Annotated in this window: 273 protein-coding genes and 5 tRNA genes; 142 read left to right on the top strand and 136 right to left on the bottom strand. The window is 55.5% G+C overall.

All coding sequences use genetic code 11. From position 1 onward, the window contains the following. The first annotated feature begins 100 nt into the window (after positions 1–100). Positions 101–1,585 carry a DUF1549 and DUF1553 domain-containing protein gene (locus SV7mr_RS07585; protein ID WP_145270702.1) on the top strand — a complete coding sequence of 495 codons (1,485 nt, stop codon included), beginning with the start codon at positions 101–103 and terminating at the stop codon, positions 1,583–1,585. Between the two features lie 59 nt (positions 1,586–1,644). Here the strand turns inward: SV7mr_RS07585 and SV7mr_RS07580 are convergent, their stop codons facing one another. The 6 genes from SV7mr_RS07580 to SV7mr_RS07555 form a co-directional block, all read right to left on the bottom strand. Beyond that, positions 1,645–2,940 (bottom strand): dihydroorotase, encoded by a 1,296-nt coding sequence (locus SV7mr_RS07580; RefSeq protein WP_145270700.1) that lies wholly within the window; start codon positions 2,938–2,940, stop codon positions 1,645–1,647. Positions 2,941–3,024: 84 nt separating this feature from the next. After that, the gene (locus SV7mr_RS07575) at positions 3,025–4,005 is read right to left on the bottom strand and encodes an aspartate carbamoyltransferase catalytic subunit (protein ID WP_419188455.1); all 981 of its coding nucleotides are present in this window, start codon (positions 4,003–4,005) and stop codon (positions 3,025–3,027) included. A gap of 385 nt (positions 4,006–4,390) precedes the next feature. Continuing rightward, entirely contained in the window at positions 4,391–4,819 is a 429-nt protein-coding gene (locus SV7mr_RS07570) for a DUF423 domain-containing protein (protein ID WP_145270696.1), read from the bottom strand. A 36-nt stretch (positions 4,820–4,855) separates the two neighbouring features. Further along, positions 4,856–5,287 (bottom strand): response regulator transcription factor, encoded by a 432-nt coding sequence (locus SV7mr_RS07565; RefSeq protein WP_145270694.1) that lies wholly within the window; start codon positions 5,285–5,287, stop codon positions 4,856–4,858. Between the two features lie 23 nt (positions 5,288–5,310). Beyond that, the gene (locus SV7mr_RS07560; protein ID WP_145270692.1) at positions 5,311–6,228 is read right to left on the bottom strand and encodes an alpha/beta hydrolase; all 918 of its coding nucleotides are present in this window, start codon (positions 6,226–6,228) and stop codon (positions 5,311–5,313) included. Between the two features lie 442 nt (positions 6,229–6,670). Beyond that, the gene (locus SV7mr_RS07555) at positions 6,671–7,579 is read right to left on the bottom strand and encodes a B12-binding domain-containing protein (RefSeq protein ID WP_145270690.1); all 909 of its coding nucleotides are present in this window, start codon (positions 7,577–7,579) and stop codon (positions 6,671–6,673) included. A gap of 711 nt (positions 7,580–8,290) precedes the next feature. Between SV7mr_RS07555 and SV7mr_RS07550 the strand changes: the two genes are divergently transcribed. After that, on the top strand, positions 8,291–9,361 hold the full coding sequence (locus tag SV7mr_RS07550) for a sigma-70 family RNA polymerase sigma factor (RefSeq protein ID WP_145270688.1): 1,071 nt from the start codon (positions 8,291–8,293) through the stop codon (positions 9,359–9,361). Between the two features lie 46 nt (positions 9,362–9,407). Beyond that, entirely contained in the window at positions 9,408–9,605 is a 198-nt protein-coding gene (locus SV7mr_RS07545; RefSeq protein WP_419188227.1) for a Cys-every-fifth RiPP peptide CefA, read from the top strand. 79 nt (positions 9,606–9,684) lie between these two features. Here SV7mr_RS07545 and SV7mr_RS07540 read toward each other — a convergent pair whose 3' ends face one another. Further along, positions 9,685–10,545, bottom strand: coding sequence for an alpha/beta hydrolase (locus tag SV7mr_RS07540; protein ID WP_145270686.1), 861 nt, complete (start codon positions 10,543–10,545; stop codon positions 9,685–9,687). Between the two features lie 405 nt (positions 10,546–10,950). Here SV7mr_RS07540 and SV7mr_RS07535 point away from each other — a divergent pair, with 405 nt between their 5' ends. Continuing rightward, complete coding sequence (locus SV7mr_RS07535; RefSeq protein ID WP_419188226.1) at positions 10,951–12,342, top strand: TIGR01777 family oxidoreductase; 1,392 nt, start codon at positions 10,951–10,953, stop codon at positions 12,340–12,342. Positions 12,343–12,516: 174 nt separating this feature from the next. Here SV7mr_RS07535 and SV7mr_RS07530 read toward each other — a convergent pair whose 3' ends face one another. From SV7mr_RS07530 to SV7mr_RS07520, 3 genes are all read right to left on the bottom strand, one after another. Then, a complete protein-coding gene (locus SV7mr_RS07530; RefSeq protein WP_145270684.1) occupies positions 12,517–13,407 on the bottom strand; it encodes an Rpn family recombination-promoting nuclease/putative transposase in 891 nt (296 codons plus the stop codon). Positions 13,408–13,602: 195 nt separating this feature from the next. Beyond that, positions 13,603–14,847 (bottom strand): PQQ-binding-like beta-propeller repeat protein, encoded by a 1,245-nt coding sequence (locus SV7mr_RS07525; protein ID WP_145270682.1) that lies wholly within the window; start codon positions 14,845–14,847, stop codon positions 13,603–13,605. A 218-nt stretch (positions 14,848–15,065) separates the two neighbouring features. Beyond that, positions 15,066–15,764, bottom strand: a complete 699-nt coding sequence (locus tag SV7mr_RS07520; RefSeq protein WP_145270680.1) for a zinc metallopeptidase — start codon at positions 15,762–15,764, stop codon at positions 15,066–15,068. A 1,026-nt stretch (positions 15,765–16,790) separates the two neighbouring features. On the opposite strand from SV7mr_RS07520, the gene SV7mr_RS07515 reads away from it, so the two are divergent. Together SV7mr_RS07515 and groL are read left to right on the top strand one after the other, a co-directional pair. Next, on the top strand, positions 16,791–17,108 hold the full coding sequence (locus tag SV7mr_RS07515; RefSeq protein WP_145270678.1) for a co-chaperone GroES: 318 nt from the start codon (positions 16,791–16,793) through the stop codon (positions 17,106–17,108). A gap of 102 nt (positions 17,109–17,210) precedes the next feature. Next, positions 17,211–18,827 (top strand): chaperonin GroEL, encoded by a 1,617-nt coding sequence (gene groL / locus SV7mr_RS07510; protein ID WP_145270676.1) that lies wholly within the window; start codon positions 17,211–17,213, stop codon positions 18,825–18,827. Positions 18,828–19,048: 221 nt separating this feature from the next. Here the strand turns inward: groL and SV7mr_RS07505 are convergent, their stop codons facing one another. After that, a complete protein-coding gene (locus SV7mr_RS07505; protein WP_145270674.1) occupies positions 19,049–22,537 on the bottom strand; it encodes a WD40 repeat domain-containing serine/threonine protein kinase in 3,489 nt (1,162 codons plus the stop codon). A gap of 622 nt (positions 22,538–23,159) precedes the next feature. Here SV7mr_RS07505 and cls point away from each other — a divergent pair. Both cls and SV7mr_RS07490 read left to right on the top strand, forming a co-directional pair. Then, positions 23,160–24,632: a cardiolipin synthase gene (gene cls, locus SV7mr_RS07500; RefSeq protein ID WP_419188225.1), complete on the top strand. Its 1,473-nt coding sequence runs from the start codon at positions 23,160–23,162 to the stop codon at positions 24,630–24,632. A gap of 612 nt (positions 24,633–25,244) precedes the next feature. Further along, entirely contained in the window at positions 25,245–26,105 is an 861-nt protein-coding gene (locus tag SV7mr_RS07490) for a hypothetical protein (RefSeq protein ID WP_145270672.1), read from the top strand. A gap of 100 nt (positions 26,106–26,205) precedes the next feature. Here SV7mr_RS07490 and SV7mr_RS07485 read toward each other — a convergent pair whose 3' ends face one another. Then, a complete protein-coding gene (locus SV7mr_RS07485) occupies positions 26,206–28,599 on the bottom strand; it encodes a sulfatase-like hydrolase/transferase (RefSeq protein ID WP_419188224.1) in 2,394 nt (797 codons plus the stop codon). 159 nt (positions 28,600–28,758) lie between these two features. After that, positions 28,759–29,127 (bottom strand): Rieske (2Fe-2S) protein, encoded by a 369-nt coding sequence (locus SV7mr_RS07480; protein WP_145270668.1) that lies wholly within the window; start codon positions 29,125–29,127, stop codon positions 28,759–28,761. Between the two features lie 355 nt (positions 29,128–29,482). Here SV7mr_RS07480 and SV7mr_RS07475 point away from each other — a divergent pair, with 355 nt between their 5' ends. The 7 genes from SV7mr_RS07475 (at position 29,483) to dapA (ending at position 43,009) form a co-directional block, all read left to right on the top strand. Next, on the top strand, positions 29,483–32,302 hold the full coding sequence (locus SV7mr_RS07475; protein ID WP_473163679.1) for a M16 family metallopeptidase: 2,820 nt from the start codon (positions 29,483–29,485) through the stop codon (positions 32,300–32,302). Between the two features lie 1,084 nt (positions 32,303–33,386). After that, positions 33,387–34,220, top strand: coding sequence for a glycosyltransferase family 2 protein (locus SV7mr_RS07470; protein ID WP_145270666.1), 834 nt, complete (start codon positions 33,387–33,389; stop codon positions 34,218–34,220). Between the two features lie 279 nt (positions 34,221–34,499). Then, positions 34,500–35,795 (top strand): outer membrane protein assembly factor BamB family protein, encoded by a 1,296-nt coding sequence (locus tag SV7mr_RS07465; RefSeq protein ID WP_145270664.1) that lies wholly within the window; start codon positions 34,500–34,502, stop codon positions 35,793–35,795. A gap of 60 nt (positions 35,796–35,855) precedes the next feature. Further along, the gene (locus tag SV7mr_RS07460) at positions 35,856–38,249 is read left to right on the top strand and encodes a hypothetical protein (RefSeq protein WP_145270662.1); all 2,394 of its coding nucleotides are present in this window, start codon (positions 35,856–35,858) and stop codon (positions 38,247–38,249) included. Between the two features lie 100 nt (positions 38,250–38,349). Then, a complete protein-coding gene (locus tag SV7mr_RS07455; protein WP_145270660.1) occupies positions 38,350–39,276 on the top strand; it encodes an ABC transporter ATP-binding protein in 927 nt (308 codons plus the stop codon). After that, a complete protein-coding gene (locus SV7mr_RS07450; RefSeq protein WP_145270658.1) occupies positions 39,273–41,984 on the top strand; it encodes a hypothetical protein in 2,712 nt (903 codons plus the stop codon). The genes SV7mr_RS07455 and SV7mr_RS07450 overlap by 4 nt, the downstream gene beginning before the upstream one ends. Positions 41,985–42,106: 122 nt before the next feature. Continuing rightward, complete coding sequence (gene dapA, locus SV7mr_RS07445; RefSeq protein ID WP_145270656.1) at positions 42,107–43,009, top strand: 4-hydroxy-tetrahydrodipicolinate synthase; 903 nt, start codon at positions 42,107–42,109, stop codon at positions 43,007–43,009. A gap of 53 nt (positions 43,010–43,062) precedes the next feature. Here dapA and SV7mr_RS07440 read toward each other — a convergent pair whose 3' ends face one another. The 7 genes from SV7mr_RS07440 to SV7mr_RS07410 form a co-directional block, all read right to left on the bottom strand. Continuing rightward, positions 43,063–44,403 carry a GspE/PulE family protein gene (locus SV7mr_RS07440; RefSeq protein ID WP_145270654.1) on the bottom strand — a complete coding sequence of 447 codons (1,341 nt, stop codon included), beginning with the start codon at positions 44,401–44,403 and terminating at the stop codon, positions 43,063–43,065. A gap of 4 nt (positions 44,404–44,407) precedes the next feature. Beyond that, positions 44,408–45,499, bottom strand: coding sequence for a type II secretion system F family protein (locus SV7mr_RS07435; protein ID WP_419188223.1), 1,092 nt, complete (start codon positions 45,497–45,499; stop codon positions 44,408–44,410). Positions 45,500–45,810: 311 nt separating this feature from the next. Then, positions 45,811–47,139, bottom strand: a complete 1,329-nt coding sequence (locus tag SV7mr_RS07430; protein WP_145270650.1) for a homoserine dehydrogenase — start codon at positions 47,137–47,139, stop codon at positions 45,811–45,813. 203 nt (positions 47,140–47,342) lie between these two features. Further along, a complete protein-coding gene (locus SV7mr_RS07425) occupies positions 47,343–47,708 on the bottom strand; it encodes a PilZ domain-containing protein (RefSeq protein ID WP_145270648.1) in 366 nt (121 codons plus the stop codon). A 517-nt stretch (positions 47,709–48,225) separates the two neighbouring features. After that, on the bottom strand, positions 48,226–49,725 hold the full coding sequence (locus SV7mr_RS07420; RefSeq protein WP_145270646.1) for a glutamate synthase subunit beta: 1,500 nt from the start codon (positions 49,723–49,725) through the stop codon (positions 48,226–48,228). A 131-nt stretch (positions 49,726–49,856) separates the two neighbouring features. Further along, on the bottom strand, positions 49,857–54,434 hold the full coding sequence (gene gltB / locus SV7mr_RS07415) for a glutamate synthase large subunit (protein ID WP_419188222.1): 4,578 nt from the start codon (positions 54,432–54,434) through the stop codon (positions 49,857–49,859). A gap of 185 nt (positions 54,435–54,619) precedes the next feature. After that, positions 54,620–55,588 carry a LysR family transcriptional regulator gene (locus tag SV7mr_RS07410; protein WP_145270644.1) on the bottom strand — a complete coding sequence of 323 codons (969 nt, stop codon included), beginning with the start codon at positions 55,586–55,588 and terminating at the stop codon, positions 54,620–54,622. Positions 55,589–55,632: 44 nt separating this feature from the next. Here SV7mr_RS07410 and SV7mr_RS07405 point away from each other — a divergent pair, with 44 nt between their 5' ends. Beyond that, on the top strand, positions 55,633–58,521 hold the full coding sequence (locus SV7mr_RS07405; RefSeq protein WP_419188221.1) for a DUF1549 domain-containing protein: 2,889 nt from the start codon (positions 55,633–55,635) through the stop codon (positions 58,519–58,521). A gap of 53 nt (positions 58,522–58,574) precedes the next feature. After that, entirely contained in the window at positions 58,575–60,020 is a 1,446-nt protein-coding gene (locus SV7mr_RS07400; RefSeq protein ID WP_145270642.1) for a DUF1501 domain-containing protein, read from the top strand. Between the two features lie 109 nt (positions 60,021–60,129). Here SV7mr_RS07400 and SV7mr_RS07395 read toward each other — a convergent pair whose 3' ends face one another. From SV7mr_RS07395 to SV7mr_RS07380, 4 genes are all read right to left on the bottom strand, one after another. Then, the gene (locus tag SV7mr_RS07395) at positions 60,130–62,004 is read right to left on the bottom strand and encodes a dienelactone hydrolase family protein (RefSeq protein ID WP_145270640.1); all 1,875 of its coding nucleotides are present in this window, start codon (positions 62,002–62,004) and stop codon (positions 60,130–60,132) included. Between the two features lie 251 nt (positions 62,005–62,255). After that, the gene (locus SV7mr_RS07390; RefSeq protein WP_145270638.1) at positions 62,256–63,473 is read right to left on the bottom strand and encodes a hypothetical protein; all 1,218 of its coding nucleotides are present in this window, start codon (positions 63,471–63,473) and stop codon (positions 62,256–62,258) included. A gap of 546 nt (positions 63,474–64,019) precedes the next feature. Next, positions 64,020–64,508, bottom strand: coding sequence for a putative adhesin (locus SV7mr_RS07385; RefSeq protein ID WP_419188220.1), 489 nt, complete (start codon positions 64,506–64,508; stop codon positions 64,020–64,022). A 471-nt stretch (positions 64,509–64,979) separates the two neighbouring features. Then, positions 64,980–65,053 (bottom strand) — tRNA-Pro (locus SV7mr_RS07380). A gap of 16 nt (positions 65,054–65,069) precedes the next feature. Between SV7mr_RS07380 and SV7mr_RS07375 the strand changes: the two genes are divergently transcribed. Further along, positions 65,070–65,378, top strand: coding sequence for a hypothetical protein (locus SV7mr_RS07375; protein WP_145270626.1), 309 nt, complete (start codon positions 65,070–65,072; stop codon positions 65,376–65,378). On the opposite strand, the gene SV7mr_RS07370 is transcribed toward SV7mr_RS07375, so the two are convergent. Both SV7mr_RS07370 and SV7mr_RS25170 read right to left on the bottom strand, forming a co-directional pair. Next, a complete protein-coding gene (locus SV7mr_RS07370) occupies positions 65,375–65,845 on the bottom strand; it encodes a hypothetical protein (protein ID WP_145270624.1) in 471 nt (156 codons plus the stop codon). The genes SV7mr_RS07375 and SV7mr_RS07370 overlap by 4 nt on opposite strands. 216 nt (positions 65,846–66,061) lie before the next feature. Beyond that, positions 66,062–66,286, bottom strand: coding sequence for a hypothetical protein (locus SV7mr_RS25170; protein ID WP_419188219.1), 225 nt, complete (start codon positions 66,284–66,286; stop codon positions 66,062–66,064). Positions 66,287–66,389: 103 nt separating this feature from the next. Here SV7mr_RS25170 and SV7mr_RS07365 point away from each other — a divergent pair, with 103 nt between their 5' ends. The 3 genes from SV7mr_RS07365 (at position 66,390) to SV7mr_RS07355 (ending at position 69,458) form a co-directional block, all read left to right on the top strand. Beyond that, positions 66,390–66,965, top strand: coding sequence for a hypothetical protein (locus SV7mr_RS07365; RefSeq protein WP_145270622.1), 576 nt, complete (start codon positions 66,390–66,392; stop codon positions 66,963–66,965). Further along, the gene (locus SV7mr_RS07360; protein WP_145270620.1) at positions 66,965–68,800 is read left to right on the top strand and encodes a DEAD/DEAH box helicase; all 1,836 of its coding nucleotides are present in this window, start codon (positions 66,965–66,967) and stop codon (positions 68,798–68,800) included. The genes SV7mr_RS07365 and SV7mr_RS07360 overlap by 1 nt, the downstream gene beginning before the upstream one ends. 238 nt (positions 68,801–69,038) lie before the next feature. Then, on the top strand, positions 69,039–69,458 hold the full coding sequence (locus SV7mr_RS07355; protein ID WP_145270618.1) for a hypothetical protein: 420 nt from the start codon (positions 69,039–69,041) through the stop codon (positions 69,456–69,458). An 81-nt stretch (positions 69,459–69,539) separates the two neighbouring features. Here the strand turns inward: SV7mr_RS07355 and SV7mr_RS07350 are convergent, their stop codons facing one another. Then, on the bottom strand, positions 69,540–74,657 hold the full coding sequence (locus tag SV7mr_RS07350; protein ID WP_145270616.1) for a serine/threonine-protein kinase: 5,118 nt from the start codon (positions 74,655–74,657) through the stop codon (positions 69,540–69,542). A 318-nt stretch (positions 74,658–74,975) separates the two neighbouring features. Here SV7mr_RS07350 and SV7mr_RS07345 point away from each other — a divergent pair, with 318 nt between their 5' ends. Then, positions 74,976–75,527, top strand: a complete 552-nt coding sequence (locus SV7mr_RS07345; RefSeq protein ID WP_145270614.1) for a hypothetical protein — start codon at positions 74,976–74,978, stop codon at positions 75,525–75,527. Positions 75,528–75,552: 25 nt separating this feature from the next. On the opposite strand, the gene SV7mr_RS07340 is transcribed toward SV7mr_RS07345, so the two are convergent. After that, a complete protein-coding gene (locus tag SV7mr_RS07340; protein WP_419188218.1) occupies positions 75,553–80,784 on the bottom strand; it encodes a protein kinase domain-containing protein in 5,232 nt (1,743 codons plus the stop codon). Positions 80,785–80,904: 120 nt separating this feature from the next. Continuing rightward, positions 80,905–82,350: a sulfatase gene (locus SV7mr_RS07335; protein ID WP_145278173.1), complete on the bottom strand. Its 1,446-nt coding sequence runs from the start codon at positions 82,348–82,350 to the stop codon at positions 80,905–80,907. Between the two features lie 386 nt (positions 82,351–82,736). Here SV7mr_RS07335 and SV7mr_RS07330 point away from each other — a divergent pair, with 386 nt between their 5' ends. Then, entirely contained in the window at positions 82,737–83,222 is a 486-nt protein-coding gene (locus SV7mr_RS07330; protein WP_145270609.1) for a hypothetical protein, read from the top strand. 109 nt (positions 83,223–83,331) lie between these two features. On the opposite strand, the gene SV7mr_RS07325 is transcribed toward SV7mr_RS07330, so the two are convergent. The 7 genes from SV7mr_RS07325 to SV7mr_RS07295 all read right to left on the bottom strand — a co-directional run bounded on the left by SV7mr_RS07325 (position 83,332) and on the right by SV7mr_RS07295 (position 88,427). Then, positions 83,332–84,450 carry a serine hydrolase domain-containing protein gene (locus SV7mr_RS07325; RefSeq protein WP_145270607.1) on the bottom strand — a complete coding sequence of 373 codons (1,119 nt, stop codon included), beginning with the start codon at positions 84,448–84,450 and terminating at the stop codon, positions 83,332–83,334. A 226-nt stretch (positions 84,451–84,676) separates the two neighbouring features. Next, positions 84,677–84,758 (bottom strand) — tRNA-Leu (locus SV7mr_RS07320). 123 nt (positions 84,759–84,881) lie between these two features. Then, a complete protein-coding gene (gene rplI / locus SV7mr_RS07315; protein WP_145270605.1) occupies positions 84,882–85,415 on the bottom strand; it encodes a 50S ribosomal protein L9 in 534 nt (177 codons plus the stop codon). 317 nt (positions 85,416–85,732) lie between these two features. Further along, positions 85,733–86,251: a single-stranded DNA-binding protein gene (gene ssb, locus SV7mr_RS07310; RefSeq protein WP_145270603.1), complete on the bottom strand. Its 519-nt coding sequence runs from the start codon at positions 86,249–86,251 to the stop codon at positions 85,733–85,735. 162 nt (positions 86,252–86,413) lie between these two features. After that, positions 86,414–86,839, bottom strand: a complete 426-nt coding sequence (gene rpsF / locus SV7mr_RS07305; protein WP_145270601.1) for a 30S ribosomal protein S6 — start codon at positions 86,837–86,839, stop codon at positions 86,414–86,416. A gap of 232 nt (positions 86,840–87,071) precedes the next feature. Further along, positions 87,072–87,746: an aminoacyl-tRNA hydrolase gene (pth, locus tag SV7mr_RS07300; protein WP_145270599.1), complete on the bottom strand. Its 675-nt coding sequence runs from the start codon at positions 87,744–87,746 to the stop codon at positions 87,072–87,074. A gap of 96 nt (positions 87,747–87,842) precedes the next feature. Then, positions 87,843–88,427: a 50S ribosomal protein L25 gene (locus SV7mr_RS07295; protein ID WP_145270597.1), complete on the bottom strand. Its 585-nt coding sequence runs from the start codon at positions 88,425–88,427 to the stop codon at positions 87,843–87,845. Between the two features lie 24 nt (positions 88,428–88,451). Between SV7mr_RS07295 and SV7mr_RS07290 the strand changes: the two genes are divergently transcribed. The 4 genes from SV7mr_RS07290 to SV7mr_RS07275 all read left to right on the top strand — a co-directional run bounded on the left by SV7mr_RS07290 (position 88,452) and on the right by SV7mr_RS07275 (position 93,274). Continuing rightward, on the top strand, positions 88,452–89,687 hold the full coding sequence (locus tag SV7mr_RS07290; protein ID WP_419188217.1) for an MBL fold metallo-hydrolase: 1,236 nt from the start codon (positions 88,452–88,454) through the stop codon (positions 89,685–89,687). A gap of 208 nt (positions 89,688–89,895) precedes the next feature. Next, on the top strand, positions 89,896–90,168 hold the full coding sequence (locus tag SV7mr_RS07285) for a DUF485 domain-containing protein (RefSeq protein ID WP_145270595.1): 273 nt from the start codon (positions 89,896–89,898) through the stop codon (positions 90,166–90,168). Then, positions 90,165–92,087: a sodium/solute symporter gene (locus SV7mr_RS07280; RefSeq protein WP_145270593.1), complete on the top strand. Its 1,923-nt coding sequence runs from the start codon at positions 90,165–90,167 to the stop codon at positions 92,085–92,087. The genes SV7mr_RS07285 and SV7mr_RS07280 overlap by 4 nt, the downstream gene beginning before the upstream one ends. A 65-nt stretch (positions 92,088–92,152) precedes the next feature. Further along, complete coding sequence (locus tag SV7mr_RS07275) at positions 92,153–93,274, top strand: serine hydrolase domain-containing protein (RefSeq protein ID WP_145270591.1); 1,122 nt, start codon at positions 92,153–92,155, stop codon at positions 93,272–93,274. A gap of 58 nt (positions 93,275–93,332) precedes the next feature. Here SV7mr_RS07275 and SV7mr_RS07270 read toward each other — a convergent pair whose 3' ends face one another. Together SV7mr_RS07270 and SV7mr_RS07265 are read right to left on the bottom strand one after the other, a co-directional pair. Beyond that, positions 93,333–94,610 (bottom strand): SufS family cysteine desulfurase, encoded by a 1,278-nt coding sequence (locus tag SV7mr_RS07270; protein WP_145270589.1) that lies wholly within the window; start codon positions 94,608–94,610, stop codon positions 93,333–93,335. A gap of 9 nt (positions 94,611–94,619) precedes the next feature. Next, complete coding sequence (locus SV7mr_RS07265) at positions 94,620–95,063, bottom strand: iron-sulfur cluster assembly scaffold protein (RefSeq protein WP_145278169.1); 444 nt, start codon at positions 95,061–95,063, stop codon at positions 94,620–94,622. 493 nt (positions 95,064–95,556) lie between these two features. Here SV7mr_RS07265 and SV7mr_RS07260 point away from each other — a divergent pair, with 493 nt between their 5' ends. Further along, positions 95,557–96,741: a hypothetical protein gene (locus SV7mr_RS07260; protein WP_145270587.1), complete on the top strand. Its 1,185-nt coding sequence runs from the start codon at positions 95,557–95,559 to the stop codon at positions 96,739–96,741. 161 nt (positions 96,742–96,902) lie between these two features. On the opposite strand, the gene SV7mr_RS07255 is transcribed toward SV7mr_RS07260, so the two are convergent. The 5 genes from SV7mr_RS07255 to SV7mr_RS07235 form a co-directional block, all read right to left on the bottom strand. Next, positions 96,903–98,033: a glycosyltransferase family 2 protein gene (locus SV7mr_RS07255; protein ID WP_145270585.1), complete on the bottom strand. Its 1,131-nt coding sequence runs from the start codon at positions 98,031–98,033 to the stop codon at positions 96,903–96,905. Further along, complete coding sequence (locus SV7mr_RS07250; protein ID WP_145270583.1) at positions 98,030–98,854, bottom strand: lysophospholipid acyltransferase family protein; 825 nt, start codon at positions 98,852–98,854, stop codon at positions 98,030–98,032. Before SV7mr_RS07250 ends, SV7mr_RS07255 begins: the two co-directional genes overlap by 4 nt. Positions 98,855–98,943: 89 nt before the next feature. Further along, entirely contained in the window at positions 98,944–100,515 is a 1,572-nt protein-coding gene (locus SV7mr_RS07245) for a phytoene desaturase family protein (RefSeq protein WP_145270582.1), read from the bottom strand. A 126-nt stretch (positions 100,516–100,641) separates the two neighbouring features. Further along, positions 100,642–102,042 (bottom strand): aldehyde dehydrogenase family protein, encoded by a 1,401-nt coding sequence (locus tag SV7mr_RS07240; protein ID WP_145270579.1) that lies wholly within the window; start codon positions 102,040–102,042, stop codon positions 100,642–100,644. Positions 102,043–102,224: 182 nt separating this feature from the next. Next, positions 102,225–104,006 (bottom strand): peptidylprolyl isomerase, encoded by a 1,782-nt coding sequence (locus SV7mr_RS07235; protein WP_419188216.1) that lies wholly within the window; start codon positions 104,004–104,006, stop codon positions 102,225–102,227. 343 nt (positions 104,007–104,349) lie between these two features. Here SV7mr_RS07235 and SV7mr_RS07230 point away from each other — a divergent pair, with 343 nt between their 5' ends. Continuing rightward, positions 104,350–105,783 (top strand): sulfatase family protein, encoded by a 1,434-nt coding sequence (locus tag SV7mr_RS07230; RefSeq protein WP_145270575.1) that lies wholly within the window; start codon positions 104,350–104,352, stop codon positions 105,781–105,783. Positions 105,784–106,047: 264 nt separating this feature from the next. Continuing rightward, the gene (locus SV7mr_RS07225) at positions 106,048–108,111 is read left to right on the top strand and encodes a M13 family metallopeptidase (RefSeq protein ID WP_419188215.1); all 2,064 of its coding nucleotides are present in this window, start codon (positions 106,048–106,050) and stop codon (positions 108,109–108,111) included. Between the two features lie 195 nt (positions 108,112–108,306). Here the strand turns inward: SV7mr_RS07225 and SV7mr_RS07220 are convergent, their stop codons facing one another. Continuing rightward, complete coding sequence (locus SV7mr_RS07220) at positions 108,307–109,434, bottom strand: hypothetical protein (RefSeq protein WP_145270571.1); 1,128 nt, start codon at positions 109,432–109,434, stop codon at positions 108,307–108,309. 517 nt (positions 109,435–109,951) lie between these two features. Here SV7mr_RS07220 and SV7mr_RS07215 point away from each other — a divergent pair. Beyond that, positions 109,952–110,614: a hypothetical protein gene (locus SV7mr_RS07215; RefSeq protein ID WP_145270569.1), complete on the top strand. Its 663-nt coding sequence runs from the start codon at positions 109,952–109,954 to the stop codon at positions 110,612–110,614. Positions 110,615–110,710: 96 nt separating this feature from the next. Here the strand turns inward: SV7mr_RS07215 and SV7mr_RS07210 are convergent, their stop codons facing one another. Further along, positions 110,711–111,154, bottom strand: coding sequence for an RbsD/FucU family protein (locus SV7mr_RS07210; RefSeq protein ID WP_145270567.1), 444 nt, complete (start codon positions 111,152–111,154; stop codon positions 110,711–110,713). Between the two features lie 141 nt (positions 111,155–111,295). Here SV7mr_RS07210 and SV7mr_RS07205 point away from each other — a divergent pair, with 141 nt between their 5' ends. The 4 genes from SV7mr_RS07205 to SV7mr_RS07190 all read left to right on the top strand — a co-directional run bounded on the left by SV7mr_RS07205 (position 111,296) and on the right by SV7mr_RS07190 (position 121,349). Continuing rightward, on the top strand, positions 111,296–112,576 hold the full coding sequence (locus SV7mr_RS07205; protein ID WP_145270566.1) for a site-2 protease family protein: 1,281 nt from the start codon (positions 111,296–111,298) through the stop codon (positions 112,574–112,576). Between the two features lie 313 nt (positions 112,577–112,889). Then, positions 112,890–113,669, top strand: coding sequence for an OB-fold-containig protein (locus SV7mr_RS07200; RefSeq protein WP_145270564.1), 780 nt, complete (start codon positions 112,890–112,892; stop codon positions 113,667–113,669). 59 nt (positions 113,670–113,728) lie between these two features. Continuing rightward, positions 113,729–115,789 (top strand): flotillin family protein, encoded by a 2,061-nt coding sequence (locus tag SV7mr_RS07195; protein ID WP_145278167.1) that lies wholly within the window; start codon positions 113,729–113,731, stop codon positions 115,787–115,789. A 277-nt stretch (positions 115,790–116,066) separates the two neighbouring features. Continuing rightward, a complete protein-coding gene (locus tag SV7mr_RS07190; RefSeq protein ID WP_145270562.1) occupies positions 116,067–121,349 on the top strand; it encodes a DNA repair ATPase in 5,283 nt (1,760 codons plus the stop codon). Positions 121,350–121,420: 71 nt separating this feature from the next. Here the strand turns inward: SV7mr_RS07190 and SV7mr_RS07185 are convergent, their stop codons facing one another. The 5 genes from SV7mr_RS07185 to SV7mr_RS07165 all read right to left on the bottom strand — a co-directional run bounded on the left by SV7mr_RS07185 (position 121,421) and on the right by SV7mr_RS07165 (position 131,917). Beyond that, positions 121,421–122,197, bottom strand: coding sequence for an SDR family NAD(P)-dependent oxidoreductase (locus tag SV7mr_RS07185; RefSeq protein ID WP_145270560.1), 777 nt, complete (start codon positions 122,195–122,197; stop codon positions 121,421–121,423). 2,214 nt (positions 122,198–124,411) lie between these two features. Then, positions 124,412–125,194, bottom strand: a complete 783-nt coding sequence (locus tag SV7mr_RS07180; protein WP_145270558.1) for an FkbM family methyltransferase — start codon at positions 125,192–125,194, stop codon at positions 124,412–124,414. A gap of 423 nt (positions 125,195–125,617) precedes the next feature. After that, complete coding sequence (locus tag SV7mr_RS07175) at positions 125,618–126,016, bottom strand: (2Fe-2S) ferredoxin domain-containing protein (protein WP_145270556.1); 399 nt, start codon at positions 126,014–126,016, stop codon at positions 125,618–125,620. 112 nt (positions 126,017–126,128) lie between these two features. Then, complete coding sequence (ftsH, locus tag SV7mr_RS07170; protein ID WP_145270554.1) at positions 126,129–128,156, bottom strand: ATP-dependent zinc metalloprotease FtsH; 2,028 nt, start codon at positions 128,154–128,156, stop codon at positions 126,129–126,131. A 773-nt stretch (positions 128,157–128,929) separates the two neighbouring features. Then, on the bottom strand, positions 128,930–131,917 hold the full coding sequence (locus SV7mr_RS07165) for an ATP-dependent DNA helicase RecQ (RefSeq protein WP_419188214.1): 2,988 nt from the start codon (positions 131,915–131,917) through the stop codon (positions 128,930–128,932). A 408-nt stretch (positions 131,918–132,325) separates the two neighbouring features. On the opposite strand from SV7mr_RS07165, the gene SV7mr_RS07160 reads away from it, so the two are divergent. From SV7mr_RS07160 to SV7mr_RS07150, 3 genes are all read left to right on the top strand, one after another. Then, the gene (locus SV7mr_RS07160; protein ID WP_419188213.1) at positions 132,326–133,042 is read left to right on the top strand and encodes a hypothetical protein; all 717 of its coding nucleotides are present in this window, start codon (positions 132,326–132,328) and stop codon (positions 133,040–133,042) included. A gap of 689 nt (positions 133,043–133,731) precedes the next feature. Further along, the gene (locus tag SV7mr_RS07155; RefSeq protein WP_145270551.1) at positions 133,732–134,475 is read left to right on the top strand and encodes a hypothetical protein; all 744 of its coding nucleotides are present in this window, start codon (positions 133,732–133,734) and stop codon (positions 134,473–134,475) included. Positions 134,476–134,897: 422 nt separating this feature from the next. Then, the gene (locus SV7mr_RS07150) at positions 134,898–142,169 is read left to right on the top strand and encodes a DUF4347 domain-containing protein (RefSeq protein WP_145270549.1); all 7,272 of its coding nucleotides are present in this window, start codon (positions 134,898–134,900) and stop codon (positions 142,167–142,169) included. A gap of 8 nt (positions 142,170–142,177) precedes the next feature. Here SV7mr_RS07150 and SV7mr_RS07145 read toward each other — a convergent pair whose 3' ends face one another. Genes SV7mr_RS07145 through SV7mr_RS07135 form a run of 3 tightly spaced genes read right to left on the bottom strand, consistent with a single transcriptional unit; the run spans position 142,178 to position 145,848 of the window. Further along, a complete protein-coding gene (locus SV7mr_RS07145; RefSeq protein WP_145270547.1) occupies positions 142,178–143,605 on the bottom strand; it encodes an MBOAT family O-acyltransferase in 1,428 nt (475 codons plus the stop codon). Between the two features lie 6 nt (positions 143,606–143,611). Continuing rightward, positions 143,612–144,736: an SGNH/GDSL hydrolase family protein gene (locus SV7mr_RS07140; RefSeq protein WP_419188212.1), complete on the bottom strand. Its 1,125-nt coding sequence runs from the start codon at positions 144,734–144,736 to the stop codon at positions 143,612–143,614. Further along, a complete protein-coding gene (locus SV7mr_RS07135) occupies positions 144,736–145,848 on the bottom strand; it encodes a GTP-binding protein (RefSeq protein ID WP_419188211.1) in 1,113 nt (370 codons plus the stop codon). The genes SV7mr_RS07140 and SV7mr_RS07135 overlap by 1 nt, the downstream gene beginning before the upstream one ends. Positions 145,849–146,153: 305 nt before the next feature. Here SV7mr_RS07135 and SV7mr_RS07130 point away from each other — a divergent pair, with 305 nt between their 5' ends. The 5 genes from SV7mr_RS07130 (at position 146,154) to SV7mr_RS07110 (ending at position 153,757) form a co-directional block, all read left to right on the top strand. Continuing rightward, on the top strand, positions 146,154–147,809 hold the full coding sequence (locus SV7mr_RS07130; RefSeq protein WP_419188210.1) for an ATP-binding protein: 1,656 nt from the start codon (positions 146,154–146,156) through the stop codon (positions 147,807–147,809). 57 nt (positions 147,810–147,866) lie between these two features. Continuing rightward, the gene (locus SV7mr_RS07125) at positions 147,867–149,090 is read left to right on the top strand and encodes a two-component system sensor histidine kinase NtrB (protein WP_145270538.1); all 1,224 of its coding nucleotides are present in this window, start codon (positions 147,867–147,869) and stop codon (positions 149,088–149,090) included. 171 nt (positions 149,091–149,261) lie between these two features. Then, complete coding sequence (locus SV7mr_RS07120; protein ID WP_145270536.1) at positions 149,262–151,568, top strand: transglutaminase family protein; 2,307 nt, start codon at positions 149,262–149,264, stop codon at positions 151,566–151,568. 668 nt (positions 151,569–152,236) lie between these two features. Beyond that, entirely contained in the window at positions 152,237–153,514 is a 1,278-nt protein-coding gene (locus SV7mr_RS07115; RefSeq protein WP_145270534.1) for a hypothetical protein, read from the top strand. Between the two features lie 159 nt (positions 153,515–153,673). Next, a tRNA-Leu gene (locus SV7mr_RS07110) sits at positions 153,674–153,757 on the top strand. Positions 153,758–153,953: 196 nt separating this feature from the next. On the opposite strand, the gene SV7mr_RS07105 is transcribed toward SV7mr_RS07110, so the two are convergent. Continuing rightward, positions 153,954–154,220: a DUF2513 domain-containing protein gene (locus tag SV7mr_RS07105; RefSeq protein ID WP_145270532.1), complete on the bottom strand. Its 267-nt coding sequence runs from the start codon at positions 154,218–154,220 to the stop codon at positions 153,954–153,956. A 341-nt stretch (positions 154,221–154,561) separates the two neighbouring features. Beyond that, complete coding sequence (locus SV7mr_RS07100) at positions 154,562–155,227, bottom strand: phosphatase PAP2 family protein (RefSeq protein ID WP_419188209.1); 666 nt, start codon at positions 155,225–155,227, stop codon at positions 154,562–154,564. A 395-nt stretch (positions 155,228–155,622) separates the two neighbouring features. Here SV7mr_RS07100 and SV7mr_RS07095 point away from each other — a divergent pair, with 395 nt between their 5' ends. Beyond that, the gene (locus SV7mr_RS07095) at positions 155,623–157,506 is read left to right on the top strand and encodes an ArnT family glycosyltransferase (protein WP_145270528.1); all 1,884 of its coding nucleotides are present in this window, start codon (positions 155,623–155,625) and stop codon (positions 157,504–157,506) included. A 245-nt stretch (positions 157,507–157,751) separates the two neighbouring features. On the opposite strand, the gene SV7mr_RS07090 is transcribed toward SV7mr_RS07095, so the two are convergent. Further along, positions 157,752–157,835, bottom strand: a tRNA-Leu gene (locus SV7mr_RS07090). A gap of 259 nt (positions 157,836–158,094) precedes the next feature. Here SV7mr_RS07090 and SV7mr_RS07085 point away from each other — a divergent pair. Beyond that, positions 158,095–160,185 (top strand): esterase/lipase family protein, encoded by a 2,091-nt coding sequence (locus SV7mr_RS07085; protein ID WP_145270526.1) that lies wholly within the window; start codon positions 158,095–158,097, stop codon positions 160,183–160,185. Positions 160,186–160,240: 55 nt separating this feature from the next. On the opposite strand, the gene SV7mr_RS07080 is transcribed toward SV7mr_RS07085, so the two are convergent. Then, a complete protein-coding gene (locus tag SV7mr_RS07080; protein ID WP_145270524.1) occupies positions 160,241–160,816 on the bottom strand; it encodes a carbon storage regulator in 576 nt (191 codons plus the stop codon). 428 nt (positions 160,817–161,244) lie between these two features. Between SV7mr_RS07080 and SV7mr_RS07075 the strand changes: the two genes are divergently transcribed. Together SV7mr_RS07075 and SV7mr_RS07070 are read left to right on the top strand one after the other, a co-directional pair. Next, a complete protein-coding gene (locus SV7mr_RS07075; RefSeq protein ID WP_145270521.1) occupies positions 161,245–161,670 on the top strand; it encodes a hypothetical protein in 426 nt (141 codons plus the stop codon). 136 nt (positions 161,671–161,806) lie between these two features. Continuing rightward, entirely contained in the window at positions 161,807–162,067 is a 261-nt protein-coding gene (locus SV7mr_RS07070) for a hypothetical protein (protein WP_145270519.1), read from the top strand. A gap of 145 nt (positions 162,068–162,212) precedes the next feature. Here the strand turns inward: SV7mr_RS07070 and SV7mr_RS07065 are convergent, their stop codons facing one another. After that, positions 162,213–163,853: a PDZ domain-containing protein gene (locus tag SV7mr_RS07065; protein WP_145270517.1), complete on the bottom strand. Its 1,641-nt coding sequence runs from the start codon at positions 163,851–163,853 to the stop codon at positions 162,213–162,215. 357 nt (positions 163,854–164,210) lie between these two features. Between SV7mr_RS07065 and SV7mr_RS07060 the strand changes: the two genes are divergently transcribed. The 4 genes from SV7mr_RS07060 (at position 164,211) to SV7mr_RS07045 (ending at position 169,103) form a co-directional block, all read left to right on the top strand. Further along, a complete protein-coding gene (locus tag SV7mr_RS07060; protein WP_145270515.1) occupies positions 164,211–164,633 on the top strand; it encodes an ATP-binding protein in 423 nt (140 codons plus the stop codon). Positions 164,634–164,704: 71 nt separating this feature from the next. Continuing rightward, positions 164,705–166,144 carry a hypothetical protein gene (locus SV7mr_RS07055; RefSeq protein ID WP_145270513.1) on the top strand — a complete coding sequence of 480 codons (1,440 nt, stop codon included), beginning with the start codon at positions 164,705–164,707 and terminating at the stop codon, positions 166,142–166,144. A gap of 35 nt (positions 166,145–166,179) precedes the next feature. Continuing rightward, positions 166,180–167,304 (top strand): FliG C-terminal domain-containing protein, encoded by a 1,125-nt coding sequence (locus tag SV7mr_RS07050; RefSeq protein WP_145270511.1) that lies wholly within the window; start codon positions 166,180–166,182, stop codon positions 167,302–167,304. A 122-nt stretch (positions 167,305–167,426) separates the two neighbouring features. Beyond that, the gene (locus SV7mr_RS07045) at positions 167,427–169,103 is read left to right on the top strand and encodes a M20/M25/M40 family metallo-hydrolase (RefSeq protein ID WP_419188208.1); all 1,677 of its coding nucleotides are present in this window, start codon (positions 167,427–167,429) and stop codon (positions 169,101–169,103) included. A 93-nt stretch (positions 169,104–169,196) separates the two neighbouring features. Here SV7mr_RS07045 and SV7mr_RS07040 read toward each other — a convergent pair whose 3' ends face one another. After that, entirely contained in the window at positions 169,197–170,447 is a 1,251-nt protein-coding gene (locus SV7mr_RS07040) for a chorismate synthase (RefSeq protein ID WP_145270507.1), read from the bottom strand. Positions 170,448–170,739: 292 nt separating this feature from the next. Beyond that, positions 170,740–171,246: a ribose 5-phosphate isomerase B gene (gene rpiB, locus SV7mr_RS07035; RefSeq protein WP_145270505.1), complete on the bottom strand. Its 507-nt coding sequence runs from the start codon at positions 171,244–171,246 to the stop codon at positions 170,740–170,742. An 843-nt stretch (positions 171,247–172,089) separates the two neighbouring features. On the opposite strand from rpiB, the gene secA reads away from it, so the two are divergent. Both secA and SV7mr_RS07025 read left to right on the top strand, forming a co-directional pair. Next, positions 172,090–175,791: a preprotein translocase subunit SecA gene (gene secA / locus SV7mr_RS07030; RefSeq protein WP_145270503.1), complete on the top strand. Its 3,702-nt coding sequence runs from the start codon at positions 172,090–172,092 to the stop codon at positions 175,789–175,791. Positions 175,792–175,872: 81 nt separating this feature from the next. After that, entirely contained in the window at positions 175,873–177,240 is a 1,368-nt protein-coding gene (locus tag SV7mr_RS07025) for a 3-deoxy-D-manno-octulosonic acid transferase (RefSeq protein ID WP_419188207.1), read from the top strand. 41 nt (positions 177,241–177,281) lie between these two features. Here the strand turns inward: SV7mr_RS07025 and SV7mr_RS07020 are convergent, their stop codons facing one another. Next, positions 177,282–177,554 carry a GlsB/YeaQ/YmgE family stress response membrane protein gene (locus SV7mr_RS07020; protein ID WP_145270501.1) on the bottom strand — a complete coding sequence of 91 codons (273 nt, stop codon included), beginning with the start codon at positions 177,552–177,554 and terminating at the stop codon, positions 177,282–177,284. A 542-nt stretch (positions 177,555–178,096) separates the two neighbouring features. On the opposite strand from SV7mr_RS07020, the gene SV7mr_RS07015 reads away from it, so the two are divergent. From SV7mr_RS07015 to SV7mr_RS06970, 10 genes are all read left to right on the top strand, one after another. Continuing rightward, positions 178,097–181,444 (top strand): tetratricopeptide repeat protein, encoded by a 3,348-nt coding sequence (locus SV7mr_RS07015; protein WP_419188206.1) that lies wholly within the window; start codon positions 178,097–178,099, stop codon positions 181,442–181,444. Between the two features lie 278 nt (positions 181,445–181,722). Then, positions 181,723–182,334 (top strand): MarC family protein, encoded by a 612-nt coding sequence (locus SV7mr_RS07010; RefSeq protein WP_145270497.1) that lies wholly within the window; start codon positions 181,723–181,725, stop codon positions 182,332–182,334. A gap of 339 nt (positions 182,335–182,673) precedes the next feature. Beyond that, positions 182,674–183,825, top strand: coding sequence for a fasciclin domain-containing protein (locus SV7mr_RS07005; RefSeq protein WP_145270495.1), 1,152 nt, complete (start codon positions 182,674–182,676; stop codon positions 183,823–183,825). 234 nt (positions 183,826–184,059) lie between these two features. Continuing rightward, entirely contained in the window at positions 184,060–184,728 is a 669-nt protein-coding gene (locus SV7mr_RS07000) for an RNA polymerase sigma factor (RefSeq protein ID WP_419188205.1), read from the top strand. Further along, on the top strand, positions 184,725–185,570 hold the full coding sequence (locus tag SV7mr_RS06995) for an anti-sigma factor (RefSeq protein WP_145270493.1): 846 nt from the start codon (positions 184,725–184,727) through the stop codon (positions 185,568–185,570). The genes SV7mr_RS07000 and SV7mr_RS06995 overlap by 4 nt, the downstream gene beginning before the upstream one ends. Before the next feature lie 305 nt (positions 185,571–185,875). Further along, a complete protein-coding gene (locus tag SV7mr_RS06990; protein ID WP_473163678.1) occupies positions 185,876–186,343 on the top strand; it encodes a MarR family winged helix-turn-helix transcriptional regulator in 468 nt (155 codons plus the stop codon). 54 nt (positions 186,344–186,397) lie between these two features. Beyond that, complete coding sequence (locus tag SV7mr_RS06985; protein WP_145270491.1) at positions 186,398–187,198, top strand: pirin family protein; 801 nt, start codon at positions 186,398–186,400, stop codon at positions 187,196–187,198. A 71-nt stretch (positions 187,199–187,269) separates the two neighbouring features. Beyond that, positions 187,270–187,896, top strand: coding sequence for an FMN-dependent NADH-azoreductase (locus SV7mr_RS06980; protein ID WP_145270489.1), 627 nt, complete (start codon positions 187,270–187,272; stop codon positions 187,894–187,896). A 296-nt stretch (positions 187,897–188,192) separates the two neighbouring features. Next, complete coding sequence (locus tag SV7mr_RS06975; protein ID WP_145270487.1) at positions 188,193–188,906, top strand: YqjF family protein; 714 nt, start codon at positions 188,193–188,195, stop codon at positions 188,904–188,906. Positions 188,907–189,261: 355 nt separating this feature from the next. Then, entirely contained in the window at positions 189,262–189,633 is a 372-nt protein-coding gene (locus tag SV7mr_RS06970; protein ID WP_145270485.1) for a hypothetical protein, read from the top strand. Positions 189,634–189,728: 95 nt separating this feature from the next. Here the strand turns inward: SV7mr_RS06970 and SV7mr_RS06965 are convergent, their stop codons facing one another. After that, positions 189,729–190,475, bottom strand: coding sequence for a hypothetical protein (locus SV7mr_RS06965; RefSeq protein WP_145270483.1), 747 nt, complete (start codon positions 190,473–190,475; stop codon positions 189,729–189,731). Positions 190,476–190,840: 365 nt separating this feature from the next. Beyond that, positions 190,841–192,469, bottom strand: a complete 1,629-nt coding sequence (locus tag SV7mr_RS06960) for a sulfatase (protein ID WP_419188204.1) — start codon at positions 192,467–192,469, stop codon at positions 190,841–190,843. 296 nt (positions 192,470–192,765) lie between these two features. On the opposite strand from SV7mr_RS06960, the gene SV7mr_RS06955 reads away from it, so the two are divergent. Continuing rightward, positions 192,766–193,578, top strand: a complete 813-nt coding sequence (locus SV7mr_RS06955) for an ABC transporter ATP-binding protein (RefSeq protein ID WP_419188203.1) — start codon at positions 192,766–192,768, stop codon at positions 193,576–193,578. Between the two features lie 219 nt (positions 193,579–193,797). Here the strand turns inward: SV7mr_RS06955 and SV7mr_RS06950 are convergent, their stop codons facing one another. Further along, positions 193,798–194,484, bottom strand: a complete 687-nt coding sequence (locus SV7mr_RS06950) for a 3-keto-disaccharide hydrolase (protein ID WP_145270479.1) — start codon at positions 194,482–194,484, stop codon at positions 193,798–193,800. 357 nt (positions 194,485–194,841) lie between these two features. On the opposite strand from SV7mr_RS06950, the gene SV7mr_RS06945 reads away from it, so the two are divergent. Then, positions 194,842–195,603 (top strand): exodeoxyribonuclease III, encoded by a 762-nt coding sequence (locus SV7mr_RS06945; RefSeq protein ID WP_145270477.1) that lies wholly within the window; start codon positions 194,842–194,844, stop codon positions 195,601–195,603. Positions 195,604–195,684: 81 nt separating this feature from the next. Here the strand turns inward: SV7mr_RS06945 and SV7mr_RS06940 are convergent, their stop codons facing one another. Further along, positions 195,685–198,303, bottom strand: a complete 2,619-nt coding sequence (locus SV7mr_RS06940) for a YidC/Oxa1 family insertase periplasmic-domain containing protein (RefSeq protein WP_145270475.1) — start codon at positions 198,301–198,303, stop codon at positions 195,685–195,687. Positions 198,304–199,075: 772 nt separating this feature from the next. Further along, entirely contained in the window at positions 199,076–203,020 is a 3,945-nt protein-coding gene (locus SV7mr_RS06935; RefSeq protein ID WP_419188202.1) for a HEAT repeat domain-containing protein, read from the bottom strand. Between the two features lie 451 nt (positions 203,021–203,471). Between SV7mr_RS06935 and asnS the strand changes: the two genes are divergently transcribed. The 3 genes from asnS to SV7mr_RS06920 all read left to right on the top strand — a co-directional run bounded on the left by asnS (position 203,472) and on the right by SV7mr_RS06920 (position 208,024). Further along, positions 203,472–204,896: an asparagine--tRNA ligase gene (asnS, locus tag SV7mr_RS06930; protein WP_145270473.1), complete on the top strand. Its 1,425-nt coding sequence runs from the start codon at positions 203,472–203,474 to the stop codon at positions 204,894–204,896. 306 nt (positions 204,897–205,202) lie between these two features. After that, positions 205,203–206,882, top strand: a complete 1,680-nt coding sequence (locus SV7mr_RS06925) for a sugar phosphorylase (protein WP_419188201.1) — start codon at positions 205,203–205,205, stop codon at positions 206,880–206,882. Beyond that, entirely contained in the window at positions 206,882–208,024 is a 1,143-nt protein-coding gene (locus SV7mr_RS06920; RefSeq protein WP_145270469.1) for a glycerate kinase, read from the top strand. Before SV7mr_RS06925 ends, SV7mr_RS06920 begins: the two co-directional genes overlap by 1 nt. A gap of 32 nt (positions 208,025–208,056) precedes the next feature. Here the strand turns inward: SV7mr_RS06920 and SV7mr_RS06915 are convergent, their stop codons facing one another. The 5 genes from SV7mr_RS06915 to glgX form a co-directional block, all read right to left on the bottom strand. Continuing rightward, entirely contained in the window at positions 208,057–209,274 is a 1,218-nt protein-coding gene (locus tag SV7mr_RS06915) for a DUF1570 domain-containing protein (protein ID WP_145270467.1), read from the bottom strand. Positions 209,275–209,335: 61 nt separating this feature from the next. After that, positions 209,336–211,066 (bottom strand): ABC transporter permease family protein, encoded by a 1,731-nt coding sequence (locus SV7mr_RS06910; RefSeq protein WP_145270465.1) that lies wholly within the window; start codon positions 211,064–211,066, stop codon positions 209,336–209,338. 186 nt (positions 211,067–211,252) lie between these two features. Further along, positions 211,253–211,942: a DUF2141 domain-containing protein gene (locus SV7mr_RS06905; protein WP_145270463.1), complete on the bottom strand. Its 690-nt coding sequence runs from the start codon at positions 211,940–211,942 to the stop codon at positions 211,253–211,255. Positions 211,943–212,019: 77 nt separating this feature from the next. Next, positions 212,020–212,670, bottom strand: coding sequence for a dCTP deaminase (locus SV7mr_RS06900; RefSeq protein WP_145270461.1), 651 nt, complete (start codon positions 212,668–212,670; stop codon positions 212,020–212,022). Positions 212,671–213,035: 365 nt separating this feature from the next. After that, positions 213,036–215,129, bottom strand: a complete 2,094-nt coding sequence (gene glgX, locus SV7mr_RS06895) for a glycogen debranching protein GlgX (RefSeq protein WP_145270459.1) — start codon at positions 215,127–215,129, stop codon at positions 213,036–213,038. 110 nt (positions 215,130–215,239) lie between these two features. Between glgX and SV7mr_RS25165 the strand changes: the two genes are divergently transcribed. Both SV7mr_RS25165 and purM read left to right on the top strand, forming a co-directional pair. Continuing rightward, positions 215,240–215,395: a hypothetical protein gene (locus SV7mr_RS25165; RefSeq protein WP_419188200.1), complete on the top strand. Its 156-nt coding sequence runs from the start codon at positions 215,240–215,242 to the stop codon at positions 215,393–215,395. Between the two features lie 479 nt (positions 215,396–215,874). Beyond that, the gene (gene purM, locus SV7mr_RS06890) at positions 215,875–216,933 is read left to right on the top strand and encodes a phosphoribosylformylglycinamidine cyclo-ligase (protein WP_145270457.1); all 1,059 of its coding nucleotides are present in this window, start codon (positions 215,875–215,877) and stop codon (positions 216,931–216,933) included. A gap of 195 nt (positions 216,934–217,128) precedes the next feature. Here purM and SV7mr_RS06885 read toward each other — a convergent pair whose 3' ends face one another. Then, the gene (locus SV7mr_RS06885; protein ID WP_145270455.1) at positions 217,129–217,545 is read right to left on the bottom strand and encodes an OsmC family protein; all 417 of its coding nucleotides are present in this window, start codon (positions 217,543–217,545) and stop codon (positions 217,129–217,131) included. A 724-nt stretch (positions 217,546–218,269) separates the two neighbouring features. Here SV7mr_RS06885 and SV7mr_RS06880 point away from each other — a divergent pair. Continuing rightward, positions 218,270–218,569 carry a hypothetical protein gene (locus SV7mr_RS06880; RefSeq protein WP_145270453.1) on the top strand — a complete coding sequence of 100 codons (300 nt, stop codon included), beginning with the start codon at positions 218,270–218,272 and terminating at the stop codon, positions 218,567–218,569. A 25-nt stretch (positions 218,570–218,594) separates the two neighbouring features. On the opposite strand, the gene glmM is transcribed toward SV7mr_RS06880, so the two are convergent. Continuing rightward, on the bottom strand, positions 218,595–219,944 hold the full coding sequence (glmM, locus tag SV7mr_RS06875) for a phosphoglucosamine mutase (protein ID WP_145270451.1): 1,350 nt from the start codon (positions 219,942–219,944) through the stop codon (positions 218,595–218,597). A 285-nt stretch (positions 219,945–220,229) separates the two neighbouring features. Between glmM and SV7mr_RS06870 the strand changes: the two genes are divergently transcribed. After that, positions 220,230–222,044, top strand: a complete 1,815-nt coding sequence (locus SV7mr_RS06870; RefSeq protein WP_145270449.1) for a phospho-sugar mutase — start codon at positions 220,230–220,232, stop codon at positions 222,042–222,044. A 45-nt stretch (positions 222,045–222,089) separates the two neighbouring features. Here the strand turns inward: SV7mr_RS06870 and SV7mr_RS06865 are convergent, their stop codons facing one another. The 3 genes from SV7mr_RS06865 to SV7mr_RS06855 all read right to left on the bottom strand — a co-directional run bounded on the left by SV7mr_RS06865 (position 222,090) and on the right by SV7mr_RS06855 (position 226,734). Then, positions 222,090–223,523, bottom strand: a complete 1,434-nt coding sequence (locus SV7mr_RS06865) for an NAD-dependent malic enzyme (RefSeq protein ID WP_145278154.1) — start codon at positions 223,521–223,523, stop codon at positions 222,090–222,092. Positions 223,524–223,726: 203 nt separating this feature from the next. Further along, on the bottom strand, positions 223,727–225,034 hold the full coding sequence (locus SV7mr_RS06860; protein ID WP_145270447.1) for a beta-ketoacyl-[acyl-carrier-protein] synthase family protein: 1,308 nt from the start codon (positions 225,032–225,034) through the stop codon (positions 223,727–223,729). 332 nt (positions 225,035–225,366) lie between these two features. Next, positions 225,367–226,734 carry a hypothetical protein gene (locus SV7mr_RS06855; RefSeq protein WP_145270445.1) on the bottom strand — a complete coding sequence of 456 codons (1,368 nt, stop codon included), beginning with the start codon at positions 226,732–226,734 and terminating at the stop codon, positions 225,367–225,369. Between the two features lie 565 nt (positions 226,735–227,299). Here SV7mr_RS06855 and SV7mr_RS06850 point away from each other — a divergent pair. Next, the gene (locus tag SV7mr_RS06850; RefSeq protein ID WP_145270443.1) at positions 227,300–228,961 is read left to right on the top strand and encodes a vWA domain-containing protein; all 1,662 of its coding nucleotides are present in this window, start codon (positions 227,300–227,302) and stop codon (positions 228,959–228,961) included. A 24-nt stretch (positions 228,962–228,985) separates the two neighbouring features. Here SV7mr_RS06850 and SV7mr_RS06845 read toward each other — a convergent pair whose 3' ends face one another. Both SV7mr_RS06845 and SV7mr_RS06840 read right to left on the bottom strand, forming a co-directional pair. Continuing rightward, positions 228,986–229,888: an alpha/beta hydrolase gene (locus SV7mr_RS06845; RefSeq protein ID WP_145270441.1), complete on the bottom strand. Its 903-nt coding sequence runs from the start codon at positions 229,886–229,888 to the stop codon at positions 228,986–228,988. Positions 229,889–230,099: 211 nt separating this feature from the next. Beyond that, on the bottom strand, positions 230,100–230,669 hold the full coding sequence (locus SV7mr_RS06840; RefSeq protein WP_145270439.1) for a DJ-1/PfpI family protein: 570 nt from the start codon (positions 230,667–230,669) through the stop codon (positions 230,100–230,102). 265 nt (positions 230,670–230,934) lie between these two features. Here SV7mr_RS06840 and SV7mr_RS06835 point away from each other — a divergent pair, with 265 nt between their 5' ends. The 3 genes from SV7mr_RS06835 to SV7mr_RS06825 all read left to right on the top strand — a co-directional run bounded on the left by SV7mr_RS06835 (position 230,935) and on the right by SV7mr_RS06825 (position 233,883). Continuing rightward, positions 230,935–231,234 (top strand): hypothetical protein, encoded by a 300-nt coding sequence (locus tag SV7mr_RS06835; protein ID WP_419188199.1) that lies wholly within the window; start codon positions 230,935–230,937, stop codon positions 231,232–231,234. 443 nt (positions 231,235–231,677) lie between these two features. Next, complete coding sequence (gene glmS / locus SV7mr_RS06830; protein WP_145270437.1) at positions 231,678–233,534, top strand: glutamine--fructose-6-phosphate transaminase (isomerizing); 1,857 nt, start codon at positions 231,678–231,680, stop codon at positions 233,532–233,534. A 127-nt stretch (positions 233,535–233,661) separates the two neighbouring features. Next, positions 233,662–233,883 (top strand): hypothetical protein, encoded by a 222-nt coding sequence (locus tag SV7mr_RS06825; RefSeq protein ID WP_145270435.1) that lies wholly within the window; start codon positions 233,662–233,664, stop codon positions 233,881–233,883. Between the two features lie 477 nt (positions 233,884–234,360). Here SV7mr_RS06825 and SV7mr_RS25160 read toward each other — a convergent pair whose 3' ends face one another. Continuing rightward, the gene (locus SV7mr_RS25160; RefSeq protein WP_419188198.1) at positions 234,361–235,152 is read right to left on the bottom strand and encodes a tetratricopeptide repeat protein; all 792 of its coding nucleotides are present in this window, start codon (positions 235,150–235,152) and stop codon (positions 234,361–234,363) included. Positions 235,153–235,678: 526 nt separating this feature from the next. Then, a complete protein-coding gene (locus SV7mr_RS06815; RefSeq protein ID WP_145270433.1) occupies positions 235,679–237,070 on the bottom strand; it encodes a S41 family peptidase in 1,392 nt (463 codons plus the stop codon). Positions 237,071–237,743: 673 nt separating this feature from the next. On the opposite strand from SV7mr_RS06815, the gene SV7mr_RS06810 reads away from it, so the two are divergent. The 4 genes from SV7mr_RS06810 to pheA all read left to right on the top strand — a co-directional run bounded on the left by SV7mr_RS06810 (position 237,744) and on the right by pheA (position 244,153). After that, positions 237,744–239,285 (top strand): trypsin-like peptidase domain-containing protein, encoded by a 1,542-nt coding sequence (locus SV7mr_RS06810; RefSeq protein WP_419188197.1) that lies wholly within the window; start codon positions 237,744–237,746, stop codon positions 239,283–239,285. Positions 239,286–239,760: 475 nt separating this feature from the next. Continuing rightward, positions 239,761–241,647, top strand: a complete 1,887-nt coding sequence (locus SV7mr_RS06805) for a leucine-rich repeat domain-containing protein (protein WP_145270429.1) — start codon at positions 239,761–239,763, stop codon at positions 241,645–241,647. After that, positions 241,644–242,930 (top strand): nickel pincer cofactor-dependent isomerase, group 22, encoded by a 1,287-nt coding sequence (locus SV7mr_RS06800; RefSeq protein ID WP_145270427.1) that lies wholly within the window; start codon positions 241,644–241,646, stop codon positions 242,928–242,930. Before SV7mr_RS06805 ends, SV7mr_RS06800 begins: the two co-directional genes overlap by 4 nt. A gap of 110 nt (positions 242,931–243,040) precedes the next feature. After that, a complete protein-coding gene (gene pheA, locus SV7mr_RS06795) occupies positions 243,041–244,153 on the top strand; it encodes a prephenate dehydratase (protein WP_145270425.1) in 1,113 nt (370 codons plus the stop codon). Positions 244,154–244,259: 106 nt separating this feature from the next. Here pheA and SV7mr_RS06790 read toward each other — a convergent pair whose 3' ends face one another. The 4 genes from SV7mr_RS06790 to SV7mr_RS06775 all read right to left on the bottom strand — a co-directional run bounded on the left by SV7mr_RS06790 (position 244,260) and on the right by SV7mr_RS06775 (position 249,870). Beyond that, positions 244,260–246,719 carry a CHASE3 domain-containing protein gene (locus SV7mr_RS06790; protein ID WP_419188196.1) on the bottom strand — a complete coding sequence of 820 codons (2,460 nt, stop codon included), beginning with the start codon at positions 246,717–246,719 and terminating at the stop codon, positions 244,260–244,262. Between the two features lie 363 nt (positions 246,720–247,082). Further along, positions 247,083–248,036 (bottom strand): DUF1573 domain-containing protein, encoded by a 954-nt coding sequence (locus SV7mr_RS06785; protein WP_419188195.1) that lies wholly within the window; start codon positions 248,034–248,036, stop codon positions 247,083–247,085. A gap of 216 nt (positions 248,037–248,252) precedes the next feature. After that, positions 248,253–248,879 (bottom strand): Maf family protein, encoded by a 627-nt coding sequence (locus SV7mr_RS06780; protein WP_145278149.1) that lies wholly within the window; start codon positions 248,877–248,879, stop codon positions 248,253–248,255. 166 nt (positions 248,880–249,045) lie between these two features. Continuing rightward, entirely contained in the window at positions 249,046–249,870 is an 825-nt protein-coding gene (locus SV7mr_RS06775; protein ID WP_145270418.1) for a DUF3467 domain-containing protein, read from the bottom strand. Positions 249,871–250,273: 403 nt separating this feature from the next. Between SV7mr_RS06775 and SV7mr_RS06765 the strand changes: the two genes are divergently transcribed. Beyond that, a complete protein-coding gene (locus SV7mr_RS06765) occupies positions 250,274–250,837 on the top strand; it encodes a hypothetical protein (RefSeq protein ID WP_145270415.1) in 564 nt (187 codons plus the stop codon). Positions 250,838–250,862: 25 nt separating this feature from the next. Here the strand turns inward: SV7mr_RS06765 and SV7mr_RS06760 are convergent, their stop codons facing one another. Then, positions 250,863–252,254: a PLP-dependent aminotransferase family protein gene (locus tag SV7mr_RS06760; protein WP_145270413.1), complete on the bottom strand. Its 1,392-nt coding sequence runs from the start codon at positions 252,252–252,254 to the stop codon at positions 250,863–250,865. A 567-nt stretch (positions 252,255–252,821) separates the two neighbouring features. Between SV7mr_RS06760 and SV7mr_RS06755 the strand changes: the two genes are divergently transcribed. From SV7mr_RS06755 to SV7mr_RS06735, 5 genes are all read left to right on the top strand, one after another. After that, a complete protein-coding gene (locus SV7mr_RS06755; RefSeq protein ID WP_145270411.1) occupies positions 252,822–253,814 on the top strand; it encodes an EF-hand domain-containing protein in 993 nt (330 codons plus the stop codon). A 335-nt stretch (positions 253,815–254,149) separates the two neighbouring features. Next, positions 254,150–254,743, top strand: coding sequence for a peroxiredoxin (locus tag SV7mr_RS06750; RefSeq protein WP_145270409.1), 594 nt, complete (start codon positions 254,150–254,152; stop codon positions 254,741–254,743). Positions 254,744–254,917: 174 nt separating this feature from the next. Next, a complete protein-coding gene (locus SV7mr_RS06745) occupies positions 254,918–255,589 on the top strand; it encodes a hypothetical protein (protein ID WP_145270407.1) in 672 nt (223 codons plus the stop codon). A gap of 528 nt (positions 255,590–256,117) precedes the next feature. Continuing rightward, a complete protein-coding gene (locus tag SV7mr_RS06740) occupies positions 256,118–260,008 on the top strand; it encodes a hypothetical protein (protein ID WP_145270405.1) in 3,891 nt (1,296 codons plus the stop codon). Further along, the gene (locus SV7mr_RS06735; protein WP_145270403.1) at positions 260,005–267,825 is read left to right on the top strand and encodes a hypothetical protein; all 7,821 of its coding nucleotides are present in this window, start codon (positions 260,005–260,007) and stop codon (positions 267,823–267,825) included. The genes SV7mr_RS06740 and SV7mr_RS06735 overlap by 4 nt, the downstream gene beginning before the upstream one ends. Positions 267,826–267,854: 29 nt before the next feature. Here SV7mr_RS06735 and SV7mr_RS06730 read toward each other — a convergent pair whose 3' ends face one another. From SV7mr_RS06730 to SV7mr_RS25885, 4 genes are all read right to left on the bottom strand, one after another. Beyond that, the gene (locus SV7mr_RS06730; protein ID WP_145270401.1) at positions 267,855–268,352 is read right to left on the bottom strand and encodes a 6-pyruvoyl trahydropterin synthase family protein; all 498 of its coding nucleotides are present in this window, start codon (positions 268,350–268,352) and stop codon (positions 267,855–267,857) included. 71 nt (positions 268,353–268,423) lie between these two features. Then, on the bottom strand, positions 268,424–269,302 hold the full coding sequence (locus tag SV7mr_RS06725) for a triphosphoribosyl-dephospho-CoA synthase (RefSeq protein ID WP_145270399.1): 879 nt from the start codon (positions 269,300–269,302) through the stop codon (positions 268,424–268,426). After that, on the bottom strand, positions 269,283–270,254 hold the full coding sequence (locus SV7mr_RS06720) for an alpha/beta fold hydrolase (RefSeq protein ID WP_419188194.1): 972 nt from the start codon (positions 270,252–270,254) through the stop codon (positions 269,283–269,285). Before SV7mr_RS06720 ends, SV7mr_RS06725 begins: the two co-directional genes overlap by 20 nt. 82 nt (positions 270,255–270,336) lie before the next feature. Next, on the bottom strand, positions 270,337–270,951 hold the full coding sequence (locus tag SV7mr_RS25885) for a hypothetical protein (protein ID WP_473163677.1): 615 nt from the start codon (positions 270,949–270,951) through the stop codon (positions 270,337–270,339). A gap of 464 nt (positions 270,952–271,415) precedes the next feature. Between SV7mr_RS25885 and SV7mr_RS06705 the strand changes: the two genes are divergently transcribed. Next, positions 271,416–272,297: a penicillin-binding protein activator LpoB gene (locus tag SV7mr_RS06705; protein WP_419188192.1), complete on the top strand. Its 882-nt coding sequence runs from the start codon at positions 271,416–271,418 to the stop codon at positions 272,295–272,297. A gap of 94 nt (positions 272,298–272,391) precedes the next feature. Then, positions 272,392–273,978: a COG3014 family protein gene (locus SV7mr_RS06700; protein WP_145270395.1), complete on the top strand. Its 1,587-nt coding sequence runs from the start codon at positions 272,392–272,394 to the stop codon at positions 273,976–273,978. 103 nt (positions 273,979–274,081) lie between these two features. On the opposite strand, the gene SV7mr_RS06695 is transcribed toward SV7mr_RS06700, so the two are convergent. The 5 genes from SV7mr_RS06695 to SV7mr_RS06675 form a co-directional block, all read right to left on the bottom strand. Next, the gene (locus tag SV7mr_RS06695) at positions 274,082–274,333 is read right to left on the bottom strand and encodes a BON domain-containing protein (RefSeq protein ID WP_145270393.1); all 252 of its coding nucleotides are present in this window, start codon (positions 274,331–274,333) and stop codon (positions 274,082–274,084) included. Positions 274,334–274,742: 409 nt separating this feature from the next. Then, positions 274,743–275,321 carry a flavin reductase family protein gene (locus SV7mr_RS06690; RefSeq protein ID WP_145270391.1) on the bottom strand — a complete coding sequence of 193 codons (579 nt, stop codon included), beginning with the start codon at positions 275,319–275,321 and terminating at the stop codon, positions 274,743–274,745. Positions 275,322–275,418: 97 nt separating this feature from the next. After that, positions 275,419–276,222 carry an inositol monophosphatase family protein gene (locus SV7mr_RS06685; RefSeq protein WP_145270389.1) on the bottom strand — a complete coding sequence of 268 codons (804 nt, stop codon included), beginning with the start codon at positions 276,220–276,222 and terminating at the stop codon, positions 275,419–275,421. Next, on the bottom strand, positions 276,219–277,340 hold the full coding sequence (locus SV7mr_RS06680) for a serine/threonine-protein kinase (RefSeq protein WP_145270387.1): 1,122 nt from the start codon (positions 277,338–277,340) through the stop codon (positions 276,219–276,221). The genes SV7mr_RS06685 and SV7mr_RS06680 overlap by 4 nt, the downstream gene beginning before the upstream one ends. A 249-nt stretch (positions 277,341–277,589) precedes the next feature. Next, positions 277,590–279,008 carry a DUF6513 domain-containing protein gene (locus tag SV7mr_RS06675; protein ID WP_145270385.1) on the bottom strand — a complete coding sequence of 473 codons (1,419 nt, stop codon included), beginning with the start codon at positions 279,006–279,008 and terminating at the stop codon, positions 277,590–277,592. A gap of 647 nt (positions 279,009–279,655) precedes the next feature. Between SV7mr_RS06675 and SV7mr_RS06670 the strand changes: the two genes are divergently transcribed. Further along, positions 279,656–280,504 carry an RluA family pseudouridine synthase gene (locus tag SV7mr_RS06670; protein ID WP_145270383.1) on the top strand — a complete coding sequence of 283 codons (849 nt, stop codon included), beginning with the start codon at positions 279,656–279,658 and terminating at the stop codon, positions 280,502–280,504. Between the two features lie 234 nt (positions 280,505–280,738). Here SV7mr_RS06670 and SV7mr_RS25150 read toward each other — a convergent pair whose 3' ends face one another. Further along, on the bottom strand, positions 280,739–280,894 hold the full coding sequence (locus SV7mr_RS25150; protein ID WP_419188191.1) for a hypothetical protein: 156 nt from the start codon (positions 280,892–280,894) through the stop codon (positions 280,739–280,741). Here SV7mr_RS25150 and SV7mr_RS06665 point away from each other — a divergent pair. The 7 genes from SV7mr_RS06665 to SV7mr_RS06635 all read left to right on the top strand — a co-directional run bounded on the left by SV7mr_RS06665 (position 280,893) and on the right by SV7mr_RS06635 (position 292,574). Next, the gene (locus SV7mr_RS06665; RefSeq protein WP_145270380.1) at positions 280,893–281,675 is read left to right on the top strand and encodes a menaquinone biosynthetic enzyme MqnA/MqnD family protein; all 783 of its coding nucleotides are present in this window, start codon (positions 280,893–280,895) and stop codon (positions 281,673–281,675) included. The genes SV7mr_RS25150 and SV7mr_RS06665 overlap by 2 nt on opposite strands. Positions 281,676–281,750: 75 nt before the next feature. Beyond that, positions 281,751–282,884, top strand: coding sequence for a cyclic dehypoxanthinyl futalosine synthase (gene mqnC / locus SV7mr_RS06660; RefSeq protein WP_145270378.1), 1,134 nt, complete (start codon positions 281,751–281,753; stop codon positions 282,882–282,884). A 93-nt stretch (positions 282,885–282,977) separates the two neighbouring features. Next, positions 282,978–283,802, top strand: coding sequence for a segregation and condensation protein A (locus SV7mr_RS06655; RefSeq protein ID WP_145270376.1), 825 nt, complete (start codon positions 282,978–282,980; stop codon positions 283,800–283,802). Positions 283,803–283,921: 119 nt separating this feature from the next. Continuing rightward, complete coding sequence (locus SV7mr_RS25145; RefSeq protein WP_419188190.1) at positions 283,922–286,441, top strand: HAD family hydrolase; 2,520 nt, start codon at positions 283,922–283,924, stop codon at positions 286,439–286,441. Positions 286,442–286,536: 95 nt separating this feature from the next. Then, positions 286,537–287,802 (top strand): glycosyltransferase family 4 protein, encoded by a 1,266-nt coding sequence (locus SV7mr_RS06645; protein ID WP_145270374.1) that lies wholly within the window; start codon positions 286,537–286,539, stop codon positions 287,800–287,802. 319 nt (positions 287,803–288,121) lie between these two features. Next, complete coding sequence (locus SV7mr_RS06640) at positions 288,122–291,619, top strand: PVC-type heme-binding CxxCH protein (protein ID WP_145270373.1); 3,498 nt, start codon at positions 288,122–288,124, stop codon at positions 291,617–291,619. A 457-nt stretch (positions 291,620–292,076) separates the two neighbouring features. Beyond that, positions 292,077–292,574 carry a hypothetical protein gene (locus SV7mr_RS06635; protein ID WP_145270371.1) on the top strand — a complete coding sequence of 166 codons (498 nt, stop codon included), beginning with the start codon at positions 292,077–292,079 and terminating at the stop codon, positions 292,572–292,574. Between the two features lie 135 nt (positions 292,575–292,709). Here the strand turns inward: SV7mr_RS06635 and SV7mr_RS06630 are convergent, their stop codons facing one another. After that, positions 292,710–294,050 (bottom strand): hypothetical protein, encoded by a 1,341-nt coding sequence (locus tag SV7mr_RS06630; RefSeq protein WP_145270369.1) that lies wholly within the window; start codon positions 294,048–294,050, stop codon positions 292,710–292,712. A gap of 35 nt (positions 294,051–294,085) precedes the next feature. After that, positions 294,086–300,622, bottom strand: coding sequence for an excinuclease ABC subunit UvrA (gene uvrA, locus SV7mr_RS06625; protein WP_145270367.1), 6,537 nt, complete (start codon positions 300,620–300,622; stop codon positions 294,086–294,088). 433 nt (positions 300,623–301,055) lie between these two features. Between uvrA and SV7mr_RS06620 the strand changes: the two genes are divergently transcribed. The 7 genes from SV7mr_RS06620 to astB all read left to right on the top strand — a co-directional run bounded on the left by SV7mr_RS06620 (position 301,056) and on the right by astB (position 309,364). Next, the gene (locus SV7mr_RS06620) at positions 301,056–302,453 is read left to right on the top strand and encodes a M48 family metalloprotease (RefSeq protein WP_145270365.1); all 1,398 of its coding nucleotides are present in this window, start codon (positions 301,056–301,058) and stop codon (positions 302,451–302,453) included. Positions 302,454–302,632: 179 nt separating this feature from the next. Next, on the top strand, positions 302,633–303,073 hold the full coding sequence (locus SV7mr_RS06615) for a hypothetical protein (RefSeq protein WP_145270363.1): 441 nt from the start codon (positions 302,633–302,635) through the stop codon (positions 303,071–303,073). A 247-nt stretch (positions 303,074–303,320) separates the two neighbouring features. Next, entirely contained in the window at positions 303,321–303,995 is a 675-nt protein-coding gene (locus SV7mr_RS06610) for a phospholipase D-like domain-containing protein (RefSeq protein WP_419188189.1), read from the top strand. A 210-nt stretch (positions 303,996–304,205) separates the two neighbouring features. Continuing rightward, positions 304,206–305,432 carry a hydrolase gene (locus tag SV7mr_RS06605; protein WP_419188188.1) on the top strand — a complete coding sequence of 409 codons (1,227 nt, stop codon included), beginning with the start codon at positions 304,206–304,208 and terminating at the stop codon, positions 305,430–305,432. A 58-nt stretch (positions 305,433–305,490) separates the two neighbouring features. Next, on the top strand, positions 305,491–306,552 hold the full coding sequence (locus tag SV7mr_RS06600) for an arginine N-succinyltransferase (RefSeq protein ID WP_145270357.1): 1,062 nt from the start codon (positions 305,491–305,493) through the stop codon (positions 306,550–306,552). 14 nt (positions 306,553–306,566) lie between these two features. Continuing rightward, positions 306,567–308,039 carry a succinylglutamate-semialdehyde dehydrogenase gene (gene astD, locus SV7mr_RS06595; RefSeq protein ID WP_145270355.1) on the top strand — a complete coding sequence of 491 codons (1,473 nt, stop codon included), beginning with the start codon at positions 306,567–306,569 and terminating at the stop codon, positions 308,037–308,039. After that, positions 308,036–309,364, top strand: a complete 1,329-nt coding sequence (gene astB, locus SV7mr_RS06590) for an N-succinylarginine dihydrolase (RefSeq protein WP_145270353.1) — start codon at positions 308,036–308,038, stop codon at positions 309,362–309,364. The genes astD and astB overlap by 4 nt, the downstream gene beginning before the upstream one ends. A gap of 48 nt (positions 309,365–309,412) precedes the next feature. Here the strand turns inward: astB and SV7mr_RS06585 are convergent, their stop codons facing one another. Beyond that, a complete protein-coding gene (locus SV7mr_RS06585) occupies positions 309,413–310,105 on the bottom strand; it encodes a TylF/MycF/NovP-related O-methyltransferase (protein ID WP_419188187.1) in 693 nt (230 codons plus the stop codon). A 654-nt stretch (positions 310,106–310,759) separates the two neighbouring features. Between SV7mr_RS06585 and SV7mr_RS06580 the strand changes: the two genes are divergently transcribed. Beyond that, positions 310,760–311,407, top strand: a complete 648-nt coding sequence (locus tag SV7mr_RS06580; RefSeq protein WP_145270348.1) for a rhodanese-like domain-containing protein — start codon at positions 310,760–310,762, stop codon at positions 311,405–311,407. A gap of 240 nt (positions 311,408–311,647) precedes the next feature. On the opposite strand, the gene SV7mr_RS06575 is transcribed toward SV7mr_RS06580, so the two are convergent. The 3 genes from SV7mr_RS06575 to SV7mr_RS06565 form a co-directional block, all read right to left on the bottom strand. Then, a tRNA-Lys gene (locus SV7mr_RS06575) sits at positions 311,648–311,720 on the bottom strand. A gap of 96 nt (positions 311,721–311,816) precedes the next feature. Further along, positions 311,817–313,442, bottom strand: coding sequence for an anthranilate synthase component I family protein (locus tag SV7mr_RS06570; protein ID WP_419188186.1), 1,626 nt, complete (start codon positions 313,440–313,442; stop codon positions 311,817–311,819). A 232-nt stretch (positions 313,443–313,674) separates the two neighbouring features. Next, a complete protein-coding gene (locus SV7mr_RS06565; RefSeq protein WP_145270344.1) occupies positions 313,675–313,857 on the bottom strand; it encodes a hypothetical protein in 183 nt (60 codons plus the stop codon). A 70-nt stretch (positions 313,858–313,927) separates the two neighbouring features. Between SV7mr_RS06565 and SV7mr_RS06560 the strand changes: the two genes are divergently transcribed. Beyond that, on the top strand, positions 313,928–314,506 hold the full coding sequence (locus SV7mr_RS06560; protein ID WP_419188185.1) for a class I SAM-dependent methyltransferase: 579 nt from the start codon (positions 313,928–313,930) through the stop codon (positions 314,504–314,506). 177 nt (positions 314,507–314,683) lie between these two features. On the opposite strand, the gene tsaD is transcribed toward SV7mr_RS06560, so the two are convergent. Beyond that, the gene (gene tsaD, locus SV7mr_RS06555) at positions 314,684–315,733 is read right to left on the bottom strand and encodes a tRNA (adenosine(37)-N6)-threonylcarbamoyltransferase complex transferase subunit TsaD (RefSeq protein WP_145270342.1); all 1,050 of its coding nucleotides are present in this window, start codon (positions 315,731–315,733) and stop codon (positions 314,684–314,686) included. Between the two features lie 106 nt (positions 315,734–315,839). Here tsaD and rpsL point away from each other — a divergent pair, with 106 nt between their 5' ends. The 3 genes from rpsL (at position 315,840) to fusA (ending at position 319,016) form a co-directional block, all read left to right on the top strand. Further along, positions 315,840–316,205 carry a 30S ribosomal protein S12 gene (gene rpsL / locus SV7mr_RS06550; protein ID WP_145270339.1) on the top strand — a complete coding sequence of 122 codons (366 nt, stop codon included), beginning with the start codon at positions 315,840–315,842 and terminating at the stop codon, positions 316,203–316,205. A gap of 81 nt (positions 316,206–316,286) precedes the next feature. After that, positions 316,287–316,763, top strand: coding sequence for a 30S ribosomal protein S7 (gene rpsG, locus SV7mr_RS06545; RefSeq protein ID WP_145270337.1), 477 nt, complete (start codon positions 316,287–316,289; stop codon positions 316,761–316,763). A gap of 159 nt (positions 316,764–316,922) precedes the next feature. Continuing rightward, positions 316,923–319,016, top strand: coding sequence for an elongation factor G (gene fusA, locus SV7mr_RS06540; protein ID WP_145270335.1), 2,094 nt, complete (start codon positions 316,923–316,925; stop codon positions 319,014–319,016). Between the two features lie 4 nt (positions 319,017–319,020). Here the strand turns inward: fusA and SV7mr_RS06535 are convergent, their stop codons facing one another. Both SV7mr_RS06535 and SV7mr_RS06530 read right to left on the bottom strand, forming a co-directional pair. After that, complete coding sequence (locus SV7mr_RS06535) at positions 319,021–320,244, bottom strand: DUF6576 domain-containing protein (RefSeq protein ID WP_145270333.1); 1,224 nt, start codon at positions 320,242–320,244, stop codon at positions 319,021–319,023. Positions 320,245–320,615: 371 nt separating this feature from the next. Then, entirely contained in the window at positions 320,616–320,795 is a 180-nt protein-coding gene (locus SV7mr_RS06530; RefSeq protein WP_145270331.1) for a hypothetical protein, read from the bottom strand. A 165-nt stretch (positions 320,796–320,960) separates the two neighbouring features. Here SV7mr_RS06530 and dnaG point away from each other — a divergent pair, with 165 nt between their 5' ends. After that, positions 320,961–323,072: a DNA primase gene (gene dnaG, locus SV7mr_RS06525; RefSeq protein WP_145270329.1), complete on the top strand. Its 2,112-nt coding sequence runs from the start codon at positions 320,961–320,963 to the stop codon at positions 323,070–323,072. A gap of 322 nt (positions 323,073–323,394) precedes the next feature. Then, positions 323,395–325,080, top strand: a complete 1,686-nt coding sequence (locus SV7mr_RS06520) for a sigma-70 family RNA polymerase sigma factor (RefSeq protein WP_145270327.1) — start codon at positions 323,395–323,397, stop codon at positions 325,078–325,080. Between the two features lie 95 nt (positions 325,081–325,175). Here the strand turns inward: SV7mr_RS06520 and SV7mr_RS06515 are convergent, their stop codons facing one another. Further along, positions 325,176–325,988, bottom strand: a complete 813-nt coding sequence (locus SV7mr_RS06515) for an FHA domain-containing protein (protein WP_145270325.1) — start codon at positions 325,986–325,988, stop codon at positions 325,176–325,178. Positions 325,989–326,237: 249 nt separating this feature from the next. Then, the gene (locus tag SV7mr_RS25140; protein ID WP_419188184.1) at positions 326,238–327,206 is read right to left on the bottom strand and encodes a ThuA domain-containing protein; all 969 of its coding nucleotides are present in this window, start codon (positions 327,204–327,206) and stop codon (positions 326,238–326,240) included. A 163-nt stretch (positions 327,207–327,369) separates the two neighbouring features. On the opposite strand from SV7mr_RS25140, the gene SV7mr_RS06505 reads away from it, so the two are divergent. The 4 genes from SV7mr_RS06505 to SV7mr_RS06490 all read left to right on the top strand — a co-directional run bounded on the left by SV7mr_RS06505 (position 327,370) and on the right by SV7mr_RS06490 (position 331,372). Beyond that, positions 327,370–328,368: a class I SAM-dependent rRNA methyltransferase gene (locus tag SV7mr_RS06505; RefSeq protein ID WP_419188183.1), complete on the top strand. Its 999-nt coding sequence runs from the start codon at positions 327,370–327,372 to the stop codon at positions 328,366–328,368. A 112-nt stretch (positions 328,369–328,480) separates the two neighbouring features. Next, positions 328,481–329,332 carry an ATP-dependent sacrificial sulfur transferase LarE gene (larE, locus tag SV7mr_RS06500; RefSeq protein WP_145270322.1) on the top strand — a complete coding sequence of 284 codons (852 nt, stop codon included), beginning with the start codon at positions 328,481–328,483 and terminating at the stop codon, positions 329,330–329,332. 7 nt (positions 329,333–329,339) lie between these two features. Further along, positions 329,340–330,968, top strand: coding sequence for a protein kinase domain-containing protein (locus SV7mr_RS06495; RefSeq protein ID WP_145270320.1), 1,629 nt, complete (start codon positions 329,340–329,342; stop codon positions 330,966–330,968). Between the two features lie 173 nt (positions 330,969–331,141). After that, entirely contained in the window at positions 331,142–331,372 is a 231-nt protein-coding gene (locus SV7mr_RS06490; protein ID WP_145270318.1) for a hypothetical protein, read from the top strand. Positions 331,373–331,409: 37 nt separating this feature from the next. Here SV7mr_RS06490 and SV7mr_RS06485 read toward each other — a convergent pair whose 3' ends face one another. Beyond that, the gene (locus SV7mr_RS06485) at positions 331,410–332,339 is read right to left on the bottom strand and encodes an aldo/keto reductase (protein WP_145270316.1); all 930 of its coding nucleotides are present in this window, start codon (positions 332,337–332,339) and stop codon (positions 331,410–331,412) included. Positions 332,340–332,425: 86 nt separating this feature from the next. Further along, positions 332,426–333,769 carry an outer membrane protein assembly factor BamB family protein gene (locus SV7mr_RS06480; RefSeq protein WP_145270314.1) on the bottom strand — a complete coding sequence of 448 codons (1,344 nt, stop codon included), beginning with the start codon at positions 333,767–333,769 and terminating at the stop codon, positions 332,426–332,428. A 416-nt stretch (positions 333,770–334,185) separates the two neighbouring features. Here SV7mr_RS06480 and SV7mr_RS06475 point away from each other — a divergent pair, with 416 nt between their 5' ends. Both SV7mr_RS06475 and SV7mr_RS06470 read left to right on the top strand, forming a co-directional pair. Further along, positions 334,186–337,131: a hypothetical protein gene (locus SV7mr_RS06475; RefSeq protein WP_419188182.1), complete on the top strand. Its 2,946-nt coding sequence runs from the start codon at positions 334,186–334,188 to the stop codon at positions 337,129–337,131. Positions 337,132–337,286: 155 nt separating this feature from the next. Continuing rightward, positions 337,287–338,324, top strand: coding sequence for an aldo/keto reductase (locus SV7mr_RS06470; RefSeq protein WP_145270309.1), 1,038 nt, complete (start codon positions 337,287–337,289; stop codon positions 338,322–338,324). 57 nt (positions 338,325–338,381) lie between these two features. Here the strand turns inward: SV7mr_RS06470 and SV7mr_RS06465 are convergent, their stop codons facing one another. Next, on the bottom strand, positions 338,382–339,917 hold the full coding sequence (locus SV7mr_RS06465) for a glycerol-3-phosphate dehydrogenase/oxidase (RefSeq protein WP_145270307.1): 1,536 nt from the start codon (positions 339,915–339,917) through the stop codon (positions 338,382–338,384). Further along, positions 339,917–341,410, bottom strand: coding sequence for a glycerol kinase GlpK (gene glpK, locus SV7mr_RS06460; RefSeq protein WP_145270305.1), 1,494 nt, complete (start codon positions 341,408–341,410; stop codon positions 339,917–339,919). The genes SV7mr_RS06465 and glpK overlap by 1 nt, the downstream gene beginning before the upstream one ends. Positions 341,411–341,724: 314 nt before the next feature. Here glpK and SV7mr_RS06455 point away from each other — a divergent pair, with 314 nt between their 5' ends. Beyond that, positions 341,725–342,447: a SpoIIAA family protein gene (locus SV7mr_RS06455; protein WP_145278136.1), complete on the top strand. Its 723-nt coding sequence runs from the start codon at positions 341,725–341,727 to the stop codon at positions 342,445–342,447. Between the two features lie 124 nt (positions 342,448–342,571). On the opposite strand, the gene mnmC2 is transcribed toward SV7mr_RS06455, so the two are convergent. From mnmC2 to SV7mr_RS25135, 5 genes are all read right to left on the bottom strand, one after another. Further along, positions 342,572–343,366, bottom strand: a complete 795-nt coding sequence (mnmC2, locus tag SV7mr_RS06450) for a tRNA (5-methylaminomethyl-2-thiouridine)(34)-methyltransferase MnmC2 (protein WP_145270303.1) — start codon at positions 343,364–343,366, stop codon at positions 342,572–342,574. Positions 343,367–343,582: 216 nt separating this feature from the next. Further along, on the bottom strand, positions 343,583–343,873 hold the full coding sequence (locus SV7mr_RS06445) for a WYL domain-containing protein (protein ID WP_419188181.1): 291 nt from the start codon (positions 343,871–343,873) through the stop codon (positions 343,583–343,585). A 519-nt stretch (positions 343,874–344,392) separates the two neighbouring features. Then, positions 344,393–345,373, bottom strand: coding sequence for a sugar phosphate isomerase/epimerase family protein (locus SV7mr_RS06440; RefSeq protein ID WP_419188180.1), 981 nt, complete (start codon positions 345,371–345,373; stop codon positions 344,393–344,395). Between the two features lie 366 nt (positions 345,374–345,739). After that, entirely contained in the window at positions 345,740–346,903 is a 1,164-nt protein-coding gene (hemC, locus tag SV7mr_RS06435; protein ID WP_419188179.1) for a hydroxymethylbilane synthase, read from the bottom strand. 287 nt (positions 346,904–347,190) lie between these two features. After that, complete coding sequence (locus SV7mr_RS25135) at positions 347,191–347,370, bottom strand: hypothetical protein (protein ID WP_419188178.1); 180 nt, start codon at positions 347,368–347,370, stop codon at positions 347,191–347,193. Between SV7mr_RS25135 and SV7mr_RS06430 the strand changes: the two genes are divergently transcribed. Further along, complete coding sequence (locus SV7mr_RS06430; protein WP_145270301.1) at positions 347,359–350,088, top strand: protein kinase domain-containing protein; 2,730 nt, start codon at positions 347,359–347,361, stop codon at positions 350,086–350,088. The two genes, SV7mr_RS25135 and SV7mr_RS06430, sit on opposite strands and share 12 nt — an antisense overlap. A gap of 17 nt (positions 350,089–350,105) precedes the next feature. On the opposite strand, the gene SV7mr_RS06425 is transcribed toward SV7mr_RS06430, so the two are convergent. Both SV7mr_RS06425 and SV7mr_RS06420 read right to left on the bottom strand, forming a co-directional pair. Continuing rightward, entirely contained in the window at positions 350,106–351,131 is a 1,026-nt protein-coding gene (locus SV7mr_RS06425; RefSeq protein WP_145270299.1) for a zinc-binding alcohol dehydrogenase family protein, read from the bottom strand. Between the two features lie 2 nt (positions 351,132–351,133). Beyond that, the gene (locus tag SV7mr_RS06420) at positions 351,134–351,970 is read right to left on the bottom strand and encodes an amidohydrolase family protein (RefSeq protein ID WP_145270296.1); all 837 of its coding nucleotides are present in this window, start codon (positions 351,968–351,970) and stop codon (positions 351,134–351,136) included. 341 nt (positions 351,971–352,311) lie between these two features. Here SV7mr_RS06420 and SV7mr_RS06415 point away from each other — a divergent pair, with 341 nt between their 5' ends. Then, complete coding sequence (locus SV7mr_RS06415) at positions 352,312–352,557, top strand: hypothetical protein (protein ID WP_145270294.1); 246 nt, start codon at positions 352,312–352,314, stop codon at positions 352,555–352,557. 141 nt (positions 352,558–352,698) lie between these two features. Further along, entirely contained in the window at positions 352,699–353,607 is a 909-nt protein-coding gene (locus tag SV7mr_RS06410) for a sigma-70 family RNA polymerase sigma factor (RefSeq protein ID WP_419188177.1), read from the top strand. 109 nt (positions 353,608–353,716) lie between these two features. Here the strand turns inward: SV7mr_RS06410 and SV7mr_RS06405 are convergent, their stop codons facing one another. Further along, positions 353,717–354,913, bottom strand: a complete 1,197-nt coding sequence (locus SV7mr_RS06405) for a Gfo/Idh/MocA family protein (RefSeq protein WP_419188176.1) — start codon at positions 354,911–354,913, stop codon at positions 353,717–353,719. A 638-nt stretch (positions 354,914–355,551) separates the two neighbouring features. Here SV7mr_RS06405 and SV7mr_RS06400 point away from each other — a divergent pair. From SV7mr_RS06400 to SV7mr_RS06390, 3 genes are all read left to right on the top strand, one after another. Beyond that, positions 355,552–356,223: a hypothetical protein gene (locus SV7mr_RS06400; protein ID WP_145270290.1), complete on the top strand. Its 672-nt coding sequence runs from the start codon at positions 355,552–355,554 to the stop codon at positions 356,221–356,223. 100 nt (positions 356,224–356,323) lie between these two features. Beyond that, positions 356,324–358,306 carry an ATP-dependent helicase gene (locus SV7mr_RS06395; RefSeq protein ID WP_145278126.1) on the top strand — a complete coding sequence of 661 codons (1,983 nt, stop codon included), beginning with the start codon at positions 356,324–356,326 and terminating at the stop codon, positions 358,304–358,306. A gap of 316 nt (positions 358,307–358,622) precedes the next feature. Then, a complete protein-coding gene (locus SV7mr_RS06390) occupies positions 358,623–360,929 on the top strand; it encodes an AMP-binding protein (RefSeq protein WP_145270288.1) in 2,307 nt (768 codons plus the stop codon). Between the two features lie 104 nt (positions 360,930–361,033). On the opposite strand, the gene SV7mr_RS06385 is transcribed toward SV7mr_RS06390, so the two are convergent. The 3 genes from SV7mr_RS06385 to SV7mr_RS06375 all read right to left on the bottom strand — a co-directional run bounded on the left by SV7mr_RS06385 (position 361,034) and on the right by SV7mr_RS06375 (position 365,980). Then, complete coding sequence (locus tag SV7mr_RS06385; RefSeq protein WP_145270286.1) at positions 361,034–362,650, bottom strand: sulfatase family protein; 1,617 nt, start codon at positions 362,648–362,650, stop codon at positions 361,034–361,036. A gap of 135 nt (positions 362,651–362,785) precedes the next feature. After that, complete coding sequence (locus SV7mr_RS06380; RefSeq protein ID WP_419188175.1) at positions 362,786–364,741, bottom strand: S8 family peptidase; 1,956 nt, start codon at positions 364,739–364,741, stop codon at positions 362,786–362,788. 330 nt (positions 364,742–365,071) lie between these two features. Further along, positions 365,072–365,980: a diacylglycerol/lipid kinase family protein gene (locus tag SV7mr_RS06375; protein WP_145270284.1), complete on the bottom strand. Its 909-nt coding sequence runs from the start codon at positions 365,978–365,980 to the stop codon at positions 365,072–365,074. A 501-nt stretch (positions 365,981–366,481) separates the two neighbouring features. On the opposite strand from SV7mr_RS06375, the gene SV7mr_RS06370 reads away from it, so the two are divergent. The 8 genes from SV7mr_RS06370 to dnaK all read left to right on the top strand — a co-directional run bounded on the left by SV7mr_RS06370 (position 366,482) and on the right by dnaK (position 380,007). Continuing rightward, the gene (locus SV7mr_RS06370) at positions 366,482–367,771 is read left to right on the top strand and encodes a BamA/OMP85 family outer membrane protein (protein WP_419188174.1); all 1,290 of its coding nucleotides are present in this window, start codon (positions 366,482–366,484) and stop codon (positions 367,769–367,771) included. Positions 367,772–367,875: 104 nt separating this feature from the next. Next, on the top strand, positions 367,876–369,489 hold the full coding sequence (locus SV7mr_RS06365; RefSeq protein WP_145270279.1) for a BamA/TamA family outer membrane protein: 1,614 nt from the start codon (positions 367,876–367,878) through the stop codon (positions 369,487–369,489). Between the two features lie 11 nt (positions 369,490–369,500). Next, entirely contained in the window at positions 369,501–370,880 is a 1,380-nt protein-coding gene (locus SV7mr_RS06360; RefSeq protein ID WP_145270277.1) for a hypothetical protein, read from the top strand. A 270-nt stretch (positions 370,881–371,150) separates the two neighbouring features. Next, entirely contained in the window at positions 371,151–372,386 is a 1,236-nt protein-coding gene (locus SV7mr_RS06355) for a cofactor-independent phosphoglycerate mutase (RefSeq protein WP_145270275.1), read from the top strand. Positions 372,387–372,482: 96 nt separating this feature from the next. Next, positions 372,483–374,267, top strand: coding sequence for an aspartate kinase (locus SV7mr_RS06350; protein WP_145270273.1), 1,785 nt, complete (start codon positions 372,483–372,485; stop codon positions 374,265–374,267). Between the two features lie 214 nt (positions 374,268–374,481). Next, the gene (locus tag SV7mr_RS06345) at positions 374,482–375,792 is read left to right on the top strand and encodes a hypothetical protein (protein ID WP_145278122.1); all 1,311 of its coding nucleotides are present in this window, start codon (positions 374,482–374,484) and stop codon (positions 375,790–375,792) included. 169 nt (positions 375,793–375,961) lie between these two features. Further along, positions 375,962–377,491, top strand: a complete 1,530-nt coding sequence (locus tag SV7mr_RS06340; RefSeq protein WP_419188173.1) for a sulfatase family protein — start codon at positions 375,962–375,964, stop codon at positions 377,489–377,491. Between the two features lie 575 nt (positions 377,492–378,066). After that, positions 378,067–380,007: a molecular chaperone DnaK gene (dnaK, locus tag SV7mr_RS06335; protein ID WP_145270268.1), complete on the top strand. Its 1,941-nt coding sequence runs from the start codon at positions 378,067–378,069 to the stop codon at positions 380,005–380,007. Here the strand turns inward: dnaK and SV7mr_RS06330 are convergent. After that, entirely contained in the window at positions 379,997–380,215 is a 219-nt protein-coding gene (locus tag SV7mr_RS06330; RefSeq protein ID WP_419188172.1) for a hypothetical protein, read from the bottom strand. The genes dnaK and SV7mr_RS06330 overlap by 11 nt on opposite strands. Before the next feature lie 68 nt (positions 380,216–380,283). Between SV7mr_RS06330 and clpB the strand changes: the two genes are divergently transcribed. Then, the gene (gene clpB / locus SV7mr_RS06325; RefSeq protein WP_145270264.1) at positions 380,284–382,932 is read left to right on the top strand and encodes an ATP-dependent chaperone ClpB; all 2,649 of its coding nucleotides are present in this window, start codon (positions 380,284–380,286) and stop codon (positions 382,930–382,932) included. A 106-nt stretch (positions 382,933–383,038) separates the two neighbouring features. Here clpB and SV7mr_RS06320 read toward each other — a convergent pair whose 3' ends face one another. The 4 genes from SV7mr_RS06320 to SV7mr_RS06305 all read right to left on the bottom strand — a co-directional run bounded on the left by SV7mr_RS06320 (position 383,039) and on the right by SV7mr_RS06305 (position 387,954). Next, positions 383,039–384,295 (bottom strand): cytochrome-c peroxidase, encoded by a 1,257-nt coding sequence (locus tag SV7mr_RS06320; protein WP_145270263.1) that lies wholly within the window; start codon positions 384,293–384,295, stop codon positions 383,039–383,041. A 373-nt stretch (positions 384,296–384,668) separates the two neighbouring features. Further along, positions 384,669–385,982, bottom strand: coding sequence for an A/G-specific adenine glycosylase (gene mutY, locus SV7mr_RS06315; RefSeq protein WP_419188171.1), 1,314 nt, complete (start codon positions 385,980–385,982; stop codon positions 384,669–384,671). Between the two features lie 175 nt (positions 385,983–386,157). Continuing rightward, positions 386,158–387,312 (bottom strand): PDZ domain-containing protein, encoded by a 1,155-nt coding sequence (locus SV7mr_RS06310; RefSeq protein WP_419188170.1) that lies wholly within the window; start codon positions 387,310–387,312, stop codon positions 386,158–386,160. A 225-nt stretch (positions 387,313–387,537) separates the two neighbouring features. After that, positions 387,538–387,954, bottom strand: coding sequence for a hypothetical protein (locus SV7mr_RS06305; RefSeq protein WP_145270259.1), 417 nt, complete (start codon positions 387,952–387,954; stop codon positions 387,538–387,540). A 59-nt stretch (positions 387,955–388,013) separates the two neighbouring features. On the opposite strand from SV7mr_RS06305, the gene SV7mr_RS06300 reads away from it, so the two are divergent. The 4 genes from SV7mr_RS06300 (at position 388,014) to SV7mr_RS06285 (ending at position 392,057) form a co-directional block, all read left to right on the top strand. Continuing rightward, positions 388,014–388,352 (top strand): hypothetical protein, encoded by a 339-nt coding sequence (locus SV7mr_RS06300; protein WP_419188169.1) that lies wholly within the window; start codon positions 388,014–388,016, stop codon positions 388,350–388,352. 108 nt (positions 388,353–388,460) lie between these two features. Continuing rightward, positions 388,461–388,838, top strand: a complete 378-nt coding sequence (locus tag SV7mr_RS06295; RefSeq protein ID WP_145270255.1) for a hypothetical protein — start codon at positions 388,461–388,463, stop codon at positions 388,836–388,838. 488 nt (positions 388,839–389,326) lie between these two features. Then, entirely contained in the window at positions 389,327–390,412 is a 1,086-nt protein-coding gene (locus tag SV7mr_RS06290; protein ID WP_419188168.1) for an ImuA family protein, read from the top strand. After that, positions 390,318–392,057 (top strand): Y-family DNA polymerase, encoded by a 1,740-nt coding sequence (locus SV7mr_RS06285; protein ID WP_145270251.1) that lies wholly within the window; start codon positions 390,318–390,320, stop codon positions 392,055–392,057. The genes SV7mr_RS06290 and SV7mr_RS06285 overlap by 95 nt, the downstream gene beginning before the upstream one ends. Positions 392,058–392,144: 87 nt before the next feature. Here the strand turns inward: SV7mr_RS06285 and SV7mr_RS06280 are convergent, their stop codons facing one another. After that, complete coding sequence (locus tag SV7mr_RS06280) at positions 392,145–392,786, bottom strand: hypothetical protein (protein WP_419188167.1); 642 nt, start codon at positions 392,784–392,786, stop codon at positions 392,145–392,147. On the opposite strand from SV7mr_RS06280, the gene SV7mr_RS25130 reads away from it, so the two are divergent. Beyond that, positions 392,776–392,919, top strand: a complete 144-nt coding sequence (locus SV7mr_RS25130; RefSeq protein ID WP_419188166.1) for a hypothetical protein — start codon at positions 392,776–392,778, stop codon at positions 392,917–392,919. The two genes, SV7mr_RS06280 and SV7mr_RS25130, sit on opposite strands and share 11 nt — an antisense overlap. A 63-nt stretch (positions 392,920–392,982) precedes the next feature. Here SV7mr_RS25130 and SV7mr_RS06275 read toward each other — a convergent pair whose 3' ends face one another. The 4 genes from SV7mr_RS06275 to SV7mr_RS06260 form a co-directional block, all read right to left on the bottom strand. Beyond that, a complete protein-coding gene (locus tag SV7mr_RS06275; RefSeq protein WP_145270227.1) occupies positions 392,983–394,563 on the bottom strand; it encodes a sulfatase in 1,581 nt (526 codons plus the stop codon). An 85-nt stretch (positions 394,564–394,648) separates the two neighbouring features. Beyond that, complete coding sequence (locus SV7mr_RS06270; RefSeq protein WP_145270225.1) at positions 394,649–395,308, bottom strand: DUF8091 domain-containing protein; 660 nt, start codon at positions 395,306–395,308, stop codon at positions 394,649–394,651. 29 nt (positions 395,309–395,337) lie between these two features. Continuing rightward, a complete protein-coding gene (gene pyrE, locus SV7mr_RS06265; RefSeq protein ID WP_145270222.1) occupies positions 395,338–395,895 on the bottom strand; it encodes an orotate phosphoribosyltransferase in 558 nt (185 codons plus the stop codon). 270 nt (positions 395,896–396,165) lie between these two features. After that, positions 396,166–397,650, bottom strand: a complete 1,485-nt coding sequence (locus tag SV7mr_RS06260; RefSeq protein WP_145270219.1) for a L,D-transpeptidase family protein — start codon at positions 397,648–397,650, stop codon at positions 396,166–396,168. 439 nt (positions 397,651–398,089) lie between these two features. Here SV7mr_RS06260 and SV7mr_RS06255 point away from each other — a divergent pair, with 439 nt between their 5' ends. Beyond that, complete coding sequence (locus SV7mr_RS06255; RefSeq protein WP_145270216.1) at positions 398,090–399,175, top strand: ribonuclease H family protein; 1,086 nt, start codon at positions 398,090–398,092, stop codon at positions 399,173–399,175. A 17-nt stretch (positions 399,176–399,192) separates the two neighbouring features. On the opposite strand, the gene SV7mr_RS06250 is transcribed toward SV7mr_RS06255, so the two are convergent. Beyond that, complete coding sequence (locus tag SV7mr_RS06250; RefSeq protein WP_145270214.1) at positions 399,193–399,747, bottom strand: DUF4416 family protein; 555 nt, start codon at positions 399,745–399,747, stop codon at positions 399,193–399,195. 105 nt (positions 399,748–399,852) lie between these two features. On the opposite strand from SV7mr_RS06250, the gene SV7mr_RS06245 reads away from it, so the two are divergent. Next, positions 399,853–400,965, top strand: coding sequence for a pyridoxal phosphate-dependent aminotransferase (locus SV7mr_RS06245; protein WP_145270212.1), 1,113 nt, complete (start codon positions 399,853–399,855; stop codon positions 400,963–400,965). A gap of 35 nt (positions 400,966–401,000) precedes the next feature. On the opposite strand, the gene SV7mr_RS06240 is transcribed toward SV7mr_RS06245, so the two are convergent. Continuing rightward, a complete protein-coding gene (locus tag SV7mr_RS06240; RefSeq protein ID WP_145270210.1) occupies positions 401,001–401,531 on the bottom strand; it encodes a hypothetical protein in 531 nt (176 codons plus the stop codon). A gap of 254 nt (positions 401,532–401,785) precedes the next feature. Between SV7mr_RS06240 and SV7mr_RS06235 the strand changes: the two genes are divergently transcribed. After that, positions 401,786–402,433 carry an amino acid kinase family protein gene (locus tag SV7mr_RS06235; protein ID WP_145270208.1) on the top strand — a complete coding sequence of 216 codons (648 nt, stop codon included), beginning with the start codon at positions 401,786–401,788 and terminating at the stop codon, positions 402,431–402,433. Here SV7mr_RS06235 and SV7mr_RS06230 read toward each other — a convergent pair. The 3 genes from SV7mr_RS06230 to SV7mr_RS06220 are packed head-to-tail and all read right to left on the bottom strand — an operon-like array spanning position 402,387 to position 405,316. Then, on the bottom strand, positions 402,387–403,625 hold the full coding sequence (locus SV7mr_RS06230) for an MlaD family protein (RefSeq protein WP_419188165.1): 1,239 nt from the start codon (positions 403,623–403,625) through the stop codon (positions 402,387–402,389). The two genes, SV7mr_RS06235 and SV7mr_RS06230, sit on opposite strands and share 47 nt — an antisense overlap. Positions 403,626–403,642: 17 nt before the next feature. Continuing rightward, positions 403,643–404,506 (bottom strand): ABC transporter ATP-binding protein, encoded by an 864-nt coding sequence (locus SV7mr_RS06225; protein ID WP_145270203.1) that lies wholly within the window; start codon positions 404,504–404,506, stop codon positions 403,643–403,645. Positions 404,507–404,527: 21 nt separating this feature from the next. Then, complete coding sequence (locus SV7mr_RS06220; protein WP_419188453.1) at positions 404,528–405,316, bottom strand: MlaE family ABC transporter permease; 789 nt, start codon at positions 405,314–405,316, stop codon at positions 404,528–404,530. Between the two features lie 367 nt (positions 405,317–405,683). Here SV7mr_RS06220 and ileS point away from each other — a divergent pair, with 367 nt between their 5' ends. Next, a complete protein-coding gene (gene ileS / locus SV7mr_RS06215) occupies positions 405,684–409,187 on the top strand; it encodes an isoleucine--tRNA ligase (RefSeq protein ID WP_145270201.1) in 3,504 nt (1,167 codons plus the stop codon). Next, on the top strand, positions 409,184–409,783 hold the full coding sequence (purN, locus tag SV7mr_RS06210; protein ID WP_145270198.1) for a phosphoribosylglycinamide formyltransferase: 600 nt from the start codon (positions 409,184–409,186) through the stop codon (positions 409,781–409,783). The genes ileS and purN overlap by 4 nt, the downstream gene beginning before the upstream one ends. Positions 409,784–409,865 lie beyond the last annotated feature (82 nt).

The following is a 409,865-nucleotide window of genomic DNA, read 5'->3' as shown; positions in this document are numbered from 1 at the left end:
GCACAGATCGGTTACCCTCTCTGCACCTCCGATGGAGGCCATAGCAGTTGGCTAGACTTTCTACGTAGGACACTTTCATTCCCTATCTCAATCCGGTTTTATCCCGGCACTCCCCTCACCGCGATGCGACGACGAAGCGTTTCTACGACGCAGCACACTGGATGCCATCGGTCGCTTGCCCACCGACACCGAACGCCAGACCTACAACCAGTTTGCCCCCAATCAACGCCGCGACCTCTGGATCGATCATCTGCTGGCAAGCGAAGATTACGTTGCCTACTGGACCTACAAATGGTCGGACTTGCTGTTGATCAACGGCACTCGCCTGCGTCCCAACGCAGTGAAATCTTATTACCAATGGGTCCGATCTCGCGTTGCTGAAAATCAACCCTGGGACCAGTTCGTCAGCGAAATCCTAACCGCCACGGGCCGCAGCGATGAAAATGGTGCCACCAACTTTTATGCGCTACACCAATCCCCCGAAGACATGACCGAAAACGTCTGCCAGGCCTTCATGGGATTGTCGATCGGATGTGCCAAGTGCCACAACCATCCGCTGGAAAAATGGACCAATGACCAGTACTATGCCATGGCCAACTTGTTTGCACGCGTGCGAGCAAAAGGCTGGGGCGGCGATGGAAGAAACGGGGACGGCCTGCGAACGCTCTATGTGGCGACCAACGGCGAGCTCATCCAGCCGAACCGAGGCAAACCACAACCCCCGGCGCCCCTCGACCAGAAACCCATTGCGTTTGACGCCGATGGTGATCGCCGCCAAGTGCTGGCCGACTGGATGACCAATAAAGACAATCCATACTTCGCTCGGGCGATTGGCAATCGGATCTGGGCGAACTTCTTCGGCCAAGGCTTGGTTGAACAAGTTGATGACCTGCGACTGAGCAACCCAGCCTCCAATGAAGCCATGCTAGATGCCGTCAGCGAGCATCTGATCGAAGCAAAGTTCGACGTCAAGCAAATGATGAAGACCATCATGCAAAGCGAAACGTACCAACGCAGCAGTGTTGCCCTGGACACCAACCGGGACGAGCAAAAGTACAACAGTCGCTACTACCCCAAACGCCTGATGGCCGAAGTCTTGCTCGATTCGATCGACCAAGTCCTGGAAACCTCGACGACGTTTAACCAAGTTGCCTACCCCGGGGCGGATAAGCAGAAAACGGATTTCTACAAAAGCGGGACGCGAGCGATTGAACTCTATGACTCTGCCGTCGAATCCTATTTCCTGAAAACCTTCGGACGCAACCCGCGGGAAATCACCTGCGAATGCGAACGCAGCGACGAACCAAGTATGGTCCAGGTCCTGCATCTGTCTAACGGTGACACGCTGAATCCCAAACTCGAGGCAAAGGACAATCGCATCGACAAGGCCGTTGCCGCCAAACAAGATGACGCCATGATCATCCGAGAACTGTTCCTCGCAGCGCTGTGCCGTGAACCGACCGATAGCGAACAGCAAAACATGCTGAACGTCATCAAGGAATACGGCCCCGAGGAACGCTTGACGGCGCTACGCGATGCAGCCTGGAGCATCTTGACCAGCACCGAATTCACGTTCAATCACTGACGCATCAGTCGCGACGCATTTGCGTGAAGAAGACTACCAGCAAGGAAGCGACGTGTTGCCTAGCCTGCGGCACGATAGCGGACTTGGCCAGCAACGATGGTGGCTTTTACTTTGCCGATCAGCTCGGCGCCTTCCAGTGGTGTGCTGATACAAGTTGATCGAAACTGACTTGAATCAACTTTCCAGCCAGCATTGGGATCAACGATCACAATGTCTGCATCCTTGCCCGCCAGCAGGCTACCGGCGCGATCCAGACCAGCGATCTGAGCCGGGCGAGTTGACATGCGATCAAACAGTTCCAGCCAATCCAAGATGCCGGTGCGAACAAGTGCCGTCGCAGCGGTCGCCAGCGACGTTTCCAGCGAGGAGAGCCCGAACGGCGAACGATCTAAATCGTCCATCATCTTTTCGCGGCTACGAGGCATGTGCCCCGACTGAATCGCATCAATCGTCTTGTCTTTGATCGCGTGCCGCAGCATCTCGACATGAGCGGGACTGCGTAGCGGCGGATGGACTTTGAATCGAGATTCATAGGATGCCATCACCGAGTCATCCAGGATCAAGTTATGCGGGCAAACCGATGCCGTGACTTCGACGCCTCGACTCTTGACTCGCCGAAACATGTCAACGGCGCCCATCGTGCTGACCGGTCCAACATGCAATCGTCCCATCGTGGCTTCGGCCAAGCGAACATCCCGAGCCACGGCCAAGTCTTCTGCTTCGGTTGGCAACCCTTTCAGCCCCAGCACCAGCGCAACCTTGCCGTCGTGCATCACGCCGCCAGCAGCTAATTCGGGCACTGAAGGCCGATCGAAGACCGGTCGATCAAGCATGCGGCAATATTCCAGTGCACGCTTAAGCAGCGCGTCGCTGGGGACCGGCTTGGGCGCGTCACTGAAAACGACAGCGCCAGCTTCCGTTAGCAGCCCTAATTCGGCCATCTGTTCGCCTTTGCCACCCTTACTGAGGCAGGCGATCACATGCACCCGTGCTCCGGAGGCTTGTGCTGCTTTCTGGCGAACGTACTCAACCGCTCCATAAGAATCGATCACGGGACTGGTGTTGCTGGTCGCCAAGATCGAGGTGTACCCGCCCACCAATGCGGCTTCGGAACCGCTTGCAATGGTTTCGTCTTCTTCAGCACCCGGTTCGCGAAGCTCGACGCCCAGATCGACCAACCCCGGAGCGACCAAACACCCTGTGGCATCGACTCGCTGAACATCTGGCGGCAGATCACCATCAGCGGGATCCAAAGAAACAACCTGACCGTCAATGCACAACAGTCGCCCGGGTCGATTCAAGTTTTGACTTGGATCAACCAGCGTCCCATTTTCAATCAACAGTGCAGCAACCATGTCTTCGGCAATCGCGTGGCGAGTCTAAAAGGTAATGAAGTGTCCGGGACGTGCCTGACGCCCATGGACGCGGCGGCATCTCAGTTAGCTGTGGGAACGACCTGCGGCTCGCAAGCGATCATCGGCGGCGGACAACAAGTACAAGGCCGCCATCCGAACCGCGATCCCATTGTTGACTTGCTCCAAGATCACGCTGTGCGGTCCATCGGCGACCTCAGGGGTGATTTCAACGCCTCGATTAATGGGTCCCGGCGCCATGATCAAAATGTCTTCTTTGGCCAACTGCATGCGTTTCGCATTCATGGCATATAAGGCGGCATATTCATGCACGCTAGGAAACGGGCGAGCATTCTGGCGTTCAAATTGAATCCGCAACAAGTTCAACACGTCACAGCGTGGCAGGATCTCGTCCAAGTGGTGTGCCACTTCAAATCCGAGCTCTTTCCAGCGCTCACTGACCAACGTCGGTGGTCCGCAGATAATGACATGAGCCCCTAGTTTCTTGAGCCCCCAGACGTTGCTACGTGCTGTTCGGCTGTGAGCGATATCGCCTACCAAGGCGACCGTCAGCCCTTTGATCGATTCGCGATGCTGACGAATGGTCAACAAGTCCAGCAAGCCTTGGGTGGGATGCTCATGTGGTCCATCGCCAGCGTTCAAGACACAGCATTTCAATTCGCGTGCCAACAAATGAGGCGTCCCGGGAGTGGAATGGCGCGTCACCACCCAGTCAACTCCCATCGCTTCAATGGTCTTGGCCGTGTCGGCAAACGTCTCGCCTTTGGCGGTACTTGAGCCCGAGGCACCGAACTCGACGGTGTCAGCGCCAAGCCGTTTCGCAGCCAACGAGAAACTGTTCCGCGTCCGCGTGCTATTTTCAAAAAACAGGTTCGCGCAGGTTTTGCCCGTCAGCAGTGGGACCTTGCGACGACAACCTTCGGTCGCCTCTTTTAAGATTTGAGCCACATCCAGCAAGGTTGTGATCTCTTGGGCAGTTAGCGTTTCCAGGCCCAATAAATAGCGATGCTGCCAACTGGCCACATGCGGAGCAAGCGACGCAGTCAACTGATCAAGAGGCACTACCGGCGAAGCCTGAACTGGATTCAGCATGTTCAATCCAGCGGACGGGTTTCCCTCAGGCAGGGATTCATCTGGCGCCATCGTCCACGAAACTCCTATCGCGGCAAAATCAGAAGCAAAAGTTCTCTGCAAAGCCTAATGCATCGGCGCCGTTCTGGGTATCGGGCAGCTGTGGATTTTCAGGTCAGTCCGCAGTCGGTGGCAATGCGTTCGCGGCCGGTGGCAATCCGCGGCCACGATCGCTGTGAACGGGAAACAGGCCAAGAACAGGCGACCAACGCCCATCGAACAAGGAACCAGCGGCGTTTCAGGCCCCACCCCATCGCGGTTCAAAGCGGTGCCCCAGCCGACAACTCAATGAATGCATCCGTCACCCGGCATCCGGTGCGACAGGCAATCCCTGCTTCAAACGCCCACTAAGACTGGCAATCAAGAGCCAACTGGCGATCCAACTGAGGCCACCAAGAGGCGTCACGGCGCCCCACATGGGTGTATTGGTCAGCACCAACACATAAAGACTGCCGCTGAACAAAACGATCCCGGCGATCATTAAGCTGGACGCGGCCAGCCAACGCTTGCTGCCATCGCCGAAAGCTGCCAACGCGAACAGGCCAACAGAATGAATGAGGTGATATCGAGCCCCAACATCGAACTGACCGACTCGTTTGGCAACCAACTCGGCCTCCATCTGCTGGTCGGCCAGCAACGCCTCCAAGCCATGCGCGGCGAACGCTCCCAGCAACACCGCAAGAGCGCCTGAGACACCGGCGACAATGACCAGCCAACGCGTTGAAACCATGATCGTCACGCTCAGGGAAAAAGAACGGCCAGAAAACTAAGCGGCTTCCAAGATCGAACGCACCGCCTGAACGAGCTTGTTCATCTGAAACGGCTTGCGAATGTATTCGCACACGCCAAGCAGTTCAGCATACGCTTTGTGACGACTGCCTTCGTTACCAGTGATCATGATCACTGGCGTGGCATCTTCTGAGCGACGCAATTTTTCCAAGACAAGAAACCCACTGCGTTTGGGCATCATCATGTCCAGAATGATCAAATCAGGCGACTCTTTTTCAGCCAGGGCCAAGCCCTGATTGCCATCTCGAGCAGAGACAACTGCGAAGCCTTCACCCTTGAGCGCGTACGAGACGGATTCAACGATTTCCGCATCATCATCGATGATCAAAATCTTAGCCGTGACATCCGCGTCCTGGCCCAGTTGTGCTTGTTGTGAAGGCGAGCTGCCTGAGAGGTCTTCAATTCCCATGTCGAACCGTTGCCTGGTAAAAATTAGTTATCCGAAAAGGTTCGCTGCATTGATTTCCAGCCATCATGACTGGCATCACACCGCGTGTCAGCCGACACAATGCCTTCGCCGGCAACGACATGCCGCATGATCCACTGATTGACATCATTGAGCGCTACGGTGCTCATCTCGTCGTCATCTTGATACTGCCGAAGCTCCATCGGCAATCCTAACGACTGCACCCTCTGAACATCGGACAGAATCAACTGCTGGTCAAATCCAGCATCCAACATTGCCCGCTGCCACAAAATGGAAAAGGGTTTTCCCGGCAGCGAACCCGATTGCAGGCCACTGGCCAGCGACCAATCCATCTGGCCGCCCATCGAAATCACAGCTGCATATTTCCCAGCTTGCCGCAGAGCAATCTGCATTGCCATTGATCCCCCCGACTGATAGCCGGCCAGAACGATGCGATCTTTATGAATATTAAATTGCGACACCATCTCAGCAATCACGGCATCGACCTGCCGTGACGCGGCGGCCACCGATTCCCCGTCCGCAGACCAGGCGAACCGCTGCCCCGAATCGTCCATCAACTGCGGTGCTCTGAGTCCCACCGCTAAATGATTCCGATCACTGATATGCGGCATCACCTGGCAAACTTGGTTCTCGTTGAAACCATCGTTGTGCAACCAAACCACCAAGGGATACTGGTAGTTCTTTTCGTAATACATGGGCACGTAAACCCGCTTACATGCCGCTGGAACGCTTGGCTTCTGCTCGAAATCCGACATGTGCGATAGCGGCTTGCCCGCTCCAGCAGAGGGATAAAGTGAGTTCGTGAAAGATTCCGAACCACCTGATGCAAACGCCCCATCGGAGACGGAGTCTCCTGACATCGAGCCATCGTGTGGCATCGCATCGCTGGCATCCCAGAACATCGCTGAATCAAATCGCTTCATGGTCAACCGTGATCCGATAACTAATCGCAAACTCGTCCATCTTTCCCAAACACGATGACGCGTGATTTGGAACGGTGCCGCCAGAGACCAAAGGCCTAGCTTGCCAAACTGAACTGCTGAACAGGTTTACTGAACAACGAACACCACACACCATAAACATCACGCTTAGAAAACCTGACGCTAAAACACATCACGCTCAATCAATATGAAACGCCGCTGCTAAGTCAAAACAGAGCAGACTGATCATGCTTGTGTGCAGCAACTAAACGTATGGAGATCTAGCTGCATGTGTCAACGCTGATGACTTTAATGATATTGAACCAAGCAAAAATATTATTACAAGAAGGCTTGGCGTCGAACCACAAAACTGCGGCAATTTAAACAGGCCGCGGAAGAATTGCCGTCATGGAGCAACGGCGGCTTTGCTAGCATTCATTGCCAGCTACTTCGAATACAGCACCGAAGCCAGCTCGACCAAGTGCCGCAAGCTGTCGAGGTGTGCCGTATAACGCAGTCGCGGGCGGAGCTGCTCTGCTAATCCCCGACCACCAACGATCATCGAAACACCGGGGGTCAATGAATCCGCTAACCGGTTTTGATCACGAACCAACTGCTCTTGGTCGGACACCGCCGAAACACTTAGCCAAACAACCTTGGGCTGATAATCGACCGCAGCTTGCATTAACGATTCGAGCGGCAAATCATTTCCCAAATTGACCGCATGCCAGCCTAACTCACGAAACGCGAGCTCTACCAGCGAGGAAGGCAATTGGTACGGATCGCCCGCCGGAGCAGCACCGATCGCAATCGGTGCATCATCACCTGGGGCCCCTACTTGGCTTCTGAGACCATGGATCAAGCGCGTGCAGATCGTGCAACTACGACGTTCTTGATAAACGTCTAATTGCCCGCAATCCCAAGCATCGCCAAGTGCATGCATGGCCTCACTGATCAAGTCCTCACAAGCCTCCGCGCGAGTAAAACCTTGTGCAACCCTTTGATTCAAGATCTCAAGGCACCGCTCTTCATTACCCTCGGCTAAAGACGACCTAAATTCGGCCTGAACCGGTTCATGCCCCCGACCGGCGATCTGTACCGGCCGCGGCCCTGTCGGTGCCGACACCAATTGCAACAAGGACGAATCAAGCCCCAAAGTCTCAGGCGCAACCAACGACCGCTTGGTTTCTCGCAAGAAGTGCCGCAGGCCGTCCAGAGTGATCCTCCGATGGCCTCCAAGAGTGCGCACGGTCGGAATCATGCCACGGTCGCACCATCGCTTGACCGACGACTCACTGACCTGCAGTGATTCGGCAATCTGCTTCGGAGAGAACTGTTTTGAACTCGAACTCACAAAATCCTACCAACCGTTATCGAACCACAGCATCGACTGGTGCCTGAACTGAATAAGACATCATTCCGGAACTGTCTGCTTGCAAACACACGACACCCCTGTGGCTTAGGCCGCCGAGACGCCCCCCCCACCGACTTCTCCCAGGTCCAGAACATCCGCCCGGTCGCTGAGAAGCCCAACACCTCTGTATATCTTGCAACCTTGGCAAGCTTCTAACCCGTCACCGCATGGCGGAATCCGTCCTCAAACGAGCATTTGCCTAATACTGCGCCACAACGACCGCTTGTCGGCTAGGCGACTCAGCACACGCCCCCTGTTCCTGATTTGCAATTCTTCAACAACCTGCAGAACATCGGCCGGAAAGTCAAAGCGTGAAGGGTCGGCTGAAAACCAGCCACGCCACTGGAAAAACCATGCCCAGAGACCATTTTCCGGGCGTCAATCATGAAAAACCATTCTAGCGTGCCGATATGCACGTTTTCAAGCCCGCCTCAGAACCAAAAACGTTCACCCATTGGTAAAACATCCACCGGCCGCAAACCCCATTCGCCCCATCGAAAACTGCATAAAAACAGCCTTAAAAACTTTCTCCCAAAACAAAACCATTTTATTACATCCAATGGATGATCCGGCTCGAACAAAACATTACATTAGAAAAAGAACGTTTTGAACGTTTCTGAAAGTCACTCCGAGCCGAAACAGGTCCCCCCGATGAACGATGCCGGTCGCAATCGCCCTTCCAACTCACAAGTCTCCACCCGTGAGCGCAGCCCGGTTGTGTTGCCCCCACGCCGCCCGCGTTGGATGTCCTCTGCTGAACTGGAAGAGGCGCTTCGGTTCGCACAGAATCGCAGCAGCGTGTCAGTAGACTGTGATCGCTCAGAACTGGTCCGCCTGACGAAGCAGTTCCTGCGCCGCGAAACAGCCTTCATCTCTCACCCCGCTCACAACAATCCGTCGGCTGGTAAAGAGATCTTCAGCACGCCCTTGGATCTGCAAGGATCCGCAAAGGGCAGCAAATCGCGAGTGCCCAAGAGCGTGGCCGACATGCCCATTCACTTCGGCCGGATGTGTCAAACCACTCTGCTGACTCCCGACCAGGAGCGCATGCTGTTCCAGCGGATGAATTACCTGCTCCAGCAAGCCGAAGCGCACCGCCGACAACTCAACCCCTCGCGGCCCTCACGCGTCCGACTGGAGGTGATCGACCAGCTCATCGCAATGGCTGAGTGGCATCGCGACCGGTTGGTCGAAGCCAACCTGCGTCTGGTTTTCTCGATTGTTAAAAAATTCGTGAATCCCAACCACACGTTCGAAGAACTGCTCAGCGACGGGATTGTGGCCCTGATTCGCGCGGTCGAGAAATTTGACTTTGATCGCGGGTTCCGATTCAGCACGTATGCAACACAGGTGATTCGCCGCAACGCCTACCGAACCGTTGTCACCCAGCAACAAGAGCGACAAAAGACGATCGGTGGTTTTCAAGACATGGATCTGGATGTCACTGAAGAGACTCGCGAATCGGCGATTAGCGAAAAGCGTTGGCATGAACTGCGTAGCCGACTCAACCGCATGCTTAGCTTGCTCGACCGTCGCGAACGATTCATCATTCGCACCCGCTTTTCGCTGGGGCCACACCGCAAGGTTTACACGCTGCAATACCTCGCACAGCGACTCGGTGTCTCAAAAGAGCGTGTCCGTCAACTCGAGCGTCGTGCGATGGACAAATTGCGAACCATGGTGGACGACGCAGCACTGGGTGATCTTGATCTAGCAATCTAGCCGCGCGGTCACTTACAACAAACCGCACGGCGTCTTGCGGCCATCAGTGGATGGCCGCTTTTTTTATGCCTGCACAGCAAGCGCCTGCACAGCAAGCGCCTGCACAGCAAGCGCCTGCACAGCAAGCGCCTGCACAGCAAGCGCCTGCACAGCAAGCGCCTGCACAGCAAGCGCCTGCACAGCAAGCGCCTGCACAGCAAGCGACTGCACTGCAAGCGACAGCACTGCAAGCGACAGCACCTGAAACTGGCCGACGCAAGCTCTCCCCTTATCGCTCACCGCGACCGACGCAAATCGATGCGGCCAAGGCCCTCAGGCTGGAACTACTTGTCCAAGCCATCGAGAAAACGTGACAATGACTCGATGTACTCGTCGCGAATCCAGTCATTGTGCCCAACCGCTTCAATAGAAACAAACTCTTTGGGCTCTTCGGCTGCACGATAGAGAGCCTGGCCATGCGTTAATGGGATCACCGTATCAACCGTCCCATGACTGATCAGCAGCGGTGCCTGGACTTGCTTGAGGGCCTCGATCGAGTTGAGCCGGCTTTTAGGAACCATCCAAGCGAGCTTGGATGCATGCACCTTGGCTACATCGTGAAAGGAGGTGAATGTGCTCTGCAGAACCAACGCCTTCGGCGGCGACTCGGCAGCGAGCTGCACCGAAATCGCGCCCCCCAACGACTCCCCCATCAACACGATTTCATTGAGCGGTCGCCCGGACAATTCGGCAAGTTTCTTTCGGGCTGCCTGACCATCCTGGATCGCACCGGGAATGGTCGGTTTGCCCTCACTGCGACCATAACCTCGATAGTCATAGATCAGCACACTGACTTTGAGCCTCGTTTGCAAGATCCGCAGCCAACGGGTTCGAAACGCCACATTGCCTGCATTGCCATGCGAGAGCAAGATTGTCGCCCGCGGTTGATCGCAAGGGCAGTACCAGCCATGCAACTTTGTTCCGTCAGCAGCCTGGAAGAACACGTCTTGGAACGTGATTTGGTCGGTCTGCCAGTCACCCTCTGGGAACCTAGAAGGCACAAAGAGCAACATTTCATCAGGCGTGCGAAACTTTCGCGTCGGCATTTTTATGAACGAGCTTTGCTGGGCTGACAACGAGGCCTGCCAGCAGACAGAGCAGGCAAACCCGGCCAACAACAGGCCCCAGCTTCTGTAACGATTCATGGATGCCCCGATCAGTCATTGCGTTCAAATTCGGCAAGCAGACTCTTGCTTAACAAGACATGCTTCGCCTTGAAATTCGGCCTAGCGTGCAGCCCGGTTCTATCACTCTGAACGCTGAACAACAAGATCAGCCTGGTCCGTCCGCCCCCAAAGACACGGGATGAAATCAGCGTGATTCAATCAGTTGACTGACACTCAGCGGACTCGCCTGTCCTGTGGTTCGCGGACGAGCCCAGACGGCAATGCGACTTACCCGCCGGCCACCGACTTCACGACCACCTCCGCCGTCTTGCCAATTGAGCTATAGTCCAACATCAGGCGATCCGTCGAGCGAGCGCGACCACAGCGACTCCTACCGCTGACAGCCCGCTTGAAGTCGGGTTCTTCCACTCACCGAGAATCACAGTGAAACGATATGTCGCGGTTTCGACAATGCCCGTTCCCATCGAACAGGCCTTTGCCTATCACGATCGCCCGGGCGCCTTTGAACGCCTGATCCCACCCTGGAAGACCGTGACGGTCGAGCACAACGATCGCTCACTACAGCCAGATAGCCAAGTCACCATGCGGGTGCACATGGGCCCACTGAGACCAAAATGGGTCGCTCGCCACACGCGACTGGAACGCCCACATCACTTCCAAGACATCCAGCAATCGGGCCCATTTTCGCACTGGCAACACGACCATCGCTTCGAAGCTCGAGGCGACAAAAGCCTGCTGATCGACGACATCAGCTATCAAGCGCCACTGGGAAAACTTGGCTCCTTGCTATCCAACCGGTTGATCAACACAGAACTACAGACCACTTTCGCCTACCGCCACCGTGTCACCGCTGACGACTTGCAGCTATTGGAGCGATGGGGAACGGAGAAAAAGCTTCGCGTCGCGATCAGCGGGAGCACCGGATTGGTGGGCCGCAACCTTTGTGCGATGCTGCGACTGCTTGGGCATGAAGTGATCGCCATCAAACGCACGCCGGTCGCCGATGGCTCGACAGACGAAGTCAACCCATGGCAAAGCGAGCAGCAAGCTCAACGCCTTAACGGCATCGACGCCGTCATTCACTTAGCAGGAAAATCCATTGCAGACACGCGGTGGTCGCCAAGCGTGAAGGCGGCGATTCGAGAGAGCCGAGTTGACTTGACGAAGCAACTTGCTGACCGCTTAGCTAAACTCCAGCAACCACCATCCGCACTGCTGTGCGCTTCGGCCTCCGGCGTGTACGGGCATCATGCCGACGAAGAATTCACCGAGGACAGCGTCCCGGGAGACGACTTCTTGTCCGACGTCGCCGTTCAGTGGGAAGCCGCGTGCAGGAGCGCCGCAGAGGCCGGGATTCGAGTCGTCAACTTGCGACTGGGAATCGTGCTGGACCCACGCGGTGGTGCGCTTTCCAAAATGCGACTGCCCGCCAAACTAGCCGGCGGGGCTTTGGGGGGTGGCAAACAGTGGTGGAGCTGGATCGCATTGGACGACGTGCTGGGTGCGACCTACCACGCCATGATGAATGAAGACGTTCAAGGCCCAGTGAACCTGGTTTCACCGAATCCAATCCGCCAAAAAGATTTTGCCAATGTGCTGGGCAAGACGATAGGAATCCCAGCCCTGCTCCCCGCCCCCGCGTTCGGTCTCCGACTGGCACTTGGCGAGATGGCAGATTACCTGCTGCTTGCCAGTTGCCGCGTCCGCCCCACCGTCTTGCTGAACACGAACTATGAGTTTCGCTTTGCAGAGCTCGACCAAGCCCTAATGTATTGCCTGGGCTACAACCGGTTAAGTGCTCAGGAAACCACCTAAACACAAGCCCACCCACTATCGAGCGCATACCACCTGATCCCCAGCCTCGAAGTGGCGAATGCAAATGGGGCACAGAAAGTACGTGGCAAGTGGCTGGCCGATCAAAGGTGACGCGGTTCGCTTTGCACTTGAGAAATCATCGCCACACCGAAAGCTGATCGCTGGCACTGATCGCTAGACGTTGCGCGAGCGCATTTTCTGTTGCAGTTCCAATAGCATCGACGCGAGCGTGTCTTCACCAAACTGGGTCAACTCCGCCAGCGAGCACTCTGGAACACCAAGCAACTGTTGAAGGATTTGAATCTTACCAGCGACAAGCCCTTCCTCGCGTCCTTCCTCGCGTCCTTCTTTTCGAGCCTGCAATAACCTTGCCTGTTCGTCGCGCAGGAACTTCTGGCGGGACTCGTAGAATCTTCTGTCGTCGGGACTGCGGGATATCATGGTAAGGACCTCAGTGGCTTCACGGTACTCGGCTTCAACCAAGGATTCTGAAAGCTCATTTGCTTCCAAGTCCTCTGCGTGCTGAAGGAAGTAGAGCCAACGCTCCAGGGGAGGAAGCTCACCAATAGTATCGCTTCCGGGGGAGAACTTTGGCAACTCTAACAGATGGAATTGCAAATCATTGGTCAAGATAAGATCCAATTGATCAGATCGAAGCCGAAAACTCAGGTGATACGGATCCACTTGGGGGAACATCACGCTATCGAGCACACAGATGCTGATCGCTGGCTGCAGGTCCAAGTACGGCGAACCCGCATCGATCTGACGAACATAATTCACGCAGTTGAAATACGTTAGACGCTCTGCCAAGTCCAGTGGCCGCGTTGTCTGCATTTCGATGTTGTAATGTCGGCCACTCCGATCTCGCGCCAACACATCCAAGATGCTCAGTTTGTCTTCGCTGCGGTCTTTGTTCTGGATCGGGTTGAGAATCTCAACCCACTCGATCGGTTCACGCAACTGCAGCGTCGCATTAAGAAAGTGAATCGTGACATTGGTGTGCTTCGGGTTTCCGATCACCATCTTGAAGGCGAAGTCGACCTTCGGATCAATTCCCAGCGGCATCGAGAGACCTGTCGAAACGGAGTAACGGGTATTGGCAATGCAATTTACCAACCCCCGCAACACACTGATAGTCCCAACGCTCGTGCACGCCCAGTCCCTTTAACGCTCGCAGGGTTCCTGCGGGCGATAACCGTGCGTCACCGTTCCCCGGTCAACGCTTGCTCAGGCAGAACTGGGCAGGTGCCCAGAGACGGACTAGCGATTGATCTTGAAGACCTTCAACGCTTCCAAGTCACGGACCAACAGATAGTCATCAACGATGCCAAGGTGCGCCCAAGAGTCATTGGCAACTTTCAGTTCGTCTTTTGGCTTGCCATCGGTGGTTGCCCCATCGATCAGCATCAGGTCTCCGTCATTGGTAAGCATGAGCAGATCCTTGCCGTCGGTGATCATGCTGGCATACTTGCCAATCGGCGCGGTCGAGAAACTTGTCTCTCCAGTGGCTGCGTCCAGTGCAACCAAACGCTGGTTCTTAAGGTGAACGAAGATGCGATCACCGATGACAACGGGAGACGACATGTAACCTTGTACGTTGTGGTTCCACTTCTCAGTGACTCCCCACTCACCTTGGCTTTCCTTGATTTCAAACAACTGAGCGGCTCCACTGTGAGCGGTGTTGAAGATTCGATTGCCGATCACCGTCGGAGTCAGAATGTTCATGCCGCGGAAGGATTGGATGGGTTGCTTCCACAACTCGGCACCGGTCTCCATGTCGACACCGCAGAGTTCCAAGCGAGTTTGGACAAGCAATTGTCGCTTGCCTTGCAGTTCCGCAACCGCAGGACTGGCAAACGCTCCGGGTGAACCGCTTTTGGAGTTATCGAGTGTCTTCCAAACCACCTCACCATCTTTCAGATTCAACCGGACAGTGCAACCGCCGGTTTGCATGTAGACCGCATCACCATCGATCAATGGCGAGCACGAGCAGCCAAACATTGGCAAAGGCGTTTTCAGGGATCCGTTGGGATCAAAGACCCATTTTTCAGCTCCCGTTTTGGGGTCCAAGCAAACCACGCGGTCCCGCATACCTGCAACCACCAAGCCGTCCTTGCTTACCGCCGGTGTGGCGCGAATCCAGTCCCCGTTGCTGGCGGCGAAGAAAGGCACGGCCATCGCCCCCGGCCACTCCGCCGTCCAGGCCACCGAACCGTCTGACAGGTCAAATGCGGTCACTCGCTCGTTTTTTCGGTCCACTGTTTCGGTGGTGTAAATCATGCCATCGAACACGATCGGTCCACTGTAACTGGGGCCGAGCGGCTTTTCCCAAGCCAGTTCGACGCCGCCCTCGAGCTTGCTTGGCAGACTGCCGGATTCGACCGTGGCCGTCCGCCCTGGACCTCTCCACTGCGTCCAATCGGCAGCAGAAATAGGGACAGCCATTGCCGACAAGCACAACCCACAAACCAAGCGAACCCAAACCTGTGAAGGGATTGACATCATCAGAACCACGAAGAGAGAGAGTACAGCGGAAACGCGTGGCCTGCCCGTGCTGAGTTGCCTTGCTGATCGCTTGACAATCGCTTGACCACGCTCAAAAAAGCACACGCCATGAAAAACTGCACCACTGTAGCCAACCGTCTAGTGGCTCGCTTCGATCCCGCCGACTCGGCCTGGTTCCTTCTGACTGCGTCAGCTGTAGGTCGAATTCATTGCGGCTTCTAATTTCGGTTGTTCATCGCGCGGAAGATGAAGTAGGCAAGCGTCATCACCGCCTGCAAGGTTGCCGCGACGTAGGTTAATGCCGCCGCGTTCAAGACCTTGGCCACGTACTGCTCTTCGTTGTCACGGATCAAGCCGTATTCCACCAAATGCCGTCGAGCGCGGGCGCTGGCATCAAACTCAACCGGCAAATTGACCAACTGAAAAACGACCACGCCGGAGAACAACACGATTCCAATGATCAGGAGCAGGTTACCGATTTTGGGAACGGAAAAGCTCAGAAACAAACCGATCGAGGCCATCATCGCCCCGATGTTACTGCCGATATTTGCTGCCGGAACGGCCATGTTTCGAATGACCAAGGGGGCGTACGAGCGAGCATCCTGAAAGGCGTGCCCCGCTTCGTGACAAGCCACTCCCAGGGCAGCCATTGAGCGACCGCCGTAGACTTCCGGACTGAGTCGCAACACTTTATGACGCGGATCATAATGATCGCTCAAATGCCCCTGAACCGCCTCAATTTCCACATGGCTCAAGCCGCCAGCGTCAAGCATTCGTCGAGCACTTTCGGCACCAGTCATTCCGGCGGGGACCTGAGACATCTGCTGGAACGTTGTTTTCACGCGCCACTGTGCGAAAAAACTCAACAGCAACGGTGGCAAGATGAACAGGAAGTAGACGGGGTCTAGGTATATCATCAACTCAAATCCAATGGTTTTGCTACAAAACGCTCGCTGAGTCCAACGAACTCGGTGGCTGCTGACCGTCAGAGGCCACGCGGGTTGAATCTGCCATGAAAACCGAACCAACAACCGTACCATTCGATTCAGTCAACGAGAGAAACTCTTGGCGGCAGCCTCGCCGATCGAACCCAAGCCCGATTGAAAGACAGCCTCAGCGATCATCGCGGCTCCCAGTTCGCGGCTCCCAGTTCGGGGAGCCTCACCCGCAAGTGAAAACATGGCAGTCTAGGCACTGTTCGGACACTCCAGAGCAAACATTGGACCGAAAAGTCTTAAGCATTGCCGAATTGGCTGTGATCGCCGTTGAAGGATTGTCTTAACGATAGGTTTAAGGATAGAACAAAGGTGCCGAACGGCGGCATGGGGAGACGTTTTCGCGATTGATTGCCGGCCGGTCTGGACTTCGATTCAGCGAGTGTGCCGACAAATCGTTTCGTTTCAGCGGATTTGGCAAGAAAAATCGGTTGCTGAACCCACTCCTTGCCAACAACTGCCCGCGATCAGCCTCTAGGCCCCTTTTGTGATTGGGGAAAATCGGCAAAGATTTGGCTCGAACGGGCGACAACCGCCGTCTAGGCCGAACCGTCTGCCGGGTGAACACCACCCCGACAGAGTGGTCGCGGCTTAGCGACAGAGGTCGTGATTCGATCCAGTTCAAAGCATTCAGAGATGCTGAAACCCAGCTTTGGCAGCGGCGATTGGTTTTTCATTCGCCAAAGATGAATTCAAATGGCACGGCGTTTGCTCAATGTCAGGATCGAGTTCGCGACTGTCAGGTTGGCGTGGCTAGAGCTGCGTGATCAACGATGTGTCGCCCCAACTAAACCACTCAGAGCATTGCTGCCGCAAACGCTTTGCGATTGTCCGGCTGGCTAAATTTCGCGGTCGGGTCCATTCGCCGAGTCGAATTGGCAGCGATTGCTCTTGAACATCACCTGAAAACGATTTTCATTCCCCGCAAATTAGAAGGTATCGGCAACCATGGCGACTGCCACCAAAAAGAAGGCCAGCGTTCGTCTGCAACCCATCGGTGAACGCATTGTGGTCCAGCGACAGGAAAGCGAGTCCACCACCGCTGGAGGCATTGTTTTGCCTGATTCGGCCAAGGAAAAACCAGCACGCGGCACCGTCGTTGCCGTTGGCACCGGGAAACTGTTGGACGATGGCTCGCGTAGCGAAAGCCAACTGACAGCTGGCGACGAAGTTCTGTTCAGCAGCTACGCCGGCGAAACGGTCGAAATCGACAACGTGGAATACCTGCTGATGCGTGAAGACGACGTTCTGGCAGTTCTCGGTTAATCGAGCTGCAATGACGTTCGCTGTCCACAGGCAGCATCAACAGCGCCAGTGCATCAACTTTCAAAACAACAACCACAACTCATAACCCCGTAAATCATCTCCATGGCAAAGATCATTGCATTTGAGCAAGAAGCCCGCGAAGCGATTCGACGCGGCGTCTCAAAATTGGCTCGTGCAGTCAAAGTCACCTTGGGTCCGAAAGGCCGCAACGTGATTCTGCAGAAAAGCTTTGGCAGCCCGACCGTCACCAAAGACGGTGTCACGGTTGCGAAAGAAATCGAACTGGAAGACGTCTATGAAAACATGGGCGCTCGCATGGTTCGCGAAGTGGCTAGCCAGACCAGCGACGTTGCTGGTGACGGAACCACCACCGCAACCGTCATGGCAGAAGCCATCTTCAACGAAGGCCTCAAAGCAGTCGTTGCCGGCGTCAACCCAATTCAAATGAAGCTTGGGATCGAAGCCGCTGTCAATGACCTGACTGAAAAACTGCACTCGATGGCCACCAAGGTCAAAGACCAAAGTGCAATGGCCGACGTGGCCACCATCGCCAGCAACAACGACCGCGAGATCGGCGAACTGTTGGCTGACGCGATGAGCAAGGTGGGCAAAGACGGTGTGATCACCGTTGATGAAGGCAAAAGCCTGAACACCGAGCAAGAATGGGTCGAAGGGATGCAGTTCGATCGTGGCTACTTGTCACCTTACTTCGTCACCGACAGCACCAGCATGGAAGCCGTCCTTGAAGACGCTTACATCTTGGTCTTCGAAAAGAAAATCAGCAGCATCAAGGACATGGTCCCCATGCTGGAAAAGGTTGTTCAGCAAGGCAAGCCATTGTTGATCATCGCTGAAGACGTCGACGGTGAAGCACTGGCCACCTTGGTCATCAACCGACTGCGTGGCACCTTCAACGTTTGTGCCGTCAAAGCACCTGGCTACGGCGATCGCCGTAAAGCCATGATGGAAGACATCGCCATCCTGACCGGCGGTCAAGCTATCTTCGAAGCTTTGGGGATCAAGCTGGAAAGCGTCGACCTGCCTCAACTCGGTCGCGCCAAAAAGATCATCATCGACAAAGACAACACCACGATCATCGAAGGTGCTGGCAAGAGCAGCGACATCAAAGCTCGTATCGACCAGATTCGCCGCGAAATCGAAAACAGCACCAGCGACTACGATCGCGAAAAGCTGGAAGAACGCTTGGCCAAACTGGCTGGCGGTGTTGCCAAAGTCAACGTCGGTGCAGCAACCGAAAGCGAAATGAAAGAAAAGAAGGCTCGCGTCGAAGACGCCTTGCACGCAACGCGTGCAGCCGTCGAAGAAGGCATCCTTCCCGGTGGTGGCGTGGCTCTGCTGCGTGCCAGCGGCAATGTATCGCCTGCTGACGAACTGAGCGATGACGAGAAAATCGGTTACAACATCGTGCTTCGCGCCTGCCGTGCTCCTCTGCACATGATCAGCACCAACGCGGGTCAAGATGGTGGCATCGTCTGCGAACGCGTCTTGGCCTCCAAGGGGAACACCGGCTACAACGCGTTGACCGACACCTACGAAGACCTGGTCAAAGCCGGCGTCATCGACCCCACCAAGGTCACACGCACCGCCCTGGGCAACGCAGCCAGCGTTGCAACGCTACTGCTAACCAGCGACGCACTGATCGCTGAGAAACCCAAAGAAGGTAGCGGCGGTCACGGTGGCGACCACGACATGTATTGATCCATTCCCCGATCAATCCAATCTAACGAAGCCCGCATCGATCTCGATGCGGGCTTTTTTTGTAACGCACCGGAAATCAACGTGGCTGCTCATGGCATTCTCATCGTGCCCGATGAACGATCAAAGTCAAACGGCTCGATCAGAGCAGGACGCTGCCACCGGCACACGCCCAGCCAACGAAAAGGCACAGAAGTGAAAAGGCGCTTATGATTTCCGCAGCGCTACTCCTGCTCGGTTGATCCAGCCGCCACTGTTGATTGACCAGCCACATTCAGGCGGGTCAGTTCGCCAGCAAGCGGCCCAAAGAGGATCTCTTCCCCTTGGGGATCGACAAACAGCTTGCCGTAGGCTCGAGATGACTCCAGCACTCCGGTACTGCGTCCGGTCACCAGATCCCAAAACTGCAAGGTGTCATTGGCCAAGCACACCAGGGTTCGATCATCAGCCAGAAACTGGAGCGATCTCGGCTTGCGTGCAGGCCCATAGACTCTCGCTCCGTCGTTCACTTGCTTCTCAAAATGATCGAGTTCGACCAGCGATACACTCCCGTCCCGACGACCGATGGCGACCAGATCGCCTGCATTGGCAACGGCAACCGCGCCGCTCAACTGACTGCCCAGCACCTTGGAGTACGCGGAGATTTCAAACCGTTCTGCGTCAACCAACAGGCAATACTCGTTGGCGGCAATTAACAACCCAGACTCATTGCGTCCCGTATAGAACACCCCGAGCTTCTGACTCGGCGGCAAGACGAGACGCCGAAGTTCTTCGCCAGTCGCTGGATCAAGTTCGATCAACAGGTTCGTCAATAAGAGCTGCAAACGTTGTCCATCGGAGGAATATTGCAGTGCAAAACAATCCTCATCGACATCCCACGTGTACGTTGCCTGCACGCTTCCGTCCTGAGCAGAAAGCAACTGCAACTCACGATCTGAAACACAAGCAATCTGATTCTGGGCTGCGGAATGAACGTGTTCAACATGAACAAACCCGTCTGGAAACGCGACCGCAAAGAGCACTTTTCCGCGTTGATCAATGCAACGTAAGGTTTGATCAGCACACCACACCAGCAACTTGTTCGCTTGACTATCCACGACGCTGAAGTCAACAATCTCGGCCTCATCAAGCCGGATGCGCTGTGTCCGAGATGAGACACTCCAGATCCTAACGTCCCCTTTTTGATCAGCGGTGACAATCCGATTAGCGTCCAGGAACTTCAGGCTGCAACAGCGTGAGTTGCTAACAGCGAACACCGTCGCATCGCAAAAGTCCATCGCTGGCGCGCGGTTCATCAGTGATTTCGGTAAATCCCAAACGTAAACATCACCGCTATCTGCACCGACCGCAACTCGTTGCCCCAAAGGGGAAAACTCGACACAGCGTTTGAATCCAGACGAATGCGTCAGGAGGTTGTGCCAGTTTTCAGTTTTGGGGCAATAGATCGAAACTTGATCTTGGTCAGAGACGACCAAACGCTCCGTCTCATTACAGTAGGTCGCCAAAGAAGGGTTCGAATGGTGATACCGGCGCTCTAATTCTTCAAGAGTTTTGATGTTCAATCGCATCCAACACTGACGACGCAAGGCATCGTTGGGATCTCGGTAAACGACTCCAACTGAGGTGCCGCCATCCAACAGACCAAGAATCTCGTTCCGTGAACTACAGGGCAGGGAGGCAAGTCGTTCGCCGCTGGAACTGTAGGTTTCAACCTTGTCGTAGCGAGTCGCGACCACCAACGACTGACCATCACCGGAGAACAAAATTGACTCAACACTGGTTTCGAAGTTCTCCACGCGTTGAATGATCTGACCGGATTCATAGTTCACAATCCAGAACGCGCCACCGCCCTGATCTGAATTGGCACTCACGGCCAGCAACCGACTCGGCCCGTGCACGGCTAACCCGTCGCCCTTACCATCCGTTTGCACGACAAGCTGGCTTTGCTGGGTTTCGGGATCCCACCGCAAGACCTTGCCGTCAGCACCACTGGAGAAAATCTCACCGGTTTCTGGGACGCAGCAAACTTCAAACGCACTGCCTTTGTGCTGGTGGCACAACTGCTGTTCGGGGACCTGAGAAAGATGATCCAACAGACGCCACTCAACCCCAGTGAAAACATGCGAGGGGTTGTCGACGCCATGTCGCCGCAAGCCATTGCGAGCGCCAACTTGATCGCCATTATTGAAGTCAACGAACGCTCTGGCGATATCCGCCAGGTAGTTCTCACGCAGCCGCTCCCAGGCCTGCAGTTGGTTTTCCCGAATCTGTTGTTCTAAGATCGACTTCGTCGTGCTCATCTCCAGCAAGTTGCTCTTGTACGCCATGACGGCCATGACCAGGAGACCGACGATCAATGTCATGACCGCGAAAATAGCATTCGCCAAGGCAAAGCTTCGTCGAGGGTGCCGCGAAACCGAGGAAAAGAACTTAGTCACCGGCGTCGGAATCCGGGCCAAGGTTCGTTCGCCATCGGCAAACCGATTGAGGTCAGCAGCCATGTCAGCAGCCGATTGATAGCGTTCTGAGCGTTCGTACGCCATCGCCTTTAAAATGATCGCCTCCAAATCAGTCGGCACATCTCTGCGGTGCTTTTTAGGCCGCACCAGCTTCCCTGAACTGATCTCGACCAAGGCCCGAATCGTATCCGAACTTCGAGGCCGCGTGAGCGTCGCGCATTCGTATAAAGTCGCACCCAAGGAATAAACGTCTGTTCTTGCGTCCAAGTTGTGATCAATGCCACCGGCTTGCTCGGGACTCATGTACTGGGGCGTGCCCATGATTTGGCCCGTTCGCGTGACCACCGTTTGCGACTCCGTTGCCGACGCGAGCCCAAAGTCAGCCAGCACCCAATGTCCATCTTGATCGACCAGGATGTTGGATGACTTGACGTCTCGATGCAGCACCCCGACTTGATGTGCTTCATGCAAAGCCTCAGCAATCTCGGCAAGTCGGCGGGCCATCCTTCGGTCATCCGCGATTTCCTTGAACACAACTTCCTGCGCTGTCGGTTTATCGACATGGGCTGTTGCTTTCGATTCATCGTCCGCGTCCGCGTCAAACTCGATGCGATGCAAATCACCAGAAAGTGCTTGTTGGCGCAGGTCAATCGCATCGGCAATCGACCGCTCACTCATCAGCGGCATCACCAAATAAGCGGCCTCTTCGCTGACTCCATAATCAATCAGTTCAATGATGTTGGGATGATTCAGAGAGCGAATCACTGCCGCCTCACGGCGGAAACGCTGCATCGCGTCTGAAGAAGTCGCCGGGCCAACATTCAAAATCTTGATCGCGCAGGTCCGGCCATCCTGATCATCGATGGCGGCGTAGATTTTGGACGTCCCACCGTGGGCCAGCAGACGCTGCAGCTGGTAATGAAAGAAGGCTCGTGGGAGCAGTTCGAACTCATGCTCCAGCTCAGCCTGCCCAGTGGCCGTGTCATCCGGATGCAACACGGCTACATCCGCACTTGGCAAGGTTCCCGCTTCGCCTTGAGAGCCGCCTTGAGAGCCGCCTTGAGAGCCGCCTTGAGAGCCGCCTTGAGAGCCGCCTTGAGAGCGCGTTGCGGCGGTTTTCCTCTGGCCGGAGACCTGCGGCGAGACCATCCGCATCCCCGGATGGCTGCTCTGATCCTGATCACGTTTTCCAACAGGCTCATCTACGCTGCGGTCGCCCGTGCGACCACTGACCGGTTCTTCGTGAATACTCACTACTTTTGCTCTCCAATGTACCGCTGAGCATGTCTCATCGAACCATTCTCTCGTGTGCAAGCAAACATTAACCGGTTGCCCCTGGACCGAGTGCCGAACGATCACCGCTGGCCAGTCATGACTTCAGACAGTGCGAGCCAGCATAGTATACAGTGAGGGCTAGCTCTCGCTCGGTAACACCGACGCACCGAAATGTTTGCAAACTCTAAAATTGGTGCGCGCAAACACGCACCCTACGAATCTACGCACCCTACGAATCCAATCTCGGTGCGAGGGAAACGCAACATCGATCAGAACGCACACCTGTTCAAAGCAGTGAGGGCTAACGCTAGGATGCAAGCCCCGTAGGAGTCGGCTTAGACAAGCTGAAAAGGAGTTTGGACAAGAAGAATTGCTGGTGTGGAAAACACTCACACCATCATTCTCACTGACAATCGTACCAGTCTTCTGCCACGACTGCGGCGCACCTACACTGAGTTAACAACGGATTGGCGAGGAGATTCGCTGAATTTCATCCAGAGTGACAACCACTCCACCCGAACGTTCTGCACCTGAACTGAACTCGTCTCGAGTCATGCGCGGGGCTGGTGGCTGAACCCAAAAGAACCTTTAACAGACGCCCATGATCTCCCCTCCATTTGTCCTGGCTGATTTAAGCCTGTTCTGGCAGCTGTCTCTTGCAGCTGGGATTGCCCTCGGCATTGCGATCCAGGCCTCGTTCATCATGCGCGTGCTGCTGAAACGCAAGCTCAATCCGGTCTCGCGTTTAGCTTGGCTGGTGGTGCTATTTGCCAGCCCTGGGATTGGTGTCATTGCATACTTGTTGCTTGGCGACATCAACATTGGTGACCGCCGATTAGCACGCATTAAAAAGGTCGTTGCCGCACTGCCTGCGATGCAACAACAGCCGCTCTACACGACCGTGATCGAAGATGGTTACCAACACCTGTTTCAAATTGGCCGGGCGATCAGTGAATTCTCGCCGGTCTCGGGGAACGCCGCTCAGTTGCTGCCTGATTCAACGGCCACCATCGACGCGATGGTGATCGATATCGACCAAGCACAGGATCACGTGCATGTTGAGTTCTACATTTGGCTTGACGATGCAAGTGGCTTGCGTCTGGCTCAGGCGCTCGAACGCGCAGCCAAACGAGGCGTCCAATGTCGCGCCATGGCAGACGGACTTGGCTCGCGTTTGCTGACCCGTTCACCGATTTGGCAGTCGATGCAAGACGCGGGCGTCAAGGTTGCTGTCGCATTGCCAATCGGCAACCCCTTTCTGCAAGTCCTGTTTGGCCGCATCGACTTACGGAACCACCGTAAACTGGTGGTGATCGACGGACAGATCAGCTACTGCGGCAGTCAAAACATTGCTGACGAAGCCTTTCGAATTAAGCCCAAGTACGCTCCCTGGGTCGATGTGATGTTTCGCTTCACCGGCCCCATCACTCAACAACATCAAAACGTCTTCGTTCGGGACTGGATGTGCCAGATCGATGAAGACATTTGCGGCTACCTTAACCAGCAGGTCAAAGTCCAATCAGACGGCATGATCGCGCAGGTGATTGCCACTGGCCCCGTTGGCCGTTACTCGGCGATGCCAGAAGTCTTTGAATCCCTGTTGCACACAGCCAGAAACTCGCTGACCATCACCACTCCCTATTACGTTCCCAACGAATCCTTGCAGGCCGCCTTGTGTGCAACAGCCAATCGAGGTGTCGAGACAACGCTGATTGTTCCCGCCCGCAACGACTCGTTCTTCGTCGCCGCAGCGAGTCGAAGCTATTACCTGGAACTCTTAGAAGCGGGCGTGAATCTATTCGAATATCGCCCGGGACTCCTGCATGCCAAGACGCTCACCATGGATAGCAGAGTGAGCCTGGTCGGGTCTTCGAATCTGGATCGGCGCAGTTTCGATCTGAACTTCGAAAACAACGTTTTGCTGATCGATCGCCAACTCACCACTGCGATCGAACATCGCCAGCAAACCTATTTGAATGATTCCGATCGAGTCACCATGGAGCAAGTGCTGCGTTGGCCCATTCGAAAACGGTTAGTCAACAATCTTTTTGCAATGATGGGCCCCATTCTCTAATGCATGCGCGACAAGTGCTGGCCGCCCGCCACGGAATAACGCGACCGGAGTCCGCCGGCGTTCTCGTGACAACCAAGGTGACCATTGGGGCGATCGAGACTCTGATTCAGACGCACTGTTAAGCTGTTCCGGATGCACGGGCTAAGAAACCCTTGCGGATTTTCACAGACTACGTTGTTCAGGTAAAAATCGCTCTCTAGATTGCCGATGGACGATAGTGAGGGACTCGGCACTGTGATGCCTTGCACCTTCGATCGGGCTTCTCCGATTGACTTGCCAGACCACTCACCTATCTGGCAAGTGCGGACGATCAGCACCGATGCACATTGCCTGCTAAACACACATCATAGCCTGCTAAACACACATCACAGCCTGCTAAACACACATCACAGCCTGCTAAACACACATCACAGCCTGCTAAACACACATCACAGCCTGCTAAACACACATCACAGAACTGCGCTCTGCTAAGCGTGCAGCCCTTACCCCTATTTTGCCATCGTTTCACGGATGAACATGATGTTGGTCAACGGTTACAAACGAGCCGCGTTTCTTCTCGCTGCGTGCTGCGTTGCCTTGATGACAGGCTGCCATTCCTTTCATGGACATCGAATGGCTTCACACTCATCGCTGCCCAGTTGCGACTGCTGCGACCAAGCGGTCGGCGTCTGTGATTGCGATCAGATGCCCGTGCAGATTGATGACAGTTGCGACAGCATCTATGATGGCGGATGCGACAGTTTATTCTCCGGCAATCGCTCCCAACTGCGTCGCGGTTCGGCAATTGGTTGGTTCGATGGTTGCGCCAACATCCTTGGCTACCCGAACAAAATCGCCTTATGGGACAAGCGTGCCGACTGTCATCGGATCAGCCCTGCGACAGAACGAGAGGTGCTGCAGTATCTCCATCGCCACGGTTTGCATTCCACATTGGTTCGTAGCAATCAGTACGACCCGATTGGTGAATTCAAGCGTTTGATCCACAACAAAAAAATCTCCGCCGGATGGCGCTGCACGTTCGGCGTTTATGACTGCATTCGCTACACGGTCATTCCGGGCCGAGTGATTGGCGGAGACTGGTACAATCCGTTCACCGACTCCATTCACTTGTATTCGGATATTCCCAGCATCGCGATGGCAAAGGCAGCGTACGCCAAAGATGTTCACGGCCGAAACACACCAGGCAACTACGCGGTCACCCAAGAGTTCCCGATCATTGGTCTTACACATGAACGTCTGGCCAACCGTGAAGTGTATCGACACTATCGCAGCCAAAGAAATCATGGTGCGATCACAGAAGCAGAGCGCATTCTAGAACCTGACTTCTTTGGCTCCTTGGGTTCGCAGACGCTTGGGTTCCTGCCTGGTGGCAGCGTGTACGGACGGGCCGCAGGAGCGTTGGTGGGGCATTCGATTCGCGGCATCACCGACCCAGCAAGCTTGGCGCAAAAGTACCCGCACGCTCCCTTTTGATCGGCAGCGTCACTTTTCCGGGACAGTGCTTCCCACGCGTCACGTGAAGAGCACCATCCAGGCGCGATGAGGCCACAAAGCCGTCTCTCACGCTAGTGGGTTACTCTGCGTGCTCGATCACAAAGTCAACGAGTTTCTGACTTCGAAAGAAGCCTGGCCAAACATTATGCCCCTGGCCTTTGGGGACTTCAATTTCAATCAAGTCACCTTTACCGGCGGCCTGATAGGCTTTCAGTATTGCCTGCGAATTGGCTTCCAAGGGTACCACCTTGTCCACGTCGCCGTGAATCAGAAACACCGGAATGGACGCGTCGATGACGGGCTGGAATGTGAGCACGGGTGTGAACTGAGCCGCCTCGAAGTCCAACCCTCGATACGCCAATCCAGCCCGAGCAACACCTGGATAACTGCGGTAATCAAAGACTGGATAAATGCCTGCGATCGCTTGCACGCGTTCAGGATGATCAATCGCAAATCGGCTGATCCACAAACCACCACGACTGCGTCCCAGCAGCACGCAACGCTTGTGATAGCCTTTGTCTTGGAGGTGCTGATAGAAAGCGTCAAAGTACTTGCTGCTGTGAGGACTGCCGTAGGCCTCGCCAAGATCAATGCCTGCAACAGCAAGCCCAGCGTCAAGAAACTGCTGATGCATCCAGGATTCATGACGGTCCGGAATTCCGGGCAAGGTCGGAGCGTAGAACACCCATGGATTCCCTTGGGCGGGCTGATCGGGCTTCATCAAGAACGCCTTGCGTCCTTCAACGAAAAAGGTTTCCCCGTTGATTAGCACGGACTTTCGCTTGGTGTTGGCGGCCAACTGGGCCTCCCACATTTTGCCGCTGCGGTGCGCCGTTTGCTTGGCGCCCGATGCTTTTTCAGCAGCGTTTAGATCAGCGCTGGCCAATTCGATCATGGCGTCTGTTTCGTCCTGCCAAAGCTCTCGCAGCACCTTGAGCCGATCGAATTCGCTCAGCGCGAGGTCCCGCGTCTCGGCTCGATCCTCCGCCACGTGATACAGTTCCCAGGGCTCGTCATACGGTGCCACAGCCTTCCAGTCACCTTTTCGAATTGCCCGGTGTCCATCGTGATACCACCACAGCGTTCGATCGCTAGCGGTTGGTTCGTTCTGTTCTAAGATGCGTTTGGCGAAGCTCTGGCCGGGGGTCGGTGGAGCGTCAGGATCCGCGGTCACACCAGCCAGTTCCAGCAAAGTGACTGGCACGTCAATCACATGCTGAGGCCCAGCGAGAAGTTCGCGTCGAGCCTTGATTGACTTTGGCCAGGAAACAATCATTGGCGTCGAGATCCCGCCTTCATGCGTCCACGTTTTGTGTCGTCGAAAGGGTGAGTTACAAACGGTCGACCACCCTGGTCCCAAGCAGAGATAGCTGAACGCCGACCCCATTGGCGCTTTGGCATCATGGCCGTCTCCACGAACCATCAGCTCCGCACTGGCTCCATTATCAGAGAGAAACACAACCAGCGTGTTATCAAGCTGATCGCGTTTCTTTAACAGTTCAATGACTCGACCAATTGAACGGTCCATGCGATCGATCATCGCCGCATGGATCGCCATCTTTTCAGCTTGAAATTGCTTCTGTGTCTCAGAAAGCGCGCTCCATGGCTTGGCAAAACGCATTTCACCTGGGCCCAAAATCTGATACGCATCGGCAAAGAAGTAAGGTGCACCGAGTCCGGGTTCAACCTGCGAAAGAGCAGGGAAGTGTTGATCCTTGTTCAGCAACCCCAACTGTTTCATCTTTGCCAATCGCTGATTGCGAAGCTGATCCCACCCCTGTTGATAGACAGCTTGATAACGATCGATATCGGCCTGCAAAGCTTGCAAGGGAAAGTGCGGTGCGGTGTAAGCCAAGTACTGAAAGAAGGGCTGTTCAGCGTGTTGCTGAAAGTGGTTCTGCAGATTCTCAATGGCATCATCGGCCAGTGCGCTGGTCAAATACCAATCGTCACGAAATTCAAGTGGCCGCCCTTGCTTGCCATCCTTTCCAGGCTTGGGCTGGAAGTACCTGCCGGCTTGGACAGTCCAACTCTCGTCAAAGCCTTGCTGTTTAGGATCGCCATCGAGATGCCACTTGCCACTGTGATAGCAGCGATAACCTGCGTCCCCTAACCTCTGTGGCAACAGTTTCGCCCAAGCGGGTCGCTTGCCACGATTCCCTCCGCCGGTCGGAATGCCTGGCAAAAAATCACGCCGCACCTGCTGGGGATAATAGCCGGTTAAGAGCGAGGCTCGGGTCGGCCAGCAGCGTCCTGTGTTGTAGCATTCTGAAAAGCGCACACCGGATTCGGCCAAGGCATCCAGCGTGGGTGTCTGGATCTCGCTGCCATAGCAACCTAAGTCCGAATAGCCCAAATCGTCGGCAAGAATGAGCAGGATGTTTGGCCGCTGATCCTCTCCCTGCGAAACTGCAGAGAACGACATCATGGCAACCAAGCTGGCGAACAAGAGGGTGAACGGGGCTAATCTCATCGAAAACACTTCCCAAGGCCTCATCGCTGACGAGGCTCTCTTTCGCTGATGGCGGACAATGAGCTTGCTCTGGCAGCAAACGCGAACTGAATTCAGTGGAGCGACCGACTGGAAACGGGATCGAACCGGCGATTCGCGATCCGGAGACAAGCAACAAAACTAGACCAATTGTACTTCGATTCGATCGCCCTGTTGCCGGACGGGAAACACTCGCTGCAAAGGTTGGCGATTGATGGTCTGAATGCCCGTTTCCAACTCATATTGCCAACCGTGCCAAGGACAGGTCACGCAGGGATTGCCTCCGTCGGTCTTCCCCAACGTCCCCTGAGCGACTGGTCCACCTTGATGGGCGCACAATCCGTCCAGTGCAAACAGTTGACCGTCGCAACGAAACAAGGCAATCACTTCCCCCTTCACGACGACTTCGATCGCACCTGCCTCTGGCACCGCGTCCACCGCAGCGACATCGATCCATTGATCTGCAGTGGGATCAGGACTGGGTTCTGAATGATGGGTCGAATCGGGCATTAACCGCTCTGCCTCGTAAACAGCGAACTTGCCGTGTTGCGTCAAATAACAACACTTCGATTGCCAAACTAGTCGCTCAGCGAAATGAAGTGTAGCCCCCATGTAGGCAACTTCCTGGGGCAACCTGCAACGCGTTCGCACAGACGGCTCGCAGATGAAGGTCGAACGCCATCACTTCTGCGATTGCCCCAGGTACTGCATCATGGTCAAACCGATACAATAATCTTTGCTGTTGCCTCGCGACAGCAGAATGGAATCATCACCGGGTTTGGCGACGGGGAGCCAGGATTGTTAACCTGCCCAAGTCAAACTCCCAATCACGCTGTTTCACTGTCAATCACGCGGAGCCAACAAAGTGAATCGATGCATACGTCTCGTCGCCCTCGCTTCAATTCTGATCTTTCAAGTCTCGATATCAGGGTCCACCAGAGAAGCGCAGGGGCAAGACAATCGCCAACCACCACAAGCAACGACCAGCCAGCAACAGCAAGAAGCCGTGGCAAAACCCGGCCAGCAGGCTCCTGAGGGAATCATGAAAATCACTGAAGTCGAAGGGATCTCGGAATACGCACTGGAAAACGGCACCCGTGTGCTGCTGTTTCCCGACCCCAGCAAAGAAGTGGTCACGGTGAACATGACTGTCTTTGTTGGCTCGCGCCATGAAGGCTACGGCGAAGCCGGCATGGCACACCTGCTAGAACACATGCTGTTTAAAGGCACGCCAGAACACCCCAAGATCCCCAAAGTGCTACAAGAACGCGGGGCAACCTTTAATGGGACAACCTGGGTTGACCGAACGAACTACTACGAAACACTTCCAGCCAGTGAAGACAACCTCAAGTTCGCCCTCAATCTGGAAGCCGACCGTCTGATCAATAGCTTCATCCGTGGCGAGGACCTGGAAAGTGAAATGACGGTTGTGCGTAACGAATTTGAACGCAGCGAGAACTCGCCCTTTCGCGTGCTGATGCAGCGAATGCAATCGATTGCGTACGACTGGCACAACTACGGACAATCCACCATTGGTAACCGCAGCGACATCGAACGCGTGCCCGTTGTCAGCTTGCGTCGCTTTTACAAAAAGTACTATCGCCCCGACAACGTGATGGTGATCATCGCTGGCAAGTTCGATTCCGAAACGGCTCTTCAGCTTGTCTCCGAATCGTTTGGCAAACTGGAATCACCCGAAACGCCGATCGATCCAACGTACACCGTCGAGCCACCGAAAGACGGCGAGCGAACGGTTGCCTTACGACGCGTCGGCGATGTGCAGTACGTGGGCACGACCTATCACGTGCCAGCTGGCGGTCACCCCGAGTTTGCCGCCATCAAAGCGCTCTCTAGCATCTTGGGCAACGAGCCCAGTGGTCGCCTGTATCGTGACATGGTCTCCACCAAATTGGCCAGCAGTGTTTCATCGTTTGCGTTCGCTTACGCGGAACCGGGCAACTTGATGTGCTTTGCAGAAATCCCCAACGGAAACTCAATCGAATCCGCTCGTGCCAAACTGATCGAAGTTCAAGAGCAGTCTTTCCTGACAACGCCCGTGACCGAAGCAGAGGTCGAGCGCGCCAAGCAGAACATCCTCAAACAACGCGAGCTTCAAGCCAACAAGACGGACCAATTGGCCATCCAGCTCAGCGAATGGTCCGCTCAAGGCGACTGGCGTTTGTACTTCTTGTATCGTGACTGGGTCGAAGCATTGACCGCCGAGCAAGTCCAAGCCGTCGCCATCAAGTACCTGGTTCGCAACAACCGCACCGTTGGCCTGTTCTTGCCTGCGGACCAAGCAGAACGGGTGCAAATCCCCGAAACGCCCAACCTGCAAGCCATGCTCAAGGACTACAAGGGTCGCCAAGTCGTTCAAAGCGGCGAAGTTTTTGATCCCGATCCAATCAAGATTGAAGCGCGCACCAAACGCGGTGAACTTCCCAGTGGCCTGCGATTTGCCATGCTGCCAAAACAGTCTCGTGGACAATCGGTTTCGCTATCCATGACACTGCGGTTCGGGGATCAAAAGTCCATGATCAATCGACTCGGAGCCGTTGAACTGCTGGGGATCTTGATGGCTCGTGGCACAGAAGACAAGAGCTACGAACAACTCAAAGACGAACTGACGCGACTGCGTGCGACGATGCAGGTCTCAACGTTCCCAGGCGTGTTACAGGTTTCACTGGAAACCAAGAAAGAATATCTGGCGGAGGTGCTCGAGCTGCTGGGCGAAGTGCTGCGAACGCCAGCGTTCAAAAGCGAGGAACTGGAGATCCTGCGTGAACAGATTATCACGCAGATTCAACAGAGCACTACCGAGCCAACTGCGCTCGCCCCACGCAACGTGCGCCGCCGACTGTCACCTTATGGCTCCGATGATGTTCGTTACGTGCAAACGCTGGACGAAGAGATTGCGATGTATCGAAGCGCAACGCGAGAACAGATCGTGGCCCTGCACGACGAGCTGCTCTCTGGCCAAGTTGGCGAACTGAGCGTTGTGGGTGACTTCGATCAACAGGCCGTCATGGACGCCATCAACGCGTCCCTAGAAGGCTGGACCACTGACACGCCCTATGTGCGTATTGACCGCCCTGCCAATGGACTCGAAGCGGGAAAACTGGAATCCGTTCAGACCCCCGATAAAGAGAACGCCTTCTTTTTTGCCTCGCAAGAAATGTCGCTCTCTGATAGCAGCCCCGAGTTTGCTCCGCTTGAACTGGCGAACTTCATTCTCGGTGGCGGTGGCTTAAGCAGTCGACTTGCCAACCGAGTGCGTCAACAAGAGGGACTCTCCTACACCGTTCGCAGCTCGCTTAGCAATCGCGCCAAAGACAAACGCGTTGACTGGACCGTGTACGCAATCACCAACCCAGACAATAAAGACAAGCTGATTTCGGTGATCCAGGAAGAAATGGATAAGTTCCGAGACAAAGGCATCGAGCAGACCGAGCTTGAACAGGCTCAGTCTGCTTACCTGCAGGCAAAACGCGTCGGTCGCACCTCTGATGCAGCCTTGGCATCTGAACTGCTGCAGGGACTGTTCCTCGGCCGCACCATGAAGTTTGCAGCCGAACATGAGCAACGGATTGCTGAAACCACCGTTGATCAAGTCAATGCCGCGATCAAGAAACACTTGCACTGGAACAAGTCCGCCAAAGCAATCGCTGGTGACTTTAGCAAGTAACGACTGAGCGCCATGGAATGAACAAAGCTGCCTGCGATCCGCAGCAGCCTTGGTTTGAGAAACAAAAAAAGGCCAGCCATCTTCCATGATGGTTGGCCTTTTTGATTGCCATTGGTTTCATTGACCGATCAATCCATCGATCGAAGTCAATTCAACGCCGTTAATAATGACAATAAATGTTCGGAAGTTACGATCCGTGTGAGCAAATCGGTGGGGCTGACTTGCCGGCGATCCAAAGTTGCCGCCTTCCTCATTTGAACAGTCGTGATCCATCCCGGAGGACTGTCGGTAGGCTAGGAATCCGTCCTAACACACCTGTGTTTTGCGTTCGCTGTGTTTACGTTTGCTGTGTTTACGTTTGCTGTGTTTTGCGTTCGCTGCGTTCTGCATTCGCCATGCTTTCTGTTGAGTCGCTGCGAGTTGTTCATCTAGCGTTTGGTGGCAAAGTTTGATTGGTTCAATGGGGTTCGGGCGAATACGTCGACGAGCTGTTTTTGTGAATCGCAAGGCGATGCAAACTTTACAACACATTCAACCCAAGCAGGTCACCCAACTCTCGGGATACCTCACCCTCGTTTGCCGCCCAGCAGCAAACCAGTTTCAAAAAGTTGTGATAAGATGAACAAGTCGTCCAACAAAGCGGCGAACACGTTATCCACATCGTTGGTGAGTAAGAATTTGCCAATCATCAACCTTTGTGTCAACAACAAAGTGTGACGTTTAAGCAATGTTGGAAAAGCAGATCAGCAAACCGCTCGGTAATTTTCGTGTTAAAGCATGCGATTATTTTTTTAATGATTTTCAAAATCAGGATGCATTCATCACCACGATTTCAAGCTTACACCTCAGGCCCATCCAGCCATGTCACAACGACTGAGCCAACCATCGCCTGAAGGCGGCAACTGGCCCCCCCGCTACCTGACGCCTTCAACAGGATGCTGGCTTCTGAACGACTCTGGGGCTGCCCAGCATTTCCTAGTTACTAGACTGACCGACCGTCAAACACTCCACTGGCTGTAAGACAAAACCCGCAAGCCATCGCATCACTTCCACGCTGTGATTTTCACGACCACCGACTGTCCACATGACCTTACCTAACAAAGTCCAACAGCAACTCACCGAACAGACGGCAAACCCATGGTCGGCAGAGTTTGTTGAACGCATGGAGCGTCTTGTTGGGAAGGACGCCTGTCGACGACTGGCGATCTTTGCATTACCGGCCGACTTTGTGCTGTCGGTTGTTGTGCCTGTTTACAACGAAGCCCTGACGGTCGCATCGGTGGTGGACTTGCTGCGCGAAACAAAACTTCCAATGCAGATCATCTTGATCGACGATGGCAGCACCGATGGCACCGACGAGGCGTTAAAAACGCTGGAAGAGGCCGACGACGTCACCGTGGTCAGGCACCAGAAGAATCAAGGCAAAGGTGCCGCGATCCGCAGTGGATTCCAGCATGCAACGGGAGACATCGTCGTCATCCAGGACGCGGACCAAGAATACTCGCCGTCAGACTTTCGCTTGCTCCTGCAACCGTTGATCGCCCAGGAAGCCGACATCTGCTACGGCACACGCTATGGCCATCATGATCGCCAGCTGTCTCCTTGGTGGCACCAGATGGTCAACGGTATGATCACGATGCTGGCCAGCATTGCAATCGGCGTCCGCTTCAGTGACGTGGAAACCTGTTACAAGATGATTCCCCGGAAACATCTCGAATCCATCGCCGACGGGCTGAAGGAAAATCGCTTTGGCATCGAAATTGAGCTGACTGCCAAACTGGCTCGCAAACGGCTCCGCTTCACCGAACGCCCCATTCGCTATCAGCATCGTTGGTACGACGAGGGCAAAAAAATTGGCTGGCGTGATGGTGTCAGTGCGTTATGGTGCATCTTTAAATACGGCCTGCTTCGACGTTAGCCGTCTCTCTTGGTGTGGCATAAAAATCTGATCGAGTGCCGCACGGCCCATCCAGAAATCGACTAAACTCTGTGTTGCCGAGGCTCTGTCAATCGCCTCCGCCCCCCCGCTTCATCGATGGGTTATGATGGAGACATCGCGACGATCGGATTTCAACCAGCGAACTGCGGCAGCCAAGGCTGTTGTTTTGCCACCGTTGAATCTCTGTTCGCGGTCCCGTTGATTCGGTGATGGCTTCCCCCGATTTTGTCACGCCCTCTTGTTCCACAGACATTCAACATGCTTCGCACATTGCACGATCACGATTGTTCTTTTCGCAAGCTGGATTGGTTTGCCACCCAGTTTCGCACGGCTGGCATGCTGGTGATCCTGATGGCGACCTGCATCGTTCAAGCCAAGGCTGCTGACCAGTGGCCGGGTTTTCGCGGACTGGATCTCAACGCCACCGTGCCCGCGGCGAAGATGCCCGCTAGCCTGGACCGTGACGCCGCCAAATGGACGTACGACCTCAAACAGTACGACGTTGGCAGCATGGCCATCCAAGACGGTACGATCTACACCTTGGCCAGCGCATCAGATGGCCAGGCAGTCCGCTTGATTGCATTGGATTTGCAAACCGGAACACAAAAGTGGGAACAAACGCTTCCCCAAGCAAAGAACCACCTGCACTCTCGCAACACACCCGCATCAAGCACACCAGCAACGGACGCCGATTTCGTCTACGTGGCGCACAGTGATCGTGAACACACCTGGGTGCGTTGCTTCGATCATCAAGGCAATCTGATTTGGAAGCGAGATTTGGGACTGGCTCAAAGCCAGCATGGTTTTGGCACTTCACCAACAGTGCATGGCGACGTCGTGTTGCTGAACTTTTCACAACAAGCCGAACAACTTCGCGAAGGCAAACCGGGGACCAGTAAGTTTATCGCCCTGCAACGTTCGACCGGCAAAACGCAATGGGAAACACCTTTGGCGTCAACACGCGTCTGCTATGGACTGCCTGTAGTGCGTGACGGAGTCGTTTATGGGGCCAATACCGGCAATGGCATCTTTGCTTTGTCACTGGAAACGGGCAAGTTGCTGTGGGACCTTCCGGTCTTTTCCAAACGCTGCGTCAGCACTGCGATGATCGCCGACGACTTGGTGATGGGCACCAGCGGCAGCGGAGGTGGCGGCAACCACTTGGTCGCTGTCCGAGTTCCCAAAAACGCGAACGAGCAGCCAACGGAGGTCTATCGAATTGAACGCGGTGCACCTTACGTTCCCACCAGCATTATCCATCAAGGCCTACTGTTCATGATTGATGATCGTGGAATCGCCTCATGCTACAAAGCCAAATCAGGAGACGAGCTGTGGAAGCAACGCATCGGCGGCAGCTTCGGAGCCTCGCCGGTGCTGCTCGGCAACCAACTCTTGATGATCAACCTCAGCGGTGAAGCAACGGTTGTGGAAGCATCTGAGCAAGGCAAGGTGGACCAGAAAATTGATCTCGGTGGCCCGGTCGGTGCAACGCCGGCTTATGCAGACGGATTACTTCTGCTGCGAGTTGGATCGGAACTTCGTTGCCACCAATAATCAACTGCGTGGCGTTTCCTCGCGACCTCCAAACCGCACCTCTTTACGAGATTCCATTCCGTGCATCGTTCGGTCTTCGTTTTTCTCTCGCTGCTAAGCACGCTAATGCTTGTCGGCTGCGACGGCTGTCGCGACAGCACGACTCAGAATCCGAATTCAGACCCCCAACAGCCCAAAGAGGCGTTTAGCGTTGGGAGTTTTACGGTCTATCCAAACCCACGCAAGGGCCTGAACAACTACGCCAAACCGGGACACTGGATCACCGCGGAACAGACACTGAAGAGCAATCAGCAAGATCTGCGTGGGAACTTCTCTGGCCAAGCCAACACCATCACGACCAATTATTCGTCCCTGGCAGACGCTGGCCAAACCGACAACAAGCCCATCACCAGTGGCGCGGCGCTGTCAAGCTCGCGACCGGTGAACCTGCCCAAAGGACAAGCTCGTAAAATCGACTTTCGGTTGCTTGCTCCCAAAGGCAACAAGTCCAGTGTGCAGTCGATCACCATCGGGCGTCGATTCACTCCCAGGTCCGGCTTAACACTCGATCTGGGTGCCAAACCCTGTCGGCCCTTAGAAGCCGGAGAGTATTTCTTCGTTGTTCTGACCACGCGTCCAGAGCACTTTGCGCGGCTGCAAGTCGCTGACTGGGTCGGTACGGTTGAAAGCAACCTCGACAATCCCGTGCAGACCAGCAACTATCAATTGGCGATTCCGGACAGTGAAAACCTGATCCCGCTTCCGGAAACAATGCTCGACATGACCAGCATCGCCGTGATTCTGTGGGACGACATTCCAGAAGACAAACTCACTCCGCGACAAATGCAAGCACTCCAAGACTGGGTGCACTTTGGTGGTCGCTTGATTGTCAACGGTTCTGATGCCAGCAGTATTTTGAACAATACAACGTTTGCGGATCACCTGCCTCTGCGTTCCCCGCGAACGATTGAACTGAGCACCGATGCGGCGACGGAACTGATTGAAAACAATTCCGTTGAGTCTGACCGAACGATCACTAAACAAATCAGCCTAGTCACCGACGGGACAGCCCGCGTGGCGGTCGATGGAAACTTGAATCCAGGCGGGCAAGCCATTGCAGGCTCGTCCCAAATGCTGCTTTCCAAACCGATGGGACTCGGCCATGTCATTCAATCTCGGTTTGACCTCTGTGGCGACTGGCTGGTCGGCTGGGACTCGTTCGACAGTTTCTTTAGCAACGCGATACTGAACCGACCGGCGAGAACCTACGCTCGTATCAATCCCGACGCTGAAACACTGGACGATGCTGGCAACGAAGTTCTCAAGCTAACCTTCACGGGCACAAAACTGCGCACCGATCCAGCGGTCAATACGCGGTTTCGGATCAGTTCTCGCGATGCCTTGTTGCCAGCAAACCGACCGGCAAAACGGTTCAGCCCGTTTGACCCTTACACCGTGGTGGATCCACAAAGCGGCATCTCGGGATGGAATGCGACAAGCGACTGGATTGACTTGATGCAACGTACGATTGCCAAAGAAGCGGGGATCACGATCCCTAAGTCTGGATTCGTCATTCAATCGCTGATCATTTACTTGATCGTTTTGATCCCTGTGAACTTCCTTGTGTTTCGCCTGATGGGGAAACCGGAGTACGTTTGGTTTGCCGTTCCCGTGATCGCGATTGTTGGCGCTGCGGTTGCCGCCCGGCAGGCGCAACTGGACATTGGCTTCGCACGCAGTCACACGGAATTGGCTTTACTCGAGCTGCAACCGGGGCATCGGCGCGGTCACCTTTCACGCGTTGCCGCCGTCTACAACTCGCTTTCCAGTCGCTACCAAATTGCTTTCCCCAGCGAAGACGGCGTCGCGCTGCCATTTGACAAAACCGTTTCATCAGACATCACTTCGCAACCCAGCATACGAACGGCTTACGCCGACGGTCCAGAATTACTTGACTTCGCGGTCCCCAGTAACCGAGTTCGTTACTTACGCAGCGAAGAAATAGTTGATGTTGCCGGAACGTTGCAACTGGATGCTTCAAACACATTGACCAGTGAGATTGATCTAGAGCTTTCGGATACGTTTGTGATTCGAAAATCACAGCAGAACGACGTGATGGTCGCGAGCGTCGGCCTGCTAAAGCCCGGCGAGTCCGTGCAACTGGAATTTGAATCTCGCGACGACCTGGAAGTTTCACCAAGCCTGCCCATGCAGACCGCAAGCTTGATGGCTCAAGTGAGTTCTGCAGAAGGCATCCCGCCGGGAACCACACGACTGATTGCCCGCATCGATGGTTCCGTTGAAGGCATGACCATCAGCCCCCAAGCCAGCCAAGCACGTTCGCAAACGTTGCTCCTCGCTCATCTGGCCCATGCCCCATTGGCTGCCCCAAGCAAGGACACCAACTTGCGAACCGACTTCATTCGGGCAGTTCGCAAAGAAACAGATGACACGGAACAAGAAACGCAGAATTGAATCACGCTCTGATCCAGACCTTCACCGTCGTGTTCCTTCGCCACCATGACTGTCTGTCCCCGAATTCGCTTCGCCCTTTCACTGACACGCACGCACAACCATGATCACGCTGACCGGATTCGGAAAAGACTATGGTGATTTCACTGCGGTGAAATCGTTGGATTTGCATATTCCTGCTGGTGAAACCTTCGGCTTTATCGGCCCCAACGGAGCAGGCAAGAGCACCACGATTCGCTTTCTAGCGACCTTGCTGCGCGCCAGTCGGGGTCGTGGTGAAGTTGCCGGCTGCGATGTCATGGGCGATCCGCTGGGTGTCCGCCAAGCGGTTGGCTACATGCCAGACAACTTTGGTGTGTACGATGGGATGCGCGTTTGGGAATTCCTCGATTTCTTTGCAGTGGCCTATAAAATCGGCCGCAAGAATCGCAAGCAAATCATCGACAATGTGCTCGAACTGCTGGACCTCACGCATAAACGCGACGACTTTGTCAACGGTCTTTCACGTGGGATGAAGCAACGCCTGTGCTTGGCCAAAACCCTTGTCCATGACCCGCCCGTGTTGATCCTGGACGAACCGGCAAGCGGTCTGGATCCACGCGCTCGAGTGGAAGTCAAAGAGCTGCTCAAGGAGCTGAGAAAGATGGGCAAAACCATCCTGATCAGCAGTCACATTCTGACCGAACTGGCCGATTGCTGTACGTCCATCGGAATCGTTGAACGCGGCCAATTGCTGATGCATGGCCCCATCGATCACGTCTACCGGCAGATCCGTCGCAACCGCCATGTGGAGATTCAGTTCCTGGAGAACCAAGAAGCTGGGCTGTCAATCATTCGCAGTTCACCACAATTGCGTTCGCTGGAGGAGTTGCCAACCTGTTTCCTGGCTGAGATGGAAACAGATGACGAAGGGCTGGCGGAATTGCTTGAAACCTTGGTTCGTGAAGGTGTCAGACTGCGATCGTTTCATGATCGCGCACCGACACTCGAAGATGTCTTCATGACGGTGACAAAAGGCTTGGTGACGTGATTCGACGTGGCCTGCTGATTGGCTTGTTGTTGCTGGCAGTCCTGGCGCCAAGCTGGGCTCTGCTAACTGGAAGCCGGATCGCATTCCGCGATACAAGCCACTTTTATTTGCCGCTCTACGACTATGTTGCCCAGCGCTGCGATCAGCAGTGGTTGCCACTTTGGAATCCCTTGGATCACACCGGCATTCCACTGATCGGAGAATCGACCACAGCGGTACTGTACCCGCCTCGGTATCTGATTTACGCGCGTCCGATTGATCGATTCGCATTGTCGCCGGCCTGGGCGTTGAATCTGTACTTGTTGTTTCACCTCGTGCTGGCGGCCGGCGGTGCGGCTTGGCTCGCTCGCCGATACCGTTTCGCCAGACATGCCTGCCTCGCGGCCGGGGTGACCTACGCCCTTTCTGGGTCGGTGTATTCACTGTTATGCAATCCTGTCTTTCTAGCCGGTGCGGCCTGGTTGCCTTGGTTGCTGGCCGTGTTGCTACCTCCGGCAACCTGCCCAAACGGGACCACCAACGCGAGCGATCACTCTGGCAAGTGGTCTCACCTCAGATGGCGAATCGCATTCGGTGCAATGGTCCTGGCGATGATGGTTTTGGCCGGCGATCCACAAACCGCCTTGCATGGCATGTTGGTCATCCTGGCCATCACGTTGATTCGCACGCTACGAAGCCTCGCTGATGATCGGCATCCGACGGAGCGTTGGAAACGTTTTCAACAACGACTAACGCAGCTGACCGGCGCGCTAAGCGTGCCCGTGGCGGCGGGACTTCTAGCATTGGCATTATCCGCGGTGCAAGTTGCCGCAGCGATCGACTGGAGTCGGCAAAGCCAGCGATCAGCAGGACTGACCGCTGAAGAACGCTACGGTTTTTCGCTGGGGCCCTGGCACGCCTCGGAAATCCTGACACCTCGACCTTTCGGAGCAACGCTGGGAATCAACCGCAGCGTTTCCAAACTGATCCCCGGCGAAGATCGCATGTGGGCGCCAAGCCTTTACGCAGGCATGGCGATTGCGATGGCACTGCTGTGCCGATTACTGAAACCTCGATCCTGGTTTGTCGATCCTTGGTTTGGTCTCGCTGCGATCAGTTTGGGGTTCTGCTTGGGCAAGTTTGGGCTGATGTGGTTGATCCAGCAGATCACGGGCATGTTTGATCAGCACGACGGTGCAGTCGGCGGTCCATACTGGTTGCTTTGTCAGCTCATTCCCAGCTACGATGCTTTTCGCTATCCCACGAAATGGCTGCCGCTGTTCGCCATCGGCTCATCCCTGGTTTTGGCGAGATGGATTGATCATGCCCCCGACCACTGGGAGCGAAAAGTCACCGCGGGATTACTGGCGACATTAACGATCGGGCTGATCGCAACAGGGTTCATCGTGCCTCAGCGACTAACGCTTGCTGACCTAGCCGCCAATGAACTGTGGGGGCCGGTCGATGGAGCATTGGCCAAACGGTGCATGCTGTTTTCAGGCCTGCTATCGGTGATCTGGCTGGTGATGCTGGACCAAGCTCGGCATGGACGCTTCAAGAAACGGTTCACAGCACAAACCCCGCTTGGGATCTGCTTGTGGATTGTTGTGATTGCCGCGGATGCTGGAATCAGCGCCGCGTCCCTTTTACCGACCGTCCGCATTCAACGCGACGACCGCATTGCGGCTCAAACGGCGCCGCCTCCGATTGATGCCCACCGAGTCCTACGGACGCAGAATGGACTCTGGCCAACGGCATGGCAGGAAAGTGTCTCGCCACTGCGTGCACTTGAGGTCACCAGTAGCGAACGGATAAGCTGGTTCGGACGCTGGCACCTCGTCCATGGGACAGCCGTGCTGAACAACATGTCCAGCATTCGGCCCTTGCGCTACCATCAGTTTTGGCAAGCAACCCATGTGCGATTGCCTGAATTAGATGCGACCGAGCGACGTGAGTTCTGGCAGGCAGTGCGCCGTTGGCTGGCGATTGATGCAGTGTCGCACACCGACGGCAATCGCTATCGTGCAGCGGAGGGGTTGGCCATTGTTTCGGTTACCCGAACGATGAAGTTAGCCGACGAGTTCCAACGTCGCGGCAAAGATCACGGCTATCGAATCCACCAGCGCTGGCAGGCCCCGCTGACTGTCGAACATACGGTTCAGCTGCTGTCCTCTGGGCAAACGACGTTACCTGCCTTGGTGGCTTTTGACAGGGAACTGCCATCGGCCGATGCATTGGACTTGCAATCGACACCGAGCAGCGCGGCGCCTGATGCACGGCATCCGCGGCCTCGTTTTCAAGTGCTTAGCAGCCAGCAAGTCGCCATCGAAACGTCTCAGACGGTGGTCTTGGAACGCTGTGTGTACCAGGACGGCAACTGGCACGCCGAATTGGAGCCCCTGGCAGCGTCCAAACCGACCGGGAGCGAGGATCACGATGCAACATCCCGCGATCAGCAGAGCGAGATCCAGGTAACCAGTAGACGAGCAAGCAGTGGACAAGCCAGAAACGGGGCGGCTGCTGGCCGCAGTTTGGAAGTCGCCGTTTGCAGCCACTTAAACCAGGCCGTTCAAGTTCCGCCAGGCCGCTGGAAAGTCACGTTTCACTATCGGCCCTGGTGGCTTGGGCCGACCTTGACAGCCTCCGCTGTGGGGGGCCTGATTTGGCTGGGGCTGATTTTTTTCCCTCGCAGGGCTCGCCCTGAGAAGCCTGGTGATTGTCCTTTTTAGCGAACCTCGGTAATCTTTACTCTGTCCCTGCCTCAGCCCTGATGCAGTGCAGGGCGGTTTGGTTCCACACAGCTAAATTCGCGTCGCCCGAGTGACGTGTTTCTTCTTATCAAGGCCCTCATATGACCCAGCGTCGCGGATCTGATTTTGCCGGTTTGTCAGTCGCCATTGTCACACCATTCAAGGATGGTGAAGTTGACTATGCACGCCTGAAAGAGCAAATTGAGTTCCAAGTGGAAGCTGGAACGCGATGCATCGTTCCCGTCGGCACCACTGGTGAATCACCCACGTTGACACACGATGAACACGAACGGGTGATCAGTGAAGTCATCCAATGCGTGGCGGGTCGCGCAAAAGTGATGGCTGGCACGGGCAGCAACAGCACTGCCGAAGCACTGCGATTGACACAGCGTGCCGCCAAAGAGGGCGCCGATGCGACATTGCAAGTGGCTCCCTATTACAACAAGCCAACTCAAGAGGGATTCTTCCAGCACTTCAAGGCAGTTGCCCAAGCGGTCGATATCCCGGTCTGTGTCTACAACATTCCGGGCCGATCAGGAAAAGAGATCGAAGTCGGCACGATCCAACGACTGGCTGAACTTCCCGGCATCACCATGGTCAAAGAAGCCACTGGCAAACTGGATCAATGCAGTGCCATCGTGGGCACAACCGATCTCACCGTGCTCTCTGGGGACGACTCACTGACCCTGCCGATGATGGCTGTCGGCGCCGAAGGCGTCGTGTCAGTGGCTGGCAACCTTGTGCCCAGCGATATGATCCGATTGGTCAACGCCGCAGCCAGCGGTGACCTGGACGTCGCTCGGCAAATGCACCATCAGCTGTTCGGACTGTGCAACAACATGCTGGGCTTGGCCACCAACCCCATCCCAGTGAAAGCGGCCATGCGGATGGTCGGTCGCGACACCGGCGAACTGCGTCTGCCAATGACGCCACTGGATGCAGAGGCAGAGGCAAAACTGCAGCAAACGATCCTGGCATACGGCCTTGCCAGTGCCGCTCGGTAGCAGCCAACCGCCGAGCCAGCCAAATCAGGCTGGTTCCTGCCAATCCGTCCCCATTACATAGGGATGCTGCCTAGCACACGACGCAGTTCTGCGGGACTGGTCTTGCCCTGCCGCACAAACTCCAGAGCACGGTCCCAGAGCGAAACCATGCCATGTTCGGTGGCAATGCGATTGGTTTCTCGTGAGTCCCTGGTGTCAAGCACTGCTCGGGCCACCTCTGCATCGGCGAGAGACAGAAACTCACCGATCAGCATGCGGCCTTGATACCCCGTTTCGTTGCACGCTTGACAACCAACGGGCAAACGACACCAATCGATTGGCAGATTCAATGCATCAGCAGGATCGTGGCTTTCGCGAGCACAATCGCAAAGCTTTCGCAGCAGGCGTTGGCAACAGATCCCTTTCACCCCGCTTCGCAGCAGATAGGGCTCGATCCCCATATCCAACAAACGGCTGATCGCAACCGTCGCCGAATCAGCGTGGAAACTGGTGATCATCAACTGGCCCGTCAAGCTCGCCTGAATGGCAACTTCAGCAGTGACGGGGTCACGAATCTCACCCACCATGATGACTTCGGGATCCTGACGCAGCAGTGATTTCAGACCGGTGTGCAGATCAAATCCCACCGCGGCATTGACTTGGCTCTGAGCAACGCCACTGATGGGGACTTCGATGGGGTCCTCCAAAGACATCAAGTTGCGAGTGCCCTTCGTTTCCTGAACCAAGTGACGCATGCACGCATACAGAGTGGTCGACTTGCCGCTACCCGCTGGCCCGCAAACGAGCAACGCCCCACTGGTTTCGGCCAAGCATTGCTTGAGCGATTCGACCAATTCATCGGCATGCCCCAGAACTTCCAAATGCTTGTACTGATCGGCATGCCCAAAGAAACGCAGGACCGCGCGTTCGCCATGCAAGCAGGGAAACGTGCTGACACGCACCTCGGTGCCATGCGGTGGCTCTTCGATTCGGCCTTCTTGCGGAATGTCACTGCGATAAGTCAGCAAACCAGCGAGCACCTTCAACCGCGACACGATCGATGAACTGGCTCCGATTGGGAATTCCCCCAGTGGCTGCAGAACGCCATCGCTGCGAAACCGAATTTCCAGCCCGTCGCCGGTGGGCTGAAGGTGAATATCGCTGGTCCTTACTCGATGTGAGAACTCCAATACCTGATCGACAAACTTGACCGCATACGCATCGGTAGCGGGTTTCAAGTGACCGATGCGGCTGCGAATCAGTTCGCGCTCGGCGGTCAGGTTTAGCGTCCCCGTTTCAGAGCCCACGGGTGCGGAGTCTGCTGCTTCCGAGTCTGCAGCTTTGGGCGGCGACTCGAACGCGTCCTCTGCTGTCACTTTTTCTGCCAACGCTACTTTTTTCGATCGCTGAAACATGCTGCTACTCTCCCAAATTTCTCGACGACGCCTGGCCAAATGCGGCGGCGCCCGCGTCGCCTAGTTTGTCAATGTACATTGAAAAGACATGGAAGATGATGAAGATCAGCAACGCCACAATCGCGATCCAAATCAGCCCTGAAGCCACGTAGGTGATCACACCCATCGATGACTTGACATGGCTTTTGAGCTGCTTGAATTGCTTGTCCAGCGTTTCGGCAAGTCGCCCGGAGTCTTCACCAAGCTGAACTGCTTCAAGCGTGTCTCGCGAGAAGAGCTTGGTATTTTCTAAAACCACGTGCATGTCACGCCCCTGCAAGATGGCATTCTTGGCTGGCTCGGCACGACTGGTGTACTGAGGCGTCCCGGCACAGCGGAAGGCAAGATCGACTGCAGACCAAGCGTCGATCCCTGATTCAATGGCCAGTGCCAGCGTTTGCACAAAACGCGCCTCGGCAAAGACACGAAAGGTGCGACCAACAAACGGCAGCCGCGCCGACCAATCCACCAGAAAGCCAAACACACCGCGCTTGGCAAGGTACAGCAAACCCAGAGCCACAGCCAAGCAGACACCGACCCAGGCTGAATAGACCATCAAGCCCTTGGTACCCACCAGGCCAATCCCCAGCAAGTCTTTCTCTTCTTCACTGGCGCCGGGAACAATGACTTCTGGCAGGTAGATCATGCCAGCGACAATCAGCACGGCCAAGCCGGCCTGAATCAGCGGCCACAGGATTGAGCGCCAAAAGGTTTTGCGAAACTCCGCTTGCTGGTGATAGTATTCGCCCAAACGATCCAAGACGCGATCAAGCCGCCCGGTGCGTTCTCCAGCTTCAATGGTTTCAGCAAAGTGCGGTGGAAAGTAATTGCCGGTTGAGCGAACCGCTTCGGCAAGCGAACCACCTTGCCGCACTTGCTTGGCCACCTGCTGCATTTTTCGACCGTAAGTCGAACGCCGTCCTTCGGATTCGCGTTCAAACACTCGGTGAGGATCCAAACCAACTTCAAACGAAACGCCGACACGTTCACAAAGTGTGCCCAGTCGCTGGTTGCTAATACGCGTTGCAAACACTGCTTCCCCCAGTTTTTTATCCAACGGCCGCCATCGAAACGTTACACGGCGACTCAATGAAGTCGCTGTGGAACGGTGCGAATCATAGCGGCGGCTTCTCTGCAAGCGATGAAGAAGCCAAGAAGGAATGATGCTATTTAAGTCAAACCATTGACTCTGGGCACCAAGCAGGGGGCGAGCAATCGTTCCGGAGACCGAATGCGGGCACGCAAGCTGCGAAGCCATGAAGAAGATCAACGCCGCAGCGATAGAGGATCAACGCCGCCGAACAGGTCTGCCGCCGTGCATCAAGAGGCACAGCAGGCTGCAAACCGAGGCGATCATCCGTTAAATCCTTAGCCCTTGACTCTTAGACGAGTCACTGAGCCTTCCACAGCATCCAGGCCTTCTAGCTCTGCTGTCGCGGCGACAGCGGTGCCTTCGCTGGCTTCGTGAGTCATGATGACCAGTGGTACCAACTCACGATCTGGACGCTGAGAATTGGGATCCAATGTTGATTCGGATTCATGCTGAATCACGCTGGCAATGGAGATTGAGTTTCGCGACAGCACATTGGCGATGGCCGCCAAGGTTCCTGGGTCGTTGGCGACACTTAAACGCAAGTAAAACCGCCCACGAATATTGGCCGTATCACGCTGAATCGCGCGTGCTGGATTCTCGCTTGAGAAGTACTCCAGGGTCTGGAACGTTAACTTGGTTCGCCCGACCGCCGTGTCAATCAGATCGGCAATCACAGCTGATGCAGTCGGCATTTGACCGGCCCCCAGGCCATGATAGAACACGGGGCCAACCGCGTCACCGACGGCGCGAATCGCGTTGAAGGCATTGCGAACCTCAGCCAGCGGTGTGCCAATTTTTAACAAGGTTGGCGCGACGGAAAGCTCTAAGCCTTCCTCGCCAAGTGTCGCCACGGCCAACAACTTGATGCGATAACCCAGTTGCCGAGCGTAGCGCAAATCAACGGGATCTAAACCGTCGATGCCAACGCGTGGAATGGTGCTCCAGTCGACGGTGGCCCCAAAGGCAAGGTGCGCTAGAATCGCCAGCTTCTGAGCTGCGTCTGTGCCATCGACGTCCATGGTGGGGTCGGCTTCGGCATAGCCCAAACGCTGTGCTTCGGCGACCACTTCGGCATACTCGGTGCCGAACTCATCCATCTGGCTCACGATGAAGTTGCTGGTGCCGTTCAGGATGCCTTCCAAGGATTCCAGCTGGTTAGCGGACAGGCACTGGCTGATGTTTGCAATGATTGGAATGCCACCGGCCACGGAGGCTTCAAAGGCGATGCTGCGCCCCAGTTGTCGCGCTCGATCAAAGAGTTCCGGCCCATGTTCAGCCAGCAAGGCTTTGTTAGCCGTCACAATGTCTTTGCCCGATTCCATTAACCGCAGCATGATAGATCGTGCGGGTTCGAGGCCACCGATCAACTGTGCCACCACGGTAATCTCGGGATCGTTGATGACTTCGTCCAGCGAATCCGTCAACACGCCTTCGGGAAGATCGATGCGTTGGCGAGCCTTTTCCAGATCGCGAACCACCGCTTTGCGCAGCCACATGGTTCGCCCGGCGTGCCGTGCTGTTCGGTCGCCGCAGTCCAAAAGCAAACGGGCAACGCCAGTTCCGACAGTGCCCAGTCCAACGATCGCGATGTTTGTCTTTTCCATGCCACAAATGGTAACCACAGGCGAACACTTTAACGAGTCCACTTCCTCACCTGCGGGCGATCCAGCGGCCTAAAAGGGGAGACCGACTGAACCAACCCTCAGCCAGCGCTCTGGACGGCGATCAGACGCAACAAAATCGCCGAGGTTGGCACAACACTCGGCGCGTCAATGGCTTCAGTCCACAGGGCATTTCAGCTGGCTGATTAGCCATGCATGTTCACAAAGTGCCAGCCGGAAATCTTCCAACCGCGCCCGTAGTTGCGACACCAACGACACTCTGCCAAGAATTTTACCGGCTCAGACTTCAAGGTCTCGACCTCTAAGATCGCCATCGTGCCAGTTTCAACCGGTTCGGCCGTGATCAGACCAATGCCGCTATCGGAAACATTGCGAGAGAATCCAACAATCGACCCCTCATTGCCACGTACCAAAATGTGCACCGGTCGCACCAAGTGCTCACGGTGTGAGGATCGATTCTCAGTCCGATCGTAGAACGCATCTTCTTCCAATAAATTGCGAACGGCGATGCTGATGTCCGAGTCAGTTGCGGATCCAGAGAGATGTAACATGATGAGATTCGCTCCCGCGATGGTTTCGTGACAACGTTTGCGTTACCGCATGTCAATTCAACGCTGCCGGTGATTCGTGCTCAACCCCCTGTCTGTAGGACGGATCTGAACAACAATGTCACGGGTGTAAGTCACTTTCCCACGACCTGCCAACAGAGCACCTGTGCAGAGACACAACGCCTCACAACCTTGCTATAGAATCCCTCAAGAGGCAAACGAAATTTGCGTGGAGCGTGACAAATTCGCCTGTCCTGGAGACGGTTTGGAACAGCTAAACCAACGTCCCGTCCCAAAAATACAAATCAGCAGGTTTTGCTAGAAAACCAAAAAGAAAACTCGCCCGAAGCGAGTTCATCAGAATCAGCCGCCAGAAGGACTGGCTGGCAGCAAAGCCCCAAACGCAAGGCTGATTTCTCAACCATCCCCTGCCTGGGGAGACACTCACCGGCGTTGCCGATGGGAAGTGAAACCAGCGGGGTGCGTGCGAGCACGACACCCCATGCTCTGGCCTTGCAAACTAGACCTGCATTGAGGTGCCCATGGTCACCCCCGGCGCGGGCAAACTGCTTTCGCCTTGCAGAAAGAGATCGATGGCACGAGCAGCGCCACGGCCTTCGTTGATCGCCCACACGACCAGGCTTTGTCCGCGACGGCAATCGCCAGCGGCAAAGACTTTGTCGACATTGGTCGCAAACTTGCCATGTTCGGCTTTAAAGTTGCTGCGTGGATCGGTCTCCATGGCCAGCGACTCAGGCAGATATTGCTCTGGCCCCAAAAAGCCCATCGATAGCAAGATCAACTGAGCGTTCCAGGTTTTTTCGCTCCCTTCGACCTCGGCCATTTGCCACTTGCCGTCGCTATCCTTTTCCCACTGCACACTGACTGTTTTGATGCCAGAGAGTTTGCCATCGGCGTCGACAACAAACTCTTTGCTAAGCAGTTGGTATTCGCGAGGATCCTGACCGAACTTTGCAGACGCTTCTTCGTGCCCATAATCGACACGGAAGACACGTGGCCATTCGGGCCAAGGATTGTCATCCGTTCGCTCCTCAGGCGGCTTTGGCAACAGTTCGAAATTCACGACGCTGTGGCAACCGTGTCGCAAACTGGTTGCGATACAGTCCGTTCCAGTGTCACCACCGCCGATCACGATCACGTCTTTCCCTTCAGCGCTGATGAAGTCATCTGCGATCTGATCGCCATGCACCGATTGCTTGGTATTGGCGGTCAGGAACTCCATCGCAAAGTGAACACCCTCGGCGTCGCGGCCTGGAATCGGTAGGTCGCGTGGCTTGGTCGCACCACAGGCCAACAACAAGGCATCGTACTGATTGACCAGTTCCTTGGGATCGATGTCTTTACCGACGTTCACGCCTGTTTTAAACGTCACGCCTTCGGCAGTCAGTTTATCAACGCGTCGCTGAACCACTTCCTTGGACAGCTTCATGTTGGGAATGCCGTACTGCAACAAGCCACCAATTCGATCGGCTCGTTCGTACACCGTCACCAGGTGCCCAGCGCGGTTCAATTGATCCGCCGCAGACAATCCGGCGGGTCCACTGCCAACGATCGCGACGGTCTTGCCGGTGCGTTCCGCGGGTGGTTCTGGCTTGATCCAGCCTTCCTGCCAAGCGCGATCGACAATGGCATTCTCGATGTTCTTGATGGTCACAGGCGGGTTGGTGATGCCTAAAACACAAGAACCTTCACAGGGGGCAGGACACGTTCGCCCGGTGAACTCGGGAAAGTTGTTGGTCTTGTGCAACCGCTCGATGGCTTCTTTCCAGCGATTGTTATAGACCAAGTCATTCCACTCGGGGATCAGGTTATCGATCGGACAACCTGATGCGGATTGGCAAAACGGTACGCCACAGTCCATGCAGCGAGCGCCTTGCTCGCGCAAGTGCGGGAGCTCATGTTCCGTGTAGATTTCGTCGTAATCATTCAGACGAACCACTGGAAGACGCCAAGGTACTTTTTTGCGATCAAACTCTTTAAATCCGGTTGGCTTTCCCATTGCAAGCTCTCTTAAAACGACAAGGAGGTGTATTGATGATCGTTCCTGCCTGGCTTGGTGACGCCGCGTTGGGCGTGGGGAATCCAAGACAGGAACCTAAATGAATCGTGGTGGTTACTGCACCGACAAGATTAGCTGACGGCGACTTGCTGAGCTTTTTGCTCCATGAGCACGCGTTTGTAGTCGGTTGGCATGACCTTGACACACTGACTGAGGAACATGTCCCAGTTTGCCAACACTTCACCAGCGACTTCGCTACCGGTGTAAGACTGGAAGCGAGTGATCAAGTCTTTGACCTCGGCTTCTTCTTCGCCAGCTTCGATTTGCTCTAGCTCAACGGTTGCCAGGTTGCACTTCAGGTTGAAGTCGCCTTCGCGATCCCAAACGTAAGCGACCCCGCCAGACATGCCTGCAGCGAAGTTGCGTCCGGTTTCGCCCAGCACAACCACTCGGCCGCCGGTCATGTATTCACAGCCGTGATCGCCCACGCCTTCGACAACGGTTCTAGCACCACTGTTGCGAACACAGAACCGTTCCGCAGCGCGACCGCGGAAGAAGGCTTCACCACTGGTGGCACCGTACAAACAAACGTTTCCAATCAGGATATTGTCTTCCGAGTTGAAGCTACTGACCTTCGGCGGATAAATCACAATTCGTCCACCACTGAGACCTTTGCCAACATAGTCGTTCGCATCCCCGTCCAGCTCGATTGTGATCCCGTGAGCCAAGAACGCGCCCAAGCTCTGTCCGGCAGAACCCGTCAGTTTCAAATGGATCGTGTCATCTGGCAATCCAGCCTGACCATGAACCTTGGCGACTTCGTTACTGATGATCGTGCCAACGGTTCGGTTAATGTTGATGATCGGCGATTCAATCACGACAGGTTGTTTGGTATCGATCGCTGGCTGAGCCTGTGCGAGCAAGCTGGACAGGTCCAACGACTTTTCCAAGCCATGGTCCTGTGCTTGACTGCAGATCACACCCACTTCGGGACGCGGCTTGGCGGCGACTTTCAGAATCGCCGTCAAATCCAATCCATCTGACTTCCAGTGGCTGATCGCATCGTCGGTGTGCAAGACATCGCTACGGCCGACCATTTCTTCGATGGTACGGAAACCGAGTTCAGCCATCACGCGACGTGCTTCTTCAGCAACCATGAACAAGTAGTTGACAACATGCTCCGGTTTGCCGGTGAACTTGGCTCGCAGTTCAGGATCCTGCGTCGCGATTCCCACCGGGCATGTGTTCAAGTGACACTTCCGCATCATGATGCAGCCCATGGTGATCAGCGGCGCGGTTGAGAAACCGAATTCCTCGGCACCCAACAATGCGGCAATCACAACATCCCGGCCCGTTTTCAAGCCACCGTCGGTCTGCAGAACAACCCGGCTGCGCAAATCATTCAGCACCAAAACTTGATGCGTCTCAGCGATGCCCAATTCCCATGGCAGACCAGCGTGCTTAATGCTGGTCAGCGGCGAGGCTCCCGTTCCGCCAGTGTCGCCTGAGATCAAGATGTGATCGGCAAACGCTTTGGCAACACCACTGGCGATCACACCGACACCGACTTCGCTGACCAACTTGACGCTAATCCGTGAGGTTCGGTTGGCGTTTTTCAAGTCGTGGATCAGCTGTGCCAAATCCTCGATCGAGTAAATGTCGTGGTGTGGCGGAGGGCTGATCAAGCCAACGCCTGGCGTGCTGTAACGGATGCGGGCAATGTTTTGATCGACCTTCCGACCGGGCAACTCTCCGCCTTCACCGGGCTTAGCACCCTGAGAAACTTTAATCTGGATCTCATCGCTATTGGTCAGGTATTCGATCGTGACACCGAATCGTCCCGAAGCCACTTGTTTGATCGCCGACCGCTTCGAATCGCCGTTGTCCATCGTCTGGAATCGAGCGGGATCCTCTCCGCCTTCACCCGTGTTGCTCTTGCCGCCCAGACGGTTCATCGCGATCGCTAGAGCCTCATGAGATTCAGCACTGATGCTGCCGAAGCTCATCGCACCGGTGCAGAACCGCTTGACGATGTCCTTGGCCGATTCCACTTCGTCCAACGGGATCGAGTTGCCGGTTTCCTTGAAACCCAACAGACCGCGTAAGGTGCAACGCGACCGGTTGTCTTTGTTGATCTTGTCGGAAAACTTCCAGTACGCGTCTTCGTTGTTGTTACGAGCGGCGTTCTGAAGGTTGGAAATCGATTCGGGTGTCCAGGCATGCTTCTCACCTTCGGCACGCCAGTGGTATTCACCCAAGTTAGGCAGTGCTGGCAGCTTCTCTGTACTGCGTTCTGGATAACCCAGTTCATGACGACGCAAGGTTTCTTCAGCGAGCACGTCAAAGGAAACACCTTGAATTCGACTGGCAGTCCCGACAAAGCAGCGTTCGATGACTTCATCACGCAAGCCAAGCGCTTCAAAGATTTGAGCACCTTTGTAACTTTGCAGCGTGCTGATGCCCATCTTGGCCATCACTTTCAGCATGCCTTTGGCGACGCCCTTGCGGTACGCAGCGACGATTTTGTCATCATCAAGGCTGGGATCCATCAAGCCATCACGGCGGGCCTGCCACAGGGCTTCAAACGCCAAGTACGGGTTGATTGCGTCGGCACCATAGCCGATCAGCAAGCAGTGGTGATGCACTTCACGAGCTTCGCCCGATTCAATCACCAAGCCAATCTGCGTTCGTTTGGCCTGTCGGACCAAGTGATGGTGAACTGCACCGGTGGCCAGCAAGGCACTTACGGGCACGCGGTCCGGACCGAGATTGCGATCGGACAAGACAACCAACTGGATGCCTGCATCGGCGGCCGCTTCAGCCTCAGCAGCCACGCGATCAAGCGTCTTCTGCAAGCCCGCCTTGCCTTCGCTGCGATCGAACGTGATGTCGATCACACGACTGCTCCAGCCTTCATGATTGATGTGTGAAATGGCTGCCAGCTCTTCATTGGTCAAAATCGGATGATCAACCAACAGGCGATGGCAGTGTGCTGGCGTCGCATCAAGCAAGTTCTGCTCAGGCCCGATGTAACACTCCAGCGACATGATGACCTCTTCGCGAATCGAATCGATCGCGGGGTTGGTCACCTGTGCAAACAACTGCTTGAAGTAGTCATAAATCATCCGCGGCTTGTCACTTAAACAAGCAATCGCACTGTCGTTGCCCATCGAACCGACGGGGTCACGCAAGTCACGAACCAGCGGACGCAGCATGAAGTTCATGGTTTCGGTGGTGTAACCGAAGGCCTGCATGCGATTGAGCAGCGTTTCGCTATCGAATCCGTGTGCTTCTTTCTCGGGATGCAAATCAGTTAAACGAATGCGTTCGGTGCGAAGCCACTCGCCAAAGGGCTTGGCTTTTGCGAAGGAAGACTTGAGCTCCTCGTCGGGAATCAAGCGTCCTTCTTCGAAATCGATCAGGAACATCTTGCCTGGTTGCAGACGCCCTTTTTCTTTCACGATCGCGGGGTCAACTGGCAACACACCCACTTCGCTGGCCATGATCACGCGATCATCATGGGTCACGTAGTACCGGCTGGGACGCAGCCCGTTCCGGTCCAAGGTTGCTCCAATGTAATGGCCGTCGGTGAAGGCGATCGACGCGGGACCGTCCCAGGGTTCCATCATGCACGAGAAGTACTCGTAGAAGGCTCGCTTGTCCTCGCTCATCGTTTCGTGCTTTTGCCATGCTTCGGGAACCATCATCATGATGGCCTCTTGCAAGGTTCGGCCGTTCATTAACAAGAACTCAAGCACGTTGTCAAAGGTTCCCGAGTCACTGCAGTCGGGCTCGACCACTGGAAACAGGTTCTGCAGCTCGTCACCGAACAGCTCACTCTGAGCGTTCCCTTGCCGCGCCTTCATCCAGTTGCTGTTACCACGCAGCGTATTGATTTCGCCATTGTGGCTCATGAATCGCAAGGGCTGAGCACGGTCCCAGCTTGGGAAGGTGTTGGTGCTGAAACGACTGTGCACCATCGCCAAGTGAGTGGCAAAGTCTGGATCACGCAAGTCGGCATAGTAAGGCAACAACTGAGCCGGAGTCAGCATGCCCTTGTAAATGATGACCTTCGTGCTGAGCGAACAAATGTAGAACATCAACGCCTGCGACAGGTCTTTACTGCCACGGCACAGATGACTGGCTCGCTTGCGAATGATGTACAGTTCACGCTCGAAGGCGTCCCCGGTCAATCCCTCGGCCGCTCCAACAAACAACTGCTCAATCACCGGCTCAGCCGCTCGGGCGGTCGGCCCGACGTCGGCGAGGTCGGTTTCCTGAGGCACATCCCGCCAACCGAAACAAACCTGACCGCGTTCGCTGATCAAGCCTTCGATGGTTTCTTTGCAGAAGGCACGCTCTTTGTCGTCTTGTGGCAAAAACACCAAACCAGCCGCGTAACTGCCTTGCGCTGGCAAGTCGACGCCCAAATCAGACTTGGCTACCTTGACCAAGAAGTCGTGAGGCAGGCCACACATCATGCCGCAACCGTCTCCGGTGTTCGGCTCGCAACCGCATGCCCCTCGGTGATCCATCGCACACAGAATTTCGTCAGCGTCGATCACGTTCTGGTGACTGGGAACACCTTTGATATGGGCAATGAAGCCAACACCACAGGCATCCTTTTCATGCTGTGGATCATAAAGGCCTTGAGCCTCGGGCAAGTGCTTGAGCGAACCGTGTGTCGGTGCTTGGTTGTTCATTGTCATGGCAGTCGCAATGTCAATTCTTAGGTCTGCGTTCGCATCAGCTGCGGCCCCGTTTTCCGGTGGAGCAACCTAACGCTGGTGAAGAACGCGTGATGGGGGATTAGGAATGGAGGATGGAGGATTCGGCTGTGATTCAGGTCGTCGCTGTCTTGGAAAAAAACGCTTCAATGCGTTTGCCGGTTTGCTCAGGCAACCACCGAAGTGCCGCTGGAGGAATCCGATTCGGCAAGCGATTTGCGATGCCCGCTGCTGCGTTTTTCGCGATCCGGTTCCAACGGACGCCCAAGCAACATCGATGCAAACTCATATCCAGCTTGACTAGGGCGCTGAAGACGTCGATAAACGATGCCCAGCGGCCGAGTCATGCAAAGCTCTCGACAAGCCACCACCCGCAGCGAACCATGGGCCGTCTCGCGACGAACCGCTGCCTCGGGTAACAATCCAATTCCGTTGCTCGCCTGAATTGCACGCACCAACGAATCTGCATTGTCAAACTCATTTCGCACCAGCACCTTGACTCCCAACTCTTTTAGCCGAGCGTCAATCATTTGCCGGAGCTCTAAACTCTGGTCAAACCCAATCATCTCAATGCCGTTCATGTCTTGAAGGGTTACCTCAGACTTCGCAGCCAATCGATGCTGTGGGGCACAGACCAGTTTCAACGGCTCTTTCTGCCAAGGCACCGCGATCAACTCTTTGGTGCTCCGAGGAAAACTCACCAAGCCAAGCTCTGCTTGGCCACTGATGACGTCTTCTAAAACCGCTTCGTTTCGTCCAAAACCAATCTGCACTTCAACATCAGGAAAACGCTTCAGGAACTCCGCCTGAGCCTCTGGCATGTAACTCAGTCCGACCGAATAGATCGACGCGACATGCAGTAGCCCACTGACTCCGCTGGCAACCGCTAACACCTCGTCCTTCAGTCGACGGATTCGCACCAGCACGTCTTGCAACCCCTGGTGAAACACCTCCCCAGACGCCGTCAATGATAACGGCCGAGTGGATCGGTCAATCAACTGCACACCCAGAGAATCCTCCAGATGATGCATCGCCTGACTGACGGCGCTCTGCGAAATGCCGTGCGCATCGGCCGCCTTGGAAAAGCTGCGCCGCTGGGCGACATCACTAAAAATTTCCAAAGCACGAAGTTGCACAAGCCTCAAAGCTTTATTAGCTTTCCTAATAGTAAGGTTCCAGAATGTTTCGAACTCTTATGCGAAAACTAAACGCCGGAAAAACACTCGTCAAGGCACCCGGATGGATCGCCCCGCTAAAGCCAATCAAGGGAACCATCAGCACCGTAAAGGCCTGTTCATCTCGCTCTCCGACGCTGGCGAGGCCCCGTCTGTACCGCCAAACTGGTATGTTGGTGGTTCCCTCCTGCCCGCTGACCTACCTCTCTTCTCCAAGAATCATCATGCGAGCGTATTGGCACGCTTTGGCCCCTGCGTTGATTGGGACCCTTCTGATCAGCCCTGTCCCGGCTTCCGCTGATGTGGACTACCAGCGTGACATCAAGCCACTGTTGCATGAGAAATGCAGCGCTTGCCATGGTGCCCTTAAACAGGAAGCTGAACTTCGATTCGACGCCGCTGCATTGATTCGCGACTCCCAGGCGGTTGTCTCTGGTCAAGCTGAGAAAAGCGATCTGATCGAACGCGTCAGCAGCGCGGATCCCGACCTGCGAATGCCGCCCGAAGGTGAAGGCGAGAAGCTAACCGACGAACAAATTCAACTGCTCAAACAATGGATCAACGAAGGTCTGAGCGCGCCCGATGACGAACCCATCCCCAGTCGCCCGGAGGACCACTGGGCCTATCAACTGCCACAGTCCCCCGCCGGACTGGAGGCCTCGAGCGTCAATCCAATCGATCAGTTGATCCTTCGCACGCAACAGCAGGCGGGCGTGAAACCCCTGGGCCCCGCTTCCAAACACAACTTGGTGCGGCGACTGTACTTTGACCTGATTGGCCTGCCACCGACACCACAGCAAGTCGCGGCATTTGTCAACAATGACTCGGCTGATGCCTACCAGTCACTTGTCAACGAGTTACTCAATAGCCCACGTCATGGCGAACGCTGGGCCCGGCACTGGATGGATGTGTGGCGTTACAGCGATTGGAGCGGCTACAAGAATCAGCTCCGTGGCAGCCAACGACACATCTGGCACTGGCGCGACTGGATCATTGAATCGATCAATGAAGACAAAGCTTACAACCGCATGGTCGTGGAAATGATCGCCGGTGACGAACTGGCCCCACAGGACCCTCAAGTCCTGCGAGCAACCGGGTTCTTGGCTCGCAACTACCACAACAGCAATCGCAACATCTGGCTAGACGCGACCGTCGAACACACCAGCAAAGCCTTCTTGGCCACCACGATCAACTGCGCCCGGTGCCATGATCACAAATACGATCCGCTCACCCAGCACGAATACTATGCCATGCGGGCGATCTTTGAACCACACCATGTTCGGACGTTCCGATTGCCCGGCCAACCAAACTTAAATGCCGCAGGAATCCCACGAGTCTATGACTCCCAACCGGACGCCAAGACCTTTCTCTACATCGCTGGCAATGAAAAGCATTACGACAAAGAGTCTCCTGTTACGGCGGCACTGCCAGCAGTCTTTCAAAGCGAACTAAACTCCGTCCCGGTTTCTCTGCCAGCACAAGCCATCTTCCCTGCCTTAAAACCGTACGTGGAAGCGGAAGCGATCAAGCAAGCGCAAGACAAGCTCACCAAGCTCGAACAACAGCCACCCCAAGCGGCGAAGGACTCCCAATCCGACGAACCCTCGATCGTGGAATTGAAGCGAGAAGAGGCTCGCCAGGAGTTGCTTTCGCTGCAAGCTCGCTGGGCCGCCGACAAAGCCCTGTATGGCGACAAAGCCCTGTATGGCGTTCAACAGGCCCCGTCCACCGCCCCCAACGAACTCGCCCAATCCGCCGCCGCCGCCGAACGCCGATACCGTGTCGCCAAAGCCAAGCGAGAACTGGCTGAAAAGCAACAACAACTCGCCAGTGTGACCACGAATGACAACGAGGACGAAAAGAAACAGGAAACGGCAATCAAGAACGCCAGGAAAGCCGTCGACAATGCAGAGCAGCAGTTGACCAAGGCAACCAACGAAGCCAAGAAAACCGATGCCAAGTACTCCTCCGTTGGCAAAGCTTACCCCAAGCAGTCGACCGGTCGTCGCTTGGCGTTGGCCAACTGGATTGCTAGTGAAGAGAATCCGTTGACCGCTCGCGTTGCCGTCAACCACCTTTGGCGCTGGCACTTCGGTCAAGCTTTGGTCGAAAACACGTTCGACTTTGGACTGCGATCACCGCCGCCGCAGCAGCAGCACGTGCTGGACTTTTTGGCGACCGAACTGACCGCTCACAACTGGAGCATGAAACACGTGCACCGGCTGATCGTGACCAGTGATGCCTACCAACGCGCTTCATCGTCAGCAGAATCGGTGGCAGAATCCAATCGGCAGCTTGATCCTGAGAACAAGTTTTATTGGCGTGCCAACGTCCGGCGTTTGGAGGCGGAGGCGATTCGCGACAGCGTGCTGCACATTGCCGGCAGCCTGGACACCACCACCGGCGGCCCCGACCTGGATCACAGCCAAGGCCAAACCAAACCGCGACGCAGCCTGTACTTTCGCCACGCCTATGAAAAACAGATGACGATGCTGGTTCTCTTCGATGGCGCGGGACCGAACGAATGCTACCGGCGCAGCAACAGCATCGTGCCTCAGCAAGCCTTGTCGCTCGCCAACAGCAACCTCGCGTGGTCACAAGCTCGCAAGCTGGCTGGCCAACTGGTTCAGGACGCAAAGGATTCAGAAGCGGACGATAGCTTCATCGCACTGGCCTTCGAAACGATTCTTGGCCGGCAGGCGGCCTCCGCAGAAATCACCGCCTGCCAGGAATTCCTGAGCGACCAAACGGAACTGCTCAAGGGTTCCACCAGAACCCTTTTGGGAGGCACGGCCAAAGCCGACATCCCAGCCTCGAGCGAACCCGAACAACGAGCCAAAGAAAACTTGGTTCATGCTCTGATCAACCACAACGACTTCATCACCGTGCGTTAGCGCATGGTTGGCAAACCACCCCTGCTGCACACGACACATCAGGCAACGAAACCATGCATGCCTTCGATTCCACTCGACGATCATTCTTACGCGATCTGGGGCTTGGCTTTGGATCCATTGCTGCTGCAGGCATGCTAGAGCAAGACCAGCAAACAGCCATTGCCGCTGAGGTTGCCAAGGTTGCGCCCAAGGCAAAGAATGTGATTTGGCTGTTTATGATCGGCGGCACCAGCCATATGGAATCCTTTGATCCCAAGCCTGAACTCAATCAGCATGCGGGCAAGACAATTGACGAATCGCCCTATGCCCCGGTTCTAAAGTCGCCATTCTTGGCAAACGAACGCGTCGTTGCCTTTGACCCCAATAATGGATTCATTCGCAAAGAGATCTATCCGCTGCAAGTTGGCTTTCAGAAACACGGGCAAAGCGGATTAGAGATCAGCGATTGGTGGCCTCATGTTGCCAAGCGTGCTGACGACTTGTGCCTGATCCGATCGGTCTGGACAGAAGACAGCAACCATGGCGCCCAGCTCCAGTTTCACACGGGCCGACACCGCGTTGATGGCTTCTTTCCCACCATCGGATCCTGGGTCAATTATGGCCTCGGATCATTGAACGAAAACCTACCGAAGTTCGTCGTGATGGGAACCCCCGTGGCGGACTGCTGTGGAGGTGTCGAAGCGCATCGTGCCAACTACCTTGGTCCGCAGTACGATGGCATTCCGCTGAAGATCGATCCAGCCAATCCGCTCCCGTTTGCCAAACCTCCTAAAGAGGTGTCGCTGGAAGAACAGCGCGGCGAGTTTGACTTGTTGCGGAAACTCAACACCATCACTGCCCAACAGTACCCTGACGACCAAGCCATCCGCGCTCGCATGCGTTCTTATGAATTGGCCTTTCGAATGCAAATGGCGGTGCCAGAAATCGTTCGCTTTCAAGACGAAACGCAACAGACGCAGGAAATGTATGGGCTGAATCAAAAAGAAACCAAGACCTTTGGACAACAGATGCTGGCCGCGCGGCGGTTGGTCGAACGTGGTGTTCGTTTTGTGCAGGTCTACCATGGCAGCAACGGCGGAGCAGGGCAGTGGGATGCTCACAGCGGCCTAAAGTCCAGCCACAGTCGACTTTGCAAACAAGTTGACCAACCCATCGGCGCCCTGCTGTCTGATTTGAAACAACGCGGTCTGCTGGACGAGACCATCGTCGTCTGGGCGACCGAATTTGGCCGCACGCCAGGAGCACAAAAAGGAACCGGCCGCGATCATCATCCCTATGGCTTTTCGGTTTGGATGGCTGGCGGCGGAATCAAAGGCGGCCTGGCTCACGGGGCGACCGACGAAATCGGTTTCCATGCCGTTGAAGATCGCCACTACGTCACCGACATTCACGCCACACTGCTACATCAACTGGGCCTCAACTCCAGGGACCTGGCCATCCCCGGCCGCAAGCGACTCGAAAAAGAATTCGGTCACCCCATTGAACCCATCATCGCCTAACCCCGATCACACCACAGCAACGTAGCGTGCGTGTTACTTGGTGGTGCAAGCACGGCACCCTACTGAGCAATCGGTGGTGCAAGCACGGCACCCTACGAACGAACCCCGATCACTCCCAACGCAGCTCGTGAAAGGTGGGTGAGTCACCTTTCCACTGCCCGCCCAACAGCGTTGCGGGATCCTGAGATCCCCGCCCCGGTCGCAAGCGTTCTGCCGGACTCAATTTAAGCGTCCGCACTTCGTTCCAATGGGCCAAACGTTCACCGTCATGGTTCTTGAAATCGCTCGGCTTGAACACAAACTCCTGCTTTTCATTGCCGCCTGCAAATTTGACCACTGCGGCGTACTGGTCCATCAAGAGCACCAACTGATTTGGCTGCGGAGAAGAAGCCTCCAGCACAAGCTGAGCATCCTTTGGCGGTTGCCATCGCAAGTCACGTAACTTGTTGGTTGTTTTCGCCCAGTTTGGCTCGCGATAGGCAAACCAGTCATGTTGCCAACTCGTTTGAAAATCATCGATCAAGCTGGTAGGCATCAAAGTCACCTTGGCCTTTGCGGCAACCAAGGTTTCAGCGGGCACCCTAGTGATCAGAGACGACAGGTTGAACTGATCCGCTTCGTAGATCCCATAGTAGTATCCCGCAGCAGTGATCTTCTGCTCAAGCGGATAGCGAACATTGGCATACACCCACAGCGGTTTCTCAGTGGTCGTCAGCGGCACTTGAGCAACCCATTGGTCACCTTGTTGGGTTGCTGACGCATGATGCCAAAAACGATGCATGGTGTCGAGTCGATCCTGTGGTCCCTCATTGGCTTTGCCGTCGAACGTGTAATACACATCAACGCCCAGGACTTTGTGTCCGACATCGGGCTTGATCGTCAAACGCGGAATCGAATCCTCGGTTTCAAGCTGCAACTCGGTTTGCGGCGTCGCAGGCATCTGGAAGCGACCATACAAATACTGATCCATCCACAACTGTGTCGCGACTTCATATTCAGAGGTGTCTTGATGATTGTGGTGCGGAGAACAGGTCACACGCCACGCTTTGCTTTGCAGCTCCGCAACCGATTTTGGCAAGTCACCAATGCGTCCATGAAAGTCATTCGCCGGGCTCAGGAACATGATCGGGCACTTGATCTGTTGCAGGCTTATTCCATCGCCAAGTGTGGCACGAAAAACGGCACTTTCATTCTCGCGGTCGCTGATGCCGCCACAGGAAGGTGCCGCGGCTTTGACTCTGGGATCCACCGAGGTCAAAACAGTTAGCTTGCCACCCATTGAATGGCCGTAGACACCCAGACGATGCGGATCCACTTCAGGTTGACGCTCAAGAAAGGTCAGCGCGCGTCTGGCAGCCAACGCGCACAGGAACCAACCACTGTTGCGTGGTGACTCAATGCTGTCCAGCGTCCATTCTGCAGGCCCAGCACTTGGGAAATGATTGCGTGGGTTGCGTCCAGGAGCATGGTAGCCATCGACTGCGCCCCAGTCCGTTGTGACTCGGTAGTTGGGTGCATCGGTTTGCCCGTTCCAAAACAACTTCACTTCAGCGGGACTGACCTGATATCCCGGAGCACTGATTCGCCCAGCCCAGGCTAACGAGATCGTCGCGTACCCACGTTTGGCATTGGTCAAGCAAGCCTTGTAGTCGGCGTATTGCCCGCCGCCATGAATCTGCACCAAGCCTGGAATGGGCGTCGTCACGGCAGTTTTGGGATACCCGTAAACGGCCGCCAGCATGGCTGTTCGACCTTTGAAGACCCCGACGCGATATCGCAGCACCGTGAGCACAACATCGTCTTCTTCCCACTGATGCAAGACTTCTACTTCAAGCGGCTCTGCTTGTGGGTCAAAGCCATTCCACATCTGCTGGAAATCTTGAGGTGACTTTCCATCGGCCAGCGGAGGCAATGTCTCCACCAACTGGCCGAACGAAAACCCCACCGATAACAAACCAACAAGCAAGCTCAAACAACACCGCATCTCAATCACTCAAACAATCACAATGAAAGAACTTAGCTGGCAAAGATCACGGTCCGTGTGCCAGCACAGCCAGACAGTGTAGTCAAAGCGGGAATTCGAAAAGATCCTGCCCCCCGGTCCGGACCACCACCCCGCTGCTGACGGTCTATTGTTCCCACCTGTAAGCCGTTCCCACCTATAAAACGGGGAGCATGTTCGCTGCACAGCCCCGCGACCAAGAGAGTTCATGAGAGTCGTCGCGGGCGCGGCCACTAGATCGGCAGCGTCAATAACTGGATCTTCCAGTGCCCCTCTTGCCAGAGCATGACCGCCGAGGCTGGGTACTTGAGCAGCGGTTGCAACCGATTGAAACTTCGCGTCTTGATCCCCAATTCGTCGGCGTCAGGGCCCCGAAGTAATTGCAAATCGAATCGTACATGGGCGATTCGATTTGCAGTCGTTGATGGCAGGACTTCAACGTCACGAACCGCGGCAAAGGACCAGTTGCGAACACGCTTGGGTGGCTTGATCAACAGCGTGTCTTTGGGAAGCGTCGCTCTTGCGACTTCGTCGCTGGTCCTGACAATCATCATCTTTTCGGCCACCACACGGTTGATCGCTTCGGCGTCTTGATTGCTCAGTCCCTTGAAGAAAGTCTGCAGCACAGCGGGAATCTGCTTCTGCGGAGCCTGTGGCATGGCGGGTTTGACGCGTGCCTGTTGACTCGGTTTCGGAATGGGTACCAATTGAATGGCGTTGAACATCGAATAGCCACTCCCGTCTCGATGGCTGGTGATGCGAACGTCTTCGCCCGCTGAGACCAGGATCTCAAAGCTGACGTAATGCACACCGTCAACAAGCATGCTTGAGCGAAAGTCAGCGTCAACTGCTTTGGACGTCGACCGACGTCCATAGTTTTCCTCGCCAACCTGCATTTCAATCGAAGCATTTTGATTTGCCGCATCACCATGGGCATAGACCAAGACCCGGTAACGGCCGGGCTGTAAATCAAGGATCGAAACCTCCAGATCAACACACTGACAATTGTGGTAGATGTAACCACGGAAGATCTGATTGTCTGTCTTAACCGCCCATTCACCATCCGACTTGGAAACACGGAGCCGAGCGGAACTGCCGCTAGCATCTGCGTGGCGGAGGTAGTCAACGGCGGTGGTGCCGATGTCAACGAAGTTCCACACATCACCAGGCCGTCCGACAGCGCCGTCATACTTGCCTTGACCGGGATCATAGGCAAAGCCAATGTTCAACGAACCGGCGGGAGCCCGCGGTCGAGATTCAGTGGCGATGGATTCATTGGCAACCGACGGCGACTCTTTTTCTGGGACGGGGCCTGACAAATCGCTCGGTTCGAATTCTGCTCGCTGCAATACAGGACGCTGGACATCATCGTGATCCTCCGGCGACTGAGCCGAACGGACCTGAAAGGGACTCCACCAACAAACCGCCATCATCAACAAGCACTGAACCATAGCATTGCCCCATAAAAAGTCGCGATCAAACAGAAGCCTCGGTGTCCATGCAAACAACACAGCCTGGCATCAAGTGAACGATGTTGCAACGAATCCCTTAGGCGGGGCAGCCGAAAAAAAACTTGTCTTACATTTGCGGCATCGCTGGGGTGCCAGCTGTCACGTTGAGCGACCCCTCCTGTAACGAAACGGCAATGCACCACAGCGAACGCCGACGTCGCTGATCGAACACTTCACAGAGCAGCATCAAACGTGTGAAAAAGGGGCTCACACGAAGACAACCAAGCACTAAACCACTGAGCGCCCGAGAGGCATGGACAACCGCGTCAAGAACGGCCCCTTCCAGGTAATGGCGAAGGAATCAAAGACAGAAGCCCCAGGTTCGCAACCAAGAAGCGTCAACCTGCGGAGCGAGGAAAACACCATGGACTTCGATGAATGGTCTTTGTCTCAACCAAGCCAATGGAACGCCAACACGATGACGCTCCTTGCTTCACTTGCTCAGACCGCTGCGTTCAACCCAGCGTGTTCAACTCGGTGCACGCTTCACTTTTCCTTGGGGGGCTCGAGGGCACCAAATTTCTCTGGTGGCTTGACATCATACCAGATTCGGCAACACAGGAAGTGAATCTTATCGTACGTATGCCCTGTCGAATGCATGGCTGCCTTGAGGGTTTTCATCGTCTGAATCTTATCGCCTTTGACCGACCACCAATCCCATTTTTCCTGTCTCTTCCACGCAATAAAGATGGTAGTCGCTTCAGGAACTGTAAGTTCCCGCAGTGAGTAATTCCAAATCGCAGTTTCTGGCCCAGAGATCGATGTCGCCTTGTTTGCGTTATTGTATTCGATAATGTAATATGCCTGTTCAAAGCCGATGCTGACCGTATGGGGGGCATAGAAATAGACGGAGGAGGGCAGGCCTTCCATCCCATTTTTTGTGTAGTATCCGCCGTGCGTCAGTAACACAGCTTCACTGCCGAATTTCTGACCGTGCTTCCACACATTAAAATGCTTGACCTGCTGCATGTCCATATGGATACCCTCGGGAATAAACCTTCAATGTGATGTGCATGACTAGATTGGCAGAAAACACCAGCCTGGGTGCGAGGAAACAAAGTTTGCTCCGATGAAACACGTCCTCTGTTTGGAACCGTAGAGCAACGACGACATCAACGCAAAGTATTTGCAACCGAAAACCGTCTCGTTTGCCCCCATTGATCGCAACTCAGAAACGCTGCGGTTAAGAGTCGAAATCTTCGACAACAGAGAGGTTAGGGTGATGACATTTACGATTTGGTTGCATCGCATCGCCAATAGGGCTGATCAAGAAAGCTGCGCAAGCCAGCGATGCCTCTCGAGTCGCAAGCCACCGAACGGCCTGCTAGCAGCGGCGCAAGTCCAGCGTTTTTGTCACCACAGCTCATTCAGCTCCCAGCAACCGGAGATTGGCCAGAGCGTGATGCACAGCGCATAAAAAAACCTCGCCGAAACGAGGTCCTTGAGTCGGGGCGACACGATTCGAACGTGCGACCTTCTGGTCCCAAACCAGACGCTCTACCAGGCTGAGCTACGCCCCGAAAGGAATTGTCAGTCGTGGCGGTTGATACCTGCCCTGACGACGCCGCACAGATTACAAGAGTTTCTCTCTGGCGAAAAGGTTCACTTGCCAGAATGATGCGGCATCACGAAACTTTTTTTTGTTTCTGGCGCTCCCCAGCCCCGCCTGCGGCATTTGCTGCCGGCCAAACGAGGAAAATTCACTCGTTTGCTGGCTTTTTAGAGGAGCAGATCAACGAAAACAGATCCGCTTTTGCTCGGCTCTCAAGGCTCAAACATCCCGTGCGAGGCGTGAACCGGGCGAACCATGAACTCACCGTGCTGCCAAGCAGCTGCGATGCCTAAATATTGTCCTGTTGGACTGGCTGAGCATTGCCAAGTTGGGCGAGGACCTGCAGGACACCATTGAGATGGGCCAATCGAGGGCCAAAGCGATCGACGAATTCGTTCAACATGAATTCGCTCTCTTCAAAGCTCTCCTCACCATCAGCGATCTCCTCGGTCAAAGTGTCGAGGAACTGGGTTTGCACGCGGCTGAGTGTTTCGGCGGCTCGGCGACACGACGAAGCCAATTCTGGATTCGCGTCCTTCCATTGCTGCAACTCGTTGGCACGCTGCTCGTTGGCGGCATTTTGTTGCTGGACCAACTGTTCCAACAATTGATTTTGTTGCCGCTGCCCGGCCACCAAGTGACGCAGCAAATCAATGGTCAACTGAGCACCCGATTTGCGAGAGTCCGCTGCCGCGTCAGAGTCAGCGGAAACATCAATTCGAAACACGGGGGACAAGGGCTCTTGATCGTAAGACGACATGAACAGGAATTCCTTCAAAGGAGCATGGACCGGAGTTGCGCTAGCATTGCCTGGTGCCGCAATAGCGAGAAAAGACACCGATTCGCTTGAGCAAGACACTCCACTGAGGGAGTGAAGCCGCCAGTATAACTCGCATCTTTAGGGCGGAAGGGAATTTTATCCTTCATGGCCTAAATTTCCAGTTGGTGCGACGCCTTGCGTAACCTATCGGGAATATCACGGTGACTTCGACGTCATTCGCCCACCAAGTTTGACCAGATCACCAATCTGGAGAAGTCGCCCTCGAAGCCCTGTCAGCGTTAAAGTCGGCACGACCCGAACGCCGACACCTAGCGATGCGACAAGTGATTGAAGTTCTGCGATCGCTGTGATCCAATCAAGTTTCACAGCGCTGCGTTTCACACTCCCAGTGACCGCTTGTCGCCGCCACGTTGCTTTCATGTTTTCCTCCCAGTTTGTTCGTGTGCTTGAGTGCTGGTTCCCGCATCGATCGCCTTCACGGTGATGGATCAACCAGCTCTAGACACATGTGGTGCCGACGCGCATGCCAGAAGATTCTCCCAAAAAGAAACCCCTTGCGATTGGCTACTTTGCCGTCGTTGAAGATGATGCCACCGGTTGGACTGGTGGCATGCTTGTCCTGCAGCCCAATGGTCGCCCCATTGAATTTCAGTGCACGCTGCCAGTCCGTCCGTCTAAAGCACACCAAATCCTGTTTGGCCCCACGCTTCGTGACCATGTGATTGGTGAAGTGATCGGCAAACTGTTGGCCGCCCGCTGCCAAAGCAAAATTGGCTTGCTGTGCTGTGATGATGCCAAAGCCTTGGCGGTCGAACCTCACGTTCGCTGTCCGATCGCGTTGGCTTGCGAGCGTGAAGAAGAATCGGCACACAATTCCGAACAGCTGCAAGTGATTGGCAATGATTGCCCATCGGGAATGCAACCGGTCACGCTGGCAGGCAAGACGTTTTGGGTGCCCATGGAACAAGTGCCCAAAGTGGAATCCTTGCTGCCGCAGTTTGAGAGTCTCTCCGATCCCAGCGAACCTTTTGATCGCATTCGGCAAGCGATTAACGAGGCCCATTCTCAGCTCTCTCGTCCCAAAGCTCAGGCTGCGTGATGCGATTCCCGAAGCTTCATCGCCAGCAGCAACCGACCGCCGAAACTCAAACGCCGACTGACTCCAAAACAGGGACAGCACCGAACCGTGCGGCATCGGCTGCAACGCGCGCTGCCAGTGATCTGGTCGCAGCAGTCGACACCTCACGCAGCTGGCATGTCGACGATGTGCTGCAGGCCGAGTTGTGTGAATACGAGCTTGCCGCCTTGGAGACGATGGCGCTGCCGATTCGTCTGCCTAAAATTCAAGCCAAGTGTCGCAGCTTTGTGTTCCCTGAAGCAGCAGCCTGGACGCCGCCCGCCAATCCGAAACCCAAGGCCAACACGCCCCCCATACCGGCAGACGATCAAAAACGAGAGAAGCCCCAAAAAGGCAAGAACAAACACCATCGCATCAAGCCACCGTCGGACATCGTCAAGCTACAAGATCGGTTGTACTACATGCTGCAGCCGCCGCTGGATCTGCTGGTCGGTAGCGGGCAACTGAACTTTCCGTTTGAACCCTTCCCGTATCAGCTCGATGGCATGGCGTTTCTATTCCCGCGTTACGCAGCCATTCTCGCTGACGAAATGGGGCTTGGAAAAACCATGCAGGCCATCAGCACGATCCGCTTATTGCTTTGCAGTGGTGAAGCACGCAGTATCCTGCTGATCTGCCCCAAGCCTCTGGTGACCAACTGGTTGCGAGAGTTTAGTGTCTGGGCGCCGGAGATTCCGATTGCCGCGATCGAAGGCAACTCGGCCAAACGCAGCTTTCAGTGGCAATCGCCCAACGTTCCCGTCAAAGTGGCAAACTATGAACTGCTGATGCGTGATCAATCCACCATCGACGAACTTGGCCTGCACTTTGATCTCGTCGTGTTAGACGAAGCCCAGCGAATCAAGAACCGCAGCAGCACCACTGCGCAGACGGTCCGCAGCATCTCCAGAACTCGCAGCTGGGCATTGACTGGAACCCCCGTCGAAAACTGTCCCGACGATTTAGTGGGCGTGTTTGAATTCCTGTCACCCGGCTACCTGAAACCCGGAATGCCGGTGAATCAGATGGCGAAACAAGCCGGCGAGTTTATCTTGCGACGCACCAAGGACATGGTGCTGGACGACATGCCGCCCAAACTGTACCGAGACGCAGACCTGGATCTCACGCCGGAACAATGGAGCACTTACGAAGCGGCGGAGCAAGAAGGCGTTTTGCACCTCGAAAATCTTGAACAATCACTCACCATTCAACACGTGTTTGAACTCGTCCTGCGTCTCAAGCAGATCTGCAACTTCGATCCCGTCACGGGCGCGAGCTGCAAACTGGAGCGTCTGGTGGCGGACATTGATGAAGTCGCAGCCAGTGGCAAAAAAGCGATCGTGTTCAGTCAGTGGGTGAAGTCGCTGGACAAAATCAAAGATGCCCTACAGCCGTATGGGCCGCTGGAATACCACGGCAAGATCCCACAAAAGAAACGCAATGTGGTCATTGATCAATTCAAAAGTGATCCCAATAGCCACGTCATCTTGATGAGCTATGGCGCTGGCAGCGTTGGTCTGAACCTGCAATTCTGCGAATACGTTTTCCTCTTTGATCGCTGGTGGAATCCGGCGATCGAAGATCAGGCAATCAACCGAGCACATCGCCTGGGTGCCGCCGGCGCCGTCACCGTCACCAAGATGATGGCAGCCGGAACCATCGAACAACGCATCAATGATGTCCTGGATCAGAAACGCGAAATGTTTGACGCGTTGTTCAGCGGCCACGATGGCCCCACCAGAAATGCAGGCCTCACGCGAGAAGAAATCTTTGGCTTGTTCGATTTGCGTGCTCCCTGTGGAAAGAAAGTCGCTTGACCTCTCTCTTGTGCCAAACGACTGCACACCATCCACTGCCTCGATGCCGTGACTCATTCAGTGGATGCCGCATCAATGGCTTGACCAGAGGTGTTATTGCTGGGGTCAATCATTCTGTTAATTGATCGCGATCGTGAATTCCCATCCTCACCATCACCCGCTGGCTGCTCCGTATGGGTAACCTGTTGGCAGAACGATCATTCACATTGACGACACTGCAACCCAAACAGGGCACACCGTGGACAATTACATCTGCCACGCACAAGGATACGCCAACGACCCCAGCACCGTTCCGTTTGACATTGAATGGGACAGTGGCTGTGGTTACCCCGGCGACCAAACCGCCGCGCTCTATAACGCCTATGAAAACACGCCGGACGGCTACTCGCTTATTGGATACAGCATCGAGACATGCGATGGCGTCACCAGTGCTGCAGCAGCGACAACAGATAAACCTGAAGGGGCCCAAGCACAACCAGCCGCTGAAAATTTAAAGCCCGGCATGTGGCAACTCGTTGGTTCCAAGGGCCAGGAAAAAGCGGTTCGCACTGAATCGCGCCAAATCAACAATGCCAAAGACATGAACGGCTTTCTCAAAGACTTTTACGCTCAACGTCCGGCAATCGACAAAGTGACGGCTTCAAAACTTGCGGATTAATCACCCGTAACATCCGCCCCAGCACGTTGGCAGTTCACGGTCCCCCGGACGCGCATCGTTCGAGTGACCAATCAAGGACCGTTACTCCTGCGTCAACGTGCGTCCTTCGTTTCGAACCTGCGATCCCAAGCCAGTGGCTCGCTTTGCGACTGAGTGTTCGCCAATCAGGTACTGCTGCTTGTCTTCATCGGACAACGCAGGGACGACGATTGTCTTGGCGAATTCGAGCGGATCGATGGGCACCAGCGTAGCTGTCTTGGCTTGTGAATTTCGTCGGATAAGCCAATCCAGTTTGCCCTGGGTAAAAGGTTCTGCCTGGTGAGCACGATCGAATCGATACAGTCTGCCTTCGCCTTCGAGCCAACGTTCTCCGGTATCAATCCGCAAGACGGAATACCCCTTGGCGCCGGCAGCGATCAAAAATTGACCACTGGCATCAAACTGGACAGAGGACATTGTGCCAGCATCAAAGCCATGTTTAAAAAAGACCGTATGCCCCGCCAGTTCCTTCCCCCATAGCGTCAGACCACCACCATCTACGCTCTGTTCTAGAATCGCGATCCGCTGCCCGGTGGCATCGAACTGCGCGTCCACGATCAACTTGCCCTGATGAACGACTTTGAAACGAGGCGAGTTGTTGCCAAACGCAGTTGCAACCTCCAGGACACACACCGTCGCACGCGATTTTGTTAAGACAAGCAAGTGTTTCCCGTCAGCGGAGAACTCGGCCCACTGAACCGCCTCGGAAATGTCACTCACGTTGGCTTGATTTCCAGTCGCAAGATCGATCAATTGCCAGACACCCGCATCATCAATCGCAATTAAAGAAGAACCATCGTCACTGAGTGCGACACTGCGAACGGGAGCCTCAAACCAGCACACCTCACGAGACCGGGGTTCCTCCGCCGCTGGCGTTTGAATTTGCCAAACGGTCACGGCGCCCTCATCATCTCCGTTGGCTAGTAATGATCCATCAGGCTTCAAGGCTGCGCACCCAATGGATCGTGAATGATACCAGGCTTGCAAGAGCCGACCGGATTGACATTCCCAACGACAGATCCGTCCATCGCGTCCTGTTGTCAACACGCTGTGTGCTTCACGGTCAAAGAGCGCAGCGGTAATTTGTTGAGCATGTCCCTGACAGAGTTTCTGCGCCGACAATTCGTTTGCATCGGTCACGACGATTCCATTTGAGCTCATTGAAACCAACAAGCTCCCATCGGTAGTCGCCTTCATTTGCCCGGTCAAAATCGCGCCTGGGAAGGAACGACTCTGGTCCTGCATCAATGTTGCACGATCCCAACGTGAAATCTCAGTCGCATCAGGCTGAGTGATCCGACGACGAAGGGCTTCGGGAAGCTCAGCAAACGCTGGATCGATTTCACTTGGACAAATCGACCCCAGAAAAAACTGCTCGCCTGTGACAGAGTAACACGCAGACCGCTGCGGCTGAGACGTAATCGTCCGCACGCTGTCCGCCTGATAGTTCCATAGCAAGGCACCGTTAGTCAAACTGCCGATCAAGATTTCCGGCTCGTGCGGATGAGGGGCGACGGCAGAAACCCTGGGCACTGAACGCTGGTTAATCCGCTGCTTTGTGATGAGGTCCCAGACCTCGATCCGTCCCTCGTCACCGGACAGGCTGATGATCAATTGATCGCCTCGAGGACCAAACCACAGGCCTCGTGTTTTCTTACCAGGCTCAGCAACTTTGGTAACGAGCTCCGGTGTTCGCGCATCGATGACGCAGACTTCACCGTTATCCAATTCAACGGCAAACTGACTAAGCGCGCAGGACTGGCGAACTCTTTGCAAGCGTCCCGCGAGTCGAAGCTGTTTTGTAATGGTTGCGGTCTTCAAATCCCATAGTTGAACGCTTCCCGAGTGACACACAACCAGTAGCTGGTTCGTGTCAGCGCTGAAAACAGCCCAAACTTCACCCGTTTCTTCAACATCATAAAAACGTCGTGTATCAGATTCCGAATCCCACACCATGATGCGCTGACCATCTTTCTTTAGCGCAACCAGTTTCCCCTCTGGGCCAATTGCCAGGGCTCGATCGCGAGGACCAACCCGTGCTCGCTTGATTCTTCCGCCCGCCAAGGGAACGAGGGAAAGCTCATGATCCAGACGTTGCAGCAAATGGCTGGTATCTGGCGCCAAAACCTCTCCCGTCCATCGCTGTCGATCAGCAAGTGAATCGCCGTCAATTCGTAGTTGAAACGAATGCCCACGGTTTGAGATCAACCCCAGCTGACTGCCCTGAGACTGAGTCGAGATAAAGCTAGCTTTACTGGCTGACCGGTGCTGAAAAGCGACCTGTGACATGGCGTCATGCGTTGACCAAATGGCCACGTCCCCCTTTCCAGCGGCGGCAACAATCCAGCGTTGGTCAGGTGAGAGGACCAGGGAATGGATCACGCTATCATGCCGAAACGTTCGTTGCAAACGACGGTTTTCCAGATCCCATAGTTCCAGTTCGGTGCGATCACGAGATCCTTGCAAAACGGCAAATTCTCCGTTTGAACCAACGGTCAAATTGAGCACGCCACTGGAGACGGGCAGATTTTTTGCTTGGTCCAAAGCGCCAAGGGGTGCTAAAGCGACCGCCGTGGCGCCAGCGACGCTGAACAGGCCGTGCGCCAACAGTTCATCACCAGGGCCAATGAACTGCGCCGCACTGTATCCGGTCAATGTCCTCTTTTGCGGACCGGCTGGATCAAACAAATCCCACACACTGCCCCTACCATCTCCAGAAAAGACCAGCACATACTGCCCGTTGTCACTGATTTCGACGGCAGCCCCTCCATCGACCAGCACTTTGCCTCCCCCTACTTTGCTTTCAGAAAGCACAGCCAGTTCCTGGCCCGATTCTGCATCCCAGACACGCACTTGCCGATCACTGGAACAGGTCAGAATTCGGCGGCCATTTCCGCTGTAGCTAGCATGAATCACTGGTTGCTGATGCCCTGAGAGGGTCTGCAATTTCTGCCCATCGAAGCCATAGACGATTGCATCATTCCCCGTCGCGGGCAACACAATCTGTTCTGCTTCGGGATGAAACGCAGACGGCTTGGCAACGCGAAGCCTTGACCCTGGGAACGTGACCAGGGGTTCAAACCGACGTGCGTCCCACAATGTTGCCTGGGCAATGCTATCGGCGTCAACTTTTGTAAACAGGGGAGTCGCCAAACCGTTGACGGAGGCTGTCAATACGAAATCATCATCGGGGTTGAAGGCGGTTGATGTGATCGTGCGAGCTCCGTTCAGTTTGCCAAGCTGCTGACCGGTCGATGGATCCCAGACAATCGCTGGCTCTGGTGGTTGCTTGACATTGGCAGGCTTCATTTGAACGGCGGTCACCAACCGGTTTGCTGCATGGTTAAAACTGAGATGCCCAACCGCGGTTGAATGCGTTTTGAATCGCCGTAATTCGTGCGCCAACTCCGCGGCCTGTAACAGTGCAGAGTTTGCCTCGATACCGGGATGCAACTTTGCGGCTTCAATGGCCAACAACAGCGCGAGTTCGGGATCCTCTTGCTGCTGCAGCACCGACTGTGCCGCCACACGCATGCCGTCAGACTGCACCAACAATCGCTCAACCTTATCGCGTTGCTGAACGACAATCTGCTTTTGTTCCTTCTCCGACTCGAATGCCTTGGCAATTTCACCGTTGGCCCGAAGCAAGATTCCAACACTGACCATCGCAGCGACAAACAGCACCGCAGCGATCGCCACTATAGAAGCCACGACACCACGGTTGGCACGAGCCCAATAGCCAAGACGTTCAACCAACGATGGCGGCCGGATCGTTAGCGGCTTGCCATGCTGGAACAGTTGCAGTTCCAACGCCATGTCCTCCGCACAATGGAAACGTGCATTGGGATCCTTGGACATCGCCTTCATGATGATCGTCTCCAAGTCCTTGGGCAACTTGGGATCAATCTGGCAGATCGGCTCTGGGTATTCGAAACGGACCGCGTGCAACAAGGTTTCGATCGAATCACCTTGGACCGCGCGTCTTAGCGTCAACAGTTCATACAGCGTCACCCCTAAGGAATAGATATCCGTTCGATGATCGACAAAGACCCGCTGACTGCCCATTGCCTGCTCAGGACTCATGTAAGCATAAGTTCCCATGACACCGCCAGGCATTGAATGGGCCGTCTGGTCACCGATCTTGGCCAATCCAAAGTCCGTCAGCCAAGCATCGCCATCGCGATCCAATAAAAAATTGGCAGGCTTGATATCACGGTGAAGCAGGCCGCGCTCGTGGACGTGCTGCAACGCGCTGCAGACCTGCAACGCCATTCGGACAAAGCATTGCATGAATAGTGGGTTTGCCGTGGAGCCATTCTGAGCAATTTCCTCCAGCATGTCCTCCGACGCCAACGTTTCGGCCTTGGACCAACCGGAGGAATGCGCTGATCGTGACCGTGATCGATCGGCCAAAACTTGACGTGTGACCAGAGCCTCACTGTTTGATTCTGCCAAAGCTTCTCCGACAGCAAATCCAGCCGACGAATCCTCGGTGACCCGTCGCAGGGTTTTCACCAACTGCCTCAAGTTGGCCCCCTCGATCAACTTCATCACATAATAGTGAACCCCCGCGTGCTGGCCGAAGTGATACACGGGAACGATGTGTCGATGTTCGAGCTGCGCGACGGCTTCGACCTCGATTCGAAAGCGAGCCAGAACACGCTCGTCAGAATCGCCCACTGCGCGAATGGTTTTAATCGCAACGCGGCGTTTGCCCATGCCACGTTGCTCGGCTTCATAAACGACTCCCATTCCGCCTTCGCCAAGCTTGCGAAGCAATCGATAGTCGCCAAAGTCCATCGGCAAGCGATCCAAAACCACCGCGGTTTGCTCACCCAAACCCTCTGAATCGTCGTCCCAGCCACCAACGGTCTTGTTGACCGATGGCTGAGCCAAGGCTTCCGCAGAACAAGCGGTGTACTCAGCGATGTCCGGCTGCTCGCCCTGTTCTCTTCGCAGCCGCATCTCCAGCTCGATCAGATCATTGAGCAATAGCCTTCGCTCTGCCAGCGTCCCAGCGAAGTGCTGTTGGACAAAAAACGTTTCAATCTCAGGCTTCACCTCACTGCGAAACTGGGCTTCGAAATCAAGCAGCAACTGTCTGCGGCGATCTTCAATGTCATGGGAAAGGTGATTAGCAGCAGTCTGATCGGAATCCATAAGCGACGAGCGAAGCAAAGGCGGTTGGCTCAGAGACTTACAACAGCAAGCCTAATGAAGGACATTCTAACTACCGAACACTGCGACGCACCGAACGTTGCCATTAATCAAATGGTTTGTAAGAGACGCGAGAGGTAGCGACACCTTTTCCTTTTTTACGCGAATCGTGAAGTTACCGCAATCCGGCAGGGGGCACCGGAAACACACAACACCGGCGTCTCGACGCCAATACAATGCCTTTATCATTCACTCGACGTGCATTGTCTTGTGGGGCAAACCATCATTCCATGCACACAAACCTCTAAGGATTCACTCAACATGCAACGACGAAATTTTTTTTTGCTCTTCGGCACAGCCTGCCTTCTTTTGCTTGCAGTCGCGATGCCTTTAGAGGGCAACGAGCCGCCTGCCTCGGAACCAGACAATCAATCCGGTTGGAAGGCCGTCGGATATTTTTACAAGCATGGACAACCCGATGTGATTGCTAGATCAAACTGCCTGAAAACGGAGATGGATGCCATGACCTGCGTTTACAACTTCGATGCAGGCCCAGACTTTGCGATCTACTCGATTGACTTGATGACCTGCTTGGGCCCACGTGACGAGTGCGAAATCATCGATCCCTCATTCGCGGACCAAAAAGGACCTGCAGCGAAGAGCGGAAACAAGCCATGGGAATCCGCAAAATGGAAAATTGAGATTCTGGCAACCAAAAACAACAAACGCTTTCGCTTTACGGCCCCAGTCAGAACTCAGCGATCGTTTATGAATCTGACCGCTGAAATCAATACCGAAGTCGATCGCCGCCAAGCAAGTGGATTCACCGTCACCTCGGTCCAGGCCTATCGCCTGTTCCCCAAAGCCCAATAACCGCCTGACGAAGTCTTTCGGGTTCCTAACGGTCATCAAGATCAATCAAGAATCGCCTCTTCTCCTGATCACTGAGCTCACGGTTCTTGATCCCTAACAAATTATCCGACGGCCGCACCGGAAACCTTCGATTCAGATTCGGCTTGCAAGGGATATCAACAGACGCCAGCTTGCCCTGACCGACAAATGGCCGCAACTTGTGCCTTTGCTCCAACTCCCAATTGCACCCCAGAACCTCAAACCATTGTGTGAATTCTGGATATCTCCAAATGCTCGTCCGAGTCCCCGTGGCGATGAGCAAGAATTCACCATCGGGACAAAACTGCGCAAACTGACAGTTTTTCTGATTGCGCAACTCACTCTCCAAAACGACTTCTCCATCGGCAACGCTGTAAGTCAACACGATCCCATCATCCTCTCCCGGCGACGCAGCGATGACAATGCGATTGCCCTCGGCATTGAAATGGGCAGTGGAGACGGGAAACTCGCCATTGATTCGCTGACAGTGCCCTGACTTGACGTCAACTAAAAACACCTCATTGGCAGCTTGCTCAAGCTCGCTGTCCCAGGGAACCACCAGCATCCACTTTCCATCGGAAGAGTACTCCACCCATTCTACATGTGCAGATGGCAACTCCGGTGTTTCGATCGCACCATCGCTTACACGAACGGATCGCAAACCATGATCAGCCGACACCGCCAACAGAGTCTCACCGTGTGGATGCAAGGTGAGATGCTTGATGGTGCTATCAAACAGGGACAGCTTGCGCTGCCTTGCCTGCTGCCCGAAGCGGAGATTCAGATCCCAAAGGCAACAGGAACCGTCCTCAGCCCCGGTCGCGAGCAGGGAACTATCTGCCGATAGACTTGATGCGGAGATCGACGCGCCATGAACCAGACGAGTAACTGGAATTCCATTCTTCGCCTTCCATAGACAAATTGCCCCGTCCCTCGACACAGTGATCGAATCCTGCGAATCAGAGAGTTGAAAACACCGACTGACAAGTTTTCCGTGACCTACAGCAGCGAAGCTTTCTTCACGATCATCTGGATCCATCCACTGAACGCCGAATCGTTTGCACTGGAACAGCAATCGGCCAGATGAGTCAATGGATTTCAACGCGAGATAATTCGCATTCGGAATGTCGATGCGTTGCAACTGCTCGCGTTTCTTTCGATGCCAAAGCGTGAGTGCAGGGCTGTCAGCCACCCGAGGCTCACCTGACTGCTGACCATCAACAAGACCTTCGTCATCAAGGTCACCGCGTTGACTCCCATGTTCACGAATCAGCCAAAAACGCGTTCCACCAGGTTCGTAAGATCCGAAATCAAACCTTTGCTCGGTCACATCGAACCATTGATCTTCAAGGTACCGATAGATTTTCACCCCCGCTGCGCCAAGACCGACCAATAGCTCGGCCTCCTCTGGATGATGTGCGGCAAACTCCAGTCCAGTACAACGCTCGCCCGCCAATGCCTCTCCCGTCTCGGTCGATAGAACCTCCAACGAACGATTCGCTTCAGGATCGACCACGATTAAATGAGAACCATCGTCGCTTAAACACTCCAGGAGTTTCGATTGCAAAGGAAGCGGATCGTCCAGCAGTGGTTCAAGGGTATCCGTGCGGTAGAGCTGAAGATCGCCCAGCCTATCTTTGATGGCGACAATGTTTCCGTTTGAAGAAAAGATTGACTCGGCGACTTCATCGCCCAATTCCAGATGCGCAGCAAGCTCCCCAGTGATCGCATCCCACACCTGGAGTTCTCCAGCCGCCTCGACAAGCGTGAAAAGCCTCGCACCACTAGAACGGAATGTCATCCTGACATTTTGAGCATGATGCATCGGAATCAATACATGATCACTGGAATCCCATCGCACGAGTGTAAGCTCTTTCCCAGAGGAATGGATTGCAGCCGTTTTCCCTTCTAGATTGAGTACAACGCTCGAAGGCGGCCCCGCGAATTGAATGGTTCGTTCCAATTCAATTCCTGAATCCCGTCGACGCCATGTCCCCTTATTATCCTCGCATATTAAGGTCGCCTCTGAATTGGATCCAGCACTTGCAAATGCGTGTGCTGAAAAAAAAGTGGCTGGACTAGCTTGCTTGGGGTCAACAAGCAAGCCATCGGCCTTCTCAACAAGCATTAAGCGATGCGTCCCAGAGGGCTGCCTATCGAAAACCGTCTGACTATGCCTGGACCAATTATCTTTTCGCGTGCGGCGATGAGCCCCGTTCTGTGTCCGCCAAAGCCTGACCCTTCCATCGAGACATGCCACTGCCAAGTACTTTGAATCGGGATCAAACGCGAAAGCTCCAACCTGTTCACCGCACGAGAACATTGTGATCATTTTCCCCATACCGACATCCCAAAGCTGCACCTGCTGAAAGTCGACAATCGACTGAAAGGCAACTAATCGCCCATCCGGAGAAACGCTTTGAGCAATGGCCATTTTGGCCGGAATGCACTCAGTCTCTTGCATGCCTCTAGCATTGAAGCACTTAATCTGCTGGGCAAACTCTCCACTGACCCCCGACGCAAGGACTTTGTCACCGTGCAAGAAGAACTCCAATTTCCGCGCATCTTTCACCTTGGTTCTGGTCGGATGATCAATCGCGGCCAGGTCCCATAATGCGACATCCCCTGAGTTGACTGCACCGATTACAAGGCGTTGACCATCATGGCTCATGGTGACTGGATCAAGCGGGAGCATGGCCGGGTTTAGACCGCGCTGATCCCAACACTTCAACCGACAGATCTCAGCCTCCATTCCTCTGTCCCAGATTCTCACGACACCATCAATTGTCGCCGTGTAGAACCGCTTGCCATTGCCACAAAACCCTGCGCAAAACACAGTCTCGCCCAGTCCCATGTACGCTTGCAGCAAGTCACCAGACGTGGAAAACACACCAACTCGATGATCAGTCATTGGCAGGATAACCTCAGCCCCGTTTGGACTGAAGACGCTCGCTCGTGCAACGAGCAATCTTGAATCTTTGAACGCAACCGAGCCTCCCTTCTCCCCTAAGCGATAAAGTATTGCCTCCGACGCTGACTGCAGATTCGTCGTTTGATTATTCGGCATCCCAACGGACACTCCGGTGGCCGCTAACAATTCTCGATCACTGGGGCTAAAGCATACTGACGTTAATGTCTTGTGATGCTTGAAACGCTGCACCACTTGTTCACTTGAGACATCCCAAAGGATCGCTGCATCAATATCAGACGCGAGGCTATTGGAATGTGAATTCCCGGCAGGACGACTGCTGCTCCCGTTAGCACAGCTAATGACTTGCGTTCCCGCATGGTTGAATGTCAAAAAACCGACAGCCTGTTGTGCCGGGCTTGCTTGCCGCACACCGCGCGAGTTGGGCACTTCAAGCACCTTCAACTCATGCACCGCGTCCAAAGCTTGAATCGCCGCCCGATTGGTTTCCAAGCCGGGGTAGAAAACACAAGCAGCTTGAGCGAGGCTTAGCGCAAGATTGGGGTCATGTTGGAGTTGCTGTGAGGAAACGGTCGCAATGCGCAAACCGACTTCACGTTTGTTGGCTTGCGTCAACTCTGCGTTTGAGGCTTCCAAAAGTTCATTTGACTTGGCCAACTCAACACTCTTTTCCTGCTCTCGCCACAGTGCTTGATCGGCTTTGCCGCGTTCATTGATCGAAATCACCGCTGTGACCACCGAAGCGATGCACAAGACCAACGCAACGACACCAACGGAGATCAGATGTGAGGGATTGGCACGCATCCAGTATCCGGCGCGTTCAATCAAAGAGGGTGGGCGGATGGTCAGTGGCTTGCCAGCCAGAAAAAGCTGCAGCTCTTCTTCCATTTCCTTAGCGGACTGAAACCTCTGATTGGGATCCTTGGCCATTGCCTTGGTCACAATGGTTTCCAGATCCCTGGGCACCATTGAATCAATCTGACGAATGGCCTCCGGCTCATCAAACTGAATCGCACGCAGGATTTCTTTGATGTCACTGCCCGGAATCGCACGACGCAAGACAAGCAATTCGTAAAGCGTCAGGCCGAATGAATAGATATCCGAACGATGATCCACCATCACTCGGTTACTGCCCATCGCCTGCTCGGGACTCATGTAGGCGTACGTCCCCACCAGACCTCCTGGAATCGTATGCGCTGTCCGATCCTGCATCATTGCCAAGCCAAAATCGGTCAGCCAAGCATCACCATCGCTATCGAGCAATAGGTTGGCCGGCTTGATGTCGCGGTGAATCAGCCCTTGCTCGTGAACGTGCTGCAACGCCTGACAGATTTGAATCGCCATCCGCACAAAGTGCTTTAGAAACAGCGAATTACAGATCGTGCCCTCCTGAGCAATCTGATCAAGGACAATGTCGGACGCTAAGGTCTCGCCCTTGGACCAACCAGAGCTGGAACGTGATACAGAGCCATGCTTAGAATCCGCTCTCACTTTTGCTTTTGCTTTTGCTTTTGCCAGCTGCTCGCTGGGAACGGCACCCTGAGTTGGCTGGTGGTTGCCACCCTGGACCACTTTTGTCTCATCAGATTGTCCGACCGAGTTGACCGCATCGCGCAAGGTAAGCACCAACTGACTCAAGTTGGCTCCTTGAATCAGCTTCATCACATAATAATGAACGCCACCATATTCGCCAAACTGATAAACCGGAACAATGTGCCGGTGTTCAAGCTGAGCAACCGCCTCGACCTCCATTCGGAATCGCTTCAAAGCGCGCTCGTCAATTTCCCCGTCAGCCCGAATGGTCTTAATCGCCAATCGACGATTGCCCATTCCTTTCTGAGCAGCTTCATAGACGATCCCCATACCGCCTTCGCCGAGCTTGCGAATGAGAATGTATTCGCCGAAATCCAACGGACATCGACTTGATCGCATCGACAACTCCGGACCTTCTGCGTCCCCATTTCCGCGAGTATAATCGGCTGTGCTGGGCGCAGCTTCCTGCGTCTGACCAGCGAGTCGCTTGTCATCTCCCGGGGAATCAGGCTGCTGGCCATGCTCCGCTCGCAGCGTCTTTTCGAGCTCTATCAGACGCTGCAAGAAGTCATCACCCTGCCCAGCGTAAGCCTGGGCAAAGTCGTCAACCTTGGGCTCTTCGCCTGCCCGAAATCGAGCTTCAAACTCCCTCAGCAGCCCCTCACTGTGACGACCATCATCAGGAGAGGAAGAGGTTGCGTTCTGCTCAGAGACCATCGCGATTACATTTGCTGCACGTTCCAACTTGCCCAACACCTTCTGGCGTTGATCCGACAACGTCATTCTACCCGTTGTCGTGCGGAATTTGTCGTCACTGCAAACCGATTCCCCAGAACCTTCAGTCGTCTCTTAGAACCCGTTCCAACGCCATGGATTCCGCCCCTAGCAACCGGCGAGTCACGGCGCGTTCTCACGGGACACTTCGATGGCCGCCTGCAACTTGTCGGCCAGTGACGTGACCACGTCTGTGTAGGCAACTTCATCGGCAACATTCGTATTCTCGCCGGGATCCTGCTGGTGGTCGTACAACATATGCCCCGTCACTTGGCCATTCTTTGACCGATACTGAGTGTACCGATAGCGATCGGTGCGAATCGTATCACCGCTACCAAACCGGCTGACCGCCTGGTCTTTGACGCCCGATTGGGGATCCTTCATGATGGCCGTTAGTGAGTGACCTTGCAGATGACCAGGCAATGGCAACCCGGCCAACTCACACAGGGTGGGGTAAATGTCGATGAACTCGACCAGCGAAGAAGACGCCGTGCCAGAGGTGAATTTCATGGAGTCCGGGGCGACAAAGATCAGCGGCGAATGCAGGGACGTTTCAAAACAACTGTGCTTGCACCACAGGGTGTGTTCACCAAGGTTCCAGCCATGATCTCCCCAAAGAACAATGATCGTATTCTCCGCCAAACCAAGCTCGTCAAACGCCTCCAGGACTCGCCCCAAGTTGGCATCGGTATAGCTGGTCGCGGCGCGGTAGCCACGAATCAACTCACGTGCTTTGTCCTCCGAAAGCAGGCCAGTTCTGGGAATGTCTGAATACGCACGCAGCTCACCAGAATTGTGCACGGCGCCCGATGGAGCGTTTTTGGGTGGAAAGTAATTCCCAGGCAAACGCACATCGCTGGCTGGATACTTTTCGAAATAGCGTCCCGGAGCGACAAAGGGCAAGTGAGGCTTGGTGAAGCCAACGGCAAAGAAAAACGGCTGCTCAGGTTGCTGGGCCAATTCCCTGAGTCGCTCAATCGCTTCATTGGCAATCACACCATCGGTATAGGTTTCGTCGGGCACATCGCCACCGTCTTCCCACGAAGGACCACGTGTTCGGCCTTTCTTGTCTTTGACCTGAGCGTTCAGCGCTGCTGAGGTGACATACCGCTTGGCCGAAGGTCGACGAGGACGCTCGCTCCAGCCATCCAAACTATCCGCTGGGTGATGGAAGACCTTGCCCAGCGAAAGTGTCCGGTATCCGTTCGCTTTGAAGTGCGTGTTCAGTGTGGTCACACCAGCAGCCTCTTGATCGGCTCGCGAAGTGTAGGTAATGAAGCGATCCCTGGCGGGCCGAACCCCAGTCATCAAGGACGCCCGCGACGCACCACAGGTCGGAACCATGCAATAGGCACGATCGAAGCGAACGCCGCGCTTGGCCAATCTATCAATGTTGGGCGTCACCATTTGGTCGGCGCCAAAGCTGGTGATCTCGGGACGCAAATCATCCACCGCAATGAACAACACATTGGGGCGTGAGTTCGACGGCCGATCGGCGGAGCAGGGAAGGGCGAGCAACAGCGCAATCGCAAGGCCGCGTGCCTGCGAACAGAAAGTCAATTTGGGCATGTTCATGGCAAAATCAAAGCGAATGTTTTTCGGGAACTCAGTCCACTGTACACCAACGCCCCAAAACAAGAAGCCCACACCCCAGACGCGTTGGACGAATGCTCTACCTATCGGTTTCGGCACCAACCACCGGCCTTCTGCCGCAACAAAAACCATCACCCTGAACGCCTGGCGCTCTCACGCGCCGACGGACATCTTTCCACCGCCTAAACGATCGCTCCGCTGGCACTGGCTTCCCTGGCACTGGCTCCGCTGGCGTATGTCTCTCTGGCAATTTCTTAATCGGTACGGTTTAATAGAGCCTCGTCCATTGTGCTGCCCCCACGGCTTGTTTTCCCTGGGGCGTCGTAAACTCCCAGGTGCGTTGCAAACTCCCAGGTGCGTTGATGAATGAAACCGAGATCCAGAAAATGTGTGACAAGCTAGGCGTGCCGAATGCGCCGCTTGTTGAATCAGGAATCCGGACCACGCTAAAGTTCTTTCGTGATGTGATTTGGGAAGATCCCTTTCAGTGGTGTGACTACATTCGCGGCATTGACTTTCATAAGCCCGTCTATGTCGACCATCTTCTTGCAGGAACGCGACTGTCGCGGCATACAAGTTTATCGCCGGGGCGAGACAAGCCTTTTGTTTACTACACCAAACCTGGGACCTCACCGTTCAGGACAGGAACGAGCTTCGAAGAGTCCGAGTACGAATTATTCGAAGTACCGCAGTCCATTGGCTCGCCGATCGACGCCCTGGTGTCTTACGCCTCGGGCATCAAGTTTCACCCCGGCGATCGAGTCTCGCGTTTGGGCGGCGGCCTGCAGTACATCCTGTCCCATGAAGACTCAAAACAGCTGATCAAGCTTGAGCGGACAGCGACATAGGGTACCGTGCCAGCACGCAACGATTGCGTGGGTCGGATGCCGTGCCAGCACGGCACCATCAAACCGTAGGGTGCCGTGCTTGCCATCAGTCGCGTTGGCGGACGGTGGTCTAGTTTCGATTGGCTTGCCGATCAATCGAAATCAATTCCGCAATCATCCTGTCACAGATTAAGCGCGAATTCTTGTCCGACGAGTTGGTTGCAACCATGAACGTGCGATTCAGCTTCGGTGCTACCCAAACAACTGCGTACCACATGGTGTTGCTGCCGCTGTGCGTCTGCGTTGGCCCTTCCGCCCAGGTGCGCTGCAAAACGTTCCAGCCTCCGGCATACTGACCGCTGGGTTCGATCAACTTGTCCAGATTTTGCTGCGATAACAGACGCGACCGATTCTGAGGCAGATGCAGGGCGGTAAACTTCGCCCAATCCGCCAACGTGCAGTGAACTCGACCAGCCGGGCCAAGCGCTTCGGCGTTATCAAATTGCCGTGCCTGCCAGTCACCATTGGATCGACTGTGCCCCCAAGGCTGATCAACCTTGCCTTTCGTCCCCGGCGGACCGAAGCTGGCCGAACGCATCCCCAATGGCTTGAACAAGCGTTCATCGATCAACGATTCCCAGGTGGATCCCGTCATTCGTTCAGCCATACAGCCGGCAACCATGTAGCCGAGATTGGAATACAGGTACTTGCCAACGCTCCCGGCCGGAGGGGCTTGAAGATTGTCTTTCATGATCGCTAGGCGACGCGCTGTAATGTCCTTGTCACGATGCACCCACCAATCGCTGGCGTTGGCTGGCAGTCCTGCACGATGTGTCACCAATTGCCAGAGCGTCACATCGTGGTACTGATCATGCAGGTCGCGCTTTAGCTCCGGAAACACTTGGACCAGCCGCGTGTTCCAGCTGAGCGTTCCATCAGAAACCAATGTCGCCAACACCGCACAGGTCATCGCTTTGGTGCAAGAGCCAAGGTGAACGAGATCGCGAGCAGTGATCGGCACATCCGCCCCCTGCTTGCGAACACCCGCCGCCCCAATCGCGATGACGCCTTGAGCATCACCGATGGCAGCGATCATACCGGGGAGTTTCTCCTTCGCAACGACATCGGAAACAGCACGCTGAATGTTTTGGCTGGAGCGATTTTCGCCGGTTTGATTCGCCCACCCCACGTGAGCCAGTGTGGCAAAGCAGAACGCCAGAAAATGCCGGATCGTACGGTTCACAGTCATCAATCTCACCCTCAGTGGCGATCAGTTGATTAAGTAAAGGTATTTGCGAGTGAGAAAGGCTGCGCAAAACAAGTTCGTCAACGAGTCCATGGTATCCGATCTGACGGTGATCGTCGCAACAAACCGGCAACGCCAGAGGCGATGAGATGCACGAGTCGCTTGGCGCAAAGAAAAAGGACTCGTGGATGACCACGAGTCCTTGAGCATTCCCGGATAAACCAGGGAATAGGGCTGACAGGAGTCGAACCTGCACTTCCGAAGAAACTGGAACCTAAATCCAGCGCGTCTGCCAGTTCCGCCACAGCCCCGCTGTGTTGTCCGCGCGATTGTATCTGCGCGTTGATGGTGAGCGACTCTGCTCTTGAACAGAATCGCCCATTGACCAGAGATCAGTGACGTTCATCCAACTGATCTCGACCGTTCTGGTTTGATCAGGAAGCGGTTGCTTCTTCGCTGGCAGTCGGCACAACCCAGACTTTGAGAGCCGCGTCGACTTCACTGTGCAAGTGAATCTTGACGGTGTACAAGCCGAGTTCACGCAGAGGTCCTTCCAAACGGATTTGGTCGGTGGCCAGAGTGAAGCCAGCTTCTTTCAAAGAAGCGATGATTTCCGAAGCCCCAACGCTGCCGTACAAATGACCTTCGTCGTTGGCGTTGGCTTCGATGGTGATCGACTGCTTGCCCAGTTCGTTGGCCAGATCCTGGTAGCTCTTGAGCTTTTCCAGTTCCAAAGCACGCAACTTTTCGCGGTGCTTTTCGACCATCCGCTTGTGGTGCTCGGTAGCAATCGTGGCCATGCCTTGTGGCAACAGGTAGTTGCGTGCATAACCCGGCTTAACTTCAATGATCTCGCCCTGCTTGCCAAGGTGCTCCACATTGTGGATCAGCAGCAATTGGATTCCGCCGTTCTCTCCTTTTGGAAGGCGCTTGTAAGGGCGTTTGATGGTGCGACCGTTGCGTGGCATCTTCTTGCTCAGACAAATTTTAAGGTGTAAACAGTGCTGCTTGGCCCGCATTCCAGCCTGACTGGAACGCCGAGACAACCCGATCGCCTCACAGGTTTGGTGGCGAAAGGGGCCGTAATCGGAGTCCTCCGATGCCAGCACTGATTCTCGTAATCGTATATCGTTGTACGTTTATTCTTAACGGCAATTTTTCAGCCCGCTAAGTATCACGACAAATGGCGAACCGTCCAACCCAAATTCGCCACTTCCCGAGACTAGTTTTTTCGCGGCCTGCAAATGTTCGCAGGCCACCCAGAGCGATCCGTCCACGCGATCGGTTAGAACGGGATGTTGGAATCGCCGTAACTGCCTGATCCGCTGGGCCCTGCCTCGGGCATCCCGGCATTGGAGCGTTCTCCACCGCCGTATTGGTTGGAACCCGTGTTGTAGGACTCACCGCCACCATAGGACTCTTGAACCGCACCCGCTGCTTGTGCCGGTGAGGCTCCTGCCGAGCTACCACCGCCACCGCGAGAGCCCAGCATTTGCATTTTTTCACAGATCACGCGTAGCTTGCTGCGTTTTTGACCATCGGTCTCCCAACGGTCCAGCTTCAAGCGACCCTCGATCAAAACCGGCGAGCCTTTGCCAAGGTACTCGCTGGCGACTTCAGCATTGCGGCCCCAGAGGGTGACATCCACAAACGTGGCTTCGTCAACCCAAGCGCCTTCGCTGTTTTTTCTGCGATCGTTCACCGCGACGGTGACATCGGCAACCGGAGTTCCACTCGGGATAGCCTTCACTTCGACATCGCGGGTCAAATTCCCGACCAAAATGACTCGATTAAAACTCGCCATGGCATCAATTTACGTTTGAGAAAGGATTTTCCAAGCTGCCTTGAGCCCCAACGATTCCGATTAGGGCAACAAGGCAAACGCCCATCATACGCAAATTATCTGATCGAACCAGACACAGCAGGTCAATCCAGAGAAACCATTTTGTCCGAATTTAAATGGAGCTTATTTGTCGCCAGACTCGGCGGCTGCCTCTCCGCCACCTTCCGCAGGTGCTGCTGGGGCCTCTGCTTCGGCAGCAGCACTGCTGGTCACAGGACCACCACCACGAGCGTTTTCGAGGATCGGCTCGACCAAACGGGGGTCGATTTTCAGAGTCATCTGACGCAGAACAGGCTCGCAAAGCTGGAACGCGCGGTCCAGTTTGGGCATGTCAACGCCTTCCATCTCGAAGTAAGTCAACCAGTAGGTCCCTTTTTGGTGCCCGTCGATTGGATAAGCAAGCTTTTGCTCCATCCACAAACGGTTGACTTCAACCTTGCCACCACTCTCGGTGACGATGTCAGCGATTTGCTTGCTGACTCCGCCGGGATCGCGGGCGTAATGGTTGCTATCCAGGATGCACAGGGTTTCGTAGGTGCTTTTGGCCACGTCTTTTCTTCTTCTTAAGTGGGACGCGTCGGGCATTGAAACAGCGACGGTGCAATCGTCACGGCATCAAAGTATCGACGAGTCGGCCAGGGAAATGAAACGTTCAGCTTTCGCTGCGTGATTCGTTGTTACGTCGCCGCGGCCGCCGAAATGCAACTTCAGCAACGATGGCAACACTGCGATTTGCCCCACCGGCGAACCGTCGTCGCTGATGGCTACAAATCATTCGACCTCAACCGTCGCTTTTCGCGGCATCAGTTTTGGCCGTGTTCTCCGGATCCGCCTTTTTCGCCGACTCGCTTGATCGAATGGGCTTGCGTGGCTTTGCCGGTTTATCCTTCTTGGGTTCACCGTTGTAGCGACTCATTGTCAAGTCAACTCCATCGGTGACGAAGCTGATCGCAGCCTTGGCAGCCAACGTTGTGACTGGCTCGATCAACTCCAATTCCGGCTTGTTCCATTTACCCAAGACGTAATCAGTGACCTGCCAACCTTCGGGCGGTCGACCGATGCCGACTTTTAAGCGAGCAAACTGGTCCGAACCGAGGTGCCGAATGATGTCTTTGAGTCCGTTCTGGCCACCGGCAGTGCCGCGGGCCCGGATTCGCAGTTTACCGCTTGCGAGATTCAAGTCGTCGCAAACGATCAACACATCCGACAGTTCTAGCTTGTAAAAGTCCAGGGCTTTGCGAACGCTCTGACCACTGGCATTCATGTATGTGTGAGGACAAAGGATCGCGACCTTCTCCCCTCCGATATTGCATTCGGCAAACTCACCTTCAAAGCGAGCCCGAACAGCCGATGCCCTGGACAGCACAGCAAATTTCTCAGCCACCCAGAACCCGACGTTGTGCCTGGTCTGCTCGTACTTCTTGCCTGGATTCCCCAGCCCGACGATCAATTTCATTTTCGTCTACTCGGCGAGCGGTTCCGCATCAAAGTCGAGACACAGGCCGGTGATCGCCCAACGAAGACCATGCGGCCTCGGGCACCACCAAGCCGACTACTCGGCTGCTTCTTCTTCGCCAGCAGTCTTACCACGCATGCCTTTCGGCTTTTCAATGTGATAAACGACTGTTTCAGGCGAAGTGACCAACGAAACGTTTTCTGGCAAAACCAAGTCACCGGCGGTGCGGTTTTCGCCAGCGGCAACAGCCGTCACTTGCAGCACGATCGCTTCAGGGATTGCCACAGCAGGGCACTCCACTTCCACTTCATGACCGGACTCGATCACGATGCCACCTTGCTTCGCCCCAGCAGGTTCACCCTTGAACTGAATCGAAACCGTGACGGTCACGCGCTCATTCAAGTCAACACGCTGCAGGTCGATGTGCAGGACATCAATGCCCAACGGGTCGAATTGCAGATCGCTGACCAGAGCGGTCTCGTTCACAGCACCTTGCAGTTCAACGATTTTGCTGTGGTGACGAATGATTGAATCGACGGACTTTTGAGTCAGCGTCAAATGTTCGTTACCTTGTTTGTGCCCATAGAGCACTGCCGGAACTTGACCGGTTTTTCGGAGTCGACGAGAAGCCGAGGTACCCATGGTGCCCTCACGACGTTCGACTTGTACCACTTCCGCCATCGCGGATCACCTTGACATCATTGGATGGTTTTTGTTTGTTTTGACCGACGTGGAACCACAACATCGCTGGCTCCACAGATTCGGCACCGCCGCTACATCATCGGCGAAACGGTTAAGTATCCCGGTCAAATCATTCTCTGCAAGCCCAAACACCGCCTTGGAGCACGGTGGGGTGCGGAGTTGGCAGTGGCTCGCAGCAATTGCCCCCTGATCGCCTCAGCAGAGCCTCCACCGCGGGCCGCCGGTGAAGCCTCGACCGCAGATTCCATGTCCCAGCAGCCATGCCCCAGCAAACGGGGAGACGGCAGCCGGGCCGCGCCGACTAACGGAAACCTCCATCAGCAGCTATGCTTGGCCATCGAAAAGGCAGCGAATTGGGATCGCCTCCAGTTTGCTAGCTCTCATGATCAGGCCTCAGCCAGCAGACTGCCGTCAGCGATGACCCAAACCTCATTTGTTCCCACCACCAGCGAGCCCGGCACCGGACTTGTCACTTTCCTGGGCACCGGCACCAGCGTCGGCGTGCCGACGATCGGCTGCAATTGCTCGGTCTGCCAGGGTGGTCACCCCAAAAACCAACGCACACGCTGCGCGATCACGGTGCGATTGCCTGCGGGAACCTTGCTGATCGACACGCCGCCGGATCTGCGCACGCAATTGCTGCGTGAACGCATCGGACTGATCCACGCGGTCGTGTTTACTCACGAACATGCCGACCACATCTTTGGGCTCGACGACCTGCGTCTGTTCCCGTTTCGGCTGGAACATGCTGTTCCCTTGTTTTGCACCGAAGTGGTCGAAGAAGTGATCCGCCGCGCGTATGCCTATGCCTTTAGCGAGCGCGAAGACACCCACCCCGGCGCCACACCGAAACTGCAGTTCCAGCGAATTGATCCGCAACCCTTCGAGGTCCTGCAGACTCAGCTGACACCGATTCCGATGAAGCACGGCCCGCACTTTGAGGTGTTTGGCTTTCGCATCGGCGACTTTGCCTATTGCACCGACGGCAACGGATTCAGCGACGAATCGATCGATCGGCTGCGAGGCGTGCAAACCTTGGTGCTCGGCGCGCTGCGAGAGGAGCCGCACCCGACCCACATGAGCGTCGACCAGGCCATCGAGATCGCCCAGCAAGTCGGCGCCCCACGCACTTTGCTAACCCACACCAGCCACAAACTGGACTACGACGAGACCATGCAGCGGTTACCTGCCGGCATCGAGATGGCATTCGACGGGCAGCAAGTCGAAATCAGCTTGTAGTCACCGCTCCCACAACCCGCCAGAGCTGCCAGCAAACGACCTGCCAGGCACCCCAATTGGTCGCCAAGCGTCTGCGTCTGCGTCTGACAGACAAAGCGTCCTACATTCCGGCGGCGAATTACACTATACTCTTTCTTCCCCCGGCGCGACGCCCTTCCTTTCTGCGCGCCCGATCTTCCCCGCTCCCCGCCCGAACTAAATTCCCTCTATGTCTTCGTTGTCGAAATCAGAGCGCTACAACGCTCGTCTTGGACTTTGGCTGTTCGCAATTTACTTGGCTTTGTACTTGGGGTTCGTTTTCCTCAATGCATTTTCAGCGTCCACCATGGAACAACCCATGATCGCCGGACTGAACCTGGCAATCATCTATGGCTTTGCCTTAATCCTCGGAGCACTCGTGATGGCGCTACTGTATGGGCTGCTTTGCCGATCAGAAGCTGCGCCAGATAAAACCGATTCGCCCGAGGAGGCTGGACAGTGATTTACGACCCAGCACTCTCTGCGATCATTATCTTCTTTGCGTTTGTCGGTGGAGCACTTGGGCTGAGCTTCTTCCTGGGACGCAAAGCCAAATCCAGCGAAGGTTACTTTGCTGCCCACGGACAGATCCCTTGGTTTGTCAATGGCATCGCCTTTGCCGGCGATTATCTGTCGGCAGCGTCGTTCCTGGGCATCTGCGGGATGATTGCCTTTTACGGCTACGATGGCTTTCTGTATTCCATCGGTTTCCTGGCAGGCTGGATTGTCGCCTTGTTTGTCATCGCAGAACCAATGAAGCGACTGGGGCGATTCACGTTTGCCGATGCACTGGACGCCAAGTTTGATTCTCGCGGAATTAAAGGGGCCGCAGGTGTGAGCACGCTGATCGTCAGTGTGTTTTACTTGATCCCGCAAATGGTTGGCGCCGGTTCACTGATCAAGCCGCTGCTGGGCTTTCCGCACTGGGCGGGCGTGGTCATCGTTGGCGGAGTCGTGATCATGATTGTCGTCACCGCAGGGATGGTTTCCACGACCTGGGTCCAGTTCTTGAAAGGATCGCTGCTGGTGGTCTTTAGCACCCTCCTGGTGTTTCTGCTGCTACAGCGCGGCTTCAATGCGGAACCCGATGCCTTTGCAACCATCGGCCCACTTTCCGCCGACCAGCTGAACGAATCGACCATCGGCGATCGAGCCGTGATCCAGCCGACCAATGGCTGGCAAGAACACCAGGAATTCATCCGCCTGGAAAGAGACGATGACAAAGGCTTTGACATTTTCCATGTCCAGGAAACCGAAGACGACGATCAGTACATCTTGCGACAGGCACAAGCGGTTCGCGAGGTCGATCAAACGCTTTTGATCGACGGCTCTCCGCTGGGGACCGAACCCAATCAGAAACAACTGCAGCCCGTTGGCACGGTCAGCAAGCTCCCTGGAGACGAAACAAGCAGCGGCCCTCAAGGCCCGATCGAGTTTTTCAATACCATTCGTGACAGCGAAATTGTGCTGTGGCGCAACAAGACGGTGCTTCACGAAGATGGCACGAAGACCGCCGTGCACTACCAAAAGCTCACGCCGGGAAATGAAGTCCTGCGACCGGGTGAACACAAGAAGTTCGCCGGCATTCGTAAGCCAGAATTCTTTGGCAAGCTGAACTTCCTCTCGTTGATGCTGGCACTGTTCTGCGGCACCGCTTCGCTGCCGCATATTTTGATCCGCTACTACACGGTAAAAGACGGCGCTGCGGCTCGCAAAAGCACGATTGTCGGCATCGCCAGCATTGGCTTCTTCTATGTCTTAACGCTGTACATCGGCTTGGGTGCGATGACCAGTGGAGCCATGGACTTGACGGACACCAACATGGCCGCGCCCTTGCTGGCGCGGAGCATCAGCACCTTGCTGTTTGCGATCATCTCGGCAATTGCGTTCACAACCGTTCTGGGAACCGTCAGCGGACTGATCCTGGCCAGCAGTGGCGCGGTTGCTCACGACCTGATGGTTGGCGTGATGGGCATCAAGATGACGGAAACCCAAAAGGTTCGCGTCGCAAAGATTGCCGCCGTTGTTGTAGGCATCATTGCAATCGTGCTGGGCATTCTGTTCAAAGAACTCAACGTGGGCTACTTGGTTGGCTGGGCATTCAGCATTGCAGCGAGTGCTAACTTGCCCGCCCTGGTCATGTTGCTGTTCTGGAAAGGCACCACAAAGCAGGGCATCATTGCCAGTGTGACCGTGGGCATGCTGAGCTCGTTAGGCTGGATCCTGCTCTCCAGTGACACCTACAAAGGCGTCTATGGCTTGGACGAGTCACTCGCGCCAATGCCATTTAGCCAACCAGGGATCGTCACGATTCCACTGGCCTTTGTAACGCTGATCGTGGTTTCCTTGCTGACCAAACCGAAGCAACAGCCCAGCGAATAGCCAGCACGCGCCACAAAAGCACGCGCCAAGCAGCCTTTGCAACCACCGTTCAGGACAGCTTTGACATGACCAAAACGCTTTCGTCATTGCTCATGCTGATTCTGACTTGGACCTGCGTGGCCAATGCACAAACTGAATCCACTGATCCAGTCACTCGGTCCATCACCCGACTCGCGCAGGATGCCATCGAACGGGGCGATTGCCCCGGCGTGGTGATCCTGGCCGCGGACTCCAAGACGGTTCGGCACTGCGTTGTGCTTGGCAACCAGCAAAGCCAACCCCACGTCGTGCCCATGGGCCGGGATACCCTGTTTGACCTCGCATCGATCACTAAGCCCGTCGCCACTGCCACGGCCATCGCGCTGCTTCAACAGCAGGGCAAACTCAGCGACAGTGATCCAATCAGCAAACACCTGCCCGAGTTTACCGGCCAAGGCAAATCGCAAATCACCGTCAAGCAGTGCCTTCTGCATACCAGCGGCCTGACCCCTGACAATGAGTTAAGCGACTACAGCGACGACCAAGAGCAAAACTGGGACAATGTTTGCCGCCTTCCATTGCGATCGGCACCGGGCAGCACGTTCGCCTATTCCGATGTTGGGTTCATTGTGCTGGGAAAGCTAATTCAGCGCGTCAGTGGAATGGAACAGCAGGCCTTCGTGGCGCAGCATTTGTATCAACCGCTAAAAATGGCAGACACCCAATTCAATCCACCAGCGGAATTCAAAACAAGAATCGCTCCGACAGCGCCAGCGGGCGAAAGCTGGATCCACGGCCGAGTTCACGACCCGCGAGCGTTCCGCATGCGTGGCGTCGCTGGCCATGCCGGATTGTTTTCGACCGCAGATGACTTGGTCCTGCTGGGCCGCGAATTGATCGCCGCCAGCAAAGGGCAGGGCAAGGTGTTTGAAAAAGCAACGGTGCAGCGCATGTTCCAGCCCGTCAAACTCGATCGCGGCTCACGCAGCAGCGGCTGGGACCACTCGTCCCCTTATTCTAGCAATCGAGGAAACTCGCTCAGCGACGCCGCTGTTGGACACGGTGGCTTCACCGGAACGGTGCTGTGGATCGATCCCGAGAAAGACTTGATCTATGTTTTTCTCAGTTCGCGGATGCACCCCGACGGAAAAGGCGCCATCAATCGGCACGCCGGCAAGATTGCCACCCTGATCGGCGACAACTGGTAGTGCCAAACGGCAAGCGGGCAACTTGCTTGCCGAAGAAACTTGCTTGCCCGTCTGAACGCTACGAAGACGAACTGGATATCGATGAGCGTCTGCGGCGGCGACCTGATCGAGCAAACTTCTCGCGGGTTTGCTTGACGGCGTCGACCAATTGTTCGACTTCATCAAGCGTGTTGTAAAGATAGAAACTCGCTCGCGCTGTTGCCGTCAAACCCATGTGCTCGTGCAATGGCATGGCACAGTGATGGCCGGCCCGAACGGCGATGCCGCGCAGATTAAGCCACTGAGCAATGTCATGTGGATGCACTCCGTCGATCGTAAAACTGACGATGCCGGCTTTTTCACTTTGGCGTGGACCGAACAGATTTACACCTTCGACATCACGCAACTGTTGCTCAGCCGCGGCCGCCAAATCTCGCTCGTGCCTGGCAATTTCATTGAGCCCGGTATCTTGCAAGTACTGCAAGGCTCTGGCCAAACCAATCGCTTCGACGATCGGCGGTGTTCCAGCTTCGAATTTTTCCGGCAGCTCTGCTGATGTAAATCCATCAACGGTCACGCGGTCAATCATCGCTCCACCGCCCAAGAATGGTGGCATGGCCGCAAGCAGGGCTTCGCGGCCGTACAGGACACCGATCCCCGAAGGCCCGCAGACTTTATGTCCGCTAAAGATCACAAAGTCGGCGTCCCAATCTTGAACATCAATCGCTTGATGGGGTGCCGCCTGTGCAGCATCAACTAACACCGTGGCGCCGTTCTCCTTCGCTAGCTGCGCCCATTGCTGGACTGGAAAGACGGTGCCCAGCACGTTACTGGTTGCAGTGAAGGCAAACAACTTGGGCTGCAATCGCTGAAGCGCTTCGGCAACCGTCTCGGTATCAATGCTGTAGTCATCGTTGATCAGCAAGAATTCGACGCGACAGCCGACTCGCTCCGCAAGCTGGTGCCAGGGCACGATATTTGCGTGATGCTCACAGATCGTCAGCAGAATGGTGTCATCGGCCGTCACATGAGCATCGCCCCAGGACCTGGCCACCAAATTGATCGCCGCAGTGGTGCCTGAAGTGAAAATCACTTCGCGTTGCGAAGCAGCGTTCAAAAATTGCTGCGTCGTGACGCGAGCTGCCTCGTAGCCGGCCGTGGACTCTTCGCTTAACGTGTGAATCCCACGGTGCACATTGGCATAAAAGTTTTCGTAACAGTCCGTCATCGCATCGATGACAGACTGAGGCCGCTGAGAACTGGCGGCGTTATCGAGAAAGACTAACGGTTGATCACCCGGCAAACGACGCTTGAGGATTGGAAAGTCTTGGCGGATCGATTGAGGGTCCAAGGGCATAAATGGGGCTCAGTTTTCTTCGCTGAGACTGGGACCGCTGAAATGGGCCGCGTCGTCATCAGCTTCGTCTTCTTCCAGTGGAGAATGCAATGCAGATTGCAAGACGCGCCAGGGCAGCAAACAGCATTTCTGGCGATTGGGCGTTAACTGAGGACCGAACAATTCCAGCATCTGCTCGGCAGTGAAGTCCTTGACCTCTTCGGGCGTCTTGCCTTCCATCTCTTCCATCAGCATCGATGCGGAGGCCTGACTGATCACACAGCCATGGCCGTCAAAGAAAGCTTCTTCGACCTTCCCATCCCCAGCCAATCGCAACGAAACCTGAACCACGTCGCCGCAAAGCGGGTTCTTGCCCTCGTCGGCATGGGTCGCCGAGGCAAGTTCGCCGCGGTTGTACGGATCTTCGTAATGATCCAAAACGTGTTCTTCGTAGATGTCTTGTTCGCTAGGCATGGATGAACTGACGGAGGCCATGGCGGGTAAGAATGCAATCGAGACGAGAAAGTGGTGGAAATCGACGCTAATCATTAAACTCTACGCGCGTTGTGAAAAATCAGCAAGTCCCTTTTCCCCCGTGTTTTCCGGGTTTCCTAGCCGACCACCCCGTTGCTGATCCTAACGGAAAACTGACCGCCGCTATCGAGCGAGAAAGCGGCCTTATAGCCTGCGTTGCTGGCACGAAAACAACCGCCTTTTGAGAGCATGACCGTCGGTTGCCCCGATTCGCGGCCCGCCTGCCACTTGAGTGGGGGATGGCGGTCATTCGGATCAACGCTGTACGACGCAGGCCCGTCACGGCGCTGCGCCAAACGGGACTCTGGACTTGAACAATCAGCTGCCCGAACTACCGTCAGTGGTTCGACCGCCTACGCTCCGTCGTGCCCCACGACCAACAGCCAGCGCGAATCTGGCTTTGTCTTGCTCCCCCGTAGAACTGACCCTCGCTATGCCACGCGACTCGCACCCCCAACACGCTTCCCCACAGCTCAGCCACGCGTCCTCGGAACACAGCGACTGGCGGCCGAGCACCGACCGCCCCCTGAGCCGTCGCGTCGCGTTGGGCGCAGTGGCCGGTGGCCTGCTATCGCTATCGGGTTGCCCACTCGCGATCACACCGGTGGGGCCAGAATCTGAGCCCCCGCAACAGTCCGATCCTGAACTGACGACAGTCAAAGCCCTGGTCGATCAGGTGCTAGAAAAGGAGTACGCGACGCGCGGATTGTCGACAGCCCAGAACGGCGCCTGGCAAATCTTTCACGGCATCTTGGCCTACGGTGATCGCTTCATGGTCGACACCTCCGCAGGCACTCAGCCGGCACTGGAATACCTGCGGGCAGGTGGTTTCTGTAACGGCTTTGACCCTGTCATCGGTGACCCGCTGGAGAACACGAACGGGGACAGCACTCGTTACGGCTTGCGTGTCGACTTAGAACCAGAGACAAAGATCGGCCAGGGACACCGCGACCAATGGCTGGCAGTGATCTCACAAACGGGCTTGCCGTTAAGCACACCATGGATTGTCAACGAGTATGACTTTACGCTTGAAGACTGGATGCGTCAGGCGGAACAAGACATTCCCAGGAACCTTGAAAACGAATTTAGCTGGACCATGATTCCGTTGTCGATTTATCGACCGACAGACTATCGATGGAAAGCTCGCGACGGAAAGACATACAGTGTCGAATCGCTGCTCGATCATGAGTCCTCCGTCAGCCTGCAACAAAGCGCCTGCGGAGGTACTCACCGCTTGATCGGGATCGCCTCGACGCTGAACAAGCGTCGTGCAGAAGGGCAACCAATGACCGGTGTTTGGGAGTCGGCTCAGCGGCGTGTCGATCAGGGCGTGCAACTGGCCAAGGCCAATCAAAACCCCGATGGCTCCTACAGCTCAGCCTACATGCACCGCACGGGATGGTGTCGCGACCTGGGCGAAATGCTGGGCACAACCGGCCATGTGCTAGAGTTTTTGGCCATCGCGGCAGACGACGAAACGCTGCAATCACCCTGGGTGACGCGCGGCGTGGAACGCCTGTGCAATGTGCTGCAGGACTGCCAAGGAGTCGACATGGAGTGCGGTGTCTTGTATCACGCACTACACGGCCTAGTCGAATACCAGCGGCGGATGGCCTAGCCCTAGGTTGCCGCACTTGCACGCACCAGTGCCCCAGAAACGATGTGATTCCAAGCAATTGGTGCGTGCAAGCGCGGAACCCTACCGAAGCAATTGGTGCGTGCAAGCACCATCGCCGTCGAAAAGGCGGCTGATCGTGCCACTGGCAGTTCAACGACGCTCTAGGTGCTGCGGCCGCGCCATGTGACTTTGCGGCCCATCAACTGATTCAACAGCGCCTGCCACTGCAAGGCAACAAACATCGTGGTCGCGGGAACATGGCAAAACGCTCCGAACCAGGACTGCCGAAATTTGCCGGCAGCATAAAGACGTGGCACTTGCCCCATGATCACCGCCACCGCGGCGATCGCTAACGCCAACCACTGATGCGTTATCGCGGCAGCAATGACAACGCCAAGTGGCAACAAACTGCAGCCCAGCAACAGCACTGAAAAGACCAGGATCAATTTCGGCTGCGCGATCCCTTCGCTGGCGTTCTTCAACAGCCCGCGAGCCACTTGAGCCGCCCCTTCGTACATACGAACCTCCGCTAAGGCGGTGCCGTCAACGACATCACTCATCAGACCAGCGCTGCGATACGCCCTCGGCAACATGATGCCATCGTGACGAGAATTCCGAATGGCCTGGTGAGTGCCCGCCTGCCGATACGCTTCGGCGGTGGTCAAGAATAATTGCCCGCAGCCGGCGGCCAGACTGGGATCCGCCATCTGCCGCATTCGTTGTAACGGCAAGTAGCCCAGCAGGATGAAATGCATCATTGGGATCAGCCAATGCTCGGACCAACTGGCAGTGATTTGCCTGGGGAAAGCGCTCACCAAGCCCAGGTCATTGTCGGCCAGATAATGAGCCAATTTGGCCAAGGCATTGTTTGCCAGTCGCACATCGGCATCGATGAAGGCTAGGTGATCTTTGCTGGCGGCCTGAGCCAATTGAGAACAGGCGTATTGCTTGCCGTTCCAGCCATCCGGAAGCCCCTGTCCCTGTATCAGGTGAACCCGTTCGTCCTGCTGGCAGAAGGATTCAACGATCGCAGCAGTCTGATCTTCTGAGTTGTCATCCAAGACGATGACTTCCAAATCGATCGCTTCGCTGACCAACGCGGCTTGCAAGCAATCGGCAATCGATGCCTGTTCGTCGCGAGCCGGAATCAACAGCGAGACTCCGGGTTGATGCTGCTTGGCTTGAACATCCAACTGTTCGATCGGATCACAAAACAGAGGCATGTTCTTGACGAACATCAACAAGGGCAGGGCACAGAGCAGCAAAGCCAGACAAGCAAGCGCCAAGATCATTGAAAGTGTTCTCCGTGCTGGCCTTCGAATTGCTTGCCTGTGAGCATGGCTTTGACGCGCCGGAACGAGTCGTACACGGCTCCTCCCCCCACATCGCCCTGCAGAACAGATTGAAAGTTCGTATCACAGCGTTGAATGACCAAGGACTCCAAGTGCTGCTGCGTGCCTCGCAACGCAGTGGTCAGGTTTTGATGCCAAGTTGCCTTGTCCCAATCGGGGTGCTGTTGGCAATCAATGAACTTACCAAAAGCCGCAAAGCACATCGGTAAACGCTCATTCCAAAACGCGTATTCCATTGCCATCGGCACGACCAAGGGTGAATCATGTTTGCGACAAAGATGAGCCAGTCCCGGCATCAGTTCAGCCGTACGGTCTCGCGAATCAGCGAAACGACCTTCGGGAGTCAACCACAAGGCAGCGTTGGAACGTTCCAAAACGGCGGCGCTTCGCGACAGAAACTGAGCCGTGCCAGAGGTACTTGAAAGCTGCACGCCAAAAAAACCCAGCCGGGCAAACACACGATACTTGGCAAGCGCTTCGGCATCAATGGGCGCAAAGAAGTCGCGTTCGGGAAACAAACGCTGATTCAAAAAGTGAGCGATCAAGGGATCCCACCACGAGGGATGATTCACATAAATGATGATCGGCCGGCCAGCGGCGAGACTGACGTCAAGCGAACTGTCCTTAGCCAGAACCACACCGTGAAAATTCTTCCGCAAGAAACGTTTTAGAAACGTCTGAAAGCCGGCATAGAACCACTTCGCTGGTGGCTTTGGCTGCCAATCAGATGCTCGATTCCGTCGTTGCTCAGATGATGTCATGTTGAATCAGAGGATAGCGATCGCTTCGTTCAGTTCTGCCAAGCATCGGCGTTCATCGCAAGCAACACCGACAAGCCGCAGCTACTAAATCACTGCGACTGGAGCTTTCCAGATCGCACGTCGCTATCCAACGAATCGGCCGCGATCCAACCGCTCATCATCACCATCGGCATTCCGGGGCCAGGGTGCGCTGCCCCGCCTGCGAGATACAAACCGGAGAGATCTTTGCGACGGTTTCCGGGCTTGAAAGCTCCCAGATACTTGCCGTGACTGGCCAAGCCATAGATCGCCCCATTCAAGACTCGATAGCGTTTGTGGATGCCCTCGGGGGTCAGCGCTGATTCATAAACAATCGCGTCACGAATGCCCTTGGTCCCGGCACAGGATTCCATTTTATCCAAGATCACCTCACGGTACTTGGGAAGCATTTCCGACCAGTCGTGATCCGGACGCAGGTAAGGCGTGTGGACCAGAATGTAAAGGGCCTCGCCGCCCTCCGGTGCCACTCCCGGCTCGCTGATCGCCGGAGCACACACGTAGGCGGTCGGATCATCGGCGGGTTTGCCAAGATCATAAATGCTTCGGAACTCGGCCTCGGGATCTTTCGAAAAGACAAAGTTATGGTGCAACAGTTGCTCATAACGACGATTCAGACCCAAATACAACACAACACCGCTACACGCCGGGATGTGTTTGTTTTTCTTTTCAAAGCGCTGTGACTGCGGGGTGCCCTTGAGCAATTCGGTATAGGTTCGCACGGCGTCACAGTTACTGACCACCGCGTCACAGGGCAGAGACTCATCATCCGTTGTGATCACTCCGACGACTCGGCCGCCGCGCGTTTCAATTTGCTTGACATCGGTGCTGGTACGGATTTCGACACCCAGGTCTTGCGCCAGTTTGGCTAACGCCTCTGGGACGGCGCGCGTGCCGCCCATCGGATACCAGATCCCTTCTTCGGTTTGCATGTGCGCGATACTGCACAGCACTGCGGGCGAAGCATAAGGCGAAGAACCGACATACTGAGTGAAGTGATCCATCATCTGAGCCACACGTGCATCAGGCACATGCGAACGCACGATTGAGGCGACGCTTTTGCCCATTCGTAACGAGAGCACGTCTTTGAGCACGTTGATCGAGAACGCACCACTGACTTCCATCGTATCAGCGAGCCCACCAATTGAACGCCAGAAGAAGAAACGATCTGACACACCATGCAGGTGCTCGCTTAACCCCATGAAGTTTTCATATCCATTGGCGTTGACATCGCCGCCAGTGAATTGACGCAGGGTTTCCTTCATCTGAGGCATGTTTTCCACCAGATCAAGCACGGTGTTGTCGGCGGCGCCACCTTTGCCGTCGCTTTCGAAGAAGCAACGCCACTGGGGATCCAAACGAATCATCTCGATGTAGTCTTCGAGTTTTCGCCCCGCTTCCTCAAACACTCGCTTCAAGACGCTGGGCAGCGTTAAGATCGTCGGTCCCATGTCGAAGCGAAACCCTTCGGCTTCTTGCTGGGCAGCCTTGCCGCCCACCCATTCATTCTTATCCAGCAGTGTCACTTGATGACCGCGGGCCGCAAGCACACAGGCGCTGGACAGTCCAGCCAAACCGGCACCAACAACGATGACGTTCAAGCCATCCGAATTCGCTTTGATCATGCTTGGATCAGTTCCCTAAAGTTAATTCGACGCTCGTATTGACCAACATTGGATGATCGAAACGGTGAATTTGGCAGTGAGTTAAATGGCAGTGAGCAGCAAGCGATGCGTGTTTGGCGACCATCGTCATCGCGGCTCATCCTTGCCTCGTCCGGCCATCCGCAGAATCGCTTTGCACTTCGCAGCCAACGAGTCTGCATGCAGAAAGTGTAGCAAGCCGTGTAGTCGAGCAAGGTCGCCAGGACGTCGCGGTTGCAAATGAGGCAACAATTTTCCTTTCCGCACGCTAATGACTTTTGGCGTCGTCATCGACAATAAACCTTCCGCTCCTCGCGTCACACCAAAACCGCTGCTGCCTCGCCCACCAAAAGGCAAACGCGGATCGGCCGTCGGGGCAATCAAGTCGTTAATGACCACAGATCCGACGCTAAACTGCTCTGCGAGCCGGATTGCCTGATCACGCTGCCCGAAAAGACTGGCCGCCAAGCGATACGGGCAATCATTCACCCAGCGGACGACCTCGTCTGGTCGCTCGTAGCGAATCACCGAAATCACCGGCGCAAACAAATCGGCTTGGGCAATCGGCTGATCGGCCGTCACGCCCGCAAGCATGACGGGCGCCATCTTGCCCGTCTGCCGAAAGGCCTGCAAATCGAACCGCCCCAACACGTCTTCAGCGCCGGATGCAAAGGCTTGCTGCAACGCCTCCAGCACGCCAGCCCGAGCGGCCGGATGCACGGTGACCTCTGGCATCAATCGTAATTCGCTGGCAATCAGGTCTTGGGTCTCCTGATCATCACGGGAAAGCATCAGCCGTCGCGGACCGATGCAAGTGGCTCCGGAATTGAATTGCAGACCAAAGCGAATTGCGGCCACCAGTCGTTTTCGATCAGCTCCATCAAGCACGACCACCGCATCGCATCCACTGAGTTCCATGATGCATTGGCTCAGGCTCTCGGCGGCTGCTTGGAGCACCTTTTTGCCGGTCCCCGCAGCACCGGTCAACACAATCAGATCGGGGCCACTTGCAATCGCCTGCGTCGCAGCAGCGACACTTGAATCCAACAGTTCTAACTGATCGCTGGGCACGCCGGCATCGTAAAAGACACCGCACAGCAGCGCTGCCGACTCCTCGGTTCCCGGCGCCGGTTTGAGATGGACTTGGTTGCCTGCGACCAAGGCTTGAGCAATCTGAGCGCCGCTGAGCAACACCGGGTAGTTCCACGTCCCCAAGATCAGGACGCGTCCTAAGGCAACCCGCTGCACGTTGGAACGCAGGCCCCACAGCCAAAGAGGCCGCCCTCGCAACCCGAAACGCCGGGGCACCAGGATGCTCCGCCCCCTTTTCCGAAGAAACTGTAACCCGGCACAGAACGGAATCAGCTCCCCCGTCACGGTTTCGACCGGGTCAGTCCGCTGCTCACTGGTGCAAGCGGCAATGAAATCATCGGAACGTTGACAAACCAAACCAGCCACACGCCCGATCGTGCGGCAGCGATGCGCTAGGTCAGTCCACTGATCAGACATAAACGTTCGCTATTCTAGGAAATCTGCACCGACACGCACGGTGTGTCGACAAGCTTGCAACAAGCCTTTTCCACAGCACTCAAGACGAATCGTTTCCGCCGAGAATGCCTGTAAAAAAACGCTACACCGAAACAATTTCGATGTAGCGCATCGTAGCTTTCCGTAAATCCCCTGGCAACCGCTTAACGCGTTTGCTGGGCTGGGACGGCTTTGGCGATTTCCTTGGCGGCTGTAAAGAAGTTTTCGACCTCGGAGTTTGCTTTCAAGCGATCGAGCTCCTGAGCCATCGCAATGGCGAACTTCTTTTCGGTCAGATCGCGACGCAATTCGGGTTCCACCGCCTCGATGTCACTGACCAATGGCTTGGTATGCCCTTGGCATTTCAGCAGGATGTACTTGTCGCCGACGGCGACAATGCCGCTTAGCTCGCCGGGCTTCAACCGAAATGCCTCGCGTTCCAAGGCGGGTTGGCCGCTGTACTTGCGAATCGGTGGCACTTTACCGCTGTTGCTGGCCGAAACCGGTTCAATGCTGTATTGAGCCGCCAAACGGCCGAAGAATTCTTCCGAGGGATTGTCTCGGGCCATTTGCCAGATCTTCTGAGCGGTCCGCTGATCACTGAGCACACAGGCCAAGATTTCAACGCGTTTGCCGTAACTGCCTTCGAAGCCGCGATCCAAATCTTCTTGGGTGACGGTCACTTTGTCTTCGACCAGTTTCCGCAGCGCCACGCTGGGCCAGACTGCATCGGACAAGTAGATTTCATAAGGGGTGTCGTTTTCCTTGGTGACGTACTCAACCCAGCCTTGTAGATCCGTGCTTCCATCGGCTTTCAGAAAGCCATAGGTGGCCGCAGCGCGAGCCATTTCGGAGTTCAGGTCTTCTTGATTGATGGTCTTACTGGCAGCTCTAAGTGCATGCGAAAGCAGCTTGCGATTGATTTCGCCTTCCAGGACTTCGTCGCCATGACGCTTCACGCACTCCGCGGCAACGGTTGCCAACGTGATGGGCTGTCCATTGATGATTGCAGCGACGCCAGGATGTTGCTTGGTGAGTTCAGGATTGCCAAGCACTTTGACCAAGTTGGCCTTCCGCTGCAGTTCTTCGAACAGGTCTGAAGCGGCGACCTTTAGTTTTTTGTTGCGAATTCGATCCGTGATGGTTTCACGAATCGCGGGCATGGCTTCGCCCGGTGGTGTGTACGCTGGAATGCGTCCCACGGCTTGCAAGAAGACAAACTGATTGGCAATGGGCAGGATTTGCGAGATCTGGCCATCTTTCAGCGCGAAGGCTGCTTCTTCCAAGCGAGTGTCGCCGGTGTAGCGACGAATCGGTGGAATCAACCCCCCGACGCTGGCGCTGGCTTCGTCCACACTTGCCTGCTTCACCAGATCCTCGAAGTTGGCTGGATTCGCTTGCGCTTGCTGCAAGTACTTTTGAGCCTCTTCCTTGGTGTTGGCGACAAAGATGCGGCACTTGATTGATTCACCATACTCCGACGCCATCGCTTGGCTGAATTCTTCGGGAGTCGGCTCCACTTGATCGGCGACAAGCTTTCGCAGTGCCAACATCGGCCAAATGATTTCGCGACTGTAGCGACCTGGATCGATGTCGCGTTCGTCCTTCAGCAGCTTCAGGTAAGTCGGCACATCGAAGCCGAACTTCGTTGCCAAGCGACCGATTTCCTCGCTGACTTCCTGTTCAGAGATCCCAACGCCTTTTTCCTGACAGGCCTGCAGGATCAATTGGCGGTTGATGATCACGTTATCCAGAACACTGTGACCGTAGCGCTGCAGCGCTGCGTCCGCGAGCATTTGTCGATTGATGGGGTCAGCATTGACCACTGCAACGGTGGTATTGCCCTCGTTGCCTTGAGCGGAGGCAATGTTAGGAAGCAGAGAAAAAGCCGTACAGGCCGCCAGAAGACAAATTTTCTGCAGGCGATACCGAGTCCGGATTGCCATGACGATCACTCCTTTGAATCGTGCACACACGCGTTTTTGGGGCGTGCGAGACATGCGGGATGGGTTCAAATCAGGCCAACAACTGTGCTGGCCCAAAAGATTGAACGACAACCGTAGGAAAATTCCCGTTTCGCCTCAAGATGAATCGGTAAAGATCCGGGGCCGCCGGTGGATGCAAGGTCACTCCGCCAATCTGCCCCCCACATGGACCGCCCTCGGATATACAGAAGGCATCCTGCGGCGTATCCTACTAACAAGCCAATCAAGCGGCTAAGCGAACGCAAGCCTGCGAACATGCGACTGCCGACTCTTCACTCTCTTCCCTCTCAAGCAACTGTTTGTCGTGTCTGATTCTCGCCCCAACATCATTTTTATCATCACCGACCAGCAGCGTTTTGACACCATCGCCGCGCTGGGCTATGACTACATGGACACGCCCCATCTGGACCGATTGGTCAACGAGGGTGTGACGTTTAACCAGTGCCATGTTTCGGCGGCCTCTTGTGCTGCGGCTCGCGCCAGTTTGTTCAAAGGCTACTATCCACACACCACTGGAATCTTAAAAAATGCCGACTCTTGGCGTCGGAGCTGGATCCAGTTGCTTAACGACGCGGGCTATCACTGCACCAACATTGGCAAGATGCATAGCTGGCCGTTTCAGACAGAACTGGGCTTTCATGAACGCTTTGTCGTCGAAAACAAAGACCGTTATCTGGAAGGGCGATACTTCTTTGACGAATGGGACAAAGCGCTGCGTTACCGTGGCATGGTCAAGCAACAGCGCGAACAGTATCGCCAACTCCCTGATTACAACCAGTCATTGGGCGCCTTCGATTGGTTGCTGCCCGAGGACACGCATCCCGACATGTTTGTCGGCGACATGGCAAAATGGTGGATCAACGCGAAACCGCCGCAACACCCACTGTTCTTACAGATCGGCTTTCCGGGCCCCCACCCACCGTATGATCCCACCCCCAGTTACAGCAAACCGTATCTGGAAAAAGACTTGCCGCTGCTGCCGGTGACGCAGCAGGAATTGGCCGGATTGCCCCCCGCGTTAAAAGAGTTGCGTGATCACAATTCAAAGATCGATCATGACTCCATCATCATGCCGTTGCAACCGACGGACGAACAACGCCATCGGCAGCGAGCCTATTACTTGGCCAATGTCACGATGATCGATCAGAAGGTCGGTGACATCATGGCCGCTCTCGAAGAAAATGGTTATGCAGACAACTCGATCATCATCTTCACAAGCGACCATGGTGACTGTCTGACCGATCATGGCCAAAGCCAGAAATGGACCATGTATGAACAAATCACACGCGTGCCACTAATCGTTTGGGCTCCCAATCGCTTTGCGGGTGGACAACAGATCGATGGCTTGGTGCTGCAGATGGATCTGGGGCCGACGATTCTACAGTGGGCTGGCATCGAACCACCAAGCGACTGGGAAGCGGAGACACTGGCCCCAGCACTCACCGACCCTGACAACTTTTCGGGGCGTGACTATGTTTATTGCGAACAAGTTCAAGATGCAGTGCTCACCGATTGCAAATTCATGACCATGGTTCGCGATCAAACACATAAATTGATCCATTATCTGGACGAACCGCACGGGCAACTATTTGACTTGGTTACCGACCCCAATGAAGCAAACAATCTTTGGGATCACCCAGACGCTGACTTGCACAAGCAACGCCTGCTGGGCGAATTGCGTGAGTGGCGGATTCGTAGCGGTGTGCACACCAAGGATTGGTGTGCCGAATACCGCTAAGCGATCGCTCTGGTGGGCGGCGGCGTTGACTGCAATCATCCATCGGTCCGGAACTCGACTGTGTGAGCGGCAACGGCCTGATGCGGTGGGACGGGTGAAACCAGTGCCTCCAGCGGTGATGGGCTCTATGGAGCAATGGCGAAACCATTGATTGCCAAGCGGCGAAACCGTCAGTCATGGGCTTGCACAGCACTAGCCACCCACTTGAACTGTCGCATAAACTGGATGAGGTACGTTTCCACCATTTCGTCCAAGGAGAATCGGATGCGAAGGTTTGCTGCACGAGTGCTCACCCGTTCACTACTGACTATCGCGGCGAGCGCAACCCTCGCTTCGGCCGCGACTGCACAAGAGTCTGGCAAGGGCTCATCAGCTGGAAAGATTTCCGGCATCGACACCGCTGTGCTCAGCGACACGCTCTCTCCCGGTGACGACTTCTATCTGTATGCCAATGAGAAGTGGCTGGAAAAGACCGAGATCCCTGCAGACAAATCCAACTACGGGATTTTCACTGTCCTGGACGATCAAACGCGGAAGCAAGTCCGTGCGCTGATTGAGAGCTCTGCCGAATTGAAAGGCACTCCCGGCTCTGCGGCTCAGAAAGTCGGTGACCTCTATCGCAGCGTGCTTGACGTCTCGGCTCGAAACGCCGCTGGCATCAAACCGATTCAAGGGTTGCTGGCTGACGTTGCCGAAATCAAACGTGCCGATGAGCTTGCAGCCATCATGGGCACACTCCGCCAGGCCGGTGTTGCAGCGCCGCTGATCCCCTATGTATCGGTCGATGCCAAGAACAGTGATCAGTACACCGTCTACCTGTCACAGTCCGGTCTAACGCTGCCCGACCGCGATTATTACTTAGAAGACGAAGAGCGTTACATCGAATTACGCCAAAAGCTTGGAGAGTATGTCAAAGACATGCTGACTCTGATCGACCACGAAGATCCCGAGCGAGCAGCCAAGACGATTCTGGATTTGGAAACCAAGATCGCCAAGATCCACTGGAGCAAAACAGAGAACCGCGACCCCATCGCAACCTACAACAAACGCACACCAGCTGAAGTCGACGCCATGACGGGCTCGTTCAACTGGTACGCCTTCGCTGAAGCCGCTGACTTGATGACGCAGAAGGAACTGATTGTTCGTCAACCGACCTACGCCGAAGCGTTGGCCACGGTTTTCGCTGAAACAAGCATCCAGCAGTGGCAAGACTACCTGACGTTCCACACCTTGGACGCCTATGCCTCCGGACTGACTGAAACGCTGGAAAAGCGTCACTTTAATTTCCACGACACAGCCGTCTCAGGCGTCACCGAACAACAACCCCTGTGGAAACGTGGCGTCAACGTCACCGGCAGCGTGCTCGGTGAATTGGTCGGCCAACTTTATGTCGAAGAACACTTCAAGCCAGCCGCCAAAGAACGCATGCAGCAGTTGGTCGACAATCTTAAACTGGCCTTCAAAGCTCGAATCCAGACCTTGCCTTGGATGGGCAAAGGCACCAAAAAGCAAGCGATGGAGAAACTTTCCAAGTTCACCGCCAAGATCGGCTATCCCGACAAATGGAAAGATTACAGCAAACTAACGATCGGCAAAGGCGTTTTGGGCGATCACCTGATTGCCTCCGCAGAGTTTGAATACCAATACAACTTGGACAAACTGAACGGACCGATCGATCGCGATGAATGGCACATGACACCGCAAACGATCAATGCCTATTACAATCCCACGATGAACGAGATTGTCTTCCCAGCTGCGATTCTGCAACCTCCGTTCTTCAACATGGAAGCCGATGATGCGGTCAACTATGGAGGCATCGGTGCCGTGATCGGCCACGAGTTCAGCCATGGTTTTGATGACAAAGGCAGCAAGTACGATGGCAATGGCAATCTGCGCATGTGGTGGACTCAAGAAGATCGCGATGCCTTTGAAGAGCGTGCCGAAGGCCTTGTCGAACAATACAACGAGTACGAACCGGTCGAAGGTAATTTCGTCAACGGCAAGCTTACGCTGGGAGAAAACATCGGCGACTTGGGCGGCCTGAGCGTTGCCTACGCTGCCTATCAAATCTCGCTCGATGGCAAGCCCGCCGACGTGATCGATGGCTTGACCGGCGATCAACGCTTCTTCCTCGCTTGGTCGCAAAACTGGCGGCGCTTGTATCGGGAACAAGAACTGTTGCGCAGGCTGATTGTCGATCCACACAGCCCCAGCCAATACCGTGTCAACGGCATCGTCCGCAACATGGACGCCTGGTACAAAGCCTTTGACATCAAAGATGGCGACAAGCTGTACTTGAAAGAAGACGAGCGCGTGCGGATCTGGTAAACCAACCCGCCGCTAAATCCCACCGAAGTGCGTGCAAGCAATCAAACGCTTGCACGCACTTCGTCGTGATAGAACTTGCTTTACCAGCAACCTGTCACCGATTGGACTCGCTCGCCCGCATGGAACTGCCCTGTCATCGCTCTCGATCGGAGACCAAGGGTGCGCACAAGACTCTCCATCCCTGCCTCAGTGGATTTAGAATCGCCATCCAACGTTAGAAACAAACGCCCAGCTATAACTGCGATCAGTGCTGGAAATGTACGACGTTCCCGAACCGCTCGGCGTCAACGTGTCGCGCAGTGGGAAGGCAAAGCCGCCTGAATATTCCAGCCCGCCATCGAAGTAGGCTGCGCAACCAATCGTTAGATTCAAATAGTCAGTGTAGCCAAGGTCGCTGTTGTTCGTGGGAATGCCTTGCAATGCCCCCGCCGGACGATTGGACTGCCTGGTACTGGCCGACGTGTAATGCACTTCAAACATGGCCGCGACGTCAGCCAGCCCACTGCCATGGTTTCGTTTGCACAACCAGCAACCTAAGGCGCCATCGAGCGCCAAGTACTCTGGCTCACGCAGCAGCACATCGTTGCTGGTACCAACCACGTAGGATCGAAAGGGGCTATCGTTCAGGCGGTACGAGAGAACGCCAGAGGCGAACCAGTTCTCGCGATTGTCCCAGCGTCCTGAGATGTAGGGCGTGAAGTGCCAGACGCTGTCGTCCGAACGCACATCATCCCAAATGCGATAGTCATCTTTGGTCGGTGTTTCCACTCGCAAACCTGCACTGACCGCGGAACTCCCATTGCTAAACAACAACCCTTTGACCCCAAAACCCAAGTCACCAAACTGCGTGTCGATTTGACTGCCCAGAGAGAAATCGGCCTGGGAACTGGATTCGTAAAGAGTCGTATTGTAAAACGGCAACAACAGCTCGACGGAGACGTTGCCATCGAAGAGAGTTTTCTCAGCAAGAAAGCGGAACTCTTGAATGGCGTCCGTTCGAGTACCAGCTCCTGAACGACCCGTTGCCACGTTTTGCAATGAATTGATTTGAAAACTAAAGCGATCGGTCGGTAACACAGGATTGTTCTCGCCAGCCTTCCACGCGTGAGTCGCCATGTAGAAGATCCGCGAGCCTCGCACCAAAACCTGCGGCTGCAACAGGCCTCCGTCGCCAAGCATTAACACTTCAGGAGTCTGATCGGCGTCATCACCATGGTGGACAGCGTCAACGTCGGCGGCTTGATTCAGTGAAACCAAAAGACAGGAGACGCCAAGGAAGATCTTTCCCAGCGCGCGAGACTTGGTTTTGCAGAATGATAACATTGGTGCATCCGTGGAAGAGAGAATGTCGTTTGACAGTTGGTTCGGATCCAATCCATCGCGGGCTCAAACAGGGATTGCTGCAAACGGCCACTCTGAGGGCACTCGGACAAGCATCGAATCGGATTCTGCAAGCTAGATGAAGCCGGGGAGAACACGCTGAGATGGAAAACGTCTGATTCGACCGCTGCTCAGATCAAGCCCAGGGCGATGCAGTGCCCAGTTGTTGCCATGGATTTTCATCGGTTTTCAATGATCCCAGGCCCTGCAATCCGCGTACAACCAACCAGCGGGGCATGGCGGAACCAGCGTTAGGGTACTAAGCTAACCAAGTGGCGTTTTGTTGCCGGACTGTGATTTAGCCGTGACCGAACCTCGACTGACGGAACCGCAGGTGGTTAGCGGATTCGGCGCGAGCCGCCGGCCTGGATCCCGCTGAAAGTCATGGTAACCGTGGCGAACGCCAAAACGGCTGATAGAACAACACAACGAACCGTGGCCAACGACCGACGAGAAGACATTGATTGAACCGTTTTACCTGATTGTCGCCCTGTTCCCATTGATTGCCTACTTGATGGTTCTGGGCTTGATCCGAGTCTCGGGACGCGTGTTGATCACCAGCGGTGGTCGCGACATTGCCGCATTAGGCTTTGCGATTTCTGGCTTGATCGCTGTCGGCCCTGGCGAATTATTTTTCCCCAAGGCTGCTGCGGGAACCTTTGGCGCTTGGGTCTGGCTGGCGCTGCTGTCGTTCTACAGCCTGATTGTCTGCTTGGCGGGGTTGTTATCGCGGCCCAGAATTGTGGTCTTTGGTCGCGATCCGGCTGCCATGCTGGAACCACTCTATCAGGCGGCGTTACTAATTGATCCCCAGGCAACCTGTGATCGCAAACTGGGCCAGGTCGCTTTGCCATCAAAAAGCATCATGTTACGGCCAGCAGGCTCCACCCAGAAAGACAGCACAACGATTGAATCCTTTCGTCCCGTGTTGTCCTTCGAGTTTTGGGATGCTTTGCTGGGACACTTGCGCAACACGACCCAGCAGAGCGACGCGTCAAAGCCTCGACAAGGCTTTGGCATGCTGATCACCGCATCGGTGTTAGCCAGTTGGTGCCTTTGGACATCGTTCCAAAACCAGCAAGAAATCCTGGACCAGTTCCAACAATGGATCTGGCGACAGTGATTCGCCCATCAGATGCAAAGAGCACCGATTCCATTCGCACACCGATTCCATTCGCACACCGATTCCATTCGCACACCGATTACATTCGCACACCGATTACATTCGCACGCCGACGTGCAACAGTATGTTTGCATAGCGCTGTTGATCGGCGGTTTGAATGGTTAACACATGATCTTCGGTGCCAACAGCCTTATAAAAATCCCATTTTTCGATCGGCTCAAGCTCAAGATCAAGGCCTTCGGTCTGAATGGTTTGACGATAATCATTCCAAACCGGCGGATCACCATCCAAAGCATAAGGTCCTTCCGTTTCGGTCTTCATCGTCTGGACCGCTTCAATGGGGACCGCAGAGAGCACCGCTTCCAAGACTTGATTACAAGTAGGAATTCCCGGCATTAAGTTGAGGCTAACCAATTCTGCACGCGGCCCGCGTTTGCTGGACGCAGGGTAATTTCCATCAGCGATAAGAATCGAACTGTGGTGGCCGGCAGCGGCAAGAATTGAGCTGATCTGTGGATGAATAAGTTTATGACGTAACATCTGTTAAATACCAAAGAAACGATGGTGTTGCCTTAGCACACTGTGAACACGCAAAGCGCCATTCAGCGTCAGGCAAATCGGAAGTAGGCTTTAGTCCTGCACATCGATGCGCACCCATTTTCAAGAGGATTAAATCGTAACGTGTGGCAGAAACGACTCAGCCTGGGAACTTACTTTAACATCGGGGTCTTCGTCCACTGGTCGTTTGGGCTTTTGGTTGGCTATCTGCTAATCTTGTCCGCCCCGATGGGGATCGACCGCGTGCTCTTTAACCTCGGGCTGCTGGCGGCAGTTTATCTCTGCGTGACACTGCACGAATACGGCCACGCGCTTGCCGCGGCTCGTTATGGCATCAAGACGGTTGACATCACGCTGTATCCAATCGGTGGTGTTGCCCGACTGGAAAAGATCCCCCGCAAGCCACGCCAGGAGCTGATCATCGCCGTTGCCGGACCAGCGGTGAACGTCGTGCTGGTGTTTGCAATTTCGTTCCTGATGGGGCTCTTTGTCAAGTTGCCAATTGACCCCGAGACGGCCTGGGACCAAGCCAATGACGCGACCAGCCCCTTGATGTTGGCCCTGAATGACACCACCGCATTTGCATTCGCCTTTAACCTGCTGGCGGTGAACATGATCATGATCTTGTTCAATCTGATCCCCGCCTTTCCGATGGATGGCGGGCGAGTCTTGCGCAGCGTGCTAGCCATGAACATGGACTATCGGCGCGCCACCAACTTGGCAGCGCGAATCGGTTTCTTCCTAGCCTGCCTGCTTGGTGCGTATGCGATCACACAGGGCTTGTTTATCTTGGCAATCATCGCCGTCTTCATCGCATTCGCCGGGCAGAACGAAGCGCGGCAAGTGGGTTTCACCGATGCCATCGTTGGACTGCGAGTCAGCGATGTGATGATGCGGGAACCTCCGTCCATGCGCGAATCAACTCAGGGACATGAACTTGCCCAGCAGGTCGCTCGAATGCCACTGGCGCAGTTCCCGGTGGTCGATCACCACGAACGCGTCGTCGGCATGCTTAGCCTGGACGCCATCGCGCAAGCAATTGCCACGGCAAAAACGCTAGCGAACGCCACAAACAACAACACGGCACTCGACAACCCGTCATCACCGGCCGATCCGCAGGCACCACATTCGGGACGAACTGCCGATCAATCGACGGAGGAGCACACCCCGTTTTCGCCCACGGATCGCCCCGTAAGTCGAGTCGAAATCCCATCGGTCGGTGAGCTGGTTGACCGCAAGGCTGTGATCCTGGCCCCCGATGATTTGCTAAGCGATGTCCTGGCCGGTGCACAGGCCAAACAAGCGGTGTTTGCGGTCACCAATTACTATCGGCAATTGGTTGGGGTGATCGACATGAGTTCGTTGACGGCCCGCATCGCGATCCTGAAACAGCTTGATCCTTAGCAGCCCGCATTGCGCGCGCTCTCCATGGGGCAAGGTTCGATGGGTGCCGTGCACAAATGGTTCGACGTTGCGTTATTTCTTGGGGAAGCACGCACCCTACAGGGCCTTGCTTGGAACGTTGGTGGGTGCAAAAGGAACCAAAACGGTCAAAATCTGGGTGGTCGCGCCCCAAAAGCACTCGGAAAATGCCATAGGCTATCAAGCCGACGCAGACGACTTCGAGGCGTCTCGAATTGGGTTCCCGCAAAATCACCTCACCAGAGGCGGTTTCGTTGGAACTTCAAGATTTGGCAACCACACTGGAACGAGAACTGTGACTGAAACCCTGAACGAGTTGCTTGAGCGGATGTTTGTTGGCCCGGTGTGGCCAGCATCTCTGTTGATTAGCTTGATGGTGATTTATTCATTGATCGCCATGTTAGGGCTAGTCGACTTGGACATGAACGCACCCGACGCGGACATGTCGGTCGATGCTGATTTTGGCATGGATGCAGACCTCGCTATTGACGGCGACATGTCGCTGGACGCTGATGGATTCACACCGGACCTGGAAGCAGGAACGGTGGACATGGGCGGCCCTGACATCGACCTGGCTCAGCCTGGCACGCTGGAATTCATCTCGGGCATCATGGCTACCACGGTTCGTTGGACCAACTTTGGTCGCGTGCCGATGGTGATCTGGATGGGGATCTTCAGCTTCATGTTCTGGTTGGCCTCGTATGTGATTTGGCATGAATTTGATGCCAGTCGTTACGAAGCGACGTTGCTCCCATCGGCGCTACTATCGATTCGCAATTTTGTGATCGCCGTCGTCGCCACCAAATACCTCACATTGCCGCTGGCTGACAAATTCAATCCACCACCCAACTACGACAGTAGACGGCTGATGGGTCAAACCTGCACTATTTCATCACACCATGCTTCGTCCGCCTTCGGACAAGCTAAGTTTGCTACGGATACCGCTCCCCTACTGCTGAACATCCGCACCAACGGTCCAGAACTACTGAAAGGAACGAAAGTGCGGATTATAGACTTTGACCCATCTAATCGGATCTATACCGTCGTCGAGATTACTCCGGAGACTGAATCGTGAATCTTCTATTGGACCTATCCGCTAGTCCGTTGCTTGCGCTCGACGTGCAAGATTACGCAATGGGAGGTGGCATCATCATTGTGCTGGCTCTTGGTGCCGTGGGCATGATCAAGAAGTGCTTCATGGTTGTCGGTCCCGACAAAGCCATCGTGCGAACCGGCTATGGCAAGCTAAAGGTCGTCACTGGTGGCGGCATGATGGTTGTCCCGGTGATCCAACGGGTTGAACGCATGGACTTGTCGCTCAAGAGCTTTGAAATCTCGCGACAAGGCAGTGAAGGGTTGATTTGTCGCGACAACATTCGCGCCGACATCAAGGTTGCCTTCTTCATCCGTGTTGACAGCTCGCTCGAAGAGATGGCTGAGGTCGCGGCCTCGATCGGTGCTCGTCGCTGTTCAGAAATCGACACGCTGCGTGAACTGTTCGACGCCAAGTTCTCTGAAGCACTGAAGACCGTTGGTAAGCAATTTGACTTCGTCGAACTGTACAACGAACGCGACAAGTTTAAGGCAGAGATCCTCAAGGTTATCGGTACCGATCTAAACGGTTACAAACTAGACGATGCCGCGATCGATTATCTGGAACAAACCCCGATCGAATTGCTTTCGCCAACCAACATTTTGGACGCCGAAGGGATCAAGAAGATCACCGAATTGACCTCCCAAGAGAAGGTCAAGGAAAACCAGTTTACGCGTGACAAAGAAAAGACGCTGAAAAAGCAAGACGTCGAAGCCGAGGAAACGATCTTGGCACTGGAACGGCAACGTGTTGAAGCCGTTGAAAAGCAGCAGCGTGAAATCAGTGAAATTTCCGCTCGCGAACGTGCATCGGCCAAGAAGGTCCAGGAAGAGCAACGCCTGGAAGCGGAACGGGCTCGCATTGCCACCGACGAAGAATTGGGCGTCGCAAACGAAAATAAAGACCGCCAGATCTTGGTCGCACAGCGAAACAAAGAGAAAACCGACGCGGTGGAACTGGAACGTGTTGCCCGTGATCGTGACTTGGAAGCCACCGAGCGGATGCGTGTCGTCGGCGTCGCCGATGTCGAAAAGGAAAAGGCCATCGAAGTCGAAAAACGCAACATTCAAGAAGTGATTCGCGAGCGTGTCGCTGTCGAACGTGCGGTTGTCGAAGAGAAGGAACGCATCAAAGACACCGAAGAAATCGCGCAAGCGGATCGTTTGAAGAAAGTTCAAATCACCGCGGCTGAAATGGAAGCCGAAGAAGGCTTGATCCGTCAGACCAAGGCTGCTCAAGCCGAGAAAGAAGCGTCTGAACAACTCGCTGAAAAGGTTCGCATCGAAGCCGAGGCACAAAAGGATGCTGCGGAGAAAGAAACCGCTGCAACCAAGATGTTGGCCGAAGCAGAATCGGCCAAGGCCGCCGCTTCCGGTCTAGCCGAAGCTCGCGTCCAAGAAGCAAAAGCTGTCAGCTTGGAAAAAGAAGGCTCCGCCGAAGCAACCGTCTTGCAAGCCAAGGCTGTCGCGGAAGCCAAGGGCATTGAAGCGAAAGCCGGTGCCATTGAAAAGCAAGGTTTGGCCGAAGCCAACGTCGACTTGGAAAAGTACCGCAGCGAAGCAAAGGGAATCACCGAGAAGGCCGAAGCGATGAAAGTTCTCGACGGCGTCGGCAAAGAACACGAAGAATTCAAGCTGCAACTCAACAAAGAAAAGGACGTCGAAATTGCAGCCATCGATGCCCAACGCGGCATTGCCGAAAGCCAAGCCGGTGTGGTCAGCGAAGCACTCAAAGCTGCTCGGATCGACATCGTCGGTGGCGACGGCGAGTTCTTCGACCAGATCACCTCTGCGGTCAAGGGCGGTAAAGCCATCGACCGGTTCGTTTACAACAGCCGCGTGGCAACCGACATCAAAGACACCTTCTTTGATGGCAACTCGGAGTACTTCAGCAATTCTCTGAACGAATTGATGGGCAGCTTCAACATGGATAGCGATAGCGTGAAAGACCTTTCCATCGCGGCTCTGATTGCCAAGATGCTGGGTCTGGCCAACACCGATGACGTCCGCTCGCAGCTCTCCAGCTTGCTCAGCATGGCCTCCACCGCTGGCATCACGCAGCAGAAAGCTGGCACGCTTTTATCGCCTCCACCAAAGGCCTAAAACCGGCTAACAGGTAACGGTTCCATTCCACCGTGAATGGAACCGCCGCCCGACATTGAAAGGTCGGTCACTGGCACCGACCCTCGGGGACAGCCCATTCACAGCACTGGCTCCCCATTCACAGCACTGGCTCCCCATTCACAGCACTGGGCACTGGATCGCACGCTACCACTTGGCGAGATTCATGTGCCCAGGCGTTTGTCCGCAGGCCGTTCATCCATCAAGTTGAACCGCCGGGCAATCCACCGCACAGACATTCCCATGCCTGCCAACAACGATGACTGATTCCCAACTTGCTGCCGGCACCTACGAAGTCTTACGCAATCGATTGCGTGATGCAGCAGACGATTTGCGTCAGCGAATCGGCACCTTGAATCAATCTCGCGCCGATGTCTTCGGCAATATTGAAACCAAGCTGATCGCGACCGAGCGCGTCACCACAGAACACAACTGTATCCCGCGTGATATCGTCTCGATCGGAGATCATTTTCTTTTTGGTTACAACGTCCAGTTTGGCCTGAAAACGGAGATTGGGCTCCGCGACGTTTTCTCGGCGTATCGCTTCTCCGATAATCAGTTCCACACCGAATCGCTGGACTTAGTGGGCGACGACCGATTCCACAATGACTTCGGCGAACTGTATCGCTTTTACAAAGACACTCGGTTCCTGCGATTCTTTCGAGCGGGCCCGATGTTGCACATGGTTTTTCAAGTTGGAAAAACCGAACGCGATATCAAAACCTTCAAATGGCGGGTCTCACCAACTGCAATCGAATACCTCGACAATCGCAGTGAGCATGAAGTCAAACAACCACCGCAGCACGAATTCCGCTGGCTAAGAACCAATCGTGACCAGCATCGCTACGGTGACCACCCGCACATTTCCATCGACGACATCGTCTTTGTTGAAACCGTCGGCGGTGACTTGACGATCAAGGTCGAAAACAACACGGGTTCCGGCGAAGGCATCTATGCTGAACCGGTCGACAACCCTGATCAGAAACTTGACGATGCCGAGATCCACTACGCGATTCTTGGTAACTTGGTCCTGTTCAAGATCACGCCTTATCAAGAAACCCAAACGCGGTACTTGGTTTACAACCGCAAGATTCAGCAAGCCATTCGACTTGACGAAATCGCCGATGCCTGCGTGATGCTGCCCGGCGACCAAGGCCTGATCTTTCCCGGTGGCTACTACTTGCAGACCGGCGAATTCAAACGCTTTGACACCGGCATGAATGATATGCGCTATCAGCGCACCATCGCCGCGTCCAATGGCGAAGATTTTCTGTACGTGTTCTATTCGCAGAAGTCTGGCATCTACGTCCAACTGCGTTACAACTTGATCAATCAGACCGTTGACACGCCCTTGATCTGCCACGGGCAGACGTTTTTTGAAAAAGGCGAAATGGTCTGCTTTCGAGCTCAAGAAGATCCACAAAAGCATCATGCCGTTCAGATCTGGCAGACCCCGTTTACCGGGCCAAACTACGTTGCCGAAAATCAAACCGATTCCATGTTGTTCAAAATTGGCAACAAAGAAATCGTCCAAGGGATGGCAGAATGCAGCGAAGTCTTACAACTGATTGATAAAGACGACAGCTACGAAGGGCTGTACGTCGACCTGGGCAAGAAAACCTCCGACATCCTCGACAGCTACTTCTGGATTGAGAAAGAGGAAGCCGGCGCGCTGGCCGTTCCCGTTGCCAAGATTCGCGATGCCTCTAACGCAGCGGTCGAAGAATTTGACAAAGTCGTTCGTGTTCGGCGGGAAACAGAATCGCAAACCAAGCACGTCCAGAAAACGATTGCGGACCTGTTTAAACAAATCGAACGCAGTCGCTTCGAAAGTATCGATGACTTCGTCGACATGCTGGCGCAGTTACGTCAGCAACGCGGACACGCCTTAGGCTTGAGGGAACTGCGTTACGTTGACGAGACGCTGGCCGAGCAACTGGAAACGGAAACCGCTGAACGCAGCGAACGTCTCAGCCGCCGCTGCGTCGACTTCCTGCTCACACCAGGATCGCTAGATCCCTACATTCAACGAGTCGAAGAAGCCTCCCAACAAGTCGCAACCGTTGGCACCGCCACTGAATCCAAAACGCTTGGCGAAAAGATCGATGCCGCTGCATCTCAATTGGAAATGCTGACCGAAACCGTCAGCAACCTGCGGATCGACGACGCCACCAAACGAACGGAAATCATCGACGCCATTGGCGAAGTGTTCGCCAGCGTGAATCGCGTCCGCAGTTCACTTAAGGCGCGCACCACGGAACTGGTCGGCGCTGAGGGCAGGGCAGAGTTCGCCTCGCAATTGAAGCTCTTGGAACAAACCACCGCTGGCTACCTCGACGTCAGCGAAACTCCCGAACGCTGTGACGAATACCTGACCAAGATCATGGTCCAGCTGGAAGATCTCGAAGGTCGGTTCGCCGAGTTCGATGACTTTTTGGAGAAAATCGCCGTCCGCCGCGAAGAGGTCTATGCTGCCTTTGAATCACGCAAAGTCCAGCTGATCGAAAAACGCAACCGCCGCGCAGAGTCGCTGGCCTCGGCCGCCAGTCGCATCCTAAAAGGAATCGACAATCGCGTTCGCGCCATGGATTCAGCGGATGATATCGCCGCCTACTTCGCCGGCGACTTGATGGTCGAAAAGGTCCGTGACATCATCGACCAATTGCAAGAGATGGATGACGCCGTTCGTGTCGGAGACTTGCAAAGCCGCCTCAAAACCATTCGCGAAGACTCACTGCGACAGCTCAAGGACCGTCAAGAGCTGTACGAAGACGGCGGAGACATCATCCGTCTGGGCAAGCAACGTTTCGCTGTCAACACGCAACCCTTGGATTTAACTACCGTCTTGCGTGACGGCCAGATTTGCTTGCACTTAACGGGGACGCAGTTCTTCGAGCCCCTGGTCGATCCCGCGCTGACCGAAGCCAAGGATCTTTGGGACCAAGAACTGGTCAGCGAGAACAGTTCGCTCTATCGGGCTGAATACCTGGCCGGCGACTTGTTCCTGTCCGCTGGCAACGCTGGCACGCTTCCCAAAGCCGATCAAATTGATGCCGCTTGGGTTCAGTCGCAATGGGGCGGACGCTTCGACGAAGGCTACGCCAAAGGGGTGCACGACCACGACGCGGCAATGATCTTGAAGGCGATGGCGCAGATCGATGAAACGATGAGCCTGCTAAGCCATCCTGCGACGACGCGCGTTGCCGCCTTGCTATGGTTCAACAAAATCCTGATCCCCAAGACTCGTAAGGCGATGTCGGACTGGATCGCCGGCTTCGCAAAACTGGCCAAAGCCTATCCCAAAGCCAAACCAGCCCAGGACTTCCGCGATCGCCTGACTCGACTTGCCGCAGATGATCGCGATCAGTGGCAAACACTGTTCGATGCGTCGGTGACAGAACAGGGCATCGCCGATTACCTGTTCGAAGAACTGATCAGCTCTGGCCGCAAGACGGCGATCAGCAAACGGGCCACCGAGTTATTCCAAGACTTCCTGGATTCGGTGGCAACCAGCGATCGCCAAACCCTACTCGATGCCGCTCTAAAAACCACGTCGTCCGACATCACCAAGTCCTTTGTCTTGGCGCGCAACTGGGCGCAGGCTTATCTGGATTCACATGGCCAGCCCGATGCGATTGATCCACCCGAACTCTATTTGAATGAACTCGCCTGGATCATCCTGATCGGTGGCACGACGAACACCAAGACGATCGAATCGCAGACCGCCATTCAATTGGAAGGATTAGTGGGCAGCCATCCACGCATTGAGCAGGGCAAGATGGTGGTTCACTACCATCAACTGTCACAACGCCTCAACGAATACCGGCAAGATGTTGTGCCTCGCTTTAGAGCCTTGCATAAAACCAAGAATCACTTGGTCGATCAGTCTCGTGATGAAATGCGACTGGACGAGTTCAAGCCCCGTGTCTTGACCAGCTTTGTGCGGAACCTGTTGCTGGACGAAGTCTACCTGCCCTTAATCGGTGACAACCTTGCCAAACAAATGGGCGCCGCAGGCGAAAACAAACGCACCGACCGCATGGGTTTGCTGTTGCTGATCAGCCCACCGGGTTACGGCAAAACAACGTTGATGGAATACATCGCCAACCGACTTGGTTTGGTGTTCATGAAAATCAATGGCCCCGCGATTGGACACCAAGTCACCTCGCTCGACCCTGCCGAGGCCCCCAACGCGGCTGCCAAAGAAGAAGTCGAACGATTGAATTTGGCCTTAGAAATGGGCGATAATGTGATGCTGTATCTGGACGATATCCAGCACACGCACCCTGAGTTTTTGCAGAAGTTCATTTCGCTCTGTGACGCGACACGAAAGATCGAAGGTGTCAACAAAGGTCGCACGCGAACCTATGACCTGCGTGGCCGTCGCGTCGCTGTCGTCATGGCGGGTAACCCCTACACTGAAAGCGGCGAGCGATTTCAGATCCCCGACATGCTGTCCAACCGAGCCGACGTGTATAACCTGGGTGAAATCATCGGCGACAGCTCCGACGCCTTCGAAATGAGTTACCTGGAAAACTGCCTGACCAGCAACGTCACACTCGCGCCGCTCTCATCAGCCGCCCCTGAAGATGCTCGTGCCATCATTCGCGCTGCACAACGTGACACCATGGAAGGCATTGAGATCAAAAGCAACCTGTCGATGGACCAAGTCCGAGACATGTTTGAAGTGATGCGCAAACTGATGCAGGTCCGTGACGTGGTGCTGCGTGTCAACCGAGCCTACATTCGCAGCGCTGCCCAAGCCGACGCCTATCGGACCGAACCACCGTTTAAGCTGCAGGGTAGCTATCGGAATATGAATCGTATCGCCGAGAAGGTTGCCGGTGTGATGAATCAACAAGAGTTGCAATCACTGATCGTCAGCAGCTACGAACAGGACGCTCAAACGCTGACAACCGACAACGAAGCCAATGTGCTGAAGTTCAAAGAACTGATGGGCATCCTGACCGCCGAAGAGCAAGAACGCTGGGATAGCATCAAGTACTCCTTCGTCGAATCGACTCGCATGCAAGGCATGGACAGTGACGACCAGGCAGGTCAGCTGATGCGTCAATTGGCGTCGATGCGAGATGGCTTGGAATCCATCCGCGCCGTGATCTCCAAAGCAGTTGCCATCGGCCGAGACGCGACCGAAGAACGAATGGACCAGCGAATGGACGCCTTGCGCCATAGCCTGAGTTCATCCGCTACCGAGATTACCGACACGCTGCGTTCGACCGGTCAGCAGATCGAGCAACTGGGCAAACAACAAGCGACGCAGGAGCCCCCAGATCAACGTGTCTTTGTGCAGCACAAGGTACCGCGCGTGTTAGTCGATTTGGTCAAAGGACAATTCCACTTGATGCAGGAATGGTTGCGCCCGATTCTGGACGAATCGCTGGACACTGGAAAAGACCTCAGTCGGTTGCGTGAGCAGCTGGAGGCCTTTGAGGAGCAGTGCAAAAGCATGGAGAGTTCCCTGCTATCGGCCGCTCCCGACGGCGCCCCAGCGCCGCCACCGCCGCCAGCAACCCCGTCATGATTCCGCAAACTCCCCAGTCCCCAAACCGTGCGAACGCCAAAACGGCTGATGGGCACACACACCAACGGGGATTACAAAACAGGGCTGCCCAGGATCTGGCCCCCGTCGACGGTCAACGTGGCGCCGGTCATTAAATCCGAACCCTGAATCACCGACAGAATCGCTGCGGCCACATCGGCCGGCTGGCAAACCGCTTGCAAGGGATTGGACTGCACCACGGCCTGCTTGATCTCCGAAAAACGTTCCCCCAAACCTTGCTGCAACCATTGCCCGTCTATGAAACCAGGGGCAATCGCATTGACTCTGATTTGATCCGGTCCAAACGCCCGGGCCAATGAAAGTGTCAGATTGATCAGCGCTGCCTTGGACGCTCCATAGGGAATCGAACTGCCGGGAAAAGTGAGCCCCGCAATACTGGCTACGTTCACCACTTCGGCTGAGTCTGCTGCCTGCAACAAAGGCAAACAAGCACGGAACACTTGAAAAGGCCCCATCACGTTGACATCCATCATGCGGTGCCAATCATCGACGCAAACCGATTCGACATCGTGGTGATGAATGAACTTGGTCGTGCCGGCGTTATTGACGACGATCTCTAAATGACCAATCTGCTGCTGTGCTGTGTCGGCAATTCGGCGGCAGTCCTGATCTTGGCTGACGTCGGCTTGAACAACAAATGCCTGGACGCCCAATGCACGAGCCTGCTGCGCAGTTGCTTCTGCATCCGACTCCGAATTGCGATGCACTAAGACCAAATCACAGCCCTGGGTCGCCAATTCAATGGCCGTCGCTTGCCCCACTCCGCGACTGGCTCCGGTAACTACAGCGGCTTTTCCTTTAATTTCCATCGCTCGGAATTATCCCATGTTGTGGCAGTGAATCAATCAAGCCACATCATAGCATCACCAGCCTCTCATTCCGACAGGTCGATCGGCGGCGCTTAATCTGTTACGGGCCGAATTGCCAAAGATCAAATGTTCGCTGCTGCGCAGTCAACGAACAAGCCGTGCAAACGCGACGGCCAAGCAGCAAAATTCACTCTGCCTCACTGGCGTGCTCCCGAAGAAGGGAATCCCAATCATCCTCCGGGGAAAGCTCTCCGGTCGGTGTGCCCCAAACTGCATGTAGAACACCTACGGCGTTCGGAGGTTTGATGGTTCCAATGACTTGATGATCGCGTCTGTCTGCAATCGTAACGGAAACCAGGAATAAACCACGAAGGACGCGAAGAGCACGAAGGAGGAGGTCACAATAAACGTTGGAATTGCTCGACGAGAATCGTAGGGTGCTGTGCTTGCGCGCACCAATTTACTCCGCACAAGCGGCAATCACACCAGCGACCACCCCCATGATTGACAACAACGGGGCCACGACCGATGGGCAGAAAAATCGAGACGTTCAAACTCGATCCGGCTTGCGGCATGCCATTACCAAATCTAAAGCCCTCAAAACCAAGCCATTTCAATCCACCGGGTCAATCAAACGCACTCTCACCGCGTCAACACACTGCCAAGCCGTCAAACGCACGGCCCTTCTAGCACAGCCGCCCATTCAAAAACGCCTTGGACACCCAAGTAACACCAGGCAACCCATCAAGGCTCAAAATCCGTCTCCACATCAGAACTCGGTTGATGGCTTGTTAAGTCAAGTCCACAGCCTCGAATGCGAATGGTGGCAATTGCTGGAAATGGAGAACGCTAATCAGCACTTATCAGCACTAATCAATTAGTGGAAATGAGTGCCTATTAGTGTTCCCGATTCGAGACGTCGAACACTCCGTCTCTTGTACGACGAGCGTGAAGCATGGGGGCAGCGTGAGCCACTGATCGAAACGGGACATTCCACCGTCCCCATTGCCCAACGCTAAAAAGAGCTTCCGCAAGATTGTTGGTCACCAGCCACTCTCGGCCTTGATCACAGTTCTGGACGTCCCGGGGACGTCGGCGCCTGATCGGCTTCGCCCCTGCAAGGTCCATCAAGTCATCATCAGAGATGACCATCAAGAATTTTAACAACAGATGGGACATCCCCCAATTCATCGATGGTGTGGAAGCGTCCCCCATAGCGGGTAGCGACGAAAGGTTGCGTCACCTGGCAATTGTGGTCCAGTGAGGAATAAACCACGAAGGACACGAAGAGCACGAAGGAGGAGGACACAATCATCCTCCCTGGACTGTCCCCGAAGCGTCCATGTGCAGCACAGAACACTTGCTCTCTGGTCGGTGTGCCCCAAACCGCATGTAGAACACCTACGGCGTTCGGAGATTTGATGGTTCCAGTGACCCAAGGTGCGCTTCGCGACCTTGGGCTGTGAAAATGGAACACCTACGGCGTTCGGCAGGCCAAGCTGACGTTCCTTCGAACCACATGATCAGAGAAACACGCCCAAGTAACCTGCCAAAGCCAAGGCGGTGGCTTTCACAATCGCATCCAGAGTTCCGAACGCCGAAGGTGTTCTACCCCATAGCCCAGGGTCGCGCAGCGCACCCTAGGGACAGGCCCCATGCACACCCTCTCCGAACGCCGTAGGTGTTCTACAACGGATTCGGGAGAGCCGCTTGGAATGCACGGAACGCCAAGGCTTCTCGCCCAATCCCTTGCACTAGAAAACTGACACCAGCGCCGCTGGCAATGCAAACGCTGATAATCTGCCGGGGACAGTCCACCGAAACTTGCAATCGTCGCAAAGCCGGCAATAAACCACGAAGGACGCGAAGAGCACGAAGGAGGAGGTCACAATAAACGTTGGAATTGCTCGACGAGAATCGTAGGGTGCTGTGTTTGCACGCACCAATTTACTCCGCACAAGCGGCAATCACACCAGCGGCCACCCCCATGATTGACAACAACGGGGCCACGACCGATGGGCAGAAAAATCGAGACGTTCAAACTCGATCCGGCTAGCGGCATGCCATTACCAAATCTAAAGCCCTCAAAACCAAGCCATTTCAATCCACCGGGTCAATCAAACGCACTTTCACCACGTCGATCCAGCGGCCTCTCTCGCACAACCATCAAATGGGGCACAGCCGACGGAGCAACATTGTCGCTTGACTTGATCTTTAGTCAGTGACGACCTCGACCGGCTTGAGTCCACTGATTTGCTGCTTCCTGGATTTGGGCAAACACAGCATGTTGCGACTCAGGATGCCGCCGAACACGTTCTGCGGATTCCCAGCGAAGTTGTTGCTGCTAAACAGCAATGGCGTGTGCCAATACATGTTGTAACCCAAGGCGTCGATGAATTGCGTCAGTGCCCTGGCTTTATCCTCACGATCGTTTTCCACGTACAGCGCCGGTTGATGCTTGGCGATGGTCTGGGTTGCTCCGGCCAAAACGTCCTGCTCCATGCCTTCCACATCCACCTTGATAAAGTCACACTGAGGCAAATTCAGACGATCAATGGTCCGAACCTCGACAGACTGTCCGTTTTGAAACTCGCCGAGCGACAAGCCGCCGAAGTTATTCTGTTTGCCATAATCCAGTTGAGGTACCACGGTGAGCCCAGGGCGTTGCCCAAGGGCAGCCCACATGGCATGCACGTTGGTTAGTTGATTGAGTGCGATGTTGGCATTTAGCAACTGAAAGATGATGCGTTGCGGTTCGAACGCCAGGACCGCGCCCTGCGGGCCCACTTGCTTTCCAAACCAAACCGTGTGTGCTCCCATGTTGGCGCCGGCCTCGACAATCACGTGGCCGGGTCGAATGAACTGTGAAAACAGAGCAATCTCGCCCTCAGAGAACTCTCCGTACAGGTCCAACGATCGACCGATGTACATGTCGTGAATGTTGTACACCATGGTTCCATGGCGACATTCCTTGATACGATTGATCGTGGGAAACATGGCGCGTCGTTGAGTAGCAACAGAAGATGGGATCAGTAGGCACAACCGATCATCATAACATCCCCTTCGCAGCAGGATGACGGTGGCTCGCTGCCCAGGTCACACGAAACACGGTTCGCGTCTGGCCAGAGGCGATTAGCAAGCGTCAAGACAGAGAAACAGTTTGCGAGCCAGTTGCCCCTGTTGTTTGCCTAGCGTTTTGTCCCAGTAATGATTGCAACACCGTCGATTTGGCACCTGGACAATTCTGCCATCGCAGGGTGCATGCCTCAACCAATCACGCAGACACCCTACCGCACATTCGTTCCCGCACAGGAGAACGGTGCAACAGTGAAACAGAGGACGGGGACATGATTTCCGCAGGGTGATTTCCGCAGCGGCGACAAATCACGGACGAGGGCGTCTTCATTCGAGCGTCCGATGTTACGCGTCGATTGGCCCAGAGATTGGACCAGCGATCTGATGATCGGTGACGACGTTACCCTTGGCGATGTGTTCGTCAAAGATTCGATCGATGACGTCCGGAGTGCAGGCTCCATACCAAATATCATCGGGCAAGACGCCGACGATGGGCCCCGCTTTACAGATATCTAAGCACTGGGTTTTGATTTTGACGACCGACGGATGCCCGGTCTTTTGCCACAGCTTGCTGCGTTTTTTGAGATAGTTCCATGTCCTCGACATGCAGTCTTCGGAGCAGCACTTTTCCTTCTTGCGATCCATGCAAACCACCAAGGTATAATTCCCTTGACCGAACCCAAGCTTGTCTGCTTTGGCAGCGGCTCGTTTGAGCGACACCTCAGTAGCCCGGTTTCTACTCATGAAATCGACAACGTGTAGGGGAACGCCGGTCATCACCAGCCAAGAACTTGGGAGACGACGAGCCGGCCCAAGGGACACTTGGAACCGGCTTGAGAAAATCAGGAACGATCGATCATGAGACGCTGCTGCTTTGGTCTGCTTGATCTTCTTCCGTTGGATCAACGGCAGAGCTCTCTGGCGAAGCTTCGTCCTGTGCTGCCTTTTCCTTTTCGGCCATCAGTCTTTGGATCGAAGGGCCGATCAGGTCGCAAATCTCTTCCTCATTGAGCTCTTCCTTCTCGATCAGGCAACGGGTCAACGTTTCCAAGTCGTCCCGATACTTCGAGAGCAGATCGATGGCTTTCTTGTCGGCCTCCATGAGAATCGCCGCGACCTCGGCATCGATCAGTTCTTGGGTGTGCTCGCTGAACTGCCGCGACTGGTGCATTTCGCGTCCCAAAAACGGATCTTCTTCAGAAGTTTTGTAGCAGACCGGCCCAAGTTTGTCGCTCATGCCCCACTGCGTCACCATACGGCGGGCGATGCTGGTGGCACGTTCCAAATCATTCTCTGCGCCAACGGTGGGCTCATCGTAAATGATTTGTTCAGCAGCTCGACCACCGAGCAAGACGATCAGCTGGTGTTCCAGTTCCTTCTTACTGATGTTCAGGCGATCTTCATTGGGCACATACTGGGTGACGCCTAAGGCACGGCCACGTGGAATGATGGTGACTTTGTGCACCGTGTGCGCGCCGTCTAAGTGCCAGGCAGTCAGGGTGTGACCGGCTTCGTGATAGGCCGTTTTTTCCTTTTCGATTCCACGCAGCACCTCCTCGCGTTTGGCACCCATCAAGATTTTGTCATGAGCATTGTCAAAGTCTTCCATGCTGACTTCTTTCTTATCATGACGGGCCGCCCAGAGCGCCGCTTCATTCACCATGTTTTGGATGTCTGCACCGGTCAGACCAATGGTTCCAGCAGCCAAACGATCAAGCTTGACGTCATCCGCCAAAGGCACTTCGCGAACGTGAACCTTGAAGATCTCTTCGCGGCCTTTCAACGTTGGCCGATTGACTGTGATGTGACGGTCAAAGCGACCGGGACGCAGCAGAGCAGGGTCCAAGACATCGGGGCGGTTGGTCGCGGCGATCACAATCACCGCCTGGCTGGGCGTGAAGCCGTCCATTTCACCAAGAATTTGGTTCAAGGTCTGCTCACGTTCATCATGACCGCCACCTAATCCAGCACCACGCTGACGACCGACGGCGTCGATTTCATCAATGAAGATGATGCTGGGACTTTGCTGTTTCGCAGTTTGGAATAAATCGCGAACTCGGCTGGCCCCCACGCCAACGAACATTTGGATGAATTCACTCCCATTGACGGAGAAGAACGGCACCTCTGCTTCACCGGCAACCGCTCTGGCGAGCAGAGTTTTACCGGTCCCTGGAGAGCCATTGAGCAGCACCCCTTTGGGCACCCGTCCGCCAAGCTTGCGGAATTTCTCAGGGGTCTTTAGGAAGTCAACGATTTCCTGGAGGTCGGCCTTAACACCTTCCAATCCTGCAACGTCTTTGAATGAGACCGTTTTTTCGTGAGCTTCAAATCGCTTGGCAGGGCTCTTGCCGAACCCTGACAGGAATCCACCGCCCATGATGTCGTTTCGCGTGCGACGGATCATCAGGAAGACGAAGACCAAAATGCCGATCGGCAAACCGACAAAGATGAGCAAACTGATGATCTGCTGGGTCGTGTCGGGAGGAGTTTCCCCCCACTGCACATCGGTCTCTTCGAGCTTCTCTTGAATGCGCGTAATGTACTGATCGGACTGAACGTTGAAGTAGAAGTCCTTGTTTAGCTTGATGGCTTTTCCGTCACTGTCTTTTTGGACGGTGACGACGCCTTTCTCTAGCTTGGTGGCATCAGGTGGATCGTTGAACGTACCGGTCACGCGCTGCTGGCTGGTGTCGATGGACACACTGGCGATGTTGTTCTTGTCCAGCTGTTCGTAGAACTGGCTGGTGGTGATCTTCGATCCGGTTTCTCCTGACCTGACAAACAACAGCATCAAAACCATCATCAAGACGGCCAAGATCAAAAAGCTATTGTGTCGCCGAGGCGGGGTGTTTTTCGCGTCCGGTTCTTCGCGATTATTTTCCATAGTGAATTTCGATCGAAGGAGTCGCCTGAAAGCGGCGAAAGTTATGGGCTAAACCGCCATCCCACCATCCTGCGATCGCAATGATCGCATCCTGGCAGCTGAAGATTCGTTGTGATGATCGGTCCAGGGACCGTCCAAAGGCATTCAGTGAAGGCCCTCGCCTCCAATTTTAGCCATTTTCCGCAGGGATCAAACCGCACTGCGTGGACGTTTTCCACCGGGTTTCTTTTTTCGGGCAGAGGGCATGCGTTGCGACACGGTGCGTCTGGCATCAACAAGCAGATCTCTGGAGAATCGTAGCGGTCAGTCAAAGTCCAACTACAATCCAGTCTCCACCGTCGAAACTCTTCGTTCATCAAAAGCGTTCGAATGGTTGGCCTTGGTCAATTCCTGCCGCTAAGCGGCTCCCCGGTTCGGGTTATAACAATTCAGCGGAATACAAACCTTTGCTTCGCCACCGTCTCGCTGGGGGGCAGCATTGTGCCCGAGCATTCTCCCAAGCGCGGCGGAACACACTGAGCCACGCATTGAGCCCGAGCAAAAGTCACTTGAAGCTAGAAAAGATCACTTGGTGCCGGGTCGACCCTAGGCTTCTGCCTTTTTTTGACTGGCCTCTGGTTGACTGGCCTCTGGGTGACCTCCACTGCGAGACATCTGGGTTCTGCAAGTCAAATCAGGGCTGACATTGGCCCGATCCCATCGGGAACCATGCTCGGGGCCCCCCTCAGCAAACAACGGTGCCCTCAGCAAACAACGGTGCGGAGGTTGATGCATTAGCGTCGCCAATGCGATTGGACCTCTCGACCGGAGGCTTCCGCCGCGCGCAGATGGTCGAACACTTGTTGGACCGTCAAACGGCGCACCTGCACCACTTCCTCCAGCTGATAGCCCTCGCTGAACAACCGCCACGTCCAATAGGCTTGATCATCATCGCCGAGCTCCGAATCGGTCTCCACGGCTGCATCGGGCTGTTGTACCGCCTCAAGCACCGCTTCATCGACGGCTGCGAATGGGGTTTCAGCAGGAAGTGCCTCTGAAGTCAGTGCTTCAGCCGCAGACGGCTCGTTGGCAGACGGCTGGTCAGGTGGCGGCTGGTCAGGTGGCGGCTCGTTGGCAGGCGGCTCGTTGGCAGACGGCTGTTCAGGTGGAGGGGACGAACTGGCTGCGGCCTCGTCACCCTGTTGCTCTACCACCTTTTGAATGACTTCCAGGATGTCATAACCAAATTGCTCCAAGGTCGCCGGGCCAATGCCTTTGATCACCTCCAGCTCCGAGCTAGCTTTCGGACGCAGCTCCGCCAAGCGATCAATGGTGGCGTTGCTTAGAACGCGGAACGCAGGCAAGCCATGTGCAGCAGAGGCGCGTCTGCGCCAGCGTTTGAGTGCATCTCGAGCCTCGGTCAACAATTGCTGCTCGGGACTGATTAACGCTTCTAACGTCACGTTGACGACGCCCTTGTCTGCATCGTCGGCGTTTGGATCCGCCTGGTCCTGTTGAATTGAATCAAGCGTTGGTGAACTTTGTTCAACGGCTGGGCTGGAGGTGTCCGTGACGGTTGGCTGGACGACCTGGCGTTGCTCGGGATCGGACACGTCCTCTGCAGGGCGTTCCGCTGTGGAGACATCGCCCGATTCAATGTGAGCTGCGGCGGCGGCCAATCCGTAGGCCAGTGGGCGCGGCAGCAAAAAGCTATTGGGCAATGGGGTCTGCAGGTGCATCACTGATTTTCCCAATTCACTGATTTCTACCGTTGGGCGTCGCTGATCAACTTCTTTTTGAACGACCAAGCCATGTTCAATCATCGTCGTAAGGATCTTTGACAACTGAGACTGTTTAAGTCCGGAGAGCAGGCCATAGGTGCTGAGCCGATTCAATTTCCACTGCATGACTTTTTTATTGTTCGATCCAGACAACATTTGTGCGACCAGACTGATCCCGAAGCGACCATGCATGCGAGTGATTCCGCTCAAGATAACCCGCAGACCGCGAAAGAGATTGTCGACCTGTCGTTCGTTGAGCTCCTTTTTCCAGAGTGCTGTCCCCGTTGACGAAGCCTCTTCGGGCACACAACGATCGCAGCGTTTGCAATCTGAAGCCGCGGGATCGCCAAAGTAATCCAGGATCACTTTCTGTCTGCAACCACCGGACCTAGCGAATCCAATCACGGCATCCAGCTTGGCAAACTCAGCTGCTTTGCGGCGAGCGAGTTCTTCAAAGTCAATGTCCAATTGATGGAACTTCAGGTCTCGACGAACAACATGCACTGCTCGGCCGCGAAACGGGGGAACGTAATCGAAGCACTGCAAGCGTTTCAGTTCACGCAAGACGCGACTGAGTTGTTCGCGGCTCACCTCGGCCTTGTCCATCAACCGCTGGGGGCGAACATAGACATCATCGAAGCGGCGTTTGCCAACCAGTTCTTGAATCACGCCCAGAACGCGTCGACGTAGTTTTGAACTTTTCGGCAAAAACGACACCACGTCTGGATGTTCATGATCAATTCGCAAGATCATCTGATTACTGCTGCTGTCCAAACGTCTGAGGACGTCGGCTTTGGACAACAGAGTCTCAGCGGTCCCGATGGCTTCAGTGCTATCCGCGTCGATGGCCCGGCGCACTTGTTCCAGCGTCAGTTCAATGGGGTCTTCGGGACGTGAGAGCAAAAACTCGTAAACCTCTTTGACCACTTCCTTTGAAGGATAGCGATTCTCGATGAAGAATCCTTGGATGTAGCGATCCTGATAGGCAAAGAACATGCGGCAATCGCTATCGCCGCCATCTCGTCCCGCACGGCCAGCTTCCTGATAGTAAGCCTCCAAGGTCCCGGGCATATTGTAGTGGGCAACGTAACGGATATTGGACTTGTCGATTCCCATTCCAAACGCGTTGGTGGCCACGATCGCGTCCAAATCACCGCCCATGAACTGTTCCTGGACCTGTCGGCGGTGCTCCGAGTCCATCCCGCCGTGGTACACACCGACTTTGCGTTTGGTCAGTCCGGGCAACAGGTGTCCGATCTCTTCGCAAGCTTTTCGAGTCGCTGCGTAGATGATTCCCGCACCTTGTTGCTTGGCAATGTACCGGACCAAGGCTTCTTGCTTATCAGAGTCGGTTTTACACTGTGTGACGCCAAATCGCAGATTGGTGCGTGCAAACCCGGTCACAAATACTTTTGGATCATCAAGCTGCAACAGCTGACAAACGTCATCGCGCACCATCGGCGTGGCGGTCGCAGTCAGCGCGATGGTTTGCACCGAGGGCAGGTAGCGTTTTCGCACTTGCCCCAGACGGGCATAGTCGGGACGAAAGTCATGGCCCCATTCGCTGACGCAGTGCGCCTCATCAACAGCCAGCAACGTCACCTGCGCGCTGCCCAGGGCTTCCAGGAACCTGCCGTTTCGCAGGCGTTCAGGCGCGATGTAAACCAGCTTGTATTCGCCCGCCGCCATCGCCGCCATGACTTGCTCTTGCTGAGCCGGGGTCAGCGTCGAATTGATTAACTCCGCAGCAATCCCTTGTGCTTTCAGACCGTCAACCTGATCTTTCATCAACGCAATCAACGGGGAAACCACTAGCGTGGTCCCCGGCCTAGCCAGCGCGGGCAACTGGTAACACAAGCTTTTACCACCACCGGTTGGCATCACGCAAAGCACATCATCCCCGGCGGCAAGACGATCGATGACCTGACGTTGCCCCGGGCGAAAATCAGACAGCCCAAATTGAGGTAACAGAGATTCAGGATCAACCATCATTTCGTTCATTTAGATTCCTATTGCTGAGAAACGTCCACGGGCAGTCTGACTGATCAGCGTTAAGCGGTGACTCAAAGCGGTGACTGATCTGGTTTTAGTATACGAGGTTCTGGCAAACAGAACGAGCACCCCTGGCAACCGCCTTTGATGCGTCATCCACCAACCCCAATCTGGTGTTTCACGGGCACGTGGGGAAGAGGAAAAGCAAGCGATTTTCAGCTAAATTGAAAAACAAATTGTTTTGGCCGCCGCTGCCAAATTGACGACTCGATTTCGTTTAGAATGTCGACAGCGGGTGGAATGTTTAGTCCCAATCAGTTGTGCTGACTGCGTCTTGCTTTCACCTCCCTCCAGTCCATGCTTGCCACCTCGGCTCCAGGCACAGAAACAAGGATCCAAAAGAAGATCATGTCCTCGATGAACCTAGCCAATTGTTCTCTGCTGAACCCACTGCGTCCTTTCATGCGTCCCTTGGCGTTGGCCGCCCTGGGGATTGTCTCGACGGTCGTCGCCGTGCCCAGTGATGGCGCCGAACCAGCCGATGAATCAGCGGATCAATCCGTGGTCTTTGAAGAGAACTTCGAAAATGGCATCGAACGCTGGGAAGTGTTGGATCCGAAGACCTGGAAACTCAGTAAACGTGACGGCTCGATGACTCTCGAGATCACGGCGCGTTCCAGCGAATACAAGCCACCGCATCGCAGTCCCCTACACATTGCACTGATCAAGGACTTGACGCTGGAAAGCTTTGAAATGACCTTCAAAGTCAAAAGCACCAAGGACACGGGCAATCATCGTGACTGTTGCGTGTTCTTCAACTACAGCGACAACCAGCACTTCTACTATGCCCACCTAGGCGCTCGGCCTGACCCCAACAGCGGTCAGATCATGGTGGTCAACGAAGCTGCACGAAAGAACTTGACAGAGAACAAAAACGAAACTCCCTGGGACAGTCAGTGGCATCAAGTCAAAGTCGTTCGCGATGCAGCCAGCGGCAAAATTGAAATCTACTTTGATGACATGAGCAAGCCACACATGAGCGTCACCGACAAAACGTTCACCAAGGGACGAATCGGCATCGGATCGTTTGATGATCTGAATGCTTTTGACGAGATCGTGATCCGCAAACGGTAGGCTGCGTTTTACCTGCATCGACATCACTGACCGACCGGCCGCTCACGCAGACAGATCCTCAAACCGACACACGGTGGCGAAGGAGGCTGGTGTCTGTGTGAATCGGTCACACCTCTTCAACGCCCGCCCCCGCACGACGCCCCCGCACGTTCCAGCGCTGCATCCCTCAGCACTGCATCCCTCAGCGTTGGTCTCAACGAACGGGTGCAAGCGCGGGCGACGACCGAGAAGCCTCAGCGTGAAAGCAATCCCCTTACGATGCAAAACAAATCCAATTTGCACAAATCCAATTTGCCGACACGGCTTCCCGTCAATCCTGCGCACCGACACATTACTTCCACACATCCAGTTGCCTGGGCGATAAAGTGAATGAATAGATCGCTCGTGATTCGCCCCGTTCACATCACGTCTGCAAACCGACATGGACTGGTCAACGGACAGGATTCAGAAACATGATGGCGTCGGCTAAAAGACAACTTCCACACTGACAGAACAACCGCGGCTACAATAGAGAACGCGAGCGTTCGGTTCCCCTTTGTTTTCGGGAGACTCTGAATGGTCAAGCATTAAGCGTCCGCTTTATCGCCCCACAGGAAGACTGCAATCTTTGCATTGCACTTGAATCATGGCCACGCGTCGGGAAAGCCCGCTGCGTCCGATCAAATCAACCCATTCAGGAGTTACCGGCAATGAGCGGTTATGGCATGTTCAGCGATGACTACTACTTAAACATGAACCTGGCCACGGAGATGGATTTACCGCAGAATCGCGAATCGGTTCTGCATTACTTTGAACAGGTGCGTCGTCGCTATCCTGAACTCATGAACTTCTATGCTCGGGAAAAGTCCGAGTTTGTGCTGGAGGAAGAAAAAGAAAACGGAGCTTATCGCTGGGTCACCGTTGAGCCTCGCCGCCTGACCAGCGGTAGCGTCAATCCGGAATCGTTTGACGCTGCAGTGGAACAGCATCGCCGGGTGCTCGAACTTGTGCCCTATGAGCTGTCGATCACTCCGCTTGATTGTGAATCACTCAGCGTGATGGCGGGGTTTGATTTCAACTTCAGCGGCAATCACAACGACTTGCTGACTCAGGCGATCGGGATCGCGCCAGGGCTGGAACGCTTCACCGCGTTACCCTACGGAAAAGTGCTTTCCAATGAACCTGCGATCCAATTTGCCTTGGATGAAGAGTGCCGCACACAGTGCCGCATTAGCTTTGAATCACGCACGACTGCCTACCAGGTGCGCACCGGAGACTTCGGCGAGGAGCAATTAAGTGTCTACATGACGGTCCGCCGCTTCGACAGCTTGGGTCCCAACGAGTCCTTTGAAAAGGAGTTTGTACGTCTTTCGGGTCTCTGCCGCGACTTGATTGATGAATACCTTGTCGATGCCGTCCTGCGTCCCCTTCAGCAAGCCATCTCGTTGCACTAGAGGCAGGCATTCGCAAAGTGGCTGATTCTGCGACAGCCACCTGACAAACGTGGCGGGCGAAGCGAGTGTGCTTCGCCCAGCTGCCCTCTGGCAAGACCACCCCACGGCAGGCAGGAACAACCGTGTACCGACACGGACTCTGGCCGTCTGCTCTGCGACTGCTTTCCAAATCCCTGGCCATCAACACCACTCTGCTGATGGGGCAACGATCCGGTTGCAACGACTGTGTCAATTCTTCGAGGGACCAGTCCTTAGTAATCCGTGGCATTTCTCATGCGGAGGTATGGATTTGAGCTAATTTTCATTGCAGAGTTGTCCGGTTCCCCTCGGTCAGTTGCTGCAATCACTTGCACCACACGTCAAAAACTGACGGTGCGAGTGCCTGAAAATTAGCCCGCAGCCTGTCATCTGGGATCACCACCGTGAGCACTCACCCCAAGTCACGAGTCTTTGACTTTTATCTTCTCGAAGATCGCATCCTCCTGAGTGGTGATGGCTTGGATGGCTCGACAGATGTGGTTCCCGATCCGCATCTCAATTTGATCGCCAACCTCGAGTCTCAACTTCACGACGATCCGCTGTTCGGCCAAACCGCCCAGCAAGCGCTCGATCGCGACACGAACGTTGACCGCGACAGGCTTGACGAAGACGACTCTCAGCACCCCGTTCCCGAAGCCGACAGCAGCGATGCGTCCATCACTCGGACTGAACTGATCATTGTGGATGCGGGGGTCGATGGCTGGGAAACCCTCATCGATGGCTTGCAACTTGAAGCCGACGCTGACACGCAGTGGGTGGTTCTCCATCTGGACGGCAGCGTCGATGGCGTGCAACAGATCACTGAATTGCTGCAGCCGATGATGGATGTCGATGCGTTGCACATTTTGAGCCATGGAGATGACGGTTCGTTTCAGCTCGGCAACACCGCACTGAATCAGACCAGCATCAACGGTTACGCGGGGCAACTTGCTTCCTGGGGCGCGGCACTGTCACCTGAGGCGGACCTCCTGATCTATGGCTGCGATCTGGCCCAAAGCGACTCTGGCCGCTTCCTGCTTGATTCAATCGCGACACTTTGCGACTGCGATGTTGCAGCCAGCACTGACGTGACCGGCCATCGTGACCTGGGCGGTGACTGGGACCTGGAATACCAAGTCGGACAGATCGAAACCGACATCGCCATCTCAGCTGCTGCACAACTGTCTTGGCGCAACACACTGGCCAGCCCCGATGAGATCACTGTGACTGAAACCACTGATGGTGGAGTCACGGTCAACACCTCAGGCCCCGACACCGTTTTTGAAGCTGCCGCATCCATTCCATCCGACCTGGATCGCTTCACCTACGAACTGACTTTCTCGGGTTCTCCGACATCGGGATCCGAAACGTTCCTTTCCTACAACGTCTCGGGCGAAGACCAACTGACGTTCACCATCGATCACAGCACGAACAACCTGGTGCTAGACATTGGTGCTGGCGGCACCGTTGAATCTTCCCAGATCGATTACACCAATGCGTTGCTGGACGGGCAAGTCCACATGTTAAGCATTAACTGGGACAACACTGCGGGTGATTGGCAGATTTACATTGACGGAGCGTTGATTGATTCGGGCTCCGGCTATCAAGCTGGACAGGTCGTACAAGCGGGTGGAACGCTGGTCTTTGGTCAGGAACAAGACAGCGAGTCAGGCGGCTATCAACTCGATGAACGCTTTGTCGGCACTCTGTATGACGCTCGACTGTTCGATGACCTGCGAACGCCAACCGAAATTGCCAGCAACCAGAATGTAACGCTTGATCGGCAAACACAAGGCTTGATTGCCAACTGGCGATTCGATCAACAAACCAGCGATGGCACCATCCTGGATGCCGTTGGTGACATGCATTTGACACGATTGGATACGTCGCCACCTTTGTATCTGGATCAATCGGACCTGTCCCTGAGTGTGCAATCGCTCTCTGACGATGGCACCGTTGTTGGCCAAGTCACTGCATCGGACGCCGATCGCGAAGCACAGATCAGCGCGCTGCTTGCCGCCGATCCGGATCTGCACTATTCAGAGGAAACCGGCAAGTTCTATCAACTTGTCGACACCGCGACCGACTGGACGGACGCTCAATCCACCGCCAACTCGACCAGCCTGCAGTCCATTGCCGGAGACTTGGTTGCGGTTGAATCATCTCTTGAAAACCAAATCGTCGCCAACATCGCCTCAGCAGCCTCGGGCAACGTTTGGCTGGCTGGTACGGATGAAGCCATTGAAGGCCAGTTTCGCTGGGACTCGCAAAGTGGCGACTCGGACGTTTGGTACAGCGGCAGTTCACCGGTCAACGACGCCTACAACAACTTCGCCGCCGGCCAGCCAGACAATCTAGGCGATCAAGATTACTTGCAACTCGATGGCAGCACCGGATTGTGGCGGGACCAAGCCAACAATGACTCCGCAGCAATTCTGATTCAATGGGATGCCGATGAAGTCCTGGACCAAACGCAAGCTTTGACCTACCAGATCACGTCGCAAACGGTCACAGGCGCCTTTGCGATCGACCTAACGACAGGCACGATTGTGGTTGCCGACGGCAGCTTGCTCGACGCCAGCCTGCTTGCCACGCACGCCGTGCAAGTCGAAGCCACTGATGTCAACGGCGATACCTTTCAACGCACGTTCCAGATTCAAATCACGGACGTTAATACTGAACAAACGCTCGCTCCAACAACTGCCGTGACGGTCAACGAAGGGGCCACAACCACGATCACGACGGCGAACCTGTCCACCACCGATATCGAACAATCCGCCAGCGAAATCATTTACACGGTCACCGGCGATGTCGCTCAAGGCCAACTGTTTCTGAACGGTGCAGAAGTGAACCTCGGCGGTCGTTTCACCCAAGCCGATCTCAACGCGGGTCTCGTCAGTTACGCCAATCACGGAGAACCCGTGACCGCAGATCAATTCTCCTTTTCAGTGGACGACGGAGCGGGAACGACCACTCAAGGTTCACTGGCGATCAACGTGGTCCTGCAAGACGATCCGGTTGTGATCACCGCCACCGAATCACTCCAGTCCGTCCAAGGGAGCACCATTCAGTTTGGCCCCGCTGGCGATGGCTCGATCAGTGTGTTTGACGAAGAAGATGCAACGATCACGGTTTCGTTGAGTGCAACGGATACTGAACTGGCGATTGTCGCAACGCCCGGCGTGACGATGATTGACGCTGATGGAACCGATGGCACGCTGCAATTCAGTGGCTCCCAGGACGACATCAACGCGACCCTGGATCTGCTAACGGTGACACCTGACGTGGCGACGATCGGCACCATCGTGCTGAACATCGCAATTGATGATGGCAACACGGTCAGCAACGACACCGTGGACATGAACATGAACTCGGGTGTCTTCACCATGGTCTGGGACGGCGGCGGTGCGACCGACGATTGGTCTGACCCGTTGAACTGGGACCTCGATTTGACGCCCGACGCCAACGACACTGTGATTTTCAACACGACGAGCCTGAGCGATTCACAGGTCGATGCTGCCTTCGCTGGCAGTGTCAGTTCGGTGGTCGTGACCGCCGGTTACACGGGGCAGATCGCACAACAGGTCGACCTCAGCGTTGGTTCTGATCTGACACTCGCCAATGGCACCTGGACCACAGCCAGCAATGCCCTGGACATCGACGGGGACTTAACGGTCAATGGCGGCACCTTGAACATGACGGACTCCCAGGTCCTGGTGGGCGGCGATGTGCAATTGCTTACAAATGTTCTGGCCGACAATTCGACGCTGACGCTCGACGGCGTGGGAACGCAATCACTTGAAACCACTCAAACGCTGAATCATCTTCATTTTGATTCCGCTGGATCCATTAACGTCTTAAGCGATGTGCAACTGACCGGGGACTTGATTGCCAACGGCGGCACGCTGGACTTTGCCGGAAATGAAGTCAACTTGACCGGCACCCAAGACCGAGTCATTCAGACCGCTGGTTCAGCACTGGGGACGATCAACGTCAATACCAGCGGAACGGTAACGGTCAACGGGGACGCGTCAATTGCCGGCGATGTGGTGATTCAAGATGCCAATGCCATCAATGGCGACGCGTTGCTGATTGAAGGTGACTTAACGATCCATGATGATGCTTGGACGGCCACGTCGGACTTCACCATGGTGGGAGGAAACAATCAAACTCTGTCCGCTGCTGGCGGGAGCTCGTTGTTACCGAATCTCACGATCAACAAATCCGGTGGGACGCTGACTTGGGTCGATGACTTTTCCCTCGATGGCAATGTTTCGGTGACTGCTGGCACCATCGATGCCAGCACCATGGACTTGCGATTGTCGCCGACCTCCGGTCTCTCTATTGACGGCGACATCGGTCCCATCGCTTCACTGCGGATTGATTCGACGTTCGCCATCACGATTCAAAACACCTTGCAGGTCTTAGGGACGACGACGCTTGCGAATGTGTCCTCCCTGGCCCGAGGGACCCTGCAAGCGTTCGGTGATGTTCAGGCGATTGACACGCGTTACACTGGTTCAGCGACCTTTGAACTCGCTGGCAGCAACGATCAGTCCATCACCACCGAGGGCAGCGCCGGCTCACTTCGAAACCTAACGGTGAACAAGACCGGTGGCACTGCGATGGTGGTCGACGATCTGCGTCTAACACGAGCGTTCACCTATGTCGCGGGCGACTTTGACACGGCTTCAGCCTTGATCACCTTTGAATCAACGGGGGTGAGCATCGATAGTGGCGCACACGTCTGGGGTGATGTGGCGTTTGATATCTTTTCGGTGACCACGATCACCGGAGACATGCACGTTGATGGAGACCTCTTGCTTCAGAACGCCAGCTCATTCAATGGCGGTTCCATCTTGGTAACCGGCGATGTGCTGAGCACGGCGTTCCGATCGTCAACGGGCAACACCACCATTCAACTAATCGGTACCGGAGACCAAGTGCTTTCTGGAAACCACTTTCATAGCGGTGATGTGATCATCGACAAAATCAGTGGCCAGGTCACGATCGCAGGCGACCTAGAACTCGACGCGACAGACCAGGACTTGATTTTGGACAATGGCACGCTCGGGCTTTCCGGCCAGCAACTAACCATCACCAACGGCCTGACGCTCAATGGCGGCGTCCTGACCGGCTATGGGGCGATTGTCGGTGACTTGGCCGTCGGTGGGGCAGCGGAAGTAGCCCTGGCAATCGACAGTTTAGCCCCGGGTGGATTTGACCAGCTTCAAGTCAGCGGAAACGTCTCACTGGCAAGTGGAGCCACCCTGGCGGCTGATTTGACAGGCGTGACCACCAGCGAAGATCGCAATGGGCTGATTCAGTACGGCAGTCGCACAGGAAGTTTCACAACGTTCCGACTGGACAACGATGCCTTGGGTGTCGACGCAAACTTGCAATACGATGATCTCGCGGGTTCGTTGAATCTTAGCCTGAACGATCTCCCCAGCGGCAACATCGCCGACGTCAACGTGCTGGAGGACTCGGCGCCGTTGGTGATCGATCTTGCGGCCGTGGTCAGTGACGCGAATCATGCTGATAGCGAACTGACGTATCAAATCATTGCCAACTCCAACACGACCTTGGTCACGGCGACCAATTTGGATCAGGACGCTGATACATTAACACTGGTCTTTGCCGCCGAAGAGAACGGAACAGCGATCATCACAGTGCGTGTCACGGACCCCTTGGGGGCTTTCAGCGACATGGCGTTTACTGTCACGGTCGCTGAACAACTCGATCCACCGACACTGACAGCGGGATCAATCAATGTGGACGAAGGAGCCGAGTTCATTTTGACGGCCGCTCAACTCAGTGCCAGCGACCCGGATTCTGCCGCGGATGAACTGCGTTACAACATCACGTCCCAACCGCGGCAAGGCGTGCTGTTGGTTGACGGACTTCCAGCGACTTCGTTCACACAAGAGCAACTGGAAGCGGGCCGAGTCAGCTACCTGCACAATGACAGTGAAACAAATGGCGATCAGTTCACGGTGCAACTGAGCGATGGCGCCAACACGCTGGCTCCGGCGACCGTGAACATCAGCATCAACCCCGTCAATGACCAGACGCCGATCATCGGTTCCAACGGCGGCGACGCGACTGCATTGCTAGCGGTTTTGGAAAACACAACCCTTGTGACCACCGTCACCGCGACCGATGGCGATCTGCCTGCCCAGGCCATTCAGTACAGCATTGTCGGTGGTGCTGATCGCGACGAATTCATCATGGACTCGGGTACCGGCGAACTGTCGTTCTTCCCAGCACCTGATGCCGAAACACCGTTGGATGCCAATCGCGATGGCACCTATGAAGTGATCGTTGCGGCCAGCGATGGCACACGACAAGACACTCAAACCTTGACAGTGTCGATCATCGACCAGGATGAATTTGATGTTTCGGGGATCAGAGACATCGACGCGTCTGCAAATGTTGTGGCTGATCCCACCGTGATTGGATCGACCGTCGGCGTCACCGTCAGTGCCAGCGATGCTGACATCACCAATTCACAGATCACCTATCAGCTATTAAACAGTGACACAGTCCGTTTCACCATCGATCGCAACTCCGGCGAAGTGCGAACGGCGCAATCCTTCACTGCATCTGAGGCCGGCACGACACGCACCATTGTTGTTCGTGCAATCTCAGCAGATGGGTCGTTTGAAAACACCCGCATCAACATCAGCATTCCGGGTGCTGCGAACACTGCACCGACTGCTGTCGACGATCAGTTCAGCGGCAGAATCAATCGAGACATTGTTGTTGGCCCCGCTGAACTGACTGCAAACGATCGTGATCTGGAAAACGATCCGCTGACGGTGACCGTCATCAACACGCCAACCAACGGCACGCTGATCACGCTGATCGACGGCACGATCGTGTATCGCCCAGACCGCGGCTTTCATGGCGGCGACTCGTTCACCTATGTGGCCGATGACGGAGCGTTGCAAAGCAATCTGGCCACGGTCACGATCGACATCGCCAATCGCCGGGTCGACACTGGCAGCGCACCACCAGCACCCCCATTGGCTCCCCCCCCAGGCAATCCAGCTCCCGTCGTGCCTGGTCCACAGCCACCGATGGACGCGCCCTTTGACTTCGATTCGCCCAGCCTGGACCCTGGCGATTCCAACGCGGGCGACACCAGCCGAAACGAATCTGACAGTGATTCCAACGAATCGCTTGAGCGTCCCATGTCGCGACCAGCGTGGAGCTGGCAAGCCAACGTCAGTAGCCAAGGTTCCAGCGATGGCCCATTCAAAGCCGGTTTCGAGGTCGCCCAAGCGAACGCCTTGGAACTCGTCTTGGAAACGCTGTTGCTGAATCCAACGGAGAACATGCTGGACATTGCCGAAATCAAGAACAACCTGCATGACCTTGAGTTAACGCTCGCCAATGATCTTCGCCAAGCCATTTTGTGGGACATGTGGGACTCGAAACAGTGGAGCGCAAGCGATGACCCCGTCGCAATGGTGATTGGGACCGCAGGCCTAGCCGCTGGGTTCTTTTCTATCGGCTACGTGATGTGGGCACTTCGCGGTGGCGTGGTCGTGTCCATTCTTGCTGCGGGACTTCCTGCGTGGCGAATCATCGATCCAACCGCCGTCCTAACGGCCTATCGAGCTTCCATGGATGAAGCCGGCGAAGAGCTCTCTGATTTAGTGCGTCGCTAGACGGCAGATCAAAACTGAAAGTACACAAAAGGAGAAAAACCACGCGGTGCGTACAAGATCAAGGCACCAATCAACAGCGTGGTGGCCACTGGGCTGTACCACTGATCAATGGGTAAACGCATCGCTCGTCGCCAACGGGTCGCCCAAACAAGGTGCTCGACCACCATCAACGCCAGCACGCCAAGCACCAATGGCGGCATCCAATGAATGCCGTCGCCACCTGCGACCATTCGCAACAGCATCTGCAAGGCTTGGTCCAGGCTGGTTGCTCGAAACAGCACCCAGCCGAGCGACACCACCAGCATGGTCAGCAGCCAACCGATCACTCGCGTGAACAAGATCGCGGGAAGTGATTTTGTTTCCGATGCAGCTGCCTGCCGCTCCTGCTTCTTGCGAAACCACGCGCCAGCGCGGCCCAGGGAAAGTGCCATCCCATGCCACAGTCCCCAAAAGGCAAAGTGCCAAGCCGCTCCATGCCAAAGGCCGCCTAAGAACATCGTCAAGGTCAGATTGAACTGCGTCCGGAGCGCACCGCACCGACTGCCCCCCAAGGGAATGTACAGGTAATCACGAAGCCAGCGAGAAAGCGTCATGTGCCAGCGATGCCAAAACTGAGCCGGACTGGTTGCCAAATACGGATGTCGAAAGTTTCGCGGGAACCGATAGCCCAGCATTTTTGCCACACCGATCGCAATGTCGGTGTAGCCGGAAAAGTCATAGTAAATTTGCCCTGCATAGGCCAACGTTGCCAGCCACAAGGTGGTCGAATCATAGAGCTCGGGACCCGCGAAGACGATGTCGACAAATTCGCCAAGTCGATCGGCCAACAGAACCTTCTTGACCAAGCCGCGCAGCACACATTGGCTACCGGAGTAAAACCGTCGACCAGACCGCGTTGGCATCCGGCTAAATTGCGGCAACAATTCACTGGCCCGCACAATCGGCCCAGCAACCAACTGAGGAAAGAAGGCCACGTACAAAGCGAAGGTGACGAAGTTCCTCTCTGGCTTCAATTTGCCACGAAACACGTCCAGCGTATAGCTAAGCGTTTGGAACGTGTAAAACGAAATCCCTACCGGCAAAATAATGTTGAGCGTGCCTGTGGAAAGTCCCAACGGCCCCAACAACTCCGCAGCTGATTCCACAAAGAAGTTGCAGTATTTAAAGAATCCCAGCAGCCCCAAATTGCTGCCCAGACTAATGCCCAACCACCAACGTTTACCGGCACCCTTAGCACTGGCAATACGACGCGCCGCCACGTAATCCACGACGGTTGAAAACAGCAGCAGCCCGCAGAAACGAGCGTCCCAGTATGCATAAAAATAATAACTGGCCACCAGCAACAACGCGTGCCGCTGACGCAGACTGCGACAGGCCCAAGTCGCCGCCAAGATGACGCCCAGAAACAACAGAAATTCAAGCTGTGTAAAGATCATCGCAGATCAATCCTTTGCCTGAGTGTTCACTGCCTGGCTGAACAGCTCGGTTTCCAGTTGTTCCACGATCGCCTGGGCGATGATTTGATTGCCAAGCTGATTGTAGTGCCCCACGCCAAACTGACCGTTATCAAAGCCGCGCGGCCACGCGCCTTGCGCGACCGATTGCTGCATGAGATCACGCAGGTCAACAACCGGCCAACCGTAGCGGTCGCAGATCGCGCTAAACAGGACAAACTCGGCAGCCCAGTCATCGGCGGACTTCAGTTGTCCCTCGATGATTGCGGGGCTCTTGGGGGCGTAGACGAAACAGCACGGTTGCTTGGTGATCGTGTTCAACTCAGCCAGTTGCTTGGCCAGCCAATCAGTCCGCTCACCGAACGAGCCCTTTGAATCACCGCGGCCAGACGTCAGCAACTCGCCCCGATCAGCTGTGCTGTTCCAGCATGGCATGAATCTCAAACGGCGTCGCTGGCCAGTCAGCGGATCTTGCCAAAGGTTGCGTGCCGCTTGTAGGACGACCGCCGGCACGCGATCGAACACGCGCTCGCCCGGTCGTAACGCAAACTCAAGACGGCGTTCGACGGGCACGGTCCAGTCGGAGATTTCGGTGACCAAGAACACGTGTGCATCGACGGCGGGCGCCGTTTGGCCGGCTGCAGGATCTAAGGATTCCAAATGCCGGATTTGAAACAACCAGTCGTTGCAGTTGTCTCCACTGCTGGCAAATGGCAACGCATTGATTCGTCCCCGTGACTGACGGAGGACCTGAGGGGCGATTTTATCGCGGTCAGCGACACAAACGCCTTCCAGCTGCGAATCGCCCCACAAGATGACTTGCCGATCGGCAACCCGCGCGTCGGCTGGCTGGTTGACGTTGCCGGGCACCGGATCGATTTTGGAACGATACCGGTTCTGTCCCGGCATCCCCAAGGGCCCGATCGTCGTCGTCGCGTAACCTTCGCTTCGCCAGCGATAGTGCGTCCCCGTTTCCAACACCAGTACGCCCCGGATCGGGTCAATCTGGCGCGTCTGATAACTGCGCAAGAAGATTGGCGACGTGACGGTCAACAAGCACACGCCGACAAGGGAACCAAGGATCCAATTTCGCAGCACTCTCGGCCAGCCCATTAGGCTTGAGTCACTCGGTGTGTTGGCGTGGGGCGTCCGGGACGCAATGAACGCGCATTGATGGACTCAATCGGCCAGCCTTGATCGGCAGCGACGCCTTGCAAAGCGTTCTCACAGAACTGCTGAAGTGTTTGCGGATCGAGTGCCACCCGGGCGTTGATCACGATCTCAATCACGCCTTTGACTGCGTGCCCAGCTTCCAAACCGACTTCGACGTCACCAAAGTTATCCACCAAGTTCGCCACCGCATGAGTGCCATCGCCGGACACCGAGGCTTTGACGTGGGCGATCGCTCCAGCGGACTGCTGAACGATCTGACGACCAATGTGACGGACCAGCGCTTCGGCCACTTCATTCAAGTCGATCGGTGCCATGCTTTGCACGGAGGTTGCCAAGTTCACCCAGCCGAGCTCTGCTTCTCCATCAGCGTAGGTGTCATAATCAATGTCAAGCAAACGCTGACCAGCTGGCAGGTCCGACAGCATCATCTGCATCACTTCGTCAACCCCTTGACCACTGCGAGGGCTGACGGCGATCACGGGGACATCCGGGGCGACTTCAGACAAGCGTTGTTTGAGTTCATCAATCTGCTGCTGGTCCATGGTGTCCGCTCGACCGATCATCAAGTAATCGGCTTCTTCAAGCTGCTTGCGGAAAATGTACTCCGCCTGCGGAGAAAAACCGCTGAGTGCCGTTTGCGAGTCACCACCGGCCAAAATGCGTCGCCCATGACCGGGCTTGAGCATGACGCCAAAGGGAGCCAGCTGAAACTGCTCCCCCAATAACTGCTGCAGAGGCAAGATGATCGTGGCCACAAGATCCGTGCAACTGCCAACCGGTTCGGCCAGTAACAGATCCGGAGCCGCATCGGCACCAAGTTCTTTGGCGGCAGCCACCATCTCATCAAAGCTGCAACAGAAACAAGCCCCAGCCACTTCGCCGACAGCAAATCCCTGTGCACGCAAGTTCTGAGTGTCGACCAAATCAGCTGCCTGATCGTTGGTAATGATTCCAATGCGCTTGCCCTGAGCGACATAGCGGCTCGCCAATTCGCCAATCAAGGTTGTCTTACCGGCACCCAAAAAACCACCAATCAATGCAAATCGTGTCACACCAATCTCCACTCAGTCAGTTCAAAACGTCAGGACCGCCCCGTCTGTGCAGGGCAACATTACAGCATAACCCAAGGGCGAACCCCTGACAGCAACCGCCGGGTGAACAAGACTCGATTCAAACCAGAAAGCGGCGTTGTGAGGCGTGCGGTACCACGTTGCCAAGCATCACGCTCCCCCAACCACTCCTTGCCATCCCCCCAACGAAGTCGGGCAACCAATTCCAGCCAAGGTGACAACCTGTTAGACTAGAAGCCGAGCGAGCAAACGATTGGAGGCACCGCATCGACATGCAGCGCCAGCCATTGCGATCAGCCATTGCGATCAGCCATTGCGATCAGCCATTGCGATCATGCCATCGCGACGACACCTTGCAACGGCTTCTTCCGCGACGCTCCTTGGACGTCAACTCCCACCGACACCGCTTTATCGTGCATCAACTCTCACCCGCGATCGATCAGCATTCCCAGTCGGCAAATGGGCATCGACTTCGCATCCTTGTCATCGAGGACGATCAGGATTCGCTGGCCAACCTGCTGGACATTCTGGAAATCGATGGGCACGAAGTTCATGGTGTGGACAGTTTGCAAAAAGCTCTGGCGGTGCCAAACCCCGATGGATATGCGATCACCTTGACCGATCGCAAGCTACCCGATGGCATGGTCGAAGACTTTCTTCCGCAGCTGACCGCGCGAATGCCACAAAGCGAATTCGTTGTTTTCACAGGTTTCGGGGATGTCGACAGCACCATTGCTGCGTTCCGCGGTGGTGCCTCGGATTATGTCATTAAACCCATCATCCCCGATGACCTGCGAGGGACCGTGCGCCGGATTGCTGAGCGGCGCCAACTGCAATCCGCATTTGACAAAGAACACGCCTTCGCGGAGATGATTCTCAACACCGCCGAGGCGATTGTTTTGGTGCTCGATCCCGAGGGAACAATCCTGCAGTTCAACCCCTATTTAACTCAAACCACAGGCTGGTCAGCGGAAGAACTCAAGGGCACCAACTGGTTCCAGCAATGCATTCCGCCCGCCCAGCAAGACGTTGCGCGATCAATTTTCGCGCCAACGACGCGGCCAGCCAATGGCCCAGAAACAGTGACGGAAGTTGCCTGCAAGAATGGCGAACACATTCACGTGCGTTGGTCCAATACCGCAATCCTGGACGCGGGCTCGAAGACGCAATCCATCTTGGCCGTCGGCGTCGACATCAGCGACTTGATCGATGCCCAGCAACAGGCATTGCAAGCTCAGCGTTTGGCTGCGATCGGTCAAACCATGACGGGGCTCGCACACGAAAGTCGCAACGCGCTGCAGCGGATCATGGCGGCAACAGACATGTTGGAGCTTGAGATCGAAAAAGACTCCCACGCGATGCAAGACTTGGATGCCATTCGCCGCGCAGGCAATGATTTAACGTGCCTGCTAGATGAAGTGCGTTCGTTTGCTGCACCCATTCATTTGCAGCGTCACGACGAATCGCTCCCATCGGTTTGGCAGCGTGTCTGGACAGACCTCAAACTACAGCGAAACAACCGTGACGCAACACTGCGTGAACCGGCTGACTGCGATCAGTGCCCGAAGGTCCACATCGACGTCTTTCGCATGGAACAGGTGATTCGAAACCTGATTGAAAATGCCCTTGCCGCTTGCCCCGACCCTTTTGAATTGCAAATTCAATGGCAAGTCGAAGACGAATTTGTTGTTCTAACACTCCGTGATAACGGACCAGGCATCGGCCTGGATCATCAACACAAAATCTTTGAACCGTTCTACACCACGAAAAGCACCGGCACCGGTCTGGGGCTTGCGATCTGCCAGCGGATCATTGAAGCCCATGGCGGCACGATCCGCCAGAACTCCCCGGCCGCCGACCAACCCGCATCCGGTGCCTGCTTTGAGATCCGCCTCCCCGTGAAGGCCAACCCTCGGGCTCTTTCGGAATCCTCGGCATCGTGATCTGATCAACACGCCCCATGCGCCGTCCCCTTTAAGGACTCCTGCCCACTGCTTTTCATGCCTGATCACGACTCGAAATCACACGCCGCTTCCAGCGATCATGAATCACGGGATCGAGAATCACCCTCTGCTGACCCCAAGCCATCAGAAACGCTCGGCCCACAGCAGCACGAACTTCTCGGCGCGATCATGCAAACGGCAGTCGACGCGATCATTGTGATCAATCGCCGCGGCCAGATCTCTCATCTCAACCCTGCAACCGCAGTGATGTTTGGCTATGACAGCGAAGAGCTGATCGGGCAAAACGTCAGCCTGTTGATGGATCAACCGGATCGTGACCAACACGATGGATACCTACAACACTATCAAGACACTCGCCAGGCAAAGATCATTGGCGTGGGTCGCGAAGTCACCGGGCGCCGTCATGACGGAACTCTGTTTCCCGTCCACTTAGCAGTCAGCGAAATCAAGACCGGCAGCGAAACGTATTATGCGGGCATCGTTCGCGACATCTCGGATCTGAAACAAGCCCAGCTGGAACTGGCTGAATCGAATCGCTTGCTGGAACAGCGCGTGAGGGAACGGACCGAACAGCTCCGGCAGATCGAAGCACAGCTTGCTCGCGCTGAACGACTGGCGATGCTGGGGGAGATCTCCGGTGGCATTGCCCATGAAGTCCGCAATCCGCTCAATGCTGTGCGAACGTCAATCTATTACCTGCTGAACGCCACTCAGCCGACGGCGCAAAAACAGGCCGAGCATCTGCAACGCATCGATCGTCAAGTCACCAAGATTGACAAAGTGATTCGCACGTTGACCAGCATTGCGAAAGGGCCGCAGCCCAACTCAGCCGCCTGTGATTTGATCGAACTACTCGATGATGTGATTGATTCCATCACCGTGCCAGCATCCATCTCGCTTGAAAAGCGACTGGAGCAACCGGAGCTGATCGCGGACGTTGATGCCAATCAAATGGCCATTGTATTTCGCAACCTGCTGCAAAACGCCATCGAAGCGATGCCCGACGGAGGCCAATTGGTGATTGAAACGAGCACGCATCGCATGCGTCTGATCGACACTGGCATGGGAATCACTGCGGAGGATCTGCTCAAAATCACCGAACCCTTGTTCTCGACAAAATCCGATGGCATGGGGCTGGGGCTTTCAATCTGCATGGCACTGCTACAGAAGAATAACGTGGATGCCAACATCACCAGCGAACCTGGCCAAGGCACCTGCTTTGAATTGACCTTCCTCAATCAAGGCGACGGCGGTCGGTAAGTCCCGGCACGCTCTGATGCCATGTCCGGCCAGCCCCCAGTGCGCGCGGGCACTCGCAGTGCTGCAGAAGTCTTCCATCCGCCGTACAATCAAAGACAAGTACAATAGGGGCGACGTACCAAACGTTAGAATGCGTGCGTGTTCCAGCGATTCTCTCCAACGGCCCAATCAATGACTCAACGCCTGCCAATGCTTCGCTCGCCGCTTGCGCCCCGAACCTGGATCGTCCTCGCATTGTTTGTCGGCTGCCTGCAGGGCTCGACATGCCAAGGGCAAGAGCAAGTCAAGGATAGCTTGGCGTCAGCCGAGATCGCAAAGGACTCGACATCCACCAAGCCGCTGAACGTTGAACAGCTCGTCAGCAAGGTCTCCAAATCAGTGGTCACGATTCGAGTCACCGATCGCGACGGCGCCGAATCAGGCATCGGCACCGGATTTGTGATTGATGATTCAGGCATGATCGCAACCAACATGCATGTGATCGGTCAGGGCCGCGCTTTTACCATCACGGACTACCAAGGGAACAAACTCTCCGCGACAGCCGTTTACGCTTCCGACGTCACCGCTGACCTGGCGATCATCCAAATTGATTTCGCCGACTCTCCATTACCCGCCTTGCCGTTGGCCGATCCTGATACCGCGAAACAAGGCATGCGAGTGTTCGCCTTCGGCAATCCGTTAGGATTAGAAAAAAGCGTCGTGGATGGAATCCTTTCGGCGCGGCGAGAGATCGAAGGACAGACGCTGCTGCAGCTGGCCATGCCGATCGAACCGGGCAATAGCGGCGGCCCCTTGGTTGACAGCCTGGGCGCTGTCTTAGGCATCGTGAACATGAAGTCCTTGCTGGACAGCAATCTGGGCTTTGCCATTCCGGTGCAAAAACTGGTTGAACTAAAAAACAATCCCAACTCGATCAGCATCGATCGTTGGGTTCGCCTGGCCGAAGTTGATCTCGAAACCTGGGAACCGCTGTTTGGTGCGACCTGGCAACAGAAAGGGGGCAGGATATCGGCCAGCGGTAGCGGCAATGCCTTCGGCGGTCGCTCTCTGTTGCTCCAACGCAGCAAGCAACACGCACAACCTCTAGAGATCGCCGTCCAAGTACGATTGGACGACGAAGCGGGTGCAGCCGGGATTGTCTTTCACAGCGATGGCAACGACAAGCATTATGGCTTTTATCCCAGCGCTGGAAACCTGCGACTGTCCTGCTTTCGTGGCGCCTCGGTGTTTTCCTGGCAAGTTCTACACGACGTCCCGTCCCCGTATTATCTCCCCGGCCAGTGGAATCAGCTGAAAGTGCGACTCAAAGACGATCGCATCACCTGCTTCGTCAATGGCCATGTGGTCATTGAATCAACCGACAAGCAATTCAAAAGCGGTCGCATTGGCTTGGCCAAGTTCCGCTCAACCAAGCCCGAGTTTCGCAAATTTGAATTCGGGCCCTCGATCGCAGACCCAGAATTAAGCCAACAAGCCTCCGCAGTGCTGGACGAATTAAGCACGCCAGAGATCGCGTTTGAAAACATCGGTCAAGAACAGCTGCGACTGCTGGCAGACAGCGACACCCTTGCGGCACAGGAACTGAGCCGTCAAGCGATTCGCTTGAAAGAGCAAGCCGAACGCTTGGAACAACTTGCCCGAGATGTGCGGCGCAGCAAGACGTTGCAAAAACTTGAATCACTGCAAGACACACCGCCGTCGCAACGATTGTTGCAAGGCGCGCTGCTGATCGCCATGTTAGACCACCCCGATCTGGATCCCCAAGCCTACGTCCAGCAAATTGATCGCATGGCGGCGGAGATCAACGAATCACTTGCCAAGGACGCCAAGACAAAGACTCGCCGACAGACCTTGCACCAGTATCTGTTTGAACAAAATGGATTTCACGGCAGTCGCAGCGAATACTATCACCCGGCCAACAGCCACTTGAATCGAGTCCTGGACGACCGCGAGGGCCTGCCGATCCTGCTGTCAATCCTGTACATGGAACTTGGCAAACGCATTGGCTTGGACGTGGTCGGCATTGGCCTGCCGGGCAACTTTGTCGTCCGCGATCAAACCGACGCCAAGGCTCCTCAGTTAGTTGACCCCTTTGATCGAGGCAAAGAGCTTTCACGACGTGATGCCGCTGACATTGTGCTGCGTTTCTCGGGACGACTGATACAAGAAAGCGACTTGGAGCCACAAGACGTGACTGCCATCTTGACTCGCGTGCTAAACAACTTGGTCGGCGCTGCCGGTCGACGCAACGATGGGGAAGCGATGCTGGCCTACGCGGATGCACTGGTCGCGATCACCCCAGACGACTTTCAGCGAAGAATCCTGCGTGCACGCCTGCGCGGCATGACGGGCCGGCACCACTTGGCGATGGAAGACTTTGACTGGCTGCTAGAACAAACGCTTTCACCGCTGGAAGAGAACGATGTGCTGCAGCTCAAAGAATCCTTGCAAGCACTGATCGAACGCGCCCAGCCTTAGCCGCCCAGCCTTAGCCGCCCAGCCTTAGCCGCCCAGCCTTAGCCGCCCAGCCTTAGCCGCCCAGCCTTAGCCGCCCAGCCTTAGCCGCCAAGCCTTAGCCGCCAAGCCTTAGCCGCCAAGCCTTAGCCGCCAAGCCTTAGCCGCCAAGCCTTAGCCGCCAAGCCTTAGCCGCCAAGCCTTAGCCGCCAAGCCTTAGCCGCCAAGCAGCATCACGCCACTCAAGCGCGGCCGCTGCCCGCGCCGATCGGCAACAAGCTGTCGCGACCAACAGGACAGCGATTGTAATTTTTTCCCAGCTGCCGACACCGATGCACCGGCCGCTGCCTGATGAGACGCCGAAATCAAAAAAGATTCCCAGTCCCATGATTTTTGGCATCGGTGTCAAACCCAGCAAATGAGTCAGCGAATAGGGCAGGGCGGGTTAAGAACACCCCTTCTGAAGGCGCCCAGCAACTTTACTGGCTGCGTTCGGCATCAATCTTGCATAGACATTGTTTGGGACGCAACAAACTTGCTATGAGTTGTCAGAGAGCGTCTCGGGGAAATGAAAGCAGCTGCAACTTCAACCCCTTTTGGAGTAGAATAGGCGGTCTGCCATGCGGCGCTGTGCCAGGGAAGGTTGCAGCGGTTTTATCGGGAGCTCTTCCAAGACACTCTGCGTACAAGCTATGAAGTCCAACATCATTCGCTCCAGCCAGCTGGCTACCCTGACCGCCTTGGCTACCTTGGCAGCACTGCCCGCCGGTGCGCAATCCCCTCAGCAATTGCCCCTGGGAACTCCGGTTGGTTTGCCGGTTTATGTGCCGCTCCAAAATTCGCTTCCGGTTCGGCCTGAGGTCGCCGCTCGACTGCGGCCTGTCAACGCGGGCAACCTCTGGTCGCAAGGTTCGAACACCAACGCGCCTGCTGCCGCGCCCGCAGTCACCAAGATTTCTCGCGCCGTCTACTTGGAACCCTCAGGGGTGGCACCGGAATTGAGCGACGCTGAATCCAACCGAACCGTTCGGCCAAACACGTCACAGCAAATGAGTTTGAAGCCGCCCAGCAATCAGGCAAACATCGTGTCTGAAGGGACTGGCAATGGATTCGCTGATCATCAGAACACCGTGAAACCGGTGGTTGGTTTAAGCACGCCGTGGGCCGCGACCGATCGACAGGTGGCCCTGGTTTCGGACACACCAGTCACTTCGAACATTCCGACAGTGCAGCGTACGGTTTACTTCCAGGATCCCATCTCGGTGCCCGATCCGGGAACGTTTGCACCTGCACCGGGCTCGTTGCCATCCAATAGCAACCTGCCTGCCGCAGGCGGTTCGATGGCCTTGCCTCCGGGATTGAGTGGCGGGGCCAGTGCGCCCGCTGTTGGCTTGCCTCCGGCAGGCGGCAGTTCGATACCTGGCACCACGTTGCCACCGGCTTCGATGATCGACAACTTGCCCAGCGGAGGTGGCGCGGCCGGCAGCCTTGGCGGGGCCAGCACAACCTTGCCAGCTCCCCTGCCGTCACAGCCCCTGCCGTCACAGACATTCCCCTCACAGCCGCTGCCGTCACAGACATACCCTTCGCCGCCGACGACCGACTATTCCCAGATTGAGCAGCCCGCGATTTCGCCGCATGCCAACATGGACAACTGCCGCCTGATCACCGGCGCGACTCCACATCCGTCGACTCATACGTTTTACGGTGTGTGCCAGCCAGTGGTCCCTAGCAACTGCACCACTCCGGTTGCTCCGCCACCGCGAGGGTTCAATTCCCCCGTCCAAGTGCTGCCCCCACGCACCCCCTTGGTGACACAGCCAGGGCAAGTGCAAGCTCCCGCCCGCGCCTTGGTGTCATTCGGCCAAGAACGAAACGTGGTCCAAGTTGGCCAGGGTTTGTGGGGACAACCGGTGGCCTACGTTCCCAAGCAGGGGATTCGCAACTGGTTCCGCTACATCTTCCCCTAGCAGGGAGTTAAGCAATTCCATGCATCCCCGCTTGCAGAACGCTTTGAACTTGGCTACATTTTGGCCCTCTTGAAGCGAACCTGCCAACGGTGGGCCCGCTCCAAGGATTGGACCATTGATCCATCACAGACTTTGGTCTGTCCCATACCTGAGTAAAACGCGCGCGTGGCGGAACTGGCAGACGCGCAGGTTTCAGGTACCTGTCCTAGCAATAGGGTGGAGGTTCGAATCCTCTCGCGCGCACTTTGACGCCCGGCTGACGCAATCGTCTGCCAGGCGTTTTTTTATGCGCACACCGCCAAGCCTGGCGACGATCCAGAATGCGATGGGCGCGCCATTACGCCGGGAACCAGCAGAGACTGGAACAAAGCCCAGTGCGGCGCTTGAAAAGTGAGGGCCTTGAAAAGTGATGAACGAGGCGGCGCAGATGGTGGTGAGTTCACTGGGATGCTGCGGCGCGCTTGCGTTCCTGGGCGCGGAGGTGGTCAATGTAATCACAGCCTTTCCATGTCAACACCAGCGGACCTTTGCTTTCCAAGGTCTCCGCACCTAACTCAACAAACCCACCATCAGCCAGAAGGTACAAGTGCAGGACCACGGCATCGCGTTCATAGCCCGGAATCTGAATCGATCCCTTATAGAGACGAGCACCGTTTTCCTCAACAAAGTCCAGCAACTTGCGGACCAAAATCATGTCGCGCTTCATGGTAGACAATCCAAGAGAGATCAACCGTGGAACCAAGCCAACAGACTGCCTGTTGGTCACACCGCAATGGAACGAGATCGGTCAATCCTAACGATGCGCGTCCCAAACAACTTTCTAGCTGTGTCTGGTTCCATCGATTCAAAGCGCTCGTTCTCTGCAACGATTTAGGCTCGCCAAAGCGTCAACAGCGACAAACCCGGACGGTTAGCGGGACTGTAACAGAAACGCGCTTGCCAACGACAGGATCATGACGACTGGCTGCATGCCTGGCAATGCACGCGCGCCGTCTGAGGCCCGCTAGCATCCGGCAACGCATTCCGCTCTGGCAACGGCATCAAAGCCTAGGAAGCCTTGGCGATTTCCTGGTCAGGGACCGGTTGCTGCTGGACGGGTAACGGTGAGACTGGCACAGAAACCAATGGCTGGTCCTGTTCCACGACTGGCTCAATCCAGCCCCACTGCTGAACACGATGCAGCAAGAACGAACCAGCGACCAAACCGACCGCGGCACCAATCAACACATCACTTGGATGGTGGCTGCCGTGAACCACCCGCTGCAAACCGACCAGGACGGCCAAGGTAAAGAACCAGTTGCGAGCCTTGGGGAACAAAGCCGTCAACGCAATTGCAAAACCAAACGCCGTCGCAGTGTGAGCCGAGGGAAACGACTGCATTGTCGAAACCATCGAGTGCTCGAAATCAAACATCTGCCCAAGCGAACGAATGCCGACAAAGGAATTCCCGTTAAAGTCCACGGGCAAAGAGTGAGGCCGAACGCGGTTAATGAATAGCTTGCCAAGATTGGCAGCCAATCCAGATCCCAACGCGCAAGCCAACATCCCGTAGAAGACACACCAACGGAATTGAGTGAGCATGACCACCGTGGCAGCGATCAACGCAACACCATACCCGTGACCAAAAGGCTCGACTCGATGCAAAAAGATCTTCAGTTCGCCCGGCCAGGCCTCACGCTGAAACAACGCCGCAAACCAAGGATCAACCAGCATACAAGGAATTGCTAGCAAAACTAAAGCCGCTGCAATCCATTGCGCGGTTAATCGGCTATCTAGCCAGCGTGACCAAGACGACGGGGTCTCTTCACGCGCTCGAGAGTTCGAATCGACCGCGATGGTCGACAATGTTTCTTGCTGGGCACAAGATGGAGTGACCTGATTCATGTCTGAACGAGCCAAAGCATCAACAGAGTGGATCGGAATGGAAACCTATCTTGCCAATCGGTTGCCACAAACGTTACAAATCAACTGAATTTTAAGGATGAAGGAATCTTAGTAGTAGTCGACGCTGTTTGCTATAGCAGCCTGACCGACGCAGATGCGACAAAGACGCAATCTACACCAAACTTCCTAAACCATCGTTGCCCGACGAGCCAAACGAACCAAGCATGGATGCTAGCAAAACAATCACGCTCCTGATTCTGCTTTCTTGCAGCGTGTTCTTCTGCAACCTGGGTGCCGCCAAATTGTGGGACGAAGACGAGCCGCGCAACGCCGGCTGTGCGGCCGAAATGATGCAACGCGGTGACTGGGTCGTGCCTTACTTCAACGCTGAAGTACGAACACACAAGCCGGTGTTGTTGTACTGGTTCATGATCGCCGCCTATTCGGTCTTTGGCGTCAACGAGTTTTCAGCTCGCTTTTGGTCGGCTGCCCTGTCAGTCCTAACGGTGCTGATGACGTACTCCCTGGGACGTCGCTTATTGGGCAAGATGGCCGGGCTGATGGCAGGAATCTGCCTCAGTACGATGCTGATGTTCGTCGTGGCGTCGCGAGCGGCCACACCAGACTCGGTCTTGATCTTTTTCATCACCGCCGCATTAACACTGTATGTGTGGGGCACGCCAGCGTTCGGGCCAACCCTGAGCTATTCCCTGCGTTATCCATGGATTCGGCTGCAAGATGAACGCCAGAACGCCCAGGCCTCGGTTTCGGCAACAGGATTTCCGGCCAACAAACTGACCTTGGTGCTGATGTTCACCATGATGGGTTTTGCGTCACTCGACAAAGGGCCGATTGGTTTTTTGCTGCCCTGTGCGGTGATTGGCATGTTCTTGCTGATCTACCGCCTTCCGGCCAGCCAGGTGAATGCAGCCGCTGACGCCGCTAGTTCTGAAACCCTGCCCGCCGCCGGCCTGATCCGTCAAGCGATTGGCATCCTCAATCCATGGCACTTCATCAAGACCTGCCTGTCGATGCGACTGGGCTGGCTGATCACGGTCGTCCTAGCGGTGGCCTTGCCGTGGTACATCTGGGTCACGATTCGTTCCGACGGCGTGTGGACCCGAGGTTTCTTCCTGGAGCACAACCTCGGCCGAGCGGTGAATGAAATGGAAGGCCATGGAGGCACACCGTTTTACTATGTCATCGGTTTTTTGATGGGCACGTTTCCCTGGTCGATTTTCTTCTTGCCCATGCTGCTAGACGGCATCCGATCACTGAAAGACCCAACCGACAGCGAAGGCAGTGCCGATGCCGCTCAGCACGGCGTTCGGTTCAATGCACCGCTTTGCTTTGTCGCGTGCTGGGTCTGTGTGATTGTGGGGCTGTTTTCGCTCGCAAGTACAAAACTGCCCAGCTATATCTCGCCATGCCACCCCGCTGCAGCAATGCTGTTCGGCAACTACCTGGCTCGTTTGATGGCTGGGAAGCAGCGATCGGCAAACTGGTGGCCCTATGCTTCCTTTGCCGTGCTGTTACTGGTGGGCATTGGATTCGCAATTGGCACCGGCATCATCGCCGAACAATTCGTCGATGGCATGCAACCGCTGACCCTGATTGGCGTCGGACTTGTTGCCGGTGCACTGATTTCGGGAACACTTTGGTACCGTGGCAAAGCCGCTCACAGCGTGCTTAGTTGTGGACTGTGCGCGTTCGCCTTTAGCCTGATGCTGTTCGGCTGGGCGACGGGCCATGTCAGCCAGCAACAGCAAGCCGATCAATTGGTCATGATTCCTGGCCAACAAAGCGAGCAACCCGCGATCGCCTCGCTAGGCACCCTGCGGAGCAGCTGGGTGTTTTACGCGGGCCATCCGATTGATTTGCTGCAGAGCTCGGAAATGGAGGCCAAGTCGTTCTTGCAGTCCGCGGGGGACCGCTTCTTGCTGACCTCATCGAGCAACGCAAAACGCTACAAATTATTGGACGACGACACGATTGAAGTCGTCGATTCCGTCCCGTTTTTCTTGGAAGGCGACCAAGAGTTGCTGTTACTCAAGCGACGACAAACGAGCACCATCGTGGCCAGTCGCCCAGAAACGGACCGCCGCTAACCGCTTTGCAGCGTGTGAAAATCGGCCTAGTCAACCGGCGCGAGGCCCAGGCGGTCTGAGCGATCAGAGCCCCACACAGGGCAGCACAGCCTGTACCCGCTGCGTCTCGCGTTTCATTGCTGCGTCTCGCGCTTCATTACTGCGTCTCGCGTTTCATTGCTGGGGACGTCAGCGTCGCCTCAACACACAACTCTCGGTTGAGCGACAAGTGGGCCCAGAAGGAACGGCCCTCAAGAAAAACAGAATGCGGGCGAGAGGATTTGAACCTCCAAGGGGTTACCCCCACAACGACCTCAACGTTGCGCGTCTGCCAGTTCCGCCACGCCCGCCTGTTTTGTGAAGGGCAAAGTTTCAGCGATTGCCTGTCAATCGTCAAGCCGCCCTGAGGTCGCAATCGACCAGGACAGGAAAATTTCTTGCCCAGCAGCCAGCCCGCCCCCCTTTTTGGCCCGACATTGGCCTTCAGATCGCAGTTCGACGTTGACATGCGAGCTGGCAGATTTCTAGTTTAGCCAACCACCTTGTAAACCAGAGGTCAGTGGCGCGACCATCGCCCACCCCAGCTCACTTGCCAACATCATCGTCCTGGTGAACCTTCAATCGCCCCCATCCACACCGTCAGCCATTGGCTGGCTCCGCGCTCGCAGAGCCGCACTGGTGCTGCGCCATGGCTTCGTCATCGGCGGTGGGATGCTGGCCCGCTTGCGAAGGGGACGCGAGAAACAGCTGTCCCCCCTCGCGATCGTGGTGTGCGCGACCGTCGTGTGCTCGATCTTGCTGACCGGCTGCACTCCGGAATACATCAATCAGCGACGGATTCGTGAAAACCCGCTGACTCTGAAACTGCATTTGCTCAATCGCAAAGGCCCTTCGGTGAGCCCACGAACTTGGGGCACACTGCGACGCTATGCGTTGGTCGATGAATACGAAGATGACGCCCAGTTCTGCATCGATCAGATCAGCGATCGCATCGCCCAAAACCGTGATCCTGAACTGATCTACGCTGCGGCCGAGCTTTCCTATGTGCAAGGCCGTCGTGCTCAAGACCGAGGCAGCGTGGCGGAGGCCTTAGGGCACTACGGGACCACCGTCCTGAACAGCTACAACTATCTGCTAAACCCCGAATTTGCCGAATCACGCAACGTCTACGATCCTCAGTTTCGCTCCGCCTGCGACCTGTATAACGAAGCGCTGGAAGATGCGCTGCGTTTGCTGTGCGAAGAGCAGATGATGCGTCCCAACCAAACGTATACGATCCAAGCGGCCGATTCGGAAATCGTGATCCATACACAAATGCGTGGTGACTGGGATAACGATGAGTTCGACCACTTTGAATTTGTCAGCGACTACGAGATCCAGACGCTGCGCAGCAAACACACCACGTTTGGCTTGGGAGTGCCCATGATCGCGGTGCGAAAACCACACGCCAGCGATCCAGACTCAGCCAAGTACTACCCCAAAGAGATCAGCTGCAGTGTGACAGCAATGATTCGCTGTGACGTGCACCAAACACTCAGCGATTCCGAGACCGATCAAGAAGTCTGCGTGTTGGAGTTCTTTGATCCGCTGCAGGCCAATCAAGTCGAGCTCGCCAACCAATGGGTCCCGCTGGAAACCGACCTGACCACGCCGCTGGCATTCTTTTTGGACACCCCGATGTTTCGGGAACAGAATCGCGAAACGGTCGGCTTGATCAACCCACAGAAAACGGCCAAGCATCGCGGGCTGTATATGTTGGAACCTTATGATCCAGATCGGATTCCAGTGCTGATGGTCCACGGACTTTGGTCCAGTCCAAGAACTTGGATGGACATGTTCAATGACCTGAGAAGCTTTCCAGAGATTCGCGAGCGTTATCAGTTTTGGTTCTACCTGTATCCCTCGGGGCAACCGTTCTGGATCAGCGCCACACAAATGCGCGAAGACTTGGCCTCCGTGCGATCCCATTTTGATCCTGGACACCGCCACTCGCCAATGGACCAAATGGTCTTGGTCGGCCACAGCATGGGCGGCCTGATCAGTCGGATGCAGACGATTGAAAGCCGCGAAGACTTTTGGTCCATCGTCAGCAAAGAACCCAAGGAGAAACTGAAAGGTGATCCGGAACAACGCAATCGCTTAGTCAGCGCTTTGTTCTTCAATCCCAATCAGTCCGTCCGTCGTGTGATCACGATTGGCACGCCTCATCGCGGCAGCAAACTGGCTAACAATTTCACGCGTTGGATTGCAGGCAAAGTGATCAAGCTACCGCAACGCAATGCGCAAAACATTCAAGCGTTGGTCAAGGAAAACCCGGACCTGTTCCACAACACCGACTTGCTGACCACTGCGACAGCCATCGATTCATTGGATCCGGAATCACCCATTTTTACAGTGATGTCCGAGGCCAAGTACTCCAGGGAAGTGAAGTTTCATAACATCATTGGCATCCTCAAATCTCCTCACCTGTTCCAAAAGAAAACGGGTCGAGGTGACGGCGTGGTCGCCTATCAAAGCGCGACGATGCCCGACGCAGAAAGCGAACTGATCGTCAATGCGGAACACACCAAGATTCACATGACCGGGCAGGCGATCTACGAAACCAGACGCATCTTGCTGCAACACCTCGCGGAGATTGACGCAAATGATCGGATCGCGGCCGAACCGGAAGAACGCATTAGCTTGCAAGACCAACCCTAGACATGCGTCCCCTTTTAACGTCTCTTCTGCATGCAGCGCTGATCCGCTGCACGCTCTAAGTCGCTGAAACAAACGCGGACGGGCGGACGGCCTGGGACTCTTTCTGGCTGCGATGAACGTCGCGAACAGCGGAGACAGGCGTAGCAGACGAAGCGGCATCCGGCCCACTTCGCTGCGCAAGCACTGCCGCTGGGATCCCAGCGCTGCTCCTTCCAGTGATGGAGGCGTGGGGCACCCCCTGGGTCACTGACGTGCCCTTCACATCACTGGAAAGAGTCTCTGATTGCTGTGTTCGGCTCGCCAGCGGAGCTGCGCTGGCCGACAAAACAGGCGATGCGAAGGCACCCGATTCCCGCTCCCGCTCACGTTCACGTTTGCGGCGCTGCTCCGCCAAACTGACTTGAGGGTGAGCGAAGGGCATTTCACGCTCGCCGGGCTGCCAGGCCTCATTGACCGCCTCGGCGTGAGCGGTGTCCAACGCCTTGGCCAGCACTTCACCCCGCAAGATCTTCATCTCATCCGGAGCGTCGATGCCAATGCGAACGCGGCCTGAATCCAGACGGACCACGGTCAACGTGATCTGGTCGCCAATCTTGATGGTTTGGTCTGTTTTCCGTGAGAGAACCAACATTGCACATTCCTTTGTCGCGTGAGAGCAGAGACTGAAGTTGAGTCAGCGAAAACAAGACTGGCGGGACTGAAATGGAGCCGGCTGAGGTGCAAGATCCTTGGTCGCCAAAGCGTTTTCGTTGGCTTTGTACCATTGCACTGAGCGTGCCAAAACCTGCAGAACTGCCTGAAGAAACGTCTTAAGCCGCTGCTACAAAAGGACTTAAAGAGTTTCCAAACCGGACAGCCCCACCGCCCTCGGCCAATCTCGGGGAAAAGATTACAAGAAATTGAAAGATTGACTTCGCCGTCAGATCCATTAGACTAAGCCTTGTTGAGAATGGTTTTCATTAGCATTCGCACTCCGCAGTGCTTTGCTAGCAACCTCCCGAGGAACCGGTTGAACAACGGTTTCCCAGACGGGCCTTCATTCGCACGAGCCGATCCGCCATGATGCTTCCCCTCCAATGCCACAGTCGATGCCACAACAGTGCCACCGAGCAACCACTGACTGCTGGAACAGCGCCTGCTAGCACGGCGTCTGCCGGAGTCAAACCAGACTTCGAGGTATTGAATGTGTTCTTGGGCAGCGATGAAGATTCGCGTTTGCTCCTCGCCCGCGAGACCAACGCTGAGGGTCAATCGCAACTGGTTCTGCAACAAGAAAGTCGCTCACCACACGTTGGCTGGTTTGCTCAAAGCCGCATCACCGTCGACGACGCCCAGGCGGCTGCACTGAAGATGACGTTGACCAGCCAACTGATCGACGAAGCGGCGGCCCGGCGAAACTCGCCCGCTGAACAACAGCCGACGCAGAGCGATCAGCCATCCAACGGACCGCGAATCCTTCCCTTCCGCTCTTCACTCGCTGGCTGATTCGAAACGAAACCCACCCGTTGCAACGGCGTGATCGTCAGCACAAAAACCGGGGCTCAGAATGGATGTCGTCGCAATCTGAATCATGCGATCGAGATGGATAACGTGTCAACACACGGCCAAGTTGGAATGACTCATGGAATTGATTGCATCGTTTCAGCAGTACGAGAGCATGCGGATCTGGCCCTTTATTGCGGTGCTAATTTTCATTCTGACGGCACTGGCTGTTCCAGCGAGTTGGCTGATTAAATGGGCTTGGGCTCGCCTTTACATCGACAAACCGCATCCGAAGAATTGGGTATTGATACTGTTTTGGGCGACATATGCCGTTGTCGTTGGGGCACTGGTTGTGCTGGCAATTGCCGACGAGATGATGTCGCAAGCACCGCGTTACTGAGACCCAAAAGAAGCCCATGGGAACCAATCCGCGACGAAACCCACCCGTTGCAACAGCGTGATCGTCGCTCGATGCGCAAGGCTGGGTGAAGCATCAGCACTGAGGTTGAGCTACAGGGCACAGAAACGTCCAGCCAAGCCACTTGCTACTGCTGTTGCTGCTCTTGTTGTTGCCGCCGCGTCTCGGCCGCTTTCAGTTCGGCCTTCAAGCGTTTAATCCGTTCTGAGAGTGTCTCAGCCTTTGGCGCTGAGTTCTTTGGCTGGCTCTCGCCAGAGGTGGGATTGGTCACTGGTGGTTTCTCCAGTGGTTTTGGCTGGGGCGTTTCTGACTTGACTGGCGCCAGAGGCGATTGCGGTTTGACTGCCTTGGGTTTGACTGCCTTGGGTTTGACTGCCTTGGGTTTGCCAGCCGGTGCGGGCAGAGGAAGCTTGTCGAGCAGGTTCTTCGTCGCAGGCGGCGTGTCCTTAGTTTCCTTGGGCGCGGCGGCATCACCGCCGATCAGACGACCAAACATGGAGCCCAGGCCATTGAGCATCCCATTGTCATCCCCAGCAGGCGCCGCGCCATCCCTAGCAGGCTTCGCCGATGCGGTTTCAGACTCGGTCGGTGGATTCTTGCGCAGCTGATCGCTGGCCGTTAATGAGACCAGTCGGCCACTGCGGACGGCCTTGACCGTCAATGCACCTTCGGTGCGCGCGACCTGGGACTGGAACTGTTGCTCGCTGCGCACCAGCGCTCCGTTGACGGAAATGATTCGATCGCCGGCCTGAAACCCCATCTCTGCCCCGACACTTGGCTGGGAAACTCGATCCACAGTGACTCCACGGCGTCCAGAGACGGCAGCAATCTGCAGTCCCAGACCACCGGGTTCGACTGGCGGTTGCAAGTCACCGGCTGCGGCGGCCGTCTCCCGCTGACCAACCGATGGCCGAGGCGCTGGCAGGATCTCGCGGCTCTCGGTTTGCGGGGCTGGCAAGGCAAGGCTTGGCGGCGATTGCTGCATCTGTGATTGATTCGGCCCCGCTGAATTGTCCTGATAAGTGGGCTGATTGGGAGCCAGCAAAATCGAGGAACCCAACCCCTCCGCAGCCGCTCTGTTGGCTGCGTTCTGCTGTGCACCTGTTCCACGTGCACCTGTTCCACGTGCACCGGTCGCTGCCGGGTTCAGCGACATGCCACCAGCGTCTTGCCGTGGCGTTCCCAGCGGGGCCAACGGTTGCAGGGCAGGGCTGGGCAACGATGATCTGGCTGGCTGCGTTTGTCCCGCGTTTGGCGAGCGAGGATCACTGCTTGCCCCGCGTCCCGCTGGATCACTGGCACGCGCATCCTGAGCGGCGGAGGGAAAAAAGCCTTGCCCGAAGTTGAAGGGAATGGCAAACGGAACATCACCACGCGGCGCGGCGTCACCACGCGGCACGGCGTCGGGATGATTCGCGTTGGGATCACCGCCCTCTTGCATCCGCTGCAGCTGCTCTTCGACCAGCGGTGCAACGCGATCGCGGAGCCGACGGAATAAACGTCCTCGCGAGCGGTCTTGTGGCTCATTCTCAGCGCGGGCTTGATTCGGCCGCGGAGCGTAGCGTGGGTCTTGAGGCGCCGCAGCGGGTTGCCGTCGCGATCCATCAGGGACTTGAAAGTTGAATCCTTGTGCCAGAACGCAATGGCCTCCAAGACCAGCGATGCAAACCCAACCGGTGATCAGGAGACGCGTGATGAAGGCTTTCATGGCTGGCAAATTCGCTGCAGGCAAATTCGCTGCACGCAATTGAATGGTACTGATTTTCATGGCCTGCAATCCCAGAGCAGCTGTGACAATTCCCCATGGCCGAATACCAACACCCTAAGCGAGCGGGAGTGATCTGGCAAGTACATCCCGCCCTTGCTGGGGCAAGGGTTGCCCCAGCGGCGCGAGGTTGCTGGCCACTCTGGCGGATCGGCGCTGCACCTTTTGCTGGCCGTTCCCACCCATCGCTGCCGGGCGGGTCTCAACAACGGTTTTACCGTCGTCGATTCATCTTGCAGCGACAACCCAAAAATGGGTATGCCTGTGACTTCAAGAAATGAACTTGAGCGTTTCGAGTCATTTTTGGTTAAAAGGCGTGCATGATTTCCGTTTGCTTACTCAAAAACAGCGGAGGCCAAGATGGCCAGTGGATGGATGGACCCGGATCATTGTCACAATCTGATGGTGTTGATCGAATCAACGGTCGCTCCACTTTTGATTCAGCACCCTGCGCCCGTCTGCCTTGAGTTAGACGTGGCCAACGACGAGACCATTCCCGGAAACTCCAAGTGGGTGGCGCAGTTGGTTCGCTTGGTGTGCGAACAGTCCTTGCAAGCGATGCCTGAGGGCGGTGACATTCTGATCACCAGCTGCAGTGATGCGACTGGCTTTGAACTGGAAATCGCCGACAGCGGCACCGACAAGGAAACTCGACCCTGCGTCGTGCCTTTATCTGCCAAAGCGTTAACTGCGGAACTTCAGTGGCAAAACTGCCCACAGGGTGGAGTCGCGGTCACGATCCGCTTTCCCGGTGAAACCAAAACACAGCGAATGGCGGCTTAGGTGTGTTGGATCAGTCGGCTGAGAATTTCCCATCGAGCAAAAACACCGGAGGTGTTGACTCTGAACCCGCGATGACACGTCAATCGATCGTCGTCGTGCTGGTTGTCTTAGTCATTGGTGGCATCTACTTGATCTGGCAACAACCCGGATCGACGGCCATGGTGCCCTTGATCAACGCCGCTGCCGGTGATGACCAACCCTCTGTGGCTGAATTGGAAGCCAAACTCAAGCACGCCGGCTTGGACGACTACTTGATCGAAGACGGCAGGTTGCTGGTCCCAGAAAGCAAACGTCAGCACTACCACGACCTCTGTCACACGGAACAAGCGATCCCACAATCCAACGGTCGCAACGTTCAAGAACAGCTCGATAAGCAATCTTATTTCGAGTCTGAAAAACAAAAGCGACTGCGTTACCAAATTGCCAAAGCCAACGACTTGGGCCAAACACTAACGGCCTTCGACGATCTCGCATGGGCAACGGTCGACTACGACGAAAAAGAAGTCCGTGGATTCAACCCCACCACGATTCACTCTGCCAGCGTGGTGCTGTGTTCGAAGTCGAAAAAGCCTCTCTCCCCAGCCCGGATTCAATCCATTCGGGAAATGATCGCGGCATCCTATGCTGGCATGACAGCGGACCAAGTCACGGTGACCGATACCGGAGCACAGCAAACATACAGTGGCACCGACACACCGGAAATCCAACGTCAACGACAACGTGAATACGAACTCAAACAAGAGCTCACCGAACTGCTCAAAGGCTATCCTGAGCTGAAGATCGCCGTCACCAGCCGCTATGCCAGCCTGGCTACAGAAACCCCACCAAACGACGCCGCCGATCCAGCAACGCTCTCAACCACCGAGTCACAGCAAGTTTCCAACGACCAACCAAGCAGTTCCCGAACGCTGCAGTTCATGATTTCCGTTGGTGTGCCAGAAAGTCAGTTTCACACTCAATGGATCCGGCAGTATCAAGACCATCATCCCGGTTGTGAATTCGTGATCGCGCCGACGCCACCGCAACTGGAACAAGCCAAGCTGCAGCTGACCAACAATCTACGTGCCGCCATCACTCCGTTCCTGGCTTCCAACCTTGCCACGGCTGAGAAAGCCATTCAGGTCTGGAGCTATCCGGACAACGATGCCACGATCCGACTGAGCTATGCCAATCCCCAGACTGAAAACGCGGCGCAAAACGTCTCGCTCGCTCAATGGTGGCAAGTCCACTGGACACGGCTGAAACAAGGCCGACCGGATTCGGCGCTGATCCCTTTGGCGGCCCTGGCAATCTTGGTCGTGATCGGCATTGTCACCGTTACCAAGTTTCGCCGCTCACGCCGAACCACAGCAACCAATATCTCATCAAGCACTGATCCGGTGTCAGGCCAATCGATCATTGCACTGAATAAACAGGATCATCAACTCCGCGATGACTTGGCGGAACTTGTCGAGTCCAATCCGGAACTCGCTGCCCAGATCGTCCACAGCTGGATGAACGACGCGGCCTAAACTGAACAACGCAACCATCCCCACTGGCTCGTCCCATGGTTCAGCTCGAACGCACTGCCCATTCCACTGCCGCCATGCCAACGTCGACTCCTGCAAAACTTCGGCAGATTGCGATCCTGTTGCACTCATTGCCCTCGCGCACCCATGGCGTGCTGCTGGGACAACTCTCCAGTTCCGATCAGCAACGCGTCCAGGCCGAACTCGATCAACTCGGTGACGTGGATCCCATGGAACAGTACCGCACCATGAAGCAGATGCGCGAGCATTTGACGCGAGAAACCCAATCGATCGCCGAGGTCGAATCCGAAATTCACGACGAGATCCAGATCGGCCGAGCACGGGTCTCCAAAACGCGCAAACCAACGCTGTATCACAATCCAGACACCTCGTTTCAGACCAGCGTGGCCCCAAATAACGGGGGCCCCAATAACGCCGGCCCCAATAACGCCGGCCCAGATAACGCGGGCCCGAACGGGACTGCACCAAACAGCACGACGACAACAAACGCGATCCCGTCCGCCGCGGATGAATTGAATCGCACCCCGCCAGGCTCCGCCCCCTTTTCACGAGTGCAGCCTGACGCGGACTCCGCCCACCAAGCGGAACCCTCTCCCGTGGCGATTCACTCCATCGATGCTTATCGCCAGCCCTGTGAACTCGACAGCATGCAGGTGCTGATCGAGCAGTACCAACAAACACAAGCCGCCGGCATTTTGAACTCCAACTTTGCCAACGCAATCCATGGCGGCCCAGCGGCCGCAGCGTCAGATTCAGCATCCCAAACCGTCGCCGCAACACCACCGCTGGGTTCAACCAATCCGGCGTCAGGGGCAGCTGACAATCGTGACCAACGCGTTCCCTTGAACACTGAACAGCTGGCACAGCGCATCGACCAGTTCTTGATCAACCTTCCTCCCGAAGACCTCTGCTATGCACTGGGCATGGGCACCACCAAACAGGCGTTCTTGGTCCTGTGCGGACTGCCAAACGAAGTGGCCGAATCAACCTTGAAGCTTTTGCCACGCAAACAAGCGAAACAAGTTCGCTCTGCAATGCGAAGCATGAATCAATTGCAGATCTCAGAGATCGATCAAGCGAAACGCGCGATCGCAGAGATTGCGATTCGAATTGCAATCGGTCACAAAGCCTTGGCGGCATAGCGTTTCCCGCCTGTCAACGTGCACAAAAACGCCACCGCTTGATCGACAGCTTGGTCTTTCAATGCATGCCTTGCTGTTCGTTGGATACACAGCGACACAGCGCTCCAGACTGGAACTTCAACATGCGAACCGCCATCGCCTTCGGAGCATTCTTGTTCGCGCTGCTATTGGGGCTGCTGGCCTATCGCGGGCCTGCTCCCAAACCAGCCAGCGCCGCGATCTCAGCGACTCGCATGGCTCAGCGGCTGCAACATTTGATTGGACCAGACCTACGGACTCATTCCTCGGGAACCGCCGCCGGGAAGGCGTTTCTAGATCGATTGCAAGCGGAACTTGAGTCCTTGAATGTCCAGACTCGGCGGCTCACCTGGACCACAACAACACCCAAGACACGGACCAAGCCGCATGCTGAGTTGGCTGCCGGGGCGGAATTGACCAATTTGTTGGCCACGCTGCCCGGCCAACAACCGGACCTGGCCCCGATTCTGATTGTCACGCATCATGATTCCTGCCCCTGGGGTCCCGGTGCCGGAGATGCTGGCAGCTGCGTGGTGGCATTGGTAGAACATTGTCGGATGCTCAGTCAGCAACAAGCCAGCCACCAACGAACGGTTCATTATCTGTTCACCGACAGCGAAGAGTACGGTCTGGTTGGCGCGAAGCACTTTGCCAGGTCCAATCCCCTACCGATTGCGACGCCCGCATTTGTGCTGAACTTCGACGCGCGCGGCACCAGTGGTGGCGTGCCCATGTTCGAGATCAACCGAGTGGGGCACGAAAGCGCAAAAACCTTACTCGGTGGACTTGCCCGTCCAAAAATCACCTCCTCGCTAGCGGTAACCGTTTATCGTCAGTTGCCCAACAAGACCGATTTCACGATCTGGCGCACTGAGCTTGACCAACCCGGGTTTAACTTTGCCACCATCGGCGGCGCTCATCGCTACCACACCCCACAGGACTCCCCTGAAAACGTCAGTCGACGCACCTTGCAACACATGGGCGATCACATTACGTCGATGCATCGCAGGCTTGACCGACTGAGTGACCAACAGCTCGCAAATCTGTTTGCCAAGGACAATTCAGAAGCAATCTTCTTTGACGTCTTTGGTGCCTTTGTGGTGAACTATCCCGCGTGGTTGCAGACCAGTTTTGCCGCGGCGTCGTGCTGCATGTTGTTTGTACTGTGGTGGCTCATAGGAAATCATCGCACCGCGATGGGCTGGGCGCAGATTCAGATTCAATGCCTTTGTTTGCTGGCGGCGATTGCGATTGGCCTGGGACTGCAAGGCCTGCTGCTGGCAACAGCCTTTCGTAGCGTTCGCTACACACCCTACGACTTGCCTCTGGGACTCTTTACCATTGGCCTGGCCTTAGCAGCAGCTTGGACGGTGCGCGACTGGGGCATCCGAAAATGGAAACGACTGCCATTGTCCGAGAGCGATTTACGGACCTGGCAACAGAGAACCTGGTTGCTGGGTGCCGCGTTCGCGCTTGTCGTCGCCTGGCGACTGCCCGGCGGAGCTTACCTGCTCAGCATCCCCGTCACCGTTTTCTCGATCACCGCAACCGTCGTGACGACACGAATCGGCACAAGACCGCAGAGCAACCAGCGCAGGCAACGGGCGCTCGCGAGCCTTCCTTCGTGGACCGGTTGGTTGGCGGTCTGCGTGCTGGTCGCCCCGGTGCTGGTGCTGTTGGTGCAAGCACTCGGCCCCTGGCGATTGCCCTTGTATGCTGGCATCGCAGGCGTCTTGGCAATGATCATGCCGTACCAACCGGTGACCGCGAAAACAGCCTGATCGAGCCCCGACAAGCGGGGGACGCACCGAATCGACACGGTGACTTTGGCGTTTGCGTTTCCAGTTTGCCACTGAATGGACGCCCCACAAGTGTCAGAACAATCCTGGCAAACCTTCGTGCAGGCTTTGAGCGCGTTGGCTGAGGGCCGAGTTCATCAACTCGATCGCCACACGGCTCTCCAAGGTGACGCCAGCACGCACACCAACGCAGGGATCATGGCGACCTTTTTCCAGTTGGAAGTCGATTTCAGTCAGATCCTTGGTCACCGACTGCTGCATTGAATGAATGGTCGAGGTCGGTTTAAAGCCGACGCGGAACGTCAAGGGTTTTCCGGTGGTCATTCCGCCCAACAATCCGCCGTGCGAATTGCGAACGTAACCGGAGGATCGAATGGGGTCGTTGTTTTCGCTCCCTTGCCTGGCGATCACCTCTGTCCCCGCTCCGACCTCACAGGACTGCACCGCGTTTAGGCCTCCCAAGGCTCCCATCAATCGCAGCTTTAAACTCTGATACAACGGGTCTCCAAGTAACGCCGGCACGTTGACTGCAACGACTTGGACCGAGGCGCCCAAGGAGTCGCCAGCTTTGCGAGTTTCCTTAATCAGCTCGGCGGCTTGGTCGGCAAACTCGGCATCAACGGTTGGAATTTCGGCGGCATCCATCTCTTGCTGCAATGACTGAGCGACTTCCAGTGGCAACTGGTCGCCAGGCTGCTCATTCAATAACTGTTCAATTCGATCGGCCAACGTCAACTTGGCTTTCAGGGGACCGACTTGGTCAATCGCTGACAAGACGACGGTTTGAAAATGCTGTTGCAAAAAGATTCTGGCAACACTGCCGCCGATCACGTCACTGATTGTGGAACGATAGCTACTGCGACCGCCACCGCGAACATCGACAAAGCCGCGCGACTTGTGATGCTTGACCAAGTCAGTGTGTCCGGGACGAACCTGTCCCTTGGGTCCAGTGAACTGTGTGTAATCCCCCGACTTCTTGCTCGTCGACAGCACCATCGCCGCAATCGGCTCGCCTGTGGTGTATCCAGCGGCATAACCATCGGTCTGAAAACTGGCTCCATCGACAGTGACCGTGACGGTTGAATCATCAAACAACTGATCGGGGTCGTTCTGATAAAGCCCTGATAAGAAAACGACTTTGTCCTTTTCATTCCGCGGCGTGCCGTGCTTGTTACCGCCCGGACGCCGACGATCAAGAAAGGCTTGCACGTCTTGCCGACGGACCATTAATCCAGCGGGACAGCCCATGATGGTTGTCACGACTGCCGGACCGTGTGATTCACCCGCGCCAGCAACTGCGTAGTGCGGACCACCTAATATTTCCATTGCTATCGTCTTCGTTATTGCTGGGTGGTGTGGATGCAGGCCGGTCCTAAATCGGGTGCCAAATTTGTCGCTGCTTGATTCTTCACTGCTTGATTTTTCACTGCCAAGCTTTGCGCCAGCAATGGTTTTGCGTCGGCATTGCCGACCATGCGTTACAGACCAGGCGTTGCGTTTCAGTGAACCGCCTGCGTTTGCCAGAGCATATCGCGTCACGGTGGTTCGTCATTCGATTAGCCGATTGATTTGATGGATTCATGGGCACCAAGCAGCGGCGAAAGCAAGCGGACGGTGCCTACTTGAGGAGATCAGTCCCTTTGGCTTCAATTTCGAGCACCTTATCCAAGCGTCGCCGATGACGCTCGGCGGGAGTGTACTGGGCGGCCAGAAACGATCGGACGATTTCCATCGCCAGCTCGCTGCCAATGATCCGGCCTCCGATACAAAGCACATTCATGTCGTCGTGCTCGACGCCTTGATGCGCGGAATACGTGTCATGGCAGATCGCGGCGCGGATGCCGGGGAATTTGTTCGCTGCCACACTGACGCCCACACCACTGCCACAGACGACGATGCCTCGGTCAACTTGACCGGACAGGATTTTCTGGGCCACGGCGATGGCAAAATCGGGGTAGTCACAACTGTCCGTGCTGTTGGTCCCGCAATCGACCACCTGGCCAACGAGCTGGGCAAAACCTTCCGATGCCAACTGCTCGGCAACCAATTGCTTCAGCGGAAACCCGGCGTGATCGCCACCGATCGCGATTCGGATGGGTGCCGCAGGTGATTGAGGAACAGGCATGGCTTGAGTTGATGTGGGAAAGGAATCCGAGGGTCGAATGAACCGTCCAAAACTGGCCAGTGCATTCAGAATCCTGCAAAAGTCACGATGGAATCCACTCGCTTGGCTGCTTCGGCCCAGCGGGCGGGCCAATAGTGTAGCCACAGAGCGGCGGTTTCGTTAGCGGCAGAGCACAAGGCTTGGGCGACAGACCGACCAGACTTCAACGCCATTGCCGGTGACCATTGAGCGACTGGCGGCCGAGGGATTCAGGGCGGCCGAAACGACCGAAGTAGGGGGCTCATTGGAAGGGTTCTGTTCTAGGAACGGCACGTTCTCACGGGTCGCCGTTGACCTTGTCGGGCAAAACTCCTAACCTAAGCCCTGCAAAGCGTTTAGATTCGCCAGACTAAGTCATCTGGCCGAGAATTCCCTGACAAATGGCCTAAATGTTCGTTTTTGGCCCCAAATTGGCACATCAAGGCTGAGTTACCACTCATCTGCCAATTTGACCTTTTATCAGGTGAAGACGACGGCTCAGAGACACGACTCAGAGACACGACTCAGAGACACGACTCAGAGACACGACTCAGAGACACGACTCAGAGACACGACTCAGAGACGACGGCTCAGAGACTAAGAACACCAGCATCCTGAATTCCGAACCGGAAAACAGGACTTCTGTTGAACCGACTCGAACGTTTTGTGTGTGATGAAAATTCCTTGATCGGGTGCCATCGGAAGGCCATGCAGTGAACAATCACTGTCACGATCCGATGTCCCGACGGCGGTTCAGACGCCGACGATCAATGGTGGCATCGATTCCTCTCTCATTTACAACGATAACAACATAGCGAACAAGCGATGTCGTTTTTTGATACTTTGGCGGACGTCTCCGGAGCTTTCTTCGGAGGTTTACTTGGTCTTTTTGAACGTGGCGTGACATCGATTTTTGGCTCTGCCAATGCGCGTCAAGTGACACAACTGCATTCTCGCGCAGAAGAGGTCACGGCTCTAGAGCCCAAGTACGCTGCGATGAGCGACGACGAACTGCGTGAACAAACCAAGCTGTTCCGCAAACGTTTAGCCGACGGTGAAACGCTAGAAGACATCTTGATCGAGGCTTTCGCCGTTTGCCGTGAAGGCGGCAAGCGTTTCCTGAACATGCGTCACTACGATGTGCAGTTGATCGGTGGCATGGTGCTGCACCAGGGCAACATCGCTGAGATGGTCACCGGTGAAGGGAAAACGCTGGTCGCGACCTTGCCGGCCTACCTGAACGCACTGGAAGGCAAAGGCGTCCACGTGGTCACCGTCAATGACTACCTTGCCCGTCGTGACATGGAGTGGATGGCACCGCTGTACATGAATCTTGGCCTGACGGTGGCTGCGATTCAGTCGGGAATGCCAACGGCCGACAAGCAAGCCGCCTACCGCTGCGACATCACGTACGGAACCAATAACGAATTTGGTTTTGACTATCTGCGCGACAACATGCGTCCGGCTGCCCAGGGTGACACACGTTTCCCTGATGAAGTTCAACAATGCCAGGGCCCGCTGAACTACGCCATCATTGACGAAGTGGACAACATTCTGATCGATGAAGCTCGAACACCGTTGATCATTAGCGGCCCCAGCGACATGGACCTGGGCCGTTATGCAGAGGCTAACAAGGTAGCCCGGCAACTGAAGAAAGAAGAGCACTTCAGCGTTGACGAAAAACAACACAATGTCTCGCTGACCGATGAAGGGGTTCGTGAAGCGGAAAGGCTCGCCGGCGTGGAAAGCTTCTACACCGCGGGCAACATGGAATGGCCGCACCTGATCGACAATGCGCTGAAGGCTCATTACCTGTACAAGATCGACGTCAACTACGTCATCAAAGACGGTGGCATTGTCATTGTCGACGAATTCACCGGGCGTCTGATGGAAGGACGCCAGTGGAGTGATGGACTGCACCAAGCGGTCGAAGCCAAAGAAGGGCAAAAAATCAAACCGGAAACACAAACCTTTGCCACCGCATCGCTGCAAAACATCTTCAAGATGTACAAGAAACTGTCCGGCATGACCGGTACCGCGATGACAGAGGCGACCGAGTTCTGGAAGATCTACAAACTGGATGTGGTCGCCATCCCCACCAACAAAGAACTTGAGCGTGCCGAGCACCCAGACAAGATCTACTTGACTGAGGAACACAAATTCAATGCCTTGGCCAATGAAATCGAACGGACCATTAAATGGGACGTTGTTCGCTTGCGCAACGGCGATGAAATCTGGGGCAAGATCGAAAGCGATTCCGATCAGGGCATCACGATTCTCGCCCGTGGCGAAAAGCAATCTCAAGAAATCGCCTCCGCGTCGATTCACGCCGTTGAATACGCCGGACGCCCGGTCTTGGTCGGCACCGTCAGCATTGAAAAAAGCGAAAAGCTTAGCCGCTTGCTAGAACGCCGTGGGATCGAACACAGCGTTCTGAATGCGAAACTGCACGGCAAGGAAGCCGACATTGTCGCCCAGGCCGGCCGTAAAGGTGCTGTGACGATTGCCACCAACATGGCCGGTCGTGGTACCGACATCATCCTTGGCGGTAACCCCGAAAACAAAGCCTGGGCACAGCTGCAACATGAGTACCTGACGCGTCTGGAAGTGCCCGACGAAGTCTGGAATGACTTGGTCAAATCCATTGATGATGCCGAAGGAATGAGCATCCAAGGAAAAGAGGTTCGCGAGCTGGGCGGCCTGTACGTCATCGGCACCGAACGCCACGAATCACGTCGAATTGACTTGCAGCTTCGCGGTCGTTGCGGTCGCCAAGGTGACCCCGGATCCAGCCGATTCTTCTTGTCCATGGAAGATGACCTGATGCGGATCTTCGGTGGCGAATGGGTCAAGAACTTGATGGAACGCATCGGCATGAGCGAAGACGATCCGTTGGAATCTAAAATGATCACACGGCGGATTGCCTCGGCTCAGAAGAAGGTCGAAGAACGCAACTTCGAGATTCGTAAAAGCTTGCTCGACTATGACGAAGTCATGGACGAACAACGTAAACGCGTCTATCGCTATCGACAAAACCTGCTCGATGGTCACAGTTCCCAGTCAATGCTGCTGGACCTGATTCGATCACAGATCGAACAGACGGTCGAAGTCTTCCTGGAACCTAACTTTGGCGCCGAAAGCTTTGCCGGTTTCGCGGGCGAGCAACTGGGCTGCACCTTGGATCCAAAAGATTTCCAAAACATGGAAATCTCGATGGCGACTTCCTACTCACGGGAACAAGCCGAACGTGCTGCAGAGGTCATGGTCGACGAAGCCGTGGAGGAGAATCTTCCGGAGGACATGGAAGATGAATGGAACACTCAGGCCATGGCCAAGTGGGCCAGCAAAACCACCGGCAAGCAATACCATGCCTCGAAAATCAAGGACATGGATCGCGAAGACTTGATCAATGACTTGATCGAAGCCTGCCACAAAAACATCGCTGATGTCGACCTCAGCAAAGGCGAACCCTTCCTGGACGCTGACTATGGTCTCAAGATTCTCTGTGCCTGGATGCGAGATCGCTTTGGCATTGAAGTCACCCCGAAAGACTTCCGTGATGTCGATGATCGCCGCACGGTTGCCGAAGCCTTGATCGCGCGTGCAGAAGAAGCCTACAAAGAAAAAGAATGGGCCTACCCCGCCTTGGCCGCAATCTCTCGATTTACCGAGACTGCAAACGATCAAATCATCTTGCAGCGCGAACACCTTGTCGACTGGATCGGTCGCCGCTTCGGTGAAACGATCTCTGTCGACGAACTGCCGATGCAGCGCGACGAACTGCACACGTACCTGGCAAACTTCAGCCGCAAGCTAGATGCCCAAGTCCAAGAGACTTACCGGGAAGCAGAGCATCGCGTCGAAGACTTGTTTGGCAATCGGGATGACGACACCACAGTCAAAGTCGCCACCGCCAGCACCGAAAAACTCCAGTCGCTGATCGACTGGCTCCATGACAATCTGCAGTCAACACTGACCACCGAAGACCTCGAGCGCTTGAACCGCAAGCAACTGGCGCTGGCTGTCAGTGGAGCGGTGGACGATAAGTTCCATCCCGAAATGCGCCGGATGGAACGTCAAATCCTGCTGAACATTGTTGATGATGCGTGGAAGAACCACTTGCTGACCATGGACCACCTGCGTTCGAGTGTTGGACTGAAAGGTTACGCGCAGCTCGATCCCAAAGTGGAATACAAACGCGAAGGGATGCGACTGTTTGACAAAATGTGGGATTCGATCGCCGAACAGGTCACGGGATTGATTTTCCGCATGGAATCCTTCAACGAAGATTTCATTCGCAGCATTTGGGTAGACGCCAAAGCCACGCACGCCGTCGCACCACAGTCAGCAACGGCTACCGCCCAAGAGACTCAGACGGACCACCAACGGGCCGCTGAATCCAGCAATCAGTCCAGCCCCGACACCAAGCAAGAGCCGATTCGTAATGTCGGCAATAAGGTCGGTCGCAATGATCCATGCCCCTGTGGAAGTGGCAAGAAATATAAATCCTGTTGCATGCGAAAATAGCCTGCAAGGCGATCACTGCAAGACGCAGGCACTGCATTCGCGGCGACGCCGACAGAGCAGGGTGACGACTGGCGACGCCCGATGGCCCGCTGCCAGCCCAAACGATCCTCATCCTCATTGCTGGCGATGCTGTTTAACTTTGTCTACGCGTTGCTGTTGCTGATCGCCAGCCCGCTGGTGATTTACCGGGCTCTGCGCCACGGTCGGTACCGTCGCGGCGTCAAGCAAAAACTCTTGGGGCTCAGCAAGCAACAAGCCAACCACCTGCGTCAAAGTTCATCGCAGCGACCGCTGGTTTGGATGCATGCAGTGAGTGTAGGCGAGATCAATGTGCTGGCCGCCTTAGTGCCGCGACTCGAACAAATGCTGCCCGAGACGCTGATCGTGATCAGTACGTCGACCGACACAGGGTACGATTTGGCTTGCCAGCGTTTCGGGGCTGAGCGAGTCTTCTTTTGCCCGCTGGACTTCAGCTGGGCCGTCAAACGCACGTTCAAGAACCTCGATCCGGCCCTGTTTGTGCTCACCGAACTAGAGCTTTGGCCGAATTTGATCCGGCAATCCCGACAAGCCAAGGTTCCCTGCGTGGTCATCAATGCACGCCTGAGTGACCGCAGTTGCCAAGGGTATTGCAAAGCCAAAGCACTGCTCGGTTCAGTCTTCGGCAGTTTATCGATGGTGCTTTGCCAAGATGAAACTTCGGCAAACAACTTCCAACAATGTGGTGTGCCCACCGAAAGACTTTCCGTCACGGGCTCGCTCAAGTTTGATGGCGTCACCGGTTCCCGGGACAGCGAATCCGTTTGCAGCCGCGTGGACTGGGCTGGCAAGCAAAACGAGCACATTGCTTGGCTGGTTGGCAGCACTCAACCGGACGAAGAGGCGATGGCGTTACGCATCTACTCTGACCTCCGCAAACGCCACGCTGGGTTGCGTTTGATCCTGGTCCCCAGACACCCGGAACGCTTTGGTGCCGTCGCCAATCTGATCGAACATCAGGGGTTCGCAGTGCACCGCCGTAGCCAGCAAACGGAGATGCCGGGGGGGCAATGGTCCGGCGAGACGGTGATTTTGATTGACACCATCGGTGAGCTTTCGCATTGGTGGGGCGTGGCTGACTTAGCCACCGTCGGAGGCAGCTTTGGAGACCGTGGTGGACAAAACATGTTGGAACCGGCTAGCTATGGCTGTGCGGTCACGTTTGGTCCAGACACCCGCAATTTCAAAGACATTGCCAATCGATTGATTCACCAGCAAGCCGCAATTCGCTGCCAAGACGAAACCGAATTGCTGCAAACCATCGGCCAGTTTCTAAACGATCCGCCCATGGCTGGCGCACTGGGCAAGCGAGCCCAGCAATTCGTTCAGTCGCAGCGCGGCGCGAGCGAGGCGACCATGACGGCGCTCAGGCAACGACTGCCGGACACTTTAGAGAGCCCGACTCGGTAACGCGCCTCGGACAACTGCCGAGGCCGTTGTCCACTTGCCACTTAGCTGGCAACCCTTCCGCGTGACATTTTCATGTACACGACCAAGGTGATCACGGCGCCTAAGGTCGCACCGACCCAGCCTGAGGGATGCGCGAGCGTTGCCGCGCCTCCGCTGAATAAGGATCCTAGGAAACCGCCAACAAAGGAGCCCAAGACTCCAAGTCCGGTGGTGGCAATCAAGCCCAAAGGCTGACTACCTGGCACGAGAAACCTGGCAATCGAACCGACGATTAGCCCAAACACACACCAACTGATCATCATCCCAATCTCCATGTTCACACCTCTAAGGTTTGTGGTCCAATCAAATGACTCATTTAGATTCAGCTTACTGCATTCACGAACCAGTGCGGCAACAAGCCACCGTCATGAGGCCAATCCGCCATTCGTCACGCTGTGTAAACAAGCGACAACAACCACCATGGCCCGCAGGATTTAAGAACGGTTTTCTGCAACTCTTTTCAAACCCACCTCATAGCCGATTGCCTGAACCCCTCATCGCCCATCGCTTTGCTCCGTTTTTGGCCCGCGATTTACTCTGTTTTTGGCTCTTTGGTTGGGCGAGTTTCGACGCACCCAGCAAACGCTGCAAAAGAGTGCCAGTACCCGACCACAACGTGACCGAGTTCACGTATAGTAATGCACCCAGTGATCCAGATTCCTGATCTCTCCGCGGCCTCCTGCATCCCCTGCCAGATCATGGCCAAGTGATTCGTCGCAAACGCATGATCGCTGTGCTCCGATTCGACCACACCTGCTTCGTCTTTATACTAAACACAAACTCCGACCCATTTTCGACGTCCAGTCATCAACCAGCCTTGCAATCGCGAAACCTATCCGGCTGCTTTATCATCGGCGGCCTCACCATTGCTGGAGCGTTTGTCCTGTCCGCAGTGCTGGGCGTCCTGCTGATGCGTTTCAACGTCCAGGAGAGCGGCACAGATCGAACCGCAAGGCAGACCGAGTCCTTGCAGCAAGAGATGCTGATCGAATCCGACGGCGCTCAAACAGCGGTCAACAATAGCCAGTCCCCTACACAGCATCCGCAATACGACCAGATCGTCCATTTCGTCGATTTGGTGACTGAAGTCGCAGACGAAACAGCCAAACCTGAACTGCGAGACATCATCGACTACCAACTTTATGCGGAACAGTATTTTCTCAGGTCCAGTAAGGTACCAGACAATGCCTGGCAGCGACTGGTGGTTTCGGAGACGATCAATAACTTGATCATTGGTCCGCCACCGCCGTACGGGTATCAAATCATCAGCATCAAGGACCTTGGTGCCAATCGCTACCGAGTGTACTTGGAATGCCCTGACACCTATTCGGGAGGTGAGCCAGTGATCTGGTGGCTTGTCGACCAGGGGCAACTAAAACTCTACGATTGGTGCCAGCTCGACTTCGGCATTCGCTCCACGACCGAGAACTTTGTTCTGGTGGATGCCTCGGATGCTGAAATTGCTCGCTATAACGAATACATCGATGCGTGCCATCAGTACCTTGATTCCTACGACCTGGAACATTCGGCTGAGAAACAGCAACGATTGGTGGAACAAGCCCTCGTCAAAGCTGAAAACTATGCGGGGCCGCAGGTTCTTCACCCCAGCATCCAGCTGCTGAACGCACGACGCTGGTATCTAGCGGCCAATGACGAACGAGCGATTGCAATTGCCGATCGTATCAAAACACCGCATCTTGTCCCCGGTGCCTACCGATTGAAAGCAGACATCCATTTCGATCGAGGCGACTACGAACTCGCCGCTAAAGCCTATCAGCAATACGCCGATCTGATCGGGCCTTGGCCGCATTCACAACAACGTCTAGCAACGATCTATCGTGAGCAAGAAGACACAGACAAAGAACGAGCAGCTCTCACCAAGCTGACCCGACACCTGACCCAAGACAATCAACTGCAGGTACCTCATCTGATCCTGCTGAATGACCATGCTCAAAACAAGGCGTTATTCGCACGCATTGACCAGAGCGATCTTCGTGAGTCGATCTATTTCTACGCGATCAATCAACTAAGTGACTCCGTCTATTTTGCTGATCAGTATGCACAGCTACACCAACATTTGCTGGAGCACCTGCCTGACTCAGCGGCTGCAACACTGGCTAGCTACATCAAGGAACCCAATCTTCAAACGGCAACGGAAGCGTTTCAGTGGGTCGAAAAGCAACAGCCCGATAACGCCGAATCGCTTCGCTACGCGATCTGGATTGAACAGGACCCTGATGATTATGTTTCACTGCTGACGTCCTGCTCAAAACCACAAGAGCACTTGGAATGCTTGAGTGAAATCTATGACTACGAAGGGCTGATCAGCGACGCTGACATGATTCAGCTCTGCAAAATCATCCTGGAAGCGGATCCAAAGAATGGAGAAGCACTTAATTTATTGGGGGATGCACTCTCATACGAGGGAAAGCACAAACAGGCGGCGGAGAAACTTCAGCAAGCCAGGGACGCTCTTGATGATTCGCCCTCTAGCGCGAATCATCTCAACGAGATGATTCTCCAGTCGCTGTATCACAGCGGTGATCGGAAAGCCGCGATGGAGTCGGCGACTTCACCTGAACTGATCGTCAGTCTACTGCGCATCAAGCACGCCGAAGACGATTACGATGACTTCGAAGCTCTTATCAAGCGTCTCGAAGTCGACTCGGATGCTCGCCAAGAGTATCAAGCACTCTGGGACTTTCATCAGGGCAATTTTACTGCTGCCGCGAATTCGTTTGCAAAGCTAATCAAGCAAGCGAACAGCGATGATGAATCCCCTGGCCGCGATCATCTGTATCGCCGCCGTTTGCTTGATCTCTGTCGCAAACAGAACGACGTCGCCAAAGCCTTTCAGATCGCCCCCTCTGATGAAATGCTTTCCATGGTTGTCACGGAATTGATCGACCAGTCTGAATGGGAGCCATGCGAAAAACTGCTCAACGCAACAAGCACAACGATCAGCAAGCAGCAGCGTTTGCTCATGCGATCACAGTTGCTATGGGCCCAAGGAATGTACCAATCCCTTGTCGACTTGGCACCCGACAACGACGCGTGGGCCACTCATGAAGACGCTGGCATGGTGCTGGACCGGATCACGCGTTCCGCACTGCGTCTGAACCAACCTGACAAAGCCATGCGGTTTGCACGCTTGATTGCCGAACACCATCACTGGGACGACCTTGTGCTCTTGGTCGCGCTGCATCAAAACAATCAATCGCTCGCGTTGAAACAACTGAAATCAATGCCAGAGTGGGACCGGGACAGTGTTTATCGAGAACGGGATCTCCGTGGCCTTGCGTGGCGAGACGTGATCCCTGCTGACTCACGACCACGACGCCAGTTGTATACGGGTTACTCTGACTTCGGCGGACCGATCGTTCGCCTGCTGTTCCAAACCCAACCGAAAATCGATAGCGTCGCACTTGGTACCAAGCTTGAGAATGCACTGGGTAAACCGCTGCAAACAACACGTCTTGATTCCGCGAACCCGAATCAGCCGACCTGGGTGATGCAATCACAGGACTGGCAACTTCAGATCACTCAGGCCCCCTTTCGCATGAACGCTGACGATCTTTCAAGCGCCGACGAGCCCCTGCAAGGAATTTTGGCAAATGCCAAATCGAAGCTCACCCTTGAACTTCAGGCAATGCGACCGACAACAACACGGGCTCGCAAACAGGCCATGAGCAACGTGTTGAAAGCATTTTCCAGCGATCGCCTGCTGACAGCCGATCAATACAGTTCTTTTCTGACAGCGGCGACACTAAAGCGATATCATGAACTGCCAAGCGAGCAACAAGCCAAGACAAGCCTGTTTGCCTCCGGACCGTTTGAAGGCGTTCCGGTTGACCTGGAAATTGAAACGCCCCCGCAAGAGCAGGACGCCGATCGAGCCCTCCAGACGAAGTTCATCGCAGCCTACAAACAGCTAAACGAAGAGCCGAATTCGGCAACTCTGATTGTGCAAATCCACGTGGGGCGAGACCAAAACGAATCCATCGAAGCCCAGGTCGATGCCGTCAAACGCCGAGGCCGAGACGTTCAGTTGCAAGCAACATTGCTGAGCGATTCGGTAACCGTCCCCAGCTTGCAGCAAGGTGATCCGGTTTGGTTAACCATTCAACAGATCAAACAATTCCGACTGAGTCCCAAAGCGCGGTAGGGTGCCATTGATGTCGAGTCAAGAGACAGGCAATCCCCCTCAAGCCACATAATCCGGCGGGGAATTGCCGAGGCTTCACTCTCGCTGGCATGGGACAACCCTAAATCGAGCGAAACCAGCATCATTTCATCGAACGCAGCGGTATCCGTTAAAGGTACCCGTTGCCAGCGAAGCACCGATCACCAGCATCGTCGAGGAAGCCTGATTCCTTCCTACACATCCCGCCCCTGCGGCTGCCTGCCACCCACCGTCGCCACGGCGACATTCACGATCGTTCCATGATTGATTACGTTGCTACGTTTGTCTCCTTCTTTGCAGTCATCGATCCGATCGGGACGGTGCCGGTCTTTGTCGCCATCACGTCGAATCAAGACGAAACATCTCGAGCGCAAACCGCTCGCAAAGGCACGCTGGTCGCCGCCGGTGTCTTGCTGTTCTTTGTGATCGCTGGGCAACCGTTACTCGATGCGATGTCGATCCCACTGCCGGCATTCCAAATTGCTGGCGGGATCGTGCTGTTTCTTTTCGCACTCTCGATGATCTTTGGTGACGGCAAACCCGAAGAAGAGATTCGCTCCATCGATCAACGTGATGAAAAAGCCGTGTACCCGCTCGCGGTTCCATCGCTTGCTAGCCCAGGTGCAATGCTGACCGCAGTCTTGCTGTCAGACAACGATCACTTCACCATCATGGAACAGTGTCAAACGGCCGGGGTCATGTGTGGTGTGCTGCTACTAGCTTATGGGCTGATGCGTTTGGCAACACCGATCACTCGTTTGATTGGACACAGCGGAGCCAGCGTGGTGAGCCGAGTGATGGGGTTGCTGCTCTCTGCGGTCGCTGCGACCAACGCTTTGGAAGGATTGAAGGCCTTCGCGAATCTCGAATAGACGGCCCATCAGCTAGATCCAATTGTGAGATCGATTCATTCTGTGATCTCTTCATGCAACACCAACAGGTGATGTTAAAGCGGTCTATCGGTACGCGTGTCGGCATTGAAATGCATCGCCAAACCTCGGCATGCTGCGATTGAAAAGCTGTTCGACAGTGCTCATCTAACGCCAGCCAATGGTCCACTCACGCTTCCATTGAACACCTACAGGAGTCTAATCCAAAAATTCTTTTCACAGAAACTTGAATCCAATCCGGGAGGGGCTGCGAACTCATGTTCGACCGAGGAGGTCTCCGACCACTCATTCACCAAAAACTTTGATTCAAGGATCAACCCGATGAAATTTGTCTTCCGTTTCGCTATGGCCGCTGCACTGCTGGTCTCTTCATCCGTCGCCGTCAAAGCAGACGACATCGTCGAAACTGCAGTGGCTGCTGGCAAGTTCAAAACCCTCGCGGCTGCCCTAACGGCTGCCGATTTGATCCCCGCTTTGCAAGGCGATGGCCCGTTCACCGTCTTCGCTCCAACCGACGAAGCGTTTGCGAAGCTGCCCAAAGAGACAATCGCCGCTCTGCTGAAGGCGGAAAACAAGGACCAGCTGACCGCGATTCTGACTTTTCACGTCGTGCCGGGCAAAGTCATGGCAAAGGACGTCGTCAAAGTGTCGGGTGCGAAGTCGCTGAACGGCCAACGAATCGACGTCTCAGTCAGCGACAAGGGTGTCATGGTCGACAACGCCAAAGTCGTCGCCACCGACATCAAGTGTGACAATGGCGTGATCCACGTCATCGATTCGGTCATCCTGCCTGCAGACAAAAACTTGGCCGAGACGGCAGTGGCTGCTGGCAAGTTCGGCACTTTGGTTGCCGCTGCAAAGGCTGCCGGGCTGGTTGACGCCTTGGCTGGCGATACGGAATTGACCGTTTTTGCTCCCACCGACGAAGCATTTGCGAAGCTTCCTGAAGGGACGATCAAGTCGCTGCTGCTGCCTGAAAACAAAGCCAAACTGGCGGCGATCCTGAAGTACCACGTCGTCGCAGGACGCGTTTACTCCGAGGACGCCGTCGCTGCGAAGACAGCCAACACGCTTGAAGGTTCGCCCATCGAGATCTCCGTAAGCGACAAGGGTGCGATGATCAATCAGGCCAAACTGATCAAGACTGACATCGACGCCAGTAACGGCGTGATCCACGTCATCGACTCTGTGATTTTGCCACCAGCGAAGACCTCAAGCACCAAGCAACAGCTTCGCGATGCTGTCGCCAAAGGTGCAGAATTGTACAACAATGGTCATCACCAAGCCTGTGCCGATCTTTATCGCAACACCTTGACCAAGTTGATGAGCACGACTCCCGGTGACTCGCGGATGCGGCATCAAATGACCAGCGTTTTGAATTCTGCAGGCCGCGAGACCTGCTCCATGCAACGTGCCTGGACGCTTCGCCACGGAATCGACAAGATGTACGCTTCGCTGGAATCTGCTAACTGAGCGGTTTGATAGCTATGCGGGCCGTATTGCGGCCGGTCGCTTTGGAAAGGACGGAAACAGAAGTGCCCTGGCTGTCACCGACTGGTGGCGATCGCCAGGGCATTTTCGGTTTTCCCGCCATAGGCAGACGGCCCGACAAACCCGACGACAAGGGGCGGATCGACTGTCTTTTCATACGAGAAACTCGGATTCGCCGAAAAACAAAGCGTTTTCAAGCCAGTGGGGTTGCTCGCAATGAATACTATTGTTGAACTTGACACAACCTGTTCGGTCAACGACGGATTCGCTATGGCAACTGCAATGCCCCTGCCCACTGAAAAACAAGATTCATCAGCCACCAACGCCCCCGCGTCTATCCTGCAACGGATCGCCGAAGGAGATGCCAACGCGATCGATGAGTGCGTTGAAACCTACGGCGGACTGGTGTGGTCGCTTGCAAATCGATACTGCAACAATCCCGATGACGCCGAGGATGCAACGCAAGATATTTTCCTGGAACTCTGGCAGAAGGCCGAGCGGTATGATTCCAGTCGTGGAAGCGAATCAACCTTCATCGCCACACTGGCACGAAGAAGACTGATTGATTTCTTCCGCAGGAGATCCTCAGTCCCGGATTCCGAATCCAGTTTCGATATCCAATCGCTGGTGGGTAATTTCTCCGACAATTTATTGGAGATTCAAGAAGACGCTGCCAGGGCGATGGGATGCTTCAAGAATCTCTCTGAAAAACATCGCAGTGTGCTCGGATTTTCGATCATGGAAGGAGTGTCTCACTCGGGGATCGCGGAAAAACTCAGTTTGCCCCTGGGCACCGTCAAGTCATTTGCGAGACGCGGCCTAATGCAACTGCGGCATTGTATGAAACGAAATTCATCGCTTCCTGAAACAGGAGGTGCATCATGAGTCAAACCGATTTCGAATCTGTCGAAGAGTTGCTCGCAGGCGAGGTCCTCGGGGACCTGACCGACGACGAACGCACACAGCTCTCAAGGCTAGAACGTCAAATGCCTGTGGATGTTAACGAACGACGACGCGATCTGGAGCACGCCGCCGCGGCACTTAGCTGCGTCGCAGCAACTCCGCAAAGCAGGCTCCCCGATGAACTTGCACAAACGATCCGTCAACAAGGATACCAGTCGTTGCGGCAACCGCGATCGCAGCGCGATCAAGTGTCTTCGCAAACTTCCGCAGTGTCCGAAGGCACTGTCAGACCAGCGACTAAAGCCCCACCGAAATCGACAACGACTTCGATGCGGGAGCTGATCGCTTGGGTAGCCTGTGCGGCAGCACTGCTGGTTGCAGTTGGGCTTTACGCTTCCTCGCAACAGAAGGACGCTGGCCCGATCACGCTGACCTCCACCGAACTGTACCAGGACCTTCTTCAACGCAAGGGCGTCTCTCAAATCGATTGGTCCCCGGGCACAACACCATTCGACAACCCCGTCAGCGGCAAAGTTGTCTGGGATAACGAGAAACAACAAGGGATCATGCAATTCGTCGGCATGCCGATTAACGATCCCACCGTGGAACAGTACCAATTGTGGATCATCGACCCCGAACGCGACGAAGAGCCGATCGACGGTGGCGTGTTCGATGTGACCGCCAGCGGCGAAGTCCTGATCCCGATCGATGCCAAGCTGAAGGTTGTTAGCCCGGCCGCATTTGCGATCACGATTGAACAACCCGGCGGTGTCGTTGTCTCCACCCAGGAACGATTGCCACTGCTTGCTCCGGTCGAATCATGAGCGTCCTGAGGGCGTCGTCCACGTTCGCTGTGCTTGCGATGGACTCGGCGACTGCTCGCGACTGTTAAACGAAACCGAGGGTGGCGTGCTTGAACGCCACCCTTTTTCGTTGTCACACAGCTCCAAAACTCTTTTGCACGCTTGCTGGCAACGATCGCAGTCGCCCGGGTCAGCACCCAACAGGTGACGGGCAACTCTCTTGCCGCCCACAAATCGGCTCAAGTTTTTCAGTTGACAACCCGATACATAACATGTAAACTATCTGGCAGAATTCAGACTTCCGTTAGCCGACGAGCACGATTGCCTTGCCATCTCTGAAAAGCGAACTGAAAAAACGCGGTGATTTCGACTCAGTCGAACAGGAGACAACGCTGGCCATCCTGCGGACCAGCGACTTACTGGAGAATCGCCTCGCGCGACTGCTGCGGGAACACGGCTTAACGCCTTCGCAATACAACGTGCTGCGAATTTTGCGTGGTGAAGGCACTCCATTGCCGTGCTTGGATGTGGCCCAACGGATGATCCAGGTCGCACCCGCGATCACGCGGGTCGTCGACCAACTCTTGAAACTTGACTACATCACCAAAACTCAATCGTCGCAGGATCGCCGAGTGTACATGGTCGACATCAAGCCCAGCGGTAGGAAACTCTTGGCTAAGCTCGACAAACCGATTTTGAACCTGCACGCCAATACGATGCGGCACATCAGTCAATCCGACCAGAAAACACTGATCCGAATCTTGGAATCCATTCGCGACCGGCAGTCCGATTGATTCTTATTTACCCATTTGCTTGACATGTAAACCTTAAGAAAAAAGGAAATCACGATGAACATTTCACGACGTTCGGCACTGTCTGTGACCTCAGCGGGCTTGATTCATATTGCATCCAGTGACGGCCCCCTGGGTGCATCTGAACCGAGTCGCAGTCATCTTCTGGTGCGAGAAGCTGCTGATCGAGGTCACACCGACATCGGTTGGCTCAAAAGCTATCACTCGTTTTCGTTCGGCCGTTATTACGATCAGCAGCACATGGGATTCCGATCGTTACGAGTGATCAACGATGATCGGATCACGGCGGGGCGTGGCTTCCCCACTCATCCGCACCGCAACATGGAAATCATTTCCTATGTTCTTGAAGGCGCGTTACAGCATCAGGACAGCACTGGCAAAGGCGCGATCATCACAGCGGACGACATTCAAATGATGTCTGCCGGGACGGGGATCACTCACAGCGAGTACAACCCGTCGCCGACGGAGTCCAATCACTTCCTTCAGATCTGGATCCAACCAGCGATGAAGGGTGTTCAGCCACGCTACAGCGATAACAAAGTAACCTCTGACGAGAAGCGTGGGCAATGGAAAAAGATTGCCGGACCAGAAGGCAGCGACGCTGCGGTCGCGATTGGCCAAGATGCTTCGATCTTTGCCACCCGCCTAGACCGGAACGAATCGTTGCAATTCACGGCTGAAAAGCAACGCCATGTCTGGTTGCAAGTTGCCACTGGCCAGCTAACCGTCAATGGAACCACGCTGCATGCGGGAGACGCGGTCGCCACGAGTCGCCCCATGCAACTGGACTTGAAAGCCGAACAAGCCACCGAGGCACTTTTGTTTGACCTCGGTTAGTCCTCGCCCGATCGTGTTTACGGAACTCTTTATCAAACCATCCTGCTTACCGCCAACCTTGGGAATCATCCATGGCCAAGTTACTTTACATCGAAGCATCCCCACGCAAAGCTCGCTCAAAATCCATCACCGTTGCGAAGGAATTCCTGGCCGCCTATCAAGCGGCCCATCCGGGCGACGAGGTCGAGACGCTGGATCTATGGAACACCGAGCTCCCTGAATGCGATGGTTTTACCATTGATGCGAAGTACCAGGTCTTACATGGCCAGGACTTCACCGATCAGCAGCAGCAAGCCTGGCAAGCCGTTGTAGAGACTTGCGATCACTTTAAGTCGGCCGACAAGTATGTCTTTAGTTTGCCGATGTGGAACTTTGGAATTCCGTATCGACTGAAGCACTACATTGACGTCATTGCTCAGTCCGGCCAAACATTCTCTTTTGATCCCCAAACAGGATACAGCGGGCTGGTCACTGGGAAACCGGTGGCAGTCGTGTATGCACGCGGCGGATCCTATGGCAGCGATGAAACCAAGGGCCTGGACATGCAAAAAGGCTACATGGACTTGCTATTAGGTTTCATTGGATTCACCGACGTAAACTCGATTCTGGTTGATCCCACGTTAGCGGCTCCCGAAGATGTGGCCCAAACGGAAGCCGCAGCGATCGAGCAAGCCAAGTCAATTGCCAGCCAGTTCTAATCGGCCGATTCAATCGAGCGCTGCCAAGCGTTCACACTGAAAGCTGCAACGGGTTTCGAACAACCTGAGCGTCGCATCAGCAGTGTCCACGCCTGCCATCCCGACGCGTCTTGTCACTCGAGAGTGACAAGGCGGCAAGCGTTTTGCCGCCCCTCGCCACTCAATCAGCGAAAGCCACCTCCCTGGCCGCCAACTGGGCAACAATTCCATTCAGGCCTGGCTAAAATCATTGACAGGAGTGCGGCGTTCTCACGCATCAACAGCAGGCTTCTTGGACACGACTGACGGGGTTTCTCATGAAGTGGTTTACCAGTTCCTTTCTATCGGCACACTGGAAACATCTGGTCTTTGCCAACTACGTTGTCGCCCCCGACAAACTGTCCCCTTATGTACCCGAGGGCACTGAAATCGATCCGTCCTCTGACAATGTGTACGTCAGTTTAGTGGCCTTTCTGTTTGAAAAGACCAAAGTGATCGGCCTACCGGCGATTGGAAATCGACATTTCGAGGAAGTGAATCTGCGATTCTATGTGACTCCCAAACACGATCGTTCGATCCGGGCAGTGACGTTTATCAAGGAGATCGTTCCGAGCCGGTTGATACCGCTGGTCGCCAACAGCCTGTTCAACGAAAACTATGTGAGCATGCCAATGTCACACGACATGGACGACAATCGCATTGATTATCGCTGGGGAGACGACGATGAGTATCGGATCCAATTCACACTTGATCAGACACCATCGATCCCCGAACCAGGCTCCGTTGAGGAATTCATCACCGAGCACTACTGGGGCTACGCGATCGGCAAGCGACGAACACTTGAATACGAAGTCAAGCATCCTCAATGGCCTTGCAGCAGAGTAGAGGATTATCAAATCGACGTCGACTTTGGCAAACTTTACGGAGACGACTTTCAGTTTCTCAACCAACAAGATCCAGAGCATGTGTTTTACGCTCCCGGTTCTCATGTAACGGTATCCTTTCCCGGAACGCTGCAACGAACAAGCTGACTGAAGCGTGCGTGCTGCTGGAACGGATCGACGATTGCGATTGCTTCACGATGCGTTCCCAGAGTTTGATTGATCCGGTGTGTCGGCCCAGCGTCCAACATCACACCTAGAGGTGCCTTTTTCGCGGCCCGCCACAGGAAACGTCCCCTAGAGCGATGGCATTTGCCGCAAAACGGTTCCCCCAAGCGAACGATGTGTTTCCATACGCAATCCAACTGCGGTTCCTTCGCGCGACATCGCGTTGATAAGTGACAACATATTCACAACGGTGATTGGCCGCGACTGCGAGCTCATTTATCCAGCGGAGTCCCCACTCCCAAGTCCAGCCGGACAATCACCAGCCAAGGGAATCGCGATGAACACCGCAAGCTACACAACAGAGGCTGTTAACAAAATCTGCTCTGAGCTGCATGCCATTATGGAGAAGTACTCGGACTTGGTTTGGTATGAACGCGCCATCCGCATTCCACAAACGGCTCCCAGTGAATCCAGGCTAGCGGAAATCGAAACCAGCTACCCAGCGATTGAGTTGGAACTGATCAATGATCATGATCAATGGACCGCAGGGTTCAATTGCGGCATGCTTGCTGCCTCAAGGCACCTGCAAGACATCCTGCAGAATCATCCCTCATCCAATGCCGGCAGCGCATCAGAGGCCGGCACCGACCAAGTCTCTGACCCCGACTCTTCCGCTCCGAATGCTGGATTCCCTAACTTCGACATTTAGGATGCAACTGAGCTTTGCCACAAGGCTTTAGCCTTCATCAACCGCAGTGCTTTAGCGTTTGAGTCGCAGTGCTTTAGCGTTTGAGTCGCAGTGCTTTAATAGCCTTCATGAGCCGCGCCATGCAACTCGGCGAGCTCGGCTTCATTCAAACCGCGAATCTTTTCTGGATCGAAACCGTGGTCGCGAGTCAGGTGTGTCCAGTAGGTCATGCCGTCGACATAAGCGACTTGAATGTCGACGCGTCCCAACCACAGACGCAATTCGTCGGCATTCAAACTTCTCAGCCAGCGACTTGGTGGGCGACCGTGCCGACTGCGTCGTGTTGCACTGGGACGTCCCGCATCGCCTTGCGAAGCATCTCCCAAGGATGCAGGATCGAGATCAGTTTGTTCGCCACTGGCCTGTTGAATCACAGTACCGGGTCCACTTTCCACCCCACCTGCGACAACGATTCCACGCCCTAAGCGACGTTGATCATCGCCATTTAAGACGTAATCGGGGATCATCGCTTCATCGAGGTATCCCTCAACGCCTTGCAGCGATTCTCCGGTGGCGATCTTGATCGGCGTGGTGATGCCCGTCACAACCCAATGGCCATCAATTCGCTCCTCGCGTTCATACCAACGCCAAGTCCGATTCGACGCCAAGTGCCAGTGCACTTCCTTGGACGTGCGTTTTGCTGGAACCGATTGCGTTTGGGAATCACCCGTCGTCGTCTGCGGCATCAGGTTAGCAGCCAATTCGTCAAACGCCTGCACACCGGTGCGACGGGACAAACAGAACAAGCCAAGACCACACCAGAACGCAACGCGGCGACGAGAGAATTTTGAGCGAACAGACATTGGGCAGAGGTGATTAAGGGGCAAACAGCGAGGACTTCTCTGGCAAACGCAGTCGCGGCGCGTGCAACAAACCACCCCACGGCAGCCAGTCGTTGCCGTTGCCAGTTCCGAATCGGTGACAAGCTCTCGACAGCGGGCCAAGCGATGAGGCAGGCCATGGGGCAAGCCATGGCATCCGAGCTTGATCTATCATAATTCGCCACCAACCCGTTCGCACGGAGGATGCCCGCCAGAAACGAGAGTCTGTCGGGCAATGGCCAGGAGAGAGAACGGCACCCGCCTGAGAGAGCAGGCCGATGCTTGCTTCGCCCCTCACGCAAGGCGGCTGATCACCTCACTCGATCCGCTGAACCGGCAAGCCATCGCTAGCGCACCGAATCCTCCGGCACAATTTTCTTGTCCTGCCAGTAGAAACCATCGGCTCGCTTTTCCAAAATCCGAGCCGCACTTCCGGGAGCCAACGGCAATTCCTTTTTCGGCAAGAATGAACGTAGATGTTTGACAACGGCCTGATGCTCAGACGCAACAGCGTTGTGTTTGATCAAATTGTGATGCTCAAACGGGTCGGCTTGCGTGTCATAGAGTTCTTGCTGCCCATCGGCATAAACAATGTAGCGCCACTTGGTATCGCAAACGGAGTGATTGCCGGCATTGTGTGTGCAGATCGCAGGTCGCTCACGATGCTGTTGAACGTCCTGCAACTGTGGCACCAAGCTGATTCCCTCTTGTCCGTCCGGAATGGGAAGGCCAGTTAAATGAGAGAGCGTGACGTACAAATCCAATAGCTCGGCGGGCTGATTGCATTTGGCATCCAGTTGCGTGTTGAAGGATGTCAATCCTGGTGGCACCGAAATGATCAACGGCACGCGTGTGCCATGGCGCCAGAGGCTGTTCTTGCCCGAGATCGCCTTTTCACCCATGTGATAGCCATGGTCACCCCACAGAACAACAATCGTCGAATCACTTAAGCCCGCTTGTTCGATACCATCAAGAACGCGGCCGACTTGGCTATCGACAAAGCTGACGGAGGCCAGATAGGAACGCGTCAGATTCTTGAGCTGGTTGTTCTCCCGCAACCAGCTTGTGCGTGGCTCGGGCAAATCCCAGTGGATGTACCAAGACGAATCTGGCGTATCTTCCCGGTCCGAAGCCAGCAGTGGAGGCATCACCAGCGACTCTTCGGGATACATGTCGTACCATTTTTGCGTTACATAACAGGGCACGTGGGGCAGAAAGAATCCAGCAGCCAGGAAGAAGGGTTGATCGGAATCGCGCTGCTTGCCCAGCTGTTCCAGTTGGTCCACTGCCCAAGACGCGACCGCCCAGTCACCTTTCTCTTGATCCCGGTGTGGAAAGGTTCCCCAGTCCATCAACGGATGATTGCCTCCGGGCGTGGGTGGAATCAGTTTCTGCTTGGGCTTGGCACCAACACTTGCTGGGGGGCCCCAAACATCGGCTTCCAACTCTTTGCCTTTGCGTCGCCCATTGGCTCCATGATGAATCTTGCCACCGAGCAATGTTTTGTAACCATGTTGACCAAAGTACTGGGGCATGGTCACCAAGCCCTTTAGTTCATCCACGTTACGAATCCATGGCTGCAAGCCATAAACCCCTGTGCTGGTCGGTCGCCGCCCGGTCATCAATGACGTTCGACTAGGATTGCAGAGCGGAGCTTGACAATGTGCGTTGGTAAACGTCACACCGCGTTCGGCTAGGCGAGCCATGTGTGGCGTCTTGACTTGCGGATGGCCCTGCAGCGGTTCAATCCAATCGTTCAAGTCATCGACAGCGATCATCACAATGTTGGGCCGTGGCGTTTGCTCGCGATCACCTGATTGAGCAAATCCGGTTGCTTGAAACAAGACCACCGACAGCACTGCGATCAACCCTCTAGAAAACAGTGCACAACCATTTCGCGAACAGTCACGAGGCAAACGAGCAACAGCACAAACCTGTTTCATCACAACAGGTGTGGGGCAGGAAGAGTCTTTCATGAGGCGATCGTCAGTGGGTCAGAGACTTGAAGAGGAGGGGAGGGCACAGGGAAAAAATGCATGGTTGAAATGCAGTGGAGTTGCAAACGTGCCATCGCATCGATCACCAGCGAACGAAATGCCGCTGCAAAGAGCATGGATCACGCTGGAGAGGCAACGCAGTTTTTCCAGGTTCTATTGTACGCTGAGCGCTAGGTAAATTGCCAGTCACTGCCACAACCGGTATTCTGCAGACCGCTACGCATGGATCGGGTGATTCATGGACGCGATTCGCTCCCTCAATTCGCCTGTCGACCTTGGAAACTGCGTTATTAAAGATCAGCGGCGTCACGGTTCGTCGTGAACAAACCATCATCTTGAACGATCTGTCATTGACCGTTCCCTGTGGCAGGCATACCGCTGTGCTGGGCCCCAATGGATCAGGAAAAAGTTCACTGCTGAAACTCCTGACACGAGACTTCTACCCGTCGATCCACGCTGACGGCACGCAGGGCGACGTCCTGATTCTGGGTGAAAGCGAATGGGAAGTCCAGCAACTGCGGCGACGTATGGGAGTGGTTACACCGATCCTGGATTCGGAATTCGGTCATGGACGAACCGGTCAAATGACCGTTCGTCAAGCGATCGCAAGCGGCTTCACGGCGACACGACTGCATCGCTTTGGCCCCCAATTAAACCAACGGATGCAGGATCAGATTGACCGTGCGATCTCGCGGGTCAACATCGGTGATTATGAACACCGCAAAGTCATGACCCTGAGCACTGGTGAACGGCGACGCACGCTGATTGCACGCGCGATTGTCCACGAACCAGAGATCTTCGTTCTCGATGAACCGACCAGCGGTTTAGACATCGCCGCCAAAGCTGAATTCACCAGCATTCTCGCTGACCTCGTCGATCAGGATACCATGACCATTCTGCTGGTGACTCATCACGTGGATGAAATTCCACCGGCGATGCAGCACGTGGTGCTGCTGGACCAAGGCCGAGTCGTCTTTGACGGAGCCAAGCAAGCAGCGCTGACAAAGGAACGCATGAGCCAACTCTTCTCGACCAACGTGGCCATCAATCAACAGCCAAACGGTTGGTATCAAGCCAGCGTGCAGTGATGGTGCCCAGCCAGAATGCCCAGCCAGAGCGTCCAGCCAGAGCGTCCCAGCGTGGACTGCCATCTGAAACAGCCGATGATCCACCACGTTGTCGCGCAGCAGATCACCAAACGACATCGCCCCGTCCCGTTTTCCTGCTCAGTGACTGTCTAGAAATCACTCCTCAGGTTGACACCGAGACGAGGCTGGCAACGTCTTCGCGAAAGTGGTCAGGCAAGCTTAGATCGATTTGATTTTCAGGTTACGCCAACGCACTTCAAATGGGCCTGCTTTCTTGCCGATGCCGTGCACCTGCAACCCGAACGATCCTTTGGGATGCGTCTTGAAGATCTCTTCGTCGGTTAGATCACAGATTTGTTGACCGTTGATCCAGACCTTGATGTTCGCACCTTTGGCAACGACGCGGTATTGGTTCCATTCGTTGTTCTTGAAATAGTCGTGCTGATTGACGGCTTTGTCCTTCGACTTTGGCTCCGGAGACAACCAACCGCGACCGGTCGCTTCACCATAAATGAAGCCGGCCTGTCCAGGTCCCGCCTCGATCTCCACCTGCGGTCCGTACAAGCGGCCGCCGTGACTGTTTTTGTTTTCAACATCTTTGAGCAACGAACGAATCTGCACCCCTGAGTTCAGTCCGTTGTCGACCTTGACTTCGAATTCCAATTCAAAGTCACCGAATTGCTCTTCGGTGGTCAGGAAGGAGTTCGGGCTTCCTTCGGCTGTGGTGCCGACGATCACGCCTCCTTCTTCAATTTTGTAAGTGGCAAAGCCGCTTTTAACAGCCCAGCCATCGAGTGACTTGCCATCAAACAAGGACTTCCATGGCCCCTCGGCATGAGTCGAAACCGCCGGAACGGCGAGGAATGCAAGAAGCAAGCAAGCGGGAACAAATCGAAACAGTCGCATTGGAAAACCAACCTCGGTGTGGGAAGCAATGGATGGGGGGCAGTGATCAGCCAATCGCTGATTTGGGTCCAGCATTATAGTCTGTCAAGCTGCGGCAACCAGCACAGCAGCATCCAATGGTGACTCAGGCATCGAAATCACCTCTTTCAGTCCAAGAAGGGCCCCCATCGCTCACCCCACCACTCGACCGCCACCACCACACAGGGGATCAATGTGCCAGGGAAATGAAGCCGAGGCGAGGCAAAGAGAAGCCACGTCCGGCTCGCTGTCGATCACAGCCTCTGTCCTGTTGCAAACCGCTGGTGAAAGCTAGAATTCTGGCTCACGTTTTCAATGTTATGCAACACGACAAGATCAATGAAATTAACTTCTTGGAACGTCAACGGAATTCGGGCCGCAATGGACAAGGGGTTTCGCGACTACGTCGAAACCGAACGACCTGACGTGATTTGTCTTCAGGAAACCAAGGCCCAACCCGAGCAGGTTGATGTCAGCTGGGCAGAGGCACTCGGCTACCACCAGACCTGGAACTGCGCGGTCAAGAAGGGCTACAGCGGCACGACGATCTGGAGCCTGATCGAACCGCAAAAAACAAGCCTGGGCATTGGCATCGAAGAACATGACCAAGAGGGCCGTGTTGTCACCGCCACCTTCGATCAGTTTCACCTGGTGAATGTTTACACGCCCAATGCCCAGCGTGGCCTCGCACGGTTAGATTATCGCATGCAATGGGACGTTGACTTTCTGGACTATGTCAAAAAGCTCAAACGCCGAAAGCCAGTGATCTTTTGTGGCGACCTCAACTGCTCGCACAAGGAGATCGACTTGGCCAATCCGAAAGCCAACCGCAAGAACGCTGGATTTTCAGAGCAAGAACGGGCTGGGATGGATCAAATCGAAGCCGCCGGATTTGTCGATTCTTTCCGGCACTTCTGTGATCAGCCCGATCAGTACAGCTGGTGGACGTACCGATCCAATGCCAGGGAACGGAATATTGGCTGGCGTTTAGATTACTTTTGGGTCACCGAGCGTTTCATGCCGCAAGTCAGTTCTGCAACGATTCGCAATGACATCTATGGTTCAGATCATTGCCCGGTGGAATTGGAAATCGAAGCCTAAACCGTTTTGGCATCAGCCACGGGAACTGCGTCCCAAAAAACCGGGACCAGCAGCCTGCGGCTGATGCAACGTCGACGCGGGCTAGTTCTTTTTCTTTTGCGGTGGTCGCTTGCGTTTGCCCGGCGGCAACTTAGGAGGCTCCGGCTCCTTTTGATTGACCTTGTCGGCCAACTTCTCCGCCAGCCCTAGCAAGCCACCGGATTTCTGCTTGCTGGACTTACTGGTCGCCACCACGTCAATGACGCCATCATCATCGTCCAGATCGAAGTGCTTGCCACTTGGCAAAGTACGCTTCACGAGCAGACGCTCGCAGATGCCCCAGGTGCTACTGGCAATGAAGTAAACACACAGCCCTGCGGGAACTTTAAAGAAGAACAGGCCCATGAACAGGGTCATGAACGTCATCACCTTTTGGGTCATGGCTTGCTGTTCATCGGTGGCAGGAGGCATGAACATTTTTTGCTGCGTCAAGAACAAGGCGACAACAAACAATGGCAAGATGTTCATGTAGGGACCTAGCCAGCCGGTGCCGCGACCAGAGAACCACTCGGGCATCCAGTCGGCCCAGAAGTAGAGTTGATCGGGTGCCGCCATGTTGGAGGCCCAGCCGTTGGGATCCCACAAGGGCTTTTGCCGCAAATCGATGTCCACCGACAAGGCTCGATACAAGCCCATGAAGATTGGCAACTGCAACACCATTGGCAAACAACCGGCCAACGGGTTGAAGCCCACTTTGCGCTGCAAGGCTTGCTGGGCACGCATCCGACCTTCCATGTCGTCTTTGTACTTTTCAGCAATCTTTTTCATCTGTGGTGCCAGCTCTTGCATGCGTTGGGCATTGATGGCCGCGTTACGGCTGAGCGGGAACATCAGACTTCGGACCACAACGGTTAGCAGCACAACCCCCAGGCCATAGTTTCCTACGCCCCAGACCAAGAAATGCAACAACCAAGAGAGCGGCGTGGAAACAAAGCTAAACCAACCGTAATAGACAAAGCGGTCCATCCCGTATTGAGCGAGCTCGGTGGGTTCTTTGGGACCGACATACAAACGCAAAGATTGCTTGAAGGAATCCTCTGCCTGACCAGCGGCAGCGAGCTGAACCTCGGGACCATTGACAAAGAACGACACGTTGACGGCTCGTTCCTGGTGGCGTGGGACCTCTTCTGGATCGGCAACCAGCGTCGCGGTCGCTCGCGAGAAGGAGTCAATCAAGGTGGCATCGCCAGCGGGCAGATACGAGGCCGCAAAGTACTGTGCATCGACGGCGATGTAACTCAACTGGCGAGCTTCTTCGCTGCTGTCGCGGGCAAAGATTCCCTTTTCGGTCTTCTTGGGATCCTTGCGTCCGGCCTTCAGAAGACTCATCCCACTGATCAGCTGGTGGCCGTCATCGACAGTGTTGTAAACGATATCGCGAGCCGCAGCGCCACCCCAGTTGGGGCTGATTTTGTTGCTGTACCACCAACCTTCAGCGGTCACGCCATTGGGGCCGTCCAGTCGATAAACAACTTCTTGCGGGCTCTCTGCAAGGTTGATGACCTCGACATCCATATCAATCACGTAACTGCCAGGCGTAATGGCATAGGATCGTCGCAGCTTCAGTGGCTTGCCGACGCCCTCCATTTTGCGTGAGCCCAAAACGGTCTCAAAGATGATCTTTTGCACGCCACCATCGCCGGTTTCGACTTTGGCGTCCCAGATCAAATCCTCTGGAGCACCCAACGACTCGATGTAGCGTTCACCAACCTTGATGCGATTCCTGCCGACACTGGCCAAGGTCATCAGGCACGAGGCACGGGTCAGGTTACCCACCACTTGATCATCGCCAGCGACATCCGCCAGGCGGATCAGGTCCAACGGATGGTCCGTCAATGTGGCTTGGAAGACAAGCAACGTGCCGGCGACCTGCTGTTTCTTGGCAGCATCTGATTCGTCTTCAGTGTCAGCTTTTTCTTCCGAACTGGCTTCGTCGTCACCGCCAGCTTCTTCGTCTATGTCTTCGCCAACTTCTTCGCCAGTTTCTTCGTCTATGTCTTCGGCAGTTTCTTCTGTTTTGGTCTCAGTTGGCGCTGCGGTCGCCTGCTTGCTTGGACGCAGCACTTCGATGGCGATCTCTTGGTCTGGTTTTGTCTTGGCCAGCACGTCTGCAGCGGAGGCTTTATCCGCCACCGTGACACCGTTGATGGCGGTGATGATGTCGCCGACCAACAACCCGGTCTCACCTGATTTAGCCTTGGCCAAACTGGCCGGAGTGCCCGGGGCAACCAAGTTCACGCGGACCCCATCCATGTCCTCTGCTGAGCGCAACGCCAAGTAGCCGAGGTAACCGCTGCGGGTGTCAATCCGGCGATATTCCAGGGGGCCTGCGACATCGCCGTCTTTGCGGCGCACCAGTTCAACGCGTTCAATCGCGCCGCCTCGGTTGGTGAATGTCACCAACAGATTGTGCCCGCCAGCCTTGGGATCGAACGAACCCAGGGTGTACCAAGACTCCGGAACGTCGGTCGAGGTGACCTCGTTTTCAATGGGCGTTTGGTTTTCAGGGGCTTGCTCGCCAATGTTCGGCTGATCTACCTGAGCAGCCTTTTGCTCGTTGTTCGCGAGGTCCTCTTGAGGCACCAATTGAGAACGAAGGTACAGGTAGAAAAAGAGAAAGGCTGCAGACGCAAGCAGAAAGGTTTGGGTACGGCGATCCACGATCGTTCCGAGACGGTTGAGGGAGGAAACGAATGACTCAATTGCTGAGTTTTTGCAATCAGCAAACGAGGCAACTATTGAATGTATTTAAGGCGCAACATCATGTTGATGCGGCGGCACGGTTTCGGTGCGGCACTGATTGCGGGCATACGGTACTGGTCAATTGGTGAGCTCAACACCCCTCAATCGCCAGCATCACATGACTCGCCAACACCATCCAGCTCGCCAGCAACTGTGCTACGAAATTTGGCATTGGAATCAGCGGCGACATGCGAATTTGTCCGCCTGCCACTCAGCGACACCCACCTTCGGCGGGTCAAGCATCCATCCGCAACAGTGTTCCGGTGCAGTATTCTGATCGTGTTAGTGAATCTTGGGAAGGTGATCGAGGAACCGGAAGATCCGTTCAACGTGAATTTCTTGCCATCAGGCAAGCTGAAACTGGCGGGATTCGGTCACGATCCGGTGTGATCGTCCTAAGCTTGCGGCAAGTTGTCCGCAAAACAATTCGATGCACACTCAAAACGCCCATCGGCAACCCATCGGTGGGGAATCTTGCTTGAGAGGCACAAAAACGACAGAAGATCGGTGGCGAGCGCAAGGATCACCGATCGATCGGCCTATAACGATCAATCTGAAAACCGGAGGCTGCAAACGATCAGCCTGACCGTCAAACAGCACAGCCGGCCTAACGCTGACTGTGGGCAAGCGACAAGCAGCCGCTTAGAAAGAAGACAAGCGGCCGAGGGCCGCTTCGAGTTCCAGATGGCGTCTACGGGCGTGTCGCAACTTCGGCAGCCGGCAACACGCCAATGAAGGACATCAAGTCGCTGACATCTCGCTCATTCAACGCGTCGATCAAGCCGCTGGGCATGATGCTTCTGGTCTCTGGCAAGATCTGATCGACCTCAGCGACAGGAACCACGGTCGCATCGTTGCGTGAATCGCGAACCAGCAATGTGCCGTCGGCCTGTTCGGTGACCAGACCGATGTAAACCTTGCCATCCAAGGTGACCACCCGTTTGCTGGCGAACTGATCACTGACCACGTGATTGGGATGCAGAATCGATTCGACGATTTCGCGTTTGGTAAAGCGACTGGCAAGGCCGGTCAGATCGGGACCAATGGATTCTCCAACCGCACCCGTCCGGTGACACTGTGCACAGTTGGCGGCCAAGAACAGGCTGCGACCGCGAGTCGGATCACCCGAGCGACCTTCAGGGCTCTTGAGGTAGCTGACCAGTTGATCGAAATCCCAGGTGGATTCATCTCTCGGTGGCAAGGTGGCCGGCGGCGAATCGGGATAGATTTCCGCGTACCAGTCCTGCCAAGGCTTCATGACATCGTCTGTGGGAGCGTGTTGCTTGCCGGTCCAGTGCCGCAGCAACTTGGTAACATTGTCTGGGCGATGATCATCTTCTTGATTACGCAGGCCCAACAGAATCAAGTGACGCAGTGCCAAGGGATCATCCGTCGCGACATTGACTTTCAGCAATGCACTGACAACCTCTCGGGCCGCATCGTCATCGACCACATTGAGGCTACGGACCAAATAGTCCCAATTGTCGCCCTCGGGATTCTGTGCCAATGCAACCGAAACCCTCGACCGACGCTGTGGCTCTTCGCGCCATAGTTCTCGCAAGTATTCAGTGGACTCCGCTTGATCGGTACTGGCCAACATCGTCACGATGGCCGTCCGCAACCGACGCTGGATATCGCGTGGCTGTTTTTCGTTACGCAGACGCCGATCCAAGCGAACGAGGATCGAAGCGACTTCGCCGGAGACGGGGCGATCCAACCGGTAGATTGCCGCCAGAGCTGCGTTCTGCCAGATGTGTCCCTGTTCAATGATCGCTTGCAAGTCATCGACCGACAGCGCGGAACAGAAGTCTCGCGTCACATTGGTAATGTACATTGGTAACGCACCGGAGGTCGAGCGATTGGCTGATTTCTCGTAGAACTTCAACAATGAAAACCGCTGCTTGTCATTCCATGTGTGTGACATGGATTGCAAGCACATGGCGACCAAGATTCTGCTTTCGTAAGGTGCTTCCGATTCGAGGTACTTGATCGCACGATCGGCCACGGATTCGGATTGCATGTAAGCCGCCAAGCGGATCACTTCATGGTTAATGCGTGGTTCACCGGCGGGAAACTCTTCGGCGATCTGTTCGCCGAAGGCCGTCACATGTGTTGAATCCAGTCCACTGCGGTGCAGCGTGACCTGGCACAATCGCAACAAGTCAACAAAGTCAGCGTCACTGAGGAAGCCGGACATCAATTCGCTTGATCGTTGCAGGATCCGGACAGCTGTCTGCTCGGTTTGATCAACATCGGTCAAGGCCAACATGCCAACCAATGACTCGCGGACGTTTGTCGCTTCCAGAACGTTCTCTGCAAATTTGTCTGCTGGCATCGACGCAACCAATCGCCGACCGATGAAGGCCAAAGTGCGATCACCACCAGAGATTAGCTCGCGAACCACTTCGTATTCTTTGGGCACCACTTGTCCACGCAGCATTGCTTCGGCAGCAGCGCGTTGGACGACTGGCGAACGATCTTGTAAGAGTTCAGCCAAGCGACTGCGTCCCAGTGGGCCGGGATTTCGCCCCAACATGGATGCTGCCTTGGCACGCACCAATTCGCTCTCGGTTTCACTCAACTCCAGCAACAAGTCTTCACTCGGCACGGGGCCAAAGAGCTGCATCAGCGTCATCGCCCGCACACGATATTCAGGTGGGTTGTCGGAACTGTAAGCCACACCGGCCACCAATGGATTCCAGCGATCACCCAGATCGTTCTTGATCGAGGCGATCTTCTGGCGCGTCCAAGCAGATTCCAATTGTGGCTGTCGCACGGCTTCGGCGATCCCGGTTCCCAACTTGGTCAAGTCAGTGGGCTCTCCGTCTTTATAGACCACGCGATAAATACCACCGGTGGTCGAACGGCCACCGGTACAGAAGAACAGATTGCCTTCAGGCCCCACTTCGACATCGGTCACATTCAGCGGCTGTCCTTGCAAGAAGACTTCACTGGTTGCAGTGTAACTGGAACCGAGTGGTTTCAATCCGACGTTAATGATCCTGCCCTGACTCCAGTCAGCCAGGAACATAGTGTTCTGGTAGCGTTCGGGGAACGTGAAGTGATCGTAGCAGACACCACCGGTCGGACTGCCTCGTCCAGTGTCCATCAAGTTTGGCAAGCGATCGTAGTAATAGTGTGGCCACTTGGCCCATCCACTGCGCCAGCCAAACTCACCACCCTCGGTGACATCAAAGACAGCACTGGAGCGATACCAAGCAGTGTCGACGTCGGATTCCATATCAGAATCATGCACAAACATCGCGCCGCCGGGATGGAAAACAATGTCATATGCGTTTCGAAGTCCACCGGCGACGTGTTCAACAACGGTGCCGTCGGAATTCGTTCGAATCACGGTTCCGCCGGGCGCCAGAACATCTTTGCCATGTCCACTAGGATCTTCATAGCGAGGCAACAGGTCGCCTTCATAGGTTTGACGATACGTCTGTCCGTCACCGACCTCACCAACGGCTTTGACTTGACTTCCCACAACAACATAGATCATGCCGTCGGGGCCAAGTTTGATCCCGTGAGCGCCATACTCGCTGGTCTGGCCCGTTTTTCCGCTGTGGTCAACGAAGTTCACAATGGCTTGAATCTTTTCCAGTGATCCATTGCGATCGGCGTCTGACAGCTTGTACAACGCCAAGCCTTCTGGACCGTCAGCGGTGACAAAGACTTCACCATTGAGCGCCAAGACACCTTGGCAGTTGGTCACTTTTTCACAGTACACTCGGACCGTCTCTGGCACACCATCGTCGTTATCGTCGTAGGCCAGCAACAGCGGGCCATCTTCTTGTCCGATCAGCAAGTGACCGAACTCATTGAATGTCATGGAGATGACGGAACCGACTTTGTCATCAGAGAGAATCCGTTGAATACCGAATCCCTTCTGGATTTGGAAGCGTTCGCCCGCCGCAGCGTGAGGCTGGGGAACAGGTGTGTTTTCGGCAAAATTGCCAGCGTCACCCTGGCCGTTCGGCGGCGTCATCGTTGGTTCATTTCGCGAAGGAATCTTGCTAGGATCTTCGGGCGGCGTGGGCAAGCCAGGGCGGCTAGCGGCTTGGCCGTCGTTGAGAGCCGCAGGCGAACCGTTCTGTGGCGTGGCATTCTGGATCGGCTTGGGCGTCGCTGTGGCAACTTGCTGTGGCGTCTGCTCTTCCGGCGCGCCAAATGTGGCCGCAATGCCCCAAAGCTGGTCATCATAGACCGGAGCCTGCCAACCTTGTGTCGCAGTGGGCGATGTTTTCCAAGATGGATCGGTCCGGAAGGTGTACCACTTGCTGGATTTTTCTGGCTTAACGGCAACGCTGGCAGCTAATGCTGCCGTGTCACCGTTGCGGTTGCGGACTCGAATCGCAACCAAGTTTCGCCCCACTTGAAAATGCTTGGTGGCGTTGTACGAATCAACGGTGCGAGATTGCACCGACGAGCCAACTCGAGTGCCATTGACGAACAGTTCATACTCGTCATCCGCAGCAATCTCAATTTTGACCGTTGCGGGCACTCGCAGGTTAATGGACTTTCGGAAAAAGCACTGCTCCCCGACGGGAATGGAGTCCTCTGGCGAGGCTCCAAAGCGCCAAATCCATTGGGATTGCTCCTCGGCGCTGGCCATCGATGTGGCCACAAACATGCCAACAACAATCGCAGCACAACACAGCAAGGCCGAGCCCAGCTGGCTGTGAATAAATCGGTGGCTGCCGGCCAAACGGCCGGAACGCAGGGAAGGCACTGGAGATGGAACGCTGTCAGCACGATGTCGCTGGTGAGGCGAACCATCGGCGCATTCAGTAATCAGACCATTGAAATCAATGGCCTTCGATCCGTGACTCAAAACTTTAGGCGTAAGACAACTGCCTGCCATGGCACTATCGCAAGTTGAGGGCTGAGGGACAATATGTGTCGCAGCGTATGAAAATCACTCCTCCCGTCGCAAGACCGATTCGGGGGGAAACAAAGGCAACCCTGACGACCACTGCCTGCCGCTGAGTGATCTTGGCAACCGTTGTTGAAAGGGCGTAAACTGAGTGCTCACGCTGCCAGTCCGCATCGTGCGACATCTCCTTGCCTCTGGATCGCTCCACATGACCGCTTCCGCTGATCACCCCGCCTCAACATCCAACTGGATTTCTGTTCAACAAGCACGGCGGGCCGAAAGTGCCGGCAGTGAACACGAGATCCGCGGCTGGGTGCGAACTCGGCGTGATAGCAAAGGTGGATTCAGCTTTATCGAAGTCAATGACGGCTCCTGCATGGGCAACCTGCAAGTTGTCGCCCCTGCGGAACTGGCCAATTACAGCGATGAAGTGCAGCGTTTGACCGCTGGCTGCTGCATCGTTGTCCGCGGCCAACTGCAAGAATCACCCGCCAAAGGACAGGCCACCGAACTGCATGCCAGCGAAGTGCGTGTGCTGGGCTGGGCCGATCCAGAAACCTATCCGCTGCAAAAAAAACGCCACTCGTTTGAAAAACTCCGCGAGTGGGCTCACTTGCGCACTCGGACCAATACGCTTGGCGCCGTGATGAGAGTGCGCAACCGCATTAGCCAGTCGATTCACCAGTTTTACGATGAGAATGGCTTTTTCTACGTCAACACGCCTGTGATCACGGCCAGCGATTGTGAAGGTGCCGGCGAAATGTTTCGCGTCACCACGCTGGACTTGGAACGGCTGGCTGCTGCCGGTGGACCGGTAAATTACGACCACGACTTCTTCGACAAACCAACGTTTTTAACCGTTAGCGGACAACTGGAAGCGGAAACCTTTGCCTGCTCTCTGGGCCGCGTGTACACCTTTGGCCCAACCTTCCGCGCCGAAAACAGTAACACCAGTCGCCACCTGGCTGAATTCTGGATGGTCGAGCCCGAAGCCGCCTTCTTTGACCTAGCCGACAACATGGACTTGGCCGAACGGTTCCTCAAACGACTGTTCGCTGATTGCCTCGAACACTGCCAGGAGGACATGGAGTTCTTCGACCTGCGCATCGAAAAAGGCAAGATCGACCAAATGAAAAGCGTCATCGAAAAGCCCTTTCAACACATGTCCTACACCGAGGCCATCAAAGTCCTGGAACAGTGCGGCGAGTCATTCGATTACCCGATCAGCTGGGGCACGGACCTCCAAGCCGAACACGAACGCTATCTGACCGAAAAGCACGTGGGTGGACCGCTCATCTTGACGGACTATCCGTCAACCATCAAACCGTTCTACATGCGTTTAAGTGATGACGAAAAAACCGTTGCTGCCATGGATGTCCTGGTTCCCGGCGTCGGTGAAATCATCGGTGGCAGCCAACGCGAAGAACGCTTGGACGTGCTGCAGAAACGAATGGCCGCCCAAGACCTCAACGAAGAAGAATACTGGTGGTATCTGGACCTGCGCCGCTTTGGCACCGTCCCACATGCCGGGTTTGGATTGGGCCTGGAGAGAGCGGTGCAGTATGTCACCGGGATGACGAACATTCGCGACGTGATTCCCTTCCCACGCACCCCCGGAAACGCCGAGTTCTAATCCTGTGGATTGATGCATTGCATGGGGACTGCCGGACACCCCCAATGCTCAACACCCACTAACGAGCGTTAATGGCGGTTAATCTGCTGCCATCGCGGCGCGTGCCCACAGCTTCAAATTGCTGGATATGGTTATGAGTGTCCAGCGTCTGTGCTCCAACGCCGACGCACCGGCTCTTCTAAAGCCCCAAGCACGCAGCTCGCCCGATTTTGCATCGGCTCTGCGGCGTGCCACTCTGATCGGCGTTGGGCTGACACCTGGTTTTGACTGCGGCATCTGCCGATCCCCAACTGCATGTGGTGTCCTATGAAGCGTCTGGAAGAATTGAGCTCGTTGTATGGCGACCAAGCCGAATGGGTTGCCAACGAAGTGAATGGACTGCTGGAGCGTTATCGCAACGCGATCGCTCAGAAACACGCCTCGACGACAAAACTGACGGCCAGTGACGCCATTCTGATTACCTATGGCGATTCGATTCAGACCTCTGAATCCAACCCCCTTCAATCCCTGTCCCATTTTTGCAAATCACAGCTTGCTGATTGCATCAGTGCGATCCATTTGCTGCCATGCTTTCCCTACACATCGGACGACGGATTCAGCGTCCAGGACTACTACCAGATTGACCCGGAACTGGGCGACTGGGACGACGTGACGGCCATGTCGGGATCGTTTGACATCATGCTTGATGCGGTCGTCAATCATTGCTCGCAACACAATGCCTGGTTCAAAAGCTTCCTGGAAGGCGATCCTGAATTTGACGACTACTTCATCACCGCCGACCCCGACGTGGATTACTCTGCCGTCACCCGGCCTCGCGCCTTACCATTGCTGCACCGCTATCCGAAGCAGGGCGGTAAGGTCAGCGTCTGGACGACCTTTTCCGAAGACCAAGTCGACTTGAATTACCACAGTGCCAAAGTCTTTGTGCAGGTGCTGGATGTGCTGTTATTTTACGTCGCCCAGGGATCGCGATTCATCCGCTTAGACGCGATTGCATTCATCTGGAAAGAGCTTGGCACGACCTGCTTGCATTTGCCGCAAGCTCACTTGATCATTCAGCTTTATCGGCACTACATCGAGCAACTAGCTCCTAACATGTCAATCATTACCGAGACCAATGTGCCGCACGACGAGAACGTGTCGTATTTTGGTGACGGACACAATGAAGCTCACTTGGTTTACAACTTCACGCTGCCACCCCTGTTAATGCATTCGCTGCACGAGGAGGAAGTTGAAACGCTGACCCGTTGGGCCAACACACTGCAACTGCCTAGCGATGAAGTTTGTTTCTTTAATTTCACCGCCAGTCACGATGGTGTTGGAGTGCGACCGCTGCAGAACATTGTCAGCGATGAGAGCATCCAGCGGTTGGCAGACATCGCCCAGGCGCACGGTGGTTTTGTGTCTATGCGAGACAACGGGGACGGGACCAAGAGCCCCTATGAAATCAATTGCAACTACCTGGACTTCGCAACCGCGCCCGACGCAGAGAACAGCCTACGAGCGCAGCGATTCTTGTTGACTCAATCGGTCATGCTGGCCATGCCGGGCGTGCCGGGCATCTATTACCACTCGATCCTGGGCTCGGAAAATGATCGACAAGCAGCCCTGGATTCGGGCATTAATCGGCGCATCAACCGACAGAAGCTGACGACGTCAACGCTCGAGGCCGAACTAGCAGACGCCACCACACTGCGGCATTTGGTTTTCAGTGGCTACCGTCGATTGATGCAAGCCAGACGAAATGACGCGGCCTTTGATCCGTTTGGAACCGCGCATTATCAGCAGCAGGGCAAAGTCTTCATCATTCACCGCGTCAGTGATTCTGGCGATGTGTATGCGTTGCACAATTTTTCCAGCGACTCCAGTGAAGTCACTCAACTGCCGGCCCAACTCACCGATCAGCTCTCCGGTGAAACCGTCTCCGGTGGCTCTCTCACCCTGCAACCCATGGAATATCGCTGGCTGAAGGTGATTGCAGACTGATGAAGATTTTAATCATCCCGGACAAGTTCAAAGGCTCGCTCACCGCTGAACAGGTGATCGACGCCATCACAGCGGGCTTGAAAGACAGCTTGCCAGAGGTGCAGCCCTTTTCAATCATCGCATCCGATGGTGGCGACGGCTTTTTAAATGCGATTTGCCAAAGCAATCCGAGCGTTCAACAAGTTCACTGCGCGACAACCGATCCGCTGGGCAGGCCGATCGACGCGGTCTTCGGCTGGGACGCCGGCTCAGAATCCGCCTACATTGAAATGGCTCGGGCGTCGGGCATGGAACTTCTTCAGCCCCAAGAACGGAATCCCGAGCTGACGTCAACGCTGGGCACGGGCACGATGATCATCAATGCGATCGAGCGCGGCGCAGAGCGAATCTACGTTGGCTTGGGCGGCAGCGCGACCAATGATGGTGGCACCGGGATCGCGCAGGCCCTGGGCTATCGATTCCTTGATCACACAAACGCGACGCTTCCACCGACCGGTGGATCGCTCCGCAAGATTCATCGAATTGATCGAACCCAGCTGCACCCGAAACTTGATGCGGTTGCGTTTTGCGCCATCAATGACGTTCGCAATCCGCTGCTGGGTGCTGAAGGTGCAGCCATCATGTACTCACCGCAAAAAGGAGCGACGGCGGAACAGGTCCCACAGTTGGAACAAGGCTTGGCAAATCTTGACCGGGCAGTGAAACGCGACCTGGGAATCGATGCCGCCGAAGTTCCCGGCAGTGGAGCCGCGGGTGGAACGGGATTTGGCCTAAAGGCTTTTGCCAACGCGCAATTCATTTCCGGCACGGAGTTCGTGTTGTCGCAAAGCAAAGCACAAACACTGCTGGAGTCCGGCGAGATCGACTTCATCTGGACAGGTGAAGGAAAAATCGATGACCAAACGGGCTTCGGAAAACTGGTCTTCGGTGTTGCCGAGATCGGCAAACAATACAACGTGCCGGTGCTCGCCGTTTGTGGAAGACTGGACTTGCAACACACCCGCATCAGCGACTTGGGCTTGCAAGACGTTTTAGCGTTAAGCCAACAAGGTTACTCACTGGAACAATGCATCGATCAAGCTGGGCCACTGGTTCGCCAGTTGATCGCCCAATGGGCTGGCGATGTCAAGCAATCGCGTTAGCTGCCAGTCAGCGCCTTAGCTGCCAGTCAGCATTAACGAACTTTGTGCATGTACAGCCGGAACTCTCGATCGATTTCTAGCAATGATTTTCCCAACGCACCGGAGAACATCTTCAACCGCTGATGCGGGGTCAACTGGGTGCCAATCCTAGATTCACTGATCGAGCGGAGGTACTTGAGATACTCTTCCTTGTGAGTGCGAATCAAGAAATAGGTCAAGGCCCAGGCCTCGCCGTAGGCGTCCAAGGCAGTTTCAGCGGACATGATTCGGGTGTCGTCACCGATGAGGGATGACAGGGAATCCGAAGGACGACGAGCGGAATACTCGCGCCAGCGTTTTAGGTTCTTCTGATTGACCTCGCCAATGCCGCTCCAGCGAGACATGTTTCGCATGTCTGGCGCTTCGAAATACATCGCCAAGCCTTCACTGACCCAAGTTGGATTGTCTGCAAAGCGTCGCTGGAGACCGCTGTTGTACGCCAACTGGTGCGTCGCTTCATGAATGATCGTTGACAAGTTGCGTTCCCAATCCGGAACGTTGTAAGTCGTCATTCGATTGGTGGCCAGATTGTAATATCCGATCAAAGAATCCACCGCGTCACCTGCTTCGGCGGAACCGAACTTGACAAACTGATTCCGATCGGCGAACACCAGTGCCACCAAAGGAAACTCTGGTTCTTCAAGCGGCCAATCCTGATTGTCCCAATAGGTATAGAACGCTTTGTAGAGCTGTTCAAACAAGCGGCCAACCTGATTGATATGTTGCCGATTGCTGTTATGGATAATGATGTAATGCTTGGTACGATAAACTTGGATTCCCCGAGGGAACTCCTGAGTCATCCGTTTCACCATCTCATTGCAACTGATGGGTGTGAACGGTTTGTCGTTGGACTCGCGTTTGATGATTTGTTCGGGCTGAATGGTCCAAATCCGACCGTCATCACTTTGCAGCATCATGCTGCCGTCCTGGCCGGAAAGCAGAATTCGCCCGTTGACTGTCCGGGTCGCTTGCGGGGCCCCATTGTTCAAGTCTTTAGGGCCGGACTTAAAGGTGACAACTTCAACGGCATCAATACCAGCGGTTCCCAACGGGCCGCGACCGAGTAGGCCGGTTACCAGTGTGAACGCAAAACAGCACCAAGCCACGGTGCGACGCAAACGATTGCTGACAACGGACACCTCAGCATCCGGCCGGCAAACCGTTCTTTGGGTGGCGTCAACCACCGAGCGTTCTGATGCAACTGTTCCCATTGTTCAACCAATCTCATCGAATCGGCAAGCGATGCTCACTTGCCGCAAATCATTTCTACCGTCACGACCATCGTCCACGGACGACACGCACAACCAGTATTCCCATCATGACGATGGAACCAATATACCAGAAAGCGAGCGTCGCTTCGCCGTCCCGAACACCACTGTGCAAAAGTCCGAACAAGCGGATCCCAACGGTGGGAACACTGGGGGGAATCACAGGCTTCAGCACCGGAACATCACCGCTGGTTGCTACCGCGGTGACAAACACGGCGATCAACAGTGGCTTCGAAAGTAAGCGTAGGTCCCCCCACCAAAAACGAGCCACCCGGGACCCACCAGACCGTAATAATTCCCTAACATTGCCATCCAAACTGGCATAACCCGCTGCCAAGATCCAATACGCCAAGGGGATCCCGCGCACCGACAGCCCCAAAATGGTCGGAATCAATGTTTCTTGGTAAAGCGTTCTGAAGCCCGGGAGCGACAGATTAAACCATTGCACCACCACCATACCAACCAGTGGACCTGGGATCAAAAACAAGAGCAGGGTCAGACAGCGTATCGCCAGCTGGCACCGCGGTCGATCGGCAGTCCACGCCGCCATCAACCAAGCGATCGGAACACAAAACGCTGCGGCTGCCAAGCCAATCAACACACTCCACTGATACTCGGGCCAGTAATCGCTTAAACCACCGCGCAATCGCTGCCAACACAGGGCTGCCGACCAAGTCACTTCAACGATTGGCTGTGCGGTAGCCTGGGGCTGGAAAGAGACATTCGGCGAAAACTCGTTCGCGGCAATATTCATTTCATCACTGGCAAGGCGTTTGTCACCGTTTACCGGTGCCGCACGGACCGAGACCTCTTGACCAGCTTTGACCAGCAAACCCAAAAACGGGACCGTGAAACTGATCGACGCCATCAGCACCGCACCACACAGGACGGCCAGATGAGCGAATCTGGAAAGCGGTGCAACTGAAACCGAGTCGCCCCGATGAGCCGCGGATAACGGCGGCACAGACTGGCGATGGACTTCGTTTGCCAGGTGAGGCCTTTCAGTAGAGTGCGACCATTGCCCGACAAAGCCTTGGAGCGACGACGTCACGCGGCGGCCGCGCAGCAACATTAAACAGGCGGCCACAATCAATAACGTGACCGGCAAAACCAGCAACATCGTGATGGAGGCCAAAGAGGGCTGAGCAGCGTGCACCAAATAGAACTCATCGGCCAGTGTTCGCACGCCATATAAATCAACGACGGTCATCTCCGTCGCCGCCAGCATCGCTGAGGCCAACACCCCCAAGCACGCCCAGGGCATCGCAATGGGCAACAGTACGCGCCACCATCGCCAGAGCAAGCCGCCATCGAATGCAGCCTGCTCGGAAATCTCCTGTGGGACTCTCCTGACCCCGTAAAACGTAAGCAACGCGACAATCTGGCTGCCGAACAACCCGTGCACCCACAGGGCTGCGACCATGCCGCCGTATTGACCGCCCCAACCGCTGTAGTCACGGGCGCCGGTCTGCGTGAAGGTTGTCCAGCCGAATTTCCCGGCCGTCGCTTCCCATGCTGCGGCGTGCAGGATCAGCGGAGTGGCCAGACAAGCGATCGCCGCCAACAGACTGTAACTGAGCCCCCAACCAGCCAGGCGCTGTCCGCGGCCAACGCCGCGTTGCTGAGACAACATCCATAACATCATCGCCTGTGGCAGACCAATCGCGGCCGATAACAGCGCACACAGGAACATGAACTGCACTGTGACAAGAAACGCCGATGGCCAAATCATCATGTTCTCAACAGGGAAGGTGACGCGGCACTTAGAACATCAGCTTGGATGCTCACCTCCCGACCGCTGTGACTTGGCACGCGGCCAACGGCCCACCTGCCAGACACCGTGATCAAAAACTGGAACGGCTGAGGCAACCCTGGGTAAGAAATCGATGCGGGCCTGCTCCGATGATCGCTCAACGCGTCACTAGTGAACATGCAACTTGACAAGTTGGGAAGCCGCAGGTCGTTTCAGCATCGCCTCTGCATAGCTGCTCTCGCTGGGAGCACTGTAGACTCCGTTAGAGAAACCATAGGGCTCGGTGGGCTTGTTGAATAAAGCACGATTGAGCCGCTTGTTGCTATCCAAATCGTGATAGGCACCGATGGCGAATGTAGAGGGCAGACGACTGAGTTCCACCGCCCAGAAAACGAATCCTTCAACCGGCTGCAATGTTTTGTTCAGCAACGGGGTGGCTTCGCTACCAAACGCATCCGGTGAATCATAAATGGCCACGCGGATCGGTCCTTGGTCACTGGACTTGCTGGTACTGACCTGAATCACCATCGTACCAGGGGGCAAAACGGGGGTGCCGTCTTCATCGAACTTCATCATCGCAGGCCCCGCAGCATCGCCGTCCTGCAGCGGCTTGAAATCGGCAGGATCGCTCGGTTGATTGGGGGCGTTGATGACTGCGGACGACTGATCAGGCAGCGGCAACGCAGCCGGGGCATTGTCCTGAGTCGTCTCGGGCGGCGCGAAGGTGATTTGAACCAATCGAATCACAATGATGATCACGGCAAACAAGATCAGCAAACTCGCATGGCTCTCTTTCCAACGCTGCACCCACTTGCCTTGGGGCTCCGCATCGATGGGCGGCATCGAGGTCTCTGTCATGACAAGGGGCTCATTTCAATAGGGATCCACGAACACAAATTCGAATGGCAAATCGGCTTAACCGCCGACCGGCCCGTTCAGGTCGGCCCGTTCAGGTCGACCGATTTCGCAGCTTGATTGCTGGCAAGGTCCGAATCAATCGCCGGAAAACTTGGACGCGAGGAATCGAAGTTCAGTTCCAACTGTTCACCGCCCGCAGCGTTTCCAAATTCACGAAACATCAAACTGGCTTGGATATCGCGGCTATTTTGATACTTTCGACTGCCGGTTTCGCCACTTTGTCCCAACGCCTGGCAATAGCCAATCTGGCAGATCCGCATTCCAGAATAGATGCGAACAGGCTGCACGCAGTGCAATTCCAGCGTCCAGGTGCCACAGTATCCGTAATCGCCCATGCCTCCGCCGACTTTGACGAAAAGCCCCAACCGGCTTAGAGAACTGCGGCCCTGGATAAAGGGGATCAGATCACGCGTTTCGGTGTATTCCAAGGTACGGCCCAAGTACAGCACACCGGGCTGCAAGGTCAGCCCGTCGGGCGGGATCTCCAACCGCCGATAACGGTTTGGAATCGCAGCATCGAGAACGATCTCCTCGTAGACCAGCAACTCGTCATACAAGGACAAATTGTAGCCATTGGTTGTCAAGGATTGCTCGTCAAACGGATCCAGGACAATGGAACCGTCGGCAATCCGCGTTTGAATCTCGTCTTGGCAGAGAATCATTTTCATCCCAATCACGGAACAAACTAAGAAAAGGCCCCCAATACTGCCACCCAGCACCGCTGACCGCCCACTGAGGGTCCGGTCATTGTAGCAGACCTGCCAGACAGCGAAATCTGGGGACCGCAAGAAGAAGCCAGCAAATTCTGACCTCGAAAAGAAAGCCCGCTCGCAAAGGTGGGGAGAGCCTAACCTGATCAACGAGCAGAACTGGCAATCAACAGCATGTCGGTGAGTCGCCGCCCAGCGAGGGTAGGGCGCCGTGCTTGCTCGCACCGAATTACCGGGAATCACATCATTTCTGGGCATTGGTGCGTGCGAGCACGCACCCTACGAATGACCAACCGGCGCAAAGGGATTGGTGTTCTTGGCAGCTACTTCACGGCGACTTTTCCGCTGACATAGACCTTCATCGAATGACAAGGCATTTCGACGCTGCGATTGCTAGGTGGCATGGGACCATCGAGATCCGGGAAGATATCGTTGGGCGCATCGCCGGCGGTGTCCAAGAACAGGTTCCATTTCATTCCGCGTCCAATCGCAGGCAATTGCTGATGGCGATCTTCACCGGTGCTGTTAAACATCATCACCAGGTCACGCCCTTTGCCCGACGGATCTTCACTACGGCTCGGCGCCGCAATGTAGGCGACCATACTTAAATGGTGCTGACCCCAGTCCAGTGGATCCCCCTGATCGTTGTACCATGACATGTCACTGATCAGTCGTCCGTCAACGGGCTGGCCGGTCAGGAAGTCCAAGCGGCGAACGGAGGGTTGCTCACGACGAAACGCAATCAAGCTTTTGACGAATCGCAACAGATCCTGATTGCGTTCGACCAACCGCCAATCAAACCAGCTGATGTCATTGTCCTGACAGTAGGCGTTGTTATTGCCTTTCTGAGTGCGACGAATCTCATCGCCGCTAACCAGCATCGGGACACCCTGAGAAAGCAACAGTGTCGAAAGCATGTTGCGGATCTGGCGTGACCGAATGGTAGAGACACCTTTCTTGCGCGTCGGACCTTCCACACCATAGTTATCACTGATGTTGTGGTTGTCACCGTCACGGTTGTCTTCGCCGTTGGCTTGGTTGTGCTTTTCCTTGTAACTCACCAGGTCATTCATGGTAAAGCCATCATGACTGGTGACAAAGTTGATGCTACAAAATGGAGGACGGCCGGCGTGTTCATACAAATCACTGCTGCCGGCCAAGCGAGTCGCCAGGGCTCCCAAGGTTCCACCATCACCGCGCCAGAAACCTCGCACGTCGTCACGATAGCGACCGTTCCATTCAGCCCAGCGAGCACCGCCAAACGAGCCCACTTGATAGGCACCGGCGGCATCCCATGCTTCGGCGATGACTTTGGTATCAGCCAACATCGGGTCTTCGGCAATCAGTTCGACCATCGGTGGGTTCGGCACCAAATGACCGTTTCGGTCGCGCGACAAAATACTGGCCAAGTCAAATCGGAAGCCATCGACATGGTAGTTGTGAACCCAGTGTCGCAGACAGTGGAAAATCATCTCTCGAACAACGGGATGGTTTCCATTGATCGTGTTTCCACAACCGCTGTAATTGGTGTAGTGCTGGCCTTCGTGCAGCAGATAATAAACTTGGTTTTCAAGGCCTTTAAAGGACAGCGTTGGCCCCATTTCGTTGCCTTCACAGGTGTGATTAAACACCACGTCCAAGATCACTTCGATGCCCGCGGCATGAAGTGCTTTGACCATCTGCTTGAATTCTCTTACCTGAGCACCAGGGGTTTGGTCAAACGCATAGCCGCGGTGTGGCGAGAAGAACGCCATCGGATCGTAACCCCAGTAATTGGGATTCTTGATCGGCTTGCCATAGATGTCCAAAATGGGGAACTCATTGACCGGCATCAACTCGACAGCCGTGACACCAAGGTCCTTCAGATAAGGAATCTTCTCAATCACACCCAGGTAAGTCCCCGGGCACTTGACCTTTGCCGTTTTACTCTTGGTGAATCCACGAACGTGCATCTCGTAGATGACCGATTCACTGAGGTCGTGGCGAAGATGTCGATCGTCTTCCCAATCGAAGTCATCTTTGACGACCACACACTTCGGCGGCCGAACCACGCCATCGGTTGATTGCTGAAAGGTTCCCGCTAACGCTTGGGCGTAGGGATCAATCAACCTGGCTGAAGAATCAAAGCGTTGACCGCGAGCAGGATCCCAAGGACCACTGGCCTGGAAATGATACAGCTGGCCTGTCTTGAGCCCCGAAACACTCAGGCTCCAAACATCACCCCAGCGATCGGTATCGCGATCAAACTCGATCACCTCGGCCGGCTCCAAATCATTCACATCGTTGTACAACAACAACCGCATCGCGGTCGCTGAGCGACTGAATACAGAAAATTGGACCCCCGATTCCTGAACGATCGCACCATAAGGTGGCTGGTAGGTCAGTTGAAGGTTTCCGGTCGGTCGTCTCATAAGCATGTCGTGGGTATCTCCTGCAATCCAACGATAGGACACAATCTCCAGCCAGGATCACTCGCCACAAACGATTGCAGATGATGCAATCGCTTATCGGACAAAGTTCGCCCTCAATGAGCCTCTTGCTCACCAAAGTGGACTCAACCGGCGAGCCGAGTCAAACGCTTTGCCGCCGAGTGACTGCCGAGGTCACCGCCGACTGCATGACGTTTCTCTTTTGCGCACGCGTCGGAGATGAGGTCGCGCCAGCGACCAACCCTGGAAAGTGATCTGGAGTCTGTTGTGTTGGTACCCTACCACCTAGACACGACCGAGCGAGGAGCACCCAAAGGTGTTCGACGCATTCATCTCTATCGGACGATGCAACGTATCGGCTGGTGACGGATTGCGGATTTAACCTCTGGAACCGTTTGGTTAAACGAAAGGGATCAGCTAAAAAACTCAGCCGTTAGAGCTAAACTATTCTTAGCAGTCGTCAAAGTTTACGCTTATTTTAGGGAGTTTAGAGACAGTGAACCGCCATCGCGGCACAAGCTTCCTGGTGTCGGCCACCCCGCCACACCTTAAGCCGCTCTAATGGCGGCGATAGTCACAGACGGCTACCGAAAATCGCGAGAACCTGTCAAACTAAGTACCACGGCGCCGGTCGGTCGCTGCCCAGTTGCCTCTGGGCGTGACGGCCACGCGTTCCGCCGCGCTGCCAACCGGCTCGCCTCCCCATCCATCGCTTCACCACTGACCCAGCAACATGCCAGCTACATACAAAGACGCCGGAGTCGACTTGGACGTTTACGCCGAATCGATGCGTCGACTGCCAAAGCTCATGCACCGCACGTTTACTCCGCGAGTCATGCCCAGCGATGGTGGATTTGCCGGCCTGTTCCAACTGGATTTTGCCGGACCGCTGTTCGCGCGGAATTACAAACAGCCTGTCTTAGTCAGTGGAACCGACGGCGTTGGAACGAAACTCAAGATTGCCCAGCTGACCGGCAAACACGAAACCGTTGGAATCGACTTGGTCGCGATGTGCGTCAACGACTTGCTTTGCACCGGTGCCGAACCACTGTTCTTCCTAGATTACATCGCCATGGGCAAGGATGATCCCGCTCGACTGGAAAAAGTGGTCCAGGGCATCAGTGATGGTTGCGTTGACAGCGACATGTCGCTGCTGGGTGGCGAAACCGCCATCATGCCAGACATGTATGCGAACGACGATTACGACCTGGCGGGCTTCGCCGTCGGCGTGGTCGAGAAAAGCCGATTGATCGATGGCAAACAGATCGCTGACGGTGATGTCGTCATTGGATTGCCTTCGAGCGGACTGCACAGCAATGGCTATTCGCTGGTTCGCAAAATCATCGCGGACGCGAAACTCGACTGGGAGGATCGCCCCGATGCGCTCGGTGGCGAAACCTTGGCAGAGGCTTGCCTACGCCCAACAACGATTTATGTTTCCGCAGTCCGAAAAATCCAAACTCACTATCAGGTCAAGCAAGTCATTCACGGTTTGGCCCATATCACCGGTGGCGGACTGGAAGAAAACCTCGATCGCATCATGCCCAAACATCTCAATGCGGAAATCGATCCCACCACATGGACCGTGCCAACGATCTTTTCCATGCTGCAAGAACTGGGCAGCGTGCAAACCGCCGAGATGCGACGCGTGTTCAACATGGGCATCGGCATGACGATGGTGGTCAGCGAGTTCTACAGCAACGCGATCTGCACGCGTTTGAATGACGCCGGTATCGCCGCCAGCCCGATCGGAAAAATTGTTCCAGGTGAAGGCAAGGTCAGTTACGTTTAAGCCCAACACGGCCATCGAACCCAACCGACAACCGCAGCGACAACCCGCCGGCGCCACAGCCTCGTTTTTGCGGGATGAGCGTTTTGACGGCAATTGGTGCGTGCAAGCACGGCAACCGACGGGTTTGCCATCAGCCGTTTTGGCGTTAGCCACGGTTCCATCGGGCTTCAGAAGGAGCCACCGCGGCGGTGTGCACTACTCGTAATAGAAATTGATTGGCGCGTCGATGTCGGGATGCAAACTGGCATGCACGGGACACTTGCCAGCGGCGGTCTCTAAACGCGTTCGCATGTCAGCCTCTTCCACCGAGGCAGCGGGAATCCTGACCTGACAACGCAGCGCACCAATCCGCCGCACGGGCTTTTGGATCATTTCCTTTTCAACACTGACGGTCACCCCGTCAAGGTTTAGCTGATGACGCTCGGCCACCAAGCCCAGGATGGTCAAGATACAGGCTCCCAAACCCGTTGCGACTAAATCGGTGGGGGAGAACGACTGGCCCTGGCCACCATTATCCAGCGGCGCGTCGGTCACCAGCAGCTTGCCGCTGGGGCCGTGCGTTGCCTGACACGCCAAGGAGCCTTGGTACACCACATCAATCTGCACAGACATCGCAATCCTCTTTTATCGTTCTTCTGATTTGAGTGTCGTTTGCCGAGCAGTCGTTGCTCCGCTGCGTTCGCACCTCCGTGTGCGCTAGGGTCTTCTGGCCAGTCGTTATAAGTCAAGCGAGCGGACAAGGCCAGAGTATTGCCAGCGACGATGTCGGGCCAACTCCACAGGCTGGCTCGGCGAACCGGTTCATCACTGTTTCTTTTGATCAGCAAACGTGCTCCCCGAGGGCTAGCGATCGCTGCTGCCCCGAACAACCTGACTTGCCCGATCTCCGACCAAGCGGAAAATCTCGCTTTTTTCATTCTTGGCCAAGCGTCATGCGAAAGCACAATTCATAGTAATGAATGGCCACCCGTTTGACCGCTCAGCGCTGATGATCGTACACGCCCAGACCTAAGATCTCCGTAACCTGCCGGATTGACTTCAAGTTATGAACGCCGTCGATCCGATGGTCTGATGCGTTATGCGTGTTGTCCGTTACCGGCCCCTGACAGATTGGCCGTTTTAAGTGATCGCAAAGCTCAATCCGCAACTCAGTCACCGCCGAGTCCTGAAGGACGCAAGCGGTTGGTTCAATGGAACCGATCGATCGCCTACGGCCGAGCCATGGACTCACGGCCTGGTGCCAAAACAATTGGGCAGACCATGAACGTTCGAGCGATGCTCAGTCGCTCAAACGGAGATCGCAAACAGCGTGAGTCATCCACCTGGAGACGCTTCAATGCAACAGTCAAGTACCTCTCAGCCGGACGCGTCCTTCGCCGTCCAGGCTGACTCCCATCGGAACACGTCAGACCGAGAGAGCTCGCAAGAGACCGCAGTCATCAAACGCATCCGGTTTGCCTTTTCGACCAACCCCAAGGTCCGTGCATTCAGCGCTGGATTGCAAGTCAGTCTCGAAGGCTCGCGCATCGTGTTGCAAGGGCAAGCCCCTAGCGAAGCCGATCGCCAGTCATTGACCGCTCTGATTCGCCAAGCGGGCGTGCTGGGGCAGATTTGCAATCATGTTTTGGTTGGCTGAGCGAACCAAGCGTGAGGCCGCAGCGCTAGGCCTGTGCCAGTTGCTGTGCTTGCTGGCACAACTCCGCAGCCAATGCTTGGCTCTCGGCTTCAGCGATAAAGCGGACGATCGGCTCGGTGTTGCTGCCACGAACCAACAGCCAGCGATCCGGCCACGCCAATCGCAGCCCATCGCGGCGGTCGACTTCCGCATCGGGAAAGGCATCCTCTAAGCGGTTCAGAAGATCGGGCAGCCCATCGCTATCGAGTGTCGCCTGCTGTTTACAGATTTCTAAACGCGGCAACTCATCGGCCAACTGCGAAAGCGGTTTACCGGTTCGAACCATCAGGTCAAGCACTTGCGCCATCCCGACAAAACTATCGCGGACATAGCCCACGCGAGGATCGATCGGTCCACCATTGCCTTCGCCACCGTATGTCGCTTGAGAGGCGATCATCTGGTCGGCCACATTTGCCTCACCGACAGGACTGCGTAACGCTTTGACCCCGGCGGCGGCGGCCAGGCGTTCGCTCATGCCACTGGTCGCGCCGTTGATCACGATGGTGCCCTTGGTTTCAGGTTCTAAGAGTGCACGCTGGACGCAAAGAGCCAGGGTGTATTCTTCGCCGATGTAGCGTCCTTGCTCGTCAATCAACGCTAGGCGATCAGCATCGGGATCTTGGCAAAATCCCACCGCCGCTCCGCTGTCAATCACTTGCTGGCAAACGCCTTTCAAGTTTTCGGCGGTCGGCTCGGGAACATGATCAAACTGCCCATCGGGCGTTGCACCGAGCAGGGTGATCTGACACTTCAACGCTGATAATAGTTGTTGTCCCAACAGTGATCCGGCGCCATGATTGCTGTCGATCAGAACCGAAAACGTTGCTTTGGAAATGGCATCCACATCGACGGTTTTCAGCACGGCCTGCAAATGGCTGTGGTGCGGCTGGTCAACTTGTGTCACCTGTCCCAGTTGATCGAACCCAACCCAGGGCGCGACACCGTCTAGATACGCCTGTTTGATCTTCACGCCCGTCGCGGCATCCAAGACGCGACCATCGGGACCAAAGAGTTTGATGCCGTTGTAGGGAGGCGGATTGTGACTGGCAGAAATCTGGACGGCACCCGCCGCACCAAGTTGCTTGACCAAGACGCCCACCGTTGGAGTCGCCGCCACCTCTGTGTCCAAGCAGTCCCGTCCACAGGCGCGTAACGCCGCCGTGATACAATCCTTTAGCACCGGACCGCTGCTGCGCCCATCGCGGGCAACCACAATCGGGCCCGGCTCCAAGACCGACGCAAACGCAGCGACATAATTGCTGGCGACCTGCGGCGTCAGGCTTTGGCCAACGATCCCGCGCAAACCGCTGACACTAATGATTAACTTTGCTGACATGATTCTGATACCCACTGACAAATCTCAACCAACGCCCTCGCCCCCGGGCGCTAGCTGCTCGAAGGAAGGGCAGCGCACACCATTCGCACACAATATCTGGGAATAGTGAGGGCGTTTGGACCATTCAACCAAACTGTTGGGCATTCTGACCCATCGGTCGTTGCACGATCACTCCAAAAACTAATAGAATCCCATCCATTCCCCAGGACAAGGCCCCATCGACTGGCTCCATTGGACCGCCTGTCTTACCCTTCCAATGCCTTCGCACAATTGACTGAATTGCCGATGACACCTGCAGAAGCTACTCAAGCTGTTCGACAAGCCATCGAAGAAAAACGCCTCGTCCCTTCGGCGTTCGAAAACATTGAAGCTTGGCTGACCGAGGACCGTTATTCAGACTACCGCGACCAAGTCATCGCTCTGATTGCAGACGAACGCTGGCAAGAACTCGACGACGCGTTTTGGACCATCATCCCGTTTGGCACCGGCGGTCGTCGCGGTCAGATGTATCCGGTCGGATCCAACATGATCAATGACCGCACCATTGGCGAAAGCGCCCAAGGCTTGGCGGACTATGTCATTGAATACAACCAGGGCAAAGAATCGTTGTCCTGTGCGATCGCCTATGACACGCGACACCGCTCCAGGCACTTTGCCGAACTCTGTGCCGGCATCATGGCAGCAGCCGGAATTAAAGTCTACTTTCTAGATGATTACCGCGCCACACCACAGCTGTCATTCGCGGTTCGACACAAGGGCTGTGACTGTGGCATCATGGTCACCGCCAGCCACAACCCACCTAGTGATAACGCGGTGAAGGTGTACTGGTCCAGCGGAGCACAGGTGTTGCCGCCGCACGACAAGAACATCATCGATCGCGTGATGAATTGTCAGCAGATTCGCTCGATGCCCTTTGCAGAAGCCCAAGAGAAAGGCCTGGTCGAATTCATCACCGCAGAAATTGACGAAGCCTTCTTGGCTGCCGCCGGACCACAAGGCTTTGCCGGACCGAAGGACGTCAAGGTCCTGTACACACCACTGCATGGTGTGGGTGCCGAAGCCGTGATGCCGATGCTGAAACAAGATGGCTTCAACGACGTGAAGGTCTATGGTCCGCACGAAGAAAAAAGTGGCGACTTCCCCAATGTTCCCGGACATGTTTCCAATCCGGAGAACAAGCACATCTTTAAACAACCGATCAGCGAAGCACAGGCACAGGGCTACGACTTGATCCTGGCCACCGACCCAGATTGTGACCGCCTGGGTGTTGCTGCACCGGTGACTGCGGACACCAGTGGCCCCTGGACCACATTCACCGGCAATCAGATCGCAGCCTTGCTGACAGACTATGTGTTACGCAAACGAGCCGAAGCCGGCACGCTAAGCCCCGAGCACTACGTCATCAAAACACTGGTGACCACGAATTTAGTTCGCAGCATCAGCGAAGAGCATTCAGTCCGCTGTGTTGGCGACTTGCTGGTTGGATTCAAATTCATCGCCAAGGCGATGGACGCAAATGGCCCGGACCTGTTCGTCTTTGGCTGCGAAGAATCCCACGGCTACCTGGTTGGCCAGTATTGCCGCGACAAAGACGGAGCCGTCGCTTGCATGCTGCTGACCGAATTGGCCGCCGAACTGAAATCGAAGGGCGTCTCACTCGCCCAGCACCTTGAAAGCCTTTATCACAAACATGGCTATCACAAAGAGCACTTGCTTAACCTGTTCATGAAAGGCAGCGAAGGCATGGCCGCGATGACTCGACTGATGTCCGCCTTCCGCGAGTCGCCACCCTCGGAATTGGCCGGACTGAAGGTCGCTCAAGTACGTGATTACTTGAACAACGTCAGCACGGACACCGCCAGTGGACAGACGTCGCCGCTGGCCGGCCCAACAGGCAATCTGATCATTCTGGACTTGGCCGAAACGGGGAATTACGTCGCCGTGCGTCCCAGCGGCACCGAGCCGAAGATCAAGCTGTACATGTTCACCAAGCTCGATCAAGCCGCCTCGCAAGACCTGGACCAAGCCGAGCAAGTCCTGTCAGCAAGACTTGAAGGCCTGGAATCCGATATGGAAGCCTTCGCCGCTGCAAATCAGTAAGCCGCAAACCAGGAAGCTGTTCAAGCAATGCAGGCCGCCCCAGTGTCAAACCACTTGATACTGGGTGGTTGATTTTTTGCGAGCCACGCCGGTTTCGATCGCCGTCTGCGCGACGGCTCTGGCGACTTCCGGTGCCACACGGCGGTCGAACACACTGGGCACCACGTAATCATCGGTCAAATTCTCCGGCTCAATCACACTGGCGATCGCATCGGCTGCGGCCAGTTTCATGGCGCCATTGATTTCGCGAGCTCGCACGTCTAACACGCCGCGAAACAGACCGGGGAAACACAACACGTTGTTGATCTGATTGGGATAATCACTTCGTCCTGTCCCAATAATTCGCACATGAGGTGCGGCAATCGCGGGATTGATTTCCGGATTGGGATTGGCCAGTGCGAATACAATCGGATCCGCTGCCATGCTGGCAACGTCTTCGGCTTTCAGGACGTCAGCGGCACTGACACCGATAAAGACGTCTTTATCTTGAATCACCTGGGAGAGCTCACCAGCCTCGTTGCCTTGATTGGTGTTCGCAACGATCCACTGCTTGGCTGGTTCGCCACTCAGATCGGTGCAGTGGTGGCCCAAGGCTCCATCGCGATCGCAGACAACGATCTTCTTCGCACCAGCATCTAACAGCAGGCGCGTGATGGCCGTGCCAGCGGCACCGGGGCCATTGATCAAGATTTTGACGTCCTCGATGGATTTTTTCACGCAGTGCAAGGCATTCTTCAGCGCCGCCAACACCACGATCGCCGTCCCATGTTGATCATCATGGAAGACAGGAATCTCCAGTTCTTGCTCCAAACGTTCTTCGATTTCAATGCAGCGCGGTGCTGAGATGTCTTCCAAATTGATGCCACCAAAGGTGGGTGCAATTCGCTTGACGGTCTGAATGATCTCTTCGGTGTCCTGTGTCGCCAGAACGATCGGAAACGCATCCACGCCGGCAAATTCCTTGAACAACATTGCCTTGCCCTCCATCACGGGCATGGCTGCCTCGGGGCCAATGTTTCCCAGTCCCAAGACGGCACTGCCGTCACTAACGACGGCCACCATGTTTTTACGAATCGTCAGCGCGAACGAGGAGTCGGGGTCTTGATGAATGGACTGACACACGCGAGCGACCCCGGGCGTGTAAGCCATTGACAAGTCATCGCGCGTCTTCAATGGGGTTTTCGAATTGACTTCGATTTTGCCGCCCAAGTGCATCAGAAAGACGCGGTCGGAGACATGCATGATCGTGATGCCGTCGATCTTGGCGATCTCCGTCACGATCTGCTGGCCGTGGTCGACGGTCGAGCAATTGACGGTGATGTCTCGTGTGATCTGCCCTTCGGTCACTCCGACAATGTCGACCGCACCGATGAACCCGTGGGCCGATCCGATCGCAGTGGTGATTTTCCCCAACAACCCAGGGCTGTCGTGATAGCGCAAACGCACAGTGATGGCGTACGACGGGCTTTGCTGATGCATGACGATGTTTCCCAGGAACATGAATTCATGACGCAGGGAAACCATGGCCGATTCCAATGGCCAACAACACTCGCTCCCCACGCCGGCGAAGTAACTTGCCTGCTAAAGGACTGTAGCGTTCTTTCCAGAAGCCCGAAAGATAGGTCACAGGAATTCGCCTGCTAACCGTCCCGGCATTTGCTACGGCAACCAGACTTGGGGAACTAGACGCGGCGAATCCGTACGGCTGTCGCTTGACCCTGCGGCGTGATGTTCAGGTTAATGAACTGATCCCCGGCATCTTGCTGAGCGTTGATCACTGCATTGATCGGACAATCTGCCGCAGGTGCGTCAAGATTTCGAATTGGGAACAGTTTGCCACCGAGAGCTTTCAAACTGGCAATGGTCTCAACCATCCCCGCACCTCCACCCAAGTTCCCCAGGTGCCCCTTGGCGGTTGTGACCGGTGGCTGCATCGAGGGTTCGCCAAAGACTTCTGCAATGGCGGCCGCTTCCTGAGCATCCGAGCGAACCGTGCCCAGGCCATGTGCATGAATGTGCCCAATTTTCGCGGGGTCCTCGCTGCCCAAGGCACCGCGCAAGACGTTTTCGAAAGCGATTTTCAGATTCTGGTCCCCGGCGTTGGGGCCGACGGCACTGCTGGCATAACCCATCACTTCGCCTAACACCGTGGCACCGCGTTGCTGAGCATGTTCCAAGGATTCAAAGATCATCGCGCCGGCCCCTTCGCCAAGCACGCTACCGTCACGCGTCTCATTAAAGGGACGGGACATTGTTTCTGGTTCGTCACGTTCGGCGGCCAAGCTTTCTTGCAATTGTGTATGCACCGAACGCAACAAGTGAATCCTGGAGCCGGTGGAACCGACCACCAACACATCGGCGTGCCCGCGTGAGATCGTCGAGAACGCTTCGCTCATCGCCGCCCCCGCAGATGACTCGCGGAGAGTGATGGAATTATTGGGACCGCGCAGATCATTGTAGATCGCGATATGACTGGCAGGCATGTTGGGAAGGTACTTCAACAGCCACAATGGACTGACTTCGGGTTTGCCTTCCTGACCCCACTTGGAAAAGTCAAACTGCCCCTCGTCATCAAGGCACTTTGCGATGCCAGCGATAAACTCCTGAGGCAGCGACATGATGTAATCGCAACCGTAGACCACACCGGTTCGAAGCGGATCACGGTTTTCTTCGGTCAGTCCAGAGTCATTCAGGGCAAGCTGGGCCGCCGCAACGCCCATCTCGATCTCTCGACACATGACTTTGCTGCCCTTCTTGATCGCCCGCTTAAGCTGCTTGTCCAGCGGGCCATAGTCGGCAATGTCGCCGCTGAATTGCCAGGCTTCAGCACCATGATTGACCGACAGTGCGTCGTGCGGCACGCGGCTGAGCGGTTTGATACCACTTTGGCCCTCGTGAAGCGCCGCGATCAACTGGTCAGGATCGTTGCCCAACGGAGTGACCACACCAATGCCAGTGATGACGACGCGACGATTCTGGGAAGATTGCATGTGTCTCTAATCTTTATGATTCGCAACTGAAGCTCTGACCCGACAATGTTCCTGACCGGGGGCAGAACCCAAAGTGAAGGAGCAGCCACATTCTAAACACGAGCTCAGATTTGACCGAGGGGGCCAGCGGTTTTCTACCGCGATCCCTCGTTTTTTCTGCGGTGAAGGGCGGAAAAGCATCGTGCCGGTGTGGTGCGACACCAACACGGCTGCCCAGATGCGACACCGCCAGTCATGCCTGCAGTCGAAACCAGCGATCCAGCCGGCCTGTCGCTCTGCCCTCGTCATCCACTTGCATGCTTCTTCACCTGCATGCTCGGCATGCAACTGGCCTAGAACCGTCCACGTGTGTCCAAGTTAGGGCTGGTCGAAATCAACGGAGCGACGGGAGCCGAACCGATGTTCTGTGCCGCCCGGCCGCCGTAACTGATAAACATCAGCGCGTCGGCGCGACCAGCGGTTGTTCCGGTCAGCGAATTCAAGTTCAAGAACGGCAGTGGATTGCCCACTCGCTCGGGACTGGCGATCACGCCACAGGACAACAGCAACACCATGTCCGATGGCCAGCGGAACCGTTCATGCAAGCGCCAGCTGACCACTTGCGGGACATCAATCCGCGTGCGATAGGCTTGCCCGTTGGGCAGCGGTAACTGCAAGTCCACCGGAACCAGTTTGTCGACCTGATCGATTTCGGCCTTGATCACGCAGTCAATCTCTCGTTTGTCGACGCTCAAAAGGGGACTGATGGCCAGTTGATAGCCTTCTTGAATCTCGCCGGTCTCCGGTTCATAAGGCGGCCAACCGGTCGGCGCTTTGCGGATATTGCGAACATAATTGCGTCCGCGTGTACTGGCCAATTTTTGCGTCTGCCCATTGTGTGTCACCAAATCCATCGCTTGAATCTGCCGCGTGTCGCTGCGCTGACGCAATTGGCTCATGACCAATGCGGCATTCTCTTTGCTCAACAACCAAGCTTGAACGCCAGGGCTGTCCACGTTGACATGCTGCATCAACATGTGGGACTGACTGCGCCAACTGGGGCTGCCCACGGTCATCACGCGCAAGTGCATGACCTGAGGATCTTTTTCCCCGGCAACAAAACGATCCACCATGTTGGCAATCACTTCGTGCATTTCCTGTGTGTGATACACCGTCAGTCGATCGCGATCCGCATTCAAGATCCCTAGCGGTGAAGAAAACCAAACATCCGTCCCCGTTTCACGCAGCACCCAATCCACAATGGCTTGCTGAGGCTGATCGTGCTGAGTCAAGTAACCGGTGTAAGGACGCAAATCGTAGGTTCGCCATTGCTGGCCGGCGGTGGAGGGAAGCTGGTTGGATGATGACATCCCGGCAGAACCTGCAGGATTTCTTCCACGCAACTGATCCGTCGCCATGCCTCCCGTTGGCAGTGCCGCCGTTCCAGCGGTGGTCACCACAGGTGCGGGCATTCCAGCAGCACTTGGCACAGACGCTGGACCAGGATTTGCCGAGGCCATCCCAGGTGGCAAACCCACCGCAGGCGATGGCAACGAAACCGCCGCCGGTGGAGGACTGGCAACAGCACCACCACTGGGTAGGGATCCGACGCCGGGCAGAGCCACCTGTGCTTGCACGCTGCCTGACAGCGCGAGGTTGATCAACAGCACCAAGCCGACGATGCCACCGACAAACCTTTTTTGACTCAATAAGTTCCGCATTTCATTCCATCCGTAGATCATTCGCCCGAACCGCTCAATTCTGTCAGACCGACCCGTTCAGTCAAAACAACATCGCTGCGGGTCCTCCCATCTGAAGCGACGCCGCTCCCCGAAAAACCTTCCACAGCTGCTGCACTGGCAACAGTTGCCGCCGAAATTCCACAGCGATCATCAATCCCATTGATGACCGCTCCGGTCCCACGGCGAACCATTGAAGGTTGGCTATAACCGGACTTCCCCGTGCGTAGCAAGGCGAACTTGACCTACGCCGACTGAAAGCGGTCGGCTTGAACACTGAATCTGATGACCGCTCGCTTACAAACGCCGGCTGAGCCCGTTCACAACAGCGAAAAGCAACGGTTTAGGGCGACAAATACGCCACAGTCAAAAAGAGCTAGATAACACCCCACGACCTCAACATTGGGTTGTTAGAATGCCCCCATCGCCGGGACGACCACTTGGGTGGTCTACTCAACTTTGCTTTTCAACTTGATTTCACGCCCTTGCCGGCGCGTCGGTTTTTGACCGATCCCTGTTCCTTTTCAGTGGGTGGAATGATCAGGCAATGAAAACTCAATCATCAGCCAAGCAAACAAAGCAGCCGTTCTCCGGTAGTGACACAAAGGGCTTACAGCCTGGCCCTGTTGCTCATCAGATCGAATCCAGCGAGCAGAGCCCTGCTGAGCTCAGTCATGCTGAGCAGGCCCCTGCTGAGCTCAGTCACGCTGAGCAACTTCGCCGATTGCAGCTGGAATTACAGGTGGTTCGCCGGCAAGCAGACGCCGCCCGTTTGGACGCTCAAGCCGCCGCCCTGGAGCTGACGATCTGCAAACTCACCAACAGCCATTCTGTGGGGCCGCTTCCCAAACCAGCCAGCGACGCGGAAGTGAAGCAACTGATTGATGACTTGCCAGCGGAGCGACAAATCGAGCTGCAGGCACTGCTCAGCTCCAGCATCTCGGGGACCGACACGCCCGTTCGACGCCTGGACGACACCGCGGAGCAGGTTCCACCGAAGACCAAACCAGCAGGTGATCGACCTGGCAAGACGCGCAAGTCGAAACGCGATGGACGCCGTCAAACCAGTCAACAACAGAAACCCAAACAGACCGTCCAGGCGGCTGAATCCCGACGACCACCGGCTGATTGGAGCTCGCTATCCCAGCGCAAGCCAAGCAACGTCCAGCGCAAGCCAAGCAACGTCCAGCGCAAGCCAAGCAACGGCAAAGTCCCCAGCCAAACGCAGCCTTTGTCACGCCCCGCCGCCAACGATCACCAGCAGATCCAGGAGCTTTCGCAACAGCAATCGGTCACGAAAAAACGACGTCGTCCGGCGGTTTGGATCGCCAGCGGGATCTTGCACGCGCTGATGCTGTTCTCGCTGGCCGGTTGGACACTCGGCACTCGCGATGCCAGGGATCAGGTGAGCATCCAGGCATCGGTCAGCGATGCCGATTCATTCAGCGTTGACTTGATGGAAACCCCAGCGGCAAGCGAAGCGGTGCCCGAAGAAACCACGCCCAGCGAAGCCGAAGTGGAGATTGACTTTGGGCTGCCTGCTGCGGCGATTCCGCCGGTCGTCGGCATGCCAACGATCGAGATCTCCCAGCCAGCACTCAATCCAGCGCTGCCGACGGCGACTTCGCAAACGTTGACCACATTGGCCGACGCCCCCCAAGCGATCACTGCGAACACCGAATTCTGCGGCATTGAAGGCGGCGGAAACAACTTTGTTTATCTGGTAGACAGTAGCAGCAGCATGGGAGCCGCTTTTGAATCAGCGCGCCGGGAACTGACGCAAGCGATCAACGCGCTGTCTGCTGAACAACGTTTCTATGTGATTTTCTTTGATACGGAATCGGACTATCTCAGCCTTCGCGGAGACCATCGCGAGGACTTTGCGGTGACCGCAAGCGAAGCGAATAAGCAAGCCTTTGCCAATTGGGCTGGCAAGATTCAGATGGATCGCGGCAAAGCGCCTTACGAGGCCTTGGAGTACGCGATCGACTTGCAACCCGATGTGATCTTCCTGCTCTCTGACGGCGAATTTCCTCAGCGGATTGAAGAGCACCTTCGCGAGCTCAATCACTCCGAAAACCTCTTTGGTCAGTCCAGTCACTCCAGCATCATTCACACCATTGGCTATCACAGCCGTGAGGGCGAAGCACGGATGCGCAGCATCGCCCAGCAAAACGGCGGTCAGTATCGCTACGTGCCCAAACCCTGAAGCGATTCGACATCAGCGCCCCTGCTAGGGACGTTCGATCCAAGGATTCTCTTGTTCGCTCACGGGAACCTGAGTCTTGGCGAATTCGATCACAGCACGAATGGCACTCTGCGATTGATTCATCAACGCGGGTCCACCGCCGCCACCGCTGACGGCCACCACTTGCAACGAGTCTTCTCGTTTGAAGCGTCGCTTGATCGCTTCCATTCGACTTGCAATGCGTTCAGCGTCCCCGGCGTCAGGCGATTCCTTGGCATAGGTGATCAGCATTGGCAACATCGCAACACGTGGATCGTTCAAGCCGGTGTCGATGGTCACGCCTTTGAGAATACGCTTTGGCGCGACCATGATCAGCCCCTTGACGTCTTGTCCCTGTTTACGAGACCCGACGCTTGGGAAACTCCAATCGACCTTGGTCCAGTTTGCGCTGAGGACCGCACCATCGCCGATGCTAAGTAAGATCAGAGCATTGAGGTTCAATTCACCGGCGTTATTTTTTTCTTTCAGGAACCGTTTCGCAGACTCCATGTCGGCCCGCATGATGGCATCCACGTCACGCCGATTCATGGTTTTGAGTTTGAAGGTTTCCTCTTTGCCACGCGCGTTGATGAATTTGTTGGATCGCCCATGCCCGCGATAGTCCATTGCCAGCACAGCACAGCCGGCCTGTTGCAGCGCTCGGCACAGCTTTGGATAGGGCGACATCTGACCTTCCCACTCATGGATCAACAGCACAGGCACCGCTTCTTTGCCACGGTTGGACTTCAGATAAACGGCGGTCAAATCCAGGTTATCCTTCGTGTGCAATGTCACGGGAACCGGATCTTCTAGTTTCTGGTCTTTCTTGACTTGCGCCTCGGCAGGGGAGGGAACCGTGGCCGTCAAAACCAAAGCGATGGTCAGGACATGAAAAAAGGATCGATACATCGAGACGTCTCCGTGATGGCCAGAGGCAACGCAGCTGGCTTTAAATCGCTGAACAATAAGGTCAGATCCGGTGAGGGCAGATCCGGTAAGGGCTGGGGAACACTTTATTTTAGTCGCTGAATCACTGCGGCACCGCGTTCAGTCAGGTCGAACGCGGCAAGACAACGAAAATACTTACCGGGGCTAACGGTTTCGAGTGCAAGTGTTGCCCCTAGGCGAGCAAGTCCAAGAATTGGCGCATCCAAGCCGGGTGAGCTGGCCACGCCGGTGCGGTGACCAAATGCCCGCAGGTGTGCGCCGAATCCATCGTCGCTGCCGGTTCGACATACGAACCGCCGGACGCGGTGACCTCGTACTGGACTGCAGGATAGCAACTACATTGCTGGCCTTCCAAGACGCCTGCGGCGGCAAGAATCTGAGGTCCGTGACAGATCGCAGCGATCGGCTTTTTGGCATCATCAAAGTGTCGCACGATTTCCAACACGCGTGCATTCAAACGCAGGTACTCTGGAGCTCGACCGCCCGGGATCACCAGAGCGTCATAGGTGCTGGGATCAACCTGATCGAAGTCAGTGTTGATTGCAAAGCGATGTCCGGGTTTTTCGCTATACGTCTGATCACCCTCGAAATCATGAATCGCGGTGGCGACCGTTGAGCCAGCGGCCTTGCCAGGACAGACAGTCTCCACACGATGCCCCATGGTCTGCAAGATCTGAAAGGGCACCATCGCCTCGTAGTCTTCCACGAAATCTCCGACGATCATCAAGATGTTTTTGCTCATTCCAGGGCCTCATTGGTTTCACGGCTCGTAAAGACGGTCATCCGCTACCGTCACTGCGTCAGCAAGCGCAAAACATTAATTGCTGGCCGGGACGCTTCTCCCTCACCTTTTTGCAACTAAAATTGGCTACGATCCGACTCCTTCATTATCCGAACCTACACTTTTTCATCAAGCAACCGCTAGTAGACAGGTGGACAAAAAAGAGGGATCACCCCGCCTCAATCAGCGGCCCATCGTTCGACATCAGTCTGTGGAGTTTACAACCATGCCGAAACGCCTTCTTATCACCTGTTTTTCATTGGCTTGCCTCGTGTCTTGCCTGGATGCCTCGGTTGCTACGGCACAGCAACCGAACTGGGTTCCCAATGTGATCGCGACCGGCGAGTTGCGAGCCAAAATCGAACAGACTCCAATTCCAGAGCGTCCCGGCCGGCCGCTGCATATCTATGGCAACACCGTCCGCATGATGCAAAAGAACGAACCCGGCAGTCGATCCCGACCACTGCGGCAGATCTTTTTTGGAACCCCGGAAGTGCGCAACATGGTCCGGTACTACCGTAACTAGAACGCCAATTCCCTTGCCCCACCCACTCTGATCGCGCGTGCCACGCCACCTACTGGCGGTCTAAGCACGCCCATTTCACCGTTGTGACAATCAGCGTTCAGCGGCGGCAAATTCATGTAGCTCTGTTTCGGTGGATCGGATAGCGTGTCACCGGAGCGTCTGTGCCGCCGACCACCGGTTGCCAACTTGGCGACGACCAAGAGGCTTTGCCAGCTTGACCGTTAGCCAACTTCCCCCGGCGCCAGTCGCCGTGAAAGCCATACGGGTCGCCGTGAAAGCCTCACGGGGGGCACCACGCCGGTTCCTGTGTCCGGTGTTCTCTCGTAACGGGTCAGCGGTTCTCTCGCGCCAACGTGCTGAAACTTGCCGGTAATCTATCCTTAATTAAACTTCTGTGGACTCATTTTCACTCACTGTCTTTCCAAGATTTGGGGCTAACCAATATGTGTGGCATTGTTGCCTACGTCGGCAATCGCATGGCGGGCGATTTTTTGCTTAACGGACTTCGCCGACTTGAGTACCGTGGCTATGACAGCGCTGGGATTGCGATTCATGGCCCTGGTGACGTGCACGTGACGCGGTCGGTCGGACGCATTCAAGCTCTGGTCGAACAACTCGGCAGCAACCCCACCGACGGTTCTGTCGGCATTGGGCACACTCGCTGGGCCACTCACGGCCCAGCCACCGAGGAAAATGCCCACCCCCATCTCGGCGGCGATGGCGAAGTGATCTTGGTTCACAACGGCGTGATCGAGAACTTCCAAACGCTCAAGAGCGACCTGATCAAAAGGGGCTATTCGTTTCGCTCGGCAACCGATAGCGAAGTCATCGCCCACCTGATCGCCGAAGGCCTCAAGGTCGCCTCGGCAACGACGGCTGATGCACAAGAACGTTGCATCCAAGCGACACGATGGGCTCTGGCCCAGTTAAGAGGCACCTACGGTCTGGCAATCACGTTTCGCGATCACCCCAACTTTCTGCTAGCCACTCGGTTCGGCAGCCCGCTTGTGATTGGCGTGGGGCAGAACGAGTACTTCGTTGCCAGCGACGCCTCGCCACTGGCCGGTTGCACCGACCAGATTGTTTACATGGCTGACCATCAACTGGCGGTTCTAACACCGGACGACTTTTCTGTCTCGCATCGCGATCAAGGACAGGTCAACGTCCAGGTCCAACTACTGGAAACCGCTACCGAGGACGTTAGCCTGCAAGGCTATCAGCATTACATGCTGAAAGAAATTTTCGAACAGCCCGAATCACTGCGCAATGCCATGCGTGGCCGATTTGATGACGAGAACGCGACCTCTGTCTTCGGCGGGCTAAACCTGACCCCGCAACAAATGCGTGGCGTCAGACGGATCATCCTGACCGGTTGCGGGACCAGCTGGCACTCGGCATTGGTTGGCGAATACCTGATCGAACAGTACGCTCGACTGCCCGTTTCGGTGGAATACGCCAGTGAGCTGCGCTATCGCAATCCGCCGATCGAAAACGACACTCTGGTCTTTGGTCTGACACAAAGCGGCGAGACCGCCGACACCTTGGCCGCGCTGCTAGAAACCAAGCGCAAAGGCCATCGCACGCTGGCGATTTGCAACGTGATCGGCAGCTCGATCGCTCAGGCCGCTGACGGGGGGATCTACCTGCACGCCGGTCCTGAAATCGGTGTCGCAAGCACGAAAGCGTACACCTCACAGTGCTGCGTCCTGGCGATGCTTGCCTTGCACCTTGGTCGGCTGCACAACCTGAGCTTTGAAGCCGGTCAACAGTTGATCAGTGCTCTTAAGCAGGCACCCGGCGCCGTTCAAGAAGCGCTGCACTGCAACGAACAAGTTCGTCAAGTAGCTGCCAAATACAAAGACGCCAGCAATATCCTGTATCTGGGCCGGCAACTGAACTTCCCAACCGCGCTGGAAGGTGCGCTGAAGTTAAAAGAAATCAGCTACATCCATGCCGAAGGCTATCCAGCCGCAGAAATGAAGCACGGCCCCATTGCGTTGGTCGATGCTCAAACCCCCAGTGTGTTCATTGTCCCCCAAGGCTCGACCTACGAAAAGGTCATCGCCAACATGGAAGAAGTCAAAGCACGCGGCGGTCCGATCATTGCCGTGGCCAGCAAGGACGATCCTCATGTCGAAGCAATTGCCGACGATGTGATTCACCTGCCCGATGTGGATCCTCTGATTCAGCCGATGGTGAACGTGATTCCATTGCAACTGTTCTCCTATCACATCGCACTGATGCGTGGCTGCGATGTGGATAAGCCACGCAACTTGGCCAAAAGCGTGACCGTCGAGTAAGCGCGTCTTGCCTCGCTCGTCTCACGACCACGCGTCTCTGTGCGATTGCCTCACTATCACGGCATGCAACGACACCCCAGGCCATCCGCCGCCACCACTCACCCTCAATCGTCAAACAAAACACGTCATGAAAAGCAAAAGCCTCTCATTCAATTGTCGCAAAGCACTGATGAACAACATTGGTGAATCTGCCGGGACCGAGATCGCCAACTTAATCGCCGAGATGGCCGCTGAGATCGAAGAACTGCGACGGACGAAAGTATCGGTGACACCGATTGTGCCACCTGAACAGGAATCGCGTACAAGCCAAACGGCAAGCAATCAAACCGAGAGCCGTTCGCTGTCTTGATTCGCTCAGCGAGAGGGCATGACCTGCACAGATTTTTAGCAGCTGCATGCTCAAGCAGCGGTTTTTCGTGCGGCGAAAAAGCCATGCCAAAGTTCCTCAAACACTTATGGCGAACGAAACCACATTAAAGTGGGCTGTAACCAAGAGATCTGACCACTGAAGAGATTCATCTGAAATGGCCCTGGTTTTCATGAGGGTTTGGCACGGTCCGTGCATTCTGTGTCCGGCAGGGAGGAAGCAGGGATGCCACAACTTTCCAAGGAAGGAAACGCTTGCAAAGTAACGGGGAATTACGTTGCAAGCTTCACGACGGCATCGTGTTTCGATGCTTGACTGCAGTGGCTCATTGAGTTGGGTGATCTGGTTCCGGTGCTAGATCACCCGACTCAGCCATTGTCGATGTGGAATCATTAAAAAAAGCGGCTGATCAGGTGACCAGCCGCTTTTTTTATTTGTCTGTTGGTTGATTCAATCGAATCAGTTGCCGAAGGGATCGGATCCGCCAAAGGGATCAGCTCCGCCGCCACCAGCTGGCGCGAAGGGGTCAGCAGGAGCAGCGCCGCCACCGGTTCCACCAAAAGGATCTGCAGGAGCAGGTGAAGCACCGCCAGCTCCACCGAAGGGATCGCCGCCCGCAGCAGCAGGAGCAGCACCGCCAGCGGCGGGAGCACTTCGCTCGTTGGCGAAGGGATCTTGCTTGGCACCGGCCATCGCATCAATGGACTCTACCTTGGCTTGTCCAGCACCTGAACCCAATGCACCGCCGGCTGCAAAAGGATCCTTGGCCGCGGGGCCGGGAGCGATGGGACGATATTCAGTGACCGGCACGCTGCGAACACCAAGTTCCGCCAAGCGTTGGTCGCTTCGTTTGAGTTGATTGGTCAACACTTTCATGCGAGCGTCTTTGCGAATGCCTTCCAAGACCAAGCGGGGTTCGCCTTGGAAACGGGCCAGCGAACGACCGATGTAGACTGCGTCACCGTATAGGGCTTCGATCTCCGATCCCTTGGTCCAGTCTTCTTTGGCGGCTTCTTCGTTCCCTTGTTGCCAAAGGACGATCCCGCGAAAGTAAAAGCTGCGTGGATCGCGCGAACCACCATCGATGGCGGCATTCAAGTGTTTGTTAGCGACATCAAGTTGGCCGCCGTAATAGGCATGCACACCACGACCAAACTCTTCGGCCAGTACCGCGAGGTCCGAGCCGCGACACGGCGAGCCCATCGAAGTGACTGCCAAAAGCAATCCCGCACATAGTGAAAGTCGAGTCATCGAATCCAAATCCTTATTGATTGATCGTGACAACCTCAACCGACTTTCGAAGATGAAATCGTGCCGAAAGAGCACTCGGTGAGTTGTCGTCCCTGTGCACAGCTTCCCCCGCACACAAGAATTGAAACAGAAAGATGAGTTGATCGCCGACGGGAAATCCGTTCAGCCAGTTCCAAAAAGCCTAGCTTAAAGAATACTTGTCTTTGTGGCCCGCGGCAAACAGTTTTCGGCCACGAAAGGGCTTTTCAGCACGCTAGAGCATACTTGCAACGGCATCAAACAAGTGATAGTCGTCACGACCGTTAAAGCTTATTTCACCAATTCTTCTTCAAGCCACCCCGCTCACCCCCCGCCAGCGGTTCAAAAACAGCTTCCTTACCGCGCCTCCCCGGCGACCAACGATGGGGCAAGGCGACGCCACGACGATGCCTCCGCAGTCCACGCCGACCGAGGCACTGATTTCGTCGCTGAAGCCGCAACGCCGGGCCGGATGTTCGGAACATTCCGCAACAACCGGCCAACGTCTCTATAAACCCAGCATCTCGATCACTGCGGCACGAAGATGGGGATCGTAATCCAGCTCGGGTGCTTTCTTGGAATCGCTCAGCTTGCGCAGATCTGGCTCGGCAACCTGCTGGTCGGACTCCTCTGCAGTGTCTTCAGCGTTTGACGGCGAGCTGCCATCGGACGGAGCGTCCTGATTAGGCGGATCACTTTCCTGCAGCATGGTGGTCAAGAAGGGAAACGAGGCGTCGCGCCAGCGAGTGCCCAAGATGATGATCTCTTCGTCCGTCAATGGGATCTCAAACCCTTCGCTGGGAGTCACGCCCCAGATGTCGTCATCCTTGAACTCCTTTTCTCGGTGGATGTTGACTCCGCTGGGGCGAAAGTATCTAGCGATGGTCAACCGCAATGCGCTGCGTCCGTATTCCAGGGGTATGACTTGCTGAACGGTGCCTTTGCCGAAACTGCGCGAGCCAACGATCAAAGCCCGTTGGTGATCCTGTAAACAGGCGGCGACAATCTCACTGGCACTGGCCGAGTTTTGGTTGATCAGAATCGCCATGGGCAAGTCCGCCGGAACTTCCGTGCCGGGGGTTGCTCGGACCATCTCATCAACGTTTCCGCTGCGGTCACGCGTGGAAACGATATCCCCCTTTTCAAGAAACATGTCGCAAATGACGCAGGCCGAATCCAGCAAGCCACCACCGTTGTCACGCAGATCCAGGACCAAGCCTTCGCAGGATGAATCAAGCTGTTGAAAGATGGTTTGCAGTTCGCTGACGGTTTTCTCGCCGAACTTTTTCACTCGCACATAGGCGATCTCTGGATGTGATTGCAGACGGAACACCCAATGGTTCTGTTCGTCACGATAGTCTCCGACGACGGATTCCATCGCGATTCGGGCACGTTGGACTTGAACCTCTTTTTCGTCGTCCCCTCGGCGCACCACCACCTCGACGGTCGATCCTGCCTCGCCGCGGAGCTTTTCGCTCACTTCGTCCAAGTTGCTGGCGGAAACATCTGACTGATCGACGGCAATGATGAAGTCATTGGGCATCAGGCCGGCTTGCAGGGCAGGGGAGCCAACGAGTGGTGTGACGACGCGGACCGGTTGGTTTTCTTCGGGCTGATCAACCAAGATGCCAATGCCAGCGAATTCCTGCTTCATATCGTCTTGAAGGTCTTGGTACTTATCGACCGTTAAGTACTCGCTGAACGGATCCAATCCGCTGACCACGCCAACCATGGCAGCGTCAAGCAACTCTTTTTCATTGACTTCCCGGTAATAGTCTCGATTGATCAGGTCGATCGCCTGGCCAACCACACTGGCTGATTTGACGGTCCGAAAGGCCTGATGACAAAACAAGCTGACCACTATCGCAATCAGAACGACGTAAGCATTGCGGGTGGGCATAAACAAAGTTTCCCGAAAACAATGAGGGGCAAAACACCGACAGCAAACACGTTCAGCCAGACGAGACACAACGAACTGGCAAAATGAGCGTTCACATTATTGTACGGCATAGAAAGCTTGATTGGCGACAGGGCGCTGCAGGCTTGGAAATAGAGCGCTGCAGGCTTGGCAACCGCGAGCCCGCCGATTTGTCGCCGGGCCGACTGCTGACGCGATGGACTTCGCCACCGACGGCTTGCGGCCAGGAATGCCGGTCTTGAATCAAGCGGCCAGGCTGCGCCAAGCGCATCGATCGGGCTTTGGGCCCCATCAGCAAGAGATTCGGCGACCATTTTTTTTGATTCGGTGTGTTTCTTGCCCGCGAGCGATCGGTCCCAGCACTGACCTGGCAGGCAAGAGAATCGCTACGAAGTTGAAGATTTGATGGATTTTTTGTCAACCTCGAGCCTGTCAACGTGCTTCAGAACGCTCCATGAAGCGTGGAAGGCGTGAGCGAGAGCGTTCGATTGTTAAGACTGGTAAACCTTGCGGCATCGATTAGCCGCAATCAAGGGATCGTACCGGTTGTTCCGATTCACTTTCTCGTGCCAGAGACTTCGGCGCACTCATCTGCTTTCTTCCGCAGACACAGATGAAATTTGCAACCAGCTTTGCTTATTAGGTACGGGGACACATGCGACGACAGACCCTTTTTCCCCCTGCCATTGGTCTCCCCTTTCGCGCCGTTGGCGGCACTGTGAAGGACTTCATGACTGGCTCAGGCTTTCGGTCCCTATCGCGACGCAATCGGCCGCACCGGCCCTTGCTCAGGCTATCCCTATTGTCGCTGCTGGCACTGACACTGCCCGCGATCAACGGTGTGGCTCAAGAAACCGTCAACGTCACGGCGACCGACGTCAGTCAGAGTCAGGGCCTCACTCCAGACCAGCGGTCTCGTGAGACCCCGATCGTGCTCGCGGTCCGTCGGGCGACGCCTTCGGTAGTGAACTTGCATGGCCAGAAAACCGTCCGCGCCTCGGCAACCGGAATGGTTGGCGGAGCCCAGGGTGGTTTCCGTCAAGTCAACGGCATGGGCACCGGGGTCATCATTGATCCCCGAGGCTACATCATCACCAACTATCACGTGGTCGAAGATGTAGACGACATCCGTGTCACGCTGCATGATGGCACGGTGACCAGCGCCAAACTGATCGCCTCACGCCCACGCAATGATCTCGCGCTTGTGAAGATCAACATCAATCAAAAGCTAGCCGTTGCCCCCCGAGGCACCAGCAGTGACTTGATGGCCGGCGAGACCGTCATTGCGATCGGGAATGCGTATGGATACGTGCACACCTGTACAACGGGCGTCATCAGTGCACTGCATCGTGACATCCCGGTCAACGAAACACAAGACTATCGCGACCTGATTCAAATCAGCGCTGGCATCAACCCTGGCAACAGCGGTGGCCCCTTGCTGAACATCAATGGTGACATGATTGGCATCAATGTCGCCGTTCGAGTCGGGGCTCAGCAGATTGCGTTTGCGATTCCCATTGATCAAGTGATTGACATCGTTACATCGATGATCGATCAATACAACGAGAATCGCATTGCCACAGGAATGCGAATCGATGGCGGACCACGCGACGGCGATGGAGCAACCATCACACATGTCGCCGCTAGCAGCCCAGCCGCTACGCAAGGTCTGAAACCCGGCGACCGCGTTGTCCGCATCGATTCGATCCCTGTCGATGATCCGTTAGACGCTGGATTGGCTCTGCTGGAAGTTCGCAGTGGTGCTCAGGTCAACGTGCAAGTCCAGCGAAACCAGCAACGGCTGACAGTCGCCTTGCGTCCCAAAACCTCCACCGGCAGCAGCCTCACTCATCCGGCCCATGATGCCGCTTGGTCGATCGTTGGGATTCGCGCCAAACCGGTCAGCCCCTCGATCATGCAACGCATGAACCAACGCATGGGCACGCCGTATCCTGGCGGACTGTACATCACCTCCGTTCGGCAAGGTTCAGTTGCGGCCCAAGAAGGCCTGCGAAATGGCGACATCCTGCTGGGGATCTACGGCTGGCAAACGACCAGCTTAGAAGACCTGCTCGGCATCCTTGATCACCCCGATATTCGCAAAGGCCCCAAAGCGCGGTTCTATATCGTGCGACGAGAACAAACTCTTTACGGGGACTTCAAACTGGCCGCACGCCCTGGCAGCCGAGTCCACTAGAGCTGAAGCGGTGACGTGATCGCAACTTTCCAGAGGGTGCACCGAATCGAACCTGCCACTCTCGCCCCGAACAGGCAACGCCCCTACCGCGCAACGAAGCACTCCTTATCGGCATTCACGCTCGTCCCGGAGCAAGCTCGAATCTGTCTCGCATTGATTCGAGCTTGCTGACCCAGCCGGGACGAGCGGCCGATTGAGCTGTCTCGATCGCCGCGGCCACTCTGGCGCGGCAACGCCGCAACTCTGGTGCCGCGACTCGGGTGCTGGGACTCTCGATTGGAGCGGTCCGCTGAAACCCAGCCAGCCAGCCAGCCAGCCAGTCAGCCAGTGCGGATGACCGTTCACCTTGGTCGCGCGGAAACCGCAACCGCCCTTGGGGCCCTCATCCAGGACGGTCAGCGCGGCGATCGTTTCCAGCTACAATGCAGTGTTGAGCAAACTTAGACCTCCATGCACTCGTTGGCTTTCCCCCCTCATGCCTGCTCTGATGATGCCTTGCCGGAACCTGTCTACAGCCAATTCGCCCGCAGCCAATTCGCCCGCGCACGCTCGCGCCAGACGGAACGCCGATGGCGACACAGGACAGGGTTCTCCGCGCCGCCTGCATGCTGCACGGTGGGTGACAGGGTTGCTGTTGGCGGTGCTCTGGAGTGCTTGCCTGACGGGGTGGACTGCGGTGCATGCTGCCGACCGCAGTGTCGTTGGCAGTCTCCCTGCGGTGACTGCCGCCGCCATGCCACAGGCGAACGAAGCGGATGCAGTGTGGCTCAGCGCGATTGGCAACACCGCTCGGCGGACCACTGAGGCACCTGCTGGCCAACAGCTTGTGCCTTGGGACGTTCCCGGCTGGCAAGGCTATCTCGATGCATTCAAGGAACTGCAGCGTGACCCACAGAACCGGGCACTGCGAATGTACTTCGGGCTGCCACTTAGCGGCCGAGACAATGTCATCGTCAAGTTCTCTGGTGGCCGCAGCGCCCCGCGCTGGCTAGGCTGGCGTAACGGCTCGTACACGCAAGCTGAAACAGCGCACTTCAAGATTTACTCACACGCCGACGCTGCGACCACTCGCAAAGTTGCCGCTGACCTGGAACGCACGTACTGGATTTGGACTCAAGTGTTCTTCCCGCTCTGGGAAGGACGCCAGCAGGTCTCGGTGCATTTCAAAGACGTTAACCCTGCCGACTTCGCATCCGGTGACGGCATGAAAGTCTCCGAGCACTTGGCAGCGCGTCGCGCCCGGGTCTCCTCGCGAACCAAACTGCGTGTCGTACTGCTTCAAGACGCGGCGGACTATGTCAAGACATTGGGTGATTCGATTCCGGGCATCGAGCGATCAACGGGCTTCTACAGCGACCAAAACCGCACCTCGTTTTTCTATCCCACTGAAACCATCGACGGACAAGCCACTCGACGGCATGAATTGGTGCATCAGCTCTTTCGTGAAGCAACCCGCAGCGAGCTGACCATCGATTCGCCTGGGCAATCCAGCGACTTTTGGATCATTGAAGGGATCGCCGGTTGGTTCGAATCCTTGCACATCGACTCTGGGGTCGCCACCATCGGTGGCTGGGACAGCCCCAGACTGCAATTCGCCAGGCATCGCATCTTTGGTCGACAGCAAATCGTGCCGCTTTCAGAACTGCGTCCGGACAACATGCAACGGGCGCAACAGCGAGGTGATTTGGCAGCGTTCTATGCCTACGCCATTGCCTACACTCACTTGATGATGGACGGACACTCGGTTACAGATCGACGGTGGATTTATCAACTGCTTGCCAAGCAATACAAGATCCAGACCGATCTGCCAGCGACGCCAGAGCCCACCATGGTCGAGCAACGCTTGGTTCAGTTTTTGCGGATTGATGATCAACGGGTCACCGCCAATCCGATCACCAGACCTTGGTTGAACTTATGCTTCAACGGCACCCAGGTCACGTCAACGGGCTTGGCGACCATTGATCCATCCAACCAAGCCCGCTGGCTGGATCTAACGGGAACCGGAGCGAGTAACGCGGACCTGTTTCGCTTGGCTCCGCAACCGACTTCTGTCGGCCAGCTCTCTTTGGAACGAACCACCGTCGACGATCAAGCGGCGCCATGGTTTGCCAAGGCCAAGAACCTGACGGAGTTGGACATTAGCAACACTCGCTGCGGTGACAAAACGGTGTCAACCCTGGCCGGGATGCAGGCACTGCGGACACTGTGGCTGACGGGATCGGCAATCACTGATCGTTCGCTTTCGGTCATCAACCGATTGCCCGCCATCGAATCCATTGACCTGCAACGCACTGAGGTTTCACCGCGAGGCCTGCAATCGCTGAAAGCCGCGCACCCGAACTGGAAGATCAATCCCTTATGAGCCTGCCTCGCTTTCAGTCCGTTCAACAACAATTCGCTCGCCGCCGCATCGACAATCTTCAGCAAACTCTGGCGGAACAACTGCAACACCATCCGGCCATCGATGCCGTCACAGCTGGCGACCAAGTCGGCATCGCAGTGGGCAGTCGCGGCATCGATCGCATTGACCAATGTGTGTCCGCCATCGTCAAGACGATCATCGCCCAAGGCGGCGAGCCCTTCGTGGTGCCCGCGATGGGCAGCCATGGAGGAGCCACTGCGGAGGGTCAAATCGATGTGCTCAAATCACTTGGCGTGAGCGAACAAAGCGTTGGCTGCCCGATTCGATCCTCGATGGAAACCGTGCATTTAGGCGACGGCCCGCATGGACTGTCCCTGTATTTTGACAAACACGCCGCGGCGGCCGATCAGCTGATTCTGATCAACCGTGTCAAACCACACACGCGTCTGACAGGAGCTGTCCAAAGTGGTTTGTGCAAAATGTTGATGATCGGTTTGGGCAAACATCGCGGTGCCATTGCCTTTCACCCGACCTTTGCTTCCTTCGATTATCAGTTGGAAAAGATCACTCCCCAGTTGATTCCCAACATTTTGTCTCAGACTCCCGTCACACTTGGAATCGCGCTGGTCGAAGACGCCTTTGATCAAGTCGGTCACATCGAATTGATCGAGCCGCAGGATTGGCTCCAACGCGAGCCCCAGCTGTTACAGCAAGCGATGGACTGGATGCCCCGACTACCGTTTCCAGAACTGGACTTGCTGATCGTGGATCAGATCGGCAAAGAGATCAGCGGGACGGGGATGGACACCAATGTGATTGGTCGCAAGTGGCACGACAAAATGGCTGGCCCTGATGAACAACCACGCATCCATGAGATCTATGTCCGCAGTTTGACATCAAAAACAGCTGGCAATGCGTCGGGAATCGGGATCGCCGAATACACGCATCGCTGGGTTGCCGAGGCCTATGACTTACAAAAAACGCGTGTCAACTGCATTACCGCTGGCCACGCCACCGCCGCCGCCATGCCCGTCTGGTTCGACAACGATCGTGACGTCTTCCAAGCCGTTATGCAGCAAAGTGGCAAGCCTGCCGAACAGCTCAAATGGGCTCGAATCAAAGACACACTGCATTTGGACCAATTTTCCTGTAGTGAGGCGTGTTTGATTGCCCCACGCGAACCCGCCGATCCCAGCGCTCTCTCAGAACAAGTCACCGCAACATTCCAGGCCCTCGATGAACCCCGTGAGCTAACCTTTGACGACCAAGGCAATTTAAATTAATGGACTTGATCCCAATCTGAGCTTGCCGAGACGCGAGCTCGGTCGAAGAATAGCGGCTCCAACGTGCTGCCCAGCCACGGACCGCCCAACCACGGACTCCCCAACAGATCATGTCGGAAAACACGCGCACCGATTCTGAATCCTCCTCACCGTCGTCTCCGGATGCAACTCCAACGCTGGATCAGTTAGGAGCGATCGACGGGCAATTGGCTGACCTGATCAAACAACGTGAGCAGATCGTCAGCCAACTGGCCGCTGCAGATCAGCTGCCAACTGCCATGCAAGAGAAGGCGGCACTGGGCTTGGTGTTGAACCAAACCTCGGGCGAACCAACACCGCCCGCCCAGGCCTGCAATGACTCACTGTGGCAGACGCTCCTGCACATCGCCAGTCATTGCCGAGATCAGATCAACGACACCTCGGTGAGTTTCCTGGGCCCGAAGTACAGCTACAGCCACCTGGCCGCAGTCAAGTTCTTTGGCGAAGCGGCTCCACTGGCTCCCGTCACCAGCATCGCAGCGGTCTTCGATGCCGTGCATCGCGGCGACGCCAAGTACGGCCTTGTCCCGATTGAAAACAGCACCGATGGTCGAATCGTTGACACGTTGGGGATGTTTGTTCGCCGGCACATGCAAATCTGTGGCGAAGTCCTGCTACCGATCCACCACAATTTGCTCGCTAGCGGCACACGAGATCAGATCACAGAGATTCACAGCAAGCCGCAAGCGTTATCACAGTGCCGCCAGTGGCTAGCAGCCAACTTTCCCGCTGCAAAATTGATCGAAGTCGGCAGCACCACCGCAGCCGCAGAATCTGCTGCTCAAGATCCCAGCATCGCAGCGGTGGCCAGTTTACCCGCTGGCCGAGCTTATGGCTTGCAAGCGATCAACCAGAACATCGAAGACAATCGCGACAACGTCACGCGGTTTGCCGTGCTAGGACGCGAGCAACCACAGCCCACGGGCACCGACAAAACCTCGCTCCTCTTGCAAGTCGCTCACCGGCCGGGTGCGTTGGCCGACGTGATGAAGATCTTCCAACAGGCTGAACTCAATCTGACCTGGATCGAATCATTCCCAATGCCGGGTTCAAGAAACGAGTATCTCTTCTTTGTTGAATTCAGCGGGCATCGAGACCAGCCGTCAGTGCAAACAGCGGTCGCACAGCTGGGCACGATCACTCATCGACTGGAGATCCTAGGCTCTTATCCCGTGGCAAGCTAATCGCCGTGGTAAGCACTGCGAATCACCGGGACAACAACCGCCGCCAACTCTCTGGTCAGCGATGCGTCCGAACGCCCCCTGACCACGGCAATCGGATCAGGAACCGTTAAATCGCCAGCGCTGCGTCGCTGTCTTGGTCGGATTCCTGTCCGGCGGCTTTGGCAGCCTGCACAGCACGACTTGTCTGGCCTACTAGGCAGAGCAACTCGCCGGCCAATTGATCGATGTCCGCAGCGGTTCGCAGCGTTTCACTGGAATCGGTGTCGGTTGCTTTGGCTCGATCGGCAACCAAGCCGATTCCATTGACGATCTCGCCACTGCCATGAACAAATCCATCGATCGCGCGAGTGATTTCACTGGTCATCGCTGACTGTTCTTGGACAGCCGATGCAATGGAGCTTTGGCGTTCGTTGATTTCGCCAATCACATTCGAAACTCGGTTGATCGCCGCGACAGCTTCGGAAGTTCCTGCTTGAATCGCCTCAATGGACACGACAATATGTTTGGTCGCTTTGCTAGTTTCAAAAGCCAATTCCTTGACTTCGTTGGCGACAACAGCAAAGCCTTTGCCTGCTTCGCCGGCACGAGCGGCTTCAATGGTCGCATTGAGTGCCAACAAGTTTGTCTGTTCAGCGATGGAGTGGATGCTCTTGATTAGCTCGCCGATCTGATTGGCGTTGCCGTTGAGCTCATTGATCACCGTACCGCTTTGTTTTGCAGCCAGAACCGCGTTGCCAGCGATTTCCACCGCTGTCGTCGTGTTGGTCGAGATCTCGCGAATACTGAGATCCAGCTGTTCCACCGCAGACCCCAACGCGGAAGCATTTTCAGACAATTCATTAGAAGTCAGGCCCACCATCCGTGCTTGTTCGGCAGTCTCTGATGCAGACGAACTCAGTCGCAGACCGAGTTTCTGTAAACGTTCGTTGGACATGCGTTTAAGATTCAGTGCCGAGTGACGCAGCGGCGAAGTGATACTGCGGCGCATGGCGGTCGAAGCGATACAGGAAAGCAGGATGATCAGCATCGTTCCACCGACGATCATGTACCAAGCGGCGTTTGCGCCTCGAAAAGCCTTTTGCTTGCGTTTCGCCATCAGCTCGCGTTCACGACCGGCAAAGGTCTCGATCTGGTCACGAAACGTGTCAAAGTACATCTTGCCCTTGGCCTGTGCAACCAAGTCGGCCATATCGTCCATCGTCTGAGAATCACCGATCTTTCGACGAAGGTCGATCATCGGCTCAGTGACATTCTGAATCCACTGCTCGATGGTTCCTGTAAGCGCTTTCACTTGAGCGACCTGCTGCGGATTGTCTTTGACGGTTTGTTGCAGTTGATTGCTTTGCTTTGCGAAGGCGGCTTGACCCGCTTGGTAGGGTTCCAGAAACGTCTCTTTACCGGCCAGCAGATAACCTCGCATGCCGGTCTCCATGTCGACCGCAGACGCCAACAACTGACTGGCTTCACCGATCACACGATAGGTCTGCTGAACCCCCAAATCAGAATCGCTCATCAAGTCCACACACCGTCCAATTTGGGCTGTCGCTTGACGGCTTTCTTGCTGTCGTTTGGAGAGCCGATTTGACTCGCGCTGAATCAATGTTGCGATCTGTTGTCGGCAGGTTTGCAGGTAGCCGCTCTCCGAATCAGGCTGCGTTTCAAAGCTCAATTTACTGCGTGGACCTGCGGCCCGTACCGACGCAATGGCTGGATCGGCTACCTTCGCTTGCCACTGCCGAACGTTCTCGGTCATCTCATCGAGCAAACGGACTTGCTGCGGATGATCAGCCAGCGTCTTTTTTAACGTCTGTGCCTTTTCGTAAAACGCACGAGCTCCTTTGCGATAGGGTGCAAGAGCGTTGCTTTGTCCGGTTAGCAAAAAGCCCCGCATGCCAAGCTGCATGTCGACTGCAGACGCAAGGATCTCCTGGGCATCAACGATCACCGTGTAGCTCTGTGACACCCAGGCATTCGCCCGATCGATGGTCTTCAAGGATTCAATCGCAGTCTGACGCGCTTCCTGAGAAGCCACTTTCCGTTGCTCTAGTCGTCGCCGTTCCTGGTCGCTGAAGACGAAAACTTGATCGCGAAAACGATCGAAATAGTCTTTGCCGCGAGCTTGTGCAACCAATCTTGCCAAGTCATTCATGGTCTGCCCATGACCAATGGACTGGCGCAGTTCGATGGCGGGTTTGGAAACCAACGTTTGCCAGTGCTGAATCGTCTGGTCGATTTCACCGAGCAATTCAACTTGCGGCGGATTATCGCTAACAGTCTGTTTGAGTGCCGCAACCCGCTGTGTAAATTCATCCGCTCCATGGTGATACGGATCCAAAAACTCCTCTTTGCCAGCCAGCAAATAGCCTCGCATTCCAGCTTCCATGTCGACTGCAGAAGACTCAATGTTTTCGGCTTCGGCAATCACTTCATGTGTATGCTCCACCCAAGCATTGGCATCGATCATGTCGTCCACCGCACGAATGCAGACAAAGGCGACGGCAATCGACACAACGGTCAAAGCGATCGGGATGAATCTTCCCAAACCAATCTTCTTCAAGAACTGCATGTTTCGTCTCTTAAGGCAACCCAAAACCAACCCTCTGAGGAGCAGACACCCGATCGCTGGCATGATCACTGGTATCTTTTCCTGGCGTGATCTCACACAGGCTCCCGTCAATGGATAGCTTTCTCATCAAGCCGCGCCATGGAGTTCCGCAGGTACCTGAAACACAATTTCACAATTGAGGGCAAAATCGCTGGTTTCGGGACACAGGGAAGCCTGACCGTTTGCCCATCAAGTCATGTGAACGGACGGATGAACGTTGACAGACAGAACAAGCCGCCTGGCCCAAAGCGAGATCTGCAAAGAGAGTGGGTTTTGCAAAGAGAGCAGCGCAGCGGCCTGAGACTTGGCCGCCGCAATGGCTTGCTATTGGACCACAGCGGTGACGATGCATTTGGCGGACTTGCCACCTTCCAGATTGGTGACGATGCGAACTTCTTGTCCGATCCAATCCTCGGCTTCCCCCGCGTTGAATTTCACTTTCACGAAGTGCAGTTTTTTTTCGCCTTCGGGATATTTGAATTCAAATCGTTCGTCACTGCAGAGGATTTCAGAAATCGCGAACGGCATGTCCGCTCGGACAACCAATCGCTTCTCGACCGTGTCGCCGGGCTTGGCGGTTCCAAAACCCAGTGCCGCCGGTGAAACACTGACTGCCGGTCGTACCCGACCGCGAATCATCAGATCCGTTGTGGGATAATTTGGATCGTTACTCACGAGCGTCAAGACGTGCCGCATATCGCCCTCTGGCATCGATGGCTTGATCGTAACCGTCATGGGGATCTGAACTCGTCCGACCGTTCGAACCGGCTTGCCTAGCTGGACTTGCAAGTGATCACAGTGGCTGCGGACATCGGTGATGTTCCAATTCAAACGCCCATTGTACGTCACTGTCACATTTTCCTTGGCCGATTCGCCGGCGGCGATTTCGCCAACGTTCACCTCGGCCGGATCAAACATCACATCGGTACGAATGAAGCCTTTGACTTTCAAGCGAACTTCGGCGTAATACGGCTTGTCGAAGACCACGGTGATCGTGGCTTCTTTGTGCCCAACAAACGAAGTGGTGTTGAATTTGGCGACAATCGCCGCGGTCTCATGTGTCTTCAGCGTGTCCTTGGTGACCGACGGTATCGTGCAACCACAACTTGATCGCACCGACGCGACATGCACGTCCTCTTCATAGAGGTTCTTGAAATCAAAGTGATATTCACACTTTGCTCCCACCCCGACGGCGTTGAAATCGTGATCCTGGCCGGAAAACATTTCCCCAGCCCAATTTTTGGCAGAGGCAGACTGCGCCGAAGAAGTGTGCACCATGAGCACACCTGCCAAACAAATGGCCAAGCAAGCTTGGAGCGTTCGCAAAGACGCCAACCGAAAACCGGCTTGCGTGTGTTGAACAACGCGATCAATGGGCTGAGAACAACGCCTATTAGCTGGGTAAAGCGAATCGATCATGAGTTCGACCGTTGAGGGACCAATGAACGGGGAGTGACGAAAGACCGAACAACCCATTCTGCCGACTTGAGCAGTCTACAGATTGATCTTTTCGGCAGATTCTTCAAAACTTTCCAGCAATTCTTTTAATCTCTCCATTGGCAAGCCGACAACATTGCTTTCGCTGCCGCCATTGACGATGCGAATCCAATCATTGCCATCTTGGTATCCGAATGCCCCGGCTTTCCCTTCCCAGAGCATGGTTTCAAGATAGTCCGAAATGACCTGATCACTGATCGGCTCCATTTCCAGTTCGGTCTGCACCACCTCGACCAGACAGCGGTGATCGACCGTGGACCAAAGGCAGACGCCGGTGAACACCGAATGTCGTTTGCCACTTAAGGTCCGGAGCATCTCGGCGGCATGCTGTTCGTTTGAGGGTTTTCCCAGAATCTGGCCGTTGACTGAGGCGACCGTATCGGCGGCCAAAATCATCTTGCCTGCGTGCTTCCTGGCGACGTCTTCGGCCTTTCGAAAAGCGTACCTAGCCACAAGCTCGGGAGCCGTTTCTCGGCTGCAGACCCCGCATTCAGCTGAATCGCTAGCAGGATCAATGGAGAATTGATAACCGGCCGCCGACAGCAGTTGTGAGCGGCGTGGTGAACCACTAGCCAGCACCAATGGCAAGCCGAAAGGGATCTCCGCGTTTGGTAAGTTGCCCATCAATGGCAAGTCATCCGAAATCGCCATCGCTTTTCCTCGTTGTCGAATCGTCTGTGATGAGTCACGGGTTGAGTTTGCAAAGAGACAACCATGGACAGCGTCCAGCTTTGTCACTGACTAAACGGTTGTCACTGCCTAAACAGTTGGTCCTGCTAGCGATCGAATGCTAGGGCGTGTGATCCGGTGGCAAGTCAGATGCCTCACCATTTGTCCCTTTGCCAGGCGAGTCACCATCATTGTCATGATTGTCGTTTTGATTCCCTGGTGTCTCGGCGGGGGGATCGTTCACCGCATTGGGCCCTTGGGCGCCTCCGGCCACTGGCCCAGCAGGAAGGCCACCAGTGGGCAGGTTTCCCGGTGGCAGTTGGCCGGGCGCTTGCTGTCCGGGCGCTTGCTGGCCGCGGCGTTGGTCGAGTTGTTTCACCGCGCCCTGGAGCGAATCAAGCAAACGCGGCACCTGTCCGGCAGCCAAGAAGACTCGAGCACTGACGGCGGACTGCGGAAAAAAGCTGGTCAGGAAATCCAATCCAAATTCTGTCGCTCCATGACCAATCATGACGCCGTTTGCATACGTGCCGCTCAACACCTCATCAGGCATCTTCAAGTCGTCATAGATTTCCTGAGGCGTTGGCCGACGAGCGTCGGGGTTGGGCGGTTGCTGAGCCGGTTGCACAGGATCACCAAACCGATTGCGATAGAGATTTAAGTTCGTTTGCAACGCCTCAATCATTTGCGGCATCACATTGAACGGCACCACCACTCGGCAGGCAACCTTTTGCGGTCTGCCGATCGTCTGCAAAAAGTCAATGATGAACTCCGTTGGCCCCGTCATCACGATCGCGCCAGTGCTAAAGTTTCCTGAAGAAACATGATCTGGCACTCGGGCACGCAGGGGAGGGCTCTGTGGCTGCGCCCCTTCGGGAAGTCCAGAAGGCTCAGAACCCGATCCGCCGGGAGGATCAGAAGGTGGAAGAAAATCGTCAGCAGACATCGTGCCATTCGCCAAAGTTAATCGCTATTGAAGAACCAATCCATCGCATGGACCCGCATAGTCTAGCGACCCTGGGATGGGATCGTAACCCAAACGGTCTTCCCGACCGAGAGGCCGCCAATCAGGGCCCAGTTCAAATTCAGGGCCCAGTTCAAATTCAGGGCCCAGTTCAAATCCAGGGCCCAGTTCAAATCCAGGGCCCAGTTCAAATCCAGGGCCCAGTTCAACACCGTGGCATCGTCCTGCCTGGCAAACACCGTCAACCTGACATCCCAATCACTTCGCCGCGCCGCCACAGCCAACGAATCGAGCCTATGATCAGACCAGCCTCTTGGGCGACCTTGATTCGGGTACAATTCGATCTCGGCAGCGCAACCCTTCCTTTCACCCACTGGAACGACCCATGATCAATCCCGCGCAAAACCCGTACACGTCGAGTCTCCCGACCGATCCGTCTGGCAGTCCATTGAATCGGGGTGAAATTGATCAGCTGATTCGCGTCAACCAAATCATTACCTTTGCCTTGGCAAACGGCATCGTGGTCATCACCGCCGTGATGGGCTACCTGTCCTGGAGCAACAACGAGGGAGCGTTCAAGTTTTCCCTTTCCAGTGAAGACATGCTGTTTCCTCTGATTGGTTTTGTGATGGTCGCAGCGACCCTTCCCGTCGGCTTCATTGTCAAACGGGTGATCTTTCAGCAGGCAAAAGAACAAGCCGCTCGGCTGCAAGACGCTTCGTCCACCACAGGCGAAGAGGAGTTAGTGGTCAACAACGAAGTCATGGGCAGAATCGCCACCGGCACGATCATTAGCCAAGCGGCAGCCGAAGGCGGCGCGGTGGCCAATGCGATCTTGATGATGTTGGGCGACAACTTCATCCACTTGATCCCGATCGCCATTGCGTTGCTGGCCGTGATCATCCAAGTGCCAACGTACCATCGAGTCTGCAGTTGGCTTCGCCAGTAAACGGTATGCAGGCCCCGGGACGTGCTTACTGGCTTTCCAACAAACCGGCCACGAGCCGATCATCGCTGGCGGCAATCCAGCGCAAGTCCACAACCAGCTGTTGATCATCGACCGAGACTGCAACTGCTGGCGTGCTGCGCAGCAACCCGTCTGCCCAAGCCTGTGCGGTTCCTTTGGCCGGCCGCAACCGTAACTGGCGTGAAGGAAACTGCCAGCATCCCCGCGCGCTCAGCCGAGCAGCCTGATCAGTGATCTGGCAAGACTCAATGCCGGGGTCGGCCGTCAAGCGAATGGCCAGTCGCTCAGCGCGGCTCCGCAAGTTCTGGACATCCGTCATGGCAAGTACAGTCCAAAGATGGTCTTCTTCAGCAGCCACTGCAGCGAGCACCATCGACGCAATGGCATCGCTGGCTTGCATCGCTGACCAGCAAGGGGTTTGCTGTAGCTGCTCAACCAAACGAGTTTTGCCGACCAGCACGCCACACGCTGGCATGCCAGCGACGACCGTTCCCGCCAACACAACCAGGTCAAAGCCCGCGTCGATCAAATTTGCAACACAGGGAATCTGATTGGCAACCGCAGGAGCATCTGTGGGCAAAGCCCTGACCGTTCCGATGGGACAGATCGCCACTTTTATGAGGTTTTCACCGGCCAACTGATCCAGCATCGACGCCGTCAGCGCTGCACTGCCATCGTCAACGAACGCAACAAGCTGATTGGCTTGAACGGTTAACTCCGCCACGTTAAACGCATCGGCACCGCCGCAGCATGTGACTTGGCATCCAAGAAACGATTCTGGCAACGCCGGCCCTGAAACGGAGTCATCGGTGCCATGGCTTTCAGTGGGCAAGTGGATCGCATGATGACGGTGCATCACGATCCCAGCGGAGGCTAAAGGAGACAGCGCGGCCAAGGCAGCGGGCAAGGAAGCCGCCACCGCAACCGAGTGCTGATTGATGCCAAGTTCCTGCTTCAGGTGCCCATCAATTTGTCGACGCAGATCGGTTAACAAACCATCGCCTTGCAACACCGCATCACCGATCTGCAGCACTTGATCCGCAATCGGCACGCCGCACCCTTGATCAGACAACAGCACGCCAGTGGCGTTGACCATCCGCTGCGCAAACACGGGTCCGTCACCCGTGAATAAGCCTTCGCCCCAGGCGAACTGCGACAGCCAAGCTTTGGCGCTGGAAGCGTTGACCGCCTCTTGAGTGAGATTGACGGCGCCCTGAGCAATCGGGGACGCAGCCTTCACAATGCTATCGATGCCGCGTGAAGCACTTTCTGGCAACTCACGCAACAGCTCGGTCGCCTGGTCGGTCACCTTCTTGATCGTTTCCGGATCACTGGCTTTTTGAGCAACATCTTTGACGCCTTGTCGGATTGCCCGAACGGCCCAGGGAGGAAAACGCATAGGTTGCTGGTACGTGCTAGAGGAAGGAATGCTGAGACAACAGGTTAGTTCGCCCACAAAGACAAGTCTGCCAAAACAAGGACTCGCTGACCAGTACCGTCGTCAAAAAGCCCGCCGCCCAAAACCAGTGTCGGCTGCCCGGCGAGGCGGAAACCTCACAACGCCGCCATGCTCGGTCACCCCGACAAGACGCCATGGCATGTGCCAAACGCCAAACGCGAGCGTCATGCACAAAGGTCAAGCACAAACGGGGAAGCCGGGGCGTCTCGCTGGAGTTTTGTCACTCCGATGAGCAGGATTTTGCGGAAGTTATTTATTTCAATTCCACACGAAACTTGGCCATCCACACCGTGTTGAATCATTAGTCACCGCTAATCAAACAAACGCAGTGATCGCACGCCCTGCGAGATCAACCGACCGTTATTTGGAAGATCTCGACTGCGTTTGCGTGACATCGTCAGCTCGAAACCGCTCTTTGAGAGAGGCAATTCCGCCACTCAAACAGGCAACGGACACGACTCCCTTTTCTCCATCAAACGTGCATCCAAACCAGTGGAACTAGAAACCATGAAACGATCTTTCCAAAAACCGGCCAAGCTGCTTCTGTGTGCTGTCACCGCAGCAGCCATGATCCATGGGCCCAATGCGACGGCCACCGCTGACGATGGCGACGGCAAACCGGCGGGCGAATCTCGCGACCGCGTGGACCAGCGGCGTGGGCCCGGTGGACCTGGTGGGCCTCGACCTGATGGTGATCGCCCGGGCTTCCGCGGCGGTCCACGCGATGGCAATGGACCGGGTGGTCCCGGTGGACCAGGTGGCTCTCGAGGACCTGGTGGTCCCGGTGGACCTCGCGGTTTCGGTGGTCCTGGTGGCCCCGGTGGTCCTGGTGGCGACTTCCTGTCGCGACTCCCCATCATCGCCGCACTGGACACCAACAAAGATGGACGTCTCTCGCGTGACGAAATCAGCAACGCCCCGGCAGCCTTGAAGAAGCTGGACAAGAACGGCGACGGCGTGATCGATCAAATGGAAATGCGGCCCCAAATGGGCCAAATGCGTGGACCAGGCGGGGATCGCGGCTTGGGTGGTAACCGCCCCCCGGCTGGCCCTCCACGCGGTGACCGTCCTGATGGACCACGCGGCGATGGACCTCCACGCGGTGACCGTCCCGATGGGCCTCGCGGCGATGGGCCTCCACGCGGTGACCGTCCTGATGGGCCTCGCGGCGATGGACCTCCACGCGGTGCAGGCGACCGGCCTCAAGGACAGCGTGGCGGACCAGAAGCGATGATGCAGCGGATGAAAGACGCCGACAAGAATGGCGACGGCTTCCTGACCGCCGATGAATTGCAGGGCCGCGGCCAACGCATGCTGCAAGTTGGAGACTCCAATGGTGACGGCAAACTAAGCCAAGAAGAAATTCGCACCATGATGCAGCGTTTCATGCAAAACAACGGCCAGCGTCCTGGTGCTGGTCGAGGTGGACGTCCCGGTGCAGGGCAGGATGGCGCGGCCCCTGGTGGCGAGCGTCCACGCCGACCACCTGCACAAAAGTAAGCCCGGCTTCTCTTTCGACAACCGAGCCGATTTCAGTCACCACTGCCCGCCAGCTTCTTTGAAACTGGCGGGCAGTTGTCGTTTTGGGCTCAGGAATTTGCTTACCACCGCTTGCCGGAATCGCCGCTCTGCCCAATAGTGTTGTCTCACGCCGCCTGGCGTGGCACGATCTTCACTGTCGCTCGCATCGCTAATTCGATTTAGGCGGTCAAATTGCAGACTTTGAACCAACGTGCCACCCGCCGAGGCCACCGTGGCCGCAGCCATCAGGTACTGGCAACGGCGTGAGTGTTTGTTTGTTTCAAATTCCTTTCCAGCAAGACCCGGCTGATAACATGAGCGTTCTGGTAACACAGCAAGCCCCCGAATTCAAAGCACAAGCCGTGATGCCCGATGGGCAGTTCAAAGAAGTTTCTCTAAGCGACTATCGCGGCAAGTACGTCGTCCTGTTCTTCTACCCGCTGGACTTCACCTTTGTCTGCCCCACTGAAATCATTGCCTTCAGCGATCGTGAAGGCGACTTCGCAGCCGAAGACGTGCAGATCCTGGGTGTCTCCATCGACAGTCACTTCTCGCACTTGGCCTGGACCAACAGTGCCCGCGACGAAGGCGGCATCGGCAAAATCAGCTACCCCTTGGTCGCTGACTTGAACAAGCAAATCGCGCGTGACTACGACGTCTTGCTTGAAGGTGGTGTGGCGATGCGTGGCTTGTTCCTGATCGACAAAGACGGCATTGTTCGCCATCAAGTCGTCAATGACCTGCCATTGGGCCGAAGCGTTGACGAAGCCCTGCGGATGGTCAAAGCATTGAAGTTCTTTGAAGCCAACGGCGAAGTCTGCCCCGCGAACTGGCAGGAAGGTGCTCGCACCATCAAGCCAACGGTCGACGACAGCAAAGAGTTCTTTAACGCCGAATACTCCGGCTAAGCGATCTCGACGGAAACCGCACTCGCGTCGCCCTCCGGCGGCGCCGTGCTGGTGCCCATGGCTTGAGACCATCATTGCCTCAAGCCCACCATCCATGGACCTCAGCGCTGGGCGCGACGGGTCATCCCAACCATCCATGACGCACCTGTTCCCTCTTTAGATAACCAATTCACGATGTGGCTGATCGCTCCGAACCGACTTGGCTTTGCCGCTTGGCTTCAAGAAAATCAAGTCTGGAAATTTGAAGTGATCGCCAGCGAATCGGGACAGGTTCGCGGCGTCAACATGCACCATCTGGATGACGTCACCCTGCTGACATCATCTGACGATTCTGATCTGCCACCCTTGAAGGAACAGTATGTTCGTGGCAACCAACTGCATTGGTCGTTCCCGCAAAGCGGCGACGCTCAGCCCTTCGGTTTTCGGTTAGTCATTGAACCGGTCTCTCCGTCGGCCAGCAGCGATCACCTGACGTTCCAGTGGCAAGTCAGTGTTGAAACCACGCGACTGGATTCGCACCCGACCTTGGACCTCGTCTTTCCGGGCAACTCAGCCAGCAACCTGACCAAGCACTCCGAGCCACAAGGTGCGATCTTTCAGTTTGATCAGGCAAACGGTCAAACCGCTGCCCTGTTAAGTCCACAGGACGCACCGTTTACCGCCCAGATTGAACCGGCGGCTTCCGAGTCGTCGTTGCGGCTGCGATTGTTTGGTGAATTTCTTGAGAAAGGCGTGATCCGACGCGCGCGTCCGTGGATCAGCCATCGCGCTGCGGCCAGCTCCGACGCGATTGACGCCCACAAATTGCTGCACGCATTGGCGGCCAGCCCGCTGCCCCTGGACTGAAACTCGGGCACCTCTCCTTTCGACGGAATCACAACCGCTGATTTGAGTGCGGAACGTTGGACGCCTGGAATGGTTAAAGTGTCACACGGCCTCGCTCCAGCTTTGCCGAGCTCACGCTTAGAAGCATTGCGGGCAAACCAAGTGTCTGTGCGATGCGTCTTCATTCACTGAATTGGGCCCATTGATCAGAGCTTTCCAAGACAATGCCATCCTGGGTGGCCATTTGTCCAGAAACGACAATCACAGGGAACATACCGGTTATAACGAGACTGCCGGAACCGGTGGATGCTACGTTTGGGCTTACCACCATTGGGGAGACCAGCAGAAAACGGGTCGCCCAGACGACGCATCCGTTCCAGTCCGTTAGTGTTTGCGTAAACTAGATAAACGGAGGAGAACCCTCACGCTTTTCACCCGGTCTAAAACGAGAGTCTTTCGCAGCCAGAATTTGCGTTTTCAAACGGCAAATTCGGGCAGGCGACATCCGCTGCAGACCATGACCTCCAGACGCCTTATCACATCTCTTCGATGACCTCGTCCGTCAACGCCGACATCGCATCAACACACAGCGGCCGAGAAACTCTCTCGCGTCGTGTTTGGCGATGCGCTTTGCAGCACCGATGGTTTCTGCTCGATAGTGCTTTGATGGCGTTGCCAGCCGCACTGTTACTCGTTGCGTTGCTTGTCAATAGCGGGCAGGTCTGCCAAGCGCAACCGCCGAACAACTATCCGCCAGAGGAATTGGTTCGCCCGGCAAAGGAAAGCGGCACCGGACAGCTGCCGATCCGCGGCATCATGTTCTTGGACGCTTCTGGCAATCCAGTTTATTGGCCAGACATGACCTACGAGCGCATTCTAGAGCTCGAAGCCGGCCCGCAGAACCAAACGCGAAACTACATCATCGACAGCGTGCTGATTGACGGAAAAGTCGCTGGCGAAAGCGCGTTGCTGGATGTTCGGATCAAGGTCCGCATCAACGCCACGGGAACGGAATCCATTGAAGTCCCACTGGGGCTGCAAAACTTCCACCGCACCACCGAGCCAACCTTTGCTGGCGACAACAAGCAGGCCAACCGGCTTGCCGTTGCGATTGCCAGCGAAGCGGGGCCGCACACCTTAGTGGCCTCTGTCCCGAAAGATTCAGTGATCGAGCTGCGGATGAAGATGTCCGCTCGTGTGGACCGCACGGCCGGATCAGCCTTGGAGTTCCAGCTGCCCGCGGCTCCCGCAGTGGTCAACGTCCAGACAGAGACCCCTGATGCGATTGGAAAAATCATCGATCGCGACGCGGAGGTGATTCAAAGCAGTCAAGGAAACAAGGGCAACGTCAAGTTCCGTGTCGAGAGCAATGGCGGCCGGTTTACGCTGCAATGGAGTCCTCCTCAAACCGAGCAAACCGTTTCACTGCTTGAATCGGACACCACCGTCTCAGTGCGTTGGAATTCACCCCAGGACCCGATCATCGAAACGGTGCGGATGACGGTCCGTGACTCGAATTCGCCCATCAAAGCGATTGACCTCCAATTGCCCGCCGGTGGCAAGTTGTTAGAACGCCCCAAGCTGCTTCCCAACAGTTCCGCTGCCGCCGACGCCACTGGCACGCCTCTGGAATCAGCCGCCGCTGGCCCCAATCAACCGGAACTGCTTCGGGTCACGATTCCCACAGCGCAACAAAGCCAATTGTTGACAGTGGAATTTCGCTTGGAACTGCCAAGCAATCCCGCATCAACGGGTACACCGCATGAGCTGGCCGCTCCGGTGATCCCCAACGCACTGCGCAATCAAGGCACCCTCGAAATTGAAACCAGCAGCGACTATCGACTGCGCTGGCAGCAGAGCGTGTACGTCAAGAACGTCGCCGTCGCTCGCAGCGATGAAGCCACCGATGTGCGACGCTATGCGTTTGAATATGTTCGCGGGGCTTTTCGATTACCGATCTGGCTAGACGCCACTCGACGTGAATTCCGTGTGACCAGTCACTGCGACGTTGACATGCGTGACACCTATGCCGAACTGACCATGCAGATCTTGTCGACGGGCAATAGCAACTCCGGCCAGTTGATCAGCGTTGACCTTGCCGACTGGCAGCTGCCGAAAATTGAAAACGGTCGCACCGGGGCTCCTGTTTCATGGTACGAATCCGACGGTTTGTTGCACATTGACTTGCCCTACAACGGCATGGAAGAATCATCACCGGTGACGATTCGCACACGGCGCACCTCAGGCGATTCGGCAGAGGCCCCGTCCACCGTCACGCAGCCCGAAACACTGGACGCGCAATTGATTCGGATGACCCTGCCGCGTGTGGTCAATCCAGGTGAGGTGCAAACGCCGATCACACTGCAAGAGAGCACGGCCCGTATCACCAGCCTCGGTCGCCGCGCCTTGGTGGTCGATTTAGAACAATCAAAGAATCTTGAACGCGTCTCATCGACTCAAACGGACAACGACACCTCCAAACGCTTCACGGTCGTTCCACCCGAAGCTGCCGCGACAGTGGTTGGACAGATGGTGCCTCAGCCACCGCGATTGATTCTCAGTGGTGACGCTAGTGTGCAGCTGTTGCCTGGACAAGCCGATGCGTTGACTCTGGAGAGCATTGTCCAGTGGAATCTGATCAGTAAAACAGATCTGGAAGGCCGACTGCGAATAGCGGTCGCAGCCGACCAAGCGATGATCGATGCCTACCAAGCTGGCACCGTTGATCAGTTGCTTCAAGAGCGCCGCTGGCAGGTGAGTCTCGATAATGCGCCCGCACCGATTCGCTTCATGGGCTTGACCAAGCAGACTTCGGCAACAGAAACACCCGCCCTGTCACCAAATCAAACCGCCGCACCTCCACTGCCGATCAATCCGGTCGAATCCCCGCCTGATGCGTCCGCAGATGAATCCACTGGTTCGGCGAACAAGCCCAACGATCAGGCCGCCAGTGCCCCAGCGAACGACACCACCGACCGAGACACCGACTTACCGAAACCGGCAAATGGCGGACCGGACGGAGCAGAGGACGGCCCTGATTCGGCAACCGGTGGACCTGATTCGTCGAGTGCCCCACAGCGACCAGGCCAAGGCGATTCGGTTGACGACGATGCGAACCAAGTCAGCAACGGCACCGATTCCTCCAAGACCACCGCACAGCCAATTGCCAATCCACGTCCCGCACAAGTCGGCGACTGGGTGATCTTGGAAATCATTTCGGACACGCTATCGACTCAGGCCGCCGACATCCGATTTCGGTTTCTGACGCCCGTCGATGCCGCCAGCAATTCAACCACGCTGACCACCTCGATTGCACTTCCATTTCCGACCGTCCAAGACGTGACGCTCGAAGGTGACATGAAGATCCAATTGCGTGGAAGCCAACAGTATGAAATTCGCGGCAACTTCGATTCGCTGAACAATGAAATTCAACTTGAAACACTGCCTCAACAACCGGTGGTGCTGCAGTTGCTGCCGAAAGCATCCAGCAGTAACGAGTTACGGATTGGCAAAACACTGATCCGAACAGCAATCAACGAAGTGGCCCAGCACGATCAAATCATCGCTCAGCTTTCCGGAAGCGGTGAACTTCGAATTGAGCTACGCGATTCAGACGGCACCAAGACGGACGTGCTGATCAACGGCCAGACCGTCCCGACGCAGATCTCCGGCGACGAACTTGTGGTCAACATTCCTGCTGGCCAGGAAAACCAAATCGTTGACATTCGCACCTGGTCCAGTCGCCCGCAGCAAACGCTGTGGGATCCGATTCGCCCACTGGCGTTTCTGGGACATGGTCAAGAAGAAAAATACTGGCAGGTCAGCGTGCCACAGAACCAGCATCTGATTCATGCAGCCGCTTCATCGGAACGAATGATGACGTGGGCGTTTGATCGCTATCACATGGCTCGGCGTCCGCTGATCTCTGAAAGCATGTTGGCCAGCCAAATCATTAGCAGCGCCGGCGCGGTTCCCGAACTGACCGAAATGCCCAAGGGCAATCGCTATTTGTTTGCTGCGATCGACGATCGTCCCATGCAGATGCGAACCGCATCACGCACACTGGTCTGGCTGGTCGTGGCCAGCCTGATCCTATTCGCCACATCGATCCTGACTTACTTTCCTGCCACACGCAATCCACTGGCGTTGATTTTAACGCTGGTGATGCTAGGTGGCATCATCGTCGCGGCGCCCGATGCCGGCGTGATGGCCTCGCAGGTTGCTCTGTTAAGCATCCTGGTCGCAGTCATCATGCTGGCGATTCGCCACCTGACCAACCCGCGTGCCTCGCGAGTGCTGATCAGCACGATTGATGACCGCAAAGAGGGCTCGTCACTGCATGCTCGCAAACTCGATTTGCGTTCGGCCAGCAGCGTGGCGATCACGCACAGTGTCGGAGTCGACGACATTGCCTCCGCACAAAGCGAGGCCACGCCATGACCGTCGCCATCGGTCAGACCTCGCATCCATTGGCGGCAACCCAACCTCGCGCGAACGGGGTCGGAGCCAAAATTCGGCTCGCACTGCTGCTTGGCCTGGCCATCCTCATCAACGTCGCCTGCCTGCCCAGCGCCGCCCATCTCTCCAGTGCCGCCGGTCAGGAACCAGCCAGTCCATCGCCCGCTGTTCCACCTGAAGCGCCGGCCGCTGGGACTCAACCTGCCGCTGTTCCACCCGATGAACAAAGCAAGGACAACGACAGCCAACCCAAACCAAGCTCCGGCGACCGGGGCAGCGATGATCCGAATCAGGATGCTGACAGCAACGACTCTGACAGCCAGCCACCAGCCGCCCAGCCTGCAGCTGCCCAGCCCCCAGCCGCCCAACCTGCAGCGCCAACCGATTCGTTGCCCTTGCCGACGCACACCGCTGATGGACGACCTTTTCGAGCCATCGCGTTCTACTGGTCGCAAATCGTTGAAATCGTCCCCGACGGCTTTGTCCCAGTTTCTCTGCAGCAATTGCGAGAGGCCATTGAGCGTCCCAATCCAACGATTGCGACCCTGCAACAGGCTCGTGTTGTTGACGCATTCTTTGACATTCACCTGAACGAACGACTGGCGACAAGCCAGCAGAGCGAACTGGTCATTGAACATCTTAACGGGCGTCCCTTACGACTGGACCTTGGGCCAACCAACCTTGCTCTCAGTCCCGCCGATGAACTAGAGGGTGTGGAACCGAGACCGGGCTTACCTGGCAACACTGCCCTGAATAACACCGACCTGAGCAACAACCCCCTAAGTGTCCCAGGGCTGGGTTCCAGCAGCCCCCCAGCCACCACAGCCAGTGGATCGACCAAGTTGCGCATCCTTTCGAACCAAGCGGGACACTTGATCGCAGCGATCGATCCGGTCCGATCGGCAGCCCCTGGCGTTCGTTCCGGTGAAACATCCCAGGGACCACCAGCCACATCAAGCGCCGGCTCGACAACGAACAACAGCCTCCAACCACCAAGCACCGACTGGTCGCGATCGACAATCGGCTTCGCCTGGTCACGACGCACCAATCAATTGGGCAAGCGTTCACTGGTAAAGCTACAACTGCCTCGTTCCTCACGCTCGCAGCTCGTCCTTTCGGCGCCCAGCCATTTGCAACTGCGTTCTCGACAAGGAACCTTGACGGAACTCGATCGTCCCCCGGAGCGAGCCAATTGGCGCTCGCGTCCTGATGGCGTGATCTGGTATCAGATGGAAGTGGGCGGTTTAAGCGAGGTTGAGCTTGAAGCGACGGTGCAAACCGCCCGAACATCCTCGCCGGTGATGATGATTCGCCGACAATCTCGCCAGTACGATGTCGATCTTGCCAGCATCACATGGAAGCATCAATTGACCGTCGACCTGTCAGCCGACGTCGATCGTTTGCAGTTTCGCGTGCCTGACGAAACAGTGACAGGCATTCGAATCAATTCGATCCTGTATCCCTTCGAGATCGTTCGCGATGATCCGCAGCAACCGCGACTGGAGATCATGCTGCCGGAAGCACTGCGAAAGAGCGCTGACCAACAGACGCCCAACCCCAATCAACTGCTGCGTTTAACAGTCGAAGGTGTCAGTCGTTGGGATCTGCGGAATCAGCTTTGCCAGTTACCCTCAGTCACGCCGATCGGTAACAGGGTCTACTGGAGTGAACCTGATTCGCTGGCGACCGTGACCGTTTCAGCGCCACTCCAGATCATTCAGTGGACGCTGCCAAAGCATTGGAAAACGTTGGAATCCAAAACAACCACCGCGGGTGATCAATATCTGACCGCGCGCGGCCCAGCCAGTGGTCCCGCCGTGGAACCGACAACCGGCGATGTGCACGCTTGGTCTAGCCTGTCGTTGGCCTCTCAAGTTGATCGCGTGATCGACCATGCCTGTACCCACTTGCGTTATCAACAGCCGACCGCGAACGAACTGCGTTCAGAAACTCAGATTCGCTATCGAATTGTGTCTCGCTACCAACCGCCGATTCGTGTCGCGCTCAACCCGGCTTGGACCATCGATTCGCTGAGAATCTCTGAGTCGGGTCGTCAGATCCCTGTAGCTCCTGGTAACGAAGGCGTCACCATTTGGCCGACCTCCCAGGAGGCTTCCAGTGAAACGCTGACCTTGGAATTCAATGGTCGCCAGAATCTGACACGCAATCCCGAACAGTTGTTGCCCAACCAGTCCTGGGTGGCTCGACCGCAGGAGCCATCACAGCACTGTTTTGTTGCCTATGAACCACCGGCAAGACGTCGCTGGAACGCAGAAACGGTGATGTTGGCCAATCGAGTTGACGCGGCACAGCTCCCTAAAGGCTGCCTGGACTTCTTGCAACCGAGCGATGAAACGTTGATTGTCAGGGCTCCCCGCGCCGTCTTGCAACGCGTGCGACTGGCTCCGGTAAGCGTTTCGCTGGCGGTCAATTTGCAGCATCGCATTGAAGGCGCACGAGAGCCTCTTTGGGCCGATGATCAGCCCCAGCCAACACTGATTGAAACGATCGTGGTGCGAGCTGACACCTCGGGTCCCATCAATCAGCTGGAGGTCTTAACGGGCAAAACACGGTCCTCAGCCTATGCTTGGTCGCTGCGCCGGAGAGACCAGTCGGCCATCGTTAGTTTGCCTGAATCACAGATCATCCGCCGTCAGATCGATCACGAATCTTCGGAAACGATCAACTTAGACGATCGAGACCTGGATGACTTTGAACTCGTAGGCCGGCGAGCGATCCGAGCGTCTGAACAGATCTCGGTCTCGCTTCCAAGTGTGCTGGGAGCCACCTCTCAGACCGGCCAGTCCTTCATCGCGTCACCCTGGTTTGTGTCCTCCAGCTCGGTCCAGGTTCAAAAAGTCCCGCATGGTCGTTCCGCCAACGACTTGGCCAGGACGGAGAACGAAAAACGTGCCGAGGAATCTGGAACCGACAAAGCACTGGCTGATGAAACCGAAGCCAGCCAACCACCGTCCGGCGAGGATTCAAACGGAACACTGCGTCCCCGTTTCGTGCAACATTTGCAATACAACCCGCAACTGCGTTCGGAGATCGAACTCACCTACCAACGGTTCTCCACTGACCAGTGCGTCGTCTGGAAACAAAACTTAGATATCTTTGCCAGCAATCGTGGCGACGATGAATTCCTCTACTTTGCCGAAGCCTCGTCACAAGCGAATTACGACATCCGTTTTGACACGGATCTGGAACTCATCTCCGCGCAAGTCAACGGCCAAACGGTGTTGCCGCTGGAGAGTCGAGCGGGGTTCGTGCGACTGGAACGTCAGAACCAGACCGACACCATTGTGTTGCGTCTGCGTCGTGAGAAAGAAGCTCATCGATGGCTCTACTGGGCTGGGACACCACAGATCTCGCTAACTGGCAAACTTGTCTCCCAGCGGACGGTCTTTCATGACACTCCAAGCTGTGTCAGCTTGTACCAGGTTTACCCGCCACGGACGGATGCGGACACAGCAACAACGGTGCATGCCGACTCTGGCAACGAGACGTCCGCGCTGGCCAATGGATACGTTTTGTTGATGTCGCGTGACATGGCGATTGGCCTGGCTTGGCTCGGGGCCGGACTGGTCTTTGCATTCGCTTGGGCAATGGCTCGTTGGATGCCGTTGGGTTTCCCGATCTGCTTGCTATGGTTGGTCGCCCTGTGCATTGCCGCGACGCTTTGGTGGGACAGGTCTCAGGAAATCATCGGCCTGCTGGCGATCCCGGTTGCCTGCGGTGCCTTGGTCCAAACCATCGGTGGCAAGAACCAGACTTCCCGCAAACTGCCACAACGATCATCGATCTCGACGCCGACGCAGCCTTCATCCAATCCAGCCAATTCTGCCAACAATGGTTCGGCATCACAGCGGCTGACCAACCAGGGCCCCGCAGCGCTGATGCTGTTGATCAGTTGTCTGCTGATGCCGTCCGGTTCGTTGTCAGCCCAGGAGACGCTGCCAGCGGGAGATCGCAACGGCAGCCCCACCGCGCCACGAGCTGGCGAACAGACCTCACCCGAAAAGCCAGCCGGTGGCCAAGCCAATCGTCGACTGCCAGTGCAAGTCTTGGTTCCGCTGGACAAACAGGCGCAAATCGTAAGCGATAAGGTTTACCTTTCACGGGCAGATCGTGACGAGATCCTGGACCTGAATCGCGACCAAGAACCAGCCTCTGTCAGTTTCCAGAATGCTCAGTATCGTGTTGTGCTGGAAGCTCGCGATTCTGATGCACCGTTTGCCGTCACGGCCCCTGACCAAACAACTGAGCCACTTTTGAACTGCCTGATTGAAGCGACTTATGATCTCGAGCTTTCGCATCGTTCGTCTCAATTGAAGTTACCGGTCGCTGCTGAAAACTTGCGTCGGATCGAAGTCCTGGGCGAAGCTGAACCACAGACGGCTCGATACACCGTCGATGGGCCGCAGCAAGTGACAGCGCTTGTCCCGATCTCCTCTGTGCGATCATTGCAACGACGTCTGCGATTGACCTTTGCTGGCAACACTCAGCAATCGGTGCTTGCTGGGCCCGTTCCAGTCGCCGCCCCGGCCACCGATGAGGCCGCTCAGGCAACCATGTCGCCCAATGAATCCGCCCAGCCAACGTTGGCCGCTCGTCTTGTCCAGATTCAACAACCGATCCCTGTGGTTCATTCGGCCGAGGTTCAAATCGAAGTCCCCAGCGGGATTCAGATCCGTTCGATTGACACCGCCATGGGACGAACACTGCTGCGTCCCGATTTGGGACGCTACCAAGCCGAGCTGGGACCGACCGACCAACTGACGATCACCTGCCAGAACGTTGGCGATCAGCGTTCGACAGTGTTTGTGGCGACGCAGCGAAATTATCGAGTGGTTTGCGGCGCGACTTGGACGACCATTGAATGTGAACTCCGGCTCGACCCTGCGATGAAGATTGGCGACTCGATGGAGCTGATCGTTCTGGGCAAACTCCCTCAGAACATGACCGAAGCCAGCTGGCAAGTCACACCCCTCCGATCGCCTGCCGTCTCCACACCGGAAACCGCGTCCCAAGCGGATTCAAACAGCGGCGGTCCACAGGCAGCGTCAACCCCGACCGACGGCGCCGACACGGAAAACAATGTTCAGGAAAACGGTGATCGTGAAAGCGGTGAGCTGCCGGATCTTGGTGGCATCCTGAAGATCACAAAAGCTTCCAAAGGCAACCCACCGCTGCGATTGATGTGGCAGACCAAGTCGATCTTGAACGCCAACGAATCTGTTTCCGATCCCGCCACCACTTCGATTCCCGAAGTCTTCGTGCCCTCGGCGGCCGACGCGGGACCCACGTACTTTGCGATTGAACATGCCGAGGATCTCAAGATCACCGAACTGATTTCCGACTGGGAACCGGCCACCATGAATGAGTTCCTGTCTCGTTGGCAGGGCTATGCCGGGCGTCCACAGCGGATCATTGCAACCAGCGAGGCTTTTCCGTCCTTGCTGCTCTGGGATTCAACTTCGACAGCGGGTGAAATGGAGCTCCGTCACCAAACGTTTGTCGACCAGTCACTGATTCACTACCAAGTCGGTGGTGAGTTAACCGACCCATCCACCGGCCAGCGTCCGGTGATTTTGAAAGTCCCGCGTGGCTATGAATTAGAACGCTGTGTGATCAACGAAACAGAGCTCGATGCAACGGAATTCGCCTCCAACCGTTCCCAAGCGGGCAAGCCGTATTGGCTGCTCAATCTTGGCGACCGCAGAATCAATGGGCAACTGGATTTTGAACTTCGCTTCGTCCGCGGCTTACCGATCAAAGCCAAGTTTGACCTTCCCCGGGTCTCACTGGACGCCAGTGATTCACGGTCTCAACAGGTCTCGCTGCGCGAGTCCTATCGGGTCACGCGTGGACAATTTGTCTCACTGAAATGGCCTGCGAAGTTCAAGATTTCGACCGATCCAGAGAACGGCGACTGGCACCTCCCGGCTCAACAGCAGAGGGAACTCATGACAGGAAAAGTGCCAGCAGCTCAAATCGATCGTCTGCCCGCGCAATCGCCAGCGATCGTCTTGCAACGCCAAACACAGAACCAATCCTTTAGCACACGCCAGCTGGCACTGATGCAGTATTCGGGAAGTCGCTGGTCGTGCCGAACAGAAATTCTGTATTCGCCGCAACGTGTCCCCAGCTACATTGATCTGAAGCTTCCCACCCGCTGGGCGACCGACCTACAAGTGGAAGGCAGTTCAAACTGGACCAGCAAACGCACACCGGACGATGCGTTCACCATTGTGCGAGTCGCGACAACGACTCCGACCGACAAAGCTGCTGCCGGCAAATCCGTTTCCAGTCTGGTGATCACCGGTTTCTTGGACAACCGCGATGTCAGTCGAGTCAGCGTGCCTGCGGTGGACATCCTTGGACAGGGTCAGCGTGTTCTGTTTGCCGCCGTTCCGAAACAATTGGTCACACAGTCTGTTCTGTGGGTTCCGGAAAATGCGGCCTCGCTGGCGGCGAATCAAGTGGCCAGAACGGGCTTCAAGCAACTGCAACCAGAGGCTCTGGAGCAGTTCGAATACTACACGGTGCGCGACGCCAGCAGCAATTGGTCAATCAAGTTGTCGCCACTGGACAACAAAGACCAACAAGCCACCGTCATCGCCTGTGACGCCAGAGTGATGCTTGGCGAACACGACGCAGTGGTGTACCAACGATTTGACCTTGTCCCCGAAAACTTCAAACAGATCCAACTCTCCCTGCCCGGTGACGCTGCATTGATCGGCGTTTGGGTTGCGGGCCGCCCCGTGGCGATCGATCCCGCCAGCGAAGGGGAACTGTTAAACATTCCCTTGACCTTCAGTCGATTGCCGCAGGCAGTCGAAACAGTTCTCCGCGTCCCCGTTTCAGAACAGAGCACCGCAGACTACTTGGCCCGATTGCCACAACCCCAAGCAGGGCCCACTTGGGTGGCGTACTTCCAAAATCGCCACCCCGGACAAACCCAATCCCTGCTGCCCATTCGCGAATCCGATCGAATCGCGTTCTCCAGTGCGGAGCTGCAACATTTACAGCATGAAATGGCGTTGGAGTTGGCTTCCAGCGCAGTGACCGCGATTGATCGCTCGCGTGACCTGTTAGCGGAGCGCAGCGATGAAGAGGTCCGCGCCTGGTTACTGCCGTGGCTGGGGCGTTACCAAGAGGCCGCTCGACTTGATCGGCACCAATTAAACACTGCCACCTCAATGGCCGAAGCATCATCAAGCGAGACGGCAACCGATCCATCGACTCAACCCGGCGCGGCCACCGAGCCGGAGGCGTCAACCGCAGAGACCGTCACTGCTCCAGCGGAGACCGATGCCTCCGCTTGGGCGGAACTCGATCGCAAACTGCTGTCTATGACCGGGCGATTCGTTCCAGCATCGACCAGACTCCCGATACCGTTGCTGACGGCAAGGCAACTGATCCAGGGCCAACTGGTGGGCGTCGTTCGGCTAGAACACCCCAGCGACGTCGACCGCATTGCCGCTTTGCCGTTGGCAAATCAGCAACTCCAAGGCTTGTTAAACCACGCCATCACCATGATCACCGTTGTATTGGGTGTGATTCTGATCTGGCCCTTCCGCGGTCGCTGGAAGTCCATTCTGTATCACCCTTCGTTTTGGTTAGCCGTGCTGGGGCTGGCTTCGCTGGTGGTCATCCCGGCCCCGATTGGTTTTGTACTCGTGCTGGTTGCCACGACGGTTCCCTGGCTACAACGCAGTGTTTCCGTCACGGGGCCGCGTTCAAAAACCTCGCGCATCATCGCGGCGTCAAACAGCAGTCCTGGCAAACGATAAGTTTCGTCCCGGCCTCGACCATGTCACGATCAGTCGTTCCATGGAATCCGGCAGATTCCCCACTGACCGTTGTTTTCATCGACGGCAATCTCCAACCAGCTCAAAGCATCACCGAACTGCTTGCGAGTTTTATCGCGAACTCGCTCAGCGATGACTTTGGCGATCTCCTCGGCCGTCGTGTTGACCACCGGCAGGATCACACAGTCTTCATTGGGAAACACCCAGCGACGATCTTCAAAGCGTGCCGTGGTTTCCTTGTCATCGCTGGTGACGTGAATCGCAGCATGCTTTTCCGGCAGCAACACATGATGATCCAAGGCAAGCGTTTGCTCCAGAACAGCATCCCGCAATGCAATGAAGTCGACGACATAGCGGTTTTCATCCAGCGGTCCAGACACAATGGCCCGCACACCATAGTTATGCCCATGCAAGCGTTCACAAATATTGCCAGCAAAGGTAATGAAGTGTGCCGCACTGAACACAAACTGCTCTTTCGTGACTTCGACGCGAAACTGACTTTCTGTCATCAATACGTTCCTGTAAATGGATGGGGCGGCCCGATCTTGGCACGACACCGAACAACTGGCTGCTAACGTTTTCACGCACTGGAATCAGCCACCGACTGACGTAACAAAACGTACAGTGACGCCGCTAGAAAGTCAGCGGTCGTCCCCGGGTTGATTGCCTTGCCGGTGCCGGCACCTGTTCTTAAGTAACGATCAAACTGGAATCGTTGCTCTAAATCAAAGGGATCGAACTGAGCTCGTTGCTGGACCTCTGTCGCCAACGCGATTCCATACTTTCGCTGGACCAAGGAATCAGGTCGTTGCGCCAACAAACGCAACTGGGCCACAACGATTCCTTCCAGCACATCGTTGGCTTGTTTTATGGCATCATCCAAGACGGGCAAGACGTTTGCGAAAAAGTCGACAAATCCTTGGCTGTAATTCAGCGCAATGCGATCGCGATCGGCAGCCAAACCCATGGCATGAACCAAGTCAGTCGGCGGCGCGTCATTGACATCCATTTCGTCGACTTGGCCCATACCGCCAGGCTGTGCGGCGCTGATGGCTGCATAAAGATTTGCCGCATCATCGGCATTCAGCTGGCTCAAGCAATCTGCGGTCGCCTGTTGCCATGCGGCGGCGTCATGCGTTTTCAAACGGCACTCGGCCTGGTGCAACGGTCCAATCAATAACAAGATGCCAAGATTAACATTGGTTTGGCATTGCTGCATCACAGCCTGCATGGACTGCAAGACCAGACGACTAAAGGGCAGGGCAGTCGCAGATCCAAACTGGGCCGCCGTGACTTCTGCGGCCTGAACAAAGTCTGCAAAACTTAAGTCCGGCTGATTGTTTCCTGGCCAGACATTCCCGGGCTTGGGTGCCGTCGCTTCTAGAACGCAGGCCCAGCGAACCGCGTCGGCCGAGGTTGGACAAACGAATCGCAGGGAATCAAGTGGAGATCGCGTCATAGCGATTTAGAAATTGGTCGATTGCAGAAAAGGTTTCCTGGGGAGCGTCTTCGATCACATAATGACCGGCGTCAGCAATCTCAACCGACGTTGCCTGAGGCCAAACCGATTCGAAGCGTCTCAAGCACTCCGGCCGAAAACACCAGTCCTTCATTCCCCAGACAAGCAGCGAAGGCAGCTCAGCGAGACTCGGCAGCGCGGCCTCTAATGATTCCAAGGTTTGATACGTTAGATGTTTGGGCTGTAAAGGAATATCACGCACGAAGGCATCAATCGCCACGCGGTTGGCCCAACTGTCATAAGGCTTCAACAGCTGTGCGGCGACCTCGGGATCCATTTTGCGTCTGCTCATCGCCATGGTGATGGCACAGCGTGCGAACAGATTCCATCCACGCACTCCCAGCGATCCCAGAACTGGGATTCGGCAGGCGGCAATCCGAGTCGGCATGTAGGGAGGTGGAAATGCCGCCGTGTTCAGTAACATGATGCCAGCAAACCGCTCGCGCAAGGCAACCACTGTCCCCAATCCGATCGCTCCGCCCCAATCATGCGCCAACAAGACCACGCGTTTGAGATCCAAGGCCTCAACCAACTTGATCAAGTTCTGCTGGTGCTGAGCCAACGTGTAAGCATAGTCTTGCTGGGAAGGTTTTTCGCTTTCACCGCAGCCCACATTGTCGACCGCAATCACTCGATGCCGATCAGCAAAGTGCTGAAACACCCCGCGATAGTAATAGCTCCAAGTCGGGTTGCCATGAACACAGAGAATCGTCACCGAGTCATCTTGGTGCGCCGACTGTGGATCAGGCTCACTGACCAATGAATCACGGTATGCCAGCTTCGTTGGCTGGCCTGAGGCAGAGCCGCCGACCGACATCCACTGCGTGGGAATCGAAAAGCCAGCGTCGACGTGAGCGAATTTGGCTGGGGAGTGTTCTTCGTTCTGGGGCATCAACTTTGCCAATCACCCGATGGAAAACGTGGGTGCAATAACAGGACGACCCGCGCGGCCGTCTAAACATGCGGGACGCGACTTAGATGCTTTCAAAGTCTTCAAAATCGTCAAGCTCAACAGCATCGGGGTCGCTTTTACTCTTGCCGGTGCTCAAGCCAAACTCATCACTGATCTCGTCATCAATTTCAATCTCGTAGTCGTCGTCTAACTCTTCGTCGAAATCGTCGTCGAAATCGTCATCGAAGTCATCCTCTTCAATGTCGTCGAACTCATCGAGACTTTCGTCATCGTCCAGGCCATCGTTGAAGCCGCTGTCCTCGTCTTCTTCGAAGCCATCACCGGAATCATCCACATCCCCTTCGTCGCTCTTTTCCTCATCCGCCATGTGGGGCGTGCAGATCAGAGTTTCCGAAGCCAGAGTTTCCGAAGCCAGAGTTTCCGAAGCCAGAGTTTCCGAAGCCAGAGTTTCCGAAGCCAGAGTTTCCGAAGCCAGAGTTTCCGAAGCCAAGCTTTCCAAATGGAGCCCGCCCGAAATCAGCGGCTCTGAAGCTGGCGGAACCCACACCGTCGGCACACCACTTTGGGGCATCCAGAGGTCAGTGGCAATCACTGCCAAGGAAGCCGAAACATGGAGGTTCAAGGCAACCGGGGTAGGACAGTCAAAGGCCGCGGGGACGACTGGAGCAAAACTCATGAATCAAGCCGAATCGGGAAGGAAACAAAGACAAGGCTGCCGAAAGAAATTCTGTCTAGCGAATCGAACGCCCATTTTGATAGGTACGGGGATACCGACAAGCCACCTAACCCCCATTTTTCAGCATTGAATCGGGATCGTCGGGCAGGGTTGACACACCTGGATGAAGCCGATCTGCCAACGCCCGGTCGTCATTCCTCGGTTGCAATGCAACAGAAGTGCGAAAACCCTGCGTTTTTACGGTTAATCTCGGACACAAGCCTCAAAAGGGCAGCGCCATCACAGTGCCCACCGCCATCCCAGTTGCCTGGGCTTGGCGACAGCCTGGTAAAAACATTTTCCTCTGATTGACGTCGATTTCTGGACGATTATCCAGTTCGGGTGAACAAATTCCCGCCGAATCCGTTCTCGCTGGCGTCACTTCGCACTGCAGACGTGGACACCATCACATTCAAGGATGAATCATGAACACCACCTCCAACCCCAGAATGCGACTCGGCCAGTCCGTTAGCAAGCCTTTGCCAGCCATTCTTCCGGCTTCAACAGCTGTTGAAGTGGAATCGACGAGCAGCCGACATCATCGCCGCGATCGCCTCCGCTTGATCGCCGCATGCATGCTGCCGCTGACGATTCTGTTGACCGGTTGTGCACACCATCGCTACGGCCATATTTTGTCTGGACAAGACAAGGATCTGGTAGGAAGTCACGCTGCGGGTGCGGCGACCTGGAACACTCTGGTCGACGATTCGGTGGCCCGGCTACTTGGCAGCTGCCCCCCACCGACCAGCACAGCGGCATTCGGAACGGTTTCCCAACTGAGCGATGATCCCGCAACTGTACGTCAAGTCTCCCAGACGATCGGAGACACCACGCTTGACCCGCAGGCTCCACTAGCCAGTGGCATTTCGAACGTTTGCTTCTTGGGTGTCGAAAACGTCAGCGCCGAAGATCTGGGTGACTTCAAAGACCAGATCTTTGAACAGATTGATTCACGCATCAATCGCTCCGGCCAATACCGCGCGATCAGTCGACGCCTGGTCAGTCAAGCACTGAAAGAGACTCGCCAGCGTCCCGAAAGCCTGTTCATTCCCGCCAACCGCGACCAGTTCACAGCCGTGCTAGGGCAATATGGCTCACCGGTCGATTACCTGTTGTACGCTCGCATCACCAGTGGGACCACCGACCGCAACAAGACCACGCAGCGCGATTACTTGCTGACCTTGGAAATGGTCAACGTTCGCACCGGTGAGTACGTGAAAGAATCGGCCAAGCTTCGCAAAGGATACAACAAGAGTCGTGCTGGCAAGTGGTGGAACTGGGGCCCAATGGATCAAGCCGACGGCTGATTCCTCGTCCCCTTTTCATGCAACACGATGTCATTTCATCCATCCGCCGACGGGCAATTGCCTGGGCATTTGGATCCCATGCCCAGGCATTGACTTGAAGACCTGTCCCGCATTGCCGCTGCTGATCTGCCTGCTGATTCCACTGGTCGGTTTGACCGGTGGTTGCAGTGTGCAACGCGCCTCGATTCATCGAGCTCATCAAGCGTTCTATGACGGCGACTTTTCCCGCGCCAAATCGCACCTGCAAGCGATCGGCGATCGGTCTCGCCCAGATCGACACAGCACGGCGCTCGACCTGGCGATGGTTGAACTGACCAGTGGAAACGCGGCCGCGGCAGAGAAGCGTCTGCGCGAACTGCGAGATCACTTTGACCAACACTCCTTACCGGCTCCAATCGACAACACGCTCAGCCTGACGACCGATGACCTGGCCCGGGCTTATCGGATCAATGACTACGAGACCGTTCTGCTCCGGAGCATGCTGGCGATTTGCTCATTGGCAAATGATGGCGTCGACGCGCCCGCTTATTGCCTGCAAGCAACCCGCGCACAGGACACACTCTGGCCCGTCGATGAAGACATTCAAGCGGAAATCAATCAAGCTTCGGCCAGCATGAATCTGACCGACCAAGAAGACGTTCCTGAGAGCGGCGATTTGGTTGATGATCAGGAGCCCCGTCCTGATCAGGAACTTGCTGAACAGCAACAAGTGGAACAAGAGGCCGCTGAGCGTGCCTTGCAAGCCTGGCGTTCGGGACCCAAAGTCGCTCTACCTGCCTATCTACGTGGGACCATGCGAGAAGCCACGCACATGGATTACAGTGACGCCGCACAGGCCTTTCGTTTGGTCAACTACATCCAGCCCAGCTTCATCGCAGCAAACCATGACATCGCCCGCGCCGAACAAGGTGTCCACAGCAAACGTGGACACGGTGTTCTCTGTGTGATCGCATTGGTTGGTCCAGGACCAAGACTTGTTGAGACGCAAGCTCCGACCACGACGGCGTCTCTGCAAATCGCTTCGATGATCTTGCAGTCTAGCCAAGGTGACGTGCAAATCCCCAACCTGGCCTCGGTCCGCGTTCCAACCGTCGAGATCCCCCATAGCGACGTGATGTGCATCGGTGTCAGCGCGTTGTCGCCCGCGACGCGATCAACCTCCCCCGTCCAACTGGTCAATCACGCAAACCAAGAACAAGCCGTCACGCATCAACTCGCAACCCACGAACAGATTCTGGGCGTGACAGAAACGTTGACAGATGTCGGTGCGCTTGCCTTCGCCAAATCGGAGGCCGAAATGCCCTGGACAGTCGCGCGAGCGGTGGCGCGACGTGTGACCAAGGAAGCCGCCGTTCATACCACAACAAAGATGATGGGGCTCGACGGAACACAGGCAAACTTGGCGCATGCCATGCTGTCAACAGCCTGGTCGGCCAGTGAACGCACCGACACGCGCTGCTGGGGATTGCTGCCTCGCGAGTTTCAAGCGCTCAGATCCGAACTACCGGTCGGACAGAATGTGGTGGAACTGGCACCGGTGGATCAAGCTGGCAACGTGATTGGTGATCCCGTTCAACAGACCGTCACGATTCGTGATGGAGAAACTCAGTTCCTGATTGTCACCGCACCGCAGCAAATCCTGTCGGTCGTCAGCACGAGTGATGATCGATCCGGGCCGTAGCAACACGGATTGGCCAATTCATCCGTCCAGCGAATCAACACCTCTAAACAGGCGAGCAGCGCTGACTTGCTTTAGCGCTGACTTGCTTTAGCGCTGACTTACTTTAGCGCTGGCGTCGCGCCTTGATTCGATTCACCACGCGACTGACACCGGGAATCACTCGAGCGGTGATCCCGCACATCAAGGACTCTTCGCGACTGGCAACACGTCCACTGATCGTGACATGGCCTTCGCTCATCTGCTCGCAGACGAAGTCATCGATGTCAACAATGCGATCCAAGGAGGCCTGCACGCGATCGCACAGATCAGTTGATTGCGATTCTTCTTGCAACGTAGTGTGATTAAAGTCAGACAAAGCAAAGCTCCGTAAGTGGCTGACATGAACGCCGGGGAAGGTGGGACCTACCTGTCCCCTGATTTGACTCTTCCCCAACGGCCTCGTTTCAATGCCCCATGCCGCAGGTCGCTCGCTGGCAACGCGAAGAAGGTTTGATATCCAAACGTTCCCATCGCCTGCTGCAGACCAACACCATCAACAGACTACCTTACAACCAGAATGGGGGCGGCCTTTCTTGCCAAATTTTCGCCAAAATCCTGTTCTCAACTCGCTCTTTTTGACCTAAAGCGCGCCGGTTTACAGGCAGTGCACAGCCCCCCTGTGGGAAATTCACTGCACATTAAGCGCCCCCAACGCCGAAAACGTTCAGATGATAAACGGAGCAGCGGAGAAATCTGCCAACCGATGAAGGGGCGTGAAAAGCCGTTTACATGGAGAACGGTTCGTCAACCATGCCATATTGCTTTCGCCCAACGCGCGCGACATTCTGCATGGCGGGCTGTTGAAGACAATCATCGTCGCAGTGGAAATAGACGACGTTTCCGATCACTAGATTGGCACCACCGGGGCCTGTCCCCAACTGCACGACGCTATGCAGCGTGCACTCCATCGCCGCCTGAGCCTGGACCACGCGAGGCACATTCACTTGCACACCATCAATTGCCTCGACACCGCATTGCTCAAACTCACTGACCTCCGGTGGTTCGGGATCACCACTGCGATGCATGACTGCAGCCAGATCGGGTGAGACAACATTGACGATGAATTGGCCCGTTTGCTGAATGTTGCGCAGCGTGTCTTTGGGTTCGCCGTGGTTATTATTGGCGGGGGCAAAACAGAGGGTGGGCGGATTGGCGCCGACGCCACTGAAAAACGAAAACGGGGCAAGATTATCGATCCCGTCTTGGCTTCTGGTAGACACCCAGGCGATCGGCCGAGGCGTAATCAGCTGCACCATCCGCAAGTAAATCTCATGAACCGAAAGTTGGTTGACGTCAAATTCCATCGTTTCGAATCTGGGAGGAATGCACGGGGGCAGAGGTGAATCGGTGACAGGTCAAGTTGCAGTCATCAAAGCCGACAGTGAAGTGCGACAGTGAAGCTTAGCTGGTTTCTGCCAAACGCTGAGTCATCGCTTGATGCAGCGGGCTTGTACTGGAGACACAGAATCGAGGGATCCAATCATCGAATGCCCCTCCGTCGAAATGTGTTAGCTGCGCCCCTGCTTCGCGAGCGATCACGGTACCGGCGGCGGAATCCCAGACGCAAACGTTGGTTGCCCAGTAGGCATCCAGGCGTCCGCATGCAACGTAGCACATGTTCAGCGCGCAAGAGCCTAAACGCCGCAGCGACCGGCAGTCTTCCAGAATGCGTACAAAGCGACGGACTTCAGGTGAATCCCCTTTGACTCCAGCAGGAAAACTGCACGCGATCAGGGAATCAGAAATTTCAGCACAATCACTGGTCTTGATTGCTTGCCCGTTAAGCTGAGCGCCCTGGCCATCGATGGCAGTAAACAATTCATCATGCACGGGATCCAGGATGACTCCCAAACGCATCTTCCCGGCATGATAAAGCCCGATCGAAACGGCAAAGGATTGCAATCGATGAACGTAGTTGACGGTTCCATCCAGAGGGTCAACCACCCAGCAAGGCGGCGCATCCGGATCGCCGTCGCGGACGGCCTTGGGCGGGTCATTCTCGCCTTCCTCTTCACCGACAAAGGCATAACCATCGAAGCCATCAAGCAGGATTTTACGGATCGCTTGCTGGGACGCTAAATCCGCATCGGTCACCAGGTCCTTGGGACCTTTTTCTGACACCTTGCGGTCACTCCAGCGGCTTAACAGTTCTTCAGCACCGGCTCGGGCGGCCGTCACGGCCAATTGCAAATGTTCGTCGTTCACAGGTCTACTTCAAATCTACGCAGTTCTTCCAACCACAAGCGAATATCGTTCACATACTCGGTCGATAACTTACCGATCACCAATTGACGGTGAAACGCCGCTGCGCCGGTGTCAACATGTTCGGCGGCGTCTGCATTAGGGAATCGCAAGTTCGGATCCGGTGCAATCAAGCCTCGGATGAACTTCATCAAGAGTTCGTTACGACTGATTTCGTCGGGCAGCAGCTCGGCCAAACGATCAGGCAACTCGTACTTTGCTTGAATCAAATCAACAAGGCTCTCGGTTTCCGCAAAAATATTGCGTCCACTCATCAGTTCGATCAACACATAACCTGCACTCGCCAAGTCACTACGCGGCGTGGCGCGTTGGTTCTGCAACACCTCAGGCGCAGCGTACATTGGCGTGCACTCGCGTTCCAGGGGTGGGTTCTCAAACTCGATCGCCGATCCCATGTCGATCAGCTTACTATGCCCAGTGCGTTTGAGCATGATATTCGCTGGTTTGATATCACCGTGCACGATGCCTTCGCGGTGCAACGCTGCAAGGGCAGCCAAGACATCGCGGATGATGGCAACGGCCACACCCGCTTTAAAACGCGAAAATTCGGCGCCGCGCGTGATGATGACATCGTTGATGTAGCGGAACCGCTTGTTATCAAGGTGTCGTTGCAAGAGATTCAAGCAGCGAGGTGTGATCAGTTTGCGCAAGTCATAACCATCGACCCACTCCATCATCATGATGCGAATGCGATGTCGTTCAAAGAAGTTCTGGACGGCCAACAAGTTGTCATGCTGAATCAAGGCAACGCGAGCAGCGATTTTCCCGACACGCTTCATCGCTTCTTCGTAAGCGCGTTCGGTCGCGTAATGCTCCGGCGAAAAAATCTTCATCGCGACGGGGACGGTAAAGCCATCGGTCCCGCGAAACTCCGTCAGGTAGACTTCACCTTGCCCACCACGCCCGAGCAGTTTCAGCATGTGATGGTGGCCGGTCCATGACACTTTCTTGCTGCGAACCAGTTGATCGTACCAGCGCACTAAATCAACGCCCCCTTTCGGCCGCTGAACGCCTTCGGGGGTGAGCGTCAAATTGGGATCAAAACGAGTCGTCGATTCCATCAATGTGTACCGGCATCCCGGCCGAGAGGAGTGCTGGGGATGCCAGTTGTCACCCCCCAAAGCCACGAACAATGAACTCTCAATAAACTCTCTGCGCTGCGTTTGTCAAAACGCCATCGATTCACCGGCTAGATTGCCACTGGCCGGTGTTCTCTATCCTAACCACTGCCCCTGCTGCCGAACAGTTGGCAATCACCACAGCATGCCGCTGCGGAGCAAATCGGGGGGGGACTTTTCCATTGTGGCGGGTCACTTTGAGCGATGCCGATTGCTTCGCTTGATCCGATGCATGTCCTCGGTTTGAGTTAACAGGCCCCAATCGAGCTCGCGATCCTGGTTGTACTGTTTCCCCAAGACGAGGGCGATTTTTGCTTTGGCCAGTTCATAGCCCAAATAGAATGCGTGACCAGGATCGACATTATCGGCAATCTCTCTCTGCATCAGGTCGTCAAACAACCGAAACGGATCCTTGTCGCTGAGATGCAACTCTCGCGAAACCACATGCAAGGTCTCGTCGTGGGCAAACAACCGATAGTTATTGTCCTTGATCTCGGCCGCTAAAGCATCCAGCGCTTCGTTGGAAAAGCTGCGTACCCGACGGTCGCGCAGCATGACAAGCTGATCACTTAAGTTCTTTGGCGGCACGCCGCGACGCACCGCATGATGCACCAAACGGCGAGCAATATCGCATTCACGAACACTGCTGCGAGCCCAGTTGATCACCTGAGTGGTTAACACGCTGTCAATCTTGAGCTCCTGGCAGATGCCCATCAACAACAAATTCACACCCGCCGAGTCAACGTCTGACAGCTCGGTGACATTCCCGATCCCCATCATCATCGGCAGTTCAGGGTAGCGTGCACGGACATCCGCGTAACGCACCAAACTGCGGCTAAAACCAAAACCGATCGGTTCCAAAATGGGATCCAATCGCATCGGAACATTCTTTGCCGCCAAGGATTCAATCGTGCGATCCAAACTCTCCAAATCTTCTGGCGAATCGGGAATCACAACGACTTCCTGTCCCCAGTCTGCTGCATGCTGCCAATTGCTGCTGTTGACGCTCAAGACAAGCTGGGCACCACGCTGACACGCTTGTTCGACTTCCCAAGGATCAAAGCTATCCACAGAAACCGCGATGCCTAACTGAGTCAGTTCACTGACAAAGTCTCCGACCTGCTCGAAACGCTCGCCAGGCTGACAACCGAGGTCAATCATGTCGGCGCCGTCAGCCACCAAGCGTTTCGCAATCTGCACGATCTCCGCCAAAGGATGGCGGGGAACATGATTGATTTCAGCAATGATTTTGACGCTGTGCTGATCAAGTGCTGCGGGCTCTGTCACTGCACCAAACAACTGCACCAAGTCGCGACAATCACGCGGGCCGACAACAATGGGCAGCTGTAAGGCGTCGGCCAGCACGCCATTCAAATCCGGACAAAAGCCTGGCAACACGATATGCGTGGTCTGCTCGGGGGGCCGAATCTTGCCCGTCAACCACTTGGCCGTCATCAACGCAGCAACCGTGATGGGCATCACTTCAATGGAATACGAAAACCCATACTGGGACGCCAACGCGGACACATTTTCCTCCAGCGCATGCCGCGCTAACTTGCCCGTGATCAGGTGCAAGTGCAATGGCTTCTCGGCGTTTCGCAGATCGATCATGCCATGCATCTTAGCAAAAAGCCCCTTCAACGGCATTGCCCATCGCCGACCAAATGCAATCAGAATGGATGCGTGAAAACGCGACGCATCGGTTGGCTGGGCTCTGAAGCGAATCCCCAAAGGTACTGCACACTGACAACCATCCGCGTCCCCGTTAATTAGCCTGCAGTGACCACCCACACTGAACCGAAACGGAACACATCATTCTGATCAGCATCATTGTGATCAGCAACGTGGGGACTGCCCGACACATGCCCGTCGGGATTGCCTGATCAACATGCAACGCCAATGCACCACCTGCTCCATGCGATCAACATCACGCGCTGCCATCTAGCACGATCACTTAACTCAGGTATCGGTTGTGCATGCGCGAGAACATGTTTTTTAACGGCAAGAGACATTAGTACTATTGACTGTCTTTGAATAAGACGTACAACTGCACCAGCGAGAGATCCGTGTACGTTAGATTTTTTTGTTTTCGAACAACTTGTGTTTAACGTCGTGGCCGGGATCTCTCGTTTTTTATGCGCCGATGGTTCACCAGCCAGTGAATGGATCCAACCGATGGCCCAACTCACTGATCGGCCTGAACGTCTCACCGCGTCTATGCTTTCCAACCGCTGGCAACGAACGAGTGTTCCCCAACGATGACTTTCGATCGTCAGACCAACTCTGTCAGCGCTGCTGCCAACGAATCTGACATCACAGTGCTTTGGGAGCAGGGCGATGTGATTGCGATCAATAAACCGGCAGGCATCGCCACGCAAGCGCCACCGCAACACCCTTCGCTGGAATCCAAACTCAGGGCACAACTGGATCGACAGGATCGCTACCTGGCCTTTCCACATCGCTTGGATCGCGCGGTCAGCGGCGTGATTTTGGTCGCCCTGAGCAAGAAGAAAGCTCGCTTGTTGTCAGCGCAATTCGAGTCTCGAAAACCTCGCAAAACCTATCAAGCAGTGCTCGCTGGGACGGCGTCGTTGCCGGTGCTATCGGAGGCCGCATTCGCTGACGTGATGCAGTGCGAACCGGCCAGATCGGAAGCCAGATCGGAAGCCAACACGACCGCAACACAACAGCTGTCTCGATGGCAGGACTGGCTGCAAAAGATTCCTGAACAAGCGCGGGTTCAACGCAGCGATGCGACCGCTGAACAAGCCAAAGAAGCCATCACACTTGCGGCCGCCATCGACAGCGAACCATCACGCATCATGCTGGCAGCGTTTGACCCGCCCAGTACTGCTGTGCTGTTGCAGCCGCAAACCGGTCGTATGCATCAATTGCGCGCTCAATCTGCGTTCCGAGGCCACCCCATTGTCGGTGATACGACTTATGGTTTTCCCTACCAGCTGGATGCCAACGGCAACCCGCTTGATCCGCTAGACGCGTCCGGCCCAGAGACGGCCAAACGCATTTTGCTGCACGCATTGCAACTGGGATTCCATGACCCCAGCTCCGGTCGTTGGACGCTGGTACGTGCGCCGTGCCCCTTTTAGAAGCTCTGCATTGAAGCGATGCAAGGGACGTGCCATTGCATCGTTTTTAAGGCATTGGTGCGTGCAAGCACGGCGCCCTTCGATGCGGGGCATTGGTGACCGGAGCACCTCAAATTCGTGCTTCGTCGAAGCCCTCGCTAACACCCTCACTAGCCCAGCGGCTTCGTGAAGCCGAAAGAACTCACTGATCTGCCCCGGGGAGTGGTGCTGCTGGAGAGCGAAATCCGTTACTCTTTAGGGGCCTTTTGCGGTCACTTGGGTGTGATCCGATAGAGTCTGACGTGGGTCGGTTGATGCGGTTGCTTCGGCAGCGTCCTGAATCTTTTCCCGGCTCGCCACGACTTCCCGACTGGCAGGTTGATTCGATTCCTTTAGCTGAGACACAGCCATGACCCGAATCGGTGCGGTTTCCTACCTCAACACCAAGCCATTGATTCACCAGATGCGTGACGCTCTGGGTGATCAAGATTCGTTGTCGCTCAATTTACCCAGTCGGCTTGCCAGCCAGCTGGCTGCCGGCGATTTGGATGTAGCGCTAATCCCCTCGGTAGAGTACTTTCGTGGCCAGAAGTACAGGATTGTCTCTGACGCGGTGATTGCCTGCACTGGGCCCGTGTGGAGCGTTCGCCTGGTCAGCCGCGTGCCCATTCAAAAGATCCGCAGACTGGCACTGGACGAAGGCAGCCGCACCAGCGCAGCACTGGTACGTGTGTTGCTCTGGGAAATCTACGGGCTCAAGCCAGAAACCGTGATGCTGCCGATCGAACAGTCGCCCGATGCAGCCGACGCCGATGGCGTGCTGATCATCGGTGACCGGGCGATGCATCCCGAACACGGGGTCTATGAAGAGATCTGGGATTTAGGCCAGCGATGGAATCAGCACACCGGTTTACCGTTTGTGTTTGCGATGTGGGTCGCTTCGGAGCTTGCGGAAGTGGATCACTTGGTGCCAATTTTTGAGTCCTGCCGCGATTCAGGTCTAGCGGCGGTGGAATCGATTGCCGAAACTCATGCTGCCGCCAACGGCCTGACCAATCACGATCTGCTCCGGTACTTCACCGAAAACCTGCACTTCCGACTCGGCAGCCGCGAACGTCAAGGCCTGGAGCGATTCCGCCGCAGCTGTGACGCCTTGGGTCTCATCCCGCAACCGGCGACTGACAGAGCTTAACGAACAGCGTGACCAGCAAGGCCACACGCCGCCAACTCAATCCACTTCAAAGCAATAGCCCGAACGATTGTAGCCATGATCAAGGACATCCTGAACAAATCCATCCAAGGCGAACGCATCACCGCAGAAGAAGCCCTGCAGCTTCTGCAAAGCCGTGACTTGGCAGCCATCGGTAACGCGGCTCACAAAGTGTCGTTAGCCAAGCACCCCGAGGACTTCCGAACCTACAACATTGATCGCAACATCAACTACACCAACATCTGCACCGCAGTTTGCGATTTCTGTGCCTTCTATCGAGGCCCCAAAAGCGATGAAGGTTACGTGCTGCCGCGCGAAGAACTGTTAAAGAAAGTCGAAGAAACCGCCAACCTCGGCGGCAACCAAATTCTGCTGCAAGGCGGCCTGCATCCAAAGTACAAGCTGGAATGGTACGAAGAGATGCTGCAGGACATTAAAAACGCTTTTCCGCAAATCAACATCCACGGCTTTAGCCCTCCTGAGATTCATCACTTCACCAAGGTCAACAAGCTGCCTTTGGAGGTGGTCTTACAGCGCCTGAAAGACGCCGGCCTGGGCAGCCTGCCAGGCGGTGGTGCGGAGATCCTGGTCGACCGCGTTCGTCATGAAATCACACGCGGCAAAGTCATGACCGACGACTGGCTGAACGTGATGCGAGTCTGGCACCAACTGGGCGGCAATAGCACCGCGACCATGATGTTCGGCCATGTTGAAACCTTGGAAGAACGCATCGAGCACTTGCAGCGAGTCCGCGACCTGCAAGATGAAACCGGAGGCTTTACAGCGTTCATCTGCTGGACCTTCCAGCCTGAGAACACCGAAATGGCAGACACTCAGCCCAAGGGAGCCTTCGAGTACCTCAAGACCCAAGCCGTTTCGCGATTGTTCTTGGACAACGTGCCAAACATTCAAAGCAGCTGGGTGACGCAAGGCTTGAAAGTCGGTCAACTGGCGATGCTGTACGGCGCCAACGACATGGGCAGTTTAATGATCGAAGAAAACGTGGTCGCCGAGGCCGGCACCGTGCACTTCTTGTCGCTTGACCAGATCCGCGACGCGATCACGGAACTGGGATTCCAACCGCGACAACGAGACGTGTTTTACAACTTGGTGTCGGACGAGCTGGAACAAAAAGCAATCGCTGCGAATGGCAAGAGCGAGCCGCGTGATTTGGTCGAATTGGCCGTTTAGGGTAGAATCGTGAAAGTCGCTGGGAGCCAAACCGACCCCTGCGACAGCATCAACGGGTTTGCCACTAATCGATCCAATTGACGGTCAGCGTGAATGTCAACCGAAACGGCCTTTCGTGTCGAACTTGCCTTGTACAACGGTCCTCTGGATCTGTTGCTGTATTTGGCAAGGCGACAAGAGGTGAGTCTCGAAGAATTGGCCCTCTCCAAAATCGTCCAGCAGTACATTGATTACCTTGACCTGCTGAAGGAGTTCGATCTGGCGGACATCGGAGACTTCCTGGACCTGGCCAGCACGCTGATCGAACTGAAAAGCCAACTCGTGCTGCCCAAGGCAGAAGACGAAGAAGAGGCCGAGCAGCACGAAACCATCGACGATCCACAGTCCGAACTGGTCGAACGCCTGCTGCAATACAAAGAGATTCGCGACGCCGCAGGAATCTTGGACGAGATGGCCGAGCGCTGGCAGTCTCGCTATGAGCGGATGAGCGATGACTTGCCGCGACGTCGAATCGATCCCGGCGACCAACCGATCGCCGACTTGGAAATCTGGGACTTGGTGAGCGCCTTTGGGCGCATCATGCGCGAAGCCGCAGGGCCGCCGCGAACGGAAGTCATTTACGATGACACGCCGATCCATGTCTACATGCAAAAGATTCACTACCGCTTGGCCGACGAAGAACGCGTGGCGTTGATCGATCTACTAGACACTGGCGTTCACAAATCGGCCGTCATTGGCTGGTTTCTAGCCACCCTGGAACTCACCCGTCACCACGGAGCGGCAGTCGAAGAAGACGAAGGCGGTGACATTGTCATCGTCCGCACAGAAGATTACGGTGACAACCTGCAAGTGCAAGAAGTAGACAACTATGGCCATAACGGTAAAGTTGCCCACGGCTTGCCCAGCCAACCGCGCTAAGCTTAGGGACTAACCAGCCAATCACTCACCGGCGAAACAGCCGATGATAGACGCAGTCGCTCTCGCGTGGCAACACTCGCGCCCTGGCTGTCTGAATTTACAGTGAGACGGATATTCGCTTGAACATTATCATTTTGCATTGCCACTATCGGCGCGGTGGCGTGACTCAAGTGGTTGAAAACCACGTCGCAGCACTGACCGCAGCGCTGCCCGAGGCCAACCTTTTCCTGGTTTCTGGCCCTCGCGTCGACGGACTTTCCGATTCAACCACCTCACGTGCTCAAGTTGTCTGCATCGATGGACTCGACTACGACACACTGCACGACGACCAGACCAGCGACAACGCAAACCAGCGTGGGCATCGGCTCGCCGACCAGATCCATCACGCATTGGCTTCCCGCGATGTTGATCCGCTGGACACTGATTGCCAGACCATTCTGCACTGGCACAATCATTCGCTCGGCAAGAACGTCGCCATCCCGGTCGCCATCGATCAGCTAACCGAACGTTACCAGTATTCGCAATTACTGCAAATTCATGACTTCGCCGAAGACTTTCGACCCACCAATTTAAGCGAACTAGCAGCCGCTAGTGAAAGTGACGCAGCCGATCCGTTGGCGGCGTTCAACCGATTTTGCTACCCCAGTCGACAAGGCATTCATTACGCCACGCTGACTTCCGGCGACGCAGCCTTGTTGCAGAAACTGGGACTTCCAGAAAATCAGATCCACTGCCTGCCCAACAACGTCACCTTAGGCGATCAAGCCACTCAGTCGCGGTCAGCGGCAAAAGAAAAAGTTGGCCAAGCCATTGGCGTGTCCGGCGATTTCCAATGGTTCCTGTATCCGATCCGAGGCATTCGCCGGAAGAACTTGGGCGAGACTCTGCTGCTGTCCCAGTTATCCAGCGATCAAGCTTACTTTGCCATCACGCTGCCGCCGACAACGAAGATTGAAGCTGATTCCTACGAACGCTGGAAAGCCATCGCCAAGGTTCACGCACCACGGACGGTCTTTGATGCCGGAACGTTCCCCGCGATCTCGTTTCACGACAACATCGCGGCCTCGGATTGTATTCTTTCAACCAGCGTTGCAGAAGGCTTTGGCATGGCGTACCTGGAGCCATGGTTAGCCGACCGCGGCGTGGTGGCTCGCGATTTACCGGGAGTGACTCAAGACTTTCGCCGCAGTGGTTTGGCGTTGGATCGGTTCTATCAAAGCGTTGACATTCCGGGCTCGGGCAAATGGATCACACAATGTCAAGCGCGCACGACCGCGGCCAGACAACAAGCTTGGCGGCAGGTACCGCCCCCGATTCTACAGGGCTCCGGCTCAAGGCGTCACGGGGCGAACACAGAGGGGGCCAAGGCAGAGGGCGCCAAGGCGGCGTCAACGATTGACTTCGCGACCCTGACCACCGGCGACCAGATTGACGTGATCATGCGAATTGATCGCGATCCACTGTTCAAACGCCGCGTTCAAGATGCCAACCAGTCGCTTCTTGATTGGCTGCAACCAGATTTCGAAGCTTCTGCCTTGCGGCACAATCAGCAAATCGTTAGGCAATACTATGGACAGCAAGGTTGCAGCGATCGTCTTTTGCAAGCGTATCGTGAACTTGCTCTCTCCGCCCCCGGCAAACGGAGTCAGCGGATTGATATCAACTGGGGCGTCAGCCTGGCCAACGTGATTTCCCAACATCGAACTTACTTTCCCTGCCGCACCGAATCAACGATCGTTGACTGCGACGACGCATCAAACTGTGACATGCCCAGCACTTGGAACCGAGCCGTCATCGAGAATCGCAGCGAGCTGTTGCCGATCGAAACGGAGCAGCCAGCCAAACTCACCTCGCTGACTGACATCCGCGCGGTGATCTTTGACATCTATGGCACGTTGATCGTCAGCGGTAGCGGCGACGTTGGATCGGCGAACGAGCAGGACCGGGGACAGGCGATCTCGCAGGCGATCACGGCAACCGGAATGAGCCTTGGCACGGGCAGCATGCCCACGATCGACGCTTTGCAGCAACAGATTCGCCAAAGCAACCAGGATCGACAAAGCGATCAGGTCCCCAAACCGGAAGTCGAGATTGTTGACTGCTGGCGTCAGACGCTCGATCAATGCGGCATCACACAGTACTCTGCACGCCAAGTCAACCAGTTGGCCGCTTACTACGAATCACTAGCCAACCCGACCTGGCCCATGCCGGGAGCGGCGACACTGCTCAAGTCGCTGGGGCAAACGGGCCTCAAACTGGGCATCGTCAGCAACGCACAGGGTTTTACCCTGGACTTGATTGAAGAAATTGCTGGGGACTTTGGCTGCGATTCGGTGTTTGATCTCAACTTATGTGTCTTTTCCAACCGCTATCGACAAGCCAAGCCCGGCCCCCGTTTGTTTGACGTATTGTGTGACGAGTTAAGCCGTCAACAGATTGCGCCACACCAAGCGATTTATGTTGGCAACGACCGATTAAACGACGTTTGGGCCGCCAATCAGGCGGGCCTGCGAACAGCTTGGTTTGTCGGTGACCGCCGCAGCATGCGAGATCGGGCGGATGATGCTCGCATGCAAGGCCTACAACAAGACCTCGTGATCACTGATTTGATGCAACTGCAACAGTGCCTCAATGAATGATCCACAACCGTGAACGAGTTGCTGGCAGCGCTGCCGCCAAGTGACACCAACAGAATTACCAGACTTCCTTTCCTTAAAGCACCATTGACCCTGCCATGGGAGTTCAAATCGGATTTGTCGGCACTCGTTTTGCAGGCACGGACGGCGTGTCGCTGGAGAGCGCCAAATGGGCCCAAGTGTTGTGGGACCATCGCCATGTCAGCCATTGGTATTCCGGCCTCAGTGACCGAGACCATGACACGTCGATGGTGGTGCCACACGCTTACTTTGGCCACCCCGACATCGAATGGATCAATCGCCGAGCATTCGGGACGCGAACGCGAACCCCCGATGTGACGCGGCGGATCTATGCGCTCGCCGATTACCTGAAAGGGACCTTGTACGAGTTCACACGGCGCTACGATCTGGATTTGCTGATCGTTCAGAATGCCTTGTGCATCCCGATGAACCTGCCGCTCGGGATCGCCTTGACGCACTTCATCGCTGAAACCGGCTTTCCGACCATCGCGCATCACCATGACTTTTACTGGGAACGAGATCGCTTCAGTGTCTCCGCGGTGACAGACATGTTGTGGATGGCGTTCCCGCCCGCGTTGCCACAGATCCAAAACGTGACCATCAACTCGTTCGCCCAAGAGGATTTGGCTCACCGCCGCGGGGTTTCCAGTATCCTTGTCCCCAATGTTTTGGACTTTGAGACCGAACCACCTGAACCAGATGATTATGCACGTGGTTTTCGCAAATCAATTGGCATGGACGATGACGACATCCTGTTCCTGCAGCCCACCCGTGTCGTGCCTCGCAAAGGCATCGAGCATGCCATTGCTCTGGTTGCAGCTCTGAAGAACGACAAGTGCAAACTGGTGATCTCGCATGCCAGCGGTGACGAAGGCAACGAATACCTTGGCGCCCTGCGTGATTTAGCCGAATCCAGCGGCGTGCACTTGTTGCTCTGTGACCAGCAAGTCGGCGATAAACGCGGCGAAAATGAAGATGGCTCACGGATCTACACGCTCGCGGATGCTTATTCCCAAGCGGACTTCATCACCTATCCGAGTTTGTACGAGGGATTTGGCAACGCGCTGCTCGAAGCGTTCTACTTCCGCAAACCCGTGCTGGTCAATCGCTACTCGATCTACGTCGCGGACATCGAGCCCAAAGGGGCGAAAGTCATTACGATGCAAGGTTACTTAACCAAAGACGTCGTCTCGAAAGTCGAACGAATCATTCAAGATCACGAGTATCGCGAGGCAATGGTCGATTTCAATTACGAGATCGGCAAAGCGTTCTTCAGCTACAGCGTGCTGCGGCGCAAACTGCGTGCGCTGGTGACCAATTTCACCGGGCAAGACAATCTGTAGTCATTGCAGGGCCAGTTCCCACCGGCCGCATCAAGCGAAGCAATGTGATTGGCGGGGGGAACCGTTCCAGCCCAGCAACCGCCCCTCGGCGGCAGGGCACCCGACACCTGCCGATGGTGTGATCCACCATTCTCCAGAGAGGCTAGCCGACACAGGCTGGCAATCTTGCCCAAAGATTAGATTCTCAGCGTCCCTTGCGACCAAAATGATGTTCCTTATTGCCCCCTTCGACCTATACTAAGTCATTGTCTGAAAACCCACGCAAGCTGGGCCGGTCCACCGACTCCACTTGCCCCCCTCCTGTCAATCTTTTTGCAACATGAAAAAAACACCGCAAACTGCTCTGCACCCCTGGCTGCAGCGGCTTGTGTTCGGCGTCCTGGCCGCTGTGATGATGATTCACGGCGTCAATGCTGCGGAGCCATTTGAGTTCAAGAATAACGATGTGGTTGCCATTTTCGGCAACGGACTCGCCGACCGCATGCAACACGATCCTTGGGTCGAATCCGCACTTCAAAGCCACCTGAAAGGCAAGCATGTTAGCTTTCGCAACATGAGCTTCGCAGGCGACATGGTCAATAAACGGCCACGAAACAAAGGCTTCACCAACGACGAAGAGTACCTTCAGCACGTGGCGCCCAGCGTGGTGTTCGTGATGTACGGCTATAACGAGTCTTTTGCTGGCCCCGGCGGTGCAGAAGGCTACCAGAACGAACTGATCAAACTGGTCGAACGCTACGGCAAACTGCGCAAAGAGAAGGGCGTTGATGCTCGCTTTGTGCTGTTCAGCCCGATTGCTTATGAGTTCAACGGCGATCCGAACCTTCCCGATGGCACTCAGCTGAACGCCAACCTGGCCGCCTACACTCAAGCCACGCGGATTGCGGCGGAGAAAGTTGGCGCAACGTTCGTCGACCTCTACTCGCCGACGTTCCAATTGTTTGCGGCCAGCAAAGAGCCTCTGACTCACAACGGAATCCACCTGAACGGTGAAGGCTACAAAGGCTTGGCCGATGTGATTTCCAAAAGCTTGCTCGGCAAGCCCGCTGCGAAAGCCGGTGATTTGGGCCTGATCTACGACACCGTCGAAGCAAAGAACTGGACCTGGCACAACCGTTATCGCGCCACCGACGGCAACGATATTTGGGGTGGCCGCAGTACATTGACCTTCGTCGATGGCCAAAGCAACGCGGACGTTCTGAAACACGAACTGGTGATGCTGGACGTTATGAGTGCCAACCGCGACAAAGCGATTTGGGCAGCGGCTGAAGGCAAATCCTACAAGGTTGACAACAGCAATGTTCCTCCACCGGTGAAGGTCATCTCAAACGTTGGCGGCGGCAGCAGGAGCTCCAGTGCGGCCAAAGAAGGTAGCGTTGAATACCTGTCACCCCAAGAGAGCGCTGACAAGATCAAAGTTCCCGAAGGTTACGAGCTGAATGTCTTCGCTTCCGAAGAGACCTTCCCCGACTTGGCCAACCCAGTGCAAATGCAAGTCGACGCCAAAGGTCGCTTGTGGGTTGCCAGCTGGAATACCTATCCCAAATGGGAACCGCTCAAGGAGATGAACGACAGCTTGATGATCTTGGAAGACACCGACGGAGACGGTGTTGCCGATAAACGCAAGATCTTTGCCAATGTTCACAACCCCTTGGGATTTGAATTCTGGGGCGGTGGCGTCCTGGTCACCTCTGGCCCCGATTTGATCTTCTTGAAAGACACCGACGGGGACGATGTTGCCGATGTTCGCTTTCCCATCCTGCAAGGCTTGGGCACCAGCGACACTCACCACGCGGCCAATAACTTGGTCATGGGCCCCGACGGAGGCATCTACTGGCAAAGTGGGATCTTCCTGGTGCACAACCACGAAACACCGTGGAAGCAAAACTTGAATATCGGTTCATCGGGGATGTACCGCTTCGATCCACGAACCTTCGTGATCACACCACACGCTGGCAACTCGCCTAACCCGCACGGAACCAGCTTTGATTACTGGGGCTACTGCTACGCCAACGATGGCACCGGCGGCCGTTCGTACCAAGTGCGTCCGGAAGGCAAAGGCTTCAAGATGCACGAGTTGCTGAAGAAAGAATTCCGCCCTGTGGCGGCCAACGCCATCATGTCGTCGGAGCACTTTCCAGAAGAACTGCAACAAGACTTCCTGATCTGTAACACAATCGGTTTCTTGGGCATCAAGCAATACAAACTGGACCGTGAAGGTGACGGTGGCAAACGCAAGCTTGGCCACGTTTGGGGAACCCCCGGCGTGGAACTGCTAAACAGCGCCGACCGTAACTTCCGTCCGACTGACGCTGTGATTGGTGCCGATGGTGCTCTGTATGTTTCTGACTGGTCCAACGCGATCATCGGCCACATGCAGCACAACATTCGCGACCCCAACCGTGACCACTTGCACGGCCGCATTGTGCGTTTGACTGTCAAAGGTCGACCGTTGCAAAAGCCCGTAAAGATCGATGGTCAACCCATCGAGGCGTTGCTTGAAAACCTCAAGCACCCCATCAACGGAGTTCGACACCGTACTCGGGTTGAGCTTAGCAAACACGATTCGAAAGCCGTTGTGGCTGCCGCTCAGAAATGGGCCGCCGAATTCAACCCCGATGACGAAACCGAAGCACACCACTTGCTGGAAGCGCTCTGGGTTCATCAGCAACACAACATCAAGAACGAAGAGATGCTGAACAAGCTTCTCAATTCGAAAGTCAAGCATGCTGTGGTTGCCGCCGAAACGGTCAAGCACTTCTGGTACACCGTCGATGCGACCGGTGCCAGCGGGTTTGCTGCTCCTGCGGAAGTCGAATTCGTCAAGTACGATGCTCCCAAGCGTCTGAGTGCTGCCGACCAAAAGGTCTACGATCTCGGTGCCAAGATCTATCAGCGCGAATCACACTGTGCAACCTGTCACCTTTCTCACGGGAAAGGCAATGGCATCGTTTACCCATCACTGGTTTCCAGCCCTTGGGTCAATGGTAGCGAAGATCGTCTGATCAAAATGGCTCTGCACGGCATGTGGGGTAAGATCACCGTTCACGGTAAAACTTACGACCCGGCTCGTGGCGTTCCTCCGATGACCGCGTTCCGTAACCTGCTGACCGATGAAGAAGTCGCTGCAGTGCTGACCTTTGTTCGCAACACCTGGGGCAACAGTGGTTCAACGATCTCTCCTGAATCCGTCGCACGTGTTCGTGCGGAAACCAAGGATCGCACCACATTCTGGGTTCCAGATGATTTGCTGAAAGAGCACCCATTGGAAGCGGCATTGGTTTTGAAGGACATCGGTATCGATCCGGACAGTTTCTCGAACAAGGAACTGGAAGACAAACTGTTGTCCATCGACCCTGCTGAACTTGCCAGCGTGGCCATGAAGTCCGGTGATGCGGCTCGCGGAAAGAACCTGTTCATGAAGTCCGCTGCTGCCTGTGCTTCCTGTCACTCGCCAGCTCCCGGTGCCGTCCGTATCGGACCTGACCTGGAGAAACTCGCGACCAAGCTTAGCCCAGCCGAATTGGTTGATTCTGTCCTTCGTCCATCGAAACGGATCGACAAAGGCTTTGCTCAGATCACCGTGTTGACCATCGATGGTGAAATCATCACGGGCATGCGAGTTTCCGAGAGCGATGACGAACTGGTGCTTCGTAACTTGGCCAAGCCAGAGCCGATCAAGATCGCTCAAGATGACATCGAACATGTCAAAGAATCGCGCACTTCGCTGATGCCTGCCAACTTGGCTCGCTTGCTGAAGGATCGCCAAGAATTCAATGACTTGCTCAAGTACATCATTGAAGTTCGCACGCGATAACACGAATCGCACGATCAATTGAACCACCCGGCTTTCGAATCCGAAAGCCGGGTTTTTTAATGCGCCAGCGCCTGCCAAATTCAACTCCAGGGCCTTGAATCAGATCAAGATGGGCGGGAAGTCGCATGGCAACGCGCCCACAGGTCCACCAACAGGTAAACTGAAGCCTTCGCTTTTCGTGCCTCCACGCACCGGCCTCTACTCTGACAGGTCGCCTGCCTGTGTGGGCAGCGAACACCTTAAACGGGGACACTCCTTTAAGCCAGATCGCAGCGAAACAACGCCTGGCCTCACCCAGTTGTTGCGGGCACACGCTTTTGTATTGATGAGATCAACCGCATGCTCTGCTTTGAAATCCAATCGAATTCATCGAGCGAATTGCAACTGCCGATCCAAACCGAAACCTGCCTCGCCAACACCATGGCAGTTCACTCCGCTGATCCCAAATGATTGACTGATGATAGAGACACGCCGGAATCAATTCAGCCTAGCGGGCATGATTCTGCTGACCCTCGCCGTGGCTGTTTGGCTATGGATTTTTCGTGAGACCACGGGACGAGAACTGCTCACGTTCTCTGCGATCGCCTTCGCCGCCGGGTTGATCAGCCATGGGGTGTACACGTACTGGCTGCCCTGGCGAATCACAGGCCTGCTGTCTGTGCTGCTGCTCTACAATGGCGGCATTGTTGTGATGCAACTGATCGCATCGGGCGGAAACTTCAAGTTATCCGATAGTGGGGAGCTGATCCTGCAAATCCTGAGACAGCCCATTGAGATGGCATTCTGGGTTCGCACCATGAACGACATTCTGATGCTGACCGTGATCCTACTGGGAACCGTGCTGTTCACTCCCGCACATACGATCCGACAAGAGCTGCCTACCGCCCTGATCACGGCAATGGGCATCGGCCTTTGGTACGCCGTTGGCATCCTGATTTTGACTCACGCCGCATGAGTTCTTTGCCAGCGGCAAGCAAGTCCCATTTCTGACGTTGCCCGTCACCAGTGTCTTGGATGGAACATGCCAACTGGGGCTTCACGGCCACCCGTTGTGGAAGCGTCTATTGCAAAGCATCTGATCAGCGGCGAGCTACTCAATCGAGCATTCTGGGTCCAGCTGCGTGCCTTGATCCCGTGGGGACAGCGACAACTGACAGTGACTTAGCACAGCATATTGACCTTTTCCGTTCTTCCCGATCCAGAGCGTTGCAGGATGCGTCCCACATTCTCGGTAGCGTTTTTCAAGTTGATTGGGGTCCTGCGAAACACCTCGTGTTTTGACGCGCTGTGGATAAACATCCAACGACCGCATCTTCTTTCGCAACCTTCGATCATCGCTGCTTCCCGACCACAACACCGATTCACAGATCGCCAATCCGTTTTGATTCAGTCTGCCAGCGTCTGCTTCAGTTAGCTGATCACTTGTCAAATAGCCTGCCGGGCCGCCCAGCGTGGATGCTTGATAGGCATCGGCAAAGGCCACCGTTAAACCGGCTGCGCGCACCGCAGCATCGGGATCGATCATCCAGCGTTGCACTTGGCTGGCCCGAGGCGCTGGGAGCGACCAATCAGCGGCGGCAAAGACGGCTGGATCCCCGTCGGCTCGCAAAACGATTGCCGATCGCTGTCCAGGGCTTAAAGGCTGACCGACCACTTCGCTGGTCTGATCAAGTGCTGCCCCACAAATTAGCAACTGCTCACGAACACTACCAGACAATGAAATCCACGCTCGATGCAGGGGCAGAGCAGGGCAGTCGACCAATCCGTTGGTCTCCGATTTGGGCAGTTCCGCCGCAGGCGCAAGCTTAATCAACGCCGCCGCCACTCGATCAACGATTTGACAGACCTCTGCCCAAGCCGGCGAGTAGTCCTGTGGCCTGGTGGTACGTTTGCCATCGATTCGTCGATCGGGATCGATGTGCACACCGTCGTTAGGTTGATAATCTTGACTCAGCACATCGTCACAAATCGCTTCCCAGCGTGTCTCGGCAACGGGCTGATTCAGTCGCACATTTTCTTTGAGCATGGCCATCAGCACCGGGTCTCGATCCACGGAATGAACCTGGCCGACGTTCGTCGTGGACGCATTTCGCAGGAGAGCCAATGAATCGCCGCCAATGCCACAGCAAAGGTCCCAGACCCGTTCACAGCTCAGCAACCGAGCTTTCAAATCAGCGACTCTTGCCGGCGTCGCTTGAGCCAGTGATCGAGCCGTTGTCCACCACAGTGATTGCGGATCAGAATGCGTTGCAGAGGCCAGTTTTTGCCTGGCCCGCCATTGCAACTCTGCGGCCTCAGAAACCAAAGCTGCCAACGGGTCCCCGACACGTCCGCGCAATTGCCTGAGCGAGGGCGGATTCCCATCGAACGACTCTCGCAGCAGTGTTTCAGTTTGCTGCAAATCGGCTTGCTGTAAAGGATCAGATGACAAAGCGGATCTCAGCCTGAATTGACGAGGAGTGAAAGCTATTGCAAGGCTTCCTTGAGGGACTGTTTGAGCGCCAGCCTTCTAGCCTGTCCCAGTTTTGTAATTCCCAAGGTGACACCATCATCATGCCGATGCACCGGGATTTTGACCCGTTCGAGTTCGTCAATCAATTCGTCCGCCGGCGCATGATCAGACTTAATGTCAATCTTCACGGCATCGGCCTCGCGCGTGCGAATGGACAGCCGCACCAGTCCGTCGGAATCGACCACGTCGACGCGGTTGTAATCTGCTGATTTGATTTCACCAGCACCCACCAAGCCTTCGATTTGCTGGAACAACCGTCCTGGCAGCTCGATCGGCCACTCGGGCACCTGATCTTCAGCAAATCCCTTATTGGTCGAATGCCAGCGCAATCCCAGGGTTTTCCAGATGGCGGCAACCTCTAGCGGCACACCCGCTGGCAAGGACTGGACGTCAGCTGGCGGCGATGAATCAGGCGTCTGAACTGGCTTAGGCAGCGACTCGGGCTGGGTTTGCTTTTGCGTGGCTTTCCCAGGCTTAGTTTTTGCAGGCTTAGTTTTCGCAGGCTTAACTGGGGTGGGTTTGGCCACTTTCTTGACCGCTGGTGTGTCAGCAATGGGTGCCGCGTTTGCTTTGCTAGCCGACTTGTTTGCTTTGCGAGTCGCCGTCCCCGCTTCCCGCATGGCCTCAGCCAAGAATGGGGCCGTTGCCGATTGGGTCGAACCAACACCTTTGGCGTTCACGGTCGCGACCATCTGTTCGGGCGTTCCCTGGAAGACAATCTCCCCGCCTTGGGCGCCCGCTCCGGGGCCCATGTCGATGATCCAGTCGGCGCATTTGATGACATCCAGGTTATGCTCGATGACGACAACGGTGTTTCCCTGATCCACCAAACGCTGAATCATCATCAGCAGCTTTTCGATGTCCGAAAAATGCAATCCAGTCGTTGGCTCATCCAAGAGATACAGCGTGCTACCGTTGCTTGGACGAGCCAATTCAGCGGCCAAGCGAACGCGTTGTGCTTCCCCGCCACTGAGGGTTGGCCCGGACTGTCCCAATGTCACATAATCCAGCCCGACATCGCAAAGCGTTTTTAGAATGCGAGCGATTCCCCGTTCGGACGCGAACAGTTCCAAGGCTTCGCTGCAGGACATTTCCAGGACTTCGGCAATGTTTTTGCCGTGGTAGCGAACGCCCAGCACCGACTCATTGAAACGTTTCCCACCGCATTCTTCGCAGGGGACACTGACATCGGGTAAGAAGTGCATTTCAATGCGACGCTGCCCGCTGCCCTCACAGGATTCACAACGGCCACCGACCACGTTGGTACTAAAGTGCCGAGCGGTGCGTCGACCTTCGATGGCAGACGGCTGGGTCGCGAACAGATCACGAATGTGGTCGAAAACACCGGTATAGGTTGCCGGATTACTGTTGGGTGTGTTGCCCAAGGAGGACTGATCGACTCGAATCACTTTTCGGAAGTACTGCCAGCCATCGAAGTGCTCGAAGCGCCCGGGCTTTTTGCCCGAGTGTCGATTGTATCGCTTGAAAATCAACCCGAACAAGGTCTTGTCGATCAGCGTGCTTTTGCCGCTGCCACTGGGTCCTGTGACGACGTTCAGCACGCCCATGGGCAACAGCAAGTCGACATTCTGCAGGTTATTTTCACTGGCTTGAAACATTCGCAGAAAATCGACCATTGGCGCCCCGCCGGCTGCGTAAACGGGACGTCGTGATTTCGGCACAGCAATCTGTTTACTGCCATGAATATAGCCAGCGGTCACCGACTGTTCGATCGGCTGGAGAGGATTCTTGGCATCAATCTGTGGCTCCCCTTTGGCAACAATCATGCCACCGAATCGCCCCGATTGAGGGCCAAAATCACAGAGGTAATCACTGGATTCAATCACTTCACGATCATGTTCGACCACCAACAGCGTGTTGCCAAGATCACGCAACTGATGCAGGGCGCGAATCAAGCGGCGATTGTCACGCGGATGCAATCCGATCGTGGGTTCATCCAAGACATACAGCACCCCACAGAGCCCGCTGCCGAGCTGAGCGGCCAAACGAATCCGCTGAGCCTCGCCACCGGAGAGCGTTGCGGCACCTCGATCGAGGGTAAGGTATTCCAGCCCAACGTCATTGAGAAATCTGAGCCGTGCCTGCATCTCGCGTAACACTTCGCCAGCGATCTTTTTCTCGCGGCGATCAAGCTTCCAATCATTGACCGTTTTCAGCAAGCGTCCCAGCGGCATGTGCACCAAATCGGCAACGGTCAATTCTCGGAATCGACTCGCCGCAGCCTCGCCGCGCACGCGTGCTCCGCTACAAGAGCTGCAGGAGATTTTGTCGACGAACTCATTAAGCCGCATGCGCAGCCCAGGCGTTAAACGCGCGGCCTGTTCCAGTGCAGGGTAGAAACCTTTGAACTGAAACCGAAACAACTTTGTCGGCTGGCCTGATTCGGGATTCAAGTCCGAATCACGGACCTCGAACCAGCGATCCCCAAATCCATGAAACAGTTGTCGACGCTGTTGGACGGTCAGGTGGCTAAACGGCACCTCAATGGGAACGCCCGTCTGCCGAGCGAGGGCTCGCAACATGCCAACCGATGCCGCATGCCGAACGCTTGGCCACAGCAACGAGGCGCCGTCGATCAGCGACATCTCCGTCGAACGCATCAAGGCATCTGGATTCGTCCCAACCTGCGTCCCAGTTCCATCGCACTGCTGACACCAACCCAACTGGCTATTGAAGGAAAAGTGATGGGGAGTCAGCAAATCATACGACTCACCGCAAGTACCACAGGCCATGTGTTGACTATGACGAACCAGTTGCCATTCGGCTTCTTCGCGATCGGAATCCACGATGGCGACTTCCAGCACGCCGATGCCGACCGACAGAGCGGTCTCAACGCTGTCACTGATTCGCGAGCGTTCTTCGGCGGTCACCGTGATTCGGTCAACGACCAGCTGCACCGTTTGACGCAAACGCGGATCCAGTGCCGGTGCATTTTGCAAAACCATTGTTTCGCCATCGATGCGAACACGCTGATAACCTTGGGCAATCAGCGACTGCCAGGTTTCTTTGGATGCCTCGCCAGCGGCCACTTCCAGGGGCGCCATCAACATGGCCCGAGTGCGATCCGGCAGTGCCATCACCTTGTCAACGATCTGATCCGGTGTCTGAGTCCCAATCGGCAAGTCACAATTCGGACAGTATCGATCACCGAGCCTCGCCATCAGCAACCGCAAGTAATCGTACACCTCCGTCACCGTTCCCACGGTACTGCGAGAGGAGTGCCCCAAGTTCTTCTGTTCCAACGCCACCGCCGGAGACAACCCATCGATGCGTTCAAACTTGGGTTTCTGAACCTGTCCGACAAACTGACGTGCGTACGAGGACAACGACTCGACATAGCGACGTTGTCCCTCGGCATAGATGGTATCCATCGCCAGGGAACTCTTGCCACTGCCACTGGGACCGCAGAAGACCGTCATGGCGTCGCGAGGAATCTCTGCAGACACGGACTTGAGGTTGTGCTCTGACGCATGCTTGACCACCAAGTGCGTGCGTGACTTTTCGGGTGCGGCTTCGATCTCGGTGGCACGGGTCACCATCGCTTTGCTTTTGCGTTTGGGGCGTTTGATGCCCATTGCTTTGGCCAGCGAAAGCCCTGTGAAGCTGTCCGGATGGCGCGCAACGTCCTCCGGACGCCCTGCCACGACGACTTTCCCGCCACCCTGGCCGCCCTCGGGTCCAAGATCAATCACGTAGTCAGCCGTTTTAATGACGTCCAGATTGTGTTCGACGATCACAACGGTGTTGCCTCGGTCAGCCAGGCCGTCAATCACCTGAAGCAGCATTTCAATGTCAGCAAAATGCAACCCCGTGGTGGGCTCGTCCAACACATACAGCGTGCGACCGGTCTCGCGTTTACTTAACTCGCGCGCCAACTTGATCCGCTGGGCCTCGCCACCGGAGAGCGTCGGCGAGGGCTGACCCAGTTTGAGATACTCCAGCCCCACATCAACCAGTACTTGCAACTTGTCAGCAATCTTGGGGATATTTTTGAAAAGCTTCAGCGCCTGCGAAATGTCCATTTCCAGGACATCGGCAATGGAAGCCTCCTTAAACTTGACCGCGAGTGTTTCGCGGTTGTAACGCTTGCCAGCACAAACGGGACAGGTCACCCAGATATCTGCCAAGAAGTCCATGTCCAACTTATTGGCGCCATTGCCATCACAGGCCGAACAGCGGCCACCGGCGACGTTAAAACTGAACCGCCCGGCCGCATAACCGCGAGTTTTCGAATCGGGCAACTTAGCGTACAGATTGCGAATCTCATCAAAGACTTTGACGTAGGTCGCTGGATTGCTGCGTGGGGTTCGACCAATTGGCGATTGATCGATGGCGATGGTTTTATCAAGGTGTTCGAGGCCTGAGACCGAATCATGCTCGCCAAACTCGCATTCGGCACGATTCAGTTCGCGGCGTAAGGTCGGCTCCAAGATGCCGCTGACGAGCGAACTTTTCCCGCTGCCGGAAACACCGGTCACGCACACGATGCAGGCCAAGGGGAATGTGACATCGATATTCTTCAGATTGTGATGCCGAGCCCCATGAACGGTTAACGCATTGTCCAGATCAATCGTCCGCGGTTCTGCGGGGATCGCAATCTCGCGTTGTCCAGAGAGGAACTGCCCTGTCACGCTTTTTTTGGTACGACCTACTTCGTCGATGTCTCCGACCGCGACCACCTTACCACCACGAACGCCGGGGCCGGGGCCAAAATCCACGATGCGGTCGGCGGCACGCATGGTGTCTTCATCGTGTTCGACAACAATCAAGGTGTTACCAGCGTCGCGCAGGCGAACCAGAGTCTCAATCAAGCGATCATTATCGCGAGCATGCAAGCCAATCGACGGCTCGTCCAAGATATACAAGACGCCCACCAAGCCGCTGCCGATCTGGCCAGCCAAACGAATCCGCTGAGCTTCGCCGCCCGAGAGGGTCGGTGACGTTCGCCCCAAGGTCAGATAGTCCAATCCAACGCCCAGCAAGAACCCCAATCGAGAGCGAACTTCCTTGAGCGCTTCGGCGGCAACAATCTGCTCGACTTTGCCAAGCTTGATGGCTGAAAAGAAATCCGCCAGTTGCTCAATGGATAACTCGCAGAGTCCCGGCAGGGACATCGCCGTGTCAGCGGGAAACTGGTCGCTCGCGGTGGTCAGGGTTGCCGCCCGAGCCTGCGGATTGAGCCGCGCCCCGTTGCAATCGACACAGTCGATCGTTGACATCAGCTTTTCCAGCTGAGCCAACTGCATCTTGTTCTTACTGGTTCGGTACTTTTCGAGCAGTTCAGGAATGATGCCGTCAAAGCTGCCACTGTAGCGGCGTCGCTTGCGACCACCTCGCCAACTGGCCACAAAGGTTTCGTCTGCCCCCCATAGCCAGAGACGTTTGGCCTCCGCTGGCAACGCATCCCAGCGAGTGCCTAGCATGGTGCCGGATTCATAATCCATCCATGTCTCAACAGCCTGAGCGAATGACTTGTAGACCTGTCGGCGTTGCCGGCTAAAGTCTGTCCAGCCGCCGATCACAGCGATCGCGCCCTTGCGAACACTCAGCTTGGGCTCGCTGACCAATTTATCGGGGACAAAGGTGTACAAGTGTCCCAGTCCGTCGCAGGACGGGCACATGCCTTGTGGACTGTTGAACGAATACAATTGCGGGGAGGGCGGCAAAAAGCTTTCGCCACAAGACGAACAGGAGTACTGGGACGAATACAAATCGTCTTCCGCTGGAATCCCCACCGCCATGCTATTGGCTTGGGTCAGAGACACCATCATCGTGGATTCACCGAGCCGCAAGGCGATCTCCACCGCTTCTTGAACTCGGCCAAAATCACGATCGCTTGAGACGATCCGATCAACGACCACTTCCACGTCGTGCCGCCGCGAACGATCTAGCAGCGGAGGTTCGGCAAGCAAAATGGTTTCACCATCCACACGTGCGCGGTTGAAACCCTGCTTGCGCAGATCTTCAAACAAGTCGCGAAACTCACCTTTCTGGCCGCGGACCAAGGGAGCCAAAACCCACAGCGTTTGTTTCGCTGGGCTGGTCATCAACCGAGCGGTGATGGCATCGGCTGGCTGAGCGGTGATGGGGATCTGGCAGTGCGGACAATTATTCGTCGCCACACGAGCATACAGCACGCGCAGGAAGTCATAGATCTCCGTGATCGTGCCGACCGTGCTGCGTGGATTCTTGCTGGTCGATTTCTGCGCAATCGAAATCGAGGGGCTTAAACCACTGACCAAGTCCACGTCCGGCTTGGGCATCTGGCCCATGAATTGCCGCGCATAGTTCGATAAGGACTCGACATAGCGTCGCTGACCTTCAGCAAACAGCGTGTCAAAGGCCATCGACGACTTGCCACTGCCCGAGACGCCGGAAAAACAAATCAATTCCCCGCGAGGCAAGGTGAGATTGACGTCACAAAGATTATGCTCACGCGCACCTTTGACCCGAATTTCGCTTTGAGACATTCCGTTTGAGATCGCGTGTGGGTGGTCCGTAGTTGTTGCGCTCGACACTTTTGCCTGCGATGTGCTGAATTTCATGTGCCCCCTGGGGTGACGCCGTCATTGCACCGCCAGATTTTACCAACTGGTCGAGGGTTTGTCGGCCCGCAATCAAGATGCATTCAGCTGGGAGACAACCTTTTATGGCGTCCCAAGATTCCCCCAGCACGCCACAGCGAAGCGTCTGCAGCACTTTGGTGTCAAGCTTGACGGGCTGATTGGGCTGGCCGATTTAGCTGGCCGATTGGGCGGCATTCGGGATTCCGGCGGTCGCCAGCGGCAGCAACTGTCATTTCCGGCCCCCAGTCGGCGGGAAGCCCAGGAAATCGGAGCGTCGGCAGTTGGAGCAGGGCGTGGACAGAGTATCGTGTCCTATACGACGGACCGATGAACCACCGTGTCTGATGAACCACCGTGTCTGAGTGCCGGTATCCTGTCTTTCAGCACTGACCTCGCATCTCTCAGCACTGACCTCGCATCTCTCAGTACCGTGCAACTGTATTACTTTCTCGCCATCGTGCTCTCATTGGGCTATGGAGCCGCTCCGGCCAGCCACCAGAGCTTCAGCCACGCATTGCTGCTCAGTTGCCTGACGGTGCTGATCTGGTGGGTGATCTGTTTCCTGGCGGTGCGAATCGTAGCCGACTCGATCAACCAAGGTGAAATCTCGACAGAACTTGGCTTTGGCTGGTTCGACAAACAGTTGGTGACTTTTCGCTGGTTTTCGCTTGGATTGATTTTCTTGTGCATCGCGGGCTATGGGTTTGGACGGACGGCAATGCCATTGGCTGGATTAGACGAATCCACGCTTGCCAACGCGGTGCTGCTGATGTTGCCGATGCTGGGCATGGTTGCCGGAGTTTGGGCCAAAGATCATTGGTTCGCGGTCCGGATGGGCTATGCAAAGGCCGGCCTGCGATCGTTTTTGCATAGCATGTGGGTTTCCATGCGCAGCACGATCGGCTGGATCCTGCTGCCGATCGGATTGCTGCTGGCCTGCGTTGACTTCATTGATTTCGTGGCGGCACCTCTGGGCGTTCCGGCGTGGTTGATTTGGACCACAACGCTGGCAGCGGCCTTGTTCGGCATGCCAACGTTGATCCGACGCGTCTTTCCATTGCATCCGTTGGAGCCCCAACTGGCACGTTGGACAGGGGAGATTGTCGTCGCAGCGGGGCTGCCGAACTGCAACGTGATGCTCTGGGACACCGGGGGGCGAATCTACAATGCCATGATTGCTGGTGTCTTTGGCAAGCGGCGAATCATGATGTTAAGCGACCGCCTGGTGAACGATTTGACACGTCCCGAGTTGTCGATGGTGATCTTGCACGAAGCCGCTCATTCCCGCCGTCGCCATGTACCGCTTCGCTTGCTGGCACTGGTTCCCGCCTGGTTACTCGGCTTTGCCACACAGCAATTGATTGACGATCTCGGCGGCACCTCTGGACTGGGACTGTGGGATGAAATGCTGGGGATTTTGGTTGGAATCGTCGCAACAGTCACGATCCTGCGAATCGTCAGCTTTTACTCAGAATACGACGCCGATCGTACAGCTTGCAGAATCGCACCAAAGGTGGCCAGCCAGGTTCGACGAAATCTAGACCAGGCAACCGAGCTGGCAAGCGTTCCCGAAACCTCCGAATTGGCGGGTCGAACGCTGGCAAGTGCATTGCAGAAGGTCGCTGGTTCGGACGAGCAAACGCAGCGTTCAAGCTGGCTTCATCCAGCAATTTGCGACCGAATCACCGCGTTGACCGGAATCCCAGCGGGCTTCACAAACCCGCTCAATGGGTGAATCGGCCGGGAAGAGGCGATCACGACGATGCGCCTCGCCGCAAACGCCTCGTGGTGGCTTCAGCCAGGAAAAATCGCAATTCTTTCCCGTGGTAAACCGAAGGGATTGTACTTGTCTTGACGAATTGCCTATCGTGTAACTGACTTTGAATTTGTCCCCTTACAGATGTGAGCTTAAACATGAAAAAGATCGTTGCTTCGACCTTGGCCATCCTGCTGGTAGCAACCGCCACTGCTTGGGCGGGCGAAGTTGACTTGAAAGAAGTCAAATGCGTGATCGCTCCCAAAGCAGCCTCCGCTGATAAATCCGCCGACTACAAAGACGGCAAAGTCTACTTCTGCTGCGGCGGATGCGCTGGCAAGTTCGCCAAAGACAGCAAGCCTTTCGCGACCAAAGCAAACCACCAACTGGTTGCCACCAAACAGTACGAACAAAAAGGCTGCCCCTTCAGTGGCGGCAAAGTCAATCCGGCAACGTTGGTCAGCGTCGAAGGCACCAAAGTTGGCTTCTGCTGCAACAACTGCAAAGCCAAATTTGACGGCACCAAAGACTCCAAAGCCAAAATGGACTTGGTCTTCAGCGACAAAGCGTTTGACAAAGCGTTCAAGAAAGCCAAGTAAGCTGGCCAAGACCGATCCTCAGATCAATCGACCGCAGCTCATCCAGGGCTGCGGTTTTTTCATGCGCCCGTTTCAGGCTGCGCGAGCACTGCAAGAACGCCCTCGAAGTGCCGCTAGAAAACGCTCCCCTACATGCGGATCGAACCAACTCACGTTGCACACCCACTGCCTCTGCTGGCGGTACGATGTCGCGTTGCTATCCTTAGATCGCTCTCCTAATCAACTCCTCATTTTATTCGCCAACGCCATGTTCGAAGACGTTCTGCGCCAATCGTTTCGCGATTTCCGGCTTTCCCGCGGGGAAAAACGCGACCTCAAGTCGCTGGTCAAACGCTGTGGCCAAGACACGCATCAACTGGCGCTCGCGCGCAGCGAAGCCTTCGAGATGGCTCAAGAAGCAATCAACGAATCCAATCAGCCGGATGTGCTGCGTTGGTTGGAAGAAGTCGTCAAGGCACTCCAGGGCAGTTCGGCCAGCCAGCCTTCGGCTGGCGCTGAAGTCCATTTCAGCCCCGATGATCCATGCGCCGAACGCATCATTCGCATGTTCCAATCCACTCGACGTAACGCAGACATCGCAGTGTTCACGATTACCGACAACCGCATCAGCCGAGCGATCAGCGACGCCCATGATCGAGGCATCAAGATTCGAATCATCTCCGATAACGACAAGTCACAAGATCTGGGTTCGGATATCGAGTCATTGGCGAAGTCCGGGATCGAAGTGCGCGTCGATCAAACCGAGCATCACATGCATCACAAGTACGCCATCTTCGATCATCAACACTTGCTGACCGGAAGCTATAACTGGACACGCAGTGCCTCGCTGCACAATAGCGAGAACTTTCTCATCACCGCCGACGATTACCTGGTCGGTCAGTTTCGCAAAGCCTTTCAGCGACTCTGGAACAGCCTGGGTTAGAGTTCAGACTTTCGCAGGGTGCCGTGCTTGCACGGAAAGTTCGATAGGGTGCCGTGAACCCGCGCGGCGCGTTTGATTCCGCTGGCAAGACAACTGACTTGCAGCCCCGAGACCCCAAACGCCTCGGTGTGCTATGCTACAGTGAGATCGCGACTCCTTCAGATGACTGGCAGTGGGCGACATTCGGGACTCACTGCGGGCAAACTGACAATGGTAACGAAGTCTGAGATCATCGACATTCAGTCGCAGATGGCTGAAGACCTGGCGCCGCAGACCGATCGATTGGTTCAGCAAACCATTGACCTTTGCAACCTGAACTCAGACAGTTTCTGTCCACCGAGTCTTGAGCAAACCGCAGCTGCGGTTGATGGGCTGTTTGGTGCACATTTTGAGAGCGTCTCTCACCGTCAACTGCCGGCCACCCCCTGGCTGACGGATCTTGGCGAATTTGAATCCGTTGCACCAGCAAAGATGCTGATCTATCACACGCGGCCATCGGCACCGCTGCAATTCTTGCTGACCGGGCACTACGACACTGTGCACCGGCATGACGGGCCATTCCAAAACTGCAAGATCTCGGGTCACCAGCTGCATGGCCCTGGGACGGCCGACATGAAAGGCGGACTGGTGGTGATGTTAGAAGCCTGCAAAGCGATTAACAACAGTCCGTTAGCGGACCAGATCGGCTTCACGGTGGCGATCTCTCCGGATGAAGAGATCGGCTCACTGGCCTCCGGCCCCGTTTTAACTTCGTTGGCCAAGGACGCCCACTTTGGGCTGACTTTTGAGCCAGCATTGGCCGACGGCACACTCGCAGGAGCACGCAAAGGCAGTGGCAACTTTGCATTGATCCTCCGCGGCAAAAGCACTCACGCCGGCCGCAAATTCTTTGACGGTCGCAACGCAGTGATCGCTGCCTGTGATGCCAGCACACAACTTTCCCAACTGAGTGACGAAGCATTAGGCATCACCGTCAACGTCAGTCGAATCGCTGGCGGTAGCCCCGAAAATGTCGTCCCTGACTTGGCGGTTGTGCGTTTTAATGCGCGAGTCTTCACAACCGAACAAATGAACATCGAGCAACGATTCCAAGGGATTGCCGAGTCGGTTGCCAGCCAACATCAACTTGACGTCACGTTTCAAGGCAGTTTTAGCCGCCCGCCCAAACCGATGACTCCGGACCTGCGAGCGATGTTTGATGTGCTTTGCGAGTGTGGTCAACGTTTGGAGATTCCGATTCAGTACAACGCCACCGGCGGTTGCTGTGAGGGCAACAACCTGGCGGCGGCGGGACTGACCAACATCGATACACTGGGTGTCTGTGGGGCCAACATTCATAGCAACCAGGAATACGCCGACATCAATAGCTTCGTCCCGCGAACACAACTGACGGCATTTTTGATATCCAGCTTGCTTGCCAAGCAAACGCTGCGTTGACGATTGATACCGGACGCCGGTTTGTTCCTTCCCAGACCTTTGAACCGAGGACCGCATCATGCTGTACATTCGCCCAGTTGAACAAAAGGACCTCTCTGGGCTACTGCATTTGGCCAGCATTGCCAGCAAAGGCATCACGTCACTGACCAACGATCGAGACACGTTGCGCGGAAAGATCGAGCGTTCACAAGCGAGCTTTACGCGCGCTCACCCCGATCCCAGCGATTACTTTTTGCTGGTCATGATCGACAGCGAACACGAGCGCGTCATCGGCACTGCTGCGGCCTATGGTCATACGGGGACCGATCAAGCCTTTTATGCGTATCGCTTGATCAAACTGGCACACCATTCCCACTCGCTCAATAAACGCGTGCAGTCAGAGGTCTTGCATCTCAGCAATGACTACACGGACTGCGCCGAAGTTGGCACGCTGTTTTTGGATCCAGAGTATCGCGGCAATGGGCACTGGCTTTCGCGATCACGATACTTGTTGATTGGCCAGCATCTCGATCGCTTCGCCGATCATGTCATTGCCGAGATGCGTGGCTGGATCGACGACGAAAACTACTGTCCCTTCTGGTCAGGACTGGGCGAGCATTTTTTTGAGATGTCGTTTACCGAGGCTGACGCGTTATGCGGCCAAGGCTCCAACCAATTCATCACCGAACTGATGCCCAGGTATCCGATCTACACCTGCCTGTTACCCGAAGATGCCAGACACTTCATCGGCAAACCGCATCGCAACACCGTGCGCGCCGTTGAACTGCTTTACGAAGAAGGCTTTGAGTATGAGCAAATGGTCGACATCTTTGATGGCGGCCCTATCTTGAGAGCCAGAACCAAGGAGATCACCAGTGTTCAATCCGCCGTCCATCGTCAAACCACCAGCGATCCCATCGCCGACGGTGAAACGTCTTCATGGATCGTTTCCAATTGCTCGCTGTATTCCTTTCGTGTGATTCAGGCGAAGCTCTGCAGCAATGACACTGACGTTCAGTTGACTGCGGAACAACGGCAGATGCTGGCCATCCAACCCGGCGACTCCGTCCGGATGATCGCCAAACCCAAGCGTCATACCTCACCCACACAACTGCCCGTCGTTGGCACCGCAGGACAATAAACAAAAGGAATCTCATGAGCCTCTTGATTGACAACCGGTGGACCACAGGTGAAGCGGCACCGATGGAATCGTTTTCACCAGACGAAACACAGACCGTTTGGCAAGGACACGCAGCGTCTGAGCAGCAGGTCGACCGAGCCATCGCGTCGGCGCAAGCGGCGTTTCAGCCCTGGTCAGGGCTCGGCTTTGAAACTCGTCTGGGGATCTGCCAACAGTTTGCTGAAGTCCTGCAAGCAAACCGTGATCAACTGGCTAACACGATCCACCTGGAAACAGGCAAACCGCTGTGGGAATGCTTGACCGAAGTCACTGCAATGGTCAACAAGATCGCGATCAGTGAAACCGCCTACCAGCAGCGAACGGGCAATCAAGATGACGGCACTCGACATCTTCGACATCGTCCACATGGCGTGCTGGCGGTCTTCGGCCCTTACAATTTCCCTGGCCATTTGCCGAATGGACACATTGTTCCTGCCTTACTGGCTGGTAACACCGTCGTGCTCAAACCCAGTGAATTGACGCCGGCCACTGCTGAGGCAACGCTCAAACTCTGGTTGCAAACCGATTTACCACCCGGCGTCATCAATCTTGTGCAAGGCTCCGTTGCGGTAGGCAAACGACTGATTGAAAACCCCATTGCGGGCGTCTTGTTCACAGGCTCATCGGCGACCGGACAAACGATCCATCGCCAATTGGCCGGCCGCACGGAAGTCATCTGTGCCCTTGAGATGGGTGGGAACAATCCACTGATCTTGTCGCCCGAACATGCTCCTGATTTCGCTGCCGCCACGATCTTGCAAAGCGCCTTTCTGTCAACGGGGCAACGCTGCACCTGCGCTCGACGACTGATCATGGTCGAAAGCGAAGCCTGCGAACAAACACTGCGTGCGGTGTTGGATCTCGCCAGCAAGATCACCATCGGCCGAGTCAACATGCATCAGCCGCAACCCTTTATGGGGCCAGTGATCAATGGCAACACCGCCAAGCGACTGCTGGCCGCCCAGCACAGGCTACAAGAATTGGGAGGCCAAATCCTGGCTGAAATGAAACCGCACGAGCATGATGCTTACCTGTCCCCTGGGATCATCGACATGACTCCATGCTTGCAATCGGACGCACCACGAAACAGCACCGCCCCGGACCAAGAATGGTTTGGCCCCTTATTGCAGGTTTATCGCGTCAAGTCGGTGCAAGAAGCGATTGATCTCGCCAACCACACTCGGTATGGACTGGCAGCCGGTTTCATCGGTGACCATACAGCAGAGCAGGGGAGCTTTCTTAACCAGATCCGCGCGGGCGTCACCAGCGTCAACGCGCCCACCGCTGGAGCCTCCAGCGCAATGCCCTTTGGCGGCGTCGGCTGCAGCGGCAATCATCGCCCCAGTGCCTTTTATGCAGCTGATTACTGCGCGTGGCCGCAGGCTAGCAACATCAACGCGTTGTCCAGATCCCAGTCCGTCCCCGATTTAAACGGGATTCAACAATGACAGCGGTGCAGGAAATCAATTTTGATGGACTGATCGGTCCCACGCACCATTATGGTGGATTATCGTTTGGCAACCTGGCATCGCACCGCCATTCGAAACAGGTCTCGCATCCAAAACAAGCGGCGCTGCAAGGTCTGGAAAAGATGCGACTTCTGGTGCGTCTGGGGTACCAGCAAGGATTCTTGCCGCCTCAAGCAAGGCCTGACTTCAACTTCCTGCGAACGCTGGGCTTTAGCGGGAGCGATGACGCGGTCATCCAATCGGCGGCCAAGGACGCGCCTCACCTGCTGTCAGTAGCATACAGTGCCTCCAGCATGTGGGCTGCTAACGCGGCAACGGTCACGGTTTCTGCAGAGAGCGGCGATGGCCGGGTGCACTTTACCCCGGCGAACTTGATCGCCAACGCTCATCGGCATTTGGAAGCGAAACAAACGCAGCGATCGCTTGAGTCAATCTTCTGCAACTCGGTGCATTTCCAAGTCCATCCACCGCTGCCAGCACAAGCGAGTTTTTCTGACGAAGGGGCCGCTAACCATACTCGGTTATGTTGTCACAACGATCAACCTGGCGTCAGTCTTTTCGTGCACGGCGAAACCACTGCGGGATCACGCTTTCCCGCTCGACAAACCTTATCGGCCAGCCAAGCCATCGCGCGGCGGCACGGCGATCGTCACCCCATCATGCTCCGGCAGAATCCACGAGCGATCGATGGCGGCGCATTTCACAACGACGTCGTTGCCGTTGGCAACGGGCCCGTGTTGCTGTTTCACGAATCTGCCTATCACGCCGATGATCGCTCGGCAGCCTTTGCAACCCTCAAGCAATGGCTGCCAAACTTTCAACCCATCATGGTCAGTGAACAGCAAGTGTCATTAGAAGACGCCGTGCAATCCTATTTGTTCAACAGCCAATTATTGGCCGCGCCCAACGGCGCGATGGACCACATGTCTCTGGTCGCCCCCACAGATTGTCAGGATTCGCCAGCAGTGACGCAATTCCTAGACCAACTGACCACTGACCCGGCCAACCCGATTCAAAACGTGCACTTTGTTGATGTCAGGCAATCGATGAGTAACGGCGGCGGTCCCGCTTGCTTGCGTCTGCGCGTACCGCTGACTCCAGCAGAGCAGCAGGCGATCAATCGCAGTTTCCTACTGGATGAGACATCCATCGATGAGCTGTGCCATTGGGTCAGGCGACACTATCGCGATCAGCTGGCGATCGAAGACTTGGCTGCCCCTGGCTTGGCAGGGGAAGTTCGAGATGCATTAGAGGATCTGACGGACACCATCGGCTGCGGCCCACTTTATCCCTTCCAAACGTAACCTCAAGAAGCGGCGTGAACGATACGCTCGCAGTACGTCTTCGGAGCGTTAATCGCGAATCAAGAACGTTTGACCGGACTCCATGTACAGACTGATGCATTGGCTGCCGAGATCGGTTGCCATGAATTCATCCAAGGCCAAACGACTGCCAATGAGCATTGGCGTGTGTCCAGGGTCTTCAACAATCATCACGCCACGGTGCACCATCCGCTCGGCAATCTTAGGCAGCGCTGCAGCGACGGCTTCATAGAGATCAACATCAATGTTTGCCAAGGCGATCTGATCCACGTCATCTGGAAGCGGATCGCCGATGATGTCGCGACGCAAAACATTGGCCTTTAGGCCTTGCTCTGGTCGTTGAAATTGCTGGATGCGTTCGGCAACGACGTCGCGGCCTTCGGTTTGATGTGTTCCTTGCCACATGCAATCCGCGCTCTGCTGAGCTTCCGGATAATCGAAGCCATCGAAGACATCCAAAAAGAAACAGTTTCGTGAGAGTTGCTTTTCGGCCATGTGTCGCATCGCTACACAGGAGCTGTTGCCACGAAAACATCCGACTTCAATGTAACTGCCCGCAACCGCTGCCGTCATGTCGATGGCTTGAATCAGATTCGTGAAGTCACCAGGACCACAATCAAACTTGGCAAAGCCTTGCTGACTCTGCCGCTGCCACTCGGCTTCGAGCACGTTTCTGGCCAGAGGATTCAGATGCACATCGGTCGCCGGTGTTGCGACTTTCACGGGCAGAAACTTGCCGTGCTGCTGAACAACTGCTTTGATGTATGGAAGACGTCGACACCCACTTGATCGATGCGACTGGTGAACCGTTCCCCCACCGACGCGCTGTCGCTCGGCGAAGTGGGTTGTGCACGTCGCACCGTGCGGATTGCCCGCCGAAATCCATGCTGGATGAATGTTGAAGTCGCTGCCGTCATGCCCGCCCCTGGTTGGTGTACAAAGATCGCTTGCCGAAGTGACTGGCTTGCTTACTTGATTGCCACGACGCGTCATTTGGCCAAGACGTGTGTCCGTTGAATCCGCTCAGTCAGCACTTTCATTGTGTTCGACAAGCCCTCCAAGACTGGCTAACCGAAACACGTTCACAGGGGTCTTGGTGAGGGATCCCCCGCGGCATCACTGACACTTTTTGAACAGCCGGTCCAGTCAACCCCGGCGAATCTGAGATCGATCATGCCGCAGTCCCCTCCCGAAACCGCGTCAATGGGCACGCATTTTCAGAGAATTCTCTGATGATTGTAAAAACACTTGCAACCATCGAATCGCCCCTCAAAACGCTGTGTTGCTCGCTCGTCTTTTTCCAGACACTGAACTCTGTCATTGCCAAGCGGCATGGCAACGTGATCAAACACTCGGTCAGACAAATGAGGAAGAACGATGAAGCGGACTCACATCAACATTGGCATCGTCGCGATGGTGTTGGCAACAATTGGTTACAGCATGCTCTCGGGGGCCGACCAGCCGAGACGAACACAGCAGCCAGCAAATCCCAATGTGGATTTCCTAGGCTTTGCAAAGACAACCATGGCGTTGCATGAAACCCATGAACGACGGCGGATCAGTGAACAGGAATTCATCCACCGCGCCGCACAGAAAGGTGCTGTGGTTCTGGATGCACGAAGCGTGTCCAAGTTCAAGCTCCTGCACATCAAAGGAGCCAAGAACCTGCCGCTGCCAGACTTCACCGAACAGGATTTGCAGAAAGTCCTGCCATCCAAAGAGACGATGGTTTTGATTTACTGCAACAATAACTTCAACGACCAACCGGTCGCATTTCCCACCAAAACCGCCAAAGCTGCGCTCAACGTGCATACCTTCACGGTGCTTTGGAATTATGGCTACAAGAACATTTACGAGCTCGCACCACTTTTGGATACCAAGACGTCCAAGCTCACGTTCGAAGGCACTCAGGCCTCCACCACGAACTTGCAATCCAGCTCTGAAAAGCTCCCGCCAGCGAAGTCCCTGCCGGCCAATGTCAAACCGGCCAATGTCAAACCGGGAAAGCAGCGGACTGGAGCTTAAACTGCCCAAGCCAATGAGCCATTGAATCGGCGTCGGCCGCACGCGCCGGTCAGCTGCCAGCGACTTGAACTGCCTAGCACCGCCAAACGCGGTGACTGGGCGGTTAGCGCTTTTGCATGCAAAAAAAATCAGTGCATGCAGATACGGTGCATGCAGACAATGGGGATATAGCGAAGGGGGGGACAGCAAGTTTCCCACCCGAGATGGCGAAAACGATTCTTCGCCAGTAAGCAAAAGAAGTGCCCCCACTAGGGATCGAACCTAGGACCCACGGATTAAGAGTCCGTTGCTCTGCCAGCTGAGCTACAGGGGCGAAACACTGCAAATTGCGGTGTGAGTGTCGTCCGGGTCAGAGATTGCCCCGGCGAGCGAGTGCAAATTTTAGCCAACCCATCCGAGGCGTCAACGTCTAACGCTCGTTTACCGCTCCCAATTTCAATCCGTCCCAAATGGTCGGCGCGGGTGGCTCAACTGCGGCGGGTGGTGAATCGGTTTGCTCCGCACCGGAGGCAAAGGCATTTAGCATGCCCTGCGCTTTGATCCAGGTTTCCTGTTCTTCGGCAACAGGATCACTTTTCGCCGTAATGCCGCCACCGACAGGGATTTGCAGCATGCCTTTGGTGGCTGTCATCGTACGGATCAGAATGTTGAAGTCAGCGTTTCCGCCACAACTGAGGTACCCGATCGAACCACAGTACGCGCCGCGTGGATGCGGTTCAAGCTCCGCAATCGTGCGCATCGCTTCAATCTTCGGTGCTCCCGTCACACTGCCGCCGGGAAAGCAAGCCTGCAACAGATCCACAGCTGCCACGCCCGATTTCAATCGCCCACACACCGCAGAGACCAAGTGCTGCACACACTGGTACTTCTCCACTTGGCACAACTGTGTGACTTCAACACTCTCGTCCTCGCACACTCGCGAGAGATCATTTCGCATCAAGTCAACGATCATGATGTTTTCCGCGCGATCCTTGACGCTTGAAAGCAACTCGGACGCGAGCTCTTGATCGGTTAACGCGTTCCCTGTTCGTGCCACCGTGCCTTTGATTGGCCGAGTTTCCACGGTGCCTCCGCGCAGCTGCAAAAAACCTTCGGGAGACGAACTGAGCACTTGATAGTGCTCACCATCATAAAAGGCCGCAAACGGAGCGGGATTGGACTGACGCAGTGCCAGATAAATCTCTTGAGCGTCAGCAGGCATCGGCAACGTCAAACGCTGGGCGAGATTCACTTGAAACGAATCCCCTGCACAGATCCTGCGCACGACTTCCCTGACCGCATCACGAAACCCTGGTCCGGTGAAATTACTGACCGGCGCTGCTGGTTGGTCACGATCCCCCGGTAACACGGCCGGCGTTCTCTGGCCAGCCACAAAGGCACTCAGTCGCTGATAAGACTGAACACGATGCAAGACCGCATCGGCTCGCTGCCGAGCACGTTCCAATCGCAACGCCCCATCTCCGTCCCTTTTTTCGATTTCTGAGCCCTGGATGTCGTCTGCTTGAAAGCCCTGGCTGATCAACCAGGCCTTACCCGTCCAGTGATCGATCGCAATCACCCAGTCGTAAACGCCGACATCGATCGCTGGTGTCGGCAAGTCAACACGCTGGTGCTGATGGACCGCCCCCAGCGCATCCGTTTCCAGCCAGCGACCGGCTTCGTAACCAATTAAACCGGCCAGACCGCCCTGAAAAGGAGGCAAGGTGGGATCGGTCGTGTTAGGCAGTCGGTCGGCCCAGGACTTGAGTTGTGGCCAAGGGTCAGGATCCGTCGGGTCAGCGACCAAGCGACACACGGGATCGGCGCTTAGAAAAGAATAGCGCGACAGTCTCGCCAGGGCATCGGGAGTGCCTCGGCGCACGGACGGATCGACGCCCCATTTGCCGCCCGCAGCAACAATCGCAGAATCCAGCCAAATCCGTCCCGGCAATCCTGCCAAAGCAGCAAACCAATGCGCAGCGTCATCGCCCAGCCCAGAGCGTTGTAGAGCGTGGACCACCGGAATGGATTGCAAACGATCGGAGGTTGTATTCAATGGATTACTGAAGAAAGGATCGCAACGCCAGCTTGTTTCTAACTTGCGTGGCGGAATGTGCCCCGCATGATTCCGTCCCAGCCGACGCCAACCAGATTTACGGCACTCTTTGCCCATCAATTGAGGGCGATGGGTCGACGAACGCCAGCTGCTTTAATAGCCTATCACCTGGACCGGCAGTTCAGCACAGGCAATGGATGTCCACCGCTGAGCGGGATGACTTGCGGGCAGGCTAAATTGCGGGCAGGCTGTCACCGTTGCTTGCAGCGAACCAGCCAGCGTTGCCGGACCAAGACCAGCGTTGCCGGACCAATGCCAGCGTTGCCGGACCAATGCCAGCGTTGCCGGACCAATGCCAGCTTTCCAGCAGCCAGCCGCGATCGACGCCTTGCGAAGGGGTTGCCAACAGCAACATTAACCCATCACGACGAAACGGCAAGCGGGCAACGGCCAGTCAATCCACTCCGAATTTTAGGCGACATCGATTGAGCGACAGCATCACCTTCTTGAAGGAATTCCTCCGGCACCCCACGCGAGTCGGCGCCATCGCCCCCAGCAGTCCGGGCCTGGTCCGAGCGATGGTGGAGAGCTTTGACTGGCAAACGGTTAGGAATGTAGTCGAATTCGGACCGGGCACTGGGGTCTTCACCGAAGCTGTCGCGAAAAGCCTGCATCCGGAGGCCAAGTTTGTTGCCATCGAGCAGGGTGCTGACATGGTGCAAACGACTCGCCAACGCTGCCCTGACGTGAACGTCATCCATGGCAGCGCGACCGATCTGAACTCGATCTGCGAAGCAGCGGGGATCGGGCAAATCGATGCGGTGGTTTGCGGACTGCCGTGGGCCTCGTTTCCAGAATCACTGCAAACTGAGATCATGGATGTGATGCTGGACCGGATGGCTGACGGAGCGACGTTTGCCACGTTTGCCTACTGGCAGGGCGTGATTTTGCCAGCCGGGCTGCGATTCAGCAAACGGCTCAAACGCAGTTTCAGCGAAGTCGGCCGCAGTAACACCGTTTGGCGAAACTTGCCGCCCGCCTTCGTGTACCGCTGCAAGAAATAGCGGGCCTAACGGCCAGCGTCGAATCGGACGCGCGTCCACCTCAATTTCCATCAACCGTTTCGGCGTTCGCCACGGCGTCGTCAGCAAAGCTCTCCCGCAAGCGGGAGAGTGCAGTTTTTCTTGGTGCGTGCAAGCACGGCACCCTACTGTTTTGACGTTCGCCGGGGTGTGCACGGTTTAAAAACCGCGTTGCAGTCCGGCGGTGATATCGAGATTCAGATCGGCGAATTCGCCGCGTTCGATTTTCTTGAGGGCGATCGCTCCCATCACAGCATTATCGGTGCACAGTTCTGGCGGGGCGACGGCCAGGCCGAAGCGATGCTTTTCTGCAGCTTGCTGCAAGCCCGCCCTCAGGACCGGGTTGGCGGCCACGCCGCCGCCAACGATCAGGTGCTTGACGCGTGTTTCTTTGACCGCTCGCACGCTTTTGGCAACCAGCACATCGACCACCGCGGCTTGGAACGAGGCACACAAATCGGCTTGAGTTTGCTGATCCAACTGGACGGTGGTGGGATCAACGGCTTTGGCGGACTTGCTTTGCTTGCTGGCCGGGGGCGGTGCAATGGCGTAGCGAACAGCGGTTTTCAGTCCGCTAAAGCTGAATTGATAATCGGGGCGATGCATCATTGAGCGCGGAAACTCAAAGGCTTTTGGATTGCCCTGAGCAGCCAAACGCGAAACGGCCGGGCCTCCGGGGAACCCCAGATTGAGCATCGCGCCGACTTTGTCAAAGGCTTCCCCTGCGGCATCGTCAATTGTTCCCCCGAGAAATTCCAGGTCCAATGGCGACGTGCAGTGGTACAGGCTGGTGTGGCCACCGCTGACAACGAGGCCGATGCACGGGTACACCGGCTGATCGTAGGCCATTTGACAGGCATAAAGGTGTGCGTGCAGATGATTGATCGCAACCAGTTTTTTTTGCCAGGCGACGGCCAGTGTTTTGGCGGCCACGACGCCAACGAGCAGCGAGCCGGCCAGGCCGGGTCGGTCAGCCACCGCAATTGCTGATAAATCGTCCACAGACACCTTGGCCTGGCTGATGGCGGTGTCAATCACGGGTAAAATCCGGTCTAAATGAGCCCGAGCTGCAATTTCGGGGACCACGCCGCCGAACCGTTCGTGCAAGTCCTCCTGAGTGGCCACACAGTCTGCCAAGACTGCCCCATTGTCAGAAATCACTGCCGCAGCGGTTTCGTCGCAAGTCGATTCGATTGTCAAGATTGGCATGATCAAAGCTTAGCGACCAATAGCCCTTGACACCAAGGGATTTGGCTCGATACTTGCACCCTTCCCGAAACGGCAAATACGATCAAAGCCAGTATTTCAAATCCCTATGCCAACCATCAATCAGCTCGTCCGCAAACGACGTAAACAAAAGAAACGCCAAAGCAAGTCACCTGTTTTGGAGCGTTGCCCGCACAAACAAGGCGTTTGCTTGCAGGTCCGTACGATGACGCCGAAGAAACCAAACTCGGCGTTGCGTAAGATCACGCGTGTGAAATTGAGCAACGGCAAAGAAGTCACAGTTTACATTCCTGGCGAAGGTCACAACCTGCAGGAACACTCAATCGTGCTGGTACGTGGTGGTCGGATCCGTGACTTGCCTGGTGTTCGCTACCAGGTTGTCCGCGGTAGCCGCGATGCCCTGGGCGTCGAAGGCCGCAAGCGTTCACGTAGCCGTTACGGCGCCAAGAAATAACCCTGTTGTCAGATCGCTGCGAGAACACATCAGCAGCGCTCTCCAATCCATCCAAACACCTCTTAATATCGAATACCTGCAATGGGACGGATCACGGCTAGTAAAAAGCAGCTTAAGGGCGACCCTCGATTCAATTCGCTGCTGGCCGGCAAGTTCATCAACTGCCTAATGCTGGACGGTAAGAAAACGGTCGCTCAGAAAGTCTTCTATGACGCGTTGGAAGAAATCGGGACTCGTGGCGAGACCGATGACCTTTCACCCATCGAAGTTTTCGAGCAATCGATCGAGAATATCAAACCTTACATCGAAGTCCGCAGCAAGCGTGTCGGTGGTGCCAGCTATCAAGTTCCGATGCAGGTCAACCGAGCTCGCCAACAAGCGTTGGCCATTCGCTGGTTGCTGGAAGCGGTTCGCGATAAGAAAGGTCGCCCCACTCACTTGAAACTGGCCGACGAGATCATGGCTGGCTTCAAGAAAGAAGGTGTTGCCTACACCAAACGCGAAAACACGCACCGCATGGCCGACGCCAACAAGGCGTTCGCCCACTTTGCATGGTGATCGCTTGGCGATCACTTTGCACCTCAACCAACCAGAAAACATCAAACAACCGCGACTCGGCCGACGCCGAGCTCGCGGTTTTTTTGTTCACCCAACCACCGACGACTCTCGCAATCCTCAGGCAACTGACCGGCCCTGCCACTTCACTTGGTTCGCAACATGTCCACAAGCATTGAAACCCTGCGCAACATTGGCATCATCGCTCACATCGATGCCGGTAAGACGACCGTTACCGAACGCATGCTGTACCTCAGTGGCGCCAAGCACCGCGTCGGACGCGTTGACCACGGCACCACCGACACCGACGATGACCCCGAAGAACAAGAACGCGGCATCACAATCTTCTCGGCCTGTGTGAAATACAACTGGAATGAGTTTAACGTCAACCTGTTAGACACCCCCGGCCACGTTGACTTTACAGCCGAAGTCGAACGCTGCCTGCGCGTGCTCGACGGCGCTGTCGTTGTCTTCAGTGCTCGCGAAGGCGTCGAAGCCCAAAGTGAAACCGTTTGGCGTCAAGCCGATCGCTACCACGTCCCGCGCATCGTGTTCATCAACAAAATGGACCGCGAAGGAGCAAACTTCGAATCGGTCTTTAACGACATTGAGCCCCGACTTGGCGGACGTCCGGTCGCGATCGAGATCCCGGTTGGCGAAGGCCCCACGCACGTCAACGATCCTTTTCGCGGCGTGATTGACCTGGTTGAACTCAAACTGCTGCAGTTCGACCCCGAAACCGAAGGCAAGGAAGTCACCGAAACAGACATCCCAGACGACCTAATGGACGACGCGCTGCTATGGCGCGAACAATTGATCGAAGCGGTCTGCGAGATCGATGAAGAAGCCCTGGGCTACGTGATGGAAGACCAAGACGTCCCGATTGATGTCATCCGCCGCGCCCTGCGACAAGGCTGCATCGAGCGAACCCTGCAACCGGTGCTCTGTGGTTCAGCCTTACATGGCATCGGCGTCCAACCCTTGATGACGGCCGTTGGACACTACTTGCCCAGCCCACTGGATCGCCCGCCCGTCGAAGGCGTGCTGCCCAAGAAACCCGAAAAAACGGTCTCACGCGGCCCGTCGGATGACGAACCCTTCAGCGCCCTGGTCTTCAAAATCCTGCCCGCCAAGACCGGCGATAACTACTGGATTCGCATCTACAGCGGTTCGCTCAAACAAAACAGTCGCGTCTTCTGCCCCAACCGAGACAAGAAGGAAAACATTGCCCAGCTCTGGCAGATCCATGCTTCCAAGAAAGATCGCGACGGGCAAACCGAAGTGCTTGGCGCGGGCGACATCTGCTGCGTGATTGGACCTCGCTTCGCCATCACCGGCGATACGCTGTGCGACGGAAAAGAACAGGTCGAATTGCCCAGTATCCAGTTTGCCGACACCGTGATTTCGATGGCGATTGAACCGGAAAACACCGGCGATCGCAAGAAACTGGAAGAGACGCTGGACATGCTGCGTCGCCAAGACCCAACCTTTCGCGCCGTAGAAAACGAAGAACTGGGACAGACCCTAATCAGCGGCATGGGCGAACTGCACCTGGAAGTCATCCAGCACCGACTGACACGTGACTTCGGCCTGAACGTCAAATTCTACAAGCCACGCGTCAATTACCGGGAAACCATCGGCGGCACAGCCGATGTGGTCGGACAATGCAATCGCCAAATCGGTGCCACTCAAATGTTCGCGCGATTGAGCGTTCGCGTGGAACCACTCCCTGATGCTTCAGCCAAGACGATCGTGTTCGATCGCCTGCCACCGGAATGCCCGCTGCAAGGCGACGTGCGTCACGCGGCGATTCAAGAACTTCGCGATCGCGCCGAAGGCGGTGGAGCACTGGCGGGATTCCCACTTTCGGGCCTGAGAATCGAAGCCTATGACGCAGAGATTCACGAAGAAGGCAGCGACGAAACGGCCTTCCGGATCGCCGCGGGCGATGCCTTCGATCGAGCCCTGGAAACAGCTGGCCCGGTGTTGCTGGAACCAGTAATGAAAGTCGAAGTCACGACACCCGATGACTACATGGGCGAACTGGTCGGCGACTTGCAACAGCGTCGCGCCATCATTGCCGCCACTGAAACCCGTGGAGCGATGACGGTGATCACGGCGCACGCGCCTCTGAAAGAGATGTTTGGTTACAGCGGTGCAGTGCGCAGCCTGAGCCAAGGTCGTGCCGGCAGCAGCATGGAACCGCTCGGTTACCAAGCGGCACCGAAAGAAGACGCCGAGCAGTTTCGGTACTAATGGCTTATGAATGGCGATCTTGAAGCGTTTTGCTGACCCGCTGGAGCAGTTTTCGCTCCTGGTCGCTCAACGATTCGATGCCGCTCTTGCTGACCTTTTGCAAGACGGCATCCAAGCCCTCTGCATCCCGCGCCTCTTCCTGCTCGCGCTGCATCACGATGCGCAGCTTGCGGCGGCGAAGAAACATCTGAAACCTGGACTTGGCTCGCGCGATCAACCCGGGCCCTGAAACACCGGGTCCTGAAACACCGGGTCCTGAAACACCGGGTCCCGATCGCGATGAACGATTCACCGCATCGTCATCCAGGCCTTCCCACTCGGCATCAAAGTGATCCAAATCAACGGACGTCTGCAGGTAACGCTCCGCTGGATCATTCTGCGCGACGTACAACGACTGCACCCAAAGCTGCACATCGTCGCTGCCGCTGGAAATCAGCAGCATCATTGCAACCACCGCCAGCATCAACCAACTTGGCAAGTAAGCCTGACCGCCGCTCACCAATGCCAAAGCGGCGGCAATCATTGTGATCGAAGCAATGATCCGCAGTGATCGTCGGACAAACCGTACCTGACCGGCTTCACCGTGATTTGGAGCCAGAATCCAGGCCATGGAAACCAATGCCGAGCGACCTTGATGCCGCGGCAGGGGAAACAACTGACAGGCAGTCTGCAAGATAAACATCCAGGCGGCTGCCAGATAACAGGTTGCCGGTGAATCCAGCCCCATCCCTGGCCGACTCACCTCGGCCCACCACTGGCTGATCTGCCAATCAAACCAATCGAACTTCCAAAGGTGCATGGCAAAGCAAGCACCGGCGAACAAAACCAGAACCGACATCGACAACACGGCGGCGCACAGATTCTGCAATGCAGTCCAGGGGCGCGGGCGATGCAGGGGATAGGAAAGCTCGACACCGATCAGACCGATCGACAGCAAACTCGAGCGAGCGTTGGTGCGCAGATGCAACCACAGGTAGGTCGACGCCTGCACCACCCAGCCAATGATCCAAGCGGTCACAGCAACCGCCGTAATCACGGGCAAGTCAGCGTCTCCTTCACGATGCCGAAGCAGCGCGACCAACGCGACCAGCAGTCCCAAGGCGATAAACACCGAATAAGAGACACTGATTGGCAATCCTCCGACACGGCCAAGCGTCAACGACCAGCCGCGATCGGGCTGGGGATCAAAGGATTCTGTCGGCTGGGAATCGAGACCGTAAGGAGACATCTCTCACGCCGAGAACGACGGGAATGGAAAATGGGAGGAGGGGCTGTTCTAGAATACCCCAAAATCTTTCTCATTTGGATTCCTACGCACACATCCGAAAAAATGTTTTGCGCCCGGCCATCCCCCAGCGAGCGAGTCTGCGACAAATTGAGGGGCCAACGGGGCCGAAAACGCGGCGGCGGCGGAAAGGACAGCGTCTGCGTAAGAGCGGGAAACTTTTACGAATTGGCAAACATTGCGTGTGAAACTGGTCTTGACGGGATGGCCCCCGATCGTGAAACTCGACACGCTCGTTAGTGAAACATCGTTTCGACTCGCCCTTTGGTGAGCGGAGTTGTGTTACGCTGCAACGGAGTGCATGTGATCGAAATTTACCCGCCAGCTTTCTTCGGAAAGTCTTGCCAGCGCTCAGCGGGTTCCTGAACGCCAAATTTGGCTTCAGAGAATTTGTCCAGGAGGGCAGCTGAGTCACCGTGTTTCTTGTAAACACGAACCACTGGCACGGGTGGACCGATCCGGATGGTTTCGCCACAGCTGTGTTGCGAACCCATTGAAGCGTCAAATCTAACACTAACAAACGTTCCATTCGCACGGTCACTTGTTGGACCTCCGTGGTGGATTCAGTGTTGTGAATGTTGCATTGCCCTGAGGGCTTGCTGCATCAGACGCTTCGATGGAATCGTGATCAGCCAAGAACAGCGTGATGCTGCGCCTTTATGTTGGACTTTGACCTTAAAGAACGGGTACGAACAGCGATCGACATCGTCGACGTTGTCAGCGCTACGCTGACCGTAGTGCCCAAAGGCCGAGTGCTCGCTGCGCACTGTCCCTGGCACGATGATCGCTCCCCCTCGTTGACGATCAACCAGGAACGCCAGAGCTGGAAGTGCTGGGTCTGCGACATCGGTGGCGATGTTTTCAGTTTTGTCATGAAGCGTGATGGAGTGGACTTCGTCACGGCGCTAAAAACCCTGGCCGAGCAAGCCGGCATCGAGTTCCAGCGCGGCCCCCAAGCCAAACCCGGTTCGGCACAAGACAAATCAACACTGCTAGCCGCCGTGAAAGCGGTTTCTGAAGCCTATTACCAGCAGCTTGATTCGCCCCAAACCGACGACGCCAAGATCGCGGCCGACTACTTAGCCGGCCGAGGCATCGACGCCTCCTTGCGCAAACAATTCCACATTGGCTTTGCCCCTGACTCCTGGGACTTTGCGACCTCTTTATTAGCCAAGCAAAATTTTCGACCTGAGATCGCAGCGGCAGCCGGAGTCGCACTCAAACGTCGAGAAAAAGAAGGCAGCTACGATCTGTTCCGCGGTCGCTTGATGTTCCCCATTCTCGACATGCAGCATCGCCAGATCAGCATGGGCGGACGAGTGATTCCAGAGATCGCCAAACGGCATGGTGATCGAGCAGGCGGCAAATACATCAACGGCCCGGAAACATTATTGTTCCGTAAGTCCCAACAACTCTACGGCCTGGACCAAGCACGCGAGGCGATTCGCAAATCAGGTCACGCCTTGGTCATGGAAGGCTACACCGACGTCATCGCCGCACACAAAGCGGGCCTGCAATCCGCAGTCGCTGTACTGGGAACAGCACTCGGTAGCGACCATGTCAAACTGCTGAAACGACTGACCCAGCAAGTCTACTTGGTCCTCGATGGCGATGCGGCCGGACAGCGACGTGCCGAAGAAGTGCTGGAACTGTTCGTCAGTGCCAACGCGGACCTGCGAGTCATCACGCTTCCTGAAGGAATGGACCCAGCGGACTTCTTGGAACAGCACGGCAAAACGGCTTTTGAAGCACTGCTGAAAAAGGCGCCCGATGCGCTGCAGCACAAACTGCAAACCTTAACCGCAGGAATCGACCTCACGCACGACACCCATGCGGTCACGACTGCCATCGACACGGTGACAGGCATCCTGGGCAAGGCCAAATCCCTTGACCCCATTAAGCAAGACCAGATCCTGCTACGGCTTTCCAAGACGTTTGGCATCGGCATTGAGCGGCTGAACGAAAAACTTCAAGACAAACGGCAAGAAGCTCGGCGGCGGCAAAACAACGCTGCCAAATTTAGCCAAGCCAAGAAACACGCCCCCCAAAACGGCAACCAGCGCGCGGGATCACCCCAGCAGGCCCAAACCAATCAGCAGGCCCAGCCACCCGATGCAAACGGACTGCACGCAGGTGTCCCCGTTGACCCCAACCAGTTGCTCTCAGAAATTGAAAGCGGCGATGATCACGTCTGGCATGAGACGGGCTTTGCCCCGGCCCAGTATGGCGCTGTCAATGAACCATTGCCCCCCGGATCCACTGTCGATTCATTCGGCGGATCACCGGGCAATGCCTCCGCCAGCGAACGGGAACGACCACAGTACCAACCGCTCTCGGGCTTGGACAAAGAGCTCCTGGAGTCAATCATTGAATCCCCTGGTTTGGCTGCGATGGCAGTCGAGGCGATTGACCCTGAATGGCTGGACACCTGGACAGCTAAAACAATCTTTGGCATCTACCAGGAACTCGAATTCGAAGGCAGGGAGCTCGATGTTGAGTCGCTGATGCTTGCCATTGAAAATGAATTTTTAAAAAATGAAATCGCAACCTTACAATTCACCTTGGTCGAAAAGAGCAGTGCGTCAACACTGACACCTGAGCAGCGTTACCAAGAAGTGATGAAACAGTTTGGCAAGCGACAAAGCGAAGCCGAACGTCTTCGTAAGATTGCTGATCTAGAGTCAGCATCGCTGGAAGCGGACGAAGAGCTAGAGGTATTAAAAAACCTTTTTGACACCGAACGCAACCGGCAACAGCTGGACCAATCTTAGAACGAACCGTATAACTTCTCCGCCCGAACATTTCACCGCACCCCTACGAGACACCACGCTAAAGCATTTCCGACGACGCTAGCAACGTCTTTTCAATTCAATTCGGCAATCGATGATCTTACCGAAACGTGACAGGTCCAGGCCGGCCTGTCACACTTTGCAACAAATCAAAACTTCCCGCACCCCTTTGATTTGTGACGGTTGATTGACCCAACGAACGTTCGTTCCCAAAGTCAAATCATCCGACAGGCAACAAGATCATTTGCCACCCCGACCCAATCCAAATGCCCTTTGCGGCGACTTAAACACGAGGTTTTTAGTCATGCTATTGATGGATCAAGAACTGGCAGATTTGGTTGAGCAGAGCTCTCACCAAGGCTATTTAACATACGATCAGATCGGCACTTACCTTCCCGACGAAGATGCCGGACCAAGCAAACTAAAACGCTTGATCGAAATCATCGAGAGCTTACAAATCAAATTGGTCGAAGGACCACCAGCGGGCAGTCGCCTTTCTCGCAACGCTGGCGTTAACCTGCGTGATGTGCCAACCGAAGGCGCTGAATCACGAACCTTGGACGGCGAATCCAACGAGACTCTGGGAGAGCTGCCAACGGCGGAACTCAATCGCACCAGCGATGATCCCATTCGCATGTACTTGAGCCAGATGGCGGAAATTCCGCTGCTGAGCCGCGAGGACGAAATCTCGCTGGCCAAGAAAATTGAAGTCACCCGTCGACAGTTTCGCCGCAGCCTGCTGACCTCTGACTACGCTCTGCGACACACCGTTGACACGCTGCACCGCGTGCACAAAGGTGAACTGCCCTTTGATCGCACCATCAAAGTCTCGCTGACCGAGCATTTGACCAAAGAACAAATCTCTGCTCGCATGCCGCACAACCTGCGAACCTTAGATCACCTGCTAGCTCAGAATCGCAACGACTTCGAACTGTTGGTTCGCAAGAGCACGCCCGCTCGTTTGAAAGCCGAAGTCCGCCGGCGCTTCATCGCCCGTCGGAAAAAGGCCATGGAACTTGCCGAAGAGCTCAGCCTACGCAGCCGCCGCGTCACCCCGATGCTGCAACGCCTGGAAGAGTTTTCTGAACGGATGAACAGCATTCGCGCCCGACTCGGGTCGCTGGGCCATGATGCGATTGGCCGCGACGAAGCAGCTGACTTGCGATCGGAACTTCGCGAACTGATGATGCTGACCCAGGAAACACCTGAAAGCCTGCATCGCCGCGTCACCGAAGCACGCAAGCACTTTGAACTGTTCGAAGAGACCAAACGCCAACTGAGCAGTGGCAACCTGCGCTTGGTTGTTTCGATTGCCAAGAAATACCGCAACCGTGGCTTGTCTTTTCTGGACCTGATCCAAGAAGGCAACACAGGACTGATGCGTGCAGTCGATAAATATGAATATCGACGTGGCTTCAAATTCAGCACGTACGCAACATGGTGGATTCGCCAAGCGATTACGCGCGCGATCGCGGATCAAGCGCGGACCATTCGGATCCCCGTGCACATGATCGATGTGCTCAGCAAACTGCGCCAGGCCCAAAAGACGCTGACTCAAAACCTGCGTCGTGAACCCAGCTACGAAGAAATCTCTGAGGCCACTGAGATCCCACTGGACGAAGTCCAACGAGTGCTGGACATCGGTCGCAATCTAGCCAGCCTGGACCGCCCCGTCGGCGAGGGCGAAGACAGCAGCTTTGGTGAATTTGTTGAAGACAACGACAACCTGAACCCGGTTCACATGGCCTCCAATGGACTGCTGCGTGGCAAAATCGACGAGCTATTGAAAACGCTCACGTTCCGTGAACGCGAAATCATTCGCCTGCGTTACGGCCTAGTCGATGGCTACAGCTACACGCTGGAAGAGTGTGGCAGAATCTTCAAAGTCACTCGCGAACGCGTGCGACAAATCGAAGCCAAAGCGGTCGCCAAACTGCAAAGCCCAAGCCGAGCAGATCGACTGGCATCCTTCATCAAGGTTGCTGCCTAGGCGACACCAGAGTAAGAAACGTGTCAGTGACAGTGAAACAACGCCTGGGTGCTCGTTAGCGAGTCGCCCAGGCCACCACTGGCCACAGGTCGAGCTTATTTCTTGAGAAAGCTCTTCAGCGCTTGATTGGCCGCATCGGTTGAGTCAGAAGGCCCCTTCTGACGCAAGTGATTCGGCAGCTTCCCTGGCTCCGCCCCCTTTTTCTTTTTCAACCAACCGGTGCCCCAACCAGCGGACTCTTCTGACTCTTCAGTGGAGCCCTCTTCAGCGCTGGGGATCTCTTCAGTGCTCTCTACGGCGGTCGCATCCTTGGGCGACTCGGCTGGCTTGACGCTTGCCTGTTTGGCTTCGTCCGGCTCTTTGTTTCCAGTGCTTGCTTTCTTGGCCTTGGAAGGTGGATTAGGCGACGGCTTGTTATCGGGCTTGATCTCCTTGGTTTGAGTGGCTGCATCCGGCGCCCCCTCGTCAAACAGATCCAATCGCGACGCCAATTCATCCAGTTCGCTGAGTAATTTATCAGCTCCCTTGTGTTGTGGAGACACGATGGCGCCGGAGACCGTTGACAGATCGACCTCAGCTGGAACGTAAGGTTGCTTTGTCTTTGCGTCGCGCACCGACACACGAAACGAATACTCACCGACCTGAATCATGGCATGATGAGCCAATGCAACCGGCTGCTCCGGATTCAAAACAACACCTTCGACCTCTGTTCCGTTACGGCTGCCCAGGTCGCGGAGGATGACAGTGGAGTTGTCAAAGACAACCGTGCAGTGTTGCCGACTGACAGTGCGTGACGGGAGAGTCAGGTCACAGGATTCGTGACGACCGATAACGAACGGGCTTTTGGAAACACGGTATCGTGTTCCTTTGCCATTACCGTTGGTCTGAAGTAGGGAGATATTGAACAAGGCTTGTCTGAACCGCTGGGAGTGGGGCTAACCGATGATCCACTTCGTCGGTTAACACAACGGTATAGTTTACGACGATGAAGATTCGGCGAACTCTATACGACCACTTTAATGTTCATTGCCCAGACACCACTCTGCAGGACTAGCCCAGTGGAGATTCTTGCCAGAATGAACGGCAAAAGAGCAATCCCAGCCATGCCTGGCGGCTGAACAACACGCCAGGCATCGGAATTGTCACAATCATCGCCGTTACTTCGCGGCGGGTGCCAAAGCCGAAACCAAGTCCGCGGCGTCGTCGGTGGGTGTCGCATCTGCAGCGAGGTCGCCCAATGCATACTGAATGCCGTCGAGCATGTGCTTAACGATCACCGGGTTAGCGAAGGTATCCTCACGGTGGCCAAAGTTGGTGTAAAAGACTCGGCCTTTGCCGGCAGTGCGAACCCATGACACAGGCACTTCGCGAGGCCCATCTTTGATTCGGCTAGAGACGGCTTCTTGATTCATGTCCAGGCTAACCAAAACCCGCAGCACACCTGTCCCAACATAGGATTGTGGGTTGTATTGATAGATTTCATCGGTGTGCCAAAAGCCCTTGCCCTCAAACGCTGCGTTCAGGACGTGCTTGGAATCGTCTAGCTTAAATGCCCATTTGCCACCGGCTCCCCAGGGGTGTCCGGCAAAGGTTCCACCAACGATCGCCAAGCAGTCAGGATGACGATTGAAGTTGTCACTGGCAGCATGAAATCCAGCCAGTCCACCGCCCTTGGCAATGAAATCCAAGAAAGCGTCACGTTGCGACGGCTCTTTGAATTGCATGTGAGTGGTGTTGTTCAGCAAAATCGCATCGTACTTGGCAAGGCGATCCGCAGTGAAAACGTCGTAGGTGTCAGCAAAATCGACCTTGAAAGCGCCGGTCTTTTCAGCCATCTGCTTGACGCTTTCGTTGGCGTGCGGGATGGACGTGTGAATGAATCCTTCACAGCGATAGAACACCAACACACGGCGGTCTTTTTTGGGTTTGGCCGCTAGCTTCGCTGGCACTGCGGCCGCGATCTGCTGTTGCTGACTCTCAGTTAACGGTTTGAAACGACCGGTTTTCTTTTGAATCCACGGATCTGCCTCTTGGGCGGAAACACTTCGCGTCGCAGAGGCTGAAAACGCAGCCAGCAACAAGACAGGCAGTGAACGAACCAGAAAACTCTTCAATTGTACAACCATGCTTGACCTTCACGTTGGGTCTAGAACAGACCGCTGGGGCGGGGGTGGGTAGTTTGGTAGGGAAAGACCGACTGACGTTTGGTGACAAATCGGCCTTGGAGTTGCTATTCTAACCCAGCCGACGCCGGCTCTGCATAAACTGCCAGAAGAAATTCGGACCAAAATGGCACCTCAGCTGACTCCACCGAAAACCAACCGATACCAGTTGCTGGATTTCGGAGCGGGCCGAAAACTGGAATCGTTCGCTGGCTGGATTGTCGACCGACCGTCACCGGCTGCTGAACGCGGCAGACGAACCGCTCCCGGTCGCTGGAAACAGGCTCACTGCCGATTTGACCACGGCAAGCAACGCTGGGTCCAGCAAACCCCTTGGCCGAACACGGACCAGCCCCAACCGCCCACTGCCAACACCCAGGAAAGTGACTGGTGCGTGGATTGCGGCGGCTTTCAAATGCCTGTGCAAGCCACACCCTATGGCCATGTGGGCCTGTTCCCAGAACAGAGCCCCAACTGGCAATGGCTGCTCAGCAACGGTCCTGTCAATCGCGACGATCGGCAAACCGAAGCGACTGGCTGGGAAACTCCCGAGAGAGCACCAGCTGATGTTGTTAAAGAGAACCCCCACGACAAAGGATTGAATCTGTTTGGGTACACCGGTGCCAGCAGCATGGCGATGGCAATCAGCGGACTGCAGGTTGCTCATGTTGATGCAGCGAAACCGAATGTCAATTCAGCACGCCGAGCCGCAGCCATCAATGGCTTGAACCAGCATCCGATTCGCTACCTGGTGGACGACAGTGCCAAATTCGTCGCCCGAGAAATCCGCAGGGGCAATCGCTACCACACCATCGTGATGGATCCTCCAGCATATGGGCATTCGCCCACCGGAAAAACGTGGCGGATTGAGCGTGACCTTTGGCCACTGCTAGAGAACTGCTTGGGACTGTTGCAAAGAAATCAGTTTCGCTTGTTGATCACGGGACACTCGCCTCAGGTTCAGGCGGCAGACGTGCTAGACTATCTACAAAGCAAGCTTCCTCGTTTGACGACAGTGAAGTGGAATGACAAACGGCTTCACAAACAGCACGGTCGTCTGTCCTTGATCGACCAAGAACAACGCAAATTGGACGCGGGGTTCTTTGTTCGCCTGCAGTTTGCTTGAGTGGCACAGCCAACAACTCACTCAGCGTCCCATTTAATCAAAGCCACTCCTTCAATTCATCACAACGGCCGGTCAACGGTGCTGTTGCCAATCACCCAGGAGACGAACGACGGTGCCTAACGCAGACAACGCGCAGCGGTTGATTGCCTGGTTTAAGGACCACTCCAAAATTGCGGTGGCCTTTTCTGGCGGTGTAGACAGTAGCGTCGTCCTGGCTGCGGCGTTAAAGGCCAATCCGGATCACGGTGAGCGGGTGATCGCAGTCACCGCGCGGTCGCCCAGTGTGGCCAACTGGCAGTTAGAAACCGCGACCCAGGTGGCTCAGGAGCTAGGCGCTCAACACGTTTTCATCGACACCGATGAAGTCACTCGCCCCGCCTACCAAGTCAATGACTCCAAGCGTTGCTATCACTGCAAGTCAACACTGTACGAAGCGTTACAGAGCATCGTGCACGCGAAAGTCGGTGATGCCTCAGCGACCATCGTCTCGGGGACCAACCATGATGACTTAGGCGATTATCGGCCGGGGATCGCCGCTGGCAAGGAAGCTCAGGTTGCCACCCCATTGGCCGACTTGGCTCTGGGCAAAGCACAGGTCCGCGACCTGGCCCGTTTCTGGAAGCTGTCCAACGCCGAACTCCCCGCCTCACCATGCTTAGCCAGCCGAATTGCCTACGGAGTCCAGGTGACGGTTGAACGCCTGAGCATGGTAGAACAAGCCGAAACATTGCTGCAAAAGTACGGCTTACACGACTTTCGCGTTCGATTACACGAATCTCAGCTCGCTCGGATTGAAGTTCCCGCCGATCAAATTGAAATGTTTTGCCAGTCCGCAATTCGTCATCAACTGGCAGCACAACTCACCCAGATTGGATTTCAATACGTTACCCTAGACTTAGCCGGCTTTCGCAGCGGCAACTTGAACTCAGCCTTGGTTGCGATCGAACTTCCCGCTTCCTCTTGATACCTTCATGACCTCATCGCAATCACCCGATCCGGACGCGCCCCATCTGGATCCCAGCCATGCTGACACCACGGCTCAAGGCGCGCCCCCACACAGCCAATCAGACACGCTGTATGGTGCCAGCCTGGTCGGTTCTCGGCTGGCGGACTATGTGATTCTTAGTCGCCTTGGCAAAGGCGGGATGGCTGATGTCTATTCTGCGCGGGACATGAACCTTGATCGATCCGTTGCGATCAAAGTCCTGCGGTCAACGCTGGCGAAAGACGACGACTACATCCGGCGTTTTCGGCGTGAAGCAAAAGCGGCTGCGAAGCTGAATCATCCGAACATTGTCCAGATCTACGATGTGGGACAATCGAGCTCCCTGTACTACATCGCTCAAGAACTGGTTGAAGGCCAAAACCTAAAACAAGTCCTTGAATCCAACGGTCCGCTCAATCCAGAGCAAGCCATTGATGTGCTCCTGGGTGTGGCTTCGGCGCTTGACGCTGCTGCGATCAATGGCATCACCCATCGCGACATCAAGCCCGAAAACGTGATGCGTTCAAAGACCAATCTGATCAAGGTTGCGGACTTTGGGCTGGCCCGCTTAGGCAATGACGCCGATGGCAGTCGAGCCGATCTGACGCAGGCCGGATTGACACTGGGCACGCCGCGTTACATGAGCCCCGAACAAGTCCAAGGCAAACCCGTCGACCCTCGCAGTGATCTGTATTCACTGGGCGTGATGATGTATCACTTGGTCGCCGGACAGCCTCCGTTTGGTGCCGATGACCCACTGGCATTGGCCTTTGCACACGTCAATGAGACACCGCAACCACTGGATCGCGTCCGTGGCAACAAAGAGATCCCTGAATGGCTCATTGGGATCATCAGCAAGCTGCTTCGCAAGAACCCGGCTGATCGTTTCCAATCGCCGGGCGAACTGCTTGAAGCCTTGATCGGCGCCGAACATGACCACGGTTCCGGAGCCAGACGATTTGCTGGTGCGGCTTCGGCGACCGCTCATTTACAACGCATTGCGGATCTTCAAAAACGCCAGACCAAACGAAGGTACTTGCAGATTGCACTCGGCCTAGCGATTCCATTTGCGTTGCTCGGCGCGGGTTATTCGATCGGTTCGGCCTTTAGCACGCCGCCCGTCTCACAGCTCCTGCAACCCTCGACGGTTCCTGCCCAACCAACGGTCGAAGAGCAGTACATTGAAGCAATGATCCAGAACACCGTTCCAGCTTGGCGAGCGATCTCACAGCACTTTCCACCGGAAGAAAACGCCAACAATCAATCGTACTCCAGCAAGGCCAGTTTACAGCTCTCGCGGCTCTACCTGGAGCAACGACGCCCCGAACAAGCTCTGGAGACGGCCAACGCGATGCTGGGGAACAGGGCCACTGACCGCAAGTTTCGGCTCATTGCACTTGCCTACCGTTTCCAGGCCGCGCAGACGCTGAAAATGGTCAGCGAACAGACCAAAGCCCGACAAGCATTTCAGACCTTGTACCAGGAACTCGACGAAACCAACCCGTCCGCCATTGAGTTGCTCAATCGAGCGATTTCGCGTGAACGCCAAATGACGCTCGGGTTGACGCCAAACATTCCCGCCAGCGACGAGCGATCGACCCCAACAACCAGCTGAAACGCGGCTGCCCAGCAATCGCACTCGGGCTGGTCGACCGGGCAGATGTTATCCTAGAGTCCAGCCTTCTGTTCTGTGATTGTGCCGTTGGGAATTTCCAATTTTGTGAAGTACAATACAGAGCTGTTCAAGCAATCGCTGCCTGCTAGCCTTCAGAAATCCGACTGATCACCATGCTGTACTTCACCCTTTGGACCGTTGTCATCGTTGTCTGCATCATCGCTGTTCCGGTTGCTGCGTTACTTGATCCCGCCCAAAAACGTGCCAAAGAAGCTCGCCGCGAGGCCCAAGAGCAACAGGCTGCTGCAGAACAAGCCGCGATGGAGCAGGGTGCAGTGGCAGAGCCAGCGGCATTGGAGCCGATGGCGAACAACGACTTTGGCAACGACCCGTTTGCCAGCTAGAACGTCTTTGGAACGCCAATGGCCAACTGTCAGACAATCACTGCAGACAGGTCTGCTGGACAATCGCGTTGACTGCTGCGACCAGATCATCGCTCAGTGCGGTAGCGTGACAGGTTTCCAAGACCTGTTCTGGATAGCGGGCTCCAACCAGAGCTCCGGCAACCCCGTCTTGAGCCAGCGCCCAGCCGATCGATAGCTTCGCGACCGTGGTGTGATGATCTGCGGCAAGCACCTCCAGGCGATCGATTGCCTGATGCACCTGCTCGCGCTGTTGTCCCTGAAAGATCTCGTAACCTGGTCGACTGTCGCCTTCGGCAAACTGATGGTCTCTGCCAATCTTTCCGGCAAGCAACCCCTTCATCAGCGTCCAAAACACGAACGTTTGGACTTGGTTGTGCCGGGCCCAATTCAACCATTCTGGCGTCTGCTGGCCTTGCACCAGGTTCAATGGCCCCTGAATGGCCTTCAAAGGCGCGACCTGGGCGAACTGTTGGTATTGCTCCATCGATGCGTTGCAAAACCCCAGCTGCCGACACAGCCCGCGCTGCTGCAGCCTGAACATCGCCTCGGCAGACCGCTCGACCGGCACCTGTGAATCAGGGCTATGCAAATAGAGCACATCGAACCCGTCGATGCCCATCCGCTTGAGCGACAGTTCAGCATCCGCAGTGAGTTGCTCAGGAGAGGCATCGACATAGCGCTGACGACTGGGTGTCCAACGCTGGCCGACTTTGCCCATGATCGTCAATTGCTCACGCTCAAGACCGACACGGTTGCTGGCAAGACACTGTCCCAGATAGCAATCACTTTCACCCTGATAGCCGTAGCTAAACGCGGAGTCAAACGCGGTGACTCCACAATCAAGCGCCGTGTGGATTGTCGCCAAGGCATCATGTTCGGTCACCCCCACGGTCGTCACACCGGCAATCGGCCACAGTCCAAGCACAATGCGAGGTGAAGCGTTCAACGCAATCTCCTGAACTGACAAGAAGGGCTATGCAGAGTTCAAGCGGTTTAGGGCTAGCGTGCCGATTCAACCGGCCACATCGCCTGCTAGGGGCTGATGCGATAAAGCATATTCTTGGTTCGCACCAACAGATCATGCTCGCCAACCGGGACAGGACTTGCCACTGTAAAGGCTTCGTCGTCATCAATCTCATTTTGGCTGACGACCTCAGGAGCCTCAGCGTCCAATGGCCCGACCACGAACGTCACTGCACTTTCATCGATGAAGTACAGGTGATTGCCGGCAATCAAAGGCGAGCTGCTAAAGCCTTGGCGAGACTTCGGAGTTTTGGTTTCCCAAAGGGTTTCACCTGATTCCAGGTCAACCGCTGTGATTCGCCCGCGTGTCGCTTTGGAATCGCCACACACGTAAACCCGTCCATCCAAAACGGCTGGAGTCGCCACATCACTGCCAAACTTTTCGCGATGCCACAGGATGCTGTCGCGGCCTTTGCCGGCGATCACATCACTGATTCGACAAGCGGTCACGGTGTCGCCGCGCGAGTAGGGACAGATCACAACGTCACCGGAAACGACGGGTGAGGAAATGGACCGGAAGTAACCATTTTCTGTTGGATTGAAGCCACCGACTCGACCGAGTTCGGCGCCATCCGTTGCCGAGTGGATGGTCAGCGTATCGGCGCCCATGACAGCGATCTGATTCTTTTCTGGAATCGCAACTGGCGTCGAATAGCTTTGTGCGGCCTCACTGGGTGCGGGCGTTTTGCGATCCACTTTCCAGGCCATTTTTCCGGTCTCGCGATCAAAGGCAACCAAGTAGCTAGGACCGGTCTGCATGACCGCCACAACGACCAAATTGTTGATCAGTGTGGGACTGGAGCCCAGATCCCACCACAAGGTGTCCTCGCCAAACTCTTTCTGCAAATTCACTTGCCACTTGATTTTGCCTTCGGTGTCCAAGCAAACCAAGGCACCGCTTCGGAAGTAGGTCACCACGCAGTTGCCATCGGTGACTGCAGAAGGGTTGGCGCCACTGCCTTTGCGATGCTTACCGCCCGCGTCATCACTGACCTCGGTTGACCAGAGCATTTTGCCGCTGTCAACATCCCATGCTTGGACGTGATTTTTGCCATCGAGACCGGTGGTAAGAAACGCTCGATTGCCAGCGATCACGGGCGTACTGCCACCGGAACCGGGGACTTCCACTTTCCATTTGACACCCTGGGTTTCCGACCATTTCACTGGAAACCCTTTACCAGGTGCGACGCCGTTTTGACCGTTACCGCGCCACTGCGACCAACTGGCCTGATCGGCTGCGGAACTCAACTGAACAGGCAAGCAAAAAGTCGCAAACAAACACAGCGTCGATGAAAGCGTTTTGGTAAGCAGGCGACGCAAAGATTTCACGGAAAGCTGAAGCGGTATGTTCACAGATCAACCGAGTTAATGGAGGGCAAAAGGCGGGGAAGCAAAAACTGTCTCATTGGCGATGAAAACCAACAGGTAGATGATACCACAGTTCGCCCTCGGTCCGCGACCGGATTGACAAGCAAAATCCCTCACTCACACACCCGCCAGGCGAGGGTCCCGCCGGGCAAACGAGCATGTCCCCACCCCCAAAAGAGCTTTCCGACACCGCTTTTCGTCCCCAGCGAGACACCAAGGAATTTTCCCAAGAGGTATACTGCTGGTACGAGCAGCTGCGAAACAGGGGCAGCGAGCATCGTTACACGTGAAGTCAAAGAGCCAGCTCACCCGAATGACCTGGCGTCTTGTTGACTTCGCTGATCATCTTCGCCACTCGCTGCGTTTTGGGCATCATGGATCACGACCGCCATTTTACATTTATGCATGACGCAAACCGCTGCAAGCAAAGTCAAGCTTCGACGGCTTTGCCATGGTCTTGCAGCACCGAAGCTCGGCTGACACTCACCTTGCTATGCTTTCTGCTGGGACTCTGTTGGGCGTTTCAGCAGACCGCCAGCGGACAGGAAAGCAGTGATCCTGCCGACCTTGCGCAGAAACTCGAACGGGCCTTAAATGGGGACTCATATCGGGAACGCCAGCGAGCAACCTTTGAACTGTGGCAACAGCGCGAACAAACACGGCAAGCCGTCCGCGATGCGGAACAGTCCGGTAACCTGGAAGTCTCTCGGCGAGCCAGCTGGATTCTGAAACAATGGCGTGCAGGCATCAGCGATCAAACTCCCAAAGCACTAAGCAAACAAATTTACAGCGGCGGACTGCTGGATCGCAATCTTGACGAACTGGATTCAGAACTGCTGCTGGAAGAACTGCTCCTGGAGGGAGCGTTCGCAGCCGTTGCAGTTGCGATTCAAGAGAGCCAGGACTCAGCGGACTACGAACTGCTACTGGGCAATGTGACCGGCCTGATGTACCAGTACTATCCGCTGATCGTATCGGTCGCCGTGGAACAGTCCAAAGAGCAGCAGTTGCTGACGCTGCTCCAATCGCTCCGAACAGGCCCCTCAGGCTTGGCGATCTCGGCAATCGAGTTTCAGCAACAACTCGGCGATGCCTCGCACAGCACCAACGCGGAACCGGCAGTGGAGGATTCGCTTTGGGACAGGGATCAGGAGTCCCGCTTCAAAGGCGAATTGGCACTGCAAACTGGCAACATCGATCAAACGCTGCAACTGGCTTCTGAACGAAACGACGACGCCATCGTTCTGACGCTGCAATACTATGGGCAGCGGTGGCCAGAGTTGATCCAAAGTCAACGAGCGATTGCGGAAGCAGCTGACGCTGATCCGATGTCACAGGCTCGCGCTCAAGCCTGGGTGTTATCCGCTGCGGCTCACGCAGGTGACCGGGAAGCCTTTCAGTGGGCCAAGCAACAGTTGCTTGCCGGGTTGAAAGACTCAGAAAATGATCCGGACATGGACGCAGAAGATCGCGACAATCTCTGCGAGCTCCGTTGGCGCTTTCTAGTAGGCTACTTGGTGGTTGACGAAACAATTGAAGCCATGCGTGCCAACTGGCCAGCGAAGGCGGCGGTGGTGGCCTGCCTGACCGATCGATTTGTTGTCGCCAAAGAAATCTGTGTCGGGGACGAACCGCTGACGGCGGACTTGATTCAAGCCAAGATCAATGCGGCGATTGAAGCACAAGACAAATACTCTAAGCAAGTTGACCCGGTCCAAGCTCGCGCCTATGCCCTCCGGATTGCTCCCGAACTGGAGCAATTGTACTCGCTGGCGTTGCTGCTAAAAAATACCCATCACGCTGACTTAGCCAAGCGGATTTATTTCCAGCTTGCGCAATCAAACGTCTCCATTCCCGCATTTCGTGGTCGTGTCTCGTTATATGACTACACGCTGATTGAAATGCAGCAAGCCCTGCAGTACGACATGGTGGTCGAGCTGATCACGACGTCCAAACAAACCAGGATTAGCAGCCGCTCTCGATCCATGTTAGCGTTCTGCTTGAGTGTGAAATCAGCATCCTTTGAAACCGTCCTGGCGGCGTTAAAACGCATGCATCGCCAGTGGCCAGAGAAACAACTCGTCGGCGTCACGGCTGCGTTATTCCAAGGACTGCCTGCGGCAGGTTTTGACCCGCTAACAGATCTTGACACGTTGTTCCAAGAAATCTGCAACGCTCCCATGAGCGGACGGCGCACCTTGGGCGTGCCACAGGTGATTTACATTAATGAGCTGACCGCGGATTGTTTGGAACTGTTCGCCATCAATGAACGCGATGACTTGGTACAGACCGGCCGGCAACTGCTAGCCGATGATGGTGACGGCGAAATGTCGCTGACGATCATCAACCGCTTGATTGAGAACGGCGACTGGCTGAAAGCGGAAGATCGCCTCCAAGCCCTGGCCAATGACCTCCAGAGTGGAATGCATGAAGAAGCGGCATCACTGCATTGTCAGGCCTTGATCATCGAGATGGCTCTGGCTCGCGACCGTGGATTCACCGATCGTCAGCAAGAGTTGGAAGAGGAACTGAAGCTGATTCTGACGACACCCTCACTAACAACAAAAGAGCAGATCGCCCGTCGCCTGAGCGATCATCAGTTTTATCAACTTGCACATCACGCGTACCAGCAACTCGTGCCGGTCGCGTTACTCAAGAGCCAGGGTTTGACCAGCAATCTGTTTGGCAACATTCTTGACGGCTTTGTCGAAACCAAACAGTTCGTCGACGAGCTTGAATTAACCGTCGCGAGAGATCCGAATGCCAGCCATCACACCGCTCATCATCTTAGTGACATGGCGTTGGTCAGCGAACTCAATGCTGACGCCCCGATTCCATGGCTGTACACCTACCACGCGCAGAAACACTGGGAAGCCCGCTTGATCTCGGGCATCACGCTGCAAGACGAACCGACGGTTGCCGCAGCACTGGGTGCGCTGCAAACGCTCGCTCCGTTGGACATCAATGCAACCGACGAACAGGTTCCCGAGGTTCGCAAACTGGGGATGGCCAAGATCGCTGACGCCTACATCGATCAATTGGTTGAATCTGGCGAAGCCTATCTTGCTGAATTTCCGCTGGATGCATTGAAACTGAACAACCTGGCCTGGGCCTGTGCGGTGAACAAGATGCACTTGGAACAAGCCGTGAAGTGGTCAGAGCGTTCTGTTTTTCTAGAACCAGAAAGCGTCACCTATCGCGACACGCTGGCTGAGTTGTGCCATGTGCTGGGCGAACACAAACAAGCTTGGCAAATCGAATCCGATTGCTTGCTTGACGATCGCGGTCAGTGGCACCTTCATCAACAAATTGAAAAGTACCGCCAGGCGATGGAAAGCAAACAGTGAGCCCCCGCATCGGTGCTGCGAGTGACTCAACGGGCCGCTTTTGCGGCGAAGAACTTCCTCCAGTTCATCGGTTCAGACGCCTCCTCGCTGATTTGAAGTGATGCTAAACTGGTGCAAACAAATGATTCCTGCACCTAACACTGGCTTGAAGAATAATGGAACAACGTCGACTTGGACGCAGCGGTGTCGTCGTCAGCGATATCTGCATGGGCACCATGACCTTTGGCTTGCAATGCGACGAAGCATTAAGCCATCGAATCTGTGACACCGCCTACGAGGCGGGCATTGACTTCTTTGATGCTGCCGAAATCTACCCGGTCCCACCGTCGGCAGAGCTTTACGGTGTGACCGAGGAAATCTTTGGCCGCTGGCTGAAAACGAAACCACGTGAAACCGTGATGGTGGCTACCAAAGTGACCGGCCCTGGTCACGGCTGGTTCAAACCTCCGGTACGCCACGGCAAGACGGCACTCGATCGACGGCAAATCGTTCAAGCCTGCGAGGACTCTCTGCGTCGACTCGACACCGACTACATTGATCTCTATCAAACACACTGGCCAGATCATGGCATGCCCTACGAAGAAGTTCTGGGCGTGCTCTCCGAATTACGTGATGAAGGCAAAATCCGCGTCATCGGTGCCAGCAACGAAACCTGCTGGGGAATGATGAAAGCCTGTGCAGCGTCAGAAAACTATGACATTGATCGCTACGAGAGCGTGCAAAATAACTTCAGCTTGATCAACCGACGCTGCGAAAGTGAACTCGCCCAGGTTTGCCGCAAAGAGAACATCTCCTTGCTTCCCTATTCGCCGCTCGGCGGAGGTGTGCTAACGGGCAAGTACCAAGAGGGAACACCAGAAGGCGCACGTTTTACCGGCTATCTGAACGGAACCGGAGAACGCCAAAAGCGGATGGCCCAGCGATTCGTCAACGAACGAACGTTGGAAACCACCCGACGGCTCATTGAAATCGCTGCGGACATCGGCACCACAGTGACTGCGCTGGCAGTTGCCTGGAGCCGTCAACATGACTTCGTAGCCTCAACCATCATTGGCGCAACCTCCGTGGAACAACTCAACGAATCGCTTGAAGCTCGCGACTTGATCCTTTGCGACGAGACCATGCAGCGGATCGACGAAATTGATTTTGAGATTCCAACTCCAATGACCGAAGACGGATTGCGACGCCTGTAAGTCACTTGCCAAGCGCAACATCCGTTGTGGACACAGGCTCCGTGGCAAGTCGTCGGATCAGTCACCGGGCAAGTACCGAATGGTGAGCGATTCCATTTCGCTCACCTGCTGGGCCTGCCATTGCTGATCGCGTCCCAGTTCCACAGCCATGATTTCCGCCACCCGAGGCGCCACCGCCTGCGTGGCGCGCGCGTTTAAGAACAAGGCGCGATGACGTCGCGCCAATACATCTTGAACACACATCGCCATCTCATAGCGCGTGGCCCAAACGACTCTTGACCCGGTAAGGTCTAGATCGGGATGCAGTGCCTCGGCCAGACTCGGGTCGTCGGCCTCTATCTGTTCAATCAGCGTCTGATCTGGCGGTGGAATCGACAGAGTCTTGGTGACACAAGCGCGCTTTTCTTGCCCCGCTTGTTTCAGCACGTGGTCCACACAATCCTCGGCCATCTTCCGCACCGTGGTCCATTTGCCTCCGGTGATGGTTAGCATGCCTGAATCCGAAGCGCGAATCACGTGATCACGAGACAGTGATGCCGTGCGAGCGGAGGGATCGCCTTTGACCAATGGACGAATACCAGCAAACACGCTCAAAATATCGTCCTGAGTCGGTGTCTTTTCCAAATAGCGAGACACCGTTTCCAAGAGAAAGTCGATTTCAACCGACTGTGCTTTGGGCTCAATCACCGGTTGCTTGATCGCGGTATCCGTCGTGCCGACAATCACATGATCATGCCAGGGAACCACAAAGATCACTCGCCCATCATCCGTTTCAGGAACCATCATTGCGACGTCCGCAGGATAAAACGAGCGATCAAATACCAGGTGCACACCTTGACTGGAGGCGACCATCGGCTGGACGTCGGGTTGATCTAACTGACGAACGGAGTCACAAAAGGGACCGGCTGCATTAACGACCACGCGAGCATTGATCGCCAACCGTTGTTCCTGCAAACGATCCAGCGCCGCGGCCCCTTCCACTTGGCCGGACGCCCCATGCAAGATCTGCTCCACTTCACAGTGATTCACCAAGTGAGCGCCTTTTGCCGCCGCCAGGCGAGCCATGTCGATCAATAATCTTGAATCGTCAAACTGTCCATCATGATAAATCACGCCGGCGGCAAGCCGCTCGGCCTTGATGCCCTGACCTAGCTCACGAGCCGTTTGCTGATTCAGCATTCGACTGCGGCCAAACTGATCGCCAGAGGCTAACAAGTCATACATTTTGAGTCCGAAGCCATAATACCATTGCTTCAAACGGCTCTCGCAGGGAATCAAGAACGGCTGATCGGAAACCAAATGCGGCGCGTTGATTCGCAACAGGGCTCGCTCACGCAGCGCATCGCGGACCAGTGTGATGTTTCCTTGCCGCAGATAGCGCACGCCACCGTGTACCAGTTTGGTGCTGCGACTGGAGGTGCCAATCCCAAAGTCACCACGCTCCAGTAGAACCGTGTCCAGACCACGCGTGGCGGCATCTAAGGCCACGCCCACCCCCGTCGCGCCACCGCCAATGATCAACAGATCCCATGGATCGCTGCCACGTTCGGAGATCGCTTGCAAGGTTTTTGATCGATCAAAGCTCTCGGTCATTAATTCCCCTTCTCCCAAGCCATCGCTCGTTTGAGTGCCTCTTTCCAGCGTGCCCGCCGGACCTCAGCTTGCTGGGCCGTCAACTGAGGTTCAAAGCGACGTTCAGCCTGCCAAATCGAATGTAACTGTGCTTCATTTTCCCAAAAACCAGTGGCAAGACCAGCAAGGTAAGCGGCCCCGAGCGCCGTGGTCTCCGTCACGACCGGTCGAATCACGGGTGTTTGCATGATGTCAGCCTGGAACTGCATCAGCAGATCATTGGCCGCCGCACCACCATCAACACGGAGCTGATCAATCGGAATGCCTGCATCCTGACGCATCGCATCAAAGACGTCTGCGACTTGGAATGCGATGCCTTCCAATGTGGCTCGCCCGATATGCGCTTTGGTGGTCCCGCGCGTGATACCGACGATCGTGCCACGCGCTTCGGCATCCCAAATCGGAGCCCCCAAGCCCGCCATGGCTGGAACGACATAGACACCACCACTATCGGGCACTGATCGAGCCAGTTCCTCAACCTCAGGTGCTGAGTCGATAATCTGCAAACCATCGCGCAACCATTGTACCGCCGCCCCGGCCACAAACACGCTGCCTTCAAGCGCGAACTGATGCTCGCCCGAGACGGTGGCTGCCGCTGTGGTTAACAATCGATTGGTCGATCGCTGCGCCTCTGTCCCTGTATTCATCAACATGAAGCACCCCGTGCCGTAGGTGTTCTTGGCCATCCCATGCTTCGTGCAGTTCTGTCCAAACAGCGCCGATTGCTGATCGCCGACCGCAGCGGCAATTTTGATGGATTGACCAAACAATTCAGCCGTGGTTTCCCCATAAACTTGGGAAGAAGGCACGATGGTTGGCAGGATCTCTCGGGGAATCTGAAAAACGCCTAATAAGTGATCGTCCCAATGACCATGATCCAAGTCCATCAACATGGTTCGTGAAGCATTGGTGATGTCGGTCACGTGCAAGGTGCCGCCGCTTAACTTCCAAATCAACCAGCTGTCAATGGTCCCGAATGCCAGCTTTCCTTTCTTGGCGCGTTCGAATGCCCCCGGAACTTGATTGAGCAACCAACGAATCTTTGAAGCACAAAAATAGGCATCGATCACCAAGCCCGTCTTTTCCAACACCAGGTCCTGCAAGCCATCCACACGCATCTGCTGGCAATCACCGGCGGTGCGTCTGTCTTGCCAAACGATCGCCGGGGCAATGGGCTGACCGGTCGCGCGATCCCAAATGACGGTGGTCTCCCGTTGATTGGTGATCCCGATCGCAGTGACCTGACTGGCAGAGATTTGATTCTCGCGCAAGACCTGTTGAGCCACCGCACACTGAGTCTGCCAGATCTCGTTCGCATCATGTTCAACCCAACCGGGCTGAGGGTAATGCTGCGTAAATTCCTGCTGAGCAACCGCATGCGGGTTGCCAGCCTGGTCAAACAAGATCGCTCGTGAACTGGTTGTCCCCTGATCCAAGGCCATTACGAATGTCATCTTCCTCTCCTCACCTACGTTCTTACCGCCTAAAAGAATGCTGTCACAGGAGATCCATTCTAGGCGTCTGGCGTCCTTTCGTGTCGTCAGTTGCAGTGCATTAAGGCTGTCATAGCATTCTGCATCTCGTCGGCCAATATCACGAAATGACCACAATCAGACAGTTTCCCAACACCGGATAAGAAGCGTCCGTCAAACAACCTGTGAATAAGCTAGAACTGTCAGAAAAGAAACGCTCGCTTGCGCTCCCAGAGAAAGAAGCTTGCTGGAGAGCGATGCCTGCTAACCCCTTCGACCCAGACAAGGACATTGCCATGATTCAGTCCATCCCCGATCTACCTGATGGAACCATCGGTTTTCGGTACACCGGTAAAGTGACAGCGGACGACTATAAACAAGTGATGATTCCCACTCTGGATGAGGCGATGGAAACACACCATCACATCAAAGCCTTGGTCGTGTTGGATGATGAGTTTGATTCGTGCGACCTAGGTGCCGCCTGGGAAGACACTCGCGCGGGACTGAGACACTGGCGCGGATTCGAACGGATCGCGATTGTGTCCGACAGTGAACTGATTCGCGTCAGCGCAAGTATTTTTGGAGCCATGGCGCCGTGCCCCGTCAAATTGTTCAAAGCCAACGCACAAGACGAAGCCCGGTTGTGGCTGGCTGAATCTCTCGGATCGATTCATTTAGATCGCGATGGCGATGTGATTACGGTTCAGTTGCTAGGAAAGCTGGATCCGCCGGCGTACGAGAAAGTGGACCGCGACCTCACCAATTTGATTAGCCATACCAAACACATGAAGCTGTTACTGGACCTGCGCCAATTCGATGGCTGGTCCGGACTGACCGCCTTGTACGATCACTTGACTCTGATTCGCGAACATCGCCACAGCCCCGAAAAAGTAGCCGTCGTGGGCAGCCAAACTTGGGAGAAAGTCCTGCAACGGATCTTATCAAGATTCATCAATGCGGAAGCAAGCTACTTTGAAGCCGATCGCGCCGAAGAGGCCCAAGCCTGGCTGAGGGCATGACCGCGTGTAACGAGATCGCGTGCTTGCACGCATCGATGCTCAAAACAACACGCTATCGCAGCCCTAACGGGTGCCAAGAGTCAACTGGTACGTGCTTGCACGCACCCTATCGAAAAGCAGTGCCTCAATCGATTGGGGGCGAATCAGCTCTGGGCACTGCGTACAGAACCTCCCGTTTGCCGCCGACCGGGCCAGGAACCCGCTGCACGTCCCAGGCTGCAGCATGCAACGCGTCGCGGACTTTTCGACTGCAACAATACGTGACCAACCGGGTGTGCGGCAAAGCGACCGATCGCATCTTGGCAAAACAAGCCTCATCCCACAGTTCAGGCGCACTGCCAGGAGAAAAGGGATCGTAAAAGATTGCATCGAAGGGGGAAACACTGGCGACTTTCCAATTCAAAAGATCACCCACCACAACGGTCAACTGACGCAGTGGATCAAGTTGCCAGTGATAATCGCCCTCAGGGACTTGCGCCGGCAGTTTTTCACGAAAGGCGTTGTACTGGTGCAAGAGATCGTTTGGCGCAGCGCCGAACTCTGATCCAGCGTTGGAAAACTGGGACAGCCACTGCTGGGGCTGGAGAAAAGCGAGCGTTTGAGCGCTGATCCAATCCAGTTCTAAGGCGACGTAAGATAACGCCGCATGGTGACGCTGGGCAAGGTCCATGCTCATCAGCATTCCCATTGAAGTGCCCAGGCCAATTTCAAGCACGCGAGTGGGTTGTTGCCGCTGCAATCGCGCCGTCACGTTTGAATTGCCTAGATAAACGTGCTCCGTTTCCGCCTTGGCTCCGCATCCGCTGTGGTACAAATCATTGGTCCCCACAGACTGCAACGTATGACTACCGTCGTCGGTTCGCACGACGATTAAGTCATCTCGATCGGTAGGAAACGTTTTGCGATTGGGAATCGGCATCACAAAAAACGATCAGTGGTTATCAAAGTCCGTCCTGTTGCCTGGACACTGACACCACAAGCCATCGACCAATGAATCGCTGCGGGAAGTCTAGGCACCGTCTACGGTAACGTCCTTGTCTGCGAATGACAACAACCACTGCCTGGAACAAACTGCACTGCCTGTTGAAGACCTGCCTGTTGAAACCTGCTCCTACTCAATCCGATAGGGCCTTCATTACGCCAAGGCAACGGCGGGAATCACATGCGTCGCAGGCGCGGGCACTGTCTGAATGGGCATCGGCATCATCACCTCGGCCGCTGGCACGAGGCGAACGTCGGAACAGCGAGACAGGTAAAACTGGCGCGGCTCCTCACGGCACAAGCACAGGGCCAGCATGCGGTCGTCGCTGACGAAGCGAATCGGGCTGATGGTGCGGCGGCTCTGTTGACCTTTGCTATCGGTGTAAACCATTTCGATCACAAAGGTTTCTGAATCCATCATTGCACGTCGTAGTTCTCGTTTCATCGCACTGTTTCCTTGATTTGCCAAACGTAATGGGTTGTCTGCTGTGGCAGCGGAAGCCCTCAGGAAGCCATCCAGCAGCTGAGATGTGAGAAGTATCTCAATGGTTTGGACACAACTGGTCACGAGCAAGAAAAAACACGAGCCTCAGCCTGACACCGCAGGCTTTTCCCGGCCACAAACAGCGGGGGGGAAACGTGGCGAGTGGCCACCGGCATGGCGATCGAGCGGGGTTTTCTCGAGATTTTGCAAAGAAATGCAGGCAAAAAAAAAGGCGAGGCCGATTCCGAAGAACCGACCACGCCTCGCACGGGGGGACGCTTAAAATCTTGTTGAATTCGCGAGCCGAGTCGCGTCCGCCGAACGCTTTTAAAGTAGTTCCGAAGTTAATTGCTTGAGCACTTCATGCAGAGTTTTCTTTTTTTTCCCCGTCGCCTGAGGGAAATGCGACACTTTTGTGCCGGCTGTAACGATTCTGCGGACCAGGAAAATCAATCCACGTTGATGCAGATTAACGGCGGCCTAAGAAAGCAATTTTTGCAGCCGCTCTCGGTACTTGGGAATGTTCTCCCAGGGCGATTCGTCTTCGTACTCCAGCACGACGTATCCCTGATACTTGGCCTGCGACAAGATCTTGGCAACGCGCGGCAGGTCGGCCGGATACTTTTCTCCACTGGGCCGTTTCATGTTGACTTTCAATTGCACGTTGACGGCGTATCCCACACAGGCCTCGAGATCAGCGTAGGGGTCGTCGCTAATGAAATTCCCGGTATCCAGATTGATACCAACCCATGGGTGATCAACCTGCCGCATGATTTTTAGCAACTGCTCGGGCCGCAGATTGCCATGATTTTCAACTCCGATAAAGATGCCTCGCTGAGCAGCGTAGTCGGCACATTGCTGCAGCGCTTGGACGGCCGTTTGAAGTCGCTCGGGGTGCTGGTCCAACTCTTTGCCTTTACCTGCAAAGAATCGAATATGTGGAGCGCCCATCTCAACGGCATGATCAATCCACTGCTTCGCCGCGACGATGTCCGTTTCCAATCCCGGCCCTGCGGCTTGTGTAAAGTTGTTTCCAATGGCCGTCCCAGAAACAGACACCCCAGCAAGGAATGCATGTCGCTTGACGTTGCGAAAGTAATCCGCGTCCGCTTCGGGAGGAAAGAAGTAGCTCGTCAGTTCCGCACCTTCAAACCCCTGTTGCCCGCAATAATCAATGAACGAAAACATATCGATCGGACGCTCACCAGCGGGCACCTGACGAGGCTTACCTTTCATGAACCCAAACGATTGACGCAGCGAGTAGGCGGCCAAACTGAGCTTGAATCGCGGCTGACCCTGACGATCAAACGGCTCCTTGGCAACCGCTGGCGTGGCCGGTCCCAGAACCATTGCACTGGCCGCCACAGCGCCCGAGGCGACCATCAACTGGCGCCGGGAAAGCCCCGCAGGCGGTGATGACAAAGAGGCCTGAGACTTGGAGCGAGAGGGCTGAATCGTCATTAAAAATCTCCAGGGCGGAAAAGGGGAAAGCGCAGAACGCGATTGCCGGAAACGTGAGCAGAGCAGGGTGGGTACCGCTCGTCTTCGCCCAGCATGACCGGGGCCGGTCCCAGTGTGGCGGTCCCAGTGTGGCGATGACCTGCATTCGCGCAGTGGCTTAACACGCAAAACGGGGCGTTCTCGCCCCTGGAAGCACCGACTCGCTGGGAGCAGTGTTTTTGCAACAATCGACCAGCACATCAGACTCAGCGCATCAGCCCCAGGCACAGCGTTCGAATGAACGCGGTTCAACGTGACATGCCACTGCAGGCTGCAGCACCGGCCAGCATCGCCATTGTAGTCCCCATCAAATCAGCGGTGTGAAAACTACTCGCTGCGACCATCGTGGATCAGTTCCTTGGCGCCTTGCTCAATCAACTGCTGGCTAAGCTGCAACCCTAACTGAGCGGCTTGATGAACTGAGCCAGTGGCTGGATCCCGATCATCCAAGTCAATCTCGCATTTCCCCTGGACCTCTAATTGCTGGGTGCCATCGGTAGACAGCACGCGTGCGATCAGATTTAAGGACCAACCAGAAGCTTCGTCGGTCTCAATGGTGCCCAGCGCTGCGATCGGCGCCAAGCATCCGCCATGCAGCGCCGCGAGCAGCGTTCGCTCGGCCAGTGTACAAGCCATCGATGCCGGATCACTCGTCAATGCGACTTGTTGAAAAGCCGCTTGATCGTCTCGACGAACTTCGATGGCCAAGGCCCCCTGACCCGGAGCTGGCAACATGATGTCCAGCGGCAACTCGACCCGTGGCAGGTCATGCATTTCCAAACGCTCAATGCCGGCGGCAGCCAAAATGATGGCGTCGTATTGCCCATCAGACATTTTCTTCAATCGCGTCTGGACATTCCCACGAATGGGCTGAATGTCTAAATCGGGACGCACACGTTTAAGTTGTGCAGCGCGGCGGCGACTGCCAGTACCGATGACGGCGCCTTGCCTGAGCTGATCCAAGCTCAGGCCAGCTGGACTGACCAAACAGTCCGTCACAATCTCGCGATCGGGACAGGATGCCAAAACCAATTCAGCATGCTTCTCGGTCGGCAAGTCCTTCATCGAGTGCACAGCCACATCCCCTTCATCTTGCAACAGGGCGCGCTGGATACGTTTGGTAAAAACGCCCACGCTGCGGCGGCCATCGATCGGGCTCATGTCGATATCGCCGCTGCTGACCATGGGCACAATTTCGACTTGTGTTCCATGGCCCGATAACAGCGCCGCAACATGCTCGGCCTGCCACATCGCCAACGGGCTTTCGCGAGTGGCAATGCGTAGCGACGATGCTGACACATCGGATTCCAGCGAAGCGGTGCTGGGGGACGCTGGACTGGAAGCGGCAGAAGCTGAGTTTGACGATTGATCTGACGAAGACACGTGAGTCTGACGGGGTTGAAGGATCTCTGGCAGGATGCAGAACCGAAAGCCTGCACCTTCGACCATCTGCAAGTCACAATCTAAACGCCCCAAGCATGACAAACGCACAATGGTTTACCAACGGGGCTAGATCAACTGAGTGCCACAGATTTGCTGCCACGGTTCGGCGGCGATGCCGGAACGCGGCAATTTGAGCGGCGATGAAGGTTAAACCTTAACCGTTGCGCGGGTCATCCTGGCTGCGGCACATCACCCGCTTGGTGCGAATCTGACGCGTGCGGACATTCAACCCCAACCGTTCAGCCCTCTTCCGGGCTATCAGAGGGGGACAATCCAGGCCGTTTTTCGAATTCAGGCAATCGCCAGAGTACAGAGCGTCCCACGTTTGCGTAACCTTATTGGAAGCCATGATCTTCGGAAATCTTTTCTTGCATTGCGTCGTCCTTCGGGGCTGAAGAGGCTTTTCCTTGTCCCCACCAAGCGATCCCCACGATCTGTCCTCTCACTCCGATGCGAATCGCTCCGGAGACAGTGGGGAGATTGCGCCGCTTGAGCATCAATCGGTGTCGAGCCACGATTTGCTGCCCCTAGGAACAGACGCTGCCGAAACCTCGTTTGAAGACCTGCTCAGCGACGCGCCGATTCCGGTCCCCAACTCACTGGGCATCGAAATTCCCCCGTCCGGTAGCCCAGAACCACCCACCCAGGACTTTGCCGCCGACAACGACAGCCAGGACTTGAACCTGACAGGCGTCCCCCACCAGGTTCAGACTGCCGAAGCGGCCGCCGAGAAGAAACCCGATATCTTCAGCGGTATCGAAGAGATCGGTGAATACAAAGTCCTGCGGCGGATCGGCTCCGGCGGAATGGGGCAGGTGTTCCTGGCCGAACACAAACGCATGCAGCGTCAAGTTGCGATCAAGCTGATCCGTAACGACCGAGTCTCTGACCCATCGACGATTGATCGTTTTTATGACGAAGTTCGCGCGGCATCGCGTGTGCTGCATCCGAACGTGGTCACAGCATTCGACGCCAGCGAACAAACGGGCCTGCATTACTTAGTGATGGAGTACGTCAACGGGATGACGTTGACGCGTTTGGTTTCCAAAAAGGGGCCACTGTCAACGGGATTCGCTGCAGACCTGATCCGTCAAGCGGCACTGGGCCTGCTGCACGCTCACCGCGCAGGCGTTGTTCACCGCGACGTGAAGCCCGGCAACTTGATCTACGCCAGTGATGGAACGTTAAAAGTCCTTGACCTGGGGCTGGCGCAAATCAGTCAAGTGGTTTGGTCTGATGACGGACGGGACCTGGGCCGGATGGCTGATCCCGATTCACACTACAAACGCAAAGGCCGATTGGTTGGCACACTGGCCTACATGTCGCCCGAGCAACTTGAACACGCTGACGAAGCGGATCCGCGGAGCGATATCTATTCGCTCGGTGCAGTGCTGTACTTTTTGCTAACAGCCAAGTCGCCATACAGTGGCGATTATCTGGAACAAGTCTACGGACACCGCCACGGTGAGATTCCCGACCTGATGCGGGAACGCAGCGATGTGGACCTGGGGCTGGCGAATGTCCTGCGACGCATGCTGGCCAAGGATGTCAAGAAACGCTATGCCTCGATGGATGAAGTGATCGAGGACATCGGCAAGTACGCGCAGTCAACCTCGGTGCCTTCGTGGATGGCAGGGGTCTCTGGCATTCAGTTAGCCAGTGAGCAATCAACGTTCTCCGGCGGTTCGACTTCGCTGTCGCTCTCCACCGTCTGCGGCATCGACCTTGGCATGACCTATGCGGCGTTGGCCAAAGCGACTCCTGGCTACGCGGCCGAAAGCTTGCCCGCTGGACAGGAACAACAGCCGCTGTACCGAATCGCGTTGGCCGATGACGGCACCGGACTGTACTTCGATCAAGATGCTTACCAGCTCCGTTATCGAGCGCCTAAAAAGGTCGTCCACTGCTTGCCGATGTACATTGGCAAGGACATTGTGCAACGCAGCATCGCACAACGGCAATGCCCTCCGGAAGCCCTGATGGGACTGAGCTTGCATCACATGCTCAAGCATCGGTGGCCCGAAGAGGAAATGCCTCAATTGACAGCCGTCACGGTGCCGGCCAGCTACGACCAGTTTCATCGCCGCAGCGTTCGCCAAGCCTGCCGCCTAGCTGGCCTTGAGTCCGTTCGCCTGGTCCACCGTGGCATTGCTGCGGTACAGTCCTTGCTGCAGGATGCTGACCAAGGCAAAGAGCAAGACATCGTGCGACTGGATAAAGAGGCCAGCGAAATCCTGTTGTTTATCGGCCTAACCGGACAAGCCACCGAGATCTCGTTGATCTGCCGTGAAGGCACTCAGCTGACCGAATTGGCCACCGCAGGTCACTGGCACACCGGCATGCTTTCCTGGCTCTCGCGATTGGTTGATCTCGCCACGCAAGCCTTTCTTGAAACGCATCAGCTTGATCCAACCGAATCGTCACTGTCCGCATCCCGTTTGCAGATGGCTTGCGAAAAAGCGCTCAACTCGCTGTTGTTGCTGCCAGAAACCAACGTCACCTTGCACTTGAATCAAGCTGAATACTCAATTGTCGTTTCGCGTCAGCAGTGGCTCGAACGCTGCCACGACTTGATCGCCAAGATGCAGCAACACGTCCAATCAGTTTGCCAACAAGCGGGCATTAGGCCGGAAGACATTGATTCCTGCGTGACGCTGGGGCCCATCATGCGGATGGCTTCACTGCGAGAGGACCTGTTAGCGGGCTGCGCGGATGAAATGCCCGTGCACATGATCGATCGCAGCGCCGTGGCGCGTGGCGCGGCCGCTTGCCTGGCCGCTGAACTGCCACAACGCGGTGACATGCAACTGCCACCTAAAAGCGTTAGCGGTCAATCCATTGGTATCGTGATCGAAGACAACGAAGGCCGCCGCCGCATCCTGCCCATCATGCCTCGTGGTGAAACGCTGCCAGCACGCACCAATCGCAAACTGAACATTGCCGCCAATCGAAACTCGATGACGCTGTCGATCGTTGAGTCCTCGGGCATTGAGAGCGACCAATGGCAATCGCTGGGTCGCTATGAATTCACCAAGCATCAAGACGAATCAAAACGCGAAAAACGAACTCGCATGATCGGCTTTGAACTGAACATCGACGGCCTGTTGACCGTTCGTGCTCAAAGCCCCGACACGCCAGAGAGCAATCGGCTTCCCATCATTCCCAAACCCATGCTGCCATTGGAAGACGAGGCCGCCTGGACGCGTTGGATCGCGTCGGTTTCGACCAACTGATCTTGGCAGTTGCTTGCTTAGGTCACTGAAATCACGGCTTTGATCACACCGGTCTCTGGTTTGGTGTAAGACTCAAAATCAGTCAACACTCCATCCATATCCGTGCGGTGCGTGATCCATGGCACCGTGTCAATCACTCCCATCTCAATCAGTTTGATGATGCGAGTGAAATCACCTGGCAATGCATTCCGCGATGCAACAATGCTGGCTTCCGGCTTGTGCAGTGTGGGATGTCGAAAGACCACTTCATCGGTCGTGATGCCGACATAGACCAGCGACCCCGTGCTGGCAACGTACTGCAAAGCTCCCGACATTGAGTGTCGGTTCCCAGTGGCATCGACAACACTTTGATAAAAATCGCCGCCGGTGGCTTGCTGTATCTGCTCTCGTTCGCTGCCATCGCCGACGAACTGAATGGTATGATCCACGGCGTAGTGCTTGCGAACAAACTCTAACCGCGCTGGATTCATATCCATCACACTCACTTTAGCCCCGGTCAGTTTGGCAAATTCCAATGTCGCCAGTCCAATAGGCCCCATCCCGATGATCAGCGCGTGATCGGCCGGTTGTGGATTGGCTCGATCATTGGCGTGACAACCAATGGCCAGTGTTTCGACCAAAGCCAACTGATCATACGTCAACCTGCTTGACGGGTGCAGTTTATCGGCGCGAACCAAGAATGATTCACACAGTCCGCCGTCCATCATCACGCCGATGACTTTCAGGTTCTGGCAGCAGTTTGTTGCACCACGGCGACACGGGTAACAGGTTCCGCAGTTCATGTAGGGTTCGACACTGCAGCGGTCTCCCACTGTCACGTTTTCCACGCCTTCACCGACTGCCAGCACCTCAACACCCAATTCGTGACCGGGAATTCGAGGAAAGTCAAAGAAGGGAAACTTGCCGAGATAACAGCTAATGTCCGTGCCACAGACTCCCATGCGGTGCGTTCGCACCAACGCTAGCCCAGGTCCCGGAGCGCCGGGCTCATCAATTTCGATTGGCTTGAGAGTTTTGACTTCGCTGATTTGAATGGCTCGCACCGTTATTGCTCCAATTGATAGACTCGAGAGGCGTTGCCGCCAAAGAAAGCTTCTTGATCTCGTCGGGAAAGCCCCGCAGCCAACTGCTCGGCGACCTGCTTCCAACGAGTGTACTCGGTTCGCAACAAGCACACCGGCCAATCGCTTCCAAACATTAAACGCTCCGGCGTGAAGGCATCCAACACGACTTGCCAGTAGGGACGAATCAAATCGATGTCCCAGTCCTGGAGTTGGACTTCCGTTGCAACACCGGAAAACTTGCAACTGACATGATCACATTGAGCCAGTTGCTTGATGCCGTCGACCCAAGCGGGATCAGGCTGATCACTGGTGATCGTTGGCTTGGCGATGTGATCCAGGACCATCGGGATGTCAACATGACTCTGCGCAAACTGAATCGTCGCCGGCAACTGACGGGCAAAGATCAGCAGGTCATAAACCAAGTCGCGTCCGACCAGTCGCCGAATCCCGCGATTGAAGTCCGCACCCAAAATAAAGTCATCATCGGGCTCGTCTTGAACCACGTGACGCATGCCCTTTAGCGCTGCCACGCCACTGAACTGATCCAATTGATCGACCACTTCATCACTGGCAAAGTCCACCCATCCGACAACGCCTTTTATCCGCGGGGATGCCTGAGCGAGCTCAATCAACGCCTCCGTTTCGGCCAGCGACTGACGGGCCTGTACCGTCACAAAACCGTCAACACCGTCAGAACCGGCAAGGCTCTCCAGGTCAGTGCCCCCAAAATCTCGCTTTAGTACCTCCATGCCAGCGCCAATCCAAGGATATTCGCTGGCATCGTACCGCCAAAGATGATGATGTGAGTCAATGACCATGGTTGACTTCCAATTGAATGACAAACGATGTGTACAGATGAGTGCTTGAAAACGAAGCCAGTTTCAAAACGAAGCAGTGCGAAGCCCGTCGCCAGACGACTCGCCATCCACCTCGCAATGAACACGGCTGAATCAATCGAGCGGATCACCCCGATTGGCTGCGTCAGATTGATCGCGTTGGATACAAAGTAGAAGCGACTTAGCGATTCAAGGCAAGGAGTGCTGGCAGCACAATCAGCACATCAGGACCACCAAGCCGTGATTTGTGATCAATCGGAACAGCATGAACAATCGCTAGCGACGGAATAGCTGGGATTCCAAGGTCGAAACTGTAGTGGACCATGGTGCAGACCCGAAAGACACCATGCGGCAGCAAGTCCGTTCATGCCATCGTTGCCAAACGATGGTGCACCAACCGCTGGCTGATTCAGCCATCATTGGACATCCAACTGGATAGAGTACCACCGATCACCGCACTGGTTTGTCATCCCTTGCACAAGCCTTTGCCGAGTCGCCCAATGATGAATCACTTTCCAACGTTGCCAACGACAAACAACTTGCTGGAAGATCCGAGAGACGCTCGCTGAACGCAATGCCGACCGCGACACCGCTCCGATCTTCATCGCATACCAACCTCCCACTTCGAATCCTGATCCGACGAATGCAACGTGAAGCCGGACTGATCACCGGACTCAACTGCCTTCTATGATCCAATGATGAAAAAGTCCATGTCCGATTCCGCACTCTCGTCGCCTGACCCAGACTTGGCTGATGTCAGCAAGGCCCGTCGTTCAACCCGACGCACCTCTGACGTTGCCCAGTCACCCCTGGAAACGTACCTGCGTGAAATCAATGAAACGGCGTTATTGACCGCTCAGGAAGAACTGCAACTGGCCGCCCGCATCGAGCAGGGTGACGTCGAAGCTCGCGACCGAATGGTGCGAGCTAACTTGCGTCTGGTCGTCAATATCTCCCGCGGATACACCGGCAAAGGGCTTAGTCTGCAAGACCTGATCGAAGAGGGCAACCTGGGGCTCTTGCGAGCCGTCGAAGGCTTTGACCCGACCGTGGGAACCCGGTTCAGCACCTACGCCAGCTACTGGATCAAACAATCCATCAAACGCGCTTTGATCAACAGCGCTAAAACCATCCGCATTCCAGCCTACATGGTGGAACTGCTTAGCAAGTGGCGCCGAGCGACGGCACGACTGAGCGAAGAACTGGGACGCACGCCGACCAACGAAGAAGTCGCGCGTGTCTTGGGATTACCCAAAAAGAAACTGCCCATCATTCGCAAAGCCATCCGGATCAGTAACAGCACCCCGCAAAGTGACCAATCCGAATCCGGTTGGTCGCTAGGCGAAATGGTGATGGACGAGCGTTTGAAGGCTCCCGATGAACTGATGCTGGATCACGACATCCTGCGTCATGCCATGGAATTGCTGAGCGAATTAGAAGAACGCGAAGCGATGGTTCTGAAACTTCGCTTCGGCCTCGATGGTGATGAGCCCAAGACGCTTAAGGAAATCGGCATCGAACTTGGCCTGACGCGTGAACGCGTGCGTCAAATCGAAACCGAAGCCCTGCGTCGTCTGGCAGACGGTTTGACCGACCCGCGAGAACGCTTTGGGATGTAACCTGCCGAAGAGGCCTTTGGTCTCCTGGGAGACCTTCCGCCGCTGGCGATCTTGCGACAACCAGCGGCACGAGACGCGTTGACATGCGTGGCTTCGACTTGTGGGAACGCTACGGTCGTGCTGCTTCGTGCTTCAGCGGCAACCAAGCGGCATTCTCATTGCTGCTGGCCACACACTGCTGAATGAAGTACATGCCTTCCACACCGTCGTAACAGTTCGTGTAAACGGTGTCATGACGTTCAATGGGCTGGCCTGACGCTCGCTTAGCCATGTCATCAAAGGCCGCCACGTACAGATTGGCAAAGGCTTCGAAAAACGCCTCGGGGTGACCCGCTGGAATGCGACACGCACCGGCTCCCATGGGATTCATGAACGAAGCATTGGGGTCACGAGTGATGATCTGATGAGCCTTGCCGTTCTGGCGGTAAATCAACTCATTGGGGTTCTCCTGACGCCAACGCAGCGAGCCCTTGGTGCCGTCAATTTCAATTTCCAAATCATTCTCACGACCATGACTGATCTGTGAGGCAGTCACGGTCCCCAGAGCGCCGTTCTCATAACGGATCACAGCGGTCCCGTAATCATCCAACTGGCGACCTGGCACGAATGCCTTGAGGTGACAACTCACCTGATCGGGCAACAGACCGGTCATGTAACGGCCCAAGTTGTAGGCGTGGGTGGCAATGTCACCAAAAGCACCTGCCGCACCACTGCGTTTGGGATCGGTTCGCCAAGCCGCTTGCTTTTGATCTTCGTCTTCCAACGAAGTCCGCAACCAGCCTTGAATGTACTGAGCACGAACCGCATTGATTTCACCGAGCTCACCACTGGTGACCATCTCACGCACTTGGCGGACCAGCGGGTAACCGGTGTAATTGTGTGACAAAGCGAAAACAACATCGCTGTTCTTGACGGTCTCCAACAAGCTTTCCGCCTGAGCCAGATCGTAGGTCATCGGCTTGTCACAAACCACGTTGAAACCGGCTTTCACTGCCGCTTCGGCAACTTCAAAGTGCACGTGGTTGGGAGTCGCGATCGACACAAAATCAATGCGTTGATCCTCTGGAAGCGCCAATTCTGAATCCAGCATCTCCTGATAACTGGTGTAGGCACGTGACTCGGCAATCCCATAGTCTGGAGCCGAGGCTTTGGCACGCTCCGGGTTGCTGGAAAGCGCCCCGGCAACCAATTCTGCCCGATTGTCCAAGCACGCGGCGATGGAATGCACGCGGCCAATAAAAGAACCTTGGCCACCACCGACCAGTGCCATGCGAAGTTTCCGGTTCAAAGGTTCGTTGATGCCCATGGTGATTGATTGACCTCGGTAGGAAAAAGGGAGACAATGGAAAGGAAAAGGCAGCGTATCATACAGTCGCGACGGCAAAGTTTTAACAGGGCAAGGCGTTTTTGATGCCCGCATTGAAGCCCGTCGCCCCAAAGCAAAATCCCCAGAGCAAAATCTCCATCGAAAATCCCAGTGCGAATTTCGCGGTGGTAAATTTCGCTGCGGTAAACTCCCATTCCAAACGTCCCCCAATCGTAAAGTCCTCCATATACTTCTACAATTACCCAATCCTTCGACAATTGCCCAGAGAGCCCCGGCCGTGCGTCTCAGATGAACCTCTTAGACGTAGCCCTGACTGACCGCCAAAGCCCTGACTGACCGCCAAAGCCCTGACTGACCGTCGAAACCCTGGGCTTGCGTCCACACGGCGAGATTACCGGGCGCCGAGTGAACGATCCAATCCAACCATCGATCCCGCGATTGATGGTAGAAGCGAATCCCCTGCGAACGCTGATTGCCTGACCGATCAAGGTGCCATTAGCCCGCTCGCAGCCCTGACCCATTGACCTTAAAATTCACTGAAACGATTTTCGGCAACGATTGCACTTTCCGAAAACTCGTCTCGCCCTTTTCCTTGTTTTGTTGGAGCCCTGTCAGCGATGACCGAAAAACAGACTGCAAACGACCGAGTTGAAGTTCAGCAATCCGAAATCGCTACCAAAGCGACCAGCAAACAAGCGTTCCAGTCCCGCCTGCTGGTGGGATTGCTAACCGTCAGCCTCGTGTCGCTCTTCGTCGCGTCCTATTTTGCCGGACAAGCCGGTGCACTGCGTGAGCAAGTCACGACATCGCAATCGCAATTCCAACAGGCGATCGCGAACCACCCGTTCCAGGCACCAATCAAGTCTGTCAATGCTAGCGCTGCGATCAGCAAAGAAAAGTTCTCCATGGCCACCGGATTTCTCTCCGACCGCGCCGAAGGCCTGTTTGTCTTGGACCACAACTCGGGATTGCTGCAGTGCTCAGTGATCTATCCGCGGATGCAGAAGTTTTTGGGCTTGTTCACCGTCAATGTTCACGACACCCTTGGGCAGAGCAAAGGCGGTGAATTCATGATGATGACCGGCATGGTGGATGTGCCTAGCAGCAACAACAATCCAGTCGGCTCATCGGTGGTTTACGTCATGAACACCAGCACTGGCATGTACGCCTGCTACTACATTCCATTCAGCCGAACGATGATGAATTCCAACGCCCCACAACAGGGTGCTCTGGTCCTCCTCAGCACTGGCTCAGCAGACCCGATTGTTAATCGCGATAACCTGCGATAACCATCGCTGCATTGGTTTGTCCGATTTCGATACACTCGTGGTCGCTTTGCCTGCATTCACAGCAAGGCGAGATAGTTAAGGATTCGTCTTGTCTCACGGAATGAACCCCGCCCAAGCGGATGCGGTAAACACCTTGAAAGGTCCCTTGCTTGTCTTGGCCGGCGCGGGCACCGGTAAGACCCGAGTGGTCACGTTTCGGATTGCCAATCTCATTCGCCACGGAACCGCACCGGACCGGATTCTGGCGGTGACGTTTACGAACAAAGCCGCCGGCGAAATGAAAGAGCGTGTCGGCGAGCTCTTGGGGACCGCTGGCAAACGAGCCAAAAAAGGACAGCGGCGCCCGCAGCCAACCATCAGCACGTTCCACGCGCACTGCGTTCAGATTTTGCGGCAGCACGCCACCGCGCTGGGGTATCCCAAAAAGTTCTCCATCTACGATCGCAGCGATCAAGAGTCGCTCGCCCGATCGATTTTGCGCGACTTACGCCTGCCCAACACGGCGCTAAAGCCTGCCGATTTGCTGATGATGATCAGCAACTGGAAAAACGAATCGGTGCACCCCGATCGGGCTCCCTTTGTTGCCACCACCGACAAAGAACACTTGGCGGCAGCGGGTTATCGCCAGTACCAACAAGGCCTCAAGTCCCGCGGAGCAATGGACTTTGACGACCTGCTGCTGCAGACAGAAGTCCTCTTCGATGAACACCCGCAAATCCGCGATGAAGAAGCTGGCAAATTCGACCACATCTTGGTCGACGAGTACCAAGACACCAATGGCAGCCAGTACCGCATCACCAAACACCTCTCTGGTAAGCATCGCAACTTGTGCGTGGTGGGTGACGATGATCAATCCATTTACGCTTGGCGCGGCGCCGATGTCACGCACATTCTGAACTTCAAGAACGATTGGCCAGACGCAAAAGTTGTTTGCCTGGAATCCAATTATCGCAGCTGTGGCGCGATCTTAGAAATGGCCAATCGACTGATTCAATTCAATTCCACGCGACACGATAAAGTGCTTCGCCCCTCGCGCCCCGATGGGATGCGACCACGCATCGCTCAGCACAAAGACGAAACCAAAGAAGCGGCCAGCGTCGTCGCTGAAATCAAGCATCTGATTGATAACCAAAACGTCCAACCACGTGATATCGCAATCCTGTTTCGCACCAACGAACAACCGCGTTTGTTCGAAACAGAACTACGCAAGGCTGACGTGCCCTATGTGATGCTCGGTAGCCAGTCCTTCTTCGATCGCCGCGAAGTGCGTGACATGGTGGCCTACCTAAAGTGGCTTGACCAGCCCGATGATGAAGTCTCACTGCTGCGGGTGATCAACACCCCTGCGCGTGGTATCAGCGCCAAGACCGTGCAAACCTTGCTGCAACATGCGGTTGCCGATGGTGTCCCGATCTGGCAGGTGATGCAGAAGCAAGAAGTGGTCTCTCAGTTAACGCCGGCCGCTCAGCGCGGCGTGAGCGACCTGCAAGGAATTTATCAAGACGTCAATCGTCGTGTGAAAAATGACACCCTGGCGGACGCCTTTGAAACCTTGATGACGCGGACCAGCTACTCTGATGAAATCAACCGGCTTTACGACGAACCAGATGATCGCCAAAGCCGCATGGCATCCCTGGGCGAAGTCGCCAACGCGATGAGCGACTTTGAAGACAAAAACGATTCGGCTGACCTCACAGGCTTCCTGGCCGACATCGCCTTGAGTGGCAAGGAAATGGGTAGCCAAAAAGACAAAGCTGCTCAGCAAAATGCCGTTTGGTTGCTCACACTACACGCGGCCAAAGGCCTCGAATTCCCGGTCGTTTACATGGTCGGCATGGAAGAAGGCCTGCTACCTCACTCGCGTAGCGTGAAATCAGGCCGCGAAGAGGACATCGCCGAAGAACGACGACTGTGCTACGTCGGCATCACCCGAGCACAGGAACAATTGACTCTTTCAATGGCACTCACGCGGCGCAAATGGGGTAAAGCCAGACCAACCATTCCCAGCCAGTTTCTCTACGAAGTGACCGGGCAGGCGCAGAATCCCAACGTGTATCGCAAGAAAGCCGCCGCGAAGCTGTAGAGGGGACTGGCTCCACTGCTGCTTGAGGTTTACCGCCAGCTTGAGGTTTAACGCCAGTTGCGCGAACCATTTCCAAACGCTGCTCAAGCTGCCAGGCTGACGATCAAGAGCGTTCGGTCAGGTTGTTCGCCCCCCCGCCAACAAATTGGCGCTTTACCAGCCAATCCGCGGGCTCTTGTACTCCACAGAACCAATGAAAGCGCTGGCAGGACGGGCAATCCACTCTGGTCACCGAGCAGTCAAACCGATAAGCCAGTAACTTTCGCTACAATTGTCCTACTGCACAGCTTCGATCCCTGACTTCAAGGACACCCAGATGGGCCTATACATCGGCATAGCCGTCGTGCTGATCATCCTCGCACTCGTCGTGATTGCGATCGTTTCCCCGCGTCGTTTCGTGCGTGGCTTGTTCCGCCCCGCGCTGGCGCTGTTTTATCGCAAACGGATCATTGGATTAGAAAACCTTCCCAAAGAGGGTGGCTGCCTGGTGATCAGCAATCACATTTCGTGGATTGACGGCATCGTGATCCTGTGGATGCTGCCGCGCAATGTGCGCTTCTTGGTCGATGCGAGTAACTTTGAAAGCCGTCTTGGCAGCTACTTAGGCCGAGCCTTTGACACCATTTTCATGTACGCTCGACCAAAGTCGATCGGCAAGGCACTACGGACGGCTCGCGAAGGCCTCAACGAAGGCGACGTGATTGGAGTTTTCCCGGAAGGCTCCTTGTCGCGGAACGGCCAATTGCAAGGTTTCCGCGCTGGCATGCAGAAGATCCTCAAAGGCACCGAAGCGCCGATCATCCCCATGCACCTGGAAGGACTGTGGGGCAGCATCTTTAGCTTTTCCGGAGGCAATTTCTTTCTGAAATGGCCACGCAAATTCCGCCGCACACTGACCTTGCATATCGGCAAACCCTTGCCCAATGACATTCCCTTGGATGCAATTCGGGGGTCTGTCAGTCAATTGCATGCGGAATCAGCCATCGAACAGCGCGGTGAGTACGACAACCTACCACTGGCCGTCATCAAGTCCTGGCGCAAGAGCGGCTCCAGAGTTCGCGTCGCAGATTCCTCGGGGACCGAGCTCACCGGTCGCTCGGCTTTGATGCGAACACTGATCTTGCGTCGCGCCTTGCGTCGAGAATGCTTGGACAATGACGAAACCAATGTGGGTGTCTTTCTACCACCAAGCGCCGCGGGTGTCCTGACCAACGTCGCCATGGCTCTGGACAAACGTGTCACGGCAAACCTGAATTACACCGTCAGTAGTCCGGTGATCAATCACTGCATCAAAGAGATGAACATTCGCCATGTGATCAGCAGCAAGCGGTTCATGGAGAAGATTGATCTGGAGATCGATGCGGAAGTCATTGAACTCGAATCGCTGAAAGACAAAATCACGCTCACTGACAAGCTGATCGGTTTCATGATGGCGATGCTGCTGCCAATGGGAATCTTGTCAGCCATCCTGGGGCTGGGAAAGATTCAACCCGACGATCTTCTGACCGTGATTTTCACCAGCGGTTCAACCGGCATGCCCAAGGGCGTGCAGCTGACACATGCAAACATCAGCCACAATGTCGAAGCGATTAATCGAGCCGTCACACTCAGAGACGACGATGTCATCCTGGGCATCCTGCCGTTCTTTCATTCCTTTGGCTACACCGTCACGCTGTGGACCGCCCAGGCATTGGGGACAAAGAGCATTTACCACTTCAACCCGCTGGACGCGCGACAGATTGGCAAGCTCTCCGAAAAGTACGGCGTCACCGTGATCCTAGGCACACCAACGTTTGTTCGAGGTTACATTCGCCGCATCGAACCCAAGCAGTTCGACAAGCTGGATATCTGCATCGTCGGCGCCGAAAAAATGCCCGCCGACCTCTTCGATGCCTTCGAGAAACGGTTTGGCGTTCGCCCGGTAGAAGGCTACGGGACAACAGAACTCAGCCCCTTGGTTTCGGTCAACATTCCGATCTCCCGATCCACGGCCATTCACCATGATGATCGCCGTGAAGGCAGCGTCGGACAGCCTTTGCCGGGAGTCAGCGCCAAAATCGTTGATCCAGACACGGGGCAAAACATGCCCTGTGGTGAAGACGGCATGCTGCTGATCAAAGGCCCAAACGTGATGGCTGGCTACGCCAACAATCCCGAAAAGACAGCTCAAGTCTTGCATGACGGCTGGTACACCACCGGTGACATCGCTCACCTCGATCTCGATGGATTCATCTACATCACCGGACGCGTCAGTCGGTTTTCCAAAATCGGCGGTGAAATGGTACCACATGTCACTGTTGAGGAGCTGATCGTCAATTCCATCGGCACCGAAGAAGGTGGAAGCGACGAGGATCAACCGGCGATTTCAGTTGCCGTCACCGCAGTGCCCGACAGCAAGAAAGGCGAACGATTGATTGTGCTGCATCAACAAATCGACAAAACCGTCGACGAGATCATCACCGACCTGAAAGACGCTGGGCTGCCCAATTTGTTCATTCCCGGCCGAGATGCGTTTTATCAAGTCGACACAATTCCACTGCTGGGAACAGGCAAACTGGACCTGAAAGGTGCCAAGGACCTAGCGTTAGAGATCACCGACACCGGTGCATCGCTCCAGACCTAACCCGCTGGCCTGCCGGTGGAAGCCGGCCAAACCGCCGGCCAACCATTCGCCACAACGTGCAAGCGGTGAATTGCGCGAACCTTGATGTGCAATCAAACCGCCCGCTAGTGCGCGGCCTTGAGCACTTTGTTGTAGTTGAAAGCATCTTCTTGCTTCACCCCCAAGGCTTTGACCAGTGAAAGATAGCTCTTCCACTGAGCGGGGCTGACCAGATCCGATTTCTGTGCCCAGGGCACGTTGGGATCGAGCAACGTTCCAAACGATGGATAGTTGCGATCGCTCACCGCGTTCTGCTGCCAGTGCTTCAACTGGCTGGCGTATCGCTGACGCATGGTCTCCAGGATCGCTTGATGCTGATCATCATCAACCAAGTTGGTCATTTCATGAGGATCGTTCTGCAAGTCAAACAGTTCCTCAGCCGGTTCAAGCTGTTCGCCGCAACACCAGTAAATGTACTTGTAGCGTTGATCAACCACGGACATGGAATAGGTCAGTGGCGATCCCCAAACCTGAAACAATGGTATCGTCTGACGAGCCACTGTCGCCGCCGGATCGCAGACGGCATCAACCAGGCTGACGCCATCCATCACAGAAGGCGTTTTGACACCGGCATAGTCCAACACCGTAGGCGCGACATCAACTGTCCCGGTAACGTGCTGATACCGCTGGCCGTTGGCTCCTTTGCGAGGATCAAGAATGATTAACGGCACGTGCGAGCCTTCTTGATAAGGCAAGACCTTGCCGCCGAACCCATGGGATCCACAAAAGAATCCGTTGTCACTTGTCAGGATAATGATCGTATTCTCCGCCAACCCCTGCTTGGCAAGCTCCTCTCGCAACATCCCGACTGCATAATCGACACCATGAATCAATTGATGGTAACGGCGCATCGTGTCTTGGTAATGCTGTGGATCAAATCCCATGTCGTAAAAGAACGAAAGGTTCTGTCTTCCCAGACGAGACTGTTTGGCTAAATGGCTGCCATGTTTAGGACCGTAATTGGCTGGCTGTTTGAAGGCGACGTCCTGATAGACCGAATCAAAAAACGGGTCGGGAGTAAAGGGACGGTGGGGAGCCTTAAAAAACAGCGTTAAACAAAACGGTCGCTTATCGTCCACGGACTCGCGAATAAAGTCTTGTGCGAAGGCCCCGTACGCGCGACTGGAGTGTGGATACTTGTCGGCATACTTGGCAATGTATTTGTTGGCTGCGGTTTTATAGTTGGTTTGCCCGACACCTCCGCCCCAGCTGTCAAATTGATCGACAGGCAAGACTTGATAAGAGCGATCGGATTCGCTTTTGCCGTTGGTCACCGCAAAACCAAACTTGCCCGCGAAGCCAGTTCGATATCCGTTGTTCCGCAGCAAGACGGGATAGGACTTGGCAAAGGTCTTGGGACGCATCGGACCGTGCGAGAAATTGCAACCGGTTTTGTATTCGTACATGCCCGTCATCAAAGAGGCTCGACTGCCCATGCAGATGGCTGTCGAATTGTAATGATGAGTGAACAAGACGCCTTCGGCCGCCAACGCATCCATGTGCGGCGTTTGAACTTGTGCATTGCCGGTGACCTGCGTGGTCAAAAACGCCTGATCGTCGGTGTACAACACCACAATGTTCGGTCGTTCAGCCGCGGATGATTCAGCCTGAGCGGTTTGCTGAGCGGGCACACAGCGGGAGACAAGCAAGAAGAGACAAAGTGTAGCAAATCGGGCCAGCATGGGGATCTCTGCAGAGCAGGTGAGGGCAGGGCAAACGAGGAGTTGCTGTCATCATAGCTGAAACCGAATCAGTAGCCAGCCACCAGTGGCTGGCCGTGACCAGAGCACCGGCTGCCGCCGGAGAAATTCTTCCGATCATCGCAAACGGCGTTTGGCGTCCACCAGCTGATCCACGATGGCCCCCAATCCGTCATCCGTGCCAGCAAAACGCTCTGCTTCGGTCAAGGATTGCAACTCACCAAACACGTCATCGTGAAGAGCATGGTGCGAAGCGGATGCGTTGCGACCGACGGCGCGATCCAACCAATTTTCCAGCTTGCTGAAGTGTTTCTCCGCTGCCCGCTCAACGGCCGCGAAACCACGTCCTCGGCGACGGGTATGGAACTCGTCAACTGAACTGGCGGTCACGCCGCCATCGGTTGCGAGAGCGGTCGATTCAGTCATCGCGACCTGTTCGGACGGGATGTAACCCGCGGCCGCATAGGCAACCGTCTGCAGGGCACTGGCGTTGCCCAGAGAATCCGACCCCGTGGCAACCCCATTGACGCCAGCAACAATCAACTCACGCAGCTGCTGCCCGGTGAGGTTGGGATTGGCAGAGAGAGCGAGTGCGGCCAGGCCGGTGACGTGCGGAGACGCCATCGAGGTTCCCGTTGCATAGCCCAGCTGATCAAGCGTCAGTGTGCTGTAGATATTGACGCCTGGAGCATCGACCTGGACCGCGCCGCTGCCGCCAACTTGATTACTGAAATCAGCCATCGTGACGCTGGAGTCATAAGCTCCCACACTGATCACGTTATCAAACATGCGGCTGTACTGAGCAGGATAATCAGGGACAGCAGCGTAGCTATTGCCAGCCGATGCAACAATCAGGACGCCTTGCGACTGAGCGTACGAGATCGCTGACTGAATCGTGGAATTAAAGCCTCCACCAACGCTGATGTTGATGATTTGAGCTCCCATCGACACCGAATAGTGAATGCCAGCGGCCATGCCAAACGCTGTTCCGGTCCCATCCTGACCCAGAATTTTGACTGGCAGAATCGTAGCATCGTAGGCCACGCCGGTTGGCCCGACCCCGTTTCGCATCGCGGCGATGGTGCCGGCAACGTGAGATCCATGTCCATTGAGATCAGCTGGGTTGGGGTCATTGTCAGCGAAATCAAATCCATGCACATCGTCCGTGAAGCCATTGCCGTCATCGTCAATTCCGTTGCCAGCGATCTCGCCGGTGTTGACAAAAATGTTGTCCACCAAGTCGGGATGATCAAGATCGACGCCAGTGTCCAAAACAGCGACCAGAACTCCCTCGCCGGTGTAGCCTGCCGCCCAAGCCGAAGGTGCCCCAATCTGATTCAAGTTCCAGTCATCCGCACCGCCGTAAGGTCCCACCTCGGCCAACGGACTTGGACTGGGATCATCAGCCGGAGGAACATCAGCCGGAGGATCATCAGCCGGAGGAACATCAGCCGGAGGAACATCAGCCGGAGGAACATCAGCCGGAGGAACATCAGCCGGAGGAACATCAGCCGGAGGAACATCAGCCGGAGGAACATCTGCCGGAGGAACATCTGCCAGTGGAACATCTGCCGGTGGAACATCGTTGCTGGGTGCCTTGCTCAGCTTGGCAAAGATTTCCAGCTTATAGCGTGATGACCGGGGCGTCGTTGAAACGACCCAAGCCAGATAGCTGCCAGCTTCGACGTTCAAGCGAATGAATTCACGTTTGCGCCGACTGTTGTGCGACTCAGCGATGACGTTGCCATCGGTATCGGTCAGCACCAGATCTAAGTTGCGTTGCATGCGATGCAGGCGCAGACGCAGTTTCGCATCGCGTTCCAAGTTGAACTGATACACGTCCACTGAGTCATGTGGTTCAACATGGCCACGAATGCGAATCTTCTTTTCAACCTCTCCGACATCGACATGCTCGGCAGCCTGAAACGACGCCTCCGCAGCGAGCGTTGGCTGGCTGAGCAGGAACGAAGAATCGTCGACCAGCCTGGGCTCAGTCAACGAGGTGAGTTCAAGCGTATCAGCGGCCAGGAGTCGACGCTGCTCCATGGTCTCAATTCGTAATGCACGCAACATGATTAGACTCCGGTCAAGATCGCCGAGAAGAGAAGACATGTTTGCGATTGAATTCAATCAGCATTCAATGGTTCGATGAAAACGACTCGTTAGGCAAGGTTTCAAGCAACGAACATCAAGCCAAGAACAATCGCAAGTACCTCCAATCGATAGGTTTGCGATCAAGGTCGGCTTAGCAAGTGAATCGAGATCGATTCGACAAAAAGCATCGGAGAATAAGAGTTTCCGGCTAAGCAACGACAAGTTCGATGAAGGTAATTTCAATGTAGGTTAGGAAATCACCTCAGGCGGTCTTCCAGCATGGGAAAACGCCTCAATGAGGGAGCACCCTCAACCGACACTGTCGTCTGCAGATTTGGACATCAACAGGACTCGCTGTGGAACGGTCTCGATCGTCAGCGGCAATCGACCTGCGTAATCACCATCCAGTTCATAGGCAACTCGTCCGGCAGCGGTGATGGTGACTTTCTCCACCGTGTGTTGCCCAACGGCTGCCCAGCGTCGATGAACACCAGCGGCAACTGCCGCAACGTAGCCCAACGAAGAGGCGAGTCCAGCGTAGGAAAACGTCACCAAGTCAAGCTGCCCATCGTTGCCAACGGCGTGCGGTGCGACGCGCAATCCGCCACCATAGCAGGGCAAATTAAAGACCATTGCCCAACCCACTTGCTGGGTATCGATCTCGGTGTCGTCGCGATCAAATCGAGTGACCTGCAGTTTTGGAAAGCGATAGCGGCTGATGGTTTGCAAGATGGGCTTGAGATAACTGAGCTTCTGAATGTGCCCCTTGCGGCGCAGATGAACGCGCCGCACCACTTCTGCATCAAAGCCCACCGTGGCCATGATCAGGAACAGTTTGCCATTGGCGCGACCAGCATCAAACCGCCTAGTCTGCCCATGCTGCAGCGTTTGCATGACATCTTCCGCTCGATTGGACTGCCCCAAGTATCGCGCCAGCAGGTTTTCGGTGCCCATGGGCATCGGTAACAAGGGGGTTTGATCGTCAGAATTTTCAGCGACCAGGCAGATCGTCCCATCGCCACCGACGGCGATCACGGTTGGCCGTGAAACATCGCGTTGACGGCACGATTGAATCCTCTGTCGCAGTTCCTGGGGATCTGAAAGGCATTGATGAGCAATCCCAGCCTGCGTCAGACGTTCGCGCAAACGCGGGATTTCCTGGCGTCCCGCACCGCTCCCGGCTTTTGGACTGGTGAATAGGAGGACCTCAGAATCCATTGACAATGCTGCAGTGTTAGGGCGAGTTTCACGGGTGGGCACCAGGACACCGTCTCATTCTGACAAATCTAGTTGGCTTTTCCCATCCCAGGAAAGGCTAATCTGCCTTGCTATGGCATCCAGCACGTTGGTACGACAGTCAGACCTGAGTCTTCGGTTTGGGGCTGCCAAGTCATTGTCCGGTGGGGCAAATCGGCTTCCCCAGCATGGAGAAGGCTATGCCAGCAGGCTTGTCATTCAGCCAAGCACTGATCCGGCGACTCAGTATTTAGGTAAATGATCGTCCGGCGATTACGTTGTCGGCCGCGACAGAATCAACACGTCGAAACACCTTGCTTTCGTCTTATGAACCCGAGCTTAATCTCCCTTTTCGCCCAAAATACGACCGGTGCCCAATTTCGAGCACTTTCGCGCTCGTTGTTTCTGGGGATCGTGGTTTTGGTCCTTGCAACACTCAACTCGCCTGCCGGGAACCACTCGGCAAACGCGCAAATGGGTGGCATGAATCAGAACGCAGGTGCTCCACAAGGGCCTGCCGAACGTGCCAAGTTTAGTGACTACATCCACAACGACGGCGGTCTACCGATCGTTCGTGAACAGGGTGACACGGTTGTGCTAGACGTACGCGTCATTGGCAACCGCACCGTCAGCACGAACAAGGTTCTGCAATCATTGCAGACTCGCAAAGGGCGTTTCTACAGTCGTGACGACCTGCTGAGTGACATCCACCGGCTCAATCGCATGAAGGCTTTTGATCAAGTCACCTTCGACACCCAAGAGACCGAGCGCGGTATCGTCGTGACCTTCAAGGTTCATGAACGCAAACTGATCAGCAAAATTGTGTTCCACGGCAATCAGCGACTCAATGACAAAGAAATCGCCGGACGCACCGGCTTGGCCGAAGGCGACCCGATCAGCGAATACACCACCGAATCAGCCCGCCGCCGTCTGTTGGATTTTTATCGTGAAAAGGGCTTCGCCCAAGTATCGATCGTCTCCTTTGTCGGTTGGGAAGGTGATCCAGGGATCGTGATGTTCCGCATCAACGAAGGCCCGCTGGTACGGATTAGCAAAGTTGAATTCATCGGCAACACGATTCTAAGCAATGCCAGGTTAGGAAAACTGATCAAAAGCAGTGGCCCGATCGCGGGCGCGATCAACGCCATGAACGTCGCTGATCGCAACAAGATTGCTGGTGATGTGCAGATCTTGGAGTCCACGTATCACAACCTTGGCTACCTAACAGCCGTCGCTGGCTATCGATCCAAATACAGTGATGATGGATCGCGGATGGAAATCGTGTTTGTGATCAACGAAGGGCCTCGCTTTAAAATCAACAGCATTCAAATCATCGGCAACCGGTACATCACTGAAGACTCCATCCGCAGTCGCTTGACCCTCGTGCCCGGTGACATGTACAACGGCAGCGTGCTGCATGTTGACACTCAAGAAATTATCTATGGCTACGGTGAACTCGGGTTCATGTACGCCGACATCCAGCCCAAGACAGTGATGCTGGATGATCAAAACGCCGTCGATCTGATTTATCAAATCGAAGAGGGTGACCAATGGAAGATTGGTCAGATCCACGTCAACATTGATGGAGAGGTTGACGCGATCAAGGAAACAGTGGTCCTGAATATGATGGACATGTACGAAGGCGAGTTACTGGACCGTCGCAAGCTGCGAAACGCACGGACGAACTTTGGTCGGAGCCCGCTGTTCGAATCCAACCCTCAGATCGCTGAACCGCCAGACATCGTCGTGACTCCACGAGAGGAGCGGTTTTGATGCTCAGCTTGACCTCCCAAACCAGAAACGGCCCCAGTCCTCAACGACTAACTAGCAACCCGCTTCGCCAAGTCCCAGTGTCCTCCCCACGTTGTTTTGCGAAAATGGTTTTAGAAACCGATTCAGCCGATCCCCAAACATTGCCAGCGCGTCCAGCCAATCGGGACGCGATGCTGCGAGGCTGTGGCCGATCACTCATGGCACTGTTTTGCTTGACGCTGTTCTGTTTGGTGCCGGGAACGGTCAGTGGACAAGGCGTCAACGCTCCAGCTGGCTTCGTGCCAACGGGAACGACGCCCTCGTACAGCCAACGGCCGCAAACAGGCACCAGCACGCCTGTGGTCACGGCAAACTATCAACGATCGAATGCCGCCGGAACAACCAATGGCCAGGTTGTCACGGCTGATGGCCGATCCGGTTCACAGGTTCCCTTCCCAACGACTCGATTGGTCAGCGGACAGCAGCCAGCGGGAGCAGCCACCAGCGTTCCAACAACAACTGGCGTTCCGGCACCGACAACCACATTCCCCATCGCTCCTTCGCAATTGGGGCTTGCTAACCCGCTTGCCAACACCGCGACGGCCTACTCGCCACTGGTGACCAATCCAATGATGCCACCGCCGCGAGTCCGCGTGGCTGACCTGATGGTCACTGGCTTCCCGGCTCGAACCGGTCGGGTGATGGTTGGTGCAGCAGTCAACAGTGACGCAGGAGTCACGGGGCAATTGACCATTGATGAGCGTAACTTTGACATCACACGCTTTCCAACTTCCTGGAGCGATTTCGCCAACGGCCGCGCCTTTCGTGGTGCTGGCCAAACCTTTCGGCTCGAAGCCGCCCCCGGTAGCCAGATCGACTCGTATCGATTCGAATTTGCTGATCCAAACCTGCTGAACTATCTGCCCATCAGTTATTCCGTGAGTGCGTTTCTGTATGATCGGAACTTCACCGACTGGGACGAGAACCGATTGGGAGCTCGCTTTGGATTGGGTTATCGAATCACTCCCAACCTGTCCCTCAACGGATACCTTGGAGCGAACCGAGTCAAGATTGGCGATCTTCGCCTGCCCGGCCTGGATCCAGAACTGGACAACATGGTTGGCAAGAACAACTCCTACGACGTAGGACTCTCGTTGCGGCACGATACCCGCGACAGCTTGATTCAGGCCAGCCGAGGGCATTACTTTGAAGTGAACTTTCGCGAAACCTTTGGCGACTTCAACTACTCGCGGTTGGAAGCCGATTACCGCAAGTTCTGGTTGCTTCGCGAACGGATCGATGGAAGCGGTAAACACACCGTTTCCTTCCGCACGCAGCTGGGCTTCAGTGGTGACGAAACCCCGATCTACGACAACTTCTTTGCCGGTGGCTATGCGACGCTGCGTGGTTTTGATTTCCGCGGTGCCAGCCCCGTGATCGGCGGTAACGACGGCATCGAAGTCGGTGGTCAGTTTCAGTTCCTCAACTCCGTTGAATACATGTTCCCGCTGACCGCAGACGACATGTTCCGCGGCGTGGTCTTCTGTGACTTTGGTACGGTAGAAGACAAGGTGGAATTCAATTCAGAGTCCTTCCGAGTGGCACCCGGTTTTGGGCTTCGAGTCAACATCCCAATGATGGGCCCAGCTCCGCTGGCGTTTGACTTTGGCTTCCCAGTCAACAAAGCCGACTTCGATGACGAACGAGTGTTCGCGTTCTACATGAGTATGATTCGATAAACTGCGTCTGAATGACAGCTCCAGCAAACAGTTCAGCAAAAGAGCCCGACTCTGGCGGGGCCGATTCGAACCGCGCCGACTCCTGGTCTAGACGGATCGAATCACGCTATCACTGTGTTTTGGAAAAAGACCTCGTTGACTGGTTTGATTCCGAACGCTGGCGACAATCCTTTGCCTGTGCTGCCGGCCGTTTCTGCGAACCTATTTCTGCCGAAGAACTACTCAGTCCGGCACCGTCTGCGATCTGGCCCGGTTTAATGCCTTGCGATTGCCTGCCTTTGTTGGGCAATGGAATGGGCGACTGGCTGTGCTTACGGCTAGCTGTCGACCACGGCTCTGCCAACGCCGGCAATATGCTTGTCCATTGGTATCACGGCGGTGGGGACTGGATTCCCTGGAGCAGCCACGGCGGCGACAAATTGCCATTGGCTCAAGCCGTGCTGTTTGATGCGCTGCGGCAAGAGCTTCCCGGCGGCGATCGCGAGCATGCGATTCCAGCAGACCACCCAGACGCCGAGTTAAAACTGGACGCCGATCCGTTGCTCGACTGGGCAACTCACTGGCTGGACGCTGGCGGTTGGAATCGAACGCAGCACACGACGCTTCTCGAGGGGCATCAGATGGCCGCTGCCATGATTGAGCACGATGTGGCACAAGTCGCTGTTCGCTGCCAACTGGTGATGGATGCGCTTGACAATCCAGCCATCAGCGCCGATGTGCGATCACAGTGGCCGGCCAAGCACGCCCGTATCGAACAAAGCTTATTTGACAACGCACTCATCGATCGCTCTTGGTGGCCTAAAAAGGGTCCACCGGGTGCCCACACGCTGAAACAACAAGACTGGGACGCCGTGCTAAAGCATTGCCAAGCGGTGTCTCGAATCGCTCCAGAGATTGCCTGGGGCTGGGACGTGATGGGATACGCCTACGAACGCCGTGGCGACCTGGACGCTGCCGTTGACTGCTACACACAGGGCCTGCGCTGCAGCATCTTTACCGACCAAACGGTTCGTGTCCGCACGCATGGCTTCACAGGCGACAGCGAAAAATTTTCGGCCTCGCGGCTCATGCACCTGGAGCGAGAACCAGCCCCGAATGATGTGAACGCCTATTTTCAGATTCTCAAACAACCCAGCGCAGATCGACGCCGACTGGATGTCACGGAACACTTCCGCGAGCGAGCGCAGGCAGCTGAACTCCAAAAGGGCGATTCGCAAGACCCTTATTTGGACTGGGTCCGGGCTGGCTGGGACTTGGGTGCAGAGACAATGAAGGCATTCCCCGATCTGCTGGACCACATCACCACCTCGGCACGGCTCGCCGGTCGCGACGCTCAGGCAGCCATTGCGGCAACGCACCGGGAATGCTTTCGCCAGCGCTACCATCTTTAGCAACCGGCCTCAAATGGCCTCTCAGCTGGCGAATTTCCTCGCCAACCGGCGTCGCAGGAGCCTTCATCCCAGCGGCGAATCACCGCCAGAACGCGATGCGCCCCCTTCCGAGAAAGCGTTTTCTGAACAACACTTAGGGGCCGATCTTCTGATTTTCGGCAGTGTTGTCTGCGATGGGAGACCGCCAGCGAAAGGAATGCCGCATCCACGGCCGAACTTTGGCTCCGTCCCATCGAAACGAATCCCGCTTTCCCCGTTCCCAAAGACGCCATGAAATACGTCATCGTGATCCCGGATGGATGCGCCGACGAACCGATTGAAGCACTCGATGGCAAAACGCCTCTCCAGGCCGCCAGTTTGCCCAATATGGACCGGATTGCCTCGACCGGCACGCTAGCGCTTTCGGATAACACTCCGATCGAATTCCCTGCTGGAAGCGAAGTCGCCAACCTGTGCTTGTTTGGTTACAACCCTCACGAATGCTTCACCGGTCGCGCCCCTCTGGAAGCTGCCGCCGGCGGCATTCTGCTGGGCCCGCATGACTTTGCGATTCGCTGCAATCTGGTCACCGTCGAAGACCAGACCATGATTGACTTCACGGCCGATCACATCAGCACCGAAGAGTCCACCGAACTGCTCAAGGCGGCGCAAGAAGCCTTGCTGAACGACGATGCCTTGCCAGCCCATTGGCGCGGGCGATTTGAATTCGTCCCCGGCGTCAGCTATCGCAACTTACTCATCTACCGAGGCGACGCCGCCACTCCGTCCCCTTTTTCGGACGAAACCCGCTCCACCGCGCCACATGATTTGACGGACCTGCCGATTGGCGATGAGTTCCCGCGCGGACCGGGCAGCAATTGGCTGGTCCAGTGGATGAGTGACTCTGCGGAGATCTTTAGCGAGCACCCGGTTAACCAGAAACGCAAGGCCGCCGGCAAACGCCCCGCGACAAACGTTTGGCTGTGGGGCCTTGGTGGCGCTCCGGCAATGCAATCTTTCCAACAGCGTTTTGATGTTCAAGGCGCCATGATCACGGCCGTCGATCTGTTGCGTGGGATCGCAGCATTGGCCGGTTGGCCGCGAATCGAAGTCGCGGGAGCCACTGGCTATCTTGACACCGATTATGCGGCCAAGGGACGCGCGGCAATCGCAGCTTTGGACGAGTACGATCTGGTTTGCGTGCACATCGAAGCCCCCGACGAGGCCTCGCACGAAGGTCGCCACGATGCCAAGATCGAAGCCTTGCAAGCGATCGACCAAAAGATTGTTGGCCCGCTGCTGGAAAAGCTAGAGACCATCGGCGAATACCGGATCTTGGTGATGCCGGATCACCCCACGCTTTGCAGCACCAAAAAACATGCTCATGGCATGGTGCCGCTGGCGATGTCCGGCAGTGGCATCGCGGCCGATTCGCAAACCACTTATGACGAACTCGCTGCCGACGAATCCGGCCAGCGTTTCCCTCACGGCTGGGACTTGATGGACCAGTTTATCGTTAGCAAGTGATGCCCCATGGTTGCGACACTGGCCCCATTGAATCACCAGGTTGCAACCTCCATCACCTGACCCGACTCAAGAGATTATTGCAGTAAAGATCGCATCATGTCATTGATTGTGCAGAAGTTCGGCGGCACCAGTGTTGCCGATGTGGAAAAAATTCGTGCCGCTGCTCGTAAAGCCATTCGCGCGCAGCGTCAGGGCCACCGCGTGGTGATGGTTGTTAGCGCGATGGGCAAGAACACCGATCGCTTGCTGGAACTCGCCTCGGATGTCAGCGAAAATCCACCGGCTCGCGAAATGGATATGCTGCTAAGCACCGGCGAACAGGTCAGCGTTGCACTGGTTGCGATGGCGATCGAAGCACTCGGCAGTCAAGCCATCAGCCTGACCGGCGGGCAGATCGGTATGCAAACCGACAGCAGCTTCAGTAAAGCACGCATCAAATCGATCTCCACTGAACGCATTGAGCGTCTGCTGGATGAAGGCAACATCGTTGTCGCCGCTGGATTCCAAGGCATCGACAACGACTTGAACATCACCACGCTTGGCCGTGGCGGCAGTGACACCACTGCCGTTGCCCTGGCGGCGGTGCTTAAAGCAGACGCCTGCGAAATTTATACCGACGTCGATGGCGTCTACACCACGGACCCGCGTTTGCTGCCGGAGGCTCGGCGGGTCGATGTGATCAGCTATGACGAAATGCTTGAACTCGCCTCGCTGGGCGCCAGTGTCATGCACAACCGAAGCATTGAATTCGCCAAAAAGTTCGGTGTGCCGATCCACGTCCGCAGTAGCTTTTCCGACACCGAAGGCACGATGATCGTGGCGGAACAGGAATCGGCCACCGCGTCGGTCTGTGGCGCCGCCTTGACGCCTGATGAAGCACGCCTGACCGTGCTGGGCGTCCCGGATGTTCCAGGAAAGAGCTTGGAAATCTTTGCAGCAATCGCCGAAGAAAAAATCGCTGTCGACATGGTCGTGCAAAACGTGGGTGATGGAGGCAAAGCCGACATCAGCTTCACCGTCCAGCGTGCTGATCTGCAAGCCACCCTGACCGCATTGCAGCCCGTCGTCGAAAGCATCGGCGCCGCTGGCATCACGCAAGATGATCAAGTCAGCAAGATCAGCGTTGTTGGCGCCAACATGGTCTCCCAGCCCGGTGTCGCCAGTGAAATGTTCCGCGCCCTGGCAGCCGCTGACGTGAACATTCAAATGATCACCACCAGCGAAATCAAAATCAGTGCCCTGGTCGCCCGAGACCAAAGTAGCCTCGCGCTGCGAGCGGTTCACGAAGCGTTCAAGCTGCACGAAAAACCAGATGATTCCAAATCTTGGTCCCAGATCAAAGCCGACCGTGACGGCGTTGAAATGCAAACGCTGGTCAGTCGTTTGCGGGACGACGCGTTGGAAGCCTTGACCTTGACCGGCATCAGCGTGCTAGACGACCAGGCTCGCGTCACCTTAAGTGGCGTCCCCGATCGACCAGGGATCGCTGCGGAAGTGTTTGAGAAAATCGGCGCTGCCGGCATTTCAGTGGACATGATCGTCCAAGGCGTGGACGGCAATGAACACACCACCAGCATCAGCTTCACCGTTGACAATGATCAACTCAACCAGAGCCTAAGCGTGGCCAAAACGCTTGTCGAATCGTATGGACTGCGCGGGACCAGTGGTGAACCTGGCATCGCCAAAGTCACCGTCAGCGGCATTGGTTTGCGGAGCCACACCCACGTGGCAACGCTGCTGTTCGAAACGCTGGCAGCAAGCGAAATCAACGTGGAAATGATTAGCACCAGCGAACTGCAAGTCAATGCAGTCATCAAAAGCGAATCGGCCGATCAAGCCAAACAAGGGCTGGAAAAGGTCTTTGCCGCATCGCTAAGGTAGACCACGGCTAAGCGACTCGGCCGTCTCAGGCAATGGCCTGCCAGCCAACCACTCACTTGCGAAGATGACATCGCTGCGGCTCACACCGAGCAGTGAATGTGATTCTGAACAATCGTCGCTGCTGGTTCGCCCTGGGCAGCGTACTGCGCTCAGCCAAATCGATTATCATGAGTGGTCCTTCCCCAGCCGATCATTCCATTCGATGGCATCCCCCATGCAAGCCTCTTTCACTCGACGGCGTTTCTCAGCGCTGCTGGCCGGCACCGCGTTGGCTGTTCACAGCAATCCCTCTCGCGCGTTTGCGGACCAACCCAGCACGGGTCCGCTAGAGACCTTTGTTCCCTGCCGCGCGATCACCACGGGCCCCAAACATCATTGGTTTGGTTACTACGACAAAAACCAATTCGATCCCACCGGCAAACGGATCCTTAGCAACGAAGTTGCGTTCGAAGGACGCTCACCGACCGGCGATGACAAGATTGGTGTTGGCTACGTCGACACTGCGAACGGAGACTCCTGGCACGCGTTGGGCACCAGCAATGCCTGGGGTTGGCAACAAGGATGCATGCTGCAGTGGATTGGGCAATCCCAAGACGAAGTGCTGTGGAATGATCGGCAGGGCGACCGCTTTGTGGCTCGTGTTCATTCCTTGAAAACCAAGCAAACACGTACCATCGATCGCCCCATTTACACCATTGCCCCCAATGGCAAATTTGGTTTAAGCGTTGATTTTCGACGCATTGACAACCTGCGTCCCGGTTATGGATACGATGGCTTGGCGGACCCCAACGTTGCCAACCGAGCACCGAAGGATTCTGGCATTTGGCGGGTGGATTTGCAGACCGGCCGGTCGGAACTGATTCTCTCTCTTGCCGATGTCGCTGCGATTGCCTGGCCAGACGGCAGCACTCATCCAGAGGCTTGGCACTACTTCAATCACTTGCTGATCAGCCCGGACTCCTCACGGTTCATCGTTTTGCATCGTTATCGGCCTGAGTTTGATCCCCAAACGCTGCAGTATCGCGGTGGTTTCGTCACTCGCATGTTCACCGTCGACGTCGATGGCGGCAACCGCTATGTGCTCGACCCGTCAGGCTATACGTCGCACTTCATTTGGAATGGCAACCAGCGAGTCACCATGTGGACCAAGCCAGAAGGCCAGCGCCAAGCCTTTTATGACTTTACAGATCACTCCCGCGAAGTCCAGCGAATCGGTGAAGGCAAAATGCTGACCAACGGTCACAACACCTTTTTGCCCGCACCCTACTCGGATTGGATCTTGTGCGACACCTATCCGGATCGCAAGACACGCCGCCAAACCGTGTACCTCTACCATGTTCCCAGCAAGCGGCGTTTTGATTTAGGGCACTTTCCATCGCCCCCGCAATACAGCGGCGAATGGCGCTGCGACACGCATCCACGCAGCAGCCGTGATGGCACCAAGATCACGATCGACAGCCCACATGCCGACGGTCGCCAAGTCTATTGGCTTGATATCGAAGCGTTGCTCAATCAACATAGCTAGCAACTGAACTTGGCATGCCCTTCCGCCAGTCAATGCACGTTGCCGGCGCTGGGCATGACAATCATCTCAGCTTAAGCGGAGCACCTTGACCTGGCGACTCTGCGAACGCTTGTGATCACGCCCCCTGCCACTGCTTCTTAAAAACTCCATCATCAACCGTCTTCAGCCCATGCCTCGCTTTCCTGCTTTTGACTTATCTCTTCCACTGGGATCCCAGCGCCGTCCTGCATTCGGGATGCGATTGCCAATTTTGGCGTTCTCATTGCTGGCCGTTGCATTGGCTGCCGGGGTTCCACCCGTTTATGGGCAACAAGTAAAACGCCCAAACATCGTCGTCATGTTGGCTGATGACATGGGATATGGCGAGCTGCAATGTTTGAATCCCACCCGAGGCAAAATCGCCACACCACGTTTGGATGCCATTGCACAGAGCGGCATGATCTTTACCGACGCCCATTCGGGATCATCGGTTTGTACTCCAACGCGTTATGGCCTGATGACCGGTCGCTATGCCTGGCGAACTCGTTTGCAAAGCGGCGTGCTGACCGGGGGCGAATCATTGATTGCCAAAGACCGAATGACCGTGGCGAAGTTGCTAAAGCAGCAGGGTTACTACACAGGCATTGTTGGCAAATGGCATCTCGGCATGCTGTTTGATGGCAAAACTCAAAGCGGCGATGTGCCAGTCGGAGCCAAGGTCACCCATGGACCGATCGATCGCGGTGGCTTCGATGAGTTTCATGGCTTCCATCATGCCCGTCAGATTGAACTCTGGATCGATCACGATGAAGTCACCGAGAACATTTCCTCAGTCGACATGCTGCCGCGTCTGACCGAAGCCGCCGTGAACTTCGTTCATCAACAAGCCAAAGCAGATCGCCCGTTCTTTCTGTATGTTCCCTGGAGTTCGCCACACAGTCCCGTCGTTCCGACCCAGAAATGGAAAGGCAAAAGTGGACTGAACGAACACGCCGACTTTGTCATGCAAACCGATGACAGCTTTGGCCAAGTCGTCGATGCGCTGCGTGAATCAGGACAACTTGAGAACACCTTGATCATTTGCAGCAGCGACAACGGGACTTCCGCCCCCACGTCCAAGATGGACCAGTTGAAACAGAAGGGGCACTTCCCCAGTGGCGAGCTGCGTGGATCGAAAGCAGACATTTGGGACGGCGGACATCGCGTCCCCTTTCTGGTCTCCTGGCCTCAGGTCGTGCCCGCTGGATCGCGCACCGACGCCTTGGTCTGCTTGACGGACGTCATCGCGACGATCGCAGACATCGTTGACGAGACGTTGCCAGAGGGTGCTGCAGAAGACAGCGTCAGCTTCCTGCCTGTGCTTCGCCAGCCCAGTCATGCCGGACGTGACAGCGTCGTGCACCACAGCGTCTCGGGTTACTTTGCCATTCGACAAGGTGACTGGAAACTCTCACTTTGCCCCGGGTCGGGAGGCTGGACTCACCCCAAGCCAACTCAAAAGAACTACAAGAAGCAAACGGAAGCGGGCAAGCCACTGGTGCAACTGATCAACCTAAAGACTGATCGAGGCGAGGCAGAGAATCGAGCCTCCCAGGACCCCAAGAAGGTCCGCGAATTACGACGTTTACTCCAGCAACAAGTTGACCGTGGTCGCAGCACACCGGGACCCTCAACAAACAATGACGCGAAGATCACGATCGACAAACGCCCGCGAAAATGATCATCGCCTCGGGTGTTCGACACCGCACCCTGAGTCAGCAGATCAATGCAGCGCCGCAGGGTGCGTGCAAGCGCGCACCCTACAAACCTTTCGGCCGAGCGACGTGGGGCATCATCGGTGTTGATTACTGTCATTCTGGCAACAGTTGCAAATGCGCTGATTTCGCTCATTGAGGCAACCTGCCAAATTTGTTTTTTCAGACACCCATCCGTATCAATCACCGCAAAAATGCGGTCCTCTAGCGTTCTTCTTGCACTGCCTGGATATTTTTCCAGCGATTGCTGCTTTTCTGGCACGCACTTTGCGATACCTAGTCAGCCATGTCGACGAAAGCGAAATCGACAGGCTGAACCAGCCGTCGATTGCTTTTCACAGGCATCTCAGGACCGAACAACCACCGCCTGATGTGTGGTGCACTGACCCATGCAGTCGGTTGCCATTCACTTCAGGCCGGTTTGAAAGGGTTGTTGGGAAAAACGTTGCCGTGCAATTCGCAGGGCAATCACTGACAACTTGATAAATCAAAGCTATACCCACACAGAAGCATCCGAAACCAATCACGGAGAATATGAATCATGGCACAAGGTGAAAAAATCATTGGGATTGACTTGGGCACGACCAACAGCGTCGTCGCTGTGATGGAAGGCAGCGAAGCCAAGGTGATTCCTAACCCCGAAGGCAATCGTTTGACGCCCAGCGTCGTTGCATTCACCGACAAGGAAGACACCATCGTCGGCGAACCCGCACGCCGCCAAGCGGTCACCAACCCGAAGCGAACCGTTTACTCGGCCAAACGTTTCATGGGTCGCCGTCACCACGAAGTGGAATCAGAAGAGAAGATGGTTCCCTACGGTGTCACCGGCGAGGCCAACGAATACGTCAAGATTGCTGTTGGTGACGAAGAACATACACCTCAGGAAATCTCAGCAAAGATTCTGCGTAAACTCAAAGAGTCCGCTGAATCCTACCTGGGTCACAAAGTAAACAAGGCAGTGATCACTGTCCCTGCTTACTTCAACGACGCACAGCGTCAAGCCACCAAAGACGCTGGTCAGATTGCCGGTTTGGAAGTGGCTCGGATCATCAACGAACCCACGGCGGCTGCGTTGGCCTATGGCCTGGACAAGCAGAAAGACGAAAAGGTCATCGTGTTTGACCTTGGTGGTGGAACGTTTGACGTCTCTGTTCTAGAAGTCGCCGACAGTGGTGATGAAGAACAGGAGAGCCGCGTCTTCCAAGTGATCAGCACCATGGGTGACACACACCTTGGTGGCGATGACTTTGACGAAGCTTTGATCAACTACGTGGCCGACGAATTCAAGAAAGAGAACGCGATCGATTTGCGAAACGATCCAATGGCTCTTCAGCGTCTGCAAGAAGCTTGTGAAAAGGCCAAGAAAGAACTGTCGACCTTGCCAGAGACCGACATCAACTTGCCGTTTATCACCATGGACCAAAGTGGCCCGAAGCACTTGACCATGAAGATCACTCGCAGCAAGTTCGAAGAACTGATCGACTCCTTGGTCGAACGCTGTAAGACTCCTGTGATGCAGGCGTTGAAGGATGCCGGCTTTAGCCCCAGCGACATTGACGAAATCGTCTTGGTCGGCGGCAGTACTCGCGTTCCTAAAGTTCGCGAGCTGGTCAAAGGGATCTTTGGCAAGGACCCTCACCAAGGTGTGAACCCTGACGAAGTGGTTGCCATTGGTGCCGCCATTCAAGGCAGCGTCCTGGCCGGTGATCGTACCGACGTGTTATTGCTAGACGTGACGCCATTGACCTTGGGGATTGAAACCGAAGGTGGCGTCATGACCGCACTGGTTGAACGGAACACCACCGTTCCAGCCGAAAAGAAGAACGTCTTCAGTACAGCAGCTGACAACCAATCAGCGGTCACCGTTCGCGTCTTCCAAGGGGAACGGAAAATGGCATCCAGCAACCGTTTGCTGGGCGAATTCAACCTGGAAGGACTGCCACCGCAACCTCGTGGGGTGCCTCAGATCGAAGTCAAATTTGACATCGACCAAAACGGTATCCTGAGCGTTTCGGCAAAGGAACTGACCACTGGAAAAGAGGCTTCGGTCCAAATCAAGGAAGCCGGTGCACTAAGCGATGATGACATCGAAAAGATGCGCCGCGATGCGGAAACCAACGCCGAAGAGGATCGCCGCCAATTTGAACTCGCTGAGGCTCGCAACAAAGCCAGTCAGCAAGTCCACCAATTGGAAAAGGAAATGACCGAGCATGCCGACAAGCTGACCGATGACGATAAAGCTCCAATGGAAAAAGCCATCGAGAAAGTCAAGGCAGCCACCGGCACCGACGATACCGAAGCAATCAAGCAAGCGACCAGCGAGCTAGAAGCTGCGGCTCAGGCGTTCAGCAAAGTGCTGTACGAAAAGACCGCCGCTGAAGGCGGTCCCGACGCTGCGGCAGCAGATGGCCCAGCCGCTGCTGCACCGGAAAGCAACGATGACGACGATGCCATCGACGCTGACTTCGAAGTCAAAAATTGATTCTGTCATCTCTCAACTGATCAATCAATTTTGCCAAAGACGGGTAGTTTTCTACCCGTCTTTTTTCATGCCTTGCCGCAACCTCAAGCCCCAAACGTCCGCCAACGATCAACCTGCTGATTCCCTCTTGATTCCCTGTTGAACCGGTGGCAATTTTAGGTCGTTCCACTCTGTTCGGCACAACGTTTGCAAAACCATCACGTACCATGGCAATGATGCCAAAATGGACTCTCTTGAAAACCAAACACCTCGTGTGACTCGCAGAGAACCAATCAGATGACATTTCGATTCGATAAGTTGACCAACAAAGCCCAAGCGTTAGTTGCGGAAGCTCAAGGACGCGCTGCATCAGCTGGGAATCCCGAAATCACATCGCTGCACTTGCTGTCAGCCATGCTGGATGAATCCGATGGAATCACTCCTGCATTGCTAAGCAAGATGAACTCCGATCAGAACCAATTGCGTTCACTCGTCGCAAGTGAACTCGAAAAGGTTCCCAGCGTGTCCGGCGGCAGACAAGCAGGCATCGCTGGTGAGTTACAAGAAGCATTCAATGAAGCCGCCACAGCAGCCGAATCCCTCAAGGACGAATACGTCAGTACGGAACATCTACTGCTGGGCTTAGCCAAAGCCAAGACAAAAGCCCAAAGCTTGCTGGGACTCTGCGGCATCAATTCAGATGACGTCTTGAAAGCGGCCAGTGAAATTCGTGGCAGTGCGCGGGTGACGGACCAAAACGCAGAAGACACCTATCAAGCTCTTGAAAAGTACGGTGTCGACCTGACCCAACTGGCTGCCAGTGGCAAACTGGATCCAGTGATTGGTCGCGACAACGAAATCCGTCGTGTGATCCAAGTCCTTTCGCGACGTACCAAGAATAACCCCGTTCTGATCGGCCAGCCCGGTGTCGGGAAAACTGCAATCGCCGAAGGTTTAGCGCTGCGGATTTTCGAAGCCGACGTGCCAACGAGCCTGAAAAACAAACGTGTGATCTCGTTGGACATGGGCGCCTTGGTTGCCGGTGCGAAATTCCGTGGCGACTTTGAAGAGCGTCTAAAGGCTGTGCTGCGCGAGGTCAAAGACTCCGATGGACAGGTGATTCTGTTCATCGATGAACTGCACCTCGTTGTGGGCGCCGGAAAGGCAGAGGGCTCGCCCGATGCAGCCAACTTGCTGAAACCCGAATTGGCTCGTGGTGCACTTCGCTGCGTGGGTGCAACGACACTGGACGAATACCGGCAGCACATCGAAAAAGACGCCGCGCTAGAACGACGCTTTCAACCGGTCTATGTGGAAGAGCCAAACGTCGACGATTCAATCGCAATTCTACGTGGCTTGAAGACTCGCTATGAGTCTCACCACGGCGTCCGCATCACCGACAGTGCTCTTGTCGCCGCAGCAACATTGGCAGACCGCTACATCACCGATCGTTTCTTGCCAGACAAGGCCATTGACTTGGTCGACGAAGCAACCAGCCGCCTGGCAATGGAAAAGCAGAGCGTCCCCGAACCGATCGATCGTATTCAGCGACGCCTGCGTCAACTGGAACTGGCTCTCCGCCAACTGGATGACGAAAGCGGTGACGATGCCACCATTGTCTTGCGGCGAGAAGAGATCCAAGCCGAGATGGAACAACTGGGCAAGGAGCTAGCCGATTTGCGTGAGCAATGGGAAAGCGAAAAAGTTGGCTTGGACGACGGACAATCAATCCGCCAGGAAGTCGACGCGCTTGCCCATCGGTTCACATCCCTTGATGCCGAAGCCAAGAAAACTCAACTGCGTGGCGAGAACCCCGAAGAACTGTATCGGGAGATGCTGGAGGTCCAGACACGGCAGTCTGAATTGCAACGCAAATTGGAAGAACAAGAAAAACGAGATGCAAACGCCTCTGCAGCAGACCACGGGCCGACCGGGCAACGCCGGCTGCTCAGGCGAGAGGTTACTGAAGAAGAAATCGCTGAAGTCGTTTCGTCCTGGACCGGCATTCCCGTCAGCCGCATGATGGAAACCGAACGAGCGAAACTGCTGGTCATGGAAGAGCGGCTGCATCAACGTGTCGTTGGACAAAACCAAGCGGTTCAAGCGGTCTCTGACGCCGTGCGTCGTAGCCGTAGCGGACTGTCTGACCCCAATCGTCCGATTGGATCCTTCCTGTTTCTGGGGCCAACCGGGGTCGGTAAAACAGAGCTCTGCAAGGCTTTGGCAGAGATCATGTTCGACGACGAATCCGCCATGGTGCGAATCGACATGTCAGAGTTCATGGAACGCCATAGCGTTGCCAGAATGATTGGGGCGCCCCCCGGATACGTCGGCTATGAGGAAGGTGGCAAGCTGACTGAAGCCGTGCGACGACGACCGTATAGCGTGATCCTGTTGGATGAAATCGAAAAGGCTCACCCGGATGTGTTCAACATTTTGCTGCAAGTCCTGGATGACGGACGATTAACCGATGGCCAAGGACGAACCGTTAATTTCACCAACACCGTGATCGTGATGACCAGCAACGCGGGCAGCCAGGAAATCCAACGGATTGCCAGCGAGGGCGGCGATGCCGAACAGATGCACGACGCCGTGCAACTGGCTTTGCGAGAAAGGTTCCTACCCGAATTCCTGAACCGGATCGATGACACGGTCATCTTCCAACCGTTGGATCAAAAGCAGATCCACAAGATTGTTGCCTTGCAACTCAAGGAACTGGGAACCCGACTCCATGAGAATGGATTCCAGCTTCAGATCTCTGATGCTGCGATCGACCAAATCGCCAGCGCAGGATACGACCCAACCTACGGTGCCAGGCCGCTGAAACGGGTGATCCAGCGTGAGTTGCAAAACCAGTTGGCAACGGCCCTGCTGAAGAGCGAGTTTCCCGAGGGAAGCACCATTAAGGTCGACTACGACGGAGAACAGTACACATTTAGCGTGTGAGACCCGCTGAAGCGGAAACTGTCCCTCATAAAAACGAAAAAAGCTTAAGCGACTCGAGCCGCTTAAGCATTTTTCTTAATCGCAGCGGGACGCCACAGTCCAACGCTTACTCGGGTAGACGATCCGTTTCGACTTTTGGGAATGTCCCCAATAGCCCTTCTTTCATGAACGCCACCACGTCGGCTTCTTCTTGCTCGGTCAGGTTAAGTACCTTCATTTTGTCACTTAAATGCGGGTTCTTGTGACCGCCCTTGTTGTACCACTTGACCACCTCTTCTAAAGTCCCTTGAGATCCGTCGTGCATGTACGGGGGAGACAGGACAACGTTCCGAAGCGTTGGCGTCTTAAACGCTCCTTTGTCTTTGGTGTCACTGGATACTTCATGACGTCCAAAATCGGGTTCGTCAACTTCCATCCCCACACCGAGATTGTGATACTGCTCGTCAGCGAAATTGGCTCCCGAGTGGCAGGCAGAGCAGTTCGCTTTTCCAAAGAACAACACCTTGCCGCGTTTCGCTGATTCGCTCATGGGATTGGCTTTTGTCGCCGCGATCAAGGCATCGTACTGTTGTTTTAATTCTGGATCCTCGTCCAAGAAGTCTAAGTCATCAGCGAAGATCTTCTCGAAACGTTCCAGGGCCTCTAGATGGTCATAAGGCATGGGACCTGTCACCAACATGCGTTCAAAGGCGGCGATGGCTTTGCCAACGTTGTCAATCGTGACTCCGTCGGGGAAGACTTTGCTGAACTCCATGCTGTAGACGGGATTCTTTTTGAGATCGGCAACGCACTTTTCATGGGTGTTTCCCATTTCAATTGGGTTGGCGATCGGTCCCACTGCTTGCTCTTCCAACGAGGCGGCGCGGCCGTCCCAAAACTGAGCCTTGCTGAGGATCCGGTTATAGGAAACCGGTGAGTTTCTGCCGCCTTCCTGACCATCCACTCCTACGCCAAATTGAGTCTTGGCAGCGTACCCTTGCGCGGGATCATGGCACGAAGCACATGAAATCGTGCCGTCAGAAGACAAGCGGGGATCAAAGTAAAGCTGGCGTCCCAGTTCGACCTTCGCTCGCGTCAGTGGATTGTCGGCGGGAATGTGCATGGCACTGGCCCCCGCTTCAAGCCCCTTGGGCAATTTCACCTTCAAGGTTTCGTGGTTTCCGCTGTCGCTGAACCACTTTGCAGCCTCTTCCAACGTCAACTCCCCCTCGCCGGGAACACCGGTCAGCAGAGAGTCTTCTTGGCCCAAGACGATCAAGCCGTCTTTGGCTTCCACTTCGATCACTGGCTCAACACCGAAGACCATCGTGGAGGCAGTGCAACAAAGAGCGGCACAGAGTGCGGTGCGTAACGTTGACTTCATAGCGTTCAAAATCTGAAAGGAATCAAGTTGATGGGTTAGACAGTCTGCGCAGCAGTATAGTTTGCCGGTAAGTCTCGTGCATCGGATCTGAGGGGACTGCGACAAGCAATCTCCAAGCTTCAATCCACGTTGGCGTGGCTTTTGGTGCAAACCGCCGCCGAGAAAACGGGCGACTGCCTTGTTCTGCGTCTGTACGAGTTGAACCGCGATCATCACCGTTGTTCTAACAGCCTAAAAACCTGCTGCCGTTGGAAACTGATGACCAGCATCGATCGCTGACCGAAGCTTACCGTCCACTCAGCGATCAAACGGCTCGCCTGGAGGCCGCTTCGCTGAACGCAGCGAACATTCCACCGGGAATCGCGGCGATTCGTCATTCCGCAAGCGGCAAAAACGACTGCTGTTGCGTTTGCAAGTGACGGACAATTTTTCGTCCTGACACGCTCATCGGAAGCTCTTCCAATTCCTTGAGCGATTTCCAGTTCCACGGCTCAGGAGGATCCAGGGCCAGAATTCCTGGCGGCTTGATGTCCGCAAGCCTTTGCCGCGACGACTGTTCTTCAGCACGACACAGAACCTGATGCACATGCAATGAAATGCGATACTTTGTCACAGCGTGCCGAATGGTGGCTAGGCGAACACCGGCCATCAGAGGAGTCTCAAGCTGCTTGGACAGCCAATGCGCGGCATGATCAACCGATTCCATTTCAGCATCGGTCGGTCGAGGGAAATCCCATAGCCCTGCCCACCGACCGCCGTCAGGTAAAGGGCGGACCAAGAACTCTTGCTCGCCCGTTTGCGTGTTCGCACCTGTCTGGGACACAGCTCGTTTCTTGATTTTTTGCTGACCGTTCGCAGCGGTCGTCACGGACTTGGGCGGACGGGAAACGATCAGCGCGAACTCCGTGCGATCCTGATACTCCAAGCGTTTAATCTTTCCGGGAATCACATCCTGCAACGCGTGCTTGGCAGCGCTGCATGCCGACCGCACGGGACAGGTCTCGCATTTCGGCTGACGTGGAGTGCAAACCAAAGCACCCAGTTCCATCGCAGCTTGGTTGAAACGGCCGCTCTCCGCTTGAGGCAGCATGGTTTCGGCGAAATGCCAAAGCAACTTGTTGGCTTGCTTGTCAGTGGGTGTCTGACGCAAGCCAATCCAACGACTGTAAACGCGCTGAGTGTTGCCCTCTAGAACGGGCAACCGAGCGTCTCCAGAGATCGACAGCACAGCCCCCGCTGTGTAACGCCCCACACCCGGTAACGCCAAGACCGAGTCATAATCCGCTGGAAACTGACCACCGTGCTGATCAACGATTTGCTGGGCTGCCGCATGCATCGATTTGACGCGCCGGTAGTACCCCAAGCCTTCCCAGTGACGCATCAATTCATCAATGTCAGCTGCCGCCAACGACTGAATATCGGGAAAAGCTTCCATCCAACGATGGAAGTACGGCATGACGGTGGCAACTTGAGTTTGTTGCAGCATGATCTCACTGACCCAAACCTTGTAGGGCTGTGGATCACTTCGCCATGGCATGCTGCGAGCGTGCACGTCAAACCAAGCGAGCAGGCGCTGGCGCAAACGGCTGCGCCAGGATGACCGTTGCCAATTGTCATCGAAATCCAGCGACTCCGCATCGAATGTTTCTGGTGTCGCGTGACTTGCTGCAGGTTTCTTCTTGGGCATCCCTTTGCCTCCTCACATTCCGCTCCGATCAGATTGCTTCAAGCTGATTGCTTCAAGCTGATTGCTTCAAGCTGATTGCTTCAAGCTGATTGCATCCAGCGACGCGACGACTGAGAAGACGGGGTCAGTCCCCAATTCATGCCTCAAAGCCATCGGAACTCGCGGCCGTGCGGTCTTAGTTCTTCAATTTTTGCAGCGTCGCGGTACAGTTGACTGGAACACCTGATCGCAGAAGCTTGATTTTGACTTCATCGCCAACATGATGTTTTCCAATTTCTTCCAGCAGATCGTCAAAGCGAGAGATCTTTTGGTCGTTGATGCGAACGATCACGTCATACTTTTGCACACCGGCTAGGTCAGCACCGCTATCGAGCACCACTTCGTTGACCGTGCACGCGTCCAACGAACTTGAACTACAGCTGACCCCGAGAAATCCGCCATTGCGAACCGCGACCTTCACGCCGGGCAACGCACGTTCCAGCGTTTCACGCTCGGCATCGCCACCACCCGTCCCCATTAGCACGAGCGACTCGCGGAGCGGCAACCGCCCCAGCAACGCAAATTGCTCTTCATTCAGCTTCTTGTAGCGCAGATCCAGACTGCTCATCGGACGCATGAAGTCCAACTGTTTGAAGGCATCATCACTGATTTCACAGTCAATCAACTTCAAAGTTTGGCAATCAGGCATTCCCACAATGTGCTTCATCATGGCAACATTTAAGTTCAGGTCCTGAACATCCAGGACTTCGATGCCTCGGACCCATGCCAACCAGCGCAGCCCTTCCTCTCCGCCGTGGAATGGAGCTCCGACTTGAAGCACTAGGCGAGTCTTTGTGCGGGATCCAATCGCTGATTCCCGGTAACCCACGACAGCCCCATCAAGCACCAGTGACTTCAACGCGGCGCCGGATCGGGCATCGACGGCCGCTCGTCTGGTCGAGACGGCGAGTTGTGCGACAATGCCATGTTGATTGTCCGCCAAATCGCTTAATGCCCCCATCGCAGAACTTTCCGACCAGGGCGTATCAAGCTGGACCAGCATCCCCAGCAACTCGATCGTGCTCTTGCGAGCTTCTAAGTTGCTGCCAGCAAAGTGCTTCATCAACAGCGGCACCGCGTCGGCACCGGCAGCCAGCAACTTGGTGCGCGCCAGTTTGCGGGCGGCGTAACGGTCACTGCCTAACTGAGTGACCCAATGACTCAGTGGCTGGGGCGTTCGTTTCCAGCCCATGCCGTTGGGGTACAGACGATCCAGAATGGAATCGGATTCAGCGGCCGTGTCAGCCGATGAGCTGCCATCGCTCGCGCTTGCAGAGGGTTCCTTAGACACCGGAGGCTCAGCCCATAAAGCTCCCACCGAAGCAACAGGAGCCAACCCCCAAGCAACAGCGATCAAAGCAAGACACATCAAGTGTGACTTCATGTCTGCACCCTGAACGTGTTTGGGGTGAGGAACGAACGGTGAGTGCTAATCTGGCGTGACAGAGCAATCACAAGAAACGTTCCCGCCGTCAAGCGGGAAACTGCCCTGTGGTGTCAGAACTGAACCAGCCTATCAACCCACACACCAGCGTTCACGGAACCACAGTTCGCGGTCCGCTCGACGCGGGTTGTATTTGGTTGATGGATTGAATTTATGAGTGGTCAGAAAGGACATGAACGCTCGGCCCGGCACTTCAGCGTGCTGAGTGATGATGTCGACGTACTCGCTTTCCGGCTTCCAATCGTACAGGATCTTTTTGTCCAGTTCGAACTTCTCGTCCAAGTATTCCACACCAGAAGAGCTGCAGACGACAAAATCGCAGTCGCGTTTGCAAAGGAAATTGAGCAGCTTGGAAGCCAGCGCTCGCGTTTTCTCTTGATCGCCCTCGCAGGTGGCCGATGCAATGTTCCAAACACTGACAAAGCTGTGCTCGTCCTGATCATCCGGCGAAATCTTGAAATCAATTGGTTCTGCGGTGGCAGTTGCCATTCTGAAATGCCCTCTAAGAGAGAATATGGTGTGCGGTCAAGATTCAATTTTACTCCATCTTGGCTCGTTCGCACAGCCATGACGTCCCCAGCATGGCCCTGGCAAACAATCTTTCCCGGGGACTTTCTTCGCTGCGGCACACCTGGCCTGATGGGCTGCTTGAAGGCCAGGATTCGCTAGCACTCTGGATCGGCCAGCAAAGCACTCTGGATCGGCCAGCAAAGCGCTCTGAATCGGCTAGCAAAGTGTCCGGGATCGGTCAGTTAAGGGTCGCCAACGCTGAATCATGCTGTTCCAAGCCTGAATTCCCAGGTTTTCTTGGTTTCTTTCACCACGTGACCAGTGGTGTCAACCGCGTCGCGATGATTCTGCCAACACAAGGCAACACGCCGCTTTGAGCCACAGATTGCTTTGAAATCATCCCCCACCAGCACTTTCTAACCGGCCGCACAACACACGGGCCAACCAGACTGGACTGGAACCCTCCATTCGACGGGCGATTAACCATGACTCAGCTTTCTCTCTTCGACGCGTTCACGACTTCAAACAGCTCCGCCACAGTTGTGATGGCACCGGAAACCGCGCCCAGCACCCAATACCGTCCCGGCATCAACGAGCTTCCAGCGGAACCTACCGAAGCCGATGCATTGCAGCCCCAGCGCGACGAAGACGGCGTCTATCGCATGGGCGATTTGGCTCGCCTAGTCATCTTGCGTTACCAAGTGGCGGCCAAACGGCGCGAGGAACAAGCCGCTCGCAAAGCCATCGCTGCTGCCGAACGCGCCGCCGCTCTGGCTGAAGGCGTGTTCACCAAAGAGCGTCAGCGACGAGCCGCAGAACGCGATGCCGCCCAAAGCAGTGCTCAATTGGCCTCCAGCTGCTAAGCGGCATCTTCAGCTGCTGATTGGGGCACCGCAAGCAGCCGTCTCACGATCCCCAGAAGGCCTTACAACCAGTACTTTCGGAAAAAAACGTCCACCTGTCATGGGCCAACCAAGGGTAGCCGACTGAACCTTTACCCATTGGATGGAAGAAACCCACTTCTTTTTTTGCTAGCATTAAGATGTATGGAAGGTGCTCCCAGGCAATCGCCCCGAGAATTTCACGCGCGGTTGAAGACGTGAATTTCGCGCGCGGTTGAACACGCTCACCGGCAGCGACTTCGTCGGCAGAACCAGGATAGCACCCTGAACGACCACGCCGGAAACACCCGTGCTGGCCCCCCTACACCCAAAATAACAACCGGGCGCGTCCATGAGACCGACTGCCTGATCATCACTTGGCTTGGCTTTCTTTTAGGGTCCGTGCAAACGCACCTGCCTACTTGTTTTCCATTTCAACCATGACGCAACAGCAACCCCTTTTTGATTTCATGGACTCACCCTCCATGAATGCTGCTGGGCAAACACAGAATGCTGCGTTGGCACAGAATGCTGGTGGGTCAGCAAAACGCACAGGCAAACCAAGTCGTTCCAAGTCGACTCAGACGATCACCCAAACCTTTCGCTCAGCACGGACTCACCAGGAAGCGTTTGCCACACCGGCGCCGTTAACCTTGCAGGCAGCCCCAACCAAGCCTGCCACACAGCCCGCACCAGAATCGGTCCTCGATTCCTTACGTCGCCAAGTGGGCTGCATCAGTCAACCGAGAATGTTGGAATCGGGTTCAAGCCATAGCGAAGTGTTTTCCAGCGGCTCAGAAACGATCGATCAGTGGCTTCCCAATGGTGGCCTGCATCCAGCGGCAATCACTGAATGGATTGCCGCTCAACAAAGCGTGGCCACTGACACACTTTCATTGATCGCCGCCTCCAAGCGTCTGAACAAAGTCTCGCGGCGCCCGATCATGATTGTTGATTGCCAAGGCGTCTTTTACCCGCCTGCAGCACTTGCGTTGGGGATTCCTGCTGAGCGCATGATTTTGGTGCGTCCTCGCAATAGCCGTGATGCGTTATGGAGCATCGCTCAGGGGTTGCGAAGCGGCGCCTTGGCAGCGGTTTGGGCCAACCTGCCGATGCGACTGGACAGCCAAGAAGCTCGCCGCTTACAACTGGCCGCTGAAACCGGCCATACTCCTGGACTGTTTGTGCGTGACTTTAAGGCTCGCCGTCAGCCTAGCTTTGCAGACGCTCAGTTTTACGTTGCTTCGGAACCACGATCTCCGCAAACACAATCACACTCTGCTGATCGCACGAATTCACGCCCACCTGTTCAGCCCCCCGCTCCAACACGTGTGTTTGATTTTGAAACCATTCGTCTGACCATGGATCGTGCTCGTGGTGGTGCAGCCGGACAAACGGGGCTCTTTCAAATCGACGCCACTGCCAACTTGCGTTTCGTTCGCACTCTCAACACTCGGCGCCATGAAACGTCTACTGTGCATCTGGCTGCCCAATTGGCCAATCCAAAGGTTTCAAAACGAGTCTCGCCAAAACCTGGTCAACGCTCGGCCAGCTGAAAGCAATCTCTCCACCGGCGAACAAGCAGACGCAGCGCAGTCACTGCCGCCATCGCCATGGGTGATTTGGCATCAAGACGCTCGCAGGGGTCGTTTGGTGATCGCTTGCTGCCAGCGAGCGGTTCAATCAGCCGTTCGTCCGGGGATGCCGATCGCGGAAGCAGTTGACCTGCTGAACCATCGGGCACGTCAACGCAGTTCGGAGAGACCAAACGCAGCACCGATTCTTGCTGAGCATGACCCCATTGCTGATTTGGCAGAGCTCGAACGTCTGGCCACGTTACTGGTCACTCAGGTGAGCCCGTTGGTTGGCATTGAAGCGCGCGATCGCAGACCATGGGCAGGCGAATCCCTGTGTGAACCGGAATCACTATTTTGCCAGCTCGATGGAGTGACTCATCTGTTTGATGATGAACCGGGTTTGCTTGAACACGTCAAACGCATGCTGCATCGCGAAGGCTATCAGGCTCGTCTCGCCATCGCCTCGAACTCAGCAGCCGCCTGGGCGTTGACTCATTACCACAGCAGCGATTGTTTGATTTCAACGGATCAAACTGCGGAACTCAGTCGGCTCCCCGTTGCCAGCTTACGCATTGCCACAGAAACACACACGACCTTGTCACGGCTGGGAATCGAGACACTGGGACAGTTGTGGAATTTGCCGCGCGGTGGACTCGCACAACGACTCGGGGAAGCCTTGGTTGATCGCATGGCCGAGATTCAAGGCGAAGTCGAATCACCGCTCACCGCTTTCCAACAACCGATTCAGTTCTCAGCTAAAACCGAATTGGAGTACGCCACCGACGATTTGGAATTGATCTGCAATCGCATGCAGCAGTTACTGGACCAAGTTTTGGCGGCGATGAAAACAGCCGGCCAAGGCGTGTTGCGTTTGGTGTACCGACTGCAACTGATCGATGCAGCGCCGCTGACCGCGGTCATTGGCCTGTACTCACCGACTCGGCAACGCGAACACCTGATGGAGCTGATTCAGGCAAACTTGGAATCAATCAACCTGCGTGCATGCGTTTGCAAGATCGCATTGAGCATCTTGCAGAGCGAGCCACTGCGTGCTTCGCAGCCAATGCTGTTTGACGACGACGGTTTCTCCATGGACGCTGCAAGCGCGGGGGACCAGTCATTAGCTCAATTGGTCAACACGCTTAGCGGTCGCCTGGGTTATCAAGCCGTGCAAGTTGTCCGAGTGAATTCCAACCCGTTACCGGAAAAGGCTTATCGGACTTATCCGCTAACAGACTATCGATCACGCAAATTAGTGAACAAGCTGCCCGGTCATGCCAAGAAAATCAGTGTCCGAAAAGAGCAGGGCGGGGCAACGGAGCGATCATCGTTTCCAACACGACATGATGCTCGCCGTCGCCCGGTGCAACTTCTGCGTCGCCCGGTGCCGATCGAATGCCTGCGCCGCGAGCAAGACCAACAGTCGTCTCCCACCATCCGTTACCAAGGGCAGGATCACCTTGTGAAAGTCTTTTGGGGCCCCGAACGCATCGAGACCGCTTGGTGGGACGGCCCCTCGGTGCGTCGCGATTACTATCGCGTGCAAACCGATTCGGGCAACCTCTGGTGGATCTTCACGGACCTGAAAACGGGCCAGTGGTACCTGCACGGTCGCTTTGGATAGTGGCCTCGTCTGCGAACCTGGCTTCACCAAACAAACCTCAAACCCCAACACCGGCAAGCGGCCACAGTCGCAGCCGCTTCGACGGGTTTAGAAAACCAAGGTGTTGGTGCCTTGATCGCCTTCTTCCCAGTATCGTCGCACTTCGCGCAGCCCATAAGCGCACATCTCAAACTGTTCGCTCATCCGATGGATTAGATCACACGATGGGCGTCCCTCTCCGCCTTCGATTCCCGAGGCGATTGCATAAGCGCGTTTGCCTTGCTGACAGTAATCGATGAATCGGCCATCAAGTTTAGGGGCCACTTCATCACGCCCTAAACTCTCAGGATACATTCCAGACCAAAACAAGGCAAAGTCGCCGACGTGTTGATAGACTTCCCGCTTGGCAAGTCCGATTCGGCGCTCCGCTTCACCGATCATTTCCAGCAGGTGCTTCGTTCGCATTCCATCGTTGCGTCGAAGCGAATACAAGGAATCCACTCGCACGAATCGCATCATCAGATCGCTGACGTAATCCACTAACTGGACATCGACGACGCCGAGTTTAGTGTGAAAGATAAACTCGTTGATGCCACGAAAGAAACGGTCAATCGCCGATTCATCAGCACTCATCGAGGCCGAATCACTGCTGGCCGAATCACTGCTGGCAGATTCCTGAAAACCATCCTGGGGCGTTTGATTCCGCTCTGGATCAGAGTCTTCAGGGTTGGGAGTTGGCGTGGGTGACATCGGTTTAGAACCTCCGCTGCAACAAGAACTGGCGATTCTTGATCAGTCACAGCGGTTGAATGTCACCGACATGTTACTGATCGGCTATCGCTTGATTCACTGGCTGCTGGCATCGCGATCTGCTGATCCCTAGACCTAAAGGCGTAAGATTCGTCAGACGCACCATCAAACCAGAACAATTTCGTCTCTAACTATTTTAGTCGATAGACGGAGCACTACCCCACCAATTTTTACTCGGCTGCCAATTCGGCTCTAAAATCTGCTTGTGAAACTTTTCTAATCGTTGCTTGGTTGCGGTTTGTAGACTTTGGTAGTAACGCTGCGTGGTTTCGGCATTATAACGAGGATCCGGCTTAGGACGCCTGGCATTGGTCTCAGTCAGCCATTGGTCTAGTTGTCCCCATAAAGCGTCCGCTGTGGCGGGATGAGTTAACGACAAGTCACTTTGCTCACCAATATCAGCATTGAGATCATACAGTTCATTACGACCGTCTTCGTAGTAATGAATCAGTTTCCACTGGCCCAAACGAATCATGGCATGGGGCTCCCCGCCTTGGTTCCCATAGTGCGGATAGTGCCAATACAAAGGTCGCTCATCCATGCTGCCTCCCTGGAGGACACTTTGCAGACTAACGCCGTCAAGGTGCTGCTGAGGCCGCAAAGGCAAACCGCATAGATTCAGTAATGTGGGATAGAGATCTGCGCCAGTGACAGGCACATCGCTTTGGGAGCCAGCTTCGACGAGAGCCGGAAACTTGATGTAGAACGGCTCTCGAATCCCGCCTTCCCACTGACGCCCCTTGCCGCCTCGAAACGGCAGGTTACTGGTGCAGTACGCGTCGCCAGAAGAAACACCACCGTTGTCACTGGTGAAGACGACAATGGTGTTCTCTTCCAAACCGTTGTCTTTCAAGGCCTGCAAGACCACGCCGACAGCGTCGTCAACGGTTTCCACCATGCCAGCATAAATGGGATGGTCTTGAATCTGGCGAACGGGCATGGTGCGATCAACACGAAACCGTTGTGCATCTTCATCAACTGGCGGAGCAAGCTTTCTGTATTTTTGCCACAACTCTTTGGTCGTCTGAACGGGGCCATGCACGCTGTAGAAGGACAGCATGGCAAAGAACGGTTTATCTTGATGCTGCTTGATGTAGCCTGCTGTTTCTTCCGCCAGACGCATCGGCAACGACTCTCCGGCCGGACCATCCTCGAGGGCTGGATTCTTGAACGGCGCGAAGTAGCCACCGGGAGGACTCCCGCGGTGGTGTCCCCCTTTATTAACGTCGTAACCATGATCATTGGGCCACGAACCTTCAGCCCCCAAGTGCCACTTGCCGGCAAAGAAGGTGCCGTAGCCGCCGGCCTTGAATGCCTCTGCGATCGTCACTTGATCTGCAGGCAATGCGTGAACGTACTCGGCCGGCAGAACTCGATTCGGTCGTTTCCAATTCATGCCTTCCGCGGCACCGATCCAATCGGTGATACCATGTCTTGCGGGAAACGTTCCTAATTGGATGCTAGCCCGCGAGGGACTACAAACACAGCATGTTGCGTAACCTTGAGTGAACCGCATGCCGTCTTTGGCAATGCTGTCAATGTGCGGCGACCGATAAAACGTACTGCCTTCAACGGACAGATCCTTGATGCCCATGTCATCCATCAGAATCAGCACCACATTGGGCGGCGTCGCAGAAACCAACGCGGGAACCAACATCATCACCAACAAGACAAGGGGACGACCCCAAGCATTCAAACGCATGTCAAACCAATTCATTTTAGGTGGCAGCAAACAAGACGAAACGACAACAGTATAGTCTCATCGCTGGACGCTGTTACGGCCGCATCAAAGAATCGCTCACCTATGCCGCTCGATAGATAATGCCTTGTTTTTTCCGCCCCACCTGCGTGATCGCATTGGTGTGTTTCAAAACGTAGGCGATCTTCTGTGCCATCCAACGTGGCTGGCCGGTTGCCTGGGCAATGTCAATGGTCGTGAACGAGTCTTGATCCTTGTTCAATCCAATCAGATCAAACAATTGGCTGGCCTTACGAAGCGTGATGGAGCGATGGATCTTTTCTAACTGCACATCGACAACGCAATAGTCGTTCTGCCAGCTGCGGCGTCTGCGAGACGGCACACGCACTTGCTGCACATCGACCAGAACCAATTCCAGAATCAGATTACGATGTGGAAAGACCCGCGTGAAATAGATGAGATCGTCAAACACATCCAACACATCACCGCGTTTTGGACTGTAGCGGCGCTGATGAACCTGCGCTTTGGCGGACTTCTTTTTTGCGATCCGCGTACGAATGGTCACCGGCTTGACCACTCGCACGGTATTGTCCTTGACGAGCTTGGCGATCTTGCGATTAATTGCACTTAAAGAAGCACACTGGACTTCGATCAGTTCATCATCACGCACTGCATCGATTCGGTAGTCACCCATCACGACTTCCGTGTTGGCTGCTTCACCGGCGTAGTGCAGTTTAAGCTGTTGATGTAATGACGTTTCCAAGGTCCTTCCGGCAACGTTTGTTGGAGCGCTTACTCAGGAGCGATCCCAAAGTCGGTGATGTCACAGAGCGTCTTCAAGGTCAGTCCGCGTGCTGCAAAGGCTTCCTTGCCACCGGCCAGGCGATCGATAATGCCGATCACTTCACGCACTTTGAGCCCAAAGGCTTCACAGGCATCGACGGCATTCAATGCACTGCCACCACTGGTGATCACGTCTTCAACAACGACAACTTCCTGGCCGGGCTCGACGGGGCCTTCAACCTGCTGTCCCATGCCGTGGCCTTTGGGTTCTTTACGAACCATGAAACCTTTCAATGGCAGATCTTGTTGGCCGGCGAGCATCACGATCGATGCGGTGATCGGATCGGCTCCGATCGCCATGCCACCCACTGCGGCAGGCAATTCACCCGCTTCCTGAATGACTGAAAGCATTCCTTGGGCGACCAAGTTAGCACCTTTGGGGTGCAACGTGATTTTTCGGCAATCCAAGTAATAGGACGCCTTTTTGCCGCTGGCGAGAGTAAATTCACCTCGCTGCAACGCTTCTTGGCCAAGCAGTTCCAACAACGCTGGTTTGTAATCAGTCATAGGGACGTTCTTCCGAGTCATGGTGTACTTGCAACCGCCGACGTCGTTGGCCAGTGACAGCCATTTTTGGATAGCAGTTCGCGGGCGAAACGGACGGAGCAGAAGGAATTCATCAATGCGCTAACCCTAAGCGTCCAGCCAGCGATTGACAAGGCTTCGTCCGCCGAAGCTCAGCTGGCGAATCAATCCGAAACCGCTGATTCGCGGTCTGGGGATCGATGGGGTTTGTCGCCATCGCACTGGCGACCTGACCACGCCGCTGGCAACCGATCAGCGAATGATCACGACCGATGAACCTTGGCCAAGAATTCCATGCACGTCATCGGCATAGTCGCCGGCAACACTAATGCAGCCTTTGTCGGTCGGTTGAACCGCATTGGGGCTGCCATGAATACAGATTCGACCGCCCAAATCCAGCCACATCTTGCCATAGGGATTACTGGGGTCGTTCGCTGGCACTGCCGTTCCCTGTGCGGTGTAGTAAACGCGATCACTGCGTTTATCCAGCACGGTGAACGTGCCAGGAGCAGGCTGCGGATCGTTGCCAACCTCGATGGGAAATCGACCGGCGTAAAGGTCATCCAGAAAGAGTGTCAGCTGCTTGGTGGTCAGATTGACCTCCGCCCGAAACGGGCCTTGAATGACTTTCAGCTCTGTTCCTGGAAGAACAGTGACAGGATCTTCAACGCCGTTGATATTTGCCAACAATTGCCAAGGCACTTGATATTCGCGAGCAATGTCCATCATGGTTTCACCACCGCGAACCCGATGAGGTTGAGCCAACAAGTGTCGCTTGGAATAAATCACGTCACGCGCCAAAGGGTCCAGGCGACTCAACATTTGAGCACGCAACTCAGGATCCAAATTGGGTTTGCTGTAGAACATGCTTAACAGGGCCAAGGCCTCTTTCAGCTGACCTTTCTGATAATACCTGTCACAGGTTTCCATGGCGCGAATGAGGCTGCGTTGCTTGATTTCGTCAGCATTCGGTGCAGCCTGATTGCCTGGCTGGCGATCGACCGGAGATCCAGCCCCCAGTTCTGCCGAAGCCAATGCCCCGGACGGACGGCCGTTGCTTTGAGCGGTGCTTGGATTGCCTTGTAAGGTTGCTGCATTGGCAGTACCGCGTGGGCCCAGTTGGTTGGCGTCTGCCTTGGGATCTGGCACTACAAAGGTCTTGCCTGTGCTGGTGTAGCCTGTGACTGTGCTGGGATCTGCGTCTGTGCCCAATTGACCGCTCGCGCCACCGGCGGGTGGTAAAACAGGGGCGGCTCTGCCTGCAGAGGGCTGAGTTGCATTCAGCTGGGGCTGTAACTGTCCCAGGTCCATCGAGGGTGTGTTGGTCGAGCGAAATCCGCCTGGGACCGCAGGTGCTGAGGCGGCTGCCGTCGTCGCTGGTAACGTCGCACGAGGTACGCCCTGCAACGGTTCTGCCTGTGGAGTCGTCTCCGTCGCGACGGCGTTCATGGAGGGAACGCCGGTACCATACCCGGTTGCCACGGCAGATGCCGGCGGCTCAGGAGCCACGGCATCGCGAGCAGTCTGAACGTCCGGACCGCCGAAGCCTTGGTCCAAACCGAATTCTTCAGCCAAGTCCGATGAAGGTGAAAAATCACTGCTAAGTGATTCATCAATGTCCAAAAACTGCTGAACTTCCGGCGAGATGGGTTCTGGTGGAGTCGTCAACGATACGTACCCACCGTACAAAACGGTCAGCATCAGAACGACTACAGCAGCGGTTTTTATGGTTTGCACGACTGTCCTCCGTGACGCATTCGTGCCACTTTTTCGAGATTGAATCAACTGCAGAAACAGATAGCGAAATTCCTGAGCGGCTGACCAGAGCAATTCAAGGCTGTTTTTCTGCGGAGTTGCGTTTAAGCCCAAAAACGGCCCGCCACTGAGCTGATCGTGGCTTGTCGGACGGGCGGGTGTCGACGCGAACTCAAACCGGTACCATCTACCGCACGGTCACTCAGTGCCAGCCGCGCGGTGTGAAACGTGAATCCGCTCCGACTCGAGATCAAGCTGAAGCTCAAACTCAGCGGCGAATTCCAACGCCGGACGCGTTGAACCGATTCAGAACAACACCCCGAAAGTGCTTTCGCCAACAGAATTCGCAAGACGCCCGCTGTCTTCGCCACTCACTCCACCGCTTTGATTTCATGGCGGACCACTTAACCATGACAGCCTGATGATATTGATCGCGACTGATGAAGCTGGTTACGGCCCCAAACTAGGGCCACTGGTCGTTACCGCGACGATGTGGAACATCGACCGTGAAACTGGCCACGATGACTTGGGCCGACAATTTTCGGCTCTCAGCAGCCCCGTCAGTTGTCAGGGACCAAACGGCAAGCCCACCAAGATCAAGATTGATGACTCCAAGGCTGTCTTCAAGCCCACCAGTGCTCGGCCGGCGTCCCAGTCAATCGCGCAAGCAAACTCTGATAACCCGACGCAAGACGCCGCCATTCCACAGGGGCTCTTTAAACTGCTAGCGGTCACACAAACAGCAGGCGACTGGATCAATCAACAGTCGAATCCTCCGGTTGATGATTCGCTGAATCCGTTCAGCATGAACTGCTCGCCTGCCGACCTTGACGCGTTGGCCAGCACACCGTGGCTGAGCACGTTAAACAACGAAGCAACGATCCCTTGTGTCAGCCCATTGGCTCGAGAAACCTTGCTGCAAGCCTGGGGCACCGGAGACGTCAAGTTGCTGGCTGTCAAGTCGCGCGTCATCACTGCTCAGTCATTCAATGAACTGTGCGACAGCGGTATGAACAAAGCTGACCTGCTAGCCTCCTCAACCCTGGCCCTCGTTCGGCAAATGCTAGAGGACAGTCATTCCCAGTCAACGCTCGCTGTCAGTGACTGTATCTCGGTCTACTGCGATCGCTTTGGAGGGCGACGCTATTACGCCGGCCCATTGCAGATGGCGTTTGATGGTCAATTGGTTCAAGTGATCGACGAAACCAGCGGGGAAAGTCATTATCGCGTCCCCTTTCAGAAGACTCCCTTCGAGATTCGTTTCACCGTCAAGGGCGACCGTTTCACGCCCGTTGCATTTTCATCCATGATTGCCAAATGCATGCGTGAACTGGCGATGGAATCAATGAACGAGTACTTCGCAACCGAGTACAGCAAGCTTCATCCCGGCAAGCCACTCAAACCCACCGCAGGTTACCCTGTGGACGCCGATCGGTTCTTGAAAGCGATCCAGCCAGTGATCGAACGCGACAATCTCAGTGCATTCGAACTGATTCGACAGCGATAACGGTGACGCAACCTGCTTTACTTGTGTCGAAATCCGGTTGTTTTTTTCAAACAGTCTCGCAAATGGTTGCGACACTGGGTGGCAAAATCAGAGACCTTCTCGGATCGATAATCTGGATAGGTCCAGCGATGATCAATCCATTTTTTGGCGCGGTACGTCAACGTGACTTCGGCGAAAATCGCATCACGCAGATAAATCCGATGATCGCGATCCTTGGTCGTCGCCAAGACCAACTTGGCTTGAGTGATGTAACCAGGGTCTAAGTTCAATGGACGTGCTTCGCCATACTGAGAATTCAGAAATTCATTTTCCAGATCGTTGGTAAACAGTTTCCAGTCGGCCATTCCCGCACTATCAATGGGCTGTTCAAAGGCAATCAGTTCCTTCAGCAGTGTCTCGCCCATTGTCTGCGTGTAATAGCCTCCAGCGACAAATGGCTGGGGCTCACTGCGCAGCACAATTTTGCCCCAGGCCGTTTGCAAACGTTCGATCGCCCTCTGGCGTAATTCTGAATGGCGTGAAATCACCGCACAAAAGCGGATCACCGGTTCGACGTAATACACCTCTCCCACAATTCATCTCTCGTCTAGAATACGGCGACCAACATCCGATCGGGATGGGCGCCCACCCCTGATCTAAGCAACATTATTGACCTTTCTCTTACTGATGACCAACCCATGCACCCTTGGATAGCCCAGCGGACGACAACATTTGATGCCAGCGGGATTCGCAAAGTCTTCGATTTGGCGGCCAACCTCAAGGACCCGATCAATTTGTCGATCGGACAACCTGATTTCGATGTCCCAGAATCCGTGCAACAGGCGGCCGTCGAAGCGATTGAAAGTGGCAAAAATGCATACTCGCCCACTCAAGGGATCGCTCCGCTGCGGGAAGCAATCAAAGCAGATCTTGATCAGCGCTATGCCCATCCTGACCGAGAGGTGTTCATCAGCAGCGGGACCAGCGGCGGCTTGATGCTTTCGATGATGTCGATGATCAATCCTGGTGACGAAGTGATTTACCTGGATCCCTTCTTTGTCATGTACCCGGCGCTGCTAAAGATGGCCGGCGGAGTCGCAGTGCCAATTGATTCTTATCCGGACTTTCAAGTTGACCCCGATAAGATCGCTGCCGCCATCACTCCCAAGACCAAAATGATTTTGCTGAACACACCGGCGAATCCAACCGGCGTGACAGCGACCGTGGAGCAAATTGAAGCGGTGGCCAAACTGGCCGCCAAACACAACATCGCCTTAGTCTCTGATGAGATCTACAGCCACTTCCATTACGACACACCGTTCGTTTCAGCTGCACAGTTCAATCCGGATGCGATCGTGATTGATGGATTCAGCAAAAGCCACGCGATGACTGGCTGGCGCGTCGGCTATGTGCACGGACCGCAAGAAGTGATCGCAACGATGCTGAAGATCCAGCAGTACTCGTTTGTTTGCTCTCCACAACCGGCTCAGTGGGGCGCCTTGAAAGCATTGGAAGTCGATTTGAGCAGTCACATCGATGACTATCGTCAGAAACGAGATCTCATTTGTGATCTACTTGCCGACCGATTCGAATTCACTCGGCCTGGCGGGGCTTTTTACCTGTTTGCCAAAGCGCCCGGAAACGACGGAGGAGAAGCCTTTGTCAAGCGAGCCATCGAGCAGGGCGTGCTGATCATTCCTGGCAAAATCTTCAGCGACAAAGACACTCACTTTCGCATCAGCTTTGCTGCTGCCGATGAGACACTTCGCCAAGGAGCAGAAGTGCTCAATCGTCTAGCTGACGAAGGCTGATTGATCGAGAAACCTTTGTTATCAAAGAGAGACGCTTAGAAGAACGGCACAAAAACGTCATGTGCCCTCGCCGGAATGACGGGAACAGGTCTCGGCATCACGGGCGCCATCGGCGCCCAAACTGGCGCGGCGACCGGTGCTGGCGTGATGCCGGGTGCTGGCACGGACGTGATGTCCGATGGATACACTGAGGAGATCGACGAACCTACCGGCAGCGAGTAACTCGTTTGCTGGACTGACCTGAATGCCGCAGTTGGGGGAACGGCCGGTGTTAGCACCATTTGATTGGTGGGATAAACCAAAGGCAGCTGTGCGCGTCGCATTCGCCGCAAATCACGCAGATTGCTTGCACGCCTCTCAGGAAAGACGGGGACCATGACCGGGGCGACCACTGGATTGGCGACCATTGGAGCATAGGGTGCGGGTGTGACGACTTGCGCGCTGGCTTGATAGCCAACACAGGCGATTGCAACCATGACAACGTTTCGCAACCCTGGTGCGACGGCAAGTGAGTCCCGAACAAGTGACGCAACGTGGACCATCGTTTGCTTTGCCTTAACTCTCATGACCTGCGATTCCTAATAACGCACCTGTGAACACCCAATCGCTGCTTTCCGTTAACATACGAGCACTCGTTAACAGGAAAGACAACCGATCTGGCAGAAGATTAACTGGAGCAATGATCGCAGAAGCGTTGATCACGACCAGTAGTAAAGCGACATCATTGCGACTGAAATCAGTAAAACCGTGATGCCGAAATCACAAGATGCGTCAACCTTGACGATTGCATGAATTGTGCGTGCCGACCGAGCCCAACAAGATGTCAAAACACCCTATCAAACGACGGATCTTGAAGATTGGTGGCAGCTTGTTGCAGACTGACCATCTGGCAGAAAAGCTCTTGGCTTGGCTCGCCAAACAACCGCCCGCTCAGACACTGGCGATCGTTGGTGGAGGCAAACTGATCGACGCCGTGCGTGAACTGGATGCCCAACACTCGCTCACCGCAAAGCATGTGCATTGGCAATGTGTTGACCTGTTGCGAGTGACCTTTCAATGGTTGGCCTCTCAACTCACAACGTGGGAAATCATTTCCAATCGCCAGCAGTTCGCAGAGCAACTCAAAACACGTCGCCCGGTGACGACCGCATCCATGCTGATTGCGGTGGACAGTTTTTACTTCCCAGGACTGGCCTGCCCCTTGCCGGAATCGTGGGAGACGACAACCGATGCGATCGCAGGCTGGTTGGCCATCGAAACCCATGCTGACGAACTGGTGTTGCTAAAATCTTGCAACAGCGAGATCACCAACGTGGCTGAACTTTCCCGGCAAGGGATTGTCGATCCAGCGCTGCCACTGCTGAGCGATCGACTGCCAACGACACGCTTGGTGAATTTCAATCAGATTGCAGCCCCCACCGCTACTTCAAACCCAGACCTGTCCCTCTTCGATCCAGAGCACCCTTAACCCCCAGTTGTCTGGGATCGCGCGCGATCTTATCTGAAAAGACTCGGGCATCATCGATGATGGGAATCAACTTGGCGGAAACGATTTCAGCGTTTTCAATCGTCCGCTTCAGATGCCAGTAAACTTCATCATCCTCCAAGAGCCGACGCAGAGTCCCTTCGTTGTTGTTGGCAGCAGTCAAGAACACTTCAACTTGTTGCAAGCTGCCGTTAAGACTCTTGATCGTGGAAAACAGATCGGCGGCCAGTTCGTCGCTGTTTGCAGCCAGCGGGTCGGTGATTTTTTCTAGGTTGCTAAATGTCTTCTGCGCTGACATGGCCGTTCCCTTCGCAGAGACAATTGCCTCGCGAAGATCCTTCAGCGCGGCGTCAGCATTCTCCACCGTCCCTTCCGCGGTGCGCCCAATCTTTTCGAAGGCGTCAAAGGTGTCACGGGAACTGCGCAGCGTGGATTGCAACTCCTTCATGACCGTTGGCAATTCAGAAACCGAGTCCCCCAGCGCTGCGCGGAACTCTGGATCTCCGAACAAGCCGCGCAGATCGGTCATTAACCCTTGGAACTCCACGATCGCCTCTCGAGCTTCGGTGGAGAACGCGTCCAAGTTTTGATCCGTGTTGCCAACGACTTTCTTGGCATCATCGACCAACGCGTTGACATTCTGCGAGACCGACTGCAAGGACTCACTGGCTCCACGAACAGACTGCAAGGTCTCCGCGAGCTCGTCCTCCATTCCCATCAACAGATCGAAGGGTCCGCCACTGGACCGCACGGAACTTAAGTAGTCCTGATCCTGATAGCTCTGTGTCAGGGTTGTCGCATCAAGCCCCACCAATTCCTCTGGCTTGGCTTTGACAAATTCCAGATTGGCATCACCGGTGATCAAGCTGCTTGAACCGATGCGAGGAAGATACTGCCGGGTTAGCGTTTCTTGATACGCCGCCTCGATGCCGATGGTTAGCAAGACGTCATCTTGACGCAGCTCACGCCCCGAGACGCGTCCGATCTGGACACCTCGCATGACGACCGGCGAATTCACCTTGATCCCATCAGCGCTGGGAAAGGACACCATCAACATGTACTCGCGGTTGAGAATGTTTGGGATGGCGCCAAACAGGAAAGTGAGAATCACACCGGTGGCGATGGAAGCGATAACCAACACGCCCACGGCGAACTTCAAACGATTTTCATCCATGACTTTCTCTGGCATCATTAGCCCGCCAGTTCCTGTAGTCGAGTCCCAGCTTCTCCACGCACAAATTGGCTCACGCGAGAATCGGGGTCGGTCTCCATGTCTGCCGGTGGGCCATCAAACAACAACTGTGGCTCACCCTTCTTTAAACGGGTCCGCGGATACAACATCAACACTCGATTCGCGACTCGACGCGTCGTCCGCATGTCGTGCGTGACAATCACGCTGGTGACGGGATAGCGATTCCGCACGCCGATCATCAGTTCGTTGATCACATCACTCATGATGGGATCGAGTCCCGTGGTTGGCTCGTCGTAAACCACCACCTCAGGTTCCAAAATGATGGCGCGTGCAATGCCGACGCGTTTGCGCATTCCGCCACTTAATTCGCCGGGCCGTTTGCTGGCAACACTGGCCGGCAAGCCAACTTGATGGAGATGCTCCATGACTCGCGAACTGACTTCGTCCTCTGCGTAGCGATGACTTTGTCGCATGGGAAACGCGACGTTATCGAAAATGGTCATGCTGTCAAACAGCGCGGCATTTTGAAAGACAAACCCGAACCGTAACCGCAGATCCGCACACTGCTTTGGAGGCAACGCAGATAGGTCCTTGCCATCGAAGGTGACTCGTCCGGAGGTGGGATGAATCAACCCCAGCAACGTCTTCATTAAGACCGTTTTGCCGCAACCGCTCTCTCCGATGACAGCGATGGTTTCGCCGCGATCAATCGTCAGCGAAATATCCTTCAAGACGGGCTGTTCGTTAAACGCGATGGTCAGGCGATCAAACTCAATCAATCCGCGCTGCTTGCCTGCAGTTGGCTGTGCCGTCGACGAGTCGTTGCTCTGACTGACGGGCTCATGATCTGGTGCTTCTGTCACTTTTGAGTTACCTCACTACACCTAGGGACTAAAGGAATAGTAATAGTAGTAACCGCGGTTAAGAACGATGTTCAAAACCAAGTCGACCGCCAAAATCAAAACAAAGGAATACACAAACGCACTAGTTGCAGCTCGTCCGACGCCTTCGGCACCGGGGCGACAATGAAATCCTTGGTAACAACTGACAACGGAAATGATCGCGCCAAAGAAAACACTTTTTAAGACTCCGCTAAACAAATCAAACCCGACAACGGCTTGACGTGAATGCTCCAAATACGCGGCGTGATCGATTTCCAAAATGTAAACGGAATAAAAGTACCCTCCAACGATACCCATGAAATCGGCCATCGTGGTGAGGGCTGGAATCAGCAACACGCAGGCCAGGAATCGCGGGACCACAAGATAGTGCATGGGATCGGCACCCATGGTCGTCAGCGCATCAATCTGCTCTGTGACTCGCATGGTTCCCAGGACAGCTGCCATTGCGCCACCAACGCGTCCGGATAACATCGTGGCGGCCAGGACGGGACCGAGTTCACAAACCAACGAGGCGTTGATCACTTTGCCCAATTGATTTTCCATCCCAATCGCTTGGAACTGATGGTGGCTTTGAACCGCCAACACCATGCCGATGAACGTTCCTGTCAAGGCGACGACCGGCAGACTCAGCACTCCTACGCTGTACAGATTGACAAGCAGCGTGCCACGTTGGGGCACACGCGTGAACAACCAAGTCAACATGTTCCAGGCAAACAGCCCAATGTCACCGACCGTGCGAATGCCCTCGACAACTGCCTCTCCCCACTGCATGACCCAGTCATGCAGCGACGCATGGATCCCGGCCGCCGCGTGCGGATGCGAATCAGCATCGGGCGGCAAATCTTGCGATGGGTTAACAGTGGAGGACATCATAGATCCGAGACGGAGTGGTCAAATAGCGCAAAGCGACCTATCGGATGGTATCGGACGCAGGAATTTTGAGGATTAGGAAAAGCGTCGGGTCAGCGTCGGAAAGGTCCCTAGGAGGTCAAAAACAGCCTCATGGCGACCTTCGCTGGGCGAACCCCCAGATCACTTATCGCATCCCCCACTTCAAGGCCTACGAAGATTGGCCTCGGCCCACTACAATTCGGGCCCGTTGACGCGTTTTTTTGCCTGTTTCCCCGATTGAGCCATCATGCCCGATCAAGCTGCCCCCTTCAAAGCTGCCCCCAACAGTCCCAAGTTTTCGGATCTGGAAGAGCAGATCCTACAGTTTTGGCAGCAGAACAAGATTTACCAGCAATCCCTTGAGCGCCGCCAAAACGCTCCCTCATTCGTCTTCTACGAAGGCCCGCCGACGGCCAATGGCATGCCGCACCCCGGCCACTGTCTGACTCGGACGATCAAGGATGTTTTCCCGCGTTACAAAACCATGCGCGGATTTCGTTGTGAACGGAAAGCGGGTTGGGACACTCACGGTTTACCCGTCGAGGTCGAAGTCGGCAAAGAACTGGGCATTCACAGCAAGGAAGAGATCGAAGCGTACGGGATCGAACCGTTCATCCAGAAATGCCAACAGTCTGTCTGGCGTTACATGCAGGAGTGGCAACGTCTGACCGAGCGGCTTGGTTTCTGGGTCGACCTCGACGAAGCATACGTGACCTATCACCAGAGCTATGTCGAAAGTGTTTGGTGGAGCCTGAAGAACCTCTTTGATCGTGGCTTGTTGTATCAAGGTCACAAGATTGTCTGGTGGTGGGCGCAGGGTGGTACGGCGCTGTCTTCCGGAGAAGTGGGACAGGGGTATCGAGAAGTCGCTGACCCCAGCGTCTATGTTCGCTTTCCTTTGCTTGACCAACCGGATCGCAGCCTGCTCGTTTGGACCACGACGCCCTGGACGCTGCCGAGCAATATGTATGCCGCTGTCCACCCCGAGCTGGAGTATTCACTGGTCAAACAAGCTGACAGCGATCAACTGCTGTATATCGCGAGCAGCCTGGTGGAGACCATCGCCGCGAGGAGCAAGACGGAATTGGAAACGGTTGAAACCTGCAAAGGCAGTGATCTGCTGGGTCTTCGATACATGCCGCCATTCGATGGTTATTACAAAACGCTCGGCGATGCAACAGGTGCGCTGATCACCCCCATCGGCGACCGTCGCGAAGAGTATTTCTATTGGCGTGTCGTCGAAGCAGACTTCGTCACCACCGATAGCGGAACGGGCATTGTCCACCAAGCCGCCGCCTTTGGCGAGGTTGACTATGACGTTTACGATCGAGAACAACGGCGCTTCGTTGAAGGCGAACGGCCGGAGTTACTGTGTGCCATTGGTCCCGATGGTAAGTTTGTTGAAGCCGTTTCCGACGACCTGCTTGGGACTTGGGTCAAGGATGCTGACAAGGCTTTGTCACGAGAGCTGAAAGAACGCGGCTTGATGTTCTTGCAGGAACAATACCTGCACGATTATCCATTCTGCTGGCGTGCAGACCAGGATCCACTGATCCAATATCCACGCCGCAGTTGGTTCATTCGGACCACGCGTTTCCGTGACTTGATGTTGAAGAACAACTCGCAAATCGGCTGGCAACCAGAACACATTCGTGATGGTCGCTTTGGAAACTTCTTGGAATCCAACGTCGACTGGGCGTTGTCGCGAGAGCGTTTTTGGGGCACGCCGCTGCCGATCTGGGTTTGTGAAGAAACCGGGCGGATGGATGCGATCGGCAGCTATGACGAACTCTTAGCCAAGCCTGGAGTGCAGGGAACCGAGGTCTGGCAAACTGCCAAAGCCGCCAACCCTGAATTGGTTGATGACCTGCGCGTCCACAAACCATACATCGATGCGATCACCTACGACTCGCCGTTTGCCGAAGGGAAACGCATGCAGCGAGTCAGCGAAGTGATCGACTGCTGGTACGACAGCGGTGCGATGCCCTTTGCGCAGTGGGGCTACCCTCACCAGGGTAAAGCTCAGTTTGAAGATCAGTTCCCGGCCGACTTCATCAGTGAAGCGATCGACCAAACGCGAGGCTGGTTCTACAGTCAGCTAGCAATCGCAACGATGTTATTTGGGGAAGGCGCCTCGATCAGCGAGGAGGGCAGCGAAACCAATGCTGCCGACGGGACCGAATATCCGGTCCCGTTCCGCAACTGTATCGTGCTGGGCTTGATGCTTTCCCAGTGGTGGGAACGTACTGAATCGGATCATCAGAAAACGATTGTGCTTGATGAAGCAGAGGCCAAAGAAGCAGCCAAATCGGGAGGCAAGTTCAGCAAACAAGTGGGCAAGATGTCCAAGTCCCTTCGGAACTACCGGAGCCCCGAAGAGATTTTCCAGCGTTACGGTGCAGACGCACTGCGCTGGTACCTTCTGGCAAATCAAGCGCCCTGGAACTCAACCATCTATGCCGAACAGACCATCAAGGACTCCATCCCCGAGTTCCTGCTGCGACTTTGGAACACGTACAGTTTCTTTACAATCTATGCTGAAATCGACGGTTTCGATCCGCGTACAGCTGGCGATGCTGACGAGCAGCTCTCTCCGAAGTCGTTGGCTTCCTCGCCAAGCTATCGCGCCGCCGAACAGCGAAATGAGATTGATCGCTGGATTCTTTCGGAATTGCATCACACCATCGCTACGGTGACAGAGCGGATGGACGCGTTGGATAACTACAATGCTTGCCAGGCGATCACAACGCTTCTGGACGGGTTAAGCAATTGGTTTGTCCGTCGGAGCCGCGATCGCTTCTGGGCCAACGACAAGCAATCGCAAGACAAGCTTGATGCGTACTGGACGCTTTACGAGACCTTGTTGGAGCTCACCAAACTAGCCGCTCCGTTCACACCGTTTTTAGCCGACACGATCTGGCAAGGCTTGACGGAACCATTTGGCAAGAAGACCTTGTCCAGTGTTCATCTCTGTGACTTTCCTGCCAGCGATCCTAGTCGAATCGACAACGGACTTTCCGATTCAATGCGTCTCCTGCGTGAGATTGCCTCGCTAGGACGTGCCGCACGCGCGGCGGAGAAACTGAAGGTGCGTTTGCCACTCTTAGAAGTCACGGTGATCTTGACCGACGATACGAATCTCGCTTGGCTTCAAAGTCATGATGCATTGATTCGTGAAGAGCTCAACGTCAAAGCGGTGCATTACACAACTGATGGAAATCAGTACGTTCAGTACACGGTTGTTCCGAATTTCAAGCGGCTTGGGCCCAAGGTTGGAAAGCAGGTTCCGCAGGTCAAGCAGGCGTTGGCAAGTGCAGATGGCAACCAGTTACTGGTTCAGTTGCAAGACAACGGGCATGTCGTTTTAGAGCTAGGAGAAGGCTCTGTTCAGCTAGACAGCGATGACATTGAAGTTCGCCTGAAAGCCAAAGACGGCTGGGCTGCAGCTCAAGGGCAAGGCTGTGTAGTAGTGCTGAACACCGAGGTTACCGACGAACTTCAACGCGAAGGGATCAGTAAAGACGTTATTCGCATCGTACAGAACCAGCGTAAGGCGATCGACTGCGGCTACACCGATCGAATTGCGATCTGCGTTAGCCCCACCGGCGAGGAAGTCGAGCAAGCGATTGAGGAACATCGTCAAACGATCTGCGAAGAGACGCTTGCCGATACGTTGGAATTCAAGACGGACGAAGGGGACGGAGCGAACAGCGAACACGGTATGGTGTGGGTCAGTAAGGTCAGCTCATGAGCAACGCAAAGCATGAATCCGAGCCGCTGCCAATTGCAGTGTTCCTAAGCGGCAGCGGGCGAACACTTGAAAACCTGTTGCGATATCGTGATCAACAGGGGCTGGCAATCGATGTACGGCTTGTGATCAGCAGTCGCTCCGACGTGCGCGGCCTGCAGATCGCTAATGATGCCGACATCCCTACAAAAATCGTTCGCAAGTCCGACTTCAATGATGCGACCTATACAGACGCAATGTTCAATCCAGTGCGTGAGTGTGGGGCCAAGTACGTGGTGATGGCGGGTTTTTTAAAGCATGTCCTGATTCCGGACGACTACACAAAACGTGTCATCAATATCCACCCGTCATTGCTTCCTGCATTTGGAGGCAAAGGCATGTACGGTTTGCGAGTCCATGCAGCGGCGATTGAACGTGGCTGCACGATCAGTGGCTGCACCGTTCACTTTGTAGATAATCACTACGACAATGGCCCCATTATCCTGCAGCGTTCATGTCAGATTTCACCGGAAGATCGCCCAGAAACGCTAGCCGCTCGCGTTTTTGAACAAGAGTGCATTGCTTTGCCGGAGGCCATTGAGAAACTTATTTCTGGATAAAAAGTCGACAAAACGGATGATTCTGGCGCAGATTCCCCTTCAACTGCTTGACGCCACGGCGTTAGGTTGACTTAATCAATCG

Origin of the sequence: Stieleria bergensis, from assembly GCA_007745635.1 — a bacterium.
Lineage (GTDB): Bacteria > Planctomycetota > Planctomycetia > Pirellulales > Pirellulaceae > Stieleria > Stieleria bergensis.
Note: the sequence above shows the minus strand (reverse complement) of the source record. Positions and strands in the feature narration are given on the sequence as shown.

Excerpts from the sequence above, each read along its gene's own strand:
- SV7mr_RS07580 (WP_145270700.1), bottom strand. The coding sequence starts at position 2,940 with ATGGTTGCTGCACTGTTGATTGAAAATGGGACGCTGGTTGATCCAAGT.
- SV7mr_RS07570 (WP_145270696.1), bottom strand. The coding sequence starts at position 4,819 with ATGGTTTCAACGCGTTGGCTGGTCATTGTCGCCGGTGTCTCAGGCGCT.
- SV7mr_RS07565 (WP_145270694.1), bottom strand. The coding sequence starts at position 5,287 with ATGGGAATTGAAGACCTCTCAGGCAGCTCGCCTTCACAACAAGCACAA.
- SV7mr_RS07560 (WP_145270692.1), bottom strand. The coding sequence starts at position 6,228 with ATGAAGCGATTTGATTCAGCGATGTTCTGGGATGCCAGCGATGCGATG.
- SV7mr_RS07550 (WP_145270688.1), top strand. The coding sequence starts at position 8,291 with ATGAACGATGCCGGTCGCAATCGCCCTTCCAACTCACAAGTCTCCACC.
- SV7mr_RS07540 (WP_145270686.1), bottom strand. The coding sequence starts at position 10,545 with ATGAATCGTTACAGAAGCTGGGGCCTGTTGTTGGCCGGGTTTGCCTGC.
- SV7mr_RS07530 (WP_145270684.1), bottom strand. The coding sequence starts at position 13,407 with ATGCCGCTGGGAATTGATCCGAAGGTCGACTTCGCCTTCAAGATGGTG.
- SV7mr_RS07525 (WP_145270682.1), bottom strand. The coding sequence starts at position 14,847 with ATGATGTCAATCCCTTCACAGGTTTGGGTTCGCTTGGTTTGTGGGTTG.
- SV7mr_RS07520 (WP_145270680.1), bottom strand. The coding sequence starts at position 15,764 with ATGATATACCTAGACCCCGTCTACTTCCTGTTCATCTTGCCACCGTTG.
- SV7mr_RS07515 (WP_145270678.1), top strand. The coding sequence starts at position 16,791 with ATGGCGACTGCCACCAAAAAGAAGGCCAGCGTTCGTCTGCAACCCATC.
- groL (WP_145270676.1), top strand. The coding sequence starts at position 17,211 with ATGGCAAAGATCATTGCATTTGAGCAAGAAGCCCGCGAAGCGATTCGA.
- cls (WP_419188225.1), top strand. The coding sequence starts at position 23,160 with ATGATCTCCCCTCCATTTGTCCTGGCTGATTTAAGCCTGTTCTGGCAG.
- SV7mr_RS07490 (WP_145270672.1), top strand. The coding sequence starts at position 25,245 with ATGGCTTCACACTCATCGCTGCCCAGTTGCGACTGCTGCGACCAAGCG.
- SV7mr_RS07485 (WP_419188224.1), bottom strand. The coding sequence starts at position 28,599 with ATGAGATTAGCCCCGTTCACCCTCTTGTTCGCCAGCTTGGTTGCCATG.
- SV7mr_RS07480 (WP_145270668.1), bottom strand. The coding sequence starts at position 29,127 with ATGCCCGATTCGACCCATCATTCAGAACCCAGTCCTGATCCCACTGCA.
- SV7mr_RS07470 (WP_145270666.1), top strand. The coding sequence starts at position 33,387 with ATGACCTTACCTAACAAAGTCCAACAGCAACTCACCGAACAGACGGCA.
- SV7mr_RS07465 (WP_145270664.1), top strand. The coding sequence starts at position 34,500 with ATGCTTCGCACATTGCACGATCACGATTGTTCTTTTCGCAAGCTGGAT.
- SV7mr_RS07455 (WP_145270660.1), top strand. The coding sequence starts at position 38,350 with ATGATCACGCTGACCGGATTCGGAAAAGACTATGGTGATTTCACTGCG.
- dapA (WP_145270656.1), top strand. The coding sequence starts at position 42,107 with ATGACCCAGCGTCGCGGATCTGATTTTGCCGGTTTGTCAGTCGCCATT.
- SV7mr_RS07440 (WP_145270654.1), bottom strand. The coding sequence starts at position 44,403 with ATGTTTCAGCGATCGAAAAAAGTAGCGTTGGCAGAAAAAGTGACAGCA.
- SV7mr_RS07430 (WP_145270650.1), bottom strand. The coding sequence starts at position 47,139 with ATGGAAAAGACAAACATCGCGATCGTTGGACTGGGCACTGTCGGAACT.
- SV7mr_RS07425 (WP_145270648.1), bottom strand. The coding sequence starts at position 47,708 with ATGTTACATCTCTCTGGATCCGCAACTGACTCGGACATCAGCATCGCC.
- SV7mr_RS07420 (WP_145270646.1), bottom strand. The coding sequence starts at position 49,725 with ATGGGAAAGCCAACCGGATTTAAAGAGTTTGATCGCAAAAAAGTACCT.
- gltB (WP_419188222.1), bottom strand. The coding sequence starts at position 54,434 with ATGACAATGAACAACCAAGCACCGACACACGGTTCGCTCAAGCACTTG.
- SV7mr_RS07405 (WP_419188221.1), top strand. The coding sequence starts at position 55,633 with ATGTTTCGAACTCTTATGCGAAAACTAAACGCCGGAAAAACACTCGTC.
- SV7mr_RS07400 (WP_145270642.1), top strand. The coding sequence starts at position 58,575 with ATGCATGCCTTCGATTCCACTCGACGATCATTCTTACGCGATCTGGGG.
- SV7mr_RS07395 (WP_145270640.1), bottom strand. The coding sequence starts at position 62,004 with ATGCGGTGTTGTTTGAGCTTGCTTGTTGGTTTGTTATCGGTGGGGTTT.
- SV7mr_RS07390 (WP_145270638.1), bottom strand. The coding sequence starts at position 63,473 with ATGGTTCAGTGCTTGTTGATGATGGCGGTTTGTTGGTGGAGTCCCTTT.
- SV7mr_RS07385 (WP_419188220.1), bottom strand. The coding sequence starts at position 64,508 with ATGGACATGCAGCAGGTCAAGCATTTTAATGTGTGGAAGCACGGTCAG.
- SV7mr_RS07370 (WP_145270624.1), bottom strand. The coding sequence starts at position 65,845 with ATGTCGTCTTACGATCAAGAGCCCTTGTCCCCCGTGTTTCGAATTGAT.
- SV7mr_RS25170 (WP_419188219.1), bottom strand. The coding sequence starts at position 66,286 with ATGAAAGCAACGTGGCGGCGACAAGCGGTCACTGGGAGTGTGAAACGC.
- SV7mr_RS07365 (WP_145270622.1), top strand. The coding sequence starts at position 66,390 with ATGCCAGAAGATTCTCCCAAAAAGAAACCCCTTGCGATTGGCTACTTT.
- SV7mr_RS07360 (WP_145270620.1), top strand. The coding sequence starts at position 66,965 with ATGCGATTCCCGAAGCTTCATCGCCAGCAGCAACCGACCGCCGAAACT.
- SV7mr_RS07350 (WP_145270616.1), bottom strand. The coding sequence starts at position 74,657 with ATGGATTCCGATCAGACTGCTGCTAATCACCTTTCCCATGACATTGAA.
- SV7mr_RS07345 (WP_145270614.1), top strand. The coding sequence starts at position 74,976 with ATGCAACGACGAAATTTTTTTTTGCTCTTCGGCACAGCCTGCCTTCTT.
- SV7mr_RS07335 (WP_145278173.1), bottom strand. The coding sequence starts at position 82,350 with ATGCCCAAATTGACTTTCTGTTCGCAGGCACGCGGCCTTGCGATTGCG.
- SV7mr_RS07330 (WP_145270609.1), top strand. The coding sequence starts at position 82,737 with ATGAATGAAACCGAGATCCAGAAAATGTGTGACAAGCTAGGCGTGCCG.
- SV7mr_RS07325 (WP_145270607.1), bottom strand. The coding sequence starts at position 84,450 with ATGACTGTGAACCGTACGATCCGGCATTTTCTGGCGTTCTGCTTTGCC.
- rplI (WP_145270605.1), bottom strand. The coding sequence starts at position 85,415 with ATGCCACGCAACGGTCGCACCATCAAACGCCCTTACAAGCGCCTTCCA.
- ssb (WP_145270603.1), bottom strand. The coding sequence starts at position 86,251 with ATGGCGAGTTTTAATCGAGTCATTTTGGTCGGGAATTTGACCCGCGAT.
- pth (WP_145270599.1), bottom strand. The coding sequence starts at position 87,746 with ATGAAATTGATCGTCGGGCTGGGGAATCCAGGCAAGAAGTACGAGCAG.
- SV7mr_RS07295 (WP_145270597.1), bottom strand. The coding sequence starts at position 88,427 with ATGGCGGAAGTGGTACAAGTCGAACGTCGTGAGGGCACCATGGGTACC.
- SV7mr_RS07290 (WP_419188217.1), top strand. The coding sequence starts at position 88,452 with ATGGTTTTTGTTTGTTTTGACCGACGTGGAACCACAACATCGCTGGCT.
- SV7mr_RS07285 (WP_145270595.1), top strand. The coding sequence starts at position 89,896 with ATGTCTTCGTTGTCGAAATCAGAGCGCTACAACGCTCGTCTTGGACTT.
- SV7mr_RS07275 (WP_145270591.1), top strand. The coding sequence starts at position 92,153 with ATGACCAAAACGCTTTCGTCATTGCTCATGCTGATTCTGACTTGGACC.
- SV7mr_RS07270 (WP_145270589.1), bottom strand. The coding sequence starts at position 94,610 with ATGCCCTTGGACCCTCAATCGATCCGCCAAGACTTTCCAATCCTCAAG.
- SV7mr_RS07265 (WP_145278169.1), bottom strand. The coding sequence starts at position 95,063 with ATGCCTAGCGAACAAGACATCTACGAAGAACACGTTTTGGATCATTAC.
- SV7mr_RS07260 (WP_145270587.1), top strand. The coding sequence starts at position 95,557 with ATGCCACGCGACTCGCACCCCCAACACGCTTCCCCACAGCTCAGCCAC.
- SV7mr_RS07255 (WP_145270585.1), bottom strand. The coding sequence starts at position 98,033 with ATGATCTTGGCGCTTGCTTGTCTGGCTTTGCTGCTCTGTGCCCTGCCC.
- SV7mr_RS07250 (WP_145270583.1), bottom strand. The coding sequence starts at position 98,854 with ATGACATCATCTGAGCAACGACGGAATCGAGCATCTGATTGGCAGCCA.
- SV7mr_RS07245 (WP_145270582.1), bottom strand. The coding sequence starts at position 100,515 with ATGATCAAAGCGAATTCGGATGGCTTGAACGTCATCGTTGTTGGTGCC.
- SV7mr_RS07240 (WP_145270579.1), bottom strand. The coding sequence starts at position 102,042 with ATGTCTGATCAGTGGACTGACCTAGCGCATCGCTGCCGCACGATCGGG.
- SV7mr_RS07235 (WP_419188216.1), bottom strand. The coding sequence starts at position 104,006 with ATGGCAATCCGGACTCGGTATCGCCTGCAGAAAATTTGTCTTCTGGCG.
- SV7mr_RS07225 (WP_419188215.1), top strand. The coding sequence starts at position 106,048 with ATGCGAAGGTTTGCTGCACGAGTGCTCACCCGTTCACTACTGACTATC.
- SV7mr_RS07220 (WP_145270571.1), bottom strand. The coding sequence starts at position 109,434 with ATGTTATCATTCTGCAAAACCAAGTCTCGCGCGCTGGGAAAGATCTTC.
- SV7mr_RS07210 (WP_145270567.1), bottom strand. The coding sequence starts at position 111,154 with ATGTTACGTCATAAACTTATTCATCCACAGATCAGCTCAATTCTTGCC.
- SV7mr_RS07195 (WP_145278167.1), top strand. The coding sequence starts at position 113,729 with ATGGGAGGTGGCATCATCATTGTGCTGGCTCTTGGTGCCGTGGGCATG.
- SV7mr_RS07190 (WP_145270562.1), top strand. The coding sequence starts at position 116,067 with ATGACTGATTCCCAACTTGCTGCCGGCACCTACGAAGTCTTACGCAAT.
- SV7mr_RS07185 (WP_145270560.1), bottom strand. The coding sequence starts at position 122,197 with ATGGAAATTAAAGGAAAAGCCGCTGTAGTTACCGGAGCCAGTCGCGGA.
- SV7mr_RS07180 (WP_145270558.1), bottom strand. The coding sequence starts at position 125,194 with ATGTTTCCCACGATCAATCGTATCAAGGAATGTCGCCATGGAACCATG.
- SV7mr_RS07175 (WP_145270556.1), bottom strand. The coding sequence starts at position 126,016 with ATGAGTAGAAACCGGGCTACTGAGGTGTCGCTCAAACGAGCCGCTGCC.
- ftsH (WP_145270554.1), bottom strand. The coding sequence starts at position 128,156 with ATGGAAAATAATCGCGAAGAACCGGACGCGAAAAACACCCCGCCTCGG.
- SV7mr_RS07165 (WP_419188214.1), bottom strand. The coding sequence starts at position 131,917 with ATGAACGAAATGATGGTTGATCCTGAATCTCTGTTACCTCAATTTGGG.
- SV7mr_RS07160 (WP_419188213.1), top strand. The coding sequence starts at position 132,326 with ATGAACCTAGCCAATTGTTCTCTGCTGAACCCACTGCGTCCTTTCATG.
- SV7mr_RS07155 (WP_145270551.1), top strand. The coding sequence starts at position 133,732 with ATGAGCGGTTATGGCATGTTCAGCGATGACTACTACTTAAACATGAAC.
- SV7mr_RS07145 (WP_145270547.1), bottom strand. The coding sequence starts at position 143,605 with ATGATCTTTACACAGCTTGAATTTCTGTTGTTTCTGGGCGTCATCTTG.
- SV7mr_RS07140 (WP_419188212.1), bottom strand. The coding sequence starts at position 144,736 with ATGGGCTGGCCGAGAGTGCTGCGAAATTGGATCCTTGGTTCCCTTGTC.
- SV7mr_RS07125 (WP_145270538.1), top strand. The coding sequence starts at position 147,867 with ATGCCTGATCACGACTCGAAATCACACGCCGCTTCCAGCGATCATGAA.
- SV7mr_RS07120 (WP_145270536.1), top strand. The coding sequence starts at position 149,262 with ATGACTCAACGCCTGCCAATGCTTCGCTCGCCGCTTGCGCCCCGAACC.
- SV7mr_RS07115 (WP_145270534.1), top strand. The coding sequence starts at position 152,237 with ATGAAGTCCAACATCATTCGCTCCAGCCAGCTGGCTACCCTGACCGCC.
- SV7mr_RS07105 (WP_145270532.1), bottom strand. The coding sequence starts at position 154,220 with ATGAAGCGCGACATGATTTTGGTCCGCAAGTTGCTGGACTTTGTTGAG.
- SV7mr_RS07100 (WP_419188209.1), bottom strand. The coding sequence starts at position 155,227 with ATGCTGGTTGATCCTTGGTTTGCGGCGTTGTTTCAGCGTGAGGCCTGG.
- SV7mr_RS07095 (WP_145270528.1), top strand. The coding sequence starts at position 155,623 with ATGGATGCTAGCAAAACAATCACGCTCCTGATTCTGCTTTCTTGCAGC.
- SV7mr_RS07080 (WP_145270524.1), bottom strand. The coding sequence starts at position 160,816 with ATGTTGGTTCTCTCACGGAAAACAGACCAAACCATCAAGATTGGCGAC.
- SV7mr_RS07075 (WP_145270521.1), top strand. The coding sequence starts at position 161,245 with ATGATGCTTCCCCTCCAATGCCACAGTCGATGCCACAACAGTGCCACC.
- SV7mr_RS07070 (WP_145270519.1), top strand. The coding sequence starts at position 161,807 with ATGGAATTGATTGCATCGTTTCAGCAGTACGAGAGCATGCGGATCTGG.
- SV7mr_RS07065 (WP_145270517.1), bottom strand. The coding sequence starts at position 163,853 with ATGAAAATCAGTACCATTCAATTGCGTGCAGCGAATTTGCCTGCAGCG.
- SV7mr_RS07060 (WP_145270515.1), top strand. The coding sequence starts at position 164,211 with ATGGCCAGTGGATGGATGGACCCGGATCATTGTCACAATCTGATGGTG.
- SV7mr_RS07055 (WP_145270513.1), top strand. The coding sequence starts at position 164,705 with ATGACACGTCAATCGATCGTCGTCGTGCTGGTTGTCTTAGTCATTGGT.
- SV7mr_RS07050 (WP_145270511.1), top strand. The coding sequence starts at position 166,180 with ATGGTTCAGCTCGAACGCACTGCCCATTCCACTGCCGCCATGCCAACG.
- SV7mr_RS07045 (WP_419188208.1), top strand. The coding sequence starts at position 167,427 with ATGCGAACCGCCATCGCCTTCGGAGCATTCTTGTTCGCGCTGCTATTG.
- SV7mr_RS07040 (WP_145270507.1), bottom strand. The coding sequence starts at position 170,447 with ATGGAAATATTAGGTGGTCCGCACTACGCAGTTGCTGGCGCGGGTGAA.
- rpiB (WP_145270505.1), bottom strand. The coding sequence starts at position 171,246 with ATGCCTGTTCCTCAATCACCTGCGGCACCCATCCGAATCGCGATCGGT.
- secA (WP_145270503.1), top strand. The coding sequence starts at position 172,090 with ATGTCGTTTTTTGATACTTTGGCGGACGTCTCCGGAGCTTTCTTCGGA.
- SV7mr_RS07025 (WP_419188207.1), top strand. The coding sequence starts at position 175,873 with ATGGCCCGCTGCCAGCCCAAACGATCCTCATCCTCATTGCTGGCGATG.
- SV7mr_RS07020 (WP_145270501.1), bottom strand. The coding sequence starts at position 177,554 with ATGGAGATTGGGATGATGATCAGTTGGTGTGTGTTTGGGCTAATCGTC.
- SV7mr_RS07010 (WP_145270497.1), top strand. The coding sequence starts at position 181,723 with ATGATTGATTACGTTGCTACGTTTGTCTCCTTCTTTGCAGTCATCGAT.
- SV7mr_RS07005 (WP_145270495.1), top strand. The coding sequence starts at position 182,674 with ATGAAATTTGTCTTCCGTTTCGCTATGGCCGCTGCACTGCTGGTCTCT.
- SV7mr_RS07000 (WP_419188205.1), top strand. The coding sequence starts at position 184,060 with ATGAATACTATTGTTGAACTTGACACAACCTGTTCGGTCAACGACGGA.
- SV7mr_RS06995 (WP_145270493.1), top strand. The coding sequence starts at position 184,725 with ATGAGTCAAACCGATTTCGAATCTGTCGAAGAGTTGCTCGCAGGCGAG.
- SV7mr_RS06985 (WP_145270491.1), top strand. The coding sequence starts at position 186,398 with ATGAACATTTCACGACGTTCGGCACTGTCTGTGACCTCAGCGGGCTTG.
- SV7mr_RS06980 (WP_145270489.1), top strand. The coding sequence starts at position 187,270 with ATGGCCAAGTTACTTTACATCGAAGCATCCCCACGCAAAGCTCGCTCA.
- SV7mr_RS06975 (WP_145270487.1), top strand. The coding sequence starts at position 188,193 with ATGAAGTGGTTTACCAGTTCCTTTCTATCGGCACACTGGAAACATCTG.
- SV7mr_RS06970 (WP_145270485.1), top strand. The coding sequence starts at position 189,262 with ATGAACACCGCAAGCTACACAACAGAGGCTGTTAACAAAATCTGCTCT.
- SV7mr_RS06965 (WP_145270483.1), bottom strand. The coding sequence starts at position 190,475 with ATGTCTGTTCGCTCAAAATTCTCTCGTCGCCGCGTTGCGTTCTGGTGT.
- SV7mr_RS06960 (WP_419188204.1), bottom strand. The coding sequence starts at position 192,469 with ATGAAAGACTCTTCCTGCCCCACACCTGTTGTGATGAAACAGGTTTGT.
- SV7mr_RS06950 (WP_145270479.1), bottom strand. The coding sequence starts at position 194,484 with ATGCGACTGTTTCGATTTGTTCCCGCTTGCTTGCTTCTTGCATTCCTC.
- SV7mr_RS06945 (WP_145270477.1), top strand. The coding sequence starts at position 194,842 with ATGAAATTAACTTCTTGGAACGTCAACGGAATTCGGGCCGCAATGGAC.
- SV7mr_RS06935 (WP_419188202.1), bottom strand. The coding sequence starts at position 203,020 with ATGTTTGTGGCCACATCGATGGCCAGCGCCGAGGAGCAATCCCAATGG.
- asnS (WP_145270473.1), top strand. The coding sequence starts at position 203,472 with ATGACCGCTTCCGCTGATCACCCCGCCTCAACATCCAACTGGATTTCT.
- SV7mr_RS06925 (WP_419188201.1), top strand. The coding sequence starts at position 205,203 with ATGAAGCGTCTGGAAGAATTGAGCTCGTTGTATGGCGACCAAGCCGAA.
- SV7mr_RS06920 (WP_145270469.1), top strand. The coding sequence starts at position 206,882 with ATGAAGATTTTAATCATCCCGGACAAGTTCAAAGGCTCGCTCACCGCT.
- SV7mr_RS06915 (WP_145270467.1), bottom strand. The coding sequence starts at position 209,274 with ATGGGAACAGTTGCATCAGAACGCTCGGTGGTTGACGCCACCCAAAGA.
- SV7mr_RS06910 (WP_145270465.1), bottom strand. The coding sequence starts at position 211,066 with ATGATGATTTGGCCATCGGCGTTTCTTGTCACAGTGCAGTTCATGTTC.
- SV7mr_RS06905 (WP_145270463.1), bottom strand. The coding sequence starts at position 211,942 with ATGACAGAGACCTCGATGCCGCCCATCGATGCGGAGCCCCAAGGCAAG.
- SV7mr_RS06900 (WP_145270461.1), bottom strand. The coding sequence starts at position 212,670 with ATGAAAATGATTCTCTGCCAAGACGAGATTCAAACGCGGATTGCCGAC.
- glgX (WP_145270459.1), bottom strand. The coding sequence starts at position 215,129 with ATGCTTATGAGACGACCGACCGGAAACCTTCAACTGACCTACCAGCCA.
- SV7mr_RS25165 (WP_419188200.1), top strand. The coding sequence starts at position 215,240 with ATGAGCCTCTTGCTCACCAAAGTGGACTCAACCGGCGAGCCGAGTCAA.
- purM (WP_145270457.1), top strand. The coding sequence starts at position 215,875 with ATGCCAGCTACATACAAAGACGCCGGAGTCGACTTGGACGTTTACGCC.
- SV7mr_RS06885 (WP_145270455.1), bottom strand. The coding sequence starts at position 217,545 with ATGTCTGTGCAGATTGATGTGGTGTACCAAGGCTCCTTGGCGTGTCAG.
- SV7mr_RS06880 (WP_145270453.1), top strand. The coding sequence starts at position 218,270 with ATGCAACAGTCAAGTACCTCTCAGCCGGACGCGTCCTTCGCCGTCCAG.
- glmM (WP_145270451.1), bottom strand. The coding sequence starts at position 219,944 with ATGTCAGCAAAGTTAATCATTAGTGTCAGCGGTTTGCGCGGGATCGTT.
- SV7mr_RS06870 (WP_145270449.1), top strand. The coding sequence starts at position 220,230 with ATGACACCTGCAGAAGCTACTCAAGCTGTTCGACAAGCCATCGAAGAA.
- SV7mr_RS06865 (WP_145278154.1), bottom strand. The coding sequence starts at position 223,523 with ATGCATCAGCAAAGCCCGTCGTACGCCATCACTGTGCGTTTGCGCTAT.
- SV7mr_RS06860 (WP_145270447.1), bottom strand. The coding sequence starts at position 225,034 with ATGCAATCTTCCCAGAATCGTCGCGTCGTCATCACTGGCATTGGTGTG.
- SV7mr_RS06855 (WP_145270445.1), bottom strand. The coding sequence starts at position 226,734 with ATGCGGAACTTATTGAGTCAAAAAAGGTTTGTCGGTGGCATCGTCGGC.
- SV7mr_RS06850 (WP_145270443.1), top strand. The coding sequence starts at position 227,300 with ATGAAAACTCAATCATCAGCCAAGCAAACAAAGCAGCCGTTCTCCGGT.
- SV7mr_RS06845 (WP_145270441.1), bottom strand. The coding sequence starts at position 229,888 with ATGTATCGATCCTTTTTTCATGTCCTGACCATCGCTTTGGTTTTGACG.
- SV7mr_RS06840 (WP_145270439.1), bottom strand. The coding sequence starts at position 230,669 with ATGAGCAAAAACATCTTGATGATCGTCGGAGATTTCGTGGAAGACTAC.
- SV7mr_RS06835 (WP_419188199.1), top strand. The coding sequence starts at position 230,935 with ATGCCGAAACGCCTTCTTATCACCTGTTTTTCATTGGCTTGCCTCGTG.
- glmS (WP_145270437.1), top strand. The coding sequence starts at position 231,678 with ATGTGTGGCATTGTTGCCTACGTCGGCAATCGCATGGCGGGCGATTTT.
- SV7mr_RS06825 (WP_145270435.1), top strand. The coding sequence starts at position 233,662 with ATGAAAAGCAAAAGCCTCTCATTCAATTGTCGCAAAGCACTGATGAAC.
- SV7mr_RS25160 (WP_419188198.1), bottom strand. The coding sequence starts at position 235,152 with ATGACTCGACTTTCACTATGTGCGGGATTGCTTTTGGCAGTCACTTCG.
- SV7mr_RS06815 (WP_145270433.1), bottom strand. The coding sequence starts at position 237,070 with ATGCCCACCCGCAATGCTTACGTCGTTCTGATTGCGATAGTGGTCAGC.
- SV7mr_RS06810 (WP_419188197.1), top strand. The coding sequence starts at position 237,744 with ATGCGACGACAGACCCTTTTTCCCCCTGCCATTGGTCTCCCCTTTCGC.
- SV7mr_RS06805 (WP_145270429.1), top strand. The coding sequence starts at position 239,761 with ATGCCTGCTCTGATGATGCCTTGCCGGAACCTGTCTACAGCCAATTCG.
- SV7mr_RS06800 (WP_145270427.1), top strand. The coding sequence starts at position 241,644 with ATGAGCCTGCCTCGCTTTCAGTCCGTTCAACAACAATTCGCTCGCCGC.
- pheA (WP_145270425.1), top strand. The coding sequence starts at position 243,041 with ATGTCGGAAAACACGCGCACCGATTCTGAATCCTCCTCACCGTCGTCT.
- SV7mr_RS06790 (WP_419188196.1), bottom strand. The coding sequence starts at position 246,719 with ATGCAGTTCTTGAAGAAGATTGGTTTGGGAAGATTCATCCCGATCGCT.
- SV7mr_RS06785 (WP_419188195.1), bottom strand. The coding sequence starts at position 248,036 with ATGGTGCACACTTCTTCGGCGCAGTCTGCCTCTGCCAAAAATTGGGCT.
- SV7mr_RS06780 (WP_145278149.1), bottom strand. The coding sequence starts at position 248,879 with ATGGGCAACTTACCAAACGCGGAGATCCCTTTCGGCTTGCCATTGGTG.
- SV7mr_RS06775 (WP_145270418.1), bottom strand. The coding sequence starts at position 249,870 with ATGTCTGCTGACGATTTTCTTCCACCTTCTGATCCTCCCGGCGGATCG.
- SV7mr_RS06765 (WP_145270415.1), top strand. The coding sequence starts at position 250,274 with ATGATCAATCCCGCGCAAAACCCGTACACGTCGAGTCTCCCGACCGAT.
- SV7mr_RS06760 (WP_145270413.1), bottom strand. The coding sequence starts at position 252,254 with ATGCGTTTTCCTCCCTGGGCCGTTCGGGCAATCCGACAAGGCGTCAAA.
- SV7mr_RS06755 (WP_145270411.1), top strand. The coding sequence starts at position 252,822 with ATGAAACGATCTTTCCAAAAACCGGCCAAGCTGCTTCTGTGTGCTGTC.
- SV7mr_RS06750 (WP_145270409.1), top strand. The coding sequence starts at position 254,150 with ATGAGCGTTCTGGTAACACAGCAAGCCCCCGAATTCAAAGCACAAGCC.
- SV7mr_RS06745 (WP_145270407.1), top strand. The coding sequence starts at position 254,918 with ATGTGGCTGATCGCTCCGAACCGACTTGGCTTTGCCGCTTGGCTTCAA.
- SV7mr_RS06740 (WP_145270405.1), top strand. The coding sequence starts at position 256,118 with ATGACCTCGTCCGTCAACGCCGACATCGCATCAACACACAGCGGCCGA.
- SV7mr_RS06735 (WP_145270403.1), top strand. The coding sequence starts at position 260,005 with ATGACCGTCGCCATCGGTCAGACCTCGCATCCATTGGCGGCAACCCAA.
- SV7mr_RS06730 (WP_145270401.1), bottom strand. The coding sequence starts at position 268,352 with ATGACAGAAAGTCAGTTTCGCGTCGAAGTCACGAAAGAGCAGTTTGTG.
- SV7mr_RS06725 (WP_145270399.1), bottom strand. The coding sequence starts at position 269,302 with ATGACGCGATCTCCACTTGATTCCCTGCGATTCGTTTGTCCAACCTCG.
- SV7mr_RS06720 (WP_419188194.1), bottom strand. The coding sequence starts at position 270,254 with ATGCCCCAGAACGAAGAACACTCCCCAGCCAAATTCGCTCACGTCGAC.
- SV7mr_RS25885 (WP_473163677.1), bottom strand. The coding sequence starts at position 270,951 with ATGAGTTTTGCTCCAGTCGTCCCCGCGGCCTTTGACTGTCCTACCCCG.
- SV7mr_RS06705 (WP_419188192.1), top strand. The coding sequence starts at position 271,416 with ATGAACACCACCTCCAACCCCAGAATGCGACTCGGCCAGTCCGTTAGC.
- SV7mr_RS06690 (WP_145270391.1), bottom strand. The coding sequence starts at position 275,321 with ATGGAATTTGACGTCAACCAACTTTCGGTTCATGAGATTTACTTGCGG.
- SV7mr_RS06680 (WP_145270387.1), bottom strand. The coding sequence starts at position 277,340 with ATGGAATCGACGACTCGTTTTGATCCCAATTTGACGCTCACCCCCGAA.
- SV7mr_RS06675 (WP_145270385.1), bottom strand. The coding sequence starts at position 279,008 with ATGATCGATCTGCGAAACGCCGAGAAGCCATTGCACTTGCACCTGATC.
- SV7mr_RS06670 (WP_145270383.1), top strand. The coding sequence starts at position 279,656 with ATGACTTTCGATCGTCAGACCAACTCTGTCAGCGCTGCTGCCAACGAA.
- SV7mr_RS06665 (WP_145270380.1), top strand. The coding sequence starts at position 280,893 with ATGACCCGAATCGGTGCGGTTTCCTACCTCAACACCAAGCCATTGATT.
- SV7mr_RS25150 (WP_419188191.1), bottom strand. The coding sequence starts at position 280,894 with ATGGCTGTGTCTCAGCTAAAGGAATCGAATCAACCTGCCAGTCGGGAA.
- mqnC (WP_145270378.1), top strand. The coding sequence starts at position 281,751 with ATGATCAAGGACATCCTGAACAAATCCATCCAAGGCGAACGCATCACC.
- SV7mr_RS06655 (WP_145270376.1), top strand. The coding sequence starts at position 282,978 with ATGTCAACCGAAACGGCCTTTCGTGTCGAACTTGCCTTGTACAACGGT.
- SV7mr_RS06645 (WP_145270374.1), top strand. The coding sequence starts at position 286,537 with ATGGGAGTTCAAATCGGATTTGTCGGCACTCGTTTTGCAGGCACGGAC.
- SV7mr_RS06640 (WP_145270373.1), top strand. The coding sequence starts at position 288,122 with ATGAAAAAAACACCGCAAACTGCTCTGCACCCCTGGCTGCAGCGGCTT.
- SV7mr_RS06635 (WP_145270371.1), top strand. The coding sequence starts at position 292,077 with ATGATAGAGACACGCCGGAATCAATTCAGCCTAGCGGGCATGATTCTG.
- uvrA (WP_145270367.1), bottom strand. The coding sequence starts at position 300,622 with ATGTCTCAAAGCGAAATTCGGGTCAAAGGTGCGCGTGAGCATAATCTT.
- SV7mr_RS06615 (WP_145270363.1), top strand. The coding sequence starts at position 302,633 with ATGAAAAAGATCGTTGCTTCGACCTTGGCCATCCTGCTGGTAGCAACC.
- SV7mr_RS06610 (WP_419188189.1), top strand. The coding sequence starts at position 303,321 with ATGTTCGAAGACGTTCTGCGCCAATCGTTTCGCGATTTCCGGCTTTCC.
- SV7mr_RS06605 (WP_419188188.1), top strand. The coding sequence starts at position 304,206 with ATGGTAACGAAGTCTGAGATCATCGACATTCAGTCGCAGATGGCTGAA.
- SV7mr_RS06600 (WP_145270357.1), top strand. The coding sequence starts at position 305,491 with ATGCTGTACATTCGCCCAGTTGAACAAAAGGACCTCTCTGGGCTACTG.
- astD (WP_145270355.1), top strand. The coding sequence starts at position 306,567 with ATGAGCCTCTTGATTGACAACCGGTGGACCACAGGTGAAGCGGCACCG.
- astB (WP_145270353.1), top strand. The coding sequence starts at position 308,036 with ATGACAGCGGTGCAGGAAATCAATTTTGATGGACTGATCGGTCCCACG.
- SV7mr_RS06580 (WP_145270348.1), top strand. The coding sequence starts at position 310,760 with ATGAAGCGGACTCACATCAACATTGGCATCGTCGCGATGGTGTTGGCA.
- SV7mr_RS06565 (WP_145270344.1), bottom strand. The coding sequence starts at position 313,857 with ATGTTGCTGTTGGCAACCCCTTCGCAAGGCGTCGATCGCGGCTGGCTG.
- tsaD (WP_145270342.1), bottom strand. The coding sequence starts at position 315,733 with ATGCCAATCTTGACAATCGAATCGACTTGCGACGAAACCGCTGCGGCA.
- rpsL (WP_145270339.1), top strand. The coding sequence starts at position 315,840 with ATGCCAACCATCAATCAGCTCGTCCGCAAACGACGTAAACAAAAGAAA.
- rpsG (WP_145270337.1), top strand. The coding sequence starts at position 316,287 with ATGGGACGGATCACGGCTAGTAAAAAGCAGCTTAAGGGCGACCCTCGA.
- fusA (WP_145270335.1), top strand. The coding sequence starts at position 316,923 with ATGTCCACAAGCATTGAAACCCTGCGCAACATTGGCATCATCGCTCAC.
- SV7mr_RS06535 (WP_145270333.1), bottom strand. The coding sequence starts at position 320,244 with ATGTCTCCTTACGGTCTCGATTCCCAGCCGACAGAATCCTTTGATCCC.
- SV7mr_RS06530 (WP_145270331.1), bottom strand. The coding sequence starts at position 320,795 with ATGGGTTCGCAACACAGCTGTGGCGAAACCATCCGGATCGGTCCACCC.
- dnaG (WP_145270329.1), top strand. The coding sequence starts at position 320,961 with ATGTTGGACTTTGACCTTAAAGAACGGGTACGAACAGCGATCGACATC.
- SV7mr_RS06520 (WP_145270327.1), top strand. The coding sequence starts at position 323,395 with ATGCTATTGATGGATCAAGAACTGGCAGATTTGGTTGAGCAGAGCTCT.
- SV7mr_RS25140 (WP_419188184.1), bottom strand. The coding sequence starts at position 327,206 with ATGGTTGTACAATTGAAGAGTTTTCTGGTTCGTTCACTGCCTGTCTTG.
- SV7mr_RS06505 (WP_419188183.1), top strand. The coding sequence starts at position 327,370 with ATGGCACCTCAGCTGACTCCACCGAAAACCAACCGATACCAGTTGCTG.
- SV7mr_RS06495 (WP_145270320.1), top strand. The coding sequence starts at position 329,340 with ATGACCTCATCGCAATCACCCGATCCGGACGCGCCCCATCTGGATCCC.
- SV7mr_RS06490 (WP_145270318.1), top strand. The coding sequence starts at position 331,142 with ATGCTGTACTTCACCCTTTGGACCGTTGTCATCGTTGTCTGCATCATC.
- SV7mr_RS06475 (WP_419188182.1), top strand. The coding sequence starts at position 334,186 with ATGCATGACGCAAACCGCTGCAAGCAAAGTCAAGCTTCGACGGCTTTG.
- SV7mr_RS06470 (WP_145270309.1), top strand. The coding sequence starts at position 337,287 with ATGGAACAACGTCGACTTGGACGCAGCGGTGTCGTCGTCAGCGATATC.
- SV7mr_RS06465 (WP_145270307.1), bottom strand. The coding sequence starts at position 339,917 with ATGACCGAGAGCTTTGATCGATCAAAAACCTTGCAAGCGATCTCCGAA.
- glpK (WP_145270305.1), bottom strand. The coding sequence starts at position 341,410 with ATGACATTCGTAATGGCCTTGGATCAGGGGACAACCAGTTCACGAGCG.
- SV7mr_RS06455 (WP_145278136.1), top strand. The coding sequence starts at position 341,725 with ATGATTCAGTCCATCCCCGATCTACCTGATGGAACCATCGGTTTTCGG.
- mnmC2 (WP_145270303.1), bottom strand. The coding sequence starts at position 343,366 with ATGCCGATTCCCAATCGCAAAACGTTTCCTACCGATCGAGATGACTTA.
- SV7mr_RS06445 (WP_419188181.1), bottom strand. The coding sequence starts at position 343,873 with ATGAAACGAGAACTACGACGTGCAATGATGGATTCAGAAACCTTTGTG.
- SV7mr_RS06440 (WP_419188180.1), bottom strand. The coding sequence starts at position 345,373 with ATGACGATTCAGCCCTCTCGCTCCAAGTCTCAGGCCTCTTTGTCATCA.
- SV7mr_RS06420 (WP_145270296.1), bottom strand. The coding sequence starts at position 351,970 with ATGGTCATTGACTCACATCATCATCTTTGGCGGTACGATGCCAGCGAA.
- SV7mr_RS06415 (WP_145270294.1), top strand. The coding sequence starts at position 352,312 with ATGGTGCAGACCCGAAAGACACCATGCGGCAGCAAGTCCGTTCATGCC.
- SV7mr_RS06410 (WP_419188177.1), top strand. The coding sequence starts at position 352,699 with ATGTCCGATTCCGCACTCTCGTCGCCTGACCCAGACTTGGCTGATGTC.
- SV7mr_RS06405 (WP_419188176.1), bottom strand. The coding sequence starts at position 354,913 with ATGGGCATCAACGAACCTTTGAACCGGAAACTTCGCATGGCACTGGTC.
- SV7mr_RS06400 (WP_145270290.1), top strand. The coding sequence starts at position 355,552 with ATGACCGAAAAACAGACTGCAAACGACCGAGTTGAAGTTCAGCAATCC.
- SV7mr_RS06395 (WP_145278126.1), top strand. The coding sequence starts at position 356,324 with ATGAACCCCGCCCAAGCGGATGCGGTAAACACCTTGAAAGGTCCCTTG.
- SV7mr_RS06390 (WP_145270288.1), top strand. The coding sequence starts at position 358,623 with ATGGGCCTATACATCGGCATAGCCGTCGTGCTGATCATCCTCGCACTC.
- SV7mr_RS06385 (WP_145270286.1), bottom strand. The coding sequence starts at position 362,650 with ATGCTGGCCCGATTTGCTACACTTTGTCTCTTCTTGCTTGTCTCCCGC.
- SV7mr_RS06380 (WP_419188175.1), bottom strand. The coding sequence starts at position 364,741 with ATGTTGCGTGCATTACGAATTGAGACCATGGAGCAGCGTCGACTCCTG.
- SV7mr_RS06375 (WP_145270284.1), bottom strand. The coding sequence starts at position 365,980 with ATGGATTCTGAGGTCCTCCTATTCACCAGTCCAAAAGCCGGGAGCGGT.
- SV7mr_RS06370 (WP_419188174.1), top strand. The coding sequence starts at position 366,482 with ATGAATCAGAACGCAGGTGCTCCACAAGGGCCTGCCGAACGTGCCAAG.
- SV7mr_RS06365 (WP_145270279.1), top strand. The coding sequence starts at position 367,876 with ATGGTTTTAGAAACCGATTCAGCCGATCCCCAAACATTGCCAGCGCGT.
- SV7mr_RS06360 (WP_145270277.1), top strand. The coding sequence starts at position 369,501 with ATGACAGCTCCAGCAAACAGTTCAGCAAAAGAGCCCGACTCTGGCGGG.
- SV7mr_RS06355 (WP_145270275.1), top strand. The coding sequence starts at position 371,151 with ATGAAATACGTCATCGTGATCCCGGATGGATGCGCCGACGAACCGATT.
- SV7mr_RS06350 (WP_145270273.1), top strand. The coding sequence starts at position 372,483 with ATGTCATTGATTGTGCAGAAGTTCGGCGGCACCAGTGTTGCCGATGTG.
- SV7mr_RS06345 (WP_145278122.1), top strand. The coding sequence starts at position 374,482 with ATGCAAGCCTCTTTCACTCGACGGCGTTTCTCAGCGCTGCTGGCCGGC.
- SV7mr_RS06340 (WP_419188173.1), top strand. The coding sequence starts at position 375,962 with ATGCCTCGCTTTCCTGCTTTTGACTTATCTCTTCCACTGGGATCCCAG.
- dnaK (WP_145270268.1), top strand. The coding sequence starts at position 378,067 with ATGGCACAAGGTGAAAAAATCATTGGGATTGACTTGGGCACGACCAAC.
- SV7mr_RS06330 (WP_419188172.1), bottom strand. The coding sequence starts at position 380,215 with ATGGTACGTGATGGTTTTGCAAACGTTGTGCCGAACAGAGTGGAACGA.
- clpB (WP_145270264.1), top strand. The coding sequence starts at position 380,284 with ATGACATTTCGATTCGATAAGTTGACCAACAAAGCCCAAGCGTTAGTT.
- SV7mr_RS06320 (WP_145270263.1), bottom strand. The coding sequence starts at position 384,295 with ATGAAGTCAACGTTACGCACCGCACTCTGTGCCGCTCTTTGTTGCACT.
- mutY (WP_419188171.1), bottom strand. The coding sequence starts at position 385,982 with ATGCCCAAGAAGAAACCTGCAGCAAGTCACGCGACACCAGAAACATTC.
- SV7mr_RS06305 (WP_145270259.1), bottom strand. The coding sequence starts at position 387,954 with ATGGCAACTGCCACCGCAGAACCAATTGATTTCAAGATTTCGCCGGAT.
- SV7mr_RS06295 (WP_145270255.1), top strand. The coding sequence starts at position 388,461 with ATGACTCAGCTTTCTCTCTTCGACGCGTTCACGACTTCAAACAGCTCC.
- SV7mr_RS06290 (WP_419188168.1), top strand. The coding sequence starts at position 389,327 with ATGGACTCACCCTCCATGAATGCTGCTGGGCAAACACAGAATGCTGCG.
- SV7mr_RS06285 (WP_145270251.1), top strand. The coding sequence starts at position 390,318 with ATGAAACGTCTACTGTGCATCTGGCTGCCCAATTGGCCAATCCAAAGG.
- SV7mr_RS06280 (WP_419188167.1), bottom strand. The coding sequence starts at position 392,786 with ATGTCACCCACGCCAACTCCCAACCCTGAAGACTCTGATCCAGAGCGG.
- SV7mr_RS06275 (WP_145270227.1), bottom strand. The coding sequence starts at position 394,563 with ATGAATTGGTTTGACATGCGTTTGAATGCTTGGGGTCGTCCCCTTGTC.
- pyrE (WP_145270222.1), bottom strand. The coding sequence starts at position 395,895 with ATGACTGATTACAAACCAGCGTTGTTGGAACTGCTTGGCCAAGAAGCG.
- SV7mr_RS06255 (WP_145270216.1), top strand. The coding sequence starts at position 398,090 with ATGATATTGATCGCGACTGATGAAGCTGGTTACGGCCCCAAACTAGGG.
- SV7mr_RS06245 (WP_145270212.1), top strand. The coding sequence starts at position 399,853 with ATGCACCCTTGGATAGCCCAGCGGACGACAACATTTGATGCCAGCGGG.
- SV7mr_RS06240 (WP_145270210.1), bottom strand. The coding sequence starts at position 401,531 with ATGAGAGTTAAGGCAAAGCAAACGATGGTCCACGTTGCGTCACTTGTT.
- SV7mr_RS06235 (WP_145270208.1), top strand. The coding sequence starts at position 401,786 with ATGTCAAAACACCCTATCAAACGACGGATCTTGAAGATTGGTGGCAGC.
- SV7mr_RS06230 (WP_419188165.1), bottom strand. The coding sequence starts at position 403,625 with ATGGATGAAAATCGTTTGAAGTTCGCCGTGGGCGTGTTGGTTATCGCT.
- SV7mr_RS06220 (WP_419188453.1), bottom strand. The coding sequence starts at position 405,316 with ATGCAGTGGGGAGAGGCAGTTGTCGAGGGCATTCGCACGGTCGGTGAC.
- ileS (WP_145270201.1), top strand. The coding sequence starts at position 405,684 with ATGCCCGATCAAGCTGCCCCCTTCAAAGCTGCCCCCAACAGTCCCAAG.
- purN (WP_145270198.1), top strand. The coding sequence starts at position 409,184 with ATGAGCAACGCAAAGCATGAATCCGAGCCGCTGCCAATTGCAGTGTTC.